Annotated in this window: 291 protein-coding genes and 1 pseudogene (1 of these 292 cut by a window edge); 143 read left to right on the top strand and 149 right to left on the bottom strand. The window is 51.9% G+C overall.

The genetic code is table 11. The annotated features are described in order from the left end of the window. The first annotated feature begins 205 nt into the window (after positions 1 to 205). A complete protein-coding gene (locus tag PsAD5_RS28875; protein WP_084404394.1) occupies positions 206 to 352 on the top strand; it encodes a helix-turn-helix domain-containing protein in 147 nt (48 codons plus the stop codon). A gap of 781 nt (positions 353 to 1,133) precedes the next feature. Here the strand turns inward: PsAD5_RS28875 and PsAD5_RS21440 are convergent. The 11 genes from PsAD5_RS21440 to PsAD5_RS21390 all read right to left on the bottom strand — a co-directional run bounded on the left by PsAD5_RS21440 (position 1,134) and on the right by PsAD5_RS21390 (position 11,806). Continuing rightward, entirely contained in the window at positions 1,134 to 2,507 is a 1,374-nt protein-coding gene (locus PsAD5_RS21440) for an aspartate aminotransferase family protein (RefSeq protein ID WP_063293591.1), read from the bottom strand. A 12-nt stretch (positions 2,508 to 2,519) separates the two neighbouring features. After that, the gene (locus PsAD5_RS21435; RefSeq protein WP_063293590.1) at positions 2,520 to 3,995 is read right to left on the bottom strand and encodes an NAD-dependent succinate-semialdehyde dehydrogenase; all 1,476 of its coding nucleotides are present in this window, start codon (positions 3,993 to 3,995) and stop codon (positions 2,520 to 2,522) included. An 89-nt stretch (positions 3,996 to 4,084) separates the two neighbouring features. Then, positions 4,085 to 4,570 carry an Lrp/AsnC family transcriptional regulator gene (locus PsAD5_RS21430; RefSeq protein WP_244271778.1) on the bottom strand — a complete coding sequence of 162 codons (486 nt, stop codon included), beginning with the start codon at positions 4,568 to 4,570 and terminating at the stop codon, positions 4,085 to 4,087. Positions 4,571 to 4,583: 13 nt separating this feature from the next. Continuing rightward, the gene (doeB, locus tag PsAD5_RS21425; protein WP_063293589.1) at positions 4,584 to 5,576 is read right to left on the bottom strand and encodes a N(2)-acetyl-L-2,4-diaminobutanoate deacetylase DoeB; all 993 of its coding nucleotides are present in this window, start codon (positions 5,574 to 5,576) and stop codon (positions 4,584 to 4,586) included. Between the two features lie 24 nt (positions 5,577 to 5,600). Beyond that, positions 5,601 to 6,590 carry a cyclodeaminase gene (locus tag PsAD5_RS21420; protein ID WP_063293588.1) on the bottom strand — a complete coding sequence of 330 codons (990 nt, stop codon included), beginning with the start codon at positions 6,588 to 6,590 and terminating at the stop codon, positions 5,601 to 5,603. After that, entirely contained in the window at positions 6,583 to 7,596 is a 1,014-nt protein-coding gene (eutB, locus tag PsAD5_RS21415) for a hydroxyectoine utilization dehydratase EutB (protein WP_063293587.1), read from the bottom strand. The genes PsAD5_RS21420 and eutB overlap by 8 nt, the downstream gene beginning before the upstream one ends. After that, positions 7,593 to 8,384 (bottom strand): ectoine utilization protein EutA, encoded by a 792-nt coding sequence (gene eutA, locus PsAD5_RS21410; RefSeq protein ID WP_063293586.1) that lies wholly within the window; start codon positions 8,382 to 8,384, stop codon positions 7,593 to 7,595. The genes eutB and eutA overlap by 4 nt, the downstream gene beginning before the upstream one ends. Positions 8,385 to 8,392: 8 nt before the next feature. Further along, positions 8,393 to 8,833, bottom strand: a complete 441-nt coding sequence (locus tag PsAD5_RS21405) for a universal stress protein (protein ID WP_063293585.1) — start codon at positions 8,831 to 8,833, stop codon at positions 8,393 to 8,395. A 13-nt stretch (positions 8,834 to 8,846) separates the two neighbouring features. After that, positions 8,847 to 10,133: a TRAP transporter large permease gene (locus PsAD5_RS21400; protein ID WP_063293584.1), complete on the bottom strand. Its 1,287-nt coding sequence runs from the start codon at positions 10,131 to 10,133 to the stop codon at positions 8,847 to 8,849. 11 nt (positions 10,134 to 10,144) lie between these two features. After that, positions 10,145 to 10,708, bottom strand: a complete 564-nt coding sequence (locus PsAD5_RS21395; protein ID WP_063293583.1) for a TRAP transporter small permease — start codon at positions 10,706 to 10,708, stop codon at positions 10,145 to 10,147. Positions 10,709 to 10,786: 78 nt separating this feature from the next. Further along, on the bottom strand, positions 10,787 to 11,806 hold the full coding sequence (locus PsAD5_RS21390; protein WP_057464136.1) for a TRAP transporter substrate-binding protein: 1,020 nt from the start codon (positions 11,804 to 11,806) through the stop codon (positions 10,787 to 10,789). 307 nt (positions 11,807 to 12,113) lie between these two features. Between PsAD5_RS21390 and PsAD5_RS21385 the strand changes: the two genes are divergently transcribed. Both PsAD5_RS21385 and PsAD5_RS21380 read left to right on the top strand, forming a co-directional pair. Next, a complete protein-coding gene (locus PsAD5_RS21385; RefSeq protein ID WP_063293582.1) occupies positions 12,114 to 13,298 on the top strand; it encodes a M24 family metallopeptidase in 1,185 nt (394 codons plus the stop codon). Positions 13,299 to 13,401: 103 nt separating this feature from the next. After that, positions 13,402 to 14,100: a GntR family transcriptional regulator gene (locus PsAD5_RS21380; protein WP_244272108.1), complete on the top strand. Its 699-nt coding sequence runs from the start codon at positions 13,402 to 13,404 to the stop codon at positions 14,098 to 14,100. A gap of 1,320 nt (positions 14,101 to 15,420) precedes the next feature. Here the strand turns inward: PsAD5_RS21380 and PsAD5_RS28705 are convergent. The 8 genes and pseudogenes from PsAD5_RS28705 to PsAD5_RS21340 all read right to left on the bottom strand — a co-directional run bounded on the left by PsAD5_RS28705 (position 15,421) and on the right by PsAD5_RS21340 (position 23,873). Continuing rightward, positions 15,421 to 15,837, bottom strand: a complete 417-nt coding sequence (locus PsAD5_RS28705) for a PfkB family carbohydrate kinase (protein WP_275078138.1) — start codon at positions 15,835 to 15,837, stop codon at positions 15,421 to 15,423. Beyond that, positions 15,797 to 16,321, bottom strand: coding sequence for a PfkB family carbohydrate kinase (locus tag PsAD5_RS28380; protein ID WP_208981812.1), 525 nt, complete (start codon positions 16,319 to 16,321; stop codon positions 15,797 to 15,799). The genes PsAD5_RS28705 and PsAD5_RS28380 overlap by 41 nt, the downstream gene beginning before the upstream one ends. 85 nt (positions 16,322 to 16,406) lie before the next feature. After that, a pseudogene (uxaC, locus tag PsAD5_RS21365) lies at positions 16,407 to 17,825 on the bottom strand (glucuronate isomerase). A gap of 41 nt (positions 17,826 to 17,866) precedes the next feature. Further along, a complete protein-coding gene (locus PsAD5_RS21360) occupies positions 17,867 to 19,336 on the bottom strand; it encodes a tagaturonate reductase (protein ID WP_063293580.1) in 1,470 nt (489 codons plus the stop codon). A gap of 27 nt (positions 19,337 to 19,363) precedes the next feature. Further along, the gene (locus PsAD5_RS21355) at positions 19,364 to 20,830 is read right to left on the bottom strand and encodes a UxaA family hydrolase (RefSeq protein WP_063293579.1); all 1,467 of its coding nucleotides are present in this window, start codon (positions 20,828 to 20,830) and stop codon (positions 19,364 to 19,366) included. A 109-nt stretch (positions 20,831 to 20,939) separates the two neighbouring features. Further along, positions 20,940 to 22,241, bottom strand: coding sequence for a TRAP transporter large permease (locus tag PsAD5_RS21350; RefSeq protein WP_063293578.1), 1,302 nt, complete (start codon positions 22,239 to 22,241; stop codon positions 20,940 to 20,942). Continuing rightward, positions 22,241 to 22,786, bottom strand: a complete 546-nt coding sequence (locus PsAD5_RS21345) for a TRAP transporter small permease (RefSeq protein ID WP_063293577.1) — start codon at positions 22,784 to 22,786, stop codon at positions 22,241 to 22,243. Before PsAD5_RS21345 ends, PsAD5_RS21350 begins: the two co-directional genes overlap by 1 nt. Positions 22,787 to 22,880: 94 nt before the next feature. Then, positions 22,881 to 23,873 carry a TRAP transporter substrate-binding protein gene (locus PsAD5_RS21340; protein WP_063293576.1) on the bottom strand — a complete coding sequence of 331 codons (993 nt, stop codon included), beginning with the start codon at positions 23,871 to 23,873 and terminating at the stop codon, positions 22,881 to 22,883. Positions 23,874 to 24,492: 619 nt separating this feature from the next. Here PsAD5_RS21340 and PsAD5_RS21335 point away from each other — a divergent pair. Next, positions 24,493 to 25,218 (top strand): GntR family transcriptional regulator, encoded by a 726-nt coding sequence (locus PsAD5_RS21335; RefSeq protein ID WP_063293575.1) that lies wholly within the window; start codon positions 24,493 to 24,495, stop codon positions 25,216 to 25,218. A 312-nt stretch (positions 25,219 to 25,530) separates the two neighbouring features. On the opposite strand, the gene PsAD5_RS21330 is transcribed toward PsAD5_RS21335, so the two are convergent. The 5 genes from PsAD5_RS21330 to PsAD5_RS21310 all read right to left on the bottom strand — a co-directional run bounded on the left by PsAD5_RS21330 (position 25,531) and on the right by PsAD5_RS21310 (position 29,576). Continuing rightward, positions 25,531 to 26,262: a TetR/AcrR family transcriptional regulator gene (locus PsAD5_RS21330; RefSeq protein WP_193778166.1), complete on the bottom strand. Its 732-nt coding sequence runs from the start codon at positions 26,260 to 26,262 to the stop codon at positions 25,531 to 25,533. A 197-nt stretch (positions 26,263 to 26,459) separates the two neighbouring features. Next, the gene (locus tag PsAD5_RS21325; RefSeq protein ID WP_063293573.1) at positions 26,460 to 27,233 is read right to left on the bottom strand and encodes an ABC transporter permease; all 774 of its coding nucleotides are present in this window, start codon (positions 27,231 to 27,233) and stop codon (positions 26,460 to 26,462) included. Then, complete coding sequence (locus tag PsAD5_RS21320) at positions 27,226 to 27,954, bottom strand: ABC transporter permease (RefSeq protein WP_063289804.1); 729 nt, start codon at positions 27,952 to 27,954, stop codon at positions 27,226 to 27,228. The genes PsAD5_RS21325 and PsAD5_RS21320 overlap by 8 nt, the downstream gene beginning before the upstream one ends. A gap of 51 nt (positions 27,955 to 28,005) precedes the next feature. Beyond that, complete coding sequence (locus tag PsAD5_RS21315; RefSeq protein ID WP_063293572.1) at positions 28,006 to 28,773, bottom strand: transporter substrate-binding domain-containing protein; 768 nt, start codon at positions 28,771 to 28,773, stop codon at positions 28,006 to 28,008. 14 nt (positions 28,774 to 28,787) lie between these two features. Continuing rightward, a complete protein-coding gene (locus PsAD5_RS21310; RefSeq protein ID WP_063293571.1) occupies positions 28,788 to 29,576 on the bottom strand; it encodes an ABC transporter ATP-binding protein in 789 nt (262 codons plus the stop codon). Between the two features lie 109 nt (positions 29,577 to 29,685). Between PsAD5_RS21310 and PsAD5_RS21305 the strand changes: the two genes are divergently transcribed. From PsAD5_RS21305 to PsAD5_RS21280, 6 genes are all read left to right on the top strand, one after another. Beyond that, a complete protein-coding gene (locus PsAD5_RS21305) occupies positions 29,686 to 30,483 on the top strand; it encodes a dimethylarginine dimethylaminohydrolase (RefSeq protein WP_063293570.1) in 798 nt (265 codons plus the stop codon). A 1,165-nt stretch (positions 30,484 to 31,648) separates the two neighbouring features. Further along, positions 31,649 to 32,557 (top strand): glycine betaine ABC transporter substrate-binding protein OsmF, encoded by a 909-nt coding sequence (osmF, locus tag PsAD5_RS21300; protein WP_063293569.1) that lies wholly within the window; start codon positions 31,649 to 31,651, stop codon positions 32,555 to 32,557. Positions 32,558 to 32,568: 11 nt separating this feature from the next. Then, complete coding sequence (locus PsAD5_RS21295) at positions 32,569 to 33,738, top strand: ABC transporter permease (RefSeq protein WP_063293568.1); 1,170 nt, start codon at positions 32,569 to 32,571, stop codon at positions 33,736 to 33,738. Beyond that, positions 33,735 to 34,679, top strand: a complete 945-nt coding sequence (locus PsAD5_RS21290) for an ABC transporter ATP-binding protein (RefSeq protein WP_063293567.1) — start codon at positions 33,735 to 33,737, stop codon at positions 34,677 to 34,679. Before PsAD5_RS21295 ends, PsAD5_RS21290 begins: the two co-directional genes overlap by 4 nt. Next, entirely contained in the window at positions 34,666 to 35,403 is a 738-nt protein-coding gene (locus tag PsAD5_RS21285) for an ABC transporter permease (RefSeq protein ID WP_063293566.1), read from the top strand. Before PsAD5_RS21290 ends, PsAD5_RS21285 begins: the two co-directional genes overlap by 14 nt. A gap of 377 nt (positions 35,404 to 35,780) precedes the next feature. Continuing rightward, entirely contained in the window at positions 35,781 to 36,557 is a 777-nt protein-coding gene (locus PsAD5_RS21280) for a cyclase family protein (RefSeq protein ID WP_244272107.1), read from the top strand. Positions 36,558 to 36,605: 48 nt separating this feature from the next. Here the strand turns inward: PsAD5_RS21280 and PsAD5_RS21275 are convergent, their stop codons facing one another. Beyond that, complete coding sequence (locus PsAD5_RS21275; RefSeq protein ID WP_063293565.1) at positions 36,606 to 37,823, bottom strand: MBL fold metallo-hydrolase; 1,218 nt, start codon at positions 37,821 to 37,823, stop codon at positions 36,606 to 36,608. A 345-nt stretch (positions 37,824 to 38,168) separates the two neighbouring features. Between PsAD5_RS21275 and PsAD5_RS21270 the strand changes: the two genes are divergently transcribed. Continuing rightward, positions 38,169 to 39,800, top strand: coding sequence for a hypothetical protein (locus tag PsAD5_RS21270; RefSeq protein ID WP_063293564.1), 1,632 nt, complete (start codon positions 38,169 to 38,171; stop codon positions 39,798 to 39,800). A gap of 16 nt (positions 39,801 to 39,816) precedes the next feature. On the opposite strand, the gene PsAD5_RS21265 is transcribed toward PsAD5_RS21270, so the two are convergent. Further along, entirely contained in the window at positions 39,817 to 40,410 is a 594-nt protein-coding gene (locus PsAD5_RS21265) for a TetR/AcrR family transcriptional regulator (protein WP_063293563.1), read from the bottom strand. 168 nt (positions 40,411 to 40,578) lie between these two features. Here PsAD5_RS21265 and PsAD5_RS21260 point away from each other — a divergent pair, with 168 nt between their 5' ends. The 4 genes from PsAD5_RS21260 to PsAD5_RS21245 all read left to right on the top strand — a co-directional run bounded on the left by PsAD5_RS21260 (position 40,579) and on the right by PsAD5_RS21245 (position 42,722). Next, a complete protein-coding gene (locus PsAD5_RS21260) occupies positions 40,579 to 40,941 on the top strand; it encodes a hypothetical protein (RefSeq protein ID WP_063293562.1) in 363 nt (120 codons plus the stop codon). Further along, positions 40,938 to 41,843, top strand: a complete 906-nt coding sequence (locus PsAD5_RS21255; RefSeq protein WP_063293561.1) for a phytanoyl-CoA dioxygenase family protein — start codon at positions 40,938 to 40,940, stop codon at positions 41,841 to 41,843. Before PsAD5_RS21260 ends, PsAD5_RS21255 begins: the two co-directional genes overlap by 4 nt. A gap of 4 nt (positions 41,844 to 41,847) precedes the next feature. Beyond that, a complete protein-coding gene (locus tag PsAD5_RS21250) occupies positions 41,848 to 42,180 on the top strand; it encodes a DUF962 domain-containing protein (protein ID WP_063293560.1) in 333 nt (110 codons plus the stop codon). Between the two features lie 167 nt (positions 42,181 to 42,347). Next, positions 42,348 to 42,722 carry a hypothetical protein gene (locus PsAD5_RS21245; RefSeq protein ID WP_063293559.1) on the top strand — a complete coding sequence of 125 codons (375 nt, stop codon included), beginning with the start codon at positions 42,348 to 42,350 and terminating at the stop codon, positions 42,720 to 42,722. 618 nt (positions 42,723 to 43,340) lie between these two features. On the opposite strand, the gene PsAD5_RS21235 is transcribed toward PsAD5_RS21245, so the two are convergent. Continuing rightward, complete coding sequence (locus PsAD5_RS21235) at positions 43,341 to 44,108, bottom strand: glycosyltransferase family 2 protein (protein WP_063287480.1); 768 nt, start codon at positions 44,106 to 44,108, stop codon at positions 43,341 to 43,343. 109 nt (positions 44,109 to 44,217) lie between these two features. Here PsAD5_RS21235 and PsAD5_RS21230 point away from each other — a divergent pair, with 109 nt between their 5' ends. Continuing rightward, entirely contained in the window at positions 44,218 to 44,997 is a 780-nt protein-coding gene (locus tag PsAD5_RS21230; protein ID WP_063287714.1) for a glycosyltransferase family 2 protein, read from the top strand. Positions 44,998 to 45,031: 34 nt separating this feature from the next. Beyond that, positions 45,032 to 45,973 carry a glycosyltransferase family 2 protein gene (locus PsAD5_RS21225; protein ID WP_084404397.1) on the top strand — a complete coding sequence of 314 codons (942 nt, stop codon included), beginning with the start codon at positions 45,032 to 45,034 and terminating at the stop codon, positions 45,971 to 45,973. A gap of 286 nt (positions 45,974 to 46,259) precedes the next feature. On the opposite strand, the gene PsAD5_RS21220 is transcribed toward PsAD5_RS21225, so the two are convergent. Continuing rightward, positions 46,260 to 47,768: a malonate--CoA ligase gene (locus tag PsAD5_RS21220; RefSeq protein ID WP_063293557.1), complete on the bottom strand. Its 1,509-nt coding sequence runs from the start codon at positions 47,766 to 47,768 to the stop codon at positions 46,260 to 46,262. 202 nt (positions 47,769 to 47,970) lie between these two features. On the opposite strand from PsAD5_RS21220, the gene PsAD5_RS21215 reads away from it, so the two are divergent. After that, positions 47,971 to 48,711: a class I SAM-dependent methyltransferase gene (locus PsAD5_RS21215; protein WP_063293556.1), complete on the top strand. Its 741-nt coding sequence runs from the start codon at positions 47,971 to 47,973 to the stop codon at positions 48,709 to 48,711. A gap of 2 nt (positions 48,712 to 48,713) precedes the next feature. On the opposite strand, the gene PsAD5_RS21210 is transcribed toward PsAD5_RS21215, so the two are convergent. From PsAD5_RS21210 to PsAD5_RS21195, 4 genes are all read right to left on the bottom strand, one after another. After that, positions 48,714 to 49,328, bottom strand: coding sequence for a LysE family translocator (locus PsAD5_RS21210; RefSeq protein ID WP_063293555.1), 615 nt, complete (start codon positions 49,326 to 49,328; stop codon positions 48,714 to 48,716). An 84-nt stretch (positions 49,329 to 49,412) separates the two neighbouring features. Further along, positions 49,413 to 50,288 carry an RNA polymerase sigma factor SigJ gene (gene sigJ, locus PsAD5_RS21205; protein WP_208988727.1) on the bottom strand — a complete coding sequence of 292 codons (876 nt, stop codon included), beginning with the start codon at positions 50,286 to 50,288 and terminating at the stop codon, positions 49,413 to 49,415. After that, the gene (locus PsAD5_RS21200; RefSeq protein ID WP_063293554.1) at positions 50,288 to 50,719 is read right to left on the bottom strand and encodes a carboxymuconolactone decarboxylase family protein; all 432 of its coding nucleotides are present in this window, start codon (positions 50,717 to 50,719) and stop codon (positions 50,288 to 50,290) included. Before PsAD5_RS21200 ends, sigJ begins: the two co-directional genes overlap by 1 nt. A 106-nt stretch (positions 50,720 to 50,825) precedes the next feature. Beyond that, the gene (locus tag PsAD5_RS21195) at positions 50,826 to 51,329 is read right to left on the bottom strand and encodes a GNAT family N-acetyltransferase (RefSeq protein ID WP_084406020.1); all 504 of its coding nucleotides are present in this window, start codon (positions 51,327 to 51,329) and stop codon (positions 50,826 to 50,828) included. A gap of 269 nt (positions 51,330 to 51,598) precedes the next feature. Between PsAD5_RS21195 and yghU the strand changes: the two genes are divergently transcribed. Further along, positions 51,599 to 52,465, top strand: a complete 867-nt coding sequence (yghU, locus tag PsAD5_RS21190) for a glutathione-dependent disulfide-bond oxidoreductase (protein WP_063293552.1) — start codon at positions 51,599 to 51,601, stop codon at positions 52,463 to 52,465. A gap of 103 nt (positions 52,466 to 52,568) precedes the next feature. Here yghU and PsAD5_RS21185 read toward each other — a convergent pair whose 3' ends face one another. Further along, positions 52,569 to 53,033 carry a hypothetical protein gene (locus PsAD5_RS21185; protein ID WP_153041410.1) on the bottom strand — a complete coding sequence of 155 codons (465 nt, stop codon included), beginning with the start codon at positions 53,031 to 53,033 and terminating at the stop codon, positions 52,569 to 52,571. A 215-nt stretch (positions 53,034 to 53,248) separates the two neighbouring features. On the opposite strand from PsAD5_RS21185, the gene PsAD5_RS21180 reads away from it, so the two are divergent. Both PsAD5_RS21180 and PsAD5_RS21175 read left to right on the top strand, forming a co-directional pair. Beyond that, a complete protein-coding gene (locus PsAD5_RS21180; protein ID WP_063293550.1) occupies positions 53,249 to 54,784 on the top strand; it encodes a YjjI family glycine radical enzyme in 1,536 nt (511 codons plus the stop codon). Then, on the top strand, positions 54,756 to 55,622 hold the full coding sequence (locus PsAD5_RS21175; protein ID WP_063293549.1) for a YjjW family glycine radical enzyme activase: 867 nt from the start codon (positions 54,756 to 54,758) through the stop codon (positions 55,620 to 55,622). Before PsAD5_RS21180 ends, PsAD5_RS21175 begins: the two co-directional genes overlap by 29 nt. Here the strand turns inward: PsAD5_RS21175 and PsAD5_RS21170 are convergent. Then, on the bottom strand, positions 55,619 to 56,527 hold the full coding sequence (locus PsAD5_RS21170) for a helix-turn-helix domain-containing protein (protein WP_108819721.1): 909 nt from the start codon (positions 56,525 to 56,527) through the stop codon (positions 55,619 to 55,621). The two genes, PsAD5_RS21175 and PsAD5_RS21170, sit on opposite strands and share 4 nt — an antisense overlap. A gap of 125 nt (positions 56,528 to 56,652) precedes the next feature. On the opposite strand from PsAD5_RS21170, the gene PsAD5_RS21165 reads away from it, so the two are divergent. Together PsAD5_RS21165 and PsAD5_RS21160 are read left to right on the top strand one after the other, a co-directional pair. Further along, positions 56,653 to 57,480 carry a cysteine hydrolase gene (locus tag PsAD5_RS21165; RefSeq protein WP_057460872.1) on the top strand — a complete coding sequence of 276 codons (828 nt, stop codon included), beginning with the start codon at positions 56,653 to 56,655 and terminating at the stop codon, positions 57,478 to 57,480. Positions 57,481 to 57,590: 110 nt separating this feature from the next. After that, complete coding sequence (locus PsAD5_RS21160; RefSeq protein ID WP_063293548.1) at positions 57,591 to 58,073, top strand: hypothetical protein; 483 nt, start codon at positions 57,591 to 57,593, stop codon at positions 58,071 to 58,073. A 36-nt stretch (positions 58,074 to 58,109) separates the two neighbouring features. Here the strand turns inward: PsAD5_RS21160 and PsAD5_RS21155 are convergent, their stop codons facing one another. The 9 genes from PsAD5_RS21155 to PsAD5_RS21115 form a co-directional block, all read right to left on the bottom strand. Next, entirely contained in the window at positions 58,110 to 58,865 is a 756-nt protein-coding gene (locus tag PsAD5_RS21155; RefSeq protein ID WP_063293547.1) for an SDR family oxidoreductase, read from the bottom strand. Positions 58,866 to 58,966: 101 nt separating this feature from the next. Beyond that, positions 58,967 to 59,446 carry a type III secretion system chaperone gene (locus tag PsAD5_RS21150; protein WP_063293546.1) on the bottom strand — a complete coding sequence of 160 codons (480 nt, stop codon included), beginning with the start codon at positions 59,444 to 59,446 and terminating at the stop codon, positions 58,967 to 58,969. A 164-nt stretch (positions 59,447 to 59,610) separates the two neighbouring features. Next, on the bottom strand, positions 59,611 to 60,249 hold the full coding sequence (locus PsAD5_RS21145; RefSeq protein ID WP_063293545.1) for a hypothetical protein: 639 nt from the start codon (positions 60,247 to 60,249) through the stop codon (positions 59,611 to 59,613). A gap of 96 nt (positions 60,250 to 60,345) precedes the next feature. After that, positions 60,346 to 61,197, bottom strand: coding sequence for an ABC transporter permease (locus tag PsAD5_RS21140; protein WP_208988726.1), 852 nt, complete (start codon positions 61,195 to 61,197; stop codon positions 60,346 to 60,348). Further along, entirely contained in the window at positions 61,197 to 62,117 is a 921-nt protein-coding gene (locus PsAD5_RS21135; RefSeq protein WP_063293544.1) for an ABC transporter permease, read from the bottom strand. The genes PsAD5_RS21140 and PsAD5_RS21135 overlap by 1 nt, the downstream gene beginning before the upstream one ends. A gap of 53 nt (positions 62,118 to 62,170) precedes the next feature. Beyond that, positions 62,171 to 63,538: an ABC transporter substrate-binding protein gene (locus tag PsAD5_RS21130; protein WP_063293543.1), complete on the bottom strand. Its 1,368-nt coding sequence runs from the start codon at positions 63,536 to 63,538 to the stop codon at positions 62,171 to 62,173. A 30-nt stretch (positions 63,539 to 63,568) separates the two neighbouring features. Beyond that, a complete protein-coding gene (locus PsAD5_RS21125; protein ID WP_063293542.1) occupies positions 63,569 to 64,615 on the bottom strand; it encodes an ABC transporter ATP-binding protein in 1,047 nt (348 codons plus the stop codon). Between the two features lie 376 nt (positions 64,616 to 64,991). Further along, a complete protein-coding gene (locus PsAD5_RS21120; protein WP_063293541.1) occupies positions 64,992 to 65,891 on the bottom strand; it encodes a sulfotransferase domain-containing protein in 900 nt (299 codons plus the stop codon). A 179-nt stretch (positions 65,892 to 66,070) separates the two neighbouring features. Next, positions 66,071 to 66,553 carry a lysozyme inhibitor LprI family protein gene (locus PsAD5_RS21115; RefSeq protein ID WP_063293540.1) on the bottom strand — a complete coding sequence of 161 codons (483 nt, stop codon included), beginning with the start codon at positions 66,551 to 66,553 and terminating at the stop codon, positions 66,071 to 66,073. A 742-nt stretch (positions 66,554 to 67,295) separates the two neighbouring features. Between PsAD5_RS21115 and PsAD5_RS21110 the strand changes: the two genes are divergently transcribed. The 3 genes from PsAD5_RS21110 (at position 67,296) to PsAD5_RS21100 (ending at position 73,056) form a co-directional block, all read left to right on the top strand. After that, entirely contained in the window at positions 67,296 to 68,996 is a 1,701-nt protein-coding gene (locus PsAD5_RS21110) for a Na/Pi cotransporter family protein (protein ID WP_063287462.1), read from the top strand. 99 nt (positions 68,997 to 69,095) lie between these two features. After that, on the top strand, positions 69,096 to 71,402 hold the full coding sequence (locus tag PsAD5_RS21105; protein WP_063293539.1) for a nitric-oxide reductase large subunit: 2,307 nt from the start codon (positions 69,096 to 69,098) through the stop codon (positions 71,400 to 71,402). A gap of 241 nt (positions 71,403 to 71,643) precedes the next feature. Continuing rightward, positions 71,644 to 73,056 carry an MATE family efflux transporter gene (locus tag PsAD5_RS21100; protein WP_063293538.1) on the top strand — a complete coding sequence of 471 codons (1,413 nt, stop codon included), beginning with the start codon at positions 71,644 to 71,646 and terminating at the stop codon, positions 73,054 to 73,056. Positions 73,057 to 73,065: 9 nt separating this feature from the next. Here PsAD5_RS21100 and PsAD5_RS21095 read toward each other — a convergent pair whose 3' ends face one another. Further along, positions 73,066 to 73,905, bottom strand: a complete 840-nt coding sequence (locus PsAD5_RS21095; protein ID WP_063287741.1) for a helix-turn-helix domain-containing protein — start codon at positions 73,903 to 73,905, stop codon at positions 73,066 to 73,068. 126 nt (positions 73,906 to 74,031) lie between these two features. Between PsAD5_RS21095 and PsAD5_RS21090 the strand changes: the two genes are divergently transcribed. Continuing rightward, positions 74,032 to 74,268: a DUF2061 domain-containing protein gene (locus PsAD5_RS21090; RefSeq protein ID WP_063287708.1), complete on the top strand. Its 237-nt coding sequence runs from the start codon at positions 74,032 to 74,034 to the stop codon at positions 74,266 to 74,268. 16 nt (positions 74,269 to 74,284) lie between these two features. Here the strand turns inward: PsAD5_RS21090 and PsAD5_RS21085 are convergent, their stop codons facing one another. The 3 genes from PsAD5_RS21085 to PsAD5_RS21075 form a co-directional block, all read right to left on the bottom strand. Then, a complete protein-coding gene (locus PsAD5_RS21085) occupies positions 74,285 to 74,695 on the bottom strand; it encodes an NUDIX hydrolase (protein WP_063293537.1) in 411 nt (136 codons plus the stop codon). 72 nt (positions 74,696 to 74,767) lie between these two features. Then, positions 74,768 to 75,406, bottom strand: a complete 639-nt coding sequence (gene prfH / locus PsAD5_RS21080) for a peptide chain release factor H (protein WP_063293536.1) — start codon at positions 75,404 to 75,406, stop codon at positions 74,768 to 74,770. Then, positions 75,403 to 76,560, bottom strand: a complete 1,158-nt coding sequence (locus PsAD5_RS21075; RefSeq protein WP_084406019.1) for an RNA ligase RtcB family protein — start codon at positions 76,558 to 76,560, stop codon at positions 75,403 to 75,405. Before PsAD5_RS21075 ends, prfH begins: the two co-directional genes overlap by 4 nt. Before the next feature lie 287 nt (positions 76,561 to 76,847). Here PsAD5_RS21075 and PsAD5_RS21070 point away from each other — a divergent pair, with 287 nt between their 5' ends. Continuing rightward, positions 76,848 to 77,882 (top strand): NAD-dependent epimerase/dehydratase family protein, encoded by a 1,035-nt coding sequence (locus tag PsAD5_RS21070; protein WP_063293535.1) that lies wholly within the window; start codon positions 76,848 to 76,850, stop codon positions 77,880 to 77,882. A 4-nt stretch (positions 77,883 to 77,886) separates the two neighbouring features. Here the strand turns inward: PsAD5_RS21070 and PsAD5_RS21065 are convergent, their stop codons facing one another. Beyond that, complete coding sequence (locus tag PsAD5_RS21065) at positions 77,887 to 79,002, bottom strand: NAD(P)/FAD-dependent oxidoreductase (protein WP_063293534.1); 1,116 nt, start codon at positions 79,000 to 79,002, stop codon at positions 77,887 to 77,889. 123 nt (positions 79,003 to 79,125) lie between these two features. Here PsAD5_RS21065 and PsAD5_RS21060 point away from each other — a divergent pair, with 123 nt between their 5' ends. The 8 genes from PsAD5_RS21060 to PsAD5_RS21025 all read left to right on the top strand — a co-directional run bounded on the left by PsAD5_RS21060 (position 79,126) and on the right by PsAD5_RS21025 (position 86,611). Further along, positions 79,126 to 79,569 (top strand): MarR family winged helix-turn-helix transcriptional regulator, encoded by a 444-nt coding sequence (locus tag PsAD5_RS21060; RefSeq protein ID WP_063287703.1) that lies wholly within the window; start codon positions 79,126 to 79,128, stop codon positions 79,567 to 79,569. A gap of 92 nt (positions 79,570 to 79,661) precedes the next feature. Next, positions 79,662 to 80,051, top strand: a complete 390-nt coding sequence (locus PsAD5_RS21055) for a hypothetical protein (protein WP_153039884.1) — start codon at positions 79,662 to 79,664, stop codon at positions 80,049 to 80,051. A gap of 396 nt (positions 80,052 to 80,447) precedes the next feature. Then, the gene (locus PsAD5_RS21050) at positions 80,448 to 81,950 is read left to right on the top strand and encodes an NCS1 family transporter (protein WP_082831028.1); all 1,503 of its coding nucleotides are present in this window, start codon (positions 80,448 to 80,450) and stop codon (positions 81,948 to 81,950) included. A 111-nt stretch (positions 81,951 to 82,061) separates the two neighbouring features. Beyond that, on the top strand, positions 82,062 to 82,592 hold the full coding sequence (locus PsAD5_RS21045; RefSeq protein WP_063293533.1) for a GNAT family N-acetyltransferase: 531 nt from the start codon (positions 82,062 to 82,064) through the stop codon (positions 82,590 to 82,592). A 104-nt stretch (positions 82,593 to 82,696) separates the two neighbouring features. After that, positions 82,697 to 83,212, top strand: a complete 516-nt coding sequence (locus PsAD5_RS21040; RefSeq protein ID WP_063293532.1) for a YgjV family protein — start codon at positions 82,697 to 82,699, stop codon at positions 83,210 to 83,212. Positions 83,213 to 83,342: 130 nt separating this feature from the next. Continuing rightward, positions 83,343 to 84,464, top strand: coding sequence for a type III polyketide synthase (locus tag PsAD5_RS21035; RefSeq protein WP_084406024.1), 1,122 nt, complete (start codon positions 83,343 to 83,345; stop codon positions 84,462 to 84,464). Further along, complete coding sequence (locus PsAD5_RS21030) at positions 84,457 to 84,957, top strand: isoprenylcysteine carboxyl methyltransferase family protein (protein ID WP_057461081.1); 501 nt, start codon at positions 84,457 to 84,459, stop codon at positions 84,955 to 84,957. The genes PsAD5_RS21035 and PsAD5_RS21030 overlap by 8 nt, the downstream gene beginning before the upstream one ends. A 136-nt stretch (positions 84,958 to 85,093) precedes the next feature. Beyond that, positions 85,094 to 86,611: an aldehyde dehydrogenase (NADP(+)) gene (locus PsAD5_RS21025; protein WP_063293530.1), complete on the top strand. Its 1,518-nt coding sequence runs from the start codon at positions 85,094 to 85,096 to the stop codon at positions 86,609 to 86,611. Positions 86,612 to 86,799: 188 nt separating this feature from the next. Here the strand turns inward: PsAD5_RS21025 and PsAD5_RS21020 are convergent, their stop codons facing one another. From PsAD5_RS21020 to PsAD5_RS20990, 7 genes are read right to left on the bottom strand one after another with little or no spacing between them, the layout of a single operon-like run. Next, positions 86,800 to 87,903, bottom strand: coding sequence for an ABC transporter ATP-binding protein (locus PsAD5_RS21020; RefSeq protein ID WP_063293529.1), 1,104 nt, complete (start codon positions 87,901 to 87,903; stop codon positions 86,800 to 86,802). Positions 87,904 to 87,913: 10 nt separating this feature from the next. Next, positions 87,914 to 88,783: an endonuclease/exonuclease/phosphatase family protein gene (locus PsAD5_RS21015; RefSeq protein ID WP_063293528.1), complete on the bottom strand. Its 870-nt coding sequence runs from the start codon at positions 88,781 to 88,783 to the stop codon at positions 87,914 to 87,916. Continuing rightward, a complete protein-coding gene (locus PsAD5_RS21010) occupies positions 88,770 to 89,804 on the bottom strand; it encodes a LacI family DNA-binding transcriptional regulator (RefSeq protein WP_063293527.1) in 1,035 nt (344 codons plus the stop codon). Before PsAD5_RS21010 ends, PsAD5_RS21015 begins: the two co-directional genes overlap by 14 nt. A gap of 11 nt (positions 89,805 to 89,815) precedes the next feature. Continuing rightward, on the bottom strand, positions 89,816 to 91,912 hold the full coding sequence (locus PsAD5_RS21005; RefSeq protein ID WP_063293526.1) for an alpha-amylase family protein: 2,097 nt from the start codon (positions 91,910 to 91,912) through the stop codon (positions 89,816 to 89,818). 3 nt (positions 91,913 to 91,915) lie between these two features. Further along, complete coding sequence (locus tag PsAD5_RS21000; RefSeq protein ID WP_063293525.1) at positions 91,916 to 92,737, bottom strand: carbohydrate ABC transporter permease; 822 nt, start codon at positions 92,735 to 92,737, stop codon at positions 91,916 to 91,918. Continuing rightward, the gene (locus PsAD5_RS20995; RefSeq protein ID WP_063293524.1) at positions 92,734 to 93,687 is read right to left on the bottom strand and encodes a carbohydrate ABC transporter permease; all 954 of its coding nucleotides are present in this window, start codon (positions 93,685 to 93,687) and stop codon (positions 92,734 to 92,736) included. The genes PsAD5_RS21000 and PsAD5_RS20995 overlap by 4 nt, the downstream gene beginning before the upstream one ends. After that, the gene (locus PsAD5_RS20990) at positions 93,684 to 94,955 is read right to left on the bottom strand and encodes an ABC transporter substrate-binding protein (RefSeq protein ID WP_063293523.1); all 1,272 of its coding nucleotides are present in this window, start codon (positions 94,953 to 94,955) and stop codon (positions 93,684 to 93,686) included. The genes PsAD5_RS20995 and PsAD5_RS20990 overlap by 4 nt, the downstream gene beginning before the upstream one ends. A 1,008-nt stretch (positions 94,956 to 95,963) precedes the next feature. Between PsAD5_RS20990 and hmgA the strand changes: the two genes are divergently transcribed. The 4 genes from hmgA (at position 95,964) to PsAD5_RS20965 (ending at position 108,260) form a co-directional block, all read left to right on the top strand. Beyond that, positions 95,964 to 97,328: a homogentisate 1,2-dioxygenase gene (gene hmgA, locus PsAD5_RS20980; protein ID WP_063293521.1), complete on the top strand. Its 1,365-nt coding sequence runs from the start codon at positions 95,964 to 95,966 to the stop codon at positions 97,326 to 97,328. Positions 97,329 to 97,441: 113 nt separating this feature from the next. Next, the gene (locus PsAD5_RS20975; protein ID WP_063293520.1) at positions 97,442 to 98,968 is read left to right on the top strand and encodes a Fic family protein; all 1,527 of its coding nucleotides are present in this window, start codon (positions 97,442 to 97,444) and stop codon (positions 98,966 to 98,968) included. Between the two features lie 335 nt (positions 98,969 to 99,303). Further along, a complete protein-coding gene (locus tag PsAD5_RS20970; protein WP_244272106.1) occupies positions 99,304 to 106,899 on the top strand; it encodes a type I polyketide synthase in 7,596 nt (2,531 codons plus the stop codon). Beyond that, positions 106,899 to 108,260: an aminotransferase class I/II-fold pyridoxal phosphate-dependent enzyme gene (locus PsAD5_RS20965; protein WP_063287687.1), complete on the top strand. Its 1,362-nt coding sequence runs from the start codon at positions 106,899 to 106,901 to the stop codon at positions 108,258 to 108,260. The genes PsAD5_RS20970 and PsAD5_RS20965 overlap by 1 nt, the downstream gene beginning before the upstream one ends. 19 nt (positions 108,261 to 108,279) lie before the next feature. Here the strand turns inward: PsAD5_RS20965 and PsAD5_RS20960 are convergent, their stop codons facing one another. Continuing rightward, a complete protein-coding gene (locus tag PsAD5_RS20960; RefSeq protein ID WP_208988725.1) occupies positions 108,280 to 109,131 on the bottom strand; it encodes an SDR family NAD(P)-dependent oxidoreductase in 852 nt (283 codons plus the stop codon). 159 nt (positions 109,132 to 109,290) lie between these two features. On the opposite strand from PsAD5_RS20960, the gene PsAD5_RS20955 reads away from it, so the two are divergent. The 7 genes from PsAD5_RS20955 to PsAD5_RS20925 all read left to right on the top strand — a co-directional run bounded on the left by PsAD5_RS20955 (position 109,291) and on the right by PsAD5_RS20925 (position 116,853). Further along, positions 109,291 to 110,472 (top strand): polysaccharide biosynthesis/export family protein, encoded by a 1,182-nt coding sequence (locus tag PsAD5_RS20955; RefSeq protein ID WP_063293519.1) that lies wholly within the window; start codon positions 109,291 to 109,293, stop codon positions 110,470 to 110,472. Between the two features lie 173 nt (positions 110,473 to 110,645). Then, complete coding sequence (locus PsAD5_RS20950; RefSeq protein ID WP_063293518.1) at positions 110,646 to 112,025, top strand: hypothetical protein; 1,380 nt, start codon at positions 110,646 to 110,648, stop codon at positions 112,023 to 112,025. 9 nt (positions 112,026 to 112,034) lie between these two features. Further along, positions 112,035 to 112,802 (top strand): ABC transporter permease, encoded by a 768-nt coding sequence (locus PsAD5_RS20945; RefSeq protein WP_063293517.1) that lies wholly within the window; start codon positions 112,035 to 112,037, stop codon positions 112,800 to 112,802. After that, on the top strand, positions 112,802 to 113,458 hold the full coding sequence (locus PsAD5_RS20940; RefSeq protein ID WP_063293516.1) for an ABC transporter ATP-binding protein: 657 nt from the start codon (positions 112,802 to 112,804) through the stop codon (positions 113,456 to 113,458). Before PsAD5_RS20945 ends, PsAD5_RS20940 begins: the two co-directional genes overlap by 1 nt. Positions 113,459 to 113,473: 15 nt before the next feature. Next, positions 113,474 to 114,778: a capsule biosynthesis protein gene (locus PsAD5_RS20935; RefSeq protein ID WP_063293515.1), complete on the top strand. Its 1,305-nt coding sequence runs from the start codon at positions 113,474 to 113,476 to the stop codon at positions 114,776 to 114,778. After that, complete coding sequence (locus PsAD5_RS20930; protein ID WP_063293514.1) at positions 114,775 to 116,073, top strand: capsular biosynthesis protein; 1,299 nt, start codon at positions 114,775 to 114,777, stop codon at positions 116,071 to 116,073. The genes PsAD5_RS20935 and PsAD5_RS20930 overlap by 4 nt, the downstream gene beginning before the upstream one ends. 33 nt (positions 116,074 to 116,106) lie before the next feature. Then, positions 116,107 to 116,853 carry a formyltransferase family protein gene (locus PsAD5_RS20925; RefSeq protein ID WP_063293513.1) on the top strand — a complete coding sequence of 249 codons (747 nt, stop codon included), beginning with the start codon at positions 116,107 to 116,109 and terminating at the stop codon, positions 116,851 to 116,853. A gap of 24 nt (positions 116,854 to 116,877) precedes the next feature. On the opposite strand, the gene PsAD5_RS20920 is transcribed toward PsAD5_RS20925, so the two are convergent. Both PsAD5_RS20920 and PsAD5_RS20915 read right to left on the bottom strand, forming a co-directional pair. Beyond that, positions 116,878 to 117,810 carry a DMT family transporter gene (locus tag PsAD5_RS20920; protein ID WP_063293512.1) on the bottom strand — a complete coding sequence of 311 codons (933 nt, stop codon included), beginning with the start codon at positions 117,808 to 117,810 and terminating at the stop codon, positions 116,878 to 116,880. 214 nt (positions 117,811 to 118,024) lie between these two features. After that, positions 118,025 to 118,294, bottom strand: coding sequence for a DUF2798 domain-containing protein (locus PsAD5_RS20915; protein WP_057461061.1), 270 nt, complete (start codon positions 118,292 to 118,294; stop codon positions 118,025 to 118,027). 259 nt (positions 118,295 to 118,553) lie between these two features. Between PsAD5_RS20915 and PsAD5_RS20910 the strand changes: the two genes are divergently transcribed. The 4 genes from PsAD5_RS20910 to PsAD5_RS20895 all read left to right on the top strand — a co-directional run bounded on the left by PsAD5_RS20910 (position 118,554) and on the right by PsAD5_RS20895 (position 123,244). After that, the gene (locus PsAD5_RS20910) at positions 118,554 to 119,924 is read left to right on the top strand and encodes a cytochrome P450 (protein ID WP_063287678.1); all 1,371 of its coding nucleotides are present in this window, start codon (positions 118,554 to 118,556) and stop codon (positions 119,922 to 119,924) included. A gap of 93 nt (positions 119,925 to 120,017) precedes the next feature. Further along, positions 120,018 to 120,530 carry a GNAT family N-acetyltransferase gene (locus PsAD5_RS20905; protein WP_063293511.1) on the top strand — a complete coding sequence of 171 codons (513 nt, stop codon included), beginning with the start codon at positions 120,018 to 120,020 and terminating at the stop codon, positions 120,528 to 120,530. Between the two features lie 147 nt (positions 120,531 to 120,677). Next, a complete protein-coding gene (locus PsAD5_RS20900) occupies positions 120,678 to 121,637 on the top strand; it encodes an ADP-ribosylglycohydrolase family protein (RefSeq protein WP_063293510.1) in 960 nt (319 codons plus the stop codon). A 224-nt stretch (positions 121,638 to 121,861) separates the two neighbouring features. After that, positions 121,862 to 123,244 carry a flavin monoamine oxidase family protein gene (locus PsAD5_RS20895; protein ID WP_063293608.1) on the top strand — a complete coding sequence of 461 codons (1,383 nt, stop codon included), beginning with the start codon at positions 121,862 to 121,864 and terminating at the stop codon, positions 123,242 to 123,244. Between the two features lie 106 nt (positions 123,245 to 123,350). Here PsAD5_RS20895 and PsAD5_RS20890 read toward each other — a convergent pair whose 3' ends face one another. The 6 genes from PsAD5_RS20890 to PsAD5_RS20865 all read right to left on the bottom strand — a co-directional run bounded on the left by PsAD5_RS20890 (position 123,351) and on the right by PsAD5_RS20865 (position 131,961). Beyond that, positions 123,351 to 124,580, bottom strand: a complete 1,230-nt coding sequence (locus tag PsAD5_RS20890; RefSeq protein ID WP_063293607.1) for an HAD family hydrolase — start codon at positions 124,578 to 124,580, stop codon at positions 123,351 to 123,353. A gap of 43 nt (positions 124,581 to 124,623) precedes the next feature. Then, positions 124,624 to 125,685 carry a LacI family DNA-binding transcriptional regulator gene (locus PsAD5_RS20885; protein WP_063293509.1) on the bottom strand — a complete coding sequence of 354 codons (1,062 nt, stop codon included), beginning with the start codon at positions 125,683 to 125,685 and terminating at the stop codon, positions 124,624 to 124,626. Between the two features lie 5 nt (positions 125,686 to 125,690). Continuing rightward, the gene (locus PsAD5_RS20880) at positions 125,691 to 127,793 is read right to left on the bottom strand and encodes an ABC transporter ATP-binding protein (protein WP_063293508.1); all 2,103 of its coding nucleotides are present in this window, start codon (positions 127,791 to 127,793) and stop codon (positions 125,691 to 125,693) included. Positions 127,794 to 127,804: 11 nt separating this feature from the next. Continuing rightward, complete coding sequence (locus tag PsAD5_RS20875) at positions 127,805 to 128,929, bottom strand: ABC transporter permease (protein WP_063293507.1); 1,125 nt, start codon at positions 128,927 to 128,929, stop codon at positions 127,805 to 127,807. Next, positions 128,929 to 129,933, bottom strand: coding sequence for an ABC transporter permease (locus PsAD5_RS20870; RefSeq protein ID WP_063293506.1), 1,005 nt, complete (start codon positions 129,931 to 129,933; stop codon positions 128,929 to 128,931). The genes PsAD5_RS20875 and PsAD5_RS20870 overlap by 1 nt, the downstream gene beginning before the upstream one ends. A gap of 72 nt (positions 129,934 to 130,005) precedes the next feature. After that, positions 130,006 to 131,961, bottom strand: a complete 1,956-nt coding sequence (locus tag PsAD5_RS20865; RefSeq protein ID WP_063293505.1) for an ABC transporter substrate-binding protein — start codon at positions 131,959 to 131,961, stop codon at positions 130,006 to 130,008. A 393-nt stretch (positions 131,962 to 132,354) separates the two neighbouring features. Between PsAD5_RS20865 and PsAD5_RS20860 the strand changes: the two genes are divergently transcribed. The 5 genes from PsAD5_RS20860 to PsAD5_RS20840 all read left to right on the top strand — a co-directional run bounded on the left by PsAD5_RS20860 (position 132,355) and on the right by PsAD5_RS20840 (position 140,205). Beyond that, complete coding sequence (locus PsAD5_RS20860; protein WP_063293504.1) at positions 132,355 to 133,383, top strand: LacI family DNA-binding transcriptional regulator; 1,029 nt, start codon at positions 132,355 to 132,357, stop codon at positions 133,381 to 133,383. A gap of 11 nt (positions 133,384 to 133,394) precedes the next feature. Beyond that, positions 133,395 to 135,902, top strand: a complete 2,508-nt coding sequence (locus PsAD5_RS20855) for a glycoside hydrolase family 95 protein (protein WP_063293503.1) — start codon at positions 133,395 to 133,397, stop codon at positions 135,900 to 135,902. A 326-nt stretch (positions 135,903 to 136,228) separates the two neighbouring features. Continuing rightward, complete coding sequence (locus tag PsAD5_RS20850) at positions 136,229 to 137,011, top strand: ThuA domain-containing protein (RefSeq protein ID WP_057461049.1); 783 nt, start codon at positions 136,229 to 136,231, stop codon at positions 137,009 to 137,011. Continuing rightward, positions 137,011 to 138,081 (top strand): Gfo/Idh/MocA family protein, encoded by a 1,071-nt coding sequence (locus tag PsAD5_RS20845; RefSeq protein ID WP_063293502.1) that lies wholly within the window; start codon positions 137,011 to 137,013, stop codon positions 138,079 to 138,081. Before PsAD5_RS20850 ends, PsAD5_RS20845 begins: the two co-directional genes overlap by 1 nt. A gap of 435 nt (positions 138,082 to 138,516) precedes the next feature. After that, entirely contained in the window at positions 138,517 to 140,205 is a 1,689-nt protein-coding gene (locus tag PsAD5_RS20840) for a putative bifunctional diguanylate cyclase/phosphodiesterase (protein ID WP_063293501.1), read from the top strand. Here the strand turns inward: PsAD5_RS20840 and PsAD5_RS20835 are convergent. Both PsAD5_RS20835 and PsAD5_RS20830 read right to left on the bottom strand, forming a co-directional pair. Next, positions 140,202 to 140,936, bottom strand: coding sequence for an MBL fold metallo-hydrolase (locus tag PsAD5_RS20835; RefSeq protein ID WP_063293500.1), 735 nt, complete (start codon positions 140,934 to 140,936; stop codon positions 140,202 to 140,204). The genes PsAD5_RS20840 and PsAD5_RS20835 overlap by 4 nt on opposite strands. An 82-nt stretch (positions 140,937 to 141,018) precedes the next feature. Next, positions 141,019 to 141,909, bottom strand: coding sequence for a DMT family transporter (locus PsAD5_RS20830; protein WP_063293499.1), 891 nt, complete (start codon positions 141,907 to 141,909; stop codon positions 141,019 to 141,021). 419 nt (positions 141,910 to 142,328) lie between these two features. Between PsAD5_RS20830 and PsAD5_RS20825 the strand changes: the two genes are divergently transcribed. After that, entirely contained in the window at positions 142,329 to 142,679 is a 351-nt protein-coding gene (locus PsAD5_RS20825; protein WP_063287665.1) for an ArsR/SmtB family transcription factor, read from the top strand. After that, positions 142,663 to 143,124, top strand: a complete 462-nt coding sequence (locus PsAD5_RS20820; RefSeq protein ID WP_208988724.1) for an SRPBCC family protein — start codon at positions 142,663 to 142,665, stop codon at positions 143,122 to 143,124. Before PsAD5_RS20825 ends, PsAD5_RS20820 begins: the two co-directional genes overlap by 17 nt. A 63-nt stretch (positions 143,125 to 143,187) precedes the next feature. Here the strand turns inward: PsAD5_RS20820 and PsAD5_RS20815 are convergent, their stop codons facing one another. Together PsAD5_RS20815 and PsAD5_RS20810 are read right to left on the bottom strand one after the other, a co-directional pair. Continuing rightward, complete coding sequence (locus PsAD5_RS20815) at positions 143,188 to 144,021, bottom strand: alpha/beta hydrolase family protein (RefSeq protein ID WP_063293498.1); 834 nt, start codon at positions 144,019 to 144,021, stop codon at positions 143,188 to 143,190. A 124-nt stretch (positions 144,022 to 144,145) separates the two neighbouring features. Beyond that, positions 144,146 to 145,045 carry an alpha/beta hydrolase family protein gene (locus PsAD5_RS20810; protein WP_063293497.1) on the bottom strand — a complete coding sequence of 300 codons (900 nt, stop codon included), beginning with the start codon at positions 145,043 to 145,045 and terminating at the stop codon, positions 144,146 to 144,148. Positions 145,046 to 145,225: 180 nt separating this feature from the next. Here PsAD5_RS20810 and PsAD5_RS20805 point away from each other — a divergent pair, with 180 nt between their 5' ends. Further along, entirely contained in the window at positions 145,226 to 146,845 is a 1,620-nt protein-coding gene (locus tag PsAD5_RS20805; RefSeq protein ID WP_063293496.1) for an alkaline phosphatase family protein, read from the top strand. Between the two features lie 34 nt (positions 146,846 to 146,879). Here PsAD5_RS20805 and PsAD5_RS20800 read toward each other — a convergent pair whose 3' ends face one another. From PsAD5_RS20800 to PsAD5_RS20765, 8 genes are all read right to left on the bottom strand, one after another. Further along, the gene (locus tag PsAD5_RS20800; protein ID WP_063293495.1) at positions 146,880 to 147,899 is read right to left on the bottom strand and encodes an alpha/beta hydrolase family protein; all 1,020 of its coding nucleotides are present in this window, start codon (positions 147,897 to 147,899) and stop codon (positions 146,880 to 146,882) included. Positions 147,900 to 148,006: 107 nt separating this feature from the next. Beyond that, the gene (locus tag PsAD5_RS20795; RefSeq protein ID WP_208988723.1) at positions 148,007 to 149,332 is read right to left on the bottom strand and encodes a methyl-accepting chemotaxis protein; all 1,326 of its coding nucleotides are present in this window, start codon (positions 149,330 to 149,332) and stop codon (positions 148,007 to 148,009) included. Then, on the bottom strand, positions 149,310 to 149,834 hold the full coding sequence (locus PsAD5_RS20790; protein ID WP_063293494.1) for a PAS domain-containing protein: 525 nt from the start codon (positions 149,832 to 149,834) through the stop codon (positions 149,310 to 149,312). The genes PsAD5_RS20795 and PsAD5_RS20790 overlap by 23 nt, the downstream gene beginning before the upstream one ends. A gap of 366 nt (positions 149,835 to 150,200) precedes the next feature. Then, on the bottom strand, positions 150,201 to 152,597 hold the full coding sequence (locus tag PsAD5_RS20785) for a methyl-accepting chemotaxis protein (RefSeq protein WP_208980592.1): 2,397 nt from the start codon (positions 152,595 to 152,597) through the stop codon (positions 150,201 to 150,203). A gap of 228 nt (positions 152,598 to 152,825) precedes the next feature. Then, positions 152,826 to 153,284: an acyl-CoA thioesterase gene (locus PsAD5_RS20780; RefSeq protein ID WP_063293493.1), complete on the bottom strand. Its 459-nt coding sequence runs from the start codon at positions 153,282 to 153,284 to the stop codon at positions 152,826 to 152,828. A 28-nt stretch (positions 153,285 to 153,312) separates the two neighbouring features. Further along, complete coding sequence (locus tag PsAD5_RS20775) at positions 153,313 to 154,470, bottom strand: iron-containing alcohol dehydrogenase (protein WP_063293492.1); 1,158 nt, start codon at positions 154,468 to 154,470, stop codon at positions 153,313 to 153,315. A gap of 115 nt (positions 154,471 to 154,585) precedes the next feature. After that, a complete protein-coding gene (locus tag PsAD5_RS20770; protein ID WP_063293491.1) occupies positions 154,586 to 155,875 on the bottom strand; it encodes an MFS transporter in 1,290 nt (429 codons plus the stop codon). Between the two features lie 236 nt (positions 155,876 to 156,111). After that, complete coding sequence (locus tag PsAD5_RS20765; protein WP_208981797.1) at positions 156,112 to 156,774, bottom strand: YrbL family protein; 663 nt, start codon at positions 156,772 to 156,774, stop codon at positions 156,112 to 156,114. Positions 156,775 to 157,002: 228 nt separating this feature from the next. On the opposite strand from PsAD5_RS20765, the gene PsAD5_RS20760 reads away from it, so the two are divergent. Continuing rightward, positions 157,003 to 158,526: an acyl CoA:acetate/3-ketoacid CoA transferase gene (locus PsAD5_RS20760; protein WP_063293490.1), complete on the top strand. Its 1,524-nt coding sequence runs from the start codon at positions 157,003 to 157,005 to the stop codon at positions 158,524 to 158,526. A gap of 681 nt (positions 158,527 to 159,207) precedes the next feature. Here the strand turns inward: PsAD5_RS20760 and PsAD5_RS20755 are convergent. The 3 genes from PsAD5_RS20755 to gmd form a co-directional block, all read right to left on the bottom strand. Beyond that, positions 159,208 to 159,552 carry a RidA family protein gene (locus tag PsAD5_RS20755; protein ID WP_063293604.1) on the bottom strand — a complete coding sequence of 115 codons (345 nt, stop codon included), beginning with the start codon at positions 159,550 to 159,552 and terminating at the stop codon, positions 159,208 to 159,210. Positions 159,553 to 159,698: 146 nt separating this feature from the next. Further along, positions 159,699 to 160,667, bottom strand: coding sequence for a GDP-L-fucose synthase (gene fcl, locus PsAD5_RS20750; RefSeq protein WP_063293489.1), 969 nt, complete (start codon positions 160,665 to 160,667; stop codon positions 159,699 to 159,701). Further along, on the bottom strand, positions 160,660 to 161,721 hold the full coding sequence (gene gmd / locus PsAD5_RS20745; RefSeq protein WP_208988739.1) for a GDP-mannose 4,6-dehydratase: 1,062 nt from the start codon (positions 161,719 to 161,721) through the stop codon (positions 160,660 to 160,662). Before gmd ends, fcl begins: the two co-directional genes overlap by 8 nt. 322 nt (positions 161,722 to 162,043) lie before the next feature. On the opposite strand from gmd, the gene PsAD5_RS20740 reads away from it, so the two are divergent. The 7 genes from PsAD5_RS20740 to PsAD5_RS20710 all read left to right on the top strand — a co-directional run bounded on the left by PsAD5_RS20740 (position 162,044) and on the right by PsAD5_RS20710 (position 172,703). Continuing rightward, positions 162,044 to 163,300 (top strand): Hsp70 family protein, encoded by a 1,257-nt coding sequence (locus tag PsAD5_RS20740; RefSeq protein WP_063293488.1) that lies wholly within the window; start codon positions 162,044 to 162,046, stop codon positions 163,298 to 163,300. Between the two features lie 367 nt (positions 163,301 to 163,667). After that, complete coding sequence (locus PsAD5_RS20735; RefSeq protein WP_063293487.1) at positions 163,668 to 164,552, top strand: hypothetical protein; 885 nt, start codon at positions 163,668 to 163,670, stop codon at positions 164,550 to 164,552. Continuing rightward, positions 164,549 to 169,297 carry a DUF5801 repeats-in-toxin domain-containing protein gene (locus PsAD5_RS20730; RefSeq protein ID WP_063293486.1) on the top strand — a complete coding sequence of 1,583 codons (4,749 nt, stop codon included), beginning with the start codon at positions 164,549 to 164,551 and terminating at the stop codon, positions 169,295 to 169,297. Before PsAD5_RS20735 ends, PsAD5_RS20730 begins: the two co-directional genes overlap by 4 nt. Positions 169,298 to 169,427: 130 nt before the next feature. Continuing rightward, positions 169,428 to 170,342 carry an alpha/beta fold hydrolase gene (locus tag PsAD5_RS20725; protein ID WP_063293485.1) on the top strand — a complete coding sequence of 305 codons (915 nt, stop codon included), beginning with the start codon at positions 169,428 to 169,430 and terminating at the stop codon, positions 170,340 to 170,342. Positions 170,343 to 170,403: 61 nt separating this feature from the next. Further along, entirely contained in the window at positions 170,404 to 171,417 is a 1,014-nt protein-coding gene (locus PsAD5_RS20720) for a glutathione S-transferase family protein (protein ID WP_063293484.1), read from the top strand. A gap of 308 nt (positions 171,418 to 171,725) precedes the next feature. Continuing rightward, positions 171,726 to 172,064 carry a hypothetical protein gene (locus PsAD5_RS20715; RefSeq protein WP_057462935.1) on the top strand — a complete coding sequence of 113 codons (339 nt, stop codon included), beginning with the start codon at positions 171,726 to 171,728 and terminating at the stop codon, positions 172,062 to 172,064. Between the two features lie 258 nt (positions 172,065 to 172,322). Further along, positions 172,323 to 172,703 (top strand): hypothetical protein, encoded by a 381-nt coding sequence (locus PsAD5_RS20710; RefSeq protein WP_063293483.1) that lies wholly within the window; start codon positions 172,323 to 172,325, stop codon positions 172,701 to 172,703. A 49-nt stretch (positions 172,704 to 172,752) separates the two neighbouring features. Here the strand turns inward: PsAD5_RS20710 and PsAD5_RS20705 are convergent, their stop codons facing one another. From PsAD5_RS20705 to repA, 6 genes are all read right to left on the bottom strand, one after another. Continuing rightward, entirely contained in the window at positions 172,753 to 173,517 is a 765-nt protein-coding gene (locus tag PsAD5_RS20705; RefSeq protein ID WP_063293482.1) for an isocitrate lyase/PEP mutase family protein, read from the bottom strand. Further along, complete coding sequence (locus PsAD5_RS20700) at positions 173,504 to 174,583, bottom strand: bifunctional transcriptional activator/DNA repair enzyme AdaA (protein ID WP_063293481.1); 1,080 nt, start codon at positions 174,581 to 174,583, stop codon at positions 173,504 to 173,506. The genes PsAD5_RS20705 and PsAD5_RS20700 overlap by 14 nt, the downstream gene beginning before the upstream one ends. A 162-nt stretch (positions 174,584 to 174,745) precedes the next feature. Further along, positions 174,746 to 175,273, bottom strand: a complete 528-nt coding sequence (locus PsAD5_RS20695) for a GNAT family N-acetyltransferase (RefSeq protein WP_063293480.1) — start codon at positions 175,271 to 175,273, stop codon at positions 174,746 to 174,748. 50 nt (positions 175,274 to 175,323) lie between these two features. Then, positions 175,324 to 176,691 carry a plasmid replication protein RepC gene (gene repC, locus PsAD5_RS20690; RefSeq protein WP_063293479.1) on the bottom strand — a complete coding sequence of 456 codons (1,368 nt, stop codon included), beginning with the start codon at positions 176,689 to 176,691 and terminating at the stop codon, positions 175,324 to 175,326. A gap of 282 nt (positions 176,692 to 176,973) precedes the next feature. After that, positions 176,974 to 178,023 carry a plasmid partitioning protein RepB gene (repB, locus tag PsAD5_RS20685; protein WP_063293478.1) on the bottom strand — a complete coding sequence of 350 codons (1,050 nt, stop codon included), beginning with the start codon at positions 178,021 to 178,023 and terminating at the stop codon, positions 176,974 to 176,976. Further along, positions 178,020 to 179,228, bottom strand: a complete 1,209-nt coding sequence (gene repA / locus PsAD5_RS20680) for a plasmid partitioning protein RepA (protein ID WP_057462928.1) — start codon at positions 179,226 to 179,228, stop codon at positions 178,020 to 178,022. The genes repB and repA overlap by 4 nt, the downstream gene beginning before the upstream one ends. 534 nt (positions 179,229 to 179,762) lie before the next feature. Between repA and PsAD5_RS20675 the strand changes: the two genes are divergently transcribed. From PsAD5_RS20675 to PsAD5_RS20665, 3 genes are all read left to right on the top strand, one after another. Beyond that, on the top strand, positions 179,763 to 181,103 hold the full coding sequence (locus PsAD5_RS20675; protein ID WP_063293477.1) for a YheC/YheD family endospore coat-associated protein: 1,341 nt from the start codon (positions 179,763 to 179,765) through the stop codon (positions 181,101 to 181,103). A 180-nt stretch (positions 181,104 to 181,283) separates the two neighbouring features. Continuing rightward, the gene (locus PsAD5_RS20670) at positions 181,284 to 182,060 is read left to right on the top strand and encodes an SDR family NAD(P)-dependent oxidoreductase (RefSeq protein ID WP_063293476.1); all 777 of its coding nucleotides are present in this window, start codon (positions 181,284 to 181,286) and stop codon (positions 182,058 to 182,060) included. Positions 182,061 to 182,081: 21 nt separating this feature from the next. Next, positions 182,082 to 182,564, top strand: a complete 483-nt coding sequence (locus PsAD5_RS20665) for a GNAT family N-acetyltransferase (protein ID WP_063287641.1) — start codon at positions 182,082 to 182,084, stop codon at positions 182,562 to 182,564. Here PsAD5_RS20665 and PsAD5_RS20660 read toward each other — a convergent pair. Beyond that, entirely contained in the window at positions 182,518 to 183,375 is an 858-nt protein-coding gene (locus PsAD5_RS20660; RefSeq protein WP_208988722.1) for a helix-turn-helix domain-containing protein, read from the bottom strand. The genes PsAD5_RS20665 and PsAD5_RS20660 overlap by 47 nt on opposite strands. A 136-nt stretch (positions 183,376 to 183,511) precedes the next feature. On the opposite strand from PsAD5_RS20660, the gene PsAD5_RS20655 reads away from it, so the two are divergent. Beyond that, positions 183,512 to 184,504: a threonine dehydratase gene (locus PsAD5_RS20655; RefSeq protein ID WP_084406017.1), complete on the top strand. Its 993-nt coding sequence runs from the start codon at positions 183,512 to 183,514 to the stop codon at positions 184,502 to 184,504. Between the two features lie 47 nt (positions 184,505 to 184,551). Here PsAD5_RS20655 and PsAD5_RS20650 read toward each other — a convergent pair whose 3' ends face one another. Further along, positions 184,552 to 187,413: a DUF2339 domain-containing protein gene (locus PsAD5_RS20650; RefSeq protein ID WP_063293474.1), complete on the bottom strand. Its 2,862-nt coding sequence runs from the start codon at positions 187,411 to 187,413 to the stop codon at positions 184,552 to 184,554. Positions 187,414 to 187,614: 201 nt separating this feature from the next. Beyond that, complete coding sequence (locus PsAD5_RS20645; protein WP_063293473.1) at positions 187,615 to 188,427, bottom strand: SDR family oxidoreductase; 813 nt, start codon at positions 188,425 to 188,427, stop codon at positions 187,615 to 187,617. A gap of 306 nt (positions 188,428 to 188,733) precedes the next feature. Between PsAD5_RS20645 and PsAD5_RS20640 the strand changes: the two genes are divergently transcribed. The 4 genes from PsAD5_RS20640 to PsAD5_RS20625 all read left to right on the top strand — a co-directional run bounded on the left by PsAD5_RS20640 (position 188,734) and on the right by PsAD5_RS20625 (position 193,045). Further along, entirely contained in the window at positions 188,734 to 190,725 is a 1,992-nt protein-coding gene (locus tag PsAD5_RS20640) for a 2-oxoacid:acceptor oxidoreductase subunit alpha (protein WP_208988720.1), read from the top strand. Then, entirely contained in the window at positions 190,722 to 191,750 is a 1,029-nt protein-coding gene (locus PsAD5_RS20635) for a 2-oxoacid:ferredoxin oxidoreductase subunit beta (RefSeq protein ID WP_063293472.1), read from the top strand. The genes PsAD5_RS20640 and PsAD5_RS20635 overlap by 4 nt, the downstream gene beginning before the upstream one ends. A gap of 204 nt (positions 191,751 to 191,954) precedes the next feature. Beyond that, positions 191,955 to 192,317: a VOC family protein gene (locus tag PsAD5_RS20630; protein WP_063287636.1), complete on the top strand. Its 363-nt coding sequence runs from the start codon at positions 191,955 to 191,957 to the stop codon at positions 192,315 to 192,317. Between the two features lie 200 nt (positions 192,318 to 192,517). After that, positions 192,518 to 193,045 (top strand): Lcl C-terminal domain-containing protein, encoded by a 528-nt coding sequence (locus PsAD5_RS20625; protein ID WP_063293471.1) that lies wholly within the window; start codon positions 192,518 to 192,520, stop codon positions 193,043 to 193,045. 3 nt (positions 193,046 to 193,048) lie between these two features. On the opposite strand, the gene PsAD5_RS20620 is transcribed toward PsAD5_RS20625, so the two are convergent. Continuing rightward, on the bottom strand, positions 193,049 to 193,756 hold the full coding sequence (locus PsAD5_RS20620; protein WP_063293470.1) for a DUF930 domain-containing protein: 708 nt from the start codon (positions 193,754 to 193,756) through the stop codon (positions 193,049 to 193,051). Positions 193,757 to 194,094: 338 nt separating this feature from the next. Between PsAD5_RS20620 and PsAD5_RS20615 the strand changes: the two genes are divergently transcribed. The 3 genes from PsAD5_RS20615 (at position 194,095) to PsAD5_RS20605 (ending at position 197,971) form a co-directional block, all read left to right on the top strand. Then, on the top strand, positions 194,095 to 195,309 hold the full coding sequence (locus PsAD5_RS20615; protein ID WP_063293469.1) for an NnrS family protein: 1,215 nt from the start codon (positions 194,095 to 194,097) through the stop codon (positions 195,307 to 195,309). A 245-nt stretch (positions 195,310 to 195,554) separates the two neighbouring features. Next, on the top strand, positions 195,555 to 196,700 hold the full coding sequence (locus tag PsAD5_RS20610; RefSeq protein ID WP_063293468.1) for a helix-turn-helix transcriptional regulator: 1,146 nt from the start codon (positions 195,555 to 195,557) through the stop codon (positions 196,698 to 196,700). A 482-nt stretch (positions 196,701 to 197,182) separates the two neighbouring features. Further along, a complete protein-coding gene (locus tag PsAD5_RS20605; RefSeq protein WP_063293467.1) occupies positions 197,183 to 197,971 on the top strand; it encodes a pentapeptide repeat-containing protein in 789 nt (262 codons plus the stop codon). Between the two features lie 77 nt (positions 197,972 to 198,048). Here the strand turns inward: PsAD5_RS20605 and PsAD5_RS20600 are convergent, their stop codons facing one another. Beyond that, the gene (locus PsAD5_RS20600; protein WP_063293466.1) at positions 198,049 to 199,032 is read right to left on the bottom strand and encodes a TRAP transporter substrate-binding protein; all 984 of its coding nucleotides are present in this window, start codon (positions 199,030 to 199,032) and stop codon (positions 198,049 to 198,051) included. Positions 199,033 to 199,729: 697 nt separating this feature from the next. On the opposite strand from PsAD5_RS20600, the gene PsAD5_RS20595 reads away from it, so the two are divergent. The 3 genes from PsAD5_RS20595 (at position 199,730) to PsAD5_RS20585 (ending at position 202,897) form a co-directional block, all read left to right on the top strand. After that, positions 199,730 to 200,830 (top strand): NAD(P)/FAD-dependent oxidoreductase, encoded by a 1,101-nt coding sequence (locus PsAD5_RS20595; RefSeq protein ID WP_063293465.1) that lies wholly within the window; start codon positions 199,730 to 199,732, stop codon positions 200,828 to 200,830. A gap of 17 nt (positions 200,831 to 200,847) precedes the next feature. Next, complete coding sequence (locus tag PsAD5_RS20590) at positions 200,848 to 201,198, top strand: RidA family protein (protein ID WP_063293464.1); 351 nt, start codon at positions 200,848 to 200,850, stop codon at positions 201,196 to 201,198. A 187-nt stretch (positions 201,199 to 201,385) separates the two neighbouring features. After that, positions 201,386 to 202,897 (top strand): FG-GAP repeat protein, encoded by a 1,512-nt coding sequence (locus PsAD5_RS20585; RefSeq protein ID WP_063293463.1) that lies wholly within the window; start codon positions 201,386 to 201,388, stop codon positions 202,895 to 202,897. Positions 202,898 to 203,016: 119 nt separating this feature from the next. On the opposite strand, the gene PsAD5_RS20580 is transcribed toward PsAD5_RS20585, so the two are convergent. Both PsAD5_RS20580 and PsAD5_RS20575 read right to left on the bottom strand, forming a co-directional pair. After that, the gene (locus PsAD5_RS20580; protein ID WP_063293462.1) at positions 203,017 to 203,313 is read right to left on the bottom strand and encodes a hypothetical protein; all 297 of its coding nucleotides are present in this window, start codon (positions 203,311 to 203,313) and stop codon (positions 203,017 to 203,019) included. Between the two features lie 121 nt (positions 203,314 to 203,434). Beyond that, on the bottom strand, positions 203,435 to 203,782 hold the full coding sequence (locus PsAD5_RS20575) for a hypothetical protein (RefSeq protein WP_208981801.1): 348 nt from the start codon (positions 203,780 to 203,782) through the stop codon (positions 203,435 to 203,437). An 844-nt stretch (positions 203,783 to 204,626) separates the two neighbouring features. Between PsAD5_RS20575 and PsAD5_RS20570 the strand changes: the two genes are divergently transcribed. Continuing rightward, positions 204,627 to 206,195 carry a Re/Si-specific NAD(P)(+) transhydrogenase subunit alpha gene (locus PsAD5_RS20570; protein ID WP_063293461.1) on the top strand — a complete coding sequence of 523 codons (1,569 nt, stop codon included), beginning with the start codon at positions 204,627 to 204,629 and terminating at the stop codon, positions 206,193 to 206,195. A gap of 18 nt (positions 206,196 to 206,213) precedes the next feature. Further along, a complete protein-coding gene (locus PsAD5_RS20565) occupies positions 206,214 to 207,602 on the top strand; it encodes an NAD(P)(+) transhydrogenase (Re/Si-specific) subunit beta (protein ID WP_063293460.1) in 1,389 nt (462 codons plus the stop codon). 90 nt (positions 207,603 to 207,692) lie between these two features. Here the strand turns inward: PsAD5_RS20565 and PsAD5_RS20560 are convergent, their stop codons facing one another. From PsAD5_RS20560 to PsAD5_RS20550, 3 genes are all read right to left on the bottom strand, one after another. After that, positions 207,693 to 208,088, bottom strand: coding sequence for a hypothetical protein (locus PsAD5_RS20560; protein WP_063293459.1), 396 nt, complete (start codon positions 208,086 to 208,088; stop codon positions 207,693 to 207,695). Between the two features lie 184 nt (positions 208,089 to 208,272). Then, entirely contained in the window at positions 208,273 to 209,163 is an 891-nt protein-coding gene (locus tag PsAD5_RS20555) for a DUF5666 domain-containing protein (protein ID WP_063293458.1), read from the bottom strand. Continuing rightward, the gene (locus PsAD5_RS20550; RefSeq protein WP_063293457.1) at positions 209,163 to 209,984 is read right to left on the bottom strand and encodes a DUF6502 family protein; all 822 of its coding nucleotides are present in this window, start codon (positions 209,982 to 209,984) and stop codon (positions 209,163 to 209,165) included. Before PsAD5_RS20550 ends, PsAD5_RS20555 begins: the two co-directional genes overlap by 1 nt. Positions 209,985 to 210,136: 152 nt before the next feature. On the opposite strand from PsAD5_RS20550, the gene PsAD5_RS20545 reads away from it, so the two are divergent. The 3 genes from PsAD5_RS20545 to PsAD5_RS20535 are packed head-to-tail and all read left to right on the top strand — an operon-like array spanning position 210,137 to position 213,878. Then, positions 210,137 to 211,774 carry an AMP-binding protein gene (locus PsAD5_RS20545; RefSeq protein WP_063293456.1) on the top strand — a complete coding sequence of 546 codons (1,638 nt, stop codon included), beginning with the start codon at positions 210,137 to 210,139 and terminating at the stop codon, positions 211,772 to 211,774. Then, complete coding sequence (locus PsAD5_RS20540; protein ID WP_063293455.1) at positions 211,774 to 213,087, top strand: hypothetical protein; 1,314 nt, start codon at positions 211,774 to 211,776, stop codon at positions 213,085 to 213,087. Before PsAD5_RS20545 ends, PsAD5_RS20540 begins: the two co-directional genes overlap by 1 nt. A gap of 2 nt (positions 213,088 to 213,089) precedes the next feature. Continuing rightward, positions 213,090 to 213,878 (top strand): enoyl-CoA hydratase-related protein, encoded by a 789-nt coding sequence (locus PsAD5_RS20535; RefSeq protein ID WP_063293454.1) that lies wholly within the window; start codon positions 213,090 to 213,092, stop codon positions 213,876 to 213,878. Positions 213,879 to 213,936: 58 nt separating this feature from the next. Here PsAD5_RS20535 and PsAD5_RS20530 read toward each other — a convergent pair whose 3' ends face one another. Further along, positions 213,937 to 214,836: a LysR family transcriptional regulator gene (locus PsAD5_RS20530; protein ID WP_063293453.1), complete on the bottom strand. Its 900-nt coding sequence runs from the start codon at positions 214,834 to 214,836 to the stop codon at positions 213,937 to 213,939. Between the two features lie 131 nt (positions 214,837 to 214,967). On the opposite strand from PsAD5_RS20530, the gene PsAD5_RS20525 reads away from it, so the two are divergent. The 3 genes from PsAD5_RS20525 to PsAD5_RS20515 are packed head-to-tail and all read left to right on the top strand — an operon-like array spanning position 214,968 to position 216,661. Further along, positions 214,968 to 215,513: a carboxymuconolactone decarboxylase family protein gene (locus tag PsAD5_RS20525; RefSeq protein WP_063287619.1), complete on the top strand. Its 546-nt coding sequence runs from the start codon at positions 214,968 to 214,970 to the stop codon at positions 215,511 to 215,513. 51 nt (positions 215,514 to 215,564) lie between these two features. Continuing rightward, on the top strand, positions 215,565 to 216,029 hold the full coding sequence (locus PsAD5_RS20520; protein ID WP_063293452.1) for a nuclear transport factor 2 family protein: 465 nt from the start codon (positions 215,565 to 215,567) through the stop codon (positions 216,027 to 216,029). A 14-nt stretch (positions 216,030 to 216,043) separates the two neighbouring features. Beyond that, positions 216,044 to 216,661 (top strand): pyridoxamine 5'-phosphate oxidase family protein, encoded by a 618-nt coding sequence (locus PsAD5_RS20515; protein ID WP_063293451.1) that lies wholly within the window; start codon positions 216,044 to 216,046, stop codon positions 216,659 to 216,661. A gap of 95 nt (positions 216,662 to 216,756) precedes the next feature. On the opposite strand, the gene PsAD5_RS20510 is transcribed toward PsAD5_RS20515, so the two are convergent. Then, the gene (locus PsAD5_RS20510; RefSeq protein WP_063293450.1) at positions 216,757 to 217,698 is read right to left on the bottom strand and encodes a LysR substrate-binding domain-containing protein; all 942 of its coding nucleotides are present in this window, start codon (positions 217,696 to 217,698) and stop codon (positions 216,757 to 216,759) included. Positions 217,699 to 217,841: 143 nt separating this feature from the next. Here PsAD5_RS20510 and PsAD5_RS20505 point away from each other — a divergent pair, with 143 nt between their 5' ends. The 7 genes from PsAD5_RS20505 to PsAD5_RS20475 all read left to right on the top strand — a co-directional run bounded on the left by PsAD5_RS20505 (position 217,842) and on the right by PsAD5_RS20475 (position 224,139). Beyond that, a complete protein-coding gene (locus PsAD5_RS20505) occupies positions 217,842 to 218,357 on the top strand; it encodes a TRAP transporter small permease (protein WP_057461315.1) in 516 nt (171 codons plus the stop codon). Between the two features lies 1 nt (position 218,358). Beyond that, positions 218,359 to 219,657, top strand: coding sequence for a TRAP transporter large permease (locus tag PsAD5_RS20500; protein ID WP_057461316.1), 1,299 nt, complete (start codon positions 218,359 to 218,361; stop codon positions 219,655 to 219,657). Between the two features lie 95 nt (positions 219,658 to 219,752). Beyond that, positions 219,753 to 220,757, top strand: coding sequence for a TRAP transporter substrate-binding protein DctP (gene dctP, locus PsAD5_RS20495; RefSeq protein WP_063293449.1), 1,005 nt, complete (start codon positions 219,753 to 219,755; stop codon positions 220,755 to 220,757). Between the two features lie 146 nt (positions 220,758 to 220,903). Then, a complete protein-coding gene (locus PsAD5_RS20490; RefSeq protein ID WP_063293448.1) occupies positions 220,904 to 221,233 on the top strand; it encodes a (2Fe-2S)-binding protein in 330 nt (109 codons plus the stop codon). Further along, positions 221,226 to 222,641: an FAD/NAD(P)-dependent oxidoreductase gene (locus tag PsAD5_RS28700; protein WP_063293447.1), complete on the top strand. Its 1,416-nt coding sequence runs from the start codon at positions 221,226 to 221,228 to the stop codon at positions 222,639 to 222,641. The genes PsAD5_RS20490 and PsAD5_RS28700 overlap by 8 nt, the downstream gene beginning before the upstream one ends. Continuing rightward, entirely contained in the window at positions 222,638 to 223,753 is a 1,116-nt protein-coding gene (locus PsAD5_RS20480) for an NAD(P)/FAD-dependent oxidoreductase (protein WP_063293446.1), read from the top strand. The genes PsAD5_RS28700 and PsAD5_RS20480 overlap by 4 nt, the downstream gene beginning before the upstream one ends. A 35-nt stretch (positions 223,754 to 223,788) precedes the next feature. Beyond that, entirely contained in the window at positions 223,789 to 224,139 is a 351-nt protein-coding gene (locus tag PsAD5_RS20475; protein WP_063293445.1) for a RidA family protein, read from the top strand. A gap of 44 nt (positions 224,140 to 224,183) precedes the next feature. Here the strand turns inward: PsAD5_RS20475 and PsAD5_RS20470 are convergent, their stop codons facing one another. Next, positions 224,184 to 224,792, bottom strand: a complete 609-nt coding sequence (locus PsAD5_RS20470) for a TetR/AcrR family transcriptional regulator (protein ID WP_063293444.1) — start codon at positions 224,790 to 224,792, stop codon at positions 224,184 to 224,186. Positions 224,793 to 225,207: 415 nt separating this feature from the next. Here PsAD5_RS20470 and PsAD5_RS20465 point away from each other — a divergent pair, with 415 nt between their 5' ends. After that, positions 225,208 to 225,852 carry a DJ-1/PfpI family protein gene (locus tag PsAD5_RS20465; RefSeq protein WP_063293443.1) on the top strand — a complete coding sequence of 215 codons (645 nt, stop codon included), beginning with the start codon at positions 225,208 to 225,210 and terminating at the stop codon, positions 225,850 to 225,852. 54 nt (positions 225,853 to 225,906) lie between these two features. Here the strand turns inward: PsAD5_RS20465 and PsAD5_RS20460 are convergent, their stop codons facing one another. The 3 genes from PsAD5_RS20460 to PsAD5_RS20450 form a co-directional block, all read right to left on the bottom strand. Next, positions 225,907 to 227,898, bottom strand: coding sequence for a copper amine oxidase (locus PsAD5_RS20460; protein WP_063293442.1), 1,992 nt, complete (start codon positions 227,896 to 227,898; stop codon positions 225,907 to 225,909). A gap of 117 nt (positions 227,899 to 228,015) precedes the next feature. Continuing rightward, entirely contained in the window at positions 228,016 to 228,984 is a 969-nt protein-coding gene (locus PsAD5_RS20455) for an AraC-like ligand-binding domain-containing protein (protein WP_063293441.1), read from the bottom strand. 274 nt (positions 228,985 to 229,258) lie between these two features. Next, positions 229,259 to 230,152: a LysR substrate-binding domain-containing protein gene (locus PsAD5_RS20450; protein ID WP_063293440.1), complete on the bottom strand. Its 894-nt coding sequence runs from the start codon at positions 230,150 to 230,152 to the stop codon at positions 229,259 to 229,261. Between the two features lie 155 nt (positions 230,153 to 230,307). Between PsAD5_RS20450 and PsAD5_RS20445 the strand changes: the two genes are divergently transcribed. Beyond that, positions 230,308 to 231,285, top strand: coding sequence for a TDT family transporter (locus PsAD5_RS20445; RefSeq protein ID WP_063293439.1), 978 nt, complete (start codon positions 230,308 to 230,310; stop codon positions 231,283 to 231,285). Here PsAD5_RS20445 and PsAD5_RS20440 read toward each other — a convergent pair. Beyond that, complete coding sequence (locus tag PsAD5_RS20440) at positions 231,282 to 232,157, bottom strand: MurR/RpiR family transcriptional regulator (protein ID WP_063287601.1); 876 nt, start codon at positions 232,155 to 232,157, stop codon at positions 231,282 to 231,284. The two genes, PsAD5_RS20445 and PsAD5_RS20440, sit on opposite strands and share 4 nt — an antisense overlap. A 162-nt stretch (positions 232,158 to 232,319) precedes the next feature. Between PsAD5_RS20440 and PsAD5_RS20435 the strand changes: the two genes are divergently transcribed. The 7 genes from PsAD5_RS20435 to PsAD5_RS20405 all read left to right on the top strand — a co-directional run bounded on the left by PsAD5_RS20435 (position 232,320) and on the right by PsAD5_RS20405 (position 240,292). Next, positions 232,320 to 233,150, top strand: a complete 831-nt coding sequence (locus tag PsAD5_RS20435) for an N-formylglutamate amidohydrolase (RefSeq protein ID WP_063293600.1) — start codon at positions 232,320 to 232,322, stop codon at positions 233,148 to 233,150. Continuing rightward, on the top strand, positions 233,150 to 233,659 hold the full coding sequence (locus PsAD5_RS20430) for a TRAP transporter small permease subunit (RefSeq protein ID WP_063287600.1): 510 nt from the start codon (positions 233,150 to 233,152) through the stop codon (positions 233,657 to 233,659). The genes PsAD5_RS20435 and PsAD5_RS20430 overlap by 1 nt, the downstream gene beginning before the upstream one ends. Beyond that, complete coding sequence (locus tag PsAD5_RS20425) at positions 233,656 to 234,981, top strand: TRAP transporter large permease (protein ID WP_063287599.1); 1,326 nt, start codon at positions 233,656 to 233,658, stop codon at positions 234,979 to 234,981. Before PsAD5_RS20430 ends, PsAD5_RS20425 begins: the two co-directional genes overlap by 4 nt. Before the next feature lie 139 nt (positions 234,982 to 235,120). Continuing rightward, complete coding sequence (locus tag PsAD5_RS20420; RefSeq protein WP_057461334.1) at positions 235,121 to 236,176, top strand: TRAP transporter substrate-binding protein; 1,056 nt, start codon at positions 235,121 to 235,123, stop codon at positions 236,174 to 236,176. A 131-nt stretch (positions 236,177 to 236,307) separates the two neighbouring features. Further along, entirely contained in the window at positions 236,308 to 237,705 is a 1,398-nt protein-coding gene (locus PsAD5_RS20415; protein ID WP_063293438.1) for a glutamine synthetase family protein, read from the top strand. Positions 237,706 to 237,740: 35 nt separating this feature from the next. Then, positions 237,741 to 239,123 carry an aldehyde dehydrogenase family protein gene (locus PsAD5_RS20410; RefSeq protein WP_063293599.1) on the top strand — a complete coding sequence of 461 codons (1,383 nt, stop codon included), beginning with the start codon at positions 237,741 to 237,743 and terminating at the stop codon, positions 239,121 to 239,123. Between the two features lie 5 nt (positions 239,124 to 239,128). Further along, positions 239,129 to 240,292, top strand: coding sequence for an iron-containing alcohol dehydrogenase (locus PsAD5_RS20405; RefSeq protein ID WP_063293437.1), 1,164 nt, complete (start codon positions 239,129 to 239,131; stop codon positions 240,290 to 240,292). Between the two features lie 78 nt (positions 240,293 to 240,370). Here PsAD5_RS20405 and PsAD5_RS20400 read toward each other — a convergent pair whose 3' ends face one another. From PsAD5_RS20400 to PsAD5_RS20365, 8 genes are all read right to left on the bottom strand, one after another. Next, on the bottom strand, positions 240,371 to 242,176 hold the full coding sequence (locus PsAD5_RS20400) for a M24B family metallopeptidase (protein WP_063293436.1): 1,806 nt from the start codon (positions 242,174 to 242,176) through the stop codon (positions 240,371 to 240,373). 26 nt (positions 242,177 to 242,202) lie between these two features. Continuing rightward, complete coding sequence (locus tag PsAD5_RS20395; RefSeq protein WP_063293435.1) at positions 242,203 to 243,204, bottom strand: ABC transporter ATP-binding protein; 1,002 nt, start codon at positions 243,202 to 243,204, stop codon at positions 242,203 to 242,205. Next, entirely contained in the window at positions 243,201 to 244,196 is a 996-nt protein-coding gene (locus tag PsAD5_RS20390) for an ABC transporter ATP-binding protein (protein ID WP_063293434.1), read from the bottom strand. The genes PsAD5_RS20395 and PsAD5_RS20390 overlap by 4 nt, the downstream gene beginning before the upstream one ends. After that, complete coding sequence (locus tag PsAD5_RS20385) at positions 244,196 to 245,071, bottom strand: ABC transporter permease (RefSeq protein ID WP_063293433.1); 876 nt, start codon at positions 245,069 to 245,071, stop codon at positions 244,196 to 244,198. The genes PsAD5_RS20390 and PsAD5_RS20385 overlap by 1 nt, the downstream gene beginning before the upstream one ends. Continuing rightward, entirely contained in the window at positions 245,068 to 246,009 is a 942-nt protein-coding gene (locus PsAD5_RS20380) for an ABC transporter permease (RefSeq protein WP_063287592.1), read from the bottom strand. Before PsAD5_RS20380 ends, PsAD5_RS20385 begins: the two co-directional genes overlap by 4 nt. Positions 246,010 to 246,195: 186 nt before the next feature. Further along, the gene (locus PsAD5_RS20375; RefSeq protein ID WP_063293432.1) at positions 246,196 to 247,773 is read right to left on the bottom strand and encodes an ABC transporter substrate-binding protein; all 1,578 of its coding nucleotides are present in this window, start codon (positions 247,771 to 247,773) and stop codon (positions 246,196 to 246,198) included. A 413-nt stretch (positions 247,774 to 248,186) separates the two neighbouring features. Beyond that, positions 248,187 to 248,822 carry a maleylacetoacetate isomerase gene (maiA, locus tag PsAD5_RS20370; RefSeq protein WP_063293431.1) on the bottom strand — a complete coding sequence of 212 codons (636 nt, stop codon included), beginning with the start codon at positions 248,820 to 248,822 and terminating at the stop codon, positions 248,187 to 248,189. Between the two features lie 89 nt (positions 248,823 to 248,911). Then, positions 248,912 to 249,412 (bottom strand): MarR family winged helix-turn-helix transcriptional regulator, encoded by a 501-nt coding sequence (locus PsAD5_RS20365; protein ID WP_208981803.1) that lies wholly within the window; start codon positions 249,410 to 249,412, stop codon positions 248,912 to 248,914. A gap of 310 nt (positions 249,413 to 249,722) precedes the next feature. Here PsAD5_RS20365 and fahA point away from each other — a divergent pair, with 310 nt between their 5' ends. The 11 genes from fahA (at position 249,723) to map (ending at position 260,225) form a co-directional block, all read left to right on the top strand. After that, positions 249,723 to 250,991 carry a fumarylacetoacetase gene (gene fahA, locus PsAD5_RS20360; protein ID WP_063293430.1) on the top strand — a complete coding sequence of 423 codons (1,269 nt, stop codon included), beginning with the start codon at positions 249,723 to 249,725 and terminating at the stop codon, positions 250,989 to 250,991. Between the two features lie 14 nt (positions 250,992 to 251,005). Next, positions 251,006 to 251,956, top strand: a complete 951-nt coding sequence (locus PsAD5_RS20355; RefSeq protein WP_057461345.1) for an MBL fold metallo-hydrolase — start codon at positions 251,006 to 251,008, stop codon at positions 251,954 to 251,956. 401 nt (positions 251,957 to 252,357) lie between these two features. Next, positions 252,358 to 253,980, top strand: coding sequence for an FAD-dependent oxidoreductase (locus PsAD5_RS20350; protein WP_063293429.1), 1,623 nt, complete (start codon positions 252,358 to 252,360; stop codon positions 253,978 to 253,980). Continuing rightward, complete coding sequence (locus PsAD5_RS20345; RefSeq protein WP_057461347.1) at positions 253,977 to 254,198, top strand: DUF2783 domain-containing protein; 222 nt, start codon at positions 253,977 to 253,979, stop codon at positions 254,196 to 254,198. Before PsAD5_RS20350 ends, PsAD5_RS20345 begins: the two co-directional genes overlap by 4 nt. Positions 254,199 to 254,217: 19 nt before the next feature. Then, a complete protein-coding gene (locus tag PsAD5_RS20340) occupies positions 254,218 to 254,760 on the top strand; it encodes a VOC family protein (RefSeq protein WP_057461348.1) in 543 nt (180 codons plus the stop codon). Between the two features lie 88 nt (positions 254,761 to 254,848). Continuing rightward, entirely contained in the window at positions 254,849 to 255,898 is a 1,050-nt protein-coding gene (locus PsAD5_RS20335) for a TRAP transporter substrate-binding protein (RefSeq protein WP_063293428.1), read from the top strand. After that, entirely contained in the window at positions 255,895 to 256,407 is a 513-nt protein-coding gene (locus PsAD5_RS20330; protein WP_208987775.1) for a TRAP transporter small permease, read from the top strand. Before PsAD5_RS20335 ends, PsAD5_RS20330 begins: the two co-directional genes overlap by 4 nt. Before the next feature lie 4 nt (positions 256,408 to 256,411). Continuing rightward, the gene (locus PsAD5_RS20325) at positions 256,412 to 257,728 is read left to right on the top strand and encodes a TRAP transporter large permease (RefSeq protein WP_063293427.1); all 1,317 of its coding nucleotides are present in this window, start codon (positions 256,412 to 256,414) and stop codon (positions 257,726 to 257,728) included. Positions 257,729 to 257,887: 159 nt separating this feature from the next. After that, complete coding sequence (locus tag PsAD5_RS20320; RefSeq protein WP_063293426.1) at positions 257,888 to 259,138, top strand: NAD(P)-binding domain-containing protein; 1,251 nt, start codon at positions 257,888 to 257,890, stop codon at positions 259,136 to 259,138. Positions 259,139 to 259,242: 104 nt separating this feature from the next. Then, a complete protein-coding gene (locus tag PsAD5_RS20315) occupies positions 259,243 to 259,449 on the top strand; it encodes a ParD-like family protein (protein WP_057461352.1) in 207 nt (68 codons plus the stop codon). Beyond that, positions 259,446 to 260,225: a type I methionyl aminopeptidase gene (gene map / locus PsAD5_RS20310; RefSeq protein WP_063293425.1), complete on the top strand. Its 780-nt coding sequence runs from the start codon at positions 259,446 to 259,448 to the stop codon at positions 260,223 to 260,225. The genes PsAD5_RS20315 and map overlap by 4 nt, the downstream gene beginning before the upstream one ends. 120 nt (positions 260,226 to 260,345) lie before the next feature. On the opposite strand, the gene PsAD5_RS20305 is transcribed toward map, so the two are convergent. From PsAD5_RS20305 to PsAD5_RS20285, 5 genes are all read right to left on the bottom strand, one after another. Then, positions 260,346 to 261,053 (bottom strand): glycosyltransferase, encoded by a 708-nt coding sequence (locus tag PsAD5_RS20305; protein ID WP_063293424.1) that lies wholly within the window; start codon positions 261,051 to 261,053, stop codon positions 260,346 to 260,348. Positions 261,054 to 261,334: 281 nt separating this feature from the next. Next, on the bottom strand, positions 261,335 to 262,189 hold the full coding sequence (locus PsAD5_RS20300; RefSeq protein WP_063293423.1) for an isocitrate lyase/PEP mutase family protein: 855 nt from the start codon (positions 262,187 to 262,189) through the stop codon (positions 261,335 to 261,337). 17 nt (positions 262,190 to 262,206) lie between these two features. Continuing rightward, on the bottom strand, positions 262,207 to 263,478 hold the full coding sequence (locus PsAD5_RS20295; RefSeq protein ID WP_063293422.1) for a TRAP transporter large permease: 1,272 nt from the start codon (positions 263,476 to 263,478) through the stop codon (positions 262,207 to 262,209). 9 nt (positions 263,479 to 263,487) lie between these two features. After that, complete coding sequence (locus tag PsAD5_RS20290; RefSeq protein WP_208988718.1) at positions 263,488 to 264,051, bottom strand: TRAP transporter small permease; 564 nt, start codon at positions 264,049 to 264,051, stop codon at positions 263,488 to 263,490. 122 nt (positions 264,052 to 264,173) lie between these two features. Further along, positions 264,174 to 265,163 (bottom strand): TRAP transporter substrate-binding protein, encoded by a 990-nt coding sequence (locus tag PsAD5_RS20285; protein ID WP_063293421.1) that lies wholly within the window; start codon positions 265,161 to 265,163, stop codon positions 264,174 to 264,176. Between the two features lie 567 nt (positions 265,164 to 265,730). On the opposite strand from PsAD5_RS20285, the gene PsAD5_RS20280 reads away from it, so the two are divergent. Both PsAD5_RS20280 and PsAD5_RS20275 read left to right on the top strand, forming a co-directional pair. After that, complete coding sequence (locus PsAD5_RS20280; protein ID WP_063293420.1) at positions 265,731 to 266,876, top strand: NAD-dependent epimerase/dehydratase family protein; 1,146 nt, start codon at positions 265,731 to 265,733, stop codon at positions 266,874 to 266,876. An 18-nt stretch (positions 266,877 to 266,894) separates the two neighbouring features. Further along, complete coding sequence (locus PsAD5_RS20275) at positions 266,895 to 267,956, top strand: glycosyltransferase family 4 protein (RefSeq protein ID WP_063293419.1); 1,062 nt, start codon at positions 266,895 to 266,897, stop codon at positions 267,954 to 267,956. Here the strand turns inward: PsAD5_RS20275 and cyoD are convergent. The 5 genes from cyoD to PsAD5_RS20250 all read right to left on the bottom strand — a co-directional run bounded on the left by cyoD (position 267,925) and on the right by PsAD5_RS20250 (position 272,351). Then, positions 267,925 to 268,224, bottom strand: coding sequence for a cytochrome o ubiquinol oxidase subunit IV (gene cyoD, locus PsAD5_RS20270; protein ID WP_063293418.1), 300 nt, complete (start codon positions 268,222 to 268,224; stop codon positions 267,925 to 267,927). The two genes, PsAD5_RS20275 and cyoD, sit on opposite strands and share 32 nt — an antisense overlap. Positions 268,225 to 268,233: 9 nt before the next feature. Next, positions 268,234 to 268,842, bottom strand: a complete 609-nt coding sequence (gene cyoC / locus PsAD5_RS20265; protein WP_057461360.1) for a cytochrome o ubiquinol oxidase subunit III — start codon at positions 268,840 to 268,842, stop codon at positions 268,234 to 268,236. Beyond that, positions 268,839 to 270,836: a cytochrome o ubiquinol oxidase subunit I gene (gene cyoB, locus PsAD5_RS20260; protein WP_063293417.1), complete on the bottom strand. Its 1,998-nt coding sequence runs from the start codon at positions 270,834 to 270,836 to the stop codon at positions 268,839 to 268,841. The genes cyoC and cyoB overlap by 4 nt, the downstream gene beginning before the upstream one ends. Continuing rightward, a complete protein-coding gene (cyoA, locus tag PsAD5_RS20255; protein ID WP_208980583.1) occupies positions 270,830 to 271,756 on the bottom strand; it encodes a ubiquinol oxidase subunit II in 927 nt (308 codons plus the stop codon). Before cyoA ends, cyoB begins: the two co-directional genes overlap by 7 nt. Positions 271,757 to 271,925: 169 nt before the next feature. Further along, the gene (locus PsAD5_RS20250; RefSeq protein WP_063293416.1) at positions 271,926 to 272,351 is read right to left on the bottom strand and encodes a nuclear transport factor 2 family protein; all 426 of its coding nucleotides are present in this window, start codon (positions 272,349 to 272,351) and stop codon (positions 271,926 to 271,928) included. A 358-nt stretch (positions 272,352 to 272,709) separates the two neighbouring features. On the opposite strand from PsAD5_RS20250, the gene PsAD5_RS20245 reads away from it, so the two are divergent. Both PsAD5_RS20245 and PsAD5_RS20240 read left to right on the top strand, forming a co-directional pair. After that, positions 272,710 to 274,098, top strand: a complete 1,389-nt coding sequence (locus tag PsAD5_RS20245; RefSeq protein ID WP_063293415.1) for a cytochrome P450 — start codon at positions 272,710 to 272,712, stop codon at positions 274,096 to 274,098. A gap of 93 nt (positions 274,099 to 274,191) precedes the next feature. After that, the gene (locus PsAD5_RS20240) at positions 274,192 to 275,913 is read left to right on the top strand and encodes an amidohydrolase (RefSeq protein ID WP_063293414.1); all 1,722 of its coding nucleotides are present in this window, start codon (positions 274,192 to 274,194) and stop codon (positions 275,911 to 275,913) included. Between the two features lie 58 nt (positions 275,914 to 275,971). On the opposite strand, the gene PsAD5_RS20235 is transcribed toward PsAD5_RS20240, so the two are convergent. Together PsAD5_RS20235 and PsAD5_RS20230 are read right to left on the bottom strand one after the other, a co-directional pair. After that, positions 275,972 to 276,748 carry an alpha/beta hydrolase gene (locus tag PsAD5_RS20235; protein ID WP_063293413.1) on the bottom strand — a complete coding sequence of 259 codons (777 nt, stop codon included), beginning with the start codon at positions 276,746 to 276,748 and terminating at the stop codon, positions 275,972 to 275,974. A gap of 143 nt (positions 276,749 to 276,891) precedes the next feature. Further along, complete coding sequence (locus PsAD5_RS20230; protein ID WP_063293412.1) at positions 276,892 to 277,401, bottom strand: hypothetical protein; 510 nt, start codon at positions 277,399 to 277,401, stop codon at positions 276,892 to 276,894. A gap of 37 nt (positions 277,402 to 277,438) precedes the next feature. Between PsAD5_RS20230 and PsAD5_RS28090 the strand changes: the two genes are divergently transcribed. From PsAD5_RS28090 to PsAD5_RS20210, 5 genes are all read left to right on the top strand, one after another. Next, the gene (locus PsAD5_RS28090) at positions 277,439 to 277,609 is read left to right on the top strand and encodes a hypothetical protein (RefSeq protein ID WP_193778165.1); all 171 of its coding nucleotides are present in this window, start codon (positions 277,439 to 277,441) and stop codon (positions 277,607 to 277,609) included. A gap of 70 nt (positions 277,610 to 277,679) precedes the next feature. Beyond that, the gene (locus PsAD5_RS20225; RefSeq protein ID WP_208988716.1) at positions 277,680 to 278,771 is read left to right on the top strand and encodes a patatin-like phospholipase family protein; all 1,092 of its coding nucleotides are present in this window, start codon (positions 277,680 to 277,682) and stop codon (positions 278,769 to 278,771) included. Then, positions 278,768 to 279,667: an alpha/beta fold hydrolase gene (locus tag PsAD5_RS20220; protein ID WP_057461367.1), complete on the top strand. Its 900-nt coding sequence runs from the start codon at positions 278,768 to 278,770 to the stop codon at positions 279,665 to 279,667. The genes PsAD5_RS20225 and PsAD5_RS20220 overlap by 4 nt, the downstream gene beginning before the upstream one ends. A 23-nt stretch (positions 279,668 to 279,690) precedes the next feature. Further along, on the top strand, positions 279,691 to 281,244 hold the full coding sequence (locus PsAD5_RS20215) for an MFS transporter (RefSeq protein WP_063293411.1): 1,554 nt from the start codon (positions 279,691 to 279,693) through the stop codon (positions 281,242 to 281,244). A 299-nt stretch (positions 281,245 to 281,543) separates the two neighbouring features. Beyond that, entirely contained in the window at positions 281,544 to 282,500 is a 957-nt protein-coding gene (locus PsAD5_RS20210; protein WP_063293410.1) for a serine hydrolase domain-containing protein, read from the top strand. A 9-nt stretch (positions 282,501 to 282,509) separates the two neighbouring features. Here PsAD5_RS20210 and PsAD5_RS20205 read toward each other — a convergent pair whose 3' ends face one another. The 10 genes from PsAD5_RS20205 to PsAD5_RS20160 form a co-directional block, all read right to left on the bottom strand. Continuing rightward, positions 282,510 to 283,691, bottom strand: coding sequence for a pyridoxal phosphate-dependent aminotransferase (locus tag PsAD5_RS20205; protein ID WP_063293596.1), 1,182 nt, complete (start codon positions 283,689 to 283,691; stop codon positions 282,510 to 282,512). A 372-nt stretch (positions 283,692 to 284,063) separates the two neighbouring features. Beyond that, positions 284,064 to 285,380, bottom strand: a complete 1,317-nt coding sequence (locus PsAD5_RS20200; protein ID WP_063287564.1) for an HlyD family type I secretion periplasmic adaptor subunit — start codon at positions 285,378 to 285,380, stop codon at positions 284,064 to 284,066. Next, positions 285,373 to 287,097 carry a type I secretion system permease/ATPase gene (locus PsAD5_RS20195; RefSeq protein ID WP_063287721.1) on the bottom strand — a complete coding sequence of 575 codons (1,725 nt, stop codon included), beginning with the start codon at positions 287,095 to 287,097 and terminating at the stop codon, positions 285,373 to 285,375. Before PsAD5_RS20195 ends, PsAD5_RS20200 begins: the two co-directional genes overlap by 8 nt. Before the next feature lie 79 nt (positions 287,098 to 287,176). After that, positions 287,177 to 287,530, bottom strand: coding sequence for a hypothetical protein (locus PsAD5_RS20190; protein ID WP_057461372.1), 354 nt, complete (start codon positions 287,528 to 287,530; stop codon positions 287,177 to 287,179). A 1,032-nt stretch (positions 287,531 to 288,562) separates the two neighbouring features. Beyond that, positions 288,563 to 289,876 (bottom strand): TRAP transporter large permease, encoded by a 1,314-nt coding sequence (locus tag PsAD5_RS20185; protein ID WP_057461373.1) that lies wholly within the window; start codon positions 289,874 to 289,876, stop codon positions 288,563 to 288,565. 5 nt (positions 289,877 to 289,881) lie between these two features. Further along, positions 289,882 to 290,415: a TRAP transporter small permease gene (locus PsAD5_RS20180; RefSeq protein ID WP_057461374.1), complete on the bottom strand. Its 534-nt coding sequence runs from the start codon at positions 290,413 to 290,415 to the stop codon at positions 289,882 to 289,884. Between the two features lie 61 nt (positions 290,416 to 290,476). Beyond that, complete coding sequence (locus PsAD5_RS20175; protein ID WP_063287563.1) at positions 290,477 to 291,457, bottom strand: TRAP transporter substrate-binding protein; 981 nt, start codon at positions 291,455 to 291,457, stop codon at positions 290,477 to 290,479. 33 nt (positions 291,458 to 291,490) lie between these two features. Further along, complete coding sequence (locus PsAD5_RS20170; protein ID WP_063293409.1) at positions 291,491 to 292,732, bottom strand: NAD(P)/FAD-dependent oxidoreductase; 1,242 nt, start codon at positions 292,730 to 292,732, stop codon at positions 291,491 to 291,493. Continuing rightward, positions 292,729 to 293,868, bottom strand: coding sequence for an enolase C-terminal domain-like protein (locus PsAD5_RS20165; protein ID WP_057461377.1), 1,140 nt, complete (start codon positions 293,866 to 293,868; stop codon positions 292,729 to 292,731). Before PsAD5_RS20165 ends, PsAD5_RS20170 begins: the two co-directional genes overlap by 4 nt. Before the next feature lie 5 nt (positions 293,869 to 293,873). Further along, a complete protein-coding gene (locus tag PsAD5_RS20160; RefSeq protein WP_063293408.1) occupies positions 293,874 to 295,565 on the bottom strand; it encodes a thiamine pyrophosphate-binding protein in 1,692 nt (563 codons plus the stop codon). Positions 295,566 to 295,771: 206 nt separating this feature from the next. Between PsAD5_RS20160 and PsAD5_RS20155 the strand changes: the two genes are divergently transcribed. The 7 genes from PsAD5_RS20155 (at position 295,772) to PsAD5_RS20125 (ending at position 302,326) form a co-directional block, all read left to right on the top strand. After that, positions 295,772 to 296,470: a GntR family transcriptional regulator gene (locus tag PsAD5_RS20155; protein WP_008551148.1), complete on the top strand. Its 699-nt coding sequence runs from the start codon at positions 295,772 to 295,774 to the stop codon at positions 296,468 to 296,470. 85 nt (positions 296,471 to 296,555) lie between these two features. After that, the gene (locus tag PsAD5_RS20150; protein WP_063293407.1) at positions 296,556 to 297,317 is read left to right on the top strand and encodes an aspartate/glutamate racemase family protein; all 762 of its coding nucleotides are present in this window, start codon (positions 296,556 to 296,558) and stop codon (positions 297,315 to 297,317) included. 3 nt (positions 297,318 to 297,320) lie between these two features. Next, positions 297,321 to 298,151 (top strand): pyrroline-5-carboxylate reductase, encoded by an 831-nt coding sequence (gene proC / locus PsAD5_RS20145; protein WP_063293406.1) that lies wholly within the window; start codon positions 297,321 to 297,323, stop codon positions 298,149 to 298,151. Between the two features lie 126 nt (positions 298,152 to 298,277). After that, positions 298,278 to 298,631 carry an ArsR/SmtB family transcription factor gene (locus PsAD5_RS20140; RefSeq protein ID WP_057461380.1) on the top strand — a complete coding sequence of 118 codons (354 nt, stop codon included), beginning with the start codon at positions 298,278 to 298,280 and terminating at the stop codon, positions 298,629 to 298,631. Between the two features lie 13 nt (positions 298,632 to 298,644). Beyond that, positions 298,645 to 299,151: an SRPBCC family protein gene (locus tag PsAD5_RS20135; RefSeq protein WP_063293405.1), complete on the top strand. Its 507-nt coding sequence runs from the start codon at positions 298,645 to 298,647 to the stop codon at positions 299,149 to 299,151. 282 nt (positions 299,152 to 299,433) lie between these two features. Beyond that, positions 299,434 to 301,143 carry a methyl-accepting chemotaxis protein gene (locus tag PsAD5_RS20130; RefSeq protein ID WP_063293404.1) on the top strand — a complete coding sequence of 570 codons (1,710 nt, stop codon included), beginning with the start codon at positions 299,434 to 299,436 and terminating at the stop codon, positions 301,141 to 301,143. Positions 301,144 to 301,291: 148 nt separating this feature from the next. Further along, complete coding sequence (locus tag PsAD5_RS20125; protein ID WP_063293403.1) at positions 301,292 to 302,326, top strand: agmatine deiminase family protein; 1,035 nt, start codon at positions 301,292 to 301,294, stop codon at positions 302,324 to 302,326. Between the two features lie 32 nt (positions 302,327 to 302,358). Here the strand turns inward: PsAD5_RS20125 and PsAD5_RS20120 are convergent, their stop codons facing one another. The 6 genes from PsAD5_RS20120 to PsAD5_RS20100 all read right to left on the bottom strand — a co-directional run bounded on the left by PsAD5_RS20120 (position 302,359) and on the right by PsAD5_RS20100 (position 307,018). Beyond that, positions 302,359 to 303,000: a LysE family translocator gene (locus PsAD5_RS20120; protein WP_063293402.1), complete on the bottom strand. Its 642-nt coding sequence runs from the start codon at positions 302,998 to 303,000 to the stop codon at positions 302,359 to 302,361. Next, positions 303,001 to 303,159 carry a hypothetical protein gene (locus PsAD5_RS28085; protein ID WP_161831198.1) on the bottom strand — a complete coding sequence of 53 codons (159 nt, stop codon included), beginning with the start codon at positions 303,157 to 303,159 and terminating at the stop codon, positions 303,001 to 303,003. Between the two features lie 252 nt (positions 303,160 to 303,411). Further along, on the bottom strand, positions 303,412 to 304,266 hold the full coding sequence (locus PsAD5_RS20115) for a class I SAM-dependent DNA methyltransferase (protein ID WP_063293401.1): 855 nt from the start codon (positions 304,264 to 304,266) through the stop codon (positions 303,412 to 303,414). A 269-nt stretch (positions 304,267 to 304,535) separates the two neighbouring features. Beyond that, positions 304,536 to 304,826 carry an SCP2 sterol-binding domain-containing protein gene (locus PsAD5_RS20110; RefSeq protein WP_057461386.1) on the bottom strand — a complete coding sequence of 97 codons (291 nt, stop codon included), beginning with the start codon at positions 304,824 to 304,826 and terminating at the stop codon, positions 304,536 to 304,538. A gap of 116 nt (positions 304,827 to 304,942) precedes the next feature. Continuing rightward, positions 304,943 to 305,779 carry an S-formylglutathione hydrolase gene (gene fghA / locus PsAD5_RS20105; protein WP_063293400.1) on the bottom strand — a complete coding sequence of 279 codons (837 nt, stop codon included), beginning with the start codon at positions 305,777 to 305,779 and terminating at the stop codon, positions 304,943 to 304,945. 129 nt (positions 305,780 to 305,908) lie between these two features. Further along, positions 305,909 to 307,018 (bottom strand): S-(hydroxymethyl)glutathione dehydrogenase/class III alcohol dehydrogenase, encoded by a 1,110-nt coding sequence (locus tag PsAD5_RS20100; protein ID WP_057461388.1) that lies wholly within the window; start codon positions 307,016 to 307,018, stop codon positions 305,909 to 305,911. 260 nt (positions 307,019 to 307,278) lie between these two features. Between PsAD5_RS20100 and PsAD5_RS20090 the strand changes: the two genes are divergently transcribed. Continuing rightward, positions 307,279 to 307,725, top strand: coding sequence for a hypothetical protein (locus PsAD5_RS20090; protein ID WP_063293398.1), 447 nt, complete (start codon positions 307,279 to 307,281; stop codon positions 307,723 to 307,725). Here the strand turns inward: PsAD5_RS20090 and PsAD5_RS20085 are convergent. The 3 genes from PsAD5_RS20085 to PsAD5_RS20075 all read right to left on the bottom strand — a co-directional run bounded on the left by PsAD5_RS20085 (position 307,709) and on the right by PsAD5_RS20075 (position 310,583). Beyond that, a complete protein-coding gene (locus tag PsAD5_RS20085) occupies positions 307,709 to 308,773 on the bottom strand; it encodes a YeiH family protein (RefSeq protein ID WP_063293397.1) in 1,065 nt (354 codons plus the stop codon). The genes PsAD5_RS20090 and PsAD5_RS20085 overlap by 17 nt on opposite strands. Before the next feature lie 159 nt (positions 308,774 to 308,932). Beyond that, positions 308,933 to 310,135 carry an MFS transporter gene (locus PsAD5_RS20080; RefSeq protein ID WP_063293396.1) on the bottom strand — a complete coding sequence of 401 codons (1,203 nt, stop codon included), beginning with the start codon at positions 310,133 to 310,135 and terminating at the stop codon, positions 308,933 to 308,935. A gap of 133 nt (positions 310,136 to 310,268) precedes the next feature. Continuing rightward, entirely contained in the window at positions 310,269 to 310,583 is a 315-nt protein-coding gene (locus tag PsAD5_RS20075) for an ArsR/SmtB family transcription factor (RefSeq protein ID WP_063293395.1), read from the bottom strand. A 143-nt stretch (positions 310,584 to 310,726) separates the two neighbouring features. Between PsAD5_RS20075 and PsAD5_RS20070 the strand changes: the two genes are divergently transcribed. Together PsAD5_RS20070 and PsAD5_RS20065 are read left to right on the top strand one after the other, a co-directional pair. Continuing rightward, the gene (locus PsAD5_RS20070; RefSeq protein WP_084406015.1) at positions 310,727 to 311,572 is read left to right on the top strand and encodes an alpha/beta fold hydrolase; all 846 of its coding nucleotides are present in this window, start codon (positions 310,727 to 310,729) and stop codon (positions 311,570 to 311,572) included. Positions 311,573 to 311,579: 7 nt separating this feature from the next. Continuing rightward, the gene (locus PsAD5_RS20065; protein ID WP_063293394.1) at positions 311,580 to 312,029 is read left to right on the top strand and encodes a VOC family protein; all 450 of its coding nucleotides are present in this window, start codon (positions 311,580 to 311,582) and stop codon (positions 312,027 to 312,029) included. A gap of 51 nt (positions 312,030 to 312,080) precedes the next feature. On the opposite strand, the gene PsAD5_RS20060 is transcribed toward PsAD5_RS20065, so the two are convergent. Beyond that, a complete protein-coding gene (locus PsAD5_RS20060) occupies positions 312,081 to 312,872 on the bottom strand; it encodes a cyclase family protein (protein WP_063293393.1) in 792 nt (263 codons plus the stop codon). A 220-nt stretch (positions 312,873 to 313,092) separates the two neighbouring features. Then, on the bottom strand, positions 313,093 to 313,653 hold the full coding sequence (locus PsAD5_RS20055; RefSeq protein WP_063293392.1) for a TetR/AcrR family transcriptional regulator: 561 nt from the start codon (positions 313,651 to 313,653) through the stop codon (positions 313,093 to 313,095). 210 nt (positions 313,654 to 313,863) lie between these two features. Here PsAD5_RS20055 and PsAD5_RS20050 point away from each other — a divergent pair, with 210 nt between their 5' ends. The 3 genes from PsAD5_RS20050 to PsAD5_RS20040 all read left to right on the top strand — a co-directional run bounded on the left by PsAD5_RS20050 (position 313,864) and on the right by PsAD5_RS20040 (position 315,355). Beyond that, on the top strand, positions 313,864 to 314,328 hold the full coding sequence (locus tag PsAD5_RS20050; protein WP_063287541.1) for a DUF1348 family protein: 465 nt from the start codon (positions 313,864 to 313,866) through the stop codon (positions 314,326 to 314,328). Positions 314,329 to 314,534: 206 nt separating this feature from the next. Further along, positions 314,535 to 315,074 (top strand): pyridoxamine 5'-phosphate oxidase family protein, encoded by a 540-nt coding sequence (locus PsAD5_RS20045; RefSeq protein WP_063293391.1) that lies wholly within the window; start codon positions 314,535 to 314,537, stop codon positions 315,072 to 315,074. Positions 315,075 to 315,124: 50 nt separating this feature from the next. Then, on the top strand, positions 315,125 to 315,355 hold the full coding sequence (locus tag PsAD5_RS20040) for a tautomerase family protein (protein WP_063293390.1): 231 nt from the start codon (positions 315,125 to 315,127) through the stop codon (positions 315,353 to 315,355). 93 nt (positions 315,356 to 315,448) lie between these two features. Here PsAD5_RS20040 and PsAD5_RS20035 read toward each other — a convergent pair whose 3' ends face one another. From PsAD5_RS20035 to PsAD5_RS20020, 4 genes are all read right to left on the bottom strand, one after another. After that, a complete protein-coding gene (locus PsAD5_RS20035) occupies positions 315,449 to 316,660 on the bottom strand; it encodes a mandelate racemase/muconate lactonizing enzyme family protein (protein WP_063293389.1) in 1,212 nt (403 codons plus the stop codon). Positions 316,661 to 316,701: 41 nt separating this feature from the next. Continuing rightward, complete coding sequence (locus tag PsAD5_RS20030; protein ID WP_063293388.1) at positions 316,702 to 317,496, bottom strand: FadR/GntR family transcriptional regulator; 795 nt, start codon at positions 317,494 to 317,496, stop codon at positions 316,702 to 316,704. 305 nt (positions 317,497 to 317,801) lie between these two features. Continuing rightward, positions 317,802 to 320,285: a GcvT family protein gene (locus PsAD5_RS20025; protein WP_063293387.1), complete on the bottom strand. Its 2,484-nt coding sequence runs from the start codon at positions 320,283 to 320,285 to the stop codon at positions 317,802 to 317,804. A gap of 105 nt (positions 320,286 to 320,390) precedes the next feature. Then, a complete protein-coding gene (locus PsAD5_RS20020) occupies positions 320,391 to 320,948 on the bottom strand; it encodes a helix-turn-helix domain-containing protein (RefSeq protein WP_063287536.1) in 558 nt (185 codons plus the stop codon). A 326-nt stretch (positions 320,949 to 321,274) separates the two neighbouring features. Between PsAD5_RS20020 and PsAD5_RS20015 the strand changes: the two genes are divergently transcribed. Next, entirely contained in the window at positions 321,275 to 322,336 is a 1,062-nt protein-coding gene (locus PsAD5_RS20015) for an NAD(P)/FAD-dependent oxidoreductase (RefSeq protein WP_063293386.1), read from the top strand. Positions 322,337 to 322,399: 63 nt separating this feature from the next. Here PsAD5_RS20015 and PsAD5_RS20010 read toward each other — a convergent pair whose 3' ends face one another. After that, the gene (locus tag PsAD5_RS20010) at positions 322,400 to 322,855 is read right to left on the bottom strand and encodes a CesT family type III secretion system chaperone (protein ID WP_063293385.1); all 456 of its coding nucleotides are present in this window, start codon (positions 322,853 to 322,855) and stop codon (positions 322,400 to 322,402) included. Positions 322,856 to 322,881: 26 nt separating this feature from the next. Next, entirely contained in the window at positions 322,882 to 324,915 is a 2,034-nt protein-coding gene (locus PsAD5_RS20005) for a hypothetical protein (RefSeq protein WP_063293384.1), read from the bottom strand. 381 nt (positions 324,916 to 325,296) lie between these two features. Here PsAD5_RS20005 and fabI point away from each other — a divergent pair, with 381 nt between their 5' ends. The 4 genes in view from fabI to PsAD5_RS19985 are tightly spaced (at most 19 nt apart) and all read left to right on the top strand, a layout consistent with a single transcriptional unit that may run on beyond the window. Next, a complete protein-coding gene (fabI, locus tag PsAD5_RS20000) occupies positions 325,297 to 326,061 on the top strand; it encodes an enoyl-ACP reductase FabI (protein WP_057461408.1) in 765 nt (254 codons plus the stop codon). 19 nt (positions 326,062 to 326,080) lie between these two features. Beyond that, positions 326,081 to 328,360: a DUF3141 domain-containing protein gene (locus tag PsAD5_RS19995; RefSeq protein WP_063293383.1), complete on the top strand. Its 2,280-nt coding sequence runs from the start codon at positions 326,081 to 326,083 to the stop codon at positions 328,358 to 328,360. A gap of 9 nt (positions 328,361 to 328,369) precedes the next feature. Then, positions 328,370 to 329,752, top strand: coding sequence for a bifunctional enoyl-CoA hydratase/phosphate acetyltransferase (locus PsAD5_RS19990; protein WP_063293382.1), 1,383 nt, complete (start codon positions 328,370 to 328,372; stop codon positions 329,750 to 329,752). Further along, on the top strand, positions 329,749 to 329,772 hold the beginning of the coding sequence (locus tag PsAD5_RS19985) for an acetate/propionate family kinase (protein ID WP_063293381.1). 1,137 nt of this gene lie beyond the right edge of the window; the window shows 24 of its 1,161 coding nt (coding positions 1-24); its start codon is at positions 329,749 to 329,751; its stop codon lies off the right edge, out of view. The genes PsAD5_RS19990 and PsAD5_RS19985 overlap by 4 nt, the downstream gene beginning before the upstream one ends.

Here is a 329,772-nt window from a genome sequence, read left to right as displayed (position 1 = left end):
CCTGTCGTCCTGCGATATTTGGGGTCTCCGTCCGTCAGGGCCAGAGCGCTTCAGCAAGGTGTAAAGCCCTACCCATTATGACATTCCTGCATTGCGCCCCACCCGCCACTTCTGCTTGGTTGCAACAGACTATCAACATATACGCGCTACTTTGAAATGCACTTCCTTATTAAACCAATAGGTTATCAATAAGACGGATTTAATCATGGGAGCAGAATACCAGCATCTTACACCGGCTGAACGGGTCAAAATTGAAACTTGCCAGCTTGCGAATATGCCAGTCACTACAAGAGCGCGTACTCGTAGTCGCCATCGGTCAACTGTATTTCGTGAGCTCCAAAGACTACTTTGAAGACAAAGAACTGCCAGACGTGATTGAGCATTTCGGTGTAGCCGCTTACAAGGAGACACAAAGTTGCCGTTCAAGGTAGCGTAAACTCATCTGTTGCAGCAGGCTTTGTAACAACTATGGTTGAGCGCATTGTAGATGGGTGGACCCCGGAACAAATTACCCACCGCATGCGTCAAGAGCTGTGGTGGCATTTGCCACTCTCCGCAAATTCCGCCGTCCCTTATCCGTTTGAAAGCGCAGAACCTCTAAGTTTCACCTTGACGTGAGTACGTAATTCCGGTCTGAGATTGTAGCTAATCGCATTGAACTCGGGCACCGGGAGGCAGACTTAATGCTGTCAAGCAACAGTTTGTTCAGAGTAACGACACCTCCCTCATCGAGCGGGTTAGTCGATTCATGGTGCTATAGAGGAGCAGTAGCAAGAAAACCTGACCCGTGGTCAAGACGATGGTTTCCGCGCAAGCTCGACATGCGGTGGGTCCTTGAGCCGGACCTCAAGAAGATCTCCGATCGTCTTATCAACACACCCAGAAGTTCCTTGGGTGGAAGACCCGAGCAAAGCCCTTCGAGAGAAATGATGGCATCATGACCTCAACGCTTACCCGAAAACAAGCAGGAGACGCACTTCAATCATAGCTGTCATCTCAGACCTCAGTAACCTGAACTCTGCCTCGTGTCCCTTAAGAGACCAGATAATCTGCTCGTATAAAGATCTCTATATCTTTTGAGAACAGAACGATCATGTAGGCCGATTGAGACACCAGCCTACACTAAATCAGTATCAACCTAATACAGCCTTCACTGCTCTTACTGTTGCGGCAACGACTGTGTCTGCTTCTTCGTGTGTTAAGCAGAATGGGGGGGCGAAGCCGAGGATGTCGCCTTGGGGCATTGCGCGTGCGATGACTGCATCCTGAGACAGCAAGGCTGCGGAGATTTGAGCCCCGATTTTGTCGGATGCCTCGAAGAAACTACGGTCGTCGCGGTCTTTGACAAACTCTACGGCGCAGAGTAATCCTTCGCCGCGCACATCTCCCACATTTGCATGACCCCCCAAAGCTTCCTTCATGGATTTGTTGAGATATGCACCAGTGGCTCCGGCTTTCTCAACAAGGTTCAGATCGTCAAGCAATTTGAGGTTTGCGACACCGGCTGCGGCGCCAATGGGATGAGCTGAATACGTCCAACCATGGCCGATTGGTCCATTTTCATCTGTCCCCTGTTCAAGAACCTTCCAGACCTTGTCTGAGACAATAGAACCGGAGAGCGGTGCGTAGGCAGATGTCAGGCCTTTGGCGATGGTGATGATGTCAGCTTCCAATCCATAATGATCAGAACCAAACATGGATCCGAGGCGCCCGAAACCTGTCACCACTTCATCAGCAATCAGCAGAATATCGTGTTTTTTCAAAACGGCTTGAATAGCCGCCCAATAACCAGCTGGTGGTGGAACGATCCCGCCGGTTCCCAGTACCGGCTCACCAATAAACGCCGCAATCGTGTCGGCCCCTTCTCGCTCAATCAGAGCCTCCAACTCAGCAACACAATGGGCGACAAATTGCTCTTCACTTTGCTCCAAATTGTCACGTCGGAAATAATAGGGAGCCTCTGTATGAATGACCTGTTCGACGGGCAGATCAAACTTCTTATGAAACAGCTCAAGGCCTGTCAGCGAACCAGTCACCAGACCCGAACCATGGTAACCACGCCAGCGGGAGATAATTCGCTTTTTCTCCGGCCGACCTAAAATATTGTTGTAATACCAGATCAGCTTGATGTTGGTTTCATTGGCATCTGAGCCGCTCAACCCGAAGTAAACCTTAGACATATTACTCGGCGCACGATCTAAAATCATCTTGGAAAGTGTGATCGAGGCTTCTGTGCCATGCCCGACATAGGAGTGATAATAGGCCAGTTCTTTGGCCTGTTCGGCGATTGCCTCAGCAATTTCCTGACGGCCATATCCTACATTCACACAGTACAATCCGGCGAACGCATCCAGCATTCGGCGCCCTTCACGGTCCTCTATGTAAGAACCTGAGGCAGTCTTGATCACTCGAGTTGACGTTTCACCTCGGGCGTGCTGAGCCAGATGAGTTGAAGGGTGGAAGAAATTCTCCCGATCCCATTGTGCCAGCTGATCGTTTCGTAACATAATTTTCCTCCCTTATGCCCAGTCGCGGCAAACGTATTTAACTTCAGTAAACTCTTCCATGCCCAGTCGTGCGCCTTCCCGGCCCAGACCAGATTGTTTGGTGCCTCCAAATGGAATGGGTGCGCCAGTTACCTTTGTGCGATTGACTGCAACCATTCCGAATTGAAGAGCACGGCTAACCCTATAAATCCTGCGCGGGTCATCGCTGTGCAGATAAGCAACCAGCCCATATTCACTGTCATTGGCGCGGGCGATGACTTCCTCTTCACTGTCAAAAGGAGCTATCGCAGCAACTGGCCCAAAGGTCTCTTCACGCATAATGAGGGCCTCAGCGGGCACATCAATAAGCACCGTCGGCTCAAAAAACAGTGGTCCCAATGAATGCCTAGTGCCCCCACAGGCAATCTTTGCGCCTTTGGCAACCGCATCGGCGACATGTTCTTCTTGTTTCAGAACAGCTTTTTCGTTCATCAACGGACCAATGTCCGGATCATCCAATCCAGGGCCTATGGAAAGAGATTGAGCGGCTTTGGTAAAATTCCTGCAGAACTCTTCGTAGATCGGACGCTCAACAAATATTCGGTTCGCCCCCAGACAATCCTGACCGGATGTTGCGAACTTGGATTTTATGGCCTCAGCAACCGCATTCTTCAGATCTGCCCCTTTAAAGACAATAACCGGAGCATGTCCGCCGAGTTCCAGGATAAGACGTTTTATGGTGGAGGCGGATTGGCTATAAAGCAGTTTGCCGACAGGGGTAGACCCCGTAAAGGACAGCGCCCGCACGCGGCTATCGCTAGTCCAGGGCTCGACAATTTCTGGAGCTGAACCAGTCACCACATTAAACACACCTGCGGGAACTCCAGCTCGCTCAGCCAGTTCCGCTAGGGCGAGTGCGCTGTACGGGGTTTCCGCTGATGGGTGGGCAACGATCGTACAACCTGCTGCCAAGGCAGCGGCAGCTTTCCGTGTTAACATCGCACTTGGGAAGTTCCAGGGTGTGATAAGGGCAGCAACCCCAACGGGTTCCCGCCAAAGCTCCACTTCTGCATCTGCTAGATGACTGGTGACGCCTTCAATGTTGGGACGCTTGGCTTCCTCTGCATAGAACTCAACAAACGCTGCACCATACTCGATCTCACCACGGGCTTCTGACAAGGGTTTGCCCTGTTCCAGAACCATGATCCGTGCGAGATCTTCTTTGTGCGTAAGCTGAAGTTCAAACCAGCGTCGCAAAATAGACGCTCGTTCTTGCGGTAGTAATCCCGACCATTTGGGAAAGGCATCTGAAGCTGCGGTTACCGCAGCAGACGATTCATCTGCTGAAAGGCCTGCAACATCCCCTAGGTAATCCCCGTTTGCTGGATCAATAACCGCAAATGTCTCATCTGTTCTTGCAGCACACCACTTTCCATTTATGTAGGAAAAGGAACGCACTAGGGCTTTGTCTTGAATGTCCGTCCGTGCAGACAAGGCTGTTTCTGACATGGCGCATCCTCCTTGCTCTACAACAGAATTTGCCTGTTTTTGGCGGAGGATGTGACCGAATGAAGTGTCCGTTACAGAATAATCGTCTGCTAATCGGCTGCGAAAAGAAGATTCAACGGAGGTGCCGCATTTCCCTTTACAGGCTTTGTCACAATGTACGTGAAGTAGCGGGATAGCCCGATGCGTGCATCCAGCATGGTATCGATCAGCCTTTGATAGGCGTCTACGTCTCTGGTCACGATCTGTATCAGATAGTCAAATCCGCCCCCTAATGCCCAGCAAGCCACGACTTCCTCGTAGTTCTGCATGGCTGTTTCAAAGGCGTAAAAGCTCGCAGCCGTGTGGTCCACCAGTTCAGCAGCGACGAAAACAGTGACGTGAGGCCCCAGTTTTTTGAGATTAATCCTTGCACCATAACTTTCGATCAGACCAGATTTCTCCAGCTTCTTCAGCCGGTCCCAACAAGGTGTTGGAGACAATCCGATGCGGTCCGCCAAAGCGGCTTTGGTGATGCGGCCCTCATTTGAGAGTATTCGCAGGATATCCAGATCACGCTGATCAAGTTGCATGCTCATCTTTTGATATCTCTCACACTTCAGGAACGCCAATCACCGCCGCACAATCACCGGATTTGATCAGTCCGGGGAAATGGCGACTGATGAGGATGCCGCTACGCTTTGCGTGGTATCTGGTTGGTTCAACACCGGTTCTGTCGATCGGCCAAACACGGGCAACAATGTCACCTTCTCCAACGGGATCTCCCAGATCGACCATAGGTTCGTATAGCCCGCCCTGCTCGCAAAATGTAAAGCAATCTGCGCCTGGCATCCCCAAGTTTACGGAGGACTCCAGTTGTTTTTCTCCTTGCAGGATACCGAACTGGATCAAGACGTTACGCAATCCTTTGCGTGCAATTCCGATGGTTTTTGCCGTCGCAGTTCCACCACCGCCCAGTTCTGTTGTCACAAGAACCTTGCCCATGCTTTCAACTGCTGTGTCGTACATACCTATATTATCGATTTCAAGGAGCTGAACGGAGTAAGGTGCGTTAAACGCAACCATTGCTTCAAAGCAGGCCTTCTCATTGCTCTTATCTTCCAGATTATGAGCTGCTGCGAACGGCACAAAGTCAAGGGTCTTACCTCCGCTATGGAAGTCGACAGCGACATCTGTCAGAGGAAGCAGGTAACGTTGAAAGTAGTCGGCAATTTTCTCGGTTGGAGTTCCGTCAGGACGACCGGGAAATGAACGGTTCAGGTTTCCCCTATCAATGGGTGACGTCCGCGTTCCCGCCATAAATGCCGGAAAGTTGAAGGCCGGAACTATGATAATTCGACCAGTTACGTCCTCTGGTTTCAACGCAACTGTCAGTTCCTGGAGGACAACTGGCCCTTCGTATTCATCGCCGTGATTTGCGCCTGTTAAGAGCGCTGTCGGCCCTTCCCCGTTTTTGATGACCGTAATGGGGATCATAACAGAGCCCCACGCACTGTCATCACGGCTATAGGGTAACCGTAAAAACCCATGATGAATGCCGTCCTGATCCAATGGGATTGTGGGCGTGATGGGATTTGCCTGCATAATTTTCGTCCTAATACACACGGATCAACTATTGATCGCTGTGCCTGCTTTTACGGCTTCAGCTCGGGCTCCGGCCAAGGTGGCAATGGCGGTGTCTTGCACCCCAGTTCCTGTCAGATCGCAAACCGTAATGTCTTTGTCCGACTGCCGCCCGGGCTTTTGGCCAGAAATTACTTGTCCAAGTTCCGCGTACATCTCAGTACTGTTGATCGTGCCAGCTGCTATCGCTGTACGGAGTTCGCCTTGTTTGATGGATTGAGATAAGCGGTCACAAACAAAAACAGATGCGCCTGGAATAACGCAGGGCGCGAGTTCCGATTTATAGTCGGCATCTGATCCCATGGCGGTGATATGCTGCCCAGGTCGCATCATATCCGCCTTGATCAAGGGCTCTTTGGAGGGGGTTGTTGTTACGACGATGTCGGATTGAGCCATAACCTCAGCGATGCTGCCAGCAATGACTTCAATTCCCAATTGAGTTGAACACTCCCGAGCACAAGCAGCAGCTTTTTCTCTGTTGCGCCCCCAGATAACAGCTCGTTCAATATTACGAACAAGCGTCAATGCTTGCAGTTGGAGGCGGGCCTGAATACCACTTCCAAGAATACCGGCAATCTTGCTGTTCTCTCGTGACAGATGCTTGGCTGCGACGGCTCCAGCGGCAGCTGTGCGCACATCGGTCATATACCCGTTATCGAGCAGTAACGCCTTGACGATGCCGGTCTTTGCATCAAACAGCACCATCAATCCGTTCAGGCTTGGCAGACCCAGTTTGGGATTGTCGAAGAAACCCGGGCTCATCTTGATCGCAAAACTGTCTATGCCCGGAACATAGGCAGTCTTCACATCCACTTCCCCATTGTGCTCAGGTACATGGAAGCTCAGGATAGGCGGCATTACAACGTCTTTTGTTGCAAGCAATCGAAATGCATTTTCTACACATGCAACAGCATCCAGATCCAAAGAAACAGCAGAGCGCAGATCTGCCTCCGTCAGGATATTAATCTCAGGCATAAAGGCTTCCATTCACAGAGGTCGGCGCAGCAACATCGACGTTCTCGCCGTCGATCAATCGTTTATGCAGCGCCATATCAATATTTTGCCCGCTGATGAGGCTCACACATTTTCCGGGTGTTTTGATCTTTCCAGCGAGTAAGGCAGCAATACCGACACTGCCTGAGCCTTCAATCACCAGACGTTCCTGCCAGTAAGCGTGTCGAATGGCTTCTGCGATTTCTTCTTCGCTGACCAAGATCAAGTCATCTACCAGATCCCGTGTCATCTCAAAGGTATAGGCATTGTTCAGCCCAATCCCACCACCCAATGAATCTGCGAGTGTTGGCACTTCTTCAACAAGGATCGGTTTGCCTGCACGCTGGCAGCTATACATGGCGGCACCGCGTTCCATTGAAACGCCAACTACACGAACTGAGGGACTGATGGTTTTCATCACCAACGCCACTCCAGAAATTAAGCCACCGCCCGAGACTGGTACGAGTACCGTATCCAGATCAGGCGTTTGCTCCAGTATTTCCAGTGCAACAGTGCTTTGCCCTGCAATGATATCCCGGTGGTCAAATGGCGGGATCATCGTCATTCCGTCTTCTACCAGCCGATCTACTTCAGCCTGAGCATCGTCCTGAGAACTTCCGGTTATTCGAACTTCAGCACCCAGCGATTGAATCGCCTCTACCTTGTTCTGCGGAACAAGTTTTGACATACAGATGATGCAACGCACCCCTGCTTTTGAGGCTGCATAAGCCAGACCGCGACCATGGTTTCCAGTTGAGACACCGACGACACCAGCTTCTTTTTGAGCTGCGTTGAGCGACAAAATTGCATTTGTCGCACCGCGCAGTTTAAAGCTTCCCGTGATCTGCGTTTGCTCAAGCTTCAACAACACTTCTGCAGAGCAGATCTGGCTCAAGCTGGGTGAGCTGACCAAGGGGGTCATTCTAACGTGCCCCATTATCTTTTGGCGTGCAGAAAAACTGTCATGAACGGTTATTTTTTGCGTCATTGTGCGCTCATCCGATCTTTGATTGGGTGTTGGAACAGATGGCCAAAACCATGTATGACTTGCTCGGAGTCCAGATGCTGGAGGCAACGCCAGATCATTGCCTGATTTGAAGTCACCACTGGCTTGCCAATCCGATCTTCAATCCTCTGAATGCACACTGCGGCCCTCAACCCGGTACACGAGATGAACAATGCATCTGCACTCGGCTCCATAGCTGCACAGGCAGCCTCAATAATCGTAGACTCGGAAAGCCGCGCAATCTCACGGTCATCATCGACACCGAGATAGTTTGCACTGGCGATTTGAAGGCCATTATCGGCGAAGTACTGAAACACTTCCTGCGAAATACTGGCAGAGTATGGAGTTAACACGCTGATCCGTTTTGCATCTAAAGCTTCGAGCGCATCAAATGCTGCAGAGCTGGGCGTCACAAATGGGGTGTCAGATTTGCCAGCTTTCAAGTAATCCCTGACAACTGCGTTTCCCAAAACAACTGAAGCAGCCGTACAGCTGTAAGCGATTACGTCCAACGCATCTCCAGGTAATATCTGCGATGCAGCTTCTGTCAGGCGTGGACCTGTTGCCAGCAAATTCGCTCGTGTACCTGGGTTTTGATAGGTGATCCGGTTTGCGTAAATGCCGATCTGATCAGGATCGCATATGCGTGCGAAATCCCCTTCGCTAGTGTGGTCTGTTGCCAAAACAATCAGACCTATCCGTTTCTTGACTGAACGGGCGTCAAAGATGGCTTCAACCAAAGAGGCCTTGGGACGACAATCAAAAACCATGTGCCCTCCTAAACAACAAGGACCGGGCATTCCGCCAAGCCTGTTACCTTGTGAGAGACACTGCCAAGCAAGTATCCTTCGATTGAACCCAACCCTCTGCTCCCCAAAACAATCACATCGTTTTGGTGCTCTCTTGCAAAGCCCACAATCGTGCGGGCTGTTGGGCCGGATTTGGCAAAAGCGCGGATGTTTGCACACCCGGCATTCAGGGCAAGTTGCTTCCCCTGCTCTGCCACTTCACGAGCGTGATTGCGCATCACATCATCCACGCTCTCATTTTCATCCGGGCGCACGATTGCGAAGGATGCTTCCAACATTGAATGATGTTTGTAAACGGTCAGAAGAGAGAGCGGGATGTTGCCGCAAACAGTCGCCAATTCAACGGCCTTGAGCAGTGCTCGCTCCGCCCCTTTAGACCCATCAAATGGAACAAGGATAGAATTGAACATCAGGTACTCCTTGTTACTTGGCAAAAGCTAAGTCGCGTAGAAAGAGCGCAATTTGTGGGAAGAAGATCAAAGCAATGGCGACCCCAACCAACATCAGGATAAACGGTGGCGTCCCGCGGATAACCTCAGCATAAGGTCGCTTGAACACTGCGATGGCCGTGAAGATGTCACATCCAAATGGCGGCGTTGCTGAGCCTATGGCGACCTGCAATGTGATGATCGTGCCAACTAACACCGGGTCCAAACCGACAGCCTTAACAACTGGTGCGAAAATGGGTACCAGCACCAAAATTACGACGATGGGGTCGACAAACATACAGCCAACAAAAAATGCAGCTGAGATGACAAACAGGATACCCATTGCACCCATGTCAGAAATGCCAATCGCAGTCAGAATTTCTTGCGGGACCTGAGCGAAAGAAATGATCCAGGAAAATGCTGCGCCTGCGCCGACCAGAATGAATACCACTGCGGTGATTAAACCGGTTGATTGAGCTGTCTTGTAAACATCAGTCAAAGTCATAGAGCGGAACACAAAGACTTCCAGAATCAAAGCGTAAAGCACACACACTGCGGCCGCTTCTGTAGGGCTGAAGATGCCGCCATAAATGCCACCAATAATGATTACCGGAAAACCTAGCGGCCACAGCGCTTGCCGGACTGCGGTCAACCGCTCGCGCCAACTGGCTTTAGGCTCAGTTGGGACTTGGTTACGGACGGCGTAAATGTAGCTGTAGATTGAAAACAGAACGAGGATGAGCAGTCCCGGCCCGATGCCTGCGATAAACAATTCTGCAATAGATGTATTTGAAACAACGCCGTAAATGATCATTCCAATTGATGGTGGGATCAGAAAAGCAATGTCACTGGCATTGACGATGAGCGCCAGAATGAAGCTGTCTTTGTAACCGGCCTTCAGCATACGTGGACGCAAGGGCGATCCAATAGCCACAACGGTTGCCTGTGTGGACCCTGAGACTGCGCCAAACATTGTGCAGGCCATTGCTGTCGAGATGGCAAGACCACCGCGCACATGGCCCGTAAAGGCCATGACCAAATCAATCAGGCGGCCTGCGGACTGTCCCCGTGTCATGATATCTGCTGCAAAAATGAACATGGGCACAGCAATGAGAGATGCAGGCCGAATACCTGCAACCATTTGCTGGATCATGGTTTCCATTTGCCCGAAATCACCGAACATCATCAAAAAACCAATGAAGCTCCCGACGATCAAAGGGATCATCATAGGAAACCCAAGAAGAAGAAGAGTAATCATCGAAAGGAATATTGTTGCTGCCATGATATTATCTTTCAGACCTCGATCTCATCTTCTTCATAGCCCTCAAGCATGTGGGTCGAGAGATAGATATCGGGAGCAGTCAAGTTCTTGATGGCAGTGAGCAGATACTGTGTTCCCGTCATAAAAAAACCGACAGGCACCCAAACCAATATCACCCAAACAGGAATTTGCAGTGCAGGTAACACCCGGCCACGAGAGGCCTGTGTTTCAATGTAGTTGATTGAGTAATAACAGAGCAGGAACAGAAAAATTGCGGTTACCAGCGAGATCAGGACCATCAGAATTTTACGGTAGCCAGGAGACAAGCCGTCATAAATGGCGCTCATGCGGATGTGGCGCCCATGCCGTGCTGCATAACTGATACCAGCGAACGTGATCAGAATAATCAAGATACGGTTCAGTTCCTCGGAAAAGAAGATGGAATTTCCAAGCACAAAACGCCCGATTACATTGGCGATCGTGTTTGCTGCCATCAAAAGAACGCCGACTGCAAGCAGGACGGATTCAATCCGACTGATCGCTTGGTCAATAACACCCAAAAAGCCTGGCAAGTTTGATTGTGCCTGATCACTCATTCCACCGTCCCGCATTACATGAGGCGTGTAAGGCGAGGAGTGCTCGCCCTACATATTTTGCGCGATAACAACTGGCTGTTAGTCTGCAGTCGCGGCCAGATCGGCTTTCATCTGTGCAATGATTGCAGCGCCGCTATCACCTGTCATCTCGATGAAGGTCTTTTCAACCTCAGCCGCGGCTGCCTTGAAACATCCACGCTCATCTTCGGTCAGAACAGTGACTTTCATCTCTGGCTTGGCTTCCATGATCTTAGCAAGCTCAGTTTCAGCGGCTTGTTGCTGATAGACGACGGTATGGTCGTACGCAGCAGCTGCTGCCTTTTCCACAAGGTCCTTATCTTCTGCGCTTAAGCCATCAAAGAAATCTTTGTTTGCCATCACCGCGGTGGTGAAATTGTTGTGTCCCGCATATGTGATGTAATCGGTGACCTCATAGATCTTGGTTGAATAGAGGAAGAAAGTCGGGTTCTCCTGCCCCTGAATAAGGTTGGTTTGCAACCCACCATAAACCTCGCCCCATGGCAGTGGTGTCGGGCTCGCACCAAATGCACGATAGCTCTCAACCAGCAGTGGGTTGGTCATTACGCGAAACTTGACTTCATTCAGATCAGCACATGTTTTCACCGGCTTCTTGGTGGTCATTGCCACCTCGCCCTCGGGGAACATGTTCAGCAGTTCAAGGCCTTTTTCAGCATAGAGCGGCTTGAACATGTCATTGATCGCCTTGCTTTCCCGGTAGAAGCGAGCGAGATGCTTTTGATCTGTAGGAAGGAGATAAGGCACAAAGAACACTTGTGCTTCCGGTATCAAAGCGCCGGTGAAGCCTGGAGACTGATCAACAAACTGCAAGATGCCATCTTGTGTCTGTTCCATGATATCAGCAGACTCGCCAAGCGTTCCATAAGGGAACAGCTGGATTTCATGATCAGAGTTTGCTTCAATTTCTGCTTTGAACTTTTGAGCATACACGCCCTGAACATCAGTCATGGCTTCTTCAAAAGCATATCGCCATGTATCAGCCTGCACTGCTCCGGTTGCAGCAAGAACCAGCCCCACCGCTGCGCAAGATTGTAACGCCCGTTTAAAGATACCTGTCATTAATTCCTCCCCCAAAATCATCATGATGAATATCTGTTTTACTCGGCATCTTGCGCGCCGTTTCCAGTGAATGCCTGTGACTGCTCATAGGAACTGCCACGTCGGCAGGTTTGCTATGCAACCGCAAACCTACGTGCAAATACTTGATGTACACAACATGATCGATATTTCGGCATAGTCAATAATAAAATTACCCACATAGCTATATTTTGCTAATTTTAATGCTGGTAAATTTGTTTTTTTTGATTGATCTTATTGGTGTTAGTTACTGTTGTGTACAATTATAATTTTGACAAGGGAGGGCGACATGGGCCTAGAAAATGCTCCATTCAGCAAAACAGAATACGATCGGCGCATTGCTCAGACCCGCAGTGCCATGATGCAGGCCGGGATTGAGGTCTTGTTTGTGACTGATCCATCGAACCAGGCTTGGTTGACGGGCTATGACGGCTGGTCATTTTACGTGCATCAAGGCGTAATCCTGCCATTGGAGGGAGATCCGTTATGGTGGGGCCGGATCCAGGATGCAAATGGGGCGCTGCGAACTGTTTGGATGGATGACGACCATGTGCTTGGCTATGCAGATCGCTACATCCAGTCAACAACCTGCCATCCTATGGAGGATCTGGCATCACAACTTGAAGCAAAAGGCTACTCCACATCCCGTATCGGCGTGGAGATGGAAAACTATTATTACTCCGCCAAAGCACATGCGGTTTTGTTTTCAGAGCTCCCCAATGCAGTGCCTGTTGATGCAACGGCGCTGGTTAACTGGCAACGCGGTGTTAAATCAGAAGAAGAACTTGTTTTCATTCGAAAAGCAGCAGTCATCTCGGACAAAATTATCAGGATTGCACTGGAGAAAGCTGAACCTGGGATGAGGAAGAATGAGCTGGTTGCGGATATAAGCCACGCCGGGATTACTGGTGTTGGAGATGACTGGGGAGACTATCCTGCCATTGTGCCTTTGACACCATCTGGAAGGGATGCGACAGCACCTCATCTGACCTGGAACGGCAACCAAATGCGAACTGGAGAGATTACCTTCTTTGAACTCTCCGGTTGCTACCGGCGTTATCACGCCCCACTGTGCCGCTCAGTCTTTCTTGGCAAACCTCCACAATCGATGGTCGACGCCTCGATGGCCCTGACAGAAGGATTGGAAGCTGGCCTGGAGGCGGCCAGAGCAGGAAACCGCGCCTGTGATATAGCCAATGCACTCAACAATGCACTCGCCAAAGTCGGCATTGATCGTGGAGGACGTTGCGGTTACCCGATTGGTCTGAGCTATCCACCTGATTGGGGCGAGCGCACTCTCTCGCTTCGACCTACGGATGAAACAGTTTTGTTGCCCGGAATGACCTTTCATTTCATGCCAGGCCTTTGGCTGGAGGATTGGGGGTTGGAGACCACGGAGACAATCCTCATCACCGAAGCAGGCCCGGCCCAAGCTCTTTGCAATGTTGAGCGCAAACTCTTCATAAAAGACTGATTTATAAACACGTCAGGCCAAACAACTAGTGTGCCAAGGGATCAATAGCTTTGCCCTTGGCACTATGAGTATATACAACGAGAACACGAGAAAAGAGTGATCGGTGAACATCTTGGATCTGGCGAATATCGACTATAGCGCACGCGACCGGTTTGACCGGATGTATGATGAAATTAGGGATCGTATCTGCCTGTTGGATTACGCGCCCGGAAAACGACTTTCTGAAACAGAACTGGCGGAAGAATTTGGTGTGAGCCGGACACCATTGCGCCGGGTGTTGGTTCGCCTGGAAAGCGAAGGCCTGCTGCGCTCAGTTCATGGTGTCGGTACTTTTGTAACGGACGTGGACATCAAGGAGCTGGAACAAACCTATCTGCTGCGCATGGAACTGGCGGAACTCAGCGGAAAATTGTCGCCAGTACCTCCCACAGAGGAGATACTGTCTGAGTTTGAGGCTTTGACTGCCCGCGCCAAAGAACTGCAGACAAACCCAAATGCCCGCGAGTTCTCGATCCTGATCATGGACTTCTTCCTCACCATCCTCAAGCTCACAGATAACGGTCCTTTGCGCGAGGTTTCGGAGAGGCTTTACATGCAGACAACCCGCATCTGGCTCAAGTCTCTATTTGCATCCGTCATCGATTTGACAGACGAAGTTATCATCTTCAACCGGGAAATGGACGACATCCTGACTGCGTTAAAGCTGGGAGACCTGAAAGCCGTCTCCCTCATCCAAAAAGCCCACATCTCCATGAGCTTCACCCGCATGAGAATCTCTTACCAAAACGTTGAGGACAAGTAGGGAGGATGCATGAAGAGCATAAGAATATCCACGATAGTCACTTGTTACTCATCAAGTAAACGTGACAAATACACCCTTGAGCAGCGGAATGTTTAGCCCCGCTATACACTAATGTTCGGCGGCTTATACGAGATAGCACCAGCAGCATTTTTGGAATGCCTTACGCTTAATTGTCCTCTAAAGTTTCGAAAGCTACCATCTTCATCTGAAAGTTGGTTTCAGTTGGCATCATATTTCCAACGCTTTTGTGATATTGATGATTTTTGTAACAATCGTCGCAGCACCTATGCCTACTCGCAGCCTAAGGCATTAAGCGTCCGTTAAAGGTGCAATATAAGCACTTGAGGCCAAATGAAAACGCACCTCGTTTGTCACGAGTAAGATCAATAAATCCATTCAACTTGAACTTTCAGACGGAAGGAGAGTAACACCATCAGATCCTTGGATAACGATCATAAAAATCTAATCTCCCCTTCCAAGAAGATTGAGGTCTGTTTGTCAACACACAGAACGGCTATTTGAGTAAGGGAGTGCTTTGGCTCATGATCACGATGACAGAGTCTAACCAGCAAGGGCAGATTGTTTTCATATACTTCAAAAGTATCAGCTAAGGATGCTTCTATCTGTCCACTATGCTGGACAGATATCCCTGCGACATCATCGCCTAGAAATTATGTACCAATATGAAAGCGAAAGATGTTGCGCTCACCTTAAGCGAGCACTGGATACCTCCGTCTGTGAGCAGCCAAAGGTACTGCACTGAACGCGCTAGCTTTTCGATAATAGCTCATTCTACTTTTCCTCAGATTTAGAATATTGGCTGAAGTAAGAAGACATGAAGCATACTCAGGGCTCAACATCATTCGCAAACGCGAGGTAAGATTGAACGCTGATGTCAAACGATGCGGAACTGCATCCTTCTGGAGACTTATTTCATGTCAGAGGACTTGGAGGCGCAAATCGACCTGTTCGTGGACTACTATAACAGCCATCTCTATCACATGAGCTTGGGAAGCGTGACGTTAGCCGATGCTTTTTGCCGACGGAATTGGCAGTTGATTAAACCTCAAGCACTGCAAACCACCACTTCCGCTACCATGCACAAGCCGCGTAGCTTCCACACACAGAGGGGCCAAGCATTCCACTATTTGAAAGCCAATCTTGTCCAATTTCTTTTGATGACGGACAGGTGCCTGACTTCGCGCAAGTTTTGTTACCTACAGACGCAATAGTTAAGACTAGTTAAAATCAAATCCCACACAGTTCTATCGCAGAGCCTCTTGCTACAAGGCCTTTCCAACTGCTTTTTCCAAGATTAGCTTAATTTGAAATTGCACCTTGACGCTGCACTACTTGAGCTGCGATGGAATGAGCTTTTGTTGCAGCCTCATGTGCGGATAGCGAGAGTAATCGCGATCCGATACACCCTGCAGCGAAGGAGTCCCCAGCTCCTGTAGTATCGACAGGAGTGATGTTACTGTGAGCAGATACACAAGTTTCTTGATCTCCCTTCAAAATCACGCATTCATTACCACCGTCTTTGACGATGATTTCGGGTGTACCCCAGGAGGACCAAGTGGATGCAATTGAGTTGGTGGGTGTGTGGCCCCAGAGAGTGATGTGATCCTCTTTTGAGACAAGTGCGATATCTACTAGTTGGGCGAGTTGCTTGTTGGTTTGACGGCAAATGTCACTGTCAGGCCACAGGTTTGCACGGTAGTTCGGGTCGTAAGTGATAAGGCAATGCGGTTTTACGATGTGTAGTGCTTCGATCAGGTTTTGCCGTTGTTTTTTCTAGTGAAATGCCTGAAAGGTAAAGACAATCATATGTGCTCAGAAGTTTCGCAATCTCAGCAGAAGCCCAACCTTCAAACATATGGCGAGCTGCAGATGTAGAGCGCCAGTACTGGAAGAAACGTTCGCCGGAAACGTCATTTTCGATCATGTAAAGCCCGAGTGTGGACTCCTCAATGTATTGGATAGCATCTGTGCGAATGTTCTCCGTCTCAAATGAGGCGATCATCTTTTGGCTATATACGTCGTACCCTACACCTGTGATGTAAGAGACATCCAGCTCCTCGCCAAACTGCCGTTTCAGATAAACTGCTGTGTTAAAGGTATCTCCAGCAAATGATTGCCTGAATAAATCGTTACCTGCTGGGGCGAGTTCCAGCATACATTCACCAATACAAGCGATTGATTTTGTGTTTGAATGTGTCATTGGCAGGCCTTTAAGTAACTTCAAAAAAAGATAGGTTATTATTGAACAGCCAACGAAGTTCGAGACCTCGTTGGCCGTTTCCCGGTTAGAGCGTTATGTTCAGCTCAAAATAACGATTTGCGTTGTTGAAGCTGATGTCCTGAACCATCTTACCAAGAAGTTTTAGGTCTTTAGGAGCTTCACCATCAACCACCCAAGTTCCGATCATGTTGCACAAGATCCGGCGAAAGTATTCATGGCGAGTGTATGAGAGGAAGGATCGACTATCTGTCAGCATTCCGATGAAACGTGATAGCAAGCCAAGCTGTGATAGCTGTTCCATCTGCCGCAACATGCCGTCTTTTTGGTCGTTGAACCACCAGCCAGAACCAAATTGGATCTTGCCAGCAATGCCCCCTCCCTGGAAGTTACCGCACATGGTTGCCAGTACTTCGTTGTCCCTAGGATTTAGTGCATAAAGGATTGTTTTCGGCAATGCATCGTCTTCGTCCAGCTTGTTGAGCAACTTGCTGAGTGGCTGAGCAATCGCTCCATCATTTATGCTATCAAAGCCTGTATCAGAGCCGAGCAAGTTCAACATGCGGGAGCTGTTATTGCGGAGTGCGCCAATATGATACTGCATTGCCCAGTTGCGCTGAGCATATTCCTTGCCAAGAAAGATCAATATAGCAGTCTTCACAGCCGCAGCTTCTTGCTCGCTCGCGTAGGAACCTGAAAGGCGCCGCGTAAGGATGTCATTGAGCTCAGCTTCTGAGGCCTCTTCGTAAACAACTCTATCCAATGCATGGTCTGAGATTGTGCAGCCGTGTGCTGCAAAATAGTCGAGCCGCTTAGATAGCGCGGCACATAGATCTCCAAAGCTTTGGATTTCGATACCTGTAATCTCTGAAAGTTTAGTGACGTAATCGACATAGCCAGGTGCATTGATCAGAAACGACTTATCGGGGCGCCAGGACGGTTTCATCATGATGGAGAAATCATCATCTTCAAAAGCCTTTTTATGGGCGCCTAAATCATCAATTGGATCATCCGTTGTGCCTACCATACGCACGTTCATCTTTCTCATGATGGAACGTGCTGAAAACTCCGGAGAGGCCAGCATCTCATTGGCTCTGTTCCAGATGCTCTCTGCGGTATCTCAATTGAGCGTAGTGTCATTAATTCCGAATGGACGCCGGAGTTCCAAGTGTGTCCAATGATAGAGCGGGTTGCCTATGGTTGCCGGCACTGTTTCAGCCCATTTCTGGAACTTCTCGCGATCAGAAACGTTCTTGCCCGTACAATACTTTTCTTCCACTCCATTGGCACGCATAGCACGCCATTTGTAATGGTCTCCTTTTAGCCAGATCGCCCCAATGTTTGCAAACTGATAGTCTTCAGCAACCTGTTCAGGCGGTAAATGGCAGTGATAATCGATGATCGGCATATCCTTGGCGAAGTCATGATAAAGTTCGCGTGCGATATCAGACTGGAGAAGAAAGTCTTCAGTTAAAAACGTAGTCATGGTGTTGCTTTCACTTTGATAATTCTTGTCTGTTGAGATTGCTAGGCTGTAGCAGTACCGGTCCATTCGCTCAGACGGTCGAGTGTGAAAGGCTTAGCTTGCAAGAAGGCAAGGGCCTCAAGAACCAGAGCAACAAGGGCATCACTCGCGATAGATTTATGCCAGAATGCTTCTTCACTCAAAAAGGCACGGATCATCGTATCAGTGCCTTTTGCCTCTTGGATGGACTTAAGAGCTTCGAACCGCTCAAGAACATCACTCGCATCGCGGGCTGGAAGGTTAACAGCATGATTGAATGCACCACTGTAGAAAATGAGCCAAGCCGCAAGCGAGAGCGCCATATGTCGGGGAGGCTTGCCTTTAGTGGTCGTGTAACTTTCAAAGCGTGGGAGATTGCGGGTCTGAAACTTCGCAATGCCATTCATTGATATGTCGTACCAACGATGCTTGATGTATGGATTTGCAAAGCGACGCAGAACTTCATCACTAAACGCACTAAGCTCCTCTGTCGGCAATGAAAGGAATGGGATGATTTCCTCTTGCAGCATGTCTTTAAGGAACGCCCTACCAACAGGATGGTCTATGGCTGATTGCACAGTCTCCGTTTGAGAAAGTAATGCGAGGGGACAAAAACCAGTATGCGCACCGTTGAGGATTGCAACCTTGCGCTCTTTATAGCCATCTGCGTTGGAGGTAATCAGAGTTCCGTCATCATATTTTTCGAGTGGCAAGAGCAATTCTGGTTGATCTTCACGTTTCTCGATAACAAGAAAATGGAAGAGTTCTGCAGCGACCATCAATGGATCTTCATAGCCAAGCTTTGCTTCCAACACCTTTGCTTCATCACGCGGATAGCCCGGAACAATGCGATCAACGAGAGTATTGTAGAAAGCAGACTGTGAGTTGATCCAATCGGTAAACTCCTTTAGAAGGCCCCAATCGCGAGCATGCATCATGACAATTTCTTCAAGATTGTCGCCGTTCTTATCAATCAATTCGCATGGCAGGAACTGAAAGCCAGGTGCGTTTGTGCGACCATTGCTGTTAAAGCGTTCCAGCAGTAGTCTTGTTATTTTGGCAGGAAAGGATGCTGGAGGTTCATCTTGAAGCCTGCAGTTTGGTACATAAGTAATGCCTGCTTCAGTGGTGTTAGAGATGACGGTTTGAAAGTCAGTATTACGTGCAAGAGCCAGAACATCTTGCCAATCTCGGACTGCAGATAACTCCTGCCTAATACATGCGACCTGATGAACATCGCAGACAGGCTCCCCATTTTGGTCAACGCCACGGGTAATTGCTGAGTAAACACCATCTGAATCGTTAAGCGAAAATGGAATGCCTCCATCAATTGGCCGTACCACAACGACACCAAAGTCAGTGCCTGCATTTTCGTTCATACGATCGATTTTCCAATCCATGAAAGCGCGCAGGAAGTTCCCTTCTCCGAACTGGATCACCCGTGGTGTTGGGCGAGGACGTCCTGCCAGATTTTTCTCTGAGATACGTTTCATAAATCTATCTCCTTGTGGTGTTTCCAATTATAGAGTGACGCCCGTCTTGAAGATGACGATCTCTTGCATGCGGTTGATTTCATTGAGTGTCTGTTTGCCGCCGGCGACTTGCATTAAGTAGTCTGCAAAGCCGGAGCACACATCGTCCATATCCGTATCGTCGTGAACCAGTGTACCTGCTGAGAAGTCGATCCAGTGCCTTTTCCGATCAGCTATCTCAGAGTTGGAGGCAACTTTAACGGTAGGAATTACAGTCCCGAGGGGGTTCCCACGACCTGTCGTGAACAGCACCATATGGCAACCGGCTGCGGCAAGGGATGTGATTGCCGTTCCATCATTTCCTGGTGCTTCTAGAAGGTTTAACCCGGCTTTACTCAGTCGGTTCTGATAACGCAATACATCCGTTACGATTGAAGTGCCCGCCTTCTGGGTACAGCCCAAGGACTTCTCTTCCAACGTAGTGATGCCACCATCTTTGTTGCCTGGTGAGGGGTTCTCATAGATAGGCTGGTCATGATCAATGTAGTATTGCTTGAAATCATTGATCAATGAGACGATGCCTGCAAACACAGACTGGTTCTCTGCCCGCCTCATCAAGATGCGCTCAGCGCCAAACATTTCTGGAACTTCTGTGAGAACCGTGGTCCCGCCTCTACTACACAACCAATCAGATAAAGCACCCAGCAATGGATTGGCCGTTATACCGGAAAAACCATCGGAGCCCCCACACTTTAGACCAATCCGCAAGCGATCTGCTCCGACAGGCACTCGCCGATCCGATAGTAGATTCCCTGCGAGATCCTGAAGGTGGCAATAAGCCGTCTCAATCTCATTTTCTGTATCTTGAGCAACCATGCACCGCAGGCGCGATGGATCTGGTATCTCCAAGCCTTCGAGAAACTCTGCAAGCGTGTTGTTTTCACAGCCAAGACCCATCACCAACACACCACCTGCATTTGGGTGCATTACCAGATTTTGCAGGATAGTTCGGGTGTTGATGTGGTCGTTGCCAAGTTGCGAACATCCAAACGGATGCGCTAATACAGTAACCTGTGTGCCATCTGGTAGATCTTTGCTACCTTCGAACTGACGTGCAACAGCTTGAGCCACACCATTTACGCAGCCAACAAGAGGTACAATCCAGAGATCATTCCGTATGCCAATATTTCCGTTGACACGCTCAAAAGCCATAATTTGTGGAATTTCGAGCTCTTCGACCGATTGCTCCGGCGCACCTGAATAGGTGTAGATCTCGTCAGTTCTAAGCCCGGTCTTCAGATTGTGAGAATGGATGTGCTCTCCGCATTTAATCGCTGATCGAGCTCGCCCAATAGAAGCGCCATATTTGATAACATGTTCGCCTTCAGCGATATCGATACGCGCAATTTTGTGCCCGGCTGGTATGTCTTGAAGGAGACTAATTCCCTCGACAATTTCATTTTTCTTGAATGGTTTTAAAGCAACGAGAACAGTATCATCACGATGAATTTGCATGTGGGATCTCACGGCGACTCCAGACCATGTCTATCCGTGCTGTGTGCACGGGTATTATTGTTGCTTAGAGGATTGAAGGTGAAGGGTGATGGCCCACCCTTCATGCTGATTAGTGCATTCCAAACAAGCTCGGTAAGAAGAGCGAGAGCTCTGGGATGTAGATGATTGCCAGTAATGCTATCAGCAGTGCTCCAAAGAAAGGCAGCATTGGCCGGATCATGTCATGCAACTTGACGTCTGAAACAGAGCAGCCAACGAACAGCGCTGCACCAACTGGGGGAGTGCATAAACCGATACAAAGGTTTGCTACCAACATGATTCCGAAATGCACAGGATCCATTCCAAGGCTCTTCGCGATAGGTAGGAAGATTGGTGTAAAGATCAAAACCGCTGGTGTCATGTCCATGAACACCCCGACAACTAGCAAAACCACGTTGATAATGAGCAGGATAACAACAGGGTTGTCAGAGATTGTGAGCAGTGCGTCGGTGATCATGTAAGGAATGTCAGCACGCGTCATCACCCAGGACATGCCGATGGAGATTGCAATAAGTACCATTACGATGGAGGTGGTGACCACGGCATCCAACATCAGTTTTGGTAGCTGATGTAGCTTGATTTCTCGATATACGATCACAGAGAGAAAAAACGCATAGACAACCGCAATTGCGGAGACTTCCGTTGCTGTAAACACTCCACCCAGAATACCGCCCATCACAATGATGACAAGTAACAAGCTTGGAATGGCGTCCCATGTGACTTTGAGAACCTGCTTAAGAGATGGGCGCTCAGCTATTGGGTAGCCCCGACGTTTTGCAATGAAGCTACCAACAATCATGAGGCTCAAGCCCATGAGAACTCCAGGCAGATAACCGGCCATGAACAAGGTTGCAACAGATACACCACCAGCTGTGAGCGCGTAGATGATGAGAACGTTCGACGGTGGGATGAGCAGACCAGTAATACAGGAGGTGACATTCACTGCTGCAGAGTAAGCTGGATGATATCCAACTTCCTTCTGCAAAGGTGCCATAGTGCCGCCCACTGCGGCGGCGGCTGCCGTTGCTGAGCCTGAAATCGATCCAAAAAGCATGTTTGCCATCACATTTACATGGGCAAGAGAACCTGGCATGCGACCAACAAGGATCTGTGAGAAGTTAATCAGGCGAATGGCGATACCACCGCTGTTCATCAAAACACCAGCAAGGATGAAGAACGGAATTGCAAGCAGCGCAAAGCTGTCCAAACCAGCGACCATCCGCTGACTGATGACAGCCAGAATAACCTCGATCGGCATCATCATTGCACCTGCGATGATTGCTGATATGCCGAGAGAAAAAGCAATTGGAACGCCAGTGAAGACTAGGAAGAAAAAAGACCCCAAAAGGGCGAATGCGACATACCACTCCATCACGCAGCTCCATCCTGTTCAAGTTTAAAGGACGGTTTGACAGAGGACTTAACCTTATCCAGACCAAGCAGACCCCGGAGAGCCTCAATCGTAAAGTGCAAAGAGTAGATCACTATCACACCTCCGCTGAGTGGTAGTACGAGATAGATGTATTCCATCGGCAGCAACATTGCTGGAGAAAGCTGTCCAGTTGCCTGCACTTTTAAGAGGAGGCGCAAACCGCCAAAAATCATAGTGGCTGCGGCAAAACCACCTACCAGAAAGTTAGAGTAGGCTGTGAAAAGCAGTTTCTTACGACCAGTTAAATGTCCAGTGAACAGATCAATTGCAAGATGGCGTTGAGCACCGACACAATATGCCCCACCTAGCAAACCAACCCAAATCATAGCAAACCGAGCTATTTCGTCGGTGAATGTACTTGGTTGGCCAAGTATATAGCGGCTCACGACTTGCCAGGTGACGCAAACGACTAACAGCGCCATAACCGATACGCTAAAAGCGGCAATTAACAGGTCAATGAGCTTTTTGAGTTTGTTTGGAAGCATGACGCCTCTCCAAAACGGATACAAAGAGAGAGCAACTTAAGTGCTGCTACCGAGAAAGGAGGGGTGCCCCGCATCCCTCCGATCAGGCTTGGAATTATTTGCCTACTGCTTCAATACGCTCGATCCAAGAATACTTCTTAGGATCTTTCTTCGCGTCGTCGTAAAGCGGCTGCAAAGCTGCTCGGAATGGTGCTTTATCGACTTTGTAGAAGGTTGCCCCTGCTTCTGCGGCTTTTTGACGAGAGTTCTGAACTTCCTTGTCCCAAAGGACTTGCTCGTATTTTTCAGAGATCTCAGCGACCTTCATTAGGATTTCACGCTGCTCTTCAGAAAGAGCATCCCAAGTTTGCGTCGCGATTACAAGATAATCGGGAACGGAGGTGTGCCGGTCTTCAGAATAATGTTTTGCAACTTCCACATGGCGGGTTTGATAATAAGACGGTTCGTTGTTTTCTGCCCCATCGATCACACCCTGCTGTAGTGCAGTGTACACTTCACCAAAAGAGATCGGTGCAGGAGAGCCTCCCAGAAGTTCAATCATTTTGTTGGTGGTTGGAGTTGAAACTACGCGGATTTTCATACCCTTCATATCTTCAGGAGACTGGATAGGCTTTCCTGCGTAAAAACTACGTTCACCTGCCACATAACCGGCAATCGGAAGAAAACCTTTTTCCTTTGGCAACCGCATCATTTCACGTCCAACATCTCCAAAAAGGACTTGGTTGAAATGTTCTTTGGAACGGAAGAGATAAGGCATGCTGAATACAGAAAAGGCGCTCTCGAAAGATTCCATCTCACTCGCAGAGCCCTTAGTCATGTCCAGCGCACCTTGCTGAAGCATTTCAAGCGTCTCACGTGGCCCCCCCATCTGTCCTCCTGGATAAATGCGAAGTTTCATCTTGCCACCGGACAGCTCTTTCATATCTTCGCCCATTTTTTCTAGTGTCTGGGCGACAACGTGGCTCGGATCCAAGTTATGTGCCAGACGCAGTGTCACCGCCTCCAGGGCATGCGCTGAGACAGAAGAAAGTGCCGCAGGCAGCGCAACAACAAAGCCAAGTGCGAGTTTTGAATATTTATTAATCATATGATCCCAATCTTCAGTAGAGCCACTTTCTCCCAAAAATACTTAGCAATATTGATCTGTAATAGGTCGAGGCAAAGTAAATCTGCGGTGATAATTGGTCCTACCAAAACCTCCAATGCGAGTTAACTGATTTGAACTCCCGATACGTCTACTCCATCAATAGAGCTTGACGCCGATTAATTTGTTATACCAATAAGTCGATATCAACAAATAAAAATCTACGATAATGAGTTAAAATAATCATTTTTGCATTTTGGTATGATATATAATATGCATATAAATCAAATAGTTAAATAATTATATAGTGAATTTTGTCGCAGAGGTTCATCATTCCCGCTCAATTTCCAATTCAGTGACTTTCTTTGAAATCAGAATAAAAATGATTTTTATTATACCAATTGAACATTTGAGCGTTCTGCCTTAAACTCCCACAGCCGATTTGACTGCGGCAAGCTCGATCTGAAAAGCACGCCAAACATTGAAAGCTGAAGTTGATGAAGGCTATCTTTTGATAAGACAGCACAGACTATTGAGTATATGGAGATAGATCTCTGCGCCACGTCAGACATGCAAAAGCCATCGCATTATGTCTTAACATGGCTGCAGATCTGGAGTTTTGATGACTGAAGCAAATAACCGTCTGTATCGTATGATAGGCGAGCAACTCAAAGATAGAATCAGCAATAAAGAATATGCAATCGGGGGCAAACTGCCACCTGAGCGAACAATTTGCCAAGAGTTGGGTGTCAGTCGAACTGTTGTCCGCGAAGCAATCATCATGTTGGAAATTGAGGGAATTGTCTCTGTCCGAAAAGGTTCAGGAATTCATATTCTAAGCGATCAGCCTAAGGCAATGGAGCGTGAGCCGGAACCGCTCGACAGTATTCTCTCACGCATCTCATCCGACCTTAAAAGTACCGGTCCTTTTGAACTCCTTGAAGCACGCCAAAACTACGAGTGTATGATTGCCGAACTTGCCGCCATCAATGCAACAGAGCAAGACATGGAAGAGCTCAAGAAAATCCAACAACATGCGTTGGCCGAAGATCGATACCGCGATTCTAAATGGGACAAGGAGTTCCACCTTGCCTTGGCAAGATCCGCATCCAATTCTGTTTTAGCGATGCTGGAAGAAATCCTGTGGCATGATCGCACTGCCAACCCTCTCTGGCAGAATCTCCACACACATATTGACATTAAAGACCTAAACAGCTGGCATCAAGAGCACCAACTCATCCTAGATGCGATAGAAGCCCATGCCCCCAAACGCGCCTACAACGCCATGTGGAACCACATAGAAAGTACTAAAAATACCCTCTACAAGGCGTCTTCAGCGTTAGAGTAACGTAGGATAGCGCCTGAATATTTACGTCATGGCACAAAGCGTGAGAAAATTTTAATGACTGGAACCTTAATAAGTAATATTCCTTGTTTCCGTCACCAGCCAGGCGCCCTGCTTTGTTAATCGTTTAAAGGTCGAAGAAGGATTGAGTGCGAACATCACAACACGCTCCTGTCAGCTCCTTATGAGGCTAACTCAATAGCATTTTAAGGTCTAACCAATGCAATACTGGCCGATTACTTATGTGATTTTTCACATCCACAGCAAACGATATATTTTCTTTTAAGACACGCATTATCCTAAAAGCATCCAATCTCAGGACATCAGAAGATCGATCCGCAACAAAGAACTGAAGCACTTCAGGCCGACTTGCACCAGTTCGCCCTGTTCAAAAACGTGAGGTAAGGCACCGCCTTCCAACCATAAACCGTCCAGGATCGCATTTCCAGCTATGCTAAGGCGTCTGAGTTCTTGTTCACTCACTATCCTGCCGGCTTCAAGCAAAACATCAGAAATCAATTTTTTCAGGTGTAAGCGAAGCAGGTTGTAGCTTCGTTCGTGGCTTTCTGTCATATCCTCGTTGTGAAGTAAGGTTTCGAAGAAGCCAGCCCATATAGCAATGGAGTCATGGCTTGTAACTGGCGCTTCCAGAGAGACCTTGATAAAGTTGGACATGCGCTCGGCGGCAGTCTCTTCACCACGAGATGCTTCATCTGCAATGTGGACCAGATTGCCCATGTAGGCTTCATAGGCAGCTGCAATGAGCTCGTCTTTCTTTGCAAAGTAGTACCTGATAAGCCCTTGAGTGACGTTTGCCTCTGCTGCTATTTCTCGCACGGTGGCCGACTGAACACCTCCACGGGCAATAACGCGCAAAGTCGCGGCGATAAGATCAGCTCGCCTCGTATCTGTATTTTCCTGGCGGATTTTTCCAGATTTATCCTGCATTTCTGTAAGCATACCCAAGAGCAAAAACCAGCAACTTGTATTCATGCGAAACAGACAAGTGGCCGTGAAGTTAAATTTATTACCAGGCCGTGCACCCATCAGACGCATCTATCATGACTGACTAAGCCTTGATGAAAACTTGGCTCATATGAAACCGCAATAAGTTCAAAGATATCAAAATGATCTCTTGTTTTCAACTTATCCTAGTAAAGAGGCGTGGCACCAAATCCTTAGATTTCAACTTTTCTTTGGTGAATTTAGTTGTGGTCATCCATGTTTGAGCACATTTTCCATTATCACCCTCTTGCAGGAAGCTTGTTTTCTAGAAGCCGGAATGCGAATGCAATACCGCCGGCAAGTATGAGGTAGATCAGCGCGAGCATCAGCAGCGGTTCATAGATGATGAACGTCTCTTGGCGAATACGCCCAAAGATCGCATAAACGTCAACAACAGCAATGGTTGCAACCAACGGCGTCGCTTTGAGTTGCAAGATAAGTTCCCCACCCAAGGTTGGTAGTACACGTTGAACTGCCCTTGGCAACCAGATGCGACGTAGAATTGTAAACGGATGCATTCCGATGGCATGCGCTGCTTCTAGCTCTCCGCGAGGAACGCCCTTAAAAGCACCTCGCATTACTTCACCTTCGTAGCCTGCAAACGACAATGTAAGAGCGACAAACGCATAAGGCCACGCCTCAATCAAGTAAGGCCAAAGCCAGCTTTGTCGTAATCCGGGCAAGTAGGGGAATAAAGATCCCAGACCGTAATAGAGAACCCACATCTGCAACAAGATTGGCGTTCCGCGGATCAGCGTGCAAAAGCTCATCGCGAGCCAAGCCAGCGGGCGAGGTCCAGTGACTTGCACAAGCCCAATCGGCACAGCAAGCAAAAAGCCAGCAAAGATCGAGCTCACCAGCAACGCAATGGTGATCCAAAGTGCATCTAGAATCTCAGAACTGTATTTAGGCAGCCAAGCCCAATCCATCATAAATGCGAAGGTCAACACAAGCACTGCAGCGAGGAGAACCATAATCAAGCGATGGGGCTTCATAAGAGTTTGCTCAGGCATAACGCGTTCCCCGGCTCACTCGATTTTCCAACCATTTAAAAAGCTGTGTGGAGACCAATGTCACCATCAGGTACAACCCTCCAGCAGCGAGCAGGAACAGGAAGTAATGCTTTGTTGCACCGGATGCCTGACGCGCTGCCAAGGTCAATTCTGTAAAACCAACAACCGCTAGCAATGCAGTATCTTTGGTTGCGATCAGCCATAAATTTGAGAGGCCCGGAATAGCAGCAGGGAGCATTTCAGGAATTGTAATTCGGTGGAATATGCGTAGCGGATGCATACCAAAGCTGTGCGCAGCTTCGATGTGCCCAACCGGTACAGAGGCTATGGCACCACGAAAAACCTCGGTTGCATAAGCGCCTTGAACAAACCCTATAACAAGCACACCTGCAGCAAAACCGTTGATTTCGATCCTGCCAAACCCAGCGACTGAGAGCACATTGTTGAGCAACTCAGGTAGTGCGAAGTAGGCCAACAAGATTAAGACCAGCTCAGGGATGGCACGAACAAAGGTAGTGTAAACCGACATGAGATCCCGAGCGACTGGACCACCGGACCGCTTCAGTGTTGCACCCCCAAGACCGATCACGATACCAATCGCATACCCAAGCAAGGCAACTTGCAAAGATACGACGAGTCCATCCAACAAAGCTCCCCCCCAACCCGGAGGTTCCAAAGAGAGCAGTTCGGCAGCACTCATTTCCCGATAGTTAGTTGCCATACAGTTCTCCCAAGCCAGCAGAGGGAGGCCCCTCTACTGGCAATCCGATACTTATTCGCCGAAGATATTGAAGTTGAAGTAGTTGGCAGTGATTTTATCGTAGGTGCCATTTGCGCGGATTGCATCAATGGCATCATTGAGCTGCGATCTCAGCTCGTCATTGCCTTTGCGAAGACCAAAACCAACTCCCTGGCCATGAATGGAAACGTCTGCTGCAACCAAGCCAGCGTCGTTACAGCAGATCTCACCTTCAGAAGATTTCAGGAATTCGTCGAGAACTAAAACATCGGCCAAGGTGCCATCAATCCGACCTGCAAAAAGGTCTTGATTAGCTTCGTCTTGAGTTTGATATTCACGGATCTTGGCATCTGGGAAATGTTTTAAAGCGTATGCTTGGTGGATAGACCCAGACTGTACACCGATGATTTTGCCTGAAACCCCCTCAGGAGTTGGGGTAACACCACTGCCTTTACCAATCGCGATAGATGCGCCAGTCTGATAATACTTATTGGAGAAATCAATGACCTTAAGGCGTTCTTCATTGATGCTCAAAGATGCGCCAATAATATCAATAGATTCAGCAGTTAAAGATGGAATGATACTATCCCACGCGGATGCAACGATTTTACAATCCAGTTTGGCCTCTTCACAAACTGCATTGATGATATCAATCTCCCAACCGGTGTAGTTCCCGGTTGCATCCGGCGTGGAGAATGGCGGGTAAGCCTCTGTTGCGATGCCAACGCGAACAGGCTCTGCAGCTGCCGCTGTTGCATACCCAGCAACAGCAAGCGCGAATAGAGTAGATTTGATCTTCATTTTTCCTCCCAGTATTAATTGATAGATTGAATAAACTGCTTTAAACGCTCGGACTTTGGGGCCTGAAAGATCTCTTCAGGTGTTCCCTGTTCTTCAATTTGCCCCTGATTGAGGAAAATCACTTTATCGGCAACTTCTGCAGCAAACTTCATTTCGTGCGTGACGATGATCATGGTTCGGCCTTCCTCAGCGAGGCCTTGCATTACAGTCAAAACTTCACCCACCAGCTCAGGATCAAGGGCGGATGTTGGTTCATCAAAGAGCATGACCTCCGGATCGACGGCCAACGCACGTGCAATAGCGCCGCGTTGTTGCTGGCCACCTGACAGATACGCGGGATACATCTCACGGCGTTCAGTGAGGCCAACACGCTCAAGTAAGTGATGTGCAATTTCGCGTGCTTCATTTTTGGGCCGTCCCAGCACCTGCACCTGAGCTTCCATTACATTTTGCTCAAGTGTCATATGCGGCCACAGATTAAAGCTCTGAAACACCATCCCTAAGCGACTGCGTAACCGGCGCAGCTGGCGTCTATCGGAAACTTCTGGGTTTCCTTGCTTGTCAAATTTTAAGTGGACTTCTTCGCCAAGCAACTTGAGTAAACCAGCACTGCTTGGTGTCTCAAGCAGGTTGAGGCAACGAAGAGTAGTCGATTTACCTGAGCCACTCCCCCCAATCAGCGAAATCACTTCACCTGGCCGGGCGATGAGATCAATTCCCCGCAGGACTTCGAGCTGCCCAAAGGATTTATGCAGATCATTCAATTCAATGACTGGTGATGGTTGTTTATCGCGGCCCGGCAATGCGCCTCTCCCAATTTATACGATTGAATAAATTTATGCATCCGCATAAACTAGGTGTCAATACTAATATTGATTCAGTCTAAAATTGGCGCAAAACAGGGAGAAAATCTTGACTAAGCGTTCTTATACATTCACCCACGCGATCACTCGCACACCGGGTCAGTCCATCACACGGGGCCTTCGTGCGGTGGATGTTGGCGCACCCGATCACGAAGTTTTCCTCAAGCATCACGATGATTATGTGGCCGCATTAAAAACCACCGGAGCGACAATCATCACGCTTGATGCAATGGAAGAATTTCCTGATTCTGTCTTCGTTGAAGATGCTGCGCTTTGCCTGCCAGAGGTTGCTATCGCAATGCGCCCCGGTGCTTCAAGCCGTCTAGGAGAAGCTGCAGCTATGATCCCAAGCCTTGAAAAACTGTATGATACAGTGCTCACTATTCAAGGCGAAGGGTTTATCGATGGCGGGGACATCCTCACTACCGAACGTGAAATTCTCATCGGCACATCTGCACGAACCGACACGGCAGGGATCGAAGAACTGCGCAAAATGGTTGCCCCGTGGAACTACAAGGTTCGTGAGTTACAAACTCCAGATGGTGTTCTCCACTTCAAAACCGATTGTTCCTTACTTGATGAAGAAACCATCCTTTCCACGAAGCGTTTGGATGCATCTGGTTGTTTTGAAGGTTATCGTGTCCTGCACACCGCAGAAGGTGAAGAAGCCTGCGCTAACTCCATCAGATTTAACGATCTTGTGCTGATGCCGGATGGCTTCCCGAAAACCGAAGAACTTCTGGTAAAAGAAGGCTACAACATCCGCAAAATTGGCAATACCGAGGCAGCAAAACTAGACGGCGGCATGTCATGCCTATCACTACGTTTCTCACCACCAATGATGTAAAATACAGTAATTTCATTCTCTGCGTCATTTAGGGAATGGCGCAGAAAATGACGCAACTTTTGCTTCTGTCAGCACATACTAACTAGGGTCACACAAAAAATGGATTGGTCTCAAGCCCAGGAAGCAGAAGTGACCGCATTTGGATAAATGGTTTGAGTTGTTGCTCTCAATCACGCAAGCTGCACTCGACTCGCTCTAAGAACTGAATGTCGTTGCATTGGCATACCATTAGAAAATAACCTCAATTGGACTTCCTGTCGTGGCGCAATCTCTCAGCCACTAGCAAGTAAGGTTTTCGCTTTCGTAGACCTTACAACACCTAGCTTAGCTTGCGTGCATATGGACAATACTGAGCGTACAACTTAGTATTGTCTAATATCGCTGCAATTAACTCATGAACATGCAAACACGAACTCACTGATGCTTTTCCTGTTATGTAACGAGTTGAGAACACCATAATGGCGTTCAAACGTTGATCCAATCGTGAATCTCTGGCCTCACTCTCGTTAACACAAACATCCAAAAGCATATCTTAGCTCACAGCTAAGTAACTCTCCACCCAACAACGCTACACTAAATGCAAATTTAAAATTTATGACTATAAACACACTAACTTCACACGATATATATAACATAAAACACTTACACTCAAACAACTAAACTTATTATTAATTTTATCAATACTCATCAAAAAGACTTAGTCGCGGGCTTTTATTCAATCAAATTATCTTTTGCTAGGACATTAACTTTCTTTTTGAAGCATATGCCAATCCCACATCGTCTCGAGACACCGTATTTCAACAAAACCTTGCAGCCAGAACTTCTCTGAGCATATTCTTGAGAATTAGGGGACGGAATGAACGCTGGATAAAGTTCCGTTTGGAGACCAGAGGCGGGTTGCGAAGAAACAGGCGGCGACCTATATGAGCGGTGCCTTTGGTACAACTCTGGATTACTTATGGTTTTTACAAGAGTGTTCGAGGCTGAAGGGGAAGTCGAGTGAGGGAAAATCTCAGATGATATTCGACAGATTTGGCGAAATCGATTCCGTGCTAAACGCCCAAGTTTAGGACAATAGCCCTTTTAGGGATGCCACATTCTTCCCATAATAGAAATTTCACAATGCAGTGCTGAAAAATAGAGAGCTTTGAGGAGCATACTTCGCATGACATTTAATCGAATTCTTGCTGCGATCGGCATGACCGGAGCCTTAACAGTTGCAGCTCATGCTGAAATTGTTGTTTCTTCCAAAATTGATACTGAAGGTGGTCTCCTCGGAAACGTTATTGCACTTGCGTTGGAAGATGCTGGTTTGCCAGTAGAACGCCGTCTGCAGCTTGGCGGCACTCAGGTGGTTCGCGAAGCACAGCTTGCAGAGCAAATCGACATCTATCCTGAATATACGGGAAATGCAGCCTACTTCCACAATGAGGCGGACAGCGAAGTCTGGAAAGACGCCAAAGCCGGATACGCCCGCGCAGCTGAGCTGGATGGTGAGAAGAACGGGCTGGTATGGCTTCAGCCTGCGCCAGCCAACAACACCTGGGCCATCGCTGTAACAGGCGCATTGGCCTCCCAGAACAAACTTGCCACTATGTCTGACTTCGGCGCCTGGGTTGCAAACGGAGGCGATGTCAAGCTGGCGGCCTCTACGGAGTTTGTTTCTTCTCCCGCCGTTCTTCCTGCAATGCAGGAAACCTATGGCTTTAAGCTGTCTCCAGATCAGACCGTCGTGCTTTCTGGCGGAGACACAGCCGCGACAATTCAGGCCGCAGCTCGTGGCACATCTGGCGTCAACGCAGCTATGGCATACGGCACAGATGGCGGAGTAGCTGCAACAGGCCTTGTTGTTATGACGGATGATAAGGGCGTACAGCCAGTCTACGAGCCAGCTCCGGTTATCCGAGCTGCTGTGTTAAAACAGTATCCAGAAGTTGCATCAGTCTTGAACCCGATCTTTGCAGGTCTGGATCTGGCGACACTACAGGAGCTCAACGGTCGCATTCAGGTTGGCGGCGAACCAGCAGCTGCGGTTGCAAAAGACTATCTGACCAAGATCGGTGTTTTGGACTAACTGCGCGCGTTATGCCTGGCAGGATTAAATCAGTCGTCTCCGGACCCGGTCTTTTGTTTGTAAGCCTGGGTCTGGTTGCCTTATACGCCCCTTTTATGACGCTTGCCGCCAATCGTATTGTCGCGGGTGAGGGTATCCCTGTGTGGGACGTGGCCGGACCAGAAGCCGTCATTCCCGGCTTTGCTGGCTTGCTGGCTGGACTTGTCCTTGGTTTGCCAGCGGCTTGGCAAGGTTTGCGTTTGACGGGTGCAATGATCGGAATAGCAGCGTTAATTTGGCTGTTGATGGAGGGCAGCACCTCACTTCTTGAAGGCGCTGGAACTTATGCCAGAGTATCCCTGGGCAGTGGTTTCTGGTGTTTGCTCGCAATCCTGTTACTGCTGGCGGCGGATGCTCTGTCCTCTCTTTCTCCTGGCCCCAAAATGCGCGGCGCCTTGTTGGTACTAGCGATTGTGGTGTCGGCGTTGGTCTTGTGGTCAGGAGCCTTGACCGATCTGTCAATCTTCAGAGAATACGCCAGCAAACAAGATGCCTTCTTCAATGCAGCGTGGCGGCACCTCGGCCTTGCTTTTGGCTCGCTTGTTGTAGCCGCTGCTATAGGTTTCCCTCTTGGCGTGTATTGCCACCGGAACGAAGGGTTGCGTAGCGCTGTCCTGCCTGTGCTCAGCTTTCTGCAAACAATCCCCTCACTTGCCATGTTCGGCATCATGATCCCACTTCTTGCCTGGGTCAGCAGCACTATCCCCGGTGCCAAGGAACTGGGCGTCGTCGGTATCGGCTTTTTGCCCGCATTTCTGGCACTGGTTATCTATTCCCTGTTGCCGGTGGTGGCAAACACTGTGGCCGGTCTGGAAGCCACTCCAATCGTGACACTGGATGCAGCACGCGGTATGGGAATGACCCGCCATCAACGCCTCATACAGATTCAATTGCCACTGGGGCTTCCGGTTATGCTGGCTGGGCTGCGGATTGTTCTGGTGCAGAATATTGGCCTTGCGGTAATCGCCGGATTGATTGGCGGTGGTGGTTTTGGAACCTTTGTCTTTCAAGGCCTCAATCAGACCGCAACAGACTTGATCCTGCTTGGAGCCCTGCCAACAGTCATTCTTGCTCTTATCTCAGCAATTACAATGGATATTCTGGTCGAACTGGCCCGCCCTAATCAGATGAGGCACGGATGATTGAGATCGACAACATAACCAAGGTTTACGACGGGCGGCCTGCTGTCGATTCCGTATCTATGACGATTGAGAGCGCAACAATCACCGCAATTGTCGGCACATCCGGCTCTGGAAAAAGTACATTACTGCGTATGGTCAACCGGCTTGTCGAGCCCACGTCTGGCCAAGTTCGGATCAATGGTGAACCAACTGCAGGATTACCGAAGAACGCCCTGCGCCGCCGCATTGGGTATGCAATTCAGGGCCATGGTCTCTTCCCGCATCACACAGTTGCCAGAAACATCGGCGCCGTGCCGCGGCTACTCGGTTGGGACAAGGACAAGATCCATACGCGTGTGAATGAGCTGTTGGACCTATTCTCCATGCCGCCAGATGAGTTTCGCGATCGCTATCCTGCTGAGCTCTCAGGCGGTCAGCAACAACGGGTAGGCGTGGCACGAGCTTTGGCATCACGGCCCGACCTGTTGCTCATGGATGAACCCTTCGGGGCACTGGACCCCATCATTCGAACGCGCGCGCAGACAGACTTGCACCGGATTCAACGAACACTCGGCTCCACAATCCTTCTCGTCACGCATGATATGGAGGAAGCCATACAGCTTGGTGATCAAGTAGCGGTGATGGATCAGGGACAGTTGGTTCAGCACGGCACGCCAGCAGAGATCATCACCAACCCTGCCACAGAGTTCGTTGCAGAAATGGTTGGCGGTGTCGATCGACCGCTTCGCCTGCTATCGCTGCTTTCGGTCTCCCAGATACTTGAAGAGGGAGCTGCTGAAGGGGAGCCAATCGACGAGAAGTCCAACCTGCGAGAGGCTCTTTCTGTTTGCCTTTGGAGCGGGCGAAATGCTGTGCCTGTAGAACGCAACGGTAACCCTATTGGCCGTGTAACACTGGAAGCGATCCGCTCCAGAGCCGAGGGGACACATGAGCCGGGCTAATTTCCTGAGGATGATCGTTGTTTCGCTGCTGCTCGCTCTTGTCCTTCGGCCTGAGTGGTTTGCACCCATGTTTGAACCCTTCACACCGCCCGGTGCCGCCGTGATCTACGATCGTACCTCGTTGTTGTCGCTTTCTCTGAGCCATCTGGGTATCGTTGCCTTAGCCTCAGTCGCCGCAATCGTTGTTGCAGTGTTACTGGCGATCCTCGTCACTCGCCCACAAGGGAAGGCATTTTTGCCGCTGTCACGAACCATTGCGAACATGGGACAAACGTTTCCACCTGTGGCCGTTCTGGCTTTGGCAGTTCCGATGCTGGGTTTTGGAGCCGGACCAACGCTTGTTGCGCTGTTTTTGTACGGCATCTTGCCAATCTTCGAAAACACAATGACTGGTCTTTCAACCTTGCCACCTGCAACCATGGAAGCAGCCCGGGGAATAGGGCTCAGCCGCCGGCAACGTTTGCTTCAAGTCGAACTTCCACTGGCGCTTCCTTTGATCCTGACAGGTGTTCGCCTCTCTGTCGTCATTGCCATCGGCACAGCAACAATCGGCTCCACCGTCGCCGCCCGCACGCTTGGCGAAGTCATCATCGCAGGCCTGCTGACCAACAACACCTCCTACGTCTTACAAGGCGGCCTCATAGTCGGCCTGTTCGCAGTCCTGATCTACGACGCACTAACCCAACTCGAAGCCAGCATCCGAAAACGCCTTGGTGTGGCCTGAGTAAAAATGTAAGTCAAACCTTCCATAATTCGGTTCAGAAATCTTGCACTTTGTTCAAAGATAGCAACGGATTGCACTTGCTGCTCTCCACGTAACTCAACTTCCCTCACCAGCACCAGCCCCTCTTATTGTTACATTTCACACCATTTTTTCGCCATAGAATTTGCGGTTTCTGCAAGTTTCACTTTCTTCATTCATAAACTAATGAACAGAAACATTTGGCCCTTTCGCTCCACGTCCTTCCGGGTACATCCCCTAGCGTATTGCTCTCCTTAACCCTTCTCACATACGCTTTAGAGCTGAACCACAGAGGAACGGATATGTGTGATGCGTGTGTTGTGCGGATGGTGAGGGAGCGGTTGTCCCGGAGAGGGTTTATGTGTGGGGCAGTGGCCTCGGTGGCGGGTGGGGCTGTGCTGAGTGCATCTGCTTTGGCGGCAACGGCAAATGTTCTACCGGAGACTGTTTCGTTTTCAAACGTGATTGACCTCACCCAGACACTGACGCCTGATTTCCCGACGTTTGAGGGTGGTCCTTCATTTGAAGAGAGCTACGAATATACCTTTGCTAAAGACGGATTGAATTTGAAGACTCTCCACTATCACGAACATGTGGGAACTCATTTCGACGCTCCGATCCATTTCAGCAAAGACGGGCAATCAATTGATGAAATTCCGGTTGAGAAGTTCGTCTGCCCGTTAGCGGTGATTGATGTGCGTGATCAAGCGGCGGATAATCCTGATTACCGTGTCATGCCAGAAGATATTCTGAAGTACGAACAGCAGCATGGGCGTATCCCGGACAGGGCCTGTGTCGCAATGCTCTCTGGCTGGCCGCAATATGTGGGCACCGATAAATACCGCGGGGAAGACAGCAAGGGCGTTCTCCACTTCCCCGGTTTCCATGAGGATACGGCGAAGTTCTTAATCAACGAGCGCAGTGTTTACGGACTTGGTGTGGACACGCTCTCCATCGATTACGGGCCAACAAAAGACTTTCCCGTGCACTATCTGTGGCTGGGGTCTGGGCGCTATGGCATCGAGAACCTGACCAATCTGGATCAGGTGCCATTGGCAGGGGCAACAATCATCGCTGGAGCCCCAAAGTTCAAAGGTGGAACCGGCGGACCAGGTCGTGTCCTTGCAGTTTATTAAAGATGTGAAGGAGAGCTGAGTTCAACGGCTCTCCCTGTCGTCCACCCGTTAGCTGGAGGGTGTTGCTACGTTTTGAGGGGGATTGTCCTTCATCTCCTTGGCGCGCTTTACCGCATCTTCCACCTGCGTTGCCCAGATCGGACGTTCCTCGGCGTTTTTCCAAGGCACTTTGGGCCACCAGGCTTTTGTAGAGATAACCTGTCCCGGCTCAACAGAACCACCCGGCAGCGGTATGGCGACATCCACCCCGTATTTTTCTGCGGCAACCTTGACGCGTTCCACAGGCTCCGTCCAGTTGTGAGAGGATAGATCAAACAGACCCCAATGGACCGGGAGCATTGTTTTGCCCTTCACCAGTTTGTGCACCAAAACGGCCTGCTCTGGTCCTAAATGGGTGTCTTTCCAGAGCGGATTGTAAGCCCCTGTTTCAATCACGGTCAGATCAAACGGACCAAGGCGGTCGCCAATCTCCTCAAAACGATCATGCATGCCAGTATCGCCGGAGTAGTACACTGAATGCTCTGGCCCATTAAAGGCCCAACCAGCCCAAAGAGTTGCATTCACATCACTAAAGGTGACGGAGCGGCCTGACCTATGTCGTGATGGGGTGGCCGTAACCGTCGTCTCCTCAATTTGCATTGATTGCCACCAATCGAGTTCAGTAATGCTGGACTTGGAAACACCCCAATATTCCAGATGAGACCCAACTCCGAGTGGAACGATCCATTGAACCTGCTGTTGAGCCAGTCTCTGAACCGTTTCCATATCCAGGTGGTCATAATGGTCATGAGAGATCACAACGGCATCAAGCTCAGGGAGTTCTTCCAATGCAATTACGGGATCATAGAAGCGCTCAACGCCTGCCCATGGCAAAGGCGAAGCGCGTTTGCTCCAAACCGGATCGATCAGAATACGCGTTTCATCCATCTCAACAAAAAGCGTGGAATGTCCGAACCATGTAACGCGAGCGCCGGATTCCGGTGGTTTGTTGAGGCGGTCACCAATCGTCTCGACAGGAATGTCTTGCTGCGGCCTGTTGTGGTCGGTCGACTCCAGAACAAACTGACGGAAAATCTCACTTAGCGGGCCACGCACCATCGGCAGCTCGTTTGCAAAACTATCCTCACCCCATTGGTTGGATTGCGTCAGCTGCGCTTTGTGCTCATCATTCGGCTTTTGCCCCATGTTCGTATAGGCGCTGGCGTAAATCGCACCAACTCCGATCACCACAACACCCAGCACGCCACCCGCGATCTTCTTAATCATTCTTTTTTGCAATCTCTTAGTTGCGAGTTTGAAGAACCTAGCCTGCTCGCCTTGCCCGTTTCTCGCTGCTTAAACTAGGAACCAGTGAGTGTACATACCAGACGCAAGCTGTAAATTATGTGCGCGAGCCACAGTTCTGTGACGACCATCACATTTTCAGGCACTCCGAAGCTCAGCGCGCGCCTCACCTCTCTTCTCTGCAAATTGCTATAAAATATTTTGCCTCCTTCAATCTTCGATTAACTCAACGACGCAATTCACGTCATCTCCCTTAAGATTGCTCAGTATTTTGGTCTTATAGGTAAGCAAGAACCAAAAATATGTGCATTCGATTGGAGCATCTCGATGCCGAAGTCAGACCTCACCCCCGAGCAGGAAAAATGGACTGAGCAGGTCCTTAAGCACTTGAATTTAAAGAATGTGGATGAGGTGCAGCTGGACGAGAGGCATTCGGATACTACCGAACACAGCAATCGTCCCAATGAAGTGAATCCGGGACGGCCCGCAGCGCGGCGATCACGCGTGCTGGTTTCCAAGGACAGCACGGCTGCACATCAGCAGCAGGCAGCGCAAGCGGCAGAACAGTTCAAGGCCGAGATCACTCAGCTCTCCAACAGGTATCAAACACTGGCCACGAACGCCCAGAAGCTGGATGCACAGGCTCGTAAGCAGCTGGTCACCAAGGAGCATATCGAAGCCTTCAAGGTGCAAGTCGACAAGATCAGCAACACTTTCAAACAGTTCAATAAGAACTTTTCCGGCCAGCAGCGCCCAGATGCCGGAACCATCAGCCTACTCAAAACATTGCTGGATAAAGTTCAGTATCATATTGGCGAAGGAAAGAAGATTCTGCAGCAGGGATGCAAGCACGCGGATGCGATGATTGCCAAGGAGATGCCTGCTGTTGAGGCCTACCAAAACACCGTTGAAGACACTTACAAGCACCGCGATGAGCTAACGCAATGGGGCGTTGATACGGCTGACTTCGACAAGGCTCACCGCATCGCAAATCTGCCACTCCTGCGCATGCAAAAGGCGATTTCCGATCATAGCTATCCGGGCCTGAAGTTCATGTTGGGTAAGATTGCAGGCAAGAAGGAAGCCTTCGTCAAAGCCTATGATGACGCCAAGGAGCAGATTGATAGGAACCGGGAAGATGCGCAACAGCGGTTGGACAAAACCCTTGCCGATGCCACCGCCTTAAACAAACGCTCATCAGAACTGGAACACACTCCCGATGTACTTGCACAGTTTACAGCTTCTTTTGAGCAGGTTGCTGCTGCGACGCCAAAAGGAGAGCAGGCTTTAGGCCGTGGTGATTATCAGGGTGCGACAGCCATATTGCTCGACAACGAAGGCGCCTTGTTTCAGATGCAACAGCTATGGTTTAGCAATGCGACTGCGGCAGATGACCAAACAGATGAGCCCATCGAAAAAGGCAAACCAATCCCAACGCACAAAAAGATACAAAACCTGCGCCGTGCATTGGAACAAGCCTATGAACGGCTTCCCTTCATCAAAGCCAGTTTGCCAAATGCACACCAGTATGAAGCTGAATGCAAGTCACTGAAGACATTGCTTACATCAGCTCAATCAGATCTGATTTCTGGCAAGGTTGAAGATGCCGAAGAAAAGGTTCTGCCACTCCGGAAAATCCGCTTCCAGCTTTACAGCCTGACCCATAAGGCAAAAGAACAGGTTGAGTGGGTTGAGAGGCAACTTGTTCAGCTGCAAGGCGATGCCAAATCCTGGCTTGATCGCCACAAAGACCTTAAGCTCATAAGCCAGTCAGACGAAGACGCCAAACAAAGCTTTGACGCCTATGAAAAAGAAGCGGAGAACGTGAAAAGCCACTTCAACAACGCAGCAAGCCATATTGAAAACGGCAAAGCGATTCAGGCTCAAAAATCAGTCGATGAAGGTATGCACAGCCTTAAACGGCTGATAGCCCATGCTTCAGATATTGAACTGGACTAGCCCCCTGCTCCGCATTTTAAGGCTGCAACAGCTTTCTGATGCTCTTCGCCAGCGCTTGTTTCGTTTCCGCGCTGTCCGCATTTTCTGTCATCAGCCAGCGGGTCAGCAGCCTGTGCGCCATACCCATAATCGCCTGCCCCAACAATTCGGCAGATGTCTCATCCCAGACTAAACCTTCGCTTTGGCCATGTGCTATTGTACGGGTGGTTTCATCATGCAATGCGACGTGTGTGAACTGGGTTTGCCCTAACCAATAAGCTTGCGGGATATTCAGAAATACAATGCGCGCTATGCTTGGATTGGCGAAATAAAACTCGCACCAGATATCCAGGAACACGAGGCATTTATCGACCGTGTTATCAGCAGAACGCGCTGCTTGCATCGCTTCTGCATAGAGGTTTTCAAGATCCCCTTTGATGCATGCGTAGAGCATCTCTTCTTTATTGCCAAAGTACTTGTAGACTGTTTGCGGACTCACCCGCGCCTCCTGGCAGATCTGCCGTATCCCCACATCCTGATACATCCCGGAGGAGAAGATCTCCAGAATGGTTCTGCGAAGTGTTTCAAGTGCTTCCGGCTTTATTGTTCTGCGGTCTACATCCACGGTCATTCCGATTGGCTCCCCCAATTTCCACCATTGTATCCGTTTTTTTAGTGTCTCCTAGCCGCCTTGTTTGAACATGTACCGAAAAACACTCCAGATTTGATCAAGATCAATTAACTTGACACACCAACAAAACTCGGTAACGCTGTTTCCATATATTCAGGAGGGAGAACTTTGGGGGAGTTTCAAACTTATCTGCCAATTTATGCAGTGGTTCTCGCCGTTATACTCAGTGTCGGCGAAACACTCATTTTGATAAGAACCGATAAATATTGGCCGTTATCTATCGATGACTATCTTGCATGCAGCTTACTTATCTTTTCTGCTTTGATTTTTGAAAGCGCAGTGGGTGTCGCTCTTATGCTTTGTGCCTGGGCATTCATGTCTGGCAATCTTTACGCAATGCTGTTTACACGGCTCGACCCACAAACGGGAACACGCGAACGCATACCTGCTCTTTCAATTTTACTTGGCGCAGTCTCAATCGGTCTCGTTGCAACCTTCGCAACGCTCATTTCAAGGATGGTTTCAGCATGACACTGATAGATACCGCCAACTCAATAGATACAGGAACCTACCAGAAGGATGGCTTCCTGTGTCCAATCAAAGTGCTCGAAAAAGACGATGCCATCCGTATGCGCGCAGAACTTGAGGCTATTGAGAAGCTTCAGGGACATCCCATGGACAAAGCACAGTGCAACAAGTCGTACCTTCTGTATGACTGGGCAGATGAACTCGTCCATCATCCCGTTATTCTTGATGCAGTCGAGCAACTGATCGGCCCGGATATCCTATGTCTGATGACCAACCTGTTCACCAAAGAAGCAGGCAGCAAATCCTACGTTTCCATGCATCAGGACGCTGCTTACTGGGGGGTGGATGCTGATGATGTGGTCACCGCATGGGTCGCATTAAGTCCGGCCACCGCCCAATCAGGCGTGATGAAGGTGGAGCCGGGTAGTCACAAAACCATCCGCACGCAAGTCAACACCTACGCTAAAGACAACCTCCTCACCCGCGGACAGGAAATCCCGGAGGAAGAGCTGGAACCGGAAAACCAGATCTATATGGAACTGAAGCCCGGTGAAATGTCGCTACATCATTTCAAACTGGTGCATGGGTCTGATGCAAACACCACCAATGATCGCCGCATTGGCTTTGCAATCCGGTATGTGGCTGCAAAGAGCAATGTGAGTGCTGATAACCAATCCGCGCTCCTGGTGCGCGGGCAAAACCATACGAGCATCAGCATGGAGAAGCGCGCGAAGGACTTGAACCCAACACAGCGCTATCGCGAACACGCCCGCGCCATGCGCAATTTGGTCAGGTCTATGCTTCTTCCGGAAAAAGGGGCAGGATTGGGAGAACGCGCAAGACTGTTCATCACGCGTCAAGCCGGAGTAATGCTAACGTACTACCGGCAAATCAAGGGGGGATAATGCAATGAGTGAAGCCAATAATAGCCATAACCAGCAATTTGGCAGTTTCAAAGAGTTCTATCCATTTTATCTGGCAGAACATGGGAATGTCGTCAGTCGCCGATTGCATTTTATTGGAACAGCGCTGGTGCTTACACTTCTCACTTACATCATCACGTTCGGTCTTTGGGCTTTACTGCTCGCAGTTCCAGTCGTTGGCTACGGCTTTGCGTGGATTGGGCATTTTTTCTTTGAAAAGAACAAGCCAGCCACGTTCAAGTTTCCATTGTATAGCCTGCTTGGTGACTTTGTGATGTTCTTCGATATTCTGCGCGGTAAGGTTTCTATCCTGAAATAAGTCGATCGACCTGACTTGCAAGGACGGGCAAGCAGGGCAGAATTTCGGAACAATAGAAGCGCAAAGATGTTCGAACGCTGAAGGTAAAGCCCATAGATCTTGGTGCTTGTATTGGTCATGGCAGCAACTCACAATGCTTATGTGACCAATACAAATCTGAGTGTCCCATGAAAAGCCTCAGCCTGGCAGTTTTATTTCTCATTGCCTCATCCAGCCTCACTTCCGCCGGGATGAACGCCAATCTTAACTCCGCCATTGCTAATATGTGCGAGAAACTAAAAACCTGCGCATTCCAGCAAATGGGTATCAACGCGTCTTCAAAACAAACCCCGACAGCAACCGCCATCAACAACAGCGTCAATCAGGCCTGTGCGCTGATCAAAGCAGATTTCACCAGTGCGGCGACAACGAACACCCAGAAAAGAAAAGCGATTGCCTGCGTATCCTCAGTCACAAAAAAGACCTGTAGCGAACTCAGCCAACCCAACGCCCCAAGCCCACCAGCCTGCAAAGGCTTCCAAAGCTTCGAACGCGCAAAATAAGCAAGTTCCAGAACCTTTTTACGGTTCCCATGGTACTTACTCAGAAGCCTTCCATAGCTATCACCATACGTCGAGCCATAACCGTTGAGGTTGATCAGCTGGCTGCAATCGGATTGGACGCCTGGCGACAAAGTATAAAGCCGCTCCTCCCTACTCGTATAGCTCGGGACGTGGAAGCCAATACCCCTTTTTGTTTTTCGTTCATACCAGTATTAAACACATCTTGGTTGTCCAACTCGGTGATAATATTGCAAATTTTTATGCAAGAGAGTTCAACGATAATCGTATCACCGACTTCTGGATCGCTCCTCCCTTCGAAGGCAAAGGCACCGCCACAATGCTGCTCCAGACCCTCGAAGAAAAACCCACAACGCTGGCTATACTACTGCCCTCATCACAGTCATTGCCCAAAACACTAGAGCTCATCAACTTTACACCCATTTAGGCAACGAAGCGATCCGCAAGGAAGCATGATACAATCACGTTTTGAGAACAAGCTTAGAGAAGATTGATTTGATGCAGCGAGTATAAATGAGGAAGCCATTTGCACAGGTTGTGTCACTCGACCCAGAAAGTCAGAAACCGTGAACTTCACCTGTTACTTCTTAAAACGCTTTTTTATACGTCATACCCAAATTTGCGCAGAAACCGATACCAACGTTTGCGAATTGACCGTTTTAAGCGTGAGGCAATGGTGTTCGCGCGTTTTGGTTGGAAAGGATCATCAACATGAGCTTCACCGCCAATATGATGGCATGCACCAGGATTAAGGAAAGCAACCATCCAGCCATCTTTCTTCATGACCATAGAAATGCGCTCTTCCGTTCCATACTGGTCATAAGGTCCGTATTTATCCCACAAGCTCTTTCTTACAAGCCCCGGATTAAATGAGAAACTCAACCACTCAGGATGAATATCAGTCGGCATGAGAGCGTATTGTACGCCGTCAATTTCTTTCTTAATGCAGTTGTCCTGAAACCGTTGCTGTAAGTCACTAAGTTTGCGAACACAAACAACGCTGACTTTTGGCTCTGCATCCATAATTTTCTTACAAGTCTGAACAGTACTCCCCCTCTCAAACAACCAATCGTCTTCACCGTGAAATATGAATGGTGTATTGACGTGGGCATACATTTTATCAATAGACTTCATTTGCCCAAGTTGAGGTTGGTTAAGTAGAACTTCCGTTTCAGGATAATTGGAAGCCACCCACTCTTGGACTTCCTGTGTGTTTGCATCATCAATAATTATAGACTTGGCAAAATCCCCTTGATGGGCTGGCATGAAACTGTCCAGTGTGCGCGATAACAAATCAAGCCGCCCACAACTGGTGATACAAGAAGTGACATCTTTGTCGGCTCCGAGCGCTGTATTTACTTGTTTCAAGTCTCGTTTCCTTTTTTTGCCGCACTCATACCTTATGCAGCAGGCTTGATTAAATCCACGTGAACCCTTAATTACAGCTGAAGCGTAACTAGTAAATATGGCCCCGCAGATGTCACAGGTATTGCCACCGATTTCTATCCTAATTCGTTGCTTTAATGAAGCTGACCGAATTGGAAGAACACTGGAAAGCGTCAAAGAACTTGGGCAAGAAATTATCGTAATCGATTCAGGTTCCACTGATGACACTGTGGCCATTGCAAAATCTCATGGCGCAAAGGTGGTTTACAACCCTTGGAAAGGGTTCGGACCACAGCGAAGCTTTGGAGAGACGCAGTGCAGCTTTGACTGGGTGTTTTATATTGACGCAGATGAAGTTGTAACACCTGAGCTGCGACAAGAATTGACACAGATGTTTGCGGCTGGAGAACCGGAGTGTGCCTGTTATCTGGTCCGCAACACTATGGTTCTTCCTGGCGACAGCAAACCGCGCCTCTTTGCTGATTTCAGAAAAGTTCCCCGCCTTTATAACCTTAAACATGCTCGTATAAAACTTGACCCATCCTACGATCGGATGCAGCTTGATGACGGCTACAAGATGGGAACTCTGCATAATCGCCAGTACCATTACTCGTTCCGCACCTGGGCTCATGCGTTGAGCAAGTTGAACTACACCTCTGAGCTTGCGGCAGAAACACAGAAGCAAAAGCCTGTTTGGTTGTTACGCCTTCGGTTGGTGACCGAGCTGCCGGTTGAAATGTTCAAGTACCTGTTCGTGCGACGCTTTATTTTCGCTGGCTGGAAGGGCTTTGCCTTCGCAGCAACCCAGTCATTCTCCCGTTTCTCCCGCATCCTGAAAATGCTCGAAAAAAAGCAGAACGTTCAACATTAAGAATGTTACTCCTTTAATTTAGTCGGAATTTTTCGTGTCAAACTCCCAGAAACTTGTGATTGCAGTATGTACGCGCGCACGTAAAAACATGCTGATCAATTGTTTATCATCTATAAATCAGCTCGTTAAGCATCCGAGTTTTGAGATCTCCCTTGTTGTGTGTGATAACAATAGTAAACCCATGCCTGTTCTAGGTCAGGAAGATGTACAAAGGGCCTCAGAATATCCTCTAACTTATGTTCACGAGCCTGAACCGGGGATCCCGTTTGCGCGCAACACTGCCATACAAACCGCACGCAACTTGGAACCTGATTGGATCGCATTTGTAGATGATGACGAAGTCATTGACGCTCAATGGTTGATTGAAATGGCACAGGCCATGAAACTATGGCCCGCAGACGTTTATCATGGTTGGACACAATCCACCCCAGAAGATCTTAACGCACCGTGGGCATTCCACCGCCCTCGTAACAAAAGAACGCTAGGCACCCGGATGGAGACCGCTGGCACGGACAATGTTCTGTTTTCTGTAAATGCCGTTAAAGGCTTAAACTTTGACGAGACAATGCGTTTTAGCGGAGGAACAGACATTGATTTTTTCTACCGGGCAACAGATCGTGGCGCGACAATCATCTGGGTACCTACAGCTATCACACGAGAAGTAACACCGCTGGCTCGGCTTTCCTTCTCCTATCAAGTGCGCAGAGCATATTCCGTAGCAAGCGCACAAGCCTACATTTCACGTAAAAGACTGGGCCCACAAAAAGCTTTTAAAAAAGCAGCCCCAAAAGCTATAGGCCGGATACTCGGAGGTATTGCTGGTAACATAACATCATGCATTATTTTTATTTTTCACGCTGAAAAAGGGCGTAAGATGATGCTGTCTTCTTCCAAGAAAATCGCTTCTGCAATTGGTCTCTTACGAGGTGTAAATATGAACTTGGGGCAGATTTACCAGAATATTGATGGGTCATAGTCATGGCCTTGTGCGCATAATGTAGTCCCCAGGACTCATAACGCTTTTACCACATCGCACCTGCAAGGGGCAGAATGTATGCAATACTGGCTCATTTATTTTGCAAAAAATTAGACTGCTTCATAACTTCGGCAACGGGACCAGGAGAGCGAGAAAAAAAGACTAAAGCGTATTTGGAGAAACACGCTATCTCTCTCCCGCCAAATATCTCAAGAAACTCATAAACTCTCTTAAAGCGTTGTAAGCCTTTCAGGTTGTTACGGCGGTAGACTTAAAACAGCTCTACCTACACAGCTTCACCATACTTATCACGCAGGATGTTTTTTTGGACTTTGCCCATGGTGTTGCGGGGGAGTTCGTTGATGATTAAGAGTTTTTGGGGGTGTTTGAAGCGGGCGAGGTGTTTTTTGACGGTGGTCATGATCTGCTCGAGGTCAGGGGTCTCACCCTTTTCGGCAACAATTAATCCAAGCGGGGCTTCACCGAAGTCAGCATGGGGTATACCGATCACAGCACTTTCATGAACACCCGGTTGCTCATCCAACAGGAGTTCAATCTCTTTTGGGTAGATATTGAAGCCGCCTGAAATGATGAGGTCTTTGTTGCGTCCAACAATGTGAACATAACCATCCATATCCACCTTTCCCATATCACCGGTGATAAAGAAACCATCTTCTCGCAGTTCGGCAGCTGTCTTCTCTGGCATCTGCCAGTAGCCTTTGAACACGTTGCGACCACGAACTTCAATGACGCCGATGCTGTCCTGGGGCAGTTCAGCACCCGTTTCAGGATTGGTGATCTTGAGTTCAACGCCGGGAAGCGGAAAGCCAACAGTGCCTGCGCGTCGCTCTCCATCGTACGGGTTCGACGTGCTCATGTTGGTCTCAGTCATGCCGTAACGTTCCAAAATGCGGTGTCCCGTACGTTCTTCAAACTGGCGATGAGTTTCAGCCAGTAATGGTGCACTGCCGGAGGTGAACAGGCGCATATGCTCTGTCAGCTCCTTGGTAAAACGCTCATCACCCAACAAACGGGTATAGAACGTTGGCACCCCCATCATGGAAGTGGCCTGCGGCAGAAACTGCACGATGGCATCCTGATTGAACTTTGGCAGGAAGATCATAGAGCCACCAACAGCAAGGATAACATTGGTTGCTACAAACAGGCCATGCGTATGAAAGATCGGCAGCGCATGTAGCAGAACATCATTTTTTGTGAAGCGCCAGTAATCAACCAGAACATCTGCGTTGGACAGCAAATTGTCCTGTGTCAGCATCGCGCCTTTGGAGCGGCCTGTTGTGCCTGATGTGTAAAGAAACGCTGCCAGATCCTGCAGATCTCGTTCTACAGTCTCAAAAGCAGTTGGGTGAGTTTTGGCTTCTGCCATCAAAGACCCGGAACCGTCTCCATTCAAGGTTTTGAGGAGGACACCTAGCTGATCAGCTAGGGGCTGCAATGTCTCTGCCTTTGCGCCATCACAGGCAAGAAGAGATGCTCCACTGTTCTCGAGAAAATAGGAGATTTCATCACCGGTATAAGCGATGTTTAAGGGCAGGAATATGAGACCAGCCTGAACGCAAGCGGCATAAAGAGCCAGAGATTCTGATGATTTTTCAACCTGTGCAGCAACACGATCGCCCGGGTTCAAGCCATTTGCGACCAGCGTGTGCGCCAACTGTGCGGTTGTTGCCAAGAACTGGGCATAAGTAAGAGTAGTGCCATCTTGAAGGAACAGAAACGGCTCTGTTTTGGACGCGTGGATCCCAAACAAACGATCATAAAGCGGGTTTGCCATGAGACTGCCTTTCACTATTGCAACAGACGTTCACCCGCATCTCAATGTGAGACACTGGTATTGATTCATCGAGATAAGACTAGTGCGAACCCGAGGCTCTGAACAGCCACGTCTTCCTCGGTTTTAGCAAGCAAAGCGCAGAATTGTCCAAAAGGCTTTGACGTTCTATGCTGCAAGAATTGACCAAGGATGCAATTTTCAAATGACTCATCGCACAATTTTCACTGATCCCGATCTGGCACAATTTTATGAGCTGACACCACGAGATCGCGCGGATCACACATATTGCAAAGTGCTTGCACGCGAGGCACGCTCTGTCCTCGACCTGGGGTGCGGTACGGGAGAGCTTACCGTTCAATTGGCTGAGGGTCGCTGTGTGGTTGGTCTCGACCCGGCTGAAGCGATGCTGGAGATTGCACGCAAGCGCCCCAATGGAGAACAAGTCCGCTGGGTACAGGCAGATGCCCGTTCATTTGATCTGGGAGAGACATTTGACCTGGTCTGCCTGACAGGACATTCCTTTCAGTTTTTCCTGACGGAAGAGGACCAGCTTGCAGCTCTGAAAATGATCGCAGCCCATCTAAGCCCCAAAGGTCAGTTTATCTTTGATACCCGCAACCCAAATTTTCCGGGCAAGAAGACGCGCCGCAAAGAAGAAACACTGAGCCGGACGCAACACCCTGCCCTCGGTGCAATTGAGAGCTGGAACATTTCAGAATATGACGAGACCACTCAAACGCTCAGTTTCATCAATGCTTACAGGCAGCTTGAGACTGGTGAGATTTTCAGCGCACCTTCTGAGATTAAATATACGGCACAAGACAAAGTCGACCAGCTCCTTGAAGAAGCTGGCTTATGTGCTCAAACATGGCTCGGTGAATGGACAGGTGAACCTTACCACGCTACCTCACGCGAGATCATTCCCATAGGCAGAAAAGCTTGAAGCTATCGCTCAATACGCGCCAGAGCGAGACCAATGCCAGAACCAATGAAGAGCGTGCCAGTGAGTTTATGTCGCAAATGACCTATGCTCTTGAAGAACGGTGTTGCAGAACGAGCAAGAGCCGCCCAACACAGATCTCCACCTAGAATAACGAGAAGGTAGATCAACGCTGGCTGGGCAAGAGCGTAACTCGTACTTTGATCCCCAACGAACTGAGGGAGGAAAGCCGCACTGAACACGAGCGTTTTCGGGTTGATCATAGCAAGCAACATGCCCTGCCAGAACAGCTTGCGCAAAGGGATGTTACTGGCTTCAGTGTTTTCCAACATAGCCGCCCGCTCTCGCCAGGATTTGATGCCGAGATAGATCAGATAGGCCGCACCAACCCATTTCACCCACAGGAAGGCATCTGCAACGAGTGCCAAAAGGGCAGAAAATCCAAGCACCACAATGCTGAGCTGGATGGCAACGCCAAGCGTTGTTCCCAGTACCGTAGCTGCTCCAAAGCGGAAGCCATGGCTGATGGTATTGGCTGCGATGAGCGCAACGTTGGGGCCTGGGATGGCCACCAGAGCGGTCGTCGCAATCACAAGCGCTAATATCATCTCAACGGACATGAGTTCCCCTCCCAAACATCAGCGGATAGTTTGGGAGGTTCTTTGTCACATTGCAAGCTATGCCTTTGATTGGACTGCAATTGCTTAATGGAAGGCAGCGAGCTTGTCCGGGTTTCGCTGCGCATAAATCGCGTCGACTTTCATGTTATCATCATAACCAAAGGTGAAAGTCGTCGTGATCCCGCTTCCGTCAACTGTGACGAGAGACAGGCAGGAGTTGAGTTCTTCAACCCAAGCTTTGCCACTGTTCGCGGCTGGGGAGATCGCCTTTTCGATAAAGCCAAGCACCTGCTCCAGACCAACAAGTGGTTTTGGAACGGCACTGACCTTGCCGCCGCCATCGGAAATAAGCGCGACGTCAGCTGCCAGAAGCTTGGAGAGTTCAGCTGTTTCTCCGGTTTCCAACGCACTTTGGAATACACTCACCATCGCCCGCTGTTTTTCTGGCGGAGCGACAAAGCGTTGAGATTTCTGCTGAATATTGGCCTTGGCCCTTGAGACCAGCTTGCGGCAACTGGCCGGAGTAACCTCCAATATATCTGCAACGTCTTCATAACTGGAGGAAAACACCTCGTGCAGCAAAAACGCAGCCCGCTCTTTTGGAGCAAGGCTCTCCATCACCAAAAGGAATGCCATTGTGAGGCTTTCGGAAAGCTCCACTCTGTCTTCCGGTGTGTCCTGTGTGGTGGTGTGAAGCGGCTCAGGCAACCACATACCAACGTAATTTTCGCGTTTTTTGCGTGCTGATTTGAGCTGATCGAGGGCTTTACGGGTACAAACCGTCGTCAGCCAGGCATCAGGGTTGGCAATGTCGTCTTGCGCAGCAGCTGACCAGCTGAGATAGGTTTCCTGCACCACATCTTCAGCTTCTGCTGTTGTGCCCAGCAAACGATAAGCCAGCCCCATCAACATGGGTCTGGCCTGTTCAAATACACGAAGTGATTTGTCTGAGTTCATCATCAATGGTTCGATATCGCAATCCGGTTCCAAAGGTTGATCATACCAATCATCGCCGTCAGGGTGGAAATTTCCTGATCACTGTAGTGCTTTTTCAACTCCTGGCGAAGACGTGACAACTGATCTTCCTTGTTGAGTTCTGTCAGTGCTTCGGTCCATTCAAATGCCAGCTTCTCTTTTTCAGAAAAGTCATCGCAATGGCGCCAGATGATGAGGTGGTCAAGACGCTCGTTGGTTTCACCAGCTTTGCGAGCATCACGGGTATGCATCTTCACACAAAACCCGCAGCCGTTGATCTGCGATGCCCGCAGCAAAATGAGGTGGTGCAGCTTTTCGTCAAACCCAGTCGCAGCGATGGTTGCTTCCACGCCCTGAAGGGCTGCCATGATCTGCGCACCGCTCTCGTAGTGATTGATGGTGGTGTGAACGTTCATCGTTATCTCCAGTGATTGTTTTGTTGCATTCACTGGGTCGACGACACAGCTCTCTCAGATGTGACGTGCTTTTCAGTTTTTTTCAGTTCGAACCGTTTCAAGCCATTTATTTCACCGGATGACGATAGACTAAATCATCAGGGTCGAGAGAAGACGCATTCGTGTCGTGGTAGGCACCCATCCGCTCCGCTAGTTTTATGGATCTTGCATTATCAGGTTCGATATAGCTGACCAACGTTTCTAACCCGCGAACGTTAAAGGCCCAACCACGCAAAGCAAGAGCAGCTTCCATTGCGTACCCTTTTCCTTCGGCGTGTTCATAAACATACCAACCCAGCTCGTACTCAGGAAACAATGGTCCACGATTGATACCAACCTGGCCGATGCATTCGCCCGTTTCTAGCAGATCAACCGATAATGCTCCATGACCAGAAAGAGTCCAAAGCGCCACATCATTGCAGAACATGCCCCAGGCACTTTCCGTTGTATGCGGCCCGCCCATATGTGCAGCGCGTTCGGACTTCATCAACTGCTCATAAGCAGGCCAATCTTCAATTGTCATCGGCCTTAAGCGTAATCTTTCCGTTTCAAGTGTCGGTATCACAGTCATTTGATCAGTCCAGCAATGAAAAAAGGAATCTCTGAGCGTAATGTCAGCGGCGAACATTATTCCGGCAGGTGCTTTGTAAAAAGCAATTTTTAGTCTGGCGCACAGGGAACTTTCAATATCGACTAAGCACTCAGGAGTGACATCCAAGATCTTGTTTTTGATTGCACACTTGATTTTGTTAAGGATTCACCCATCTGTTGAAATGAAAAAGGCAGCCCGAAAAACTGCTCGTTCCCATTTGCACATAATCAATACGGAGCCACAATTTTATGAGTGATAAACAAGAATATACCCCACCAAAGGTTTGGGTGTGGGAACAGGAAAACGGCGGCCAGTTCGCAAACATCAACCGTCCTATTGCTGGTTCAACCCATGACAAAGACCTGCAGGTAGGCAAGCATCCGCTGCAGCTTTACTCGCTGGCAACGCCAAATGGTGTGAAAGTCACCATCATGCTGGAAGAGCTTCTGGCAGCAGGTTTCAGCGAAGCTGAGTATGATGCATGGCTGATCAAGATTGGTGAAGGCGACCAGTTCTCCAGCGGCTTTGTTGGCGCAAACCCGAACTCCAAGATTCCGGCACTGGTTGATCACAGCACCGAGACACCAACCCGTGTATTCGAATCTGGTTCTATCCTGCTGTATCTGGCAGAAAAGTTCGGCGCCTTCCTTCCGAAAGATCCGGCAGCACGCACAGAAGCCATGAACTGGCTGTTCTGGCAAATGGGGTCTGCCCCATATCTGGGTGGTGGTTTCGGTCACTTCTACGCTTATGCGCCAGAGAAGTTTGAATACCCGATCAACCGTTTCGCCATGGAAGCAAAACGCCAGCTCGACGTTTTGGACCGCAATCTGGCCGAGCGCCGCTTTATGGCTGGTGATGAGTACTCCATCGCAGACATCGCGATCTTCCCATGGTACGGCGCGCTGGTGCTTGGTTCGCTCTACAGCGCAGCCGAATTCCTCTCCGTTGACGATTACAAAAACGTCAAGCGTTGGGCAGAAGAAATCGCAGAGCGCCCTGCCGTGAAACGTGGCAAACGCGTAAACCGCACATGGGGTGATGAGGACCAGCAAGTCCCAGAACGCCACGACGCCAGCGACCTGGACCCAAAACCAGCCTCTGAAACCGCGTAGAGCGTTTATCATAACACAAAAAAACACAAACCCGGCTTCATTGAAGCCGGGTTTGTCAATTGTCTAAACAACAAGAATTTCTTTAGGCGCCAAGTTGGGCTAGTCATCTGACTTTAAAAACTTTTTGCTTAAATCGCTTTACCAATCTTTCGGCAAACCGGTTAAAGACTTTCTCTTTCTCAAAAAAAGTTCCAAACTCGGTCGTATATGCAGCCAAGTTCCCTCTCCCGGGATCTGCAGGGAGATTGAAGTAGAAAACAATTGGCTTATCCTCAGGACCATATTTGATGTAGCCAGCCAATCGACTTTGGCTCATTTCAAAGAGACCAGCGACGGGAGGGTTATACTCAATTTCAGTAACTTTAATGGCCAAATCATAGGCAGCAGTATCAACTGGCACCCACTCAGAGCTATCTTCAGCAACTTTTTCAAACTTCTCTTTCAATATCCGGGGTGCTATCTCACCATATTCGGAAGCAGGAACAGAGACACTCACTTTATCAATACGATAAGCTATGTGTTCCTCCCCCGACTTATTTCTTGAGGCACAAGCGCTTAGAACAAGCACGGAACAGATCACCAACATAAGCCTGAGCATTTTGCCTAACCATATATACTAATTTTTGATTTGTGCTGAATACACAATCATTGATTGAATAAAAAGGGTAATATCGGTTCTCTTGTGCACCATCCCTCTTTTCCAATCGGATATTGCGGTAGTTCAATTCCTCGCCTGTCTCCCGGGTTTAAGATTTGTTCCAAAGAGCAAAAAGGAACGAACCCATGTCGGAGCTTCTCAAACGGTTTAAGGGCATTACGGAAGACCCTGGCCTCTCCTTTGCGCAAAAGGCGCGGTATCTCTCGCTGGAGGCGGAAAACTCTCTGCCTTATCCTGAGCTTGATGAGGAAACCGCCAAGGCGCTGGAAGAGCGTGTCATCTGCGACATGTATGAGGGGCATGCACCCTTCAAGCCGCGCTATGTGATGCCCGACTATTCTGTGGTTCTGGAAAAGGGGAGTACCTTCCTTGAGTTGGAACCAGCAACCACCTTGGATGAAGCTATCAACTCCCTCATGATTGCTTATCATCACGTGCCGTCTGTCACCAACATGCCGGTGTTCATTGGTCGCCTCGACAATCTCTTGCTGCCGTATTGCGATGAGGTCAGTGATGAAGAGCTTTACAAGAAGCTGAAGCTGTTCTGGCGCTATCTGGACCGTGTGCTGCCGGATGCATTCATGCATGCCAATGTGGGGCCAACCGACAACCGCGTTGCCCGCACGATCATGCGTATTGATGCAGAGCTGAAGCAAATCGCGCCGAACCTGACCTTCATTTGGGATCCTGAAGTCAGCTCAGACCAAATCTTCTCTCAGGCTTGCGAAAGCATCATTGAATGTTCCAAACCACACATCGCGAACAACCCACTGCATCAGCCTCTGTTTGATGACTACGGCTATGGTGTCGCCAGTTGTTACAACGTGCTGCCTCTATGCGGTGGCGCGTCTACTCTGACCCGCATCAACCTGCGAGAAGTAGCGCGGCGATCCAAAGATACTGCAGACTTCTTCGAGAACGTTCTGCCGAAATACATTGACCTCAACTTCCGCCTGACTGAAGCGCGGATTGACCATCTCTTCAACAAATCTGGTTTCTTTGAAAGCTTCCTTGTGAAGGAGGGTTGGATCAGCCGCGATCGCTTCACCGCCATGTACGGCATCTTTGCAATGGCGCAGTGCGTTGACGAGTTGCAGGCCAAGGAAGGTCGCTCCGGCAAATATGGGCATGATGAGATTGCTAACCAGCTTGGCCATCGCATCTCCAAAGTGCTTTTCGAGGCTGTTGAAGCACGCACAATGGAGAACTGTTGGCAAGGCAAGGCTATGCTGCATTCGCAAGCAGGTCTCAGCGATGACGATGGCTGTACACCGGGTGTTCGCATCCCTTATGGCAGTGAACCCGATCCTGTCACGCACGTTCAGGCATTGGCAGAGCACCATGCGTTCTATCCATCCGGTGTCTCTGAAATTCTAACACTGGACGAGACCATCGAGAACAATCCAGCCGCACTGGAGCAGCTCGTGAAAGGTGCTTTCCAACTGGGCTTCCGGGAGTTTTCCGCCAACGTCTCCAACAATGATCTGGTGCGCATCACCGGTTACATGGTGCGCTTGTCAGACATTGCGAAGTTCAAAGAATGCGGTGGGTCTCGCATCAACACAACTGTGCTGGGTGCAGAAGCTGCTGAGACTGGGAAAATACTTGAGCGCGCACCGCGGGTGATGAGCCATGAACTTGCCCCTCGCTACAGTCAGTAAGGTTTTAAAGTTCTCTTGCGTGGACGGGCCGGGCAACCGGCTTGTCCTGTTTTTGCAAGGCTGCAACTTCGCTTGCCCGACCTGCCACAACCCGCACACCATGAAGCTGTGCAATGATTGCGGCGACTGCGTGCCAGAGTGCCCGACCGGCGCTCTGACCATCGTGCAAGGCAAAGTGGTGCACGACGCGAGCATTTGCGACCAATGCGATAAGTGTCTGGACGTCTGCCTCATCAACGCCAACCCCAAGGTCACGCAATACAGTGTTGATGATGTTCTGGCGCTTTTGTACCAGAACAAACCATTCCTGAACGGCATTACAATTTCAGGCGGGGAAGCTACAACGCAGCTGAAGTTCATCATCGCTTTGTTCACAGCGATCAAAACGGATGAGAAGCTGAAGGACCTCACCTGTTTCATCGATAGCAACGGCTACCTGCCCGAAGCTGCGTGGAGGACCGTTCTGCCCGTAACCGATGGCGTGATGCTTGATATCAAAGCCTTCAACAACACCCTACATCGCCTGCTCACCACCCGCAGTAATGAACGCGTTCTGGCCACCGCTAAGCTGCTCTTTGACTCCGGAAAGCTGCACGAACTGCGCTATCTGCTCATCCCGGGCCGCACAGACAGCGATGAGGAAATCGAAGACCTCGCTAACTTCGTTCGTGCACTGGATACAGATACGCCCTTACGCCTCAACGCCTTCCAACACCACGGCGTCAAAGGTGAAGCCCTCAACTGGCCCACCATGAAAGAACCAGACGTGGAACGCATCGCAGAGGAGCTGCGATCAGCAGGGCTGACAAACGTGGTGGTGCCAGCGGTTTATATTTAGCCCTTCCGCTCCATACGAAACTTCTGAGGTGAAACGCCTATGGCGGCTTCGAAGGCGCGGGAGAAGGCGCTGCGGCTGCGGAAGCCGATGAGGTGGGAGACGCGCTCAATTGGGTGGTCTGTTTCCAGCAGCATAGTGGCTGCACGGCGCATGCGCACGTCTCGCAGAAGTTCCATCGGGCCACTGCCGTACGCTTCCTGAAAGCGTTTGGCGAAGCCGCTGCGGCTCATGCCAGCGAGGGAGGCGAGGCTCTCGACAGAGTGCGGTTCGCCCGGAGTGTCGAGGATGTGCCGAAGCACCGGCCACATACGTGGATCGCGTAGCGCAGCCATCCATTCCAACCCGCCGCGCTGATCGTTGAAGCGGCGGCGCATCAGTTCGATCATGCATTGCATCAGGAGTGCACGCACCATGGCGAGGCTTCCGGGCGCGGGATTGGCAAGCTCCAACAGCAATCGTCGGATGGGCGCTTCACAGGCATCTTCGCCAGCCTGATTTTCGACAATTGGTTCCTGCACCAGATCAATCAGATTCTCCATCTGCCGCAAGCTGAGCGAGATACGAGAGCAGATCGCGATGAGCTGGCCTTTGTCCTGTGTGTCACTGTTATGGATCAGGTGTGCCATTTTCAGCTTGTCAGGATTGCAGCTGGGGATTGGATCGTGAACCTGCCCGAAGCTACGTAGAACGTGCTTTTTGAGGGCAGGTACAAGGATCAACGATCCTTTGCTGACCGGAATGGCAGGGCGTCCCGGCAGCACAAGCTCACCTTCTCCGGCAAGCACATAGTGCAGCGTTGCCAAAGGGTCTTTGTCCAAATCAAGATCGCAGGCGCCATTCAGCTCACACAAAGCAAACGGATGCGCCTGTATCTCCATTTCATCGAGAATAAAATGAATATCCATGCTGATCTCTATACGCCGCCAATCGATGGAATGATACATATCAGGACGAAAAGGTACCAATTTTGGACCACAAGGCACATCGCCTATTCCATCTTCTCTTCACCGAACAAGAGAAGGAACAGACGATGTGTAATGATCATGATCACAAGAAAACACTCAGCCGCCGCGATGCTCTGCGCGGTGGTCTGACAGCTGCAGCAGCTGTTGGCGGTGCGGCAATTGCAGGTTCAGCGCACGCCAAAGCGCAGGACAAAGTGAAAGATCCATATGCCCCACCAGCAAAGTCCGTTCTGCCTCCAAGCAACATGAAGCTGGACCTGAGCCGCGCTGCGCTTGTGGTGACCGACCCTCAGAATGACTTCCTGTCTCCTGATGGTGTGACCTGGGGCGTTGTCGGCGAGAGCGTAACCCGCAACAACACAGTCAGCAACATCGAGCGTCTGTTCAAAGCTGCAAAAGCAGCGGACATCACCGTAGCCGTTTCTCCTCACTACTACTACCCAACCGACCACGGCTGGAAGTTTGAAGGTGCGCTGGAAAAGCTGATGCACAACATCGGTATGTTTGACCGCAAAGGCGCACTCAACGTGGATGGCTTTGAAGGATCAGGTGCGGACTGGCTGGACGTTTACAAGCCATACATCAACGACGGCAAAACCATCGTCACGTCTCCACACAAGGTCTACGGCAACGACACCAATGACCTGTCCCTGCAGCTGCGCAAGCAGGGTGTCGATCAGGTTATTCTGGCAGGTATGTCTGCTAACCTTTGCACCGAGAGCCATATGCGCGAGTTGATCGAGCAAGGCTTTGAGGTTGCAGTAGTGAGTGATGGCACAGCTGCTGCTATTATTCCGGATGGTGATGGTTATCTGGCTGCTCTGACCAACTTCCGCTTCATCGCAAACGCGGTCTGGACAACAGACGAAGCTGTTAAGCTGCTTCAGGCTTAACCACCTAGCGCACCGCCTTATTCTTTAAGGTGGTGCGTTCTTTATCTCTCCGTTTCGCTAACACCTCAATTTGAACTGCATGTGCAACCAGTTTCGGTTAGAGAAGAGCTATGGCTCAAAACACGAAAATTGGCCGCCGTGTTGGTGGTTGGCTCTATCTACATCGCTCTGGCGTTGAATTACTCCCTGCGGAGGACGCTGAACGGCTGGCTCAGGTCGTGGCACAGCATCCAGACACCCCATGGAACCTGTGCAAGATCAGCAAGGACAAAGTCTCGCTGCTGCATTACGAGGACTTTGAGACCTCCGGCTTCCCGGCTTTGCTCCACTCCATCACGTTTGATCTTGCAACCCAGACAAGCAAGGCCATCGACTATTCCAAGCGTGAGAACCCGCCAATCCTCCATCGCAAAGAACTGCTCCTGCCGGATGACGCCCCCAACATCCCAATGTATGCCGCTTTAACAAAGGCCGCCGAAGATGCAGGTCTGTTTGCAAAGCCCGCAGGCATTGGAACGCGGAAGGCGTGGAACAAACGCATTGCTGATGCCGGGTTGAAGTTGGAAGGTCATCAGCTGCTGACAAGCAGGTAAGAAGGGAGGCCGCACCTCCCTCTGTTTCACATGGATTTAAACCAGCCGGATTGAAACACCACCGTCAGCGGTCATCGCACTTCCTGTCACAAAACTGGACCGGTCCGAAAGCAGAAACAGCGCGGCTTGGGCAATCTCTTTCGGGCTTGCCATGCGTTTGAGTGGATGCAAGCCAGAAATGAAGGCATGTCCCTCCGGGTCATCCCCTGCCATTGCTGTTTTGGTACCGCCGGGGAGCAGCGCGTTGATGCGGATGCCATCTGGTCCATGGTCTGCGGCCAGCGACTTCACCAATCCAACCAGACCCGCCTTGCTGGCTGCATAAGCCCCCATACCCGGCATGCCGCTGTTGCAGTGCCCCACAAAGGAGGATGTGAACACAATCGCGCCCTTTGTGCGTTTCTTCAAAGCCGGAATCTGTGTTTTGGCCGCATAAAATGCGCTGGTGAGGTTGGTTCGCAGCACATTTCCCCAGTTCGCGCTGTCCATCTCTGGGACTGGCTCCATGTTCCCCACAGTGCCAGCATTGTTGAAGGCCCCATGCAGCACACCGTAGGTGTTGAGCGCATGTTCTACCAATGCGGAAGCATAGGCCTCATCAGTCACATCCCCTGCAAGGTAGGTGGCTGAACCGCCTTGTTTCGTGATCTTGTCTGCCAGCGCAGCGAGCTCTGCTTCACGTCTGGCCCCAAGCACCACGTTAGCGCCTTCATCAACGAACAGCTCGGCTGCTGCCGCGCCAATTCCGCTGCTTGCACCCGTGATGATGATCGTTTGTCCGTGTAACTCCATGTTTTCCTCCAGTGGTTGACTAGAAGCACTATTGGCGTCTGCGCGGACAAAACCCACCCGATTTGCGAGGTTCCAGATCTTTGAGATCTCGCCTTCATCACTTAAGGCATCAGATACTGCATTTGAGAGTTTAAGCTATCGACTGGCATATCCTGTACAGGCACAGGCTCATCAGAGGGGAACTTTGCCAGCTCCACCAGTTCATGCACCCAGAAACTGGTGTACTTCACGAACAGTTTGACGGTTTCTGCAAACTCTTCGACTGACAGATTGTCGACCTGAATGGCCTGGGTCAAAAGCACCTCAGAGCTGCGCTGGTTGATTGAAAGCGCAGCGTGTCCCGTGCCCATACCGTTATAGTTGGCTTCCAGAAGGTGCAGGTAGAGGGACTTGGGGACGTTGTTCAGGCTTGCCAAACGGCTGTTGAGCCGGACCACGTTTGCGTTGAAATCCAAGACCTGAAAAAACACCTCGATCTCACCATCAACCGTCAATGAGCAAATATTCTCCGTGTCCAGTTTCAGGTCCGGCAACCCTATCGTCTCGCCGAATTGCCTGAGTGTGTTTTCAACCATTTCCATTTGTCGCCCCTTAATTTGTAAGTGATCTGCTTTTCCTACCCGCAGACCGCGAAACCCGGTATTTCCAGAGCCTTCACGAAAAGAAGCCACAAACACCAAGTGCTTTAAAATGTGAGAGGATGCCCTGGCAATCTGTGTTGCCTTTCCTCTCACGTTTGATCAGATTACAGAGTGAGTTCTGTCTTGACGCCCCTCAGCGCAGATGGAATTTCACTCATGATGTCATCAATAAAGTGGATTTCTGAACTCAGGTCCTCAACGGACATGAGGCCGCCTTTCACAAGTCCTTCAAAGACATGAAGCGCACGCTCGGCATGGGCAGAATGGCCACGTACCAGCCGATCACCATCACCTTTGAAATCATGCAGGCGAATTGCATCACGCTCTTGCGTCGAAAATTGAGAGGCCGCATTTTGCAGCTGTTTTGAAACAAACCCACGTGGGTTATTGGGTTCCAATTTTTCTGCAGCGTGGTGCAACTTCGTAAAGCTTTGATAAGCCTCAGCTAACCTGCCGTCTTTTAAATTGGAGAAAACGGCGGAAACAGCTGAACTTGCAGCTTCTTGCCGGCGGTCTGCCGTTGCATCTGCGTCGGTTTGGCTCCACACAATCTGCTTGGTTGCCATGCCTTCAAAAAATTCTGAAATCTTGCTCGTTGTGCTGTTCGAGCCTTCGCTAATACGCGTTTCGTTGGATTTAGAAACAGTGTGACCACCCAGCTCTGCCGCCTGTAGAGCTGCCGGTGCATTCACTTCCAGCGGAGCATGGTACGAGGTCGCTCCACCAACTGAAATACCCGTCATAATCTAATGCCTAAAGTTCTTCCCATGGCTTCAACGTACCCAAAGGCTCACACTTCATGTGTGTTGAACGAGACAGATCTCTAATTATTTTAGGGATTACTCAGCTAACGGATAGCTGCGAATAAAGCGATCTGTGAAAATCAGCAGGATGATGCCGGGCACAGACGCGATGAGGGCAATGCCAGCTCCTGTTGCATCCAGAGCACCGCCGGATATTTTTGCGAACAGCAGCGTCGGCAGAGTGATGATTTGCCCCTGCCCGATGAAAAACGTAAGCAAAAACAGGTTGGTTGAGACCAAAAAGGTGAACAGGCAACCTGCAATCACTCCGGGAAGGATCATAGGCAAGGTCACGCGGAAGAAAATCTGTCGGCGATTGGCACCAAGAACACGTGCGTGGTCTTCTGCGTCCGTTCCATGCCCCTGATAAACCGCCGTCAGCATACGCACCATGTAGGGAATTGTTGGGATCAGATGTACCACAATGACGCCTGCATAGGTGCCAGCAAAGCCGAGCGCGATAAAGATCATCAGCAAAGCAATACCAATGGCAGCTTCAGGTATGAGAAGCGGCAAAGCGATCAGAAACTCAAGTTGGTTTTTACCGCGAAAGTTCCGCTGTGCCAGCACGCGAGCAGCGGGCAGACAAATAAGCAAGCACAACAGAGTCACTGCAATGCCGATACCAAGCGTGTTGACGGTCGCTTCTGCAACGCGAGAACTTGGCGAGAACACATAGTCCCATGCCAATGGAAACGGAGAGCGCTCCCGTTGCTCATGCCACCAGACAGTTGGCAAAATGTTCGGCCATGCCCAACGGAAAGCCAAAGACTGGATGATTAGTGGTGCAAACGGTGCGATGGTAAAGGTTGCCATGGCCAACACCAGCAGGCGCTGCCATGGACTGATGGATTTGATGTCCCGGAGGTTTGAGCTTGAACCGATCATCAGACGCGCCCCCTTGCCCGCTCATATCTGCGGTAACCCAACAGGTAAACTGCGAGGAAGATGCCGGAAACCAATGCCAGTGAAACGACCACGGCCATGCCCTGCAACTGGAACGCATAATTGGCATCCTGAAAATACCGCCAAGCCAACACAGGCAGAGTATCCGGATAACCACCACCCAGAATAAGCGGTGCTTCAAATGCACCGATGTTGAACGCAAAGCAAATCAGGGAAGCAGAGACAATGCCCGGCATGATTTGTGGCAGCGTGACACGCCAGAAGATTTGTCTGGAATTGGCACCCAGCACCATGGCTGCTTCCACCGTATCTTCGCCTTTTCGAGCCAGAACGGCGGAAAGGGTGAGCGTCATAAACGGCACCTGCTTCCAAACATAAACAGCGATAATCCCGCAGCCTCCATGGGTTTTGAGGATCTGTACAAACTGAGCCGGATCATCAATCAACCCAAGACCTGCAGAGATGCGCGAGAGCAGCCCGCCATTGCCCAGCATCACCAGCGCCAGTGCAATGCCAACGGTGTACGGCACCATAAGTGGCAAACGGATGAGTGCCCCAAAAACCCGCGAGGCTCTGAACTTCTTAGACAGGGCTATGCTGAGAGGGATCGAAATGACGAGGCCAATCAGTGTTGCTGCAAAGCCGTAATAGAGCGTCAGGCCCAATGACGCCCAAAAATCAACGGAGAGCCAGAGGCGTTCAAAATATCGGGTTGTTGGAAACTCATTGATACCAAACCACGGCGCATAGCCAAAGCTTTGCAGAATGCCCAGCACAACTGCTCCGCCAAACAACCCCAGCAAAATCACAAGCAAAGGCATCACCTCAACAACATCACGCAGGTTCTGCATGAGCGCGGGAGATGCGGCCGTTTTGGAGTTTGCTGGAAGTGCCTTGGGCATCAGTTTTCGTTTCATAAAAAGCGGATGGCAGAAAGCCGCCACCCGCAAAGATGTTAGTTGTTCAGTTCGCCGGAGACCTGCGCAACGATATCTGCCAGAGGCTTATCGTCTTTGCGCTCAATAACCGCCAACCAGGTGGCTTCGATCACATCAACAAGACTGGCGTTGGTGTCTGGCGCGATGTTGTCATCCAGCTGTTGTTGAGTCACGCCGTAATGTGGAGGCGCGGAGGCTGCAACTTCTGCCGTTTCTTCTTCACTCAGGCGCCACATATCCAGACCAACAGGCATGCCTGCAGTTTTCAGCTTGGAGGCCTGCGCTTCTGCCGAAGAGAAGTAGTTGATGGCCACAAGAGCTGCTGCCGGATGTGGGCTGTTAAGTGGAACGGCGAGGTAGTTCTTGTTCTTGATCATGTTGCCAGCCGGGAAGATCATCTCTTCCGCTTGTTCCGGATAGGCACCCGTGATCAGACCGTTGTGATTGCCAAACACACCAAACTTGCAATTGAAGTGCACTTCAGAATTGAGGAAGAGATTATCGAGTTCACCAGAATTTTCAGCATAACGTGGCTTGCCGGAAGCTCCGCCTAATAGCAATGGTTCGATGCTCTTGAGGTACTCAATACCTGGCTCCATCAGGCGTGCCAGCTCTTCGCCGCCCATCTCTTCAAAACTCTGCTGGTAAGGCGCAGCCCCGGTGCCGTCCGGATTGTGCGCATAAAGGACAGACTGCACAAAGGTGTTGCCCAGATAATGCGGAGGCTTCACATAAGTGAACTTGCCCGGATTGGCTTCCAGATAGGTCTTCAGCTGAGCAAAGGTCGCCGGTGTGTTTTCTGCAGAGACGTGGGCGCGGTTGACGGAGCACACATACTGTTCACCAGACCAGGGCATTTCCTGAAAACCGGTTTCAACACCAAAATCACGCAGGTTGAGAAGTGAGCGCGGATCGCTCTCATCCCACTCAAAATTCACAGAGTTAGGCAGGCGGTTGGCAAAAGCACCCCACAGCGCATTCTGTTGCTTGAGAGAGTAGAAGTTTTCGCCGTTGACCCAGACCAGATCCACACTGCCCTGTTCTTCACCGCGACCTGCTGCCAGTTCGGCAATCACCACATCTACCGTGTCTTTAGTTGCTGTGATGCGCACAGGGTTCAGCTTCACCCCTTCGGCGGCCAATGCTGGTGTTGCCACCTGATCAACCCACAGGTTGATGATGTCAGACCCGCCCCAGTAATAAAAGTTGACGGTGCCTTCATCACGCGCTTTTGCGGTGACATCTTCCCACCCCAGATTGCCCTTCAAAAACTCACTGCGGAACATGCCCGGAGCGTCTTCTGCCTGCACAGCGCTACTCCAGCTGACAACAGCGAGCGTGCTTGCAAGTAGCATCTGTTTAATGCGTGATTTTGTGTTCTTCATAAATTGCCCCAACCGGTTCTTCAGCCGCTTTTACTGCAGCAGCCAAATTTGCTCTGGCGGTAAGGTCACAGTGACCGCATCGCCTGTTTTTCTTTTGATTGTAGATGCTTCCTCAACGGTCAGAGATCCCTCTCCCACCTGAAGCGTGTAGCGCATCATCGCTCCAAGAAACTCTGCTCGTGTGATTGTGCCGGAGAACGCATTTTTCTGCGGTGCTTCGAGGCACTCTTCAATCTGTATGCTTTCAAACCGCAGCATAGCCTTTGTTGGCTGTTTAGTACCAAGGCTTGATCCAGCTCCCAGCATGAGCTGTCCATAAGGGCTCTCGATATGCCCATCAGATGTTGGTGTGCATGCAAAGATATTGGAATGCCCCATAAAATGGGCAGTCTGTTCATTGGCTGGACGCTGGTAAATCTCATCGGGTGCTGCAAGATGCGCTATTTTACCGTCAAACATCACCGCAATCCGGTCCGCCAGATCCATCGCCTCAATCTGGTCATGGGTCACCAGCAGCGTCGTCATGCCGTACTCATCATGCAGATCGCGGATAAACTGGCGCATCTCAGTACGCAGCAGCGTATCAAGGCTCGCCATTGGCTCATCCAGCAACAGCACTTCAGGCCTGGTCACCAACGTACGTGCAATCGCAACGCGCTGCATTTGTCCACCGGACAACTGAGCAGGAAAGCGCTTAGCAAACGCCGAGAGACGGACGATCTCCAGCATCTCGCCCACCTGCCGCATCTGCTCATCTGCTGAAAGGCCGCGCACAGACAGACCAAAGGCTACGTTCTGTTCAACCGTCATATGTGGGAACAGGCCGAAGCGCTGAGAAACAAGGCCAACTTTTCGCTTCTGGACAGGCAGAGTGGTCACATCCCGCCCATTGAACCAGATGGAACCGGAGGTCGGCTGCTCCAAACCACAGACCATACGCAGGCTCGTGGTTTTACCGCAACCAGACGGGCCCAGCAGCACCAGAAACTCGCCGCACGCCACATCAAGATCAATGGCATCAACCGCAGGCGTTCCTGAGAACACTTTTGAGAGGTTTTTCAGCTGAACCTGCGTCACACGGCGCCTCTTCACTCATCTTGATCGGGACGTTTGCGTCCATCTGTTATTATTGTTGCTTTCAAGCTGCAGCGAAACCTGCGCAATAGCACAAGCCTACCCCATAAATCGGAGGAGGTCAGGTTTCTCCTGCCAGTTGAGTGATTTGCACCCTAAGCCAGTGCGTTACTAACGGTACAGTAAAACCGGCGTGAGTTTAACGTTATGAGGGCTACCATACAGGATATCAGCGACTTGCCCTCACCCAAAGCCGCTCAGTTCGCACAGATATGCCGTCAGCAAGCACACTGATCTCCACCGATGCTCCTATTCAACCCCTTATAGAGACAAGGGAATTTGAAAGACTGACGGTTTGCAAGCGACACAGAGAACTTGCTCAGGCATCAGCCTTTGCGAAGGCAAACCAGAACTGTTCTGCCACCGGTTTCGTCTGTGAATAGATTTTTCGGAAAGGCGCAGGAAAGTTTGCTTTGGCAAAAGCAATGTCTCCTTCCAGAAAATGCTTGCGATATATCCCCTCAACATCTTTGGAAAGGACCGCTGCTCGTTTGCCCTGCTTGCAATAATCAAGCGCGCTTTTGAGCAGTACATTGCGCAGCCCAGTGTCCTCAATAACGGAAAGCTGCGGAATAACAGATAGTCCAAGTTCATTCAGACCTGAGTTGGCCCGGTGACTGAGATCATCCGGCTCCAGCAGTTTCTTCTCGTAAAACTTGTTTATGAGATCAACATACTCAACCGGATGCTTCTCCATCGCCTCCTGAGGCAGATACGTGACAGAAATCCGCTCTAGTTGCTGTGCAACGCTTTGCCATGCAAACGAGGGGGTGACTGCCTTATTTGCAAATTCATGAAAGGTTTTGGGAGTGCCATGCCACGACAGGCAATGGAGAAAGAACGAGACCAGGAAATCGGTACGGTTTCGCACGGTGACCAGCGTTTTAACTTGCACACCTCGTCGCTGCAGTTCTTTCACGAGCTGAGAATAACGTTTGACGTTGGGATAGAACTGTTTATGGACGAACGCCTTTCCCATGAGCCTTTCGTGAGAAATTCGATAGGTGTCTGTCTCTGGCTTAATAATTGCTTCCTGAAAAAGGTCTGCCAGTTCCTCTGCTTTGGGCTTGATCATACGGTTTTCATAGAGTCGCATAAATGAGCTTGTTTTAAAGCTTGTACAATCATCAAACAAATCAGGGTGTTTAGAGTAGAGCTGCTTTTGCAGGGCAGTTGTACCGGTTTTATGCGCACCGATATGGATCAGAACCTTCTTCATCAGCACAGACCTTAAGGCGTATCCATGAAACGCGGGGTCGGATTTCAAAATGGATTACGCGACAGATTTTGAAACGAGCATCCGTTCAGCCTAACCACATTGGCCTGTACTGCTATTCCCGAATATTGGCCCCTTTAAAGAGAGAGGCCATGTTCATCAGTGAGCCCTCTCAATCCTGATTAGTGCGGACCTGCTTCGACGAGAAATTGCTGGAGCTGCAGGCTACGCACCGCAGTCTGGTCTCCCATGCAAACAGACATGGCGAGCGATGCGTTGCTGCCACCCTCATAAATCAGCGCATTCGCGGAACACGTGTCATCACGAAACTTGATCCAGTTGCGTTGCGCATTCTTCAGGCTGGCTTTCACATTGGTGCTGGCCACCTTCATAATCTCAGCATACGCAGTGTTGAGGCGCTGGTCCCAAACCATGTATTCCTGCACTGCGCAGAAAATCATGTGGCTGTTTTGGTACTGACTGCCGATACACTGCTCCATCACCTCTCCAAAGCAAGCCATAGCCGGATAGCCACCGCCCTTCTCTTCTACACACTTTGCGATAGTCGCGGCCTGTTCCTCCGTTGGCTCATCAGCAGCCTGAGCGAGAGAACAGAGTGAAAGAACCAACGAGAGCGAGAACAGAAACGTGCGCATAAAACTCATAGAAACCTCAAAGTAATTTTCTCTATAAAAAGTGATAGGTGATCTACTATGAGAAATTACTAAACCAACTCTCTGAGAATAGCCTAGCCATTCTCCGCAATACCTCGCAGATTTCCCATCATAGTTACATGACAAACGCGTTTGGTTTGAAACATCACACAAGATCGAAGCGGGTCATTCAACTTGATGCACCTTTGCAGTCGGGCCTCAAATCTGGGCGAAACCAAGCCAATTACAGGAAGTGCTGATCGAAAGGCGCCATATTACGTTTTTGTGAGGGGCTGGGGAAAACGCACGTTGTGCGCATTTTGCGAGCACTGCTTCCCATTGGTTTGCCAACTAATAAATATTCAATTATTTCAGAGCCTTGCGAGAGTTCATAAAATTCAACCTCATAAGTTTGCTGTGATCACGCAACATCTCAAAAAACGCAATTATTGCGCAAATTTCTCGTCATAATTGAGCTAAGCATATTGAGTTATTGGCATAAGTGTCTTAAGTTATTTATTAAATCATTGAGGTGGCTAATTTGGTTGCCGGATCGATTTCAAGAATCCGCTAAAGCTCCCAAGGCACGCGAGCGATCCCTTGCTTCCCTTCTCGTCCAAACGGGGAAGCGAGAGATCTCGCATATTCTGATAGTCCGACAACTCCTGCTTAAAGACCTTTGCCGTGCATCACGACAACTGCGTTTAAGTGAGCCTCCTATTAATAACCGCGAGAGCTGAATCCGGAGGCTGTGATGGGCAGTTTTGAAATACTTCTACACCTTGCTGCCGGCATTTCCCTATTATTTTGGGCCACCAGAATGATCCGGACAGGCGTTGAGCGGGCAGTTGGTCAAAAATTCCAAGGTTGGATGCAGCAAGCTTCTAAAAACCGCTACACCAGCTTCACAACCGGCTTTTTAGTCTCCATCATCTTGCAGAGTGCAACGGCTACAGCCATTCTTGCGCGCGGGTTCATCAGCAAAGGCTCCATTACGCTGGCAGCTGGTCTTGCCATCATGCTTGGCGCAGACCTTGGTTCCACCATGGTCGTTCAGGTGCTCTCATTGGACCTCAGCTGGTTGCTACCGGTTTGTCTTGTTGTTGGTGGCGCCCTGTTCTCGCGCGGCAGCACACGCACCATGCGCCAGACGGGCCGCATCATCATTGGCGTGGGGCAGATGCTGATCGCATTGTCTTTCATCGGCATGGCCTCCGAGCCTCTGCGTGAAAGTGGGGCTCTGCCAGTCATCCTGAACCTGCTGATCGGTGACCCATTCGTTGCGATCATCACAGCAGCTGCTTTGACCTGGCTGCTGCATTCATCCGTTGCAGTGGTGCTCATGATCATGACACTGGCAAGCACCGGCGTGCTGCCGATGGAAGGTGCTCTGCTCTTCATTTTAGGCGCAAACATCGGTTCCAGTATTATCCCTCTGGTCCTTACCATGAGCGATAGTGCAGATGTACGCCGTGTACCGCTTGGCAATATGATCTTCCGCGTGGCCGGTGTGTTGATCACATTGCTGCTGATGCGCTTTGATGTGTTCACCATCGACATGCTGGGCGATGATCCGGCACGTGCAATCGCTAACTTCCACAGTGGGTTCAACCTTGCTGTTGTTCTGCTGGGCATTCCAACCATTGGCATTGTCGCTCGCCTGACCAAACTCATTATCTCTGATAGCGCAGGCCAGTCTGACGAAGATGCTGTTATGGAGCGTCTCAGCCTGCTTGACCGCAAGTTGCTGGAAACCCCCGACCTCGCCTTTAACGCTGCTACCCGTGAAATGCTGCATATGAGCGAAAAGGTGGAAGCCATGCTGCGTGGTGTGATGGTGGTGTTCCGCGGCGATGATGCAAACACAGCCAGACGGTTGATGAAGATGGATGACGAGATCGACGATCTGCACCGCTCCATCAAAGAGTATCTGACTGATGTGACCACCAAATCCATGAGCGACGAGGACTATCAGAAGTATACGGAATTGATGAACTACTGCGTTTGTCTGGAACAGATGGGCGATGTCGTTCAGCGTAACCTGCTTGTTCTGGCAGAGAAGAAATCCGGTCTCAACAAGGAGTTCTCGCAGGAAGGCTGGAAGGAAATCAAAGACCTCCACGCCGCAGTGCTGCAAAACCTGCAACTCTCTCTGCGTGTGCTCATCACTCGCGATGCTGAGCTTGCACGGGATCTGGTTGCTCGCAAGGTTCTTGTGCGTGAGTTGGAATACAAGAGCCGCGATGCACACCTGCGCCGCCTGAGCCAGAACCGTCAATCCAGCCGGACAACAAGCTCCATTCATCTGGAAACCATCAGTGATCTGAAGTACCTGAATGCGCTTTTGACCACTGTCGCCTACCCGATTGTTGAGGGGGAAGGCGAACTACTGCGTAGCAGGCTCACCAACGAGCCACAGAAAAACCCGGTTAGCGCCGTACCAGTGGGCACATAAGCGCCTCTCCTAACTTTGAGGGAGGCACGGCCGAAGTCAGATTGATACTCTGATTTGAAACGCAAGCCAGTGTTTCCCCCGAGGTCAGGAGCTACAAGCATGTTTGACAAGGACTATGATGTAACCTTTTCACTCAAACGGCTTTGGATATTCCTCGCCGTTGGCATGGTCCTCTCATTTGGTGTTCTGCTTTTTTTTGGCGCTGAAATTTACCGCTTGAAACCGCCGATCCCGGACATGGTGGTCTCGGACAATGGCGATATCATCTACACAAAGGATGACATCGAAGAAGGCCAGAATGTTTGGCAGTCTTTAGGTGGCATGCAGCAGGGCAGCGTCTGGGGGCATGGCAGCTATGTAGCGCCGGACTGGTCCACCGACTGGCTGCACCGTGAAGCACTGGCTCTTCTGGATGTTTACCACCGCGATCGAGTTGGTTCCGGTTACACCCCACCAAGCGATGAGCAACGGGCCTTCCTTCAGGTCCTCATAGAAGACGAAATGCGGCGCAACCGCTACAACCCTGCCAACGAAACCATCACAATTTCAGACGACAGGGCAATTGCCGTCAGACATGTGGAAGATCACTTCACAAGGCTGTTTTCGTCCTATGACAACATCGACGGGCAAAACCTTCGAGACGATTACGCCTTCCCTCCCAACATCCTGATCACACCCGACCAAGCCAAAAAACTCTCCGCCTTCTTCTTCTGGACCTCCTGGAGCTCCGTCACCAACCGGCCAGATGATACAATCTCCTACACCAGCAACTGGCCTCATGAACCACTGGTCGGCAATCAGCCCACCGGAGCCGCCTTCATCTGGACCATTGTCAGCATCCTTCTGCTGCTCGGCTGTGCAGGAGCCCTGTGCTTCTATTACGTGCGCCAGTATGATTTATGGCGCGAGCGCATTGTGCCCGAAGGCGGTGCAGCAACAAAGAACCCACTGGCGAATGCCAAACTGACACCATCCATGCGCGCGACAGCCAAATACTTCTGGGTGGTTGTAGCCTTGATGGTTGCTCAGGTGGCTCTGGGAATTCTCACCGCTCACTACGCCGTTGAAGGACAGGATCTCTATGGCATCCCGCTGGCGGAGTTCATCCCTTATTCCATCTCACGCACCTGGCATACTCAGCTGGCTGTGTTCTGGATCGCAACGGCCTGGCTGGGCACAGGCCTTTTCATGGCACCGTTACTTTCCGGCAAAGACCCAGCCTATCAGACACTTGGCGTCAACTTCCTTTGGCTCTGTCTCATCATTATCGTCGTAGGTTCATTTGCTGGCGAATGGCTCGGGGTCAATCAGTTCTTCTCCCGCACAATGAACTTCTGGTTCGGTCATCAAGGCTACGAATATGTTGATCTGGGGCGCTTCTGGCAGATCTTCCTCTTCATCGGCCTGCTGCTGTGGACTGGTCTGGTCCTGCGTGCTCTCTATCCCGCGTTGAAGGGCGGTCATAATCGCAGTCTCATTGCTCTCACACTGCTGTCCGCTGTTGCCATTGGTTTGCTTTACGGCGCAGGCCTGCTTTGGGGCCAGAACACTCATATCAGCGTCATGGAATATTGGCGCTGGTGGGTGGTTCATTTGTGGGTTGAGGGCGTCTTTGAGGTGTTCGCGACAGCCATCATCGCACTCATTTTTGTGAATCTGAAACTGCTACGCGCCTCAACCGCAGCTGTCGCCGTCATTTTCGCCACCATCATCTTTATGGCCGGCGGTGTGCTGGGCACATTCCACCACCTGTACTGGAGCGGTACTCCAATAGGCGTGCTCGCTCTTGGGGCAGTGTTCTCGGCGCTGGAGGTTGTTCCGCTATTGGTTATCGGCTTTGAGGCCTATCAGACCCACAAGCTGGAACAGAACACTCAATGGATCAACCACTACAAGTGGCCGCTTAACTTCTTCGCCTCGGTTCTGTTCTGGAATCTGGTTGGCGCTGGCTTGCTCGGCTTCTTCATCAATCCACCGCTGGCACTCTATTACATGCAAGGTCTCAATTCCACACCAGCCCACGGTCACGCCGCCATGTTTGGCGTGTATGGCCTGCTGGGTATTGGCCTCATGTTGTTCTGTCTGCGCTCCCTCATTCCAGACAATCGCTGGAGTGACAAGTGGCTGCAGCAAGCGTTCTGGGGGCTCAATATCGGCCTTGCTATGATGCTCGGGCTCTCGCTGATCCCGCAAGGGATTTACCAGGCCTACATCAGCTTTACTGAGAGTTACTGGCTCGCCCGTGCACCAGAAACGATCCATGGCGCGGTTATGACTGCATTGGTCTGGGCACGCGTGCCCGGAGACATTGTCTTTAGCTGGGGTATCTTTTCAATCGTCATGTTCATGTATCGCGCTTACTTTGGCCAACCAGTAAATGAAAAAGAACAGACGGCAAAGGCTTAAGGCCTCAAACGCACTCTCATGCTGAGCAAGTGCTTATAAAGCCATAAAAAACAGGCCTCGCCTCATTTGCCGGTGAGGCCTGAAAACGTAGCGGCCTACACCGTTTGTGGCGGAGCAGCAACACATACTCTCATTCATGTGTATAGCCATGTGCATTGCGTAAAAGTGTATCTACAACTAGAAAGAGCTATATATACTGGCTACGATTTTTAGTTTTATTTCCGTAAGGTACATTTCTTAGTTGCTTAGATTTCCGCTGTTCCATCATGAACTGACGCGGGTTCTGCGCATTTCAGGTCCTTTGATGCTGGCCATGTCCGGCAGAACTCTGATGATGATCGTAGACCGACTGTGTCTCGCCGCCTATTCCGAACAGACCCTCACGGCCTCTGGCCCGGCGGTCTTCATGGGCATGTCTGCAATCTCCTTCTTCTCCGGCGTTACCCAGATTGGCCGATCAGTCATTGCAGAAGCTTATGCCCGCAGCGGAATAGAAGCGGCACACAAGATGGGTGGCAGACTGTTCGCCGTCGCAATCCTGTGCGTATTGGGCCTCATCCTCACACTGCCTTTACTGATGAACCTGTCGCAGTTCAGCTCCCGACCGGGTGAAATCATTGCACTGGAGAATATTTATCTCAGTTGGGCCATGCTGTTTGGGTCCATCATGATCCTTGACGGCGCAGCGAGTTGCTATTTTGGCGCTGTTGGAAACACACGCCTCATTTTTAAGGCCAGTATTGCAGGCCAGTTGGTGTCCATGCCCATGACCTATGTTCTGGTGTTCGGGCTCTATGGATTTCCCGAGCTTGGCATGGCGGGTTCCGCCATCGGCACAGTGCTTGGGTCCCTCGCTGTGTTGGTTGTCTACCTCACTCAAACACCTCGCGCCCTGCGGGTTGCAGCGTTGAATGAGGCGAAGGCCTTGATCAGTAAATCACGCCGGGCTTTTGAGATGATTGCGCTCTTCAAACGTGGTGTTCCTCTGGGCGCACATGACAGTACGGATGAGATTGGCAACACCGCCATCATCTGGGCTGTGTCCATGGTGGGGGCCACCGCACTGGCGGCCAACAACTTCAACGTCATTCTCAATTATGTCGGCATCATTCCGGTGATCGGCATTGCCAATGGCGCGACGATCCTGTCCTCACAAGCCATTGGCCGCAATCAGTTTGAACGTATTCCTAAAATTGCCAGCGCCTCCCTGTTCGTGGCGTTTTCCTACGTGGCAGTCGTGACGGTGCTGTTGCAGAGCTTTGATCGGGAGATCACCTCTCTGTTCTCGCTTGGCAATTATGGGCAGGACATTTTCGAGCTGTCAGTCTCCGTCACCTCACACATCTGGTATTATGCGGTGGCTTTTGCTGTTTCCTTCATCGCCAGCGGCATGTTGCAGAGCTTTCACCAAAACACATATGTTTTCAAAACCCGCATCCTCACCATGTGGTTTGGCAGCGTCCCGGCCTCCTATCTGATTGCTTACAACTGGAGCATTGAGGAGGGTGCGCTTCAACTCATCTGGATCTCCCTGAGCACATTCGAGCTGGGGCTCGGCCTGCTGTTCACAGTCAAGATCTTTTCTTGCCTGAAAGAGCACAACCTGCCCGAGCCTGCGTGGGAGACCGAAATTGAGAGAACCGAAGTGACTTGAACCGCAGATCTATGCGATCAGGGTCTCCACATAATCTGCGACATCTCTGGCATCCACGGAGGCCTCGCGGACAAGCCAGTCGAAATGATCAGTGAGCGAGCTGACCCTTTCCGCTTCACGAAAAGCCAGATAGCACTGCCCCACATAGACCACCGCCAGATTTGGTCCGAAGATGGTGATCGGTGCGCTGAAGACTTTGTGCGCATCAAAGAGAAACAGACGCAAGCGGGGGAACATTTGGCGGCAGGTATCCGCCACAAATTTCAGCTGCTCAACCCGCGTTTCTTTATTCAGATGCGCATAATAGCCAATGCCTTGCGCGCAGGCTTGTATCTCATGAAGCGGGATGGCGATTTCATAATCAGACTGGCGCGAGCGCAGCCAGTCCAGCTGTCCGCTGATAGACCCAACCACCTCTTCAGGGTCCAACCCGCGAAACGAGGCATACTCCCACGCCAGCATACGGTCTGTCTTTAAAATGTCAGGCAGTGTGGCTGGCACATGGCGCACTTTCAGTCCGGTTGCTTCCTTGTGCCAGTTGAGGATTTGCTCATCAACGGAGGATCGCTCCGCCGGGCTCAAGGCCATTGCAGCTGCAATGATATCACCCGGACGTTCTGGCCTGTTGGTGAGCCCCAACAACCAATCCGCACTCACCCTGAGCGAGGCTGCCAGATCGGCCAGCAACTGGCTGTTGGGCAACCGCGGATTTTCATTGTTCAGTAACTGACCAACGGTAGAGCGATCAACACCCGCATTGCGAGCCAGTTGGCTGCGCGTCACATCGGCCTCTGCCATCGCTTCAAACAACCTGTTTCGAAACAAAGTCGCTCTGTCGCGTTTGTCCATCAAAATCACCATTGCAGATTATAATCAACAAAATGAATTTATTGCAGCTAATTTACCAAATGTCCAATCTGCATTTTCTCCGGTAGCAACGAGAGTAGGAATTACATTCTTACCTGGACATCTTATATGGACACTGCATCACGCATTTTTACAAAATCAGTTACCTGGCAAGTCATGGGGCTTTTCTCTATGACGTTGATCGGATTTGTTTTTACGGGCTCCGTCACGCTCGGCGGCGGCATTGCTATCGTCAGCTCCATCCTCGGCTTCATCTTCTATTTCCTGCATGAGATGGTTTGGTCCAACATCCAGTGGGGCCGCAAAATCACCGAGACAAACGCACAGCAGGATACCCAGAACTGACTTCACTGAGCTGTCCTCACAGCTCTCCTCTTTCTCTCAGCACGTCAAAGACTTCCCGATACTCAGGAAATGCAAGGTCAGGCAGGCTGACAGCTTCCTCAAAACCCACCCACCGCAGTTCGGTATGCTCATCACCAAGGTTCTCAGCTTCACCCAGCCATTGGGTCACAGTGAACAGGTGAAAAACAATTGCGTCCTGCGGATCGTCAGCTTGTGTTATGAATTCGGTGATTTTTGCAAAGGCTTCTGCCTGAATGCCAGTTTCCTCTTTCAGTTCACGCAAAAGAGCCGCCTCCAGTTTCTCCCCGGCTTCAACATGACCGCCGGGGAAACTCCAGACATTCGGGGAATTCTGCCGTGCTGGCGACCGGAAGCCCATGAGAACACATTTGCTCTGCAGCAGCAGCCCATTCACAATATCAGTCATTATCGGATTTCCCCCAAGGCGAATCTGAGCCACGAAGTGCCAGTTTAAAGAGGCACTCCGTGGTTGTTCAAATCAGATTTCCTTAAAGCGTGCACCTTTAAAGCAACGCACAGGATTTCCGCGTTCCAGTTCGTGATGGAGTTGTCGCTGTGTTTTCCGCAGGCGGTCCTCCTCTGTCACAGAAAGACCCGCAAGTTTTTCCTGCAAGCGCTGCACAGCGAGTTGCTTGTTGCGGTGTTGTGAGCGTTCATCCCGAGCCACGACAGTGAGACCAGTCGGCACGTGGGTCGCACGCACCGCGCTTTCGGTCTTGTTTTGATGTTGGCCACCCGGCCCACCAACGCGCAACGTCTCAAACCGAAGCTCATCTGGTTTCAGCTCACTGCGTTCCTCTGAGAGGGGCGGCAACTCAAACACACCAATGAACCAGTTCTGGCGTTTGTGGTTGGGGCGAAACGGGCTCTGGCATGTCCACTTGATTGTGCCATGCCACGACTTGGCGAAGGCCTCGTTGCCGCTGCCTGAGAGCGTGACTGCAACAGACGCTACATCAGCAGACATACCGGAGATCTCAGGATCACACACTATGGAAAGCCCAAGCTTTTTCGCCTCTTTTTCCATGGCACCAAGTGTATGCCGAATGGCGAGCCTGCATTCCGCAGGTCCGTCACCGGATGTTATCAGCAAGCGCAAAGATGCATTCTTTTTCATCGTTTGCCCCTCCGCTCATCCGCACCACGTGCCGTCTTGAACGTGACGACAGGTGTCATCACTCCAACACATGTGGCAAGCTGTGCTTCAACCAACTGATTGAGCACATCCTCAGAGTTTTTGTAGGCCTGCGGAGCTTCTTCCACGAGGAGCTGTTTATCCTCACAGACAACGCGCCCGCCGTAAGACGTGCGCGCTAAAGCATTGCGAACAGACTTCTGCTTTGCGATACGCCCATGCATGGACGCGCGGTCATATTTGCGCCCTGCTCCATGTGCCAGTGAGGACAGTGCCTCTGGATTATTGCCGGTTGGTTTCAGCAAAAAGCTCTTTGCATCGCGAGAGCCCGCCAGCGGGACCAGATCCACATCGGCTTTGGCTGCTCCTTTGCGGTGAAGGAATGCATCACCATACGGTTCAATGAGGTTATGGCTGCTGTCCACCACCAGCTCCACATCGCAGCGCAGAGCAGCAGCTGCCCGCTCTGCGATCACTTTGCGGTTCAGGCTTGCCCATCGCACAGCAAGGGCATGCCACTTGAGATAAGCGTGAGTGCGCTCCTCCCCACTTGGCATCCCTTCCGGGCCGAGTGCTGCATATTCATCAAAGATGCTGGCTCCCAAGGAGCGGGAACCGGAATGCACGAAGAGCAGTACGTCGCCTTTTGAAATACCAGCTCTCGAGGCAAGGTCCGGATCCGGCGTCTCTGCCAGAACCTGCACCTCGCAGAAATGATTGCCCCCGCCGATTGTGCCGATGGCATTGGGAGACAGATCCTCTGGCAAACCAGCAGATCGCAGATGCGCCTGTCCCTCTTCCAGATCAGAATAATCCTGAAGCATACGCAAACGGTCCGCCAGTTTTTGCGGTTTTAGTTTGTGAGCACTGAGGGAGGTGCGAAACACGGTCATGCCGCAGCCAATGTCATTGCCGATCATGTGCGGATGCACGCGATCAGACAGGATAGCGACACCGACCGGACCGGGGTGAAGATCAGGAAACGCGGCGATCTGTTTGACGCCTTCAAGCTCAGCGAGTTTGTTAAGTTGGACTTCTGCATCCCCAAGGATCCAGGCAGAAGTCCCATAGAATTTATGGATTGGCGCAGGCGCACAGGCAGCGCGGGTCGCGCAATCCAAGCGTAAATTGCCCATAAGAATGGCCTATAGTTCTTGAAAGTATTTCCGAGCAATGGCTCGAAAGAAGATCCTAAAGGCCGCTAGCGCTGGCTCTAAGAAGGATCAGTGCCCTTTTAAGGGCGAAACGCGGAAAGACATGGTTCGCTCCAAACTGTGCTGCGCACCAATTGCTGCAGCTGAGGGCTGGGGAAATAGCAGAGGGAAGCCGCAACGTCAATGTGGCTATCCTCGTCAATCCGAGCACCGTGGCTGGACAACCACATCAGTACGTCTAGGGTACTTTACAAACAGGGGGGACTGTCATGCGGGTTTTGGTTGTTGGAGGCACCGGTTTTCTAGGCGGCGCGATAACGGATGCGCTTGTCAGTGCAGGCCATCAGGTTGCCGTGCTGGTGCGCGGTAGTACCAAACGATCGTTACCAGAGGGCGTTGAAGCAATCACAGCTGATCGGTACGGTGATCTTAGCGCTTTGAAACAACATACGTTTGACTGGGTCTTTGACACCTGCGCCTTCTCACCTGATGCCGTGCGCAGCTTGCTTGGTGCGCTTGGAGACCAACTGCAGCGCTATATGTTCATCTCCTCCATTTCAGCCTACGGCACATTTGCAAAACCTCGTTTGAATGAACAAGACCCTGTGCCCGCTGCGACTGAGGATGATCTGGCTGTTGCTCAGGGCCTTTCACCTGCAGAGCGCAGTTCAGCGGCTTCTTACGGCGCGTCTTATGGTGCCCTCAAACGGGCATGTGAGCTTGCTGCAGAAGAAGTACTTGGTGAGCGGGCAACCTCCTTGCGTGTGGGCCTGCTGGTTGGCGCTGGAGATTACACGGATCGGCTGACCTGGTGGGTCCGCCGTATTGACCAGGCCACACCGCAAGACCCTGCGGTCCCAGCTCCGGCTCCGGCCTCAAGACAGGTGCAGATGATTGACGTGCGGGATGTGGCTGATTTCGCGCTGGCCTGTGCGCAGACCAAACGCGGAGGCATTTGGAATGTCACCAGCCCTCCGCTTCAACTTAGTTATGTCCTGCAGGCCATCATATCAGAAGCGAACTCCTCTGCTCGCCTGCACTGGGTGGAGGAAGAGCATGTTATTGATGCTGGCATTCAGCCGTGGACCGATCTGCCCGTCATGATGCCCTCCCTTCCAGACTTCGCGCACTTCATGAACGTGGACACCACCCGTGCGCAGGCAGCCGGTTTAACCTGTCGCCCACTGAACGAAACACTCGACCCGTTGCTGGCCTGGGACCGTACCCGGCGCGATACAGCTCTCAAATGCGGTTTGACAGCTGATCAGGAAGCAGCTCTGCTCAAGCAGCACACCACAAGCTGAGCGTCTACGCCTTGGCAGCAGCACCGAGCGCTTTGCGGTACATGGGCACCAGCATGGTTTTTGCCTTTGCCATGCGCGTGAACCAGCTGGCTTTCACTGTACCAATTGGCGGCACATCAGAAACACCGGTTTGACTGCCAAGGGTGACGACCATCATGTTATCGTTGGTTTTCTGCTTGTAGTTCTTCAACTTGGCCTGCGGGTTCTTCTGAATTTGCAACACGTTATGGGCCACAGTCTTCACATGACCGCGCACATACAGCGCCTTCTTCACTTCATCAATCCCGGCGATGTCACCAAGCACAAAGACGCTGCTTTTGCCCTTCATCTGGAACGTGTCTTCAACCGCAATATAGCCGCGTGTATCAAGCAGATGAGCAAGATCCTGCTGCATGTAATCCGTGTTCGGCTTGCCGCCTACACACCATATAATCAGGTCGTAATCTACCACCTCGCCGCTAGAGAGCTTGGCTTGCCCGGCTTCAGCCTTCAGTGAGCTGGATGGCGCAGGTGAAAGCACGCGTTCGCCTAGCATGAACGTCACCCCGCGCTGCTGCAGCACTTTCACGGCATGGTTTGCCGTCTTGCGGGAGGTGCCTTTGAGGACTTCACCGCTGGATTCCACCAGAACAACCGATTTTTGCGGGAACCGCTCGATAATCTCACCCGCCATCTCAACGCCAACAGGGCCACCGCCAACAAGCAAGATTTTCTGCGCAGCTTCAATCGCACTATGGGTCGACTTGAACGCAGCGTGTCGCTCCTTCGTTGAGCCAGAGGTCGGGCGGATCAGCTCTGAGGGAAACCGGCTACCAGTTGCCAGAATGGAGATATCAGCCTCCAACGTATGCTCAGCACCATCAACACCGATGACGTGCCCGACTTCACCAGTAAACCGCTCCAGCTTGCCGTGAATGAAGTCCACGCCCTTCAAAAACGAATGAAATGGCATAACCGCCTGATGCGCATAGTCTGGCTGCACCGCCACACGGGGCATGGCCATTGGCACCTCAAAATAATCAAGCGAGCTGACGAGCTTCACATTGGCATGCTTTGAAAGCTGGGTTGCAAGGGTCGCTCCGGCGATTCCACCGCCATAAATCACAACTGACTTGGACATGTCTTTACTCCGTTCTGTTGCGCTTTATATACTACAATGATTTAATAGTTCAATATTATAAATATTACTTTTTTAAAGCAAACCTGATATGACGCCACCTGCAGATTTGAGGACGTGAATGAAATGAAAGACTTACCGGCAAGCATGCTTGTGCTTTTCCAGTTTCAGGAAATTTTGGGACGCATCCATAAATCCTACTCGGAATACGCTGATAAGCTCACACCGACAGAAACCAATATGCTGCTGCATCTGGGCGAACCGGTGCGCATGGGCAAGCTCGCAGACCTGTTGTTCTGCCTGCCCTCCAACGTGACTGTGCTGGTTGATAAGTTCGAGAAACTCGGTTTGCTGCAGCGTCAACGTTCCGCAGAAGATCGCCGCGCAATCGAGGTCGCACTGACGAGCAAAGGTCAGGCGCTCCGCACTCAGACCATCAAACACATTTCAAAGGTCATTGAAGAGCAATCCGGTCTTGAGCAGGAAGATTTTGAAAAGATTTTCGACGTGCTGAAGCAAAAGTCCATGATTGACGGTTCTTGTGGAGCCTGCCCTTCAGCGGAGAGTTAAGATTTAGCCTGCCATCTCGTCCGCTTCACAAAACCTTTCTGTCTGCGTCTCCTGAATGCCCAAGGTTGGGCCAATAAGAACAGGAGAACCAAATGAAGCTTTCACGAATGATTCTGAGCGCGTTTCTCGCCTCAACAATGGTAGTTTCTGGCGCGCAAGCGGCGGTCTACATTGGAGACAAACTAGCGACGGCGGAGCAACTGGCTTCTAAATCCTCCGACAGCGATAAAACCACGATCGCAGAAACGCTTTCCAATTCCGTTCAAGAGTCTATCACGAACGGCTACAACTCCATCGGCAACACAGACCTGGAGATCACCAAGGGCTGGCACAAAGGCGGCAACTTGCCATTCGACAGTACGTTTGAGCACGTCACGGTCCAAGTCTACAAAAATAATGAGTATGTTAAAACCTGCCATGCCTACTCTTTTCAAACTAAACTGGATGGTCCGTATCAGGCCAGTTGCGTAAAACCAAAGTAAGTTATCCATCTGACAGCGTGTCTCTATTCCTGTTGAGGTTTAGGGGCACGTCCCACAAGAATTACATCAATCAATACTTTTACCAGTTGATCAAAAAACTTAGTTTTGAAGTTTTATTCGCACCTGATAAATATTTTCACGCTAATACTTTTGCGAAAATCTAGTAAAATTTGCTCTGACCTACTTGCGCAATACATATTTTCAGGTTAGTTAGCCGACTTTAGCAGAACAATCTCATCAGGCTGTATTCAGCCTCGCAGTGCATGTAGTGCAACTACCGGCAAACGGTAGTGTTATTTCTACTTCTTGCTGTGAGCGCTGCTTTTGCACGCGCATACTTGCGCCCTGCTAAGGTTTACTGTCTCAAATAAGTTAATATACATCAGGATCTAGAACATGGCACAAACCCAAGTTATGGATGAGACTTCACGCGGCCAATCCCGCCTCATGGAGCCAGCCATCCTTCCCGTCTGGCTTAATCAACGTGCCATCTCCAACCGTGGTTACATTGGACTTTGGATCTCGATGGCGGTGATCATCGCAACCTTCCAGCTGGGTGCTGGCGGTGTGGCGGGTCTCCCTCTCCCAATCGTTATTGCAACAATCTTCTTCGCCAACCTGCTGCTTGGCATCGTCATGGCTATGACCGCCGACATCGGCACCGAGCACGGCATTTCCTTTGCAGTTTACCTCCGCGCCCCGTTTGGCACTGTGGGCACGCACATTCCCTCCATCACACGTGGTGTAGTCGCGGCCATCTGGTTCGGCATTCAAACCTACCTCGGTGCGCTGGCGCTAAACGGCATCTTCTCTTACCTCACTGGGTTCGATAACTGGGTGGTCTGGTACATCGGGTTTGCCGTGCTGCAGGTGGCCAACACCGCCATGGGCATTCGCGCTGTTGAGCGTCTTGCGAAAATCGCCGCGCCAGCCATCATGGCAATCTCTGTTTGGATGTACTTCACGCTTGATAACCTTGCCACAGCAAGCGGAAAAGACATCTGGTCCTTTGCTGGTGATGCAGAAATCTCCATCGTTGCCCTCTTCGTTGCCAACATGGCCTTCTGGTCCTCGCTGGCGGTGGACATTCCAAACATCACGCGCTTCCTGCATGTTGAAGCTGGCACCAAGAGCTTCTTCAAGCGCAACAAGAACGTGTTTCTGGCGCAGTTCGTCGCCCTGCCAGTCGTACAGAGCTGGATCGCGCTGATCGGCGCAGTGTCCTTCATCGCAGCTGGTGACTGGAACCCGATCACCGTTATTCAAGGTCAGGGCACTGGCATCACGCTGGTGGTTCTGCTGGTCATGGTGGTGCTGGCGCAGTGGTCCACCAACACAAGCGCCAACCTCATCCCGGCAGCACTGACCTTCGTGAACGCTGGCGCTCCATGGATCACTTACGCCATGGGTCTGGTTCTGGCGGCCATCGTGGGCACGCTGGCGATGCCTTGGCTGATCCTTGATCACCTCTTCACATACCTTGGCCTTTACGGCGCCATGCTGGCAGCGCTGGGTGGCATCATGATCTGCGATTACTTTGTGATTCGCAAACGCCGCCTCAATGTGCCAGAGCTTTATGAGGAAGACGGCCAGTTCAAGTACATCGCGGGCTGCAACCCAGCTGGTCTGATTGCCTGGGCTGTGGGTGGTGCATTGGCGATCTACGTGATCGACCTCTCCTACTTCGTCGGCTTCTTCTCCGCCTTTGCGCTCTACTGGGTGCTGATGAAGGCGTGGATCCTGCCGAAGTTCAAGCAGGATGAACTGGTGCACGCAGATGATGAGAAGTATCTGGCAACCAGCGTCAACCGCAACTGGGTTTATCTAGATGGTCAGGGCATGGTGAAAATGGATTGCGCCAGCATTCCGGACCACGCACTTTCTCGCGAAGATCTTTAGACGCTGCTGAAGCTTACAAATGAGAACCCCTTGCGCCTACCCGCGTGAGGGGTTTTCTCTTTTGAGATTACCCGTTAATGTTCAGGGGTCATTTTCAAAAGTGCATGTTTTATGAATACACCTACACAGCTTGCCACCCCACCCGTTTCCCTTCATGAAATCTGTGAGGCCGATGCGCTCGAAGTCCTGGAGTTTGAAAGCAGCAACAGCACTTTCTTTGAAAAATGGGTGCCCGCTCGCGGGCCTGAGCACTTTGAGGAAGTGTCGCTCCGACAGGTTATCAAAGACCTGATGGCTGATCCTGACAGGTTTTACCTGGTCCGCTCTGGCAGCAGCGAGCTGGTGGGCCGCATCAACCTGCGCAGATTGGACAAAGAGCCTCTGGACACTGTTGAGCTGGGCTACAGAGTTGGCGAAGACCATCTGGGCAAAGGCTATGCCAAAGCCGCTGTTCTTACCGTTGTGGAGCAAATGCGGGCTGATGGCGCGATGAAGCATCTGGAGGCCTTTGCAGCAGACAACAACCCTGCCTCCTCCAACGTGCTATTGGCCTGTGGCTTCCGCTGGGACAAAACGGGCACCAAAACCGTGCAGCTTAACGGCAACCCATTGACGTTGCACCGCTTTGCTCTGACGCTCTGAGATTGGACTTATCCAGCCCGTAGTATCTCTGACCCGCGCAATTACAGACGATCTGAGCGCTAACTACGCCTACACTCCTCTTCCAATAAGAAAGAAAACGGAAGATGGATCCACTCGTCATACAGGGTTTTGGGCTGGCGGCCTATGCCGTCAACATAGTTGGCTTTTCCACCAGACATGATCAACTGTTTCGCAGCCTGCTTTTTGTCAGCTGCTCCCTGTTCTGCATCCATTATGTGCTGATGGGCGCTTATGTTGCAGGCGCAAACCTCGGCATCAATGGTGTTCGATCCTTCGTTTCTCTGCGTTTTAAGGGCTACACATGGTTTGGCATCTTTGCCGTCATCCAAACCATAATGAGTGTGATGGTGTATGAAGGGCTCATCGACCTGTTACCGTGGTCCGCCTCTCTCATGAGCGGTTTTGCGCTGTTTTGCCTGAGTGGAATCCAGATGCGCTTCGCCATGCTCATCTGTGCTCTTACATGGATGGTCAACGCCCTGATCGTTGGCTCCTGGGGCGGATCGCTGAACGATATCACCAACGCCACCCTGCTTGCTTTCACAATTTATCGTATGAAAACCGCAAATGAACGGGAGGCCCAAACCGCTTCCCTCTGACATTCCATAGCACTCAATCTCACCCCACCAAAACAACCCCAAAAAACGCCGGATTTTCAGCGGCTTGGTCAAGGCCTATAAAGTTGATGATGCATTATCTGGCAACAATGAAAGCAGGGTTGGAGAGCCGATGCCCGTTTACCTGACCGGCCTTGCGACAGCGGTGCCGCCCTATGAATTGCCCCAGACGCTGGTGTTGGACTACGCCCGCCGGATCCTCGGGCCAAAGTTCTCACAGTTTGAGCGCATGGCTGGCACCTTCCTGTCTGCTGGCGTGAAGAGACGTTATTCCTTCGCCCCGTTGGAGTGGTTTCTGGAACCGCAAGACTGGAAAACCCGAAATGAAACCTACATGCGCGGTGCAACGGATCTGTTTATTGTTGCCGCCCGCAAAGCGCTGATTAAAGCAGGTCTGCGCGCAGATGAAATCGACTGCGTGGTGACAGTGTCCTCAACCGGCATTGCAACACCAACGCTGGAAGCTCAGGCCTGGAAACAGATGGGCTTTCGCACTGACATCCTGCGTGTGCCCGTGTTTGGTCTTGGTTGTGCAGGCGGGGTTTCCGGCATTTCCATCGCGCAGCAACTGGCCCAGGCGAAACCGGGCAGCAACGTGCTCGTGGTCGCGTTGGAGGGCTGCACGCTTTCCTTCCGCAGTGACCGGCTCACGAAGGCGGATATCATCGCCACGGTTCTGTTTGGCGACGGTGCAGCTGCTGCCTGCCTTTCCACCAGCAAGCCCGAGAGTTCAAAACAGTTGTTTGTACTGGGCACGGGTCATCAGGAGATGTGGCCGGACACACTCAACATTATGGGTTGGAATGTGGAAGAGCATGGCCTTGGCGTTGTATTTGACCGGTCTATTCCCGATTTCGCAACCGAGCATTTTCGTGATGTCACCGAACGCAGCCTGAATGCACTCACTATGGACATGGATGGTGTTGATCGTTTCGTCTGCCATCCGGGCGGCGCGAAAGTGGTTCAGGCGCTGGAAGGTGCGCTGGATCTACCTGCCAACACACTGGATGTAGAGCGTGAAATCCTACAGGAATTCGGCAACATGTCCGCCCCGACCGCCCTGTTTGTGCTGGAACGGGTTCTGGAGCGCTCCCCACAAGGTAACATGGTCTTATGCGCACTTGGCCCTGGCTTCACAGCTTCTTTCCAGCCAGTGTCCGTTGTTGCCAATGAGGCAAGTGGGCGCTGGGAGACCACCGGTTTCCAAAGACCAGAGGGGGTGATCAATGCCTGAGGCGTCCTTGCCTGCCGTAATCTTTCTGGCATTCATCGTCATTCAGCGTCTGTCTGAGCTCGTCATTGCCCGCAGCAACACAAGACGCTTGCTGGCTGATGGAGCCTATGAGGTTGGCGCCTCGCATTATCCACTGATCGTCAGCGTGCATGTGGCGTGGATCATCGCACTCGTTGTGCTGGGCTACGACAAACCAGTCTCCATGCCGTGGTTGCTGGTCTTTGTGGTGCTGCAGGTGTTCCGCCTCTGGATATTGCTGAGCATGGGTCGCCGCTGGACCACCCGCATTATTGTGGCCAAAACCCCGCTGGTGACGAAGGGACCGTTTGCGTTTGTGCGTCATCCCAACTACTTGCTGGTGGCTCTGGAGATTTTCACCGCCCCTATGGTCCTCGGCCTGTTTCCAATCGCCTTCCTGTTCTCAGGCTTTAACGGCGCTCTTCTTGCCCTGCGAATTCGCGTGGAAGATGAGGCCCTTACGGAGTTGCGATAGAAAAGACCTTTGCACAATATGAAGTTATTGGCTTGAACCTGATAGCAGATAGTGATATATCACCGTCAAATTTAGGCTGTGGGCTGCACAACAAGATTGTAGCGCCTGCCAGATAACTTCATGTGCCGAGGAAACGATGCTAACAGGTTGCCATCTCATTGCCGGAGAATGGGTCGATAACGCCCAGAAATTCCAGTCATCCCCGTTCTCGGGCCCTGCTAAAAGCTATGCATGCGGCACTGGCGAACTGGTTGATCGCGCCGTAAAGGCCGCCGAAGACGCCTTCATGACCTTCGGCTGGACCACCCGCGCAGAACGCGCCAAATTCCTGCGCTCGGTCGCGGACGAGATTGACGCGCGCGGTGCAGAAATCACGGAAGTTGGCTGCGCAGAAACCGGCCTGCCGGAAATGCGCCTCAACGGTGAGCGTGGCCGGACTGTTGGCCAGCTGCGTCTGTTCGCCGACCATATTGAGAAGGGCGAGTATCTGGACCTCACTCACGATGAAGCCATGCCAGACCGCGCACCTCTGCCGCGTCCTGACTTGCGTTTGAGCCAGCGTCCGGTTGGTCCGATTGCCGTGTTCGGCGCCTCCAACTTCCCGCTCGCGTTCTCCACCGCAGGCGGCGACACCGCCTCTGCGCTGGCTGCTGGGTGTCCGGTGGTTGTGAAGGGGCATGAAGCTCATCCGGGTACTGCTGAGATCGTGGCACAAGCCATTGATGCAGCGATCAAATCCTGCGGCATGCATCCAGGCGTGTTCTCACTGGTGCAAGGCGGCAGTCGTGAGGTTGGTACGGCGCTGGTGCAGCATCCACTCATCAAAGCTGTTGGCTTCACTGGTTCCCTTGGCGGTGGCCGTGCGCTGTTTGATCTGTGTGCTTCCCGCCCTGAGCCGATCCCGTTCTTCGGCGAGCTGGGCTCCATCAATCCAAACTTCATCTTCCCGAACGCGCTGGCCAACCGCAGCGACGCGATTGCGGCGGGTTGGGCTGGCTCCCTGTGCATGGGCGCTGGCCAGTTCTGCACCAATCCGGGCGTGGTTCTGCTGGTGGAAGGGGCTCAGGCAGATGCCTTCATCGCAAAAGCTCAGGAAGCTCTGGGCGATACCGGCGAGCAGCCAATGCTGACCGATGGCATCGCAGCTGTTTACCGCACTGGTGCAGAGAAGATTGCAGGTGAAGCGGGTGTTGAGGAGCTGGTGGGCACCGCCTGCGCTACGCGCGGAGCCAAGCCGTATATGTTCGTGACAGACGCTGAAAACTGGCTTGCAAACAAAGAGTTGCAGGAAGAAGTGTTCGGTCCGCTCGGTATCGTCGTCAAGCTGAAGAGCATCGAGCAAATGCAGGATGTGGCGCGCACCATTGAAGGTCAGCTGACCTGCACCATCCACATTGATGCAGCAGACCATGCAGAAGCCCGCAAGCTGATGCCATTGCTGGAGCGCAAGGCAGGCCGTGTGCTGGCCAATGGGTTCCCGACTGGCGTGGAAGTGTGCGATGCCATGGTTCACGGTGGACCTTACCCAGCCTCCACAAACTTCGGCGCAACTTCAGTTGGCACCATGGCGATCCGCCGCTTCCTGCGTCCAGTTTGTTATCAGGATATGCCGCTTGAGCTGGTTCCGGGTTTTGAAATGGAAGAAATGGCGTAAGCCAGCCTCCCTATAGGCTAAAAAAGCAAACGTACTCCTGAAAACCGGAGCCACTTTTCGGGAGTACGCGATAACAGCAAAAGCCCTGAGCACATCCGCTCAGGGCTTTTCTTTGTTTACGTCAATCTGATCGATCAAGCGCGTCTCTCGAGGAGGTATCAAGTCCTCGGGAGACGCCCCAAAAGTTCTTAAGCGGCCAGATTGCGCAGGCTTTCACCATCAAACACATGGCATTTATCAAGCGCCATGTTGAAGCTCAGCGTTTCCCCAGCATGCACTGTGCGCGGATTATACATGATGGACTGAACCGGAGAGCCTGCCAGCTCCGTAAACAAAGTTGCCTCTGAGCCCAGATCTTCTGAAAGCAACACAGGCAGCTGCAATTGCGCGATTTCGCCCGCTGTTGGCAACGCATTGCCTTCTGGCGATATATCCTCTGGCCGCACACCCAGCTTCACTGCTTTGCCTGCTTCCAATGTGTTACGCAGGCGCGCCGGAGCGCTCAGCTCGCTGCCATCGCCCAGTTTCAGCACAGGGTTACCATTGCTGCTGGCGACATGCGCGTCGATCAGGTTCATCGGCGGAGAACCAATGAAGGTCGCCACAAAGGTGTTGTTCGGCTTTTCAAAGACCTCGCGCGGGCTGCCCACTTGTTCAATGATGCCATCACGCATGATCACGATGCGGTCCGCCAATGTCATGGCTTCCACCTGATCGTGGGTGACGTAGATGATGGTGTTGCCCACGCGCTGGTGCAGTTTCTTGATCTCAATGCGCATCTGGGTGCGCAGCTTGGCATCCAGATTGGAGAGCGGCTCATCAAAGAGATACACATCCGGATGGCGAACAATCGCACGGCCCATGGCAACACGCTGGCGCTGACCACCAGAAAGCTGCCCCGGTTTGCGCTTCAGGTAGGGTTCCAGCCCCAAAATAGCCGCCGCATCTGCCACACGCGTTTCGATCTCACTTGGTGATACGCCTGCAATCTTGAGCGAGAACCCAAGGTTTTTGGCAACAGTCATATGCGGGTAAAGCGCATAGTCCTGAAACACCATGGAGATGTTGCGCTGGCGCGGTGGCATGTCATTTACCACACGATCACCAATCACCAACTCCCCGCCAGAAATCGTTTCAAGGCCCGCGATCATCCGCAGTGTCGTGGATTTTCCGCAGCCGGACGGGCCAACGAAAACAACAAATTCCTTGTCTTTGATCTCCAGATCAATGCCATGAATGACCTTGGTTGGACCATAAGACTTCTCGAGATTCTTCAGAGTAACTTGTGCCATACTTTCCCCCTCAGGCGTCTTTCAGTTCCAGCCAGACCGGCAGATGGTCAGAGCCCTTCGCCTCTTCATCAACCCGCATGCCCGTAATGCGATGCCGCAGAGAGGCGCTCACAAACAGGTGGTCAATGCGGCGGGTATCAAAGTGAGCGGTCTTGCCGCTTGTCTCTTCATTGCCCAGCCATACCCACGGGTCGACAAAACCATCGAGCGTTTGCACACGGCCACCTTCTTCTGATGGCGGACCAGTGAACACCTCATAGACAGGCGTGCCCGGCCCGTTGTTCATGTCACCCAGCAAAATGCAGTCGGTTGGCATGGTTGGCTGAGGTTCGTCATTGAGCCAATGGGCGTCGATACCCGGCCCACCACACCATGCCCCGCCCTCTGATGGAGCTATCCTGATGCGATCTCTCACAAACTTCGCCTGTACCAGTGCAAAGTCCGGCGACCAGTAAAACAGGTGGGTGTTGTAAACACGCAGTGGCCCACCCGGTGCGTCGATGACGGCCTCCAGAAGAGCGGCCTGAATGGCGTGACGGGTGATGGAGCCCATCTTGGGCAGAGGATAGGTGCGGGTAGAAATGATCGGGTATTTAGAAAGGATCATTTCCCCATGCTGACGGCGACGGTTGACCAGCTTGCCGTTTTCATCGTGAAACGAGGCGTCCATATCAAGCCCCGGACCGTAGACCCAGCGATATCCACCCAGCAGATCTGCCAGTTCAGCAGCCTGATCCACATTGCCATTTCGTTTCCAGAAGCGGTCAACTTCCTGCAGGCCGATAATGTCGGCCCCTTCAAGTTCTCCTGCAATTCTTGCCAGATCGACTTTACCGTCGATACCGGTACCGTATTGAATGTTGTAGCTAACTATCTTCATGGGTTTTTCCGGAGGCTTTCCGAGCAACTCCTAAGGAGCCGCGCAGCTTGAGCGCGCAATTGACGCGAATATTGCGGGGGTGGTCAGGTGCTGTTCCATCCAGCCGGCTCAACACGATTTCCGTCAGATGACGGGCAATCTGCTCAATGGGCTGTTCAATGGCAGTGATGCCCGGAGGGATCAATCGGAACATGTCCGGGTCATCAAAGGTGACAAGATCAATATCTTTGCCCACCTGTTTGCCGTTGCTGGACAAGCAATCCAAACCACCAATGGTCATCAGGTAATTGGAGAAGAACACAGCACTTGGTGGATTTTCCATACCAAGGAACCTGTCCATGGCAGTGTATCCATCCAGCTGGCCCCAATTGCCAACGTAAACCAACTCCTCATCAACACTCAGGCCAGCTTGCTCATGGGCTTTTCTGTAGCCCTGCAACCGGTTTTGCCCTGTGCTTCCATTCAGGTCCCCTGTCACCACACCAATGCGGGTGTGGCCAAAGTCAATCATGCGGCTCACTGCGTCTTGCGCAGCTGCCTCATCATTCACCAGCACCTTATCCGTTTCCACGCCCGGCACATCGTTGTTGAAGATGATGACCGGTTGTTCTCCGCTCAACAGCTCCTGCACCTTCTCCGTCACCTCGTGGGTGCCGGACAAGATGATGGCATCGATGCGCCGCGAGGACGCTGATTCCAGCGCCTCGTTGATGGCATCCGCTTCATCGGAATGGTGAAAGGTTACAATGGAATACCCACGAGCACGCAGAGAACGCACCAGTTGGGTCAAAATCCCCGAGTTGAACTCGTCAAACTTGGGAACCAGATACCCGACTGTGTTGGTGCGCTCTGTTTTCATGGCGCGGGCAAGTGTATTGGCCCGGTATCCCAGATCGGCAATCGCTTGTTCGATCCGGGTCCGGTTGTCCTTCCTGATGCGTTGATCGTTCAGATAACGCGAGACTGTGCCGACAGCGACGCCTGCGGAATCTGCTACATCGAGGATGGTTGGTTTTTTCACTGCACTGCCCTTTATTCCGCAGCCACTGCGTCATCTGCCTGTGAGATGACGGCGGCCCCATGGATATGAAGGCTAGGAAAGACGATGTGCAGCTTTTTGTCGAGGCTGTCATACTGCCATGGCAGTGTTTTACCCGAATAAGCGCAGGTTACATCGGCAGGCTCCTCGTCCATTCGCACCCACGCCTTGGCTTCTTTCAACTCCGGCGCATCCTCGATGATCTCAACCGCACGGGTCTGACCATCATTATACGGCACACCACTGCCACGCAGTTGGGTTGGCGCATAAAGCACGTGCAGCACCTGCCGTTGCTCATCTGCCTGTTTCATCAAAGACATGCGGGTCGCCGATGGCAACTCGGTGCCAATCAGTTGACTTGGCATAAGACGGTTGATGAGCCCGCGCACCAGATACTTGTAAAGCGTCTGACCCGTTGCGCCATAAAGGCGGAACAGCGGGTATGCCACATATGCCACATTGCCCTTTTGCATGATCGCCGGACCGATTGGCTCTGCGTCCGGATCTTCCGGCGTGTGAAGGTGTGAGCAGAACTTGTCCCATGTGCGGTTGAAATAGGATGGACGAACATCAGCCAGCACATCACCATCTGTTGCGCGTAAGAGTGCCCCCTTCTCGTACATAACAACAGAAGCATCGACCAGATCCTCGTCCAGCTTTCCCCGACAGGACAGATAGCTCGGGTCGTACTCCATTGGTGTGTCAGACAGTTCTGCTCCGATGTCGAGGAGGTATCGCTTGCCCTCAACATCAAGGCCGGACTCGCCAGTCGCCAGAATGGCACCACCCGCGTCCGCAAACGCTTTCAGGCGAGCCGCAAGATCATCACTCAGGCGAATGCTGTCCGGTAAAATAATCAGCTTGTACTCATCAAAGCTGCTGGACGAGGAGATGAGATCAAACGGGATCTGCATTTCCAGCAACATACGGGCAGAGGCGGAATCGCTCGGCTCGCTGCGGTGCCCAAGATGGCTGCCAAGCTGGGAGACCTGCGCCTCGACAGAAAGGATCGCCACTTCGCGCTGATAGGTCGCGTTGCTGGCATACGGTTCCAGCGCTTTGACGCGGGAATAAGCCGGGCGGATCAGATCGTAGGTGGCAAAGTCCATATGCCCGTTCGGGTGTAACTGGTCGCCGATAGAACAGCGCGCACCCAGAGACACCATCAGACAGCACTCATAGGACAATGCATCAGCGCGCTTGAAACCGCCGAACTCACCCCAGTGCGTATGAAACCGTCCCGTCATACCAAGGAACGGCAGGTTCAATGTATCAGCGTACCGTGCTGAGACGGGAAAATGGTCATAACCCCAGCCACCGGTCGGCAGGCTCTCCAGCTCCAGATGACCGTAATATTGGTAGCGCTCATCCTGCCCTTTGTAGATGTGGCCAGAGTTGAAGAAAATTCGTGTATCCGGGAACTCGCCGTTGACCGCTTGCGAAAACCTTTCAAAAAACCGCAAAAGAACGCGTTTATCGTTGCTCTTGCGATCATCCGCCTTCAGCGGGTCCAAACCCTCTGATTTCATTGAGGAAAGGCAGGCGTTACAGGTACATTCCCAGGAGGCGAGGATGTCCATAAACAACGCAGGCGGATTATAACGAGCGCAAACTTCCAGAGCGATGTCGATCTGTCGCTGGATTGCACCTTCATGGTTCAGACAGATGGTGTGCCAGGTGGGCGTAAGTTGGTTCATCGCGGACGGCTCTGTGCCCGGATAATTGGCAGCTGTGTTTTGCGACTGCATCACACGCCATTCCGGGTGCTCACGCGCTGTCAGCTCATCCCATTGAACTGTCAGGTAAATCGGGGTCGCAATGTCGGCAGCATGACAGGCTGTGATCATATCCCCCAACAGGTCCGGGTTTTGCAGTTCCGGATGCGGCTTGCCCACATTGGTGGGGTAATAACTCCAGCCGTGATGACAGCGGGCGAACAGCGTGACGGAGTCCACCTCGCCATGCTTCAGTGTTTCAACAAACTGCGCCGGATCAAACTTGGACCCAATCCCCGGAATATGTTCGGAACTATGAAAATCCAGATGAATCTGGCGGTATCGGAAGTCTTTTACTTCTTTTTTATGGCACATGATTTAGCCCTTGGAACCACTGTTATTTTTGCCGTCAGCGGAGAAATACTTCTGGAAGAACAAGAAGATAGCGAGTGGAAGGATGGAGGTAATAATGGTCGCAACAGCGCGCTGATCCCAGTTGGGTTCATAGGCGCCAGAGATCGTGGAGAGCATCACCGGCAGCGTTGCATTTTCCCGCAGGAACAACATCGGTAGCAGAAGCGAGTTCCACGTCCACATAAACTGCAGAATGCCAACTGCTGCCATCGCCGTAATCGTGTTTGGTAACACGATAAAAAAGTAGGTCCGCAAATGCCCGCACCCATCCACCTGCGCCGCATCAATCAGCGACCGCGGGAAGTTGGAGAGGAAGTTTTTGACCAGCAAAACAGCCCAGGCAAACGACAGCCCAACGAACGGAATGACCACAGACCAGTAGGTATCAATGAGCCCAGTCTCTCGCCACAGCTTGAAGAGTGGGATGATAACCACCTGATTTGGAACAACAAATGCGTTCACAAGGATGAGCAGCAAGATCCGGCGAAACGGGAACTTGAGGTAGTGAAATGCATAGGCCGCAGCTGGTGCAAACAGAACTGGAAGGACGGTTGCAAAGCTGGCAACAGCCAGAGAGTTGAGAAACGCACGGCCAATCGGGTAGTTGACCCAAACTTCACGCCAGGCATCCAGCGTGAACGTAAACGGCTCGATCGTCCACCATCCGCTGGTGATTTCCCCTTCGGGGCGAATGGACATGGCGATGATGCCAACCAGCGGAATGATCCAGACAAGCGCCACGGACCCCAGCACATACACAGGCCATTTGGGAGTTTGAGTGATCATTTGCTCTCCGATGCCTTGTCCAGAATAAGTGGGATGGAACAGACGATAACCGCGAGCAGAAGCACCACCGTACTTGCAGCGCCATAGCCCTGCTTAAAGTAGATGACAGACTCCTGATACATGAAGTAACCCACTGTTTCCGTTGCTCTAATCGGACCTCCAGCAGTCAAAATATGGATCATATCAAACGCTTTGAGGCTGTTGAGCAAGTTGATGAAAATCGCAATGCGCACACCGGGAAGGCTAAGAGGCGCCATGATGTACCGCAGGATCTGGAAGTGAGAGGCACCATCCATATGAGCCGCTTCAAGCTGGCTTTTCGGGATCGCCTGAATAGCCGCGTAGCAGGTGAGCAATGGCAGTCCAGCTTGCGTCCAGACATAGGCAGCAACAACGCCCCAGATTGCGGTAGATGGTTCACCCAGCCATGGCGAGGCCCAGCCTTCCAGCCCAACAAGGCGCAGAATGCCGTTGAGGAGACCAAAATCCGGCTGCAAAATACCCAGCCACATCAAGCCACTAGCAGTCTCTGAAATGCCATAGGCTGCGAAGATTGCCACACGGAACGGCGCGGTCTGCTTGGGAGCCAGACCGGAAATCAACGCAACACTCCAGCCAATAGCAACGGAGATGCCCGTACACGCCAACGTCCAGGTGAGTGTCACACGCAAGGCATTCCAAAAGTTCGCATCACTGAACAGCTTGGTATAGTTAGAAAAACCCGCAGGTTTCGGCTGGCTCAACCCGGTCCAGTCCAGAAAACTCACACGGATCGTCTCGAATAACGGATAGAGCACGCCGATGCTGAAGAAGATCAATGTCGGCGCTAACAGAGCAAATGCAATCCAGTCAGCGCGGCGCAGGTTACCTCCGAAGAGCCGGGTGGCGAGGCCCGCAAAGGGCCCCGCCTGGGTCTGGGAGGTTAAGATAGACCCATGTTGTACACTCATTGATAAAGCTCACTCGCTTTTGCTTCGAGTGCTGCTGTGACACTATCAATGCTCGCATCGCTTGGGTCGCGAAGGAACTTTTGCAAGCTAATACGGAATTCACCGCTCAACTCAGCTGGCAAAAGGTCATCAAGAACAAAGAAAACATCGACGAGCGGCAAAATCTGAGCGTATTTGCGCACAATCGGATCATAGGACGAGGGATCCACATTTGCACTCGGGGTTGCAAGGTTCTGCGCCGCGATAATTGCAGAACCTTCCTTGCTCAGAACGAAGTCGATAAACAGTTCTGCCCCTTCCGGGTTCTTCGCTTGCTTCATCACAAGGAAGTTCTTGCCATCAACACTCATTGCATTGCCGTATTCCGGCTTGATCACCGGGAACTGCATGTATGAGTAGTCTTTGATCGGCGTCAGCCCATACTCATTCTTGGCGCGCTGGTTTGCCCAGGAGCCAATCAGCATGAAGCCTGCTTTTTTATTTTTCAACACGGCATCCGCAGCATCCGTCCAGTGAGAGCTAAGCATCGCTCCCGGCTCAGCACAGCAGTCAGCTTCCAGCATGTCACGCAGATTGCGGAAGGTTTCCTTCACCCGGTCATCGGTCCAGGCCACCTTGTGTTCAGACAGCTCTTTCGCAAATGCAGGGCCAGCCGTGCGCAGAAGAGCGTTTTCAAACCATTCGGTCTGCGCCCAGCTTCTCGCACCGATGGAAACAGGCAACATGCCGATTTCTTTCAGGGCACTGAAGGAACTCAGGAAGTCTTTCCACTGAGTAGGTTCACCCGCGATACCAGCTTTTGCCAGCGTATCTGGACGGTACCAGACGCCTGAACGGTTGCCCGCGATGAAGTAAGCGCCATAGGTTTTGCCGTCATGCTTCGCCAGATTACGCCAACTGTCATTCAACGCAGATGACCAGCCGTACTGCTCCCATGCAGCATCAATTGGGCTGATCAGGTTGGCGGCAACCAGTTCCTTCTCAAAGGAAGGCCATGTGTTGAGCAGCAGATCAAACTCTTCTCCAGACAACATCGCTGAACGAATGCCAGACCGCGGATCATCCCCACCTGCTGCCGGGTTGATGTCCTTGATCTCATAATCCGGATATTTAGCTGTGAAACCCTCTTCGAGTGCGATGATCAGATCACGCTCTGAACCACCCAACCAGTTGAAGATCACCAGCTCTTTTTCAGCTGCAAATGCGGTCCCCCCCGCAAATGTCATGGCGGCAATCGCAAGGGCGGATGCCGAATTCAATATTTTCATAACAAGCTCCCAAATATGAAACGTTGTCAACTTAGTTAGATTTCATGAGAGATGTCTAGAAAAATTTACGTATTTTTGATGAAGGATTAATACTAGCTACGTCGAATTAGCAAATTTTATAAGACGTTATTGCCATTTGTGGTGATCAAAATTTCTCATGCATAAATGTTGGATAAATGTACTTTTCGGCTAATTAGCCCTAGAATCTGACTCGTATTTTTGATGAAATTAGCAACTTAACCTAGCTTTAATTAGAAAGGTTTCAACTTTTTATTTTACTGGACAAATACCATCCGCACCTAAAATAAGATGCTCCGATTGCAGCCTTTTGGGCTGACGATCAGCTCAGTAATGATGAAAAGGAGATTGAATATAGACAGGCCTGAAACATCGCTATTTTCACATGAGTCACGGCAATTTACCTTGGCAAAGTGTTCTGCTACTGCCTGAAAGCTTTGAGAGGTGGAAGGCCCGTCTTCAGGCTGACAACCACGATGGCAAGCCCCCACTCACCAACGTTTTTACGCGCCCAACTCAACCTGAAAACGGACCTAAACGGAAGCATCGCCTCCTTTATCTGAAACAACCGGGAAACCCTGATCTCCAAAAAGCCGAAGCCGATCCAGCTGCAGGAGCCACACCCTTTGCATAAAAGCAGGCGATAAAAGGCACACCTGCCCCTTACGAGGTGAATGACATCCTGCTGTCAGCTCCATCAGACAAGCTGCCCGGTTGCTGGCTATCACCCTACTGCCACTGAGGATTTAGCCAATCCACGGATCATGGGTGCCGCAGTTTAAAGGGTCAGGATTGTTAGCAGGTAAATCAGTAAAGGCTCATGGCCCTGCCATTATCGTCACGTAGTTTTCAGGAGATGAATTACCTCCCTCAGATCGCGTTGATTGCGCCGATCCGGTTCTATGGTCTGATGCCTCCACCCAACCCAGGCCCAGAGATATTACGGCGCAGCCCTCTTTAAAACTCGTTGGTGACGTTTTGGAGTGAAACATGGAAAATCCGACAGATCAAAACACAGCAGCCACCCATGACAGTCGCTACGGAACCCAGCCAGGATATATGGTTGGGTTCGGAAATGATTTTGAGACCGAGGCTTTAAAAGGCGCACTGCCTCAGGGACGCAATTCTCCGCAGCGCGTTGAATACGGATTATATGCTGAGCAGCTCTCCGGTTCGCCCTTTACCGCCCCTCATGCAACGCTCGAACGATCCTGGCTTTACCGCATTCGCCCATCGGTTAAGCACTTGGGCCGTTTGCAGAAAGTCAATCATCCTTACTGGATGACCGCGCCTAACAAAATTCCAGATGTGGTCTCACTCGGTCAATACCGTTGGGATCCAACGCCCTTCCCTGAGGACCAAAACCTCACCTTCATTGATGGTATCCGCACCATGACGACAGCCGGAGACGTGGGCCTGCAAATGGGCATGGCCGCGCATGTGTATCTCGCCAATACAGACATGGAGGACGAGTACTTCTACAGCGCCGATGGAGAACTGCTGGTTGTGCCGCAGATCGGGCGATTAAAGATCGCAACCGAATTTGGCGTGATTGATCTTGAACCGCTTGAAATCTGTATTTTGCCACGTGGTATGGTGTTTAAAGTGAGCTTGCCTGACGGCCAAGCCAGAGGCTTCATCTGCGAGAATTATGGTGCCAAGTTTACCCTGCCCAACCGTGGGCCAATCGGCGCTAACTGCCTTGCAAACCCAAGAGATTTCAAGACACCAGTCGCGCAGTTTGAAGACATTGAACGCCCATGTCATGTAACTATAAAGTGGTGCGGCGAGTTCCACCGAACGACTATTGATCATTCACCGCTGGACGTGGTCGCATGGCACGGCAACTACGCCCCCTATAAATATGACTTACGCCACTTCGCTCCTTTAGGTGCCATCAGTTTTGACCACCCGGATCCATCAATCTTCACCGTCCTTACAGCTCCCACAGCAGAAGAAGGCACGGCCAACATCGACTTCGTGATTTTCCCACCTCGCTGGCTGCCTCAGGAAGACACCTTTCGCCCGCCCTGGTACCACAAGAACATCATGTCAGAGCTGATGGGCAATATTTACGGGCAATACGATGCTAAACCACATGGCTTTGTGCCCGGAGGCATCAGCCTTCACAATTGCATGCTACCCCATGGCCCGGATCACGAAGCTTTTGAGCAAGCCTCTCACAACAGCTGGGACCCCGTGAAGCTGAAAGACACCATGAGTTTTATGTTTGAAACTCGCTTTCCGCAGCAACTCACTGAGTTTGCAGGCAAAGAAGCTCCGCTACAGGACGATTATGTGGATTGCTGGTCTGGTTTAGAGCGCAAGTTTGATGGCACAGCTGGCCTAAAATAACGCTTTTTCATGAGCTCTGTCGGTTTTTCAGGGCTCAGGCTAAAAAATGACAGGTATTCACAGAACTTACTTATTGCGCTATATTTCGTGATAGTTTTTCACGGAGATAGTGCATGAATAAGCCTTTTTCACAGGCTGTAACAGTTTTTCACGAAAGCTGGCTTCCTGTGCCCGCAACTCCGGCGGGCTATTCAGCACTTATTGATGCATACGAATTGAGAGTGCCGATCCCGGACACTCTATGCGCCATTGGCGATCGCCACAAGATCATAGAGCAGGACGGCTGGCGGATCTTCACACCTCGTCACGCACCAGAACCAACATTACTGGGTCACCTCACTTTTGCCTTGAAAAACGAAGGGTTGGACCTCGCAGTATTGAAGCGCCTGTTCCTCGCATGCGGGCCTGAGCCTGTTGAGGAGTTGGTAAGATCTCGCCCGACGGGCCGTTATACAAGACGCATCTGGTTTCTCTATGAATGGCTTTTGGGTGAGCTGCTGGACTTGCCAGATGTTGAAACTGGCGCATATGTGGATGCGCTTGATACAACAAAGCAATTTGGCGGCAGCACAGTACCTTCTCCACGTCACCGCGTACGCAACAACCTGCCCGGCACACCGCAATTTTGCCCTCTCATCTTTCGCAATAAAGATTTAGAGAGCTTCCAGCAGGCTAAGCTGCAAGAAAAAGCTATGGATGCGGCGGCATCCGTCCCTAAAGATCTGCTCGCCCGCACTGCAGCCTTCCTGCTTCTGAAGGACAGCAAATCCAGCTTTGCCATTGAAGGCGAGCGCCCTGCCCATGACCGTATCCAGCGTTGGGGCCGCGCCATTGCTGACGCCGGAAAAACACCACTGAGTATTGAGGAGTTTCTCCGCCTCCAGCGCGTTGTAATTGGTGATGATCGTTTCGTACATATGGGCTTACGAGAGGAAGGTGGCTTCGTTGGTATGCATGACCGCGAGACCCGCATGCCAGTGCCAGACCATATCAGCGCCAAGCCGGATGACTTGAGAAGCCTGATGAAAGGTATGATCGACTTTGCACAGGACTACGCCAAGCATCTGGACCCGGTTCTCGCCGCTGCTGTTCTCGCCTTCGGTTTCGTTTATGTGCATCCATTTGAGGATGGCAACGGAAGGTTGCACCGCTACCTGATCCACCACGCACTGGCACAACGCGGCTTCAACCCACCCGGCGTTGTCTTCCCGGTATCTTCGGTTATTTTGGAGCGGATCGATACTTACAGACAGGTGCTGGAGGACTACTCCTCCCGCCTTCTTGGCAAGATTGACTGGCAACCTACAGCGCATGGCAACCTGACCGTGACGAACGAAACAGCCGACTTCTACCGATTCTTTGACGCCACCGCCCACGCAGAATTCCTCTACGCCTGTGTAAAACGTACGGTTGAACACGACTTACCGGAGGAAGCGCGCTTCTTGCAGAACCATGACCACTTTCAACGCGAACTAAACCAAGTCGTAGACATGCCTACCCGCCTTGCAGATTTACTCTTCCGATTCCTGAATCAAAATAACGGAAAACTCTCACACCGAGCCAAGGACAAAGAATTCGCAGCGCTTACAGATGAAGAAACGAAGAGAATTGAAGATATTTATGAAAGATGTTTTGCGTAATAATTTGAACATACTTCCAAAAAATCTAAATAAAGTCAAAAATTTTAGCAACTCAAACTACACAACATACAAGCGCAACAACCTTAAACCTATGACGCTTCATTGAAACGCTCAATGAACAGTAAATATAAAGTACAAATAAACTACATCTAAGAAACCAAAACACTAAAGATCCAAGCAACGACAATTTACAAAACGACAGCACAGAGGTAACAATTCTCACTCTTACATTAACTCCTCCAAAAATATCTGTTGAAGCATTTTTTTTTGAAAGTACATTCCTCTCTAAGTTATATATGGAACTTTAAGTTTAGATACAAACATCACACTTCTGGATGTTGTTCCCTAATTTGAGTGAGTTTTGCTGCGTGTTGGAAATTGTTGGCCTATCTGTTCGTGTTCCTGGAGCTTCAAGCAAGGAAGAGTTGTGGAATCTGCTGTGTTCAAAGCGGAATAGCATCTCCGAAATCCCTGCTGATCGCTGGTCACACTTTAGATATCTGCATCCGCGCATTTCAGAACCCGGCAAAGCGTATACTTTTAAAGCAGGTGTCCTAGATAATTTGTGGGACTTTGATCCTACAGCTTTTGGCATTTCGCCCCGAGAAGCAGAACAAATGGATCCTCAGCAGCGTATTTTGCTGCAGCTCACTTGGGAAGCTATTGAAGACGCAGGCATTTCGCCAGATACAATAGCTGGTGATCATGTGGGCGTCTATGTTGGGGCATCTGCGCTTGATTATGCCAACGAAAGCCTGTTCGACCCTAATGTAGCAACCGGTCATTTTATGACTGGCAATACGCTTTCTATTATTTCAAACCGCCTCTCTTATATATTCGACCTTAAAGGCCCAAGTTTTACTGTCGATACTGCTTGCTCGTCTTCTCTAGTTGCACTCCACGAAGCCTATCGTGCGTTGAACTCTGGAAGAATTGACTGTGCCATTGTCGCAGGTGTCAACGTGCTTGCCAGCCCTTTTCCTTTCGTAGGTTTCGCGCAGGCAACTATGCTGTCTCCTGATGGGCAATGCAAAGCTTTCGATGCGGGTGGCAATGGCTATGTACGCTCAGAAGGTGGTGTTGTACTTGTCATCAAACGAAAAGACGCACCGCGCTGGAAAGGTCAACGCTCCCACGCAGATATTGTTGCCGTCGATGTAAATTCAGATGGTCGTACCGTGGGCATGTCGCTTCCATCGGATGTCGAGCAGGCAAATCTTCTCGACCGTGTTTACAAGGCACATGGAATCGACCCTAATCAGCTTGCATTTGTCGAAGCTCATGGCACTGGGACCCGTGTTGGAGATCCTGCAGAAGCGGTATCGATTGGTCGCACTATTGCGCAGAAGCGACGCGCACCGCTTCCGATCGGCTCAGTTAAAACCAATGTAGGCCACCTGGAACCAGCTTCAGGGCTGGTGGGACTGGCAAAGTCTGTACTGGCACTTCAGAACAATCATTTCCCGGCAAGTCTCCACTTTAACGAACCAAACCCAGACATCGACTTCGACGCGCTCAACATACATGTCGCGAGCGAAGGTGTAGAGCTACCACGTAGTGAGAGCCCGAGATATGCCGGAGTGAACTCGTTTGGCTTTGGCGGAACGAACGCGCACGTCATTCTCAAAGATCCGGAAATCAAGACAGATAATGTCGAGCAACTCACTCAGCCCAAAACCGTAAGCTCATTATTCTTATCAGCGCCGACAAAGGAAGCACTGGTTGAGCTTGCAAGTGGTTATGCGCGTGATGGGGTTCTGACAGAGCAAAGCAACCAGAAGATTTGTGCGGCGGCCTTTCATCGCAAACGGATTTTTCCGGAAAAAGCAGTGTTTTCTGGGACTGATGTTGAGATTCTTAGGGCTACCTTGTCTGACTTTGCATCCGGTCAGAAGAATGCAAACGTCATTTACTCCAATAAAGCTACAAACCCAGGCAAGTGCGCTTTCGCGTTTTCTGGCAACGGAGCACAGTGGGCTGGCATGGGCCGCGATGCCTATGTTGCCAACCAGACCTTCAAGATTGCTTTTGAGAAAGTTGATGAGCTTTTCACAAACCTTTCTGGCTGGTCCCTAAAAACCGAACTGTTCAGTGAGACACTTGACGATGCTCTGAAAAGAACGAACATTGCGCAGCCATTGCTGTTTGCGGTTCAGGTTGCTCTTTGTCAGGCGCTTGAGGACTACGCATTAAAACCAGACATGGTTCTGGGTCACAGTATTGGCGAAGTTGCAGCAGCACATGTCGCAGGCGCCCTCACGCTGGATGCTGCTGTAGCGTTGGTCTATCATCGTTCAGCAGAACAGGAAGTCGTCGCGGGCCACGGAACCATGGCAGCGCTCGTTCTCCCTGCTGATGAAGCCCGACAGCTAATCTCCAAAAGTGGATTTGTCTCCCTTGAAGTTGCCGCGGAGAACAGTCCGAAATCCGTCAGCTTATCTGGTACAAAAGAAGACATAGACGGGTTTGCGAAGTTTGCACGGGCCAACCATGTCGCCTTTAGAAAAGTCGCGCTGAATTACCCCTTCCACAGCCAGCTAATTGAGCCCGTTGAACATCCATTCCGTAATGCAGTCGGGACTGTGACTGCCAAGTCTGCGCAGGTGCCATTTATCTCGACCGTTTCTGGGGCAGTCTCAGATGGCAAGGACCTCAATGCGGACTATTGGTGGCGGAACCTTCGCAAGCCAGTATTGTTCTCCAAGGCCGTTGCGACCGCTCTTGATCTTGGCGCTGAAACGATTATCGAGATTGGCCCAAAACCGATCCTGCAAAGTTATCTACGCCAGGTCGCTGCTGAAAAAGGCGGGAAAGGATCTGTACTTTCCAGCCTTTCGAACGAGCAACTTGGTGGAACAGACCCAATTATCAATCTCGTCGCCCGTGCTTTTGTTGCAGGCATCAATGTTGATACGGATAAACTCTTCGGCAAGAACCCGGATGAACCCGTTAATCTGCTCCCCCTCCCTTGGCAAAATAAAAGCTTCCGCTTTGAAAACAGCGGTGAGGCCAATATGGGCATATTCAGGGGTGGAGATCATCCGCTTTTAGGTTGGCGCCCTAACGCCACCTATAACGTCTGGACCACTCATCTGGACCGCTTCACAGTTCCATTTCTAGAAGATCACGTCATCAACGGACAAATGATTTTCCCTGGGGCTGGCTATGTTGAAATGGCTCTTGCTGCCGGTTCCGCTCTCTATGGGAGTGTCGCTGTAGAACTGCGGTCTATGGATATTTTGCAAGCGCTCGTTTTGAGCGACGAATATCTGACCGAAGTTCAAACCGAAATCTCCGAGGAAACTGGGACTGTTAAAATTTCCAGCCGCATGCGCCTGAGCGGAGATGACTGGACGCTGCATGCCGTCGGCAGGGTTGCAAAACTGGAGACTCCAGCACCAAACATTCAACTCAACTTTGAAGCGGCCCAGCTCATCAACACCGGTGAGGAAATTTACAAAGCGGCGCTCACATACGGACTTGAGTTTGGGCCACGTTTCCAACGCACTCAAAACGTCTCTCAGGTAGATGCAGGTACATTCATCGTGCACTTGTCTGCACTTGAACATGAAGAGCAGGTTTCTTCCTTCGGCATTCATCCTGCTGAACTTGATGGATGTTTCCATGGCTTGCTCTCGCTGTTCAGGGAGACAACATCCCAGAACAGTCGCCCAAAAGCGTATGTTCCAATTTTCTTTGATAAGGTTCGCCAGTATCAAACAGGCGCGTCCCCAGCCTATGTTCGCATTCAGGTTAAGCGTGCCTCTGAACTCTCTATTTTAGCAGACTTCCAGATTTTCGATGAAGATGACAACGTCATTATCGCGATTTCCGGAGGCCGCTTCCGTGCAACTGAACTGGGCCGCAAAGACAACCCATCTGACCTGATCTATCGCGTCGAAGCAGAGCTGCAGCGAAACCCAGCGACCACAGTTGCAAAACTCAACCATAACTTCCCGGCAATTGAAGACTACGTTGCTGAAAAGTTCCGTACTGTTGAAGATGAAGCTGAGCGTGAAGCTTATCTGCTACTAAATGCGGCGGCACAACGAACAGCCTTTGATATTATCTCAAAGTTTGCAGATGGCGAACAGACTGTTTCGGTTGAGGACTTACCAAATAATCATCGTCGGTATTTCGTCACTCTTTTGACGATCCTTCAGGAAGCTGGAGCAGCGACGGAATGCGGGGTAAATCGCTTTGAATTGAATAGCGATTTTGAGCTTCCTGATTTCGATCTTCTGGTTGAGAGTGTGCTGGAAGAAAGCCCGCAAGACATCGCCGCTGCAACCATTCTTGCAACCACACGCAAATTCGTTCTCGATAGCCTTGATCTTGATAGTTTTGAGGGCAATGATTTTGAGCATTCCAGTGCGATGCTCGAGCAATACTGGTACTCCTCTCCGGAAGCACAAATACGCAGCCAAAGCATCTCTGAATGGCTCAGAGCCGCGCTTGCAACCTGGGACACAGACACACCGCTTCATGTACTGGATCTAAGCGGTTCAGGGCTGAATCTGGCAAAAGATATTCAGCAGATACTCCCTAGCCAAGTAACAAAAGTTTCGATCGCTGACAGCAATCACAAAAGCGCCGCGCGTTTGTCTGCCAGTGTTTTGGATGAACCTAACATCACTGTATTTGATACGAGCAATCTGGATAGTAATCACACTTGGGATGCTGCGTTAGAACAGGGACCATTCGATGTAATTGTATCATCAGGTCTTCTTCACGAAGCATGTCAGAGCGAAGCAAACCTTTTCGAAAAGCTCGGGCAATCACTGACAGAAGGCGGACAGTTCCTTGCGATCGAACCGCTTTCAGATGTCTTCCATGATGTAGCCTTTGGTCTGTCTGAAGATTGGTTTGCCAGCTCAATTTCCGACGAGTATCCAGTCGGTCCGCTGAAAACCAGCAATGACTGGCTGAATCAGTTTACCTCAACATCATTTAATGCTCCGATCGCAATTGAGGCACTCAAAGAAGGTGCATCCATTGTTTTGCTGAATGCGACTGCAAAACCTGTAGACGTAAGTCAGCAGCTTGATCCAAAGGCCGATTTGCCTGAGAGCAAGGCCATGGTCATTCTGGCAGGTAACTCAAAGCTGGAGCAGGAAATTGCGAAGGCTATACAGAGTGATGAGAGATTAGCAGCCTGTAATATCAAGATTCTGGATGCAGATAGTGGGCAGTTCGACCTAAATGAAGCCAGCGGTTGGAAGTCCGCGCTTGCTGGTTCTGCTTTCCTTGATGCTGAACTCAAAACCATCATCCATCTGTATGGTCTGGCAGAGGCCGGTGACGCCCCTGTTGACCAAGTCATGAAGCGCTGTGCAACTTGTGTTGGCCTCGTAAAGGCTTATCCGGGCTTAGCTGGTCAACTCGCACTTGTCGCTCCAGGTGGCAGCGGTCATAACGCTGAACTCGAAGCTCCCGCACAAAGTGCCGCCTGGACGTTTGCACGTGTTCTTGGCAATGAGGCTCCAGAACTGACACCTCTTACCCTCGATGTTTGCATTGAAAAAGGTGTCGAAGGTATTGCCTCCGACATATTGGAGGCCGTTCTCTATCAGAATATAGAGAATGAACTCCATCAGCCGCCAAAAAGCCGAATAGTTTCACGTGTTAAATCCGGGTTTGGCCAATCCACCTGGAAACCTGCAGAGAATGTTGAGCTGAACTTCTCAGAGGCAGGTTCCCTCAACCATTTAAACTGGCGTGGACAGCAACGTATTGAGCCATCTGAGGACCATGTTGAGATTAAAGTCGCCGCGACTGGCTTGAACTTCCGTGATGTTATGTGGACTTTGGGCATGCTTCCAGAAGAAGCACTTGAGGACGGTTATGGCGGGCCTAATCTTGGCCTGGAAATTTCAGGTACTGTTACACGTACTGGTGAGAATGCTGGCGACCTGTCCGTTGGTGACAAAGTAGTTGCCTTTACGTCTGGTGGATACTCTTCCTATGTCACCTGTCCTAAATTTGCGGTGGCGAAACTGGACCAAAGTCAGGATCTTGTCTCTGCTGCGACTTATCCAGTTGCATTCCTGACCGCTTATTACTCGCTCATCCATCTTGGTGAACTCAAAGAAGATCAATGGGTTCTCATTCACGGTGGCGCAGGCGGCGTTGGTCTTGCAGCACTACAAATTGCAAAGCATGTGGGCGCTAAGGTCATTGCCACCGCTGGGTCTGAAGAAAAACGAGAGATCCTTCGTCTGCTCGGTGCCGATCATATTCTTGATTCTCGCAGTTTGCAGTTCCCTGACAAGGTCATGGAACTTACTGATGGAAAAGGCGTACATTCAGTCTTGAACTCGCTTGCAGGCGAAGCGATGGAAGCAAGCATCAATATTGTACGCCCGTTTGGCCGGTTCCTTGAGCTTGGCAAACGAGACTATTACGCAAACACCAAGATCGGTTTGCGCCCGTTCCGTCGCAATGTCTCTTACTTTGGGATCGATCTGGATCAGATCCTGCTGCATGATAGTGATCTGGCACGCAAGCTCATTGAAGATGTCTTTGAGCTGATCAAAGACGGTACTTTCACGCCATTGCCTCACCGCGTGTTTGAGGGTCGCAATGTTCAGGATGCCTTCCGGCTCATGCAACGGTCCGGGCACATCGGCAAGATCCTGATCACGCCACCAAAACCTGAAGAAGTTAAAGTTCCGCAAGAGCGTACCTCTCTCAAATTTGCTCAGGATGGTCATCATGTGGTGATCGGCGGTCTTGGTGGCTTTGGCTTGGAAATCTGCCGCTGGTTGGCTGATAATGGTGCACGGCGTATTACACTCACAAGCCGGTCTGCAAAGGTGAGCGAGCAACACGAAAAACTGTTTGAGACCTTGGCGGAAAAAGGCGTAACTGTCTCCGCGGTGAGCTGCGATGTCACAGATAGAACAGCTGTTCACGGCTTGCTGAGCGAACTGCGCCAGTCCGCACCACTCAAGAGCATCACCCATGCTGCGATGGTGTTGGATGATGGCATTATCCAACAGCTGGACGAGAAGCGGTTCCGCAAGGTGCTTGAGCCAAAAATTCAAGGTGCAAGTCTGCTGGATGAGCTGACACGTCAGGACGAGTTGGACCAGTTTATCCTGTTCTCCTCTGCAACCACCCTGATCGGGAACCCTGGCCAGTCTCATTACGTCGCTGCCAACGGATATCTCGAAGGACTTGCAAGAGCCCGCCGTAAAGCTGGCAAACCTGCAATTGCTGTCGGCTGGGGTGCCATCGGCGATGTGGGCTTCCTTGCCAGAAATGCTGAGGTTTCCGACAAGCTTTCCAGGCATCTGGGTGAAGCAACCATTAAGGCTCGTGAGGGTCTGGATATTCTCAAGCTTGCCATGGAGCAGGATGACGGGTCCGCACCAGGTGCAGTGGTTCATATTGGCCGTTTTGCATGGGCAGCAGCTCATCAATCTTTATCATTGTTGAGCAAGCCGCTCTTCCGCGAAATCGTTGGCCGCAGCGATACGGATGGAGACAGCGACAGTGCGACCGATATTCTGTCTCTCATTGAAGGCAAGTCGGATACAGAGGCCAAAGAGATTGTCGCTCATATTCTTGCCGGTGAAATTGGCCGCATCCTGCGCCTACCAGCAGAGGACATTTCTCATCAACGCCCACTTGCGGAGTTTGGAATGGACTCCTTGATGGGGCTTGAACTGAGAATGGGAATTCAGAAACGCTTCAATCTGGAGATTCCGCTGGTATCTATTTCGGGCGGAACGTGTTTGGATGACTTTGCTGCGCAGATCCTACAGAAGCTTCGCAAACGCGAAGGTGGAGAGGCTTCTGCTGAGGATGGCTCTCACAACGTTCTGGCCAGCCAACACCTTTCCGATGATCTGGATGACGCTCAAAAATCAACTGTGCGCGAAATCCTAGATACTCATCAGGACAAAACAGCAAGACTTTTGAACTAATGGCCAAATCAGACAAGAAAAAACTAAGCAAAGACGACCGGTTGAATGCTTTGAGCGCTGTCAGGCGCTCGAAGTCTGCGCTTCCAAAGCAGAAGGCTGCCAAACCTCAAGCTGATAAAGCAATAGCTCCGAAATTTGCTGACCTTCCGGGGTTTAAGGAAATTCGTCTTCAGAAAGCAGCGGCGGATCTGTTGCAGATCAACAATCCCTTTTTCCGTGCGCATGACGCACGCGCAGGGGCAACGACACTGATTGACGGAGAAACTTACCTTAATTTCTCCTCCTACGATTATCTCGGATTGAATGGGCATGAAAAGGTCCAGGAAGCTGCCAAAACAGCCGTCGACCACTATGGCATTTCAGCCAGTGCCAGCCGGGTTGTTGCTGGCGAGCGTGTAATCCATACCGAGCTTGAAAAGCTCATTGCTCGGATGCACGGCGTTCAAAGTTCTGTTGCTTTTGTCAGTGGCCATGCAACAAACGTCACCAGCATTGGCCAGTTGATGCAGCCGGATGATCTGATCATTCATGACAGCTACATTCACAACAGCATCGTCACAGGCGCAAAGCTTTCTGGTGCTGTTCGGCAATCCTTCCCCCATAACAATTTCGAGGCACTGGAAAACATTCTGGAGCTGCGCGCCCATAAACACCCGCGTACACTGATCGTGGTTGAAGGCGTTTATTCAATGGACGGGGACTACCCGGATCTTCCACGTCTGATTGAGATTAAAAAGAAATACGGTGCCTGGCTCATGGTCGATGAGGCACACTCCATCGGCATTCTCGGAGAGACAGGCCGCGGCCTCGCCGAGCACTTTAAGGTTGACCCGAGAGATGTTGATATCTGGATGGGCACGTTCTCCAAAACATTAGCTGGGTGCGGCGGTTACATCGCTGGCTGCAGTGATTTGGTTGACTATCTCAAACTCACAGCCTCAGGTTTCGTGTTCAGTGTCGGCATTGCCCCACCAATCGCAGCAGCGGTTTGTGAAGCCATTCGCCTCCTCGAAGCAGAGCCTCACCGGGTACAGGCAGCTCAATCAAACGGGCAATATTTCCTTGAGAAGGCTCAGACTGCAGGTCTTGATACTGGTGTCAGCCAAGGCTGTGCAGTTGTTCCGATCATGATGGGCGATTCATTAAAGGCGACTGTTTTGGCTGCGCGTTTGCTCGATCGCGGGCTCAATGTATTGCCAATTATCTATCCGGCAGTTCCAGAAAAATCAGCTCGTCTGCGCTTCTTCATCACGTCAGAACATACTGAAGAGCAATTAGATCTGGCGATCGAACTGGTGAACGAAGAAATAGCGAATTACGATAGTAATCCTATTTCAATTCAACAGGTTATGTCTGCTTAATTAGTGATATGAAATTAAATCAGCGCTGATAATTAAAGCGCTGATTTGCCAATCTGCGCAGTTTCCAGGGCAGCAGCTTTCCGATACGAATACTCAGCGCCAGTTGCCATGGGAACGCGTAAAACGCCTTTTTCCGTGCAATCGCTTTCATTATTGAAGAAGCAGCTTCCTCTGCCGTGTATTCATAAGGCCGCCAGCTTTTAAATTGATCGGCCATCGGCGTCAGAATATATCCCGGACAAATCACAGATACCGACACCCCCCACTTATAAAGGTGGTCCCGCATCGCTTCACCATACGCGATCACGCCAGCTTTTGAGGCCCCATAGGCAGGCCCATCGGATATCGGCTGCATTCCTGCCAACGAGCTGATCAACGCAATTCGACCGCTTTTACGCTGCTGCATAAATGGTGCTACCGCTGTCAAAACATTGACAGCTCCCCCTAAGTTAGTCGCAATCTGAGCATGTGCTGTCTCAGCCGTCTCGACAGCGCCATCAACCTCATGTGACCCTGTGATACCTGCATTAGAGATGACCAAGTCGAGAGGCATGTGCCGCTCTAACTCTTCAACCCAGTTTTGAAGAGCCACCGCATCACAAACATCAAGCGCTTTCCAGAACACAATGCCCCCTGCTCGCTCAACCTCACGCACAGTCTCAAACAGCCGCTCCTCATTTCTCCCAGTCAAGCAAAGAGTTACGCCTTCACCTGCATAAGAAATAGCCAAAGCCCTCCCCAACCCGGAGCTGGCACCTGTGATGAGAATCGATCTCGGAGAAAACATAATAAAGGGGCTCCAAACAACGCGTATTTCATATGTTTTGGCAAACAGATAGTTAACGTGCAACCTAGATTCTCCAGACTTCATCAGAAGTCCAACTTTCTCCAAAGAAAACAACAGGTAGTTGCGCTCGCTTCCATTACTAAATTTGAATTCTATCTCAATTTGAGATATTAATCTCTTCATTCAAGCTGGATGTTTTTGACAGGTGTATTTTGATCCGGCGGTAAAGTGGATAGACGTTTTATGAATTTATTTTCCAATTCGACTGAGGTGCGGTCAGCTCAAGTAACTTCAGGTTTCATAAAATCCATTGCCGTCATTGTTCCAGTCTTGGGCGTTTTGTCCGGCTGCGCTGCGCTACCTTCAGCTGGTCCAGTGTCTTCAGAGATCCAGGCAGCCTCTTCTGATCGACGCACGGAACCCTTTGACTATCATCTCATTGATCTTGATGATTCGGTTGTATCAGTACTTTCAGCCTATCACCCGAATGGCTTGTCAAAAGTCTTCACAGGCGGAAAGTGGGCGCCAAAGCATATCGTTGGCGTTGGTGACACTGTTTCAGTCGTCGTTTGGGAGCAGGGCAACGACCGTTTATTCACACCGAATGGACAAGCTGGCGGTGTCGAGCTTGGCCCATTCATGGTCAACCAAAGCGGTGCAATCACCATTCCGTATGTGGGGAAGGTAAATGCGCGTGGAAAATCTGTCGAGCGGCTTCAAGAAGCGCTCCAGGTTGCGCTTGATCGCAAAGCTACTAACCCACAGGTTATTGTTACATTAAAGCAAAATGCTAGCAGTTTGGTCACAGTGAATGGTGCGGTTAAGAAACCAGGTCAATATCCCTTGGATCTAAGCGGCAAGCGTTTGCTCGACGTTGTCGCAAACGCAGGCGGTAACGCATCTCCTGCCACTGAGAGCTATGTGTCGATTTCGCGCAACGGACGTCAAGCAAAGCAACTGCTCAGCACTGTTTTCCAGACGACAGACGAAAATGTCTATGTTCGACCAGGAGATAGAATTTTCGTTACACATGATCCCCAAACCTTTACAGCTTTTGGGGCCGTGCCTAAGGTAGGCGAGCACCCGATTCAAGCATCCAATGTTTCACTCGTCGAAGCATTAGGCCGTATCGGTGGTTTAGATCAGAATGCAGCAAATTCTCAGGGTCTCTTTGTTTTCCGCTATGAAGATCCACAAGTTATCTCACAGTTGAGGTCTGAGTACCTTGGAACGAGCTCGGGCAAGGTTCCTGTGATTTATCGTTTGAACATGAGAGATGCACGATCCTACTTCAAAGGGCAGCTTTTTTCTCTTCGGGATAAAGACGTTGTTTATGTTTCAAACGCATATGGTGCTGAATTAAGTAAGTTTATTAAGATATTAAGTGGAACGTTAGCTATTGGGAAAACAGCAAGTTCATTTTAAGTGCAAGGGCATTGAAACAGATATGATATCTTAAATTTGTATCAAGTAGGAAACACCCTTCTCAATTCAGATTACCGTGGTATGATTCGCTCGGTTGCTAATATTAATTCTGATAAGTAAAGCAGGCGCATGCCAGACGACAACCTGCACGTTTTAAAAGGTGAAGACTCAACATGGAAAAAGGGACAACTGCAAAAGTGGCCGCAATTCGTCCTGTATCGACGAGTGTTTCAGATGATAAGACGAGCAAGCAGGAACAAAAATTAACTAAAGTAAAATCTGCTGCATCTCGTACTAAAGGTAAATCTTTATCTAAGAAAGTTGCGTCGGTTGTTCCTCTGCCAATAGATACACCCAATCCGCTGAAGCTAGTTGAAACTGATAATTTGTTCAACTTTCGGGGACTAAGGCCGCAGCATTTACGTCGCAAATTACTAGCAGTTTCTTTTGCACTAATGGTTATTTTGCCCACCATATTAGGCGCAACTTACTTTTTGTTGATTGCGTCTGATAGATACTCTTCCACCATTGGCTTTTCTGTTCGTGGAATGGACGGCACCTCTGCCGGAGGCGATTTTCTTGGCGCACTCACCGGACTTGCTAGCGTTGGTACAACAACTACTGATTCATTTATCTTGATGGACTATTTGCAAGGCAGAGAGGTTGTCGAACGTCTTAATAGAGATCTTGGTGTAATTGATCATTTTGGTGAAGAAAATGTAGATTTCATCTATCAGCTAGGCGCTGATATTTCAATAGAGGAATTAGTAGCTTATTGGCAGGGAATGATTTCGACCAGTTTTAATAATACATCTAGCATTATTGAAGTAGAAGTACAGGCATTTACTCCGGAGATGGCCGAAGATATTGCTACTCATGTCCTAACTTATGGATCAGAGTTAGTGAATACGCTTTCTCAAAACGCTAGAAAAGATGCAGTCAGGTTTGCCGAAGAAGAAGTTCATCGCTCCGAGTTACGGCTAAAGATTATTCGCATGAGAATGAAGGATTTTCGCAGCGCAGAAAGCTCTATCGATCCAACAAAGAATGCGGAAGTACAAATAGAACTAATCGCAGGTCTAGAAAAACAATTATTAGATACTAGATCGCGTCTTGCTACCCTCGTAGGAACAATAGATGAGAGTTCTCCGACAATTCGCCAATTGCGCAAACAAGAAGAAGTATTAATACAGCAAATTCTTAGCAAGCGAGACGAAATCAGCGGTCGGGGTCCAGCTCATATTCAGCCTTCCTCGAAAAGTAAAGATCGATTATCTTCTCTATCTGCTCTGTTGGCGAATTATGAAGAGTTAGTAGTAGAACAAGAATTTGCTCAACAGGCTTATACTGCTGCGCTGGCTGGGTTAGAACGTTCGAGAGCAGAAGCGGATCGACAGCAAAGATATCTTGCGGTCTTTAATCCACCTTCAAAACCTCAAGAAGCGATTTACCCTCGACGTCTAATCAACTCTTTCATTTTGTTCCTTGTATTAGCCGCTATTTGGTCACTTGGTACAGTCATAGTTTACTCTATTCGTGACCACCTCAAGTAGTTGGTTTCTATGGACAGTGTTTTAAAAATTCAAGTACGTGTCATTGGCGCATTAGTATTGCGTGAAACTAGGACCGCTTTTGGCAATACACAACTTGGCTACTTCTGGGCAATCGTTAACCCTGCTTTGAGTACGCTAGTGCTAGTCCTGATTTTTTCCAGCGTAGGAAGATCACCAGCATTTGGAACCAGTTTTGCGTTGTTTTTCGCAACCGGAATTTTACCATTTCAAACGTACTCAAAACTAGCTAGCTCTTTAATGACAGCAGTGACCTCTAGTAGAGGCCTTCTGAGTTACCCACTTATAAATGAGACTGATATTATAATTTCCAAGTATATTCTCATTACACTCACTTACATTATGATTATTTCGGTCTTTTTTTCACTAATCATTTTAGGTGTCGATGCTCAGTTACCTAAATATATTGAGCAATGCGCAACAGCTTTCCTAACACTTTCCCTCTTAGGCCTTGGAGCTGGAACTACTAATGCAGTTCTTTTCAGATTATGGCCAACTTGGAAGCAATTAGAATCGATCATCAGCAGACCACTCTTCTTTCTTTCAGGTATTTTTTATGTCCCGAGTGATTTCCCGGATCATATTGTCAAAATGCTTTCATGGAATCCAATACTGCATGGGATCGAATGGTTTAGGGAAGGATACTATGGAAATTATAACAGTGTAATCCTAAGCAAATCTTATCTTTTGACTTGCGTCATAATTCTACTTCTGCTTGGCTTTTTTGGAGAACGCTTGTATCGAAAGAAGTCCTTCTAATGATTGAATTTCAAAACGTTCGAAAAACTTATCGGTTGAAGGGTATCGAAAAGGTTGTCTTAAGTGGTCTGACAACGAATTTTCCAAGAGGACGAAATATTGGTATTCTCGGTCATAACGGAGCTGGTAAATCAACATTAATGAGGTTAATTGCTGGAGCAGAGCTACCTGATAGCGGCAAGATTAAAAGAAACGCAAAGGTTTCCTGGCCTCTTGGCTTTGGAGGCGGCTTCGCAGGGAAGATGACAGGCATTGAAAACGTTCGCTTCGTTGCTCGAATGTATGGCGAAGACACTGAGCGTATGATTGAGTTTGTAGAGGATTTCTCTGAACTTGGCCCGTCTATGGCATTACCCATTCAAACATATTCCAGTGGTATGAAAGCACGCCTCGCTTTTGGTGTTAGCATGGCCATCAATTTCAATTGCTATCTGATTGATGAGATTACTGCTGTTGGCGACGCTCGGTTCAAAAGAAAATGTGATAAAGTTTTTGAGACAAAGCTCAAACATGCCAACATCATCATGATCTCGCACTCAGAAGCGACAATCAAAAAGCTCTGCGATACCGCCTGTCTGCTGCATGAAGGCGAATTGACTATGTATGATTCTGTTAACGAAGCGCTTGCTCAGCATCGCAAAAATCAGCTTAAGTAGTTGAGTATAGGCACTATGTCAGTTCGATCAGTTCTTATTCTACAATCCCACCCTTCTGCCTTTTGTCGGGCGCTTGTTGAAGAGTTTGAAGCTCGCAAGGTCAAGTACACCATTGTTAATTTTTCTCTCAGTGACTGGTATTTTCGCGTTGGGTTGGGGGCGAAAGCTTATTGGGCGCGGTTGAAGAACTGGCAAAGCAAGCTGGAGCGGTTGATTGATGAGAATGGCATCACGGACATTCTGTACTATGCGGATCGGCGACCGTATCACCGGGTAGCGCATGATGTTGCCATGCAACGGGGCATCAGCACGTTTGCCTATGAGTTTGGCTATATGCGCCCGGATTGGATCACACTGGAGCGCGGTGGCATGGGAGTGTACTCACACTTTCCGAATGATCCGGCACAGATAAGGCAAAGCGCCGCTGACTTGCCTGAGCTGAAAGCTGCAAGCCGTTTTCCGCATGCGTTTTTACAGGAGGCAACCAATGAGGTCATCTGCAACCTGATTCCGATCTTCTTCCCGTATCTATTCCCGTTTTATCAGCGAGATCGCTACTATCATCCGTTCAGGGACTATTTCAGCTATATTCCACGTCTGATGCGCCAGAAGCGGCTTGGGCAGGAAGCGGAAGAAGCAATCAACACGCTCATAAAAGAGCAGGCCGAGTATTTTGTCGTTCCCATGCAAATGCAGGGCGATTATCAGATCAGGCATCACTCCCACTACAAACATCTGTCCGGTTTCATTCGCGAGCTTTACAGCACGTTTTCGCAAAGCGCGTCAGCTGCAAGCAAACTGGTGTTCAAACTTCATCCGTTTGACAACAACGTTGAGAACTGGCCGAAAGTCATTCGCGAGATTGCTGCGGAGTTTGGTTGTTTGGAGCGCACAATCATTATTGATGGTGGCAATCTAAATCAGTTGCTCAGGCATTCGCGCGGGTGCGTGTTGGTGAACAGCACGGTTGGCATGGAAGCACTGAAAAGCGGCGTACCAGTGAAAGCCATGGGTATTGCTGTCTATGATATTGCCGGATTGACGGACCAGCGGTCTCTGGATGACTTTTGGAGGGAACCAGCTCTACCGGATGCTGACCTTTATCACGACCTGGAAAAGCTTATGGGGCACACCATTCAAGTTCATGGAAGCTTTTTTAATCCCGAAGGTCGGAAGATCGCGGCGCAAGAGTTTGTGAAACGTATGATGGAGGATGGTGTCAACGGACATGGTGCGTTTGTTGAAACGCCACCGCGTCTGGCGCAAGCCAAAGCTGCTGGCGTTCCCATCCCGGAAAATTGTTACTGGAGTGACAAATGACTTCAGAAAACAAGCGCTGCATATTGCTGCTGCAAGGTCCACTTTCCAAATACTACGCCCGCACTGCACACCATTTGGAGAAACTGGGCGCAAAGACGCTTAAGGTCCATTTTTGTGGCAGCGATGTCCATGACTGGGAGCAAACAGAAGCCATCCATTTTTCTGAACCTGCTGAGAACTGGGCTCTTTTTCTGGAAGCCTTGATTGTTGCGCATGGGGTCACTGATATTCTGCTTCATGGAGACCGGCGCTACTACCATAAAGTGGCCATCGGCGTTGCCAAGCGCTTGGACGTCACCATCATTGCAACCGAGCTTGGCTATCTGCGTCCGGATTGGATGACAGTCGAGTATGGTGGCTGTTCTGCGCTTTCGCATTTCCCGCAGAACAAGCAGGATCTGATGGCGCTGGAGACACAGCAGGCGGATGACACGCCCACCGTCCTTTATCCTGGCAGCTATAAGCAGATCGTACTGCAAGAGCTCGGTTTCACATTCTATAACGCAGTTCATGCCCGCAGGTTTCCGCACTACCACAATCACCGCACGGAATCTCGTGTGCAGGTTTATGGTGGCTGGCTCAAGGCTCGCCTGCAGGCCAAGCGCCGAAAGCAGGAAGCGGATGTTATCTGGAACCAGTTGAAGCAAAGCGGCACACCTTATTATCTCTTTGCCTTGCAGCTGAATGGGGATTTTCAGATCCGGGATCACTCTCCCTTTGCCAGCATTTATGAGGCAATTGAGAAGGTCATCACCTCTTTTGCACGCAATGCGCCTGAAGGGACATTGCTGCTGCTCAAGAGCCATCCGCTGGAATACCGCTTCAAAGAGCTGTCTCGGGCAATTGTTGAGGCCAGCCGGAAGCATGGTGTTGAAGAGCGCACGCAGCTCATTCATGGGCAGACGATCAAAGCACTTGCTGAACCATCCCTTGGGATGCTGACCATCAACAGTTCTGCCGGCATTGAAGCGCTTGAATATGGTGTACCGACCTGCTGCATTTTGCCAACGATTTACGATATGGACGGCCTGACGCATCAGGGCGACTGGGAGACGTTCTGGCGCTCAGCAACACCGCCGGAGCCAGATGTGTTCCGCAAGTTTATCGATGCGTTGAAAACCACCATTCAGGTGCGCGGGTCACTTTACAATGCGGCTGGCCTGGAAGCTGCGGCAAAGGGGACAGCAGAAAAGATCCTCTCCACCTCCTACGCAGAGCAACGCCTGAAACGGGTAGAGCCGCCAAGGATGGAAAAAGCACGGAAAATGGGCGTCACCTACGATTACTTTATGTAGTTGACGACCACACTATGCAATTGGGGAGTATGCATGCAGATTTGTCTTGTTTCCAACGCCAGCGTTTACACTGATGCTGCTTTACATTCTTTGCTGGCATATCCGGAAATCAAGATCTGTGGCCTTGTGAAGTGCACCGCCGTATCTGGCAAGCGCAATGACTGGCGGGCTTATATGGACCTGATGCTCCGCTCCGGTCCGCTCTATGCCGGATACCTGGGTGCCGTGACAAAGCCAGCCTACCGGATGCCACATGTTCCCAAATGGAAGAGCATGCGGACCTGGGCTCATAGCCTGCAATGTCCTGTTTTACCAACAAATAACGCCAGCGCGCCACAGACTCTCGACTTTATCGAGCGTTGTAAGCCGGATTTGATCCTGACGGTTCATCTGGGGCAGATTTTGAACGCGGCATTTTACGAACGGTTTTCCGGCAAGACCTACAACATCCATCCCGGTAAACTGCCGATCTACAAAGGGCCGGATCCGGTCTTTCATGCAATTTTGGAGAATGAGCAGGCTTTCACTCTCAGCCTGCATGAGAGCATTCAAAAGATTGATGCGGGTAAAGTGCTGGCGGAAACGATTGTGGTGCCGGAAAAGAGAACGCTCTTTCGCACCAACCTTGACCTGTTCCGCAAGACGGGGAAGCTCGTGGCCTCCCATTTCCTCGGCAAGAACGACTGCCCACCAGCGCCGGATGACCGGGCGCCGCGGTATCGCAGCTGGCCCACCAATGGTGATGTCCTGAGGTTTCTGGCCCGCGGCAACCGGCTTTAATCTGCGCAGCAACCACGCGACACGTTAGTCGGCGCGCGCAGCCACTTCCTCTGAGGTCTCAGGTTCAACTCCCGTTTCCTTCTCAGCCGCACGGATACGCTGGCGAGACAGCGAGAACAGGCCTGCACCCACCACGATGATTGCACCGAGAATGGTGCTCCAGATTGGCAGGTCTGAGAACACTAGGAATCCGATCGGGATCGACCAGACCAGCTGAAGGTAGTTGAACGGCTGAATGTCGCTTGCCTGTGCCAGCGAAAGTGCCTTCATCAGCAGGAAGTGTGCGGAGGTCCCCGTTGCGCAAATGCCGAGCAGCAGCGCCCATTCCACCTCATCAAACGCCATCATGTGTTGAGAGCCGATGATGGTGGAGAGAACTGTGCCCACGATGCCAACATAGAGAAATGACGTGAGCGCGCTGTCATCCTGGCTCGCAACACGGGTAAACAACTGATACAGCGCAAAGCTGACCGAGGCAGCCAGCGCCACCACAGCGCCCCAACCGCCGATATTGCCGTCCGGCTGCAGCATCACCAGCAAGCCTGCCATGCCGCAGAACATTGCCAGAATGCGGCGCCAGCCAACCGTCTCGCCAAGGAAGAGAGCCGCAAGTCCCGTCACGATCAGCGGATGGGCCTGAAAAATTGCCGTTACATCGGCCAGTCCCAGCATGCTGAAGGCGAAGGTGATCAGGCAGATTTCTGCAAATAGCAGAAGGCCACGAATAATCTGAAGCACCGGACGTTTGGTGCGCACCACATTATAAAGCCCTTGCTCACTGATCATGGCCCAGCCAACCGCAATCACCAGCAAAACCCAAAAGCGCACCATCATGATGAACCAGACCGGATGGTCTGATACGAGCTGCTTGGTGATCGCATCCTGCATCGCGAAGATCAGCGTAGACAGGATTGTAAGCGCGATACCCATGTTTCGCTTGCCGAGGAGCTGAGCCATTTTGTGTCCTTGTTAGCAGCACAAATCCGCTTACCGAGGCGAACCGGAAAGCGAATACAGTGGGAGGAAATGTGCTGAAAAGAATTCTTGGATGCCAATCGACATCAATACTGCACGTATACTGTGATGCATCACAAAGCAAATGCAAAAAGCAAGGGACACTCCTTTTTGCATCACAGTTAGGTCAGGTGCTTTGTTTTTTGAAAAACGGAGCTTAGCAGCCTTCTGTCACTTCCTGCAGGTCGGCAGGCTCGTCACATACTTTCACAAGCTTCGACAGCAGGGCGATCACCAGGGGAAAGACCAGTGAACTGATAACAACAGCAAGCGCGAAGGCAACAGAAAACGACTTGAACCACAGCGCCATAAAGTTTTCGACAAACCCGAGGTTCAGCACCAGCATGGCAAATGACATCATAATGCTCATGAAGAATGAAATGCTGATACGCAGCAGGTAGCCATAGGTCCGTGGGGAAACATTCATGCACTTATCTCTAATTTTTGTTTGAGGTCAAACTATATGAAATCAAGTCAAACTGTCAAGATACCGTAGCGCATGGCAGTTATGCAGAGCCGTGGTTTCATCATCTCACCAAAACCACCAGTAATTGCATTGTATTTTCAGTATGATCCGACATTAAATTCAGCGAATTATTAAAGCGGCAATGCCTACACTCGCGCATCGGGTCATTTCCCGCGAGGACCCTCGATGTGACCATCATGATGCAATCGAGTCAGGCTCTATGGATACAAACAACAGCTTATATCGCCCTCCGGCACCTCACCCATACACTGAAGGCACGGGGGACTTTGATGGCGTTGAGACAAACCTCCTGAGGCACCTCCCGGAAGAACTTTACAAAGCAGATATCGTTGACATTTCCACGGCAGAGCAACCCAATTACCTGATCAACGACCCGGACCTCATCTCCGTAATTTTTGAAGAGAAACCCGAGATCTTCGTCAAAGCCGAGGGGATGATTGAATTGCTGCGCCCGTTGCTGGGCGATCATCCGATTGTGACGAGCAACAACCGGTGTGTGGACCAACGTGATATGATCCGGCCCATCGGTACCATGCGCACCCAGCAGGTGAATTTTGAGCACATCCAGAACTCAATCAACCGGTTCGAAGATTATTGCGAAGAAATTCAAAATGAAAACCGGGTGATTGACCTGTCTTTGCTGCTCAGACGCCTGAATGCAGACATCGCTTACAGAATGCTGTTTTCCAACGAGCTGCCGACAGATGTGTTCAACGAAATCAACTCCCATGCCCGTGACTTTGAAAAGCGCATCTCGCAGGTGATCCGTGAGACGGCAGAACAAGGTGTTGCCTGGCAGCTGCCCAAGCTGCCACAAACAGCCATGTATGCGGCCCAGCAACTGCGATATCTGGTCAGTATGCTGATTGATGGCAATATCCAGCACAACAGCTTTTCCCATCACAGCTTCTTACATAAGTTTCTCATCGCCCGCTCTCCAGAAACCAATATCCCCTTCACTCGCAAGCAAATCGTGGACCACGTCACCACAATCCTGAACAGTCAGGAGCTGGCAGCCGCAGCTTTGATGTGGGCGTTCTTTGTTCTCTCCCAATGCCCTGAGGCCAAGCAAAAGATCCGTGAAGAGGTCAGCAAAGTGGGTGGGCAAGACGACATTCAGTTCGAGCAGCTTTCACGCCTCAGATACACCCGCAATGTCTTCCGCGAAATCCTGCGGCTCTACCCGCCTATTCCGCACCTGACCCGTCGCGCCAGCAGACCAATCAAACTGGGTAAACTGGACTTGCAGGAAGGTGCGCAGATTACAGTGTCCCCATGGATTGTGCATCGACATCAGCAATACTGGTTCAATCCGGACCGTTTTGATCCTGAACGCTATATGCGCAAAGATCAGCACATCATCATGAAGAGTTTCCTGCCCTTTGGACGCGGCCTGCGCATGTGCACCGGCGCAAGCTCCGCCATTCTCCAAGGCACGCTCATTTTGGCAAACCTCGTTACCCGGTTCGACATAGACATTCTCAACGCCGACAAAGTAGAGCCGGAAGGTGTCCTCTTCCTCGAACCCACCCGCCCCATCGTCTGCAAAGTCACGCCACTCCGCAGTTAGGCGGGCATTCCAACATCACAACCGCTCGACGCCAGTCCTCATTCAGTGCTAATGCATTGCTCTGCTGAGTAGCTCTGACATGTGAGGGTGGTTATGTCTGTTGAGTTGAAGCCGATGGTATTGGCGGATGTGCCTGTGCTGAAAAATATGTTTCAGCTCTACCTCTACGACATGTCCAAATACATGCACTGGCCGGTTTCTGCATCGGGCGGGTTTGAGTTTGATGAGAACATCGTGCTTGCTTACTTCCGCGAAGCCGACCACCATCCCTATTTCATAGTGCAGGCTGGTGAGATCGCAGGTTTTGCGCTGGTGCGGCAGTATCCCTATAACACCACGCTGATCGACATGGGCCAGTTCTTCGTGCTTGGAAAGTTCACACGGCAAAGCTTGGGACAAGCGGCCCTGAAAGCCTGCCTGAAGCTGCATCCGGGAGACTGGCAAGTTCGCGTGCTACCCAAAAACACTGGAGCACTGGCATTCTGGACAAAGACAATCTCTGATCTGACCAACGCCGCCTATGAGACTCGTTCCAGTGACTATCAAGAAACAGAGATGACCTTCCTTCACTTCTCCAGCCAAAGCGCTCTGGCCTCAAGCACCTAACCAACAGCTGGTGCAAAAGCGTAGCAGAGCATTGCCAACATCAATCACAATGGGTTGAAGGGGCTTTTCGACGGGCGAGCCTCTCCCTATTATCTCATCAAAATTTTAGTGATGATTGAACCCGATCCTATCGGAATGGAGAATTGTATGAGTCAGCAAGCGTTTAAGGCCCATAGCCTTCTTGGTGCATTTGTTGCGGACGCCGCCTCGCTGGGGCTGCACTGGCTCTATGATGTTGATCGCATCCATCATGTCACGCAGGAGCACGATGACTCTGCTGCTTTCGTGCCGCTGACCCCATCTTACTTTGAGGGCGTGCCAGCTTATTTCGCTCATGCCAATCGGCAGGACGGCCAGTTCACCCAATACGGTGAAAACCTTCATCTGGCATTGAAGCACTTGCTGGCTCACGACAAACACCTGAAGATGGAAGAGTTTCAGCAGGCTTTTACGGCTCACTTTGGCGCTGGTGGCACCTATAACGGTTATATTGACCGCCCAACACGGGGTACGCTGGAAAACATTGCTAATGAGAAGCTCACCCCTTCTGGCGTAGATGATGATCAGCTCCCTGCACTCTCCAAGATTCCGGCCGTGCTGTTCGCCTATGAGCAGAGCGAGCAGATGCAGGATCAGGTGGAAGCGATTATCCGCTCCACAAATGACAATGAAGAATCCGTCGCTTACGGCTTTATGTTTGCCGATCTTCTGGACCGCGTTGTGAACGGTGAAGACTTGCAAAGCTCCTTGTCCGCTGCAGCTGATGCCGCCCATCCTGATATTCAAGAAAAGCTTTTGGCTGCTCTTTCTGCATCAGAAACGGATCCTGTGGCATACGGTGAGAACACAGGCCGTGCCTGTCACCTTGGCATGGGTGTGCCGCTGAGCTTCCACATCCTCAGGAACACAGGTTCTTATCGTGAAGCGATTGAAGCCAACATTTTGGCAGGTGGAGACAGCGCTGGCCGTTCCATTTTGATCGGTGCAGTTCTTGGCGCAGTACATGGTTTGGATACCGACAAAGGCATTCCACTTTCATGGATTTTGAAGGTCCGGAACAATGCAGAACTCTGGCAGGAATGCTGCGACTTGACCAGGCATAACTAGGGACAAAATCCGAAGATAAACACCGGTTTTCGGCGCGGAATACGTGCAGCATCGAATAATTATGCATGCTGCGCGTATTCGTATGAACGCAGTGTGTTCTTAGCTGCTTGAATCTCCCAAAACGCTTTCTCGGTTTGTTAGGGCTGTCCCTGAGTTTCCCTTGTGGGTTGCGATAAAACACCTCAAGGTTGCAGGCGCACCTCTTTCAAACCAAAGTGTTTCCAATGGTCTTTCGCCCCCGCAGTAGCAGCCTTAACCGCAGGAATTTCCTTAAAACTTCAGCCTCTTCCGTCGTTGTTGCCGGCCTGTTTGATCTGAACCTCAACAAGCCAAACGTTTCATCCAGCGGCAAGAGTGTGATCATTATTGGCGCTGGCATTGCGGGCCTGACAGCGGCCCGCGAGCTGATGGATTCTGGCTACACTGTGCTGGTGCTGGAGGCGAGCAACAAGATTGGCGGCCGCATCCGCACCAACCGGGCGCTCGGTGTTCCCATCGAGGAAGGGGCCGGTTGGATCCATGGACCTGAAGACAATCCGATCATGAAACTTGCGGAGCAATCCGGCCAGAAAACTTTTGTTACAAAAGATTCCAACTTTGCCGTCTTCAACCACAGAGGCAAAAAAATTTCTAATCAGATGATCTCCGAGATGGGACAGGAGCACCGGCAGATGCTGGATCTGATTGGCTCCGGCATGACAAAAGATATGCCCCTTTCCGAGGCACTTGAGCATATGGCGCCAAAAATGTCTCGTGACCCGATCTTCAAGTGGATGACATCCGCTTACACCGAGTTTGATACGGGCAGTCCGGTCAACGAACTTTCTGCCATGTACTTTAATCAGGATGACATGTTCCACGGTGAAGATGTGGTTTTGGTAGACGGGTACGACAGGCTTTTGGAACCTCTCACCCATGGGATCGCAATACTCACCGGCAAACCGGTGCGCCGCATCGCGTACCATGATCGCGCTGGTGTCTTTGTTCAAACGGACAAAGAAATTTTTGAGAGTGATTTCGTGATTGTCACGGTGCCACTCGGCGTGCTCAAGGCGCAGGACATCGAGTTCATTCCGCCCCTGCCCGAAATACATAGGAACGCAATTGAACGCGTTGGTATGGGAGACGTCACAAAAGTTGCGATGAAATTTGACGAGCTCCACTGGCCTGAAAACACACAGTATTTTGGCTTAATGACGCAAACTCAGGGCCGCTGGAATTATTTCCTCAATCATAAGCCCTTTATCGACGCAAACGTACTCACCGCACTGAGCTTCGGCAACTATTCCCGCATGATAGAGACCATGGATCACGACTATATGCTTGAAGATGCTATGAAAGCCGTGCGCACCATGTTCGGCCCGGACACGCCTGATCCCCGTCACTACATCGCAACCCGCTGGTCGCAGGATCCTTACACAAAAGGTGCTTTCTCCTACGCCAAAGTTGGCTGTAATCCCTATGATTTCAATGTGTTATCCGAACCTGTCAGCAGATGCCTGACCCTAGCCGGAGAACACACAAATTTCCAGTACCACGGGACAGTTCACGGCGCTCACCTAAGCGGTAAGAAGGCAGCAAAAATCGCAATGGAAACAATGATGTAGAGGAATGCTGTTTTCTGACAATCTTGAGTCTAAACGCAAAAAAAGCCGCAGGAGAGCAATCCCACGGCTTTATCTTTTTCAAGAATTACTTTGTTAATACAGTGCCTTACGCCTTCACGTCGATCTCCTCGAGCACATCCAGAAGCTGGTGCGGAAGGCCAATTGTGTAATCCGGCTCTTCATCCGCATTTGCTGGCTCTGTCGGATAGCGCGGTGTCCAGTTGATCCAGACAGATGTCATCCCCAGGCGGTTGGCGCCGGCCACATCACGCTCAAGGTTATTCCCCACCATGACACAGCCAGCGTGGTCCGCTTCTTCCAACCCCAAAAGCTTGACCGCTTCAAGGAACATCCGCGGATCCGGCTTGTGGCAACCAACGGCTTCTGAGATCGACCGCGCATCGAATTTATGCCAGAAATCCATAGCCTTATGGACATTCTCAAAGCTCTCCACCAGACCGTCAGCAACCAGCGCAACCATGTAGCCGCGCTCCTTGAGCCAGTCCACCAGCTTATCCCCGCCCGGGATAGGTTCCGCAGAGAGCACTAATTCCCCCTCAACGAAAATCTGGGAGTCCTCGTCGATCAAAGTATCCCCGCTGTCGAGGAACACAGCCTTCACGCCTTTCGCCTCTTTTCGCAGCTGAGCCAGAACAGAGCGAACCCGAGACGGAACAGAAGCCTTCAACTCTTCCCAGGGCATCATCTCAACAGAGCGTAGATCGAAGATTTGATCGAATTGATAAGACGGTTTGAACGCCTTAGATTCCATATACTTACGAGCGACATGATGATCATAAGGCTTCAAGTCAGCCAGCTCTGCGGCAAACATATCCTGCACAAGAATGGTGCCTGATCCCGCCCGCTCACCACAGCAGATGCAAGTCACAGCAAAGTTCGCCCGCAGCGCTTCAGAACTCGCTGCAAAAGCGTGTTTTCCCGGTTCAGAATAAAGGGTTACCCGCCCTTCTTCCAGCGGCACCTGATGGTCCCAAGTGCTCAATTCTCCCGCACAGCCATGGGCACTGCCTTCAACACGCATCACCTCACCAGCTTCGCTGAGGTAAACCCAGATGTACTCCAGCTCATACAGGTGTTGGATATCCCAGTCCCACCAGATGGCGTACTCAATGGCAAGTGCAGCGCCGTTTAGTTTTATTTTCTGGGCACTTGAGACGGATAAGCCGTCCTGATCGTAAAGCGTATAGCCCAGTGCTGACGGGAGGAAAGGTTCTTTGTCGTCAAACCGAATAACAGGCGCATGCTGCTTCACCAGCTCTGCAATATCTGCCGATGTTGCCTCAGAAAAAGACAGAGGGGCTGCGGAAATGTTCAATTGAAACTCCTTGTTCTTCTTGTCCTGCAAGAAAGTTGGCGCCTTACGCAGCACCTTTAGAAAGAGGAAGAGATCCCTTACGGGGATGGGAAACGGAACGCCGCTGTTTCAGCTCAACCGGCTTGGTCTCGTGCAGACGCTTACTGGAAGGATTACGTATCTTTTCAATGATATAGCGGGCGGCAGACGCGCCCATTTCAGCAATCGGTTGCTGGATAGTAGAAAGCTGCGGTGAGGTGATGCTGCTGATCGGGATGCCATCATACCCGAGAATGGAAATGTCCTCTGGCACACGCAAACCACGGTCAAAGCACGCATGCATTGCACCAATGGCTGCAGTATCCGTAATCGCAAAAAGCGCTGTAATCTCAGGGTTTTGATCCAGCAATTCATTGGCAGTTGCATACCCCAGATCATAACGCTTACGCTCATTAGGCTCTGGCAGGTAGACAGACTTCTCAATCTGATACTCGCGAGCAACTTCCAGTATGCCGCGCATACGTAGGTTGCCAACGCTCTCGCGGCGCGGATCATGATCGGCTTTGGTCGCGAGCACGCCGATATGTTTATGCCCCAACGCCACCAGATAGCGCATGCCAATCCGTCCCCCTTCCGTGTTGTCACAAACCACAAAGGATTCAGAACGACGACCGGGAAGAATATCCACGTAGACCGTCGGAATATCGTTGGCTTGCAAACGCTTAACGTTCTTCAACGTTTCGGCTGCTGAGTTGGAGGGGCGGACGATTGCCCCCGCCACCTGCATCTCGATCATGGTCTGGGTGTACTTGCGCTCCCGCTCCGCTTCTCCCCGTGTGCAGCAGGAGAGGACCTTGAAGCCTTCATCATGCAGCGTCTTCTCAATGGAGGCATAAAGCATGGTTGCGAACGGGGATTTCTGGTTCTCCAAGAACAACGCCACGAGATTGGAATCCTGCCGACGCAAAGAGGTTGCCAGACGGTTGGGGCGATACCCCAACTCATCAATGACAGCCTGAATCTTTGCGCGGGTTTCATCCTTTACTCGCTCATCCTTGTTCAACACACGAGAGACGGTTGCCGTTGAAACACCTGCTTTTTCTGCTACATCCCGGATACTTGCCATCAGTGCTATCCCGCCATCGCTTCAAGCTGGTCTACTGGTGTATTTTGCACCACATCGGGATGATGGCAAGCAAGCAGATGGTCCGTGCTGATCTCACCAAGCGAAGGATCAGAACTCTCGCAAATGCTTGTGGCATAACGACATCTCGGCGCGAATGGGCATCCCTTTGGCAAGTTGGCCGGGTCCGGTACATTGCCTTCCAGACGGATGCGCGTGTCATCCGCGTGGGCATTCGGCACCGGTTCCAGAATCGCACTCATCAACGCTTCGGTATAAGGATGCCTTGACGCGTTGAAGATCGTCTCCGTATCTGCCAGCTCCACAATCCGCCCTGCATACATCACAGCAACACGGTCACTGATATGGGCGACAACACTGAGATCATGACTGATGAACAGGTAGGTGAGGTTCAGCTCTTCCTGGAGGTCTTTCAGCAGGTTGAGGATCTGCGCCTGTACGGAAACATCCAGTGCGGAAACCGCTTCATCCGCAATGATCACCTTCGGATAAGGAGCCAAAGCACGCGCAATACCAATACGTTGACGCTGACCACCACTGAAAGCATGCGGGTAGCGTTTGAGGAACTCTTTTGAGAAGCCAATTTTATCAAGCACCTCAAGCACACGATGCTCAATGTCCTTTGAGCTCTTCAGCTCCTGTCCAACCCGCAGCACTTCAGCAATGATATCATAAACCGCCATGCGAGGGTTGAGTGAGGAGTTCGGGTCCTGAAACACCATCCGAATATCCGCCCAGTATGGACGCAACTGACTGTCCGTTTTGCCAGTCAGCTCAACGTCTTCCTCGTTTGGACGGAACACCACCTTGCCCGTGGTTGCCTTGTGCAGGCCGATAATTGTCTGGCCCAGTGTGGACTTGCCGCAGCCAGATTCTCCAACAAGACCAAGAGTTTCGCCGCGCCAGATGTTGAGCGACACATCATTCAGCGAGCGCACTGTTCCTGTCTGTCGGTTGAAGAAGCCTGAGCGGATCGGGAAGTGTTTGCTCACGTTCTGTAGCTCAAGGATTGGCGCAGCTGTGCGGTCTACCGGGTTTGAGACATGCAGGCAGTCATCAACTTGGGAGGTCGACGCATGTAGTGGGACAAGTTCTGCCTGTGCCCCAAACCCGTGACAGCGGACGCTTTGCACCCCACTGATCGTAGTCAGTTCTGGTAGTTTTTCATTACAAAGACCGGTGACAAAGTGGTCACAACGCTCTTGAAATGGACAGCCCCTGGGCCGGTTCTGAAGGCTTGGCACAACGCCCGGAATGGCATTGAGGCGCGCACGACGCTTGCCATCTGTGTGAGGCAGGGAGGCCAAAAGACCTTTTGTATAAGGGTGTTGCGGGTTGGTGAGAATCTGCTCAACAGGCCCCTGCTCCACCACATTGCCCAGATACATGATGACCACTTCATCGGCGATATCTGCCACCACCCCCAGATCATGGGTGATGAACAACATGGACATATTGCGGGTCTTCTGCAGATCACGCATCAGGTCCAGAATAATAGCCTGCGTGGTCACATCCAGCGCAGTCGTTGGCTCATCTGCAATAAGAAGGCGTGGGTTACAGATCAGGGCCATTGCAATCATGGCACGTTGGCGCATACCGCCGGACAGTTCAAAGGTGTAGCTGTCGAACCGGTCAGCAGCAGAGGGAATGCCCACCAGCCGCAACATCTCAATCGCCTGAAACTTGGCTTCTTCCTTGCTCAGGTTCGTATGCCAGCGCAGCACTTCTACAATCTGGTTACCAATGGTGTAGAGCGGAGACAGCGATGTCATCGGCTCCTGATAAATCATGGAGATCTCATTGCCTTGAATGGCACGAATATGCTTTGCTTTTGCAGGACCTCGGGCAAGATCAAGCAGATCACCACTCGCACGCTGGTATTCTATGCTGCCGCTTTCAATGGCAGCGTGGTTATCCAGAATACGCAGCAGCGCCTTTGCGGTGACGGACTTGCCGCAGCCGGACTCCCCCACCAGACACACCGTTTTTCCCTCGGGAATGGAAAAACTGATGTTGTCCAGCGCGGTTACTTTCCCATCATCTCCTGAGAAGGAAACACTGAGATCCGTGACGTTAATCATGGGTTTCATGGTTTCAATCCTCACTTGGAATACGGGTCGGCAGCATCACGCAAACCGTCACCAAAGAAGTTGAGTGCAAGCACAGCAATCACGACCATCACGCCCGGCCAGAACAGCCATGGTGCATTAGCAATAGAGCGGATGTTCTGCGCTTCCTGCAGCAGAACACCCCAGCTGACCACAGGCTGGCGCAGGCCAATCCCCAGGAAGGACAAAGACGTTTCAGCAACAATCATGCCCGGAATGGCAAGCGTCACCACCGCAATGATATGACTGATGAAACTTGGTACCATATGGCCTACCAGAACACGCGGAACAGAACATCCGTCCAAACGAGCGGCTTTTACGAAGTCCTCCGATTTAAGAGAGATAAACTTGCCGCGCACCACGCGGGCCAACCCTGTCCAACCGATGATCGACAGAATAACCGTGATCAGCAAGTAGGTCTGTAAAGGCGGAGTATCTGGCGGAATTGCAGCGGCGAGGCCGATCCAGAGCGGGATACTTGGCAAAGACTGCAGGAACTCAACAACACGCTGCGTGACCGTATCCACCCAACCACCGAAATAGCCGGAAAGACCGCCGATCAGCACGCCCAGCACGAGGCTCAAGGCTACGCCTACAAGACCGATGGTCATGGATACGCGCGTGCCGTGGATGGTGCGGCTCAACACATCGCGGCCAAGACGGTCCGCTCCCAGCAAAAACATGCGATCACGTTTCTTGACCGGACCAAACAAACGGCGCTCAGCAGGAATGAAGCCAAGCAAATTGTAAGGCTTACCTTTGACGAAAAAGCCCAGCTTCACAACACGGCGCGGGTCTTCAACAAAGGTACGGCGACCTGAGTTGTAGTCAATCTTGGAGCGGTATCCCAACACATGCGGCTGAAACACTGTGCCGTCCTTTGTCTCCAGCAACCAATGAATGCTCTGCGGCGGTGCATAGGTGTTGCGCACGCTGAAATCATTGGGGTCATGCGGTGCTAGGAACTCCACGAACACGGCGATCAGATAGATCAACAGCGTGATGATGCCACCCAGCATGCCGAGTTTATGTTTGCGGAATCGGCGCCACATCAAGCGCCACTGGCCCTCATAAGCGCGTGAACTTGTTGGTGCACCAGCGAAATCAGTAGCGCTCATTACAGCCCCCCATTGTTGAACTGACGACGGATACGCGGATCAAGCCAGGCAAGTAGAATGTCGGAGAACAAAGTTCCAATCACAGTCAGGAAACTGAGGAACATGATAAGAGCAGCAGCCAGGTACATATCCTCCTGACGCAACGCATCAAACAACAACGGACCTGTGGTTTGCAAACCAAGCACAATGGAAACAATGGTGGAGCCAGACACGATCTGCACAAACAGCTCGTTGAGACTGGACACGAACGGGTTTAACGCATGACGAACCGGATACTTGGTGAGCACCCAGTGCTCCGGCATGCCTTTGGCGCGGGCGGTGACCACATAGGGACGGTGCAATTCGTCCAGCAAGTTTGCCCTGATGGTGCGGATCACGCTTGCAGTTCCAGCAGTCCCTAAAACGATCATGGGAATCCAGATATGGGCCATCAAATCACCGACACGAGCAAAGGACCACGGCGCATTGACGTAATCCGGTGAGAACAGCCCACCGACATTTTGACCAAAATAGCGGAACGAAACATACATCAGCACAAGCGCCAACAGAAAATTTGGCACAGCAAGGCCGATAAAACCGAGGAAGGTGGCGACATAGTCACCGAGGGAATATTTGCGAACAGCGGAGAAAATGCCAACGGGAATGGCGACAGTCCAGATGAAGACCATGGAGCAAATCGAAAGCAGCGTCGTCATGCCCAGACGGTCCCAGATCAGTTCTTCAACCGGCAACTCATAACTGAAAGAGCGCCCGAGGTCTCCATGCACTACCATTTTCCAGACCCAGTCAAAGTACTGAGCCAGAACGGATTTATCCAATCCATATATCTTCCGCAGACCTTCGGCTTCAGCAGCAGTGATGTAATCTCCATCCAGCGATGCTTCCAAAACCAGTCGGTCAATATAGTCTCCAGGTGGCAGCGTGATCACCAAAAACGCGACGAGCGAAATCGCGAGCAAGGTTGGGATCATCAGCAGGACCCGTTTGACAACAAACATTCCCATTTAAAGCAGATATCCTAGTTGCAAGGCTCTGCCCCTCCACACAGGGAGAGGCAGATTGGTTCGGGCGATCGATTACTTCTTGGAAGGATCGATGTAGAAGCTGGAGAAGTTTACAGGTGCAGGACCCGGATACAGCCAGCCTTCCAACAGCGTGTCAGGCACATTGCGCAGTTTGTTGCTGATGGAGCGGAAACCACCGCCCGGCAACGCAATACCCATGGACAGGAAGTTGTCTGCAGAAAGCTGCATAAACTCTTCCATCAGTGCCGTTTGCTCATCACCCACCTTGGTTGGTACCAGGTCAGTAATTTCATACATGCGCTTCACGCCGGCAGGCGGCTCTGTTGGTACAACACCTTCACGAACGGTTGCGTTGGCATCCTTTTTCAGGTCATGCCATGCATCCCAGCCTTCCCAGTTGCCATGCTCTTTGAAGTTGGTCAGGCGCTCAAGGTTCACCAGCGGGAACTGGCCGCAACCATTCTCACCTACCCAGATGGTGATCTCTTTGTCAGCACGACCCAATGTGGCCATGTGGATCTCATCACTGGCCACACTCACCACAACCTCAAGACCCTGCTCCTGCCAGTCTTTCGCGATGATCTGCATCATATCCACCCAGTCCGGGCGGAAGCCTTCGTTCACATGAATAATGAACTTGAATGGCTTGCCATCAGGACCAACACGTTTACCGTCCGGCCCCATTGGCAGGATCTTATCGAGATGCTCTGCTGCCAGATCAGGATCGAACTCAGTGTACTGACGCGCCAGCTGATCGTTGTAATACGGCGATTCAGGACGCGGGCTGACCTGATATGGCTCCCCTTGCCCCAGATACACGGCATCAATGATCAGGTCCCGGTCCATTGCAAGAGAGAGACCGATACGGAAGTCTTTGCTTTGGAACACCTGCGCCTTGACCGGATCAGGATGGTTCATGGCGAACATGAACTGCGCATTGTTGTAGTTACAGCTGTTTGCCGTCACGAGACGGTAGTCACCCCGCTCTTTATTATCGAAGAAGACAGAGCGGTTTGGCGGCGTTGAGATGTTGCGCGGAGAGATGTCGATCTCACCCTGAACAGTCTTCAGCAGCGCAACTTCCGGATCTTTCGCCAGTACCCATGTGCGTTTGTCGATGTAAGGCAGCTGGTTACAGGAGCTATCGACTTTCCAGTAATACGGGTTGCGCTCAAAGGTGAAACGCTCTTTGCCAAGAACCGCTTCAGTCGGACGCCATGCCAGCATGGTTGGGCGGTTGGGATCGTTGTGCTCAGCATTTTTACCGTAGGTTCCAATGCGGCCAAGCCACCATTTTCCGAAGTCAGCTTCACCTGCATCTGCCATCATCTTGGCAACGCCGTCCGGGTTCAGGTCTTTCACGAAGTCTTTGACGTAATGCTCAGCAAACTGGACGACACGCTGACCGTAGGGTGAAGCCATGTCCAGCATAAAGACACCGTTTGGCTGGCTCCAAGAGAAGCGCACTGTCGTGTCGTCCAGCGCTTCGACTTTCGCTTCTTCACCATTGACGATGAACATCTTGCGAGGACCCTTGGGGTTGATCTCGCGGTTGGTTTCAATGTGATCCCACCAGAACTGGATGTCCTTTGCAGAAAACGGCTTGCCATCAGACCATTTCAGGCCTTCGCGCAGTTTGAAGGTGTAGGTGGTCGCATCCGCCGAGATGTCCCAGCTCTCAGCGATGTTAGGCAGAACCTCGGAACCATCCGGACTCCAGCGCACTAGCGGGTCATATCCATAACGACGATAGTCACCGATACGGGACCCGGCATATACATCGGTCATCTCACCGCCATAGGTGCCGATACCCTCAATCCCTTCAACAACGAGTGGATTAACCGGCAGGCGATCCGCAACGGCTGGCAGGCCGGACATCTGATCCAGAAGTGGTGCCTGATGATACACTGGACATTGATTGGCAGAAGCTGCTGCTGTGGCTGCCACAAGGGCCAGCGCGCTGACTGCTCCGCCAAACACCATCTGCCGACTACGTTTCAAACTCATTGCAAAATTCCTCCGCAAGCTTTGTGTAAAGATTACCAGTAATCGGAATCACTGTAATCCTTTTCACTTTTTTGCTTCTACACATGACACTCATATGACGAATCGGCGTCTTATATTGAAGCTTGCCAGCAGGTCTCCTCCCATACCGACACCCCTAGGTGATCTATATTATTCGCAGAATTGCAACAGTTGTGAGTTTCAATTTCACTTGTTACGCCCCGAAAATTAGTATAAACCCATAAATCGCAACCATGAAACATCAAAGTGTAACGTTTACATGTTTTTGGTCGTATTTTTACATGACTGTTTTATGAAACTCTGATTCATAGTGACCCGCTCCCACGCTCTTATGAGTGTTACATAATAATATATTTTCGCGAGGACTTTTTTGGCATGACAGATATTCGTCGTGTAGCTGAGGTAGCAGGCGTATCCACGGCCACGGTGTCGCGGGTCATCAACAACACTGGCCCAGTGAATGCCAAAACCCGCGAAAAAGTTCAGCAAGCCATTCTTGAGTTGGATTATCGGCCCAACAAGATGGCAAGCAGTTTGCGGCAAAAAGAGACCCGCATCGTTGGTATTTTGCAGACCGACCACAGCACACATTTCAGCTCAATATTCGCAGATGCTACGGAAGATACGCTCTTCAATCATGGCTTTACTACGATTATGAGCAACACCTATGGTGAGCGGGCAATGGAAAAAGAGCAGATTGAATTTCTGCTCGACATGCGCGTTGGTGGTATTTTACTGCGTCCGTTTAAGGACACTTCGCACATCCCTTCTCTTATCCATCGTCTTGAACAGGCGAATGTGGCCTGCGTGCTGGTGGAAAGCTATCCTGTCGATCCGCTGCAGTTTCATGCCAATCTCAACAATGTGCAGGGTGGGCACATCGCTATCCAGCACTTGCTCAAACTGGGCCACCGGTCCATAGGCATGTTGCTGCCGTTTGAGCCATGGCACACAGAAGGCCCCCATGATTTGCGCTTGGCAGCCGTTCAGCGCGCAATAGCTCAGTTTCCAGAGCCCGTTGAGCTTCACATCAGACGGGACAATGCGAAAGATCAGGTCGCCTTTGGATTTGAAGCAACGCGTGCACTGCTAAAGACTTCGCCCGACATCACTGCAATTTTCGGGACAACTGACCTACTCGCAGCCGGAGCTCTTCATGCAGCTCAGGAGATGAACCTGTCTGTCCCCTCGGATCTTTCGATCATTGGCTATGACGACAGTTATGTCGCCTCATCCATGCACCCCCGCCTGACTACGGTTTCCCAACCCATTGATGCGCTTGGAGAAGCGACGGGGAAATTGCTGCTTTCCATCATTGAAGACCCCACAATCCCACCTCGCTCCGTTTCTATATCCAACATTTTGAAGGTTCGCGACAGCACCGGACCCGCCCGTACTTCCTAGGACATTTCATCGTGATTACAGATTTTTTTCCAAACGCTGATCCCGCTCATACGCTCTGGTACGATACACCTGCTGCCCACTGGAACGAGGCCTTACCACTCGGAAATGGCCGTCTTGGCGCGATGGCCTATGGCAGCCCAATAAACACCCGTATTCACCTCAACGAAGATACGCTTTATTCGGGTGAACCAACTCGTATTTATCCGGTGCCGGAAATAGCAAATCAAATTGCGCATGCAGAAAAGCTTTTGAGAGACGGAAAGCTCTTTGAAGCGCAAGAGTTCGTGCGCAAGAACTGGACAGGACGGCAAGGGCAAGCCTACCAACCAGTCGGCAATCTATTCATCACAATGAAAGACCAAGGTGCAACATCAAACTACTGCCGCGCGCTGGATATTCGTCATTCTTTGCATCATGAGAGCTATGAGCAAGGCGGCGTGAAATACGAGCGCACCACCTTTGCCAGCTATCCGGATAATGTCATTGTCGTTCGCCTGACAACAGACAAGCCGGGCACACTCGCCCTCAGTCTGCGTTATGACAGCCCGCACCCGACATGCCGTACTACGCAGGAAGCTGATAACACGCGCTTACATCTTCGCGGCCAAGCTCCCGCCTTTACCAGCAGCCGTGTGATTGAGCGCATCGAGAATGATCAGGAACAGGCCCGGAATCCCGAGATTTTTGGCGCAGACGGCAAACTCCGTCCCTTTGCTGAGAATGAGCAGGACGGACATCGCGGCGGTATTGTTTACAGCGAAGATGGCCTGGGGGAAGGCACGTATTTTGAGGCAGGCCTTTCTGTTGAGTTGGAAGGCGGGAGTATCCGGCCAGAACGCGGTGAACTGCATGTGGAAGGCGCAACAACCGTTACCCTTCGCATTGCGATGGCAACCAGCTTCAACGGACCGGACAAAAGCCCTAGCCGTGAAGGAAAAGATCCGGCTCTTATCGTAAGAGAGGCACTGGAAGCTGCAGGCTCTATTCCTTATGAGGGCATGCTGCAAAAACACATGGATGATGTGTTGAAGCTGTTTGACCGTGTATCGCTCAAACTGGGCAATGATCCCATTCCCGATCTGCCAACCAGCACGCGGTTAGAGCAGTTTCAGGACAAAGGCGATCCAGCCCTTGCCGTGTTGCAGTTCCAGTATGGCCGCTATTTGTTGATTGCGTCTTCTCGTTCAGGCAGTCAGCCGCCAAACCTGCAAGGCATCTGGAACAACCTGCGCCGACCGCAGTGGTCCTCCAATTATACGATGAACATCAATCTGGAGATGAACTACTGGCCAGCCGTGATCACAGGTCTTTCCGAATTGCATGAGCCGCTCTTCATGCTGATCGAGGAACTGGCAGTCTCAGGAGCACGCACGGCCAAGACAATGTTCAATGCTCCTGGATGGTGTGCATTCCACAACACCACCATCTGGCGTGACAGTGTGCCCTCTCCGTGTGACCCAGCCTCAGCATTCTGGCCCATGGCGGCGGGCTGGTTGCTCTCTCATATGTGGGAGCACTTTCTTTACACTGGCGACAAAGAATTCCTCAAGAACCGCGCTTACCCTCTGATGAAATCTGCAACGGCATTTTACGAATGGTGGCTGTGCGAGAACAAGGAGGGTTATCTGGTGCCGAAGGTCAGCACCAGTCCGGAAAACCGGTATCTGGATGAGGATGGGCACGTCATTACAGTCGATCAGGGCAGCACCATGGACTGCGCCATTATTCGGGAGACCTTCACCAACACCGCCGCTGCAGCCCGACTACTGGGACTTGATGACGTTCTTGCAGAGACATTAGAGACAAAGGCTGCACGGTTGTTGCCTTACCAGATCGGAGCACAAGGTCAGGTGCTGGAATGGTCTCAGGATTTCAAAGAGTTCATGCCAACGCATCGCCACTTGTCTCACCTCTATGGCTTGTTCCCTTGTGATCAAATCGGCAAAGACACACCAGAATTACTGAAAGCTTCCGTGCGCGCTCTTGAGATCCGCGGAGATCTGGCAACCGGGTGGAGCATGGGGTGGAAGATTTGCCTCTGGGCCCGTGTTGGTGACGGAGACCATGCATACAAGATCATCCATAACATGTTCAACCGCGTGGAGAATGAAGCGCCGAAGAGTGAAGACGGCGGCCTTTATGGTAACCTCATGATCGCGCATCCGCCATTTCAGATCGATGGCAATTTTGGTTACACACGCGGCGTTGCCGAGATGCTGATGAACACGACCCACAACGGCATTCAGCTCTTGCCTGCTTTGCCAAGCGCGTGGCCGAAAGGAAAAGTTCGTGGTCTGCGTGCGCGTGGTGGTTTTGAGGTCGATCTTATCTGGGAAGATAACAAGCCCACTCAGGCCCAAGTCACCAGCCATCAGGGAGGCGACCTGACTGTGCTTTGTGAGACCTCATTTGGGGGATCAACCTTTGATCAGACCCTACAACTTTATGTGGCGACACAAAAAACTGTCGCGGGAGAAACGTTGGCACTGGCCTTTAACGAAGCCCTACAGGTCTCCTAGTCCGTAAAACCTGCTAGAAAATGAAGTGACTAATTGTAGAATTCGACTGAGAACTTCGCGTTACTTAGACGGATTCTACAGTTCGCAGTAAATCGGTTGCACTGCAACAAATGTTTCGGTGAATTTCTTGATATTTCATTGGCATTTCATACCAAGGTTGAAGCAGAGTTGAAGTCAACCGCGTTCTGCGGTCCCAAGACGCGATAGCATCGCACCTACAAAAATGAACAAGTCCGCAGTCTTTCTCGCAATGGGGAAGGCCCTTTCCATATCTCCGTTTTGTCTGGCCCTCAGGCAAGACACTCCACATCTATCGGAATACGCCAATGATTAAGACCATTGTCTGGGGCGAAAACGTCCACGAGCAAAAAAACAAAGTTGTTGCCGACATCTATCCTGATGGGATGCACAATCACATTGCTGCTGCTTTGAACAATGATCCAGAAATTTCTGCAACCTCCGCAACTTTGCAAGATCCAGAGCACGGCCTGACCGAAGAACGTCTTGCAGACACAGATGTTCTGATCTGGTGGGGCCACGCAGCGCACGGAGACGTTTCTGACGAAATCGTTGAACGTGTATGTGAACGTGTCTGGTCTGGCATGGGCATGATTTTTCTCCACTCTGCGCACTTTGCAAAACCGTTCAAGCGTTTGATGGGCGCACCTTGTAACCTGACATGGCGCGAAGCTGGCGAGCGTGAGCGGCTTTGGGTTACATCCCGCAACCACCCAATCACTGCAGGCATTCCAGACAGCTTTGAGCTGGAAAACGAAGAAATGTATGGCGAGCCATTTGGTGTGCCAGAGCCGCTGGAAACTGTCTTCATCAGCTGGTTCCAGGGCGGTGAAGTCTTCCGTTCCGGCCTGACTTACAAGCGCGGTGCAGGCAATATTTTCTATTTCCGCCCAGGCCATGAGACCTATCCAACATACCACAACGAAACCGTACAGCGCGTCATCGCCAACGGCGTGAAGTGGGCCTACAACCCGCAACCGCGCATTGCTGATCCGAATGCGGCTCCAAATGTGCCAGTAGATGAAGCACCAGAGAAAATTGAAGAACGCGGACCACGCCTGCACGAAGCAGGCGAGGAAGGGTATCGTTGATGCGTCTCGTTATTGTAGGAACCGGCGGCATGGCAAACAGCCATGCCAACAAGTTCGGTGAAATCGACGGTGTTGAAATCGTTGGCGGCGTTGACCGTAATGAAGAACGCCTTACAGCCTTCTGTGATGAACACAACATCGCCAAACGCTTCACCTCACTGGAAGACGCTCTTGCATGGGGCGAATTTGATGCGGTAGCAAACGTCACGCCTGATGCTGTCCACCACCCAACCACAATGCCGCTTCTGGCAGGTGGCAAACACGTCTTCTGCGAAAAGCCACTGGCAAGCAATTTTGCCGATGCTGACGAAATGGCAACTGCAGCCGAAAAAGCCGGTCTGATCAACATGGTCAACCTGTCTTATCGCGACGTGTCAGCCCTTCAGAAAGCTCATGAGCTGATTGCAGCAGGTGAAATTGGTGAAGTTCGCCATTTCGAGGCCTCTTATCTGCAAAGCTGGCTGACCCAACCTGCATGGGGTCATTGGGACAAAGAAGAGAAATGGCTCTGGCGCCTTTCTGAAGCGCACGGGTCACTGGGCGTTTTGGGGGACGTCGGCATTCACATTCTCGACTTTGCCGGGTTTGCGATTGGCGCGCCGTACCAGTCTATCTCCTGCCACCTGAAGACCTTTGACAAAGCACCGGGCAATCAGATTGGAGAGTACAAACTGGATGCCAATGACAGCTTCACCATGATGGCAGAAACCACATCTGGCGCTGTTGGTGTTGTTCATGCCAGCCGTTTTGCTTCCGGGCATATGAACGACCTGCACCTTCAGGTTCATGGTACCAAGGGCGGCATAAAAGTCACCAACACGGGTGGTCTGGGTGAGTTGTTCGTCTGTTCAGGCCCAAACCTTGAGAAGGCTGAATGGGAGCAGATTGAGCTTGCTCCAACACCAAACAACTACCGTAAATTTGCAGAGGCCGTGCAATCTGGTGTGAATGGCCACCCAACCTTCCGCCATGCAGCGAATCTTCAGCAAGTCCTTGACCTCGCCGTTGAAAGCAGCACGGCCGGCGGTTATCGGGATATCCCGATAACCGCACAGCTGCAGAACGCATAATCAACAAAAAGGAGAGCAATTGCTCTCCTTTTTTGATCTGCAATCTACCCTTGTATACTCCGTGAAAACTATGGACAATAATTAGAACTAAATCTCTAGTTATAAATGTAGTGGTAAATATTCTTTTCCAAACACCCAAAGAAACATCGGCACGATGTTGAATGCAAATTCTATTTCAACTCAAATGCCCTATAAGACTTAATGTTGCGCAAAAATGCGCCAAGCAGTACTAATACATCAACAAAATTTATAATATAAATACACACCAATACTTACGCATACTTCGGTGTTTAGATTTCATTATTCCTAAACGAAACATTAAAGACAATTATAACTAAATCTTTCCCTTAATTATCTGCAGTGAAGCATTGCGATTATCTTTGAGTTTAATTATTCAGTGCATGCAATTTTATTTTGAGTCTAGCCGAGGATCTTGTGCCAGTACCTCCTGAGCTTCTTTCAGTTGCAGTAGAGCAATGTTCTGAAACCATCATGGTTGCAGATCATGAAGGTACAATTGTCTATGTGAATTCGCAGTTTGAGAAAGCGACCGGATACTCCGCAGAATACGCTGTTGGTCGAAATCTGGACTTCCTGCGCTCCGGTAAGACACCACGCGAAACCTTTGATGATCTCTGGACAACCTTGAACCATGGCAAGCCATGGGAAGGTGAGTTCATCAACCGGCGCAAGGATGGCTCCGAGTACGTCGAGCACTCCAAGATCTCTCCGGTTGAATGGCAAGGTGGCAGTGCGAACAAGAAGTACTATCTGGCGATCAAGAAAGACATCACGGCTAAAAAAGAGAGCGAAGAGGAACTTTCCAAGCTCGCTTACACCGATGCTCTGACTGGCCTGCCAAACCGCGCGCACTTTCTGCAAGAGTTGGAAAGCGCTGTTGCAACGACCAAGGATGGTTCAAACCAGTGCGCTGTCATTTATATGGATCTGGATCGTTTTAAAGAGATCAACGATACATTGGGGCATGACGCTGGCGATCAGTTCCTGGTGCAGGCCGCTAAGCGCTTTGAGAGCGTCTTGACCGAGAATGCCCTGCTCTCTCGCCTTGGTGGTGACGAGTTTGTCATTTTGCTGCGAGATACTTCCAACGCGGAAGCCGAAATGACGGTTCACCGTCTGGAGACAGCAATGGTCGCCCCGATTGATTTGGGCGAGCAATCTCCAATTCTTTCTGCAAGTATCGGCGTTGCTGTGAGCCAGCTGGCAAGTGCGTCCAGCAGCACCATGCTCAAGCAAGCCGACATTGCCATGTACCATTCCAAGTACAACAATCTCGGCTTCAGCTTCTACACCTGTCAGATGGAAGAAGCCGTCGTTCGCAAAGTTCTGATTTCCGAAAAGCTCACAGCTGCTATTGAGGAAGGCAACTTACGCCTCAAGTATCAGCCAATTGTAGAGCTGAAGAACGACAAGCTTTACGGCGTTGAAGCATTGATGCGTTGGGAAGACCCGGACCTTGGTGCGATCTCCCCCTCCGAGTTCATTCCGATTGCCGAATGTCAAAATATGATCGACGACATTTCAGACTGGCTCTTCCGCGAGACAGCCTGCCAATATCGTCAATGGGTTGCTGAAGGGTTCGAGTTCGCAGGCCGCATCGCAATCAACCTTTCGGAACGAGAGCTGGCAAAGCCAAATCGTGTGGTCGAGATTCTCGCTCTGCTGCAGAGCCTGGAAGTTCCACCAGAAATCTACGAGATTGAATTGAGTGAGTCCGCATTCATCAACGAAACAGGCCATACTCAAATCAATCTAGATGCCCTTGCCAATGCTGGCATGATCATCGCCATTGATGACTTTGGCACCGGCCATTCTGCGCTTTGGCAACTACGCACCCAAAAGCTGGACAAGCTTAAGATTGATCATAGCTTTGTGCAGAGGATGGAAACAGATCAGGCCACACGCGATATTGTTGAAGCAATCACCGCGATGGCCAGTCTGCTCGACCTGAAGGTTATTGCAGAAGGCGTTGAAAACCTGACGCAAGTTGACCTGCTCAAAGATATCAAATGTTGCTATGCGCAAGGCTATCATTTCGCCAAGCCTCTAACGGCAAAAATCTTTGCCACTGACTGGCTTGGAAAGGCTCAGGCAGTCGCCTAAGCCTTCAGTTCCGCGAGTTCAAACTCACGACCATCTTCACCCAGAGAAAACCCCGCATAATCCTTGATGGCTTCAGCCACGGCAGGTCTGGACGCGTCATCAATGTGGTACAGCACCCAGCGACTGCCTGCTTTTCGCGGCAAGTCTTTTACATCTGCCCAGGAGCCATGCCCGTTTGCAGCAGTCATGTATTCGCATTCTATGAAGGCAAGGTCCGCCTGCGCAGCAAGCTGCTCCCCTTCTGGAGACAAAAGGCCATCGCCTGAATAAAACAGGGTTACAGTTTCGCTTTTGAGCTGCAGGCTGCGGTTTGGAACTGAATGATTACTGGCGGTGGTCGCCGCATTCCAAGGCCCAACGACTGCTAAATCCTCAGAATCTTGCCAGTGGAGGTCAAACCCCAGGTCTTTTTCCGGCCAGTACGCAAATTCCATAAGCCGATACAAAGCCTGATGCTGAGAAGCCTGACGAAAGATAGTCAACGGCTTCGAGCGCTTGAACGATTTCATGTAATTGAGCAGCGTTGTTAAACCAAGACAATGATCCGGATGGCAATGCGAGATGTAGATGCAGCTGATATCTTCAGCTGTCATGCCATTTGCAAACAACGCCTGAGGCACGGTTGGGCCGCAATCAATAAGAAGCTTGAACTCACCTTCTGAGATCAACAAAGATGAGTTCGTTTTTTGCGGATCATACGCGTCGCCACAACCAAGCATTTTCACATGCATACTGTTCCCCCTCGCAGTGATCCCCCAGTTTTAAAGCAGAGAGTTTTAACAATCAAAGCATTATGCCGAACTGGTGGCTGATCTACGCCGCTCCCCCCAAGACTTTTTCCCGATGCCACATATAAATGGCGGACCCAAAGATGACGGCAGCGCCAACAAGAGTCAGTCCGTCAGGAAACTCACCAAAGAACATCAACCCGATCAGCATCGCCCAAATAAGGCTGCTGTAACTGAAGGGTGCGATGGTTGAAGCCTCCCCAAAAGAAAACGCTTTCACAATAGCGTAGTGCCCAAACCCAGACACTGCGCCGATCAATGCCAGCAGAGTCCAACCTTCCAAATCAGGTGACTGCCAGAAAATTGGCGTAAACAAGGAAGTGACGACAGCTCCCAGCAGAGCTGTATGAAACAGAACTGTCGAAGGACTATCAAACTTGCTGGCGTACCGCGCCACGATATGACCTGCAGAATACACCACAATGGTCGCCACGGCGATCAGTGCACCAAAATCAAGCACACCTGCACCTGGTTTTACAATCAACAGCGCTCCGATGAACGCCACGAGGATTGAAGCCCAACGCCGCAAACCAACTTTTTCGCCCAAAATTGGAACAGACATCGCCGTCACCATCATAGGAGAAAGCAGGGCTATGGCGTGGAGCGTTGCGACGGGGATCAGCTGCGCAGCAGCGACCGAGCCAATTGTCATAACCAAAACAAGAATTGCACGCAGGTACACGACTGACCCGTTGTTGGGTGTGATCATGGTTTTCACGCGAGGCGCCAAGAAGATCAGCATGAACAGCAGATGGAAAAACATCCGGCCCCAGACCACCTGCAGTACCGGATAGGACAAAGACAGATACTTGCCGACACTATCGACAATGACGAACATAAACATGGCTGCCACCATCCAAAGGATGCCAAATTTAACGTTCCCCTGAGCTGGGGCATGCGAAACCATCTCACTCATAACTGGCCTGCGAATTCCGGGATTGTGCCGTTGTTCCCGCAGAAATTGGCCAGCGAGCGACACATCGTTTGATTTTGAGGGAAGGTGCTGATACTTATGTCCAGACACCAAAGAATAGATTGCCACCTATCGCAGTTTTTCTTGGTTTTCTATGACTTTCTGCCGCAGAATGTTGAATAAATTGCAGCGTTTGGCAGATCTATTTTTTGGGTACCAATTGTTATTGTTTATTACCAAAATGACGCACAGATATATTTGTAAATTACTCAGCCTGTGAGCAACTTTCTTCAGCCCTCCCCTTCCATAAACACTTATCTCTCCCAATCAAAAAGCAAATCCGACAATACGTGAATCAGTCGTGCGGGTTGACGAAGCCTGAATCTTCATTTAACAATTATGTTAATTAAAGAGATGGTGAAATGAATACACAAACCAACTTGCCGGAAGTTTTTGGCGCTTTGGCCGACCCGACGAGGTTTGCCATTGTCGAGCGACTTCTCAATGAAGGAGACTTGCCAGTCGGACAACTGGCCGAACCCTTCAAGATGTCTGCTCCAGCCATATCCCGGCATCTTAAACTGCTTGAAAGCGCTGGCCTCATCGAACGACGCGTCGAAAAGCAATGGAGGGTGTGTGCATTGAAAAAAGAACGTTTTGCAGACCTGCATCAATGGATCGAGCGTTACCGAGCCTTCTGGAACACCAGTTTCGACCGATTGGAAGCGTTACTCGATAAACAGCAAGGGGAAGACAATGACGGCAGCCGATAGCATGACACAGGATGAAACCACACTGCGCATCACACGGGACTTCAAAGCTTCTCCCGAAAAAGTCTTTGATGCCTGGATAAATCCAGAGATGCTCGTACAGTGGTGGGGCCCTGAAGGTATGACCACACCAGAATGCGAAATGGACGTACGCACAGGTGGCAAATGGAAAACCACCATGACGTCCACCAAAGAAGGCGGAGCTTATACGGTTTCGGGCATCTACAAGGTTCTGGATCGTCCTAACCGCCTTTGCTTCACATGGGGCTGGATAAATGATGGCGTTCGCGGTCACGAGACAGACGTTGAGGTCACCTTCGAGCCGATCAAGGATGGCACCCGGATGACCATGTTACAAAAAGTATTCGCCGAACCAGAGCAGACCAAAAACCACAACCACGGCTGGAGCAGCAGCTTCAACGACCTGCAACGCTTCGTCGAAAGCTAAGACGCTCTCCCCTCCCAAGAAGCGCCCATTCACGATCCGATATCGTGGGTGGGTGCGGCACCTTCAAAAGCGAGTTACCAACCAATTCAACAATGCGGGCATGAGCTGGTGATCGAATTCTTCTGGGCCCTCCATCACGCCGAATACATGATCTGTGTTGATGACAGCAAGTTGCTTTGGTCCCGAATGGCGACGCAGCCAGATTTCACTGACGGTTGGTTGAGGGAAAATGACTCGGTCATTTATAGCAGCAACGACCAACATCGCTCCGGCAAAGCCTGATTGTTCCAGAACTGGCGGGACTTCGGGCAAGTCGTGAAAAAACTGGGCTTTAATCTGAATCTTGGTTCCCCATGGAAACTCCGCGGAAACCAGTCTATCTGGATCTGATAAGGCCGAACAGGTTCTGACTTTCTCACCAACCAAATGCCGGAACGTCTTCCTTGGGTGCACAGTTGGCGCCAGCAAGGCAATGCCATCAAGATCAGGCCGTTCGGTTGTTGCGCAGCCAGCTATGTAGCCACCCTGGCTCCATCCAACCAGGATGAGTTTGGAAAATGAAAATTGATTTTGCCTGCGGACCCAATCAATAACTGCAACAGCATCATCTCTCTGGCTGTCGAATGTATTATCTTCCCAAGCCCCGTCACTGTCACCAGACCCACGAAAATCAATGCGCAAGGAAGCATAGCCAACTTCGGCTAGTATACGAGCCATACGAGAGAAGATGCCTTCCTCTGTCCCTTTGATCGCCAGCTCATCACGGCTTCCATGAAAGCCATGCAGAAGGATCAATAGGGGAGTCTTTGCCTCCGTCGCACCAGCGAGTGTCCCGATAATCTTTTGCTCTCCGATTGGGATCGCGACTGTTTGCTCTTTTAGTTTTACATCCAGCACCTTGCTTGCCCTTAAACTTCCATCATATTGCGGCACAAAGCTTAGTGGAACATCGGCAAAACTATACTGAAAGTTATTCAGCTGCGATCAGCTGCCTGGTGTAAGCAGCTGACCAAGCTCCGCTTTAAAGCTGCGTGTCAAACCACCCTAAGATCGCCGGAACGACTTGCTCATTAATCATCTGCGGGCCTTCAAACGCACTCCAAACATGATCAGTATCAAGCACGACGAGTTTCTCTTCACCATCATGATAAGTCATCCAGGCACCACCAATTGCTGGCTGCGGTCTGATCAGAGCATCCTTAAGACCCATCATTACAAGCAATGGCCCGTCATAGTGCGCCATCGCTGCCAATGGACTGGTAACTGGCATCTCCTGATAGAACCGGGCTTTCAGTGTTGTTTCAACACCCCATGGCAAGCTTCCTGTGATCGGCGTTTCAGGATCAGCAGTCATCGCTTTGTTCACCAACTCCGTTCCGAAGAGGCCCGTAAACGTCACCAATGGGTTGGTTGCGGGTGCCATTAAAACTATGGTGTCGACATCTGGCCGCGCAGCTGCTGCATGGCTGGCAACAAGCCCACCCTGGCTCCATCCAATCAAAGCAATCTTAGTGCCTTTGAATTGCTCTTGAGCACGTACCCAGTCAATGGTTGTGACGGCATCCTTAATCTGCCCGGAGAACGTTGTGTCCTCCCACTTTCCATCACTTTCACCTGAGCCCCGAAAATCAATCCGCAACGATGAAACACCGCGCTCGGCCAGCAAACGTGCCATGCGAGAGAAGACACCTTCTTCAGTTTCCTTTACCGGTAACTCGTCACGCGTTCCGGTAAAACCATGCAACAGAATTGCTATTGGGGCGTTTTCTTGTGCTGCGGTCTCCAAAGTACCGACCACACTCTGGTTGTCGACAGGAATGGAGACAACACGTTCTGCTGCGCCCGCGGATTGCATCATAAACAAGTTGATTAAGCCCAATACCCCAACGCTCGATGCAATAAACTTATTCGACAAATACATTTCAACTATCTCCCTCAAAATTCTTTATTCAGAAACACGCAAGAGTATAACCAGCAAAATTTGCTCAGCAATGGTTGAAAAACTCAACGCCATTTAGGTCAAGTAAAACACGGAGTTCCTCTTGCTAATCCCGTGACAAATAAGGGAATATAGCCACATCAATCAGGGGAGGTGTTTGATATGGCTAACGGGCGCAATGTGCTCTGGATCATGTGTGATCAATTACGGTTTGATTATCTGAGCTGTTACGGTCACCCGCATCTGCACACTCCACATATTGACAAACTTGCGGAACGAGGTGTTCGGTTTAACCGCGCTTATGTTCAATCTCCCATTTGCGGCCCATCTCGCATGAGTTTCTATACCGGGCGTTATGTGCGCTCTCACGGCAGCACGTGGAACGGCATACCGCTTCGTGTCGGGGAGCCAACGCTCGGGGATCATTTGCAAGAGATTGGCGTGCGCAACGTGTTGGTTGGTAAAACCCATATGCGTGCAGATTCTGACGGCATGGCCCGCCTCGGCATCTCTCCGGAAAGCTTCATTGGTGCCCGCGTTGCTGAATGCGGGTTTGAAGTGTTCGAGCGAGATGACGGACTTCACCCCGATGGGTCATACTCTCCAAATCCGCAATACGACAGTTACCTCCAAGCCAAAGGATACAATGGCCCAAACCAATGGGAGCAATGGGCGAACTCAGCTGAGAGCGAGGACGGTGAGATCCTCTCCGGCTGGTTGCTTGGTCACGCTGATAAACCGGCGCGGGTTCAGGCTGAACATGCTGAAACGCCTTACATGATCCAGCGGTTCAAAGACTTTGTTGCCGTCGCCGGTGAGGAGCCTTGGTGTGTGCATCTTTCACTCATCAAACCTCACTGGCCCTATATCGTCCCTGCCCCCTACCATGACATGTATGGAGCAGATGATGTTCTGCCTGTCGTTCGCTCAGATGTTGAAAAGCAAGATCCGCATCCTGTGTTTAAGGCCTTTATGGGTGAGCGCGTTTCCATGGCGTTCTCCAATGATGAAACGCGAGCAAAAGTCATTCCTGCCTACATGGGCCTGATCAAACAGATCGACGATGAAATCGGCAAGCTCATGGCGTTCCTCGACGAAAAGGGCCTGACAGACACCACCATGATAGTGTTCACCTCCGACCATGGGGATTACTTGGGCGATCATTGGATGGGCGAGAAGGAGCTCTTCCACGAACCATCTGTCAAAATTCCGCTGATCGTTGTTGATCCAAGAGCGGAGGCTGACGAGACGCGGGGCACCGTCAGCGAAGAGTTGGTCGAAGCAATCGATCTGGCGCCGACCTTTGTTGAGTTCTGTGGCGGCACGCCCAAATCAAACGTGCTTGAAGGCCGCTCTCTCTTGCCGTTGCTCGAAACTGTTGAGCCTGTTCAGTGGCGTGAGTTTGCCATTAGTGAGTACGATTATTCTATGCGCAATGCGCGGATGGATCTTGGGTTGCCGGTGGCAGATTGCCGCCTTGCGATGATCATGGACAAGCGCTGGAAGTTTATCCATGCGGAAGGTTTCCGCCCTATGCTCTTTGATCTTGAAGAAGACCCACAAGAGTTGAATGACCTTGGCGCTGATCCTGCCTTTGCCGCAGAACGGGAACGTATGAGCGAGGCTTTGTTTACCTGGTATCGCAAGCATCACACTCGCATTACGATGACCGACGAGCAAATCAAAGCCAACGCAGGCAAAGAGCTTCAGGCCGGTATTCTCATCGGATATACCGATGAAGAAGAGTTGCAAGAGGCCAAACGCGAGCAAGGCCTCCTCTGATTGCATGGAGAGGGAGCTTCGCAGCTCTCTCCGTCTACAGCTTCAAGAAGCGTGCGATTTCTTCAAGAATGTCCTCATGGATCTGTGCCCGATCAGTTCCTTCAGGATCATCACATACCGGATCATCATTTTCAGCTGCCAGAACGGCAGCCCCTTCTGGCTTACACTCCGCCAGAAATGTGAAGTGGTGTCCGGGTTTGACGACAGCGAAGCTCGCATTTTCCAGCTTAGCTACCAGGTTACTGCCTTCTGGTCCCACATCAGCCGCTTTCCAAAGGTTCTCTTCGCCAATGTTTAGTAAGAGCACAGGTTGCTTAACCTCCATCAGGCTTTGTTCGTCAATGACATAAGTAAAGCCGGGGTCGACGGCAATCGCGGCGGTAACCCGACTATCTCGTGCCTCTTTTGAAAAGCCTGCAGGCAGCCTGGAAAAATCAACGCCGCCCTTGGAGAGAAAGACGCAGTCTGCTTGTCCTTTACCAATACCGTTGCAGTACTCGTTGTACTGATCGCCCTTAAACCGCAGACCTGCCAGGTTCAGCGCGGTCGCCCCTCCCAAAGAGAACCCAAGTGAGCTGATGCGACTTTCATCGATATAGTCTGCAAAAGCCGGATCATTCACAAGCTCATCCAGAGCTGCCATCAGATCTTTGGCACGCTCATCAAGGCGCAGCGACCGGCGAGGCGAGGAATCGCCGGAGGTGCTGCCCGGGTGATTAACTGCGAGGACCATTGCGCCTTTCAGTGCCAGTCCGGATGACAGCCATGAAAGCCCATCCATATTACCGCCGGAGCCATGCGAGAGCACAATAAGTGGATGCTTGCCCTCTTTGATTGCAGCGCCAACATAGGCGGAGGTGCCCTTAAACACCGCATTGTCGCCAATCACATTGCGGTAGGTTGGTGTTTTGATCGGATACCACACAGACGCTGCAACAGCAGACGTGCGATGAGGGGCCGATACTGTAAGGCGGTCATAGCCCGCAATCTGCTGATCCGCCAAAGCAGACGTACAGGCCATTGCTAAGAGTGTGCCAAGAACCAGAGTTTTCATGTTGCTATCCTTTGTTGTTATAGCAACGTGGTAGGTGGCTCAGTTCTTTAGAGCGTCCTGAAACGCGAATTAGGTCTCCCATATCGTGTTTCAGGACAAAGGAGGTATCAGGTGCGCATCTCGCTGTTGCTCAGCGGGCCATTGCGCAGCTCGGTGATGTATTCGGTCACAGCGGAAGACAGCGATGAAATCTGCTGGTTCATCTCAACAGCAGATCCGATCACATGCTCAGCAGCATTCTCCGTTTCATTCGCGTAGGTCGAAACATCCGCCACGTTGCTGGCCACAAGCCGTGTACCAGAATAAGCCTCGGCAATATTCTGGGCGATCTCGGTGGTCGCTTCAGCTTGCTGTCTTGCAGAGAGCGAAATTGAGTCTGTGACGCTTTCGATCTTGGAGATGGATTCTGCTACCTGCTTAAACGAGACAACTGTTTCCGCGGTAGCTGACTGAATGGCCTCAATCTGACCGGAGATCTGACCGATCGCATCAGAGGTCTGGCCTGCCAGATCCTTTACCTCACCCGCCACAACGGCAAAGCCTTTGCCCGTTTCCCCTGCCCGCGCTGCTTCAATCGTCGCATTGAGCGCCAGCAAATGCGTCTGCTCGGCAATGGAGCTGATGAGTTCTACAACATCGCCGATGGTTTCAGCGGCGGCGCTCAAGCTGCTGATCTTGGTTTCGCCAGCTTCAACTTCCTGAACAGCGGTTCTGGTGACATCAGCGGTAAATTTCACCTGATTGCCGATCTCTGCGGCAGAGGCAGAAAGCTCCTCAACAGCAGCAGATACGGTCTGCACATTTGCGGATGTCTCTTCAGACGCCACGGTCACGGCAGATGCGCGCTGAAGGGTCAGGTCGGCGGATTGTTCCATCTGTTGCGCGTTGTCGCTCATGTTCTGGCCCGAGCTGGAAAGCAGGTCTGTCGCATTGCGGGTCAGCTGTTCAAAGGCATCGGTTTGACCAGAAAAATCGCAGATCCGGTTTTGTACCTTCGCGATCGCCTCATTCACCTGAGTTGCATAAACCAGAAACGAGCCTTGCAGCCCGCGCGTGACAACGCGGCGATAATACTTGTTCGCTGACAAAGCGTGCGTGGATGCCACCATTTCGCGAATAAAGGAATCTGTCTTGTCCGTGGAGTAGTTCACACTCGCAAGCAGGTCCTTCAACTCTCCATGATCCATTCCCACAAGCGTGCGTGCTTCCAGATCACCACTTGCCTGCAAGGTTGCAATTTCAGTCACATGCTTCAGCACGCGCCGTACCTTAAGCACGAAAAACAGTGAGAGCACCGCTGCTACACCTGCCAGACCAGAAAGGATTGAAAGCAGACTGCTCTCTCCTCCCATTCCCAGAAGCGCAATACCAACGCAGGTTGCAGCCGTCAGGCAACTCAGGAAGACACTCTTAGAGAGTGAGGATAAATTCATCATAGGTCACCCGATTATCGGAGAGGTAGTTCGCCAGAAACTCAGAGCTGTTGTGTTGCCCGTCTTTCCGGCTCTTTGGAGCCTGCTCCATCTCAATGAGCTGCTGGTAGAACGGAATGATCGCGTCATTGAGGATCTTTCGCTCTGGCACTCTGCGTGTTGAATGATATCCGATGATCTTTCCTGCATTGTCGAAGGTGGGAGTGACGTGGGCGAACACCCAGTAGAACTCACCGCCCCGGCAAAGGTTCTTCACATACGCAAAGACCTCCTGCCCATCCGCAATCCGCTTCCAAAGAAGTTCAAAGACGCACCGAGGCATGTCTGGATGACGAATAATGCTGTGTGGCTGACCTATGAGTTCCTTGTAGGAGTATCCCGCAATCTCGCAAAAGATCTCATTACAGTACGTAATGCGGCCCTTTAGGTCAGTCTTGCTAACAATGATGTCTGCCTCACTGAATGTTTTTTCAGTATCGGACAGATGTGCACCCGGCGACATAGCTGCCTCTATGTTTTTCTATTTCGTTACTTAAGTGAATAAAATTCAAGCAGACAGAATATGTATTTCATAAATTGACGATCAGTTAATATAAAAAACGATTATTATTAATTCACCAAGTCATTCCTTAGTATATTCAGCATGCATATGTTATTCTATACATATATATCAGCGTTTTGTATTTATCCTTGCGGCACAACAAAGACAAAATACTTACGTGCAATTCTATAAATTCGAACTATTACAACTCTAAAATGCTATTCCTCCTGGAAATATATAAATGAAATCATTTTGTTTAATCAGGATAAAATAAAAGGCAGCTTAGAATATCTAAGCTGCCTTCCAATTTTCAGAATTTTGAGTGTGTTAGCCGACTTTCGCGACCGCAGTCAGGAAGTCATCAACTTCTCTGCCTAGCGCACGCGTACTTTCAGTCACCTCTGTAGAGGCTGTTAGCACACGTGAGGACGCGGTATTGGTTTCACTCACTGCATCAGAGACCAACGTCATATTCTCGTTGACGCTGGATGTTCCCACAGCAGCTTCCTGCACGTTGCGGCTAATCTCAGTTGTCGCAGCCCCCTGCTGCTCAACAGCCGTCGCAATTGCAGAGGTAAATGCGGTAACCTCATCCATTGTATGCGAGATGCCCTCGATGGAGGATACAGCATCTGTCGTGGAGTTCTGAATCGCAGAGATCTGGGAACTAATTTCCTCTGTGGCCTTGGACGTCTGGTTGGCAAGTTCTTTCACCTCAGCCGCGACGACTGCGAATCCCTTACCAGCTTCTCCAGCCCTCGCCGCTTCGATGGTCGCATTCAAAGCCAGCAAGTTGGTCTGCTCGGCGATCGCCTGAATCAGCCCGACAACCTCACCAATCTTGACTGTGGCATCGGCCAGCTCATTGATGCGGTCGTTGGAAACGTGCGCACTCTCAGTTGCTTTGGCAACAACGGAGGTTGTCGCGCTCACCTGACGTGCAATTTCCTCAATGGAGCTGCTCAGCTCTTCTGCGGCGGCAGAAACCATCTGCACGTTGTTGGCAGCATCAGTGGAAGAGGCCGCTGCCCGCTCTGTCTGATCAGAGGTACCGCGAGCAAGATCTGCCATCACGCTGGCTGTCTCGCCCATCTCACCCATGCTGTCATTCACAGAGGTCAGCAAGTTTGCGGCTGTATTTCTGAAGTCAGTGATCAGCTGCTCAATTTCGCGCTGCTTTTCAGCGTCCTTTTCAGCAACATGTGCCTGCTCTTCGCGCAAACGTGCACGTTCCAAAGCGTTATCACGGAAGACCTGAACCGTGCGGCTCATATCACCAATTTCGTCTTTACGCTTTGCGCCGGCAATCTCAACATCGGTATCGCCATTTGCCAGACGTTCCATGATGCCGGTCAGACGCTTGGTCGGACGAGTGATGGCAAGAGACAGACCCAGTGCAATCAACGCACCAAGTACAAGGCCAACAGCAACGGTTGTCGCAATCAAGTTGGTTGCAAGATCACCAGCTGCACTCGCATTTTCAGCCTCAGAGGCTGCAATGTCGATGATCTGTCCCTGAACTGTTTCAGATTGCTCAGTGAGCTTTGTAACAAGGCTGGCAAGTTCTTTCTTACCGTTTGCCATTGAACCGAAACCAGAGCGGATCGCAGCGATTTCTTTGATAGCATCTTTAGAGGCCTTCACGCCGCCTTCAATGTCTTTCACACCCGCTTTAAACTCGCGGCCCGCTGCGCCAAGCTGATCAATCTCCTTGGAGACTTCCTCAGACTTCACACCAGAACCTGCACGCAGGAAGGAAAGAGAAGACGAGCTCACAGCCAGTGTCTGGCGTGTGATGTTGGAGACTGAGGCCAGAGCGGCATCAACCTGCTGCTTACGATCAACCGCTTCAGCCTGCTTCCTGTTCGCATCATCAATAGAGCGATAGGTAAAGCCGATGACCAGCTGAGCCGTTTCGCCGAGCACATCAATACTTGCAGTGATGTCCTGGCGCAGCGAATACATCTCGGAGAAGTCCGTAGAATCGCGCAGGGCTTTCAGCTTATCAACCAGCGTATCTGAAACGCCTGCCAGACTTTGAAGAACCTTGGCATCCAGATGTGACAGCTGGATTTTCTGCAGTTTCTTGATCTCACGGCGCGCTTTCGCAGCGCTGAGCAGCGTTTTGCGCAGTGCGCCTTCTTCAGAGCTTGTTGTCGCCTTCACGAAGAAGTAGCGCATGTTCAGGGCCTGGCTCTGAATAGTCGCAACAAGACGGCCCGCTTTGTCAGCTTCTTTCAACTGCTCTTTGGCCAGCTTGTCCTGCTCAGTCGCCGAGGCCGCAATCTTTGAGATGTCAGCCTGAACCTTTTTGCCAATCATCTGAAGATTGGCAACAGCAGACATCATCTTGGCAACTTGTGATTCCTGAATATCGGTCGACATGCGAACGCGGCTGAACAGGCCTTTCAGAGCCCGCACATTTTCGTGGGTCTCTTCAAAGGCGGTGCCATCTTTGCCATCTGCAACAACCTGCTCATGAAGAGCTTCCAAATCTGCACCCAGCAGATTCAGCTCATCAGCCGCAGCGGTTGCATCATACTTGCTCAAGCTGCGCAGATAAGTTTCGCGCGCTGATGTCGTATCATGCAGGCCCTGCATTAAACGCATGGTTGCATTTGTCATCTCTGTTTGCTTGGTGAGCTGAGAGATAGAAAAGATTCCGATCCCACCAGCTGCAGCGGAAAGCAAGAGTACAATAATGAAGCCACCACCGATTTTCATCGACAGCTGCAAATTCGTAAATAGCTGGAGGACCCGCCTCATGACCCGATTTCTCCCGAATAGAAGTCATTGCCCATGACTTGGCGGCATCCTAAGCTTGTAAATCTCAACCAGTGGTTAACCCGTGGGTATTTAAGGCATTAATTGAGTAATTTCTGAAAGTTTTATCGTTTTATGCGCTCATCATCTATTTATTATAAGTGCAATTAATCATTACATTTTTAACAATTAAGAATCAGCAACCTGTAGTAGAAGCGCCTCAAGTGCAGTACGCAGATTGCCGGAGAGCGCTTGCGGCCTGCGTGTCGCACGATCTACGTACACATGCGTAAAAAATCCTTGTGCCGCAGCAGTCTCAGCATCTTGCGCAAACAAGGCCAGTTCGTATCGCACGGAGCTGTTGCCCAGGTGCCCGACACGCAGCCCAATATCGATCTTGTCCGGGTAGGCGATCTCAGAGAAGTACTGGCAGCCAGATTCCACAACCAGCCCGATCTCATCCCCCTCTTGAATGTTGAGAGCATCATTCTCAATGAGATAGGCGTTCACAGCACTATCAAAGTAACTGTAGTAGACCGCATTATTGATGTGCCCATATACATCGTTGTCTTCCCAACGGGTCTGAACATCACTGAAGAACGCGTAATGTGCACGAGTATGCGCAGCCGGCTTTTTGGGTTTGCTCATCGTCTGTGGTCTCCGCTTCAATCCGCTCTCAAAGAGCCTGCTGGTAGATCTTCAAGGCGCTATCCTCGTCCACCTCACGTGGATTATTCACCAGCAACCGCGTTTGCTTCATCGCTTCACTGGCCAGCTTCACAACGTCTTGCTCACCAATGCCCACTTCACGAAGCGTTGTTTCAACGCCCAGAACTTTGGAAAGCTCCGCCAACCGGTCTGCAAACACGTCGCCTCGATTATCGGTCGGAATCTCTGCGAGCTCCGGGAACACCAGCGGAGCGAGCTCAGCATAAGCCTGCGCACAGGTCGGCAAGTTGAACCGCATCACGTGTGGCAGAACCAGTGCATTGGAAACTCCGTGAGGCACATGGAAAATGCCGCCAATCGGGTAGGCCAGCGCATGCACAGCCGCTACCGGAGAGTTGGCAAACGCCTGCCCTGCCAACATGGAACCAAGCAGCATATTGGAACGCGCCTCTTTATCCAGCGGCGTGTTCACGGCCTTCTCGATATTCGCACCCAGCAAACGCAAGGCTTCTTGTGCTAGCACTTTGGACACCGGGTTGTTGTTTGCAGATGTCGACGTGTAGGCCTCAATTGCATGCACCATCGCATCGATGCCAGTTGCAGCCGTGACATGAGGCGGCAACCCAACTGTGAGGTCAGCATCCAGCAATGCCACATCAGGCAATAAGGACGGAGACACAACGCCCTTCTTTTCAGCCTCACCCGTCGTGATGATGGATATTGGCGTCACTTCAGATCCCGTGCCAGCGGTTGTTGGGATAAGGATCAGGGGCAATCTTTTCCCTTTAGCCATTCCAACACCGTAGATGTCAGCGAGCTGCTCTCCTCCCCCAACGAGCAGTGCGACAAGCTTGGCAACATCCAGCGAGGACCCACCACCCAGACCGATAACACTGTCCACATCAGCCGCTTTTGCTAATTCTGCAGCGTGCAAAACGATGGCTTCTGGCGGGTCGGCAACAACATCATCAAACAAGGTGACATCTATTCCAGCAGCTTCCAGCTGAGTAATCACAGGCTCAACAAGACCTGCCTTCATCAGTCCTTTATCACTCACCAGAAAAACACGCTTGCCGATGGTTTTCAGCGTGAGCTCATCCAACTTCTGAACCGCACCGGGCTCACATACAACGCTGGCCGCCGTGTTAAATACAAAGCCTGTCATTTCATTCCCCCCTCATTGCTCAGCGCAGGTGGCAGATTTGAGCAATGCAGCGAGAATGCCTCAGCCATCAAGCAAGGTCGAGCACAATTAAAGTCGTAACTGCTTGATGGAATGCTTAGACAACTTCCTCTGAAATCACGGGTTCCACGTCTGGCGCTTTGCCGAGGTTAAGCACGGCAAACAGCCCAATCAACGCTCCACCACACATAATAGCACCGCCCGCAAAGAAGGGCATGGATACAAACCACTGCTCTGCCAAAAAGGCGCCGATCGGAATCGCAATCAGCATGAGACCCGATTGCAACATCTCGCCAACCGAAGTGATACGTCCCAGCAAATGCTCAGGCGTTTGCTTAACAACGATTGCCCCAAACGGCACCGTGATAAAGCTGGTAAAGGCGCCGCCAACGAACCAGAGAGCCATCTGTTCCTGCATCCCAAAAGGCACTGAACTGAACGGAATCCAGCCCACGACTATGGTGAGAGCACCCCCGAAGAAAGAGCCAATCACCATCAGCAGGTGCAAGTTGACACGATCTCCTACCTTGGCCGTCAGATAAGTTCCGATAAGCCCGCCAACGCCAATCGAACCCAGGATAGGTCCAGCTGCACTCTCTGGCTGACCGGTTTCCTTGATGAGGAGCAACAGGACAGCCTCATAAAGAAAGACGCTGAATATAAAGAGGCAGATGAGCGCCATGCCTAAAAGAAGACGCGGTGTTTTCCAAAGATAAGCCAAACCAACCTTGGCATCATTCACCACACTGCTTTTCTCGGTGTTTTCCTCCGAGGCATCGTTAGCATCCTTTTTCAGCACCCCTAACAAGCTCAGGCAAATCAGAGAAGCTACGGCAAAGCTCGCGCCCCCTAACAAGAAGACAGAGTGTGGGCTCCAGATGGCAAGCAAAGCACCACCCATAACTGGCGCAAAGATCTTGGTAGATTGAATGACGAAATGATCCACGCTCACCGCTTGTGTCAGCATGTTTGACGGCACGATTTTCTTCAACGCCAGTTGCTGCGCAGGCATAAAGGCGGCTGACACAGTGGCTTTGAGAAACACAAAAGCGATAAGGAGCGAAAGACTGGTTGCAAAGAAGAACATGCCAACCATCAACCCGGCTCGGATAAGCAAACCGGCGATCAGCACAGGGCCAGCCCCAATCCGGTCAACCAGAACACCGGCTGGCAGGCCGAAGATCACACGGGGCAAGGTCGCAGCCATGATGACACTGGCAACCTCGGTCGCACCCATTTCCCAGCTGTAGCTGACGAGCACCATGATAGCGATGAAATCAATCCAGTCCGCGAATGCTGCCGGAACAAGAACACCAAAAAATCGACGAAACGCGCTCAGCTTAAACAATGCCAACACGGAAGTATTTACTGCCTCACTCTGCGCCACGAAGCCCGCCCCAATTTCATTTGATTGATAACACCAGAAAAATCAGCGCACAAAATATCGCGCTCACCAAATTTGCAATCCCATCAGCTTAACCGAAGCCACCCCAGATACAAGGCGCGCATAGGTGAAGAAAATTGGCTGAAATACGGAGAGCAAACGAACTGCAGGTGAGAAATGAGGCTGGCTTTCTCAATCAGAGGTCAGTTTAACAAAACAAGCCACTCAGCTTGGCCAGATCAAATCTTATGGCCGTCGCCAGAGCTCTCGCCACTTAATATATCGAGGTGACGATCTAACCGCCGCCTGATCCGCTTTTTGTTAAGATAATCAACCTTATGAAGAGGCAGCAACTGATGATTCAGGTATGGTTTTACGTCAAAGCTCTTGATGTACTTATTGCCTGCAGCATCGAGAACTATGCCCATGTTTTCTGGCCTGTCGGCAAAACAGGAAACGTGGTTCTGACGTAAGATTTTAAAGTAATCAATCAGAGCGCGAATAAGTTCTTTGTCCTCAACGCGACCATGGCGACTGATGTAATCCCGGATACTGCGGATTTCCGGGTGCCAAAAGTTGTCGATCTTCTCGGTTAGCAAAGCAGGTCCGCGATCAGTCTCCACGATCCCATAGACTTTCGCGAAAGACTGGTGTTCATCCAAACCAACGTCTTGAATGTGCTGCCACCCCAGCAACTCATCCTGATTGCCGCTTAGGCGCTGCTTCTTGTAACCTAGTTTCGCACGCACTGACCGAAACAGATCTTTCAAAAATCCGCGGCTTTTGACTTTGCGCTCACCAGCCTCGTACCGGTCAAACTTCAGGAGCTTCGTTGGATCAGACGCACATTCATAAGTGTCACGGAATCCGCCCCCACGAATGAACTCTCCCACCTGAAACACTTGATCTTCCTGAAACACAATCAACTTTAAGCCAGTCTTTTTTGTAAATTTGAGCCACTTACATAACAAGTTATAATGGTTTGAAAAGCATCTTTCTTGCCACACATGCTTAAAGTATTGCTTCCAAAGATCTTTATTTCATCTGCATGCGCCTTAACCGGACTTTTCAGGGTTTGAGGGATAATTGGTTCAAAGACAAAACGGACACGAACTCCGGGAACCAGCAGGATGCAGATCTGCAGTGCGCGTGAAATTGCGGCCTTTGTGGAAGATGGCGACACCATCGTCATTGGCGGCTGTGGGCGGGGCCTTGCAACGCCGGAAGCTTTGCTGGAGGCCATTGAGCAGCGGTTTCTTTCGACAGGGCAACCCAAAAACCTATTCATCATCAACTCGCTCTCCATCGGAGATGGCGACAAGCGGGGGCTGAACCGGTTTGCTCACAAGGGAATGCTGCGCGGCATTATCACCTCTCACTTCGTTCTCACTCCTTCCCTCCAAAAACTGATTTCTCAAGACAAACTGGAGGCCTATTGCCTTCCGGCTGGGGTTATTCAGCAGTTGATCCGCGAAATTGGTGCGGGTCGTCCCGGTCTCTTCACCCGCACCGGACTGGGGACATTTGTTGATCCCAGACATGGTGGCGGTAAATGCAGCAAGTCTTCCAAGCATGAGCTTGTGGAACTGCTTCACCTGCATGGTCAGGAATACCTCCGATACCGCCCGTTCAAGATCGATCTTGCTTTGATTTGCGGGTCTGCGGCGGACATGAAAGGCAATCTCAGCCTTGATGAAGAAGCCGTCACACTTGATTGTCTCAGTTTGGCGACGGCTGCGCATAACAGTGGTGGCCATTGTTTTGCGCAGGTTAGAAACGTGGTGCAGACCGGAAGTCTGCCAGCCCGTTCTGTTACCGTTCCCGGTGTTTTTCTGGATGCAATTGTCGAAGCTCCGGGCCAGACCATTGCCTATGACACGCCGTACAGCCCTGCCCTCAGCGGGGATATCAAACCCTCTCATACCAGAGTTCAAAACGAACCCAGCGAGATTGCCCGCAAGGTGATTGCTCGCCGGGCTGCGGAGGAGTTGATTGAGAACGCAGCCGTGAATATTGGCTTTGGCGTTCCTGCTGGCATTCGCTTTGCTGAGCAGCGCAAGCAGTTGGCGGAAAGGATCTGGCTCTCTTGCGAACACGGGCATCACAACGGCCAGTTCCTGGGAGATTCTCTTTATGGCGCTGCTTTGGGATCCGAAGCACTGCTTTCTTCACTGGATCAGTTTGACTTCTATAGCGGCGGCGGGCTGGATATTGCCTTTCTGGGCATGAGCGAAGTGGACCGGCATGGGAATGTGAACCTGTCCAAAGTGAATGGTAAAATCGTTGGACCGGGCAGCTTCATAGACATCTCACAAAACGCCAGAAAGCTCGTGTTTTGCGGTTTACTGACGGGCGTGGATTCTCAGGTTGAGTACCGCAAAGACAAACTCAAGGTGACGCGCAATGGAACCCACACAAAGTTTGTGGAGCAAACAGACCACATCACCTTCAACGCCTTAAATGCCAAAACCAATGGGCAGGAAGTGCTTTATGTGACCGAGCGCGCCGTCTTCCAGCTGGGGCCTAATGGGCCGGTGCTGACTGAGGTTGCACCCGGCATCAAACCCAAGCGGGATGTGCTGGCGCATATGGGGTTTGCCTGCAAAGTGGATATACAGCGTAAAATGCCAGAGCACATTTTCAACGCATTGTGATTGCCGCAAACACAAAGAGCACCGCACGGTTTTACCGGCAGTGGTGGAGCTTAAATTCCCGAGAAACGGGAGGAGCAAGGCGAGCAGGCAATACCTGCGCTATTTGGTGTAGTTAGTTTCTTCGGCATTGGCTGTCGCCTTGCCCGGGCATTTTGTTATGGACAACATCGCCTCTTATCCTGAAAGACACGATAGCCAGTTTCCTGGAAGGACAATGGCTTATTCAGGCAGGTTTCCCTGTCCAAACAGTTCCTTCATCCCTGACACGCAACCACTCTGACTGGTTCGTGCCACCGCGTGATGCCCTTCAGACTTGGGTCCTTCCTCTCAAACCATGCGGTCACGTTTGAAAATCGGTTCCACCGGACCACTGAAAGATACGTTACTTCTTCCAGAAGCCCCACCCAGCCTACGACAAACTGACGGACGGTCCGCCAGCTGCCCGTTACGTAGGCATAAATTCAGAGTACGGGAGAAATTGGAAAGGAGAATAAGTTTTGGCTATCAGCAGCCCGCTTCAATGCAGGAAAAACAGCAATTCGCTTGCCGATTAAGCAGTCCGGCACGCCTCTTGCTCATTTCCAATAATAGGGGGGGGCACACTTGCGTAGTTGGGTGTTTGGAGCTGCACCGTTTGGTCGAATGTATCCCCCAGTCGTCAGCTCCAAACGCCTGCGCGTTTTAATCGTAAGCCGCTGTTACGATGACTTCCACCAGGAGTTCCTGAGAAGCAAGGCGGGCTTCACCGCACGCGCGTGCAGGCGCATGCCCTTCTGGCACCCATGCATCCCAAACTTCGTTCATTTCAGCAAAATCACGCATGTCAGAAAGCCAGACGATGGCTTGCAGAATCTGCTCGCGGCTGGAGCCCGCTTCAACAAGCAGTTCATCAACACGGCGCAGACATTCTGCTGTCTGTTCTTTGATGCTTTCACCGCGCACGCCAACTTGGCCACACAGATAGACTGTGCCGTTGTGTTTAACGATCTTGCTCATACGCTGCTTGGTGTACATGCGTTCAATCATGGTGCTATCCCTTTGGTTTCGGGGCTGAAGGATGCAGAGATCAACATCCGCTCCAACGCCCAATCTCAGCTGGATAACATGACTGAAACTGCTCTTAATTTCACTGTGACATTTGCGAGTGTCCAAGTATTTTCAAGAGGGCTACGTTAAACCAGCTCTTCCTGCACCCGGTTTTCCAAGAACCACTGATAGGTATGACGAATTCCCTTATCCAGCGAGATGTATGGCACCCACCCCAACTGTTGCAGGCGAGCCGAGCTCATCAGTTTTCTCGCAGTTCCATCTGGTTTGGAGGTGTCCTGCGTAATGGCGCCTTGATAGCCCAATATTTTGGAGATGCGTTGCGCAAGTTCTAGAATTGAAATGTCTGCACCAAAGCCAACATTGATGTGCTCTTCTGCGGAGTAAGTCTTCAGCAGATGCACCAGGGCATCCGCGCAATCATCACAATGCAGAAACTCTCTGCGTGGCGCACCCGTTCCCCAGATCTCAAAGGATTCAGCTCCGCTCACTTTTGCCTCGTGCACCTTGCGCATAAGAGCCGGCAACACGTGGCTGCTTGTCAGATCGAAGTTATCGCCGGGTCCATACAAGTTGGTGGGCATGGCAGAAATGAAATCACAGCCGTACTGCCGCCTGAAGGCCTCACATAGCTTGATGCCTGCAATCTTGGCGATGGCATACCATTCATTGGTCGGTTCCAGAGGACCGGAGAGCAAAGCCCCCTCCTCTATCGGCTGTGGTGCATGTTTGGGATAAATACACGATGACCCCAGAAACAACAGTTTTTGAACGCCAGCAGCGAAGGCTCCGCGAATGAGGTTGGTCTCGATGGCCAAGTTTTCATAAAGAAACTCGGCGGGGTACTCATTGTTTGCCCAAATGCCTCCCACTTTGGCGGCAGCAACAATCACAACCTCTGGCTTCGCCTCCTGCAAAAAGGCAAGGGTTTCGGCCTGCATAGTAAGGTCTACTTGCCCCCGGTCCGCAGTCAGAAGAGTACAGTTTTCCCACGCCAGCCGCTTCATGAGAGCACGGCCAACCATGCCCTTATGCCCAGCTACGAAAACCGTTTTTCCAGTCAGATCAAAGTCAGTGGCTTGCGGCTCAGGCATCTTCAAGCACCTTGCTGTCTCTCACTTCTAGCAAGTCTGCCTGCACCATCTCCTCAATCAGTGTTTCGAGGGAGGTTTTTGCCTGCCAACCGAGTTTATCCCGTGCCTTGCTAGCATCCCCCAGCAGCTCATTCACTTCTGAGGGGCGGAAATAGCGTGGATCGATCGCAACAAGAGTGCGACCACTTGAAGAACAAATCCCTTTCTCATCAACGCCGCGGTCTTGCCATTCCAGTGTGATGCCGCATTTTGAAAACGCCAGTTCTGCAAACTTGCGCACGGAAGTCGTGATGCCTGTTGCCAGCACATAATCATCCGGCTCATCCTGCTGCAGCATGGCCCACATGCCTTCAACAAAGTCGCGCGCATGCCCCCAATCCCGGGTAGCCTCAATATTGCCCAGATACAGCTTGTCCTGCTGCCCCAGACTGATCGCGGCTGCGGCGCGAGTGATCTTGCGCGTTACAAAGGTTTCACCGCGCAGAGGGCTCTCATGATTAAACAAAATGCCATTGCTGGCGTGGATTCCGTAGGCTTCCCGGTAGTTGACCGCAATCCAGTAGGCATAAAGCTTGGCCGCCGCATAAGGGGAGCGCGGATAAAACGGTGTCGTCTCTTTTTGGGGCACTTCCTGCACTAAACCGTAAAGTTCTGAGGTCGAGGCCTGATAAAACCGCGTTTTCTGCTCAAATCCGAGGATACGGATCGCCTCCAGCAACCGCAAAACACCCAGCGCATCACTGTTTGCAGTGTACTCCGGCGTTTCAAAACTCACCTTCACATGAGATTGCGCGCCGAGGTTATAAACCTCATCGGGCTGCACCTCCTGCATGATACGGATGAGGTTGGTGGCATCCGTCAGGTCGCCATAATGCAGGATGAAACTGGCATCATCCTCATGGGGCCCCTGATAGATCCCCTCAATCCTACCCGTGTTAAAGCTAGAGGAGCGGCGTTTGACGCCATGCACCACATATCCCTTATCCAACAGAAAGCGGCTGAGATACGCTCCGTCCTGTCCGGTAACACCTGTTATCAAAGCGGTTTTCTGCAAGGCCATGGCACGCTCAAAAATTTGAGGGAAACAGAGCATGAACCTAGAAGCAGATTGGTTGTTGTCGCAATTCTGAAAACACGCCCCTGTATTCTTTGGGTGTTTCTACAATCTGATGTTTTTAAACGGGTTTTGATTTTCACCCACAAAGATATCCAAGTCCCGTCAAAATTCACTGGCAATCCCGTAAAGCAGCGTGTATCAAGCTCGCCCTCCCAAATGCCTAGGGAGGTATCCCGAACCTGAAAACCCATTGGTGCCGCCAATTGCCTGGCAGCCGTCCACCTTTGCCTGACTTGAGGCATGATGAGAGGTCTAAAAAATGAACAGCGCATTCGCAGGCATTGATTTTGGAACCTCCAACTCAACCGTGGGCATCTTTTCCGGCGCAAGCCCTGAGCTTGTGATGCTTGAAGATGGCCACAGCGAAATGCCGTCCGCCATCTTCTTCAATTTTGAAGACGAGCAGATCGTTTATGGACGCAAGGCCAAGGAAGAGTACATCAGGGGCGATGAGGGCCGCCTTATGCAGGCGCTTAAAAGCGTTTTGGGCACATCCCTCATTCAGGAAAAAACGGCTGTCATGGGTGGCCGTATGGCATTCAGAGATATTATTGCGCTCTACCTGCGCCAGCTGAAACGCAAGCTGGATACACACATGCAGGAGAACGTTTCCAGCGTGGTTCTGGGGCGTCCGGTGCATTTCATCGATGGCAATGAAACCGCTGACCGTGCAGCAGAAAAAACGCTGGAAGGGATCGCCCGTCAGGAAGGGTTTGAGCACATTGCCTTTCAGTATGAGCCGATTGCAGCGGCGCTGGCCTATGAGCAAACAGTAACGCGCGAAGAGCTTATTCTGGTACTGGATATTGGCGGCGGTACCGCCGACTTTTCTGTCATTCGCGTTTCACCAGAGCGCAAAAACGCAGCAGATCGCACCAGTGATATCCTCGCCAATACGGGTATTCATATCGGCGGAACCGACTTTGACCGGTTGCTCTCACTTGCGCAGGTTATGCCGCATCTGGGCTATAAAACGCTGACCAAAGATGGCAAACGCGCCCTGCCCTCAAAATACTATTTTGATCTGGCAACCTGGCAGTTCATCAACCAGCTTTACTCGCCTAATATCCTGCGGGAATTGGGGGAAGTGCGCCGCGAAGCAGCGCAGCCTGATCTGGTGGAACGTCTGCGCGAAGTGATCCGCGCAAAAGACGGCCACATGCTGGCCACCCGCGTGGAGCAGACCAAGATCGACCTTTCCTCTGCAGAGATCGCAAGTCTCAAAATTGAGTTGGAAGAAGAAGACGTTCTGGTTGATGCAACCAACGCTGATTTCCATGCCGCTATCGGCCCATCCGTTGGCAAAATCGAAGCCACCATTCAGGAAGCGTTGAACAAGGCTGGCGTAACCGCAAATCAGATCAACAGCATGTTCCTCACTGGCGGTACAACCCGCATCCCGATGCTGCGCGAACACTTCAAGTCCTTGATGCCAAACGCGTCTGTGGTTGAAGGCAACGTCTTCGGCGCTGTTGGCCTTGGCCTTGCAGCAGATGCCCGCCGCAAGTTTGCCTAGGGTTATCGAGCCAGAACCATGCTGAGTGGAGCCTGCGCCTTGCTCAGCATGTTTTAGTTGATGACGAACGTGCGTACACCTTCCCAAAAAACATCAAGAGGCCACCGGGCCTCTTTTTTCTTGCCTCGTCTCAGCATGAACGAATAGCCCCTCCCCCGCTGCGGCGTAAGAACAAGATCCTTTGCCTTGTAAAAGGCGTTCCCCCCCTCAAAAACAACACCCCCATATTTAAATCTACGTTATCTCTCTACCCTGATTTTGGAATTGTCACTTTCAACCAATTCAGGTTCCCTAGATGCAAATGTTAATGAATTCTTAAGAGGAGAGGTGCTGCCGGAGGGTGGATTGGGCGCCTTGAGGGGGCGTCATGAAACAGTGGCAAAATTTGTGTTTCAAACAAGGTTGGTTTTACCAATTTGCCAGCATGATGGTTGCGTCCTTCATGGTCACATCCAGCGGCGCAACCACGTTTCGCGACGCAGTAGAAGATAGCTTCCTCTTCACCTCAGCTGAAACTGGTGGGAGTTGGATCAAGGCATCAGAGCAAGAGAAGAATGACCTTTGCCTGAGCGTTCTTGAGGCCTATCTGACACTTCACCTGAACACCCGAACTCTTGAGATTTACAGCAAATCTGAGAGTGAGTTGAAGGCATTTGTCGCAACGCTAACAGATACTGAAGGCGTCCATGTTCCTGAGGCTATCGAGCTTGTTGGGAAAGTATCCGAGAGCTCCCTTAACACACTGAATAAATTGAATATTTCAGCGAAAAGATATCTTACTTCTGCGCATACAAAATACGTTGAGCTGACTGGAGAGAGAGCATCAAATCTGCAATCTTCCCTCGGTCCCTCTCTCTTCAGCGGGTCCACGCTCACCAGAGATAATCGCAGAACTGAGAAGCGTTTTCAGCGCGCCGTTGACCAGCACAAACAGCTGCAATTTCACGCGGCTCGGAGAGCACGTGCTTATCATCAGGCCCGCGCGGCCAATCTGGTTGATCCGGCATTGTTTGCGGAGTTTCTGAGTGCCCTCAATGATCTGCAAAAAGCAGACCTGAAACTGGCAGTGTCTGAAGCTGACCTCGTACGCCTGCATTTTCAGGCGAGAACCAAACAATCAGACATACTGTTGCATCTGGGGCTTTCCCCCGGCTGCTTGAAAAGAAGAAGCTCGCCCGCAGGAAGTATCTGGCACGCCAGCACGTCAAATAAGCACAGAGTAAACCGGAAGAAAGAGGAGACGCAGCCATGACGAACCTGACCGCAACGCCCGCGACTGCGCCTTCTCAGTCCGCACCACCACCAATTCTGCTTGCCGAGCCGCTGGCGCCCTCCCGTACACCAATCTTGATGGTGCGGGAGCAAGGCCAGCTTGTTGACCTCTCCAAAACCATCGGCACAGCAAAACTTATCCGTGATGGAGACGAGCTTCATATTTTGGATGGGAATGGGCAGATTGTTGTCATCGAACAGTTCTTTGGTGGACCTGCCAATGAATTCTTCATTTTGATGCCATCTGGTCCGCTCACAACACAGAGCCAGTTTCTGAAGGCCGTTGAAGTCGAGACGGCACCAAGACTTGGCAGCTTTCAAGTTGACCTCCCCTCCCCTGCCCAGAAAGAAACGGAGGATGCTGACAAGTCCTCAGAAGAAACCAATTGGCAGCCCATATCCAAAACAAGTTTGCAGAGTGTTCACCACGAACCAGCGCTTGAAAAGCTGAACAGTCTTACGCAGTCTGATCAGCTTTCTGAAAACACGCAGGATAACTATCAGGCTGCTCCACTTGTAAGCGCTCTTAATACACAATCAGAGAACATTATCGTTCCGCGGTTATCTGTCTCTGATCTATACGTTCAACCAAACAGCACAGTTACCCGGGCAAGTGATCTTCCTGTCCATTCAGTTCAGGAAGCATCCTTTCGCACATCCAACAGTATTTCTGTCAGCGATAGTCTCGCTCTTGATTTCGGCGTGGATGGAACCAACTCCCGCGCACTGCTCTTTACACTTGATGCAGCCGGACGCCCACTCGGCCGCTCAGGTGATCCGCTCGATATTACCTGTGGCGGTGCGCGGGTTCTTTTTCAATCTGAGTTTGGCCCGCAAGGCCAACACATATTGAAAGGTTTGAAAGGCGACGGAACGCTTGTTTTCAAGGTTACGCTGGATCCGAGTACACCAAACGGCACATACAGCTATGAGCAATTTGCGTCCTTGGACCATCCGGGTAGTTCAGCAGAACTCTTAGTGAGCTTTAGGTTCATTGCAAAGGATGCGGATCGCGACACACTTGTTTCTTATTTAGACATACGTGTTGAAGATGATCCGATGCCAACAGAGTGGAACCTGTCAGCAACGGTTTCAGAGGCAGGGCTCGCGGGTGGTTCAGATGGCAATCCGGGGCAAGCTTCAGCCTCTGGGGACTTACCGATCACTGCTGAACAAGGTCCTGTCGCTCTGTCTTGGAACGCAGCATCTCCGGTTGAAGGCTTTAGTTTTCATCAGGAAGGACAAACGCTCCTGATCATGCAGGGAAACAAAGTCGTTTTGTCAGTCACACTCAATTCAACAACAGGCTCTTACAACGTCACCCAGCACAGCGCGATCAATCATGGATCTGCTGCGGAGGCCGTCTTTAACCTCAGTTTCAGCGCGACAAATACGCAAGGTCAGACGACAGAAGGCAAGCTTCTGGTTCCGTCACTGGATGATGCGCCAAAAGCATTTCCGCTCAACCAGATCAATTTTGATGAAAGCCAGCTGAGCACTGAACCTGAGCTGAGCTATTCGTCACAGTCCTTGCCTCATTCAGCAGGGGCAGATGCGGCCACGATACGCTGGCAATTACCTGATGATCCCGATGGTCTGATCTACATTATCGAGGGGAAACAGCTCAGTGTCTTGCAGGGCGATACGGTCATTCTCACTGCTCAGTTTACCGGCAGCAATGGCGCTTACTCGGTTCAACAACACAATCCATTGCAACACCAGCACGGCGTAGACCAACAGACCATCAACCTTCCCTTTGTAATTACGGATGGAGACGGCGACACAGCTTCAGGCAACTTCATGGTGTCAATTAAAGATGACACTCCAGAAGTAGGAGCAACGGTCAACCTCAGTTTAAGCGACGACGCATTTGCCCTATCAGCGCCTGGAAATGCTCAAGCTGAGGATACTCATACGTTAACCGGTGTACTCCCGATCTCAGCTGGTGTAGATGGAGGGCAGGTTTCATGGACTCAGTCCGCGCTTCCTCCCAGCTTCAGCTGGGACTTGACTGGCGAGAAACTGACGCTTTTCCAAAACACGACGGCAATTTTCACCGCGACGCTGAATTCCAGCAGTGGCGCGTATTCTGTCAATCAGCATGCGCCGTTGAACCATGCTCAAGGCATTGAGCAGTTTCAACTGCATTATGTTGCAAGTGATACAGATGGCGACAGCGTTAATGGTCAGCTGCAAATCACGATTGCAGATAGCACGCCCGTCCTCAGTTCCGCGCCTGAAGCACTTAGCCTTTCAGAAAATGCTCTCTTCGAAGCGCGTATGAACGATGAAGCCTTGATCGTACAAAGCGGTGATCTGAACGTTCACTGGGGTGCCGACACACAGTCAGCAACAACGCTCACCTTCTCTTCCAGCATGAGCGGCAGTCTTGCTCCCTTCACTGTCAATGGCGCTCAGGTCTATTACTCCATTGAAGGTACGGGCAATCAACTCAGCGCAAAGACGCAGGATGGCACGCTTGTTTTCACGATCAAACTGGATCCAACCGGATCAGGGAACTACGAGGTCGAGTTCTTCACACCGATTGACCACACATCTGAAAGCGAGGTTTCACTGTCGTTTTCAGCAGTGGCTTCTGACGGTGACGGAGACACGATCCCTCTGGACTTCACCTTCAGCATCTCGGATGGAAAGTCATCCGCGTCCCCTGATCAGTTTTCTGGTACGGAAGATACACCGCTTGTGTTGGACCTGTTAGGCAATGATACTCTTAGCAGTGAAGGCTTCACTGTTCACATCGTCTTGGCACCTGCCAAGGGCCACCTCGCTCAGAACCCGGACAACACGTTTAATTACACGGGTCACCCCAACGCCAATGGCTCGGACAGCTTCAGTTACTACATTGAGGATGCGGATGGAGAGCGCAGTGATACCGTCACCGTCTCTATAGAGCTATCACCGGAAAACGACGCACCCATCTTTTCCGGTGTTGGCCACGATACGCCGCTTCACATGAGTGTCGAGGATGATGGTCCCGATACTGTGTTCACGGCAAATGCTTCAGATGCTGATGGAGACCCTCTCCATTTTTTTCTCGAAGGGTCTGACAAGGCCCGTTTCAACATCGACGAGGAAACCGGCCAGGTAAGCTGGAAAGAAGATGTATCCTTCGAAGCCCCCATGGATCTGGACGGTGACAACATCTATGAGATCACTGTAGTCGCGAAAGATAGTTCTGGCGCGGAGGCTGCGCAACAGTTCCGCATTGAAGTCACTGAAGGCACGAGTCCGCCCGCTGCACCGCCCACCATTTTCCTTCACACCCGAGAACCTGGCAGTTACCAAGTCAGCTGGACTTTCGACGAACCCTCGTATTCTTCTGAGCTAATGGGGCAAATTCAATCCACGCCTTGGGCAGAAAGTGGAGATGATGGTGAAGCCAAAGCCGCCAGTGATGGTTCCTCAGATATCTACATAGACGCCAATACTGGCGAACTTGTTCTCTCAGATCGCTCCGGTTCATCTTCAGAGGGAGACGACAATCTTGCCTGCATCAACAAAACGTTTGACCTGACAGGCGCGCAAAGTGCCGCGATCCAACTCACATACACAGTAGAGTTCGCAACGAACGGTCCGGCGAAGTCATTCTACATTGAAGCCCTGTTGGCTGATGGGTCCGTCCACCAGATTGGCGAGATTTCCAGTCTGATCAGTCACACTCAGTCTCAGACGATCAACCTTGATCTAAGCGATTACATCTCATCTGCGACAACGATCCGTTTGGTTGCACCAGCGGATCTCACTGCCGCAGACACATTGAGAATTGAGGAGCTGACGGTTTCAATAGTCCAGCCAGAGCCACTGGAACAGCAACACTTTGAGGCATCCTTTCAGCTTGGAGATGACGACTTGGCAATTGCCAAGTCTGCCAAGATCGATGGAGTTCAGGATGAAATTTCGGGTCTGACTCTCAAACTCTTCAATGCGCAGGATGGTGATCATCTCAACTTCTTGGATGTCAATGGCGTCTCCAGCCAGCTGGAAGACAACGGCAGCGGAGTTATGACACTCACGTTCTCTGGAGTAGCTGATGCTTCGACCTATCAGAATTTGTTGAACTCAATCACCTTCACAACCACATCTGAAAGCTTGCAGGCGCGTAGCCTCTCAGTCGTTGTTCACTCCGAGGATGGGAACTCCAACCCGTCCATTACCAGTATTCGAGTTCACCCCGATCCAGATGATGGGTCCACTGATGCGAGGAACCAGATTGACGGGACAGCCGGCGACGACACTCTGAAAAGCACCGATGAAGATGATGTGATCAATGGTTTTGAAGGCAACGACCACCTGACTGCCGGAGCCGGATCAGACGAACTAACAGGTGGTGAAGGCTCTGACATCTTCTTCTTTGAGCAACTCGATGGAGCAGCAGATCACATCACAGACTTCCAACTGAACAGCTCTTCAGGCGGAGACCGAGACGTTATAGATCTATCCAAATTGCTCGAAGATTATAGTGATAAATCATGGGATCAACATTATCACTTTCCCGACCAGTTCATTCGCATAATAGAAAATCAAGCAGGACAATACGCAGTGCAAGTCGACTTGGACGCACGCGATGATGACCAGACATGGGAAACCGTCACCACATTAGACTTCCAAAACGCGGACGCAGTTGGTGCCACCTTAAGTGTTGACGTAAAAGGCTATATGCCGGAGGTCGAGCTACCAATTGAAAATGCATTCCCGATGTCCTAGGCAATCTAACCAAATTTGGCAGCTGCCAAGTCGAGAATTTTGAAATAAAATCACTATTCTGCTTTGGTAGAGCTTGTTCTCCCATACGGTATGACTACACTTCTTCTGACATTGCTGCAGAGGAAATTCCATGCGTTCAGATACCCCCATTCAGAAGTTCGTCCATGCAGGAGATCATAAGATCTGTCTTCACGAATGGGCGGGCGAAGGCCCTACATTCTTGCTTCTCCATGCCACAGGATTTCATGGTCGCGTCTGGGATTACATCATCAAGCATTTTCCCGGTCGCCATGTCATAGCATGGGATATGCGCAGTCATGGCCAAAGCGACAACGCCGCCTTACCGAAACTCTGGACTGATCTGGGAGAAGATCTATTCGCAGTGGTCGAGCAACTCGGGCTCAATCAAGTATTCGGTGTCGGCCATTCTTGTGGAGGTCATTTGTCTATCTTGGCAGCTGCCAAGTTTCCTGAACTCTACAAAAACATTCTTCTGTTGGATCCGGTCGTGTTTCCTAAACCGCTGCTTCCGTTCTTCAAGCAAATCGCAGATCAGGACCATCCCGTTGCCCGACGCCGAAACCAGTGGGCGGATGTGAGCGAAATGTACGAGCGGTTCAAAACCCGCAAACCATACAACAGCTGGCTGCCTGAAGTTTTGCAGGATTACTGCGATCACGGATTAGTCGCTTCAGAGCAGGGCGAAGGATACCAACTCGCTTGTCCACCAGATGTTGAAGCCGAGGTTTATCGCACTTGTTACGGAGACCACATTTATCCACTTCTGGATGCTGTGACTGTACCAACGACAATTGTACGCGCACGTCGTCGGCAACCAGATGAGCCCTTGCATGATTTCTCACCATCGCCCACCTGGGAGCTGTTGGCAGAGAACATGCCCAATGCAAAAGACATTTACGTTCCCGATCACACTCACTTCCTGCCAATGGAAAACCCAGCCGCCATTTTGAACATGATGGTTCAAATGGAGAGGGGAGAGCAAATTCAGTGGCAGGGTGATGGAGCGATCTTGAACGACATGTAAACACCAAGTTTGGCAGCGGACCTGAGGAAAATCGGAACCTGCCAAGTCAGGGGAGGGGAATATGGGGAATTTTGAAATACATGGCGCGTTGGGCTCACCATACTCAATGAAGGTGCGTGCAGCGTTCCGAGCGAAACGCATTCCACACGCATGGAAGCTCTGCGCACCTATGGGGCCAAACAGCCCAACCAAACATGTGAAGATTCCAGTCATCCCTGTCGTCAAGTATCCCGATGAGACGTGGGTGAACGATTCCACTCCGCTGCTTCTGGACTTGGAGGCAAAAGGGGAGGGGAGGTCGCTTGTTCCCGACGATCCACTGATACGGTTCGCGTGTTACCTGATTGAGGACATGGCAGACGAGTGGCTTGTGAAAGCCATGTTCCATTATCGGTGGTTTTATGAGGAAGACCGAAAGATCGTGCCGAACTGGTTGCTTTACGACGCTTGTCTTGGTCTGGATGAAAAAACCATCAAGGCAATGGGCCAGCAGTTTGGCGCACGTCAGATCAGCCGCATGCCAAAGGTTGGATGCACACCGGAAACAGCGCCGATCATTGAAGCGTCAACCAAGCGTATGCTCTCTATTTTAGAACAAGCGGTTTTGTCCAAGCAGCATTTCCTGTTTGGCGATATGGCCTCATTGGCAGATGTGGCTCTCTTCGGGCAGCTCTACCAACTTAAAGACGACCCAACCCCGTCTGCCATGTTGCAAAAGGAGTTCCCTTTCGTCTTCCGCTGGCTCGACCACATAGATGACGCCTCCGGCTTTGAAGGTGATTGGATCACCGAACTTACTCCTGCAGTCAAAGAGCTTCTTAAGATGGCAGGCGATACTTATCTACCATTCCTGTTAGCGAACTCCAAAGCCATCGACAAAGGGGAGGCGTCCTTCACTGCAGATCTGCCAGAAGGTTTCTTTACGCAGGACATCTTCAAATACCAGAAGAAATGCCTCGACCGCCTGCGGGATGAGTGGGCAAAGCTGACGCCTGAGCATCGTGAAACACTGAGCGAGTTCCTCATTGGAGGGACAGAGATCCTCGACGTCTCACTGGTGCAGCCCGCCTCTTAAAAATCCGACTTGGCAGCAATTGTTGGCAGCTGCCAAGTCATCCACGCCCTGCCAAACTCACCTGCTTGTGCGTTACTTTTCCCCAAAATCGGCAGAAAACTGCGATGGTGTGCATCAAAATGTATCCATCAACGGCGCTTATCTGTCCAAATTGTAACCGAGTTTGTCAGAGTTCAAGATGAGCGACAGCCGATTACAAAACTCAAATTGCTCTCTTTCAATTGATCCCCGATAGTCCCTTCAACGCAATCAAACAGTGTCTTTACCCCAAACAGACATGTTGGACGACCGAACCACCGGAGATCAGAATGAAAAGAATTGCTATCGCAAGCGCCGCTCTCGTTACTCTTTCTGGCGCAGCTTTCGCCGATGCTTTGACTTTTTACGACAGCAACGGCACCAAGACTATTATTCAGACAAACTCATTAACCGGATGCGTTGCCATTTATGACTCCGGACGCAATCCACTCCAGATCTGCCGAATGAATGCGGCGCCTGCTGCAGTTGTTGTACCAGCCCCAACCACAACAGTTGTCACTCCCGCCCCGGTCGCTGTCGCCCCCAAAGCATGGGACCGCCGTCAGGACAGAGCAACCGCGCGCCGTGTCATTCGCAGAACCGAAGCTCGTCAGGATCTTTTTGACTAAGCTTCACCTTTAAAGTTGCCTTAAATCCCAATGCTGGCAACGGTGCCCGCCTCCTAACCGAGGCGGGCATATCTTTATGAAAATGCGAGATAATCTGAATAGAATATTTCCCAATAATTTTAATGGGTTAGTGAAAGTGTAACGACCTGTCACAAGGATCGGAACGAAGACGTTCTCTTACACTATTTGGTTTGCACTTAACGCTGCGTCCACGCACTGTTTTCATGAGCCATCGACTTACAAAAAAAAGGAGCCCCCATGTTCAAGGCAATCGCTCTCTCCCTGTCTCTCCTCTTTGCAACAGCTCTCATCGCCCAGGCGGATCCTGGCAAGGGTCAACGTTTGGAAATGATGGCTGAAAAGCTGCAGCTGACGGATGAGCAGAAAGAAAAAGTCCGCCAAATCATGAACCAATCCATGGAAGAGCGCCGTGCGATCCTGAAAGATGCTGGCATTGAGCGTGGCAAGAAGCCAACCCTTTCACAACTGCGCGAAGTTCGTGGTCCAATGCAAGCGTCCAGAGAAAAGATGAATGAGCAGATGGCTCAGGTTCTCAGCGCAGAGCAGATGGAAAAGTTCAGCGCGATGCAGCAGGAAATGCGCGATAAAATGAGAAAGAAATTCAAAGAAGGCAAATAAGACAGCGCGCCTACAAAAAGGGAAGGGGAGCATATGCTCCCCTCTCATATCAACCAAGTATGGTTTCAACTTTCCGCTTCAGATCAACCATTGCTTCCCGATAAGGTCCCGGCCCAAAGCTCACCCGCGAGACGCCAAGCGTTCCAAGCTTAGCGATTTCAGGCATGCCCTTCATCATGTAAGCATTCACAGGCAGTGGCACCGCCTCACAAATCTGAGCGATCAGATCAGGATCCGTTAAGGCCGGAATGAAGAACCCGCTGGCGCCAGCTTCGGCATAGCGCTGTCCACGCAGCACAACTTCTTCAACCAAGGCAGCATGTTTGCTTGCATCTGGTTCCTGCAAAAACAGATCAGTTCTCGCATTGATGAAAAACGGAATGCCTGCTTCATCTGCGGCATCCCGAAAGGCTGCAATCCGCGCACATTGCTCATCGACCGAGTAAAGGCCGGAGCCGTGGACCTTCTGATCCTCAAAATTGACGCCAACAGCACCCGTTTTGATGATCCGAGCTGCATTTTCCTTCACATCCGCAGGGCTATCTGCATAGGCGCCTTCAAAATCGAGAGAGAAGGGGACATCCACGCTTTCCGCAATGCGGCTTGCTATAATTTCGACCAGGGAAAGCGGAATTTCTTCGCCATCAACATATCCATGCGCCGCAGCAACTGATGCGCTTCCCGTTGCAACGGCCTTGGCACCTGCCTTTGTGGCGGCCTGAGCAGTGCCCGCATCCCATATGTTGTAGAGGACGATAGGCTCACCTTTTTTATGCAGAGCGGCGAACTGTTTTGCTTTATCAGCCTGAGACATCAATAAGGCCTTTCGATCTTGCTATTTTCAATTCAACATCAATCAATTTCTGCTTGCGCCAAAGCCCGCCACCATATCCGGTAAGGCCACCATCCATCCCAACAACACGATGGCATGGAATGACAATGGCAATCTGGTTTGCTCCATTTGCACGGGCAACAGCGCGGGTAGAACTGGGTTTCCCAATCTGTTTGGCCAGCTGGCTATAGCTTTTGGTTGCGCCGATCGGAATACGGCGCAGTTCGCGCCAGACATCCTTTGTAAACTCGGTTCCGTGCATAACCAGCGGCACGTCAAAATCCAGTCGTTTGCCCTCAAAGAACTCTCGCAGTTCTGAGGCGATCTGGTCGGTTGGTGCAGTCCGGCCAAGACCCAGATCACCCTTAACTTGCTTACGCAAACGGGCAAGTTCTGCAGGCAGTGCTTTGCGGTCCGCAAACTCCAGCAGATGTAGTGCGCGATCATCACTCACGCCAATCATTGTACCAAGCGGTGTATCGAACCAATCAGCCTTAAGGAGACCATCGCCTTTCAGTTCCGCCGGTTTACATCCCAGCAAACGGGCAAATGCCTGCCGGAAAGCATCCGGAGACGAAAACCCTGAGGCCAACTGCGCCTCAACCACCTTGCCGCCATCGGAAAGCGTCTCAAATCCATCACGCAAACGAGAAAGACGGGCCATTTCCAGAAACGTAATCCCGAACTGGCGTTTGAAGGCGCGGCGAACGGTGGAAGGATCTAACCCAAGTTTCGCAATATCGGACTCGGACCATTTATGATGCGGTTTAGCTTCAAACTCACACAGCAACCGGGTCACGACTTCATCGTTCTCGGCAGACGTGCCCACCGGATGGCAGCGTTTGCAAGGGCGGAACCCAGCTTCAAAGCATTCGGAAATGGTCTCGAAGAAACAACAATTCTCAAACTTTGGCTTGCGGGCGGGGCAGGTGAGGCGACAAAACACTCCGGTTGAGCGCACACCAACATAAGCCCGACCATCAAAGTCCGGATTTCGGTCAATCAGCGCCTGATAAAGCACTTTGTTATCTGGAAGTTCAAAAAGCATAGTTTCTTATAGATCCAGTTGCCCCCAAATGCGCACGGTTTTCGGGCGTCTATTAAGGACATCTGCTTTCATGTTACCTCAGCACCTGACCAAAGCTAATCAATAGCAGCATAGAGCAAAGCGCCGAATGCAGAAATTATGCAGTACCAGTCGGGCTCTAGATCAACCTAAGTTCAGGTTTGCGATGCGAACTTGCATAACGCGGGCAGGGGTGTAGATGTCCGCGATGACCTCAAACTCGGCCTCGCCGCAATCAATGAAGCCGAGCTTTTGGTAAAACTGCTTGGCTTCCTCATTCCCTTCAAGCACATAGATTCCGGCGACTTTATCCTCGGGGAATTCGGAGACAGCTTGTTTCATCAGTGCCCGGCCCAACCCTTTGCGCTGAAAGTCGCTGGCCAGATAACACGCCCAGATAAAGACCACTTCGCCGCGAAGGGCACAGGCCAAAGACCCGACGATCTTCTGCTCGCTCTTGGCAAGGTATAGATACCCATATTCTCCAGGAACAACGCCGCCCAGATCTTCGCTTTCCAGCCTTGCAACCAATTGTTTGGTCAGCTCAGTGCCCAACTCATCCTCATGGGCCTGTGTCCAGGCCGACGCTAGAAAATCACGCAGCTCCTGTTTGTCGTCCTCCTGAAACAACGTGATCAGAGGCATTTGCGTTGTAGCTGATCCATGAGCCATGAGTTTTACATCCAATTCTAATTGCTAAGGGCAAACCACCTAACTCAGCGCTAGTTATCTGCAGCAGAGGACCCGGAGGCGGCCAGACCAAACAACGTGCGGTGCAAGGCCAGCTTTCCATCAATTGCCCGGTCAACACAAGCGCGGAAATATCCAGCCGGTCGTGCAATGCTTTCCGGATCGCGCAGGGCTTTCTCAACCGTGGTGATCAAAACCGCAGAAGCCGTATAATCGCCAACCCGTTTTCTCGCATCAAACCAGCCTTTTTGAGAGAGGCCAATCAGCAAACGCATGTCATCGGACGCGTCAATCAAACTGCTCCAGCTGGAAAGATCGAGCCCAATTGCAGCTTGAGTTTCTGCAGTTGCTGAACTGATCAACCCAAGGGAAACCTCAGACAGGAGAGGGGAGAACTGTTCGCTTTGATGAGGATCAACATGTTCTGACCAGTTCAGACTTTCAGCCTTGCTCAGCTTTTGGCTTGTGGCACGAATTTCGCTTTCTGGTTCCTTTTCAGGAGCCATTTCAAATCGGGTGTAACCTGATTTGCTTGTATTTATGGATGCGTCGTTAGACGCATTCCGTTGTTGCTTACTTTTTTTCCAAGAGTCTTGAGAGGTTGTATTATTATATGGGGTGACATCGTTGTCTTCTGCGCATGACATTTCTGAGTTTCTATCAAAAAAAACATCATGTTCAGCAACATCAGCATCACCCTTTTCTGTTGGTGTTTCGCTCATATCAAAGCGAGCTACTAAAAGCTCATGAAGCATGGTCAATGCCTCAGAGCGGTCAACAACACCCATTGGCTGGTCCATCAGCTCATTGAATGCGGATGCGATCTCTGAGACTTCCAGTTCCTCAAGGCTGGCAAGACGGAACAGGTCTGCCATAGCTCTTGAAAGCCGGCTTATTGTACGCTTGGCTTCCTTTTCCTGGGCAAGACGGGCTGCAAACTCAGTACCAATCTGCTTTAGTTCAGTCAGACGTTGACGTGCCGGAGAGAAATCCAACCCATAGCCACGCTCAATCTGACGATCTTCACCCGCGCGGTAGATATAACGACGTCCCGTTGGGCTATCTTTGTAAGCAAGAACACCAGCTTCCACTAGCCTGCGTAACGAGCGCACGACAGTACGAGAGGAGCGGCTGACATACTCAGCGAGTTTTTCATTGGAAATTGCGACAAGCGGACGGCGGTCCTGCGACCAGTCCTCTGCAGCCGTCAGGCCAATCAGAATATCGAGAATATGATAGGTGGTCCCATCAATTCCCAAAGCAGGCGCGGCCTTCTTCAAAGCCATTGCGACCTCTGATTTTGTCGTCTTCACAATGTCATTGGCCATCGCCAGTTTTTGACTGGCAACCATTGCCGGCGTCAGTTTTCTGAACGACGCCACTGAACCAACAGATTGCATAGCTACACCGTTCACCTACTAAGTCTAGTAGGTGTTCTTATGGGTCAGGACACAAAACATCCTCCCCAAACTGAGGATAAACGGGACAAACTGGCGATTAGCATGCAGAAAGACGCTTCAACACCTTGGTGAAGGGTTGATTCGTACCGCGTCTCGAAGTAATTTGAAGATGCAAAAAAGGGTTACATCGAGCGCTATCGTTTGTTTGTACCCAAGGAATTTCGGTCTTGTTGATTGCCGTCAGCAGGACCGTTTTTCTTTGGAAGAGACGTAACTAGACCGTCATGCATCCTCCTTCAGAATTTCTTCTTCAAACTCATCCATCAGATCCGGCAGGCGGCGCTTCAAAAACGCGGCAAGTTCAGGCTGCTTTTTCGCATCCACCTGAAAGCTCAGCGCATTCGGACCATCCTTCATCAGGATCTGCTTGTCGCCAATCCAGCTTTTAGCGGCTGTGGCGATAGAACCAGTTGTGATTGCTGCCGTTGTCTCGGCAGACTTGCAGGCAGACAGGATCGCGCTGAAGCGCTCGTCACTTGCAGAAAGCTCAAAATCGGCGCTGATCATCACGGCATCAACGCGGGCCTTGAACGGATCAGGCAACTGGCCGTGATTGAAATGACCAGCAAGCTCTTCCCATCTTGGACGCCCGATCTTTGGCGCAGGGCCAATCTCGCGGACAAATTCTTCTGGCAGCGCATTCATCAGCTTGAGCAGCTTGGATACGGTGGTCGCGTCCTTACCAATCGCCTTGGAAATGACCGTCTGCGGGAATGTCTTTGCCAGACGAGAGGCAAACAACGCTGTCTCGATGAAAGACAGGTTCTTCCGCTCATGGTTTTCCTGACCCTGAGCAATCAGAAGGGCTTCATCGGAAAGCTCTTTGATGATCCCGCGAACCGAGATGCCAAGGTCTTTACAGGCGCGCCAACGACGGTGACCAAATGCGATCTGATAACGATCCGGCAGGTCCGGATGCGGGCGCACCAGAATAGGCACCTGCTGGCCGCTGGCAGAGATGGAGGCCTTGAGCTTCTCAAAATCCTCATCATTGGCCACGACCATACGGTCAGACACAAAGGATGGGTCAAGGTCTTCCGTGTTCAGCTCATGCGCGACACTGCCGTCCTCGATCATCTGGCGCAGCTTTTCGTTTTCCTTCTCCACGTTGGAGAAGGTGTTGCGCATAGACTTGATCGCCCCCGGAGAAACGCGTTGTTTCGTTGTCGCCGTCATGGACGGGGCAGGGCCGGGCGATTTCGCCAGCTCAGCCGGATCAACACCGCCAAACATGGCACGCATCTTCTTGGAACGATCAGTTGCCTTGTTCATGGACGACCCCATACCTGTTTGATCAGTTGGAACACTTCCGTATTGGCTGCATCGACCGATTCAAGAGCACGATTGAGGGTATCGCGGGTCATGTTTCCGCGCTCAACCTCGTAAAGGCTCTTTTTTTCCAGTCCCGCATTGGCAATCGCTGTGGTCTCCACAATGGACGCCGCCAGCACATCCTCACCAAAAAGACCTCGCAGAAGCGCTGCAACGTTCACCTGCGGCACATCATGAGGTGTATGGCGTGTTAGCAGGTAACGCACGAAATCGTGGCTCAGGGTGCCGCCAGCCTCTTCAATCACCGCCAGCAGTTCTGAGGTCATGGAGAGGAACTGGTTCATGGATGACACGTCCAGCATGGCCGGATGCACGGTGATGACAATTCCGGTTGCTGCATAGAGCGCGCCAAGGGTGAGATACCCCAGCTGTGGCGGCGCATCGATAAGCACAACATCATAATCATCTTCCACCTCCTTCAGGACGGTCGCCATGCGGCGGAAGAACATGCCATCGCCGCGCGAAAGCCCCTGAGCAATTGCCTGCGGGGTTTCGTGCTCATATTCCATCAGTTCCAGGTTACCGGGGACAAGATCGAGCCCATCAAAGTAAGTTTTGCGGATAACATGGCTGAGTGGAACGCGCTCCTCGTCGTCATAACGAATCGCAGCATAAAGCGTCTGGTTCTCGTCAACATCGAACTCTGGCTGATACCCGAACATGGCAGACAAGGAGGCCTGCGGATCAAGGTCGATGGCGAGCACACGCAGGCCCTGAAGCGCAAGATAGTGCGCTAAATGGACGGTTGTGGTGGTCTTTGCAGAGCCGCCTTTGAAGTTGGCGACGGCCAGAACCTGCATCTTCTCGCCATGACGGCGGCGCGGGTCCAGACGCAGGGCATCTGCAGGGCGTTTTTCAGCCAGATAACGACGTAATTCGTTGATCTGAGGAAGGGTATAAATGCGTCTGCCGTTATCCAGCCTTTCGGGGATAACTGCTTCGCCGTTGAGTGAAAGCTGGCGCAAACTGGATTCGGCAACGCCGAGCAGGCCTGCAACCTCGCGCGAAGAAAACGTCTTCAGCTTCTTCATAGCTTCAGGCGGATACATCTTCTCCCTTAAGGATTGCAGTTGCCGTGACAACAAGTCAGAATGGCGTGCAATCTTCTCAGCAGAAGTTTCATCATGTTCAGCAGCGAGCAGCATATTGCCTCTTAACCTCTATGACGGTTTTGAAGTTCAGAGCGAAAATAATCCGTCACAGCGCATCCTTCTCCGTTTCAAAACGCGCGTCAATATCTTTATAGTTAACGAGTATTAACCAATATTAAGAGATCGTTAAGGTTCTTTCCGCTGTCCTTGTACTGCGGAACTGGAGAATTACCAGATATTGCGTAAACCACCGATTTTACAGCAACATTTCCATAATAAGACAGAACAATCTTATTAAGAAACGTCACTTTCGCCAAGCCAACAAAAAAACCAGGACATGACGGTTTATGTGCAAAAATCGATGAAATACCGATTTGACAGTTCGAACCTTCCTCTCAACCGGCAGTGTACACGTGAATCAGTCATAGATTCGCACTGAGTCGTAAAGCCCCCAAGTACACGCAAAAACCTAAACCATTAGAGCTTTCCCAAGTTCCGCAAGGCTTTGGCGAGAATCTGTCTTGTATGGTCCGGCCCAACCGGTTTCGTCCTGTTTTGTCCTGATTTCCAGCTGATCTTGGGGGGCCTGTGGTTTCCGCTGTCAAACTTCATCTTTATCGTGTGTCCAGTTCAAACAATGAAGTGGTCTTTTCCAAAGGTGCCCTTCAAAAAATCGGCGCCACGGCCGGTGAACACCTGTCCTTCAAAATAGGCGCTTGTCACCGTTTTTCTGCCAAAACGGCAATCAACACAGAGCGCAGGTCAGCCCTTGGCCTGCCAGCAGATGTGTTTGACGAACTCGGCCTTGCGCTCATCGATGGCCTTCACGTAAAACGGGACGGGGACACCATCCACATCGGCCCGACTATTGGCATCATGGGTGCGGGCAAGTTTGATCCTGAGCGCCGCCACCAGCAGGATATGCTGACATACGCGCAAACCTGCGGCTACATCGCCTTTCTGTTTTCGCCTGAAGATTACAACTGGGCGACAAACACAATCACGGGGGAGACCATGCCTGGTCACCGCCAACCCGGTCTGCCCCTGCCAACCGCCATTTACAACCGCATTCACACCCGCGACGAAGAGCACAAACTGCGTGTGGAAGCGGTGAAGAACCGGATGCGTGCTCTGGGCTCTCATATATACAATCCCGGCTTCTTTGATAAATGGGAGGTGCATGAGCACCTGATGTACGGGCAAAAGCTGCGCAAGTACCTGCCCGAAACCCACCGAGCACCGACACCACCGCTTTTAAAGAAGATTCTGGACCGCCATCACTCCGCTTATCTCAAACCCGTCGACGGGCGAGGGGGCAAACTGCTGATGCGCTTGTCCAGGCGCGATAAAGGCTACCGCTTGCAATGGTTGACCGATCTATCCTGCCCGCATGCGGATTTCATGCAGCTGGAAGACGCGTTTGAGTTTGCCTTCAGTCATACGTCACTGGACCAGTATCTGGTGCAGCAAAGTCTCGACTTTTCTTCGTTCGATGGACGGTCTGTCGATTGCCGCGTTCAGATGCAAAAGGACATCAGCGGCACATGGCGCTGCTTGATGATCGGCCCAAGGGTCTGCGCGCACGGTTGTATCTCCTCCCACTTCAGCCAGGGTGCGGATGTGATTGATCCGGATGACTACTTCACCAACGCGTTTGGCAAGAAGGCCGAGGCGGTAAAAGCGGCTGTCGAGGAATGCGGTTTCGCCATTGCCCATCGTATGGACGACTATCACACCTCTCCAATCGGGGAACTGGGACTGGATATAGGCGTCGACAAAACAGGTTGCCCCAAGCTACTCGAGATCAACGCCAAGCCCGGACGCATGATCTTTCTCGATCCGCGCCACGCAGAAGCAAGAGTGACAACGCTGGAGGCGAGCATCGATTACGGCGCGTTTCTTTCCGGCTTTGGCGACGAGCCTGAGTGACGAGCGGTAAAACATATAGATGTCAGAAAGGTCTTAGCGCTCCGGTTACTTTGATTGCTGTTTGGCCTGTCAGGCTCTCACGTGTTGAGCAAAAACATACGGCATCTGTACTAAAACAACTCTTTGAGCATCTACGCGAGCAAGATCACGACGAGAGTTCAGTCGCATCTGGAGGTCACTGTGGCGCGGAAACTAAATGAATCCTCAGCAGTCATCGTCGGAGGCACATCCGGCATCGGATTTGCTTCTGCCAAAACACTCCTCCAATCCGGTCTTCAAAAACTCACCATTTGCGCACGCGACGTCACCAAGGGCCGCAACGCCCTGAGCAAACTTGCAGCAGAATTTCCCGGCGCCTATCTGCATTTTGTCCAATGCGACGCTTCAGACCCCGGCCGCACAGAAACCGCTATTACCCACGCAGAACTGGCCATGGGGCGAATCGATGTGCTGGTCAGCACCGGCGGTGGAGGGCTCATCCCCAGACCATTGCATGAGCTGAAACTGCAAGAGCTCATGCCCACAATCACCTCGCTCATGAGCAGTATTCTGCACCCAATTCATGCGGTTTATCCGGTCATGACGAAGCAACGCTGCGGTTCAATTATTTGTTTAACCTCGGATGTTTCCATAATCCCGACCTTTGGAAGCACAGCTGTCGGGTCTGCAACAGCAGGCATCTCCATGTTCTGCCGTGCCCTAGCGGTAGAAGCCAAACAGCATTGCATCCGGGTCAATTGTGTCAGCCCAAGTGTTGTACGTGGAACCCCTCTTTATGATAAGCTTCAAAGAGATCCTTTTGCTGCAAGCCTCATCTCAAAAGTCGAGCAGAACGCTCATCTGGGCGTCATCAAGCCCGACGAAGTAGCCGAAGCGATCAACTTCCTCGCCGGTCCGGGCTCTGCTAAAATAACAGGACAAATCATTAGCGTTTCCGGAGGAGGTACACCGATTTAGATTTTACAGGTCACCAGTCCTATGGAAAGTTTAGAACGCACTTTTACCCTTTCTGAAATGAGCGAAACCCCCGATTTCATTCCCACCATTGCCCATCGCATCTGGCAGACCTGGTGGCGAGACAAAGGCGTTTTGCAAGACGAGATCGAAGTCAAAGTCCGCGCAGCTCTTTGTCCTGAAGCTGTCCCCACCGCCTTTGTTGCTCACCGCGACGGAACATACCTTGGCAGCGCATTGCTGATTGAAAGCGACTTTGCCGCCCGTCCTCAACTGACACCATGGGTCGCCGCCGTGTGGACCGAGGAAGTTCATCGCCGCGAAGGCATTGGCACAGCCCTTGTTGCACGCATGGCCCAACTGGCGTTTGAAAACGGGTACTCACGTGTGTATCTGTGCGCCTCAGACGACAACACCCCGTTCTATGAGAAAATGGGCTGGCGCGTGCTTGAGTATCACGTCAAACAGTTGAACGTGCTGGCGCTGGATAAACCTGCCTCGTCATAAGCTGGGTGGGCGTAACACCAAGGCGTTTTTTGAAGGTCGAGCTCATATGTGCGTGGGAGGAAAACCCGCAGGTATAAGCAACCTGGCTGAGTGTGCTGTATGGTGCGCCAAGAAGTTTGCGCGCCCGCGCCACGCGTCGCTCCACCACATAATCGTGGGGCGTTTTGCCAGTGGCACCTTTGAACGCACGATTGAAAAAGCCCGCTGACAGATCCACACATGCTGCCAGATCAGACATGGACATCTGCCGGGCAAGGTGATCTTCGACAAACTCTTCCACCCGCTTCAACCGCGTATCTGTCATAGATGCTGCGGATGGAGGATCTTCATAGGCGCCTGCCTGAACTTGCTCCACCACATCCAGCAGAGCATAGAGCTGAGCTTCTATCGCTAAGGTGTCCTGAGGTTTTGCTGCGAGAAGTGCCTTGCGAAGATGAAAAGCAGCTTTAATCGCATCAGGCGAGATGGCATGGTTGAAGCGCATCTGTTCTCCGCGATCTGGCAGGAGTTCAGCTGGTACCGTAAAGGTCAGATACTCGCCGCCGCGCTCGCTCTCTGAGGTCACATCGCACCCCTTCGGCACAAAGGCGAGGCTGTTGGGGCGGGTCCAGAAATCAACCCGGCGATCGCTGTCAAAAGAATGCGCCCCGCGCTGGCTTTCAAACGCAAACCCGATTGAGGCCCGCGCCGCCGTGTAGGCAACAGCATAGGCACTGCTTGGCAACAACTGCAGCTTCCACTTGCTGATAATGTCCCGCGCTGAACTCATAGCCTCAGTTGCTTCAATAGGTTCATCTGATTTCCGACGCATTATCTATAAGCCGACTAACCCACGGCAAACAAGGGGACATTGGCCAAAGGCGTTTAGGTCAGTATTTTGAAAGCCATCATCGGCGTCAGGTTTTAAGCTCATGGCAAAGTGTTTTTAACTGCCAAAAGGAAATCGAATGCCGCTGTTTTCGCTAGAGGATCTGGAAGCTGCCCACACCACTGTTAAGCAGTTTGTCCCCGAAACCCCATGTTATGCATGGCCATTGCTGAAAGAACGTAGTGGTGTTGATGTTTTCGTGAAGCATGAAAACCATACACCAACAGGCTCGTTCAAGGCTCGTGGCGGGTTCACCTATGTGGATGCCTTGATGAAGTCTGCGCAAAAGCCCACCGGGCTGGTGACGGCGACGCGTGGCAATCATGGTCAGTCCGTTGCTCTTGGCGCGAGCCGAAATGGCGTTCCCTCTTATATTGTTGTGCCCGAAGGCAACTCACTGGAAAAGAACGCCGCCATGCGCGCGTTTGGAGCCAATGTGATCGTTGCCGGCAAGGATTTTGATGAAAGCCGCGTGGTTGCACAGCAATTGCAGGAAAAGCACGGCTATCACATGGTGCCTCCATTCCACGAGAACATCGTCAAAGGTGTCTCCACCTATGCGCTGGAGCTGTACCGTGCGATTTCTGATCTGGATGTGGTCTATGTGCCAATTGGCATGGGCTCCGGTATTTGCAGCCTCATCACGGTTCGCGATCTGCTCGGCCTGAAAACCAAGATCATTGGCGTGACCGCTGAAAACGCAGCTGCCTTTGCACTGTCCTTTAAAGCTGGCAAGGCAATCCAGACAGATACAGCCAACACCTTCGCAGATGGGATGGCCTGCCGCGACCCGCAGGCACAGCCGCTGGAGATCATCCTGAAAGGCGCGGAAGATGTGGTCAGCGTGAGCGAGGCGCAGATTGCTGAAGCGATGGCGGCCTACTACAAAGACACCCACAATCTGGCAGAAGGGGCAGGGGCTGCACCACTAGCCGGCCTGATGGCGAACAAACACAATTTACAGAGCAAACGGGCAGGTGTGATCCTGACGGGTGGCAACATTGACCTGACCACCTTCCTGAGTGTGATGAACACCCACTTACAGGCAACTGGTGAACTTGCTCCAGCCTAACAAAAAGGCCGGAGAGACGTGTTTGCTCTCTCCGGCCTTTTGATGAATTAAGCCTGATCTTGCTGAGGCTTGAGCTCCGGCTCGTCCTCTTCAACTGGCGTGTCAAACGACAAGAACCGTTTGTTTGCCCAGGCAATACCAACCAGTGTTAGTCCAAGACCAATGAACGATGTTGCGCGGGCAAGACCATACAGACCCGACATGTCGATGAAGAACACTTTCAGGCAGGTGATGATGATGAACGCCAGTCCTGCCTGCCCAACCCGTTTACGTTGCTTCACTGAGGCAAAGGCGATTAGCCCAACTGAGAAGATCAGCATCGCGACGGTGTAGCTGTAGAGTTCCTCCAGAACCACACCAGGCGCTGTCAACACAGGCCCCTGCCAGAAGGCGCGGATTTCCAACCCGACAAACATAACCAGCAAGACGCCCGCCAGACCGCGTGTCACGTTTTGCAGGTAAGCCTCACGGGTCCAGAAGCGCTCAGTTGCCAACAGCAATGCCAGAGCAGGATACAGATAGGCAATTGAGAGGCTATCAATCGGGAAGTAGCCGAAGACATGGTCCCGAGCCAGTGGGTTGGCCAAAATCGCAACCAGACAGTTCAACACTGCAATGGCCCAGTACCAATGGAATAGCCCTCGTCTCAACTTGGCGAAGGAATTTGAGAAACTCATCCGCTTCAGTTGAACGGAAACCTGAATTGCCAGAACAAAGGCATAGGACCCATGCATCACATACATGGGCATGTCGCCCTGATCGCGGTAGAACACCTGAAGCAAGGCGCAGAAGAACAGGGACAGGGCTGCCCAGACAGTCGTTTCAAACACAACTGCTTCGCTGTCATCCCCGCGCTGCTGGCCGCGCCACCAGCCAAATGCGCTGAGCGCGAGCACTGGCAGGAACAGCAGCGAAATGTCTCCGTAACCCGCTTCACCAAATCCGTCGATGTAACGCTGCGTGGTGAAGAAGACCATGCCACTCAGGTAAGCAAAGAACGCCTTTCGCGCTATGCTAAGCCCGAACAGATCTGAGATTTCGAGAACCACAACGGCTCCGATCATGAGAACCATCGGAAGTGTGATCTCGCCAAAGAAGTAGTAGGCAAATGGCAAGAATAGCAGGAAGGCAAGCGCAGCACTGCCCTCAGTTCCAAACTCAAACTTATGCGGTGACTTGCGGAAATAGACCGCCACGCAAACTTGCAGAGCAAGCGCAAACAGGTAGCCAAAGGCTCCGATAGCGCTCAGCAGCTCTGGCGCGTGCAGGACCGTGTAGACAAAGTAGACCCCCGCGCCAAGCCCCGGCAAGGCGACGGCAGACCAGTTCCAGAACCACGCACGCGTGGAGGTTTGGCCACGCAGCAAGCTGCCACCTGTCACCGCTGTGATCGTGACAGCCAAAGTGGCAAGATAGAACAGCTGATCGTCTGGCACAGATTGCCAGGCCAGCGCCTTCGGCATCCACATCATCAACGCGAAACCTGCAAGCAGTGCTGGTCCAATCAGGTCAAGGCTTTCCGCTTTACTCAAAAAGAACACATGGGCGACCAGCAAACCGGCGAACATCAGCGTCATTGGCCGTGCCAGACCCATGTCTTCACCCGCAAAGAACAACCCGGTCAGGAGCACGAGACCTGTCACCGCATAGCTTAGCAAAGCTGGATAGGTCTTCTTGTAGTCCCAAAACACGTTGTCCAATGGCCAGCAAGAGATCGCTGATTTCGGCGGAAAACCAAAGGCAGGCACCGTAATTGTCAGCGCAAGAATTGCGGCCAGCATAAGCGGTGTCAGTTGTTGCTCCGGCATCTGGATCTGCAACAGGAATACCCAGACGAAAACGGAAAGGACGCTGAGTGTGGAGAGCCAGATCCAGCGCTGCAAGCGTTCAACCGCAAAACTTGTTGCCAGCACCATCGCAAAATAGAGATAGAGCAAGGCGGACGGTTCTGACCCACCCACCAGCAGCGGGGAGTAATAGGCACCGAGAATACCAATGGTCGCGAGCACTGGGCCATAAAGAAGGCCACCGCCAATCGCGAGCCATGACACAAGCGCCAATCCGATGAAGGTGGTCGTTGGGCCAATCAACCCATAAAGCGAATAAGCGCCCACTGTGGCGCCAAACAGAGACGCAAGACCACCACTGGCCGCCGCAACCAGCGGGCCGAACGGATCAACATGCGCCTCTTTCTGCCGGTAGCGGAAGAACTCGGAGCCAGCAATCAGCAAGACACCAAAGGCCAGCGCACAGCTGATGCGCATGGCTGGTGAGAGGACTCCGTTCTCAATTCCGTATTGAACAAAGAAGATACCGCCGAATGCAAGCGACAGAGCACCCAGCCAGACAACCCAGTTTTTGCGGACGTTGTCGATAACGCTGCGGGCAACACCGGTAAACCACGCTTCAACCGGATCAGCCTTTGGCTGAGGTGGCGCAGATTGATGCGAGTCTGCCTTCTGCTCAGATTTTGGAGCGTCTTTCTGGGCATTTTTCTGAGCAAGCGTGTCGCGTTTCTCAGAGATTGAAGCCTGCTCAGAAGCTAGAGCAGCCCGCTTTACAGCCTGTGCTTTTGCATCCTCTTTCGGTACTTCTTGTGCAGCGATGCTACTCGGCACAGGAGGTGGCGTTGGTTTCGCCACTTCACTCCTGGTATCCACGTCTCTCATCCATGGCTTCTTCGACACAGACGGCACATAAGTTTCACGATGCGTCGCTGGCTTTTCAGCAGCAGTTGGAGCAGTCCCCACATTTGGAGACTGGCCCTGCAACTCAGCCATGCTCTTGTGCAGCTCTTTCATCTGCGCATTCAAAAACGTGAGTTTGAGCGCGATATCTGAGAGGCGGTTGTAAAATGCGAATGCCACACCAAGAAAAAGGGCGACGGCAACAATAATTATGAGTTCCATGAAAACCTGAGGAAGCAAGACTTAAAGAAAAAAGACTGCGGTAAACCTACACGCATTGCCCGTTAAGAGCCACGACAATTTTTCCTGTGCCTGACCTGCAGCTGCCTCAACTGGTCTCAGAAGCTTCAAACAAAAAACAGAGGACACCACCGCATCCTCTGCTTTCAAATTGTACTGTTGGGGGAACGGTACAATCAGACCCTAAAGGCCAAGCTGTTCCTTCAAGCCGCCAATGAATGTTGCATCATCCAGTGCTTTGCGGTTGTCGAGGAACTGGACGGCATCCGCGCCAGCACGATAGCGCAGGGTATCGGTGCCGTCCGTGACGGCGGTATAGATGACGTCTGCCACAACGCTTGGTGCGGAAGGCTGCATGCCCCCGTTCATGGCACCGAACAGCGCTTGCACAACGCCCTGGTATTCCGTCATGCTCTCGTCATTGGTGAAGTCGAAAGAACGACCGGCGAAATCGGTGCTGATCATTCCGGGTTCAACAATCTTCATCTTGATGCCAGCAGCCTCAAGTTCAAAGTGAAGCGCCTCTGAAATGCCTTCAACCGCAAACTTTGTGCCGTGATACAGCGCGCCGAGCGGGAAGGTCATCTGGCCGCCGATGGACGAAATGTTCACAATCGTACCGGATTTGTTGGCGCGAAGGTGGGGCAGGACACCTTTTGTCACCGCAATCAGGCCAATGACGTTGGTTTCAAACTGGCGGCGCACTTTCTCCATGGAAAAGGCTTCCAGCGGACCATAAGCGCCATACCCGGCGTTGTTGAGCAGCACGTCAATTTTGCCAAAGTGCGCGATGCCCTCAGCAACAGCCGTTTCAATGGAAGCTTCATCCGTCACATCTAGACGGGTCACATGAGTATTATCGAGCTGCGTCAGCTCCTCTTCCTTTTCGGGCTGGCGCATTGTTGCAATCACGTTCCAGCCTTTGTCGTGAAAGGACTGTGCGGTGACCTTGCCAATGCCAGAGGACGCGCCTGTGATAAGAATAGTGTTGGACATGAGAAACTCCTGAAACCTTATGCGAGATATCTTTTTGGAACTCGCTTGTTATTCTTCGTCTCTGTCAAACTAGGAATGCAGTTGGATCGGTTCAAAGCCATATCGCGCCAAATGACTCGCAAATGACGCCAAACTTAAATCTGTCAGGGTGCAGAACGAGAATGGACGGGGTACAGGCAAAACATGAGGCCGAAACCACCAAGATCGGTACAACTGCTGAGGGCTGTTCGACCAATTACCAGCGGGCTGCGTTAACGGGTCGCAACTCCATTCCTGCTATTACAGGCTACAAAAAGCCACAGAGAAGTGGGTATTCTGGCTCAGCTGATTGGCAATGTCCTGAGGGACAAAAGAACAGACGAGATTTCTGCCACTGCCGCTGCCAGTATTTTGGAGCCGATTATGCAGAACGGACTGGAACACAGCACAACAACGCGTGAGCTTCCTGTCTCCCAGCAGCCGGAGGTCGACTATGTGCGCGTCCGCTTTGCCGGAGACTCGGGCGACGGCATTCAGATGACGGGCACGCGGCTGGCTGAAAGTGCTGCCAGATTTGGCAACGACATTGCAACCTTCCCGGATTTTCCGGCGGATATACGCGCACCAAGCGGTACGGTCTACGGTGTCTCAGCCTATTCCCTCAACATCGGCCACACCGAGGTGGACACGTTTGGTGATGAAACTGACGCACTTGTGGCGCTGAACCCGGCAGCCCTGCGCAAGTATCTGGAAGGTGTGAAGCAGAACGGTCTGCTGATCATCGATATGGACGCCTTTACCGAGCGCGCCATCACCAAAGCAGGTTTTTCTGCCAATCCGTTGAAAGATGGGTCACTCTCCAGCTTCCGCGTGCTGCCGCTGGAAATCACCAGCAACACAGAAAAAGCGCTGAAGGAAACCGGCCTTTCCGCAAAGGATGCGCGGCGCAGTAAGAACATGTGGACCCTTGGTCTGGTCCTATGGCTGTTCGAGCGCTCTACTGCAGATGTTGAGCATTGGATCGAGCAGAAGTTCCACAAAAAGCCTGATGTGGCCAAGGCCAACATCATGGCATTGCAGGCAGGGCACCTTTACGGAGAAGTCACCGATCTGCCGCCGGATGTTTCCCGCTACCGCATTCAACCAGCTCCATTGATGGAAGGCGAGTACCGCTCCATCAATGGCAATGAAGGCATGGCCTATGGCCTTTATGCTGGTGCCACCCTTGCTGATCTGGAACTGTTTTACGGCTCCTACCCAATCACGCCAGCATCACCATTGCTGCACACCGTGGCAAAGTTGAAGGAGCTGGGTGCGATTTCGTTTCAAGCGGAAGATGAGATTGCCGCCATCTGCGCCGCTATTGGCGCTTCTTATGCCGGACATCTGGGCGTCACGGGCTCTTCCGGTCCCGGCATTGCGTTGAAGACGGAAGCCATCGGCCTTGCCATCATGACAGAGCTGCCGCTGGTGATCGTCAACGTCCAACGCGGCGGTCCTTCCACTGGCCTGCCAACCAAGACGGAACAGTCCGATCTGTTTCAGGCCATCTGGGGCCGCAATGGGGATGCTCCGCTGCCCGTCATCGCACCAGCTCATCCGGCTGAGTGCTTCGACATGGGTGTGGAAGCTGCCAAGCTGGCCACAAAGCACATGACACCACTCATGGTGCTCACTGATGGCTACATAGCCAACGCCAGTGCCCCATGGAAACTGCCGGACTTCAGTGATCCAGCCTATACTCCATTCCCGGTCAAGAAGACCACAAGTCCAGAGGGTTTCCTGCCCTATGACCACGATCCCGACACCATGGCCCGCCCATGGGCTGTCCCGGGTACTGCTGACCTGATGCACCGCATTGGCGGACTGGAGAAGCAGGCAGGCAGTGGCAACATCTCATATGACGGCGAAAACCACCAGCTCATGACCCAGATCCGCGCCCAAAAGCTGGAGGCGATCGCGAAAAGCATTCCGCCGCAGCATGTGGAATCCGGAGATGCCACCGGCAAACTGGCTTTGCTTGGCTGGGGCTCCAGCTGGGGTCCAATCCGCGTGGCCGCTCGCCGTGCAGAGCTGGAAGGCAAGTCCGTTTCCCACATTCACCTGCGCCATCTCTGGCCGCTTCCGCTTAATCTGGAAGAGCTGCTCTCGGGGTTTGATCGGGTGATCATTCCAGAAATGAACAACGGCCAATTGGCAACAGTGCTGCGCAGCCAGATGGATGTTCCGGTTGAGAGCGTTTCCTGCGTGAAGGGACGTCCATTCCTCGTCCGTGAGATCGCCAAAATCATTGAGGACGCGCTGGGAGCTTCATCATGACTGACCTGAAACCAAAAGATTTCGCCAGTTCTCTCGATGTTCGCTGGTGCCCGGGCTGCGGTGATTACGCAGTTTTGAAAAGCCTGCATAAGATGCTGGCCGATACAGGTGCAAAGCTGGAAGACACCCTGTGCGTTTCCGGCATCGGTTGCTCCTCCCGCTTGCCATACTACATGGCAACCTATGGCTTCCACACAATCCATGGCCGCGCACCTGCCATTGCCTCTGGTGCAAAGCTTGCCAATCCGGATCTGGATGTGTGGGTGTTCACGGGTGATGGTGACGGCCTGTCCATCGGCGGCAACCATCTGCTCCACGCGCTGCGCCGAAATCTTGATATGCAGATCGTGCTGTTTAACAACCAGATTTACGGCCTGACCAAAGGCCAGTACTCGCCAACCTCGCAAAAGGGCATGCGCACGCCGAGTTCTCCGGGCGGTACAGTGGAAATGCCACTCAACCCAGCTCGCTTTGCCATTGGGGCAGGCTCCAAGTTCATCGCCCGCAGCATTGACACACAGGCCAAAGTGCTTGGCCCCATTTTGCAAGAGGCACGCGACTTTGACGGCACCGCCTTCGTGGAAGTGCTGCAGAACTGCGTGATCTTCAACGACGGTGTGTTTGATCACCTGAAAGATAAGAAGCAGGGGCCAGACCACACTATCGTTGTGGAACATGGCCAGCCCATGGTGTTCGGCGTCAACAAAGACAAAGGCATCCGCGTGAAACCCGGCGGCTTTGGACTGGATATTGTTTCACTGGAAGAGGACGGTTGCACGGAAGCAGACCTGCTGGTCCATGACGAAACGAACCACGCACTGGCCGTTGCATTAGCTGAGCTGGGAGAGAAAGACGGCGAACCAACCGTCCTCGGCATCCTGTTCCGCGAACAAGCCACCGAATTCGGCACCGCCAGCCGCATCGGCCTGCCAGAAAAGCCCCTGAGCATGACCGAAAAACTCGACCGCCTTTCTGCAACCCTGCGCGCATCAGAAACATGGGATGTGGGCGAAGACGCTGCTTAATTCCAACCATTGCTCACTCGCCAGAACCTGACAAGCCCTGCTTCAGGTTCTGGCGAGCCCTGCTTCAGGTTCTGGCGAGCCGGTTTATCTAAACCGATCAACCCAAACCACCATCATCCTCTGATCAACTCTTGAAGCTTCTGCCTTGCGAAGCTCAAGGCAATTGAGGAGTATGTTCTGCGGCCAGCATTTGGGGGAACTACTATGGAAAAAGTTACAGGAATTGGAGGGATCTTCTTTAGAGCAAAAGATCCTGCAGCTGTCGCTCAGTGGTACGAGCAACATCTGGGTATTAATCTGGCGCCAACAAATATGGAGATGCCACCCTGGGTCTCAACTGAGGGCGTCACCGTGTTCTCGCCCTTTGCTCAGGACACCGATTATTTTCCGCCAGACCACAGCTTCATGCTCAACTTCCGTGTGGCGGATCTGGACAAAATGCTCAACCAGCTTCGCGAGGCTGGTATCGAAATCTCTCAGGAGCAAACCATGGATGGCATTGGTCGCTTTGCCAGAATTCATGATCCGGAAGGCAATCCCGTTGAGCTTTGGGAACCAACGGCATAACGCGTCCTTCATCTTTTAAGAGATTAAGAGCGGCCCCAATCCGCTCTTCTTTGCAGGACGCACATGTTAATCTTGGAAATGCCCAAGCTGCCATAAACACACCACTATTTCCCGTCAGTGAAGTGAAATAGTGGTACGGTTTGCTTGATAAAATATGCACGCACCGCGATCTTTCAAAAATCACTTTGCGATGTTTTATAATGACAAAAAAGCCTTTCTCCCTCACCACAGGTGCTGCTCTCAGCCTCTTCCTGTCAGCCTTCCCCGCCGCTGCGCAACTTGATTGCAGCAACAAACCTGCCTTGCAAGAGCGCTTTACTCTTCAAGGAGCTCTGGTCAAACAAACCGGTTCCGCGTTGGAATGGAAACGCTGCGCAGAAGGCATGACGTGGGAAAGCAATAGTAAGAGCTGTTCCGGTGAACCAATGCAGGTAGGGCAAGACATCGCTGCCTCTCATTTCGCGGAGAACAGCCAAGGCTGGCGTCTGCCAACAATCCGTGAGCTTTATGGCCTGCTGGATTCCACCTGCGCTGATAAAGAAGAGCTGCACGCCCTGTTTCCAGACCTTACAGCACCAGCCTTCACCGACTACGCTGACTTCTGGTCCGCCACTGGAGACCAGAAGCTGAAAGGCATGTACTACTATCTGGACTTCGTCACCTACGCCCTAGACTTCCACAGCCAGGGCTACTCTCTGGCCGTCCGAGCCGTTCGCGACACCAAGTAACCTTCACTCCGCAAACAGAAAATGGTCCTCCCACTCTGACCGTGTGATGACGTCGCCTGCCAGGAATTCCAGTGCGGTGACGAGGTTGGTGGTGGGGTTGTAGGTGCATTTGTAGGTGAGGTGGTACCAGTCGCCCTTGCTGCGGAAGGCTGCGCCGTCTGCACTGACGGAATTGCCGAAGACCACCGGGTCTTTATAAGCAAAGGCGACCACGCGTTCCGGGTTGAAGCTCTCGTTCCATAACTGGATTTGCTCCATCACTTCCAGATTGCACAGCTGCTCGCGCTGGTCGGATGGGTCAAACAGAACCAGCGACTCTTTCAATTCTTTGTTTTCGGGCGCGTCCAGCAAACGGCCCAACTGAAAGTGCTGCGCAACAACCGGTTGCGGGGTTTGGATGACTTCCTCTCTCACAACTGGTGGCGGCAAAGGTTGCGGGACAGCTTCTTCCAATGGAGCAGAAGAGAGCGATGCAGTTGGAGGCTCTTGTGGAATTGGCGGCGCGATGAGTTGCTCAAACTGAGCAGTGCCAATGAGCTCAACGCCAATGCTTTTGACCGGGTTTCCCCGAAAGCTACGAGGTAGATGGGACATGGCCAGCACCCAGTAGGCGAACAGATGCACCATTAAGGAGGACGCAAACACCAGCGTATAGGTCTTGTTGGACCCCGCAATGACATAGCTGTTTCTGTCTGCCTGCAATGCGTGCAATGAATCAATCCTGTGTCCCGTCGCTCGATATAGTCAGACTCAAGGCAGAACAAGGCAAAAATCCGGCAGAGCCTCTCACATTTCAACTTACCCGCAACTGATTGAACAGGCCCGCCATCCTACTGAAATCAGTGCCTTAAACGTCATGTACAAACGGCCGGAGCGGCTATTTTAGAATTATTTGACATTGCACAAATATGAGTATTAGTTTCATGTTTATAAGGAATGATAAGTGGAGAAGTTCGACCATCGCTCCATCCCTTCTGGTCGAATGCGTTTCCTGTGCCTTGATAAGAAAATGAGCGAAGGCAGATCCTTCGCCGACCGAGATCTGATAAATGCAGCAAACACAAACTATGCCGAAGCATCCCAGAGCGAGCGCAGCTTTCTCCTGGGAAGCATTTTTATCCCTCGGCTTTCGTCCGTTCTATATTGCAGGTGCAGCGTATGCGGCCATCAGCGTTCCGCTTTGGGTTGCCTCCATTATCGGTTTTGTCGAGATCAATGGCCCACTCGAGGGTGTGCTCTGGCATTCTCATGAGCTGATCTTTGGCTTTGCGGTCGCCATTCTCATCGGCTTCCTCTACACCGCCGTTCAAAACTGGACAGGCCGGCGCACACCGAATGGCTTAGTTCTGGGCGGACTGCTTGCCTTATGGCTGGCGGCGCGTGTGCTCTTGTTTGTGGGCAGTGGGCCACTTGGGTCTCTCGGGCAAATTCTCGATCTTCTCTTCCTGCCTCTTGCCGCTCTTGGCATCGCAATTCCGTTGTATCAGGCGAAAAACAAACGCAACTACTTCGCGGTGGCTTTGCTGCTGGTGCTGGCTGTTGCAAACGGTCTGTTCCACGCCATTGCGTTGGATCTGATCAGTTATGACTCTGCCGATGTGTTCCTCTGGGCTGTTGATGTCTTCGCAATCTTTGTAACCGTCATTGGCGGGCGTATTATCCCGCTCTTCACCAACAATGCCCTCGGTGTGAAACGCGCAGTGCGCAACCAGCGCCTTGAAGATGCAATTGGCCTTGGCATGGTGCTGCTGCTGGTCAGCGACATCTATTTTGGCATGAGCTATGAGGCTGCAACCCTACGCGCGGTTGGCCTGCTGGTGCTTGCCGGACTGCACATTGTAAAGATGGGTCTGTGGCGCCCTCAGATTACATGGGGCAAACCGATCCTCTGGATCCTGCCGGTTTCCTACGCCTGGCTGCCAATTGCATTGCTGCTGCGGGCAGGAGCTTTGCTGGATGCGCCATGGGATCAGGTGCTGGCGATCCACGCGATCACCGTTGGTTCCATCGCAGGTATGATGCTGGCCATGATGACACGCAGTGCGCTGGGTCACTCCGGCAGACCACTTCAGCCAACATGGGTTGAGATCGCGATCTACTATCTCATTGTCATGAGTGCAGCAGTGCGAGTGTTTGGTATTCTCCTATATCCGCAGGGTTACTTCATGGTTCTGGGTCTCTCAGCCCTGTTCTGGGTTGGTGCATTTGGCCTCTTTACCGTTAGATACTGGGGCATTGTCACCCGGCCAAATACAATCTTCTAAGACCACAAAGGCCCGGTTTTCCGGGCCTTTCCTGTATTCAAGCACACCTCTTTATTCAGAATATTCTCATATATACCTATGCACTGTTGCTGATATATCGCAGCGTCAGTTTCTTTTTAGACCAAACGGTCAACTTACTTGATTTAACCCGTCTGACGGCTCAATACTTAAGCGGTTTCTTTATTAGAGATCTTTGATTACCGCTCTGTACCACTCCTTTCGAGCCATATTGCAGACCATAGATTATGACACCGCTCCTTGATCAGAGTATCAGCGATATCTTCCGGACCTTCATGAATGAAGAGCCGCTGGAAAATGCGTTGAAGCAACTGCAGACAAAGTACTCAGAGTTTCCCTTTGCCATCAATGTGCAAAGCCTGGCAGACCGTCACTATGACTATCGCAAGGTTTTGAATGTAGGGCAGGCCTTCCACGACAGCTTTGCGCCCGTTGCCCAGCTCAATCCGCTGCCCTCCGTTTTAAAGCGGGTTGATATTGAAGAGCCCTGTCGCCCGCATCGTCATTTCCGCAAAGAAGACATCCACGCTGATTATGTCGGCAACTTCATTGAGCCCAACGATAATATCGATCGCGCGATTACTTTGATGATCGATCGTCAAAACGGTTTGTGTTCCTACATCAACATCTCCCTTCCTTATGCTGTGTCAGAAAGAGATGAGGACCAGCTCTATGAGGAAGTGAAGTTCCTGCAGCCGTATTTCCGCAATGCTTTTCAGCTGGCTTTGCAACGCCGCATGCGCGAGGCGATTGCCCCCACCAAGGCATTAGGCAAGTTCTGGTTGGAGCAGATGCCATTCAGCGCTCTGGTGGTGGATGAAAACAGCGGCGTGCAAGTGATGAACGGGCGCGCAGAAAAACTGCTGAGCAAGCACACCAACTTGCAGCTTGGGCGTTATATGCGGCTCTCTGCCAAGGCCGTGGATGAGGCCAGCGCACTGGAAAGCGCAGTCAGGCAATCCATCTACACCCACACCCTGCCGTCTCCGGTCATCATCCGCAACGAATTTGGTCCGAACACACTGGTCTTTATCCAGCCTATCGAGACCCAAAAGGACGCTCCTGCGTATCTCTCGCAATTTTTGGCCAGACCAAAATACTGCCTGATGATGATCTTTGATCCGACCGATTTTGCCGAAGTGCCAGACAAGATGATCAGCCATCTGCTGAATCTCACCCCGAAGGAAACCGAGGTTGTGAAGGCGCTGACCAATGGTGCGTCAACACGAGACGCTGCTGAGCAACTCGGCATTTCTTACAATACCGCACGAAACCACATCGCCAACGTGTCCCGACGGCTGGATGTTGGCTCGCAAACGGAGATCGTGCGGCTGGTGATGACCACGCTTTCACGCTATCCGTGGCAGGCCTGATATAATCCCTTCAGGGTTTTCCCTCAGTGACCTAAACCGACCCCCTCAATTTCATGCATCTGACATATTGCAGAGGAAAATAATCTGATATTTTCGCTAGATATATCAGCGCGTTACCACCCTATTTTAGAATTTTATGTTTTTCTGCAGAAAATTAGTGCAATTGCATCAAGTCACCTCGAAAAATTCTGAGTAAATTTAACTCAGCAAACAAGAGGCGTCGGGAGCACAGGTTTTCGGAGGCAGTCTTGGCACAGAAGGCATACCTTCAACCGCAATTCGGTCCTTAAGTTTGCTGCTTGGTGGTTTGTTTGCTTGGGAAATGAGCCGCCTGTATTGTTGCAAATTATTGCCTAGCCGGCTTAGCCTTCCATATTTCAAAAGGCGACGCCGGTCTTTTCTTGCTTAATTGAACCTGTCGGATTGAACGCACCCACTGCACATGGCACAGTGGTTATCTCCTCGTTCATCACGGTGCTCACATGACTTCCTCAGATACTTCCACCGCTCTCACCTATGAAAAATTCTCGGCGCATTTGGAATCTGGCAGACCAATTGAAGATGCTGAGCTGGAAGCGTCCTGGCTTGAGGGCAAAGACTTGCGGGATGCGCAGTTTGTCAATTGCAGTTTTGAGCCCGAAGGTGACTTCAATTCCGTAGATTTTCGTGAAAGCAGCTGGAAAGACACCCAGTTCCCGGCCTGCACCTTCAAAAGCTGCGATCTGCGTGAGGCAAAGTTTGAAAACTGCAGCTTTTATTATGCCGACACACGGGCAGGCGGGTGCTTTCGCCACGCAGACCTGAGCAATGTGGAGTTTCACAACTGCGATCTGCGCCTCACCATCTTTCCGTATTCGCAAATGTTCTGCATCACCTTCCAGAATTCCCGTTTGACGGGCGCCTCACTTGCGGGTTGTGACTTTGGCAAGGTTGCTGGCAAACGCGCGTTGAAGACACGGGCAACATTCACAGACTGTCAGCTGAACTACGCAACCCTGTCTGATCTGGATCTTGAGGAATGCATTCTCACCGACTGCGATCTGACCAGCAGCAATCTGTCCAACACGAACCTGACCAATGCAGACCTGAAGCGCAGCACGCTTTCTGATGCGGAGACGGAAGATCTTGATCTGACCTACGCGGACTTGCGAGGTGCTGATTTGGGTGCGCTCTTCCTAACAAGCCTGCGTGGATATCGGGGTATGATTGTTTCCGCCAGCCAGCAACACCTTCTGTTGCACGGCCTCGGCATCAAGGTTGATCCGGACTAAAGCCAGCACAGTCTTCCATACAAAAACCCCGCCTCAGGTGAGACGGGGTTTAAGTTCATTGCCCGGAGAGTGTTTGCTTATTTTGCAAGGCCTTTGATGCGTGCAACCAGATCAGCCAGTTGAGGTGACTTTTCTGCAAGCGCGTCATGCATTGGCAGAACTGCGCTGATGAATGGAGCTTTTTCAACTTCCACAAACTTCACCTGAAGCTTGTTTTTTGCAGCTTCAATCGCTTCAAGGGTCTGCTTGTTGTAAAGCTCGCGGTGGAAGTCCATCATTTCACGCGCAGCTGTTTTCAGCGCTTTCTGGCTCTCTGCTTCCAGACCATCCCACACTTTGGTGGAGACCATCAGAACGCCAGGGATCATGGTGTGCTCATCACGGGAGTAGACTTTTGCAACTTCACCGTGGCGCACATCCACCAGTGCCTGCGGGTTGTTTTCAGCACCATCAACCACGCCCTGCTGCAGAGCGGAATACAGCTCGCCGAAGGAGATTGGGGTAGGCGCGCCGCCAAGCAGTTCAACCATCTGGATTGCGGATGGGGAAGGCTGAACGCGGATCTTCATACCCTTCAGATCAGCTGGGCTGTTGATTGCTTTGTTTGCGTAAAACGAGCGGGAACCGTCTACCATAAACGCCAGACCAACAAAGCCTTTGTCCTTGGAAGCCATGAAGACGTCTTCAGCAACATCAGAGGTCAGCACTTTGTAATAGTGGTCTTCGCTCTCAAAGATGTATGGGAGGGTCAACGCGGAGTAAGACTCTTCGAAAGCTTCCATTTCTGCTGCATTGGAACGGGCCATGTCCAAAAGGCCGTTTTGCATCAGTTCAACGGATTCACGCTGTGTGCCAAGCTGCGCGTTTGCGAAGATGCGCATTTTAACATCGCCGCCGGAAAGCTCTTTAACGCGCTTTGCCATGAACTCCAGAGAGATATGTGCCGGGTTGTCAGTCGGCAGGTTATGGCTGACCTTCAGGGTCTTCGCTTCTGCAACGGTCGCGCCAACCATAAGAGCAGATGTAAGCACAGCACCAATAAAATGAGACTTGCGGAACATTCTTCTAAATTCTCCCTTGAAGTACACAGACAAACGACGCCTGCTACGGAATTCCCGATTTATCGGAATGAGACCGATCTTCCCTTCGGCGACATCCCTTACCAGTACTTCTGACCAATTTCACAAAAAGGTCAACCAAAATATCAAATCTAGGTGTTGGCACTGACAATTGGTCACGCCTCGCGGAACGCACCCCAGAAAAACAAAACACAGTTGATTCAAGTCACATAATCTTCATTAAAAGTCAGGTTTACTAACGCTTTCTGAGTAATAATAATATTAGCATCAACTTACATCGAACACAGCTCGCAGTAACCGACCTCTATATTTCAATGCTAGGCCTAATGCTAAATCTGACAGAAACTTACATTTAACTATACTGACTGGCATGCATTGGCAGCCGATCTGAAAAAATGTCCGACCTCTCGATCGAAATCACTCAAAATAGGTCGACCAAATACATACAACCTCAGAGCAACCCCCAGTTTGTCCCGAGAGAGATTCGTATTTTTTGGCAGTTCTTTGCCTTTTCAAAATTGGCCGACCAATACTTCAAGCCATCCTAACCAAATGATAACCTGCAGTCCAAACATTGTTATGGGAACAATATAAAAGTGCGTAAGATCGGTTTTTCCTCGCATCGCCGCGCGCTTTACTAGATATATCAGCCTTGCTTTTTATCTTTGTGAGGTTTGACATGGCACAGCATTGCGATTTCCTGATTATCGGCGGCGGCATCGCTGGCATCAGTGCAGCCTCTCAACTGGCAGAGAACGCAAAAGCCATTGTGCTCGAAATGGAAGATGTGATCGGCCATCACTCAACAGGCCGCTCTGCCGCGATCTTCATTCGCAACTACGGCAATGCCGTCATCCGCGCTTTAAACGCCGCTTCCGAACCCACCCTCATGAACCCGCAAGGCATCTGCGAGGGCTCCGTGCTCACGCGGCGCGGGCTATTGATGCTGGCGGAAAAGGGCAAGGAAGACCAACTGGAAACCTACGAGGAAGACGCAGAAGGGTTGGAGACGCGCAGCGCTGAAGAGGCCCTCGCCATGGTCCCAATCCTCGACCCGGAAAAAGTCTCCTCCGCGCTTTACGAGCCTAACGCATTAGACATTGACGTGGACCGCCTGTTTCAAGGCTATGCCCGCCTCTTCAAATCCCGTGGTGGAGAGATCGTCCTTTCAGCACCTGCCAATCAAATCGAGCGGCAAGACGGACTTTGGCAGGTGACCACGCCAAAAGGTTCATTTTGCGCGCCTGTTCTGATCAACGCCGCAGGCGCATGGGCTGACAAGATTGCTGAACTTGCAGGCATCAAAACAATTGGCCTGACCCCAAAGCGAAGGACCGCTGCAATTCTACCCTTGCCGGACGGTGTCGACAGCAGCAACTGGCCTTTGTTTGAGGGCGCCGCAGAACCTTTTTACGCCAAGCCAGAAGCGGGCAAACTGCTCGTTTCTCCCGTGGATGCCGACCCCGTTGAGCCTCATGATGCCTTCGTGGATGACATGGTGCTCGCCGAAGGCCTGTACCGTTTTGAAAATGCCGTGAACTTCTCCGTCACCCGTGTGGAACACAGCTGGGCAGGCCTTCGCAGTTTTGTGGAGGACCGCAGCCCCGTTGTGGGGTTTGCTCCTGATGCAGAAGGCTTTTTCTGGCTCGCCGCACAAGGTGGGTATGGCATTCAAACCAGCCCGGCGCTCTCCTGTCTCACCGCAGATCTCTGCCTCAAACGTCCTTCGGAACTCCCGGAGGAGATTGTGGCAGCGCTTTCACCAAACCGATTTACATAAAGCATAGGAAGTCCCCCATGTCTGATATTACTCGCCTGGGCAAAGGCCCGCGCATGAGCCAGATCGTCGTTTACAACGGCATCGTGCATCTTTCCGGTCAGGTCGACACCAACGGCAAAACCGCAGCTGACCAGACCCGCGCCATTCTCGCCAATATTGAGATACTGCTGGAAGACGCTGGCTCCAACAAGTCCCGCATCCTGCAAGCCACCATCTGGCTGAATGATGTTGCCGATTTTGCTGAGATGAACTCCGTTTGGGACGCATGGGTTGACCCGCAAAACCCACCGGCCCGCGCCTGCGGCGAATGCAAACTCGCCCTCGACAGCCTCAAAGTAGAAATCCTCATCACAGCCGCCACGGCTTGATTGGGTGCTCTATATTCGACGCATGGGCTCATTTTGAGCCCATGTCAATAGCATCTAAATGAGCGCTTCAAGGACACGATTTAGAAGCTTTCTCATTGTCGCTAATGCACTTTAAAGTTGCATAAAATTACTTATACACCTAACTTCTATTTTGTGCATACTGCAATCATTTATAGAGTTAGTTACAATGAGCAACACAGTTCAAAACCCTTCACTTTCATCGGAAGAAACCAACCTAATTACTGAGTTTCTGAGGTTAACGGTACCAGGAATCAGCCAGGAAGGCAGATTAGGAAATTCTGTTGCAATTAATGAGGCAGGGGTTATCGCTGTAGGAGCAAGCACGGCTGCTGAAGCAGACCTGATCCGATCTGGCTCCGTTACAATTTTTCGACCTCTAGGCGATGGCAATTATGAAGAAATATATGTAGCCGCACCAGAAGATCTTACCGAAGCTCAATTCGGTGAGGCAATAAGCATCATGAACGACGACACTCTGATTGTTGGCGCCCCTCATGCCAGTCTAGATGGCTTATATCAGGGCGGAGCAGTTTATGTGTACCCACTTGGTGAAGATGGTTACTATTCTGCCCCCATCAAACTGATAGCTTCAGATACCGATCATATTGACTTCTTCGGCTCTGCAGTCTCGGTAAATGAAAATGGACAAATTGTAGTAGCAGCAAAGGGTGAGGATGCAGACGGTGTCTATAACGCCGGCGCTATCTACGTCTTTACTCCGCAAGAAGATGGGAGTTACACAGAACTAAAACTGAGTGCACCTTCTGTAGCCGCCTACTTTGGTTCATCAGTCTCCATCAATGAGGATGGTCTTATTGCTGTCGGGGCTTCTGGCGAGCAAACTACAACAGGGGCTTTATACGTCTACAAACCCACAGAGAATGGATATGAAGACCCAATCAAACTCGAAGTGGATGACTTGTTCTTTAATGACCAGCTTGGAGCTGCTGTGTCAGTCAATGATGTTGGAGAGATTTTGGTGAGTCAGCCAGGCAACATGGTTGATGGAAAATATGTTGCCGGTTCTGTTTTGCTTTTCAAACCAGACACACAAGGAAACTACACTCAAAAAGTTGAATTTACTGTATCCGATCCAGCTGATGGCCATATGTTTGGCTCCTCTGTAGCCATGAATTCTTCTGGTGTAGTCGTCATCGGAGCAAAGGCAACGGAAACAGGTGGTTTTGTCTCAGTGTTCACAGCTCAGGATGACGGCAGCTACAAAGAATTTAAAGTCGCGGTACCTGATACAATATATGCCGATGAGTTTGGATATTCTGTAGCCATCAATGAAGCCGGAGCAATTATCATCGGCAAACCAGGTGAAGACACAGAAACCGCCTTTGATACGGGCGCAATTTACGTCATTGAACCAGACGAGCACGGCAACTACACCAACACGGCTAATGAGACGCAGCCAGAAATGGCTGAAAACGAAACCTTCGATCTCTCGCAAAGTGGCTTTGGTCAGGCAACACTTGTAGATTTTGAAGTTGGCGAAGGATCAAATGATGTGATCGAATTTGATCAGGCGGTACTTGCTGATTTCGATGAAGTGGTTGCTGCTGCCAGCACGAATGGTGCTGATACGGTCATCCCCCTTGACGCTGATAACTCTGTAACATTGAAAAATGTTTCATTGGCAGACCTCCACGTAGATGATTTCCAGTTTGTCTAAGTCGTGCGTGCGAGCCAGCAATTTCGAACCCTTCGAGTAGCTGTTGGCTTACAACTGTTCCTCCTGATCAGAATTGCAAAACACTCAGAGAGAGGGACATGGTCTTTCTCTCTGAGGGCTTATAAACGGCCATCTGAGTAGAGCTCCAGAAGAGCGAGGAGGGTGGCGTAGAGCCAGATTGTGACAGGCAAGCCAAGGGCGTAGAGGATGCCAGTTGCGAGAAGTTTGGCGGATGCGCGCCTGAACGCGGTATCCTGCCTGCGCCAGAAAGCAGGCGTTTGAACAGCGAGCTTATAGTTCTTACTGGAAGAGTGCTTTCGCAGCAGATCATATTCTGACTTCTGAGTGATCCTGTAAAAGGTGTAGAGGCTGCCGGTACAGATCAAGAAGATGCCAATATAGAACGCGGCGTCCATTTCTTGGTTTTCTCCCTGCAGCCAGTTATCTCTGAGTGTCTATTCTTCGAGTGCATTCCATACAAACAGAATGCCACAGACCTGGAGGAGGGGGATAAATTCTTCCAGCTGTTTTCAGAGATTATAAGGGTAATCGGCCAGTCATATAGAAGTAAATGAAATCCAGAAGATAAAAATAGCCCAATATCCCGAACAGGGCGCCAAACGCATGAACAAGACCAATCTTAGCCAGTTTCACATAGGCTGGCTTCAGTGCAGGCTCCTTCTTGTACCAAAATGCGGGCAGCAGGAAGATGAAATTCAGATTGCGCGCGAGATTGCGCTTTCTCAGCTCTTCGTATTCTGGCCTCTGCCGGATCTTGTGAAACGAGTAGATAGTTCCAGCGAAAATCACGATTAATCCGATGTACCGTAAAGCATCCATCATCTGATTTGTCTTATGCCCCTCAGCAAGCCAACTTATGCCCATGCGGTGAAGCGCCGTAGCGTTGGTCTTTTAATTTGGTGAAGGGCGCCCTTAGCACGTATGCAAAGAACAATCATCAGCAAAGTGTGGCCTGTCAGGGTACAGCGGTGAGAACCTACCGTGGTGGAGTGGTACGCCACCTTCCTGAAGACCTATTTCAGCTGGATTTCTCATAGCAACGCATAAAAACGCAAAATCGCGCAAAGAAACGCACAGAATAACGCAAAGGCGGAAAGTGGCTTTCGTGAATGGGTGAAGGGGCAGCTTCTATGTCAGGTTGTCACATGCGCCAAAGTGATAAGCTGGTATATCTACCTGTAACTTCAGACTGAGACATAAATATATTTCAGTTAATCTCCCACTTTAGGCATAGTTTTCCTCTGCGCGGCCCAAGAGCAAATGCAAGTATAAACCCCGATAATCTGCATGAAATGCGGTTTATACTCACCTTCGCTCTTATATATGTGAACTATATTGAGATTCATTCAATTTCACTTATCCACCTCGTTCTTTAGTTTGAGCTCAAACACTTGGGTAAAGGTGATCAACTGTCGTTCAGATAGGGCTTTACCCTACTGGGATTTGAACGAGGTCCATTTTAAAGATGAAGGGATTTTCGAAGTTTTTAGGAGAGACTTGCAGTTTACGCAAAGGAGCTTAACCTGCCTTTCGAGCAAAATTGGTCAAAGAGATTCCTTTGGTCGGTTCGGTAAAGTTTAGGGCCTTTGGTGCATTGCACAAAAACGATACCAGCGCCTACGCTGGGAAAGAGAATAAAAAACGATTGGAACAGTTGGTAACGAGCGATTTCTGCTGGAAACCTATTTAACAGGCAAGAGGTTAGAACATGATCATAGGGGCTGCCAAGGAAGTCCTTGACGGGGAACGTCGGGTCGCGTTGACGCCGGACAGCGCCCAACAGCTGCAAAAGCTGGGATATGAGTGCGCTATTGAATCCGGCGCCGGTGAAGCTGCAAACTTCTCTGACACAGATTATAAAGATGCTGGCGTAAAGGTTATCGCAGATGCAAAAACGCTCTGGGAAACCGCAGATATTGTTATCAAGGTCCGTCCGCCCGAAGCGTCTGAACTGGAACTGACACACGAGGGACAAACCCTCATCAGCTTCTTCTGGCCAGCGCAAAATGGTGAGCTTCTTCAGCAGTTTGCCGATAAAAAGGTCAACGTGCTGGCGATGGATATGGTGCCGCGTATCTCGCGCGCACAGAAGATGGATGCTCTGTCATCCATGGCCAACATCGCTGGTTACCGCGCTGTTATGGAAGCTGGCAACAACTTCCCACGCTTCTTCACCGGCCAGATCACCGCTGCCGGTAAAGTGCCACCAGCCAAAGTCCTCGTCATCGGCGCTGGCGTTGCTGGTCTTGCCGCAATTGGCGCTTCAACCTCTCTTGGCGCGATCACCCTTGCGTTCGACGTTCGCCCGGAAGTGGCTGAGCAGGTCGAATCCATGGGCGCTGAGTTCGTTTATCTGGACTTTGAGGAAAAGCAGCAGGACGGCGCCTCCACTGGCGGCTATGCCTCTGTTTCTTCACCAGAATTCCGCGAAGCGCAACTGGCGAAATTCCGCGAATTAGCACCAGATGTTGACATCGTCATCACCACAGCGCTGATCCCGGGCCGCGATGCGCCTGAGCTCTGGACCGAAGACATGGTCCAGTCCATGAAGCCGGGTTCTGTGATTGTTGACCTTGCTGCTGAAAAAGGCGGCAATTGTAAACTGACCAAGATGGACGAGAAGATCGTAACCGACAACGGCGTCACCGTGATCGGTTATACTGACTTCCCATCCCGCATGGCAACGCAGTCCTCCACGCTTTACGCGACCAACATCCGCCACATGATGTTTGATCTGACCCCTGAGAAGGACGGTCAGGCCAATATCAACATGGAAGACGATGTTATCCGCGGTGCAACGGCAACCAAAGACGGGGAAATCACCTTCCCTCCACCAAAGCCGAAGATCGCTGCAATTGCTGCTCAAAAGCCAAAGGCGCCTGAGAAAACCCCTGAGGAACTCGCGCTTGAAGAGGCTGCTGCTGCCAAAGCTGCCGGTCGCAAACAGCTCGGTCTTTTGATTGGTGGTGGTGCAGTTATGGCGTTGATAGGTGCCTACGCGCCTGAAAGCTTTATGCAACACTTCATCGTGTTTGTCCTCGCAGTGTTTGTTGGCTTCCAGGTGATCTGGGGTGTGGCTCACTCCCTGCATACACCGCTTATGGCTGTGACCAACGCAATCTCTGGCATCATCATTCTTGGCGCCGTGCTGCAGCTTGGCTCTGGCAGCTGGATCGTCTGGTTCCTCGCCGGCATCTCGGTGCTGATTGCATCGGTCAACATCGTCGGCGGGTTTATGGTCACGCGCCGTATGCTCCAGATGTTCAACAAGTCTTAAGCGGGGGAGGGAAGCATTATGTCTATTGGACTTCAAACCGCCGCTTATATTGCGGCAACCGTACTCTTCATCCTGTCTCTGGGCGGTCTGTCCAATCAGGAAAGCGCAAAACGCGCTGTTTGGTTTGGCATCGTCGGTATGGCACTGGCTGTTCTTGCAACAGTATTTGGCCCTGGTGTTGATCTTACAAGCCCAGCCGTTTTGATCATGTTGCTTGTGACTGTAACCGTTGGCTCCACTGCCGGCGTGATTGTGGCTCAACGCGTTGAAATGACTGGCATGCCGCAGCTTGTGGCTGCTCTGCACTCCTTCGTGGGTCTGGCTGCTGTGTTCATCGGCATCAACTCTGATATCGCTCCACCAGCAGGTTTGGCAGGCGCGGAGCTGGTTATCCATGAAGCTGAAATCTTCATCGGCGTCTTCATCGGTGCTATCACCTTCACCGGCTCCATTGTCGCTTACGGCAAGCTTGCTGGAAAGATCGGTGGTAAGGCACTTTTGCTGCCGGGTCGTCATGCTCTCAACGCAGGCTTGCTCATTCTCGCAGTGATCCTGATGTTCATGTACATGAACCACGCAGGGTCCTGGACGCTCTACCTGATGACCCTGATCGCCTTCTTCATCGGTTGGCACATGGTCATGGCCATCGGCGGCGCTGACATGCCCGTTGTTGTTTCCATGCTGAACTCCTACTCCGGTTGGGCGGCAGCGGCGACAGGTTTCTTGCTTGGCAACGACCTGCTGATCGTTACAGGTGCTCTGGTTGGTTCTTCCGGTGCGATCCTCTCTTACATCATGTGTAAGGCGATGAACCGTCACTTCGTCTCCGTTATTCTTGGCGGTTTTGGCACCACGACTGGTCCAACACAGGAAATCGAAGGCGAGATGGTTCCAACTGATACGGACTTCGTAGCTGAAACACTCAATGATGCAGATAGCGTTGTGATTGTACCAGGTTACGGCATGGCCGTTGCTCAGGCACAGCAGTCTGTTTCTGAGCTGACCAAGCGTCTGCGTGCCAAAGGCAAGAACGTCCGCTTCGCAATCCACCCGGTTGCAGGCCGTCTGCCAGGCCACATGAATGTGCTGCTCGCTGAAGCGAAAGTGCCTTACGATATCGTTCTGGAAATGGATGAGATCAACGATGATTTCCCTGATACAGATGTTGTCATCATCATTGGCGCCAACGACATCGTGAACCCGGCTGCTCAGGAAGATCCAAACTCACCAATCGCTGGCATGCCAGTTCTGGAAGTTTGGAAAGCCAAGCACGTGTTCATCTCCAAACGTGGTCAGGGTACCGGTTACTCCGGCATCGAGAACCCGCTGTTCTACAAAGAGAACTCCCGCATGTACTACGGCGATGCGAAGAGTTCCATGAACAACCTACTGAGCAAAATCAGCTAGTTTGATTTCTTGATAAAAACGATAAACCCCGGAACGTGAGGAACGTTCCGGGGTTTTCTTTTCTTGCAATGCCTCTGCAAATGGCACTACCTATTTTACGTTTATCTTATAGGTATCGGTAAAGTAATTCATCTGGCTACCCTGAACATACTTAGGCATTGAATGCCTAGTCTTAAATGTATCCTTGCCGTGATAGCCTTTCTTCGGGGTGTATACAACAACGACAGCGTTAAACTTCTTTCCGTAGCAACGTTGCCCTTTAGGAGGGTTGTACGTTGTTCTGCGGATTTCAACGCTTCCATGCTTGGGCGCAACTTTGACCTTTACTTGAGCAATTGGACCTGAGGTACATTGGTTTTGGTTATAATAGACATGTCCGTTGACAACGGACGCTTTGCGCGCGGCGACATCGCGCGAATGTGTCTCTGCAGCCGCTGTGCTTAGACCAGTAATCAAAAAAACTGCTCCAACAAAATACTTGATCATCTCAGTTCCCGCCTAATTCAGTTGTCAATGCTCCAGTTTTCAAGCCTTGTAGGCAGAAGGAACAAAAGAAGCAAAGAGTCTGTAGCTACTTATTAATCAGCTAGAACAGTATGTGGTAGATATACGCAAGTATATGATATTTGTCAGGAACGCGTAGCCGTTTAGCCACGCGCTCCCGAGACAGCTACTGACAGCCAAGCTTCTCCAGTAATTCAGGATCTGCTGCCTTGGTCGGGTCACTTCCAAGCTCGCCATCATACCCACACACAACCACCTTGGCTGTTTCGTCGATCATGTCTGGTTGGTCTGTGAAGGCCACCATGCCGGAGCCGAGCAAGGTGTAAAGACCGGTCGAGTTTGGCGGAGACAAGTAGCCTTCGGCCTGAACCAGCCCAACCTTTCCATCAAAGATCCCAGCCTCTAACGAGGTCGCGCGGATACTGCCAGCTTCAGGTATCCCAATGACACGGATAACATCACCGGACTGAACGTGTTGCGGAATAATGCCTGCAATCAACGTGTTACCGATCTGTGGAACATTGCTTGCGCCAACAGAAAGGTTACTGCCGATGATGACTGCGGACTGGCGGGGTGGAACCACCTCAACGCGTGTTGCAACCACATCTTCATCTTGCCACAGACCGCTGATCGCAACCCAGTCCCCTTGCTTCACCGTGGTCGTGATGGCCTCTGGTACGTGAACGAACGTTCCCATAATCTCAAAGGTTCTGCCAGTCTCATCTGACTTCACTTCAGAAACAGGCCCGATGATCGGCACAATTCTGCGGATACTCTTCGCTTCCCAATTTGAGCCAGTCAGAGCAGCAACAACGGCAACCGTATCTCCCGGTACCAATTGCGAGGCCGTCAGAGGGCCAAGTTCATTCTTGACTGGCAGATCCGGAGGGAAGGTGACGCGTTGATCATTTACGATAATGCTGCCGAGACGCGTAATCGTGCCGACAATGCCAGTCCCCAAAATACCGCCTTCACGCTCTTCTTCTGCGTGGCCTGCTGCTGGAGCGATCAGAAAAGTGGATGCTATCAAAGCGGAAAGTGTGTGCCTCCAAACCATTACGCAGCAGCCTCATCTGATTTTGGCTTTTTTTTTGGAAGGACGTAGGCCCCAAAGGCAAAACGGCCATTGGCGGTCTGTTCCGCATCATTCATTTGCATCTCCCGTGCCAGAGCGTTGACTTCTTCCAAAAGCATCTGGGCCTTCTCTTGCGTCAACCTGTTCAGAGTCTCCACTGACTCCTCTGACAAATGCGAATAACGCAGGATTCGATCAAAATTGAGAGCTTCTCCCTGAGGGGCAATTAAGTTGTGGGTAGCGGCCGAAAGGTGCGTCGAAAGTGTCGCCTGATAGGCAGCAACTTGTTCGGCACTTCCAGGTGCGGGCAAAAGGGCGTGAGTCAATAAACGATAAAATCCGTCATCTAATTCCGTAACGACACCCTGCTCAACGAGAGCCTCAAGAACAGTTCCAGGCGCCATATCAGCGCGTGTGAGGCGAACCAGCTCGTCAAAGCCAGGCTCCTTTTCGCTGCCTTGCCGCGGCAAATTCCGGGGCGTTCCTTCTGCGCTTTGAAACTCTGGAGACGTTGCCCAATAACTGATCGCAAGGGCCGTCGCATTGACGGATTTCTTGAGAGAACTGCCGTTTTCATCAGATCGTAACCGTTTGACATCCTTACGGTGAATGCCGGTCTTAAGGCTGACGCGGCTATCTGTCGTCTTACCGGGATTTTCCTCAATAGCGGCCTGGAGCAGGGCCCGTTTCAGTGCCTCGGTCGCTGGCCCGATTGTGACGCCACGCGCCACCATCGCTTTTGCCAATGGGGCAAGAAGCGCTGTGAGGGCGGTCTCAAAAGGGTCTGTTTGCTCGGGACTCATTTCCGTTTCCTGTGCTGTCCAGTTCTCTAATCATTACACCAGAATTTTTCATCCTACGAATTCGTTACTGCTTGTTGAACACTTGTTATACTCAAATGGGAATTTTTCCCATTATCTAGAATGAGTGATTATCACCATAAGAGGGACTCGCCATGCGGGATATTGCTGCAGATTATCTAAATGACATTCGGCCAGTGTTTCCGGCCATGCCAAAACTGACAGGAGTTGCGCCACGTAATCCACTTCAGTCGGCATTGAGCGATTTTGATCAGGAACGTTTTCTGGATTTTGGATGGGGACCAGAAACCGCTCCACGCTTTCCAACTATCATTTCCGCAATGAACCACTTTATGGCTGCGCAGCCAAATGCCGTCGCAGCTGAGTATCAAGATCAGGAGATCAGCTACGGTGAGCTGAATGACGCCGCGAACCGGCTCACTCACACCTTGGCACAGCACGGCGTAAAGAGAGGGGACGCCGTTTGTCTGTACCTGCAGCGTTCCATTCCAATGCTGGTCGGCATCGTCGCAGCTCTTCGCGTAGGTGCTGCCTATATTCCACAGCATGTGGGCGTCGCTCCTGAAAAGGCATTGAACCACATCGCAGCAGTGACCGGTGCCGAAGTCATTCTGACGCTGCGCAGCCTTAAAGATCAGGTGCCGGTTGCAGAGGGCCAAACTCTTATCGCGATTGAAGATGTGATCGAGGATGAAACTCTGCCGGCCACGCCACTAGAGGGCGAACAACATAAAGCACAGCCGGACGATCTGTGCATGATCCTGTTCACCTCTGGCACTACAGGCGTCCCGAATGGCGTTCAGATCACCCACAAGAACCTATGCAACATTTTGCAAACCAGCCCCGGTGATCTTGGCATGCGTCCGGGGTTTCGGGTGGGTCAAATTCTTTCGATCGCATTTGATATGGCGGCTTGGGAAACTCTTGGTGCTGTTTCAAACGGCGCTACGCTGGTTATTCGCGGCAAAAGCATTCAGGAAACAGCCGAAAAGGTGGACGTGCTGATTGCAACACCGTCAATCCTGAACTCACTTGACCACAGCCGTTGCCAGCAGGTGCAAACTGCTGCTGTCGCGGGAGAACCATGCCCAAGACCACTTGCAGACGCATGGAGCAGTTTCTGCCGATTCTACAATTCTTGTGGCCCAACAGAAACCACCATCATCAATACAGCCGAACCGCATTATCCGGGAAAGGAAATCCTCTCCATTGGGCGTCCGACACCCAACAACACGGTTTATGTTCTGGATGAAAACCTGCGCCCCGTTGCCATTGGCGAGAAGGGCGAAATGTGGGCTGGTGGTGATTGTGTAACTGCTGGATACCTTGCCAATCCCGAGCTTACGCTTGACCGTTATCGACCTGACCCATTCCGTCCCGGTCACATGATGTTCCGCACCAAAGACCTTGGACGCTGGACAAACACCGGAGAGCTGGAGCACTTTGGACGGGTTGATGATCTGGTGAAAATCCGAGGTTTTCGCGTTGAGCTGGATGGCGTTTCCAACACATTGGAAGCGACGGAAGGCTGTGATCAGGCGGTCACGCTCAAGTTCGACAGCCGTAACCTGGTCGCCTTCATCAGTCCGGCGAATGTGTGCACCAACACCGCGGCGCAGTCCGTGAAAGACAAACTTCCTTATTATTGTAGTCCAACACTGATCCTTTCCATGGATGAGTTGCCTCGCACACCACGCGGGAAGTTGGACAAGCGCCTGCTTTTGAAGCTGGCACAAGACCATATTGACGCTCAGGGTGTGGAGTTAAATTAATGACTATTGAAGCAACAACTGCCGAAACACGCAGTTACAACTGGCGTCGTATTACGCGCCATCCATCCTTGATGGAATACAACCGACTGGTGATGCTGGTCGCCGTGGTCAATATCGCAGTCTTCATCGCTGGTTTACAGGAGGGACGCTGGTTTGCCGAAACCGGCTTTGCTCTTGGTGCTATTGCAGATATGGCGCTGATCAACCTGTCTCTTGGCATCCTGATCCGGCAGCAACGGGTGGTCAACGCCTTGTTCTGGCTGGCAACCCGCATTCCAACCAGCTGGCCGCTCTGGCTTCGTTGGGGTGCAGGCAAAGTGTTTCATTTCGGTGGCCTTCATTCCAGCAGCACAGTGTCCGGCACAATCTGGTTTGGCTTCCTGCTTTACGCCATGGTGGCTAACCGTATTGAAGGGGCAGCGTTGCCGTCAGACCAAACGCTTGCTCTCAGCGGGGCGATGGTCTCGTTGATGGTCCTGCTGATCGTCACGGCACAAGGAGGTTTCCGCGCGCGCCATCATAACACCTTTGAGAAGGTGCACCGTTTTGTTGGTTGGACAGTGCTTGGCTTGTTTTGGGCACAGACTGTTTCTATCACGCAAGATACTGGTGGCGTTCTTATGGAAACCCCAGCATTCTGGATGCTCTGCCTGATCACACTGTCCATCGTCTCACCATGGCTGTCGTTGAAGCGTGTCAAAGTGGACGTGGTAAAGCCTTCTAACCATGCTGTTTTGGCGAAGTTCGATTATGGCGATACTCCCTTCCCGGGCAGCTCAAACGCAATCAGTCACACACCATTTGGCGAGTATCACGCGTTTGCCAATATCCCGTCTCCGAAAGAGTCTGGGTATCGTCTCGCGATCAGTCGGGCAGGGGACTGGACAGGAGACTTCATTGAAAACCCGCCAAGCCATGTTTGGGTGAAGGGCATCACCACCTCTGGTGTTGCGCGTATCGAAGTGTTGTTCAAGAAGGTGGTTTACGTCGGCACTGGTTCTGGCATTGGCCCAATCGTGCCGCATCTGCTCGCAGGTGACGTGCCGAACAAGGTGATTTGGTCCACACGCAACCCACGTAAAACCTATGGCGATGCTTTCGTTGATGAGATTGAGGCAAGCACTGAGAACCCGGTGATCTGGGATACGGATTCTCAAGGAAAGCCTGATCTGACCGCATTAACTCTGAAAGCAGTTGAAGAGAGCGGAGCAGAGGCTGTCATTGTAATTTCCAACCAGAAATTGACCCGCAAACTCGTTCACGACATGGAAAGCTTCGGCATTCCTGCTTACGGCGCAATTTGGGATAGCTGATCATGTATGAAACCATTGAAACATCTGTCGAAGGCCGCGTTGCAATCATTCGCTTCAATCGGCCAAAAGCGCTGAATGCACTTAACTCCCAGGTTCTGGAAGAGGTGCTGGATGCGGCAACTAAATATGATGCAGATCCTGCCATCGGGTGCCTAATTCTGACTGGTAATGAGCGAGCCTTTGCAGCAGGTGCTGATATCGCAGAGCTCAACGTGCAGGATTATGCCAGCATGTACGCCAGCAACTTTTTCACCGGATGGGATCGTTTTGCAGCGCTTCGCATCCCGAAGATTGCAGCGGTCTCCGGCTATGCCTTGGGCGGCGGCTGTGAGGTCGCCATGATGTGCGATATCATTTTGGCGTCAGACACGGCTAAGTTTGGCCAGCCGGAAGTGAAGATCGGCTGTATTCCAGGCATTGGTGGGTCTCAGCGTCTGACCAAGTTGGTTGGTAAAGCACGCGCCATGGATCTCATCCTCACAGGCCGCATGATTGATGCGCAAGAGGCTTACGACATGGGTCTCATCAGCAGAAAGATCCCTGCAGATGAGCTGATGTCCGTTGCGAATGAGACTGCAAAAACCATTGCGGGATATGCCCGAGACATCACCATGATGGCACGGGCCTGCGTAAATGCGGCGGATGAAAACTCATTGGAAAATGGTATCCGCTTTGAACGGCAGATGTACCATGCCTTGTTTGGTTCACCTGCCCAGAAAGAGGGCATGGCCGCGTTCCTTGAAAAGCGACCACCAAATTTCAATGAGCAGGCTCAGCAGGAAGACGCTTAACTAAACGAGAAACGCCCGGATGCGATATCAGCTTTCCGGGCGTTTCAGCTCTTAAACATCAATCACCGATAAACGGATTGTCTCGCAAGCGCTCAGCAGCGAAGTCCACGAAGGAACGCACTTTAGCGCTGGCACGGCGACCTTCCATGTAAACGATGTGGACTGGAAGCGGCTCAGGCTCATAATCCTCCAGCGCCAACTGAAGCACACCATTCGAAACGTCTTTCGCCACTTGATAGGACAGCAATCGGGTAATGCCAGCCCCACCTGTCGCTGCCTGAATAGCTGCACAGTTGTGGTTGCAGCGCAAATATGGGTTGATCTTCACCACCTCGGCCTTCTCTCCAGCAAACTTCCAATGGTTGCTCGTTTCAACCGATGTCGGCTGGATGATCTTGTGCTCGGCAAGGTCTGACGGTGTTTGCGGGGTGCCGTGCTCACTAAAATACGTTGGTGAAGCACAAATCACGCGGCGGATGCTACCCACGCGGGTCGCATAAAGCCCGGAATCCTGCAGATGTCCGATACGGAACGCCACGTCCAGATTATCTTCCACCATATTGACGATGCGATCGTAGAACTCGGCATTGGCAGTCACTTCAGGGTAGAGGTCGAGGTACTCTGTGATCAAAGGGATAATGTACTTCTGCCCAAACAGTATGGGCGCTGTGATGGAAAGCTCGCCGATCGGCTTGGCATAACTGCCGCTGACAAACGCTTCTGCCTGTTCGACGCTCTCCAAAATGCCTTTTACATCGCAAAGATAGTGCCTGCCCGCATCCGTCAGTCGGACGTGACGAGTGGTTCGGTTGAATAATCTTGTGCCAAGGGATTGCTCCAGCCGGGCAATGGAGCGAGTGACGGCAGGAGCAGAAAGGCCAAGCTTCTTGCTGGCTTCCACGAAGCTCTCCCGTTCAGCCACTTCTACAAACACCTGCATTGTTTCGAGCTTATCCATTTCAATCCCACAATCACGCTCATTTATTGCGCTGAGTGTAATAGTGAATTGCACAGAAGCCCAATTATTTCCTTTCAAACATTGGTTACATGAAGACCATCATCCGATTTCAAAAATATGGAGATAAAATAATGTCACGCATTCCTACCCCATCTTCCATTGAGGCAGCTCCTCAGGGCTCCCAGACTTCCCTTCAGGCCGTCAACTCTCAGCTCGGCTCGGTGCCAAATCTGTTCCGAATTGTTGCCAACAGCCCGCAGGCGCTGGAAGGTTACCTCGGTTTGAACGGTGCGCTCGGCAAAGGAACACTGCCAGCCGCTACTCGTGAGCGTCTCGCATTGGCCGTTGGCGAGCAGAATGGCTGTAACTACTGCCTCTCCGCGCATACTTACCTTGCATCCAACCTTGCCAAACTCTCTGCAGATGAAATTGCCAAGAACCGCCGCGGCAGTTCTGAAGATGCGAAAGCAGCCGTTGCCGTCGAGTTTGCCGTCGCAATCGTCAAAAACCGCGGAAAGGTTTCTGATGCGCAGGTGCGGGCTGTACGCGACGCTGGTTATTCTGATGCGGAACTCGTTGAAATTGTTGGCCATGTCGCTCTGAACACGCTGACCAACTACATGAACGAAGTTTTGGGAACCGAAGTTGACTTCCCTGCTGTTAAAGAACTTGCCTAACACCACGGGCGGGTGGAGCCCAATCCACCTGCCACCCTTCCGGAGATCGTCATGACCAGACCACCACTCCCTCCATTCACACGGGAAACAGCCAGCATCAAAATCCGTGCGGCGGAAGATGGCTGGAACTCTAGAGATCCGCAAAAGGTAGCTTTGGCCTACACGCCAGACTGCCAATGGCGGAACAGAGCAGAATTTGTAACTGGACGCCCTGAGATTGAGCAGCTGCTCACTCGCAAATGGGCTCGAGAGCTCGATTACCGCCTTATTAAAGAGCTATGGGCCTTTGAGGGAGACCGGATCGCGGTTCGCTTTGCCTACGAGTATCATGACGACTCCGGACAGTGGTTCAGAGCCTACGGTAATGAAAACTGGGAGTTTGCAGAGGACGGCCTCATGAAGCGCCGGATTGCAAGCATCAACGAGCATCCGATCACACCAGAGGACCGCAAGTTCCATTGGCCGCTGGGTCACCGCCCTGATGATCATGCAAGCCTGAGTGATCTGGGTCTGTAACTGGAGGAAACCCCATGTATTCCAGTGATATTGCCTTCACTCCCACAGTGAAAGCCATCCAGAGCCGCAAAGGCTCGCGACGCGGCTATGCCAGCATGGAAGAGGGCGGTGGTTGGAAAAACGAAGTAACAGAAGAACTGGCGCGGTACATCGCCGATCAGCGCAGCTTCTTTCTGGCAACGTCCAATGCTGATGGTCAACCCTATATTCAGCATCGTGGGGGCCCAACCGGGTTCCTTAAGGTGCTGGACAATCGCCACCTCGGGTTTGCGGATTTTCGCGGCAACCGGCAATACATCAGTCAGGGAAATCTGGAAGATAATTCCAAGGCCTTCATATTTCTAATCGATTACATGCAGAAGACGCGGATCAAGATCTGGGGCACAGCTAAGGTCATCGAGGATGACCCGGGCTTGATTGAACAGCTGATGGATTACGATCAACCCTATCGTGCTGCTCCAGAGCAGGCAATTATCTTCAGTGTTGATGCATGGGATGCCAACTGCCCGCAGCACATTCCAGTGCGCATCGACGCAGATTGGGTCAAATCCGCTCTGGAAGAAAAAGAACAGAAGATCGCTGAACTGCAAGAACAGATCCAGAAGCTGCAAAGCGCCGTACAAGCGAGCTGATTATATCGAATAGCGGGTGAGCAAACTCACCCGTTACTGCGTATTCCCGAAACTTATCTGGCCCTAATCTCGGGAATACGCACTACCCTTCACCACTATTGTGGCCCCCCATAAAAATCTCCCCATTGCTTCCTTTCAATCTCCGTAACTGCGCCCAGCAGTTTTTCGCTGAACGCGTCTGCCAATGCAGACGCCGGACGTTGGGACGGCAGCAAAATTGAGATCGCCAGCACCACCTTGGGTGCAAACGGGCGGAAAACGAGAGAGCTGTGTTCGCGTGCCGTGTTCAGATAACCGTCCGCCGTCATCGGGTCACAAATGCAATAGCACAAGCCATCTTCCACCAGCTTCAGGGCCGGGAGGAAGTTACGCAGTTCAAAGCGTTGGTTGAACTCCGCTTTCTGCTCCTCAAACGCCATGCGCGTGGAAACGCAATTGGGGTGCATTTCAGGCAATGTCGCCAACGGCTTGCCCGAAAGGTCCTTTGCTTCAATGACCTCTTTGCGTGCCAACGGATCATCACTCCGTAAGGCACAAATACAGTTGAGCAGGAAATCATGCGTAATCAACGCACTGTTGGGAGCAGGGGTTTCTGCCAGTCCTACATCATATTGCTGAGAGGCGACCCATTCTTCAATCACGTTGGACCCGCGCATCATCAGCGAGACCTTCACCTCCGGTTTGTCTTGGACAAACTCTGAGATCAGCTGCGGAATAAGCACCTGAGAGGAGGCCGGCATGAACGCCACGTTGAGCCGCCCCTGCTGCAAAGAGCCAATTTCGCGCATGGTCCGTGTCGAACGGGCGAGGCGGTCCAGAATTGCTTCTGCTTCCCCCAAAAAGAACTGCGCTTCCGGTTTTCGAAGGAGTTTGCCGCGCTGACGTTCAAACAGTTCGATCCCCAGTTCCTGTTCCAGATTGGAAATCAGAGAACTTACTGCAGGTTGCGTCCGACCAAGGATACGTGCCGCCTCAGAGATTGAGCCCGTTCGCATAACTTCACGAAATGCCTGCAACTGTCGAAAACTCAGGTTCATGTAACCGCCTGTTATTGTGTGGCAATTACATGCCCCATAATTTTTTTCTATACCTTAATAGATTAAATCACTTTGATTTTATAGGTCAAAATCGAAATCTTCCCCGAACAGCGCTGCGGACATCTACTTAGGGAGGATTGCTGATGGATCGCTTAATGAGCCTGCTGTTGACGGGGCTGATATGCCTTGTTGCACTGGGCCAATTTGTACAGGTGATCACGCGATACCTGCTTGAAATTCCAGTTCTGGGGCTGGAAGAAAGTCTGCTTTATCCAACAATGTGGCTCTACATGGTGGGCGCGGTCAACGCATCCCGTGAAAACAGCCATATCCGCGCCAACGTTCTGGAAATCTTCCTTAAAACACCAAAGCAAGTGGCCGTGCTCGCCCTCATTGGGGAAGCATTAAGCCTCGCGATTGGTTGTTGGCTCACCTACTGGGCATGGGATTTCACCAAATATTCTATGCGTGTGTGGCGTGAAAGCCCGACCCTCTACATCCCGACTTTTTACGTGGACATATCGCTGATCACCGGCCTTGTCCTGATGATGGTGTTCACCGCAATTCAGCTGGGCCGACACATCCATCAGGTTTTGACAGGGACGTTCCCTGAGCCGCTCCCAACCACCACAGAATCCCCAAAAGAGGAGCTGGCCTGATATGGTTGAGATCGCACTTCTTTCCGTTGCAGTTCTCGTGATTCTGCTCACACTTGGCGTACCGCTGCCTTACTGCTTTGGCGCAGGCCTGATGACCATGTACTTCGCTGGTGACGTCATCATGAAGGGCAACATGCTTTGGGGCTTCCAGCAGCTCGGCAATCCGGTTCTACTTGCTATTCCGCTGTTTGTTCTGGCGGGCACGATTATGAGCGTCAGCGGTATTGCTGCCAGTTTGCTCAACTTCGTCAACATCTTCATCGGCCATTTACGTGGCGGCCTGGGCGTTGTGGCGACCGTCAGCTGTGCGTTGATCGGTGCAATTTCCGGCTCTGGCCTGACTGGCGTGGCCGCTATTGGTCCACTCCTCATTCCTGAGATGGAAAAGCAGGGCTACCCGCGTGCCTATGCAACTGCGCTCATCGCCAACGCTTCCTTGCTTGGCCTGCTGATCCCACCAAGCGTGACCATGATCGTCTACGGCTGGGTAACTGACACGTCCATCCTTGCCTGCTTCCTCGCAACGCTCGGTCCAGGTTTGCTGATCATGTCCAGCTTCTCCGTTGTAAACCTGCGTCTGGCCCGCAAGTTTGACCTGAAACTGGAAGACCGCCCACGCGGCAAAGCATTTGTGCAGGAAGCCAGCCACCGCGGGTTCAAGGCAACTCCAGCGCTGCTCATGCCCGTCATCATCCTCGGCGGCATCTACGGCGGCATCATGACCCCGACTGAGGCAGCAGCTGTTGCAGTGATCTACGCGATCCCTGTTGGATTCCTCATCTACCGTGGTCTGGATGCCAAAACCTTCCTCGGCGCAGGCAAAGAGGCTGCGACATCCGTTGGCGCGATCATGCTGATGATCCTTTTCTCCATGATCCTTTCCCAGATGTTCGTTCTGGAAAGTGTACCGCAGGAACTGGTGGAAGCAATCTTCTCCATTACGGAGAACAAGGTACTGCTGCTGATCCTCATCAACATCCTGCTGTTCCTTGTGGGCATGGTAGTGAATGACGTGACCGCGATCATCCTGATTGCTCCGCTGCTTCTGCCGCTTATGGAAGCGATCGGCATCAGCCCGATTCAGTTCGCGGCGATCATGGGCGTCAACACAGCTATGGGCGGTGTAACCCCTCCATATGCTTCGATCCTGTATCTGGGCGCACGTATCGGCAAGGTGCCAGTCACGCAAGTGATCCGCCCGGCCATGATCCTGATCCTGTTTGGCTATCTGCCAGTGGTGTTCCTGACTTCCTTCTGGGCAGACCTGTCTCTCTTCATTCCCCGGCTCTTTGGTTACTGACCCCATCACCAGACAAGAGCCCAAAGCGAGCTGTGGGAGCAGCTCCGATAACAGCAACCTCAGTTGCGATTGAAAACAAAACACAGAGGTGAACTATGATTTTGAAGGCATTGAAAACGACCCTTGCGCTGGCAACCATCATTGGTGGTGTAAGTGCAGCATCCATCGCACACGCCAAAACGCTGAAGATCAGCCATATCCGCCCGCAAGGCGCAACTGTTGATCTTGAAGTGAAAGACCTTGCTGAAGAGCTAAAGAAAGTAACCAATGGCGATCTGAAGATGAAGATCTTCGCTGCAAGTGCACTGGGTGATTACACCACTGTGCAGGAGCGTATTTCCGTTGGCGCAATCGACATGGCTGTACAGCCGGCAGCAACCGCTGTTGAGCGCAAAATGCAGCTCAGTGCCTTCCCATATGCGGCTGAAAACTGGGAGCAGGCGCAAAAAATCTACGGTCCGGGTGGCGCGATCCACGACGCAATGAAAGAGCTTTACGCCAAGCAGGACATCACCATGCTGGCAGCTTATCCGGTGTACTTCGGCGGTATCGCGCTGAACCGTGATGCGGTGGCTCCTGGCGATCCAAACGCTGACAAAGGCATCAAAGTTCGTGTGCCTGGTATCAAAAGCTTCCAGCTGACAGCAGATGCTCTGGGTTACATCAGCTCCCCAATCCCATTCTCCGAAGCCTTCACCGCTGTTCAGACCGGTGTTGTTGACGGCGTCGTGGGCTCCGGTGCTGAAGGTTATTACGCCTCTTTCCGTGATGTTGCGAAGACCTACATCCCAGTCAACACGCACTTCGAAGTTTGGTACCTGATCATTAACTCCGAGCGTTTTGAAGGTCTTGACGAAAGCTCCCGCAAAGCTCTCGTAGAAGCAGCAAAAGAGTTTGAAGCCAAGCGTTGGGCTAAAGCGGAATCCGATCAGGGTGCGTTTGAGCAGAAACTGGCAGACTACGGCGCAACCATCGTCAATCTCTCTGATGATGAGCTCGCAGCGGCAGCCAAGAAAGTACGCGCAGACGTATGGCCACAGATCCTGAACGACGTTGGTGCGGACTGGGGTCAGTCCATTCTTGAAAAAATCAAGAACTAACAGTCCAGACCGATAGGTCTCCAAAGGATCAGGCAGCTTTGTTCCCTAACCGGATCCCAATCCCGGTTTCACCTGAACTGCCTGATCCTCCCGGTTTCATTGGGAAACCCACTTGTTTTAAAGCTTGCCACTAAAGGTCAGGTCCAATGTTCCGCTCACTGCGCAAACCCGAGACCCAAAGCGTCTCCATCAACATCAACGGGCAGATGGTTCAGGTTGCTGAAGGCTCTAGCCTTTGGGCAGCCATGGCGTTGCACGGTGAAACACAAACCCGCCTTGCTTCAGTCTCGGGCCAACAACGCTCCGCCTATTGCGCCATGGGCGTGTGCTTTGAGTGTCTCGTTGAGGTCAATGGCGTGCCAAACCAGCAGGCCTGCCTAACGACGGTAGAAGAGGGCATGCACGTCTGTAGCCAAGGCCTGACCGAACAATCCATTGCTGCACTTCATCAAAAAGAGAGTGCTGATCATGAGTGACATTTTCGATATCGCAATCATCGGCGCGGGCCCGGCTGGCATGTCCGCCGCACTAGAGGCAGCACAGCAGGGAGCCTCGGTCACAGTGCTTGATCGCAAGGCAACCCCCGGCGGCCAGATCTACCGGGATGTGACGCAGAGCCCTTTGTTGGACCCGTCCGTTCTCGGGAGTGAGTACACCGAGGGCGCGGAGCTGGTTGAAGCCTTTATGGAGGCAGACATTGACCGTCACCAGAATGCGGATGTCTGGCATATCGGAGAAAACGGCGAGGTCCTGTACTCCCAAGACAATCAGACCCGCCGTCTTGTTGCACGTGAACTCATCATCAGTCCGGGCGCGATGGAACGCCCGTTCCCTATTGAAGGCTGGCATTTGCCAGGAGTGATGACAGCAGGCAGCGCACAGGTGATGCTCAAGTCTGACGGCATGGTCAAAGATGGTGCTATCTTTGCTGGCACCGGACCTTTGCTTTACTTGATCGTGGCCCAGTATCTGCGGCTTGGTGTAACCGTCAACGCTGTAGTGGACACAACGCCAGCAGGCGGTGTTGGCCGCGCGATGCAGTACATTGGTGGTGCGCTCCGCAAACCAGCCTACCTCATCAAAGGTCTGATGCTCCTCAATGAAATTCGCCGTGCTGGTGTTCCTGTCTTCCGCCATGCCTCAAACCTGAGCGTGCTTGGAGAAAGCAAGGCCGTTGGCCTTCAGTTTGAACAGGATGGACGAACCCACTCCGTCAACGCAGATCATATCTTCCTGCATCAGGGCGTCATACCCAACCTCAACATGACCCGCGCACTTGGCATGGAACATCATTGGGCAGAGCAACAACTGTGTTGGACACCGACACTGGATGACTGGGGCCAAAGCTCGATCCCACACATTGCAGTGGTTGGTGATGCAGCCGGCATTCAGGGTGCGGAAGCTGCGCGACATGCCGGACGCCTTGCAGCACTTAAGGCCATGAACAAACTTGGCAAACTCAGCGCGGAAAATCTGCAGCAGAAAAGTTCTGATCATCTGAGAGCCATGAAGTCCTTCAAAGCCTTCCGCAGTTTTCTTGATGCGTATTATGCACCAACACCAGAGCATCGCATCCCTGCGGCGTCCAATACGCTGGTATGCCGCTGTGAAGAGCAATCAATGGGGCAGCTGCGTGCTGGTTTTGAGCAAGGTGCGAAAAACCCGAATGCGCTTAAAGCATTGACCCGCTGTGGAATGGGCCCGTGTCAGGGCCGCCAATGCGGGCATACCGTCAGTGAGTTACTTGCTGTCTGGCAGAACAAGCCTGTTTCCGACATCGGCTATTATCGCCTGCGCTCTCCACAAAGGTTGCTTAGTGTTGATGAGTTAAGTCAGTTTCAAAACATCAAACCAGCAAAAAAACCGGCTGAGGTGTCCGCATGAATTTTGATGCAATCATCATTGGCGGTGGCATTCACGGCAGCGCAACGGCTTGCTATCTGTCCAAGGCTGGTATGAAGACGCTGGTGCTGGAAAAGGAATATGTTGGCCGTCATGCCTCCGGTGTCAACGCAGGTGGTGTGCGGTTGTTAGGCCGAGATTTTGCTGAGGTGCCGCTCTCCAAAGAAGCCATGTCCCGCTGGCAAACACTGGATGATGAACTTGAGGGCGATACTGGTTTTCGCAGGCGTAGCCTGATCAACATTGCCATTGATGACACAGACATGAGCACGATCAAGACCCGGATCACTAAGCTCGCCGGATTGGGTTACGATCACGAAATACAGATCGACCAGCAGGAACTGCGCGAGCGATTGCCTCATGTGGCGCATAACTGCGTGGGCGGCGTGGTGTCTGAACAAGACGGCTATGCAATCCCCTACAAAGCAACCAGTGCCTTTCGCCGAGCAGCTGAACTATTTGGTGCAACATTTCACGAAGGTGAAGCACTCGTAAACCTGCGCCAGATTGGTGATGCTTGGCAGGTGCGAACCGACAAAGCCAGCTATGACACAGGCACTGTGATCAACTGCTCTGGAGCATGGGCGGACAAAACTGCCATGATGATGGGCGACAACACCCCGCTCTCTTACAGCGCGCCTATGTTGATGATCACCGCCCGAATGCCGCATTTTGCTGGTCCGGTCGTAGGCGCCATCTCTCGTCAGCTGTCGTTCAAGCAGTTCGAAAATGGCACTGTGCTCATCGGTGGTGGCGCCAAAGGTTTTGCGGATCGTGATAATAATCGGACAACGCTGGACTACAAAAAGCTGGCCCTTGCTGCGGAGACAACCAAGACCTTTTTCCCAATCATGAAGACAGCCGTCATCAACCGGATGTGGGCTGGACTGGAAGCCTACATGCCCGACAACCTGCCGGTGATTGGGGCAGGGGTGAATGCGCGCAATGCCTACCATGCCTTCGGCTTTTCGGCCCATGGGTTCCAGCTCGGACCAGTCGTTGGTGATGTACTCGCGCAGCTGATCACCACAGGAAAAACCAGTTTTGACCTGAACCCGTTCCGCATCGACCGCTTTGAACGCAAGGTTCTTTAGCTCCCAAGATTTCCAAGACAACAGGAAAGTAAACCATGACAATTGAACGCGTGGATTCCAACCACCGCATGAGTAAGATCGTGAAGCACAACGGCACAATTTATCTGTGCGGACAGACGGCTGCTGATGATCCAAGCTGGGACATCACCGAACAGACAAAACGCTGTCTGGCCAAAGTTGACGCCCTGCTGGAACAAGCTGGCAGCGACCGCAACAAGATCCTGTCCACCACCATCTATGTGCGCGATATGAAAGACTTCGCTGCGATGAACGCCGTGTGGGATGCCTGGGTTGCAGAGGGTGAAAAGCCAGCACGTGCCTGCGTTGAAGCACGCATGGCTCGTCCAGATGTTCTGGTTGAGTTTACTGTGGTTGCAGCTCAATAAAACACAAAGAGCCCGTGGTTTTTACGGGCTCTTACCAAACCCTGCTATTTCTGTACGAGCCCTTCCACCATCACCTCCCAGGAGGCAAGGAAGCGTCGCTCCACTTCGTTGTTGGTGCCTTCCAAACGGCTGAGGATCAGAGTCCCTTCAAACAACTCGACAATGGCTTCAACGATATGCGTTGCATTTGCCTGCCGGATAACGCCATTTTCCATTCCTTCAATAATCTGCTCACTAATACGCGTGCGAAGCAGACCAAAGAACTTCTTTAAAACCACACGCGCCACATGATGTTTGTAAAACTCCACCCAAATCGCAGTCAGCTCAGAATGTGTCCCAAGATAGATGAGGGTGGTGACACAAATGGACTGAATCCGTTCCAGAACATCCGTATCTGATGCAGTTTCTTCTTTAATTTGCTGAACGATCTCATCGTCACACATTTGCAGATATTCCGCCAGAATCTCATCCTTACTGGCGAAAATGGATCCGATAGTTTGCTGTGAAAGCCCGGTTTCCTTGGCAATCTCTTTGAATGTGGTGTTGAAATAACCGTTGCGTGCGAAACAACACAACGCCTCATTGAGAATGATCAAACGATCATCCTGCAGAGCAGGAGCAGCATCCTCTCTCCGTTTCTGAGGGTCGTCCATAAACGCTCTCCACACGCTGGTTTGCAAACTCTTTTAGAGCTGAAAGTCAGCTTCCTTCAGGAACTCAGCGGAAAAGCTAGCATGCAATCACGGAGTTGAGGCCGCACGATGTTGAGCAAGGTTGATACGCTTTTCTCCTGTTCACTAAGCTCAAAGCTTCTATTGATTTGAGTTTGACGAATTTGCGTAAGTTTACAAACTTGCTAAGTTCATATTCGGCAGCTGAAATCACAACTCAGATTGAAGACGGGTTGCTTACGTTTTGTGGGACACTTTGCCGAGTTTCCATCCACCAATCAACGAGCAAATCGGCACAATCTGACTTAATCACGGATCAAAACTGAGTTGATCGCCCAACAGTTTGCTCAGCGCACCATGGCATCTTTCACACCAATTATTTTGGAGGGATGTCCTTATGAAGCTCAAGATTCTGCTGATTACCGGTGACTTTGGTGAGGACTATGAAGTCATTGTTCCGTTCATGCTGCTGAAAGCCATCGGTTATGAAGTTCATGTTGCCTGTCCTAAAAAACGGGAGGGCGAAACGGTCGCCTCGTCCATTCACGATATCAATAAGGACTATCAAACAGTCACTGAATGGGAAGGGCATCGGATCAACATCAACGTGTCTCTTGAGCATCTGAATCCTGCCGATTACATCGCCCTTGTGCTTCCCGGGGGGCGCTCCTGCGAATACTTGCGCACATACCCAATTGTCCGTGATGTAACATCTCATTTCATCAAGGAAAACAAACCGATCGCTTCCATTTGCCGAGGGGTGCAGATCCTGCTTGCCACGGGGCTTTTGAAGGGCAAAACCATGACGGGGAATTTTGTGTGTCAAACAGAAGTTCAGATGTCTGGCAATACCTACGAAAAGCTGGGATACGAAGGTGTCGTGGTTGATGGAAACATTGTTTATGGCGTGGAATGGCATGGCCTTTGGACGTGGATGCAGGCCTTCATGGAAAAGCTTGGGGTCATCATAGATTTGCCCCCCAAAGCTGGCCGCGTGAAACCCACTCCCGGAGAAGGATATACTTACAAAAGCCTCGGTTAGAGCACCTTCCGTTTGAATGCAATCAAGGAGGATACTCTAACCAAGGGTGCTGCCTTAGCTGGACTCGTCAGGCAACCGGATTGTGAGAGCCGGATTGCGAGGGAAGAAGTTCATCGGCTGAATATGGATGGTCTTCCATTCTGTTGACATGACAGGCCAGTCTTCCAAACGTGGTACGTGGTGGAAGCCAGCAGTGAACCATGTGACCACATCCTTGTTCATGAGTTCGCGGTCCTGCTTGACCCATTCCGCCAAACCATCAGAGCCGTCAGATCCCATGGCAAGCGCGCCACCTGCATAACGCTCCTTTGGATCATAAGCAGTATTCCAGACGCTGTACTCGATGTAGCGGTTACGCACGAACGGCGCATCGTTTTCGAAGTCAAACGGAGCATAGGACACGCTGCCGTGGTGAAGCATGTAGGCCGGCTTGTGACCAAGGTAACCGTCGACATTCCCGTTCATCACCATAAAGGCTTTCGGCTTCATGGAGCTGAGGCGGAAGCGACCTTCCATCTCGCTTTTGACCGGTGTGTTCTTAACCGTCCAGAGTGAGCGACGTGGCACATTGACCGGAGGTTCACCACCAACGATTTCCTGCACCATCATGGTGTTGTCCGGCCCATCTACGTCAAAGTCCAGGCGGAAGTTGAAGTAATGGTCGTGGAATGGAGCAACCAGATAGGGCGCAATGAGCGAGCCATATTTCGTGTCTTCGGCAGCGGATGGATCCTGTAAGGTCTTGGACGCAACGCCCTTCACGGCATCCAGACCAGATGCGCCAACCTTCAGGTAAATCGTGCCATCCTGCTTGAATCGATAGTCGATAAGGTAGTCGTAGTTGCCAACCTCAGAAGCTGTACGGATGACCAGTTCTGTTTCTGGCCGCCCTTCAGCAGGCACAAATTCCGTTTCTGACTGGGCAAAGACTTCAAAGTGGCGCCATGCAGGGTTTCCAATATCACGCTCGAAGATGCAAATCGCGTCGGGAATCTCCAGCGGCTGGCCCATATCATCATGGATCAATGCCGGAAGGAAAGTTGCGTAATCCGGGCAGTCCACGTTCTTGCGCAATGGTGTCAGGAAGAGGCCAAACCCGTATTCGCCACTGTCCATATAGGTCCGCCAATACCAGCCAGTGGAGGGGTCCATATACGGTACGAACACTTCAGAAAGAGAGGCTTGATAGAGCACTGAACGCCAGTTCGCACCATCATTGGCTTTGACTTGCGACAGAACAAGTCCTGGGCGTTTGTCGACGCGATACCGCATCTTCCAGATGTCCCAGGTGATCTCACTGCCATCAATAGTAAAGTTTGGACCACCCTCCTGACGCAGGCGTGCCGGATTGGTTTTGGCTCTCAATGCCGTACGTTTGGCCACTTCATCCTCGTTGTAGCCCCAGTCATCTTCTGGAAGAGGGACAGCGCCTTCATCGATAACTTCCAGAACTTTACGCTCTGAAAGCTCCACCACAGCCACCAGCCCCTCAACCGGCTTGGCATAGAAGTTAGAGCTTGTCGGGTTCACATAACAAGGCACCTTCATCAGGCGTTTGCCTTTTTCTGCATCAGTAAAGAAGTTACCAGCAGTCAGCGGAAGGCAATAAACGTCATCTGGCGTCAGGCCACGCTTGGCGAGCCCGGCAACCATACGCTCATCTCCCAGCGCGATCTCCATAGCCGACAAAAAGTCCGCCAGCATGATCATGGGCTGACCTTCAAGGTCTGACCTGCTTTCGACAGTGCCTTTGGTGATGTTCACCACCGCTTGGTGAAATTTGCCATCTTCCTGAAAATGAACAGTCGCTCTGCGATCAAGGCTCCCATCTGTCACATTGCTCATGACCGCTTTTTTGTGTGGCTCCAACAGCTCAATCAGCGGATATAGCGTTTTATCACTGGCAGCATTGGCTTCAATCAGGGTTGCCCGAACCGTATTGAGTTCATCTCCTGTCAGGCCATCGAGTGGATGAGGATCTGCAGCATACGCGGCAGTCGTGAGCATTGAGGCGGCTACAAGCCCCCCCAGCATCTTTAAAGTCATTGGTTCCCTCCCATCGGGAGGGGGAGATGAACCCACCTGTGTCTTCTCCCCCTAAATCCGTCCAATCAAAGCTTAGGCGAGCCCGGATCGCTGTGTCTGCGCATCCTGTGCAATTTACTAGGCATATCGGTTCACAGCCAGCTTGTTCTGCCGTATCTGCTCCGCAAAGGTTCGCGGAGACATACCAACCTGCGCTCGAAACGCCCGGTTGAAGGTCGACAGATCACGAAAGCCAAATTCAAACGCCAGCTGAGAGATTCTGAAGGCCTGCCGGGATTGCAGACGACGCGATAACTCACGTTTGAACCTGCCGACACGCACCTTGGCGATCTGCTCGTTACAGCTCAATCCGTGCTCTCTGAAAAGACGATAAATGCTACTGCGCGACATGCTGGAAAGCTTTGAAAGCTCTTCGATGTTGAAGCTCTCTTCCAGCGCATTGTCGTGAATAAGAGACAACAGGAACTGCAGCTTGTCATATCCCTCCTGCAAAACGCTGGTGTCTTCTTCAAGAAAGGTTGCACTCACCACATCGTTGAACGCCCCTGAGAGCAAATGTTGTTTCTGGCTTCCCGGCTGGGCTTCAAGCAGCAGATTTAGGTGGGCGTTGATCAGCTGGCCAGCCCCGGAAAACGCGGAGACCTTGCGACCACAGGCATAAGCAGAATTGAAATGCCGATGCAGCAGATGGCGCGGGATATGCATGGATATCTGGTCAGACCCCAAAGTGCGGTTAGCCCGGAAAATGGAGGATTTGACGGAATCGATCAACGTCATGTCTCCGGGCTTGGAAAGCAGCGCGGTTTGTCCATTCTGTTCCAGCTCCGCTTCTCCCCGAAGCTGCAGGATCAGAAAATAGTAGGCCTCGCCGTCCTTGCTGATATCAGCAGGTCCACGGGTGATCTCTCTTGCATTGTGAGTGACGCGGGCGCAATCAACATCACCAAGCTGGAGTATGGAGGCATTTCCCATGACACTTCCAGCTTCTGTGTTTGTAACAAAGTGACCACAGATTTCAGTCAGCCGTGTGTTCCATTCATCCAGCTCATATCGGCAGGATTGAGTTGAAGGTATCTGAATACACACTGGCGCCTCCCCTAACCAAGGGGAATGCTAGAAAGAATCTAAACAGCAATCAAGCCAGATATATGCATTTTCCTATAAATCGCTTATTTCATGCTCAGACTAAGTCAGTTTCAACTACAAGATCAACTAGGTGCGTCTTGGATATGAGGTTGTAAAATAATGGTTTTATTGGATAAAATGGCTATTAAACCACAGGAGTGAGTACGATAGTCGAAATACATTCAAACGCTGATTATTTGCATTTCCATAAAACTAATGTTGCGCAAGCTGCCCGTTAATCCCGACCCAAAGTCCAGTTGTGGGCGAACTCCCGAAAGGATTTGAAGACGGGGCTCTGGTATTTCTCCGTGTTATAGACCAGCGAAAATTGCCTGATCATCTTGTGCTTCAAGGGCACGATCGATAAGCGACCATCTTGAACGGCGGCATTGACAGAGCGGCGAGAAAGCACAGTCAGACCGAGCCCTGCGATGACTGAGTTGACGATAGCCGTGGTGCTGTTGAGCTCGAACGCTTCTGTCCACTCTTCAAGGTTCGCAGCAACTTCAGTCAGAAAATACTCTCGTGTGCCAGATCCCGGTTCCCTCAAAACCCAGCTCTTGCCTTCGAGCGCATCTAACTCAAGCGGCTTATCGGTAGCGGGACATTGAGATGGCGCGCAGACCACGACCATTTCGTCCGTCATCCACGGTTCAACCTTGAGACGTTTGTCACTGACCTTTGCCTCAATGAACCCAAGATCTAACTCAAAATCCAGTAGCATTCTGCAGGTTTTGGTGGAATTGGAGAGGCTCATAGACTGGTGCAGATACCCCGTGTTTTCACGGAAATCTCCGAGCAGGGTGGGCAGCAGGTGGTTACCAATTGTGTAGCTGGACCCAATCCGCAAGTTACCGTTGGTTGCATCATCCCCTTCAAAAAGCTGCGTGATCGCTTCAGATCTATCCAGCAGTTCATCCGCCAGAGGAAGTAAACGGCGGCCTTGCTCGTTTAAGATGAGTTGCTTGTTGGCACGATCAAACATCTTCCACCCCAGTTGACGTTCCAGCTCAGCAAGAGCCATAGAAACGGCTGATTTGGTGAGAAACAGTTTTTCTGCCGCAGCTGTGATCGAGCCTTCCTGCGTAATCGAAACAAACACTTTAAGCTGACGAAACGTTACATTCATTTCTTTTCAAGGCCAATCTGTGGGACAGTATTGTATGGGGTTCAATTTTACTGAACCACCTATTCAATATATTCAGATTTTCAGGACATATCAAATCAGCTAGGAACTGGAGTTGCATACTTTGTCTTCTCACCCTCAGGTTATTGGCATTTCCGATGAATACTCTTCGAAACAAACTGGCTCATGTTCCAGCCCCTCTCGGTGGTCTCGCGCTAGGGATAGCAAGTCTCGGTTGGTCAATGGAAAATGCTGGCAATTTTGGAGGGGCGCTGCAACTCACGGGCGCATTGATTTCGAGCGTTTTGCTCGTGCTACTGCTTGGAAAAATCTTTTTTGCGCACACCGCAGTTTTTGAAGATCTGAGGCATCCAGTTGTTGGCAGTGTGCTCCCGACAACCGCAATGGCGCTGATGATCGTATCCTACGCAATCGCGCAATACAATTTCACAATCGGGCAGATGCTTTGGCTATTGGGTATTGCCCTGCATCTCACGTTCTTATCTGTGTTCATTTATCATCGTGCAAAAAGCTTCAGTCTACAGCACATGGTCCCAAGCTGGTTTGTGCCACCAGTTGGAATCATCGTGGCAGCTGTTGCTTTTCCCGGCGGTGTGTTTGAAGGCTTTGCGAACGCCTTGCTCTGGTTTGGTCTGGTCGCCTATGCGCTGATGTTACCAATGATGCTGTATCGTTTGATTTTTCACGCCGAAGTGCCCGATGCAGCGAAACCAACCATCGCGATCCTCGCCGCACCTGCCAGTCTTTCGCTTGCTGGTTATCTCACTCTGACGAGTAATCCATCTCCAATTATGGTCGCCGTGCTTGGCGGAATTGCAGTTGCTATGACGGCGCTGATTTATATCTCATTCCTGCGCTTGTTCCGCCTGCCATTTTCTCCAGGCTTTTCCGCCTTCACATTTCCGCTCGTAATTGGCGCAACAGCGCTCTTTAAAACGGTATCATGGATGGAAAGTCTGGGTGCGAATGCCAATCTTGTCGCGCAGATCAGAGCCTTGGCGCACATTGAACTTTATGTGGCAACAGCCGTCGTTCTCTATGTCAGTTTCAAATACCTGACATTCTTCGCACCGGCTCTGTTACCAGCGCGCGCAACGGGACAGCAGACCAACTAACTGGACTTGCTGAACATTTTAGTCTTGTCAAACAGGTTCTCCAGCGTGTTCATCCGCTCCTTGGTCACCTTCCATGTGGAGGTGGTCATGGCTTCAATCATGGCTTCCAGAATAAACATGATGACAACGCTGCTATCCCAGGCCGACGGCGCTTCAATACGGGCGTTGAAAACATATTCCGCATTAACAGCTGCGGGCGACGTCCACTGATCGGTAAAGACGATCACAACCGCCCCGCGTTCACGCGCCAGATCGACAAAGCGCAGGATATCATGTTCGTATCGACGGATGTCGAACACCACCACAACATCACCCGGTTTCATGTTCAGGAGATAGTGCGGCCACGTGTTGGAGTTGGAGGCGATGGCAATTACATCATCACGGATCACCTGCAAATGCGTAAAGAAATAGTCCGATAAAGCACGTGTAATACGACCACCAACAATGTGGACAGCCCGCTCGCGCTCCGTCAACAAACCCACAGCCTGATCGAAATCCTGCGTATCGAGTTGCTGTAAGGTTTGTTTCAGATTGTCGATGACCGCGTCAGCAAACCTGTTCAGAATATGTGCATCAGGTGCATTTCGGGTCCAGCGCTCTTGTTTGGAAATCGGGTTGGAAATTGTTTCTTCCACTTCCAACTTCAAGGCTGATTGCAACTCCGTAAACCCAGCAAAACCAATCTTTTGCGCCATTCTGACGACCGTTGGACCAGAGACATTTGCCGACTTTGCAAGCTCTGAAACGCTGCCTAATCCGCTGACTGGATAATTTGCAAGCAAGGAGACGGCCAGCTGACGCTCTGCACGAGTTAACCCATTAAAATGTCCGCGTAATTTTTCTGCGACGGTCTGTTCATTTGGGTCTCGCACGTCTCTCACCTACCTGATGTATGTATATTTGCCTAGTTTTTAGGCTTTGTGAAACGTTCCTTTCAGATTAGTCTCCTTGGAAACGTTTCTTTCAGAAACTCTTTTACGAATAAAAAGACTGAAAGTACAAGGAAAAACAAGATGCATTCGGGGGGACTGTTCTTGTCTGAAGTCAAAACTGACCAGATAGAATCTGTTGGCAACGACACTGTTGAAACGATCAATACAGGAGGAACGGCTCCAGTTGTGTTGATCTGCGAACATGCATCCAAGTTTATTCCTGCATACCTAAATGGCCTCGGTCTAAGTGAAGAAGCTGCAAGCAGCCATGCAGCTTGGGATCCAGGAGCTTTGGCGATTGCCAAACTTCTCTCCACCAAGCTGAACGCACCTTTGGTCGCTCAACGAATTTCGCGCCTCGTTTATGATTGTAACCGCCCACCGGAAGCACCCAGTGCCATGCCGGAAAAAAGCGAGATCTACGAGGTGCCGGGCAATGTTTCGTTGAATGATGAACAGCGGCAAGACCGGGCCAACAAATTTTATCGCCCCTTCCAGTCTGAAGTAAAACAGGTGATCGACGCCAAATATACGGCGGGTCAGCTTCCGGTGATGGTCACGATCCACTCGTTCACACCAGTTTACAACGGCAAGAAAAGAGCCGTCGAGGTAGGTGTGCTGCATGACAGCGATACCCGCTTTGCCGATGCACTGCTGGAAGCACTGTGCCCATCGGATCTCTACGTCATCCAAAGAAACGAACCATATGGGCCGGAAGACGGGGTTACGCATACCCTCGTTGATCAGGCACAATCCCGCGGCCTGCTAAACGTTATGATTGAAGTGCGCAACGACTTAATCGCAAAGCGAGCAGACCAGAAGAAAATTGCAGACTTGTTAGGAGAGGCAATTCTGCAAGTCCTGCCACAGTTTAGCGCTGAAATAACTGTGAGCGGGCAGGGAGCAACAACAAAAGCAAGGGCAGCAGATTAATGCCAAGGGGAATAGTTGTTTTCGTCAGGTATGTGGACTGGATCAACAAATATGTTGGCCGCTTTGCCATGTACCTCATTTTCGTGATGCTGGGGGTGCTGTTGTACTCCTCCATCGCGAAGACTTTTTTCGCACCGCCGCTCTGGACGCTGGAAACAGCCCAGTTCACCATGGCAGCCTACTACCTTCTGGGTGGCGCCTATTCCATGCAGACACAGTCTCACGTGCGCATGGACTTGTTTTATGGAAGCTGGTCTCCACGGCGTAAAGCCACCATGGATGTCATGACCATCCTGCTTCTGATTTTGTACCTCATCTTCCTCCTTTACGGCGGTCTTTCCTCGTTGGAATACGCAGTCAAATACGGTGAGGAAAGCTACTCGGCTTGGGCACCACCTATGGCGCCAATCAAAGCCATTATGTGTTTTGGAATATTCTTGATGCTGCTTCAGGCAATCGCGACGTTCTTTAAAGACTTGGCCGCAGCCCTTGGGAGGCCTGCGCCATGAGTTATGAACTGATCGCAATTTTGATGTTCTCCAGCATGATGCTGATGCTCCTGACCGGGCAACGTGTTTTTGCTGCAATTGGTTCCGTTGCTGTTATCGCCGCCCTTCTGCTGTGGGGTGATGGTGGCTCCGAAATTGCCTTCTCCGCCAGCATGAAGCTGATGAAGTGGTACCCGCTCCTCACGCTGCCACTGTTCATTTTCATGGGCTATATGCTCTCTGAATCAGGCATTGCCGAAGATCTTTATAAGATGTTCCATGTCTGGACAGGTGGCCTTCATGGTGGATTGGCCATCGGCACAGTCGGCCTCATGGTGATGATTTCAGCCATGAACGGTCTGTCTGTGGCCGGTATGGCCATCGGCGCAACCATCGCTCTGCCTGAGTTGCTGCGTCGAGGCTATGACAAGGTTATGGTGACTGGCGTTATTCAGGCTGGTTCCTCACTGGGCATTCTCGTACCGCCAAGCGTTGTTCTGGTTCTTTACGGCATGATTGCCCGTCAACCAGTTGGCAAACTTTGGCTCGCAGGCGCTATTCCGGGTTTGTTACTGGCAGGACTGTTCATTCTTTACATTGTGGTGCGTTGCCGCCTTCAGCCGGAATTGGGTCCAACCCTTTCTGAAGAAGAGCGCAAAGAGATCACATGGTCTGAGAAAATCCGCTTGTTACAAGCTGGTGTGATCCCGCTGTTCATCTTCTTTGCGATGACTGGTCTGTTCCTGATGGGTGTGACCAGCCTCGTGGAAAGTTCCGCTGTTGGAGCAACAGCTGCGACACTGGCCGCTGCATTCAAACGGCGCCTCACCTTCCGCTTGCTGCACATCACCACTGAAAAGACGCTTCAGATCAGCTGTATGTTCATGTGGATCATTCTTGCAGCTCTTGCGTTTGGTGCTGTGTTTGACGGATTGGGCGCTGTGCGTGCGATTGAAGGCTTCTTCGTGGGCGACCTTGGTCTTGGCCCATGGGAAATCCTTCTGCTGATGCAGCTCTCCTACATCGTCATGGGCATGTTCCTGGATGACACCGCGATGCTCGTGATTGTGGCTCCGCTTTACGTGCCATTGGTCAAAGTGCTTGGGTTTGATCTGGTCTGGTACGGCGTGCTGTACACCATCACTTGTCAGATCGCCTATATGACACCGCCATTTGGCTACAACCTGTTCCTGATGCGTGCCATGGCGCCGCCGGAGATTTCGCTGACAGACATCTACAAATCCATCATTCCATTCGTGGCAATCATGGTGTTTGGATTGGCTCTGGTCACGGTCTTCCCGCAAATCGCGCTTTGGCTGCCCAACCTTTACTACGCGAGGTGACATGACAAGGCATCACAAACGTACCCATTGAAGTAATTAGCGAATTCCGGATGGAGACAGATAAAAATCACACCCCTCGCTATAAAAAGTCCACCGGTTCTGAGGGATCCAGAAATTCATATTCCAAGGGGAATTGAGTATGACGAATAGACGTGATTTTCTTAAGAAAGCTGGTTTAACAACCGTCGCCGCTGCTGGTGCATCTACCCTTGCAGCCCCGGCTGTTCATGCTGCAGGTCGTCCTATCAAATGGCGCCTTCAGACATATGCTGGTGCAGCACTTGCTCAACATGTGATCAAGCCATCCATTGACGCCTTCAACAAGGCAGCAAATGGTGAGATGGAGATCGAGCTATACTACGCAGACCAGCTGGTACCAACTGGTGAACTGTTCCGTGCCATGCAGCGCGGCACCATTGATGCTGTTCAGTCAGATGATGACTCCATTGCAGCACCAGTAGATGTATCTGTTTTCGGTGGCTATTTCCCATTCGCTTCCCGTTACAGCCTTGATGTTCCAGCTCTGTTTAACCACTGGGGTCTGAAAGAGATTTGGGAAGAAGCTTATGACGAAGTTGAAGGCGTTAAGTGGCTTTCCGCTGGTGCATGGGATCCTTGTCACTTTGCGACAAAAGACCCGATCCGCAGCCTTGCTGATCTGAAAGGCAAGCGCGTCTTCACCTTCCCAACCGCTGGCAAATTCCTGACACGCTTCGGCGTTGTTCCGGTCACCCTGCCATGGGAAGACATTGAAGTTGCAATGCAGACTGGCGAACTGGACGGGATTGCGTGGTCCGGTATCACTGAGGATTACACTGTAGGTTGGGCTGACGTGACCAACTACTTCCTCACCAACAACATCTCCGGTGCGTGGGCTGGTTCTTACTTTGCCAACGAAGAGCGCTGGAATGAACTGCCAGATCACCTGAAGACCCTCTTTAACCTGTGCATGGATAGTTCTCACTACTACCGCCAGCACTGGTACTGGGCAGGCGAAGCCAAGCTGCGCACACAAGGCGAGAAGATGGAGCTGACCTCCATTCCTGATGAAGAGTGGGCAACTGTTGAAGACGAAGCTCTCAAGTTCTGGGACGAGATTGCAGCCAAGTCCGAGCGTAACGCCCGCGTTGTTAAGATCCTGAAGGAATACAACGCAGCAATGGCAAAAGCTGGTCGTCCTTACCGCTACGGCTAAGCTGTTTTTCCAAGATTGGTCAGCCCGGTTTTCGGGCTGGCCACACCACACAGTAACGAAGCAGTGTCGGTGATGCCATGCAGGAGAGGCACAGGCATCCGCCGCTTTAATAGGGTCCTCGGGGAACAGGTATGTTGCGAGAAGAAACCAAAAAGACACGTAGAACCGGAAAACTGACCCTCGACGAGTTACGCGAGCTGGTCGACACCGGTGAGATAGACACCGTTATTGCCGCACAGGTGGACATGCAGGGCCGCTTAATGGGCAAGCGCTTTCAGGGTGAGTTCTTCGTGAACAGCGCCTGGGAAGAAACTCACAGCTGTAACTACTTGCTTGCAACCGACATGGAGATGGCCACTCCGGATGGCTACAAGGCCACAAGTTGGGAAGCGGGTTATGGCGACTACGTCATGAAGCCGGATCTTGCCACCTTGCGCATTATTCCATGGCTGGAAGGCACCGCACTGGTACTGTGCGATGTGCTGGACCACCACACCCATAAAGAAGTTCCACATTCTCCGCGCGCCATTTTGAAAAGCCAGGTCGACCGCCTCGAAGGCATGGGCATGACCGCTAACATGGCGACTGAACTGGAGTTCTTCCTGTTCAAAGAGAGTTTTGAAGAAGCCCACGCCAAGGGCTACCGCAATATTTCGCCAGTCTCAGCCTATAATGAGGACTATCACATCTTCCAGACCACCAAGGAAGAGAACGTGATGCGTGCCATTCGTAACGGGCTTAACGGCGCCGACATTCCGGTCGAGTGCTCCAAAGGTGAAGCTGATGCCGGTCAGGAAGAGATCAACGTCCGTTATTCTGATGCACTGAATATGGCAGACCGCCATTCCATCATCAAAAACGGCTGTAAAGAGATCGCATGGCAGAACGGCCAGAGCATCAGCTTTATGGCCAAGTGGCATTATGATGCTTCCGGCAGTTCCTCCCACGTGCACCAGTCTCTTTGGGGCAAGGATGGCGAGTCTCTGTTTTACGATCCATCCGGCGAATACGGCATGTCCAAGATGATGCGCCATTACCTCGCTGGTTTGCTGAAGCACGCAAGTGCGATCACCTATTTCCTTGCGCCAAACATCAACTCCTACAAGCGCTTTGCCGCTGGTACCTTTGCGCCGACCAAAGCAATCTGGAGCATGGACAACCGTACCGCTGGCTATCGCGTATGCGGCGATGGTACCAAGGCTGTGCGTGTTGAGTGCCGTGTTGGCGGCGCAGACCTGAACCCATATCTGGCAATGGCCGCGCTGCTCGCTGCTGGCATTGATGGCATCGAAAACGAACTTGAGCTGGAGCCAGAGTTCAGAGGCGATGCTTACGGAGGTAAGGGCGCTCGCGAAATTCCGACGACCTTGCGCGATGCTGCCACCGAAATGAAGTCTTCCGAGATGCTTCGTGCTGCGTTTGGGGGCGATGTGATTGATCACTACGCACATGCCGCCAAGATCGAGCAGGATGAATATGACCGCCGTGTAACCGACTGGGAAGTTGCGCGCGGGTTTGAACGGGCCTGATAAAACCAGCCCACGCTGTGAATGATGAGTTGACCATGACAAAAACACTAAAATGTATTTCGCCGGTTGATGGTTCTGTATTTGCAGAACGTCCGGTGGCAAGCCAGAAAGAAGCAGAAGCCGTCATTGCCAGTGCCAAGAGCGCGCAGAAAGAGTGGGCAGCGCGTCCACTTGCAGAGCGTATCAAACTGGTAATGGCTGGCGTCGCAAAGATTGGTGAACAGAACGACGAAATCGTTCCTGAACTCGCAAAAATGATGGGTCGTCCGGTCCGTTACGGTGGCGAGTTTGGCGGCTTTAACGAGCGCGCCTCGCACATGGCAAAGATCGCGGAAGAAAGCCTGAAACCGATCATTGCCGAAGAGAGCGACAACTTCGAGCGCCGCATCGAGAAGGAACCGCACGGCGTCATCCTCGTGATCGCACCATGGAACTATCCATACATGACTGCGATTAACACCGTTGCTCCGGCCTTGATTGCTGGCAACGCGGTGATCCTGAAGCACGCCACCCAAACGCTTCTGGTTGGTGAGCGTCTGGCAAATGCGTTTGCAGAGGCAGGTGTTCCGGCAGAGGTATTCCAGAACCTCTTCCTGGATCATGACACCACCTCTCACCTGATCACGGGCCGCAATTTCGGCTTCGTCAACTTTACAGGCTCTGTTGGTGGCGGTCGTGCGATGGAAATCGCTGCAGCTGGTACCTTCACAGGTCTTGGCCTTGAGCTGGGCGGTAAAGATCCGGGCTACGTGATGGATGATGCGGATGTTGAGGCTGCGGCTGAAACACTCATTGATGGTGCTATGTTCAACTCCGGCCAGTGCTGTTGTGGTATCGAGCGCATCTATGTCCATTCTTCCAAGTACGATGCCTTTGTGAAGAAGGCTGTTGAGATCGTTTCCGGTTATAAGCTCGGCAACCCGCTGGATGAGAAAACCACCATCGGCCCAATGGCGAACGTTCGTTTTGCAGAGCTGGTACGCAAACAGGTGGCAGATGCTGTTGGGCAAGGTGCAAAGCCTATGATCGACGCGGGCCTCTTCCCGGAAGATGATGGTGGTGCTTACCTCGCACCTCAAATCCTCGTGGATGTGAACCATGATATGGAAGTGATGCGCGAAGAGAGCTTCGGTCCTGTGGTCGGCATCATGAAAGTGGAGAGCGACGAAGAAGCAATCCGCCTGATGAACGACAGTCACTACGGCCTGACGGCGTCTCTCTGGACACAGGACCTTGCACGGGCAGCAAAGCTCGGCGCTCAGATTGAGACCGGTACCGTGTTTATGAACCGCGCGGATTATCTGGACCCCGCCCTATGCTGGACAGGCTGCAAAGACACGGGCCGCGGCGGCGCTCTGTCTGAGATCGGCTACCAGAACCTGACCCGTCCAAAATCGTATCATCTTAAAAAGGCATAAGAAAAATGACTCTGACAGCAAACTGGAGCTACCCGACCGCCATCCGCTTTGGTGCCGGGCGCATTAAGGAACTGGCCGATGCTTGTGCAGCTGCTGGTATAAAAAAGCCGCTGCTTGTCACCGACAAAGGCCTTGCAAACCTGCCAGTCACTGCCAGCACTTTGGATGTGATGGAAGAGGCTGGTCTTGGCCGCGCCATGTTCTGTGAGGTTGATCCAAACCCAACTGAGATCAATCTGGAAGCAGGTGTTGCAGCCTTCAACGCAGGTGGTCATGACGGTGTGATTGCATTCGGTGGAGGCTCAGGCCTCGATCTTGGCAAGCTGATTGCGTTCATGGCAGGTCAAACCCGTCCGGTCTGGGACTTTGAAGACATTGGCGATTGGTGGACGCAGGCTGATGCGGATGCGATTTATCCGAATATCGCAGTTCCAACCACAGCAGGTACCGGATCTGAAGTTGGCCGTGCAAGCGTTATCACCAATTCTGAGAGCCACGTAAAGAAGATCATCTTCCATCCGAAGATCCTGCCAAGCGTGGTAATTTGTGATCCTGAGCTGACAGTTGGCATGCCGACGATGATCACAGTTGGAACTGGCATTGATGCATTCGTGCACTGTCTCGAAGCCTACAGCTCTCCTCATTACCACCCGATGTCTCAGGGCATCGCGCTGGAAGGCATGCGTCTTGTTAAGGAGAACCTGCCGAAAGTCTTTGAAAATCCAAATGATATCGAAGCTCGCGGCCACATGATGAGTGCAGCAGCTATGGGGGCAGTGGCTTTCCAGAAAGGCCTTGGCGGTATTCACGCGCTGGCACATCCGGTAGGTGCGGTTTACAACACCCATCACGGTCTGACCAATGCTGTGATCATGCCAACGGTGCTGAAGTTCAACCGAGGTGCGATTGAAGAGCGTATTGAGAAGCTCGCTGCTTACCTTGATATTCCCGGTGGTTTCGACGGTTTCTTCGCTTTCGTGATGAAGATGCGCTCGGATATGGGCGTTCCGAATACTCTGGCCGAACTTGGTATAGGTACTGACAAGATTGATGTGCTTGCAGAAGAAGCGGTGAAGGATCCAAGTGCTGGCGGCAACCCGGTTGAGTTTACGCTGGAAGCTGCAAAAGCTTTACTCATTGAGGCTATTGGAGAGCAGGTATCGGCCTGATTTCTCATTAAACTACAAATAATTAGCCCCGCAGAGCTTCTGGCTTTGCGGGGCTTTTTCTTATCGCATCAACTGTGATTACTCCGGCAACTCACAGCAACTTATCAGGTAGTCATAGGCATCCGGGCTCAGTTCCGGGCCAAGAACCCGTTTCAAATCAGCATTGTAGTCGCCAAGCCATTTGATTTCAGCTCGGGTGAGATCAACCATGTTGAGCATCTGCGGTTCAATGGGGATGTACGAAAGGTTCTTGAAAACGAGGAAACCATCGTCTTCCTCTACGATCTCAAAAAGGTTCTCAATCCGGATACCGTATTGATTTGCAACGTAATATCCCGGTTCAATGGACATTACCATGCCAGCAACGAGGTCCACCGGATTGTAAGGCTTACCGATGCGTTGCGGCTGTTCGTGAACGGAAAGGAAGTGCCCGATCCCATGACCGGTACCGTGATCATAATCGAGCCCCAGATCCCAAAGCGGCCTGCGGGCAAACCCGTCGATGTGGTGGCCTTGTGTGCCTTTCGGGAAACGCAGTGAAGCCAGCGCTACAAAGCCTTTGAAAACAGCGGTGTAGGCAGCTTTAAACTCTTCCGATGTTTCCGAGAACGCAAAGGTGCGTGTTGCGTCGGTGGTGCCATCCTGATACTGGCCGCCGGAATCCAGCAGATATGTGTGTTCAGGAAGGATCGCAGTATTTGAGGTATCCGTGGCTGCATAATGGCACATTGCGGCGTTGCCAGCAGCTGCTGAAATGCTTCTAAAGCTTGGATAAACAAAATCTTTCTGGCGTTTGCGTTCTGTCAGAATGCGCTCTTCCGCTTCCAGCTCGTACACCGGATCGCCTACCTTGGCTCTATGCGGCACCTCCCGCTTCAACCACGCAGAAAACTCAGTCCACGCAATACCGTCACGCACATGGCAGTCGCGTAACCCTTTGAGTTCATTCTCATTCTTCTCAGCCTTGGTGAGCGTGATTGCGCCTTGTTCCATGACTGGAACGCCACCAGCAGCCTGAACAGCAAGACGGGTTGCGACGGGGGAGAACATCGGGTCGATCAGAACCTGTGTTCCTTTTCCGGTCATTCTTTCCAGTGAACCGATGAAGTTCATAGGGTCTGCGGTCTCTACATTTTCAAGCTCATACTCATCTAAGCTGTTGGAAAGCTTACGAGAATCTACGAACCAGCTAGCGGAGCCGTCATCTTTCAGGAGCAGGAAAGAGTGTGGGATGGGGTTGAACTCGACGTCATCACCGCGAACATTGAGAAGCCAGGCGATGTTGTCGGGCTGGGTTTCAACCAGCACCTTTGCACCTTTGTGCTTCATTTGCGCTGCAATCTCAGCGCGTTTCTCCAGGCTGGTTTTCCCAGCTTTTTCAAGGGAGTACGGTGTGATGGGTGAGAGTGGTTTGTCTGGTTGATCAGACCAGACTGCATCGACGATATTGCTGGCTGTTGCCAGTAATGTAGCGCCTGCTTCGTCTGCGCCACCAGCGAAGCGATCCCACCATGCGGAGGGGATAAGCATCGGATCGACGCCGATTTGCTGGCCTGCCTTCATATTGGCAGAAATCCAGTTTTCCAGTGGTTCATCAAAGATATGCTGGTAGGAGAAGAACTCACTGCTGCATTGGTTGCGCACCTGAACGGTGTAGCGGCCATCAACAAACATAACCGCTTGATCTACCGTGACAATCGCCAGACCTGCGGAGCCAGTGAAGCCAGTTGCCCATGCCAGACGCTCGTCATGCGGGGCGCAGTATTCCCCCTGATGCTCATCAAAACGCGGGATGATAACTGCATCCAGTCCGTTGCGCTTCAGCTCGTCTCGTATGAGGCTCAAGCGATCTGTGGTTCTTTCAAATTTCTGATTTTCCAACATTTTTTGCTCGATCGTGTGATGGGGTTTTATGCTGATAAAAGAGCTTCGGCATGATGACAAGCCACATTACCCAGCTCGTCTAATGCCCTCAATCGGGGAGTTTCACTTTGGCATCGCCCTGATGCATGGGGACATCTTGCATGGAATGCGCAACCCTTTGGTACGTTGAGCGGGCTGGGCAGTTCGCCGGAGATTGACGGGCGAGTATGGCGTTTGTCCGGATCAAGAGAAGGGGCTGCTGCCAGAAGAGCCTTGGAGTAGGGGTGTTTGGGGGTGTTAAAGAGCTGTTCTGAATCGCCGATCTCAACAATTGTGCCCAAATAAATCACCGCGACCCTGTGGGAGACATGGCGGACAAGTCTGAGGTCATGCGCCACAAACAGAATAGTCAGATCCAGTTTGTCCTGCAGTTCCAGCAGCAAGTTCACCACCTGTGCCTGAACCGAAACATCCAGCGCCGACACCAGTTCGTCCGCAACCAGCACCTCTGGCTCAACCGACAAAGCCCGTGCAATAGCAATGCGTTGGCGTTGCCCGCCAGAAAACTCATGGGGCAATTTATCCGCAGCATCTTGCGGCAGGCGCACCAAATCAAGCAGCTCGGCAATGCGGTCATTGATCTGTTCAAGAGGCCGCATGTTATGAACACGCAGCGCCTCTGTCAGCACTTGCCGGACTGTCATGCGGGGATTGAGGGAGGAGTAAGGGTCCTGAAACATCATCTGGACCTTGCGGTTATACTCCCGCAATGCACCGGCATCTTTGGCAGCAACCTCTTGCCCGTCATAGCGGATGGTGCCTTTGTCAGCCTCATAAAGACGGGCCAGACAACGGGCTAAAGTGGACTTTCCGCAGCCGGATTCGCCAACAATGCCAAGGGTTTCACCCCGTTTCACCTCAAGACTTACCCCATTGAGTGCTTTGACTATGCGTTTTTCTTTGCGTTGAATTGCGTCGAAGAGGGTTCTTTTGAGCGGAAAGTGTAAATGCAGGCCCTCAACTTCCAAAACCGGAGCTTCATAGGTCATGCCAACGCCTCCCCACGAATGTCTGCAGTGAAATGGCAGGCAGATGAAATTCCATCTCCCAACTGGGAGAGAGGTGGTTTGCTACCAAGACACACATCCTCCGCTTTGTGGCAGCGCGGCGCAAAGGCGCATCCTTTCGGTAGGGCATCCAGCGCCGGTGGTGTGCCGGGAACAGAGTAGAGTGGTGTGCGGGGTGGAATGTTTTCCGGTACCGACTTCAAAAGGCCGAGCGTGTAAGGGTGCTGAGGTCGTTTTAACACGTCCCGAACGGAACCAGTCTCTACCAAGCGACCAGCATACATCACCGCCACGCGATCACAGGTTTGCGCGACCACACCCAGATCATGTGTCACCAGCACAATCGCCATATTGAGGTTTTTGGCCAGCGACAACAGCAGCTGCAAAATCTGATCCTGAATGGTCACGTCCAGCGCTGTGGTAGGTTCATCCGCCAGCAACAATTCCGGATTGGACGCCAGTGCAATGGCGATCATCACCCGTTGGCGCATGCCGCCGGAGAACTGGTGCGGGAAATCCTTGAGGCGGGACAAGGCGCTGGGAATACCAACAGTATCCAGCAGTTCAATAGCGCGGGCTTTGCGGGCGCGGCGATCCAGATCCGTGTGGGCTTTCAGGTTCTCCTCAATCTGCAAGCCCACGGTGAGCAGCGGGTTGAGCGAGGTCATTGGCTCCTGAAAGATCATGGAGATCTGGCTGCCACGAACAGACTGTAATTGCTTGTCTGTGCGGGTGAGCAGATCCGCTCCCTTCCAGTAGACATTGCCTTCCACCGTGCCATAGTCGCGGGCAAGGCCGATGATGGAGCGCAGACTGATGGATTTACCAGAGCCACTTTCGCCCACCAGACCAAGCACTTCACCAGCGCGCACGTCAAAGGAGATGCCATCAACAGCGCGCAACGCGCGGCCCTTGCTGTGAAAGGTGGTTGTGAGGTCTCGAACCTGTAGCAGGCTCTCGTTTTGGTTGGTCATCAGGATGCCCCCCGTGGTCTGAGAACATCGGCAAGGCTGTCGCCTACAAGAGAGAATCCAAGCCCTGTCAACACAATCGCGACACCTGGCATCAGGCTCATCCACCAGGCGGTGGTGATGAAGTTGCGGCCTTCTGCGATCAGTACGCCCCATTCTGCCTGCGGTGGCTGCGCACCAAGTCCGAGGTAGCCAAGGGAGGACCCGAGCAGGATGGCGAGAGCCATGTCGGTCATCCAGTAGGTGATGAGCGGTGTCATGGCGTTGGGCAGCAAATGGCGAAAGATGATGCGGCCAGAGGAGTAGCCCATTACCCGTCCGGCAGAGGCGTAATCGCTGGTCATCTGCGTCATAATCTCAGCGCGGGTGAGGCGGGCGTAATAGACCCACTGCACCAGCGTCACCGCCACGTACATGTTGGTCAGCCCCGGTCCTAAAACCGCAACAACTGCAATGACCAGCACCAGAAACGGGAAGGTGATGGTCACATCCACCAAGCGGCCAAAGAGCACATCGGCAATGCCGCCGTGATAGGCAACCAGCGATCCGACCACAACGCCAATCACCATTGCAAAGAAGGTGGCAAAAAACGCGATTTGCATATCAACCTGATACGCCCAGATCACGCGGGAAAGCGTGTCACGGCCCAGATTGTCTGTGCCAAACGGATGCGCCCAGCTTGGTGACTTCTGGATCGCATTGAAGTCAAAAGCATTGGGATCATACGGTGCGAACGCCCATGGGAATACGGCAAGCAGGATGGAAGAGGACAGGATGAAGAAGCCCAACAAGAACCCTGGGCGGAGCAGAGCTTTGACCCGTGGGTGGAGCTTTTTCTTCTGCGGCGTGGTGGCTTGGAGTGTATCGAGCTGGGTCATGACAGGCGTAACCTCGGATCGAGCCATGCCTGCACCATATCGGTGAACAGAAACACGAGAGAAACCATAACAGCGAAGGTAAGGGTGAGGCCCTGTATCAGCGGGTAATCACGGGCAAAGATCGCCTCCAGCATCAACCGGCCAAGACCGGGAACCGCGAACACCGTCTCCGTCACCAGCGTTCCGCTCATCAAATTGCCGATGGAAAGGCCGAGCAGTGTAACGGTGGAAATGAGCGCATTGCGCAGGACATGACGACCCAGAATAACGCTTCGGGATAACCCTTTGGAGCGGGCGAACTGCACATAGTCTGCATCCAGCACCTCAATCACGGCAGACCGCAAATTCCGCATGATGATGGCGGAGGTGTAAAGCGCAACCGTCAACGCGGGCAACATCAAGTGGTGCAAGTGCTGCAAAAACGTCGTGCCGTAACCGCCAACCGGAAACAGTCGCAAGGAGGCGGCGAGGAAGGTGAGCAGCAGCAGGCCGATGTAAAACACAGGGGTCGACAAGCCAACCTGAAAACCACTGCGAATGGCAATGTCGAGCCCACGGTTTTTGTTCAGCGCGGCGACAAAGGCCAATGGGCCTGCAATGAGAATGGAAAGACAAACGGCATAGAGCGTGAGGAACGCGGTGACTGGAATGCGTTCAATGATGACTTCCAGTACTGGCGCTTTGAGAAGAATGGATGTGCCCATATCTCCACTCAAAGTGTTCCTGACAAAATAAAAGAACTGCATGACCAGTGGTTCATTTAACCCGAGTTTTTGGCGGATGAGTTCCAGCTGAGCTTCGGTGGCTTTGGCATCGGCCATGGCGATGGCCGGATCCCCTGGCAGCATACGTACCAGCAGAAAGATAACGACCATCACAAGAAGAAAGGTCGGAATGATCTGCAGCAGCCGTGACACCAGATAGGAAAGTGACGACATTCCTGAGTCCTAATAGGGCGTGAGCATTGAGAGCCGAAGCGACAGATAATGGGATTGACGCTTCGGCTTTCCGGATTGCATAGAGCAGACGGTCTGGTCCTGCCGTTTTCTGATCAGACCACCCGCTCTGTTTACTTCACACCCGGCTTGCCTGTTGATGCAGACCGGGCGCACTCAGAGGAGGAGTTATTTTGCAATCCACGCCGAGGAGAACTCATTGTTCCCCAACGGTGTCTGGAGATAACCGTTCACGTTGGCAGACAGAGCAACAGCAAATGGTGTTTCATAGAGGAACAGAAGCGGGGCCGCATCTGCATAGATTTCCTGCATGCGCTTATACTGCTCACTGCGTTTTTCAGGGTCGATCTCAGTGTTGGAGGCCTCAAAAAGGGAGTTGAACTCCGCATTGTTCCAGCCAGTTCCAACTGCTTTGCGGGTTGGGTAATAGCCCAGCCAGCCTGCAACCTGTGCCGGATCGTTCACATCATTCACCCAGCCATAGGTGTGAATGTCGAACTCGCCGGAGCGGTTCTTCGCGCCGCGGGTCGGGTTATCAACCTGCTCCACTTTCACGTTGACGCCAATGGCGCCCCACATCTGCTGGATGGCTGCAAACAGAGTTGCATCATCAGAAGAACCTGCAAGTGTGGTCAGCGTGATTTCAGCCCCTTCAAGACCTGATGCAGCAGCAAGTTCTTTCGCCTTGGCAACGTCATATGGGTAAAGCGGACCGCCATCATGTGCCAGCTGGGTTGTCGATGCCATTAACGGGGATGTCATGGACTTGCCAGTGCCGTGTGTGATCAACTGAACCAGCGCGTCTTTGTTGATGGCATAGTTCAGCGCCTGACGCGCCTCTTTGGTTGCCATCGGATTTGGAGAGCCATCTGCCCGGGTCTCGCGAGAGTTGATCGGGCTGTAAATGATGCGGGTGGATGGATGCAGCTCCATGTTGATCGCAGGGTCTGCCTTCAGCTCAGCCACACGAGAGAATGGAACGTACTCAGCACCGTTCACTTCACCAGCCTGCAGTTTCAGGATACGGGTTGCATCATCCGGAATCACGACGAAGCTGACCTCATCCAGATACGGCAGTGGTTTGCCGTCTTCGCCCTGACGCCAGTAATGCGGGTTTGCGGAGAATGTCATGGTGCTGCCGCGGCTACGATCTTTCAGCGTAAACGGGCCGGAAACAGGCGTACCCGGAGCGAAAAGAGCAGTTGCCTTTTCCTGATCGTTTGCCCCTGGCGCAGCGTCAAACGCGGCCTTGGACACGATCGCGGTGTTGAAAGTTGCCAAAATGGAGATGATGGTAGGGTCAGGGTTCTTCATGGAAAGCGTGACACCATTCTTGGTCTCGGTGATGCTTTCAACAGAGCCCAAAAGGCCGGACCATGGACCGAAATCAGGGTTGGTGGCGCGCTCCAGCGAGAACTTTACATCAGCTGGCGTAATTGCAGAACCATCGGAAAACTTGATGCCGTCGCGCAGGGTGATGGAGATGGTTTTACCATCTGCGGAAACCTCATAACCGGACGCCAGACCCGGAACGATGGTTTTGCCATCTGCCTTGGTGCGGAGCAGGGTATCATAGAGGTTTGTGACCATCCAGATATCCGGGTTCCGGTCTGCATAGACTGGATCAACCAGATTGGAATCATCATAGCGGGCGAAGGTGAGCGTGCCACCACGTTCCACGGCCTGAGCCGAATTGATGGCGAGCATCGACACGCCTGCAAGCGCGGCAATCAACAAAGTCTTCATGATAGTCCCCTCAATTGATACACGCCGGACCTGCTTATTATTTTATGATGCATGGTGGCGTGCAGGTGGTGGCCTCTCCCAAAAATTCCATTAGCCACCGGTGATATATCAGTATTATCTCTGATATATCTCTATTGGCAAGAGGCAAAACTCAGTAAAGAAGAATTTTCATGACAACAAATCCATGCGGGGAGATAGTTTAGAAGTGAAATATTGCTAAAATTGCAGTTTCACTGAGAGAAACTTGCGCCCATTCCTCCTAGGAAGCTTGGAGGTATTCTAACAATCTCGGAGCCAAACTATTGATGTATTCTGGAATGATGCTCTTCAAACGCGAAAACGCGGCGCAGGAATATTTTTCCAACACCGCGTTAAAAATGAAGCTCATTCATTAAACTGAGGGATATTTTCCCTCACGCAACCTGTTTTGGTGCAGCCTTTTGAAAGGCTTCAATCTGCTCTGTTTGCTCAAAAATAGCACTGATGCGCGTGAGGTGAGAGCGGTCTACGCCCCAGCGATCCGCATTGTAAACTTGCGGCACAAGGCAGATATCAGCCAGTCCCACCTGATCCCCATGACAGAACTTACCGCTCTGCCCATCTGCCAGCATCTGCTCAAAAGCATCGAGGCCTTTGGCGATGAACTCACGCATCCAGTCAATTTTGACCTGATCGTCTCCGCCAGCCAGCTCCACGATGCGCTGAACCACACCCAGATTACAAACCGGGTGAATATCCATCGCGATTGCATGAGACAGCGCACGGACGCGGGCCCGTTCGCGGGCGGTGGATGGCAACAGGGCAGGGGATGGGTGCAGCTCATCCAGATATTCGATGATGGCGAGCGACTGGGTCAGCATATCGCGGTCCAGATCCAGCGACGGCACAAAGCCTTGCGGATTGCGGCTCAGGTTCTCATCAGCCTTCTGCTCGCCTTTGAGCAGATTGACCGTGACCATATCGAAGGAGAGCCCTTTCAGGTTCAGTGCGATGCGGACCCGGTAGCTCGCGGAAGAACGCCAGTAATCATATAATTTTATGTTGCTCATTGTATTGGCGCCCCCTCCCAGAGCTCAATTCATGATCTTACGCGTATCCTTCCCCGAGAGTCGGTTCCCAACTTTCGGGGGGATACGCTTTAGGTCCCGTCGGCAGCCTCGGCACTCATTTCCCCAATGAGTCCCTCTGCGTTTTTCTGAACCTTTTCCATCAAAGACAGCAGAACGGCCTGTTCTTCTGCGGAAAGGTTCCCAGTCAGCGCAGCTTCCACATCCCGGACCAACGGAATGACATCGTTGAACACGGCAAGGCCTTTTTCGGTCAGGCGCAGAACGGACTTGCGGCGGTCTTCTCCGTCAATGTCGCGGCGCAGGAACTCTTTCTTACGAAGCGCCTGCACAGCGCGACTGACATTCACCTTGTCCATACTGGAGCGCTCAACAATCTCAGAGGCGGACAGCGCCTGATTGCGACCCAGAATTGCCATGGTGCGCCACTCAGAGACGCTGAGGCCGTACCGTTCCCGGTAAACACTTGAGACAGCAGTACTAACGGCAGTGCCAAAAACACGGACCTTATAGGGAAAGAACGACCCAAGCTGGAAGTCTTCCTTGTCCATCGTGTTATTCGCAGTCGCCATCATCATGTCTCGTTGGTTTTAAATGAAACTATTGCGCACTCATACTTGCACAATCATCCTGATAGTATCAATTGCAACTATATGTCAAGAGCTTGATCAGCGCCTCTGATATATATCCAAAAGTAGGATAATCAGCTGTTTTTAGCCATTTTACAGCATTTTAGCGCGCATTCTTACGCTTAGGGAATTTGTTTTGGCGGAAAATGTTATTGACAAAGTTACAAGTGAAACTATTCTGAGATTAGATAAATTACAGATTGCCTGAGTCTGGGAGGACTTTGCTGTGATCTTCAATTGCCAAGGATGTGTTATGACGAGTTGGATCGAGAGTGCGAACGCACCGCACTGCCATTTCCCAATCCAAAATCTTCCCTACGGCGTGTTTGCCAAAAACGGAGAAGAGCCACGGTGTGGTGTTGCTATCGGTGACATGGTTGTTGACATGGCTGCGCTGGAATCTGCCGGCCTGCTCAAGGCGGGCGGCACCACTACCGTTTTCAATAAGCCAACTCTGAATGACTTCATGGGCCTTGGCAAAACATCCTGGGACAGCATTCGCGAACAGCTGACATCCCTGTTTGCGAAAGATGGCAATGACGCGCTTTCCGGCAACGAAACGCTGAAAGCGAAAGCGCTGGTGCCTATGAGCGCGGCGCAGATGTTCCTGCCCTTTGCAGTTTCCGAATACACTGACTTTTACGCCGGCAAGCAGCATGCCATGAACATTGGCACCATCTTGCGCGGCGCTGAGAATGCACTACCACCAAACTGGTTGCATATCCCAATCGGATACAATGGCCGCGCCTCAACGGTCATTGTATCCGGGACAGACATCAAGCGCCCATTGGGCCAGACCAAAGCGCCAACCGCTCAGGTCCCATCTTTCAAAGCCTGCGCTCGCCTCGATATCGAGCTGGAAATGGGTGCTGTTGTTGGCACGCCAAGCACTATGGGTCAGCCGATCACCGTGCAGGAAGCCGATGACATGATCTTCGGTTACGTGCTGCTGAACGACTGGTCAGCTCGTGACATTCAGGGCTGGGAATACCAGCCGCTTGGCCCATTCCAGGCAAAAGCATTCGCAACCTCCATCAGCCCATGGGTTGTGACGAAGGCTGCACTGGAATCTTTCCGCACCAGCACACCAGAGCGCGAAAAAGAGCTTCTGCCTTACCTCAATGAGCCGGGTCCGATGATCTACGACATTGAACTACAGGCCTACATGCAGCCGGAAGGCGCTGATAAAGCGACACTGCTCTGCCACACCAACTACAACCGCATGTACTACTCTGCGGCACAGCAGCTGACACACCATGCCATTGGCGGCTGTAAAATGAACACGGGTGACCTGCTCGGCTCCGGCACCATTTCCGGTGCAGAAAAGTCCGAGTTTGGCTCCCTGATGGAACTCACATGGGGTGGCAAAGAGCCAATCACTCTGGACAGCGGTGAAAGCCGCACGTTCATCGAGGATGGTGACACCCTGACGCTGACAGGCTGGGCGCAGGGCGATGGCTTCCGCATTGGCTTCGGCGAATGTACCGGCAAAATTCTGCCAGCTCCAGATTTCAAAGCTTAATTAGGATAGTGACGATGGCTAAAGCATTTGCATCCAGTGGCGACATGGAAGCCAAAAAGATCTCCTTCACCGAAGTTGGACGCGATCTGTACGCGTTCACCGCTGAAGGTGATCCAAACACCGGCGTCATCATTGGTGATGACAGCGTCATGGTGGTTGATGCGCAGGCAACACCTGTCATGGCTCAGCTCGTGGTTGATAAAATCCGTGAAGTGACTGACAAGCCGATCAAATACGTGACTTTGTCTCACTACCACGCTGTGCGCGTGCTGGGTGCGTCCGGTTACGGCGCTTCAGAAATCATTGCCTCTGAAAAGTGTGAGGGCATGATCTACGAGCGCGGTCAGGAAGACTGGGACTCCGAGTTCGGACGCTTCCCACGCCTATTTGATGCAGCGGACTCCATTCCGGGCCTCACATGGCCAACCATGACCTTCAAAGACCGCATGACCATCAACATGGGCAGCCGTAAGGTTGAGCTGATGCATCTGGGCCGTGCCCACACTGCAGGCGACATTGTTGCATGGGTTCCCGATGAAGGCGTGATGTTCACTGGTGACATTGTTGAGTACCACTCTGCTTGTTACTGCGGCGACGGTCACTTCAAGGACTGGGGCAACACGCTCGACGCAATCAAAGCCTACAATCCAGACGCAATTGCACCGGGTCGCGGTGATGCGCTTGTGGGTCAGGACATGGTCAACAAAGCCATTGAAAACACGCGCGACTTTGTTGAGAGCACCTATAAACCAGCCGCCCGCGTGGCAGTACGAGGCGGCACGCTGAAAGAAGCATGGGACGCAGTGCGCGCAGAATGCGATCCGAAATTCGCTGACTACGCAATCTACGAGCATTGTCTGCCTTTCAACGTCGCCCGCGCTTTTGATGAGGCTCGCGGCATCGACACCCCACGCATCTGGACCGCTGAACGAGATCAGGAAATGTGGGCAGCGTTGCAGGGTTAATATGAATGAGCCGAGGTGAGGATGTCCAAGATCCTCCTCACCACCTTTTCCCCTTCAAGGGATAAAGACCGCAAAGCTCAAGCAAATTCGAGGTGGAAGACCTAAATAGAGACGACAGGAAACTACAGAATTTGGGTCACTCGCAACAGAGCGAATGCGTCCAAGAAATAGAAAATACTGGCTCACGGCAACACCTTGAGTTCTTGTCTCTCTCAGCATTTTGGCAGTGTTTATCCTGAACACCAATTTTGCTGGCCCCTTCCACCTTCAATACCGCAGGCGAAAGCCACCCCATATGCGTCAGGGCGCCGGATGGACCCCAAGTTCCAGCCGGCACTCCAAAGTTGATTGATGTTTTGCCGGATGCTGGCTGAGGCATCACACTTGCTGGGAGGCAGCGTATGACGAAAAAAAAGATTTTCGAAGTTCCGCTTTATCCATATGTCCGGTCGCCGGATCAGGATGCGGAAAAGGCAGTGCGCCATAAGGTTGTTGTGGTGGGAGCAGGCCCGATTGGTCTGGCCGCAGCAATTGAACTGGCTATGCAGGATGTTGAAGTTGTTGTTGTTGATGACAACGACAAGGTGAGCTGGGGCTCTCGCGCGGTTTGTTATGCAAAGCGCCCGCTGGAAATCCTCGACCGCATTGGCTGTGGTGACCAGTTTGTCGACAAAGGCGTTCAGTGGAACGTGGGCAAGGTGTTCTTTGACGAGCGTCAGGTTTATCAGTTTGACCTGTTGCCGGAAGATGGCCACAAACGTCCGGCTTTCATCAACCTGCAACAGTATTACTTTGAAGAGTATCTGGTTGACCGGGTTAAAGAACTTCAGGCCCAAGGCAAGCCTATCGAGATCCGCGGCAACAACAAGGTTGTCTCCGTTGATCAGGGCAATGACTTTGCAACTGTTGAGCTGGAAACGCCGGAAGGCAACTATTCCGTCGAAGCCGACTGGGTGATCGCCTGTGACGGGGCTGCCTCTCCAATCCGTGCCATGATGGGTATGGATTTTGTAGGCCGCATCTTTGAAGACAACTTCCTGATTGCTGACGTGGTTATGGAAGCGAACTTCCCGACAGAGCGCTGGTTCTGGTTCGATCCGCCATTCAACCGTGGTCAGTCCGCTCTTCTTCACAAGCAGCCAGACAATGTGTGGCGCATCGATCTTCAGCTTGGCTGGGATGTCGACAAGGAAGAAGAGAAGAAGCCCGAAAACGTCATTCCACGCCTGAAAGCCATGCTGGGCGAGGATGTGAACTTCGAGCTTGAGTGGGTTTCCATCTACACCTTCCAGTGCCGCCGCATGGAACAGTTCCGCAAAGGCCGAGTGATCTTTGCTGGTGACAGTGCCCATCAGGTGTCTCCGTTTGGTGCCCGCGGTGCGAACTCCGGCCTGCAGGACACAGATAACCTGATCTGGAAGCTGAAGCTGGTGATGGACGGTACGGCACCAATGTGTCTGCTGGACACATACGATGAAGAGCGTGTTTTTGCGGCTGAAGAGAACATTTTGAACTCTTCCCGCTCCACTGACTTCATCACGCCGAAATCTGCGATCAGCCGTGTGTTCCGCAATGCTGTGCTGGACCTTTCCGAGGCAGCCGAGTTTGCCCGCCCACTGGTCAACTCCGGTCGTCTGTCCGTTCCGGCCACTTATGACGGGTCTTCTCTGAACAGTGATGATTGTGCTGGCATGCCAGTGCGCTCCCGTCCGGGCTCTCCAGCAGCAGATGCACCAACCGCGAATGGTTGGTTGCTGGACCAGTTAGGCAACAAATTTCAGTTGCTGGCAATCAACACAGATGTGCCGGACACTGTCGATGTTGGCGGCGTGACCATCTCTGCCCTGCGCGTGAAAGCGACCGATGAGATCAAAGATCGTTATCTGGGAGACAAGTCTTCCGCTGTTTATCTGATGCGCCCGGACCAGCACGTTGCTGCCCGTTGGGAGACCTATGACGGTGCCAACGTCGCACAGGCCCTGAACCGCGCTATCGGCATTTTTGAGCAGGAGGCCGCACAATGAGCCATCTGAATACAAAAGCAAACATCGCCAAACCGGACGAGTTTTATCACGATCTTCTGGTTCTGCATGAAGGACGTTCTGAAGAGGAAAGCGAAGCGCTCAACGCCAAGCTGGTTCTCATTCTTGCTAACCACATCGGGGATGCAAGTGTTCTTCGTGAAGCAATGGACCTGGCTGCCAAAACACAGGCCAGAATACAGGGAGGAGGCGAGGCTTAGTCGCCTCGGTTAGAGTCTTATGAAAATTGAGCAAATTCACCACGTTGCCTACCGTTGTAAAGACGCAAAAGAGACCGTTGAGTGGTACACCAAAAACCTCAACATGGACTTCGTACTGGCCATTGCAGAGGACAAGGTTCCTTCCACACACGAGCCTGATCCGTACATGCATCTGTTCCTTGATGCAGGCAACGGCAACGTGCTGGCATTCTTTGAACTGCCAACAAAGCCGGAAATGGGCCGCGATGAAAACACACCAATCTGGGTGCAGCACATCGCCTTCAAAGTGAAGGACCGTGAAACTCTGATCGAGTTTAAAGAGCACCTTGAAGGCAACGGCATTGATGTGCTGGGCGTGACAGATCACTCTATCTTCCACTCCATTTACTTCTTCGATCCAAACGGACACCGCGTCGAGCTGGCGTGTCCGGATCCGGCAGAAGAAGAGAAGCTCAAGCGTCTCGATGCTGTGAAGTGGGACATGCTGGAAGAGTGGAGCCGCACCAAGAAAGCGCCAAAACACGCTGACTGGCTGCACGCAAAAGAACTCGGCAAAGCCTAGGATTAGGACTGCCTGAAGAATGGGGGCTGGGAGGTTCCCGTTCTTCACCCAACAAAATGATTTTATTGGTATCTTTAGGGAGGGAGCCATGGAATTCTTGAAGACGAAAGTTGCCCGCCGCACGCTGCTTGGCATGGCAACAGCTGCCATGCTGGCGCCAACTGCATTTGCAACCGCTGCTTACGCAGAAACCAAGCTGGTTCTTTCCAGCTGGCTGCCACCACGCCACCCGATTGTGGTCAACGCAATCAAGCCCTGGGCAAAGGAAGTTAAGAAGGTTACCGATGGCCGCGTTTCTGTGCGCGTTCTGGCGAAATCTGCTGGCGCGCCACCTGCGCACTTTGACATGGCGGCGGATGGTGTTGTCGACATCACATACGGTCTGCATTCCTTCACCAAGGACAACCGTTTCCAGCGCTCCCGCATCGGCCAGTTCTCCTTCCTTGGAGATGACGCTGTTTCCGGCTCCAAAGCATTTTGGGATGTTTACGCAAACGATCTGGATGCACAGGCTGAGCACAAAGGCACCAAAGTTCTTGGTCTCTTCGTTCACGGTCCGGGCGTGTTCCATAACAACGTGCGCAAGCTGAACACTCCAGCAGACATCGAAGGCCTTAAGATCCGTGTACCGGGCGGTTACATTGCTGATCTGGCAAGCGATCTTGGCGCATCTCCACTGTTCATGCCATCCGGCGAAGTCTATGAGACCCTGTCTCGCGGCATCATCGACGGTGTGACTTTCACTTATGAAGCGTTGACCGCGTTCAAACTGCTGGACCACGTCAAATATTCCATGCGCGTTCCAGGCGGCATCTACAACACCACATGGTTCCTCGTCATGAACGAAGGCAAGTGGGACGGTATTTCTGCTGAAGATCAGGCTGCCATCATGGCAATCTCCGGCGATGCTTTTGCTGAGCGTGTGGGTAAGGCATGGAACGGTGCGGATGAGAAAGCAATCGAGCGCATCAACAAAGCTGGCATCGAAATTTATGATGCATCTCCTGAAATGGTTGCGGCCATCAAGGAAAAAGCTGCTGCCTACGAGACCGAATGGGCAAAGGCTGTTGCAGAAGATGGCTTTGACGGCACTGCTGCTCTCAAGAAATTCCGTAAATCTACAGGCGTAGAAAAGTGATCGGGTCTAACAACTCTTCAGGGGGCGCATCGCGGGTGCGCTCCCTCGCCAACCTCATTGAGCTTGGCCTTGGAATATGTTGCGCGTTACTCCTCGCGGGTCTGACTGGCCTTACAGTCGTTGATGTTGTTGGCCGTTACTGGTTCAACGCTCCTGTTCGCGGTGCTTTTGAGATCACCCAGCTGATGCTTGGCGCTCTGGTTTTTACAGCTTTGCCGCTGACAACCTCTCGTAAAGAACATGTTGAAGTGGACATGATCTACGGCATGGTTCCTCCGGTCATGCAATCTCTGATGAAGGGCATTGCCTGGTCTGTTTCCACTGTCACGCTTCTGATCCTCTCCTGGCGGCTGGCTGCACACGCAGAACGCCTCATGGAAGATGGAGCCGTCACCAATGCTTTGGACATCCCATTGGCACCCCTTGCCTGGATCGCTGCTGTCTCTGCGCTGCTGAGCGCTGGTTACACATTCGTATTCTTCAAAAAAGCATTCCGCAGAGGTTTTTAAAGTCATGTTCGAATCCCTTGTCGGCTTTGCAGCTCTGCTCGTCCTCATTTTCCTGCGCGTGCCAATCGCCTTCGCTATGATCTTTATCGGGGCGGCTGGTTTTGCGTGGCTGCGCGGCTGGTCTGCCACATGGTCTGTTGTCAGCAGCGTGGGTTTTGAAACCAGCCTGTCTTATTCGCTCTCTGTTGTTCCGCTGTTCATCCTCATGGGCAACCTACTCACCATCTCTGGTGTCAGCCACGGCCTTTATGCTGCTGCAAACCGCCTGCTCGGCGGCGCGCGCGGAGGCCTTGCCATGGCATCAGTTGTGGCATGCGGCGGGTTCTCAGCTGTTTGCGGATCGTCTCTGGCGACAGCGGCCACCATGTCCAAAGTGGCCATGCCATCCATGCGCAAATATGGTTATGCGGACAGTCTGGCCTCTGGTTCCATCGCCGCTGGCGGAACGCTTGGCATCCTCATTCCACCATCTGTTGTGATGATCATCTACGGCCTGCTGACGGAGTCCGACATTGGCAAATTGTTCGTCGCTGGTGTCATTCCGGGTATTCTGGGGCTTCTGCTTTACATCGGCGCCATCTACGTCGCCACTTTGATCAACCCGTCTCTTGCGCCTAAAGCTGAAGGTGTTGAACCATTCACCCGCAAAGAAAAGCTCGGCGTCTTTGCTGTGCTTGGCCTGTTCGCTGTGATCATGGTTGGTATCTATGGCGGGCTCTTCACCCCCACCGAGGCGGCTGGTATCGGCGCTGGAACAGCGTTCCTGATCGCGCTGCTGATGGGTGGCATGACCATTCGAAATCTCTACCAAGCCATGCTGGAGAGTGCCCGCACCACAGCTATGATCTTCATGATCATCATTGGCGCAGAAGTGTTCTCCAACTTCGTGAACTTTGCAGGTTTGCCAGACACACTGGCGGAATGGGTGCTGGATCTTGAAGTCAACGCCTACATGGTAATCCTCGGCATCGTGCTCATCTACATCGTACTTGGCTGTGTGCTGGAGAGCCTCTCCATGATCCTGTTGACTGTGCCTGTGTTTTACCCGCTCATTCTGGAGTTGGACTTTGGCACAGAAGTGCTGAACGATCCGGAAGCTGTGCTCATCTGGTTTGCAGTCATTGTGGTGGTTGTTACCGAGATAAGTCTGATCTCACCACCGGTCGGGCTCAATGTTTTCGTGCTGCGCAACGTCCTGCAGGATGTCAAACTTTCCACGATCTTCAAGGGCGTGTTCCCATTCTGGGTATCCGACCTTGTACGTCTCGCGCTGCTGATCGCGTTCCCGTGGTTCTCTTTGTGGCTCGTTGGAGCCATGTAATCACACCGGATCTGAGATCAACGAAAAAAGGGAGGGCACCAGTTCTCCCTTTTGGCATTTTAGGGCCGCGTACTCATCTCGCATCCTAACAAACGCACGAACCGGCAATTAACCCGCAAGGCCCATACTAGCTGCAACCATAATAAGGCTGAGGGTTTCATGGCTCTTAACATCGCCATTATCGGGGCTGGCCCAACCGGGCTCACTGCTGCGATTGAGCTCAAGCGTCGCGGCATCATTCCAACTATATTTGAAGCACGCAACTGTCTGGGTGGACAGTGGGCTTATGAGGTACTTACCGACGAGCCGGTTGATGTGCGCGACCCGCAAAGCCAGAGCGTCTATTCAGCTATGTACCCCAAGCTTTGGGCCAACCTGCCCAAACGCGCCATGCAAATCAGCGACTACAAACTGCCAGAGGATCTACAGTTGTTTCCGGGCCGTGTTGATGTTTTAGACTACATCGACGCCACCGCCAGAGAAGCTGGGATCCAACCGCTCATAGAATTCAACACGCCGGTCAAGCACATTGCCAAAGCAGGCGATGGCTGGCGCGTGAGCACTGAAGGCACGGAAAAGATCTTCACCCACGTGATTGTTGCAACCGGTAAGGACAGTTACCCCAACATTCCCGAGATCGATGGATTGGATCGTTTTGAAGGACCTGTCACCCATTCCCAGTCTTACCGCCTGCCTAATCTTTATGACGGCAAACGTGTTGTCTTGATTGGAGCCTGTGTCTCTTCAGAGGATATCTCGCTGGATCTGAGTCCGCATGCTGAGCAGGTGTATATCTGCGGTACGTTCCCCCCAAATGGACACAAATGCTATGTCCGCGATGGACTTTACGGACAGGGGCTCAACATCAGCCAGCATGCACGTCCAGAGCGTATTGAAGGTCGTAAGGTCTACCTGCAAAACGGGGAAGTCCTGCACGACGTGGATGATATCATCCTGTGTACAGGGTACATTTATAACTTCCCCTTCTTGAAAGGTTCGTTGGATGACATTGAACTGAGCGGTTGCTCCATGGGGCCGCTGTACCTGAACATGTTCTACCCTGCAGACCCCACCCTTATCTTCCTCGGCCTGCCGCGGTTTACAGTCCATTTCGCCAACATTCATCTGCAAAGCATTTACTGCGCAAAGATCTTAAATGGTGAGTTGGATCTACCATCTTCCGATGAGATCAAACAGGAAGTCGCCAATGGTGGTTGTGTCCTGCAAAAGAACCCTGCCAATTTGGAAGAATACCACAACAGCGTGTTCGAGAGCTTTACCAAACTGAGCGATATGACCGGAGAGCCTGACCTGGACTGGAGGACCTTTTTAAACACGCTCAACGATCATAAACGCCAGTACCAACAAAACTACCGTCTTCATCCCTTCACCTACGATCTGAAGGAATAGAGAAGATGAGATTGCTCTGACTTACTACGATCATTGCCATTCACCTCTTGCCTTTATGCGATTCGTATACGATATGTATATTAATCATATAAAGGACCATTTCCATGGGCATTGTAAAAATCTCTGACGACCTTCATGAGGAAATCAGAAAAGCGAGCACCGTTATGTCTCGCTCCATCAACGCGCAAGCAGAGTTCTGGATCAAAATGGGCATGCTTGCAGAGTTGAACCCAACCCTGAGTTACACAGAACTGGTTCAACAACAGCTCAAAGCTTGCAAGGTCGCTCCCCCAGAGGTGATCGAGACATGAGTGCCATTATCATCAAAAACACCGATGAAATCGCCCTGATGCGCCAGTCGGGCAAACTTCTCGCACAAGTCTTCAAAATGCTGGAAGACGTCGTAAAGCCGGGTGTTTCTACGCTTGAGATCAATGAGCGGGTAGAAGATTATATCGTCAACGAGTTGCACGCCCGCCCAGCCAGCAAAGGCCAGTACGGCTATAAGTTTGCGCTCAACTCCTCCATCAACGAAGTCGTTTGCCACGGCATCCCCGACAAAGCACGCAAGCTAACAACCTCGGATATCATCAATGTAGACATTACATTGGAGAAGGATGGCTTCATTGCAGATTCCAGCACCACCTTTGTGATGCCCGGCGCCTCCCGTAAAACACAAAAGCTGGTCAAGACCACTTACAAGGCCATGTGGGCTGGCATCAAGGAAGTCCGCCCCGACGCAAAACTGGGCGATGTGGGAGCAGCTATCCAACAACTGGCAGAAAAGGCCGGCTACTCAATCGTGCGTGATTACTGCGGCCACGGCATTGGCCGCGACATGCACGAAGGCCCTTCCGTGATGCACTTTGGCAAACGAGGCACTGGCGTTGTGCTGAAAGAGGGCATGACCTTCACCATAGAGCCCATGGTCAATGCAGGTACCGACCTCACCGTTACCAAAGAAGACGGCTGGACCGTAGAAACCCTCGACCGCCAACTCTCCGCCCAATGGGAACACACAGTGCTGGTGACAAACGGCGGCTTCGAAGTGCTAACATTGCGAGATGGGGAAAAGGTGCCTGAGTAGGAGAAGCAGGAGCAGAGCTCTCTCATTCTCCCCCTATGGCAGTTCGCGAAAGATATCGAAACGTCCCTGCAAGCATTGCTCACCTGCGGGGACGTTTTGGAGTGTCAATGAACCGCCAGCCTATGCCAGCTCAGGCTCTGCTTTAGCTCGCTGTGTTGCATGAAGAGTGCTGCGTTTGTATTGCTGCCAGTCCTCGGCGTAATCGCAGTCCAGATACTCTTCGAAATAAGGGCCACCATAAGTGTAGTGAACAAGGGCAGCCTCTGGGTTGTATGGATAATCCTCGACCAGATGGTTCCAGACCAGCGGCAGAGAGCCTATCTGCTTGTCATCTCCAAGCCATTTAAACTGGTGCAGTTCAAGCCCGGAACGCGTGTTTACGTATTCTGGTGTGAGTGCTTTGCACTTGGCATTATTGAACATCATAACGCTCGACCAGTTCTTCTTCTCATATTTGGACTGGACGTTATTGAGGAATTTCGTATCACTCACTGGCGTGTAATCATGCTTGCAGCACATCACTGCGTAGTCGTCATCGCGCATGTTCCAAAGCTCTGCGATATCTTTTCGCACGATCATGTCGCAATCCATAAAGATCGACCAGTCTTCATAATTGGACAAATACGGCGCCAGAAATCGGCTGAATGAGAACTCGGTGGATTGAAGAGGATGCTTCTCACGCTTGAAGATACTGCGTACATTGTTCAGAGCGATGGGCGTGATGGAAAGTGGGAGGGATGAGTTCTCAATTATGCTTTGAACAAGCACATGATAGGCAATCGTTTCATTGGAATCATAACCGATGAATATTCGAACACTCTCTGACATTTTGCGAACCACCGTTCAGCTGAGAAAAAAACTTCACAAACGAGATGGCGCAATTTGAATGGAAAATGTCAGACTAATAAATCCGCAAGTTCATGCTGTGTTTTAATGCCTTGTCATATCCCATAGATCATTGATATATTTTAATAATTCTAAGGTCAGGCATAACTGTAAAGCAATCATTGATCTTTCTGGCTTTGCCAAATTCTTTAGTTTAGTTAATTGTCCGCAGTGCATTGCAAAGTTAGGTTGCTGTCACTGACGCATATCGTCCAAATAAGGACTCAATGCCGATATCGCTCTTCAGCCTCATAATACACATCAAAGCCGACAGCCTTTTGCAGGTCTTCAAAGGTCATGGCAGGGTCATAGAAGATGCCTCGATTCATCTTATCCAAGGCCTCCTGCTGCGCTTTGATCATGCTCATCAGGCCGGTGAACGGGTAGGTTGAGATGGCGAAACCAAGCTCCTGAAGCTCAGCTGGTTGAAGGAATGGTGTTAGTCCGCCCTCCAGCATGTTTGCCATTTTAGGACCTTCAACTTCGTCACAGTAGCGTTTCATTTCTTCAACGGTCCGCGGCGCTTCCACAAAGGTCATGTCAGCACCGATTTCGCGGAAGGTTTTGGCGCGCTCTATGGCTTCATCCAGGCCATGCTCGGCACGGGCATCTGTGCGGGCAAGCACCAGAATATCTGCACCTTCGTTCTTCGCATCGACAGCGGCACGAATGCGCATAAAGGCTTCCTCACGATCCACTACGTGTTTGCCTTTCGTGTGACCGCAGCGTTTGGGCGCCAGCTGATCTTCGATCATCACACAGGCCATACCGGCATTGGCATAGCCCTTGACTGTGCGTTTGACGTTGAGAGCGTTTCCATAACCTGTATCACCATCCCCAATCACGGGAATGTCGGTCGCACCGGCAATGTTACGGGCCTGATCAACCATTTCTGCATAGGAGATGAGGCCCGCATCCGGTTGCCCTAGACGAGCTGCGGAAACACCAAACCCACTCATGAAGGCGAGGGGGAAACCGGCTTGCTCGATCAGGCGAGCGGAGAGGGCATCCCAGCAACAAGGTGTTACATTCAGTTTGCCGCTTTCGAACAGGTCTTTAAGCACCTGAGCTTTTGACATTTTTATGTGCCCATCTTCTATGTGTTATAAGGGATATACAAGGCAAGCCCTTGCCAAAAGTAAAGCAGGGCGGCAGTTGCCAGCATCATGAGTGCAAACGGCCACGCACCTTTGGCGACCTCTGACAAATTCGCCCTGCCAACAGCTTGAATAATAAAGAGGTTCATTCCCACTGGTGGTGTAATCAACGCGGTCTCAATGAGCACCACGAAAAAGATGCCAAACCAGATCGGATCAATGGACATTCCCACTAGCGCAGGAAACAGGACTGGCACCATGATCAGCAACATGCTGAGGGATTCCAGAAAGAAACCAACGATCAGCAACACCAGACCAACGGCGAGAATAAACAGACCCGGTTCGGAGATATTGGTGGTGAGCAGTGTGGAGATATCCTGCGGCAAACGATAAAGAGTGATGGCGTAGGAGAAGACCTTTGCCCCCGCAATGATGAGGAACACCATGGTGGTGGTCTTCATGGATTTATAGGTGGCTTCCTTCATCTTCTCCCAGTTCATCCGCCCCATGACGAATGTGATGAGAAGCGCCATAACAAAGCCAATGCCAGCACTTTCAGAAGGTGTGGCGATGCCCATGTAGATGGACCCGATGATAGATCCAGCCAGCAGCACGGTCGGCAGAGCCATGAAGGTCGCACGTCTGCGTTCTGCCCAGCTCGCTTTCTCAATGCGCTCGTAATTGCTGTTAAAGCGCGAGTAGAGCATGCCGTAGATGATGAACACGCTAGCTAGGAAAAGGCCGGGCCCAATACCCGCAAGGAACAGCTTCGGGATCGAGCTTTCGGTTACAATGCCGTAAAGGATCAGTGGGATAGATGGCGGAATGAGGATACCCAGCGTTCCACCAGCAGCCAACATACCCAGCACAAACGGGCGCTCGTATCCGCGCGAGGTCATCTCAGGGATCGCCACCGTCGCGATGGTTGCTGCGGTCGCCACGGAAGAGCCTGAAACGGCAGAAAACAAGCCGCAGGACAGAATAGTTGCGATACCAAGTCCACCCGGCCAGTGACCGACCCAGCTTTGCACAGCTGCAAACAAGTCTTTGCCAACCCCACCTTTCAGCAGCACGTTGGACATGAGCAGGAACATGGGCACTGCCAGCAGCTCAAAACTGTCCATAGAGCCATAAAGGCGCTGGGGGACGGCATTCAGTGGCAGCGGGAAGTACCAGAGCAGGAAAACTCCGAGCGAGCCAAGCGCAAATGCAACAGGAACACGGAGAACAAGAAGCAGCAGCAGGGCTGCGAGAATGAGAAACGCAGTCATGTGTAGCCCCTAAATCTCATGTTGTAAGGTGTCATCAGCAGGCACCCCATCACGCCAAATCTTTACAGCCTCGGCAATAGATTGCAGGCCCAACAAAGCGAAGCCAACCCAGACTGAGGCATGCGTGAACCACTTGGGCAGAGCAAGATAAGTATCGGTGGTGTGGCCACGCAAAGTGGACTTAAGCCAGAGACCATAACCGTACCAAACTGCGGTTATGCAGAAGATCAGGATCACCAGAATGGAGAAGGTCTCAACCACCTTACGCAACACCGTATCCGGGCGCCGAAAGGCCACATCGATAACGATCATTTCGCGGTGCTTGAGCGCAAAGGCTGCGGCAAGGTAAGCCCCCCAGATCTGACCGATACGCGAGACTTCATCCACCCACACGGTCGGGCTGTTGAAGACGTACCGGGAGACGACTTCGTAACAGATGAAAAAACCAATTGCGAAAAACACCCAGGCAGCCAACTTGCCGCTGAATTCGGAAATATGATCGATGAGCTTAATCACGGCTGAGCACCAAATGGATTTGCCGGAGAGCAGACGCGCACTGTTTGGAGTGATCATTTTGTGCAGTCGGCTCCCTCAAAATAAAGGGGATCCTAGAACAGTATGGGCAGAAAAGGAGCCGCATGGCTCCCTTTCCAAATCAAATTGAAGATCTGAGCAGGTGAACCTGCCCGTAAATCTTACATGCCTTTTGCAGCATCAATGGCTTGCTGACCAACAGGGCCAGCCGCTTCAACAAAACGGTCCTGAACAGAGGCTGTTGCTTCCACCCATTTGGCGCGTTCTTCATCACTCAAGCGGATCACGTTGATCTTGTCTTTGACGCTTTCAACCAAGGCATCTTCACCGGAATACACCTGATCACGCAGCTGTTTTTCGACAACAGCTGCTGCATCAAGAATGATCTGCTGGTTTTCAGCTGAAAGGCTCTCAAAGAACTCGTTGTTGATCACAGCGACAAACTCAATGGCGAAATCATAGGAGAGGGTCATGTTCTCCATAACTTCATAAAGCTTGCGGCTGGTTACGCCAGAAGTGCCGGTCATGCCCACATCAACTGCACCCTGCTGATAAGCAAGGAACTGCTTGGAACCAGACATCAGAGTTGGTGCCCCGCCAAGGGCTTCAACAGTCCAACCAAGGACTTTGCCGTAGGTCCGAACCTTTTCGCCTTTGATGTCTTCAGGGGTTCTGATCGGATCACCGTTGTTGAGGTAAATGTTACGACCATAGGCCTGCCACCACAAAACGCGGGCACCGGTTTCTTCCAGTACGGCTTTATCGAGAATCTCACGCATTGGCGAGCCGTTGGCAGCAGCTGCTCTCAGGTGGTCTTCATCACGGAAGAAGAACGGCAGGTTGACGATTTCAACGGCAGGAACGGAGCCAGCAAAACGACCAAGAAACGCTGAGCCAGCTTCAATCGCGCCAGAACCAACCGCTTCTGGAACTTCCTTATCCTTAAACAGCTGCGCAGACGGGAACAGCTGAAGACTCAGCTCACCGCCCGATTTTTCTTCAATAATTTCCTTGAAGGCATTCCAGTTCTGACCAAGACTATGGCTTTCAGGCAGCTGTAAAGTAACGCGAATTGTATCTGCAGCCATCGCGGTGGCGCATGACAAGGATAGTGCAGCTGCACCCAGCATTGAAATTAGTTTTACTCTCATTGGTGTCCCTCTCCCAAAACAAATCTCTTGAAATATGTGGTATATTAGAGAGTGTTTTTTGCGGAAGTACAGGCCGTTATTGCTGAGAAAATGTAATTATATTGTCCAGATCTCTCAATTCCAGCTGGCTAGAAAGGCGCCTCTTGTCTGCGATGCCTTTCGGCGAACTCCCAGTGACCGTTACGTTCCTGTGAAACTTCACAGGGGTTACATCTCACCAACTCCTCTCAAAATTACGTTTCGACGACCGCAAAACATTTCCGCAAATTCAAACGAAAGTTCTCCGAGTTATAAACATGACGTGCGCGGCACAGTTCAGGTTACAGCGTTGCTGCCTGCATATTGAGCGATCTTTGCCCTTGATTTTAGGGAGATGAAGCCAACCCGTACACGTGCTTATCTAGCGTGTGTTTGGACTGCGCATTGTGACCACTTGAAAGAACGTGGGCTAATCATGCAGGATTTTCGCCATCCGCAGAAGGCAAGGTCATCAGTCTGTACCAATCGGATGCTACCTCATCCAGACATGGGTGAGTCGGCGGGAAGGGCGATTTCGTGGGTAAAGTTATGGTACTGGGCGGCGACGGTTTTTGCGGCTGGCCCACGAGTCTGTTGTTCTCCAGCCTTGGCCACGATACCGTCATTGTCGATAATCTCTCTCACCGCAAGATCGACGTTGAGCTTGAGGTTTCCTCTCTCACTCCCATTGAGCCGATCAGCGAACGGCTGGCAACATGGGAAGAGCTGACGGGCAACACCATTCGTTTTGCCAATATAACGCTTGGCACAGATTATGACCGCCTGTTGCAGTTGTTGAAGCACGAGAAGCCGGATGCAATCATCCACTTTGCAGAGCAACGAGCAGCGCCATACTCCATGAAGTCTTCCTGGCACCGGCGCTATACAGTTTCAAACAATCTCAACGCGACCAATGATGTGCTCTCTGCAATTGTTGAAGCGGAGCTGGATACTCATCTTGTGCATCTCGGCACCATGGGGGTTTATGGATACAGCACGGTGGGCTGTGAAATCCCCGAGGGATACTTGCGGGTTCATCTGGATGTGAACGGAGATATGCGCGAGCAGGAGATCCTTTATCCCACAAACCCCGGTTCCATCTACCACATGACCAAGTCGCAGGATCAGCTGTTCTTCCAGTTCTATGCCAAGAATTATGGACTGCGGATAACCGACCTGCATCAGGGTATCGTCTGGGGCACACAGACCGAGCAGACCTCACTGGATGAGCGGCTCATCAATCGTTTTGATTATGACGGCGACTACGGCACCGTACTCAACCGCTTCCTCATGCAAGGTGCAATTGGGTATCCGCTGACCGTGCACGGCACAGGCGGCCAGAAGCGGGCCTTCATCCATATTCAGGACACTGTCCGCTGCGTTCAGCTCGCCGTCGAAAATCCACCAGAGCGTGGAGATCGCGTGAAGATCCTCAACCAGATGACAGAGGTTCACAGGGTTCGTGATCTAGCTGAGATGGTCGCCAAAATGGCAAATGTTGAAATTGCTTATCTGGAAAATCCGCGCAAGGAAGCTGCAGAAAACGATTTGATGGTGGCCAATCACAAATTTCTGGAGATGGGACTGGAGCCAATCACGCTGAGTGATCGGTTGCTTGAGGAAGTGACTGATATTGCGAGAAAATACTCTGATCGCTGCGATACGACTAAAATCCCTTGCTTGTCCCTCTGGTAACTTTGCGGGGATAGGCCGATGAAAATTGTCATTGTCTCCGATGCCTGGCACCCACAGATCAACGGAGTGGTTCGTGTTTTAGAGATCACGCGTCGCGAGTTATCCGCCTTGGGGCATGAGGTTATCCTCATCACGCCCGACCAGTTTTACCAAGTGCCACTGCCAACCTATCCGGATATCAAACTGGCACTGTTCCCCTATCACAAGCTTTCCTGCATGCTGCGCGAGCTGAAACCTGATGCATTGCATGTGGTGACCGAAGGGCCGTTAGGTTGGGCCGCTCGCAAATACTGCCGCCGCAATGCGCATCACTTCACCAGTTCATGGCTCTCCAAGTTCCCGGAGTATGCCTCCATGCGCACCGGTCTGCCTGAGGCTTGGTTTTACAAGTGGTTGATTACCTTTCACAATCAAGCCACCCACACCATGGTCACTACACAGACCATGGTGGAAACGGCCAATCGTATCGGAATTAAGCGTGCCGTGCGTTGGCGGCGGGGAGTTGAGCTGAAGAAGTTCCGGCCTGTTCCTTCTGAAATGTTTGCGGACCTTCCCAAACCAATAATGCTCTATGTGGGGCGGATTGCACCCGAGAAGAATCTGGAGACGTTTTTAGACCTGAACGTGCCGGGAACAAAGATTCTGGTGGGGGATGGGCCGGATCTGGCATCCCTCACAAAGCGTTATCCAGATGCCGTCTTTACTGGGGCAAAAACCGGAGATGATCTGATCAAGGCTTATTGCGGGGCGGATGTGATGGTGTTTCCATCTAAAACCGATACATTCGGCCTCGTTAATCTGGAGGCGATGGCCTGTGGTATCCCCGTTGCAGCCTATCCCGTGACAGGCCCCAAAGACATCATTGGCGATGCGCCGGTTGGGGCAATGGATGAGGATCTCGCAGTTGCAATCCAGCGTGCTTTACCAATGAAACCAGAGAATTGCATCGCCCATGCCAAAACATTCTCCTGGGAGCGGGCAACGCAGGACTTTCTGAATAACCTCGTCAGCTTCTCTACTGAGCAGTCTCAGAAAGCCAAGGATATCCTCACATCATCCGCTCATACAGATCAAACATAATCCAGAGCGTTCCGCCAACCATCAGGAAGATCAGAACGCCTGCAAAACTCATGGCAAGCACGTTTTCAATCGGGGTTCTGCTATCAATGCCAAGGAAGTAATGCAGGTGTACGCCAACCTGAACAAGCGCGCATAAAGCGATGATGCCGAAGGTCAGTTCAACCGGAAACGCCATGGTCCAGACTATGGCAAACGGAATGAGTGTGAGCGCCATCGCGAGGATAAACCCGGTGATCAGCCTCTTTGCACTGTGAGATTGCGGGTGCATCTTACTCTCCTAAATAAGCCAGCCGGGCATGTAGACGATTGAGAAAATGCCGATCCAGACGATGTCGAGGAAATGCCAGAACATGCCGAGGCGATGGAGGCGGGATTTGACCGGAGAGGTCAGCCCTTTGATGAGAATCTGGAAGATCATCACCGTGATCCCAATCATGCCAAGGCTCACATGTGCGCCATGTGTTCCCACCAGCGTGAAGAACGAGGTGAGGAAGCCACTGGTCTGCGGTCCGGCCCCAGACTCAATCATGCCAACAAATTCAATCACTTCCAGCGATATGAAGCCCATACCAAGCACAATGGTGACAATCAGCCAGAACACTGCCTGACTTTTATGCTCTCTGACAGAGGCGAGGGACGCGAAGCCAAATGTTACGCTTGAAAAGAGCAGGAACATGGTTTCGGCAAAAACGTGTTTGATGTCGAACACGTCAATCGGCAGCGGTCCTGTGGCAGTGTTCTGGAACATGACCACGTAAGTTGCAAACAGAAGCGAGAAGATAATCGCATCTGTCATCAGGTAGAGCCAGAAGCCCAAGTCTCTGATATCTAACGTTTCTTCTGTCGGTCCGGGAGAGCCGGTGGTTTTAGGGCTGTATGTGCTCATGACCAGAAATCCCCCGGTGCTGGTTTGTGGGCTTCCAAGGCTTTGATGCGGGCCTTTTCATGGGCCTCAATCTCGGCAGCGGGGATAATCTCATAGGTGTGATCTTGCGAGCTGCGGGTTATCAAACACGCGAGCACGCCAAGGAACCCAAGGGCGACCAGCCACCAGATGTACCATGTGACAGCGAAGCCGATGAGGAACCCGAGACCACCGAGGAAGACACCAATGCCTGTGTTCCGCGGCAAGTGAATGTCCTCGTAATTTTGCGCTGGGGCATAAGCCACGCCGCGCTGTTTCATATCCCAGAAGGCATCAATGTCCTGCACATCGGGGATCTTGGCAAAGTTATACTCGGCAGGAGGGGAAGAGGTTTGCCATTCCAGCGTCCGGCCATTGTACGGATCGCCCGTCAGATCGCGGTTCTTTTCCCGGTCGCGAATGCTCACATAAAGCTGCATACCCTGACAGAAAATGCCGATCAGAACACTCAAGGCACCAACGGCTGCAACGATCAGATAGGGCTGCCACTCGGCAACATCGTAACGCTCCATCCGGCGAGACATGCCCATGAAACCAAGGGCATAGAGCGGCATGAAGGCGAGGTAGAAGCCGATGATCCAGAACCAGAAGGAACGAACACCCCACGCTCTGTCCAGCTTGAAGCCGGTTGCTTTGGGGAACCAGTACTGGAAGCCGGCAAAGTACCCGAAGACCGCACCGGGGATCAGCACGTTATGGAAGTGCGCGACAAGGAACGTGGAGTTATGCATCAAAAAGTCGGCAGGAGGGATCGCTAGCAACACGCCGGAAACGCCACCAAGCACGAAGGTGATCAAAAATCCGATGGTGAATAACATGGCAGGGTGGAAGATGATCCGCCCCTTGTACATGGTGAACACCCAGTCAAAAATCTTCACTCCAGTCGGAACGGCAATGATCATGGTCGCAATGCCGAAGACCGCATTCACATTGGGGCTGGAGCCCATGGTGAAGAAATGGTGCAGCCAGACCGAGAAGGATAAGATGGTAATAGCTGCTGTTGCGTAGACCAGTGACTTGTAGCCAAAAAGCCTTTTCTGAGAGAAGGTTGCGACAACTTCTGAGAACACGCCAAACGCGGGTAGAATGAGGATATAAACTTCCGGGTGTCCCCAAATCCAAATCAGATTGGCGTAATTCATCATGTTGCCGCCAGAATCATTGGTGAAGAAGTGAAACCCAAGAATCCGGTCCAAACCGAGCATCGCAGCAACAACTGTCAGCGCTGGAAAAGCGAAAGCCATGAGTAGACTGGTGCATAAAGTGGTCCAGGTGAACAGCGGCATCTGCATCAGGCGCATTTTGGGCGCGCGGCACTTTATGATCGTGACGACAAAATTAATCCCCGTCATGGTGCTGCCCACACCGCTGACCAGCAGCGCCCAGATCCAGTAATCAACGCCCACACCCGGACTATACTCAGCGCCGGAATATGGCGGGTAGCCGGTCCACCCAGCGGTTGAGAATTTGCCGATGACAAGGGAGACCATCACCAGCGCTGCACCTGCTGCTGTCAGCCACAAGCTGATGGAGTTCATGAACGGGAAGGCCACATCACGTGCGCCTAACTGCTGTGGCACCACAATGTTGATCAGGCCTGTCAGGAACGGCATGGCCATGAAAAAGATCATGATGGTGCCGTGAGAACTGAACACCTGATCGAAATGCTCAGGGGCAAGATATCCATCATTGTTCAAGGAAATGGCCTGCTGGGAGCGCATCATGAGCGCGTCCACAAAGCCGCGTACCAGCATCACCATGGCAAGGGCGATGTACATGATGCCGATGCGTTTGTGATCAAGGCTGGTCAGCCATTCATCCCAGAAATACCGCCACTTACCAAAGTAGGTGACCAGCAAAAAAACGGCCAACCCACCCAAGACGGTGATTGAGGCACCACCAAAAGCGATGGCACTGTAGAAGGGGAGAGAGTCTAATCCTAATCTTCCTAGCATGGTGTATCCCCCTCACAAGCAGGTTGGGTCGTCACCGGTGCGTGTCGGCGCAAGGTGGTTTCGGGCCGTCGGGCGTACTTCTTCAAAATCTCTGCAAACAAGCCGGGCTTAACCCAGGAGAAATACTCCACGTCGTGCCCGATGGTCGGCTGTGCCAGTTGATCGTAGGTCACGGTGGAGAGCGGTTTGGTCTGCGATTTGGCGTTGGCAACCCACGCATCAAACTCGTCGGGCGTCATGGCAACAGCATCAAAAAACTGCATGGCAAACCCGTCACCGCTGTACTGCGTGTTGCGGCCACGGAAGCGTCCGGTCTCATTGGCCTGCAGGTTCAACTCGCTGGTCATCCCCGCCATGGCATAGATTTGTCCCCCCAATGCGGGTATGAGGAACGAGTTCATCACAGTGTCAGAGGTTAATTGCAGGCTGACTGCTTTATCCACGGGGAAGGCAAGCTCATTGACGGAGGCTATGCCAAGCTCCGGGTAGATGAAGAGCCACTTCCAGTCTTGCGCCACCACCTGCACATTGATGGTATTTTCCGGCGTCGCGATCTTTTTGTAGGGGTCGAGCTTGTAGGAATACGTCCAGACCAGATAGCCAAGCGTGATGATGATGGCCGCAGGAATGGACCAGACGAACACCTCGATAATGGTGGATTTGTGCCAGTCCGGCTTGTATTCACCGCTGCCACCTTTTGCGCGGTAGCGCCAGATGAACCAGAACACCATAAAATAAACGGGAATAACCACGATCAGCATGATGAAGAAGGCGGTGTAAAGCAGATCGCGTTCTATCAGGGCAATCGGGCCTTTGGGGTCAGCAACCGGGGACGTCTGAAGGCCGCATCCAGCTAACACAAGCAGGAGGCCCAGCAGAGTTATTCCCGTTATGAAAGGTTTTGAAATGAAATGTTTCATCGTAATCCCGCGCAGGAGTGGGTGACCTAACGGGGATATTTCAAGGGGGTGGGGATTACAGAATATTTAAGGTCACGGCCCGACGGCATGAGACCCATGAGATTTCAGGAACCAATTCTTTGAGGGGAGCACAGAGATGGTTATCAATTACTCCCCCGTCTCTTTCAATTTATCCCCCCGCCTTTGCGGGAGCTTTAAGGCCTTCCAGCATTTCTGCCATTTTCGCCTGCACCATGGTCACCGCCTTCAACGGGCGCAGCATGACCTTGAAATCATCAATCAGGCCCTCCTCGTTCCAATGGATCATATCAACGCCGTTGATGTAGATGCCATCGACCTCTGTTTCAAACTCCAGCACTGCGTTGTCGCCACAATCCAGAATGCGTACGTATTTGAAGGTGTTGTTGACGCCCAGCACTTGCGCTGCACCGTAAAGGTACATGACTGTGATCTGCTGTCCGCGTTGCGGCGTGTGCACCACGGGGCTGTAAAACACGCAGTCCTTGGCAATCAAAGCCGACAACTTCGCCAGATCTTTGCCGCCCTCCAGCATATCCAGCCACTTTTGCAACTTCTCAGAATATGGTGTCGACATCATCTTATCCTCCCCGGTGTCTCTTTTTGTTCTCCTAAAACACAGGCAGGAGAGTCAGAGCCCCTCCAGTCAAACTTATATTGACGTAATGGTCAAGCTAGTCAGAAGAGACGGGAACAAGTGCACGCTTGCTTGAGGATTTATGAAGAGAAACTCAGATTTTTGCGTGGTTTCCTTAGGGCAGCATTAGCGAGCTAAGTGCTAGAAATATAACAGGAAGTTTTAGTTGCGTGGATTTTGAAAGGTTTATGCATTTTTTGCGTTATCTGGCGTTTTTTTGTTTTTCATGGTCCAGAGCAGAAAATGAGCAAACACAGTTGTCACGCGATCGATATGTACCGCGGAGAAGCAGCAACACATGCCTGACTCCATCCTCTATCGGCCACCGGCTCCCACGCCTTGCAAGCCACTTCGTGGTCTGCGTCTGTTTCGCGTGTTCTGGGCACGCAACGTTTTAACGTTGATCCCCGGAGAATTCTTCAACAGCCCGATGGAGAGGATCTATTTTACCAAGCGCCCTTGTTTCCTTGTCAACGCGCCTGATCTGGTCAACGAGGTTCTGGTCGAGAAACGACTGTCCTTTCCCAAATCCGATGTGATGGTGGATACGCTCAAGCCGGTGATTGGTGAGAGCACCATTCTTGTCAGTGGTCCCAAATGGGAAGAGCAGCGGGAAATGATTGCTCCGGTATTTTCCCATGTCAGCATTCGTGGTGCGTACAAGCATGTTCAAAGTGCCTGCACGCAGTTTCTGTCTTTTCTGGATCAAATGGCGCAACTCGGTAAGACCATCAGCTTGCGCGATGAAATGAACCGATTGACCGCAGATATCATCTTCCGCACTATCTTTTCGCATCCGGTTGACAATGATCGCGCACGCATGGTGTTTTCGCTGTCTTCACGTTACCAATCCATCACGACCACATGGGCGCGCAAAATGATTTTGCGCGGAACGCCAGACGCCCCCAAAACTCCGATGCCAAAGGAAGCGGAGCTTCTCCGCAATGAGTTGCGCCTCTTGCTGCGTGATCTGGTAGAGGAACATACCGCCAACCGGTTTGGCCAGCACGATGATATGTGCCAGAGGCTGCTTGATGCCCGGCACCCACAAACGGGCCAGCCCCTGAGCAAGGAACAGCTGGTCGATCACATTGCAACTTTCTTCCTTGCTGGACATGAGACAACCTCGGCAATCCTCAACTGGGCTTTTTTCATTCTTTCCCAGCGGCCTGATTATTCGGAGCGCATCAGGAGAGAGACCGACAATGTCACCAACGGTGAGAACATTGAGTACCGGCATATCTCCAAACTAAAATTCACGCGGGATGTCTTCCGCGAAACCATGCGATTGTATCCACCAATCGCTTTCATGACCCGTATGGCAGAAGAGGACAGCGCCATAGGCGGTCACAAGATTCCTCGCGGGGCTCTTATCATTATATCACCATGGATCGTGCATCGGCACAGATCCTATTGGAACAATCCGGACCACTTTGACCCGGACCGGTTTGAACGCGCTGACGACCCCGTGACCAGCGCTTTCATACCATTTGGTGTTGGCCCGCGCGTGTGTGCAGGCGCCAGTTTTGCAACGGTGCAGGCAATCGTCTTGCTGGCCCGTCTGACACGCTTTTACAGTTTCAAAGTTATGAAGCCTGACGAGGTCTTTCCGGAATCCGGTGTCGCCTTGCGGGCGGGTTCAGAAATCAGATGCAAACTCATCAAACGCCATCATATGGCACAATAGCAGGTCAAAACCTGCGAATAGCCCGAAACTATCGGGTGGCATCACCGCCAATTATATGCATCATTCCGTAAGGGTAAGAACTGGGAGGTTGGTATGCGCTGGATTGCTGGGTTGGTAATTATCATCGTCGGAGCTGCTGCGGGCTACTATTGGTACTCTCTGCCACCGACCTATCCCGGCAAATACATCGTCACCGCAGACCGCGTCTTGACCATGGACCCGGACCTGCCACAGGTGCAGGCCGTGCTGGTTGATGACAACGAGATCATGGCCGTTGGTGATGTGCGGGAGTTGGAAGGCCTTGCCGACGTGGAGATCATACGCCTCAAAGGCACATTGATCCCGGGCTTGATTGAACCCCACACCCACCCGATTGCAGCTGCCCTGCTGGGCTCAGCCACGGACATCAGCGCCTTTAAATACGACAACCGCATGCAAATCATGCAGGCCCTGCAGGATTCCGCCGATGAGTTCAGCGTAACCCCGTGGGTACTGGCCTACGGTTGGGATCCGATTGCGATCAGAGACCTTTCTCCGCCAACACTGGCGGAGCTGGACGCCATTTCTCCTGATAAACCCATGCTCGTTCTGACCCAGATGATGCACGAGGCTTACGCCAATACCGCTGCGCTGAAAGAAGCTGGTGTTGACCCGCGCCGCGGCCCAATGCTGAGAGAGCTGGAAGAGATCAACCGTGTTGTCTCTGCCATTCCCGCCCCTTCGGATGAAGCCGTCGAATTGCTGGTGCGCAAGACCTATACTGACTATGCCAAGGCAGGTTACACCACCATTGGCGTGACAGGGGCTGTAGGTCGCCATCCCAACCCTGTTGGTTTGTTGCAGCGTGTTGGGCTGGAAGACAATCCACCAGTGCGAACCTACGTTTATCTGACAGAGGATCAGCTTCCCAACTGGCGCTTTGGCGGGGATGACCGGTTCACCATCCTGGGTGCAAAGTTCTGGCTGGACGGATCACCGTTTACGGGTGGGGCCGCAATCCATGAGCCCTATGAAGATTCCGAATTGGTGCTGGAACGACTAGGCCTGTCTACGGGTCACCGGGGTGACCTCAGCATGAGTGATACAGACCTGTTGGAGAAACTCCGTGACGTACACAAACGCAGCGGGCAAGTGGCAATGCATGCGCAGGGAGAGCGCGCCATTGATCAGGCGTTGATGGCGATTGCCGCCATTCAGGCCGAAGACCCGCGCGATGACATTGAACATCGGCTTGAGCACAACGCACTTATAACCGACGAGCAAATTCAGAGAGCTGCTGATCTGGGCGTGTCTCTTGGTTTCTTTGTCGATCATATCAGCCACTACGGTGATCAGCTGGAAAGCTTGTTTGGCAAAGAGCGGCTGGATCGCTACATGCCTGTGCGCGATGCAAAGGATGCCGGTGCTGTCATAACCTTCCATGGGGACCACCCTGCAACGCCTATGAACCCGATGGGAACTGTTGAGACTGCCATGTCCCGCACATCCACCAGTGGCAACACGGTGGTTGGCGCAGATCAGGCTGTTACGCTTGAAGAAGCGTTGCAGGCCATGACAGTCAACGCCGCTCGTCAGCTGGGGCAGGAAGATACGCTTGGAATGATTGCTGTTGGCATGAAGGCCGACTTCACTCTGCTCAACGGCAACCCTCAGGTTATGATGCCGCAGGGCTTGCGCCTGATCCGCCCCGCCATGACGATCCGCAATGGCCAACCCGTAGATACCCGCTTTGTGAGCTGGTTTGACCCGGAACTGGCCATCAAAGCCATCTGGAAAATGATGATGGGCGACGACAGCGAGCCCACCAGCACATAGAAAGCTCGTCGGTTTAGCTATCCTCTTGCATATGGCTCAACTGAAACGAGCAGTCCACTCACAGTTTCGGCCTCAACCAGTCGAGCGCCTTGGCGGCGATCTCTGGCCACTGGTCCTCAAACTGGATGTAGTGGCAGGCCCCGTTGACCGCGAGGAAATCCGAGTTTTCGTAACGCTCCGCCATCAATCGCGCGGTGCTTGGCGTCACAGCTTTGTCCTCGGTTCCTGAAACGAAGAGCAAAGGGCAAGAGACCTTGTTCGGGTCAACAAACGTGGTTTGGCGGACGTCATACATCCAGAAAACAAACTCAAAAAGCACCCGCCCGGATTCGGAGCAGAGACGCGCATGGATGTTCCGTTGTAAACTGGGCGGCAGCGTGTTGAACCCATACGTCGTCAGAAGCTCGAGATCCTGCTCCAGGGCATGCTCCCAAAATGCACCAGCCGAAATGAGCAGCTTGCCAAGTTCGCGCTCCCCGTCCGTCGTCGGCAAAATGCCGTTCACAATGCTGCTGTTGAGAAGAACCCCTGCTTTTATGGCGCCCTCGGCTGCCAAAAGCTGCGCGATAACCCCGCCGATCGAGTGCCCGACAACAACCGGCGCCTCGCCAATCTCTTCAATTGCTTGCCGGGCATCCTCTACATAATCCGCGATACTCACCCCGACAAGCTTGGCATCGCGTTCCGGTCCGGGTGGCAGGTCATGATGCCGATAGGTGAGGCTGTGACAGACATACCCGGAAGCCTCGAAGGACATACGGACATTATCCATCGCCCAGGCCGCAGCGTTGGTGCCGGTCAAAAGCAGGACTGGAGGCAAAGAGCTGTTAGACATCCGAAGCTCCTAAAGAACGAGGCCCCAGACAGAGCCCCACTCTCATCGCTTTATCAGCTCAGGCTCAACGAAGTGTAAGCCCGGAACTCGCAATTTAACAGCAGCATGCCGCTGCAGAGAGCAACGGCAGCCTGATAATGTCGTCAGGGCTTTTTTGTCGCCCGCAAAACCTTCGCCACAACCTGTTCAGCAAACACTTCGTGGTTTGCGACTGCTGTGCCAATCCTTGCGTCTTTGACAATGACTTCTTTTGTCCGCGCATCAATAACCGTCACCATGCCCGACATGGAGGATGCACCTGTCCCGAAGAGGATGTCATAACCCATATTTGAAATGAAGAAGCTCTGAATTTTGACGTCAACGTTGACCCGTCTCGGACCATGCAGGTCTTTCAACTTGTTCTTTAAGGCCTTCTTTGTGACCTTAACGATTATGTCTTTATCGTAGTCCACGCCCAGAACATTGTTCAGCCCTTCATATTTCCAATCGCCCGTCACGGTCACCTTTGTAACATTTACGCGCGCTGCTTCAATGTCTTTAGCCGTAATGGTTGTTTGGCACGCTGCCAGTGTAAATCCAACCATAGCGAGCACCGCTACGTTCCGCAGGTTCTTCAGCTTCTGTGCGAAGCTATATAATAGTTTGTTTTTCATTGAGTTATGACTTCATTGCATCGAGGCAGAAATTGTAATGAGCCATAGTGTCAGCGAAGGCTTGCGCCTGAGTGATTTCTCTCACCTTTCAAAAGCACGTTTTTCTGAAAGGCTTTATGTTTTCTTTGGAGGTTCGCGCCTAAGCTTCATCCGTGAGGTGGGCTTTTTCGGGCCGCTCATCATCACGTCTGTTCTCTGGTTTGGGTGAGAAAGAGATCTTTCTCTAACAGCTGGAGTGCGCCGGGGGAATGCAGGAAACCCTGTCGGAAGGACGGTAGATGACACAAGGAGTTGGCCTTGTCATGCAAGGCGGTGGAGCACTTGGAGCCTATGAGGTCGGTGCGCTCACCCGCATTTATCAGGCAGGCTTCGAGCCGGAAATCATCACTGGCACCTCCATTGGTGCGTTGAATGCGGCTGTCATTGCGGCCCCAAAACTCGGCGACCCTATCGAGACCCTCCACGCCCTGTGGGAGCATCTGAGCCACGCGCCCGGCTTCATATGGCATTCCAGCCAGAAGCTGCTGCGTGCCAGCATGGGCCATCCTCGCTTTTTCAAGCTGCACCCGCCGTCTTTCATGAGTGAAAATCGCCCCAGCATCTACGACATCACCCCTGCGCTTGAGACCATGGAAAAGTTTATCGACTTTGAGCGCCTCAACAGCGAGGAGGCACCACGGCTGGTGATCACAGCAACCAACGTGGCAACAGGGCAGATTGAGCGGTTCTCCAACCGGGATCACTACCTCACCTCCAAACACATCATGGCTAGTGGATCTCTGCCTCCGGGCTTCCCACCGATTGAGCTGGACGGTCACTATTACTGGGATGGCGGACTTTACGACAACACGCCGATCCGTTCACTTCTGCGCATTCTGGATGACTACCAGGTCTCTCATATGCCAATCTTCCTGATCGAGCTGTTCTGTCCGGAAGGCATCATTCCCACCACAGTAGAAGAAGCGGTCTACCGCATGACGGAGCTCATGTTTGAGGACAAGTTCTGGCTCATGCTGGACGGCGACAAGTGCGCTCAGCATTACTCGCATATGCTCTACGATCTGGACAAACTGGTGCCTCAGGATTCTCCCATCAGAGACTGTGATCACTACCGTTCGCTCATGAAAATGCGTGCGATCTCCCACATCATCACCGTAAAGGCTGAGCACAATGCACTGACCGGTGTGGTGGATTTTGAACCCAAGAGCATCAACGAGCGCATCAAGACCGGATATCTGGCTGCGGATCAGGCGTTGATCAATTACGCCGACCGTATTGAGGCCATCATAGCGGCGACGTACGAAGGCCATATGACCGACAACACCCATTCAGAGCACAAACCGCACCCGGACGAAAAGAGGTGCCAATGAGTGAGATTGACGAAAGCAAATATGACAGCGGCGCCTATGAGAACAAATGGTTCAAGGCGTCCGACGGCATCAAGCTCAATTACCGTGTGTATGGCAACGGCACCACCCGAAAACCCGCTATCATCGCTTTACCGGGCCTGACCCGCTGTGCGCGCGATCTGGACCCTATGGCCGTCCAGCTGAGCGAAACCTACAAGATCTACGCATTGAGCCTGCGTGGGCGGGATTTATCGGAGTATGACCCGGATTACAGCAACTACAACACCACCGTTTACCTCCGCGATATCTACGAGTTCTGGAAGTTCACCGGAGAACCGCCCGTGGTGCTGCTCGGGTCCTCCCTTGGCGCTTTGCTTGCTATGCTGATGGTGGAGGACCACCCGGATATGCTGGCTGGCACAGTGCTCAATGACCTTGGCGCCACAATCGAGTTTGCTGGCATGTCGCGCATTTTTGGGTATGCCGGACAGCTGGAGGACGAAGAAGAGCTGAGTGCGGTGGTCAGCACCATCAAAGAGCACGTAGGCAACCAATTTATAAACTTACCGGAGGACCAGTGGGAGCGCATGGCGCTGTCCATGTATGGTCGCAAAAACGGCAAATGGCACCATCGCTACGACGACAATCTCGGCGTGGCACTCTGCGAGAACAAAGAGGGCTTCCGTGACCTGTGGCAGGCTCACCAGCGCGCCGCCGACCTTGAGCTGCCTGTCCTGTCTATTCGCGGTGAGCTGTCGGATGTCACCACTGCCGTTACCATCCGCTCCATGAAGAACATGGCCCCTTACATGCAATCGGTGGATATTCCCAATCGCGGGCACTGCCCCTTATTGGATGAACCGCAATGCATAGAAGCGCTGATGGGCTTCATGGCTCAAATTGAAAACCGTGCCTGAACCGTAAACGAGTGGAGGCAAGCATGGCCCGCAAACATCTGGTTTTGTTGAATATGATCGGGGCACTCGCTCTGGTCATGATCGATCAGACTGTGCTGGGCATTATTCTGCCATCCCTTCAGCGAACCTATGCCTTTGGTCCGGTGCACCTGCAATGGGCGGTCAACGCCTATCTGATCGCACTGGCCTCTATGTTGATGTGTGGTGGCTGGCTGGGCGATAAATTCGGCTACTTCACCTCCCTTCGCATCGGTGTGGCACTGTTCACAGCCGCCTCGCTCGCCTGTGCCTACGCCCCGACGGGCGACATATTCATAACCTCCCGCGTGTTTCAGGGGCTCGGCGCCGCATTGATGCAGCCTGCGGCAACGGCTCTCGTGTTTTCCTCTTATCCGGCGGATGAAAGGGGCAAGGCTCTGGCACATTATGTCGGCGCAGGCCTGGTCTTTATGGCAGCAGGGCCACTGGTGGGCGGCACGCTGGTGCAACTGTTCTCATGGCGGCTGGTGTTCTTGCTCAACGTACCCATTGGAGCTGCCGTCCTGATCATGGCCTTTGCCATCGGCAAGGGCAAAACCTCCAGAGAAACCGGTAATTTTGACTTTCTGGGTGCAGCTCTTTTTGTCATGGCATTGCTGGTGTTCACTGTTGCAGTTCAACGCATGGGCGATTATCGCCTCACACTGGGGGAAGGGGTCGTCTCGCTTGGGTTCATAGCTCTGATTTGTTATCTGCTGTTTGCCCGCAGGCACCGTGTCGCGCAGCCATTCATCCAGTTCTCCCTCTTTGAAAACAAGGTCTATCTGGGGTGCTGTCTACTGCTCTTCTGCATTCCCTTTGGCTTGTTGGCACAAGTGGTGTTCGGCGCCGTTTTCCTACAAAACGTCTTGAGCCTGACGCCCTTTCAAGCAGGCCTTTCCATGTTGCCCGTGGTGCTGACAATCATCATCTGCGCTCAGTTCGGGGGGCGTCTGGTGGGCAAAATCAATTTCCGCAATCTTGCGGTTTGCGGCAGTCTGGCCATGGGGGCTGGTTTCTTGATGCAGGCTCTGGTGATCCACTACAACAATCTCTGGATGCTGTTTCCCGGAATGATGCTGATGGGGGCCGGACTAGGGTTTCTCATCAGCTCCGTTTCTACAGAAGCTCTCTCCCACGTTTCTCTACTCGCCCGTGCCCGCGCCACGGCCTTGCTGCAAACCTGCCGGCAGGTGGGGGGCGTTTTTGGCATTGCCTGTGTGGGGGCTCTTATCAATTGGCGGGAAAAGACGATGATTTCCGCTGCAGCTGAGCTGATGGAGCCCAATGACAAAGACCGCGAACTGCTGCAGTTGCTGCTCTACAAGTTCATGGGTGATCAACCCGCCGCTGCCGCCTTGCTGCACGAGCGCTGGCCGCAGTCGCTTTACATCCTCAAAGCAATCAGTAGCCGAGCACTTGCAGATGGTTTTTTCTTCAGCGCACTGGTTTTGGCGGGTGCCGCTGTCATGTCTCTTTGGGCCTTCAAAGGCCACACACCAAGACAAAGACCACCAGCCTCAAAAACACCGGCACCGGAAAAGCCAGCAGATGATTAGTGCGAAAGTCCCCGTGCAAGAACCGGAAGCCACAACCTGACGCATTGGCGCCATTTTGTTTGCTTACAGGTTTGGCCAAAATTAACTGCGCAGACCAATCTCTCCTTCATCTTCTTAGGCGTATGCTCTCAGGGTAACCGGAGCGATGCCCCGGCGATTTGCATAAACACCTTGGCACCACCTGATTTTAAGACGGCTTCTTGATGCATCTACGGACACTAACAGTTTTGGCAGGACTTCTGGCGCTCAGTGGCTGCAATGAGTCCACGCCCCTCCAAAAATCAGCCCCACAAGCAGATATGATTGCAAAGTTGGACGAGCATGCCAAAGGCATCCAGCGCGGCAATCCGGATGCAAGCCTGAGTGTGGCGGTGGTTCGTGAGGGAAAGGTGGAGTTTATCCGTCTCTACGACAAATCCAGCAGAGGCAAAACTGTGGTTGGAGCACAAGAACCGATTTTTGAGGTTGCCTCCCTCGGCAAGCCCGTCTTTGCCTATCTGACGCTAAAACTGGTGGATTTAGATATCCTCTCGCTGGAACGCCCGCTCTACCAGTACGCCCCGGATCTGTTTGAAGGCTCTGACCCACGATTGAAGCGCATCACCGCTCGTATGCTGCTCTCTCATACCTCCGGCCTTGCCAACTTTGATGAGAAAGATCCGCTGAAACTGCGGTTTGATCCGGGCACGGAGTTTACCTATTCCGGTTCCGGCTATGCCTTGTTGCAGCAGGTGCTGGAACGACGAACGGGGCTGAACCTTGAGACGCTGGCGCGCATTCATGTGTTTGAGCCGCTTGGCATGTCATCCACCAGCTATCTCTGGCAGCGGGCTTACGATTACCGCATCCGTTTTGGGTATAATGCAGAGGGGGACCGGATAAAAGACAAGCGGAAACCCGCCATCGGCAATGCGGCATGGAGCCTGCACACCACCGCTGGAGATTACGCCCGCTTTCTGGTTGCTATGATGGATGAGGCCGCAGAGCCCGAGCTGAAAGAGCGGATGTTGCAAACCCACAAAACTGTGACAGGCAAGATCGGCTGGTCAATGGGGTGGGGGCTTCAGGCGACCAAGCCAAACAGCTCCATCTGGCACTGGGGCAGCAATCCGGGTTATCGCTCTTACACAGTTGGCTATCCGCAGGAGGATATGGGGATTGTGGTACTTTCCAACAATGAGAAGCTCTTTGAGAAAATCGAGCCGCTTATTCTCCATACAATAGGAGGGACATTGCCCTCCTATCACTGGTTCTAACTTACAGGGTCACACTGTTTCCCGCGCATTGGCAAGGAATGGTGACAGCCGCGCCATGGCTTCGTTGAGCTGCTCATCCGTTTGCGCAAAGCACAGGCGGAACCAACCCGGCTCTCCAACAAGGAACGCATCTCCCGGCGCGAGCCCCACCTTGGCCCGTTCAATCAGCATGCGGGCATAAGCGATGGAATCCGTCACGCCCTCCACCTTGAAATAAGCATAAAATGCACTTTCTGGCACCGGACAGGTCACACCCTCATGGGCGAGCAGGCGCGAGCACACCAGATCGCGTGCGTGCTGGTAGTTCTTTGCCATTTGCGCAACAAACTCCTCGCCCTGCTGAAGTGCAACCACAGCTGCGCGTTGAGAGAACGGCGGGGCACTGGCGATGGAGAACTCGGCGATCTTTTCGACAACAGGCGTCAGGCTTGGCGGCAAGGTGAGCCAGCCTAAACGCCAGCCAGTCATGGCCCACGATTTGGAAAAGGAATTCACCACGATCAGGCGATCTTCCGGCTCGGACACCTCAAGAAACGACGGTGCTGCCTTGCCGGAATAAACTGTACGGGCATAAACCTCATCAGAGATCAGCCATGTACCACGTTCGCGCAGAACTTCCATAATTCGCGCAATCTCATGTTTGGTCAGCATAAAGCCCGTCGGGTTGGACGGTGAGTTGAGCAACACCACCTTTGCGCCCCTGGCGGTTTCCAAAAACCCCTCCACATCCAGTGACCACTTGCCGTCCTTGACCTCAAGGGAGTGGGTGACCGTGCGGGCACCTTGCAGTTTGGGAATGGAGAGCAGGTTTGGGAAAGCGGGCGTCAGCGTGACAACCGTATCACCTTCTTCCAGCACACACTGAAAGGCCAGATTGAGCGCGTTGCCGCCGGAGACTGTGACCGCAACACGATCCACGCCGATAGGCTTGTTGTAAAGCTCACTCATATAGCCTGAGATCGCCTCTCGCAAATAAGGCCGTCCGAGGCCTTCTGCGTAAAACGTTTCTCCCGCGGACAAAGACCGTGCCGCCTCATCACAAATGAATTTGGGGGTAGGGATGTTTGGTTCCCCAAACCACAAAGGAATAAGACCCTCCACGCTCATGGCAGTATTTGCCAGCTCTCGCGTGATGGATGGAGGAACCTGAATTGCGCGGCTTACCAGCCCTTGTTTTGCTATACTCGTCAATATGTTGCCCGTCCGCCCGGATTTCAAACAATGATCAACCTCAGTGAGCCTTGGGATCGAAATAAGACCCAAAGCACCACCGTCCTGAAGTCTATTCATATATCAGCAAATAGAAATTTCCAGGATAGAGATTTCGTCAAGAGTTTGCGAGGGAAAGAGCCCGTGCAGTACTCGCACAGGGCGGCGGCATAGCACCACACGGGCCTTCACATACCCGGAATTAGGGTTCCGGGCTCTCGGGAGGAGGTTGCTGAAGCAACAGGAGCGGCCATTGCTTCAACTTCTCACAACACACTGGGGCTATGGCTTTTGGGTATATCTTTGCCTGAAAACCCATCTTTCAGAGATATGCCTGGATCAGCCCCAGGAGCATCAAGTCTCTCTCATCGCATGTGCGATCTGGTCCATCATTGGTTTGATCAGATAGGACAGAACAGACCGGTCTTCTGTCTTGATAAACGCCTCAACCGGCATGCCCGGAATGAGGGATTTGCCGTCCAAACGCTCCAGTTCCTCTTCAGGAATGGCCAGCTCAGCCAGATAATAGGTGCTGCCTGTGCGCGGGTCCTGCACCAGATCGGGCGAGATGGTTTTCAGCCGCGCCTTGAGTTCCGGTGTGGTGCGCTTGTCAAACGCGGGCAGGCGAATGGTTGCTTCCTGATTGGGATTGATCTGATCCACATCCACCGGCTGCACTTTAGCTTCCACGATGAGCTGGTCTTCTTCCGGCACGATCTTCATCACCACTTCGCCGCCCATGATGACGCCGCCGATGGTGTGAATGGCCAGATCAAACACCTTGCCGTTTTGAGGTGCTCGGATTTCCGTCCGGCGCAGCTCGTCCTGCGCTGCAATGCGTCGTTCTTCGAGCTCAGAAATCTGGGCGCGGGTTTGTTGCAGTTGTTCCAGATTGTTGGACCGTAGTTCCTCATCTGATTGTATGATCATGACCCGGCGTTCGCTGATCGCTTCTCCAGAGCGGGCGATCTGGGCAATGATGCCGCCAAGCTCACCTTCCAGAGAGCTACGCTCACGCTGGAACGCCATGACACGGGACTCGGTCACCAGTTTCTTTTTACGCAAAGATTCCAAGCCACCCAGTTCGGTGTTGATCAGGTCCACTTCGTTCTGTTTTGCATCCCGCTGCAGTTCTAGGCCGTCGATCTGCTTTTCAAACTGGCCGATCTGGGTTTCCAGCTGCTCTTTCTTGCTCAGGTGATTTTTCTGCCGCGCTTCCATCATGTTGCGCTGGGTTTCTTCAATCATCATCAGATGCGCACGGTGCAAAGGAGATTTCGCCCGTTGCTTGAACGTAATCTCAGTGCGGCCCTGTATCTCGGAGGTCAGCCGGGATTCCTGCGCATAAAGCTCATCCAGCTGATTGGTCAGCACAGCCAGATTGGAGCGGGTGAGAGTATCATCCAACCGCAGGACAAGTTCTCCGGCCTTCACCGGATCGCCGTTCTTGACGAGGATCTGGTTGACGATGCCGCCATCGCGGTGCTGCACGCTCTTGGTGCTGGTTTCAACAACGATGGTTGCCGGAGCAACAACCGCGCCGGAAATTTCCGTCACAACTGTCCAGGTGCCTGCACCGAAGATGAGGAGTGCCGCCAGAGCGCCGCCCCATTTGAGGTGACGGGTGATGCTTCCGCCGATATCGTAGGAATTGTCGGTATTTCTAGCCATTTAACACCACCTCCTGCGGCTTGCGAAGCGGAGCTATCACCTGCTTCATGATCTTGTCTTTTGCACCAATGGCTTCCGCTTCACCCTCATTCATCACAAGGATCTGATCGACTGCTGATGTCGCTGCCGGACGGTGTGCCACCACGATGACGATGGAGCCACGCTCACGCATATCGTGGATAGCGTTGGTCAGCGCTGCTTCGCCTTGCGCATCTAGATTGGAGTTTGGCTCATCCAGCACGATCAGGAACGGGTTGCCATAAAGCGCACGCGCCAGTGCAATCCGCTGACGCTGACCACCAGAAAGACCGTTGCCAGTTGCGCCGATGACAGTGTTGTAGCCTTCCGGCAAGCTCACGATCAGGTCGTGCACGTTGGCCATGCGGGCGGCTTCAATCAGCTTGTCGCTGTCTTCATCCGGCTTGAAACGCTGGATGTTCTCGGCGATGGTGCCATCAAAGAGCTGAATGTCCTGTGGCAGATAGCCGATGAAATCACCACGATCCATCGCGCTCCACTGGTCCAGCTCAGCGCCATCAAAACGGATCGAGCCTTTCAGAGGATTGGTAATGCCAACCATCGCTCTCGTCAGCGTTGACTTGCCAGACCCCGAATGCCCGATGATACCCAGACCATCGCCTGCTTTCAGTTCCAGAGAAACGTTTTTGACGAAGGCTTCTCTGGCTGCGATTGGTCCACAGGACAAGCCTTCAACAACAACCGACTCCTGCGGGAACGGAATGGACACCCGCTCTTTTGGCTTTGCCTGTGAGGCGAAGATTTCCTGAAGCCGCGAAATGCCAACTCTGGCGGCCACAAATCCACGCCAGTTGACGATTGCCATCTCAACCGGAGCCAGTGCACGGGCCGTCATAATGGAGGACGCGATCATCACGCCTGCAGAGACTTCCTGCTGAATAACCAGCCACGCCCCAAGGGCAAGAATACCGGACTGCAGCATGAACCGCAGGGTCTTGATCATGGTGGTGAAGATGTTGGAGCGATCAGAGGCTGCCCGCTGGCGACCAAGGAAGACATCATTGTTGTCCTCCCAACGATCACGCAAGTGGTCAATCATGCCCATGGCCTCAATGCTCTCGGCATTGCGGCGGCACGCTTCAATCAATGTAGTCCGCTTGTTGGCTTCAACAGCTGTGTTTGCAGCCGGGCGACGAGAGGACAACTCGTTCAGCGCAATCAAGGCACAGATGAACAACGCACCAATGAGAGCCGTGGTGCCCAAAAGCGGGTGAAACAGAAACACGATGCCCAAATAGAGCGGCATCCATGGCATATCGAAGATCGCGGAAGGACCGGAGCCGGACAGGAACTGCCGGATGGAGTCCAGATCGCTGACAGGTCTGGAGCGTTCGCCCTCAGCGCCCATAACCAACGGGACGCGGGTCGAAGTTTCAAAGGCCAGACCGGTGAGCTGCTCATCCACGTGTTGACCAACACGCAGCAACAGTCGGTTCCGCAGACCATCCAGAATTCCGTAGAAGATATAAAGCACAGCCACAAACAGGCTGAGAACAACAAGCGTTGGCACAGAGCTGCTGGACAAGACGCGATCATAGATCTGCAGCATGAACAAAGGGCCAGTCAGCATAAGCAGGTTGATTAACATGCTGATGCCACCAATGCCCCAAAACGCCCGATAGAGTTTGCGAAAGGCGTTGGAAATGTAGGATGTGTGCTCTTGTAACGGCTTACCCAAAATACCCTCCAGCTTGTTGTTTTTATGCTGGGTTGGTTCGGGCGCCACACCCAAGCTCGTGGCGCCCGAACCGTTCTGATTACATCAACATGTCATCAGAACCGTAGTCTGCATTGCCTTCCAGCACTGGTGCATCTGCTGCAGCAACTTCTACAGTTTCAGATGCAGGGTTGAGAGCGTCATAAACGTCCTTTACCCCTTCAGCGATGTTGGTGATGACGCTGACAACGGCCGTAACTGGGTTTGATGTTGCAACCCCCACGGCTATGTCCACGACAACGTCAACAACAGTGTCGACAACAGCTTCAAATACGCCTGCGATCTTCTGACCAAGCTCATGCTGACCAAATGCATCGGAGACGGTTTCAATCACTGCGCTAACAGCTTTGGTTACGACGTTTGCGATTGCTTTGAATGGATTCCACCAGCCCATGTCTTTATCCCTTTCAGACAAAAGTTAGATAAGTTTCACCGCTCCCGAAGCGCACTCCGAGGTACAGTGATGTTAAATTGTTGGTGTGATACCGCTGGCAGGAGGTCCTTCAGATGGCTACACGTAACGTGTTGGCTTCAAAGGGTCCCAATCCAAGTCGGTTCTCTATTTCGAAGAAGTCCCTGGACGCACCCGAACACTGCTAATGCCGCATTCAGAATGCAAGTCTACACTACGAATATATGTCATAGCCTAGCCTCCCAGCTTCGCTAAATGCTCACAATGAGCATGCCTCATAGCGACAAACGTTTTGAGTAACGTTTAGTGTCACCCAACCAACTTCAGTTACCTGAAGTCCTAATCAAATCCCCTATGCATAACTTGCATTAATCTCATCATACCACTTTGAGTACACATTACAGATACGATGCAATCCGCCAGTTACACATCCCCGTTTTGGGAGGTGACCTGATCTGAGTTCAATATTTGGCCGCAATTGGGGCGGAAATGTGGCGAACAATTTTATACTTTTAGATCTAGAATAAATGTTATCCAAATGTTTAGTGCAAATACAACTCTAGGTATTATTGAAATATCAGTATTTTTATACTTAGGGTATATTAAATTTATCTTACATAAAAATTTATCGATAAAAAGTACCTTACGTTTGAGTAAGTTACCTCACATGACGTGATGCATGTCACACTCATACGTGTGTCAACACAAAAAATATGAGGGTGACACTCATTTTTTAGTGAAAATATATCACCAAGGTGCCGTTTAGGTCATATATTTACCTTAAAAGTGACCACACAACGGCAAATCAGGGCAATCAAAGTGGATAATAGTGTCAGTTGAAGAGGACAAATCCGGAAATTTAGAAATGAGGAATCCAGCGTCTGTGCGCACTTAATGGTTTAATCAAACTAAGCTGATGAACCTCAGATTGCTTACTCTAAGTAAATACCCCGACCTACTTTCGTAGATCGAGGCATCAAGAGATCGGCATTTACGGCAGGTGGTTCAGAGGCGCTAACCTCCGGGCCTGCTGCGGATGTTCTCAGGCAGCCATGTGGCGATCTCAGGGAACGCGATCAGGACAAAGACCATCGCGACCATGATCAGGAACATCGGGAACGCTGCCCGCGCAATGAAGCCCATCTGATAGTTGGTCATGCCTTGCAGCACGAACAGATTAAACCCGATCGGCGGCGTGATCTGCGCCATCTCAACCACCACCACGATGAAGATACCAAACCAGATCAGGTCAATGCCCGCCTGACGGATCATTGGCTCCACCACAGCCATGGTCAGCACCACAGAAGAAATGCCATCCAGGAACATGCCGAGGATCACGTAGAACACCAGCAGCACCATCAGCAGCTCAAAGCGGCTGAGCTCCAGCGTTGCGATCATGTCAGCCAGACCGCGCGGCAGACCTGTAAAGCCCATGGATAGAGACAGGAACGCAGCACCGGCAAGGATCAGTGCAATCATGGAGGAGGTATAGGTCGCCCCCATCAAACTGCTTGTGAAGCTTTTCCAGGACAGCGAGCCCTGAGAAGCTGCGAGGATCAGACTTCCAATCACACCAAAGGCTGCAGCTTCTGTCGCCGTTGCGTAGCCCAGATACATGGAGCCAATCACAACGAGGATCAGCAGGATCACAGGCAGCAGGAAGCGGGTGTTCTTCACCTTCTCAGCAAAGCTCATCTCAGGTTCCGCTTTCGGATCCCATTTGGAAGAGACTTTAGAGGTGATCGCCACATAGGCCATGAACATGCCAGCCAGCACGATACCCGGCATAATGCCTGCAAAGAACAGCTTGGAGATACTCTCGTTAATGGTCACGCCATAAACGATCAGCGTCAGGGACGGCGGGATCATCAGACCCAGCGTTGCTGCACCAGCCAGCGTGCCAATGATCATCTTTTCCGGATAATCACGCTTACGCAGCTCGGGGATAGACATCTTGCCAACGGTGGTCAGTGTCGCAGCAGACGAACCGGAAACTGCCGCAAAGACGGTACAGCCAACAATGTTGGTGTGAACCAGACCACCTGGAAGGCGGGCCATCCAGGGGGCAAGGCCGCGGAACATATCTTCCGATAATCGGGTTCGATACAGGATTTCACCCATCCAGATGAACAGCGGCAGCGCCGTCAGTGTCCAGGAGGAGGATGCCGACCAAATGGTCGTCAACATCACGTCGCCAACAGGGCGGGTGGTGAACAGTTCCATGCCAACCCATGCCACACCCATAAGTGCCAGACCGACCCAGACGCCGGTGCCAAGCAAGGTGAACATGACAAACAGGAACAGAATGATAATGCTTATATTTTCCATTGCTCTTATTCTCCGGCAACTGCTTCTTCAAGTTCAGGCGCAATACGGTGCTTGCCAGTGAATATGAGTTGAAGGAGGTGGTCTGTGAGAGCAATCGCAAGGATCAAGGCACCAAGGAACATAAAGCCCTGTGGGATCCAAAGCGGTGTGCGGTCTTGTCCCTGACTGATGTCATTGAACTTGTGGGACCAGTAAACGAAACGGTAGGCGTAGTACACGAAGTACCAGATCGTGGCGGAGCCAATGGCAAAACACCAGATTTCCAGAATGCGCTGTGCTGTCTTGCCCAGCATTTGGTGCAGGATGGATACGCGAATATGGATGCCCTTGTTCAAGGCATTGGCAAATGCAAGGAAACTGGCGGCGGCCATGGCATAGCCTGCATATTCTGCGGCGCCCGGAAAGACCTCTCCCGTCCAACGTGCCAGCATCTGCACGACAATCAGTCCGAGGATGGCAATCAGACAAAGCGCGGAAAGAACTCCAGCTGTCTTGTAGATCCCATCCAGCCCTAAGCGCAGTGCGCGTGTCAGCTTCATTGTTCTCCCCCTCGAAAAAAGAAAAGCCGGAGTTCCAAAAGGTTCTCCGGCTTTTGCGTGCTTATTTCATTGCTTTGAAGGTGCTGACAACAGCCTTGCCATCGTCACCAGCAGCTTCAAGCCATTCTGCAGTCATGGTTGCACCAATTTCCTGCAGGTCAGCTTTCATCTGGTCGCTACCCTTTTCAACCTTCATGCCGCCTTCACGCAGGCCATCAAGGGTGAAGTTTGTGTAGTCGATAGAACGCTTGAGGCCAGCTGCTTCTGCCGTTGCCGCGCAGCCCTGAATGATGCCTTTGTTCTTTTCAGAAACACCAGACCACACATCAGAGTTGACGAGCATGTAGTTGCGTGGCAGCCATGCATCCACTTCGTAGAAGTAGTTGAGACTTTCCCAAACTTTACGATCGTAACCAGTTGCACCGGAGGAGACCATGGAGTCAGCAACACCGGTTGCAAACGCCTGAGAGATTTCAGCTGCTTCAATGGAAACTGGCAGCATGCCTGTCAGCTCAGCAAGACGCGCAGTTGCGGTGTTGTAAGAGCGAAACTTGATGCCTTCCATGTCAGCAACAGAGTTGACAGCATTTTTGAAGTACAGACCCTGAGGAGGCCATGGCACGGAATACAGCAGGGTCAGGTTTTGCTCGCCAAGAACCTTTTCAAGCGCTGGCTTTGCAGCAGTCCATAGCTTTGCCGCATCATCAAAAGATGTCGCGAGGAATGGAACGGAATCCACACCGAACAAGGCATTTTCGTTCTGATGACCGGAAAGCAGACGCTCACCGATTGGCACCTGACCGGTCTGAACTGCGCGCTTGATGTCGCCACCCTTGAACAGGGAGCCGCCCGGGTGAGTGGTTACTTCGATTTCACCACCAGTGCCAGACGTAATACAAGCTGCAAATTCTGCACCCGTTACAGAATGGAAATTGGACCCTGAGTACGCCATTGGCAGGTCCCACTTTTCCGCAGAAGCAGCAGTTGCCCCCAACGCCATAGCGGAAACACTCAAGGTAACCAGTAGACTAGACTTCTTCATATGTTCTCTCCTCCAAGAAAATTAGTGATGCCCTCAATTAAATCTTTGCGGATCGTAAGGGCTTATATCGTTATTGGGGCGTTTACCGCTGATCAGATCAGAGACCAGCCGCCCGGTTTTTGGACCGCCCGTCAGGCCGATGTGGTGGTGCCCAAACGCTGCATAAACACCGCTTTTGCCCACTTCACCGATGAGGGGGAGACTGTCCGATGGCGCAGGGCGGAAGCCCAACCATTCTTCTTCGCTTGATGCTTCCAGATGCGGGAAGCTCTCGCGAACCTTTTTCCGTAATAGAGCCAGAGGAGCCTTGGAAGCACCAGCTTCCAGCCCGCCAAACTCAACAACACCCGCACAGCGCAATCCCTGTGCCATTGGCGTTGCCACGAACTTGCCGGAGGCGACCATGATTGGTTGGCTCGGCTGCTCGCTCGGGTTCTTGAATAAAATGTGGTAACCGCGCTCGGCTTCCAGCGGCACGTTGATGCCAAGCTTATTCATCAAAGGCTTGGACCAGACGCCCGTTGCCAGAACGGCACGATCACACTCAAAACGTCCTCTGTCAGTCATGACGGCTGAAATTGAGCCGCCCGACAGATCGAAATCCTTCACTTCGGCCTGCACAAACGTGCCGCCCATCTCTTTGAAAATCTGCACCAGATCCTGAACATATGCACCCGGATCCTGAATGAACCCGTGATCACGCATCAACGCCAGCAGTTTGATGTTCCTGGCAAGGATTGGTTCCATCTCGTGAACGGCGTCACCTTCAATCAATTCCGGCACAAACCCAGCTTTGCGACGCAGTTCCCAGGTGTATGCGTCTGCTTCAAAGGCGGCTCTGTCGTTGTAGGCAAAGCTGTAGGTGCTTTCCTGAAGCCACTTAGCAGCGCTGGTTCCGTCCACCAATGCATGGTGTTGGTCCACACTGTCACCAACAATCGGCGTCAGCCCCTGCGCAATGCGGCGGGTTTCCTTATCCGTTGCGTGCGACAGATAACGTGCCAGCCAGCCAGCCAGCTTCGGCAGGTAGCTCCAACGCAGGAACAGCGGAAAGTTTGGATCCAGCAGAAGCTTTGAGCCTTTCAGGATCAGACCCGGCGCTGTGACTGGCGCCACGGAGCAGCTGGCCAGAACACACGCATTGCCAAAGGATGCGCCCATGCCGGGCTCACCCTTGTCGATGAGGGTCACATCATGACCCTCACGCTTCAACCATAAAGCTGCTGATACACCAACGATCCCTGCACCGATGACGACGACATTATTTTTATTCATGCAGCCCCCAGCACCGCACTCTTGGAAATCGCATAGTGCTCAACTTTCTCCAGATCCGGCCGGCCTCCCAAGCCTGCCGTTTGCGGAACGATCACATCGCCGCCTCTGGTTTCAAATGGCGTTTCCATAAGGTCTTCTACTAGGAAGTATTTTGCCTGATAAAACTCACAAGCTAAAGTGATTTCTGGCGTTGCAGCAATCATATGCGTTCCGGCAAGGTGGGCGAGGCCGGATTCAAACATGTCGCCGCCATAAGCACTCATACCAGCGGTTGCGGCCATGCGGGCTACAGTTTGGGCCCGAGTCAAGCCTCCACTCTTCATTATTTTGACTGAAACACCGTCAGCTATCCCCATGTTAATCGCGGTCAGCATATCCTCTGGCCCAAAGATGCTTTCGTCCGCAAGAAGCGGCACATCGATGGAATTTCGGATAGTTGCCATAAGTTCCCGAAGGTTATGCGCAACGGGCTGTTCGATAAAATCTGGTTGAAAACTCGCGATGTCGCGAACGCACGCAAGGGCACTATCGTGGTGCAGACCCTGATTGTAGTCCACACGAATGGAAAACTCAGGATAGCTCATGCGTAAGCGCTCCATACGCATCATATCAAACTCATGACCTTTGAAGCCGGTTTTGAGCTTGATGATGCGCACACCATCCTCTTTCAAACGTTCCATCAATGCCAGATCACGATCAAAATCAGGATCAGCAATAGAACAGGAAAGAGGGATCGTATCGCGGCATTTGCCACCCAGAAGCGCCCAGACCGGCAAATCAGAGATTCGCCCTTGCAGGTCGAGCAGTGCGGTTTCCAGGGCTGCTTTCGCCTCAGTACAATGAGCAACCGCCTTTTGGGCGTCCTTCATGATCGTGGCGCGTTCACCAATGGTGCGGCCAACAACAAGCGGACGAATGTAGCGGTCGAGCGCCGCAAAGGTGGCTTCTGCAGAACCTGTGAAGACAGACCACGGCGAGGCTTCCCCCCAACCGGTTTCGCCCCCCTCCGCCGTTAAGCGGAGGATGACAATATCAACGGCGTGTTCAACAGAACCAATGCCATGGTCGCGGCGGGCATTTACTGGCAGCTGTACGTGCCAGACATCCATCCCGGTGATTTTCTGTTCAGCGTTCATGGCTCTTATCCCATCCAGCGGCGTACAGGTGCGTTTGCTTCTTCAAGAGGCTGCGTCACAACATCAATCAGTGTTGGACCGTCATGTTCGATTGCCTCTTTGAGCACACGCTCCAGATCATCAGGATTTTCAACGCGCCAGCTCTTCACACCATAAGCAGCGGCAACAGCGGCCTGATCAGTGCGGTTGAAGTCTACATTGTAGTAGCGCGCATCTGTGTCTGCATACTGGCTCGCTTTAATCCAGCCGTAGCTGGAGTTGGAGAACACGATGTACGTGATTGGCGCACGGGAGCGGCACACAGTCTCCAGCTCACCACAGGTAAAGCCGAAGGAGCCATCACCCATCATGGCAACCACTTTGCTGGTTGGGCGGCCATACCATGCACCCAGCGCAGCAGAAAGTGAGTAACCCAATGCGCCATGTGCGCGGTTGGTGATGAAGTAACGACCAGACTGCGGCAGCTGGTAATAAGCAGAGAAGTACGGGCAGGAGGTGCCCGGATCGGAGATCACTGTGGCATCAACCGGCAACACCTTCATCATCGCATCGATCACCCGTTCAGGACGGATTGGCGCTTCACCGCTTTGAGCCAGTTTGTTGAAGATCTCAAACTTGCGTTTCTTGATGTCTGCAACAGCAGCTGCACCGCCGAAAGTGTCAGCGCCCTGATCGCGTTTGTCGAGAACAGCGTTGACCTGCGCAAGGGACAGTTTGAGGTCACCAACAACGCCAACTTCCACTTCGTAGTTGGCACCGATCACCATCGGGTCGTTGTCGAAGTGAACAACACGGGTCTTGGCAGATGGCGCTTCCCAGCGGGACGTGGTGGTGGAACCGGCACGAGCCCCCATGAACACCACAAGGTCCGCGGAGGCCATGGCTTCCCATGTCTCGTCCGTTCCGCCATTGGACCCGACTACACCGACACAGTTTGGATGGGTTTCCGCCAGTGAGCCCTGACCGGAGATGGATGTTGCAACCGGAATGTCGAGACGGGAGGCCAGACGGTCCAGCTCTTCCATAGCACCGGCAATCACAACGCCGCCGCCGCACACAATCAGTGGCTTTTTGGCGGACAAGATTGCATCAACCGCAGCTTCAGCGGCACCTGGTGCAGGGGCCTGAGGGTAAGCCGGATATGACGTCAGTTGCTGATCTGCCCAGATGTCAGAGGCATCGACCGCATCATACTGAATGTCGTAGGGCAGGCCGAGATGAGCTGCACCGGAGCGACCGGTTGTCATGGCACGGAAGGCTTTACGAACCATCCGCGGAATGTGGTCAGCGCGCTTGATCACGGTGTTCCACTTGGTCAGCGGACGCATCAGCGCTTCCTGATCCACTTCGGTCAGTGGGTACTTGCCGTAGGATCCAACAGAAATGTCTGTCGTAATGCCAAGCACAGCATAAGAGCTTTCAGAGGCTTCGATCAGACCCGGCAAAATGTAGGTTGCGCCACCACCGGACGGCCCCTCACACACACCCGGACGTCCGGTCACTCGTGAATACGCATCGGCCATGTAAGTGGCGCAGCGCTCATCACGGGTCAAAACGTGGGTCATCTTGTGATCAAGCTTATACATCGCGTCATAAAACGGCAGTGTTGTATCGCCGCAAAGACCGAAAATGTGCTGGACGCCCTGCGCCTCCAGCATTTTTACCATGGCTTCTGCACCATTCATCTTATTCGTCACAGTGTCACCTATCAGACCCGTCCCACCTGTTAAGCAGGCAATTTACTAAACCCGAAGAATGCAGAATCGATTGCACTCAAAATTGTATACAGCACCATATTCAATATTGAGCGCAGGTCAAATGGAATGTACAGTTCATCTATGACGTGGTAAGTGCTGAGCCAATTTTTGGGGCCTGCGACGGCAGGATTGAGAGCGATTTTGGAATGACAAAAGCTGATAGCAACGTGGACCGCATCTACGAAAAACTACGGAAAATGGCGGCCTATTTCGAACTTAAGCCGGATGCCCGTATCAACGAGAGTGCGTTATCCACAGAGTTGGGGGCAAGCCGGACACCGCTGCGCGAGGCGTTGAATCGACTCGTGGCAGAAGGCTTCCTCACGTTCCAGAGTGGCCGTGGCTTCTTTTGCCGCCCCCTGAGCCCGAAGCTTATTCTCGACCTTTATGAAGCGCGTGTCGCCATTGAAACGGAGATTGTCCGCCTTGTTTGCCGCCGAGCCAGTGATGAAGAACTTCAGGACCTGATGGAGTTCTTGAAGTCCACTGAACCGGACTACGACAGCTGCGAAGACCCGATGGAGCTTTTGAGCATGGATGAGGCATATCACATGCGCATCGCCGCCCTGTCTCAAAGCAACGAGCTGGTCCGCATTCTGGAAAACCTGAATGACCGCGTGCGTTACATCCGTCTTGTCGACTTGAAATACCTGCGCGGCAAGACACCTGTTTCTACGCAGGAGGAAGCCCAGCTTTCGGCCCACCGTGTGGTGCTGACCGCCCTGATCAACCGGGACGAAGACAAAGCCGTTTCCACCATGCGTCATCATATTGAACGACGCCGCGATGAAGCTACAGAGGCAGTACGCATCGCCTATTCGCAGCTCTACGTTCCAGCAGATTAACGCGAGTACCAGAAGCAAAGCAGGTCGCAGGTCCCCAACACTTAACCTGCTTTGCCCCCCAATTTTATAGAAGAGGTTTTGAATTATGTCCGTTGAGTATGGAGGCAAGACCGTATTTGGTGCCTCAGTCGGCATTCTCATGCTGGAAACCAAATTCCCGCGCATTTACGGCGACATCGGCAATGCCCAGACATGGCCGTTTCCAGTGCATTATCGCGTGGTCCGCGGTGCGACCCCAAACAAGGTGGTGCGCAATGATCCGCGTGAACTGGTGGACCTGTTTATTGAAGCTGGCCGCGATCTGGTGCGGACAGGCTGTGACGGCATCACCACCAACTGCGGTTTTTTGGCCCTTATTCAGGACGAGGTGAAGGAAGCGCTTGGCGTGCCCGTTGCAACATCCTCCTTGATGCAGATCCCAGGCGTGCAGCAGCTTCTGCCGAAGAATAAGCGTGTAGGCGTCATCACCATTTCCAAAGAAACCTTGACCAAGGAGCACCTGAAAGCGGCAGGCGCACCTGAAGATACGGTGATTGTAGGCACAGATGGTCTGCGCAACTTCACCCGCGAAGTGCTGGATGACTATGACGCCATCAACTTTGAAGATGCCCGTCTGGATCTGTTGGATGCTGCCGCAGAATTGGTGACTAAAAACGAAGGTATTGGCGCCATCGTGCTAGAGTGCACCAATATGGTGCCCTATGCCAACGACATCCGCAAACTCACCGGATTGCCCGTCTATTCCATCTACACGTTCGTGAACTGGTTTCAATCCGGTCTGGTTCCGCGTAAGTTCCCGCTGGAACTGGATGACCCGCGTTTGAATTTAGCGACCTACGGAAATTAATCGATGTCGAAGCCTAGTCAGATTGAAGAGATAAACACAAACGGCCTCGTTTTGCTTGGCTGCGGAAAGATGGGCTCAGCCATGCTGAAGGGCTGGCTGGAAGCAGGCGTTCTGCCTTCCAGCACAACTGTGATTGATCCTTATCCATCTGACTGGTTGAGTTCACTGGAAGATCACGGACTAAGCCTGAACAAGCAACTACCAGCAGCTCCCGCAGTGTGTATTCTGGCCGTGAAACCACAGATGATGGGGGATGCAACCCCTCAGGTTGTTGCGTTAGGCGGTGGTAACACCGTGTTCATTTCCGTTGCAGCAGGCACAAACCTGACCACACTTCTTTCTCTGGTGGGTGAGGGTAGCCCGATCATCCGTGCCATGCCAAACACACCGGCAGCTATTGGACGCGGCATCACCGCGCTCATTCCAAACAGTCATTGCTCGGAAAGCAATCTGGCTATGGCACAAGAACTGCTCGCCGCTGTTGGTCAGACCGTTGTGCTGGAAAACGAAAGTCAGATGGATGCTGTAACTGCAGTCTCCGGCTCTGGACCTGCCTATGTGTTCCACCTGATCGAGTGCCTCGCCAAAGCGGGTGCTGAGCAGGGCCTGCCAGAAGAGCTGGCCATGCAACTGGCAAAAGCCACCGTTGGCGGAGCAGGACAGCTGGCAGAAGATGCCAGCGACGACCCTACCCAGCTGCGCATCAATGTGACATCACCAAACGGTACCACAGCCGCGGCGCTTGATGTGCTCATGAACGAAGAAGACGGCATGCCGCCACTTCTTTCCCGCGCTGTTGCAGCTGCCAAAAAACGCAGTGAAGAGCTGGCCTAGTCTCCTGCGTTATCACAAGATTTGAAAACCCCGCCTTCCATCAGGACGGCGGGGTTTTCTTTTGCCCTGACACACTCTCAAGACTTTGGGCTTGACCAATTTCAATTATTATATAACCATACGGTTATGCAACAGGTGAACCAGACACCCCAACCAGAAAACCTTGATGCCGTGTTTGCAGCACTGGCCGATCCAACGCGCCGTGCAATCCTGACCCGGCTCGCCAATGGAGACGCATCGGTCAACGAGCTGGCTGAGCCATTTTGCATGAGCCAACCTGCCGTCTCAAAGCATCTGAAGGTTCTGGAACGGGCAGGGTTGGTTGAACGCGCTATAGACAAGCAACGCCGCCCGGCACGGCTCAAAGCCGAGCCCATGCGTGAGGCGGTTAAATGGCTGGAAGAATTTAGCAAGTTCTGGTCATCCAGCTTTGATCAGCTGGATGACCTTCTGGAGGAATTGAAGAAATCCGAGAGTTGAGGAGGGAATTGGAATGAGTGAACTACCAACCTATGTACTGGAACGCACCTTTAACGCCCCGCGCGAGCTGGTTTGGCGCACATGGACGGAGCCGGATCTTATTTCGCGCTGGTACGGCCCCAACGTGGAAAGCATCGTCCACCAGCTGGACGTCAAACAAGGTGGCCTGTGGCTTCATGAGATGAAGTGGGGAGACAATTCCAACTTCCAACGCGTTGAATATACAGAGGTCTCAAAACCTTCAAAACTGGTATGGCTGCATGCAACCTCTGACGCTGATTGGAATGTGATTGCCAGCCCGATGATGCAGGACTGGCCTCGTGTATTGCTGACCACCGTTACCTTTGATCAAGACGGCGACCAGACCAAAATGCGCCTCACATGGGTTCCCCATGACGCCACAGAGGCCGAGATCGCCTGCTTCGAGGCAGCCATCGGCGGCATGAACCAGGGCTGGAATGCCGGTATGGGCCTACTGGAAGAACTGCTCGCCGAGCTTCAGGCAAGTTTGGCGACGTAAGTTGTGGTGGAGACCTCTCCTCAGCCCCGACCTCTCCCTTGGAGGCGGGGTTTTTTCTTGCGCGGATTGTCGCATTCTCCCCCTCAGGCAACAGCTTATGCGCAGAAATGTGCCCTATCGGAAATAATATAAGTATTTTCTCTCATTATATTTTTGCATATTACCGAGCGGAATAGTTCAAAATTTAATTTGTTATTAGTAAGTGCACCATACCCCTAAAACTAACAGTGGTATTCTCAGAAAATACCCGCAGCGGAAAATAAGAATAGCAACGGGGCACTTATGCACTTTTCCGGAATTAACCTGACCACCAAAATAGCTTCAACCGTTTCATTTGCCATTGTCGTAACAATCGGTGTTCTTGTGCTGGCCGCAGACCTGTTACTCTGGGGTACGCTGAGCGATGAGGTGGACAAACGTCACAATATCAATCTTCGCATCGCGGCTGCACAGTTCCAGCAGGAACTCCCATCAGCAACCGTGAAGTTGGATCACAATTCTAATGTTGCCAAAATCATCACAAATGATCCTCTGAGCTTTTCAGGGAACGATCTTGTTGACCAGATTGGGCATCTGACTGGCGAGACCGCAACTGTTTTTGTGTGGGATGACGCGACCCAGGATTACTGGCGCAAAACCACCAACATCAAAAACAAAAAGGGCGAACGCGCCGTCGATACACCACTCGGCAAGACTGGCAGTGTTTATCCAATTATCAAGTCCGGCAAGACCTTCCGCGGTGAAGCCGACATCCTCGGCATGGCCTATTACACCCTGTACCAACCAATCTTTGACAGCAACAATCGCGTGATTGGTATTCTTTATGTAGGCGTTGAAAAATCCCACATTGAAGCGCAGGTTGATAACGTCACCTGGAACCTGCTTTACGCCGCGCTTGGGCTGGGGCTTGTTCTTGTTTTGATGGCCTACTTCGGCTTCAAGTTCATGCTGAAGCCGATTCCTGTGATGACGAAGGCCCTGCGTGATTTATCCGAGAACAAGATGGACATCCAAATTGCGTATTCCACCCGCTCTGATGAGATTGGCGAAATGGCGCAAGCGATCGAAGTTCTGCGCCAGAACAACGTAGAGCGTATTCGCCTGCAAGAGCAAAGCGATGATGAATCCGGTGCTCGCGAGGAACGTCAGAGCCGCATCGAGAACCTGTTGAGCCAGTTTGGTGCCGAAGTCACGCAAGCACTGCAGAGTGTGGATCAGCGTTCTGCGGAAATGGAACACACCGCCACCCGCCTGACCGGCATTGCAGAGGATTCTGCTCTGCGTTCCAACTCCGCTCGTGATGCCTCCGAAGAAGCCTCAGCCAATGTGCAGACGGTTGCGACCGCAGCTGAAGAGCTGAGCGCCTCCATTGAAGAGATCAGCCGCCAGTTGGGTGAGACCAACCGTGTGGTGGGTGCCGCAACCAGTGGCGCAGAAGAAAGCAGCCAGAAGGTTCAGGCGCTTGACAGTGCTGCGCAAAAGATCGGCGAAGTCGTCAACCTCATCCGCGATATTGCAGAGCAGACCAACCTGCTGGCGCTCAACGCAACCATTGAAGCAGCACGTGCTGGTGAGATGGGCAAAGGCTTTGCAGTTGTGGCCTCCGAGGTGAAGGAGCTGGCAACCCAGACCTCCAAGGCAACCGAGGAAATCTCTGCGCAGATCTCAGGCATCCAGAACTCCTCCAAGGAAACCGTGGAAGCCATTGTTGGCATCAGCGACACCATGAGCGAAGTGAACAAACACGCCACTTCCATCGCCAATGCTGTTGAACAACAGGGATCCGCGACGATGGAGATCAGCGAGAACGTTCAGATGGCAGCACAGGGTACTCGCAGCGCAGCACACAACGTGAGCGAGGTGTCAGTGAAAGTAACGGAAACACAAGAAGCGGCCTCTCAGGTGCTTGACGCATCGCAGGCAGTTGCATCCAACGCAGCGCTACTGCGCAAAACCATCAACTCCTTTATGGATGATATTCGCGCCGCCTAAGCACTATGCCTCTTAGGAGCATAATGACTTGAAGAGGCCCTGCATTCCATTGGTGATGCAGGGCCTTTTACATTCAAACGAAATGATCATCGCCCGTTCACTCACCTGTTTTTACAAGTGAGGCACTGATAGACCAGCTGGAGCAAACATGAAAAACCTCAAATCGAAACTCCAGCTAATGGCCTGTACGTTGCTTGCGAGCGTGAGCTTATTACTGACGAGCGGTCATTTCACTGCGGCCTTAGCGTCTGATCAGGACCTGATCCTCATTGCTGCGCCATCCATTGCTGATACCTACGATGATCCCGAGTATGCAGCGCTGTTTCAGGATATTGTGGATTTCGATATCGCCTACGCAAATGCTGTTTATGGCAACGACGAGGTGCGGATCGTTGTGGATGCACAGACGCGGTCTTACTTCAAAGGCAAGGTGCCGGATAAGGTCCTTATCAATGACTATCTCCCGCATATTTGGGCGCGGGATTACACCGTCATCAACCCAGGCAAACCAGTTCAGTTCCGCTATACCCCTGTCACCTTTGAAGGGGATCAGGCGGTCGCAGATGAAATGCAGGGCGGCTTCAATGCCTTTGCCAATGCGAAGGGGCTGACATTTGCTCAAACCGATTACCTATTGGATGGCGGTAATATCGTTGATAATCACGCAGGCCGGGTGATCACCACAACGCGCTTTCTGGAAGACAATGACCTGTCCTATGAAGACGGCAAGGCGGTTTTGAAGGAGCTGCTGAACGCTAAGGAAGTCGCGATTTTGCCTCCCGATGAAGAGGTGATGGCTCACAGCGATGGCATGGTGATGTTTGCGGAAGACAACACCATCATCCTCAACCGCTATGACGCCCCCATGAGGACCGAGATCACCGAGGAACTGGAGGCATCTTTTCCAGGCATCAAGATTGTTGAAGTGGACGCCATGTGGAATGAGGAGGATCTGTCCAGCGCCTGCGGGGTCAACGTCAACGCGACGATGACCAGCAAATTCATCTACATGCCGCATTTTGGCGACCAGAACAGCGATGATGTCTTAGAGACCATCCAAGCCAACACCAGCAAGACGGTTATTCCGGTGCCAGCCAAAAAGGTTTGCAAGCTGGGCGGTTCAGTGCGTTGCCTCACCCTTCAGCTGAAAGGCAAAGCAGCGCAGGCAATTCTGAGAGATTAAGTCAGCAAACACGGGGCACTGCTCTGCTGCACTCAGAAAATCTGGTTGATTGCATCCAGAAGGCCCAGTGTCGCTGTTAGCAGCAAAAAGCCACCTAACCCTGGCACGACCCAGTTGAACACCTTGCTTTCATCAAAGACCTGAAGTGAGAGCTGTCCCAGAAAACCGTAGGCCAGAAAGCAGATCAGAGCGATCAGGCCGATGGGCAGAAAAACAGAGCTCAACGCCCCAACGCTTGCTACAATTTCGCTGTTAACGAATTGCGGAAACAACGCCACAAAAAACAGGATCGCTTTTGGGTTGAAGAAGGCAATGAGAAATCCAGTCTGAAATCCCTCTGTCGCTTTGGAAAGCTGTTTTTCCGGTCCTGCAGTATCCAACCGAAAGCTCCTGCCGTGGCGAATAAAGATGTAGCCGATATAGGCGATATACAGCGCTCCAACCGCCTGCACTGTGAGCAGAACCCGAGGTTCCAGCGACACCACGGAGCGGAAGGCGAAAAAGGCAATTAACGCTTGCCCTAAAGAGGCGGTGACATTCCCCAGTGCGGGCGGAACAACACCGTTCACGCCTCCCCGGGCGCCCTCAGCAAATGCAAGCGCCATGCTGGGGCCGGGGATGATCGACACAGAAAAAATAGCTATGCAATACAGGATGAGTTGGTCTGCACTCATTTAAATTCTTTCAATAACATTCTGGCGATTGTTCGCGGTGTTGTCGTGACTGATCACACCTGTTTGAATCGCCTCTCCAATTTTAAAACCTTCATGGATGTAGTCATCAATAACTTTTTGGCCTTCTTCCTTTTTCAGGAGCCTGACAATATGGCCCATGAACACGTCCCCCAAAATGGAAAGACACTATTCATGTTCACCCTCAATAATCAGGGTGTCATCTACTAAATCTTGCAGTGTCGAAATCTGAGCAGCATCCACGTCTCCTGCGTCGAGCATGGCTTGGAGACGGTCTTTTTTCAAGCCTTCATAGAACAGCGGAAGGGAGGTTCAGAGTATCCTTATCTATACTTGCCCGAATAATACTCTTTGGTTTCCGCACTACTGTTCACTGCTAAAGAGTTTTAGCGGCTATTCCGGGTCTTTTTTCTTTGCAATCACCAGCTGACCGGCGATTGGATGTCCTTGTTCCAAACGTAGGACCATTTCAGTGCGATCAAGGAGTTCGAGATTGTTCTGCTTCAGCAGGTTCTCAAGGTAATCCTGCGAATGGGCATAGCGACAGTACTTTCCCATAAGATAAGGTTGGCCGCCAAATGCCTCTTCCGGCTGGGTCTCCGTTGAAAAGAGGAAAATACCACCGGGAGCCATGTTTCGGGCGATATTTAAAAACATCTCGTCCAAAGTCCCATTGTATGGAATGACATCTGTAGAGATCACAAGGTCCCAGGGCTCATGGCGGCTTTGCTTCAGAAATTGAGTGATCTCGCCTTCATGCAAGACATCATAAATCTCTTTCTCTCTTGCTTTCTCAAGCATCTCCGCAGAAAGGTCTAAACCAATTTTGTGAGTGACCTGATCCTTGAGCACCTCACAGCAAAGTCCTGTTCCACAACCAAGGTCCAGCATTCGCTTGAAGGGTCCAACCTCAAGCGTAGCCATTCTCTCCTTAACTTTTTCAGGGAGGGCGTACTTCAGGCCATCCAGCAGCCTTTTGTCATAAGTCTCAGACATTTGGCCAAACAGCATCAGCACATGGGCCTCGGGCATACAGCTGGGGACATTGCCTTTGCCAATAGCTGCCAGATGAAGTGAAGCACCAACACTATCATCTGGATCATTGCGCAGAATGTGCTCAAAGGCCTCTGCTGCTTCATCAAATTTGCCTGCAGCTTCCAAGTCTAAAGCGTTGTTGAGCTCAAAAAAACTGGAAAGAATATCTGCAACCGGATCAAACTGATTTTCGTCGTCAATACCGTTTTTCATGACTACAGCTCTCTGGTTTTATTAGAGCGCAGTGAGCCATAAAACACTTAATTACCTATCCGCACAGTCCAGTTGATCTTCCGAAAACTGTAATCAGTGTGCGATTGGCTGCCACTGTTCCATGCTTTTGATCTCACAAGGAAACTTGGCCATATCGCAATTTTAGAATAGAATTTGAAGAGGCTCTAAGAGCCTTGAGAAGGCGGGAATGTATTCGCGTTGAGGCGGAGGCGCCAGTCCACAATAACGCGGACTGACGCCATATTTGCTTAGCCGAGGATTTTGCCAAGGCTCATGGCGACCATCTTGTCGCCGCCGATCTTGATCTTGCCCATCATCACAGCTGTCATCGGGTTGACGGAACCATCCACCAAGCCTTTGAAGGTCTTCGCAGAGCAAGAGATTGTGCAATCAGCCTCTGCTTCTTCTGCGCGCGCGCCGTTCTCGTCGACGATGATGAAGCCCTCATCCTTGATGTTGAGCGCAATCGATTTTGACATATCGACGCCATCAAGTTTGCCGTTGATCCCGGTTACGATCTTCTGGATGAATTCGGACATCTGTTCCTCTGGCTGTTTTCTGTTTAGGGCGGGCAGGACCCTCCCAATTGTTGCAGCTACCTAACCCTATTGCCTGCAAACTACAAGCGCCTCAATGGTCTAGTATAGGTTAACCACTAAACCAATTCGTCATAGTGCCAGGCAATATGGTCTTGCATAAAGGAGGCAATGCAATAGTAGCTGTGATCGTAGCCACCATGCATGCGCAGAGTCAGGTCAACGCCTTCGTCACGGCAAACCTTTTCAAAGACCCAAGGCTTCAGCTGTTCTTCCAAGAACCCATCGGCAGAGCCCTGATCGATCAGGATACGGCCTTTCCAGCCGCGAGACTTGACCAACTCACAGGCATCATAATTTGCCCATGAGGAGCGATCTTCACCGAGGTAACCTGAGAAGGCTTTCTCACCCCACGGGCAGTTGATTGGGTTCACAATTGGCGCGAATGCAGACACGCTCTTGAACAGGCCCGGGTTCTTCAACGCTAGCGTCAACGCGCCATGACCACCCATGGAGTGACCCGTCAGGCCCATAGCGCTCAGATCAATCGGGAAGTGTTCCTCCAAGATCTCCGGCAGCTCCTGCGTGATGTACTCTTCCATGCGGTAGTGCCTGGCCCAAGGCTCCTGCGTTGCGTTCAGGTAAAAGCCAGCGCTTTTGCCCATGTCCCAGCCATCATTATCCGCCACATCGTCACCACGTGGAGACGTATCCGGTGCAACGATGATCATGCCCATCTCTGCTGCTGCACGCTGGCTGCCAGCTTTGGAGACCATGTTTTCCCAGGTACAGGTCAGACCGGAGAGGAACATCAGGGTAGGGCACTCTTCGCCATTCAGCGCACGGCGCGGCAGAAACACCGCAAATTCCATTGGCGTACCGGTGGCTTTACTATCGTGGCGATAAACGCGCTGCTCGCCATCAAAACAGCGCCAGCTTTGGATCAGCTCAATCATAATAGCTCTCTCACAGCGTACTCCCGAAAAGCGGTTCCGGTTTTCGGATAAGAATACGCATTAAAATGAAGGCCTAAGCAGAGCAGATGTCCGCTTAGACCTTATCAATACGAAAACCCAGAGTATGGCTTAGAACGTCACAACCGAACGGATGGACTTGCCTTCATGCATCAGATCAAACGCAGTGTTGATCTCATCCAGCGGCATGGTGTGGGTGATCATGTGGTCAATGTCGATCTTGCCATCCATGTACCAGTCCACGATCTTCGGCACATCCGTACGACCACGCGCGCCACCGAAGGCTGTGCCTCTCCAGGAACGACCAGTCACCAGCTGGAATGGACGGGTGGAGATTTCCTGACCTGCGCCAGCAACACCGATGATGATGCTTTCGCCCCAGCCTTTGTGGCTGCACTCAAGCGCCTGACGCATGGTGGTTGGGTGGCCGATACACTCAAACGTGTAATCCGCACCGCCGCCCGTCAGATCAACAAGGTAAGGAACCAGATCGCCTTCAACTTCCTTCGGGTTGACGAAGTCAGTCATGCCGTATTGTTCTGCAAGCGCCTTTTTGCCTGGGTTGAGGTCAACACCAACAATCTGGTCAGCACCGATCAGACGCAGGCCCTGCACAACGTTAAGACCAATACCGCCAAGACCAAACACAATAGCCTTACAGCCTGGCTCAGCCTTTGCTGTGTTGATCACGGCGCCAACACCTGTGGTCACACCACAACCGATGTAGCAAACCTTATCAAACGGCGCATCCTTGCGGATCTTCGCCAGAGAAATCTCAGGCAGAACGGTGAAGTTGGAGAAGGTACTGGTGCCCATGTAGTGGTGAATCTTTTCACCATTGATGGAGAAGCGGCTGGACCCGTCTGGCATTACGCCTGCACCCTGTGTGGAGCGGATGGACTGACACAGGTTGGTCTTCGGGTTAAGGCAGTACTCACACTCGCGGCATTCCGGTGTGTAAAGCGGGATCACATGATCGCCCGGCTTCAGCGAGGTAACGCCTTTGCCCACTTCGCGCACAATGCCTGCGCCTTCATGGCCTAAGATGGCCGGGAACAGACCTTCCGGGTCATCACCGGACAGGGTGAAGGCGTCTGTGTGACAGATACCTGTTGCCATGATTTCAACCAGAACCTCAAAAGGCTTCGGGCCGTCCAGCTGAACTGTCTCGATGGAAAGAGGGGCTCCGGCTTTATAAGCAACAGCGGCGCGTGTATCCATATTGTGAACCTATACGTCTTGTTATAGACCCGCCGGATGTGGCGGGACCTCCCCAAAATTGATTAAAGCGGCGCACACCTCCCGCGTGTCACCCCTAAACTTGCACCAGTAACTTATAACGCGCAGAACCCCGAATTGCATCAGCGAATTCAGGAGTTTTGCGTAGAGACTAAAGTTAGTAACAAACAACATATTTGAGTGCACAGAGTGGACGTCATTGCGCAATTCAATCATTGCTTTGTTGTCTTCAGGAGAAAAATATGAGTGGCATGACAAAGAGCAAGATTCTCGAGTTTTCGCGCGGGTATCCGGTTTATCTTTTTGCGCTGACACTCGCAGGCATCACGGCTTGTCTCGCCTTCTACCTACTTGCAATCTTCCCACCAATCGGCTTTGTGATGTTGTATATCCTGCAAGACAGGATCCCGCTCACAACGATCATCCCTTTCATTGCAGGGCCCGCTCTACCGGCTGCTATTGTCTTTCACCTCTTCCTCAGAAGAACACGGCTCAGGCTCCCCGTTGGCGCCACCCTCATCAGCTATCTTGCTGGCACCAGCACAGCCATTTTGCTCATGCCCGTCATCGCAATGCCGTCAGTTACGATGTTGGACAGTTTTCTCATCTTCCTCGCTATAGCCTGCACCGTAGGTTACGCATTCGTCTACTGGCAACGCATTCCAAAACGCTCTAAAGCAGATACTTGATCGCCAGAACGATCCCGCCAAGCAGCAGTAGTGTTTCGGTGACAATGACGAACAGGTGCTGATGGCCGAGGCTGACGAGGGTTTTCAGGGTGGTCATGACTCCAAGTGCCGAGATCGCGATGACGAGGCACCAGGTGGAGGCATCGACGAGGATCAGGCGCGGTGTCTCGGGTATCCAGCCCAGTGAGTTCACCACAACCAGTGCTGCGAACCCGAAGGCGAAATAGGGGACAGGGGCTTTGGTCTGAAGAGCAGTCGTTGTGGCGTTGCTTTTGGTATGCAGCCACTTGGCGGACCATACCGAGATGATGAAAATCACCGGAAGCAACATCATCACTCGCATCAGCTTGACCACGGTGCCGATTTCACCTGCGCTGTCTGACACAGCAAACCCAGCACCCACCACCTGCGCCACATCATGAATTGTGGCGCCAAAGAAGATGCCGAGCTGCACATCGGTGAGGCCGAACATCTGTCCGATACTGGGGTAAAGGATCATCGCGAGGGTTGAGAGGGCTGTTACGGCAATGACAGTGAACAGCGTGTTCTGCTCGTTTTCCTTGGAGTTTGGCAATACGGTGGAAATCGCCAGCGCTGCAGATGCTCCGCAAATGCCAACAGCGCCTCCCGTCAGCAATCCAAAACTGGCGGAGCGTCCGAGTAAGCGAGCCACTACAAGGCCAACAAACAGCATGGCCAGCACCGAGAGGATCACCAGAGCCAGCGTTTGCCAACCGAGCGCAAGGATCTGTGCAAAGGAGACGCGTAGACCAAGCAGGATCACGCCCAGTCGCAGCACCTTTTTAGCCGCAAAACTCAGGCCTGCCTGACAGTTTCCATCCTCATAAATAGAATGCACGGCCATGCCGATGAGCAGGGCGTAAAGCATCACCGGCCCGCCCTGATGCTCGGAGATATAACGCGCAGCAATGGCGATCACTGTCGCAATGATAAGGCCGGGAATGATCTCACGGCCCTCTTTCATCCACTTGGAGAAGAACGGGCCAGAGCTTTCCGGTTGATCTGGCAGGCTGGAGTCGGCTGGCATAAAACTCACCCTTGCAAGTGCCTTTGGTCCCCAGTGCTTCAGTTAAGAAGCACTTCAGACACCATACGGATGCTGCATGGTGAAGTGGTTACGCCAGCCAAAGAAACCGCCACACCCCATGGCAATTCAGGGGGCGTGGCCTGACTGTTTGGCGGGAGCCTATTGTGTTTCGCTAACCTTTGCTTGCTGCACAGAGACGCCAACAAGGCTGAGTGCCAGTCCCGCACACGCAATGAACGCAGTGAGGGCAAGCACCAGCCATCCCGTATATTCAACGGAAGTAACCAGACCAACAAACAAGCCGGAGAGTGGCAGAGTGAAGTTGTTGAACAGGATGATCACACCAACCGTCTTACCATAATCTTCCGGCGGAATGATCTTCTGCCGTGCACTGCGGATGTAGACGTTAAACATGCTGTCAAAGCCAAGGATCACGCAGTACCCCAACAGGTAAATCCAGTAGTTGCTCGTGAACCCGGTGATCACACCGCCAACAACCAACCCGCTGTATGAGATAATGCCGATATGAGTCAGCTTCAGGCGGCTCGCACCTGTAACCAGCAAAACCGCGAAGGTGACAATCGCCCCAACGGATTGCAGCAGCGCGTAGAATTCCTCGGACTGCTCATAAAGGCCGGTGACCATACTGGCAGAGGTTGCCAGTGTGACACCGAAGACCAGATTGACCAGCGCAGTGAGCGCCACAATGCGCTTCAACCCCGGCAGGTAAAACAGATGATTGAGCGCAATACGGAATGGCTTGGTCCAATGCCCATCCAGCGGCTTGGCCTCTTTCAACTCCACGTCACTGAGACGGCGCCAGATGGAGATGAGCGCATCGGCACTGACAAACAGTGCACCTGACATGACCACGACAATTTCCCAGCCGAACACGTTGAACAGAGCCGCGGCAATAACCGGCCCCAACACGATGCAAATCTGGTCAACACTTTGCGCGTAGGATTGCACTTTGGTGAAGGTCACGTCTTTGAAGATTTGCGGCAGCATCACTTCGCGAGCCATGAACCCTTGCGTGGTAAGCACGCCTGAAAGGGCCGCAATGGCAACAATCCAGCCCACATGGGGCATAAAGTATTGGCCAACAAGGCCAAGGGCACAGACCAGTGAGCGGCCTGCCTGAGAAATGCGGATCAATGTGACGGGAGAAAAACGGTCCGCTAGAATTCCGCAGACGGGAAAGCACAGAATGCGCGGCAGCGTTTCAGCCGCAAAAGCAAGGCCGGAAAGCGACACACTGCCAGTGGTTTGGAAGACAACAAGAGGAACGACGAAAAGCAGCAGTTGGTCTCCTAAACGAGAACCAAACATGGAGCCAAAGAACACAAAAACGGAGCTTTTCACTCTGTATTCCAGTCATAATTGGATGAGGAACGAATAGTAGGGCTCGCGGCACAAGAGCAATCCGCTGAAGATCAGGGAAGGTGGGAGAAGGCCATCAGCGTAAGAGGATCAGCTTGCAGGTTGCGTCAGCGAGTTATTTTTGTGGGGCGATCTTGGTTTGAAGATCATCCAAAAAGCGAGAAACAGTCTCCTTGTTTACGCGGAAATACACCCAGTTGCTGTTGCGCGTGAGCGTCACCAGACCGGCATTCACCAGCACCTTCATATGGTTGGTTGCTGTGGGCTGAGAAATGCCGAGTTTTCGAGCGATTGCTCCCAGACAAACCCCATGCTCAATCAGGTCGCCATGCTTCTGCGGCGGAAAATGCGCCTCAGGGTCCTGAAGCCACTCCAGAATGGTCAACCTGTTCTCATTGGCGAGAGTTTTAAGGATTTCAATCAAGCTCATGTAAATAACATATAGGCAACAGGCTATATAGCAACATTACAATATAGCTTATCAACTATATTCAAGGATCCGCGTTGGAGAGGGACATGCACTCTCCTCATCTCAAGCTTTCACAACACCATTGAAACAACCCGGAAAATGCGATGTTATGGCCGTATTGCTCTAAGATTTTTAGTTTCAAGAAAGTTGCTGTTGTGCTGATACTCCGCCAGATACTCTCTTACATCTGCTGCGCTTTCCTCGCGGTTCTCTTCTCAACCGCAGCTTTGTCGGCTCCGTTATGGCTGGAAGCTAAAGGGGAGGGTAGCCCAACCATCATCTTCATCAGTGGGAATGGAAATGATGCCTCGGTTTGGAAAGGCATTGAACCACACTTGCGCAAGGTGGGTGCTCAAACCGTGATCTATGACCGCGCCGGTTTAGGCAATAGCCCGTTATGGGAAGGGCCGTACACCGTTGAAGGCGAAGCTGAAGATTTGCAAGCAGCACTGACGACACACGGTGTAAGCGGTCCTATCATCCTCGTTGCCCACTCCTATGGCGGCTATATCGCAAGCCTACTGGCTGAGAATATGGTGCAGGTGAAAGGTCTTGTTTTTGTAGATGCAGGCATCCCGGCGGATATGAGCCTGCAGCTGGCCGATTACGTCCTTGCCGAATACACACCGCGCTTCGAGGCACTCGAAAAAGCAGCACCTGAGCTGGCAAAAGCAATCATTCCGGTGGTGAAAGCCTACCCAACCACAGCGAAACGCATGCGCACGGTGAGCATTCCTGAGCATCTGCCTGTCATCGACATCCTCGCAGAAACATCATGGGTGCAGGACGAGACGATCGTCAGCCAAATGCGCATGGCCCACGCAAATTTCGTCGCGGCCTCCCCAAACCGCAGCAGCCTGTTTGCCAAAGGCAGCGGACATAACGTGATGAAAGACAAACCGCGCTATGTGATCGAGGCCATCACACGCATTTTGGAACAACTACGGTAATTGCGATATGAAACTGACGCACATCAACCTTGTCGCAAAAGACGCAAAGGCGCTTGCCGCGTTTTACCAACGGGTCTTCAGCTGCGAATACCTGCGGCCCCCAAAAGTGCTATCTGGGAAGAAAGTCTCCAATGGCAATGGGTTGCCGAACTCCGAAATTCTCTCGATATGGCTGAAGTTTCCAGAGTGTGACACGCCTTTTCTGGAACTTCATCAGCATAAGGTCATGCTGGATCGGGACTCACCACAAGTAAACGAACCCGGCTTCGGTCATCTTTCGTTTCAGGTGCCAGACATCCACTCAACTCGCGCTGAAACCATCGCAGCTGGTGGGAGCCAGTTGGGTGAGATTACAGATTTCGGCACACCTAACAAACCACACCTGATCATCTACCTACGAGACCCCGAAGGCAACATTCTCGAGCTGGAACAACCTTTTTCTCAAGATGCAAACTGACCGGCAGCAACCTTCAAGCCACTGCCAATCAGCGCGTTTCACAGTATTGCGCTAGCTCGCAGAAACCAGTGCGAGTGCACGAATGGGGCTGCCGGTTCCATCGGCGATCTTGAGTGGAGCGGCGATCAGGATGGCGCCTTTTGGGGGTAGTTTGTCCAGATTGGCGAGGCTGGCAAGGCCGTAGCGGTTGGCAGCGTGCAGCAGATTGTGCGCAGGGTAGGGCGGTTCCATCCCTCCGGCACATCCCGCATCTGTGCCAATACACTCATTACCCCAGCCGAGAATGCCTTTGGAGAGGATATACTCAATGCAATCAACGGTTGGCCCCGGTGAGTGCGGTCCATTCTCATCTACATTGAGAAACTTCGCTTCATCGGTGTTGCGATGATACCAATCGCTGCGCATGACAACCCATTCACCAGCATTGATTGATCCATGCTCAGCTTCCCACTCCTTCACACGGTCAGCCGTCAGCAGGAAATCCGGGTTTGCAGCAGTCTCGGCGGAGCAATCAATCACGTTGACAGGCGCCACAAAATGCTGCGGTGAGATGGTGTCGGTATATCCATCTGCATAGTCTTTTCCGGTAATCCAGTGATGCGGCGCATCAAAATGTGTGCCGGAGTGTTCACCCAATTTCATCCAGTTCCACGCAAAGAACGGACCGTCCGCATCATACTCAGAGATCTTATGAATCTCCACTTTCGGCGTGTTTTTGGCAAAGTCAGGTGGCAGTTGTAAAATGGGAGTTTCTGGCCCCAATCGACCAGAAAGGTCAATCACCTCCACATCTCCAGTAATCAGTTTTGTGCCAAGGTCTTCCAATATGCTTTTGGTCAGCATCCCTCTTTCTCCCTCCCAGAAAGTGGACGTTTTTAATATGAGAAACTAACCGTCCCGTAAGATTTCTCAGAGACCACGCTAAACACATTCATATGTATACGCAAATATTTTCCGCGGAGTAAGTCTTGCAGATGCAAGGTCGCATGCCTGGGACCACATAGTACTCAAACCGTCTTTTTCGTCTTGGGAGGAGACTACTAGATTTTGCGGATCAAGGCTGTCAGGAAGCAGCGTCAATCAACGCTTTGGCTGCGACTTTAGCTTCGCCTGCCGGGTCTTTGCTGTTGCCAAAATGCGCGGTAATGATCGCGCCTTCCTGCAGCATAAGCAGTTGCCGCGCCAACGCTTCCGGATTTTTCAGAGCAGCTGCTTCAACCAGTGTCAGCACACCCTCGTACATGGCATTTCGCTGTTCAACGGTTTGCTGGTGAATGGGGTGGTCAGGTTCCGGGTATTCCGAGCTGGCTTTGATGAACATGCAGCTTTTGAAGGTGTCTTCTTTGAACCACTCATCCAGCACATCAAACAGCGCAAGCAGTTGATCTCTGGGTTCGCTCGCCAGCTCAGCAACCCGCTGTGCAGACCAGTTGTGAAACTGCTCCTCACGCAGCTTCAGCGCAGCAAGGATCAGTTCGTCCTTGCTTTTGAAATGCTTGTACATGGAGGTTTTGGAGATGCCGGATTCTGCCACCAGCATATCCATGCCTGTTGCGTGAAATCCGTTTCTGTAGAAGGTTTCCATCGCCTGTTGTACGAGTTCATCTCGTTTATTTTTGCGCATACCAACCTCTGGGTTTACTGATCAGTACATATAACGAAAAAAATATGGCCGAACAAGGGAATTCATTTTAGCCGCAAAATCAAAGGGCTTTGCTTAGTCTCGTGACGGGCATCACACACCTCGCGATTTGGTGAATTGACCAAATGAACAGATCGGTACACCTTAGCGATCAGCAACTGTACCGATCAGTAAACAATAAGAGGTAACAATATGCTCAACTTATCTATGCGCCCCCTGACGGAAGATGCGGCACTCGCAAAGGTAAGAGCTGCGGAGGATGCGTGGAACTCACGCTGCCCGACAATTGTTATCCGAAACCTGTCTCGCGATTGCATGTGGCATGACCGGAACCAGACGATCGAAGGCCGGCCACAGATTATGGGGTTCCTTTCCGCCAAATGGAAAACCCAGCTCCACTATCGCCACATCAAAGAGCTTTGGAGTTATAATCAAAACCGTTTCTCAATTCGCATTGTCAGCGAATGGCGCACCATACACAACAAGTGGTTCCGCTCTTGCGGCAACGAGAACTGGGAATTTGACACCAAAGGCTTGATGAAGAAGCGGATCACCTGCATCACGGATACGGAGATCAACGAAAACGAACGCCTGTTTGCCTGGCCCTTTGGCCGCCGCCCGGATCACCACCCGGGTCTGTCCGAAATGAACTTATAACGAGCTCCACCGGAGGAATGCGTCCATCCGCTTAAAGTGCCGAGCACGGCCCCATCGACTTGGCCTTTTCAGAACACTGCGGACTTGCCCAGTTCCTCCCGCTCCCCCCAGAGCAATGCGACGGCTCCTTCTACCCAAAGGACCGTCGCATTTTCTGTTCCAGCTCCCATATTCAAAGATATTCATCAGATATCTCGGGAGTTTTCATGCCCAAAGCCTTTGCCCAGATTGCCTTTACGCCTGCTGCTCAATCTTTTCAGGACCGCTATGGCACCAAAGAAGCCTACGCTACATTTCTGGAAGGGGAGGAGTTGACGGGTCATCAGATTGAACCAGACCACGCCGCATTCATCAGCCGTATGGATGGGTTCTACCTCTCAACACTCTCACAGACTGGTTGGCCGTATGTGCAGTTTAAAGGCGGGCCAAGAGGTTTTCTGAGGGTGCTGGATGACCAGCATTTTGCGTATGCCGACTATCGCGGCAACCGGCAATATCTCAGTGCTGGAAACATCTCTCAAAACGCCCGCGTGTCTCTCATACTGGTGGACTATGAAACACAGCAGAGGCTCAAAATCTGGGGTGAGGCACAGATTACCTCCCTTGAGGAAGACCGGGAGTTTGTGATGGATCTCATGCCTGCAAACTATAAGGCCGATCCTGAGCGCGCGATTACTATTAAAACAAAAGCACTTGAGTGGGATTGCCCAAGACATATTCCCAAGCGTGCTTCTGTAGCACTTTAAAATCGGGTGCCTTATACTTCAAAGTGCCTTGATTTTAAGGAGTACAAGCCATGCCTCATATTGTTGTTTATTCCCCTCGTCTTAGCCGCGAAAAGAAAGCTGCCTGTGTTGCAGCTTTAACCGAAGCATTTTGCACCACAACAGGTTTAGCCAGAGACCACCTCGTGATTCATCTTGAGGAACATTCGTATGATAATATTGCAGTGGCTGGAAAACTGCTGACAGATACCATTCCTGAGATTGCAGTGGGTGAGAAACCACTTCAGGAAGTCAACGAGTAAGCTCACAGACCAGCATGTAATAAGCACAACGGGTGAAAGCCCGCAGGACAGACTTAATGTCCAGCGGGCGCCCACAGTCATGCCATGCACAATCTAACTGTTCTTTGAGCCCGTCATCCGGATGGTTGCGTCGCTGCGTTCAAAGACCTTTGGGGAGAGCGCGATGCCCAAACCCGGTGCGGTGGGGGCGAGCAGGTAGCCATTTTCGAATACTGGCAGGCCTTCCATCAATTCGCTGTACCAGCCGAAGTAGAATGCCCGCACCATCTCCTGAACCAGCGCATTGGGTAGGTTTATGGAAAGGTGCACGGCAGCGGTCAGAAGCCCCGGCCCGGTGCAATCATGCGGCGCGACGGGCAACTCGTAGGTTTCTGCCATGGTGGCGATCTTCTTGGCTTCTGTCAGGCCGCCGCACCAACCGATATCCAGCATGCAGACATCCGTGGCCCGCTTTTCAAACAGCTCGCGGAAAGACCAGCGGGTGGCCAGGTTTTCGCTGGCGGTGACCCAAGTCTCAGCACGTCGGGCGTATTCAGCCAGTGCGTCCACGTTGGTCATCTTGATCGGGTCTTCCAGCCAGAACACGTTGTAAGGCTTCAGCGCACGAGCAATCTTTTCGGCCATAGGCAGGTTCCACACGCTGTGCAGCTCCACATGGATGTCCATGGCATCCCCAACAGCCTCACGAATTTGCTTGAACGGGCGCAGACCGGCCTCCAGATCTTCCGGCGAGATGTAGGTGCCGTTGGTTTTGACTGCGAACTGATCAAACGGCCAGATCTTCATACCGCGAAAGCCCATATCCAGCAGGCTCTTTGCCAGAGTGCCCGCCTCGGAGAGGAAAGCCTCCAGATCCTCATAGGGGCCTTCAGAGACTGAATCCGTGCTCCAGTCTTCTGTGGTGTTGACCTGCTTGTCCTTCACATACTCATAGCCTGCACAGGTGTTGTAAGCACGGATCTTGTCGCGGCTTCTGCCACCCAGCAGCTGATGCACGGGTACGCCGAGGGTTTTGCCCGCAAGGTCCCACAGCGCGATATCAATGGCAGAGGCGGCCCGCATTTCAGCTCCCGTGGAGTTGAATCCGCAAATGGGGTTGAGCAATAGGCGAGAGATGGCATCAATCTGGGTTGGATCCCGGCCTATCAGTTCTTGACCCAGCGTTTCGTGGATGAACCCGCAAACCGCATCTGAGCCATAAAAGGTCTCGCCCAGACCAAAGCTACCCGCATCCGTATGCACGCGCACCCAGGTTACATTGCGATATTCTTTGAGATTGATGGTTTCAATGCCGGTGATTTTCATGTTGTGTCTCGGAGAAAGGAGTTGGGGAAGAAGATTGCAGCTCAGTCAGAGGCGAGGCGGTCACGCTCATTTTGCATCACGACGTTGGCCAGTGAATTCTCGCGCGTCTCTTCGTTCAGTTCATCCAGATCAAGATCATAGGCCGCGCGGTCAATAATGCGGACAGATGCTTTACGAGCCGCCTCCGCATCCCGCAGGCGAATGGCTTCCAGAAGGTGGCGGTGGCGTTCCAGGCTGTCACTGAGTTCGCTGGCAGCTTCCGTGGTTTTCTTGATCAAGACAAACACCGCTGGCATGGTGCTGCGCCCAATCTGCACCCAGACCAGATTATGGGTCGCCTGATAAATCGCCTCATGAAACTGAATGTCATATTGCTGGAAGTGCTTGCCGCGATAGGTCAGGTCGTCCTTCTGCATGGCCGCATACATGCCGTTCCAAGCCGCTTCTATCTTCATAAGATCCTTAGCGGTGGCCCGGCGCGCGGCTTCCATGGCGATGAACGGTTCAACAGACGTGCGGAAACGGAAGATCTCCCGCGCGAAAATCAGTGTGTTGCCACCATACTGCGCGATCCACGTGGCCACTTGCGGGGAGAGGATGTTCCATTCCTGATAGTCTTTGACGCGTGTGCCAAAGCCGGAAATGCGCTCAATGATGCCGTGATTGGTGAAAGTTGCCAGAGCGCTGCGCATGGTGGCGCGGCTCACACCAAACTGGTCCGTGAGCTCAAGTTCCTTGGGCAGAAAGTCACCGGGCTTGAGCTCAGCAGAGAACAACTGCCGAGCCAGTTCCTCGGTGATCTGATCTCGCAGATCCTGAGTGTATGTCGATACCATCACGCATCAGCCTCATCAAAAGAGCAGAAAGATAAGACGAGCCTATCCATGTCTGACATACAATTAAATATGACTGACTACTTAGATGTCAACACGCTAATACAGCCACTAACTCGTCACGCAAAGCTATATTATGTCACGATACGAAGTACACACGAATACAAATGGAGGTTAATACATATATAAGCTTGGCAAATTATAAGTATAGATCGCATATCCAACTATTACGGCATCCATATTTTTCTGCTTCAGTCGTGTGGAGCAGGAGAGATATGGATGCCGCAGAACATGTCAGATGAACGGGGTTACATCGTGTGCCCTTCCAAAACGACACTCTCAGACATGCTTTGATCTTTGAGGCGCTCATTCTCCGGATCCCAAAGTGGCTCATCCGACTGTACGATTGCCTTGTAGGGCTTGCCGTAGATTTTGATGGTCAGCTCAGTTCCCGGTTTTGCCAGATCAGCCTGCACGACACCAAGCGCGATGGAGGCATTGACGCGGTAGCCCCACCCGCCGGAGGTGACTTCCCCCACCATGTGATCCCCATGCCAAATGGTGGACATGTAAGGAGCGTCATACTCGCCAGCCTCCACGATCATCGTCACAAACCGACGCTTCACGCCTTCTGCCTGTTCTTTCAGCAGCGCAGCTTTGCCGGGGAAGTTCTGCAGCTTATCAAGCTTAACAAACCGGTCCAGACCAGCCTCCAGCAAGGTGTAGTCGGTCGAGAGGTCTCCCTTCCAACTGCGATAGCCTTTCTCCAACCGCAGGGCATTGAGCGCGTACATGCCAAACGGTTTGGCCCCAGCTGCAAGGACCGCCTGATAAATCTCCGGCATATCCTCATTGCTCGCATGGATTTCCCAGCCCAATTCTCCCGCAAAAGAGACGCGCACCAACATCACAGCCTTACCAAGCATGGTGGCTTGTTGCAGGCTCAGCCAGCTTAGGGACAGGTCCGCTTTGAGCATGGGAGCAAGCAGCTGACGGGCGTTTGGGCCTGTGACGATCAGTGTTGTTGCGTCCGTTGTCTGGTCTTCTAGACCCAATCCCTCTGGCAGATGGGCTTTCAGCAGCTCAAAGTCATGCCACTGGGCCAACGCGGCGGTGATCAGCGTGAACTCATCAGCGTCATGACGCAGGATCGACATTTCCGTCAGGACTCGGCCACGATCATCGGGGAAGTAGCCAAGGGTCATGCGGCCAACTTTGGGGAGACCTCCGGCGATCTGCCCTCGCAGCCAGTCAGCAGCGCCTGTGCCGGAGAGTTGGAACCGCGAGAAGCCGGGGAGGTCCAGCACGCCAACATGGTCCCGCACGGCCTCACATTCTTCTCGCACCCGCTGTTGCCACGGACCGGAGCGGCTCCATGTTTGGGTGGCCTCGTGAGAGATATCGTCGCCCGTTTGCGCAAACCAATCGGCCCGTTCCCAGCCATTGTAAGCTCCCATCTGTCCACCCAGTTCCAGCAGTCTGGTGTGGTTGGGGGAGAGCTTGCGGTCGCGGCCCGCTGGCCATTCGTGATGGGGAAAGTGCATGGCATATTCGTGACCGTAGACTTCCTTCGCCTTATCGATGCAGTACTGCTTATCAGTGTAATCGGTGTAACGTCTTGGATCGACAGCCCACATGTCCCACTCGGTCTGGCCGTGTACAATCCACTCTGCGGCCACCTTGCCAGCGCCGCCGCCTTGCGCGATGCCAAAGGTGAAGGAGTGCGCCTCAAACGCATTGGGCACGCCGGGCATGGGGCCAATCATGGGCAGGCCATCAGGTGCGTAGGGAATAGGCCCGTTGATGTTGCGTTTCACTCCTTGCGTTCCGAGCAAGGGCACGCGGGCCATCGCATCTTCAATGTAAAACTCAAGCCGCTCCAAATCATCCGGATACAGCTGGAAACTGAAGTCATCCGGCATCGGGTCATCTGAAGAGGTCCATGCCGTCCGGCAGGCTCTCTCATAGGGGCCAAGGTTGAACCCACCCGTTTCCTGCCGCAGGTAATAGGAGGTATCAGGATCACGCAGCATGGGCAGCTTGCGGCCCTGTGCCTTGGTCCATGCCTCCACCTCTGGAACAGCCTCAGTCATGAAATACTGATGGCTCATGGTAACGGAAGGCACAGCACGCCCACCATACGGCTCAAACCATTCGCCGACGCGGGCAGCATAGTAGCCAGCTGCATTCACCACATACTCGCAGCGGATTTCACCTGTCTCAGTACAGACAATCCATTCCCTGCCTTCACGGCGCACGCCTGTGGCTGGTGTAAACCGCAGGATGCGGGCACCCAGCTCCCGCGCGCCTTTCGCCAGCGCCTGTGTCACCTGCGCCGGATCGATATCGCCGTCCAGCGGATCCCAAAGACCGCCCTCCAGATCGTGCGTTTTCATAAAGGGGAAGTGTTGTTGCAGCTGGTCAGGCGTGCACATATCCATGGTCAGGCCCATATGCTCAGCCATGGCGGCCACATGCTCAAACTCCATCATCCGGTTGTGGCTGTGGGCCAGTCGGACCGCGCCGGTGACATGATAGTTGATCGGGTAATCCACCTCATCAGCCAGCCTGCGATACAGCTCCAAGCCGTGGCGCTGCATGTTCATTACGGCATAGCTGGTGGCAAAGTTGGGGCAGTTGCCTGCCGCATGCCATGTGGAGCCTGCTGTCAGCTCATTCTTTTCCAAAAGCACGCAATCGTTCCAGCCCATCTTTGCCAGATGGTATAGCGTGGAAACGCCGACAACGCCGCCGCCAATAATGACAACCCGCGCGGTGGTTGGGATAGACATGCGCACCTCCTCCAAAATCTATTCGTTTGTCATGTAGTCCTCTCCCGCTGTTCTCTGTGAGACGGGTATCATTCTTGTCTGCAAACATTTCTTTGAGCGGGTGCCCTAATAAACCGGCGGTGAGATCACCCAAATCGCAATGGCAGGTTCAGCATATGGATTGGACCAGCGGTAAGACGCTTCCTTGATGCGGAAACTGTCGCCTGCCTCCACCGTGAACATCTCTTCCCCAATCCACACATCCAGCTTGCCCGAGACCATGTAGGCCACCTCTTGCGTCGGGCGTGTAATCGCCGCGCTGCGGTGAGAGCCAGGTTGAAAGGTGGAGTGGATCATCTCAAAGCTGTCGGTCAGGTCTGGTGACACCAATGTTTCAAGCAGGCCCTTATCCCGCTCCCCGATCACGCGGCGGTTGCCATCGCGCACCACACGGCCTCTCTCATTTTCCGGCGCCTCTGCATTACCGAAGAACAGCGAGAGCTGGACGCCGAACACCTCGGCAAACTGCTTCAGGTCTGTATGGCGCGGCGTGGATTTATCCCGCTCTACCTGAGAGAGCCACCCCACTGAGCGGCCCAGTAGTTTTGCCAGATCTTCCAGCGTCATACCGCGCGCGATGCGAAGCGCCTTCAGATCTTCCCCCAATGTACTTGTGATAGTCATGTGGCGTGATTCCGTGAAATATTTCGCGATATTTTCACTAATCGTCGTGAAATTTTCAAGGATTATTTCACGCAGGCCCTGCAATTCAGGCTACCAAAAGCCATGCAACCGGTTGTTTATCTCACTGTATCAATTGGTTACCGAAATCATCCCGCTAACTATATTAGTCGCGACAAATATATCACTACCCTCTTATTTTTCAGGATGCCGGTTCCACCGTGCAGGAGGGTTCGTTAGGGTCTGCGCATAGCCATTCCTTTGAATTCTTCAGCTGATCAGCGATATTCGTCGCTGGCCGGTATCTTTTTCTTTGAACTGAGGCATCTATGCAGAATTTAAGCGTTAACGTGATCGGGGCCGGAATTACGGGAGCCATGATTGCGTATAAGCTCGCGCGTCAAGGTTTCAAAGTCACCCTGTTTGATGCAAACCACAGTGTGGGCGGAGATGTCTCACGTGTTTCCTTTGGCTGGATCTGCCATATCGCCAATGATCCGATTGACCAACCGGATTTGTTCCCGTTGTTGGTTGATGGCATCCAGCGTTACAAAGCCCTGAACGCGGAGTTTGACGGCACGCTGTTTGATGCAGAAGGCGGCGCCATTGTCTGGCGCGCCACACCGGAAAAAACCCAGGACCTGATCGACCGGCAGCAACAGGCGGGCACACAAACCCGCACCATGAGCAAACAAGAACTTCAGCAGCATCTGCCAGCTCTCGCCAACCCGCCAGAGTTTGCAGCTCATTCGACGCAGGATGTGTCTTGGTACCCGCCCAAAGTTATCGGCAAACTGGTCAACGCCTTTGAGCGCCTTGGCGGCAGGGTGGTTTTGAACAGCACCACCAGCGGGCTCGACGCTTCTGACCACCATTGTAAAGGGGTGATGATGGGAGGGGAGCTGCAAGCCAGCGACTTTACCGTGCTTGCTTCCGGTGGCGGCAATGGCGCGTTGATCGCTCCATTCGAGCCGGAGCACGATCTTTATACCTCGCCCTGCACCTACATCGAAGTGAGTGCAGAGGTGCCGGACTTCCTTCCGGTGCTGCAAACACCGGATGTGGAGATGCGTAGCCTTGGAACAGGCAACTTTGCCATTGCTGAATGCCCGCCAAAGACCGAAGACCCGGCAGAGCTGGCACACATCGGAGAGACAGTTGTGCAGGCGGTCAAAGATACGTTTGCCAATGCGGGCCGTGTGGAGCTGCTGTCCATTCAAGTCGGCCAACGCCCGGCAACCCGATCCTCCGAACCTCTCGCCCGCCCCATCAACGGTTTCACCAACGCTTTCGTGGCAGGCAGCCACCCCGGCGTCATCCTCGCCCCGTTGATCGCCGAGCGGATCAGCAACCAGATCTGCGAGCAAGCTCTGTCTGCCCCTACGCTTTAAGAGGCTGACAATGGACCGTTGGGCTGCCTGCGAACAGCCCAACAGGATGACAAGCGCCCAAGCTTAAGCGCGAAGCCACTCATCGTTTGTGGGATGAAGCTGCGTTGTGCCCTCATTTTGTGAGGCATTGAGGGACTGGATGGTCACGCGCCACAGTTTGGCGAGCTTGATGAATGTATCCAGCTTCTCTTCAAGCTGCGCGATACCAAGGCTCTTGGCAGAAAACCTTGAGTTCAGCGCTGGCTGGTTGTCGCCTTCCGTCATGGCAAGAACCGCATCTCCGGTGCCTTTGCCCAGCAAGTTGGCTTGCAGCAACAACCGATATCCTGCCTCGCGTTTGTCTTTCTCAATATCAGGCAGCAGGGCGAACAGGATCACCTCATCCTGATTGTTCGCACCCAAGGTGAGCGTAAACTCCTCCTCGACGTCAAAGGAGCAGAGCCCTTCCTCATCCAGTTGAAGGTTTGGCAGCCCGATTTTCTCGCCAAGCTCGGCAATGAGTGTTTCAGCGTGTTTCATTTTCTATTTCCAAATTGGCTTGAGGCTCAGGCGTCGCTCACGGTTTTACCGGCGGCATAGCTGTGCTCATCAAAGTAATCCAGTGTCGCATCCCAGGCGTTTTCCTTGGCTCGTGCCAATGCGTCACCAGTCTCCGTGCCATCGTAAAGGTCGATGAACTCATTGAGGTCGGAGACATAGCTTGAGGACTCAATCTGAGTTCCATCGGGCTTCCCTTGCGCCAAACCAAGATCCAGCCCCAACGTACCGTCCAGCTCTTGCCCGACCCAAAGCGCCTCGTGGATTGAGTGACCGCCGTCGTAGTTCAGGAACATGGTGTTTGCGACCATGTAGTCTTTCGAATCCGGAATCTGGTCCGGGTTAGGGGAGGTGTGCCTCAGATAATGCAGGAAATGCAGGTTGAGGTTGGTTGAACCGGAAACACCAGAGGCAAACGGCATACCACGAGACAGCGCTTCCACCTGAGACTTGCTCGGTTCCTGCAGCTTTGGCAGGTTCACATCCGCCGGGTGCGTGCTCGGGATCTTGCCTGCATCTCCTTCAAACGTCACACTGCCGGGCTGATAGCCAAGGGTGATCCCGGCATGCGCACTCTTTGGCGTGTCCGTACGCCCAACTTTGGATCTGTCTGCTTTTTGCAAATCAGGATCTTCCGGAGCATTCGTTCGATTGGCTTCCTGACAGATCCCCTGATAGGCCTTGTTGGCAACCTTTACATAAGCAGGTAAGTCAGCGACCTTCTTGCCGTTGACGACCAGTGGTTGGCGGTCTGCAGGCACCGTCTTGGTCAGCAATGCATGCAAGGCAACAGTGGACTTCACAACCAGCATGGGAACTGCAATGGCGTCATATCCATTGCGGGTTGGAGCGGACAAAAACTTGTCCAGATTCATCAGCGCATCGTCACGCGGCCCTTGCACAAACTCCATCAGCTCCGGACATTCCGGCATCCAGAACCGCTCGTTGCCTGCCATCATCCTGTGCATGGTCATGGCTGTCTGGTTTTGGACCCGCGGGGTCTGGATGGAAATCACATCGCGGATGCCATCTTTCACCAGCTGTGCGGAGTTCATCACGGACTGCGGCGTGTCGTGAACCATATCCGCAATAAAGGTACTGTCGAGCACGCGGGAGTAGATTGCATCGTGCAGGCGCGTCAGCGGTGGGTTATCACTCTTGCCCAGCTGTCCCAGCAGCGTTTTGGTCTCATCGGCAAGGCCATTCAGGCCGATTTCCTCAAATCGCTCCGCAACAGCAGTCAACAGCTCACGGGTTTCCGGCACGGAGATCTTATGGCCCAGCACCTGATCCTTCACATACCCGTCAACCTCAGCCAGATTGCCAGCTGTTTCCGGGTCCAGACCCGGGGTTTGCGCTTCATTTCTGATGAGTGCGAGCAGATGGGTTGTCACCTCACCCGGCACGCGGGCAACGTCTCCCCCCTGCGCAGCATTTTGTGTCCGGACGCTCTCGGGGTAGACAAGCGTTGAATGAACAGCCTTCAGCGCGATCGGTACGGCCTCTTTCAACACTGCATTGTCTGAGCCGCCAAGAAAGCTCAGCGACCGCGTGATGCTGGAAATACCATCTGCATCTGCTGTTTTTGCCAGCTCAACAATGCGGGCCGTAAGAACTTCTGCCGCTTTTTTGGGATCTTCCGGAATTGCGGCGCCTTCAAAAAAGGTTTCCATCGTCAACCTGCTGCCATAGGCATGGGCCTCTTCAAAGAGCGCCGTCACCTTTTCCTGCGCTTGCTGTGAAGCTTTGCTCGGCACATGAAGGAGCATGGCGAGCACGCTGGACTTTGGCAGATGTGGCTTTGTGGAGAGGAAGTGATCAACCACCTTCTCCGTGACTTCAGTGCTGAAATAAGAATTGAGCTCGCGCTTTATTTCACCCAGAACCGCTTCATGCTGCGCCGTTTTCTTCGTCACATAGTTGAGCGAATACTCAACAATCCGCTCACTTGGCTTAGGAGGAACCACATCCTGATACTGCGCAAGATCGGGTTGAGGGACAGTTGGCTGAGTGGTTGAAACAGATAAAGTTGATCCGGTCATGAAAGCACCATCGCTTGGTAATATCTTCTTTCCCGAAAACTACAGAAACACTCCGGGATCACGTTTTAATCAAACTATTAGAATCCCCTGCCGGGCGCGTCTGTGCTGACAGGCACTCAACTCGGGTCACCAACTGAAAAAAGTAAACAACGGACACATTTGTCTTGGAAAACTAAGTTACTCAACGCTCATTGAGAAACGACTTAAATTTAATTACAAAATTACTTAGTTACATAAATAGTCTCTCTTTGAATATTTCAACCGCCCAATTCATTTACTAGATTTCGCACCTTGGTTTTCCTTATTTCTCCTGTATAGCTATTTCTAGTCTTGTTGTCTTCCTTCCAAATGACAGGTTTCAACCAACAGGGTAATGACCGCATGTTTTCATTGAAGGGCAAGAAAGCCCTTATTGTTGGGGTGGCGAACAGCCAGTCCATTGCATGGGGATGCGCCAAAGCCATGAAGGCACAAGGCGCAGAACTGGCTCTTACATACCTGAATGACAAAGCGAAAAAGCATGTGGCCCCACTGGCAGAAGAAGCCGATGCAGCCATTTTTGCACCGCTGGATGTGACGAAACCTGACGAGGTGGATGCTCTTTACCAGCAAATCGAGCAGGTCTGGGGGTCGCTGGACATTCTGCTCCATTCCATCGCTTTTTGCCCGCAGGCTGACCTGCATGGCCGCGTGGTGGATTGCTCGGCAGAGGGGTTTGGCGTGGCCATGGACATCTCCGTGCACTCCTTCCTGCGCCTCATCCGCAAATCAGAACCGCTGATGCCCTCCGGGTCCAGCGTCATGACCGTGACGTTCCATGGCTCGGAAAAGGTGATCAGCCATTACAACATTATGGGTCCGGTGAAAGCCGCGCTGGAAAGCACCACGCGCTATGTGGCTGCCGAACTGGGCCAGAAGGGCATCTCTGTCAACGCGCTGTCCCCCGGCCCGCTGGCAACACGCGCCGCCAGCGGTATTGCCAGCTTTGACGAGATGCTGGCTGACGCAACAGAGCGTGCTCCCACCCGAAAACTCGCAAGTATTGAAGACATTGGCGCATATGCCGCCTTTCTGGCCAGTGATGAAGCCCGAAACATCACCGGCGTGGTTCACCCCATTGACGGTGGTTACCGCATCATTGGTTAGGCCGGCACCGAGGTAGATTATGCAAGTAGAACTCTTTAGCAAGCGAACCGCCCAGTACTTTGAGGCCCTCGCTGAACAAAACCAGTTTTTGCAGGTCGCCAACTCACGACGCTCCACGCGCCTGATGAACGACCTTCAGAAGAAACAGGCCAAATCAAAAACCAAAAGCGACGCACTGGCCGCATCCTGGGGTCCGTACGACACGCCCAAGAAACTGCTGGATGCCTGGTCGCATTATCTCAAAGAATCCAGCGAACGCGCCATCCTGACCATGGATGCCCTGCGCGAAGCCAGTGACACATACTTTGACCACATGGCCAAGGGCTGCCCTCCGGTTCTCATTTATGATTACGAGGTGGTTGTTGAGGGTCGCAACCTGCCGCGCCCCTGCAACTACATGCTTTTGAAGGTCATTCCACCTGAGGGCGTGGAAGTGCTGGACTGGAAGCGCCCCTATGTGATCATCGATCCGCGTGCTGGCCACGGCGCAGGCATTGGCGGGTTCAAGAATGACAGTCAGGTGGGGGTTGCCCTGCGTGACGGGCACCCTGTGTACTTTGTCGCTTTTCACCCCATGCCAGAGCCCAATCAGGAGCTGTCGCACGTCACCCATGCCGAAGCGGCCTTCCTGCGCGAAATCATCTCACGCCACCCAGATAGCCCCAAGCCCATCGTGGTTGGTAACTGTCAGGGCGGGTGGGCAACAGCTATTCTGGCAGCGGTCTATCCGGATCTGGTGGGGCCGATTGTGCTCAACGGTGCGCCCATGTCTTATTGGAGCGGCAAGATGGGGCAGGACCCCATGCGCTACTCCGCAGGCCTGACAGGCGGCATCGTACCTGCCTTGCTCTCCGCAGATCTGGGCAACGGCGTCTTTGATGGTGCCAATCTGGTGCAGAACTTCGAGATGCTGAACCCGGGCCGCAACTGGTTCCGCAAGTACTATGACCTTTACACCAACATCGACAAGGACGAAGAGCGCTATCTGGAATTCCAGAAATGGTGGAGCGGCTTCTACTACATGACGGAGGAGGAATTCCGCTGGATTCTGGACAACCTTTTCATCGGCAACAAGCTGGCGAAGAATGAAGCCTTTCTGGAACCGGGGCGCCCCATTGACTTAAAGACCATCAAGTCCCCGATTATCGTGTTTTCCTCCTATGGCGATAACATCACCCCGCCCGATCAGGCGCTCAACTGGATTGCCGACACCTACACGGATGAAGCGGAAATCGAGATCCTCGGCCAGCGTATCCTTTATATGCTTCATGATCAGGTCGGGCATCTGGGCATCTTTGTCTCCTCCAGCGTGGCCAAGCGCGAACATACGCAGGTGGCTTCCACGCTGAAGACCATCGAGGCCATGCCTCCCGGGCTCTACAAACTGCAGATTGAAGAGCAGAAGGGCAAAGGCTGTGATGCCAAGTTCAAGGTGAGCTTTGCCCGTAAGACCATTGATGAAATGCTGCTGGAAACTGGTGAACGCGATGAGGAAAAAGCGTTTGCCGGTGTCGCCCGCTTTTCTGAGAGCTGGGAGGACGTGTATGACAGCACCATTGGCCCTGTTCTGAAAACCATGAACAGCACGCAGGCAGCGGATGCAACCCGCGATATGCACCCCATGCGGCTGGCAAATGGCGCCTTTGCCTCCACCAATCCCTTGATGTTCTGGCCCACCATGGCCGCCGCAGCGGTGAAGGAAAACCACACGCCCAACATGGCCAAAACGCCCTTCCATTACTGGGAGGAGCTGATGGCCGACAGCATTGAATATGGCTGGGATGCGCTGAAGGACATGCGCGAGGCCTTCATTGAAAACAGCTTCCTCACCTTCTGGGCCTCACCGCCTGCCGTGGAATACGGCAAGGCCTTGTCCTTCCGCCGGCCAAAAGTGCCAATGCAGGACCTGCACAGTCTGACCAGCATCCAGAACGCGCTCAAGAAGATCGAGAAGGGCGGGGCAGCCGCAGCCATCGTGCGTATTGTGCTGATGATTGCCGACACCCGTACCGAAGTGCGCGGCGAAAAGCTGGAGCGGTTCAACGAAGTGCTGACCACATGGGCACCGTTCAAATCCATGGATCCGAAAGAGCGCAACTTCCTCATTCACGATCAGACTCTCATTTCCCGTTTCGAAATGGAAGCCGGTTACAATGCCCTGCCGGGCTTGCTGAAAAGCGAGAAGGACAAGACCTTTGCCTACAAGGCCGTGTCCTACATTATTGGCAAGGAAGAGAATATGGCGCCCAATTCTCTGGAATTGTGGCACTGTCTGAAGAAGTCGCTCAAATGGGGTTAGGAAGGTTTGATGACAACAACCTACAAGAATACTCCGTACGACCAGATCGAAGTTGGCATGGAAGCCATTTACGAGCGGACCTGCTCTGCGGATGATTTTTACGTCTCCGCCCATGCCTCCGGCGACCTCAACCCCATCCACCTGCCCAAGGAAGATCGCGAGGGCGAAGGCGACTTTGAAGGCGTCGCCCCCTCCCTCTGGGTCGCCAGCCTGATCTCTGCCGTGCTGGGCAACCAAATGCCCGGACCAGGCACGCTCTACAAAAGCCAGAGCCTGCGCTTTCTGGGTCGTGCCTATGAAGGGGACCATCTGACAGCCCGCGTGAAGGTGACGGAAAAGCTGCCCGATTACGTCGTCACGCTGCAAACCACCGTGGAACGCGCGGACGGTCAGGTGATTGTAGAAGGCGAGGCCGAGGTTATCGCCCCGCGCACCAGCAAAATCGCCAAGGCTGTCAGCTTGCCGGGTCTGACTGTGCGCAGTCATGAGCACTTCGATAGACTGCTGGATCAGGCCCGCCCACTCCCACCTCTCATCACCGCCGTTGTGGCGCCAGAAGACCGCAAGTCACTGGGCGGCGCTTTGCTGGCAGCCGAAAACACGCTGATTGAGCCGGTCCTGATTGGCTCTCGCGAAAAGATCGAGGATGCCGCAGAGCGTCTTGGCAAAGATCTGGCTCACTGCGATATCATTGACGTTGCAAGCCACAGTCAGGCGGCAGCACAGGCCGTGGCCATGGTGCGCGAAGGTAAGGCGCAGGCGATCATGAAAGGCCAGCTCCACACCGACGTGTTGTTGGCGGAGATCGTGAAACGGGATGTGGGCCTGCGCACTGACAATCGTCTCAGCCATGTGTTTGTGATGGATGTGCCGGGACTGGACCACCTCCTGTTCATCAGTGATGCGGCCATCAACATCTCACCGGATCTGGAAGCCAAGGTGGATATTGTCCAAAACGCCATCAATCTGGCACTGGCGCTTGGTCAGCAACAGCCCAAGGTGGGCATCCTTTCAGCCGTGGAAACGGTGAACACCAAAATTCCCTCCACCATGGATGCAGCGATCCTTTCCAAAATGGCAGAACGCGGCCAGATCAAGGGCGGCATCGTGGATGGCCCGCTGGCCATGGACAACGCCATCGACATTGATGCGGCGGTAACAAAAGGCATCACCTCCTTGGTTGCTGGTAGGGCAGATGTACTGGTTGTGCCCAATCTGGAATCTGGCAATATGCTAGCCAAGGAACTGGCCTTTGTTGCCCATGCAGAAGTGTGCGGAGTGGTTATGGGCGCCCGCTGTCCGGTGATCCTCACCAGCCGTGCAGATGACGACAAGGCCCGGTTAATGTCTTGCGCTGTTGCGCTTCTTTACGCTGCGAGCCAAAAAACATGAGTTTTTATTTTACGCTCAAT

The sequence above is a fragment of the Pseudovibrio sp. Ad5 genome, assembly GCF_001623095.1.
In the GTDB taxonomy this organism is placed as follows: Bacteria; Pseudomonadota; Alphaproteobacteria; order Rhizobiales; family Stappiaceae; genus Pseudovibrio.
This window is presented reverse-complemented; position numbering and strand designations above follow the sequence as displayed.

Coding starts and splice junctions, on each gene's coding strand:
- PsAD5_RS20810 (WP_063293497.1), bottom strand. CDS start 145,045: ATGTATTTGTCGAATAAGTTTATTGCATCGAGCGTTGGGGTATTGGGC.
- PsAD5_RS20005 (WP_063293384.1), bottom strand. CDS start 324,915: ATGACCGGATCAACTTTATCTGTTTCAACCACTCAGCCAACTGTCCCT.
- PsAD5_RS21315 (WP_063293572.1), bottom strand. CDS start 28,773: ATGAAGATCAAATCTACTCTATTCGCGCTTGCTGTTGCTGGGTATGCA.
- PsAD5_RS20295 (WP_063293422.1), bottom strand. CDS start 263,478: ATGACTGCGTTTCTCATTCTCGCAGCCCTGCTGCTGCTTCTTGTTCTC.
- PsAD5_RS20775 (WP_063293492.1), bottom strand. CDS start 154,470: ATGACAGGCTTTGTATTTAACACGGCGGCCAGCGTTGTATGTGAGCCC.
- proC (WP_063293406.1), top strand. CDS start 297,321: ATGTCGAAGCCTAGTCAGATTGAAGAGATAAACACAAACGGCCTCGTT.
- PsAD5_RS20140 (WP_057461380.1), top strand. CDS start 298,278: ATGCAACAGGTGAACCAGACACCCCAACCAGAAAACCTTGATGCCGTG.
- cyoB (WP_063293417.1), bottom strand. CDS start 270,836: ATGCTAGGAAGATTAGGATTAGACTCTCTCCCCTTCTACAGTGCCATC.
- PsAD5_RS21325 (WP_063293573.1), bottom strand. CDS start 27,233: ATGCCTGAGCAAACTCTTATGAAGCCCCATCGCTTGATTATGGTTCTC.
- PsAD5_RS21340 (WP_063293576.1), bottom strand. CDS start 23,873: ATGATTAATAAATATTCAAAACTCGCACTTGGCTTTGTTGTTGCGCTG.
- PsAD5_RS20380 (WP_063287592.1), bottom strand. CDS start 246,009: ATGTCGTCACTTTCCTATCTGGTGTCACGGCTGCTGCAGATCATTCCG.
- PsAD5_RS20740 (WP_063293488.1), top strand. CDS start 162,044: ATGAACAGCGCATTCGCAGGCATTGATTTTGGAACCTCCAACTCAACC.
- PsAD5_RS20155 (WP_008551148.1), top strand. CDS start 295,772: ATGACAAAAGCTGATAGCAACGTGGACCGCATCTACGAAAAACTACGG.
- PsAD5_RS20225 (WP_208988716.1), top strand. CDS start 277,680: ATGACACAAGGAGTTGGCCTTGTCATGCAAGGCGGTGGAGCACTTGGA.
- PsAD5_RS21360 (WP_063293580.1), bottom strand. CDS start 19,336: ATGAAACGTATCTCAGAGAAAAATCTGGCAGGACGTCCTCGCCCAACA.
- PsAD5_RS20290 (WP_208988718.1), bottom strand. CDS start 264,051: ATGATCACTCCAAACAGTGCGCGTCTGCTCTCCGGCAAATCCATTTGG.
- osmF (WP_063293569.1), top strand. CDS start 31,649: ATGACATTTAATCGAATTCTTGCTGCGATCGGCATGACCGGAGCCTTA.
- PsAD5_RS19995 (WP_063293383.1), top strand. CDS start 326,081: ATGCAAGTAGAACTCTTTAGCAAGCGAACCGCCCAGTACTTTGAGGCC.
- map (WP_063293425.1), top strand. CDS start 259,446: ATGAGTGCCATTATCATCAAAAACACCGATGAAATCGCCCTGATGCGC.
- PsAD5_RS20570 (WP_063293461.1), top strand. CDS start 204,627: ATGATCATAGGGGCTGCCAAGGAAGTCCTTGACGGGGAACGTCGGGTC.
- PsAD5_RS20820 (WP_208988724.1), top strand. CDS start 142,663: ATGACGGCAGCCGATAGCATGACACAGGATGAAACCACACTGCGCATC.
- PsAD5_RS21180 (WP_063293550.1), top strand. CDS start 53,249: ATGTCGGAGCTTCTCAAACGGTTTAAGGGCATTACGGAAGACCCTGGC.
- PsAD5_RS20035 (WP_063293389.1), bottom strand. CDS start 316,660: ATGAAAATCACCGGCATTGAAACCATCAATCTCAAAGAATATCGCAAT.
- PsAD5_RS20220 (WP_057461367.1), top strand. CDS start 278,768: ATGAGTGAGATTGACGAAAGCAAATATGACAGCGGCGCCTATGAGAAC.
- PsAD5_RS20280 (WP_063293420.1), top strand. CDS start 265,731: ATGGTACTGGGCGGCGACGGTTTTTGCGGCTGGCCCACGAGTCTGTTG.
- PsAD5_RS20055 (WP_063293392.1), bottom strand. CDS start 313,653: ATGCGCAAAAATAAACGAGATGAACTCGTACAACAGGCGATGGAAACC.
- PsAD5_RS20470 (WP_063293444.1), bottom strand. CDS start 224,792: ATGGACGACCCTCAGAAACGGAGAGAGGATGCTGCTCCTGCTCTGCAG.
- cyoC (WP_057461360.1), bottom strand. CDS start 268,842: ATGAGCACATACAGCCCTAAAACCACCGGCTCTCCCGGACCGACAGAA.
- PsAD5_RS20860 (WP_063293504.1), top strand. CDS start 132,355: ATGACAGATATTCGTCGTGTAGCTGAGGTAGCAGGCGTATCCACGGCC.
- PsAD5_RS20975 (WP_063293520.1), top strand. CDS start 97,442: ATGAATAAGCCTTTTTCACAGGCTGTAACAGTTTTTCACGAAAGCTGG.
- PsAD5_RS21060 (WP_063287703.1), top strand. CDS start 79,126: ATGAAAGACTTACCGGCAAGCATGCTTGTGCTTTTCCAGTTTCAGGAA.
- PsAD5_RS20250 (WP_063293416.1), bottom strand. CDS start 272,351: ATGTCGACACCATATTCTGAGAAGTTGCAAAAGTGGCTGGATATGCTG.
- cyoA (WP_208980583.1), bottom strand. CDS start 271,756: ATGAAACATTTCATTTCAAAACCTTTCATAACGGGAATAACTCTGCTG.
- PsAD5_RS21270 (WP_063293564.1), top strand. CDS start 38,169: ATGCCGAAGTCAGACCTCACCCCCGAGCAGGAAAAATGGACTGAGCAG.
- PsAD5_RS20190 (WP_057461372.1), bottom strand. CDS start 287,530: ATGGGCTGGTGGAATCCATTCAAAGCAATCGCAAACGTCGTAACCAAA.
- PsAD5_RS20355 (WP_057461345.1), top strand. CDS start 251,006: ATGGCTAAAGCATTTGCATCCAGTGGCGACATGGAAGCCAAAAAGATC.
- fghA (WP_063293400.1), bottom strand. CDS start 305,779: ATGATTGAGCTGATCCAAAGCTGGCGCTGTTTTGATGGCGAGCAGCGC.
- PsAD5_RS20915 (WP_057461061.1), bottom strand. CDS start 118,294: ATGAATGTTTCCCCACGGACCTATGGCTACCTGCTGCGTATCAGCATT.
- PsAD5_RS20710 (WP_063293483.1), top strand. CDS start 172,323: ATGTTCAAGGCAATCGCTCTCTCCCTGTCTCTCCTCTTTGCAACAGCT.
- PsAD5_RS21420 (WP_063293588.1), bottom strand. CDS start 6,590: ATGCCTGAGATTAATATCCTGACGGAGGCAGATCTGCGCTCTGCTGTT.
- PsAD5_RS21195 (WP_084406020.1), bottom strand. CDS start 51,329: ATGACTGTGATACCGACACTTGAAACGGAAAGATTACGCTTAAGGCCG.
- PsAD5_RS20580 (WP_063293462.1), bottom strand. CDS start 203,313: ATGGACGCCGCGTTCTATATTGGCATCTTCTTGATCTGTACCGGCAGC.
- PsAD5_RS20555 (WP_063293458.1), bottom strand. CDS start 209,163: ATGGTTTGGAGGCACACACTTTCCGCTTTGATAGCATCCACTTTTCTG.
- PsAD5_RS20585 (WP_063293463.1), top strand. CDS start 201,386: ATGAGCAACACAGTTCAAAACCCTTCACTTTCATCGGAAGAAACCAAC.
- PsAD5_RS20755 (WP_063293604.1), bottom strand. CDS start 159,552: ATGATTGAACGCATGTACACCAAGCAGCGTATGAGCAAGATCGTTAAA.
- PsAD5_RS21120 (WP_063293541.1), bottom strand. CDS start 65,891: ATGAAGAAGGTTCTGATCCATATCGGTGCGCATAAAACCGGTACAACT.
- PsAD5_RS20705 (WP_063293482.1), bottom strand. CDS start 173,517: ATGTCTCAGGCTGATAAAGCAAAACAGTTCGCCGCTCTGCATAAAAAA.
- PsAD5_RS20635 (WP_063293472.1), top strand. CDS start 190,722: ATGACTGACCTGAAACCAAAAGATTTCGCCAGTTCTCTCGATGTTCGC.
- PsAD5_RS21105 (WP_063293539.1), top strand. CDS start 69,096: ATGTTTGACAAGGACTATGATGTAACCTTTTCACTCAAACGGCTTTGG.
- PsAD5_RS20450 (WP_063293440.1), bottom strand. CDS start 230,152: ATGAATGTAACGTTTCGTCAGCTTAAAGTGTTTGTTTCGATTACGCAG.
- PsAD5_RS21025 (WP_063293530.1), top strand. CDS start 85,094: ATGCTAACAGGTTGCCATCTCATTGCCGGAGAATGGGTCGATAACGCC.
- PsAD5_RS20785 (WP_208980592.1), bottom strand. CDS start 152,597: ATGAAAATCGGTGGTGGCTTCATTATTGTACTCTTGCTTTCCGCTGCA.
- PsAD5_RS28085 (WP_161831198.1), bottom strand. CDS start 303,159: ATGGGCCATATTGTCAGGCTCCTGAAAAAGGAAGAAGGCCAAAAAGTT.
- PsAD5_RS21020 (WP_063293529.1), bottom strand. CDS start 87,903: ATGGCACAAGTTACTCTGAAGAATCTCGAGAAGTCTTATGGTCCAACC.
- PsAD5_RS20430 (WP_063287600.1), top strand. CDS start 233,150: ATGCCAAGGGGAATAGTTGTTTTCGTCAGGTATGTGGACTGGATCAAC.
- PsAD5_RS20575 (WP_208981801.1), bottom strand. CDS start 203,782: ATGGGCATAAGTTGGCTTGCTGAGGGGCATAAGACAAATCAGATGATG.
- PsAD5_RS20805 (WP_063293496.1), top strand. CDS start 145,226: ATGGCTAACGGGCGCAATGTGCTCTGGATCATGTGTGATCAATTACGG.
- PsAD5_RS21275 (WP_063293565.1), bottom strand. CDS start 37,823: ATGATTAAGAAGATCGCGGGTGGCGTGCTGGGTGTTGTGGTGATCGGA.
- PsAD5_RS20365 (WP_208981803.1), bottom strand. CDS start 249,412: ATGGCGACTGCGAATAACACGATGGACAAGGAAGACTTCCAGCTTGGG.
- PsAD5_RS20650 (WP_063293474.1), bottom strand. CDS start 187,413: ATGGAACTCATAATTATTGTTGCCGTCGCCCTTTTTCTTGGTGTGGCA.
- PsAD5_RS21040 (WP_063293532.1), top strand. CDS start 82,697: ATGGATCCACTCGTCATACAGGGTTTTGGGCTGGCGGCCTATGCCGTC.
- repC (WP_063293479.1), bottom strand. CDS start 176,691: ATGCAATCTGTTGGTTCAGTGGCGTCGTTCAGAAAACTGACGCCGGCA.
- maiA (WP_063293431.1), bottom strand. CDS start 248,822: ATGAGCAACATAAAATTATATGATTACTGGCGTTCTTCCGCGAGCTAC.
- PsAD5_RS20425 (WP_063287599.1), top strand. CDS start 233,656: ATGAGTTATGAACTGATCGCAATTTTGATGTTCTCCAGCATGATGCTG.
- PsAD5_RS20900 (WP_063293510.1), top strand. CDS start 120,678: ATGAGTCAGCAAGCGTTTAAGGCCCATAGCCTTCTTGGTGCATTTGTT.
- PsAD5_RS21015 (WP_063293528.1), bottom strand. CDS start 88,783: ATGAAGATAGTTAGCTACAACATTCAATACGGTACCGGTATCGACGGT.
- PsAD5_RS20830 (WP_063293499.1), bottom strand. CDS start 141,909: ATGAGTGAGATGGTTTCGCATGCCCCAGCTCAGGGGAACGTTAAATTT.
- PsAD5_RS20065 (WP_063293394.1), top strand. CDS start 311,580: ATGAAACTGACGCACATCAACCTTGTCGCAAAAGACGCAAAGGCGCTT.
- PsAD5_RS20350 (WP_063293429.1), top strand. CDS start 252,358: ATGACGAAAAAAAAGATTTTCGAAGTTCCGCTTTATCCATATGTCCGG.
- PsAD5_RS21395 (WP_063293583.1), bottom strand. CDS start 10,708: ATGAGTGATCAGGCACAATCAAACTTGCCAGGCTTTTTGGGTGTTATT.
- PsAD5_RS21150 (WP_063293546.1), bottom strand. CDS start 59,446: ATGGAAATGGTTGAAAACACACTCAGGCAATTCGGCGAGACGATAGGG.
- PsAD5_RS20445 (WP_063293439.1), top strand. CDS start 230,308: ATGAATACTCTTCGAAACAAACTGGCTCATGTTCCAGCCCCTCTCGGT.
- PsAD5_RS21070 (WP_063293535.1), top strand. CDS start 76,848: ATGCGGGTTTTGGTTGTTGGAGGCACCGGTTTTCTAGGCGGCGCGATA.
- PsAD5_RS20085 (WP_063293397.1), bottom strand. CDS start 308,773: ATGCCAGCCGACTCCAGCCTGCCAGATCAACCGGAAAGCTCTGGCCCG.
- PsAD5_RS21320 (WP_063289804.1), bottom strand. CDS start 27,954: ATGGCAACTAACTATCGGGAAATGAGTGCTGCCGAACTGCTCTCTTTG.
- PsAD5_RS20170 (WP_063293409.1), bottom strand. CDS start 292,732: ATGAATAAAAATAATGTCGTCGTCATCGGTGCAGGGATCGTTGGTGTA.
- PsAD5_RS21265 (WP_063293563.1), bottom strand. CDS start 40,410: ATGACCGTGGATGTAGACCGCAGAACAATAAAGCCGGAAGCACTTGAA.
- PsAD5_RS21005 (WP_063293526.1), bottom strand. CDS start 91,912: ATGTGCCATAAAAAAGAAGTAAAAGACTTCCGATACCGCCAGATTCAT.
- PsAD5_RS20600 (WP_063293466.1), bottom strand. CDS start 199,032: ATGTTCCGCAAGTCTCATTTTATTGGTGCTGTGCTTACATCTGCTCTT.
- PsAD5_RS20500 (WP_057461316.1), top strand. CDS start 218,359: ATGGTTGAGATCGCACTTCTTTCCGTTGCAGTTCTCGTGATTCTGCTC.
- PsAD5_RS21075 (WP_084406019.1), bottom strand. CDS start 76,560: ATGGGCAATTTACGCTTGGATTGCGCGACCCGCGCTGCCTGTGCGCCT.
- PsAD5_RS21230 (WP_063287714.1), top strand. CDS start 44,218: ATGTCACAGGTATTGCCACCGATTTCTATCCTAATTCGTTGCTTTAAT.
- PsAD5_RS21335 (WP_063293575.1), top strand. CDS start 24,493: ATGACTGAAGCAAATAACCGTCTGTATCGTATGATAGGCGAGCAACTC.
- PsAD5_RS21210 (WP_063293555.1), bottom strand. CDS start 49,328: ATGTCCGTTGAGATGATATTAGCGCTTGTGATTGCGACGACCGCTCTG.
- PsAD5_RS20935 (WP_063293515.1), top strand. CDS start 113,474: ATGTCAGTTCGATCAGTTCTTATTCTACAATCCCACCCTTCTGCCTTT.
- PsAD5_RS20525 (WP_063287619.1), top strand. CDS start 214,968: ATGTCACGCATTCCTACCCCATCTTCCATTGAGGCAGCTCCTCAGGGC.
- PsAD5_RS20410 (WP_063293599.1), top strand. CDS start 237,741: ATGACAAAAACACTAAAATGTATTTCGCCGGTTGATGGTTCTGTATTT.
- hmgA (WP_063293521.1), top strand. CDS start 95,964: ATGGAAAATCCGACAGATCAAAACACAGCAGCCACCCATGACAGTCGC.
- PsAD5_RS20990 (WP_063293523.1), bottom strand. CDS start 94,955: ATGAAAATATTGAATTCGGCATCCGCCCTTGCGATTGCCGCCATGACA.
- PsAD5_RS20235 (WP_063293413.1), bottom strand. CDS start 276,748: ATGTCTAACAGCTCTTTGCCTCCAGTCCTGCTTTTGACCGGCACCAAC.
- PsAD5_RS20895 (WP_063293608.1), top strand. CDS start 121,862: ATGGTCTTTCGCCCCCGCAGTAGCAGCCTTAACCGCAGGAATTTCCTT.
- PsAD5_RS20230 (WP_063293412.1), bottom strand. CDS start 277,401: ATGAAAAACAAACTATTATATAGCTTCGCACAGAAGCTGAAGAACCTG.
- PsAD5_RS20965 (WP_063287687.1), top strand. CDS start 106,899: ATGGCCAAATCAGACAAGAAAAAACTAAGCAAAGACGACCGGTTGAAT.
- PsAD5_RS28380 (WP_208981812.1), bottom strand. CDS start 16,321: ATGACACATTCAAACACAAAATCAATCGCTTGTATTGGTGAATGTATG.
- PsAD5_RS21065 (WP_063293534.1), bottom strand. CDS start 79,002: ATGTCCAAGTCAGTTGTGATTTATGGCGGTGGAATCGCCGGAGCGACC.
- PsAD5_RS20415 (WP_063293438.1), top strand. CDS start 236,308: ATGTTGCGAGAAGAAACCAAAAAGACACGTAGAACCGGAAAACTGACC.
- PsAD5_RS20300 (WP_063293423.1), bottom strand. CDS start 262,189: ATGTCAAAAGCTCAGGTGCTTAAAGACCTGTTCGAAAGCGGCAAACTG.
- repA (WP_057462928.1), bottom strand. CDS start 179,228: ATGCTGCTCGCTGCTGAACATGATGAAACTTCTGCTGAGAAGATTGCA.
- PsAD5_RS20540 (WP_063293455.1), top strand. CDS start 211,774: ATGACTATTGAAGCAACAACTGCCGAAACACGCAGTTACAACTGGCGT.
- PsAD5_RS20700 (WP_063293481.1), bottom strand. CDS start 174,583: ATGCTTTTTGAACTTCCAGATAACAAAGTGCTTTATCAGGCGCTGATT.
- PsAD5_RS20405 (WP_063293437.1), top strand. CDS start 239,129: ATGACTCTGACAGCAAACTGGAGCTACCCGACCGCCATCCGCTTTGGT.
- PsAD5_RS21390 (WP_057464136.1), bottom strand. CDS start 11,806: ATGACAGGTATCTTTAAACGGGCGTTACAATCTTGCGCAGCGGTGGGG.
- PsAD5_RS20510 (WP_063293450.1), bottom strand. CDS start 217,698: ATGAACCTGAGTTTTCGACAGTTGCAGGCATTTCGTGAAGTTATGCGA.
- PsAD5_RS20315 (WP_057461352.1), top strand. CDS start 259,243: ATGGGCATTGTAAAAATCTCTGACGACCTTCATGAGGAAATCAGAAAA.
- PsAD5_RS21115 (WP_063293540.1), bottom strand. CDS start 66,553: ATGAGTTTTATGCGCACGTTTCTGTTCTCGCTCTCGTTGGTTCTTTCA.
- PsAD5_RS28875 (WP_084404394.1), top strand. CDS start 206: ATGGGAGCAGAATACCAGCATCTTACACCGGCTGAACGGGTCAAAATT.
- prfH (WP_063293536.1), bottom strand. CDS start 75,406: ATGAAAAAGAATGCATCTTTGCGCTTGCTGATAACATCCGGTGACGGA.
- PsAD5_RS20610 (WP_063293468.1), top strand. CDS start 195,555: ATGACACCGCTCCTTGATCAGAGTATCAGCGATATCTTCCGGACCTTC.
- PsAD5_RS20135 (WP_063293405.1), top strand. CDS start 298,645: ATGAGTGAACTACCAACCTATGTACTGGAACGCACCTTTAACGCCCCG.
- PsAD5_RS20240 (WP_063293414.1), top strand. CDS start 274,192: ATGCGCTGGATTGCTGGGTTGGTAATTATCATCGTCGGAGCTGCTGCG.
- PsAD5_RS20210 (WP_063293410.1), top strand. CDS start 281,544: ATGATTGCAAAGTTGGACGAGCATGCCAAAGGCATCCAGCGCGGCAAT.
- PsAD5_RS20735 (WP_063293487.1), top strand. CDS start 163,668: ATGAAACAGTGGCAAAATTTGTGTTTCAAACAAGGTTGGTTTTACCAA.
- PsAD5_RS20275 (WP_063293419.1), top strand. CDS start 266,895: ATGAAAATTGTCATTGTCTCCGATGCCTGGCACCCACAGATCAACGGA.
- PsAD5_RS20870 (WP_063293506.1), bottom strand. CDS start 129,933: ATGGGAATGTTTGTTGTCAAACGGGTCCTGCTGATGATCCCAACCTTG.
- PsAD5_RS21400 (WP_063293584.1), bottom strand. CDS start 10,133: ATGGCAGCAACAATATTCCTTTCGATGATTACTCTTCTTCTTCTTGGG.
- PsAD5_RS20995 (WP_063293524.1), bottom strand. CDS start 93,687: ATGAGTGTACAACATGGGTCTATCTTAACCTCCCAGACCCAGGCGGGG.
- yghU (WP_063293552.1), top strand. CDS start 51,599: ATGAGTGATAAACAAGAATATACCCCACCAAAGGTTTGGGTGTGGGAA.
- PsAD5_RS21000 (WP_063293525.1), bottom strand. CDS start 92,737: ATGATCACTCAAACTCCCAAATGGCCTGTGTATGTGCTGGGGTCCGTG.
- PsAD5_RS20185 (WP_057461373.1), bottom strand. CDS start 289,876: ATGGAAAATATAAGCATTATCATTCTGTTCCTGTTTGTCATGTTCACC.
- PsAD5_RS21140 (WP_208988726.1), bottom strand. CDS start 61,197: ATGATCGGTTCAAGCTCAAACCTCCGGGACATCAAATCCATCAGTCCA.
- PsAD5_RS21295 (WP_063293568.1), top strand. CDS start 32,569: ATGCCTGGCAGGATTAAATCAGTCGTCTCCGGACCCGGTCTTTTGTTT.
- PsAD5_RS20115 (WP_063293401.1), bottom strand. CDS start 304,266: ATGAAAAACGGTATTGACGACGAAAATCAGTTTGATCCGGTTGCAGAT.
- PsAD5_RS20930 (WP_063293514.1), top strand. CDS start 114,775: ATGACTTCAGAAAACAAGCGCTGCATATTGCTGCTGCAAGGTCCACTT.
- PsAD5_RS20905 (WP_063293511.1), top strand. CDS start 120,018: ATGTCTGTTGAGTTGAAGCCGATGGTATTGGCGGATGTGCCTGTGCTG.
- PsAD5_RS21155 (WP_063293547.1), bottom strand. CDS start 58,865: ATGGAGTTACACGGACAAACGATCATCATCACGGGTGCAAGCAGCGGA.
- PsAD5_RS21385 (WP_063293582.1), top strand. CDS start 12,114: ATGGGCCTAGAAAATGCTCCATTCAGCAAAACAGAATACGATCGGCGC.
- PsAD5_RS20390 (WP_063293434.1), bottom strand. CDS start 244,196: ATGACCAACCAAAACGAGAGCCTGCTACAGGTTCGAGACCTCACAACC.
- PsAD5_RS20090 (WP_063293398.1), top strand. CDS start 307,279: ATGAGTGGCATGACAAAGAGCAAGATTCTCGAGTTTTCGCGCGGGTAT.
- PsAD5_RS21050 (WP_082831028.1), top strand. CDS start 80,448: ATGGCACAAACCCAAGTTATGGATGAGACTTCACGCGGCCAATCCCGC.
- PsAD5_RS20505 (WP_057461315.1), top strand. CDS start 217,842: ATGGATCGCTTAATGAGCCTGCTGTTGACGGGGCTGATATGCCTTGTT.
- PsAD5_RS21345 (WP_063293577.1), bottom strand. CDS start 22,786: ATGCTTCCAAACAAACTCAAAAAGCTCATTGACCTGTTAATTGCCGCT.
- PsAD5_RS21405 (WP_063293585.1), bottom strand. CDS start 8,833: ATGTTCAATTCTATCCTTGTTCCATTTGATGGGTCTAAAGGGGCGGAG.
- PsAD5_RS21280 (WP_244272107.1), top strand. CDS start 35,781: ATGTGTGGGGCAGTGGCCTCGGTGGCGGGTGGGGCTGTGCTGAGTGCA.
- PsAD5_RS20550 (WP_063293457.1), bottom strand. CDS start 209,984: ATGAGTCCCGAGCAAACAGACCCTTTTGAGACCGCCCTCACAGCGCTT.
- PsAD5_RS21135 (WP_063293544.1), bottom strand. CDS start 62,117: ATGCCCAAGGCACTTCCAGCAAACTCCAAAACGGCCGCATCTCCCGCG.
- fabI (WP_057461408.1), top strand. CDS start 325,297: ATGTTTTCATTGAAGGGCAAGAAAGCCCTTATTGTTGGGGTGGCGAAC.
- PsAD5_RS20100 (WP_057461388.1), bottom strand. CDS start 307,018: ATGGATACACGCGCCGCTGTTGCTTATAAAGCCGGAGCCCCTCTTTCC.
- PsAD5_RS20720 (WP_063293484.1), top strand. CDS start 170,404: ATGGGGAATTTTGAAATACATGGCGCGTTGGGCTCACCATACTCAATG.
- PsAD5_RS21255 (WP_063293561.1), top strand. CDS start 40,938: ATGACACTGATAGATACCGCCAACTCAATAGATACAGGAACCTACCAG.
- PsAD5_RS21355 (WP_063293579.1), bottom strand. CDS start 20,830: ATGCAAATTCATCGTGATGATACTGTTCTCGTTGCTTTAAAACCATTC.
- PsAD5_RS20880 (WP_063293508.1), bottom strand. CDS start 127,793: ATGAAACCCATGATTAACGTCACGGATCTCAGTGTTTCCTTCTCAGGA.
- fahA (WP_063293430.1), top strand. CDS start 249,723: ATGACGAGTTGGATCGAGAGTGCGAACGCACCGCACTGCCATTTCCCA.
- PsAD5_RS20460 (WP_063293442.1), bottom strand. CDS start 227,898: ATGACTTTAAAGATGCTGGGGGGGCTTGTAGCCGCCTCAATGCTCACG.
- PsAD5_RS20845 (WP_063293502.1), top strand. CDS start 137,011: ATGCGTCTCGTTATTGTAGGAACCGGCGGCATGGCAAACAGCCATGCC.
- PsAD5_RS20730 (WP_063293486.1), top strand. CDS start 164,549: ATGACGAACCTGACCGCAACGCCCGCGACTGCGCCTTCTCAGTCCGCA.
- PsAD5_RS20950 (WP_063293518.1), top strand. CDS start 110,646: ATGGAAAAAGGGACAACTGCAAAAGTGGCCGCAATTCGTCCTGTATCG.
- PsAD5_RS20875 (WP_063293507.1), bottom strand. CDS start 128,929: ATGAGCGCTACTGATTTCGCTGGTGCACCAACAAGTTCACGCGCTTAT.
- eutB (WP_063293587.1), bottom strand. CDS start 7,596: ATGACGCAAAAAATAACCGTTCATGACAGTTTTTCTGCACGCCAAAAG.
- PsAD5_RS20335 (WP_063293428.1), top strand. CDS start 254,849: ATGGAATTCTTGAAGACGAAAGTTGCCCGCCGCACGCTGCTTGGCATG.
- PsAD5_RS20955 (WP_063293519.1), top strand. CDS start 109,291: ATGAATTTATTTTCCAATTCGACTGAGGTGCGGTCAGCTCAAGTAACT.
- PsAD5_RS20825 (WP_063287665.1), top strand. CDS start 142,329: ATGAATACACAAACCAACTTGCCGGAAGTTTTTGGCGCTTTGGCCGAC.
- PsAD5_RS20180 (WP_057461374.1), bottom strand. CDS start 290,415: ATGAAGCTGACACGCGCACTGCGCTTAGGGCTGGATGGGATCTACAAG.
- PsAD5_RS21130 (WP_063293543.1), bottom strand. CDS start 63,538: ATGAAGAACACAAAATCACGCATTAAACAGATGCTACTTGCAAGCACG.
- sigJ (WP_208988727.1), bottom strand. CDS start 50,288: ATGATGAACTCAGACAAATCACTTCGTGTATTTGAACAGGCCAGACCC.
- PsAD5_RS21200 (WP_063293554.1), bottom strand. CDS start 50,719: ATGAACGTTCACACCACCATCAATCACTACGAGAGCGGTGCGCAGATC.
- doeB (WP_063293589.1), bottom strand. CDS start 5,576: ATGCAGGCAAATCCCATCACGCCCACAATCCCATTGGATCAGGACGGC.
- PsAD5_RS20030 (WP_063293388.1), bottom strand. CDS start 317,496: ATGGTATCGACATACACTCAGGATCTGCGAGATCAGATCACCGAGGAA.
- eutA (WP_063293586.1), bottom strand. CDS start 8,384: ATGGTTTTTGATTGTCGTCCCAAGGCCTCTTTGGTTGAAGCCATCTTT.
- PsAD5_RS20130 (WP_063293404.1), top strand. CDS start 299,434: ATGCACTTTTCCGGAATTAACCTGACCACCAAAATAGCTTCAACCGTT.
- PsAD5_RS21220 (WP_063293557.1), bottom strand. CDS start 47,768: ATGGCAAACCCGCTTTATGATCGTTTGTTTGGGATCCACGCGTCCAAA.
- PsAD5_RS20200 (WP_063287564.1), bottom strand. CDS start 285,380: ATGGCTAGAAATACCGACAATTCCTACGATATCGGCGGAAGCATCACC.
- PsAD5_RS21245 (WP_063293559.1), top strand. CDS start 42,348: ATGAAAAGCCTCAGCCTGGCAGTTTTATTTCTCATTGCCTCATCCAGC.
- PsAD5_RS21170 (WP_108819721.1), bottom strand. CDS start 56,527: ATGGATATTCATTTTATTCTCGATGAAATGGAGATACAGGCGCATCCG.
- PsAD5_RS20245 (WP_063293415.1), top strand. CDS start 272,710: ATGCCTGACTCCATCCTCTATCGGCCACCGGCTCCCACGCCTTGCAAG.
- PsAD5_RS20795 (WP_208988723.1), bottom strand. CDS start 149,332: ATGAATTTATCCTCACTCTCTAAGAGTGTCTTCCTGAGTTGCCTGACG.
- PsAD5_RS20945 (WP_063293517.1), top strand. CDS start 112,035: ATGGACAGTGTTTTAAAAATTCAAGTACGTGTCATTGGCGCATTAGTA.
- PsAD5_RS20070 (WP_084406015.1), top strand. CDS start 310,727: ATGTTATGGCCGTATTGCTCTAAGATTTTTAGTTTCAAGAAAGTTGCT.
- PsAD5_RS20920 (WP_063293512.1), bottom strand. CDS start 117,810: ATGGCTCAGCTCCTCGGCAAGCGAAACATGGGTATCGCGCTTACAATC.
- PsAD5_RS21430 (WP_244271778.1), bottom strand. CDS start 4,570: ATGAGCATGCAACTTGATCAGCGTGATCTGGATATCCTGCGAATACTC.
- PsAD5_RS20780 (WP_063293493.1), bottom strand. CDS start 153,284: ATGAGCAAACCCAAAAAGCCGGCTGCGCATACTCGTGCACATTACGCG.
- PsAD5_RS20925 (WP_063293513.1), top strand. CDS start 116,107: ATGCAGATTTGTCTTGTTTCCAACGCCAGCGTTTACACTGATGCTGCT.
- PsAD5_RS21110 (WP_063287462.1), top strand. CDS start 67,296: ATGGGCAGTTTTGAAATACTTCTACACCTTGCTGCCGGCATTTCCCTA.
- PsAD5_RS21030 (WP_057461081.1), top strand. CDS start 84,457: ATGCCTGAGGCGTCCTTGCCTGCCGTAATCTTTCTGGCATTCATCGTC.
- PsAD5_RS20625 (WP_063293471.1), top strand. CDS start 192,518: ATGACAAAAAAGCCTTTCTCCCTCACCACAGGTGCTGCTCTCAGCCTC.
- PsAD5_RS21215 (WP_063293556.1), top strand. CDS start 47,971: ATGACTCATCGCACAATTTTCACTGATCCCGATCTGGCACAATTTTAT.
- PsAD5_RS20605 (WP_063293467.1), top strand. CDS start 197,183: ATGACTTCCTCAGATACTTCCACCGCTCTCACCTATGAAAAATTCTCG.
- PsAD5_RS21045 (WP_063293533.1), top strand. CDS start 82,062: ATGAATACACCTACACAGCTTGCCACCCCACCCGTTTCCCTTCATGAA.
- PsAD5_RS20165 (WP_057461377.1), bottom strand. CDS start 293,868: ATGAACGCTGAACAGAAAATCACCGGGATGGATGTCTGGCACGTACAG.
- PsAD5_RS28090 (WP_193778165.1), top strand. CDS start 277,439: ATGAGCCATAGTGTCAGCGAAGGCTTGCGCCTGAGTGATTTCTCTCAC.
- PsAD5_RS20345 (WP_057461347.1), top strand. CDS start 253,977: ATGAGCCATCTGAATACAAAAGCAAACATCGCCAAACCGGACGAGTTT.
- PsAD5_RS20325 (WP_063293427.1), top strand. CDS start 256,412: ATGTTCGAATCCCTTGTCGGCTTTGCAGCTCTGCTCGTCCTCATTTTC.
- PsAD5_RS21250 (WP_063293560.1), top strand. CDS start 41,848: ATGAGTGAAGCCAATAATAGCCATAACCAGCAATTTGGCAGTTTCAAA.
- PsAD5_RS20645 (WP_063293473.1), bottom strand. CDS start 188,427: ATGTCCAACACTATTCTTATCACAGGCGCGTCCTCTGGCATTGGCAAG.
- PsAD5_RS20025 (WP_063293387.1), bottom strand. CDS start 320,285: ATGTCTATCCCAACCACCGCGCGGGTTGTCATTATTGGCGGCGGCGTT.
- repB (WP_063293478.1), bottom strand. CDS start 178,023: ATGAACAAGGCAACTGATCGTTCCAAGAAGATGCGTGCCATGTTTGGC.
- PsAD5_RS20790 (WP_063293494.1), bottom strand. CDS start 149,834: ATGTCGCCGGGTGCACATCTGTCCGATACTGAAAAAACATTCAGTGAG.
- PsAD5_RS20630 (WP_063287636.1), top strand. CDS start 191,955: ATGGAAAAAGTTACAGGAATTGGAGGGATCTTCTTTAGAGCAAAAGAT.
- PsAD5_RS20545 (WP_063293456.1), top strand. CDS start 210,137: ATGCGGGATATTGCTGCAGATTATCTAAATGACATTCGGCCAGTGTTT.
- PsAD5_RS20150 (WP_063293407.1), top strand. CDS start 296,556: ATGTCCGTTGAGTATGGAGGCAAGACCGTATTTGGTGCCTCAGTCGGC.
- PsAD5_RS20940 (WP_063293516.1), top strand. CDS start 112,802: ATGATTGAATTTCAAAACGTTCGAAAAACTTATCGGTTGAAGGGTATC.
- PsAD5_RS20615 (WP_063293469.1), top strand. CDS start 194,095: ATGCAGCAAACACAAACTATGCCGAAGCATCCCAGAGCGAGCGCAGCT.
- PsAD5_RS20045 (WP_063293391.1), top strand. CDS start 314,535: ATGCCCAAAGCCTTTGCCCAGATTGCCTTTACGCCTGCTGCTCAATCT.
- PsAD5_RS21165 (WP_057460872.1), top strand. CDS start 56,653: ATGTGTAATGATCATGATCACAAGAAAACACTCAGCCGCCGCGATGCT.
- PsAD5_RS21350 (WP_063293578.1), bottom strand. CDS start 22,241: ATGGAGTGGTATGTCGCATTCGCCCTTTTGGGGTCTTTTTTCTTCCTA.
- PsAD5_RS20530 (WP_063293453.1), bottom strand. CDS start 214,836: ATGGATAAGCTCGAAACAATGCAGGTGTTTGTAGAAGTGGCTGAACGG.
- PsAD5_RS21160 (WP_063293548.1), top strand. CDS start 57,591: ATGGCTCAAAACACGAAAATTGGCCGCCGTGTTGGTGGTTGGCTCTAT.
- PsAD5_RS20015 (WP_063293386.1), top strand. CDS start 321,275: ATGCAGAATTTAAGCGTTAACGTGATCGGGGCCGGAATTACGGGAGCC.
- PsAD5_RS20050 (WP_063287541.1), top strand. CDS start 313,864: ATGCTCAACTTATCTATGCGCCCCCTGACGGAAGATGCGGCACTCGCA.
- PsAD5_RS20320 (WP_063293426.1), top strand. CDS start 257,888: ATGGCTCTTAACATCGCCATTATCGGGGCTGGCCCAACCGGGCTCACT.
- PsAD5_RS20395 (WP_063293435.1), bottom strand. CDS start 243,204: ATGACCTATGAAGCTCCGGTTTTGGAAGTTGAGGGCCTGCATTTACAC.
- PsAD5_RS21035 (WP_084406024.1), top strand. CDS start 83,343: ATGCCCGTTTACCTGACCGGCCTTGCGACAGCGGTGCCGCCCTATGAA.
- fcl (WP_063293489.1), bottom strand. CDS start 160,667: ATGCCTGAGCCGCAAGCCACTGACTTTGATCTGACTGGAAAAACGGTT.
- PsAD5_RS20520 (WP_063293452.1), top strand. CDS start 215,565: ATGACCAGACCACCACTCCCTCCATTCACACGGGAAACAGCCAGCATC.
- PsAD5_RS20060 (WP_063293393.1), bottom strand. CDS start 312,872: ATGCTGACCAAAAGCATATTGGAAGACCTTGGCACAAAACTGATTACT.
- PsAD5_RS28700 (WP_063293447.1), top strand. CDS start 221,226: ATGAGTGACATTTTCGATATCGCAATCATCGGCGCGGGCCCGGCTGGC.
- PsAD5_RS20285 (WP_063293421.1), bottom strand. CDS start 265,163: ATGAGAGTAAAACTAATTTCAATGCTGGGTGCAGCTGCACTATCCTTG.
- dctP (WP_063293449.1), top strand. CDS start 219,753: ATGATTTTGAAGGCATTGAAAACGACCCTTGCGCTGGCAACCATCATT.
- PsAD5_RS20590 (WP_063293464.1), top strand. CDS start 200,848: ATGTCTGATATTACTCGCCTGGGCAAAGGCCCGCGCATGAGCCAGATC.
- PsAD5_RS21440 (WP_063293591.1), bottom strand. CDS start 2,507: ATGTTACGAAACGATCAGCTGGCACAATGGGATCGGGAGAATTTCTTC.
- PsAD5_RS20725 (WP_063293485.1), top strand. CDS start 169,428: ATGCGTTCAGATACCCCCATTCAGAAGTTCGTCCATGCAGGAGATCAT.
- PsAD5_RS20400 (WP_063293436.1), bottom strand. CDS start 242,176: ATGTTGGAAAATCAGAAATTTGAAAGAACCACAGATCGCTTGAGCCTC.
- PsAD5_RS20385 (WP_063293433.1), bottom strand. CDS start 245,071: ATGACCCAGCTCGATACACTCCAAGCCACCACGCCGCAGAAGAAAAAG.
- PsAD5_RS20465 (WP_063293443.1), top strand. CDS start 225,208: ATGAAGCTCAAGATTCTGCTGATTACCGGTGACTTTGGTGAGGACTAT.
- PsAD5_RS20560 (WP_063293459.1), bottom strand. CDS start 208,088: ATGATCAAGTATTTTGTTGGAGCAGTTTTTTTGATTACTGGTCTAAGC.
- PsAD5_RS20760 (WP_063293490.1), top strand. CDS start 157,003: ATGCAGATCTGCAGTGCGCGTGAAATTGCGGCCTTTGTGGAAGATGGC.
- PsAD5_RS20175 (WP_063287563.1), bottom strand. CDS start 291,457: ATGAAGAAGTCTAGTCTACTGGTTACCTTGAGTGTTTCCGCTATGGCG.
- PsAD5_RS20665 (WP_063287641.1), top strand. CDS start 182,082: ATGGAAAGTTTAGAACGCACTTTTACCCTTTCTGAAATGAGCGAAACC.
- PsAD5_RS21175 (WP_063293549.1), top strand. CDS start 54,756: ATGAACTTGCCCCTCGCTACAGTCAGTAAGGTTTTAAAGTTCTCTTGC.
- PsAD5_RS21095 (WP_063287741.1), bottom strand. CDS start 73,905: ATGGACAAACGCGACAGAGCGACTTTGTTTCGAAACAGGTTGTTTGAA.
- PsAD5_RS20215 (WP_063293411.1), top strand. CDS start 279,691: ATGGCCCGCAAACATCTGGTTTTGTTGAATATGATCGGGGCACTCGCT.
- PsAD5_RS20305 (WP_063293424.1), bottom strand. CDS start 261,053: ATGTCAGAGAGTGTTCGAATATTCATCGGTTATGATTCCAATGAAACG.
- PsAD5_RS20490 (WP_063293448.1), top strand. CDS start 220,904: ATGTTCCGCTCACTGCGCAAACCCGAGACCCAAAGCGTCTCCATCAAC.
- PsAD5_RS20885 (WP_063293509.1), bottom strand. CDS start 125,685: ATGGCAAGTATCCGGGATGTAGCAGAAAAAGCAGGTGTTTCAACGGCA.
- PsAD5_RS20125 (WP_063293403.1), top strand. CDS start 301,292: ATGAAAAACCTCAAATCGAAACTCCAGCTAATGGCCTGTACGTTGCTT.
- PsAD5_RS20715 (WP_057462935.1), top strand. CDS start 171,726: ATGAAAAGAATTGCTATCGCAAGCGCCGCTCTCGTTACTCTTTCTGGC.
- PsAD5_RS21090 (WP_063287708.1), top strand. CDS start 74,032: ATGGACACTGCATCACGCATTTTTACAAAATCAGTTACCTGGCAAGTC.
- PsAD5_RS20970 (WP_244272106.1), top strand. CDS start 99,304: ATGTTGTTCCCTAATTTGAGTGAGTTTTGCTGCGTGTTGGAAATTGTT.
- PsAD5_RS20375 (WP_063293432.1), bottom strand. CDS start 247,773: ATGAAGACTTTGTTGATTGCCGCGCTTGCAGGCGTGTCGATGCTCGCC.
- PsAD5_RS20020 (WP_063287536.1), bottom strand. CDS start 320,948: ATGACTATCACAAGTACATTGGGGGAAGATCTGAAGGCGCTTCGCATC.
- PsAD5_RS20565 (WP_063293460.1), top strand. CDS start 206,214: ATGTCTATTGGACTTCAAACCGCCGCTTATATTGCGGCAACCGTACTC.
- PsAD5_RS20800 (WP_063293495.1), bottom strand. CDS start 147,899: ATGAAAACTCTGGTTCTTGGCACACTCTTAGCAATGGCCTGTACGTCT.
- PsAD5_RS21330 (WP_193778166.1), bottom strand. CDS start 26,262: ATGGGTGCACGGCCTGGTAATAAATTTAACTTCACGGCCACTTGTCTG.
- PsAD5_RS20535 (WP_063293454.1), top strand. CDS start 213,090: ATGTATGAAACCATTGAAACATCTGTCGAAGGCCGCGTTGCAATCATT.
- PsAD5_RS20515 (WP_063293451.1), top strand. CDS start 216,044: ATGTATTCCAGTGATATTGCCTTCACTCCCACAGTGAAAGCCATCCAG.
- PsAD5_RS20695 (WP_063293480.1), bottom strand. CDS start 175,273: ATGGCTCATGGATCAGCTACAACGCAAATGCCTCTGATCACGTTGTTT.
- PsAD5_RS20850 (WP_057461049.1), top strand. CDS start 136,229: ATGATTAAGACCATTGTCTGGGGCGAAAACGTCCACGAGCAAAAAAAC.
- PsAD5_RS21145 (WP_063293545.1), bottom strand. CDS start 60,249: ATGACGGGTATTTCAGTTGGTGGAGCGACCTCGTACCATGCTCCGCTG.
- PsAD5_RS20660 (WP_208988722.1), bottom strand. CDS start 183,375: ATGCGTCGGAAATCAGATGAACCTATTGAAGCAACTGAGGCTATGAGT.
- PsAD5_RS21285 (WP_063293566.1), top strand. CDS start 34,666: ATGAGCCGGGCTAATTTCCTGAGGATGATCGTTGTTTCGCTGCTGCTC.
- PsAD5_RS20655 (WP_084406017.1), top strand. CDS start 183,512: ATGCCGCTGTTTTCGCTAGAGGATCTGGAAGCTGCCCACACCACTGTT.
- PsAD5_RS20340 (WP_057461348.1), top strand. CDS start 254,218: ATGAAAATTGAGCAAATTCACCACGTTGCCTACCGTTGTAAAGACGCA.
- PsAD5_RS21435 (WP_063293590.1), bottom strand. CDS start 3,995: ATGTCAGAAACAGCCTTGTCTGCACGGACGGACATTCAAGACAAAGCC.
- PsAD5_RS20480 (WP_063293446.1), top strand. CDS start 222,638: ATGAATTTTGATGCAATCATCATTGGCGGTGGCATTCACGGCAGCGCA.
- PsAD5_RS21290 (WP_063293567.1), top strand. CDS start 33,735: ATGATTGAGATCGACAACATAACCAAGGTTTACGACGGGCGGCCTGCT.
- PsAD5_RS20595 (WP_063293465.1), top strand. CDS start 199,730: ATGGCACAGCATTGCGATTTCCTGATTATCGGCGGCGGCATCGCTGGC.
- PsAD5_RS21055 (WP_153039884.1), top strand. CDS start 79,662: ATGAAGCTTTCACGAATGATTCTGAGCGCGTTTCTCGCCTCAACAATG.
- PsAD5_RS20475 (WP_063293445.1), top strand. CDS start 223,789: ATGACAATTGAACGCGTGGATTCCAACCACCGCATGAGTAAGATCGTG.
- cyoD (WP_063293418.1), bottom strand. CDS start 268,224: ATGCACCCGCAATCTCACAGTGCAAAGAGGCTGATCACCGGGTTTATC.
- PsAD5_RS20960 (WP_208988725.1), bottom strand. CDS start 109,131: ATGAAGTCTGGAGAATCTAGGTTGCACGTTAACTATCTGTTTGCCAAA.
- PsAD5_RS19990 (WP_063293382.1), top strand. CDS start 328,370: ATGACAACAACCTACAAGAATACTCCGTACGACCAGATCGAAGTTGGC.
- PsAD5_RS21085 (WP_063293537.1), bottom strand. CDS start 74,695: ATGACTGATATTGTGAATGGGCTGCTGCTGCAGAGCAAATGTGTTCTC.
- PsAD5_RS20010 (WP_063293385.1), bottom strand. CDS start 322,855: ATGAAACACGCTGAAACACTCATTGCCGAGCTTGGCGAGAAAATCGGG.
- PsAD5_RS20120 (WP_063293402.1), bottom strand. CDS start 303,000: ATGAGTGCAGACCAACTCATCCTGTATTGCATAGCTATTTTTTCTGTG.
- PsAD5_RS20040 (WP_063293390.1), top strand. CDS start 315,125: ATGCCTCATATTGTTGTTTATTCCCCTCGTCTTAGCCGCGAAAAGAAA.
- PsAD5_RS20910 (WP_063287678.1), top strand. CDS start 118,554: ATGGATACAAACAACAGCTTATATCGCCCTCCGGCACCTCACCCATAC.
- PsAD5_RS20865 (WP_063293505.1), bottom strand. CDS start 131,961: ATGAGTTTGAAACGTAGTCGGCAGATGGTGTTTGGCGGAGCAGTCAGC.
- PsAD5_RS20075 (WP_063293395.1), bottom strand. CDS start 310,583: ATGAGCTTGATTGAAATCCTTAAAACTCTCGCCAATGAGAACAGGTTG.
- PsAD5_RS20420 (WP_057461334.1), top strand. CDS start 235,121: ATGACGAATAGACGTGATTTTCTTAAGAAAGCTGGTTTAACAACCGTC.
- PsAD5_RS20110 (WP_057461386.1), bottom strand. CDS start 304,826: ATGTCCGAATTCATCCAGAAGATCGTAACCGGGATCAACGGCAAACTT.
- PsAD5_RS20835 (WP_063293500.1), bottom strand. CDS start 140,936: ATGCATGTGAAAATGCTTGGTTGTGGCGACGCGTATGATCCGCAAAAA.